This is a genomic window from Exiguobacterium sp. Leaf187, from assembly GCF_001423925.1.
Lineage (GTDB): Bacteria > Bacillota > Bacilli > Exiguobacteriales > Exiguobacteriaceae > Exiguobacterium_A > Exiguobacterium_A indicum.
The window spans coordinates 1,165,731-1,627,103 of sequence record NZ_LMPR01000009.1 but is presented as its reverse complement, the minus strand read 5'-3'; the positions used below and the strand labels follow the sequence as shown (position 1 = coordinate 1,627,103).

Sequence of the window (461,373 nt, the reverse complement as noted above, 5' to 3'; positions counted from 1 at the left end):
CTTCAGGGAGTGTGGTTAGTAAATCCGTATGCTTTAGTAATTGTGAGGCATATTGTTGTTTGTTCGGCAACTCATAGATATAGGCGAGCCAAATGAACAGATGGTCATCAAACAGTCCGACTTGGAAGTGAGGATGCTTTTTATAGCCGCGTTTATCTGGTGAAAAAGCCATCCATGTATCCTGTGGCGGATTTACTTTGCGTCTAGCATGTTGTGCGATATGGACGTGCATGTCCTCTTCGATCGCGACGGTCAAGTCGGGCGTGATTTCTTGTCCGATATCGCGAAAAATCGGTTGGATGCGCTCGCGAATGGCATGCATTCGTGAATCAAGACCATCAATGTGAAACGTGTCAAAAGCATATTGAGTAAACGTATTTGTCATGAAAGATCACCTCTTTAATGAGTGTATCAAATGAAACGATTCAAGTTCGACATTTTGCTCAAAAAATTGAATAATAGAATTAACAATTTATTACAATTTTAAAAAATAGATTAAACAGGAAGGGGAAGTTCGAGTGCGCCGTTTTCAACAATATCTCCTTCGAAGCTGGGTCGTATTTTTCTTAATCGTGATTGGCATCGATCTTTTTGCGAAGTCTAAGGATTATAGCCTCAGCGTCGACTTGTTCACGTTTTTATTGATTGCCGCATTATCCACTATTTTTGTCGTCGATCCGGTTCGCCGACGACATATGAGCTTCACGTTTCATTTTGGTTTTGTATTGTTCACATTTTTAACGTATGGCATGCTTTCTGCTATTTGTGTAGGACAGGTCACCATGTTGATTTATCAATTACGTACGATTCATACACCAGTCGGAAGACGACGGATGCTACATAACTATCCGTTTAATGTGGCGCTAGAACTTTTCTTAATCGTACCAGCAGGTCTAGCTTATAATCTCTTAGGTGGGACGCATGGTGATGCCTTTCAATTAACTGACAACATCATCCCGTTGCTTGCGATGGTCGTTATTTTATGGATTGTCTTATTGCTGCAATACCAACTTTCACGATTTCTTTTGGGTGAAAATATTCCAAGTGATGTCATGTTTCAGCTGCTACGCTTCGAAGCAGTCGTCATCACGGCAGAACTACTCTATGGTATTTTCAGTACACTTGTCGTGCAAGGAAACGGGAATAGCGGGCTTGTAATGGCAGCGTTTGCACTTTTCATCATCAAGCGTTCTCTCGGTAGTTCGGTCCAAGCATCGGACCGAATTGAGCATTGGGAACAAATTGAACGTTTAAAAGAAGCGGCGTGGAAAGACGGTGACGCGCAATTTATCATCGAACGATACCTGCGACAACTCAATCAATTCGTCAAACCGGATATTGCATGGATTAAATTCGATTTCGAAGAGGGACAACAAAGTGTCTATTATTCCTTAAAGGATGGGCGTAAATTAAAGGCGGACCATGTAGAAGGGAAGGTCATAGAGGAAATCATTGAAAAAGAGGAAGTTTTACTCTATGGTATGCAACAGGAGTGGGATATTCGATTGTATGATTGTTTACCAGAGGAAATTCAATCCGTCTTATTCATACAGCCTGAAGCAACGGAGACGATCAATTGCTCACTCTTACTTGCCTCTGAAGCCAGTGGAGAGTTTACGAAAGACTTTGGGTACGAGTTGTATCGCGCGTTGCGTGTCCTGTCATGGGCTGTAGAGCGCGCACATGAACGAGAGCGATTACTGATTGATAGCCGGACGGATGCGATGACGAAATTACCCAATTATCGTGCGTTACAAGAGTGGGGGGATCGTCGAATCAAACAACGCGATCTGTATCCTTTCTCCGCATTGATGATCGATCTCGATCACTTTAAGCAAATCAATGATACGTACGGTCATGAAATCGGCGATGTCGTCCTATTTGAAGTAGCTAAGTTGCTGATGCAAGCGACGCGAATCACGGATCTCGTGGCTCGGTATGGTGGGGAAGAATTCGTCATCTTGCTTCCGAATACGGATCTAGAGTCCGCCCGCATCGTGGCAGAACGAATTCGTGAGACGTTGCATGCTAATCCGATAGTAGTCGAGGGTCATACTCTTGAGATTACAGCGAGCATAGGGATAGATACGCTGAAGGAACTGGGCGATCTAGCCAGTTTGATCCGAAACGCGGACCGTGCGATGTATGTCGGTGCGAAGTTCCAAGGACGCGATCGTGTCGCAGCGTATCATGAATGGAAAGAGAAAGTCATTTGAATCACACCAAAAAAAGATGGCGGAAACGTCATCTTTTTTTTGATGAAAAAAAGCCTTTCCGTCTCGAAGATCGGAAAGGACTGAAAAATGGATGAGTTCATTGAGCTTGTTGTTTGTTGAGACGGATCTCATTTTCAATCGCATGAATCGCAGCCGACCAAGAGCCGTATCGGTGTAATAGAGCTTTCGTTGAGGGTTTATTGTTCCGTTTCGCCCATTCTCGATAGGCTTCAAATGAAAGAGAAAATCCGACTTCTTCGATGGCTTGACGAAGCGATGCAGCGAGCTCTGCTTTAGAATAGGTCACGCTGGCTTCAAGACCTGCTGCCGTACAGGCATCATGCCATGATCCGAACATCTTAACGATGTGATAGTGACTCGGCGCGTGGTGAACGGATTTTCGCCACATTTGATACTTTTTCAAGGTGATTGTCGATCCGACATCCTGCGCATAGCGATGAAACGATTTTAAAATCTCATCTTTTGTATACTTCGGCGCCCGCTCGAGTTCTTCGGGTTGCTGATCTACATTCCATTCGTAACCTGCTGCAGATAAAGCTTCAGGCCAAGACCCGAATTGACGAACGATATTCTCTGGCTGTGGCCAGTCATTGACGAGCGCATAACGACGGTAGACTGTACGCCTTGGACGATCCTGGATGAGTTCACCGACTGCGCGAATCGCTTCGATCATCTCGAGTTGTTCTTCCGTATAACTCTTTTGATTTGTAAGTACGCGTTGCTTCATGAGTGAGTCCTCCTTCCTAGTGAAGTAGAGTATTGAGGCAAAAGTCCTCTGTGGTAAATATATCGGTTCATTTCCATTAATTATGAATAATTTTAATGAATTATTGTAAATATAGTGAATCGGATTCTTTGATAGTATAAAACGAAGATATAAAAATGAAAACAGAATGACACGAAATTTTAATGCTATTCAGAAAAATAGGACAAATGACACAGGTGGAAAAAAAGACCAGACACGCTCGTCAGCGAATCTGGTCTTTTGGTGTAACTTATTTTCCTTCGATTGATGCCCATTTGTATGAAGTATCGGCACCTACTTTATGGTTGACGATTCCTTTGACATACGGCTTACGTAAGAAGGAAGCTCCGCGCTGATACATAACAGAGATCGCTTGATCGTCCTCAAGGAGAGTTTTCTCAGCGTCTTTCAGTGCCTGCCAACGTTTCTCAGCATCTACTTCTTTTTGAGCTGATTTGATGAGTGAATCATATTTATCGCTTGAGTACTTACCACGGTTGTATGGTCCACCTGTTACCCACATATCGAGGAACGTCATCGGATCCTGGTAGTCAGGTCCCCATCCTGCGAATGATAGTTCGAACTCACCTTTTGATTCTAGCTCAAGTTTGTTCTTGAACGGCTGTTGTTTGATCGTGACTTCAAGACCTGGAAGGTTTTTCTCCCACTCGCCTTTAAGGTATTCAGAGATTTTCTTCGAGTTATCATCATCGTATGAAAGAAGCTCGAGTTTGACTGATTTTTTACCGATATCTTTCAATCCTTTTTCGAACGATGCTTTTGCAGAAGAAGCATCGTATGAACCGAAGCCTTCGTTACCATCACGGAAGTCTTTACCGTCTGGACCTTTTGCGAATTCTTTCGGGACATAGTAATAAGCTGGGATTGAACCGTTGTTTAAGAGAACTTTTGCCATCTGCTCTTTATCGTACCCAGAGTCGATTGCTTTACGGATGTCTTTATTTTTCAAGAGTTCATTCTTGAAGTTCATTTGGATATAGTACATCGATGCATCAAGGCGTGTATCGAAGTCTTCGTTATCTTTGTACTGATCCACGAATTCGCTTGTCAGACCAACTTGGTCGATATCACCTTTTTCGTAAAGGTTAACTGCAGTCGATGTTTCCTTAACGACTTTGTAGTTGATCTCTTCGAGTTTAACGTTATCTTTATCCCAGTACTGATCGTTTTTCTTGTAGCTCCAACCGACTTCTGTTTTCCAGTCTGATAGGACGAATGGTCCGTTGTAAAGGAATGTATCTGGTTTCGTCGCGAAGTTTTTCCCTTGTTTTTCGACGAACTCTTGTTTCAGTGGCATGAATGAACCGAAACCAGTTAATGATTTGAAGTATTCAGCCGGTTGTGTCAGCTTAACTTCGAGCGTTTTGTCGTCAACAGCTTTGACTGCAACATCGTCAGCTTTTCCTTTTCCTGTGTTATACGCTTCTGCGCCATCGATGAGATACATGATATACGCATATTGCGAACCACTTTTCGGATCAAGAACACGTTTCCATGCATACTCGAAGTCTTTTGCTGTGACATCACTGCCATCCGACCATTTCGAATCACGAAGCTTGAACGTGTATGTAAGTCCATCTTCCGAAACATCAACACTTTCAGCAACACCAGGTGTAGCTTCTTGTTTGTCATCAAGACGGAATAGACCTTCTTGGACGTTGTTTAACACTGTGAAGGAAACAGAGTCTGTTGCGACGGTTGGGCTAAGTGCTGGAATATCTGAAGCACTCGTTAAATTTAAGATTTGTTTGTCTGAAGATTTCTCTCCAGATGTCGAACCGCTTTCTTTTTTACCTTCATCTGTCGTCGAACATGCCGCAAGACTTGATCCAGCGATTGTCAGTGCTCCAACGAGTGCAAGTGCCTTTTTCTTCTTCATAAAGTAAATCCCTCCCAAAAGAAATAGATATATCTGGTGAAACGATAAGAACCGATAGGATAGCGATCCGGTGTCCGACTAAAAATAAGAGGGGTCATCGCCTTTTATTCTTAAGCTGTGGAAAGCACCGGATCAACTTGTTATCAATAATAAATACAATATTCAGAAAAATCAATAGAATATTTTCAGATTATTTCAAAATCATTAAATTTGTGTGTAATACCAATGGTTTTTTTATTAAATTATTTTTTTTGAAGGATAAAATTAGGAGTTTTTAAAAGGGTTTAATACAAAAAGAACCAGTTGTATAAAACAACTGGTTCTTGAACTCATTTCTGCTCTTGGACGTACTGAAGTGCTTCTGCGACGTGATCTTTTACTTTCACACTGCGCCATTCCTTGACGATTTCACCAGACTCATCAATTAGGAAAGTTGAACGAACAATTCCAAAATATTCCTTACCGTAATTCTTTTTCAGTTGCCAGACGCCATATTGCTCACACACTTCATGCTCGATATCTGATAACAATTGGAACGGCAATTCGTATTTTGCGATAAAGTTTTGATGCCGTTTCTGACTATCAGCAGAAACACCGAGAATGACGGTGTTATTTTCTTCGAACGCTTGCGTCGCATCACGGAAATCACATGCCTCGGTCGTACAACCAGGCGTTGAATCCTTCGGATAGAAATAGAGTACGACTTTTTTTCCGCGATAATCCTCGAGGGAAATCGGTTCTCCTTGTGCGTTCGGAAGGGTGAATGTTGGTGCTTGCATGAAAATTCCTCCTTATCCTAATTCCATGTTTAATTGATCCGCATATTTCTCAAGCTTCTTTTGAAGACTCTCTTTTAATGGATCGAGGGCAATCAAGTACTTCTCATAATCCGAACCGGCTTTCGCTGTCTTCATGAGGAGTGGCTGTTCTTCTTCATACCAGTCTGCGTAGTCTTGATAGTAATCAACGAGCGTTTCAGGATTTCCTTCGTTCTTGAGCGCCTCACCGTAAATCATCAGGATGTTACTGTTCATCTCAAGCGCCATATAATCGGTTTGCGCATTGACACGAGAGAAGACGGCATCCTGCTCTTTTTCATCGGTTTTTCCGACCTCATCAGCCGCCTTCGCATTGACACCATATTCATCAGCGTTAAATCCAGTGAACATATCGCCAAGCGTCGAGAAGACGGACGGATCGAATGTCGTCGGTGTCAGGACGATTTTCCACTCATCGTCTTTCTTCAATAACAGTTTCGATCCCCGGTTTGGGAGAATCGATCCTTTCGCATCCTTGAATTCGTGGATGATATAGGCGACGTCGCCCTTTTGGAACGACTTGACGACCTTACCGGGAACGACATTCAAGTTCTTCGCACCAACGGCAAGCGGTTCAAGTTGTTTTGCGTCAGCCGTATATTCAATCGATGCGAGATCCTTCGCATCTGCTCGTCCGGATTGACCGAGCGTTTTTTCGTATGTTTGATAGACGTCAAGAACGGCTTGTTCAGCCTTCTGTTGTTTCGTTTCCGTCGTCTTCGGGGATTTGGTATCTGTAGAAGACGGGGAATCGTTTCCGCAACCGACGAGTACGAGACTGGTCGCAAGCAGCACTACGAGCGATCGTTTCATTCGAATTCCTCCTAAGATGAATGTTTCATGGTGCTTCCATAGCTAATCTTGTCTCTACCATACAGGAAATTCGCTTTTTTGAGTAGGATATCGGTACACTAAATGAAAGGGGAGTGATAGATATGAAAATTCATATTACAGATGAGGCATTACAATACTTCAAAGATGAGATGGAAGCAAAATCAGGCGATACGATTCGCTTCTTCGCAAAATATGGTGGCTCAACGGATTTAACACAAGGTTTCTCGGTTGGTGTTCATATGGAAGAAGTCGAGCGGGCAGCGGTCGAAGAGGTCGTCGACGGCATCCACTTCGTCGTCTCGGATCAAGATGATTGGTTATTCCAAGGGCAAGACGTCAAAGTTTCAATTGAACACGAAGAGATCGTCTTTTCACAAGCGAAGGAATAAATAGAGACGAGGAGAGATCAATTTGGTCGCTCCTCTATTTTTTTGACTAGAATAATTGTAAGCGGACTCATGCTTCTGTACAATGGAGAATGTAAGCGATTTAAAGTAGAGACTAAAGGGGGAATAGAGATGATTCCGTACAAACACGAACCATTCACGGACTTCTCACAAGAAGCAAACAAGAAAGCGTTCGAAGAGGCACTTGCACTCGTCACGCAAGAACTCGGCAAAGATTATCCGCTCGTCATCGGTGGAAAACATGTGACGACGGAAGATAAAATCGTCTCCGTCAATCCGGCTAACAAAGAAGAGATCGTCGGACGTGTCTCGAAAGCGACACAGGAACATGCAGAAGAAGCGATGCAAGCAGCAGTCACAGCTTTCGAAACATGGAAATTCGTCAATCCGTCTGTACGTGCGGACGTCCTATTCAAAGCAGCGAACATCATCCGCAAGCGGAAGCATGAGTTCTCTGCCTACCTCGTTAAAGAAGCAGGGAAGCCTTGGAATGAAGCGGATGCTGATACAGCAGAAGCGATCGACTTCCTCGAATACTACGCACGTCAGATGCTCGTCTTAAAAGACGGTAAAAAAGTCGAGAGTCGTCCAGGCGAATACAACCGTTACGATTACATCCCACTCGGTGTTGGTGTCATCATCTCACCATGGAACTTCCCACTCGCGATCATGGCTGGAACAGCTGTCGCAGCAATCGTGGCAGGGAACCCGATCCTCTTGAAACCCGCATCGACGACACCGGTCGTCGCAGCGAAATTCGTCGAAGTAATGGAGCAGGCTGGTCTTCCAGCTGGTGTCTTGAACTTCGTACCAGGTTCAGGGGCAGAAGTTGGTGACTACCTCGTCGATCACCCGAAAACACGTTTCATCAGCTTCACGGGATCACGTGATGTCGGTCTTCGCATCAACGAGCGGGCATCGAAACTAAACGAAGGTCAAATCTGGCTCAAACGCGTCATCGCGGAAATGGGCGGAAAAGATACGATGGTCATCGATGAGTCGGCCGACCTCGATTACGCAGCGGACATGATCACGAAAGCGGCATTCGGATTCTCGGGTCAAAAATGTTCAGCTTGTTCACGTGTCGTCGCACTCGACTCTGTCTATGACGAGTTGCTCGAAAAAGTCGTCGCGAACACGAACAAACTCAGCATCGGTAACCCGACGGATGTCTCAAACAACGTCGGACCAGTCATCGACGCAGCAGCATTCAAGAAAATCACGTCGTACTTCGACGTCGCAAAAGAAGAAGGACGCATCGTCGCAGGTGGTACGGCAGATGATTCAACAGGATTCTTCGTCTCACCGACAGTCGTCGCGGACGTTCAACCAACGGATCGTTTGATGCAAGAAGAGATCTTTGGACCAGTCGTCGCCTTCACGAAAGCGAAAGATTTCAAAGAAGCAATCGACATCGCGAACAACACGGAATACGGATTGACAGGTGCTGTCATCACGCAAGACCGGACGAACCAAGAGTACGCGCGTGCGAACTTCCACGTCGGTAACCTCTACTTCAACCGTGGGTGCACAGGCGCAATCGTTGGCTACCAACCATTCGGTGGATTCAACATGTCTGGAACGGATTCGAAAGCGGGCGGACCAGATTACTTGACTTTACATCTTCAAGCAAAAACAACTTCAGAAATGTTCTGAAATGGTGTTTAATAGATGAAACGGGTGTGCGACCTGCATGCCCGTTTTTCTTATATCATGGAAAAAGGGGGAGCAAGGATGAACGGAATGTGGTTTGCGATTTTGTTGTATCTCGGACTGATGGTCGCACTTGGCGTCATTGCGTATTATCGGACGAAGAACATGAATGACTACATGCTTGGGGGACGTACGATTGGTCCAGTCGTCACGGCGCTCTCTGCTGGAGCAAGTGACATGAGTGGCTGGCTGTTGATGGGATTACCGGGTGCGATGTATGCAACTGGTCTGTCCAGTGGGTGGATCGTCGTTGGATTGTTACTTGGCGCATACGCCAACTGGTTACTCGTCGCGCCGCGTCTGCGTGCGTATACGGCACATGCAGGGGATGCGATCACGATTCCCGATTACTTCGAAAAACGATTCCACGATAAAAGTGGTGTCTTGCGTACTGTTTCAGCTGGAGTTATCTTAATATTCTTTATAATGTACGCATCAAGTGGCTTTGTCGCGGGTGGTCGTTTGTTCGAAGCCGTCTTTGGTCTCGAGTACACGACAGGTCTTTGGATTCTAGCGGGCGTCGTCATTGCATACGTCTTCCTCGGTGGTTTCCTTGCCGTCAGTTGGACAGACGTCGTCCAAGGGATGATCATGGTGATCGCGTTGCTGATCGTACCAGGCGTTGCCCTCGCTTTAAGCGGTGGGATCAACGATACACTCGAGACGATCCGGTCGACGGACGGCTCAAAGCTCGAGTTATTCAAAGGGACGACAACGATTGGTATCATCTCGCTCCTCGCTTGGGGACTTGGTTACTTTGGTCAACCGCATATTATCGTCCGTTTCATGGCGATCCGGAACTTACACGAGATGAAGTCGGCGCGTCGCGTCGGAATGATTTGGATGACATTCTCGATCGTAGGTGCGATGGTGACAGGTTTGATCGGTTATGCCTACTTCACGCAACAAAGTGCTGGACTAAAAAATCCAGAGAATGTCTTCATTCAATTATCACGTGATCTCTTCCCTGGGTTCATTACGGGACTGTTGCTGGCAGCCTTACTCGCTGCGATCATGTCGACGATTTCGACGCAGCTCCTCGTCTCTTCAAGTGCGGCAACGAATGATTTCTATCACCGTTTCTTTAAACGCAGCGCTTCAGACCGCGAACTGATGATCATGGGTCGCGTCATGGTTCTCGTCGTAGCGGTTCTCGCGATTCTCTTATCGTTCGGCGCGCAGAAGTCGATCTTGACACTTGTCGGCTACGCGTGGGCTGGTTTTGGTTCAGCGTTCGGACCAGTCGTGCTGTTCAGTTTGCTCTGGCGCCGGATGAACAAGACCGGAGCACTCGCTTCGATGATCACGGGATCCGTCGTCGTCATCGCATGGATCCTCATCAATCAGAATGTTGATGGATTACCATCCTACATTTCAGAAATGTATGAGATGATTCCAGCCTTCATTGCTTCGACAATCGCGCTCGTCATCGGTAGTCTCGTGACGAAGGAACCGAGTCAAGCCATCTATGACGAATTCGATCAGGTACAAGCGCAACTAAAAGGTGCAGAACCTGAGCGGAAGATCGTCTAATTAATAAAAAGGGGTGTTTCCTGATTACAGGAGACATCCCTTTTTAATTCACTTCATACGTTGTTATTTACCATAAACATATTTGTTGCACTTGTGCAAAATGAGCGTATAATGAAAACAAAAAGTGAGGTGAACGAGATGGCGACACAGCCACTTACACAAGATTTACCAAGAAAACGGACATATCTCGGACCGGCGTTCGTTGCTGCCGTCGCGTATCTTGATCCGGGAAACTTCGCGACGAACATGACGGCAGGCGCCCAGTACGGATATTTGCTGCTTTGGGTCATCGTTGCCTCGAACTTGATGGCGGTCGTCATTCAGTTCCTGTCAGCCAAGCTTGGAATCGTCAGCAATCTCAGTTTAGCGGAAGTAATCCGGGAGGAGTTATCGCCGGTCACGCGCTTCTTCTACTGGGTACAAGCGGAGCTCGTCGCGATGGCAACCGATCTCGCAGAGTTCGTCGGGGCCGCACTCGGATTTCATTTACTGTTTGCAATCGATTTACGGATGGCAGCATTATTGACGGCAGTCTTGTCGTTCGTCATCCTTGGCTTCGAGCAAAAAGGACTCCGGCATTTCGAAGCTGTCATCGCCGTACTCGTCTTAATCATCGCCGTTGCTTTTGCGATTGAAGTATTTGAAGTTCATCCGGTCTTTCGTGATCTATCGGCAGGATTGTTACCGGGATTTGAAGGTACGTCGAGCATCGTCCTCGCTGCCGGGATGCTCGGAGCGACCGTCATGCCGCATGCAATCTATCTCCATTCCGATTTAACGAAACGCCGGATGGGACACGTTGCGAATAAATTGTCGATGTTACGCATCCAGCGTTTCGACATTTGGGGAGCGATGTTGATTGCTGGAGCGGTCAACGGAGCGATGCTCGTCATCGCCGCCAGTGTGTTTTACGGCACGACGTATCAAGCGGGTTCGCTTGAAGCGATCTACGAGGGACTTCATGTCACGCTCGGTGGTAGCGCACCGTATCTGTTTGCGATTGCTTTACTTGTCTCGGGTCTCGCTTCTTCAAGCGTCGGGACGATGTCAGGGGACGCGATCATGCGCGGCTTTCTTCATCTTCAACTGCCACTGTTCGTTCGCCGGACCGTGACGATGTTGCCGGCAATTTTGTTGCTGTTCTCCGGTTTTGATCCGACACGAGCACTTGTCCTTAGTCAGGTCGCCTTATCGTTTGGGATTCCGTTCGCCTTGATTCCCTTGATTCGGGCGACAGCGAGTGAACAGTACATGGGGGAACATCGGAACAGTCGGTTCATGAACACGTTGGCCTGGATCATCGTCTCGATCGTCATCGTCTTCAATGTCTATCTGCTCTTTGGTGTATTAGTATGAATATTCAGTATTTTTGTTTCGTCTGATTTAAAGCGGGTATTTCATAACTAGAAGCTTTCCGCCCGGAAGCTTTGCTACCCCTATAGGACGATGGTGCGGACCTCCCCCCGATGCACCATCGTCTTTTTTGTCTGGACGAAAAGTGCTATGATTAGAAATAGTGTAAAATATATCGCAAAAGTTCCGGAGGTGGAATGACATGGCAAAGATTAATGAGGAGCAAGTCCGCCACGTGGCGCATTTGGCACGCCTTGCCGTGACAGATGAAGAAGTAGCACAATTCACAGGACAACTCGAGAAGATTCTTGGGTTCGCTGAACAATTAAATGAACTCGATACGACAGGCGTCGAACCGACGACTCATGTCCTCGATTTAAAGAACGTCCTACGTAAGGACGAAGTACGTCCATCACTTCCTCGTACGGAAGTAGAACGACTCGCACCCGATTGGGAAGACGGACAAGTCCGCGTCCCAGCGGTGTTCGAATAAGGAGGAAATGACCCGATGTCACTTTTTGAACATGGTGTCAAAACACTACACACACTCATTCAGGATGGCGAAGTCAAAGTTTCTGAACTCGTCCAAGAATCCTTTGATCAAATCGACCGCGTCGATGGAAAAATCGGTGCGTTTCTTTCATTGAACGAAGAAGCATTCGAGCAAGCAAAACGAATGGATGATGTCGCGAAACACGAAGCGAATCCATTGTTTGGTCTTCCAATCGGTGTCAAGGATAACATCGTCACGAAAGGGATGACGACGACATGTGGTTCGAAATTCCTCGAGAACTTCGTACCAGCGCATGACGCGACGGTCGTCGAGCGTCTGCATGAAGCAGGGGCGGTCACGATCGGGAAATTGAACATGGATGAGTTCGCGATGGGTTCTTCAAACGAGAACTCAGCGTACAAACCGGTTCGCAATCCATGGAATACGAAACACGTTCCAGGTGGTTCTTCAGGTGGTTCAGCAGCAGCTGTCGCAGCAGGCGAAGTCTTGTTCAGCCTTGGTTCGGATACAGGTGGTTCGATTCGTCAACCGGCTGCCTATTGTGGTGTCGTCGGGTTGAAACCGACATACGGTCTCGTCTCACGCTTCGGTCTTGTGGCGTTCGCGTCGTCGCTTGACCAAATCGGTCCGTTGACACGAACAGTCGAAGACAACGCGTATCTCTTGAGCGCGATCGCAGGACACTGTGAGATGGATTCGACGTCTGCGAATGTCGCCGCAACGGATTACACACAAGCGTTGACAGGTGATATCAAAGGGTTGAAGATCGCTGTTCCGAAAGAATACTTCGGTGAGGGTGTCAGTGAAGGTGTCAAAGCCAACATCCGTGAAGCAATCCAAAAACTCGAAGCACTCGGTGCGACGGTTGATGAAGTGTCACTTCCGAACTCGAAATATGCGCTTGCGACGTACTACTTACTCGCTTCATCCGAAGCATCATCGAACCTCGCGCGCTTTGACGGTATTCGTTATGGAGTCCGTGCGGAAGCGGACGCACTTGAAGATGTCTTCAAGTATTCTCGCTCACAAGGATTCGGAGACGAAGTCAAACGCCGGATCATGCTCGGAACGTATGCGCTCAGCTCAGGTTACTACGATGCCTACTATAAAAAAGCACAACAAGCTCGAACGTTGATCAAAAAGGACTTCGACGATGTCCTCGCGAACTATGACGTCATCATCGGACCAACAGCGCCGACACCAGCATTCGAACTCGGTGCACAACTCGATGATCCCGTCACGATGTATGCGAATGACATTCTGACGATTCCAATCAACTTAGCAGGTGTCCCAGCCATCTCGGTTCCAGCTGGATTCGTCGACGGTCTTCCGGTCGGCTTACAAATCATTGGAAAACATTTCGATGAGGCGACGATCTACCGCGCTGCGCATGCGTTTGAGCTTGCGACAGGTGGATTCGCGCTTCCGAAGTTATAAGGAGCGAATGTATCATGAACTTTGAAACGATCATCGGGATCGAAGTCCACGCCGAGCTGAGCACGAACACGAAGATGTTCTGTGGTTGTGCGCGGGAATACGGCGCGGAGACGAACACGAAAACGTGTCCGATTTGTCTTGGACATCCGGGCGTCTTGCCGAAAATCAACGAAAAAGCCGTTGAGCTCGCTGTGCGTGCAGCTATGGCACTCAACTGCCAAGTGGCCGATCAAACGAAATTCGACCGGAAGAACTATTTCTATCCAGATACGCCAAAAGCGTATCAAATCTCACAGTTCGATCAACCGATCGGCTTCGATGGCTACATTGATGCGGAAGTCGATGGCGAAACAAAACGCTTCCGGATCGAACGTGTCCATCTAGAAGAAGATGCTGGTAAGATGAACCACACGGGTGCGAATCACTCAGTCGTCGACTTCAACCGGACAGGTGCACCGCTCATCGAGATCGTCAGTGAAGCGGACATGCGTTCACCGAAAGATGCAGTCGCCTACCTCGAACGTCTCAAGGAAGTCTTGCAATATGCAGGTGTCTCGGACGTCAAGATGGAAGAAGGGTCACTTCGTTGTGACTGTAACATCTCCGTTCGTCCATACGGGCAAGAGAAGTTCGGTACGAAAACAGAACTTAAAAACTTGAACTCATTCGGAAACGTCTTAAAAGGTCTTGAGTTCGAAGAAGATCGTCACCGCAAACTATTGCTTGCGGGTGGTGTGATGCGCCAAGAAACACTCCGTTTCGATGAGACAAAAAAACAAACTGTCCTCATGCGTGTCAAAGAAGGGGCGTCGGATTACCGTTACTTCCCAGAGCCTGATCTCGTCAAGCTCGTGCTGGATCACGATTGGAAAGAAGCGATCCGTGCCGGTATTCCGGAACTTCCGGACGCACGTCGCGTGCGTTACCAAGAAGAACTTGGTCTTTCAGCGTATGATGCGAAACAACTAACGGTCACACGTGAGATGGCAGAGTACTTCGAAGCGACTCTCGCAGCAGGCGCAGAACCAAAAGCAGCAGCCAACTGGACGATCGGTGAGATCCAAGGTCACTTGAATAAATCGACGGAAACGTTCGAAACGGTCAAGATGACACCTGCTCGTCTGGCAGAGATGATCGACTTGATCGCAAGCGGCACGATTTCTTCGAAAATCGCCAAACAAGTCTTCACGGCCGTCATCGAAGAAGGTGTCGAGCCACGTGCATACGTCGAAGCAAACGGTCTTGCACAAATTTCAGACGAAGGATTGCTACGTGGTCTCATCGTCGAGATGTTCGAAGCGAACCCAGCCGTCGTCGAGGAATTACTCGGTGGACGTGACCGGAAGAAAGGCTTCGTCATCGGTCAAATCATGAAGAAAACAAAAGGAATGGCGAACCCTGCCCTCCTTGATCAACTCTTCTATGAAGAGCTTGAAAAATTAAAATAAGTACCTGATCAAACAGCGTTCGTTCCTCCTTTACTTCTGCGAGGAAACGGACGCTGTCTTTTTTGGCTTTGTAATGTCTCGAGAGTTCATGTAAAATAAAACAGTTATGTATCAAATGAACGGTTGAGTCAAAAAGGAGAAAATCTTATGAGACCTAGAGCGCGCGTGATTTATAACCCGACTTCCGGGAAAGAGATGGTTAAACGAAATTTACCGTATATCCTCGACCGACTCGAAGCAGCGGGTTATGAGACATCTGTCTACTCGACGAAAGCGGTCGGCGATGCGACGTATGAAGCAGCACGAGCATGCGAAGCAGACTTTGATCTCGTCGTCGCAGCAGGCGGCGATGGTACGTTGAACGAAGTGATCAGCGGAATGGCTGCCTACAACAAACGTCCGAAGCTTGGTGTACTACCTGTTGGAACGACGAATGACTTTGGTCGGGCGATGCGTATTCCATTGACGATCGAAGGAGCGATGGATGTCATTTGCACGGGACATACGATGCCGGTCGATATCGGTAAGATTGAAGGATCGGCAGGCGTCCATTACTTCATCAACATCGCTGGTGGTGGCATCATGACAGAACTGTCGTACGAAGTGCCTTCGAAGCTGAAGACGGCACTCGGACAGCTCGCGTACTACGTCAAAGGGATGGAGAAACTTCCGCAAATCCGACCGACATATGTCGAACTGGAGCATGAAAAGGGTATATTCAAAGGAGAAGTCATGCTGTTCTTGACATCCAATACGAACTCCGTCGGCGGATTCGAGAAGCTGTCACCGAACGCGTCACTCAATGACGGTCGGTTCGATCTCTTCATTCTCAAGAAATGTAACCTCGTCGAATTAATTCGTGTCATGCGTCTTGCCTTAAAAGGGGATCATTTCTCGGACCCTTGCATCGAGCATGTCACGACCTCATTCGTCCGCATGAAGAATACATCAGAGATGAGTTTGAACATCGATGGTGAGTTTGGCGGCATTTGCGAAGGCGAGATGACGAATCTTCGCTCTCATTTCGAAGTCATGACACCAAAGTTCCGGATCGAAGAGATGGAACAAATCAATACACAACTACAAGAAGCAGAAACGAACCTCGCGTGAAGCGAGGTTTTTAAGGAGGATATTCATGATTCCAGTACAAAAGAACGATGAACACGTCGTCGAGATCGTCGACCTGACACATGAAGGATCAGGGGTCGCGCGTATCGATGGATATACGGTCTTCATCCCGGGCGCATTGCCGACGGAACAGGTCAAGATCAAAATCACGAAAACGACGAAATCTTACGGATTCGGTCGCATCATCCGTCAAAAGACGAAAAGTGTCGATCGTGTCGAGCCGCCTTGTCCGGTTTACAACCAGTGTGGCGGTTGCCAATTGCAACACTTGTCATACGACGCAGAACTCAAGTTCAAGCACAACCGTGTCCGTGATGCCTTCGCACGCCTAGCAGGTCTTGAAATTCCCGTCCACGAGACGATCGGGATGGAAGATCCATGGGGTTACCGTAACAAAGCACAAGTACCGGTCGCCTTCCAATCGAACAAATTGATGGCTGGCTTCTATCAAAAACGGAGTCACCGGATCATCGATATGGACTACTGCTTGATCCAAAACAAAGAAAACGACGAAGCCGTCCAAGCGGTTCGTAAAGTCCTCGCTGATTTGAAAGTCCCAGCGTACGACGAGAAGAAAAAAGCAGGTGTCATCCGTCATATCATGGCACGTCATGGGTATCACACGAACGAGTTGATGGTCGTGCTCGTCACGAAGGTCAAACAATTGCGTGGGATCGATAAGATCGTTGAAGGTATCTTAAAGGCGTTACCAAACGTCACGTCGATCCAGCACAACATCAACCCGGATGATACGAACGTCATTCTCGGGAAAAAGAACGTCGTCTTATATGGACCGTCCGTCATCCGCGATCAAATCGCTGGATTGACGTATGAGATCTCACCGCATTCGTTCTTCCAAGTCAATCCGCTGCAAACAGAGAAACTCTACGCGAAAGCGCTCGAGTACGCTCAGTTGACAGGCGATGAGACAGTCGTCGATGCTTACTGTGGGATCGGTTCGATTTCCTTATCACTCGCTAAACAAGCGAAGCACGTCTACGGCATCGAAATCGTACCGCAAGCGATCGATGATGCACGTCGGAACGCACAAGCGAACGGGATCGAGAACGTGACGTTCGAGTATGGTGCAGCTGAGAAGGTCATGCCAGATCTTGTTAAAGCCGGTATCCAACCGGACGTCATCGTCGTCGACCCACCCCGTAAAGGCTGTGACGAAGAGTTCTTACGTGCTGCTGCAGATGTCGCACCGAAGCGGATCGTCTACGTCTCATGTAATGCGTCGACACAAGCGCGTGACGCGAAGCTATTGACAGAGCTCGGGTATACACTCGTCGAAGTGACGCCTGTTGATATGTTCCCGCATACGACACACGTCGAAAGCGTTGCCTTGTTCGTCCGTAACTAAATTAAAAGTGCCTCTTTCCAGTTAAAGAAGGAGGCACTTTTTGATTTATCATTCCGTTTCTGTTGATTCGTCCTCGACCGTCGATTGTGCTGTACTTGAGAACAATTCAGCAAGAACGCGTTCACTCGCCGTACCATCATCTAAGCTACAGAACCGTTCGAGGAAGCGATCGTATTTTTCTTGGTAAGCGACGGACTTCGTATCGATTTGTTCGATATAATCGATGACTTGATCTGTTTCCTTCAGAAGTGGTCCAGGGACGACTTCTTCGAAATCGAAGTAGAATCCGCGCAACGTTGAAGCATACTTCTCTAGATCGTACGTAAAGAAGATCATTGGACGTTGCAAGTGTGCATAGTCGAAGAACACAGATGAGTAGTCCGTGATCAGGATGTCACTAATCAGATAGAGTTCTGCGATATCACCGTATGAAGAGACATCGTAAGCGAATCCTTCGTGTCCACTGATATCCATGTTTTGAGCAATCAAGTAGTGCATCCGTAAAAGGACGACGTACTCGTCACCGAGGCGTGCTTGCATCTCATTTAAATTCAATTGCAAGTCGAATCGGTATTTTCCTCGCGCGATGAACTCATCATCTCGCCATGTCGGTGCATAAAGGACGATCTTTTTATCAGCCGGAATATTTAAGCGTGTTTTGATTTCACTGATGAGACCCGCTTGATTATCGGCATATAAGAGATCGTTACGAGGATAGCCCGTTTCAAGCATCGTATTTTGGAACCCGAATGCGCTCTTGAAGATTTCGCTCGAGTACGCGTTTGGCGAAATCAGATAGTTCCATTCTTGCGCTTGGTTATAGAAATTCTTTTTATAGCGAATCGCATTCGTTCCAGCCATATGCACATCTTCCATATCAAGACCGAGTCGTTTTAATGGCGTACCGTGCCATGTTTGAAGATAGATGGTTTCTTCGCGTTTTTTCAAGCTGAGCGGCTGACGCGTGTTGAAAATCCAGTATTTCGCACGAGCCATGTATTGATAGTACGTAAAGCTGTTTCGAAGTATCCAATTCGGACATGCTTCCTTCACTTCATCAGAAGGTTCTTGAGCGAAAATCCAAACAAGTTCTAGTTCCGGATGTTTTTCTTTTAGGTGAAGGTAAAGTGCCTTCGGATTGTCCGAGTAACTCCGCCCTAAGAAACTTTCGAATAAGACGAGATTGTCTTTGATCGGCATCTTCTGGAATAGTCGATATAGCATAAGACCGTTTTTAATTTTTTTACGACGCGCCGTACGTAAGGAACGTTTTGTTTTGACAGCAGTAATGTACAGCTTGAACATCGCGTACGATCCCGTTGACCAAGCTTGTAGATATTTACTCTTTGATGGCATCCGCTTTAAGTCGTAAGCGACATGGTTGAAGACTTCTGCTTGTTGAGTATTAGATGAACTCCGTTCGAGTAATGTACGTCCACGTTTTGAAATGAACCGTTTATACCACGTATTTAAGAATTTTTGGACTTCTTCATCTTTTGTCTCTGCTGATAATATGCCATAAATTCGAGAGATATCTGAGAGTGTCGTAATGTCACGTAGTTGGAAGAGCGATTGACCATCCAGTGGTGTACTTCTTGAATTCCGTCCGTACACGATGTAGTTGACGGAAGTAATGTTCGTTAACTGCGAAATGACAGTATGGGCGATGAGCGTATCCGCAAACCATGTCGTTTCGAAGCTAGGCAATGTCTGAAGCAATTCTTTTTTGATCATCCATCCATGGATTGTCGTCAAGTGACGCGAATTAAACTTCGTGCGCGAGTAAAAGAAGTAACGATCGTCATCGATTGGCATCAGCCATTTCTTCTTATTATAGACAGGGGAGATCTTACCGATGATGACTTCCCCACGAGACTTCTCGTATGCCTTGATATATGTGTAAAGCGCACGGGGAGCAAGAATATCATCACTATCTAAAAAGATGACATAGTCTCCTGAAGCAGCTTGAACTCCATTACGTCGAGCCGCATACACACCTTGATGTGATTGTTCGATGATGGTACACGTTGGATATAGTGCACGAATATCATCGACATAAGAACTTGGTCCATCAAAGACAACGACGATTTCTACAGGAATCGAAACGTGTTGGTCGAGAACGGATTGAATCGCAGCTTTTGCTTGAGATTCGGTTTGATAGACTGGAATGATCACACTAATTGAATTCATGTTGACTCTCCTTTTGATGAAAGAATCGAAAAAGATTCGATTCGGCAAAATTGTATTCTGTTGAATAGGATATCACAAATCTGAAAAAGGTAGCAGTGTTCCTAAAAATCTGTCTTTTGTCTGTAATGAGTAGGCGTCTCGCCCGTGATTTGTTTAAAGGCCTGACTGAAATGACTTTGACTTGAAAAGTGCAGTCGGTTTGAAATCGTCAATAGCGAGTCGTCAGATGAACGTAGCAATCTTTTCGCTTCGCGAATCCGTTCACGAATGACGTAACGAGCCAGCGGTAAACCCGTTTCATCTTTAAATAAAACGGATAAATAGTTGGAGGATACGTGAATCGCCTGACTGATGGACGAGACCGATAAAGGATCGTAGAGATGCTGCTGAATGTATCGAATGGCAGCTAGGACGTGTGGCGAATGACGCAACGCTTGTATTTCTTTGACGGCTTCCGCAAAAGATACCGTGATCCGAACGTGACGATTTCGCAATTCTGCAATACTCGTCGCAGCTTCGATCGTCTCAATCATCCGATCACTGAGCGAAAAGGCTTCGTCTGGTTCGAGTCCCCCACGAATAGCGGCACGTGCGCTCAGAAGAACCGTTCCTAGAAGTAGATTCTTTTCTGCTCGGAGTGGTTGATGACGTGCGAGTGTTCCGAACTCACCGTATGCGGGAAGAGAATAGGTCGTCGCCAACCGTTCGCTCTGTCCGGATGAGATCCAGTCGATGATTTGTTGCTCGCGTTGCCAAGCTTTTCGATAGGCGGTCACACCTGTGTGCGAAGGGGCTTCAGACACTAAAGGAATTTCCTCTTCCTGTATATCTGAAACATGATCGATGTCACGAGAGGACAATCCTTCACCATGTAGAAGGCGATAGAGCAAATGGGCACAGTCGATCAGACGATTTTCCGTCGTTCGGGGTAGAACTTTATAAAATTGATGATAGGTCTCATCTTGAATATGAGCCCGAAAAAGTGCTGACTGTAAGAGAACGGGACCGATCCGGTACATGCCTTGGTCAGGAACGTCTACGAACAGATAAGCCGTTCCGTCTTTTAAGGTATGAAGTAGAGGGCGATGATTTTTTAAAGTAGGCCACGTATCTTCAATCAATAGATTAGCTGGATGCTTGGGTGCGGAAGGACGTAACTCGATTGAGACATGCTCTTGATCTTGATAGGAAATAAAAAAACCAGTCATCCCAAACAAATGTTCCGCGATTTGTGTCAAGTCTGAGGGGCTTAAGGGATTCATGAAGCGACTCCTTTCGAATGATGCATCGATTGTATCTAGTGTATGTGCTCGGCAATCGATAGTCGAGTAGGGAATGAAAAAATCCGAAGTCTTTCTTCAAGACTCCGGATCGATAGGCTTATGGATTCGTAGGAGACGGAGAGGACTCAGGTGTTGGATCCTCCTCGTGCCCCGTCTCGACTTCAGGATCATTCGTTTCGATATCGTGCTCCGTCAATTCTGTGCTTGCGACTTCCGCGTAGGCATCGTCAGCAGAATGGCTTGTGTCGGGTTCTGATGAAAGGACGTCTTCTTGTTCTTCGACCGAATGTTCGTCAGATACGGTTTCGTCTAACTGGAATTCCAATGTGAGCGCATGGAGATCACCTGCGATGTGAGCGAGGTGAGCCGCTGCCGTCGTCACGGATTCAAGTGTTGCGTTCGTTTCTTGAATACTTGCAGCGCTTGTCTCAAGACCTGCTGCATTCTCTTCCGTTAAAGCAAGAATGGTTCCCATGGCATCGGATACTTCTTCCGTAGCAAGCGTCAGCGCCTCGATGTCACCAGTCAATACTTCTGTTCGATTCGAGACATGATGTACGGATCCTGCGATGCGCTCGAAGTCATCGCCTGTCGTTTTGACAGACTCAAGAGACAGCTTCAAATCACTCATGACATGGTGCATCGCACTCATGGCAGTATGTGTTTCTTGTTGAATATTATCGAGGAGCTGTTTGATTTGTTTAGCGGATTCGTCGCTCTCCTCGGCCAGTTTTCTTACCTCACTCGCGACGACAGCAAATCCACGTCCTTGTTCACCAACACGTGCGGCTTCGATTGCTGCGTTGAGGGCGAGTAAATTCGTCTGACTCGAGATGGCTTGCAGCGTTCCAAGAATCTTTCCGATCTCATCAGAACGTTTGCCTAAGAAATCAGAAGTATTCTCGATTTCTTTTTCCAATGAGTCCGAATGGCTCAATAGATCAGAAATCGTCTGTTTCGTCACGTCACTTCCTCGTGTCGCAGCGGAAGCGACGGAAGCGACTTCAGAAAGTGTCGTGGACGCGACCTGTTGCATTGCTGTAGAACGTTCCTTGACACCGTATACAGCATGGGAAGAACGTTCGGCTTGTTTCGTTTGAGTTTCACCAGCAGCAGCGATTTCTTCCATTGTCTGTCCGATATGACGTGAAGCCTTTTGTACATGAGTCGCATTGTTTGAGAGCTCTTCTGACGCATCGCGAACGGTCGTAGCGGATGTAGTCATCGCTAGAATCGTTTGTCGCAGGCGCGCGCGCATCGCGTCGAAGTTTGCACTGAGGTCTGTTAATTCATCCCGGATGAATCGTTTAGGACGATGCTGTGTTCGCAAATCACCTGATGCGATTGCTAATGCTTCACGACGGAGCATCGACAGCGGGCGATTGATCGAACGCCCGATCAACCAAGCGATCAATGTCGCGAGGGCGATCGCAACGACGAAATTGATCAATGACTGATTGAGCATGGCTTCTTTAGGCGCATACAAGGAAGCGTAATCCAGTACGACGGCTAGTTTGAATCCTGTTTTCGAAGAAGTTTGCCAAATGACGACCGATTTTTTTCCGGCGACGTCCATGATCTTCGTACCGGATTCTTGCTCTAACATGGACTTTGGAGCAGAGAAATATGCTTTTCCGTCTTCACGTAGTTGATTGATTTTTTTGAAGAAATAATTTCGGTTCGGGTGCGTGACGACCTTACCGTCTTGTGTGTAGCTGAAAACAAATCCTTTTTGTCCGATTTCAATCCGTTTCATATCTTCAGCAAGACGATTGATGCTTTTATAAACAGACAATACACCTTTGATGTTCGCTTGAGCATCTAGTGTCGCCTTAGAGAAACCGATGATGGATAATTTCGTCGCGCTATCATAGTAAGGCTCGCTCATGGCGACAGTGCTTGAATTCTCCAGCGCTTGTTTATACCAAATCTCTTTTCGAGGATCGTATCCAGGTGCGACGTCTTGTTTTGGCCAGTTAAGATAGCCGCCTTTCGTATCAGCGTATTGGATAAATGAATTTTCGATTTTTGAGGAGCCATATTTCTCAAGGACATTATAGATATCTGTTGCTTTTTGAGAAGGAGCCTCCGAAGCATCGGGTTGTTTGGTTGTATCTATGTAGTTCGGTAGAGTACCGTCTTCACGGTTGGAAGGGAGTCCGGCAAGGAGTGTTGTATCTTTTTTAGTATCATCGATGATGCGGGAAAACGATTGTTCGAGTTGCTTTAAAGCAGTTTGGGATGTCGAGTCGACCAGTTGATCGACAGTTCGGCTTGTTTGGTCATACGAAAACCAAGTGGAAACACCGAGAGTAAGAGCAGGCAACAAAATAAGCCCGATGAACAAACGACGGGTGATCGGGAGGCGCATGATGAATTCTCCTATCCTAAATAGTCTTTAAAATCTGTCTATTCTGACTATCGGAAGGGTACGGATAAATATGAAGGAATTATGTAGAGATTTTCATCATTTGAGAAATGAATCCAGTGAGGCTTCGTGATAAAATGAAGAAGGTGTCACAGAGTGGCTAGGGAGGAACAGAAATGAACATTGCTTTTTTCTTACTACCAAAAGATGAGGTGAAATATTTAGATCCTGAATCGACGGTCAGACAGGCATTAGAAAAGATGAAACATCATCGATTTACGTCCGTTCCGCTCGTCGATAATAAAGGTAAATACGCAGGGACATTAACGGAAGGGGATGTCTTGTGGGCGCTCGAGGCTAATCTAGAGCATGCAGACTACGATCACGTCTTGCAAACACGGTTAACGGATATTAAACAACGTGTTCGTTATAAACCAGTCTCGATTACTGCGCAAATGGAAGAGATGATTGAGGTCATCACGGACCAAAACTTCGTTCCTGTCATCGATGATGGAAAGCACTTTATCGGAATCATTCGTCGTCGGGATATCATCGATTATTTCGCGAAAAAAGTAGCGCGCGAAAATGTCAGTTACTAAAAAATATAAAACTAGTAAAGAAAGCACTTATTTTCACGAAATGTGAGAAGAAGTGCTTTTTATTGACTTAAATCGACTTCAACATACAGCAAAAAGAGACGATATAGAAGCATAATGACATTTTAGGGAGGACGATGTGTTGCGACGTTTATCACCAGTCTTCATCGAAGAAGCTTTTCGAAGACGATCCTACTATAAAACGTTCTCGTGGATGATTGCAGTCATCGGTCTACTTGCGATTATCGTTGCGTTACACCAATTGAACAAAACACTCGAAGAAGGAAAACGTTTCGAAGAGGCGGCAAAAGCGATTGACATCGTGATCCCAGCAAATCATGCAACTCAAGATTTAACGTCTTATTATCTTGCTTCCTTAGAGAAACAGGTTGAGGAACCACAAGTAACAAAACAAGCAGAGACCTCTCTCTTCCACTTATATGAACAGCTAAAGGAAGAGCAAGCGATTGGCCCAGCACGTAAAGAGTTGTTGGAGGAACTCACGAAATTAGAGCGTCAAGGATACGAGTCCAATCATCGCTTTTTCACAGCCTCTACGAATTTTAAAAGTGAAGTGATTTTTAATCAACTCGTCTTAAGTAAAGAGACTGGTTCATACTATGATGTGTTCTCGCATCTTATCATGATGGAAGAGCAGCTTGGAAAATCGGCACAGATTCTACGAGAAGCACGTCGGGACAACGAAATCAGTTCGATTGATCGATTACGCATCCAACAAATGCGGATCGACTTGCCCATTCGACAACAATCGCTCATGAATGCCTTGTATGAGGTAGTTTCGTTACAAGACGACACAGGGCGCCAAGAAATTGCAAACATGAGAAGTCAGATGCGAAATTACACAGAAACGCTAGATGAACTGTTGAGTACATCAAACGATCAAAACTATGTGAAACTAGCTAATCAGTCTAAACAATATGAAACAAGCATGTACCAGATATATGATCAAAAGTTAAAACAGGTACAACAAGAAATGCAGCACCGAGGATCGCAGATCATTCAAAATGCTTGGCTGCTATTTGCAACAATCATTCTTGTCATTGCGGCATTATTAATATTGAATTGGTTATTATTACGTGCTTTTCGAAAAGATATTTCCTTACTACAAAACGAAGCGAATACGTTTGCTGAGGATCGACGGCAATCTGGGTATCATGTACACGAAAGAAATGACTTCAAGCCAGTCGTTCAAGCCTTCCGGACGATGACAGCAATCATAGCTGGATTACTCGATCATAGTGATGCGAATACAAAAGAGATTAAGCAGAAGAAAGCCGAAATCGAATCTCTCTTTTCTCAAAATACAGATCCAATTCTTGCTTTATCGTCGGACTATACGATTTTAAATGGAAATGATCGTTTTCGACAGTTAACGCATGCCACTTCGGGTTGGACGATTGAAGAATTGGTGCATCCAGCTGATTTGAATCGAATGCGACGAGCACTTCAACAAGCCATCGAAGGGAACAGTCAGACGATTCGCTGTAAAATGTTATTTGACGAAGATATTTTAAATATGTTCGTCAACATCATTCACGTTCCGAACAAAGAGGATGAAACAGGTGTTGCCTTATATCTCTCTTGTCATGATGAGACAGATCAGTTTCGGCGAGAAGAACGCATTACACAACTTGCGCTTTTTGATATGTTGACGGGGTTACTGAATCGAAATGGATTTGAACAAAAGATGCAGGATGCACTGAGAGCACCACAAACAGGCGAGCTCGTCACTATCAGCATTCGTCAATTCCGCCGAATCAATGATATTTACGGTCATGGGGCAGGAGATCAGATTTTAAAGGATCTCGCGAATCGACTGAAGCATCATTTCATCGGAACGGGACAAGCAGCACGTATTGGTGGAGATGAATTCGCTGTATTAGTCGCGCAACAGGATATCGTTGATTACGAGAAATTAAAGCAAGTCATCGAACATGTTTATGAAATTAACGGAGAATTCGTGAACGTCAGCATCAGTATGAGTATGGTCCGCTATCCAGACGATGCAGTAGCTGTCACTTCGTTATTATCCTCTGTCGATATCGCGATGCAGCATGCGAAACAACAGACAGAAGGTGGACCAGTCTGGTTCGAACCATGGATGAGTGCGGAATATCTGGAATCGGTCGTATTGGAAGGGGAGTTACGGGATGCGATTGAAAAGAACGAGTTACAATTGTTCTACCAACCGCAAATCAACCTTGCGACACGGCAGGTGGATGGTTGTGAGGCGCTCTTGCGCTGGTTCCATCCAGAACGTGGCATGATCAGTCCGGCAGTCTTCATTCCAATTGCCGAGCGATCGATGCTCATCGAAGAGATTGGGATGTGGGTCGTTGCTGAAACGGTTCGCCAAGTAGAGGCGTGGAAAGAAACGGAGCTCGGGTCGCTTCGCGTCTCAGCGAACTTATCCGTAAAAGAGCTCGTGTCTGGTCGGATTGTGGATTACCTGACGGGTGTCCGAGAAATTCATCCTGGAATTGAAGACCGGATGGAACTCGAAATCACGGAATCTTTCGGTGTCTTTTCGGACGGACGTGTCTTCGAGGCGCTTCAGAAGTTACATCAAATGGGTTATCGTCTGGCAATCGATGACTTTGGTACTGGTTATTCGTCTTTGTCCTACTTGAGTCGATTGCCTATTCAGCGACTGAAAATCGATCGCTCATTCATCAGTGGTCCGGATGCCTGTTCGAACGCACCGCTCATCGAGACGATCATTAAACTGGCGCATACATTGAAATATGATGTTGTCGCCGAAGGCATCGAGGAACTGGAGCAGGCGAATCATCTGCAACAGCTGGATTGCGAGTATGCACAGGGTTTTTATTATTCAAGACCAATCCCGGCAGACGAGTTCCGCGTCTGGTACGGAAAGTATCATGAAACGCTTTTATCTGAATGAATCATTAGTTACAGTTTAAAGATTGAGGTCTCTTAAAATAGAAAAGGTGAGTTTCCGGACGGAAACTCACCTTTTTCAATGGATAAATTGAGGAAATCGAATAATTAGACGCGATCGAGCACGAGGTCGTCCGCTTGTTCGAGATACGCTTTGACCGGTGCAACTGCTGCCTCGACCGTACCTGGTGCGAACGGAGACTTCAATCCAGCACGTTCAACGAGCGTAAGGAAGCTTTCCGATCCACCGGCACGACAGAGATCGAGATACGACTTCCAAGCCGCTTCCCGGTCTTGTTCCATCCAAGCATAGAACTGGAAGGCACAGACTTGAGCGAGCGTGTAATCGATATAGTAGAACGGACTGCCGAAGACGTGTCCTTGTTGATGCCACCATGCACCTGAATCGAGATAATCGTTCGCTTCGTAATCACGATGCGGCAGGTATTTCTTCTCGATCGTCCGCCATGCTTCGCGACGCTCAGCTGGTGTCAATTCCGGTTGGTTGTAGATGACGTGTTGGAACTCGTCAATCGCAACGCCGTACGGAAGGAATGTGACGCTTCCTGCGAGGTGATTGAACTTGTATTTCGCTGTCTCTTCACCGAAGAACTCTTCCATCCAAGGATAAGCGAAGAATTCCATCGACATCGAGTGAATCTCACACGCTTCATACGTTGGGAAAGCACTCTCTGGAGCTGTCAGGTGACGGCTCTCATAGACTTGAAAGGCGTGTCCGACTTCGTGTGTCAGGACATCGATGTCGCCTGCCGTTCCATTGAAGTTCGAGAAGATGAACGGGAGTTTTTCGTCTGCGATGTAGGTACAATACCCACCGCCAGCTTTCCCAGGCTTCGCCGTTAAATCGAGTGCTTCCCGGTCGAGCATGTAGTTGAAGAACTCGTTCGTCTCCGGTGACATCTCTGCGTACATCTTTTTGCCGCCTTCGATGATGAACGACTCTTCGCCTTTCGGTGTCGCATTACCAGACTTGAAAGCAAACCCTTCATCGTAGTAATACAACTGATCGACGCCAATCCGTCGTTGCTGGCGTTCTTTAAGTTGTGTCGCGAGCGGAACGATCGTCTCACGGATTTGTTCGCGGTACTGTTCGACCATCGATTGGTTATAATCGACGCGGAGCATCCGTGCGTATCCGAGCTCGACGAACGATGGGAAACCGAGTGTCTTCGCGATCTCGGTCCGGATGCGAACGAGTTTGTCGTAGATCGTATCGATTGCTTCGCCTTGTTCTTTTAAATAGCCGTAGCGTGCCTCTGAAGCTGCTTTACGGACATCACGATCAGGTGATTGAAGATAGGGGCCGAACTGTGATAAGTTGAGCGTCTTGCCATCGAACTCGATTTGAGCAGAAGACATCAGTTTCGTATATTCACTCGAGAGACGGTTCTCTTCTTGGAGTTTCGGAATGATCTCTTCCGAGAACGTCTTCAGGCTCGCTTCAGCAATCAGGAATAACTGTTTGCCTTGCGTCTGTTCGAGTTCACTGCGGAGTGGATGCGTCGTCAACGCTTGATAATAGCTTGAGACATATCCTTGATAGATCGCACTCGCTTCATCAAAGAATCCTTGTTCCGTCTCATAGAACGTATCGCGTGTATCGATCGTGTGGCGGATCTCGACGAGCTGGCTTGCCGTTTCAAATTGATTTCTGAGGGTATTAATCTCAGTGATGGCTGCGTTTGCTTCATCTACCTGTGTGGCTTCCGTCAGTCGAGCGATCGCTTGATTCATGGATGTTTCAAGCAAGGCAAGGTCAGGACGGACATATGTAATTTCTGAAAATGGTAACATGTAAGCGCCTCCTTATGATTTCTAACTATTATCACACAAAAATACTTGCAAAACCAGAGGGACAAACGTATGCTTTTTGTGAGAACGTGAGCGAGCTGTCTGACAGCTTACTCCTATAAAAAATCGAAACTTCCATTCGGAAGAAAAACGATCGAGAAAGTAGAGGGATAGTATCATGGGATTCTTAAAAAAATTGTTTGGTGGTAACGACGCAGGAAACGCGAAAATCGCTTCTGCACTTACAGGTAAAATCGTCAACATCGAGAACGTACCCGATCAAGTTTTCTCTCAAAAAATGATGGGCGACGGTGTCGCGATCGAGCCGACAGAAGGTAAAGTTGTTTCGCCGATCAACGCAACGGTTGAAACGATCTTCCCAACAAAACACGCAATCGGTCTAAAAGGTGAAGATGGTCTTGAACTGTTGATCCACGTTGGTCTTGATACAGTTAACCTTAAAGGTGAAGGCTTCACGGCTCACGTCCAGTCAGGTGACAAAGTCAAAGCAGGAGACGTCCTCGTCGAGTTCGACCTTGACTACATCCGTGCGAACGCACCATCGACGATCACACCGATCATCGTAACAAACCACGATCAATTCACGCTTTCAGCTGTACCAGCGGAAGGAACTTCTGTTGTCGCAGGCGACACAGAGCTCTTCAAAGCAACACATAAATAAGATACGATACGCCTCCATTCCTTGCGGATGGGGGCTTTTTTGTCGTCTCCTCCCGTGTCTTACCGTTTTGTAAGAGAAGTGAAAGCAAAGTCCATTTTGAGAAAAGCATGGAAGGACTAGACTGAGTGTAACGAATCAAACACAGGAGGCAATACAGATGAAAGCAATCTTACAAGCAGAACAGATTTCAAAAACGTATCAAACGAAAACAGCGCGCCACGAAGCACTGCGTCCGACGACGCTCCGTGTCCACGAAGGAGAGTTCGTCAGTATCATGGGTCCATCCGGTGCCGGGAAATCGACATTACTTAACCTGCTGTCGACGATTGATCAGCCAACGGACGGCTCGATTTTAATCAATGGAGCAGACGTGACGGCGATGAAGCAAAAACAATTGGCTCGTTTCCGCCGGGAACAACTCGGCTTCATCTTCCAGGATTTCAATCTCCTCGATACGATGACGGTCCGGGAAAACATCGCCTTACCGCTATCACTCGCGAACGTCGATAAAAAGATGATCTTAGAACGTGTCGATCGTGTGGCACGTCAACTCGGTATCTATGACTTACTCGATAAACGTCCCGTTGAACTATCGGGCGGACAAAAACAACGGACAGCTGCCGCGCGTGCGATCATTCATGATCCGTCACTCATTTTAGCCGACGAGCCAACCGGTGCACTTGACTCGAAGTCAGCGACCGGGTTACTCGAAGCGATGCAATCGCTCAACAACGAAGGCGCGACGATTTTAATGGTAACGCATGATCCGATGACAGCGTCTTATGCGGAACGGATTCTGTTCGTCAAGGACGGAGAGCTGTTCAAGGAAGTCCATCGCTTTGGTTCGCAGAAGGAATTCTTCGAACAGATCATGGAAGTTCAGCGTGAACTCGGAGGTGCCGTCCGTGAGCTTGTCTAAACTGGCGTTTCAAAATTTGAAGAACATCCGTCAAAACGTGATGTACCTCGGTGCGGTCACGTTTGCGATTCTGATTTATTACACGTTCCTCGCGATTCGATCGAATGAAGCGATGCTTCAGGCGAACGAATTGTACGGCAAACTGGGAACGGTCTTTACCGGAGCAAGTGTCATTCTAGCGCTTTTCTCTGCTATCTTCATCTGGTATTCAAGTGACTTCTTCTTACGTCGTCGTAAGAAGGAAATCGGGCTTTATGCATTACTCGGTTTAGAACGAGGGCAGATTGCTCGCCTGATTTTCCTTGAGACGATGGGGTACGGAGTGATTGGTCTGATTCTCGGAATTGCGATCGGTACCGTCGCTTCGAAATACTTCGTGCAGTTGCTCGCTTCAGTCATGGCGATGCAAGTCGATGCGACCTTTACGATCAGCGGAGCTTCCGTCCTGCAGACGATCGGTGTTTTCCTTTTAATCTTTCTGATCATCGCTTTACGTTCGGCTCGGACGATTTATCGTTTTACATTAATCGAACTGTTCAAGGCAGAACAACAAGCGGAATCGCTTCCGAAAGTCCATCCGATCCTAACCGTGCTTTCGGTCGTCTTGATCGGTGTTGGGTACTATTTGACCGGACAACCGTTGATGGATCACTTTACGATCGTTGCCCCACTCTTGATGCTCTGCGTCATTCTCGGAACGTTCGGAACGATGAGTTACTTCACGATCTTCTTATTGCGCGTCTTAAGTAATCAAGCGCGACACTTCAAAGGAACGAATTTGATTTTGCACGGGCAATTGTTGTCACGAATCAAATCGAATGCCGTCATGCTGTCGACGATCACAGTCATCACTGCCGTCACATTGACGACAGTCGGTACAGCGACATCGATTTATTATTTCATCGATCAGACCGTCGAGGAGCAAGTTCCGTACAGTCTATCGATTGCGAGTAAACAATCTGAAGCGGAACAACTGATTGCAAAGTCTGACCAAAAGATCGACAGCCGGACGATGGTCAACGTCAAGAACGTCGACCATCAGATGACCGATCTGCCGAACCCGCTGACGTTCACGCGCTACTACGCGACGTATGCGTATGAAGACCAGCCGGGACAATTCAGCTACGTCAACTATTCGGACTACGTCAAGCTCGCGAAAGCGAACGGGAAAACGGTCATCAAAGAACCAAAACAAGGCGAAGCGATCGTCCTTGAGACATTCAAAGGAAACGATTTGTTGAAGATGAAAATCAAATCGCCGGTAGGTGTTGAAATCAAGGACGTTCATGAGTCCTTTCGCATCACCGCTGCGACGAATCTACCGATCGCTCAACTTTATGAGAAACAGCGGCTTGCCTTCGTCGTAAACGATGATACGTTCGCGAAGATGCCGGAAAAAGGTTTCACACTGACGAATTATCAGTTCTCAGATGAACGTCATGACGATGGATTGATGAAACAGTTGACACAACTATATGGAAAACAAGCGGACACGGAGATGGCAGCGTATTATCCTGTCTATACGATGACGACAGCAACGACCGGCTTGCTCGCGTTTGCTGCCGGCTTCCTCGGACTCGTCTTCTTGCTTGCGACGGGTTCAATCATCTACTTCAAGATGCTCGCGGAAGCAGAAGAATCGAAACAACGGTTTGCCATCATCCAGAAGATCGGTGTCGATGAGAAGGAACAGACGGGCATCATCCGTCGTCTTGTCGGATTCGTCTTCTCCTTACCGTATGTGCTCGGACTCGTTCATAGTTTAGTTGCGATGCAAGTCTTGCAGAAACTGTTGAACTACAACATCGTTCGTCCGACATTACTTGCGATTGTTTGTTATACGATCGTCTATCTGATCTACTATATCGTCACGGTTCGTGCGTATCGCCGCATCGTCACGTGATGAACTAAATAGGGTACACCAAACTGGAAACGGAATAATCGTTTCCAGTCCTTTTTGAGTTCGTTATGATAAAGGGAGAAGGAGTTGATAGGAACGATGCATACGATTTTATTAGTCGAAGATGACATGAAGATTGCTACATTATTGAAAGAACTACTTGAACGCTATGATTTTAGAGTCGTCGTTGAAGATGGGCGAGGAGATGTCGTTGCGGTCTTTGAAGAGACGAATCCGGACGTCATTCTATTAGATGTCAATTTACCGAAGTTTGACGGTTTCTATTGGTGTCGACAATTGCGGATGAAGACACGGGCACCCATCCTGTTCATCTCAGCACGGGTCGGGGAGATGGATCAAGTCATGGCGCTTGAATACGGAGCGGATGATTACATCGTCAAGCCGTTCCAAGGAGCGGTCGTCATCGCGAAGATTAAAAGTCAGATTCGCCGGGCCTATGGCACGCTTTCAAACGAGACGGATGAGCGGACGGTGACGAAAGAAGGTGTCACGCTGTACTTGGACCGTTATATCGTCGAGTACGGGGAACAGTCGATCGAGCTGTCAAAAAAAGAGGGACTGATCCTTGAGATGTTGCTGACGGCAAGTCCACGAATCGTCAGTCGGGGCGATCTACTTGAACGGATTTGGGATGACGAAGCATTCGTCGATGAGAATACGTTGAACGTCAATATCACGCGTGTCCGCAAACGGCTTGCCGAAATCGGTGTCGCTGGACTTGAGACGGTGCGAGGTGTCGGTTATAAACTGGTTCTTGAACCATGAAGCTCTTTTTACGGCACGCGATACCAGGTATCATCTTCTTTACTGGACAAATGCTGATTTTATATGCCGTCTTATGGCTCTACGATCTTTATCGCCCAGCAGCCTTCTTTTATATCGTGCTCTTGAACAGTATCGGTCTCTTGATTTATCTCAGTTATCGTTTCTTCAGCATGCTTCCGTTGCTGCGACGGATGCAACAGCCGGTCCAATCGGTCGCAGAACCGATTCGCAGTGATAGTGAAGAACCGATTTCCGTCGCTGTCGAACAATTTTTAGAACGGCAACAGACCTTGTTTCGAAACAGTCTGTTTGCTGAGCGACGGAAGGAAAAAGAGCGGCATCGGTATGTCGACCAGTGGATTCATCAAATGAAGACGCCGTTATCCGTCATCGAACTGATTCTCGAACATCCGGGGGAGCACTATCAAGCTGATTTGCGCCAAGAGGTCGATCGGCTGCGCAGTGGACTCGACCAGATGCTCTATTCGTCACGTCTAGAAGCGATCGAGACGGATCTGAAGGCAGAGCAGTTATCCTTAAAGCCACTTATTACCGGCATCATTAATCAGGAAAAACGACTATTCGTCAAAAATCAGGTTTTTCCGAAACTCGATATCGCGGAGGATATGTACGTCTATACGGATGCGAAGTGGTTTCGATTCCTCGTCTTACAGCTTGTGACGAATGCGATTAAATATACGACAGGTCACGGACGAGAAGTCGTCTTGAAGGCGGAGGAGATAAATGGGCAGGTCGTTTTGTCGATTCGAGACGACGGCGTCGGGATTCCAAGACGAGATGTCCCACGCGTCTTTAATGCGTTCTTTACCGGTGAGAATGGGCGACGTTACGGGGAATCGACCGGAATGGGACTGTATTTCGTCCAGCAGGTCTCGATGAAACTCGGACACGAGATTGAACTTGAGAGTGAGGAAGGCATCGGGACGACATGTCGGATTCGTTTAGTAGGAGGTCGCGCACATGATTGAGGTGAAGCAATTAGGAAAGGTCTATCCCGGAAAGGTGACGGAACAGCCGTTGACGGATGTGAACTTCCGAGTTGAAGAAGGCGAGATGGTCGCAGTCATGGGACCGTCCGGTAGTGGCAAATCGACACTGATCAACTTGCTTGCGACACTCGACGAGCCAAGTTGGGGATCGATTCTGATTGATGGCGTCGATACAGCGACGTTTAAGCGAAAAGAGATGACACGCTTCCGACGCGAGACACTTGGGATCATCTTTCAGGAATTCAACTTACTCGACTCCTTGACGCTCGGTGAGAACATGCTCGTTCCATTGATGTTGTCTGGGAAAAAAGCAAAACTGGCGCGTGAAGAGATGGAGCAGTTGGCTCGTCGCCTTCAGATTGATGATTTGCTCGATAAGCAGGTGGACGAAGTAAGTGGTGGACAACGGCAGCGAACAGCGATCGGTCGCGCCTTGATTCATACGCCGCGTCTGATACTTGCGGACGAACCGACCGGAGCGCTTGATTTTCAAGCGACAAAACATGTCATGGATGTATTAGCAGAACTGAACGCGACGGGGATGACGATGGTCATCGTGACGCATGATCCGCAAGTCGCTTCGTATTGTAATCATGTCTTGTTTTTAAAGGACGGTAGCGTGCAAACCGAGTTATTCCGTGATGAGCCACGACGGATCTTCTTTCAACGTGTCATTGAGTCGTTATCGTTGTTAGGAGGGGATGAGCATCAATTATCTGCAATACGCCCTACGTAATATCCGGCGCTACCAGCGGTTGTACTATGGGTATGCCTTGACGATCATCATCGCGATGACGATCGTGACGAGTTACTGGAACTTGCTGACGAACGGATCGTTTCAAAACGTCGCCAAGATACTCAGCCAATTGAACCAAGTCATCGAGATGACGATCTTGTTCGTCTTCATCGCAGAACTGATCATCCTATTTTTTAGTATCCTGTTCATCTATTCGACGACCTATACGATGCTTGAGCACCGGAAGAACGATCTCCGAACGATGCGGACGCTCGGTAGTGGATTATCGCACTTCTTGAAGTATTTTTTGATTGAGGTTCTGATCGTCGGCGGATTAGCGATCACGGCGGGGATGATACTTGGAAATGTCTTGACGAAGATGCTGTTACTTTCTGTCGTCAAAATCATGTTCTTGCCACCGATCGAGTTTGAGCTGTCGTTTTATGCGATTCTTGCCTTGATTGGTGGCGCCTTCCTTGTTTTACTGATCGCGACCGTTCTGGCGATTTACCGTTTTCGTCCGGATCGACCGGTCCGTTCCCGTTCACTTTTTCGAAGAAGAGTTTGGATTCTGACACAAGTCCTCGCTCTATTGCTCTTGATTTACGGATATGTCCTTGCGTTCGTTCGAATGTATGGATTTTATATGTTATTCCCGCTTGTCATCTTCATCGGTTCCTTTTTCATTTGCCGCTATATCTTACCGTGGTTGATCCAGCTATATCGTCCATGTCGGTTGTCTCTTCGGAAACTGATCGTTTCGGAGATCGCCAATCAGTTACGAACGAATAGTACGCTGATTGCCCTCGGGACGATCTTGACGTCATGTGCGCTGACGGCAGTCGGACTTGTCTTCTTGTTTCAATTGATCGGACTCGATCTCTCGTCCCAAAATCAATTTGGTCTCGTCTATTATGAAGAATCCGCTCAGCCGACGAAGCGATTGAAGGATATTAAACAGACGATGACGGACGCATTTCCGGATCGCTATCAGCAAGATATTGAAGTGAAGGCAGAAGGGAAGCGTATCTTTTTACCGATTTCTGCCTACAACAAGATGATGCGTCAATTGCACCTTGAGGAGCGGAAGGCGACCGGTCGACAGAGTTTCTTCGTACCCGCGCGACCGGTGCAACTCGAAGAGAATACACCAACGATGAAAAAGGCGGAACAGGCGATGAAACGAGAAGGGTTTAAGCTGCTCTCGCCGTCTTCCCATGATTTAGTGTTCGGCTATAACTATCAGATCGAAACGATATTCGTCGTCAGCGACGCGGTCTTCCCGACACTTAAACAACCTGTTCGGCAAATCGTCGTCTTCGATACGCCAGCCTACCATGATTATGGAACGAGGGACTGGAAGCAGTGGATGAAGATCGTTCGCAATATTCAATCCGCAGCCAAGCTGGATGAGAAGCAGCCGGTTCCCTATCAGTTGATCAATGAGACGGAAGATGAGATCGACGGGATCCGGATCGTACGACTCGTCACGTTCGTCGTCATCCTTCTGACGATCTGGTTGTTCGTCATCAATGCGAGTTTCCTGCATGTATGGATGCAGATGACGGCGGAACAGGAACAAAAACGGATGAAGACATTGTTTGCGCTCGGATTCGGATCCGGAAACATTCGTCGTTACTTGCTCATGAAGTATGGTGCGGTCTTACTCATTCCCTATCTGATTTCTGTTTTTCATGCCTTTTTGTTGTTCCAAGTCGTCGTGACACAGGCTGGACTTGAAATGAAACCTTTTCTTAATCTCGCTATGTTTTGGATCAGTATCGTCACCGTTGGATACTTCTTAAGTGTCTTACCGATTTGGCTACGGTACCCGCGCCATCTGTTCCGGAAATCATCCGAAAGTTCGATGTATCCAACACCGAATTCAAGGGTATGATGATACCATAGGAACAAGGGAGGGAAACGTATGCTAGACCATTCACCATATCGAGGCTACGGTGACCGAATTCGTATTTTACGAGAGCGTGCCGGGGTTACGATCGAGCAGCTGGCAGAACGACTCGGTGTCGCACCGTACTTCATTCGTCGAACGGAACTCAGCGAAGTCTATCCAACAAAAGCGTACATCGAGGCACTGGCTGAAGCTTTGAACATCGATGCGAGTTACTTGGCTCGTCACATCTGGACAGGAGAATCATTGAAGTTCATCATGCAACAGAAGACGCCACTTGAAGAGATGAAACTTGCTTATGAGCAGACGCTCGGACAAGACGGGACATGGGTCGAAGAGCAGCTTGAAGAGCGAATGCGCCTGTTTGACCTGATGTACGACGAAGATGTCAAACGGATCGAGCAGACGATGAGCGCAACCGAGCAACGCATCTTTCATGAACTGGTCGATGCTGTGATGGAAGCAGGAGAGTTACAACGGGATCAAGCAGAAGAGACGTTTGAACTGTTTGAGGATAAACTTCCAGCCATGATGCAACTCGACGAATATCTCGACCGAATGACAGAAGGTGTATCGTTAGCTCGTTCGACATATTACACGGATTATAGTGACCGGAAAAGCCGTTCACGTTATCATCGCAAATAAAAAGTCGCTGTCTTCTGATTGACGTTCAGAAGACAGCGACTTTTTTTAACGTGTATTGTTTTGTGACATCTGACGTAAACGTGGATTCTTAATACGTGTCCGACCGATGATGAATCCAATGATTGCATTCGCGATGACGAGTACCCAACCGACATAGCCGAAATTGAGGGTTAAGCTACCGAGCATCGCTTGCCATTTGAAAATCATCATCATATCACCACGCAAGACGAAGCGTGCGATACAGACAAGTAAAACCGTCAATCCAGCGATGAAGACACCAACCCAACTTCCGTATAAGCGAGAAGATTGACGGCGCACCGCGACGAAGGACCAGCAAAATAGACTGGCGACGAACGTCATCCCACCGTAAGCAAGGACGAGTTCCCATGTCGCACTCGCCTGCGGAAATTTCGTGAACATGACAAGTGACGAGACCATGGCAGCAGCTGTGAAAAGAATCGCTGCCCAAAAACGAGACCGCATAACGTAGTTCCTCCTAAAGGCTTTTTCTCACCTAACGATAGCGGAAACGATTCGTCTTGTAAACTGTTACCGGCGACCGCTTAAGATCCGGCGCAACTGTTTGAGCGGATTCGATCCATAGAACAGAACACCACCCCGGTAGAATTTCGTTCCGACGAATAAGGCAAGCGAGATGCTGATCAGCATCAAAATGAGCGAAATCGACACTTGCCATAGCGGTACATCGGTCAACATGACGCGCAGGAACATGACCATCGGTGTAAAGAACGGCACGAACGACAGGACGACGACAGCTTGGTTCGTCGGTGCATTCAGACTAAACATCGAAATCATGAAAGCTGCGACGATCAACAAGATGACTGGTAATGTCACTTGCTGCGCATCCTCGACCCGACTGACGAGCGAACCGAGTGCCGCGAGAAGCGTCGCATACAGGAAGTATCCGAGCAGGAAGAAGACGAACAGATAAATGATCGTCCGAGCACTCAAGGAATCGAGTGATAACTGATCGAATAAACTGCTGTTTTGAGCACTGTAGTAGCCGACACCGACGAGAATCGATAATTGTACGAGACTGACCGTAGCGATCGAGAGGATCTTCGCCAGCATATGTTGAATCGGACTCGCGGCTGAAATCAGCAATTCCATGACACGGGATGACTTTTCGTTCGCGATTTCTGTGACGATCATCCCACCGTAAATCGCAATCGTGAAGTACATCAAGAATAGCAACACATAGACGAGCGCCGAGGCAGCAAAGAGTTCATCTTCACTTTTCCCACCCGTCGACGTCAACTCCTGTTTGACAGGAACAGGTTCAGCGAGCGAAGCAAGGACGTTCGGATCGATTTCAGCATCCGTGATGACGGCTTGGTCACGGACTTGTTTGACGACCGTTGCGACCTGTGTCTGTAATTCAGACTCAGGACTAGCACTGACGAGTGTCACGTCATACGAATCCTGAACGATTGCCACGGCATCGAATGTACCGCGGTCGACTGCCTTTCGTGCTTGTGCGACTGTATATTCCTTCGTCGTGATGTCTGAAGTGACACCAGCCTTCTTCAAGGCCGGACGAAGATCGGTCGACAATTCACTGACGAGAGCAACTTTCGGATCGTCACCAGAAAACCAGTCGAGAATCCGTTCGATATTGCCAAAGCCGACGAGGAACAGGACCATTAGGACCGTCGAAATCAAAAAGCTTTTAGCACGTAATTTTTGTAGTAGATTGAAGCGATATAAAGTCAGGAATTTACGGTTCATAACGTTTGCCGACCTCCTCGATGAAGATATCCTGCAGGGATAACTGATCCCAGACGAAACGATCGACATGGTGTCCTTGACTGACGATATGTTGGAGAAGTTGATCAGCCGTTTCTTTTGAAGAGACTTGGACGATATGCCCATTGTTGTCTGACTCGACTTGTAGGACACCCGGTAAGCTATCCCATAGGAGTGGTGGGGCATCTGTCGTCAAAAGGACACGTGTTTTTCCATAGCTTGCCTTGATGTCAGGAAGATAGCCAGCAACGACGGGTTTTCCGTGATCGAGGATTGCGACGTGTTCGCAGAGTTCTTCGACGTGATCCATCCGGTGACTCGAGAAGACGATCGTCGTTCCGTCGACGGTTAACTTTTTGACGGCACGTTTTAATTGTTCCGCATTGACCGGGTCGAGTCCGCTGAATGGTTCATCTAAAATCAGCAGTTCAGGTTTATGTAGGACAGCAGAGATCAACTGAATCTTTTGTTGATTTCCTTTTGAGAGTTGTTCGACGCGCATTTTTTCATACTGCGGAATTTGGAAATACTCGAGCCATTCCGTCAACGCTCGTTTCGCATCCTTCCGTTTCATATCGCGGAGTTCTGCGAGGAACAAAAGTTGTTCATCAACGCGGACTTTTGGATACAGCCCTCGTTCTTCCGGAAGGTATCCGATTTTTGAAGTCGGGATGCGCTCTCCGTTCCAGGTGATCGATCCTTCAGTTGGTTGCAGTAGACCGAGCAGCATCCGGAAGGTCGTCGTCTTCCCGGCACCGTTCGCACCAAGCAAACCAAAGATTTGCCCGCGTGGCACCTCAATCGTCAGAGCATCTACGGCTGTAAAATCGCCGAAACGCTTCGTGATGTGTTTTATTTCTAACATATGAACCTCCTTTAAAGACGTCTGTTGCACGACAAGTGTATCATTGTTACCTAGTGTCCTACGGTTTAAATTGGATAAAGGTTCCAGAAAAACGAGGAAAGGCTTATTAGTTTACTTTTTGTTCTTTAGTTACTATTATTGTGTTAATAGATACGACTGAAGGAGGAACGCATCATATGAAAACGCAAGGCATCCATCATATCTCAGCAATGGTCGGCGATCCACAAGAAAATCTCGATTTTTACGGAACCATTCTCGGACTACGATTCGTCAAAAAAACGGTCAACTTCGATGATCCAGGAACATACCACTTCTATTTTGGAAATGAATCCGGAGCACCGGGAACAATCATCACGTTCTTTCCGTTTAAAGGCATGGCAAAAGGGAAAGTCGGTGCCGGACAAGTCGGAACGACAGCTTACGCGATTCCGGTCGGTGCAGCAGATTTTTGGAAAGCGCGACTGACAGAAAAAAACGTCTCGTTTGAAGAGACGGTTCGTTTCGGAGAGCAGCAGATCGCCTTCGAAGATCCACATGGTCTCCAAATTGAACTCGTCGAACGCGAGGCGGGATCAGACAGTCGCTATGAAATCGATGGCATCACGCGTGAGGTTGCGATCAAAGGATTCGCCGGAGCGACGTTACTGTCGCGGGATCCATCAGACACAGCAAAATTACTGACAGACACATTCGGGCTGACACTTAGCAAACGGACGGAAACCGTTGACCGATATATCGCAGAAGGCGAGTTCGGGAATGTCGTTGACGTCGTTCATGGTCAAATGCCAGTCGGTCGTCCGGGAACGGGAACGGTTCACCATATCGCGTGGCGGGCAACGGATCAGAAGGAACAAATCGACTGGATGAACGCCATCAACGCGTTCGGTTTGCTGACGACTGAAGTGAAGGACCGCAATTACTTCACGTCGATCTATTTCCATGACCGCGGTCGGATCCTCCATGAAATTGCGACCGACAATCCAGGATTCGCAATCGATGAAGAGTTTGAGATGCTCGGAGAAGACTTGAAGTTGCCGGAACAATTCGAAGCACATCGCACGGCGATCACAAATCATGTAACACCTATTACTGTACCGAAGGGGAGACTCGTATGATTCATTTATACCAAGCACCAAAAACAGCAGACGCACCGATCTTTTTATTCTTACATGGCACAGGTGGAACGGAACAAGATCTCGTCGGGCTCGTCTCGTTGCTCGATTCGGAAGCAGGCTACTTGTCCGTCCGCGGAGAAGTCTCGGAAAACGGGATGCCACGATTCTTCAAACGACTCGCGGAAGGCATCTTCGATGAAGAAGACCTCGCTTTACGGACAGCACGTTTAATTCAGTTTTTACGTGATCAAGCAGCAGAGCGTAGTTTTGATCTCGATCGTCTGATTCCAGTCGGATACTCGAACGGGGCGAACATCGCGGCGAACATGTTGTTCGAAGAAGCTTTGTTCAAACAAGCGATTCTGTTGCATCCGATGGTACCACGTCGTGGTGTGACGTTACCTGACCTATCGGACGTGCGCGTCTTCATCGGTGCAGGTAGTAATGATCCGATCTGTCCGGCTCAGGAAACGGAAGAGTTATCAGCACTCTTGAAACAAGCTGGTGCATCAGTCGACGTCACGTGGTCGAATTATGGTCACCAACTTGTCATGCCAACGATTGAAGCAGCAACGGATTGGCTGAAACAGTAAAAAAGGGCTGTCCCATCTTCTTCTTCTTTCATAGAAGATGATGGGGCAGTCCTCTTTTCGTTTCAAGCAGGATGATCACTTTTTGGTCGAGAATAGACGATGAGCACACCACGTTCGACGAGCTGGAGGGCGAGCGTCTGTTTCACTTCTTCCGATGCTTTCGTCTTGGCAAGTTGTCGGTAGAGCAAGCGAAGTTCACGGCGCATCGTCTTACGGATCAGCCACATGCTATCAATCGTCGTACACCAACCGGTCACGGTCTCGTGTCCGATGTAATACTGGGTCTGACGTTCGAGATAACGAATCCACCACTCGTCACGCGCCATTTTTAGTACGACACCTGTGAGGCCAAGTACAAGGATGGCGAGGGGAATGCTTTCATATAAAGGAAGACGACTAATAACGGTACCAACATTCGTGACGAGGGCAAGCATCCCCCATCCTATGCATCCGATGACAAGCCAATATCCAAAGTTGAGAGTACTTCGATGTCGTAACGTCACTTTCGGCGTAAGCAATGAAGTGGCCATCAGAAACACCTCCTTGTTAAATAATCGAATTTTCTGACAATTTGTAGTTGTCCTTCTACTATAGTTACTTTTTCCCGAATCGTCTAGTCATTAGACATGGAAAATGTGTTTCTTTCTTGACGAAATTCGTGTACGCTAAATGTAGAAGTGAGCGGTTACATAAAGGGGGATATAAAGAAATGATGGATCAAGTGATTTGGATTGCTGTCGGTATCGTTGCCGTTGCGGTTTTCTCAGCATCGAGTGTCGCAGCGTACATGGGTGTCAAGAACCAAGAAGATTAAGAATCGAAAAACGGCTCATCCTGATCATCGGGATGAGCCGTTTTTTTGATGTGCCATCGATTATTTGTTTGCTGTTATATCTGCTTGCAATGCATAAGGTTTCAGGGCATCGCTCCAGCGTAGATAACCGCCACCGACGAGATGTAATCCATCATACGTCAAGCGATTCTGAAGATATCCTTGTTTATTCGTCAAGACAGGTCGTAAGTCGACGAATGGAACCTTAAGCGATTGAGCGAGATTTTGTAAATTCCGGTTCAACGCTTCGACATCACGGTTGATTCGGACGGAGTCTGAATACTTCGGTGCCACAGGAACGGTTGACTGAACGACGACGTCAATGTTATTTTTTCGAAGTGTCGTCACGATCGTCGTCATGTTCTCGGTAATTTGTGGAATCGGCGTATAGTGACGGATATCATTAATACCACCCATCAGGAAGACGCGTTTTGGTTTCATCTCGAGAATCAGGTCGAGACGAGTCAAAAAGCCTTCTGTCGTATCGCCAGGAATCCCGAAATTAATAATTGTCGGATCATCCATCAAGATGCGCCAATCGGCAAAATTCGTCATCGAGTCACCTAACATGACAGCGTTCGCTGATTTTGGGTATTGATAAGTATGGAATAGACTATTCAAACGGACATAGTTCGGATTCTTATCGTATTGGAATGTCGTGACTGGAGTCGTACTCGTTGCAGGTAAGACGCTTTCGAACAGTTCGAGCGGTTTACGTCCCAGTAACAATGCAAGGAGAACGACGTTCAAGACGATGGATAGAATCAGGAGTGTCTTTTTCATAAACATTCGTTCCTTTCGAGGGAGTATAAGGGGTAGTGTAACATGAATCGGAATCCGTGGTTTGATAATATTAAAGGTTTTCTTGTCATTTTCGTCGTCATCGGTCACATGCTGACAGATTTACGGTTTGATTATGATGGAAAATTACTCGAAACGGTCTATCTATTGATTTATTCGTTTCATATGCCATTATTCATTATTTTAAGCGGTTATTTCTTCCGCGAAAACAAGTATTTACGTGTCATCCAGCTTTTCGCGGTGTATTGTGTCTGGCAGATCTTGATCGGATCTTGGGCGACACTCGGGGAAGGAAACCCGATTTTCTCAGGAGAAAACATTGGAACGCATCTATTACGGCCATACTGGGCACTTTGGTATTTATTCGTCATGGTCGTCTGGTATATCGTGACGCCTTATGTCGTCCATTTACGCGGCTACGTCTGGTTCGGTCTCGCGTTCGCTCTATTATATGGTTTTGAGCTTGAGAATACAGGCTTCTTAGCACTTCGTAAGTTGATCATGTTCTATCCGTACTTCTTACTCGGAAACTATTTATCAGAACACGAATTCATCCGGATCTTTGAAATGCCGAAAAACTTTAAACGACGGATGAACGTCCGCTTAATCGGTGGGATCACATTTGTGGCCGTCATGGGCTTTTTGTTATTTGAAGCGTGGCGTGACACACCACAAGAGATCGTTGATTTCGCGAATGCCTTCAAGCATCGTTTCCCTTATGTTGATCAATACGATAGCGATGCCTGGTTAGGTGTCATCAAACATAGTGTCATTTATTTCTTGTCAATTGCGGCTTCCCTTGGTTTCATGATGTTGATTCCGATGCGTCGCCTTCCGCTCATCACACGGGCGGGGGAACTCAGCCTCTATGTCTATTTGCTTCACGTCTTTTTCGTCATGGCGTGGCGCCAGTATGTGACGGAAGCATTCGTACCGCAACCGTGGCTAGCATTACTGATCATGATTGGCGTTGCCTTGCTGATCGTCGGTATCATCATACACCCGCTCGTCGTTCGTGTCCTCCGTCCTTTGATTGAGATTGATATTCGTCCAATCGTCGAGAAACGGGAAGACCTTTCAAAATAAGACGGAATGCTTTACACTTTAAGATAGATGGATTACAAGACGAAGGGCGTGGAAGGAATGTCATATAATTTAAATAACGCAGACGGTGTCGTGAACGTCTCGCAACAAGTCATCGAGGTCATCGCAGGCGTAGCCGTTCAAGAAACGGAAGGGATCGCCTTCACAGCAGATGATTCAAAACTGCAAGAGAAACAGATGGTTAAACTCGTGAAGGTCGAGGATGTCGGCGGCGAGATTACGATCAGTTTGTCTGTTCATATCAAGTACGGAATGTCGATCATCAAGACGGCGGGGAAAGTGCAGGAACGGATTGCGCAAGACATGGAGAACATGCTCGCGTTCCAACCGAAAGCAATCAACGTCCGAGTGATTGGTCTCTTAAAAGGATAACAGGACGAAAAACACTTTGCTGAAATCGCAAGGTGTTTTTCTTTTTAAGTAAAACATTTGATAACGCTTGCAAAGAGATGAGAGAATTAGTAAAATTGTTTGTGAGGCAAGTGCAATCGTTTGCACAACGTGTCATTCGATTTCTTGCCTTTCATGGACGATGTATGAAAGGATGGATGTCGGATGGCACCAACGATCGAAGCGGTCATTTTTGATTTAGACGGCGTAATCACGGATACAGCAGAGTATCACTACTTAGCGTGGAAACAATTAGGAGAGGATTTGGATATCCCGTTCGACCGGGAATTCAATGAGACATTAAAAGGTGTCAGCCGGATGGATTCACTCGAGCGTATCCTTGCGCTTGGTGGAAAACAGGATGCTTTTTCGGAAGACGAGAAGCTAGCACTCGCTGCGAAGAAGAACGAACACTATGTCACATTGATCCAGCACATCTCTGAACAGGATCTTCTTCCTGGAATCACTGCATTCCTTGATGAAATCCGAAACGCTGGGCTGAAAATCGGGATGGCGTCCGCTTCTAAAAATGCGCTGATGGTCGTCGAGGCATTAAAGGTTCGACATTACTTCGATGACATCGTAGATGCTGCAACTGTTGCACAATCGAAACCACACCCTGAAGTGTTTCTCCGTGCTGCGGAAGCGCTCGACGTCGAACCAAGCCGTTGCATCGGTGTAGAAGATGCGACAGCGGGCATCACTGCCATCCACGCTGCCGGTATGTATGCCGTCGGCGTAGGACCGGAGTCGGCGCTCCATGAGGCAGACTATCGTGTCGATTCGACAGATTTGCTTTCCCTTGAGCAAATCCTCGCTAGTCGCTAACTGAGATTCATTCATTCCCTGATGATTGAATCGCAATCAACCTCTCTTTTCTTTTATGTGTCAGAAAAAGAAGTGATTTCCCTGAATCTCTTCTTTTTCAAAAAAATAACGCTCAGCCGTATGATTCGGCTGAGCGTTATTTTTTGGTTAGAGGGAAGAAAGAATCGCGTTTGCTACTGCATCAGCATAGCGTTGCTGATAAGAAGTAGAAACGAGTTTCGCCCGGTCATTAGCATTGGATAGGAAACCAAGTTCCGTTAATGTAGCGGGTGCATTCGTACCGCGAAGAACAGCGAGGTTCCCGAATTTAATACCACGATCACGTAATCCAATCGAGTTAACAAGATTGTTTTGGAGATTTCGTGATAGAGCAACAGATGCATTACCTCTGTAATAGAAGTTTTCAGCGCCATAAGCACTTGTTGAAGATGCAGCATTAATATGGATACTGACGAAGATGTTTGTCTTATGGGCGTTCGAGATGACGCTACGATCTGTTAACGAAGGATAGTAATCATTCGTATAACGTGTCAACTTCACATCGACTGTTTTAGATAGGCGCTCGGCTACGAGTTTAGCGACTGACATGACGATATCACGTTCATAAATACCGTATCGTGCGGCACCAACATCATGTCCACCATGCCCAGGATCTAAGACGACGAGTGGACGAGCAGACATAGAAGGCTGGAAGAGCGAGAGATACGTCGCTTCGACATATCCATAACGTCCATCAGATGTTTTGACAGCGACGAATCCTTTTGTCTTATGTAAAGCATTCGTTACCGTAACAACGGAACCACGTGGCAGTGTACCGATAGAAGGGCTGATCGAACTTGCACCAGACCGTAATGTCAATGAATCATTAAAAGGAACGAGAACATACATCGTCGTACCTGAATAATCAGCTGCAGATCCGACAGGTGGTAAAGAAGCAGAAGAAGACGTCGTTTTCTTCAAGTAACTTCCTGAGACATAGCCTTTTTTACTACCGTAAGACACTTGGTACCAGTTATCCTTCCGATACGAAGAGGTAACGATCTTTCCTTTAGGAATCGTTAGTAGTTTAGCTGAGGTAGCAGAATTCGATGTACGTAAATTCAAAGCGTCCAACGTAATGTAGTTCGTTTTCGCGAATGTCGTACCGGTAGCACTTGCTGTGACGACCGCTTTCTTTTTCAAGTAAGAACCAGCAACATAACCGGTTTTTGATTTGTAAGATACTTTATACCAGCTTCCCTTCTTGTAAGAAGAGGAAAGTGTTGTTCCTTTAGGAATCGTCAATAATTTAGTTGAAGCAGCAGAATCAGACTTACGAAGGCTCAACGAATCCGTCGTCGTGTAGTTCGTCTTCGTAAAGGATGTACCGACAGTACTAGCTTTAACGGCCGCTTTCTTCTTCAAGTAACTTCCCGAGACATAACCCGTCTTAGAACTGTAAGAGACTTTGTACCAGTTCCCTGTTTTATACGAAGAAACGACTGATTTTCCTTTAGGGATCGTCAACAATTTTTTAGAGGAAGTAGTAGCAGAAGCGCGAAGATTCAATGCATCTGTTGTTTGATAAGTAGCTTTCGTGATAGAAGCAGCAGATGCCTCGGGTGTTGGGGCGGCTACCGTGAAAAGTACGGCCGAAGCAATACTTGCGATCAAGACGGAAGTTTTAGTAGGCATAGTGTGCTCTCCTTTTAAATTTAGTATTGTAAAACAGGATATAAAAATGACAAAATGAAGAAAGATTTAAAATTATATATTAAAAACAATAATTTTATGTTCTAGGTTCGCTCCTTTCTGTTAAGATAAAAATGGAAATCAGCAACAGATAAAAAATTGCCAATATTACAAAAAAATTAAAATAACATAGAAATCATATAACAAAAAGGTAAATAAATGGTAATATTATTTCAAAAAACATACAATTGAAACATAATTGAAATATTATTGTGTCATCAATACAAGAAAGAAGGTAAAAAGTATGGATCCGAATGAACATATTTACAGAGAGCTGATGGAAATCGAAGAAGAATATCGCCGTCTTCAACGAAGAGCAGAGTACTTAGTAGCTGAATTAAGTCGAACGAATCAAGATCATGCACAGGAAGTTTCTGTTGCACTAGAGCGTCCATTGAAACAACGAAGAGTGAATCAGCGATATCCACTGGAAGTTTACGTACACCAAATCAGTGATTTGATGCGCGAACGCGAGTCGATGTCAGCACGAGATATTCAGATGGAACTCGAACTTCGTTATCGTCACCAAATCAGTAACATTTATCAGCTTATGGCGAAAGTTGAACAGGCAAACCCGGCGATTCAAAAAGTGGGTCGTGGAATCTATACATATGATTCATCGGCAGAAGTTCCGATTTTTATGTAGTTTTTTCAAAAAACGTCGTTTCTTTTTTAAAGAAAGGCGTTTTTTTTGTTGAATGAATTCCAAAATAAAGATTTATTTTTAAAATAAGTAAATGATTTTCTTAAAAATGGTTTTTATCTCTTCTGTTCCATTTTTTAACTGATATAATGGATACGTAGATGAAAAAATTGTCGGACCTGACGTCACGTGGACGTGGGGAGAGGAGAAAAACAGTGCTTCAACTCGTAAAAAATACATTCAACGAACAGTCTAAGCGACTGAAGAACTATATGAAAATCGTAAAAGAAATCAATACGTTAGAAAGTCGTTATCAAGCGATGACGGATGATGAATTAAAAAATCAAACAATCCACCTAAAAGAACGCATCGAAGCCGGTGAGACGATTGATCAACTGAAGACGGAGGCATTTGCTCTTGTCCGAGAGGCAAGTGTTCGTACGTTAGGCATGCGTCATTACGATGTTCAATTGATTGGTGGTCTTGCGTTACTAGACGGTCATATCGCAGAAATGGCGACGGGGGAAGGAAAAACATTAGTCGCGTCGTTACCGAGTTTTACAAAAGCCTTAAGTGGTAAAGGGGTTCATGTCATCACCGTCAATGACTACTTGGCACGACGAGACGTGGATCAGATCGGAGAAATTCACCGTTTTCTTGGTTTAACAGTCGGACTAAATGTTCCCGATCTGTCACCTGACGAGAAACGTGCGGCCTATGGCGCAGATATTACATATGGAGTCGGTACAGAATTTGGCTTCGACTACTTGCGAGATCATCTCGTCAATCGGAAGGAAGACCGTGTACAACGAAAACATCACTTTGCCATCATCGATGAAGTTGATAGTATTTTAATCGACGAAGCGAAAACACCACTCATCATGGCAGGTAAGGGCTCGGTGCATGAAGGGTTACAAACCGTCGCGAAGCTGATCGTATCAAAGTTTCCTACGGATGCATACGAATACGACGAAGAGATCAAAGCAGTTTCGCTTACGGATAAAGGAATTTCGATCATCGAAGAGAACTTCGCCATCGATAATCTTTTCGCAGCTGAGCATCAAGTACTTTATCATTACATGGTTCAAGCCTTGCGTGCTCACATCGTCATGAAACGAGACGTTGATTACATCGTAAAAGATGGGAAAATCGAGTTGGTTGATTTATTTACAGGACGCATCATGGAAGGACGAAGTTTGTCGGATGGGCTCCATCAAGCCATTGAAGCAAAAGAAGGCATTGACATCACGGAAGAAAATAAAACGACGGCCCAAGTTACGATCCAACATTATTTCCGGATGTACGAGCTCGTTTCAGGCATGACAGGTACGGCACAAACTTCACGACAAGAGCTTCTAAAGACATACGGAATGGATGTCGTACAAGTCCCGACCAATCGCCCGAAACTCCGTGAAGATTCTTCTGACATCATTTACGCAACGAAAGAGGAGAAATATGAAGCTGTGGCGCGTGCGACGAAGGAAGCACATGCAAGACGGCAACCCGTATTGATCGGAACGACGTCCATCGAACAATCATTTGCTGTAGCTGAAGCTTTAGATACACATCAGTTACCGTATCAAATCCTGAATGCAAAGACGGTCGACCAAGAAACTGACATCATTCGTGAAGCCGGACAACACGGACGCATCACGATCGCGACGAACATGGCAGGACGAGGAACAGATATTACGTTAGATGAGATTGCGAAAGAAGCAGGTGGGTTGTTTGTCATCGGTACCGAGCGTCATGAGTCGGTTCGGATCGATAACCAGCTAAGAGGACGTTCAGGACGTCAAGGAGATCCAGGTAAAAGTCAATTCATCGTATCACTCGAAGATGACCTCGTCCGGCGTTTTGCAAAGGATCGACTCGAGAAAGTCTTGAAAAAAGTGAAGACGAGTCAGCATGAACCGGTTACGTTAAAAGAAGCACAAGCGTTATTGAGCTATGCGCAAGAAACATGCGAGGGGACAGGTTATTCGATTCGAGAGGAACTTGTTAAACTCGATGACGTCCTTCATCAGCACCGTCTTGTCATCTATGCGATCCGTAACCAAGTACTAGATGCGGAAGACATTCAAGATATGGTACTACCAATGGTCGAGCGGACGGTCGAACGTATCGTGGATCGTTATCTATCTGCAGAACTCGTACCGGAAGAGTGGCCAAAGGAAGAGTTCCAGTTCGCGATGGACGAATTACTAAACGACGAAGTACCACTTCCAGATGATTTAGAACAGCCGGAAGAGGTCAAAGCGTATTATGTGAACATTGTTTCCGCTCGTCGTGAAAAATGGATAGAGGAACTAAAGAATCCTGCAGTAGACGAGCTGATCCGAGATCAGTTATTGGCATCGATCGAAGAGCACTGGACGGAACATTTGACGACGATGAATACGCTAAAAGAAGGCATTCATCTTCGGAGTTACGGTCAAGAACAGCCTGTTCGGATGTACGAAAAGGAAGGCTTTGAAATCTTCAACTACACGATTGCTGAAATCGAGTATCCCGTTGCCTATGTCTTACAACGATTGTCCGAATATATCATGCTAGATGAAGAAATCGAGGAGATGGAGTTAGATGTTTAATCGCAGAAAACAAATCATTTTAGAAGCAGAGACACCAGAAAATACAGGACTGTATAAGCCTCGATTGATTTTTACAGAAGATATGTTGATCGAGAAAGAAGATGAATATCTTTTCCGTTACCATGCTAATCAATTGCCAGACTTGGAGTTAAATCAACTGTCCGTCGAAGCGCTGCAAGTGGACCTATCCTCCTCGCCGATTTCAATCGTCGCGTTGTTTCGAAATACATTAGAAAATAGTTTTCATGTAGATGGTCTTCCATTACTCGTGTTAGACGAAGCCAATCGTCTGATTGGCAGAAAGGTTTTGACGACGGAAGATATTCCGGAGTTCGTACCGATGAGTAGTATGCCATGTTGGCTTGATTTTTCCGAGGAAGAACTTTTCTTAACGGATGAAGAAAATTTCCCGGAAAAGATTCGTCTCTTATTTAGTTTAGAAGAGACGCATGATCTCGAGATTCCATCGGACTTCCTTGATGCTGAAGCGCGACGTGTACGTCAGACATTCTATTCAACCCCGACGTTGAAGAATGAAGAAGTCAATGTCATGAATGTTTGGAACGAGAAGAACGAAAATAGGATGACAGGATTGTTTTTGATTCGAAACGGATATGAACGGGCGATTCAACTCGGAACGCTTCCGTTACAACTTATGAACGGGGAACAAATCTTGCAGACATTGCAGGTAGCGTTAACGTCCCCAATCGAAGCTAAAACGACCCTTGCAATCAAAGTCGTCTTAGACGTGACGGAGTGGCAAGACCAAGACGTGTTGCAATTCCGAGTCGCACAAGCATAAGCCTATGCTTTTTGTTTACAGAATGGGAACGAACGATTTTTGGAAGAAGAATGTGGTATAATTCGCGCAGGAGCGTGATGTTATTATGTTATGGACAGCGTCCATTGTCTGTTTCATCGCTGCATTGCTGATTACCCCCGTTGTCAAACGTTTTGCCATTGCAGTGGGCGCGGTGGATAGTCCGGATGCACGAAAAGTACATGTTCGAATCATGCCACGTCTAGGTGGGCTTGCGATTTATATCTCATTCATGATCGGATACTTTATCTTACAACCATCGAGTCCATATGCGACTCATATATTAGTCGGTAGTTTCGTGATCATCATGACCGGTATGTTAGATGATCGTTTTCAACTGAATGCTAGGCTGAAGTTAATGGGACAAATCGTAGCGGCAGTCATTGTTTTAAATGGTGGGATTCGAATCGAATTCATCAATTTGCCGTTTGATCAACAGCTGTATCTCGGGTGGTGGAGTGTGCCATTGACCTTCCTGTGGGTCATCGGTATCACGAATGCCGTCAATTTGATTGATGGTTTAGACGGACTAGCTGCTGGCGTATCGAGTATCGTCTTGTTGACGCTAATTAGTTTAGCTGTGATTCAAGGGAACGTCTACGTGACGATCGTTGCGATCCTCTTGCTTATGAGTACGCTCGGTTTTCTGTTTCATAATTTTTATCCGGCAAAAATTTTCATGGGAGACACGGGTTCGCTGTATCTTGGATATATGCTGGCCGTACTTTCCCTACTTGGATTCAAAAATGTAACTTTATTCTCACTTGCTGTACCAGTCATTTTGCTCGGGATTCCGATTTCAGACACGCTGTTCGCTATCGTGCGTCGTATGTTACAAGGGAGACCGCCGTTCGCACCCGATAAAGAGCACTTGCATCACCGCTTACTCGATTTAGGATTTACGATGAGACAAGCCGTTTTAGTGATTTATGGACTTTGTGGTGTGTTCGGAATGACGGCAATCCTCTTTTCGCAAACGAATTCGCTCGGTGCTTTTATTTCTCTCGTTATCTTATTGATCGTACTAGATATTTTAGTCGAATCATTGGGTTTGTTAGGGGATAAATATCGACCGATTCTCAAACTATTAGAACGTCTTACAACGAAATGATTTAAAAAGATCGCTCATCTCAATGTGCGGTCTTTTTTTAAGGGAGATGAGAAAATGCAAGAAATAAATAAAAATGAACGCATTCAGTACTTGGATATTTTGAGGGGATTTGCTTTATGTGGCATTCTATTTGTCAACATGCCAAGTTTTCTTGGCGATCGACCGAATGCGATGATGGGAGACGTCGATCAAGCGATTCGTTTGGTGTTTGACCTCTTCATCCAGACAAAATTCTATACGCTGTTTAGTGTCTTGTTTGGAGCAGGTTTTTATCTGTTCATCCAGCGTTTGCAGCAAAAAGGATTACCGAAGACAATTTTTGCACGACGTCTCGGGATTCTTCTCGTCATTGGACTACTACACTTATGTATTTGGCAGGGAGATATTTTACATACGTATGCGTTGACCGGTTTTATCTTATTGTTATTTATAAAAACAAAGCCAATCACGAAGCTTTTGTTTGCGGCAGCATTTCAAATCTATGCCCTTTTGCTCTACCTACTTATTTTCTTTGGGGCTCGTCAATTGGGCGACACTCCCGTCGTCGAGCTAGATAAGACACTTCAGTCGTTCGTCGCATCGCGCGATCTCCCCGGATTTTTATCACATCACGCGACAGTTCAATTACCGGAAGCCCTCATGAATTCTGGTGTCATTTGGCCAGAAATTTTATCCCTGTTCTTGATTGGAGCCTATTTGATGGAACGCTTCAGCGCAGCGCCACCGACGAATCGTTTCCTGTGGTGGACGCTTGGAATTAGTTTACTCCTGACACTTCCATCATTTGCAGGAATCATACAGGCGCATGCTGACGTACCAGACGGATCCATCAATCTATTTTACGTCTGGCTCTCAGGACGCACGCTTGCGATCACCTATGCTTGTGCCGTTGCGCTACTCGTTCGTGCTGGACGCATGCAATGGTTTGCTGGACTGGGACGGATGGCATTGACGAATTATTTGATGCATACAGTCGTCTTTACCGTGTTCGTCTTCTTCAGTGGACAACATGGAACGACACCGTTATGGCAAGGACTGTTACTCGTTTTCCTGCTTTTGATCGCACAAGGTGTTGCTTCAAACAGATATCTCCAGTCTCATCCACAAGGTCCCATGGAGAAATTGTGGCGAAAAGGGACTTATGGAAAGAAAAACCGTTGAAGTTCACAAGAACTTAACATCTTTTATGTAGAATGAAGGATGGAGGTGAAACATGCATCGTTTAATTGAAATCTTTCTTGTATCGTTCAAGCTCGGACTGACGTCGTTCGGAGGTCCGGTCGCCCATCTCGGGTATTTTTATGAAGAATATGTCAAACGGAAAAAATGGATTGATGAGAAAGCATATGCTGACTTAGTTGCGCTCTGTCAATTCCTCCCGGGTCCCGCTTCGAGTCAGGTCGGAATGGGAATCGGTTTGATCCGTGGAGGGGTAGCAGGGGCGATCATTTCCTTCGTCGGCTTTACGTTACCGTCGAGTATCGCCTTGATTCTGTTCGCGATTCTTGCGACACAGTTCGATGTCGCAGAAGCCGGATTCATTCATGGCTTGAAACTCGTTGCGGTTGCAATCGTTGCTGACGCCGTCCTTGGCATGGGAATGAAACTTGCGACAGGCGTCAAACGGATGACGTTGATGCTACTGGCGCTAGCAGGCGTACTCTTGATCGCACATCCACTGGCACAAGTCGGTGTCTTGTTGCTCGCAGGTCTTCTTGCGTTCTTCTGGTTTAAAGAAGAGACGGAGACGGGTGGGTCCTTGTCGATTCGCGTACCACGCCTACTTAGCATCACGGCACTCGTCTTATTCTTCGTCTTACTTGCCGTCACACCGTTTCTCGCTCAAGCAACGACGGGAACCGTCCAACTGACGAGTATTATGTACAGTGCCGGTGCCCTCGTCTTTGGTGGCGGACATGTCGTCTTGCCATTCCTTGAGCAGACACTCGTACCTGGATTGATGAACACGGATACGTTCCTTGCTGGTTACGCCGCTGCACAAGCGGTACCAGGACCACTCTTTACGTTCGCGACGTATCTCGGTACGATCGTTTCTGGTGTTTCTGGAGGAATTCTTGCGACGCTCGCGATCTTCCTACCAGGATTCCTACTCGTCATCGGTGTTTTACCGTACTGGGATCGTATTCGGAAGAATCAATCGGTCGGTCGGATCTTGATGGGCGTCAATGCTGCCGTCGTTGGTATCTTGCTTGCCGCTCTTTATGATCCAATCTTTACGTCAAGCATCAAGAGTGGTCTTGATTTCTTGATTGCCTTCGGTTTGTTCTGTTTACTTCGTTTTTATAAACAGTCGCCGTTACGAATCGTGTTGATTGGAGCCGTTCTCGGATTCCTATTCTTTTAAACCGCACAAAGAAGCAGCAGACATGCGTCTGCTGCTTCTTTGTTTTCGCTTAATGAAGCTTTAAATTCGAGTCAAAAAGACAAGCTCGATATCGTGGCGCCACTCACGTTGGACTTCCGTAAAGCCAAAACGAGCGTAGAGCGTAAGGGCAGGAAGATTACGCGCACCTGTCATGACATGCTTCACGTGATCATGCTGAAGCAGGTGGTGCAGTAAGGATTGGGCGATGCCTTGGCGAAAATATTCCGGATTCACAACGAGGCGCGTGATCGTTCCATCAACATATGTGATCGCACCGACTACGCTATCATGCAAGAGATAAACGAACCCGTTCGGTTGCTCCGCTTCGATGTCATCGATCGTTTCCGATAAAGGTGGAAAGTCTACTGTTTCCAGTAGACGCGCTTCGATTCGATAAGCAAGACGTTGAAGTTCTAGCAAAGCTGCATGATCAGTTGATCGTAGTCGTCGTATCATCCGTCGCCTCTTCTGATGTCGTCATGTCAGTAGCGTCATCAGCAGGTAAATTGAGCTGTTCTTTTAATGTTGTTTTAGCTTCGGCAAGTGAAAGTGGATCGATTTGATAGTAATAGACGCCATTGATTTTCGTATCTGATCCCGTTAAATCAATACGATTAATGGATCCGAGTGATTTGACGAACGGTTGTAGCTGGAAGGCTTCCGTTAGTGACATATTCGTTTTGAAGTTATCGCCTGTAGCATCCATCAAGTCATTGAGTTTCGTGATCGAACCGAAGGAAGTCGACTGTTCGATAATCGCTTGTACGATTTGTTGCTGGCGTTTTGTACGTCCGATATCACCCTCAGGGTCTTCATAACGCATTCTGGCGTAGGCCAACGCTTCTTCCCCATTGAGTGTCTGCTGACCAGGTTCGAGTTTGATACTGTTTCGTTTATCGGAAGAGTCGAGTGTGTCGATCGGTAGTTTGACGTCGACATCAATACCGCCAAGCGCATCGACGATAGCAACGACACCATTAAAGTTGATGGAGGCGTAATAGTCTACAGGAATATCAAACAACGTTTCGACTGTCTCAATCGTTGAATCAATTCCTCCATAAGCATACGAATGGTTGATTTTATCTTCATATCCGACAGAAGGGATTTGTACGAGAGAATCTCGAGGGATGCTGACCATGTCTACGGTTTGATCTGTTTTATTGAATGTGGCGATGATCATCGTATCAGCGCGAGAAGAAGTGTCTCCGGGACGTTCATCCGTTCCGACAAGCAAGACGGAGAAATGGTCCTTCGTCAAGTCGACTGCCGCTTCACGTTTTTCTGACTTGTCTCCACGTGCTAAGTCGACTTTTGTCTCATTAGCCGTTTGAAGAGTCTTGTTGGCGACGTAAGCGAATGCTGCACCGCCAGTTACTAAAATGATCAAAAATAAAAAAACAAGACGCTTGAACCAAGAACGCTTCTTTTTTTTCTTTGACCGTGATCGTATCGGTTCATCCATTTCAAGTACTCCTTACTTAACAGAATTATTAAAAAACTTTCGGAATCTTTACAATCAGTATAGCAGGTCAGGAAAGAATGTCACGTTCGAGGTAGCGAAAAGCACCTTCTTGGAAGTGGGCTTGCGCATTCGTCAGATCTGTCATCCATTCAATAAAGGTAGGAACATCTGCCGTTTTGACTAAGACATCGACTTGAACTTGATCCAAATAATGAATCTGATCAATCGGATGAATGCTTGATCGAAGTTCATTCTCAATTTTTCCAAGCCACGTATAGTCAATGTGCACTTCTACCACTTGATGCTGAATCCGTTCAACAACGCCGATTGCATTCAATGCTTCCGAGACGCTTGAGCCATAGGCACGAATTAATCCACCGCCACCAAGCTTAATGCCGCCAAAATAACGTGTGACCACAACAACGGTATCGCGTAAATCTCTTTTTTTCAGTACTTCAAGCATCGGGACTCCTGCTGTTCCGCTAGGTTCACCATCATCACTCGCTTTTTGGATTTGATTTTGTTCCCCGATGACATACGCAGAACAGTTATGATTTGCATCATGATGCTTCTTTTTAATCTGCGCAATGAAGTCTTGTGCCTCTGTTTCGGAAGAAATGCGAGAAATATATGTAATGAATCGAGACTTTTGAATAATGATTTCGTGGAAACCGTTTTCTTTTACTGTATAATAATGAGATAATGTCATACTATTAATGTCCTCCTCGTTGACTAGTTCTTTCTAGCATAACGACGTTCAGAGAGAGAGACAACCATTTGAGTGGTAAGGACCGGAGGGAGTCACGATGACGCATGAAATGAAGGAGCGACTGTCGTTGAATGATATCGTACAAAACATCATTGGTGTCGTAGAGGAAAGTCGCGAAGAAATCGTTCGGATCACGGAGGATTCGAGAGAGCAATATGCTGAAATCCAGCAAGAATTGCGCGACTTGAAAGTTCGTGTCCATGATTATATAAAAGAAGCAGAGCGACTAGAACGTCATATTAAGGATGCCAAGACACGACTAGTCATCGTCAGCAAAAATTTCGAAAACTATTCGGAGCAAGATGTTCGGAAAGCCTATGAAACAGCGAACTCACTACAACTGGAGTCGTTTATCAATCAACGGGATGAGATGAATTGCCGGAAGCGGCGTGATGAGTTGGAACGTCGTCTCATTCAGTTAGACGAAACAATCGAACGAGCGGATATGCTGATTGGACGTGTATCCGTTGTCTTGAATTTTTTGACGGACGATATGCAAGTCATGAATGAGAAGTACGAAAAAGCGATGCAAAAACAGGAAATGGGCTTAAAAGTTTTTCAATCTGCTGAAAACGAACGACGGCGGTTATCTCGCGAAATGCATGATGGTCCAGCGCAGACATTGGCGCACGTATTAATTCGGGCGGATCTGATTGAAAAAATTCATCAACACAATGGAGCAGAAGCTGCTTTTGAGGAAATTCATCGTCTTCGTGTCTTGATTCGAGACGGATTAGCGGACATTCGTCGCATTATTTATGATCTCCGTCCAATGACGTTGGACGATCTTGGTTTCGTCCCGACGCTTGAGCGGTATTTACGACATATGCAAGAAATTTCGAATATTGAGATTCAATTTAAATATCTAGGCGGTGGCGAACGGATTGACTCCACCTATGAGGTCGCGGTCTTCCGGATCGTTCAAGAAGCTGTCCAAAATGCCGTGAAGCATTCCAATGCAAAGGACATTCGTATTATCATAGAACAATATCAACATTCCATTCGCATTCACGTAAAGGATAACGGAGTCGGATTCGACTTCGACTCGATCGTCGACTCACATGACGAGTCGTTTGGATTGATCGGGATGCGTGAACGCATTGAATTGATCGATGGAGAATTCGAGGTCGAAACGTACCCTGGGGGCGGGACGGTCATCAAGGTAAAGATTCCGATCGAGGAATCCGAAGCGAGAGGGGAAACACTGTGAACAACGAGCAAGTGAAAGTAGTCATCATTGACGATCATCAGTTATTCCGTGAGGGAGTAAAACGAATTCTTGACTTCGAGGAAGAGTTCGTAGTCGTAGCGGAAGGAGAGAGCGGCGTAGATGTCATTCCTCTCGTCGAAGCACACCAACCAGACATCGTATTGATGGATATCAATATGCCACAAGTCAACGGTGTCGATGCAACGAAACGTTTAATGGAAGTACACCCGGAAGTTCGGGTCATCATCTTATCGATCCATGATGATGAGACATATGTCATGCACGCCTTAGGAGCGGGAGCCGTCGGATATTTATTGAAGGAGATGGCGACGGATGAACTCGTCAACGCGATTCGTTCCGTCTATCGTGAAGGTGGATATGTACACCCGAAAGTGACACCAAATCTACTTCAGGAATACAGACGTCTCATGAAGATGAAACAAACGATGGCGTCACAACCCGTTGAACGTCAGGTGGCTGAAGCACCACTGCACGTATTGACACGGCGTGAATGTGAAGTTTTGCAGCTACTGGCAGATGGATTCTCGAACCGTGCGATTAGCGATACATTATATATCAGTGAAAAGACAGTTAAAAACCACGTATCTTCGATTCTTCGGAAAATGAACGTTCCAGACCGCACCGGTGCGGTCGTCGAAGCGATTCGCCGTGGATGGGTCGTCGTCGTATGAACGGATAGGAAGACGGGAGCAGGACTCCCATCTTCCTTTTTTTATCCACTCAGAAGTGCTACACTTATAAACGATTGTGACGTATGAAAGTATACGTCACGACGGAACTATAAAAGCGAGGAAATCACGGATGAGTCAGATTGTGATCGTAACGGATAGCACTGCCTATCTGCCAACAACGTATTGTGAAGAACATCAAGTGCACGTCGCACCGCTTAGCGTCATCTTTGAAGGGGAGGCTTATCGGGAAGGATTTGATATCTCGGTTGCTGATTTTTATGAACGGATTCGGACGGGTAGCCTTCCGACAACTTCACAGCCGAATATTGGAGATCTCGTTGCGACGTTTGAACAACTGCCAGAAGGAACGGATATCATTGGCATCACCCTTTCAAGCGGGATCAGTGGGACATATCAAGCGTTGCACACGATCAATATGATGATTGATCATGTGAACGTCCATCCTATCGACTCACGTATTTCCTGTATGCCGCAAGCGTTTCTCGTCCAAGAAGCGGTTCGTTTGCGAGATGCAGGAGCCACGGCGGAAACGATCGTCCATCATTTAGAGGAACTAAAAGAACGCATTCGTGCGTATTTTGTCGTGGATGATCTCGAACACCTCCAACGCGGAGGTCGTCTCAGTGTCGCGCAAGCATTCGTCGGTTCGTTCTTAAAGATTAAACCCGTTCTTCATTTCGTTGACGGAAAAATCGTTCCGTTCGAAAAAATTCGAACGTTCAAGCGAGCCGTCAACCGAATCGAAGAGATGATGCACGAAGATATCGAGGGAGACGGAACCGGGTATACGATCGGCGTCATTCATGCAGAAGATTCTACGAAAGCAGAACAGGAGATTGCGTCCTTACAGACGAAGTTTCCAAATGCGCAAATCGAGATGAGTGTATTTGGTCCAGTCATCGGTACACACCTCGGACCGGGTGCGATCGGTATCACATGGTACAAAAAATAAGATGAAAACACATTGACGGACTCTATCGTCAATGTGTTTTTTCTTGTCCAGATATATGAGATAGCAAAACTATTTTTTGAGAAACCGCGTATTCCATCCATACATCTCTTATACAGCATACGTTGTCGATTTTCCCATTCGTCCGTCAAGATGAAGCAAATGGGAAACGAAGGAAGTGAAGCAATGGATATACGCGGGAGATGGATTTCAGCAAAACAGATGGAAACCCGATTGTCGACGCATCAACTCATTCCAGCCGTGACGTTTACGTGTCAGCGGTGTGGAGCCTTTCCGGTCAAAGGCCCTTGCACGTGCGGAAAACGTTGCTATTATTGTCGACGATGCATTGCTTATGGGAAGTTGCGCACATGTGATCAGCTCATTACGGATACCCGTCCGCTCGATCCGGTACATCCAGCACAGCATCAACCGATTCGTTTGACACCTGCTCAAACGACTGTCGCGCGGACAATTGAACAGACGATTCTCCGTGGTGGAAGGTTGCTAGTTCACGCGGTTTGTGGAGCAGGGAAGACACCGATGTTCTTCCCCGGTATCGAAAGAGCATTGGCGAACGGAAAGCGTGTTCTTGTGACGGCGCCACGTGCGGATGTCGTCCGTGAATTGACGCATCATATCAAACAGGCATTTCCGACTGCTCACGTCGTATCTTTATATGGTGGATCAGCGGATCGTCTTCTCTTAGGTGAAATCACGGTCAGCACGACACATCAACTGATTCATTACCGGTCTTGTTTTGATGTCGTCTTATTAGATGAAGTCGATGCCTTTCCGTTTCATATGAACTGGACGCTACATCGATACGTCAAACGGGCGATGACGCAAAAAGCAGCGTTGATTTTATTAAGTGCGACGCCATCGATGTGGCATCGTCGCTATCCGACAGTACGATTAATGCGGCGTTATCATGGACATCCTTTACCGGTTCCCCGATTGAAGTCACCGTTTACGATGCAGTCGATCGTTGAGTGGTTGCATCAGTATGAACAGCAACCGCGTCTCGTGTTCGTCCCCCGAATCGCAGCGCTCGAAGCATGGCAAACACGATTGAAAGAAGTCGGTATTGATGTGACGACCGTCCACGCGGAAGATCCGGACCGCATTGAGAAAATCCAAGCATTTCGTACGACGAACGGTATTTTGCTCACGACGACGATTTTAGAGCGTGGCGTGACGATTTCTAACGTACAAGTGGCCGTCCTGGATGCTGATCAAGGGTTTAGTACGAAAGCCTTGATTCAAATCAGTGGTCGTGTCGGACGAGATGCGGCTTACCCGGACGGGGATATTTCATTTTTCGCCAATGATCGGTCGGATGCCCTATTTTATGCCATCCATCAGATTCAAAAAGCGAATCGATGGACGACTTCATGAAGTGTTTATGCTGTCAGCATGACTTTATACCTAACTGGGAACTGAGTAATATGTGGACTAGCCAAAACATTTGTAATCCCTGTAAAATGAAATTTGTAAAAAGTGGTGGATGTGTGGACTGTGGCAAACCAGGTATCGATCTCTGTCAGGACTGTCGACGATGGCAAAATCTCGGTTTACCACTTCATACCCGTACGATGTATCTTTACAATGAGGAAGCGAAGGCATTCATGCATCGTTATAAATTTTTAGGAGATACTGTCCTAATTCGGATGTTTACTGATGAGTTGAAGAAGGTAAAAATGAGAAGAGGATGGATCGTTCCGATTCCGCTTAGCCGTGACCGCTTGTCTGAGCGAAAATTCAATCAAGCAGAAGAAATCGCTAGACGAATGAATGGGAAGGTCACCTTAGCATTAAAGCGCGACGAAGGGACACCACAGAGTAGGAAATCAAGAGAAGAACGTCTTAAACGATCGAATCCATTTCATGTCACGAAAGAAGTTGCAGGGAAAAATATCTTGCTGGTCGACGATGTCTACACAACAGGAATAACACTCCGGCAAGCGATGGTGCGTCTCAAGGAAGCGGGCGCAAGTGAAATTTCTGCAGTAACTTTATTTCGGAGTATTTAATATTTCGTCATTCCTGCCGATACTCTGAATGAGGTGAAGGAAATGGATGTAGTAAACTGCAAATCTTGTGGGAAAATTTTCATGAAACAATCTTCTGATCTTTGTCCGACGTGTATGCGTCAAGATCATCTGAATTTCGAAAAGGTACGCGAATTCTTGCGAGAGCGGCGGAAAGTCCGAACTTCACCGAATGATGTCGAGATACAAACAGGAGTCAAACGCGAGACCGTCTTTCGTTATATCAAGGAAGGGCGCTTGTTGATTTCTGAGATTTCTCAAATGGAAATCACGTGTGAGAGTTGCGGAAAACCCTCTCATGAAGGGACGATTTGTGCTGACTGTCGTGAAAAATTGCGACGTGACCTCGCCCAAGCGATGCAAGATTCTGTGGACCCTTCGAAACCGAGAACGTATCGAACTTAAATCAAGAATCTCGTAATCTAGAAAGCAGGTGTTCACATGCGAATTGATTCGACTAAATGGGTGAACATGCCCAAGACGTATGAAAGAAATCAACCCGTAGAAGGAACCGAAACAAAACGAATGAATCGAACAGACGAAGTGACGATTTCAAAAGAAGCACGCGTGCGCTTCGAAGGAACGACTTCATCGCGGGCAGATAAAATTGCCTCCCTTAAACAAGCCATTCAGGATGGAACCTATAAACCGGATGCGAATAAAATCGCGGAACGTTTCTTGAACTTGTAATAAGGTGAATGAAACTGACATTAGAAGCGACTCGGGGCACGGATGCGCGGGTCGCTTTTTATATGAAACGATAGCAAGGTAGTAAAGTAGTCGGACTCATGATAAAAGGAGCAAACACGATATGGAAATCATCCGACAGTTGACGGAGGCGCATGAAGCGTTACTAGCGCTCGCACTCTCGAAAAAAGAGGCATTGATTCAAAACGACATGAGTCGCCTTTCGAAAATCGTCAAGGAAGAACCCGTTTTGCTAAAACGCATCGCGACATTAGAGCAAGAACGCATCGAATACATGGGAACCGTGACGATGACGGAGTGGATCGCGTCACACCCTGAAGATGTCGAAACGCTTCGTGCTCTCTTAGCGACGATGGGGCAACTGCGAAAAGCGAATGCGCTGAACGCAGAGTTATTGGAACAATCGTTACATTACATCGAATGGCATTTGCAATTGCTCGTACCGGAAGCGGATGACTTTACATATGGTCAATCGACGTTTGACCGGACACACTTCAATCGAAATGCATAAGGAGGAAGTCGAATGGGTTCAACATTCATGGGGCTTGAAACGGGACGTCGTGCGCTGACGACGAGTCAATGGGCGTTACAAGCGACAGGAAATAACGTATCAAATGCCGGAACAGCAGGATTTTCAAGACAGCGTCTCGTCCAAGCGACAACGGAACAACTTTCGGTCTCCCTAGGCGGCGGAAAAAACGTTCAATTCGGAACCGGTGTCCGTGGAGAACTCGTCGAGCGATTACGTGACGTAATGGTCGATAAACAATATCGCGATGAATCGACGAAGTATGCGTACTATTCAACGAAAGCAGCAGCATTCGGGCGAATGGAAGATATCATCAACGAACCGTCTGAAACGGGGCTCGCGAAAACACTCGATAGTTTTTGGGCATCGTTACAAGGATTGTCAAAGAACCCGCAAGACTCGGGAGCGCGAAGCGTCGTTCGGCAGCAAGCGGATACCGTGTCAAAGACATTCAACTACTTAGCGACTTCTTTGACGAAGGTACAAGGGGACTTAAAGAATGAACTAGACGTCTCGACGAAAAAAGTAAATGATCTCCTTCAGAAAATCTATAACGTCAATACACAAATTCACGAAATTGAACCGATTGGCGTCTTGCCAAACGACTTATACGATGAACGTGATCGTTACTTCGATGAATTATCGACATATGTAGATTTCGAAAAGGAATCAATCGATGCATCGGACATCATCTCAGGCAACATGGGGAATGCGGCGAAGATTGCGGAAGGTCGTGTAAACGTCAAGCTGATCATGCCTGGCGGGGTCACCTCTGAGGTCGTCAATATGAAGACGGATACAAAAGCACGTTCGATCGAATTCACGACGGATCCTACGACAAAAGCAATCACTGGATACAACACTACAACAGGACCAGTTTTATTCACAGCATCAAATAGCTTTTCAAACGGTAAACTTTGGGCTTTATTACAAATGCACGGTTACCAAAGAGATGGTGAAACGACACTGACAGGTGAATATCCTAAGATGCTCGATAATCTAGATAAGATGGCTGCTGCTTTTGCGAAGGAATTTAATGATGCTCATTCAAAAAACTTCATTAAATCCAAGGATGCTTCTGGAACTGTCAGCAATACGTATGGGACAAATGAATTTTTTGTTGCTTCAGATGGTGGAACGGTCAAGGCCGGAACGATTTCAGTCGGAGATACGATTTGGAAAGACCTTTCGAACATTATGAGTTCACGAGACGGAAATATCGGGGATGGTTCTGGGGCATTGATCTTAGCCAACATCAAAACAACATCATTGAGTGATTTAAGTGCTCCGATCGGTTCGTTCTATCAATCGATCATCGGTGACATGGGGGTAGCGACAAGCCAAACGATTGACCTAGGAAAAAATGCTAGTGTTTTGATGGAGAATGCCGATCAACGCCGAATGTCAGTCTCAGCAGTCTCACTCGACGAAGAGATGACGATGATGATTCAGTACCAGCATGCATATAACGCAGCGGCGCGAAACATCACGACGGTCGATGAAATGCTCGATAAAATCATTAACGGTATGGGATTAGTCGGTCGCTGATAAGGAAGGAATGAGGACATGCGGGTCACACAAACGATGCTGACGAAGACGAATATTGGTCATTTATCTTCGAGTTACCAAAAACTAAGTACGTTACAAGAACAACTAATTAGCGGTAAAAAAATTCAAAAGCCGTCTCAAGATCCAGTCGTTGCAATGCAGGGGATCCGGTACCGGACAGAAGTCCGGGAAGTCGATCAGTTCAAGAAAAATGTCGATGAAGCGACAGGCTGGATGGACCTAACCGATTCTGCTTTAGATGAAGTGACGTCTGCCATGCGCCGGATCAACGAATTGACGACACAAGCAGCAAACGATACGTATGATGGCACACAGCGGAAAGCCATCCAAAGCGAAGTTGGACAGTTGATTGAACACATCGGGACACTGGCGAATACGAAATATAACGAGAAGCAAATCTTTAACGGTACACAAACGGATCAACCGTTCATCAATATGGAAGAACTGAAAGCATTTTTAAAAGACACTGTAAATACCGCAGACGTTGATAAGATTTTTACAGAAACCCTCGGAACAAGTGACGGAAAGATCGAGTATGAAGTGTCTTCAGGAATCAAGGTACAAGTCAACGTCACACCTACAGATGGTGGTGACGGTGGTGTGTTTGGAAAAGATACGTTCACGACGCTAAAGAAGTTATTTAATGCACTCGGTGGTACAAAAGCAGATGGAAGTCCTGGCAGTAGCACGAATAACGGAACTGAATTATCCGGCATGTTGAAAGACTTAACAGCGATGTTGAACAAAACGGTCGAAGTACGTTCGGATTTAGGGGCACGCGTGAATCGACTAGAACTAAATGCGTCGCGCTTAGAAGATCAAGAAATCATCGCAAAAACGGTCATGTCTGATAACGAAGACATCGAAACCGAACAGGTCATTATGGAACTGAAGTCACATGAAACGTTGCACCGTGCTGCACTCAGTGCCGGAGCACGCATCATCCAACCATCGTTACTTGATTTTCTTCGATAAGGAGTGAACCGGGATGAATCTTCCTCACTTAGAGATGCGACAGACCTCTGCTAAAATCGGTATGCAGACGACACCACTTGAGATGCGGCAAACGCAACGTCCGGCTGATCTTTCGATTGAACAACCGCAAGGGGAGCTAACGATTGAAACTGTAGCGGCTCGTCTCGAAATCGATTCGTCGCAAGCTTGGATCGAGATGGGACGAATCCCAGCATTCGAATCCGTCAGACGGTATGCGGATCTTGGTCAACAAATGGTACGTGAAGGAACGGGACGCGTCGCGAGTGAAGGAGATCAATTGATGCGGATCGAGCAAAAAGGCGAGGTCATCGCGCGGATTGCGAAGATGAACGATACGCCTCCAGCAGAAGTGACGACGATGGGCTTCATTCCTCGGAGTTTGGACCGGGTTAAAATTAATTTCACACCGGCTGAAGTGAATGTTCGTTACACTGCTCGTAAGCCGGTCATCGATGTCACGACGCATCGTCCGGAACTAGAGGTCACAGAAGGGAAAACAGACATTTTCCTTCGGGAACGAAATCAGCTAGATATGTGGCCAGTGGGCGGCATATACGACGAGAAAGGATAATATTATGCAAATCGAAACAGATTTTTTTGGGGTGATTACGATCGAGCCAAGTGAGATCATTACCTTCGCTTCTGAATTACCGGGGTTTCCGGATGCCAAACAATTCGTCTTGTTGCCGTTCGGAGAAGGCGTACCGTTTTGGTCCTTCCAATCCATTGATCAGCCGGAATGCGCATTCATCGTCACGAATCCGTTTTGGATCGATCCGGACTATGTCTTTGAGTTAACGGATTCTGCAAAAGAACAGTTGAGTATCGAAGAAACAGCGCAAGTCGCTGTATACACGACGGTGACGTTACGTGAGCCTTTCCAGGAATCGACGACAAATTTACGTGCACCATTCGTTATGGAAACGAAACAGCGGCTCGCGAAACAAATCATCTTAGAAGATACATATCCGAATCGTCAAAAGATTGGAAGTCTGACAGAAGTAGGTGGACGCTGATGCTCGTATTAAAACGAAAGAACGGCGAAGCGATTCAAATCGGAGATGATATCGAACTGACGATTCTTGCAATTGAAGGAGATCAAGTTAAGCTCGGAATCCGTGCTCCGCGACAAGTCGACATCCATCGGAAGGAAGTCTATTTAGCCATCCAAGAAGAGAATACGGAAGCATCACGGAGTACAGGGTTGATCGGACAACTCTTGAAACAACAAGAAAAGTAAGGTCAAGTGAATGCCAGTGTATCCTCTCGTGATTCAGGCATTCTCTGGAAAAAAGAATACAAATCGACTCCCTGCACGTATCATACGAGTGCAGGGAGTCTTTCTTATCATGAAATAAATGCTCAAACGCGTTGAATCGTGTATAGTAAATGGAGAAGAAAAGAAACCTTTTGAATCAAAGAGGGAGTTGTCAGGAATGAATGAGACGAAGCAGCTGAAAAAAGACGCGAACCGTGTACTAAAAGCGACGAGTCGCACCTTCTATATCCCGATTAGTCGACTATCGCAAGACTTACAGGAAGCGGTCGGTGCTGCTTATCTATGCATGCGTGCCATCGATGAGATCGAAGACCATGAAGAACTAGCGACGGACATCAAGACGACGTTACTACGTGAGACGGCATTGATGATGCGTGGCACGTTCTCCGCTACGGCCTATCTCGAGTTGATCGCGCCTTACACGGCGCATCTGCCGGAAGTGACACTCCGTCTACCGGAGTGGATCGCCTATTGTCCGGCCGCAATTCGTCCGAAGGTCCTCGATTCGACGGCGGAGATGGCAGAAGGAATGGCGGTCTGGGCAGAGCGCGACTGGACAGTCAAAACAGAAGCGGATCTCGATGAGTACACGTATTATGTCGCTGGACTTGTCGGTGTGATGCTGTCAGACATTTGGTACTGGAAAGCAGGCATTGTCACGGATAAGCAACAAGCGATTGGATTTGGTCGTGGTTTACAAGCCGTCAACATTCTGCGTAACCAACAGGAGGATGCGGAGCGTGGTGTCGGTTACTTCCCACCTGGTTGGACGACGGATACGATGTTTGCTTATGCGCGTGAGAATCTTGCAGAAGCCGACGCCTACCTTGCGTCCATTCCGAAGGAGACGACGATTTATGAATTCTGTCACATTCCACTTGCACTCGCGCATGGAACGCTGGATGCCCTTGCAAGAGGGAAGGAGAAACTCAGTCGTCCGGAAGTCTTGAAGATCGTCGGAGCTGCTGTACTAAAACGATAAGCACAAACGAACAAGCCGCCCGTTTCCATAGAGGAAGCGGGCGGCTGTTTTTGTCTGTCATCGTAAGATATACATCGTCAATCCAATGAGTGCGGAACCGATCCAAATGAGAAGAACCGCTCGTCCGTAAGGGAACCGATACCCGGCGCGACGCGAAACGAGTAAACCGATCCCCATGACCGTCAGTGCGATGAAAAACGTCAAGAACACGGAGAGTTGCTGCATTCCGATTTCCTCCTATCAGTGCAAGTCAGCTAAATACGCGAGCACCTTCTCTTCATAAGCTTTTCGGTCGTGGGCATACGACTGGACATGACCGCCGTTCTCTGTCACATAAAGTTCCGATCGTGGCGCTGCCTTTTGAATCTTCATACTTTCCGTCACTGGAATCGCATCGTCATCTTTCCCGTGGATCAACAGGATCGGGTAATCAATCCGCCGGACGGATTCAACCGGTTTGACGCGTTCGGGATTGAGTCCTGTCAACGGAGGTGTGATTTCTAGAATGATCGGTGTAAACGGAAAATTCGGTAGCCCGCTCCAAACCGGAAGATTCGTGGCGAGATAGTTTTCTAAATCACTGAATGGACTATCGGCGATGACGCCGACGACATCGGCATTCGGAGCGGTGACGAGCGAAGTCGCCGCACCCATCGAGATACCATAGAGCACGACCGGCTTCGCCGAACGTGACTTCGCGTACCGCACAGCCGTCAACAAGTCGTCTTGCTCCTTGGCTCCGACGGTGACGCGTTTGCCGTCTGATTCACCGGAACCTCGGAAATCAAACGTCAACACATTGTAGCCGGCATCATGAAATTTCTTAAAGAGCGGTAGAACCGGAACATCTTCTTGCTCCCGGTTCTTCCCGTATCCATGCGCAAAGACGATTGTTAACTTTGCATCCTCACTCGGCATCCACCAGCCGGATAAGCGGGTCCGATCTTTATAGGACCGGAATGTCACGTCCTCATAGTCCAGATTTTCTGCCTTCTTCGGATTTGTCGTCAATGCCTCGCGCTCCGGTTGTGTCAAGGATGAGCCGACGTAACCGGAAATACCGACGATGATGACGACGACTAAGGTGACGATGATGATGATGGTAGCGATGATTTTTTTACGATGTTTTTTCCACACCCGCGTTCCTTCCTTTCGTTCGGTTAATGGATATCTTTTTTCTTGAAGCGACCGCCATGGACATCATGGATGTTGCCGATCGCAATAAAGGCTTGTTCATCAAAGTCACGAACGATGTCCTTCAACTTTGATTCTTCCAAGCGACTGATGACACAAAAAATCACTTTTTTCCCATCACCCGTAAAGGCACCTTCTCCATTTAAGTATGTCATGCTTCGTCCGAGACGATCCATGATCGCAAGACCAATCTCTTCATAGTTCTCGGAAATGATCCAGACGCTTTTCGATTGATCGAGTCCATCGATGACGACGTCGATCGTCTTGAAAGCGACGAAATATGTAATCAAGGAATACATCGCCCGGTCCCATCCAAAGACAAAACCAGCGGCTCCTAAAATGAAGACGTTGAAGAACATGACGATCTCTCCGACTGAAAACGGTGTCGATCGGCTAAACGAGACAGCAAGAATCTCCGTTCCATCGAGTGATCCACTCGAACGGATGACGATGCCAACACCGATTCCGAGAATCAATCCACCAAAGACGGTCGCGAGTAAGTCGACGCTTGTCAACGGACCGATGTGTTCGAGGAGTTTAGTTGCGATCGCCATGATGAAGATCGCGTATAACGTCGATAGGGCGAACGTCTTCCCGATTTGTTTGTAGCCGAAGAAGATAAACGGGATATTCAGGAAGAATAACCAAAAGGCGAGGGTCGTGTCCGTGACTTTCGAGCCGATAATCGAAATTCCGACGATTCCGCCATCGATGATGTTATTCGGAACTAAGAATCCTTTCAGACCGATTGCAAAGATGATGGCACCAATCGTTAGCATGAGGAGACGTCGAAAGAGTTGACCTTTCGTCGAACGACGATGATGTTTCATCGGTAGTGGGGACTGCATGTCATTCCTCCCATCTAGAGTAAATTACTTTAAGATTACTATAACAAAAAAGCACGAAGACGTCTGTGAACGTCTTCGTGAGTGAGTCAAGGGGTGTAACGTAACGATTGGAAGAAGCGCATGATCTGTTCGGCTTCCGTTTCGTTCGTATATTCCCCCATATATTGTCCGTCTTGCTGACCGATGATCGTGACAGTACAGGTGACGAGTTGCAACCCTTCGTTTAATCGAATCTCACATGTTGCGGCATGTGAAGGAAGGGGCGTCTCAGTCGAGAAATACAAGACCTTCGTACTCGTCTGGTGTGCCTGTAAGTCAGAAAAAGCGAGCGTGAAGGACTCCATATGATGTGTCAGCATCCGAATCTTTCCGGGAACGGAAAACCGTGGAACTGTATCACTTGATAGAGCACAAGCCTCGATCGGATAGAGGATTTCGCGGATTAAAAAGCCTTCCATTACATCACTCGGAACAGGTCGACTGAAGAGATATCCTTGGATGCGTGGACATTCGAGCATCCGAAACGTATCGAGCTGCTGAATCGTCTCGATGCCCTCTGCTACGACATATAGGTTAAATTCGTTCGCCATGTACAAGATACTTTTGACAATCGCTTGCGCTTTCGCATCATCGTAAATGTGCGTCGCGAACTGACGATCGATTTTGATGACGTCGATCGGATAACGTTGCAAATAGACCATCGAAGAGTAACCTTTACCGAAATCATCTAAGGCGATCCGGACACCCAGGGCACTGACCGATTCAAGTGTCCGACTCGTCATCGGATCATCCATGATGAGGGCCGCTTCTGTGATCTCAAGTTCAAGCAGGGTCGGATCGAGCGCATATCGTGTTAAGGTCTGTTCGATTTGATGCTCGAATCCTGGAATCAACAGCCGCTTTGGTGAGACATTGATCGAGATCGGGACGAGAGAGGCACCGGTCTTGGACCACTCGTTCATCTGCCGGCAGGCTGCTTCGAGGACCCAGTCCCCGATGTCGATATGCAGCGCACTTTCTTCTGAGAGCGGAATGAAGTCGTTCGGCGGGATTCGTCCCCATTCTGGATGTTGCCAGCGGATCAAGGCTTCCATTCCGACGATCTTCCCCGTCCAGCTATCGACCTTTGGTTGGTACTCGAGGAACAACTGATCACGTTCAATGGCATAATGCAAGTCTTGCTCCAAACGATAGCGCCGGTAATAGTCAATATCGAGATTCGAAGCATAATGATGAAACGCACTGTGATCGTCGCGTCGTGAGCGGCGGAGTGCTGTGTAAGAATGCTTTAATAACTCAACGGCGTCCGTGCTGTCTTGAGGATAGCGACTGATGCCGATCGAAACCCGGGCGAACAAAGCGTAGGGTTCAATTGAAATCGGGTGTGTCGAGATCGCAAGTAGTCTTTCCGCACACGGCGTGACATCTTGTTCATAGTCGGTCGAGACGAGCAGTGCATATTCATCCCCACCGAGGTGACCAAGAAAGACCTCGTCCGGTTTGACATCGTTTAAGCGGGCAGCTGTCGCTTGGAGCCACTGATCGCCGGAACCGTGACCGAACGCGTTATTGATCTCCGTAATACGGTTGAAAGAAACCGAGAGAACGAAAAAAGGAACAGTGCGTGCTTGCCACGATTCAATCGTCTCAATCAGTGCTTGGCGATTCGGAAGACCGGTCACGACGTCCCGGAGAGCGAGTTGCCGTAACTGTTCTTCGTACGCTTTTTGTAACGTGATATCATGCAAGATGCTGTTGGAATACGCAATCGATCCGTCAGAGTGAAAGATCGGAATTTGTTGATCCTCGACCCATTTGATCCGCCCATCGGGAAAACGGAGGCGATACTGAAGTGTTCCGGCATGTCCTTGTAACAAGCGTTGCATGAACTTTCGCATCGCATCGTGATCTCGAGGATCGATTCGCGACAATAACCACGTATCATTTAAAATCAAATTTTTTGGTAACTCCTCGTAGATGTGCAAAAAACCTTGCGAATGAAATAAAATCCGTCCGGTCGTCAAATCAATTTGTGAGATCGCCGCGTTCACAGCCTCATAAATGTCACGGGCTTGTGCGCGTTCCATCTTCAATTGTTGACGGGCCGCATCGATTTCCGATAAGTCATACAAGACGATTGAAGCCTGATGCGCATGCCCTGCGCGACGTACTGCCTTCAAGCGCAACAATTGATACGAACCGTCTGACGTCAACAAGGACAGCTCTTGTTCGAACTGATCCTGCTTTCCTGCTGCCATGCGCTCGATTTCAAAGCGGAGCGGGTCAAAATCCCAAGGATGAATCCGTTCGAGTAACCGTTGTTGCTCAATTGATGACTGATCCTCCCTTAAACCGAGAAACTTCAGGAGCGAAGGCGAAGGCTCGATTTGATGCGACCGCAAGTCATAATAGAATAAGACTAACTCAGGCACCTGCTTGGTCAGCTCCAGTTGGGAGCGAATTTCCGAGACGTCTTCTTCGAGTTGTTTTTCGCGTGTCACATCACGCGCGACTCCATAGACACCGATGACATGTCCTTCCTGTTCAATCGGCATATTCGTGATCTTTAAGGTGACGAGATGTTGGTCTGCGTGCAATCCTCTTGCTGTATAATGAACCGTTTCCCCTTGTAACGCACGCTGGAAAAATTGCGAGACCGCCTCCATTTGATCCGGAGGATTAAACACGGAAAAGTGCTCGTATAAGGTATGTTCCGAGTATCCTAGGATTTCTGGAAGATGTTCATTGAAATAGATAATCGTACCAGCAGCATCAAAGACAAAAATCGCATCGGTTTGATGATGGAAAAAGGCTTCTGATTGTTCAAGACGAGATACTTCAAGCCCGCCGATATGAATCGGTGCCGTATCCGATCGTCGGATTGTTTTCATGGCCTCAAAAAACGCCATCTCTTCACCTCCATACGTAGTAACGCTTCAGTCTTACTATCGGATGAAGGGGAGAATCGTTGCAATGATTCCTTAAACAATAGACTATTATTTCAAAAAAACGAATGGAAAGTTAGAAAACGATGCAATTTTATTTCAAAATTAAGAGGTCAAGTACGACAAAAAACGAAGCTCAACGGTATGAGCTTCGTTTTATATGTTAAATCGCTAAATCGATCGAAGTGTCACTGGCGTTCGGATCCGCATCTGCTCCTTGATCCGGTGCGCCTGGCATGTCACCATCCGGACCATGTCCGTGTCCTGGACCATGACCATCGCGTGCTGGACCTTTTTTGAGGTCAGCGTAGCTTGAGACATCATCTGCGCGGGACTGGATGTGTTCCTTGATCTGTTTCGCTTGTTTTTCTGTCAGCTTGCCATCTTTGACTTGTTGATCAATCGCAGCAGTTTGTGCTGCCAGGACGGCTTTCTCGAAATCGGCGTAAGCAATCTTGTTTGCTTCCGCGAATTCAGGTAAGGGTTGATTCGCTTCCTTGAACTTCGCTTCATCGAGTCCAAGTGCTTTTAGAATCGCTGACGTCGAGTCGCCGAAGACACCACCTGGTCCATGGTCACCACGCTTGCCGTGTTCGCCGCGCTCCGGAAGATCGTCGTAGCTCTTCGCGTCCTTATATTCCTCAGTCAGACGAGACTTGATTTCCGTTGCTTGTTTTTTTGTCATCTTTCCGTCTTTGACGAGTTGATTGAGTTCGCTCGTTTGCGCTGCAAGCAATGCTTTTTTATAGTCGGCGAACTTGATCGACTGTGCCTTCGCATAAGCAGCAAGCGATTGATTCGCTGCGTCGAACTTCGACTGGCTCAGTCCAAGTGCTTTCAGGACGTCAGCGATCAATGATTCATTGAAGAAACCTGGTCCACCGTGGCGACCCATCGGCATTTTGTCTTTGAGTTCAGCGTAGCTCTTGACGCCGCTGAACCGTTCCGTTTGGCGCTTCAACATGTCGTCTGCTTGCGTTTGCGTTAAGTCGCCTGATTTAACGAGACTTGCGAGCTGCTCCTTCGCTGCTGCGAGTTCTGCCTTCTTGTAATCAGCGAACGAGATCCCTTTTGCTTTTGCGAGATCAGCGATTGATTGCCCTTTCTCCCGGGCAGCATCTGCCTCAGCTTGTGTCAGGTTCAATTTTTTCAAGAGTAACGTCATGTCATGCTTTTTCATACCTTCGAAGTGGTGCCCGTGTTTCGCTTGTTTTGTTGTGCTCGAGTCGTCGTTCGTCGCAGCATATGCTGACGCGCCTCCGACTGTTAATGCGCTAATTGTCAATGCAGTGATCCATTGTTTTTTGAATGTCATGGGATGATCACTCCTTTCACCTTTTATGGTAGAGGGTCACGAAAGAGAAGTTGTGAGGAAGTTGCAAAGAAACTGCGAAGAAAGGCAAATGAAGGCAAAAAGGCGCTACACTAAGGGTGGAGGGATGATGATGAACGTACTATTGATTGAAGATGAACAAAAATTAGCACAGGTGACGGCCCGTTTCCTGCGTCACCATGCATATGAGGTAACGATTGCCGGTTCGTTAGCAGAGGCGAAGCAGTGCCTGACGAGAGCGTTTGATGCTGTCTTAATCGACGTCCGCTTACCGGACGGTGACGGTTGGTCACTCGTACCAGGCATCAAATCACAAGTTCAGCCGCCGGTCGTCTTTATGATGACATCGCGTGGAGAGGCAGATGATCGCGTCTTTGGACTCGAACTCGGTGCCGATGATTATCTCGTCAAACCAGTCGTCCTGAAGGAGTTGACGATCCGGCTCGAACGGGCATTAAAAGTCCGTCCGGTCGCTCGTCATGCGTTCGGTGACTTGACGATCGATGAGAAGGGACGCCAAGTCAAAACAGGGGAGCGGGCGGTCAGTCTCACGAAGATGGAGTTCGAACTGTTGCTCTATTTCATTGAACACCTCGGTGAGGCACTGAGTCGGGATCAGATTCTTGATGATGTCTGGGGCTATGCATTCGGTGGCGATACCCGAACCGTCGATACACACGTCAAACAATTACGGGATAAGTTGCCTATCATTAAACAACAATTGAAGACGGTGCACCGGGTCGGCTATCGATTGGAGGCGATTGAATGAAACGACGTCCTTTGATGCGTAAGTTTTTATACGCTGTCGTGGGTCCGCTGCTCGTGATGGGGATCCTCAGTTTCGTCTTGACGGCGTTCCTCGTCAATCGGTTCGCAGAAGGTGAACGGTACGATCAACTCGCCCGGGAAGCGAACATCATTAAACAAGCGCTTGAAGCCGACACGCCGATACCGCGTGATATTCAAGGGTTTTTGACGACCGACGGGTTGACGCAACGGATTGGGGCGCGCGGACCGGCGGGGCGGTTGCCACTTCTTGATAATCTCAAGAAGGAAGATGTCATTGAAGTGCAAAATGAACGGTTGCTGACGTATCAGTTGACGGTTGACGGAACGCGCATCACGACGGTCCGACAAGCACCACTTGCGAGTAGTGCGCTGAGTGGTGTATATCTCGCGATTGGACTCGCGTTACTCGTGACGTTGCTGCTCGCATCACTGCTTGCTTACTACATGGGACGGCACCTGACGCGACCGATCGTGACGCTTCGGTCTGTTGCTCAAAAGATTGGTGCCGGCGAGACAGACGTCGTCTTGCCAGCGCGACCGAAGGATGAAGTCGGAGAGTTGATTGACGCGGTCGACGAGATGCAGACACAACTGAAACAAAAGGATCATCTACAGAAGACGTTCATTGCTGGCATCACCCATGACTTGCGGACGCCGCTCGCGATCATTCGAAACGAGACCGAGGCACTCGCGGCAGGTGTCATTCCCGTTGCTGAATTGCCCGACGTGACGACGAGCATCATCGAGGAGACGGATCGACTCGGTCATCTGATTGATGAGACGTTGCTTTACTCGAAGCTTGCTGGTGGACGGATGCCGCTTGAAAAGACGGATGTGGCACTCGATGAACTGGTGCTTGCGACAGTCGAACGCCTGCGTGGAACGTTCACGCAGGCAGGACTGACGCTGGCGACGGATCTTAAGTCAACGAGGCAGTCCCTTGATCCACGCATGTTTGAACGCGTCTTGATGAACTTTCTGATGAACGCCCATTTTGCTTCACCCGTCGGCGGGACGGTTACCGTTCGCTTAACGCATGACGAATTGACGGTCGAGGACGAAGGAGCGGGAGTCCGAGAAGAAGACCGGGCGACGATTTGGGACGTCTACGTCAAACAAGAAGGCAGTGCCGGTCATGGACTTGGTCTTGCGATCAGTCGGATGATCCTTGATAGTCATCAATTTGATTATGGTGTTCGAGATCGAAGCGGTGGGGGAGCGGTGTTCTACGTTCGGTTTTGATTGGACCAATTCGTTACACAAAAAGAGAGGTCAGTTCTCGGAAAGCTTTCCGGAACTGACCTCTCTTGAATTTCAACGATTATTCGCCTTCGTTCGCATGAACGAGACTCGGTTTAACGAGAGTATAGAACTCATCGCTCATCCCGACACGACTGCCCATCTGGCAAGCGAGTTCGAGTGTTTCTTTATAGAAGTTAGCGACGAGATCGTGGTTCTTGATGTGCTCGTCTTGCATCGCCTTTTTAACCCCAAGGACGACTTTATCGATTTGCTCATCGGCATCATTACGGACCGGTACGACGTTTTCCGGAAGACTGACTTCCTTATCGTGTCCGTTGAAGCGGAACGAGGCACCGAATCCGAGGTGCTCGAGGAAGAAGTGCGGTAACAGTTTACTCGCGAAGAACTGATGCCATTCCGTCTCTTTCATCGCTTCCATGTCACGCTTGAAAGACGTCGTTGCGAGTGCATAACGATCGTGTGTATCCTTCATGAACTTCTCGAGGATCGGAACCTGCATTGCAAACGCATTCTTGAGCAAGTTATCGAGCTGTTCTTGCGTTAATTGTTCTTGTTCAGTCATCGCTTTAACCCCATTTCGTTTCGTTATCCCTATCGTAAGAAATTTAGACAATTCCGTCAAATCTTTTTCGAGAATAGAGTTTACCTATTTCACAAAAGGGAATCCATTACTACCAATCATTTTAGGGGGAGTCAGCATGAAACGAATCGCAATGACAGGAGTATTACTCGGAGCATGTCTGACTCCGGTGACGGGATTTGCCGCAAGTAACGTGACGTATAGCAAAGGAGTCGTCGAAAACAAGACATTCGGCTATACAGTCAAGACGACAGATGTTTTGAAAAAGGCGATCCAACAAGATAAAGTTGAGTTCGTCAAGAACAAGACAGTCAAGTCGAAATACGGTGTCATCACGCGGAGCGGCACGTTCGCGTTGTACTATAAAGTTAAAGGAGCGAACCAACTGCTCGTCAACTTGAACTATGAGCCGAAGAAGCTCTCGAAAAAACAGTTCGACCGTGAAATCGGATATGGTACATATCTCGGGACGAAAGGGAGTAAAACGTACTACTACGTCTTACCGACGGAAGCCGTCAAAGGCGCTGTCGGCAAGAAAGCGATCGAGAACTTGATCGTCAAGGACGTCCCGCAGATGATGAAGACATTTAAACTGCAATGAGCACTAGCTTTTGCTAGTGCTTCTTTTGTTCGTTCGGTATAGTTGAAAATGAGGTGAATGAATATGGAATGGAACGTCACAGACGTCAAACAAACAACAGATGTATTACAACTCGAAAAATGTGTCAACGATCACGATGGCATTGAATTAAAAGTCGCAGCCGATTGGGTTGGCGAGAACGACTTCGCAATTTATGACGGTGAGCAACTCGTCGGGTACTTACAAGCATTCGCGTACTTACCGACGGAATGGGAACTAAACGTCTTCGTTGATCCGGATTACCGGAAACAAGGAATCTTCACGGCACTCGTTGAAGCGGCACGGGCGCGCGCAACGGAAGCAGGCGTCGAAGCATTCACGTTCGTCATTGACGATGCAAGTAGCTCAGGTCAAGCCGTCCTTGAAGGATTAGGTGCCGAGTACCGGATGACCGAGTACAATATGATTTTGAAGAAGGCGCAGTTGTTCTTAAAAGCCGATCCGGATTTCGAATTACGCGAAGCGACAGCGGGCGATCGTCCGTTCATCGTCGAGACGCTTGGTAAATCGTTCGGGAACACGGATGAAGAAGCAGAGTCGATCTATCAAGCAATCGAATCTGATGACCGCATCACGTTCATCGGTGTCGCAAGCGGCAAACCGGTCGGCGTCATCCGTGCCTACCTTGCTTCCGATACGCAAGCGAGCATCCATGCGTTCGCGGTTCGTCCAGAAGCGCAAGGTAATGGTTATGGTAAAAAGATGCTGAAGCTGATGGTTCAAGCGTTGTTCCGAACAGGTCGGACACAACTCGAACTCGATGTCGAAACGGATAATGATCGTGCGCTCGATCTTTACAAAGAAGCAGGGTTCGTCGTCCATCGTGGGTATCAGTTCCATGTGTTGGCGGTCTAAAATCATGAGCGATTGACGGATATTCCAGTGCATGCTGGATACTCAAGTTGCTCCACTCCTACAGGAAAAAGCGAAGTTGCGCTGTTAGAGACAAACAAGACCCGGCTCTTCGCTTGAAGCGAAAGAGTCGCGGCTTGTGTTTCGCCTGAGGAAAGGGAGCAAAACTTGAGTACATTCGTCGATTGCTTTTTTTATGGTTATTATTACAGAAACTAAACAAAAACGTTGGAACCTTTTCTTTAATCCGTCGTATACTAGACATATGGAAAAAAAGAGGAGGCGACGTCATGGAGAGTCGACAGGATTCATTGCGGACGTTGAAGTGGGTATCAGGTGGAATGGAGGCGGTGCTCGGGATTCCGCTCTTAGGTGGTTCAATCGTCATTTTCTCAGGTTATAATGCCCTGTGGTTGATGCTCGCGTTTCACATCGTCGTCGTCGTATTGACGGCACGTGCCGGGAATGTCTCAAAAGGGAACATCGTCGGGATCGTCGCATCAACGGTCGGGGTCATTCCGGTCGTCGGGATGTTCTTACACATAGCAGCAGCGATTACGATCTTACTTGACGCAGCACTCAGTAACCGAATCGTTACGCGAACACATGTCAAACACGTCGAACCGATTCGACCACGTCCGGTCCGTCGCGAGCAAGAAAAACAAGAAGACCATCCGTTCTGAGTTTTTTTCGTTGACAGCGAAAAACAAGCCGTGTAAAGTAAACAACAAGTTAAGCCATATCAATTACATCGACGACGCGGAGTAAGTATCTTCAACACTGCCGACCAAGCGAGTCAGGAATGGTGAGAGCCTGACACGGTAAGCTGAACGAGAATGGACCGCTGAGAGCCTGTTGAACCTTCGAGTAGACAGGACGGTTGCCCCCGTTACCGGGCTAGCTGGTTGTTGGACCAGCGACAAGTGGAGACGATTCTTCGTCTCAATCAGAGGTGGCACCGCGCGGATACAGGCGTCCTCTATGCATTAGCTGTTAGCTATGCGTAGAGGGCGCCTTTTGTTGTACGTCAAGGTATGCCGAATCATCCAACGCTCATCATATTTCTCAGGAGGCACGACACATGAAAAAGACATTGATCGCAGCGGCGAGTACGGCAGTCCTACTAGCAGGATGTGCAACGACAGAACCAGCAGAAGAGAAAAAAGCAGATAAGAAGGTCCTGCATACGATGGAGAGCTATGATCTTCTGTCGGTCGACCCGGCAGACGCTATCACGTCAAACATCTTCAACCAAATCTACGAAGGACTCTATCGCTTCGACGCGAACAACGAACTTGTTCCGGCGGCAGCGAAATCACATAGTATGTCTGAAGACGGAAAAGTCTATACGTTCAAGCTCGACCCGAATGCGAAATGGTCTGACGGAAAGCCTGTCACAGCAGAGAACTTCCGTTATGCGTTCGAGCGCGTCATCAAAACGAACTCACCGTTCGCTTACTTGCTCGAGCCAGTCGAAAAAACGACAGCGGTCGACGACGAGACACTTCGAATCGAACTGAAACGTCCGACACCATACTTCCTCAGCATGACGACGTTCGGTACCTATATGCCTGTACGAGAAGATATCGTCAAAGCAGAAGGCGAGCAGTTCGGGACGGATCCGAAAACGAACGTCTACAACGGACCGTTTACGTTCAAGAAGTATCAAGCGGAGCAAGGTTATACGCTCGCGAAAAACGCTGAGTACGCAGATCGGAAGAACGTCAAGATTGACGAAGTCGACGTTAAAATCATCAAGGATCCGATGCTTGCGATCAACTTGTTCGAGTCGGGAGAACTCGATGTCGCGCCACTCAACTCGGAGAACGTTGTGACGTACAAGGATCAAAAAGAGTACAACACGTTCAGCGATTCGCGGATGTTTTTCATCCGGATGAACGAAAAGACAGAAGCCTTGAAGGACAAGGAAACACGTCAAGCAATCGACGCGGCATATGATAAAAAAGCGTTGACAGAAACGTTGCTCGGAAACGGATCACTCCCTGCGGACTACATCGTACCACAAGAACTTGATCCGAAATACGATAGTACACGCCAAATCGAATCGTCGTACGATGCAGCAGCGGCAAACAAAGTGCTAGCGAAGCAAAATCTTGAATTGACGATGTTAATTGAAGACGACGACGTCTCGAAAAAAATCGGTGAGTACATCCAAGGGGCGTTGAAGAAACAAAACGTCGACGTTAAACTGTTGTCACTTCCGAAGAAAGAGCGTCTCGCCCGTGAGGGACGAGGGGACTACGATTTGTCACTCGCGAGCTGGGCACCGGACTATCAGGATGCGACGACATACCTGAATTTGTTCACAACCGGTAACCCGTTCAACATGATGGACTACTCGAACAAACAGTATGACCGTCTCTTGAAACAGGCTGAAAGTGAACTCGATCAAGACAAGCGTCTCGCGTTACTCAGTAAAGCGGAAAGCTTGTTACTCGACGATCAAGCAATCTCACCGGTCTACCAACGGAAGAATGCCTTCTTGCAAAACACGGAAGTGAAGAATCTCGCGCGTCATAATGTCGGAACGGATATTTCTTATAAATACGTCGAAATCAACCGTAACTGATACCCGTATCCTCTTTTCCTGATAACACAAGGGAAAGAGGATTTTTTGTATGGGAGAGATTTGGTAATTTTATTCTGAAATCAGGTCAATTTGCTAAAACCGCTTTCATTATCAACCGATAGAGAGAACGGTGAAAAGAAGAACCAAGAAGGGAAGTCGCAGTTATGAAAAGATTTCGAAGAAACTTGAAGTTACGATTGTTCTTTTGGGTATTGGTGATCTCAGCCATCACAAGTGGTATCTCAGCACAACTCGTCTTATATCTACACCGTGGGCTTGATGTCGCGGATACGAATGCGATCTGGATTGGGGCGGGTATCGGTCTTCTCCTCTCCTTGATCGGAACGACGTTGACACAACTCATTCTCCGTCAGCCAATCAAAGCGATTGAAAAGGCGACCGAGACAGCACGCGAAGTCGCAAACGGCAACTTCGACGTTGACTTTGAAGAAGCGAAACGTGGAGATGAAGTCGATCAGCTCATGCATGAGCTTGAAGTAATGGTCTTACATATCCGCAAACAAGCAACACAGATGGGGAGCTCAAGCGATAAACTGACGGCTTCAGCGCAAGAAATCGCAGCGGCTGTTCAAGAAGGTAACGCGTCTGGCGAAAGCATTCGTTCAGCGATGGCAGAACTATCCGCCAAAATGAACGAAAACGTCGATCAAGCTTACCTATCGATGGATGCACTCGGTGCGGTCAAGCGGACGATGGATGAAGTCGCAGCAGAAATGAACGAAGCGTTGAAATCAGCGACAGTCATGCAGACGGAAGCGCAGAACGGGAAAACCCTCGCGACGGATTCGGTCGAAGCGATGCATATGATTTCGAAGAAGATGGAGCAGTCAGCGACGCTCAACGGTCGATTGACGGATATGACAGGTGAAATCTCACGCATTACGGACGTCATCAGTGATATTTCTGCTCAGACGAACTTACTCAGCTTGAATGCTTCGATCGAAGCGGCTCGTGCGGGTGAAGCAGGTCGTGGTTTTGCTGTCGTTGCAGCAGAAGTGAAGAAGCTCGCAGAACAAACGGCAACATCAGCAAAAGAAATTACGGATTTGATTTCAGGCGTCAAACGTCTCGTCAATGATACAGCGAATGCGATGACGGATGTCCAAAATGAAGTCGCAACAGGTGTCGGGCTCGTCGAGCAGGCCGGTTCGTCATTCGAAGAGATCCATCACTCGACGGAGCATGTCTACTCACGCGTGAAATCGGTCGACCAACTCGTCGTCAAATCGGATCAAGAGATTGATCAAGTCGGTCTAACGACAGCGAATATCCTCGCGATGGTCGAGGAAGCATCAAAACACGCGGAGCAAGTCCTACAAGCGTCAAGCCATCAAGCAGCTTCGCTCGGTGAAGTCAACGGCGCGATGGAAGAACTAGTTGCGGTAGCGGAGCAATTACAGGAAGAAACAGGCGCGACGCGTCTTTGATTGATGAGAAATCGTGCATCCTAAAACAGGATGTACGATTTTTTTTGGATTTTTTTGAAAAAAGCATTAAACATTTCGGAGGGACGACGATATATAGGGTGGAAGCAGTCATCGACTAATTCTACCGTGTCGCCCTTGGGCCGGCCAGGGGGCACATCTCGGAGAAGACGGATCTTCAAAGAGACAAAAAACTTATCCTATGGAGGGAAATTACAATGATTATCAATCACAACCTTAATGCAATGAACGCACACCGTAACATGGGTGCTAACACAGTTAACTCTGGTAAATCAATGGAGAAACTTTCTTCTGGTCTCCGTATCAACCGTGCTGGAGATGATGCAGCAGGTCTTGCGATCTCTGAAAAAATGCGCGGTCAGATTCGTGGTTTGGATCAAGCTTCACGTAACGCACAAGATGGAATCTCACTCATTCAAACAGCTGAAGGCGCATTGAATGAAACACACTCGATCCTTCAACGGATGCGTGAACTTTCAGTTCAATCATCAAACGATACGAACACAAATGAAGACCGTGCTGAGCTTCAAAAAGAGGTAGCAGAACTCACAAGTGAAGTTTCACGGATTGCAAACAATACAGAGTTCAACACAAAAACATTGATGAGCGGCGGTTTCTCAGCAAACGGACTTAAATTCCACATTGGTGCTAATGCTACTCAAAATATCGAATTAAAAATTTCAAATATGACAGCGACTGGTTTAGGTGTACAAGGAGTTGATATTTCTACTCAAGCTGGTGCTGATGGCGCTATTACTACAGTCAACACTGCGATTGAAAAAGTATCTTCTGAGCGTTCAAAACTTGGGGCGACTCAAAACCGCCTTGAACACACAATTAACAACTTAAATGTTGGATCTGAAAATCTTCAAGCTGCTGAATCTCGTGTACGTGACGTAGACATGGCAAAAGAGATGATGAGTTTCACGAAAAACAACATTTTGAACCAAGCTGCTCAAGCTATGCTTGCTCAAGCGAACCAACAGCCACAAGCTGTACTTCAGTTGTTACGTTAATCATAACTTTGATCCGTTTAAAAAAGAGGGGGCAGACATTTCGTCTGTCTCTCTTTTTTTGTAAAATTGTTAGTTTATCGATATTCATACATTGAAAATGTATACTATATATGGATATATTTTTTAAAAATAAAGGAGTTAATTATGTCACAATTACATAACATAGTAAAAGAACTTCGAGAGATTTCGAATCAGATTTCCGTACTTGGTGAAAACAAAGAATGGGATTTATTCGACGAAATTGTTGAAATGATTCGGCTGTTTGGGGAAAAGATTCATTCTAATGGTATTAGAACGGCGGAAAATATGTTGGAGCTTCGATCTATAAAGAAAAATAATCAATCATTGTATGCTAATGTAGTCTACGATAATTTACAATTATTAATTACAGAATACGAATCGTTATTAGCAGTTGAACATCAGAAGCAAATCGTCTATCCGTTTCGATATCACGAGAATGAAATGGCTCTTGTGAAGCAACATGACGACAGTTATTACTTTATAAATGAAACAACGTCAACTTTAAAGCAATTACAATTAGAAATTAATGATGATACAGAAGCAATCATTCTTTTAGGATATGGAAGTGGAATGATTCATAAAGAGTTGTTAAAAAGTTATCATGTTCTTACAATCGATCCATTCAACTTACCTTCAAATGTGAAAACCGATATGGTACTATCGTTTCTTGATTCAAAAGACGATAGTAAGATGTTATTGCAATCAAAGTTTCAATCCTTTGTTGGTTTGAAAACGGAAGTCATCAAACATCCTCTTTACAAAGATACCCAAGTATTGCTTGAACTTTTAAAATTGGTTAGAAACTATTTGGGAGAAAGCTTAATCAATTTAACGACACGAAAAGTATATACAGAAAGTTGGTATCAAGAATCGTTTCGAAATGCTAAGTACTTAAGTGGAAAATCAGATTATATTTTAGATGTTAGCTGTTTGAAACATCAATATATAGGAAGTAATGCTTTGATGATCGCAGGGGGACCTTCATTAGAAGAAGCTATTCCATATCTTAAACAAGCACAGAACGCATATTACATTATTGCGATTGGTCAGACGGTAAAAGTATTGTATGAACATGGAATTCGTCCTGATTTTGTAGTTTCGATTGATGCAGGAGAAGCAAATGCTCACTTCTTTAAAGACATTGAATTAGATGTCCCATTAGTTTATTCGTTACAAGTAAACCATCAGATACCACAACGCGCAAAAGGGCTGTTGATTCCATATGCAGATTCACAAATATCACAAGAATTGTTGGCGTATTCAAAAACATCATTTACCTCTTACCCTACTGTGGCATTAGCAGCAGTTGCCTTTGCAAATTATTTAGGATTTGATTCTATTGGATTAATTGGACAGGATTTAGCATTAAGGAAAGGCGAATATTATAGTGCTTCTGTTAAACAGGTTTCTTCTACAGATGGCCAAATGCATGAAACGTTATACGATGTTCCTTTAAATAATGGTCAGATGGGAAAGACGACACCAATCTTATTTGGATTTTTAAGTGGATATCAAGCTTTAATCAAATTAAACTGTGGCTTATCAGAAAAATTAGTTAACTATGCGGAAAAAGGTGCCCTTATTGAAGGTGTACCCTATCAATCACTTAAATCATTACAAACAAATTTAATCAAAAAACGCAACCTAAAAAAAGTGGATAACAAGAATATTTTAGAACTAGACGCATCAATCCAATATGTTCAAGAATTATTAGATAGTATTTTAGAACGCTTACAAACACTTGAAAAACGATTGAAGCGTACCATGTATAAAAAAGCAGTAACCGTAGATGAATTTGAAAAAATACTACTTGATTGGGATGCGATGATTGAAGCTCCTTTTTTCCGTACACATATAATGCCGCTGCAACTAGTTAATTTGTTAATCATTCAAAACAAAATAAAAATTCATAATCGATATAATCGGACAAGTGCAATGCGTCTTTCTATTTTGTCACGGATGGTTGAATCGATTCAAGAACTAGAAAATCAACTTTATACCATTAAGCAAACATGCGTAGAAACGATAAGGTAACAAAAATATTTAACTGATGCATTTTTGCATGAGAGAGGAAGAATTTAAAAATGTTTACGAATCAGACGATATTAGTTACGGGTGGAACAGGTTCATTTGGTAAAAGGTTTATAGCATCAGTACTTAAACAAAACGTAAAAAAAGTCATTGTCTTTAGTCGTGATGAATTAAAGCAGTATGAAATGGCTCAAGAATTTACGGATCCGAGAGTTCGTTTTTTCATCGGAGATGTTCGAGACAAGGATCGCTTATATCGTGCTTTTGATGGCGTCGATATTGTTATCCATGCGGCAGCGTTAAAACATGTCGGAGCATGCGAATATAATCCATTTGAGGCAGTTAAGACAAATATTCATGGAGCACAGAATATCATAGAAGCTGCTATTGATCGCGGTGTAAAAAAGGTCATTGCTTTAAGTACAGATAAAGCGGCGAGTCCAATCAACCTATATGGTGCGACGAAATTAGCTTCTGATAAATTGTTCGTTGCGGGAAATTCATATGCTGGAGATAAAGAAACTCGCTTTTCTGTAGTTCGCTATGGAAATGTAGTTGGTAGTCGAGGTAGTGTGGTACCGTTCTTTAAAAAATTGAAAGAGGATGGGGCGACGGTCATTCCGGTTACAGACGAGCGCATGACACGCTTTTGGATCACTTTAGATCAAGGTGTACAATTCGTGATTGATAGCTTAGAACGAATGAAAGGTGGAGAAATCTTCATTCCTAAAATCCCAAGTATGAATATTCTCGATTTAGCTAAAGCGATTGCGCCGGAATGTACTACTGAAATCGTAGGTATTCGACCTGGAGAAAAATTGCATGAGGCAATGATTACCGAAGATGATGCTCGCCATACACTAGAATATGCGGACCATTTTGTAATTCAACCAGAATTCCCATGGTGGAGTAATGAACATATGAATGGAGGCACATCTCTTCCAGAAGGTTTTACTTACATAAGTAATGTGAACGATGACTGGTTGAGTGTAGAAGATCTACGGGCACTAGTGACAGACTGAATAGCTTGATGAGGAGATGTTTACAGTGAGCCAAGTACCAGTAAGAGATACATTTTTACCTTATGGTAGACAATGGATTGAAGATGATGATATCGAGGCTGTCGTAAAGATATTAAAAAGTGATTTTTTGACAACAGGACCTGCCATATTGGAGTTTGAAGAAGCAGTTGCTAATTACGTCGGAGCAAAGTATGCAGTTTCTTTTTCAAATGGAACGGCAGCTTTACATGGCGCATGCTTTGCCGCAGGAATTCAAGAAGGGGATGAAGTTATTACGACCCCTATGACGTTCGCTGCCAGTGCGAATTGTGTACTCTATCAGGGAGGAACTCCAGTATTTGCTGATATCGATGATAGTACCTACAATATAGATCCTAAGCAAATTGAAGAAAAAATCACATCAAAAACGAAAGCAATCATTCCAGTCCATTTTACTGGACAACCAGCTGAGTTGGATGAAATTCATCGTCTCGCTCAAGAACACAATTTAGTCGTTATTGAAGATGCTGCACATGCGTTAGGTGCTTCGTATAAAAAGAAGCGCATTGGTGGATTAAGTGATATGACGATGTTTAGCTTCCATCCGGTAAAGCACATCACGTCGGGTGAGGGTGGTGTTATTACGACTAACGATGACGTCTATTATCAAAAATTATTACAATTCCGTTCACATGGCATTATCAAAGATCAGCAGTTAATGACCGAACCTCATGGTCCTTGGTACTATGAAATGCAGTCTTTAGGTTTCAATTATCGAATGACAGATATACAAGCAGCTCTTGGAGCAAATCAATTAAAAAAGATAGATCGCTTCTTATCGAGGAGAAAACATTATGTTTCTTTATATAATGAAGCATTTGAAAGTAGGGATGAGATTCGTATTCCTGCTCAACATCCTGACGGTGATTCAAGTTGGCATTTATACATTATTCGACTTCAATCAGAAAAAATGAAAGTTTCTAGAAAAGTGATCTACGAAGAGCTGATGAAAGAAAATATCGGTGTCAACGTTCATTATATCCCTGTTCACAAGATGCCTTACTATCAGCAACTTGGATACGGTAAAGAGACATATCCAGTTGCTGAGAAATTATACGAAGAAATTTTGACACTGCCACTTTTTCCTAAAATGAGTGTAGATGATATTAATGATGTCATTACCGCAGTTATAAAAATTCTGAATCATTATAGAAAGTGAAGAGACCTGATGAAAACAGTAGCAATCATTCAAGCGAGAATGGGATCAACACGATTACCTGGAAAAATCATGATGAAGTTAAAAGAGAAGACGGTTTTGAATCATGTGATTGAACGCGTACAACAAGCGAGAGAAATAGATGAAATTATTGTAGCAACTACAATTTTAAAAGAAGATGATGTAGTGGAAGTAGAAGCTAAACGTTATGGGGTAAAGGTATTTCGTGGAAGTTCTGAAAACGTACTAGAACGTTACTACCAAGCTGCAGTATCAAGTGATGCTGATCATATCGTTAGGATTACTTCGGATTGCCCTTTAGTTGATCCTATTGTTTTGAATGAATTAGTCCGTAAATATCATGAATCAAATTGCGAAATCGCTACGAATGTTGGTAAAAAAATCGAAGATAGGACTTTTCCTAGGGGATTAGATGCAGAAATTTTTTCTTTCCAAGCATTACAACAGGCTTTTGAGAAAGCCGATTTTGATTACCAACGTGAACATGTAACACCATTTATGTACGAACATATTTCAAAAGTAGAATTGCTGAAGAATCCAGTTAACTACTCTATGTTCAGATGGACATTAGATACTCCAGAAGATTTTAAACTAATTAACGAAATCTATGAACGGCTTTATTATGGAAAACACGACTTCTATCTAAATGATATTTTAGATGTTTTTAAGCAAGAAAAGAAGTTGAATGATATTAATATGCATATTCAACAAAAAGAAATTAAATCAAAAGGATGAGATGGAAATGAAGGTCGTAATTCTGACTGAGGGAGGAAAGAAAACTGGTTATGGACATCTTTCGAGGTGCAGTTCACTATATGATGAATTAGTAAAAAGGAAAATTGATGTCGAAATGATTATTAATAGTGAACTTCTTAATATCGATATTTTACAGAATCGAAATTATTCCATTGTTGATTGGACTTCTTTCGAATATCTAAGAAATAATATTCAAACATCTGTTCATTATATTGTGGATTCATATATTGCTTCAAAACAAGTCTGTCAATTCGTTAGTGAACATTCAAAAAAAGTATTATACCTAGACGATATGTCAAGAATTGAATATCCTAAAGGAATTGTTGTACGAGCCTCTCTTCAAGCTACAAAAGAAACTAGAGATCTGCTAATAGGTAGCAAATACATTATATTAAGAGACGCTTATAAATCAATTGCCAACAAAAAGCATGTTCAGAAGACTAATGAAATTCTATTAACGATGGGTGGAACGAATCAAATAGAATTAATTCGAACGATATTAAAAAAAATCAACGAAATTGATCCGGAATGTAAAATTAATATTGTGTTAGGGAATTTAGATTCGTCGCATTTCGGAGAAGGATTGATTCAGGAATATAGGAATATCGTTTTACATAATTATTTATCGAGTCACGAAATGCAAAAATTAATGATTGCTTCGGATTTTGCAATTACTGCAGCCGGGCAAACTATTTACGAATTGATTGCAACCTCTACACCGTTCATTCCGATACAAATTGCAGATAATCAAAGAGGAAATCTAAGCTCATTAAGAAATAAACAACTCATTCAAACGATACTTTGTTGGGAAGAGGAAAAATTTTCTGAGAAATTTGAGATAGAATTGCAGCGGATGTTTTCGATACCATTTCGTAAAAAAATCATGGAACGACTAGATGGATTGATAGATGGACTAGGTTCAGAACGAATTATTAATGCTTTATGTTACGAAGAAGTAACTAGTCATCGACTAAGTATTAGAACTGCGAAAGAAAGCGATTGTGCTTTTGTTTTTGAACTATCTAATCAAGAGTATGTTCGAAAATATTCTTTGAATGCTCGACCAATTGAATGGGAATCTCATATCCAGTGGTTCAAAGAAACAATAAATTCTAAAACTCATTTGTTTTTAGTAGTTATTGACGAGTTTGATCAATTAGTAGGTCAAATAAGATATGAAATTAATGATAAATCAGCAACAATTAGTATTAGTCTAGCTCAATCTATTTTAGGTAAAGGATTAAGCAAAACTCTCATTTACCAAAGTATAGATTACCTCCAGCAAAAATTTCCTAATGTTTCACAAGTATTTGCTTGGATTTCAGATGAAAACAAAGCATCTATAAAAACTTTTGAAAGAGTTGGTTTCAAACGATCATTTGCACAATCAATTTTAAATGGTGCTTCTCAATATACGTACGAGATTAGGGGATAAGACTAATGAAGATTGCGAATAAAGATATTTCAAATGGCGTATTTATCATTGCTGAACTATCTGCAAATCATGGAAATGACATTCAAATTGCAAAAAAGACAATGATGGCAGCGAAAGAAGCAGGAGCAGATGCGATTAAATTACAAACATACACACCCGATACAATCACGATTGATTGCTCTAATCAATATTTTCAATTAAATCAAGGAACGATTTGGGACGGAAGAACGCTGTACGATTTATATAAAGAAGCGTACACGCCATGGGAATGGCATAAGGAGTTAATGGATTATGCCAAAGAGATAGGAATTATTTGTTTTTCAAGTCCTTTTGATTCTTCTGCCGTAGATTTTTTAGAAAGTCTCAACGTGCCCGCATATAAAATTGCATCGTTTGAAATTACGGATGTACCTCTTATTGAATATGTTGCTTCTAAACAAAAACCAGTCATCATCTCGACTGGTATTGCGACGATGCAAGAAATTGACGAGGCGATAGCTGCTTGCAAACGAGCTGGTAATGAAGAAATTATTTTATTAAAATGTACTTCGTCTTATCCTGCTAAAATTGAAGAAGCGAATTTAAAAACTATGCAGAACATGAAAGCAACATTTGATGTGGAAGTCGGATTGTCTGATCATACATTAGGGATCATAGCACCAGTTGTTGCGACGACATTAGGTGCTAAAGTAATTGAAAAGCATTTTATTCTTGATAAAGCAATCGGAGGACCAGATGCTTCGTTTTCTCTTGATCCACAAGAGTTTAAGGCAATGGTTGATGCTGTGCGTGATGCAGAAGCATCATTAGGGAAAATAGACTACCAACTAAATGAAAAAAAGGTGAAAAATCGTAATTTTTCACGATCTCTTTTTGTCGTAAAAGATATAAAAGCAGGCGAAACTTTTACAAAAGAGCATGTGAAATCAATTCGACCGGGACATGGATTACCCCCTAAGTATATGATTTCTATCATGGGAAAAACAGCGCGATATGATATCGAACGTGGAACTCCTCTTCAATGGGATCAAATAAATTAAATAGAATTAATATTTTTTAAGAGGTATGTTTTACCTCTTTTTTATTTTTAACGATTTAGAGAACAAAAAAGAAAACTAAAAAAAAATACTTTTTGGTCGATATAAAACATGAGAATAAAAACGTGAGGGAGAAATCTATGAATCCGACCTTATCTGAAGTAAGGCTCCATTTGCCGTCTTCCGTTTTACCTTATGAACAAACTAAAAATGTGTTCGTTGAGGCAAATCAGGATCGACTCGCTGAAGAAGGAGTCGTCGTGTTGCCTACTCCACAGCATATTACAAAACTAGAAACAGCTGTGGAAAAAGCGAATAGCGTATTGGAACAGCAACGTACTGGATTGAAATTCGTAAAACATGAAAAATTAAACGATTACTATATTCAAATTGTTGATTCAAAAAATGAAGTGATTCGTGAGATTCCTAGCAAGAAGTCATTGGATTTTTTTGCTGCTTTCATGGAATTCAATCATCTTTTTGATCAACGAATTTAACACATCAAAAGGAGGAGTACTATGTCATCACCTATTCGATTCGGTGGTTTAGCAAGTGGGATTGATACTGATAGTGTAATCAAGCAGTTAATGCAGGCGGAGCGTGTGCCAGTCGATCGCTTAGAGCAGAAAAAGCAAGTGACGGAATGGAAACGAGATGCTTATCGTGAAATTAACCGCTCTCTCTTGACTTTGCGTAGTAGTGCAGTTGATTTGATATTTAGTCGTAACTTTTATGCTAAAAAGGCGACTTCTTCAGATGAAAGTAAAGCTACGGTCGTCAGTGGACCATCTAGTGGAAATACCGCTATCTCAATTGATTCTGTCACACAATTAGCAACATCACCATCGCATGTAGCAACAGTGAGTAATGGAGGAAGTGCTGTTAAAAATACGACAGCAGTTTCTACACTAGGATTGGATGTCGGAAAAAGAAGTCAGGTATTATCTACTTCGGCAAAGGAGATTACCATTAAGCCTTTACCAAACAATGCTCCTTCTTTTAAGGATAAGGATGGTAATACGTTAACACTTGCTCATACATTTGATGCTTCGACTGGGAAAATAACATTTGATGATGGAGTCGTTATTCCGGAAGGAGCAACTGTTCAGTATGAAGCTGGGTATCAAATACAATTGCGTACTTCTTCTACGGGACAGCCACAAACTGTTTTTCTTGATCAAGGTGCTACATTTAAAGATGTGATTAGTGCTTTAAACGGAGCTAAAACGGGTGTCAGTGCGTTCTTTGATGAGGCATCAGGAAAAATATCCATTACTGGGAAGTCGACAGGGTCTTCTTCAATTATTGAATTCACGGATAGTGCCTCGAAAACATTATTCAATTTACCATCGAATACTGCTGGAAAAGATGCATTAGTGAAGGTCAATGGTATTGATTTAATTCAATCATCAAATACCTTCACCATCGATAATCTGACGATTTCACTGAAATCAGCATTTACAGATGGAAAGGCAGTAAATTTATCTTCAGCGACTGATACTCAAAAGATTTTTGATAATATCAAAGGTTTCGTTGATAAGTATAATGAAACGATTGATTTGATGAACAAGAAAACACGTGAAGAGCGCTATCGTACCTTTACGCCTTTAACAAAAGCCCAAAGAGATGAACTGTCTGAAGACGAGATAAAAAAATGGGAAGAGAAAGCAATGAGTGGCATGCTCAAAAGTGATACGATCGTTCGAGGTGCCATGGACTCGTTAAGAGGAAAATGGACTTCATCTACAGCAACGACAAACAGTAAAGAAGCGAGCCAACTGTATCAAATCGGTTTAGCGACAGGTGCTGATTTTACGAATGGCGGCAAAATTGAATTAGATGAAGAAAAATTGAAAGCTGCGATTGAACGCAATCCTGAAGAGGTTTATCAATTATTTACGAATCCAGAAAAAGGTCTACTTCCTCAAATACGCGATGCAGCTGCTGACGCACGAACTAATATTACACGTATTGCTGGTTTCGAAGGGGCTGGATCTCCTACGTATTCCATGGGACGTGAAATGACTGAAATGGATTCACGAATTAAAAGATTAAATGATATGTTGACCACTAAAGAAAATTCATATTATCGTCGTTTTGCAGCTATGGAGAAAGCAATGAATCAGGCGAATAGCCAATCTGCATCGTTAGCTTCCTATTTAGGACAGTAAGGAGAGAATTAGATGAACCCATACGCATCCTATCAAACAAACTCAGTAACTACTGCGTTACCTCAAGATTTAACGCTTATGTTATACGAAGGGTTGATTAAATTTTCGATGCTTTCAAAGCAAGCAATTGAACAAGGAATGATTGAACAAAAAAATACAAATATTCAAAAGGCGCAAGCGATCATCAGTGAACTTCAATTGACGCTTAATCAGTCGATTGCACTGTCAAAAGATTTAAATGCTTTATACGATTATATGCAAGTACGATTAATCGATGCGAATATCAAGAATGATATCGTTGCGATTGATGAAGTCATTGGATTTGCAGAAGAATTCCGTGAGACTTGGAAAGAAGCGATGAAACTCGCGAAGCAACGATGAGCCCGCTTGATCCGCTTCGCCTCAAGACGAAACGACTAATGGAATTACTTGATCAAAAACCTAACGATGAAAGTTATGATGACTGGATCAGTAAGATTCAACATTTACTTGATGAACGCGAAGCGTTTATTGCAGCACATTCTAACTTGTTGGCTGAAGCCAATCAAACGATCATTCAGGAGCTAGTTGATGATAGTCGACAAATTGACTTGAAATTATCTGCTGAAACAGCTAAATTAGGATTACAATTAGGTCACATTCGAAAGAAACAAACAAATCGTCGGTCTTATGTTGACCCCTATGAAGAGGTCGAGGGTACGATTTCACCGTATTTTGATTCGCGTCAGTAATGTTTTTGCGTGAGGGAGGAATCTTTCGTGAAGAAACAAGAGCAGGGTAAACGCCGTGTCCCACAAACCTATTTCCAATCGGACGGTTCGTATGATCAGTTCATTGAACCGGATGTCGAGACCGAATCGTGGGAAGCGCTCGAGCGTCCGATTTCGGAACAACCGGATGTGTATGAGGAAGAAAAGTATCGCCGTGAATCATGACACGATAAAAAGAACGGAATCTGCGGATTCCGTTCTTTTTATTTGAAGCGATAGGCATTTTTGTCTGCTTGTTTAACGGTGTACATCGCTTCGTCAGCACGAATCAGTAGAAGACTCGTCGTCGTTCCATCTTCCGGGTAACGTGCGATCCCGATCGAAGGCGTGACGTGCATCGTCTGCGCTTGATAAAGAAATACCTCATTCAGATGCTTGAGAATACTTTCTGCGTAATGGATCGTGTCCGCTCGATTCCGATGCAAGAAGACGATGAATTCGTCACCGCCAAGCCGTGCTGCCATCTCCGCTTCCTGTAGGTCCGCTTCTAGCCGTCTTGCGGTCTCTTGTAGAACGAAGTCCCCCGCGTCATGACCGAACTGATCATTGATGTCTTTAAAGCCATCTAAGTCGATGAACAATAACGATCCTTCTTGCCAATGTGGTAATTCATTTGATAGAACTTCCTCGAAGTAACGACGATTCGGTAATCCAGTGAGCGCGTCCTGGTATCCGAGCGAACGTAGCATCCGTTCTTCTGTCAAAGCATGTGTTCGGTCCGCTAAGATGATGTAGAAGTCATGCTCGCGCGGAATCGAAATGACGGTCACTTCAAAAGCGCGCCCGTCGTCGAGTTGCATTAGTTGATGTTCGATTGGTGTTCCTTGCCAACTGATCGGAACGATCTGTTCCATCAGTTGATCCGGAAGCTGTCCGGCAGGAAAGTACTGTTCCGCAATCGGATTCATCGCTTTTTCATGACCGTTGGCATCCATCCGAACGATTGGGTACGGATGATTCAAAAATAGCCGTCGGTACTCTTCCTTTCGCAGTTCAAGGCGCTCCGTTTTTTCGTTGACGCGTTGCAACAACTCATTTTCCGAGAGGCCCAACTCACGCAAGAGTCGTGTGTTTTGACGCTCGGAGAAAAATTGGCGTACGAAAAAGAGCGAGAAGAGACCAATGAGACTACTCCAGTAGATGGTAGATGGGATCGACACATACGAGATCCCACCGACGACGATTAAGAGACTGAGGTAGGGAAGATACGAGATTGTCCATCGTTCAGAGGCTTCGGGCGAGTGTGTTTTTCGATAATACTGCAAGAGACCGTATAAGCTGACCGGATACAACGGGAAGAACCAGCTGGCGATGTCGAACTGATTCCGGATGAAAAACGTATAGTAACCGAAAATTGCAAAGATGAACAACAGCATCGATTGAATCAGTAACCGATGCGATTTATTGTGTAAGCCGGTCGTATAAAGTAAGAAGAAAAAGAACAGTTGTGCAATGAAGCTAAGTGCAAAACCGCTCATCCCAACGAGTTCAATGGAAGAACGAGCAATATCCGGTATATACCGTAAGATGATCGTATAGCCGAAGACGAATGTCATACCGAAGAGTAAAATCCCGTCGACGTAAAGAAGCGGTAAGCGCCGGACCGTCGTCCAATTAATCTGTTTCGCGAATGTCCGTGCCGTCAGGATAAAAAAGCCGGTAATCGTCAGGTTGACGACGGTATCGAGCTCCGGTGGATGCCAGGCAGTTGGTAAGAAGCTGAAGGCAAAGTTCAAGGTGATACCGATCGTGAACCACTCGATTGCTCGCCGGATAATCGGTAACGTACCGGACGAACGAGCTACCCATGAGCAGTAGAGGAGTCCAGCAATCGTACTGAAGACAGCAAAAATCGGACCAGCATGAAACCAGCTTGATCCGAGAATGGCAATGTAGGTAACGATGACATACCACTGGACGCGAGACATGTGTCGCATGCGTGATCCTCCTTTTTATGTAGTTTCGTTAGACGTTATGTGTTTCACGGTACAATTCCCAATGTTCCCGTGCTTCTTTTTTTGTCCGGTCCGACACGATCTTACTTTGGAAGATGAGACCATACCATTGTTTTGCATCATCTGTCCGTTTTAAGACAGCATACAAATCACTGATGCGTAATAACAGGACATCGTGGGGAATGCCGGTACGAACCGCATCGGTATAGTTGAGATACAGGGCTTCGTACTTTGTGACCGATCGTTCCATCCACTGCAATTCTTGTGCTTCGTCACCGAGTATCCGGTACATCCAAGCGATCCGGACGCCGAGCATGGCAAGAATCGCTTCTTTTTGTCCCGTTACTTGGGCGGTATAGAGTGCTAATTTATACAACTGTAAAGCTTGTTCAATCGTTCGTTCTGTGGCTGCGAACGGTAACACTGGGAGCGTCGGCAAGATTTGCTCTTCGAGCGTCTGACGCACGTCCGTCCGCAACTTTTCAAACGACTCATGAAAGATGAAGCGGCAGTGGGAGCACTGAATCGGTTCGTACAGGTAGGGGTTCGATCCTTGGTAATGGACGAAACTATCAAAATCCGTTCGCTCGACCCGAATATGACGCGACAAGACACGCTTCGTCTCTGTTTCTTTTAAGCAATACGTACACTTACATTTTTTTGAATATAACTCAGGCATGGATAATCTCCTCGTGTTGTCGGATTAGACAAAGACGTTGACAAGCATGCCTTTGATTTCACCGACTTGATCTAAAATATCAAGTCGTCTTGATTCTCCGGATAAGACGGTGTCCGTCAATTGCAATAGTTTCGTATCGACTTGTTCGACGACTTTATAGATTTTTGTTCGTCCGCGACGATTGAAGCCGCGTTTCTCTTCTAGTTGTTGTGACTGATCCAGTGCATCCTTCAGGAAGTCCTTGATCTTCTCCTTGTAGCTCTCTAGGTTTTCGATCGTATGACTCTCAGCGAGGAGTTGACCATGTTCTTCAACAAGCAGTAACTTTTGCTGAAGACGTTCATAACCTTTATGTTCTCGTTTATCCTGCATTAAGGCAGAGAAGGTCGTCGATGCCTCGACTTCCCGAGTACCGGACCGAGCTACCTGGAGCCGTTGGGTTTCTTGAATGCGGCGAATGTCCATAACTGACACTCCCTTCTTAGTTGAGTAGTTGCAAGACGCCTTGTGGTAACGCGTTCGCTTGCGCAATCATGGCCATACCGGATTGGTTGAGGATATTATATTTTGCATACTCCATCATTTCTTGTGCCATATCGGTATCGCGAATTCGCGACTCAGATGCTGTCAGATTTTCACGACTTATTCCGAGGACGGAGTTTGTTGCTTCGAAGCGATTTTGGATAGCCCCAAGTTTTGCTCGTTGATTGGAGACACTATCAATCGCTTTGGTGTATAAAGAAATAGCTGAATCAGCACTTTCACGAGTCATTACACTCAGTGAGTATTCTATCGAACCACTTGTCTCTGATAGCTGTGCACTTGTTGGTGAAGGGCGTACTGTGGTACTGATTCCAAGTGATAATGCACGCATGTCTTCTACAGTGATTGAAATTCCTTCATTTGCACCAGCATTCGATTGAATGAAGATAGCATTCTTTCCTTCACTGAAGTCACCCGTCAAAATATCTTTTCCGTTGAACTGAGTCGTCTTCGCGATGCGCGTCACTTCATTCGTCAACTGGTCAATTTCTGATTGAAGTGAAGAACGGTCTTCAGGAGCAAGTGTTCCGTTACTTGCTTGGACGGCAAGTTCGCGCATCCGTTGCAAGAGACTATGTGTTTCAGTCATACCACCTTCTAACGTTTGTACCATCGAGATTCCGTCAAGGACGTTCTGTTCCGCTTTATCGAGGGCTTGCAAGCGATTCCTCATCTTTTCAGAAAGAGCGAGACCAGCTGCATCGTCCGCAGCCCGATTGATTTTTTGTCCACTCGATAGTTTGTCCATCGTCGTCTTAATACTCAATTGATTCGCCGTCAGGTTACGATACGCCTTTAGTGCTTGGACATTGTTTGAGATTTTCATTCGTATGCCATCCTTTCATATCCTGCATGATGGGCTGCCCGAGCGAGCGGGCGCTTATTTGTACTTGCTGCTTGCCATGTAACCAGCAGTTCTTCAGCAAGAAAAAGTGCTTCTGTGAGCACGTGATGTTCTGTGTAAGCAAGCAGTGTCTGTTGACCGAGGTAGAAGTACAACGCTTCGAGTTGAGACGTGATAATTCCGCCGTCGTCATGCAGTCCTTCTGAGAGCTTCGTCAGTAGCGCATAGGCTTTTTGAAGACGTTCATTCATGTGATCAAACGCTTTTGCTTCAATCGCCGTGATCGCCTGTTCATACTGAAAGACGAGTCCTTGTAACATCTTTTCCGTCAATTGTTGTGGGGTCATCTGATACAGTTCTTGTTCTGTCATGTCTGTCGTCCTTTCGCGTGGTCCAGTTCTTCGATCAATAAGAGGAGTTCTGCCATGACGTCATAGAGTTGCGGTGGAATCGCGGTCCCGAGGTCGAGATTGAGCAGGTGACCGAGTAACGAGGTATCGTGTTCAACAGCGATTCCGTTGGCGCGAGCTTCCTGCAAGATCCGGTCTGCCGCTTGTCCTGTCGCGCGAGCAACAACGACAGGTGCTTGTCCGGATGCTTCATCGTAACGCAGAACGGCAGCAGATTTTCGGTGCTTCAAATCGATTTTCTGGTACATGGCTTCCTCCTTTAAATCCGGTAATCGTACCCGTTTGGTGTCTCATCTTTTTGCGTGGCGACATCTTGTCGTTCTTCTTTCGTGAACGGTCGGAACTGGATCCGGACATCCTGATAACCGGTCGCTTCTAAGGCATCCGTCGTTCGTTCGAGGAACGGTGCAGCAAGTCGCTCGAGAATCGGCAGATCGTTTTCAATCGTGATTTGCATCTTCCGGTTGACGGTTTCGACACGTACGCCTATATCCCCGAGGCGTTTCGTATTCAGTTGGACGTACAACGTATTGTTTTCCCAGTCGATCACTTCATCCGGTCGCTTGTTTTGAAGGTGAACATGAAGACCGGCTGTCGCTTCGACGATCTGGACTGGGAGCGACAACAGAATCTGATTCAACTGCTGTTGATTGTCAGGCTTATTGATTTGCTGTTGCGTCGTCAAGAATGACTGAAGTTTCGAAGCCTCCGGATTGAGAGTTGGGGCAGCGAGCTTCAACTCGGCGCTTTGCAGCTGTAGTGCTTTTTGAACCGTTTCTTGTAGAACCCGTGGACTATTTTGTTTTGGCTCATACGGTATGAGCTTTGCCGGTGCGTCGTTTGGCGTTCGTGTGCTTGGTGCGTTCCATTCCGGTAAATAGGTCGGACGGACGTTCGCTGGCGCGTAGCGGAAGGCTTCAAAGCCCGTCCGGACTTCTTGCAGTAGTGCCTTCGCTTCTGTTCCTCGACCGAGGGAAGCGAGTTCAGCGCCGCGTTCGAGCTTCGATAAGAAGTGAATCAACTGTTTTTCATCCCGCATCGTCGTATGCAACATCGCGTCCGTTTGCTGGAACATCTGCTTCAAGCGATGTGCTGTACTTTCGATGACAGCAACCATTTGCACCGGACGGGACTCGACGAGTGGTTCGATTTGTCGTAGTTGTGACACGATCGTTCGCTGTTGGCTCTTGAAGTCGTTCGTCACTTCCGCTAAACGAGGCGTCACCTCTCGGACGAGCGTCAGAGCTGAACGCGTCGCAGTTGCCGTTGCGGGATCGACCGGACTTGCGGCACGCGCCGTCAGACCAATCAATTGTTCGCGGACACTCGTCTTCGGCTCAAGTGGAGCTTGCGGGAAGTGAGGCGTCAGTTGTTTTCGGACCGTTTCGACGTCCCCTTGATCAAGCGCTGTAATGAGTGCGGGGCGTTCCTTCGCTGGTAAATGTTCAATGTACTGACGCATATGCAATGGTGTTGCGTCTTCGATATCACGCTGTGTCGGTAAAGTAGCGCGTGCGACGTCAAGCGCAACGGCTTTTTCGAATGTCGGTTGGTCGCGTAAGGCGTCGCGTTCCGGAAGAACATCGACGAATTCTTCGGTCGTCGCTAACAGACTATCGATCAATAGTTCCGCTTCTGGTGGGAGCGTGTGGTCAGGACGCGAGACGAGTTCAAGGACAAGATCCTTGTAGCTGCCTTGAAGGGCCGTTACCAGTTGGGCGACGACTTCCGGTGTTTGAGGCAACTGACCGCTCGCAAGAAGTTTTGCGACAGCCGGTTTCAGTTCTGCTGGCACGCCTTCGAGTAAAGCAGGATCGACGTTTGACGGAATCGAGACGGCGGACGGTGTTTCAGCGTCAGTTCCTGAGACAGCTGGTAGCTGTTCGATCAGATAACCTTCTGCCGTTTGACCTTTTACTTTAAACTGGAAATCACCTGTCGGAACTTCTCCAGTGAATGTCATCTCGATTTTATCCCGTCCGACCTGAACGAGCGCCGTATGCGGTCCGGTTTGTTCCAAGACGGTTCCTTTATATGTCTTCGTCTCCGAAAGAACGGTTTGTCCGGCAGGTACCGTCGAACGAGCTGGATTCAACTGGATATTCATCAAACGTCCTCCTTTTTTCAAAATACATCATCTTATTATATATCGGCAGAAACGAAAAAGGGTTGAGCGAAAATATCGCCCAACCTTCGTTTTTTCAAGATTTGATTGCATTAAAGCGTTCCTCTAATGTCATCGCGTTCAATTGTTGATAGCGAGCCATAAGCTCACCTGTTGCTTTCATTTGGTTGCGGACGATGTAAGGAGAGGCGTTCACGGGAAGGATCATGCCATTGCGGGTCTTCAGCTTAGTCTGTCCATCCTCTTCGAGGACATCAATCATATGACTCCAAGCGTACCATTCGCAATCATCACGTTTCGGTGATTTGGTAGGGAAAAAGACGAGGCCGAGTGACGGTTCGATGACAATCGGGACTTTTCCTTTCACGGATGCGACACGTTTTGCGGTGACGATCCGTTCCTCAATAGAACTATTGTACTGCCTGCACGATAATTGCAACAGTTGATACGGTCGAAGTGGCGTCATGATGGTAGAACCATCTTCTAGCACGATGATGGACTGCTTCATCATGTCGTAGCAAGGTAAGATCGCTACGGTCCGCTTCGTGATTCGATACTTTTCATCATTATGGAATGGTCGCATGTCGACTACATCCTCCTCAAATGGGACAATGGATAAAACAGGTAATTACTAACGATATAATACAATATTACAAATGTAATGACAATGTAATTTTTTGAAATATAGAACAATGTCTTGGTGGAAATTGATAATTACGTGGTAATGGTTTCTAAATAATCAGAATTTTTAATTGTCAATAATTCCTTCTTTTGATAGACTAATTCGTGAGAGCTTGCTCTCGTACTCTGGTTTGCGAAGGGAACGTGAATTCGAATGGAACAAGGTAAAGTCAAATGGTTTAATGCTGAAAAGGGTTATGGATTCATCGAAACGTCTGACGCGAAAGACGTCTTCGTACACTTCTCAGCGATTCAAGTCGATGGCTACAAATCACTTGAAGAAGGCGAAGAAGTGGAATTTGAAATCGTTGAAGGCGATCGTGGTCCACAAGCTGCGAACGTTTCAAAGATCTAATCCAATAGCAGCCGCCACCGTTTTTAGGCCATCCGCCTAAAAGCGGTTTTTTGTTTTGAATCTATTTGAAACGGGTATATACGTTAACATCAACATGCTTCAATATTATCGTACGCTAAGAATCGGAGTGAACGTTCATGAGAATGTCATCGTTTTCATGGTCTTCCTTCACTTATCGTGCTATAATAAAAACGAACCAAAAGAATTTCGAATATTCAGAAGGAAACGACTGGATCATCTCGAATTCATAGGTTCAACCGGTTACTTAAGGAGGAGTTTACATGATCTACAACATTCGCGGTGAAAACTTGGACGTCACAGATGCTCTCAAGGATTACGTCGAGAAAAAGCTTGAAAAGTTAACTCGTTATTTTACAACTCCTACGGAAGCGCAAACGGCTTATGTCAATCTCAAAGTCAACAATGAGAAGCAAAAAGTCGAAGTGACGATTCCAATGCCAAACCTCTTGCTCCGCGCAGAGGATATCAATGGCGATATGTATGCAGCCATCGACCTCGTCGTCGATAAGCTCGAACGTCAAATCCGGAAACACAAAACGAAGTTGAACCGGAGAGGACGCGCTAAAGAAGGCGGCATCGGAGAGTACTTCAAAACGCTCGAAGGACCGGAAGCGGAAGCGCCAGTCTATGAAGAGGACGAGGCAGAACTCGAACTCGTTCGGACGAAGCGTTTCACACTCAAACCAATGGACACGGAAGAAGCGATTCTTCAGATGGACATGCTCGGACACGCATTCTTCGTCTTCTCAGACGCAGAAACGGGCAACACGAACGTCGTCTACCGTCGTAAGGATGGTCGTTACGGTTTGATTGAACCAGAATAATGAATGCAACAGGGACTCGCTCTTACGGGCGAGTCCCTTTTTGATATGATGGAAAACTATTTTTAAACACGATACGTTTGCTCTATGACGAAAGACCGAGACCGCTACTCGGTCCGCTTGTTGAAATTTGACGTCGTATTCGGTACACTGAATAAAGGAAAAATCTCGGAATTCTGTTCGTTCAAAGAATCGTTCGAAGTAAGGGGACTGTAAGGCATGGCTAATTTTCTAAAAGAATTATTTGCACCAACGAAACGTGTCCTGAAGAAAGCCGAAAAAGCAGCAGACGCTGTGGAAGCATTCGAGACACAAATCGGTGCATTATCGGATCAAGAACTCGAAGGAAAAGTCGTTGAATTCCGTGAGCGTCTCGCTAACGGAGAAGACTTAGATGATATTTTACCGGAAGCTTTCGCGGTCTGTCGCGAAGTGTCAACACGCGTTCTCGGCATGCGCCACTACCGCGTTCAGTTGATCGGTGGATATGTCCTGCATAACGGGGACATCGCCGAAATGAAGACCGGGGAAGGTAAGACACTCGTCGCAACACTCCCTGTTTATTTGAATGCCCTCGCTGGCAACGGCGTTCACGTCGTTACCGTCAACGAATATCTTGCAAAACGTGACCGTGACATCATGGAACCTCTTTATGCGGCCCTTGGTCTATCGGTCGGCTTGAATCTCTCAAGCATGTCGCGTCAGGAAAAACAAGCAGCCTACAGCTGTGACATCACGTACGGAACGAACAACGAGTTCGGTTTCGACTACTTGCGTGACAACATGGTCCTGTATAAAGAAGACCGTGTCCAACGACCGCTCCATTACGCTGTCGTCGATGAAGTCGACTCAATCCTCGTCGATGAAGCGCGGACACCGCTCATCATCTCAGGGTCTGCCGAGAAATCGACAGCGCTCTATTCGCAAGCGGACACGTTCGCGAAAATCATGAAAGCAGATGAAGACTACACGGTCGACATCAAAACGAAGAGTGTCCTGTTGACGGAGCAAGGGATCGACCGGGCTGAGAAGTATTTCGGCATCGATAACCTGTTTGGTCTCGAGCACGTCTCACTTAACCATCACTTGAGCCTCGCACTGCGAGCAAACGCCGTCATGCATCGCGACGTCGACTATATGGTGCGTGAAGACGAAGTCATGATCATCGACCAGTTCACAGGTCGTGTCATGGAAGGGCGTCGTTACTCAGAAGGTCTGCACCAAGCGATCGAAGCGAAGGAAGGCGTCGAGATTCAACGCGAATCGATGACACTTGCGACGATCACGTACCAAAACTTCTTCCGGATGTATACGAAGCTTGCCGGGATGACGGGTACAGCGAAGACGGAGGAAGAAGAGTTCCGTAACATCTATAACATGCACGTCGTACCGGTTCCGACGAACAAACCAGTCGTCCGAAACGATATGCCGGACTTAATCTTCAAGACAATGAATGGGAAGTTCGCTGCCGTCGCAGACGAAATCGAACGTGCCCACCGCGAAGGGCAACCTGTCCTCGTCGGTACGGTTGCCGTTGAGACGTCGGAGTTACTCAGTAACATCCTCAAGAAACGTGGCATTCGTCACGAAGTCTTGAACGCGAAGAACCATGCGCGTGAAGCAGAAATCATCGAGAACGCCGGTCAAGCGAACTCGGTCACGATCGCAACGAACATGGCCGGTCGTGGTACCGACATCAAGCTTGGTGAAGGTGTCTTAGATAAAGGTGGTCTCTTCATCCTCGGGACAGAACGTCACGAATCACGCCGGATCGATAACCAGCTCCGTGGTCGTGCTGGTCGTCAAGGAGATCCAGGGGCATCACAATTCTATCTGTCACTTGAAGATGAGTTGATGCGTCGTTTCGGTTCAGACTCATTGCAGTCGATGATGGATCGTCTTGGGATGGATGATTCGCAACCAATCGAGAGCCGGATGGTGTCTCGTGCCGTTGAATCGGCTCAAAAACGCGTCGAAGGCAACAACTTTGATGCGCGGAAACAAGTCCTCGGCTACGATAACGTCATGGCGGACCAACGGAAAGTCATGTACGCGGACCGGGCAGCAATTCTCGATGCGGGTTCCGTGTCAGATATCGTCCGTCCGATGATTGAGCAGACGATCGAAGCAGGCGTCCATCAGTACACGCCGGTCGAGTTCGTACCGGAAGAGTGGAGCATCGGTGCGCTTGCGGAATGGGCAAACCAGACGCTTGCGATCGAAGAGAAGGTCACGGAAAGCGACCTCTTCGGAAAAGAACGCGAAGAGATCATCGAGTTGCTCAAAGAGCGGACATTCGCACACTATGAGCACAAACGGTCAGAAGTACCAGCCGAAGCATTCGATGAGTTCGAAAAAGTCATCGTTCTTCGTGCCGTTGACCAACACTGGATGAACCATATCGATCAAATGGATCAACTCCGTGAAGGGATTCACCTCCGGGCATACGGTCAAAACGACCCGCTCCGTGAATACCAATCGGAAGGTTCGATGATGTTTGATGCGATGAACGCTGCGATTGCTGAAGAAGTGACACAATTCGTCCTTCGGGCAGATCTCGATCCAAACCTCAAACGCGAAAAAGTCGTCCAAGACGAAGTCGCGGTTTCGGGTAAGGAAGATAAAGCGGTCAAGAAAAAGCCGGTCCGGAAAAATCCAAACGATCAAATCGGACGCAACGATCCGTGCTGGTGTGGATCCGGTAAGAAATATAAGAACTGTCACGGCCGTCAGGCATAAGTGATGAATCGACTGAAAGAGAGGCAGGAGATTCCTGCCTCTTTTCACGGAAAGAGAAGGTGGAACACATGGAATTAGCAGAAATTCGCAACACCGCCGAGTGGATGGAAAAGAAACTCGACGAATATAAGGCATCACTCGACCTCGAGTCGAAGATTGCCCGGATCGAAGAACTTGAAAACGAGATGACGTATCCAGACTTCTGGAACAACCAAGAATCGGCACAAAAAGTCATCGATGAGTCGAATGGCTTAAAAGCGATGGTCGACAAATACAAAGAACTCGAAGCAGGTCACGAGAACGTCGCTTTGACGTACGAATTGATCAAGGAAGAGCCGGATGCGGATCTTCAAGAAGAGCTCGAGTCAGAACTTGGCGACCTCAAGAAGAAGTTCGAAGACTTCGAACTCCAAATCCTCTTGAACGGCGAATATGACGCAAACAACGCAATCCTCGAGTTACACCCAGGTGCGGGTGGTACCGAGTCGCAAGACTGGGCATCGATGCTGTTGCGGATGTACCAACGTTTCTGCGACAAGCAAGGCTGGAAAGTCGAAACGATGGACTACCAACCGGGTGATGAAGCAGGTGTTAAATCGGTCACGCTCCGTATTCAAGGGCACAATGCCTATGGATACTTAAAAGCCGAAAAAGGGATCCATCGTTTAGTCCGGATATCACCGTTTGACTCGTCAGGTCGCCGTCATACATCGTTCGTCTCGTGTGACGTCATGCCGGAATTCAACGATGACATCGACATCGAAGTCCGGACGGAAGATTTACGGATCGATACGTACCGTGCCTCTGGTGCCGGTGGTCAGCACATCAATACGACGGACTCGGCTGTCCGGATCACCCACGTTCCGACAGGCGTCGTCGTCTCTTGTCAACAAGAACGGTCGCAGATCAAAAACCGTGAAGCAGCAATGAAGATGTTGAAAGCGAAACTCTACCAACGCGAAATCGAAGAGCAACAAAAGAAACTCGACGAGATCCGTGGTGAAAAATCGGATATCGCATGGGGTAGCCAAATCCGTTCGTACGTCTTCCACCCATACAGCATGGTCAAGGATCACCGGACGAACTACGAAGTCGGGAACACGCAAGGGGCAATGGATGGTGACATCATGGGCTTCATCGATGCGTACCTCCGTCTCATGAATATGTAAGACAACTAACCAGTCGGACGATGTTCGACTGGTTTTTTGACCGTCAAAGGAGGAATAGTGATGCAGGAGCAAAGTCGGATCAACAAACAAGCGTGGGAGTACCGGGCATATGAATTTTGGGAAAAGCGAGACGGAACACCGGCAGAATATGCTGCGATCATCAAACAAGATCCAGCCGCATGCTTGAAGAAACATCGTCGTCATCTCGAAGACATCGCCGGGAAGACGATCGCGAACATCTGCGGTTCGAACGGACGCAAGGCGGTGCCGTTAGCGTTACTCGGGGCAGACGTCACGGTGTTCGATATCTCGGAGAAAAATGCCAAGTATGCGCTTGAACTGGCGCACCATGCTGAGACATCAATCCACTATGTCGTCGGGGATCTCTACGCGATCGATCTTGAACGATATCGCAATACGTTTGACCTCCTCTACTTAGAAGGCGGGATTTTGCATTACTTTGCGGATCTCGAGCGTTTTCTGCAGATCCTGTTTACAATCTTGCGACCCGGTGGGCAGTTGATCCTTAGCGATTTTCACCCGGTCGGACGCTGGATCGATGCGGATTTGACGTATCGACCGCGTTATTTCGATCAAGCGTTGCAAGCGGGTGACTTATCGTATAAGACACATTTTCCAGACGCGGAACAAATCGATTTTCCGGACGTCTCCGTCCGTTACTTTACGCTGAGTGAGATTTTAAACGGCGTCATCGCGACGCGATTCACATTAGAACGATTCGACGAGCATCGTGGCTGGAACGGTGAGAACATCCCGTCCGAGTTCACGCTACTCGCAACGAAACCACTCGAAGGGAGCAATAGCTGATGATTATCCGTAAAGAAGGCTTCAAGGATACAGCGGGAATCCGGCTTGTCCATGAGGCAGCGTTCGAACAACCGAGCGAAGCGAACCTCGTGGATGCGTTACGCGAGGACGAAGCCGCGCAACCGGTCTTTGGTCGCGTCGCGATGACCGACAAAGGAGAAATCGTCGGTCATGTCCTCTTGAGCCGAATCCATATCGGTGACATCCCGTCACTTGCCTTAGCGCCGGTCGGTGTGTTGCCGGCTTGGCAACGAAAGGGCATCGGTTCTGAGTTGATCCGCCAGGTGATCGAGGATGCACGGGATGCCGGTGAATCACATATCGTCGTGCTTGGTCACGACAGCTACTATCCACAGTTTGGTTTCGAACGGGCGATCGACTACGGTATTGAGCCACCGTTCCCCGTTCCGCCAGAAGTCTTTCTCGTCCTTGCACTCGAACGGAATGGGTTGCGTAGCGTCAGCGGCATCGTCCGCTACAGTCCCCCCTTTAGTGCGGTATAAAGGGAACACTGTGAGTTGTTCCGCCTCTCTAGTCGTTGTCTGACTTTTCCGCTAAAATGAAACACGAGAATCAATCGATAAGGGGAAATGGAATGTCATGACATCGACACGTCAGGAAGTCGTGCGCGATTATGCGTATTTGTTAATCGGGTCCTTGTTCGTCGCAAGTGCCTTTAGTTTATTTTTAGCACCGAATCAACTCGCTTCAGGAGGCGTTAGTGGCTTATCGATCGTCTTGAACGATCTGTTCGGGATCTCACCCGGCTTGTTCCAACTCGTCGCGAACGTCGTCTTGCTCGCGATCGGGTGGATGATTCTCGGGATGGGTTTTGGTGTCAAATCACTTGTCGGGTCGATCTTTTTACCGGTCGTCATCCTTGTCTACGAGCGGTTCGATGTTCCGGCTGCGACGACGAATCCGATGCTTGCCGCGATCTTCGGTGGTGCCGGTGTCGGGATCGGACTCGGTCTGATCTTCCGGGGACGTGCCTCGACCGGGGGAATGGATTTGATTGCGCAAATTTTGCATCGCTTCACGAAATTGCCGCTTCATCTCTGTATCGCCTTGCTCGACGGAACGATCGTCATCAGTGCAGCGACAATCTTCTCGCTTGAGATCGGACTGTATGCGCTCGTCGCCTTGTTCATCACGATCAAGATGATCGACGTCGTCCAACTCGGGATCACGAACGACAAGCTCGCTTATATCATCTCCGATCAACGGGAAGCGTTAGTGAAGGAAATCTTCGAAACGCTCGATCGCGGAGCGACGGAGATCGAGGCGGCAGGTGCGTTTACGCGGACACGGAAACCGATGCTGATGGTCGTCGTCCGCCAAGGAGAAATCACAACGCTTAAAGAGATCGTCAAACACATCGATCCGTCAGCGTTCCTCGTCGTCAGCGAGGCGCATGAGGTGCTGGGACTCGGTTTTACGGACGACAAACGCTACCGGAATGTGCCGTAATTGTTCCAAACTCGTGAAGTTTTTGTGAAATCATGCTTAACTCTTCCGGATAACGGTTATACTCTAACTAGGATCAGAAGCGTTTACTTAGATACTTACAAGAGGGGGATATCCGGATGAAGCTGAAAAACTTGTTACTCGCGTTAGGGTTAGGCACGACGCTTGCACTCGCAGCATGTGGTGGTAGTGACGACTCCAGCTCTAGCGATTCGTCAAGTACGAAGGAAGAGTCGACGATGAACGATGATTCGTCGAAGACGGAAACAGCTGTTGATGCGGAAAAAATCTTCGCGAACAACTGTGCATCGTGTCACGGGAACAACCTTGAAGGAAATGTCGGACCAAATCTGACGAAGGTCGGCTCGAAGTACTCTTCAGAAGAGATTCAAGAGATCATCAAGAACGGGAAAGGGCAAATGCCTGCTGGAATCCTCAAAGAGGATGAAGAAATCGTTGCCGTTGCTGACTGGCTCGCGGATAAAAAGTAATTATGGGATATGATGGGGTATGAGATGACAGACACGACATGTGTTCGTCATCTCGTACCTCTTTTTTATGGTATCATCGCTCGAAATGACATTTGATTGTAATGTGCGTTCAATTTCGTCCCTGTTATAATGGTGGTCGGTAGGTTTTTAGACCTATCCATTCAGCATCAGTAAATAAGTAAGGATGTGAAGTACGTGATCAAGATGCAACGAATCAGTAAGATTTATCCGAACGGCGTCACGGCACTCCGTGAGGTCGATTTGACGATTGATCAAGGCGAATTCGTCTATATCGTCGGTCCGTCGGGTGCGGGTAAGTCAACATTCATGAAAATGATGTACCGCGAAGAGAAACCAACGAGCGGTTCATTTTTATTTAAAGGAATCGAAGTCGGTAAGTTGAAGAACCGTCAAATCCCCGAACTTCGTCGCCAAATCGGCGTCATCTTCCAAGATTTCAAACTACTCCCGTCATTGACGGTTTATGAAAATGTCGCCTTCGCATTAGAGGTCGTAGGAGAAGACAAGTCACAAATCCGCCAGAAGGTGCTCGAGGTACTCGATCTCGTCAAGCTCAAGCATAAGGAACGGAACTATCCGGATGAATTATCTGGGGGCGAACAACAACGAATCTCGATCGCGAGAGCCATCGTCAACCGTCCGTCACTCGTCATCGCCGATGAACCGACAGGAAACCTGGACCCGGATACTGCATGGGAGATCATGGAAGTATTCGAAGAGATCTATCGCCGTGGGACAACGGTCGTAATGGCGACACACAACCGAGACATCGTCAACAAGATGCGTCATCGTGTCTTAGCGATCGACGGTGGAAAAATCGTCCGAGACGAAGAGAAAGGAATGTACGGCTATGAAGTTTAATGGATTCCGTCATTTACGGGAAGGGGCAAAAGGTCTCGTCCGGAACGGCTGGATGACATTCGCTTCAGTCAGTGCCGTTACCGTCACACTACTTCTCGTAGGAATATTCGCAATGCTCATGTTCAACGTCAACAAGATTTCTGATAACGTCGAAAAAGATGTCGAGATCCAAGTCTTTGTTGAACGGGAAGCAGACCAAGCAAAAATTGATTCACTCGGCGATTCGTTGAAGCAAATGCCAGGCGTCTCCTCTGTTCGTTATAGTTCGAAAGAAGAAGAACTGGACCGCTTCAAGGAGCAACTTGGCGAAGGATCACAAGCGTACCGGTCCGTTGAAAAGGATAACCCTCTTCACGATCGATACATCGTCAAAGCTACCTCACCAAAAGAGACAGAAACACTTGCAAACTCCGTTAAAAAAATGGAAAATGTATATAATGTCGAGTATGGTAAGGACTATGTTAAAAAGATGTTTAACTTCCTTGAAGGAGTTCGGATCGGTGGAATCATCCTGATCGTCGGTTTGACGTTCATGGCAATGTTCCTCATTTCGAATACGATCAAAGTCACGATCTTCTCTCGTCGTCGGGAAATCGAGATCATGCGTCTCGTTGGAGCGAAAAACGGATTCATCCGTGCACCGTTCTTTGTTGAAGGGTTGTTGATGGGGATATTAGGTGCCATCATCCCGATTGTCGTTGTCTACTTTGGTTATGAAGTATCGTACAATGCGATTCAACCTCAACTGGCAACGATTAACGAAGGAATCTTCTCACTAGTCCCGCCAGGACAATTATCACTAGAGGTCGTCTTAATTTTACTCGGTCTCGGTGCATTCATCGGTGTCTGGGGATCGACGACGTCACTCGGTCGTTTCTTGAAGATTTAATCGATTCATTTAAAAATAAAATAGAGGAGAGATGCTTCTCATGAAAGTCCGATTCTATTCTGTCGTCCTGAGCTTAGCTTTGATTGGAACTAGCGTGTCCGTTCATGCCACGTCGAAAGAAGATTTGTTGAAGGAACAACAGGAGGTCGAAAGCCGTCTAAAAGAGACGGAACGATCACAGAATCAGACATCAGAGAAGTTGATCTTGACGAAACAGCAGCGCAAGGAAGCCCGTGCGCAACTGGATGAAGTCAACAGCCGTTTGGATGATTTAGCGCGTAAGATAGCCGATCAACAAGCGGCTGTTGTTGCATCTAAGGAACGATTACGTCTGACGGAAGAAGCCATTTCCGAAACGTTGAAGGAATTACATCAACAAGAAGATTTACTAGGCAGTCGCTTACGTGCCGTCCAGCAAAAAGGAGACGTTACCTACATCGAGGTCTTGCTTGACGCGAAAGACTTCGGTGATTTGATTTCGCGCTTCAGCACAGTCAGTGAGATCATGAAGCAAGATGATGATGTCCTGCAAACATATAAGACGAACGTCAGCCAGTTGAACGAACAGCGATCCGAGCAAGCGTTGTTGCTCGAGAGTCTGAAGCGGGAGCAACGGAAATTACTTGTCCTTCAGACGCAAATCATCGCGGAATCGGAGTTGAAGCGAAAGCTGGTCGTCCGGTTGAACACGAAGGTAAAAGCGTTGCAACAAGAGCAGTTCTCAAAAGCTGAAGAAGCAGAAATTCTCGCTGATCAGCGACAGTTGATTCAAAATGAACTGGCTGCACTGAAAGAAGCAGAACGAAAAGCAAAAGAAGAAGCAAAGCGACGGGCAATCGAGGCAGCACGTCAAGCCGAAACGAAGCGAGTAGCGGAAGCCAAACGGCAAGCAGAAGCTGCGCGTGCTGCTGCAGCGAAACAACAGGAAGCGGATGCTGAGAAAACGAAGCCACCCGTCCCTGAAGTCGAAGTACCTTCTGAAACACCTGATACACCAGCAGACGTCGATTCGAATCGTCCGTTCCATTTACCGGTGCAAGGCTATGTCTCATCACCGTTCGGTCCACGAAACAATCCGTTGACTGGAAAGCCGGAGATCCATAAGGGAATCGATCTCGTCAATGCGAAAGGGACACCGATTCATGTGGCTGCCGGAGGAATTGTTTTGCGTGCAGGCAGTGCGACGGGGTACGGCAATGTCGTCATGGTAACTCATTTAATTGATGATCAGGTCTATACGACCGTTTATGCCCACCTGGAGTCAATCGATGTCAAAGCCGGTCAAACGGTCATGCCGGGTCAAACCGTCGGCACACTTGGATCAACCGGCTGGTCGACAGGACCGCATCTGCATTTCGAATTGCATAAGGGAGAGTGGGCTGCCGGTCAACCGAATGCAGTCGATCCGGCACCGTACATCTTTTGACATCCCATAGAATACTGAAAAGATAGGGTAACCTATCTTTTTTTGCTATACTGAAAAAAATAATGCGTTTTTTAACGGAAGTGGGGAATCAAGCGTGAAAAAATCTACAACAGCAGTCATCGCGGTCAGTACCTTCGGGCTTGGTTTAGGGGCAGGTGCCGTCGGTATGTTAGCGGCGGGCGGAACGGATTCTGTCTCGACGTCATCGTCGTCTGCGAATGCGACGGGTGATTGGAAAAAAGTTGATCAGGTCCGTCAAATGATCGAACAGAACTATCTAGAGGACGTAACGGATAAAGAACTACTCGACGGTGCATTATCCGGTATGGCGGAAGTGCTTGACGATCCGTATTCCGTCTATATGGATGAGTCGGAGACAGCATCGTTCAATACGAATCTATCGTCTTCGTTCGAAGGGATCGGTGCGACACTGGAGCAAAAAGGCGAGTCGATCGTCATCGTCTCACCAATTAAAGGGTCACCCGCTGAAAAAGCTGGCATCAAACCGGGTGACGTCATCTTAGAAATCGACGGCAAGTCGACGAAAGGGCAAAAAACGGATCAGGCGGTCAAGAAAATCCGTGGTGAAAAAGGAACGAACGTCGTCCTAACAATTCAACGCAGCGGTCAAGACGCGATGGACATCACGATTAAACGGGATACGATTCCAATCGAGACGGTCTATACGTCGACCGAGGACGTCAACGGGAAGAAAATTGGTGTCTTGCAAGTGACGCAGTTCTCAGAACCGACGGCTAAAGAGTTCGAGAAGGGGCTCGCGAAACTCGAGAGTCAGAATATCGATGGACTCGTCATCGACGTTCGCGGAAATCCGGGTGGTCTTTTGACGGCTGTCTCAAGCATGATTGCACCGTTCATTCCGAAGGACGTTCCGATTTATCAAGTCGAGAACAATAAAGGGGAGCGACAGCAGGAATTCGGGAAGGCAGACGAGAAGAAACCGTATAACATCGTCGTGCTCGAAGACGGCGGATCCGCGTCAGCATCTGAGATTTTGGCAGCTGGTCTAAAGGAAGGTGCCGGGGCTGAGGTCGTCGGTACGAAATCGTTCGGTAAAGGCATCGTCCAAAGTGCCTATGACTTGAAGGACGGTAGCGATTTGAAGTTAACGACGAACAAATGGCTGACACCGGACGGCAACTGGATTCATAAAAAAGGCGTTAAGCCGACGATTGAAGTCAAGCAACCGGCGTACTTCAACGTCACGAAGATCCTGACTGATCAAAAGTCACTCACAGTCGGCGATTATGGAAAATCAGTCGAAAATGCTCACCTCGTTCTCGAAGCAATCGGTTTCGAGCCAAAAGGACAAAATGGGTATTTCGGTGACACGATGAAGCAAGCCGTCGAAGCCTTGCAAAAGGATGCGAAGCTTGATGTCACTGGAAAAATCGATCAGCAGACAGCGGGTGAGATGGAGACGCGTCTCCTGAAGAAACTCGAGGACGATAAGAATGACGTCCAGCGGAAAAAAGCACTCGAGGTCGCTGCTCAATAATAAGGAATGGAAAGAGGTCTGAATGCGCGTGGAATTACTCGATGAAATTGGTTGGACCGCGATTAGTCTCATCGCCAGTCCGACCTTGTGGTTAGCACTCCTTGTCAGTTGGGTCATCGGCATCCGGCGTGTTAAACGGGAACGTGGACTATTTCGCTCCCGGACACACGGTAAACGAAGCGATGTCCTCGAAACACTTTTACCTGGGTTACTAATTGGTCTCGTCTTATCCGTCGTCAGCGGCTGGTTCGGATTGACACTGACGCCGCAATACGCTCTGTTGTTACTCGGACTCTCGAGCGTTTTACTGTTGATTGGCGTCGTGCGTTTGAACTTGCCTCTCTGGCCGATCGTCTTGCTTGGACTTGCCGGCTGGTTCCTAATGGATGCACGTCTTGATCCGGTTCGTCAGGTCGAGCCGAAAATGATTTTATTGCTTGCGACCTTAACGCTCGTCGCGGAATGTCTACTCGTCTGGTGGCGCGGGCAACGACGCCTGTCACCGTCACTCGTCGTCTCGAAGCGTGGTCGCTTCATCGGTGGGCTGTCAGCGAATAAACTTTGGCTATTGCCCTTGCTCGTCTTTGTTCCGGGCGACGTGCTTGAAGCTTGGTGGCCACGTTACAGCTTCCCAGAGCTCGTTCCGATCGTGCTTTGGTTACCGATCGGCTTCAGCTTTCTCTTTACGGGTAAGTTGCCGAAAGAATTGATGCGTCCGCTCGTTCAAGGACGTTTGATCACGAGTCTCGTCGCGATTCTATTGACGGTTCTTGCATACGTCACCGGAAAAGCTGAATGGCTGTACGGGATCGTTTTGTTGCTCGTTCTGCATATCCTATTGCATCAGCGGGTCAAACGCTTGAACCGAGCACAGACACCATTGTTCCTCAATGGAACGCGTGGTGCCGTCATTCTTGGAACGCTACCTGATAAACCAGCTGCCGAGATGGGCTTGATTCCGGGCGAAGCGATTTATAAGGTCAATGGTGAGAAGGTCGATTCGGAAGCATCGTTCTACGAAGCCATCCAAAAACACAAACCGTATCTACGTCTTGAAGTCATGAACCATAACGGCGACATCCGGTTTGCGCAACGTGCCTTCTACGAACAAGATCATCATGAACTTGGTATTCTGTTCGTCAACGAGCCGGTCCATGGTCGCACTAAAGTGCGATCCTTGCATTAACGAGTACATCCCTGTCACGGAACAGCCGTGACAGGGATTTTTTTGTCGGCAGAAAAATCGAGGGTCAACACTCGAAGCAAAAAGAAACTTTTGCATTTTCGAAAAAAAGGGTAACTTCCTAAAAGGAGCACTTCATAATCGAATGTTTGTTCGTAAAGTGGTACAATAAAAATAGATTTTTTACGTGATGAGGGGGAAGCAAACGATGGATTTTGAACTCGTTTCACCATTTGAGCCAGGCGGTGATCAGCCGACGGCAATCGAAAAATTGGTGACTGGGCTAAAACAAGGCGAACGACATCAGACGTTGCTTGGGGCGACCGGTACCGGGAAGACGTTCACGGTCTCGAACGTCATCAAGGAAATCAAGAAACCGACACTCGTCCTTGCCCACAACAAAACACTAGCGGGACAACTCTACTCGGAGTTCAAGGAATTCTTCCCGAACAATGCGGTCGAATACTTCGTTAGTTTTTATGATTATTATCAACCGGAAGCGTATGTACCGTCGACGGATACGTTCATTGAGAAGGACTCTTCGATCAACGATGAGATTGATAAACTACGTCACTCGGCGACGTCCGCCCTGTTCGAACGGGAGGACGTCTTGATCGTTGCTTCTGTCTCGTGTATCTATGGTCTCGGTAACCCGGAAGAGTACAACAACCACGTCTTGTCACTGCGTGTCGGCAATGAGATGGGGCGAAACGAGATGCTCCGTCGTCTAATCGACATCCAGTATGAGCGTAACGACATCGACTTCCAGCGCGGACGGTTCCGCGTCCGCGGAGACGTCGTCGAAATCTTCCCGGCGTCACGCGATGAACAGTGTGTCCGGGTCGAGTTCTTCGGTGACGAGATCGAACGGATTCGTGATATGGATCCGCTGACAGGTGAGATCGTCGCGGACCGTGAGCACATCTCGATCTTCCCGGCGTCCCACTTCGTGACGGGGGATACCCGTCTGCAGAAGGCGATCGCGAACATCGAGAAGGAACTAGAGGTCCAGCTTGCGAAGTTGCGCGAAGACAATCAGTTGCTCGAAGCGCAACGGCTCGAACAACGGACGAACTACGACCTTGAGATGATGCGTGAGATGGGCTATTGCTCCGGAATCGAGAACTACTCGCGTCACTTGAACTTGATGCCGGAAGGGGCAACACCGTATACGTTGCTCGATTACTTCCCGAAAGACTTCTTACTCGTTGCCGATGAGTCACACGTCACGCTGCCGCAAATTCGCGGGATGTATAACGGGGACCAGGCGCGGAAACAAGTCCTCGTCGATCACGGCTTCCGTCTTCCGTCGGCAAAAGACAACCGTCCGTTACGATTCGAGGAGTTCGAGGAAAAAGTCAGTCAGGCGATCTATATCTCGGCGACACCAGGACCATATGAACTCGAACATTCGAAAGAGATGGTCGAGCAAATCATCCGTCCGACCGGTCTCGTTGATCCAACGATCGAGATTCATCCGATCACAGGACAAATCGATTACTTGATGGATAACATCCGTGACCGGGTCGCGAAGAACGAACGTGTTCTCGTGACGACACTGACGAAGAAGATGGCAGAAGATTTGACCGATTACTTGAAAGAGAATGGCGTCAAGGTCAACTACATGCACTCGGAGATCAAGACGCTGGAACGGATTGAAATCATCCGTGACTTGCGGCTGGGGAAATACGATGTCCTCGTCGGGATCAACTTATTACGAGAAGGACTCGATATTCCGGAAGTCTCACTCGTGACGATTCTTGATGCCGATAAGGAAGGTTTCCTCCGTTCGGACCGTTCGCTGATTCAAACGATTGGTCGGGCGGCGCGGAACTCGGAAGGACACGTCATCTTGTTTGCTGATAAAGTCACCGATTCGATGCAACGCGCAATCGATGAGACGGAACGCCGTCGCGCAATCCAGATGGCGTTCAACGAAGAACATGGCATCACGCCGCAGACGATCAAAAAAGACGTTCGTGGTGTCATCAGTACGACGATCGAGAGCGACGACACCGTCGAAAAACTCGAGAAGTTCAACAAACTCAAAAAACCGGAGCGCGAAACGTTGCTTGAACAGCTTGATCAAGAGATGCGTCAAGCGGCGAAAGACATGCAGTTCGAACGAGCTGCTGAGCTCCGCGATCTCATATTAGAATTGAAAGCAGGTGCCTAAGTTGGGAGAAAAGAAGAATCAGATTATCATCAAAGGCGCTCGCGTCAATAATCTACAAAACATCGATGTCGAAATCCCCCGCGATCAGCTCGTCGTCTTGACGGGCTTGTCCGGGTCAGGGAAATCGTCGCTTGCCTTCGACACGATTTACGCGGAAGGACAACGGCGTTATGTCGAAAGTTTATCAGCCTATGCCCGTCAGTTCCTTGGACAGATGGATAAACCGGATGTCGATACGATCGAGGGACTGAGTCCAGCAATTTCAATCGACCAGAAGACGACAAGTAAAAACCCGCGTTCGACGGTCGGAACGGTCACAGAGATCTATGATTATTTGCGTCTGTTGTACGCACGAATTGGTAAACCGATTTGTCCAAATCACGGAATCGAGATTTCGAGCCAGACGATCAGTCAGATGGTCGACCAAGTGATGGAGTTGCCGGAGCGGACGCGTCTGCAAATTCTCGCGCCAATCGTTTCCGGACGTAAAGGGACGCACGTCAAGGTGCTCGACGATTTGAAGAAGGAAGGCTTCGTCCGCGTTCGTGTCAACGGAGAGACGATGGATCTCGCCGAAGAGATCACGCTCGAGAAAAACAAGAAACACTCGATCGAAGTCGTCGTCGACCGTGTCGTCGTGCGACCAGATGTCGAAGCCCGTCTTGCGGATTCACTCGAGACTGCCCTTCGCCTCGCAGACGGTCGGGTCATCGTCGATACGATGGATGGCAACGAATTGTTGTTCAGTGAACATCATGCTTGTCCGATCTGTGGCTTCTCGATCGGCGAACTCGAACCACGGATGTTCTCGTTCAACTCACCGTTTGGTGCTTGTACGTCATGTGACGGTCTCGGAACGAAGCTTGAGGTCGATGTTGATCTCGTCGTGCCGCATTCTGATAAGTCATTGAACGAAGGGGCAATCGTAGCGTGGGAACCGACGAGCTCGCAGTATTATCCACAATTGCTTAAAGCTGTTTGTGACCACTTCAAGATCGATATGGATACACCGTTCGAACAATTGTCAGAAGAACATCGCGAAACGATCCTGAACGGAAACACGAAGGAAGAGATTCACTTCCGTTATGAGAATGACTTCGGGATGGTCCGAAATACGAATCTCTACTTCGAAGGGGTCCTCAATAACTTACAACGTCGTTTCAAGGAGACGTCGTCTGATTATATCCGGGAACAGATGGAAGGCTACATGGCGAAGAAGGCGTGTCCGACGTGTAAAGGACATCGCTTGAAACGGGAATCGCTCGCCGTCAAAGTATCTGACCACCATATCGGTGAAGTGACGAAGATGTCGGTTAAACAAGCGGTCATGTTCTTCGACGAACTACCGGAGAAATTAAGTGAGAAGGATCAGACGATTTCGCGGATGATTGTTCGTGAGATTCACGAACGGGCGTCGTTCCTTGAGAACGTCGGTCTCGATTACCTGACGATCTCACGCGCAGCGGGGACATTGTCCGGTGGGGAAGCGCAACGGATTCGTCTTGCGACACAAATCGGTTCGCGTCTGACGGGCGTCCTCTACGTTCTCGATGAACCATCGATCGGTTTACACCAACGTGATAATGATCGTCTGATCAATACGCTGAAGGCGATGCGTGATCTCGGCAACACGTTGATCGTCGTCGAACACGATGAAGACACGATGATGGCAGCCGATTACTTGATCGATATCGGACCTGGTGCCGGCGATCACGGTGGATTCGTCACGGCAGCCGGGAAACCGGAAGAGTTGATGCAGGATGCGAACTCGTTGACTGGTCAATACTTGTCCGGGAAGAAGTTCATTCCTGTTCCATCAACACGCAAAGAGCCAGACGGTCGGATGCTCCATATCCATAAAGCATCGGAAAACAACTTGAAGAACGTCGATGTCGACATTCCGCTGGGTCTGTTCGTCGCCGTCACCGGTGTCTCGGGCTCCGGGAAATCGACGTTGATCAATGAAATTCTTTATAAGACGATTGCGCACGAGATGAACCGGGCGAAAGAAAAACCGGGTGCTCATAAAGGGATCACGGGTCTTGATCAAATCGATAAGGTCATCGACATCGACCAGTCACCAATCGGTCGGACACCGCGCTCGAACCCGGCAACTTATACCGGTGTCTTCGATGACATTCGTGACGTCTTTGCTTCGACGAACGAAGCGAAACTCCGTGGTTACAAAAAAGGACGTTTCAGTTTCAACATCAAGGGTGGACGTTGTGAAGCGTGTCGTGGCGATGGGATCATCAAGATTGAGATGCACTTCTTACCGGACGTCTATGTTCCGTGTGAAGTCTGTCACGGGAAACGCTACAACCGCGAAACACTCGAAGTGAAATATAAAGGCAAAACGATTGCTGATGTCCTTGAGATGACGGTTGAAGATGCCCTTGCTTTCTTCGAGAACATTCCGAAGATCACGCGGAAATTACAGACGATCGCGGACGTCGGTCTGACGTACATGCGTCTCGGTCAACCCGCGACGGAACTGTCCGGCGGGGAAGCGCAACGTGTTAAACTAGCGTCCGAGTTGCATAAACGCTCGACGGGGAAGACGATCTATATTCTCGATGAGCCGACGACAGGACTCCATGTCCACGATATCGCGCGTCTCCTGAAAGTGTTACAACGTCTCGTCGACAATGGTGATACAGTGCTCGTCATCGAACACAACTTGGACGTCATCAAGACGGCAGACTACTTGATTGATCTTGGACCAGAAGGGGGCGACGGTGGCGGAACGATCGTTGCTGCCGGTACACCGGAACACATCGCTGAAGTTGAAGCATCCTACACGGGACGATACCTCGCACCTGTCCTTGAACGCGATGCGGCACGAATTGAATCGTGAAACTTTTGTGGATGAGGATTCGTAGGAAGGAACTAAGGGAACTTAAACGAAAGTATCATGTAACACACGTTTGAGGTTCAAGAATAGGAGGGAACGGTTCATGAAGCAAGATATGCGTCAATTGATATTGGAGCAAGTCAAAGAAGGAAAGTTAACGATTGATGAGGCACTCGATAAACTCGAGCGGCTCGAAGCGATCGACGAACGTGCAACTTCTGCCAGTGAACATAAGTACGTCGATGAACCAGAACAATATGATCGGGTCGACCAGTATTCCGTCGATTCACTGACGACGAAAGTCATGTCAGCGTTCGATAATCTCGTCAGCCGGATCAAGGACAGTGATCTTTCGCTTAATCAGGCGTCCGGTCCGAACGTCACCTACGTCAAACAATTCCCGTTCAGCGGTGAGACGGTTCACGTCGATCTGTTCAATGCGAACTTGGTCGTCGAACCGAGTGATCTTGAAGAATGCGAATTGACGGTGACGGGACGTCCGCTTCGTCGCCAACAGGTGACAGAAGAACAAGCGCTTGAGCAACTTCAGGCAGCCGTTCAACATGCGGTCTCAGCGAACACGCTCTCGATCCGCTTGAAGGATAAGAGTGTCCGTGCGACGGTCCATCTGAAAGTTCCGCGCCGTCATTACGAATCATTCGTCTTACAGACGCTGAACGGGGAAATTTCGTTGACGTCACTTGATACGACATCCGCTCAACTGATGACAGCAAACGGTCGAGTCAACGTTCGTGATTTGTTCAGTGAGGATGTCAAAGTATCGACAGCGAACGGTTCGATCGAAATCGAAGAGTCGGAGTTGAAAGTCTTGAAAGCGAAGACAGCCAATGGACAAATCATCACGACAGGTGTCTTCGAACGTTCAGAACTAAAAACGGCGAACGGAAACGTCCGCTGCGAGCTGAAGACCGTGCAAAATGCGAAAGTCAAAGCGTCATCGCTTGCCGGAAGCATCGCCTTGATGTTGCCGCACGGCGCTGAAGTCTACGGGGAGCTTGAGACGAACTTCGGTGGTCTCAACTGCAACCTCGATGATATGGAATTGATCCGGGATCAAAAAGAAATCGTCAACCGGAAGCTCCATTTCGTATCAGGTCGCGGTCGTTCACCAAAAATTGAGGTCGAAGCCGATACGAAGACAGGTACGATTTCGGTCACGCACGGTGTTCACCTCAGTCCACAAGCGTTATAAGCATACCAGCGCAACTTCTTGAAAAAGAGGTTGCGCTTTTCTTATGACGTCGCATCCGCTTTGCGTGCTTTCCTCAGGCGAGACACAAGCCGCGGCTACGTCGTTCTAGGAACGAGTAGCCGGGTCTCGTTTGTCTCTGACAGCGCGGATGACCGCACTTTTTCCTGTAGGAGTCACGCGAGCGGAGCTTCGTCAGCTGCATAGACAAAAACACCCATCCTCATAAGAAGATGGGTGTAGTTCCTACATCAATAATCGTAATCCTGATCCATCATCGGCTCGTCGAAGTTCATGTTCTCGATATTATTCATATCGTAACCGAACGAGAGCAAGGCAATGACACCGATGATTGCAAGAACGATTGAAACGAGAATCAGACCGATTCCGAGCCAACTCTTTCTGCGTGCGCGATTCCAATAGAAGATGATCGCGAGGACGTAGGAAATGAATGAACCACTAATAAAGATTCCGATGATCGAGATGATGAAGAATAAGAGGGCAGTTTGATCTTGATTACGCGAATACGCTTTCCACATATCAATCAGTGAGATAATGAGATAGACGAAACCAGCAATCGCTAGAACTGCAAATAAGATAATGACTAAAATCAATCCGATACCACCGCCTGACATCACGGCAAAACCTCCTTCAAAATATTAACTCTTTATTCCATTCCCAAGAAATCATGCTTCTAATCCAATTCCATGAATCGAATAAAAATATGGTACAATACTTCAAGTGAAAGGGGCTGACGAAGCGTGCAACCAAAAGTGCGAACAGCTGAAATCGTAAAACAATTCAATCTCCACATCGTCACGGGAGAAGAGGGCTTACACCGCCCGATTCTGACGGCTGATTTGTGCCGACCTGGCCTTGTGCTTGCCGGTTATTATGCCTATTACCCGGCAGAACGTCTCCAGATTCTCGGAAAAACAGAATTGACGTTCTTCAATAATTTAACGTACGAGGAACAACGCGAACGAGCGAATGTCCTCTGTACGGATGAAACACCTGGTATCTTGATCACACGTGGATTTGACGTACCGGAAGCGATCATCCAAGCCGCGGACGAGACGAACGTACCACTGTTGACGACAAAAGGGCATACGACATCGGTCGAGTCACAGATCACGAACTTCCTCGAAGCGGAACTTGCGCCAACGACGGCGATGCATGGTGTCCTCGTCGATATCTATGGTGTCGGTGTCTTCATCAAAGGGGCAAGTGGTGTCGGTAAATCGGAAACGGCACTCGAACTCGTTAAGCGAGGTCACCGCCTAGTGGCAGATGACTCAGTTGAGATTCGTCAAACTGGTGACGGGATTCTCGTTGGGACAGCACCGAAGTTGATTCAACATCTGCTTGAGATTCGTGGAATCGGGATCATCGATGTGATGACGTTGTTCGGTGCAGGTGCGGTTCGCTCGCATAAGAAGATCAGCCTCGTCTGTAACCTCGAGATTTGGGATCAATCGAAAGTCTATGACCGCGTCGGTCTGGACCAAGAGACACTCCAAATCATCGATACGGAAATTCCGTTCCTGACGATTCCGGTTCGTCCCGGACGAAACCTTGCTGTCATCATCGAAGTCGCAGCGATGAACTATCGTCTGAAGAACATGGGCATCAACACAGCAGAAGAATTCGCGGGACGTCTCGCGCAAGCAATTGAAGATGGGAATGGTGGTCTTTGATGGGAACTTTAGCCTCTGTACAACCAACGTTTGACCGCGTGGCGATTGAACTCGGTCCTGTACCGATTTACTGGTACGGCATCGTCATCGCACTCGGTGCGGTCGTCGGTCTCCTGATCGCAATCTTCGAGTCGAAGCGAATCGGCTTCAACGAAGAGTATGCGGTCGATGTCGTCATCTGGTCGATTCCGATCAGTATCATCTGTGCCCGGATTTACTACGTCGCGTTCGAGTGGAACTACTATAGTCAACATCTTGACCAAATCATCAATATCCGCCAAGGTGGGATCGCGATTCACGGTGCGATCATCGGTGCGATTTTGACGGTCATTATCTATACGCGTAAGAAAAAGATCTCGTTCTGGCAAATCGCTGATATCTTGGCACCATCCCTCTTGTTCGGACAAGCCGTCGGACGCTGGGGTAACTTCTTCAACCAAGAAGCACACGGTGGCGAAACGACATGGTCGTACTTACAAGATACGCTGCACTTACCGAACTGGATCGTTAACCAGATGTACATCGACGGGACGTACTACCTACCGACGTTTCTCTATGAAAGCATCTGGAACATCATCGGTGTCATTCTGTTGATCGTCTGGCGGATGAAGTTCAATCCACGTCGTGGGTATGTCTTCCTCGGTTATCTTGTGTGGTATTCAATCGGACGCTTTTATATTGAAGGACTCCGGACGGACAGTCTGATGATGGGGGATGGACTCCGGACAGCGCAAATCGTCTCAATCTGTCTGATCATCTTCGGTGTGATCATGATGGTTGTTCGCCGTAACGCCGTTCGTTACTTGGACGGTTCGAAAAAGGAGGCGAAGTAATCGATGATTCGCACGCTACTGTTTGATTTAGATGGAACGTTGATCGATACGAATCCATTGATCTTAAAAAGCTTCGAGCATACGCTCAGTTACTATTATCCGGACCGGACGTTTACGGAAGCGGAACTGCTTCCGTTCATCGGTCCGACGCTTGAGAAGTCGTTCTCGGCAATGAATGCGGAACAGTGGAAAGAGATGGTCGCTTTTTACCGTAGCTACAACATCGCGATGCATGATGCGCTCGTGCTCGAGTATCCGGGTGTGCTCGACGGATTACGTCGACTGCATGAAGCAGGATACAAGATGGCGGTCGTCACGTCGAAAAGTCGTCGTGTCGCTCTCCGCGGCATCGAGTTGTTTGGATTGACGTCACTCTTTGACGCTGTCATCGCAGCCGACGACGTAACGGAAGAAAAACCAGCTGTCGAGCCGTTCGAAAAAGCGATGCAGTTGCTTGGAGCAACAGCAGACGAAACGATCATGGTCGGTGACAACGATACGGACATTCTCGGTGGTAAGAACGCGGGACTGAAGACGGTCGCGGTCGGTTGGGCGATCAAAGGACGCGCGTACTTAGAGGCACTCGAGCCGGATGTCATCATTGATTCGATGGATCATCTTGCTGCTTGGCTGGAGGAACAAAATGGCGCGGCGAACTGATCGGTTTCAGGTCGGAACGACGAATCCACTCTGGCACATGTACCGGACGGTGTCGTTCTTTAAAGTGATGTGGTGCTTTACGATCATCACGATCGGTCGGTTTGCTCCGTCGCTACGTTTTAAGAACGCACTCTACCGGACATGTCTTCGGATGAAGATCGGGGAGAAGACGGCACTTGCCTTGATGGTGATGCCGGACACGATGTTCCCGGAGCGGATCACGATTGGTGATAATACGATCATCGGCTTCAATACGACGATTCTCTGTCATGAATATTTGACGACGGAGTATCGTTTAGGTGACGTCGTCATCGGAAGCAATGTTTTGATCGGTGCGAACGTGACGATCCTACCGGGCGTAACGATTGGAGATGGTGCCGTCGTTGGTGCCGGATCAGTCGTTCACCGGGACATTGCACCGAATGAACGGGTCTCGAGTCAGCCGCTTCGCCGGCATGAAATGTGACAAAACTGTGAGAAGGAAGAAGGAAAAAAGATGACGCACATCCGCTTTACGTATAAGACAGGAAAGTATTTCGGAAGATTATTCGCCGAACGTCCACAAGGTCTCGTCGTTGAGGTGTTGGCTGTTGAGAAGCATCCCGTTCAAGGGGATCTTCACCAACCGGACCAAGTCGATGTTCCACTCTTCCATATCCGGACCGCCTTGCATAAGCACGAAAAGATCACGGTTTCACCCGCAGTCGTTTATGCGTATGACGGAGAGATTCCCGATTATGCGACGAGCTTACGGCAGGCATATGACAAGGACGTGGCACGTCTTGAAGGACTGAATCCAGAGACGGATGCTTTTGTACGAAAATGCTTAGAGAATTACAAAGAACTGGAATCGATTTATGCGAAACGCTGGGGATGAACTCCGGCGTTTTTTTCTGTTGCATGCCTCCTAGAGATAGGGTATTCTTGTGTCTGCAACTACGAAACCAGTTTACTATTTATGGGGGCTTGAATCATGATGGAATTAACCAAATACAAAGCAGACCCCTTTGCGATAACAGCGCGCCAAGCGGAACTTTTTTATTTCCGCGGACGGAAGGCGCACCGGGAAGGGCGACTGGACGAAGCCGTCTATCATTTAGATGAGGCGACGACACTTCAGCCAGCGGACATCCGTTATTTGCTCCGTTATGCCCGTGTCTTATTCGAGACAGGAGAAATCAATCATGCGAATGATGTCTTGAAACAAGTACGCGCACTCGACGCATCAAATACGGAAGCACTCTTTTATCTAGCGAATAACTACGCACACGTCTCACTTTACGAAGAAGCGCGACAGCATGCGATGGAATATTTAGAGCAAGCACCAAACGGCAAACACGCGGAGGCATCGGCCGCACTCGTGGAACTAATTGATCTCGAACAAGAGATGGAAGACGACGAAGAGGATGAATTGATTCGTCTGCACGGTCAGGCACAACGCCAGATCGATAAAGGAATGCTGTTCGCGGCACAGGAGACGCTGACGGGACTGATTGCCCAGTACCCGACGTTCTGGCCTGCCTACAACAACCTCGCGATCGTCGAGTTCTATTTAGGAGAGAACGATCAGGCATTCGCTTCCCTTGAACGGGTCCTTGAAGGGAATCCGGGGAATTTGCATGCCCTTTGTAATACGCTCGTCTTGCTACACGAGATGGGTCAGGACGAAGAGGCGCATCGTCTCTCCCGTCAGCTCGAACACGTGCGTTCCGTGCACCTTGAGACACGTTATAAGGTCGCATCGACTTTAGCAATCATCGGACGATACGATATCGCCTATGAAGAGTTGAAGTTGCTCGAGCGTCGCGGATACCGGGGAGACCCACTCTTTGGTCACTGGTTATCAATCTCTGCCTATAAGACAGGACACGTCGAAGAAGCAGCCGCTTTCTTGAAGTCGGACGAAGCACAAGCGTTAAAGGAAGAGACGGATACGTATGACATTCGGCACAACCTGCAGTTTCGCTCGGCACTCATCCAAGCGCTGAAGACGGAAGATGATGTCTCGCGGATCTTTACGGCACTTCTCCTTGGCAAACTGAACGATGCTGAAGCACGGCTTGCATTGTCGATGATGCCAGAAGTGACAGATCAGGAAGACGTCCTGTTATTGACGGAACAGATTGTCATCGAGATGGAAGGACGGACTGATGTCGTGGATGAACGCATTCATCGGGCATTGCAGACAATCCGTCTTGCGGAACGGTTCGTTTCAGACGAAGAACGGATGAGTCTCGAAGGGGATTTTTATGAACGCTTCGCACAGCTCGTCTTAAGTGGGGAATCGTTTGATTCGATTGAAGCATCTGCTGCATCACTGCTTTATCTGTTCCATGATTTACGGGACGGGATGTTGATCGAGGAATGTGCATCACTCGTCGATTGTTCGTTCGATCACGTCGCATCGATGATCCGGACACATGAACGGATGTTGGCACCGCTACAAGCAAAGTGTTAGACGTTTAGGCGATTCTCACCTATACTCAAACTACAACGATTACGATAAATGGGGTGGAATCATGGCGGAAACAGAACAAAAAATTTATGACGTCATCATCATCGGGGCAGGACCTGCTGGGATGACAGCCGCACTTTATGCATCACGTGCGAACCTTTCGACATTGATGATCGAACGCGGGATTCCGGGCGGTCAGATGGCGAACACAGAAGATATCGAGAACTACCCAGGATACGATAGCATCCTCGGACCCGATCTCTCGCAAAAAATGTTCGACCACTCGAAAGCATTCGGCGCAGAATATGCGTACGGAGACGTTCGAAGCATCGAAGACGGTAAAGCATACAAAACGATTCACGCACACAACAAAGATTACTACGCACGGGCGATCATCATCGCGTCTGGTGCACAATATAAGAAAATCGGCGTACCGGGTGAAGAAGAACTCGGCGGTCGCGGTGTCTCGTACTGTGCTGTCTGTGACGGCGCGTTCTTTAAAGAAAAAGAACTCTTCGTCATCGGTGGAGGCGACTCTGCTGTTGAAGAAGGCGTCTACTTGACACGCTTCGCGAAAAAAGTCACGATCGTACACCGTCGTGACGAGCTCCGCGCTCAAAAGATTCTTCAAAAACGTGCGTTCGACAACCCGAAAATCGACTTTATCTGGAACCATACGGTTAAACAGATTAACGAACAAGACGGGAAAGTCGGCGGTATCGAGTTGATCAATACAAAAACAGCTGATGTGACGACGCATCCGATCGATGGTGTCTTCATCTACATCGGGATGAATCCGATCACAGGCTACGTCCAAGACCTCGGTATCTTGAACGACCAAGGCTACGTCGTGACAAACGAAGCGATGGAAACGAACATCAAAGGCATCTTTGCTGCTGGTGACGTTCGTGAAAAAACATTGCGTCAAGTCGTTACAGCGACAAACGATGGTTCGATTGCCGCGCAAAACGCGCAACACTTCATCGAAGCGTTACTTGAAGAATTACAAGAATCCTCACACGCGTAATAACGAACCAGTTTCATTGAAGGTACCTTCAGTGAGGCTGGCTCTTTTTTTATGATATACTGAGAAAGAAGCGAAAAATACACACGGAACTGTTGTCTGGAGGGCGAAAAGATGGAACAGAATCAACCGCAACTTGTGATCATTACGGGTATGAGTGGGGCTGGTAAGACAGTCGCAATGAACAGCTTTGAGGATTTAGGCTATTTCTGCGTTGACAATCTACCACCGACGTTATTGCCACAACTCATCGAAGTCATCGGACAAGTGCGTCCTAAAATCGCCGTTGCCATCGATACACGTGCGCGTGATTTCATTGATAGTTTTTTTGTCGTTTATGAGGATTTGAAAAAGACGAACTTACAGACTCGGATGCTCTATCTCGATGCGCGTAACGACGTCCTTGTACGCCGTTATAAGGAATCACGTCGTTCCCATCCTCTTGCACCGACTGACTCACCGCTGATCGGAATTGAACGTGAGCGGACGTTGCTTGAAGGGTTCCGTGATAAAGCACAAATGCTGATCGATACGAGTGACATTAAACCACTTGCCTTAAAAGAACGTTTGCTGAAAGAGTTTACGACAGGAGAGCGGATTCCGTTTACAGTCAACGTCATGTCGTTTGGCTTCAAACACGGATTGCCGCTTGATGCCGATCTTGTCTTTGACCTCCGGTTCTTACCGAACCCGTTCTACATTCCGGAACTGCGTCCAAAGACAGGACTCGATGAGGAAGTCGCGTCCTACGTCATGCAGTGGCCGGAAGCGAAGCTGTTTTATAAAAAACTCGTTGATCTACTCGAGTTCTTGATTCCGCAATATGAGCGGGAAGGAAAGTCGCAACTCGTGATCGCCCTCGGCTGTACAGGCGGGAAACACCGGTCGATCACGTTCGCGGAAGCCATCAGCAAGGAATTCGCGACGCAGTATCACATCGAGACGAATCACCGGGATTATGTGCATGCGAAGGAGGAGAAGTGATGAAATGGGAACGTAAAGTCGTCGCCATCGGTGGCGGGACAGGACTCTCAACGCTTCTTCGTGGACTGAAGCATTACCCGCTCGACATTACAGCGATCGTTACGGTCGCGGATGACGGCGGCAGTTCTGGTCGTCTGCGGACGGAGTTTAATATGTTGCCACCAGGCGATATTCGCAATGTCATCGTCGCCTTGTCGAAATCGGAAACCTTGATGGACCGAATCATGCAGTACCGGTTTGAGACCGGCGAAGGATTGCATGGGCATTCGCTCGGCAACTTGATGCTGACGGCAGCGACACAACTCTGTAATGGTTCGTTCGTCGAAGCGATCGGTGTCATGGGACAATTGTTGAACGCAGAAGGAAAAGTCTATCCGGCGACGGAACGGACAATTACGTTATGTGCCGAATTTGAGGACGGGACGATCGTTAAAGGAGAGTCACTGATTCCAACGGTCGGTAAGAAGATTGAACGAATCTTCCTTGAGGAACAAGACGTCCGTCCGGTACCAGAAGCGATTCAAGCAATTCTTGATGCTGATGTGATCGTCCTTGGACCAGGAAGTCTCTATACGAGTATCATCCCGAACGTCTTGATTGATGAGATCCGGGAAGCGATTCAGCAATCGCTGGCTCCAGTCGTCTATATTTGTAACGTCATGACACAACCAGGCGAGACGACGGCGTTCACTGCCAACGAGCATTTATCGACGCTCGAACGTTTTCTCGGTCAAGGCGTCGTCGATACGATCATCGTCAATAATGAGTCAATCGATGCCGGTTACTTGAAAAAGTATCAAAAGGATCATGCCGACATCGTCACCTATAATGAAAAACAATTCGAGCTCGCAGGCGTCGAAGTGCTGGCAGATGATATCGTCGACTACAATCATCATTTCATTCGCCATGACTCAGATGCGGTCGCTAGCCTCGTCATGCGAAAAGTACTATCGATTCGTCGGATGCGTCAACTCGAAGGGAAGGAGGAGCTGACATGAGCTTTGCCTCAGAAGTCAAAAAAGAATTAACGCAGATTCCGATCACCGATCACGAGATGAAGGCGGAACTCGCGGCGCTCGCCCGGATGAACGGTGCAATCTCGTTCGGTCTCGGACGGGGTCTGACACTCGATATCTCGACCGAGAATGCCTCGATTGCCCGTCGGATCTATTCGCTTTTGAAGAAAGCATATGGTGTCCATCTCGATCTGCTCGTGCGGAAAAAAATGCGTCTGAAAAAGAATAATGTCTATATCGTCCGTGTTAAGCAACAGGCGGACAAGATTTTGCAAGACCTCGGAATTTTAGGGGAAGGGTTCACGATGATTCGTTCGATCAGTGACACGATTTTAAACGATGAACGAAAAGCGCGTGCGTATTTACGAGGAGCATTCCTCGCCGGAGGTTCGCTCAACAATCCGGCGACGTCGTCGTATCACTTAGAGATCTTCAGTTTATATGAAGAACATAATGCGGCGCTCCGCGGTCTATCGAACGTCTTTGATTTAAACGCGAAGGCGATTGAACGAAAAAAAGGGCATATCCTTTATATCAAAGAGAGCGAAAAGATTTCCGATTTTCTCAAGCTCGTCGATGCGACACAATCGATGCTACGGTTCGAGGACGTACGGATCTTAAAAGACATGCGTAACTCGGTCAACCGTCTCGTCAACTGTGAGACAGCGAACCTCAACAAGACGGTCGGTGCGGCATTACGCCAAGTCGAGAACATCAAGTTCCTTGAGCGGACGGTCGGTCTTGACGTCTTACCGGATAAGCTGAAGGAGATCGCGATCTTGCGCGTGACACATCAAGACGTGACGTTACAAGAGCTCGGGGAGATGGTCGAAAGCGGCTCCATCTCAAAATCAGGAATCAATCACCGGTTGCGGAAGATTGATCAAATCGCTGAAAAAGTACGGAATGGAGAGTCGATGACAGGGGCCTTATAAGAGGGTCGCTTGCGAGATGAACCATAGTCTACTATAATATATAGTCGATGCAACTAAATGTTCGAATTAAGGAGTTTTTGAAATGGCTAACGAAAAGAAACGTATTTCGCTCACTGTAGACGCGAAGTTTGACGAAGTATTAACGAAAAAAGCAAAATCAATCGGTGTACCGAAAAGCACACTCGTTGCGTTCGCAACATCTTTATTCCTGAAACAATTACAAGCAGAAGAAGAGCTTTCGCCACATGCGAACGCGATCTACTCGCTGATTCGTGAAAACCACGACATCGTTTCAGATATCACAGACTTGATCGACTGATCATCGACCTCTCGTTCTACAAGGAACGGGAGGTTTTTTGTTGTATGCAGATGAATAGAGAAGAGTTCGCTTTCCTACAGATACAAAAAAAGTGCCTCCCGAAGGAGACACTCTGGGTGACTTATGCACGTTCCATGACGCGGTCGATGAGACCGTAATCAGCAGCAGCTTGTGCTGACATGAAGTTGTCACGCTCTGTATCGCGTTCGATGACTTCAAGTGGTTGTCCTGTGTTTTCAGCCATGATTTTGTTGAGGTGCTCACGCATTTTGATGATACGCTCCGCATGGATTTTAATATCCGATGCTTGACCTTGTGTACCACCGAGTGGTTGGTGGATCATGATTTCAGCGTTTGGTAACGCGAAACGTTTTCCCTTTGCACCTGCTTGAAGCAAGAACGCACCCATCGATGCTGCCATACCGATACAAATCGTTGAGACTTGTGGCTTGATGAAGTTCATTGTATCGTAAATCGCCATACCGGCAGTGATCGAACCACCTGGGCTGTTGATGTAAAGCGAGATTTCTTTATCTGGATCTTCTGCTGCTAAGAACAGAAGTTGGGCAACGACTGAGTTGGCGACGTTGTCGTCAATCGCGCTCCCAAGAAGGATGATGCGGTCTTTTAGCAAACGTGAGTAGATATCGTAAGCACGTTCCCCGCGGTTTGTTTGTTCGATGACTGTTGGAATTAACATAGTCTTTGCCTCCTTATAGTTGGTATGTAGCTTCCTATTCGACTTATCCTTATCATAATCCTTTGGTCAATATTGGTCAAAAGATACGATGCGACTTTTAGGTATTTTTCCATTACAAGGGCAAACGAAACATATCAATATAGAAAAAAGGCAACGCCATTGCTGGCATTGCCTTGTAGTTGAATAAATGGTACACCCGGAGAGATTCGAACTCCCGACACCTGGTACCGGAAACCAGTGCTCTATCCCCTGAGCTACGGGTGCATCTGATGTACTGAACAATTAATAGTATAGCGACATTTTTTCAGGAAAGCAATAGGGAAGCATGACTTTTCTTTTCCTTAGCGACTTAAAAGAGGCTCAGAGCACGTTTCTTAAAACGTTTCTTCTATAATAAGAAGAGGAGGAGGGGAATCGATGGATCAACGCCAGGAACAGACGCAACAGATGACGTTATCGGCGTCACAACAGTATCAATTACATGTGCTTGAGCAACCAGCTGCTGAGCTCGAGGAGGAATGGCGACGGTTGAAACGACGGTTGCATCGTCATTACCCGAATCAGGTTTCGCTAGAGGTCGAGCAGATGGCAGGTAATATGGCATCCTATGAAGACGAGCTTCTTGCACAAATACGTTTAGAATCAGTCAGACAGGAAATAGGATATATGGCGGAACAACTCATCGTGTATTTAGAAGCGGACGGTTTATTACGGACGTCGGACGAGCAGCTCGCTGCATCCTTCTCGACCGATGTCGCAACGATTACAGAAGCACGGACACTTTTACAACAATGTGAACCAGTCGGCATCGCTGCCCGCTCGGAACGCGAGTGCCAATGGTTACAAGCAATCGAGCTAGACGACACGGAATTGATCGGACTGACGGATCGGCTACGACATGAACCGGCGAGTCAGGTGTTCGCTCAGTTCAGTGAACAGGATCGAGCGCGGTTGCGAAAACGATTGACAAGGCTGAGCCGGACACCGGATCTTCCTAAAGAAGAACGACCGGTCATGGCAGAAGCACGGATTCACCTGTTAGATGGAAAACTTCAGATCGACTGGACGACACTCGATACGGATCAGACGTGGCTCGGATTAAAAGAGGCAACGCCTTTTTTGCGCGCGTACGAACGACGCCGTGTCACGATGCATGCGATCCTCTCAGTTTTGCTTGAGCGACAAGAACGCTGGTTCAAAGGAGAACTGCATCTCGAGCCACTGACGAAAAAACAAGTCGCTGAGGCGACGGGGCATCATCCGTCAACGATTGGTCGAGCGATTTCTGAGAAGTATGTCGAGACGGTCTATGGTCTCGTTGCCCTAGAAGACTTGTTCGTCTCACGGACGACAACCGGAGATTCGAGTTTTTTGATTAAACGGCGGATCGCCGAATACATTCAACACAGCGATCGTCCGTTAAGTGATCAGCAATTGACGGATCGCCTGCAAGCAGACGGTCTGACAGTCGCAAGGCGGACGGTCGCGAAGTACCGGGCAGCGCTTGGTTTAACGAAAAAAACGATGCAGCAAAGGAAGGCGCAATCAGAATGGGATTAAAACGACACAGACACTTAACACTCTATTCACGTCCGGGATGTACGCTATGTGAAGAGGCCGCCATCTTACTCGACTTCGTACTCGATGAGTTTCCGGAATGGACGTTCGAGGAAGTTAACATTGATCAGGATGAAGCGCTCAGTCTACGGTTCTTATATGAGATTCCGGTCGTCATGCATGACGAGGAAATCTGGAGTTATGGCAAATTCGAGACGGAAACGATAAGAAACCGCTTACTTCAAAAAACTTGAGAAACGAGACTTGCAAGGCGAGAAACGGACTGTTATGATAACGGTGTACCAAGTGGGACACGTTATGACATGCGGGACAGAAAGCGTCCAGCTACTTGAGAGGAGAGGGAAATACATGATTCGGCAGTTAGTCCAGATCCAAAAACGAATCGTGCCTGATCTGATCGAAGAAATGCAGACACGCTACGACATCCTTCATTATGTACGACTGATGCAACCGATCGGACGACGTACGCTTGCGACAAGCCTTGGCTTGACGGAACGCGTCTTACGGCGGGAAGTCGACTTCTTGAAGCAGCAAGACCTCCTAGAGGTCGCGACGCAAGGGATGTCCTTGACGGATGAAGGACGAAATGTTCTTCGCAGCATGCACAGCATCATGGGAGAACTCGCAGGGATCTCAGACATGGCGAAAGCCTTGAAAGAGAGACTTGGAGTACGGGACGTCGTCATCGTACCGGGTGATTCCGATGAAACCTTCTGGGTACAGCGAGACATGGGGCGGGCAACCGTCGCACGACTCAAACGAGAGCTTTCTTCAGACCATCACAATACGATCGCTGTCACAGGCGGTACGACGATGGCTTCCGTCGCGGCGATGATGTCGCCAGACAAGGAACACCGTCCGATGACGTTCGTTCCAGCACGCGGAGGACTGGGAGAAACGCTCGAACTACAAGCGAACACAGTATGCTCACGGATGGCATCACGCGCTCAAAGTGATTATCATCTGCTTCACATCCCGGACATGGTCAGTACAGAGACGTTCGTCAAGATGATCGAAGAGCCGAGCATAAAAAATGTGCTTCAAATGATTAAAGGTGCTTCAATCGTGGTACATGGAATTGGTGAGGCGAAAACGATGGCAAAACGTCGTCGTGCGTCTGAGGATCTCCTGACCCGACTGGAACATGAACAGGCAGTAGCGGAAGCATTCGGATATTACTTTGACCGAGACGGGAACATCGTGCACCGGGTCAAGACGGTTGGTCTCCAACTGGCTGACTTGAAGCAAGTCGAACACGTCATCGTCGTCGCAGGTGGTCATTCGAAGGCAGAAGCGATCAACGCCTATGTCAAACAGTCGCCAGACATCATCCTGATTACGGATGAAGGCGCAGCAGCTTCGATTTTGAAAGGGTAACCCCCTTTTGAATAATAGATAACTCGCTTTACATTAAAAGGAGGAAAATTATCATGGCAGTAAAAGTTGGTATTAACGGATTTGGACGTATCGGACGTTTGGCACTTCGTCAAATTCTTCAATTCGATGGAATCGAAGTAGTCGCGATCAACGACCTTACAGACACTAAAATGCTTGCACACCTTCTCAAATATGATACGACTCAAGGTCGTTTCGACGGCGAAGTTGAAGTACACGACGGTTACTTCCTCGTCAACGGTAAAGAAATCAAAACACTTGCTAACCGCAACCCAGAAGAACTCCCATGGGGCGAGCTCGGTGTTGACATCGTTCTCGAATGTACTGGTTTCTTCACAGACAAAGAAAAAGCTGAGCTTCACTTAAAAGCTGGCGCTAAAAAAGTCGTTATCTCTGCACCTGCAACTGGCGACATGAAAACAGTCGTCTTCAACACGAACCACGAAATCCTTGACGGAACTGAAACAGTTATCTCTGGTGCTTCTTGTACTACAAACTGTCTCGCGCCAATGGCTAAAGTTCTCCAAGATCAGTTCGGAATCGTTGAAGGTCTCATGACTACGATCCACGCTTACACTGGTGACCAAAACACACTCGACGCTCCACACCCTAAAGGTGACTTCCGTCGTGCACGTGCGGCAGCAGCAAACATCGTTCCTAACTCAACTGGTGCTGCAAAAGCAATCGGTCTCGTTCTTCCAGAACTTCAAGGTAAACTTGACGGATCTGCACAACGTGTACCAGTCGCTACAGGTTCACTCACTGAACTCGTAACTGTACTCGACAAAAAAGTTTCTGTAGAAGAAGTCAACGCAGCAATGAAAGCAGCTGCTAACGAGTCTTACGGTTACACTGAAGACGAAATCGTTTCTTCTGACATCGTTGGTATCTCTTACGGATCACTCTTCGATGCAACACAAACGAAAGTCATGACAGTCGGCGACAAACAACTCGTTAAAACAGTTGCTTGGTATGACAACGAAATGTCTTACACTAGCCAACTCGTTCGTACACTCAAACACTTCGCAGAAATCGCTAAGTAATTCGAGCAATTAAATAGCAATTGAATAAGAGCGGAAACGATATCAGTCTCCGCTCTTATTGCGGAAAAAAGCGGGAGGGGCATTCGCCCCTCACTATACGTAAGAGACGGAGGACGAATGTATGAATAAGAAATCGATTCGCGACATCGATGTACAAGGAAAACGCGTATTTACACGCGTGGATTTCAACGTACCGTTGGAAGACGGTAAAATCACGGATGACACACGGATCCGTGCTGCACTCCCAACGATCAAACACTTGATCGACGGTGGAGCAAAAGTCATTCTCGCTAGCCACATGGGTCGTCCAAAAGGCGAAAAGAACCCTGAGTTCTCACTTGCACCAGTCGTAGCACGCCTCAGCGAATTGCTTGGTAAAGACATCAAGCTCGTTGAAGAAGCATACGGTCCAGTTGCAGAAGAAGCAGTCAGCAAACTCGAAAACGGCGATGTCGTCGTCTTAGAGAACGTTCGCTTCTACCCTGGTGAAACGAAAAATGACGAAGAGCTCGCTAAAGGATTCGCGAAACTCGCTGACGTCTTCGTCAACGACGCGTTCGGCGCAGCACACCGTGCACACGCATCGACAGAAGGTATCGCACACCATGTCGACACAGCAGTTGCCGGTCTTCTCATCGAAAAAGAACTTCAAGTTCTCGGTAAAGCTCTTTCTAACCCAGATCGCCCGTTCACGGCAATCATCGGTGGTTCGAAAGTAGCGGACAAAATCGGTGTCATCGATCACTTACTCGACATCGTCGATACGTTGATCATCGGTGGCGGCTTATCGTACACGTTCCTCACAGCTCGTGGTATCGAAGTCGGTACTTCACTTCTTGAGGTCGATAAAATCGACCAAGCGAAGGAATTCATGAAGAAAGCAGAAGAAAAAGGCGTTAAGTTCCTCATGCCAATCGACTGCGTCATCACGAAGGAATTCGGAGAAGAAACATATGTCGGACCACGTGACATCACAGAGATCCCAGCCGATCACATGTCACTTGATATCGGTCCAAAAACGGTTGAACTCTATGCAGAGGCAATCAAGAACTCGAAACTCGTCGTCTGGAACGGACCGATGGGCGTATTCGAACTCGATAAATACGCAAACGGTACAAAAGGTGTCGCGCAAGCTCTTGCGGACAGCGATGCGTACTCAATCATCGGCGGTGGCGACTCAGCTGCTGCGGCAGAGAAATTCGGTCTTGCTGACAAAATGAGCCACATCTCTACAGGTGGTGGAGCAAGTCTCGAATTCATGGAAGGGAAAGCTCTTCCTGGTGTCGAAGCGCTAAACGACAAGTAATCTAAGTTCACAAGGGAGTGTTTCTCAATGCGTAAACCAATTATCGCAGGTAACTGGAAGATGAATCTGACGCTCAAGGATGCAGTCGCATTCGTTGAGGAAGTCAAAGGAGCTGTACCTGCTTCGACGACAGTCGACGCAGCCGTCTGTGCGCCAGCAGTATTCTTGGCACACTTGACAGAAGCAGCAGCTGGTACGGATCTTAAGATCGGTGCTCAAAACATGTACGACAAAGAGAGCGGTGCGTTCACTGGTGAAATAAGCCCGCTCATGCTCAAAGAACTCGACGTGACATACGTCATCCTCGGTCACTCTGAGCGTCGTGAGTACTTCGGCGAAACAGATGCGTTCATCAACAGCAAAGCGAAAAAAGCGTTCGAGCACGGTCTCGTTCCAATCGTTTGTGTAGGTGAAACACTGGAAGAGCGTGAAGGCGGCAAGTTCGAAGACGTCATCCGCGAACAGACAGCAAACAGCCTCAAAGGTCTTACTGTCGACCAAGTGAAAAATCTCGTCGTCGCTTACGAGCCTGTCTGGGCAATCGGAACAGGTAAATCAGCGACAGAACAAGATGCACAAGATTCTTGTAAATTCGTCCGTGACGTCGTTGCAGCTGAATTTGGTGCTGAAGCAGCAGAAGCTGTCCGCATCCAATACGGTGGTAGCGTCAAGCCGGAAAACATCAAAGAATATATGGCTCAACCAGACATCGACGGTGCGCTCGTCGGCGGTGCAAGTCTTGAGACAGGATCGTTCCTCAAACTGTTGGAGGCGATTTAAATGAAAAAACGTCCAGTCGCACTGATCATCCTTGATGGTTTTGGTATGCGTGACGAGGAGTTCGGAAATGCTGTTACGGCGGCAAACAAACCGAACTTCGACCGTTACTGGGATCAATACCCGCATACGTTGTTGAATGCGAAAGGCGAATACGTCGGTTTGCCTGAAGGTCAAATGGGGAACTCAGAAGTGGGTCACCTCAACATCGGTGCAGGTCGCGTCGTCTATCAATCGCTATCCCGAATCAACAACGCAATCAAGGATCGCTCGTTCTTCTCGCGTCAAGCGATGAACGATGCGGCAGGTCACGTGAAGAAATACGGTTCAGCGCTTCATATCTTCGGTTTGGTCTCTGACGGTGGAATCCACAGTCACATCAACCACTTATATGCGGTGCTCGAATTCGCGAAACTTCACGAAATCGAAAAAGTCTACCTCCATGCTTTCACGGACGGTCGTGACTGCGACCCACAATCGGGCGCTGGTTTCCTCCGTGACGCGCAAGCGAAGATGGATGAATTGAATGTTGGACAATTCGCGAGTATCTCTGGTCGCTACTATGCGATGGATCGCGATAACCGTTGGGAGCGCGTCAAGAAAGTCTATGACGTCATCACGTTCGGTGAAGGTCCAACGACGAAGGATCCAATCGGCATGGTTGAAGCTTCGTACAAACAAGACGTAACGGATGAGTTCATCGAACCAACTGTTGTCGTGCAGGAAGACGGTACGCCAGTCGCACCGATCCACGATAACGATGCGATCGTGTTCTTCAACTACCGTCCTGACCGTGCGATTCAGCTTTCGAAAGTCTACAAAGAAAAAGGTGGCTTCGACGGATTCGAACTTCCGGACAACGCACCGAAGAACCTGCTACTCGTCTCGATGACGAAGTACTCGGATGCGATCGATACGGACATCGTCTTCCCGCCTGAAGACATCAAGAACACGCTTGGGGAGACATTGTCAAAACAAGGTCTCAAACAGCTACGCATCGCGGAAACGGAAAAGTATCCGCACGTCACGTTCTTCTTCAACGGACAACGTGAAGAACCATACGAAGGGGAAGATCGGATCTTAATCCCTTCACCAAAAGTCGCGACATACGACTTGAAACCGGAGATGAGCGTCTATGAAGTCACAGACGCGCTCGTCGACGCAATCAACTCGGACAAACACGACGCCATCATCCTCAACTTCGCAAACCCGGATATGGTCGGTCACTCGGGTATGCTCGAGCCGACGAAAAAGGCGATTGAAGCTGTCGATGAGTGTCTTGGGAAAGTCGTTGACTTGATTCTCAGCAAAGGCGGCGCGGCAGTCATCACGGCTGACCACGGGAACGCGGATAAAGTCCTCAATGCGGACGGCAGTAAGATGACGGCGCATACGACAGAACCCGTTCCATGTATCGTGACGGTCGAGGACGTTGAACTCCTTGAACCACTCACAGGTGCACTCGCTGACCTCGCACCAACGGTTCTCGATCTCCTCGGAGCGGACCAACCAGCAGAGATGACTGGTAAATCGATCGTATTGAAGAAATAATCCCGTCGATCGAAAAAATTACAGCACATATTTCTTACACACAAAAGGAGCGAATTTAAATGTCAATGATTACAGAGATTTACGCACGCGAGATTCTTGATTCACGCGGTAACCCAACAGTAGAAGTAGAAGTTTATACAGAAGATGGCGGTTTCGGTCGCGCACTCGTACCATCAGGTGCATCAACTGGTGAGCACGAAGCAGTCGAACTCCGTGATGGCGACAAAGCACGTTACCTCGGAAAAGGTGTTTTGAAAGCTGTTGACAACGTCAACGAAAAAATCGCACCAGAAATCATCGGTTACGATGTCTTCGACCAAGCTGGAATCGACAAAAAGATGATCGATCTCGATGGTACGAAAAACAAAGGTAACTTCGGCGCTAACGCAATCCTTGGTGTTTCTATGGCTGCTGCACGTGCTGCTGCTGATGAGCTTGGTCTTCCACTTTACACATACCTCGGTGGATTCAACGCGAAAACATTACCAACACCAATGATGAACATCATCAACGGTGGATCACACGCAGACAACAACGTGGACTTCCAAGAGTTCATGATCATGCCTGTCGGTGCTCCAACATTCAAAGAAGCACTTCGTATGGGTGCTGAAATCTTCCACGCGTTGAAATCAGTTCTTAGCGGAATGGGTCTTAACACAGCAGTTGGTGACGAGGGTGGATTCGCTCCAAACTTGAAATCAAACGAAGAAGCAATCACAGTTATCCTTGAAGCAATCGAAAAAGCTGGCTACAAAGCAGGCGAAGATGTTTACCTTGCAATGGACGTCGCTTCTTCTGAGTTCTACGATAAAGCAGCTGGAACATACAACCTCGCTGGCGAAGGCAAAGTCCTCTCAACAGAAGAGCTTGTTGAATTCTACGCACAACTCGTTGACAAATACCCAATCATCTCAATCGAAGATGGCTGTGACGAAAACGACTGGGATGGTCACAAACTTCTTACAGATCGTATCGGACACAAAGTCCAACTCGTTGGGGATGACTTGTTCGTAACGAACACTGAGAAACTTGCTGAAGGTATCGAAAAAGGCATCGCTAACTCGATCCTCATCAAAGTTAACCAAATCGGTACGTTGACTGAAACATTCGACGCAATCGAAATGGCTAAAAAAGCTGGTTACACAGCTGTCGTTTCTCACCGTTCTGGTGAAACTGAAGATTCAACGATCGCTGACATCGCTGTTGCGACAAACGCTGGTCAAATCAAAACTGGTTCACTTTCACGTACAGACCGTATCGCGAAATACAACCAACTTCTCCGCATCGAAGACATGCTTTCAGACGTTGCTGTCTACGACGGAATCAAATCATTCTACAACCTCAAGAAGTAATTTCAGGTTGATCGTTTGAACAAGCTATAAGGAAAACCTCCTATTCGTGTGATACGTACACACGGATAGGAGGTTTTTTGTATATCAAGCAATGTCAAACATGAAAAGCACTTTTGTCATCAAAACTATACTGAACTGTCAAAAAATTGATTCATCCTAGTAGATGACTAAAATGTTATACTCATAAATAAGTGCAAATTAAATAGTTATAGGCATTAATTACATCTTGCTCGATGAAGATGACAAATACGTCTAAAGGAGATACGATCATGTTAAATTCAGATTTAGATATCCGTTTAGAACCACGCATTCAAGAGTTATACCGACTTCACAAGGAGCGTTCAGCCAACATCGACTGGAGCTACCACGAGTTCATTCCGTGGGATAAGGCGATGTCTTTCAAACGCGTTCCTTGGGACGAAAGCCAAGTCACACTTCCGGAAGGTGTCATCGTCGCAATCGAGACAGCATTACTGACAGAAGTCAACCTACCGTGGTACACGTCGCACTTAGACTATACATTCAAGAACTCGATGGAAGTCATCAATGACTTCGTCCGGACATGGACAGCAGAAGAAGATCAGCACTCGAACTTACTCGAGACGTATTTACTCGTCACGCGAAACGTCAATCCAACGCGACTTCATCAATTAAGAAGACGCGTCGTTGAAAACGGCTGGTTCCCGGACTTCACGAACCCGCTAGCAACGATGGCGTATACGTCACTGCAAGAGTTAGCGACACTCGTCTTCTATAACAACGTCGCGAAAATCGCAGGGGCACACGACAAAGACTTAGCAACGCTACTCCGTCGTCTAGCGAAGGATGAAGCACTGCATTATGCGTTCTATCGTGACACGGTCAAAGCACACCTAGAGCTTGACCCGAACTTCATCGTCTTCTTCGAAGACGTCATCATCAACTTCTCGATGCCAGGTGCTGTCATGCCTGACTTCACGGAACGGATGAAGACGATTGCTGTTGATACGAACTATGGACCACTCCAATACTTCGACCAAGTATTAGACGTCGTCGTCAAATTCTGGGGCATCGCTGATTTAGAACCGACAACTGACGAAGCGAAACAATCTCAAGCGAACATCATGAAGTATCACGGACGTTTGAAGCGTATCAAGGAACGTCAGGAACGCCAACTCGAAAAAGCGAAGATTGACGCGTAAGGGGGAATGAAGATGAAGTGTGAAATCTGTGGAACTGAAACGAACAACCAAGTCAGTTACTTGGAACTCGACACGTGGGAATTCAATTCTCTGAATAAAGAAGCGAAAGATTTTTATCCGATCTGTTTTGATTGCTTCGACAAGCATACGAATCAATTCATCGATCAGGAGATGGATCTCGAATTACGTAAAAAACGTTCGCAAATGGTCAACAAAGAAGTAGAAGCTGAAATCGAAGCGATTCTTGAGGTTGAAAATTAAGTCGTCTTTACCATACGTGAAGGAAAGCAAAACCGGTAGTGCTTTGACGCTATCGGTTTTTTATTATCCCTAAAAAAAAGCAGTTATCTCTTGCTTCACATGTTTTGTGAAAGAAGAAATAGCTGCTTTTAACATGAAGTCAGTCTTCGATGAATGTAACGAGATAATGATGGGCAGAATGAAGCGGTGCACGGGTCACGAAAAAGTCCGGGAGATCGACGTCGATTCCCAATTCGCGTAGTGTATCGGGATCCAAACATTCCTGAATCAAACGTTTGATGTCTTGTAACAGTTCATCGTGCAAGTTCGCTTCCTTCGGAAAGGCACGTTTCGCGTCATCGCGCAACAATAGCACGATAGGTGGTAGACCTCGTAAGAGATCGACCTGAAGGGGTTGCTGATGACGTTCGAAATAATCATTCAGACAACTGACGACCCTCATCGAGTGTTCTTCTTTCATCCGATCCCAACTCTCTGTATGTGACTGTAACTCTCTAGCTATTCCCTAATTGAAGCGAGGATATGCAGGGAAACTGGAAATGAAGCATTACGAGGACGCTGTTCGGGGTAGAACTAGAGGGAAGGGGGAATCGACATGCTATTTCGGTTTTTGTTTTTAGGGCTTGATACGTCGATTGGTGACATCCCGTTGCGCCTCATCTATTTTACGGAACTCATACTATTCATCGGTTTGTATCAAATCACGAGCCGGTTTTCGCGTCAGAGTCTGATTTTGGGAACGGCACTCGGAATTGGTGGACTGATTGCCATCTTACCCGGTGCGCTCTATATCATCCGTTATAATCCGGAGGATGCCGTCATCGATGTCACGTTCCTATTGATTTATTTGTTTGAGCCGCTGGCAATCGTTGCGTTCGTTGTTGCTTTGATTCGACGTTTGTTCTTGGAGCGAAAAAGAGGCGAGAAAGCGAAAAGATGAAGAGTTTTCCCGCAGGAGTCTCCGTCTTTTCTGAAAATCAATCGTCTAGTGCTATCTAATCTGACAATCAATACACCGTAAGCTGGCGTGACGCTGTCTTACGGTGTATTTGCGTATACCTCCAGATACTTTCTTTCAATAGTGTAAGGAAGAGTAACTGGAAGAATATTCTATAATAGAGGGAGAGCGAAATCAGATATTAGTTGGTTTCGTAAGATCCTGGTGATTATAGGGGTGAGTTTCATGCATAAAGTGTTGTTCGGTTTGTCCATTTTGAACAGTGTCTATATTACGAATAACTTATTTACGTATTCCGATAGTTTTTTGAATGCACCACTCGGCATCACGACCGTTATTGCCGTGACGTTGATGTTTCTAAACGACAGCGTCAAAAAAGATAAACCGTCATTGTACACGAAAGCGACGGATGGGTTAGGATTCATTAATATTTTGATTGGTCTTTCACTGATTGTCTTTATTTAAGACATGATTCAAAGTGATGATCATAAGGAATGATTGTAAGTCTGACGCCGCGTCAGGCTTCTTTTTTATAGTCCAATCCGAGGACTCGAAAAAAATAAAATATATTATATATAAAAATGATTGATGTGTAACCGGTTACACAATATGATGATTCTTGTAAGCGTTATCAAAAGAAAGAGGTGGCGAAACATGTCGACCATCCGGGAAGTAGCGAAAGCGGCACATGTCTCCGTCGCGACGGTCTCACGCGTCATGAACGAAAAGGGTTATGTCAGTGAGAAATCGCGTAAGGCGGTGCTTCAGGCAATCAAACAATTGGATTATCGACCGAACCGGGTCGCGCGATCGTTGTTCCAAAAACGATCCGGACTGATCGGATTGATCGTTCCAGACATCACGAACCCGTTTTTCCCACAACTCGCACGAGCTGTGGAAGATATGGCACATCAACATGGTTTTCAAGTCATTTTGTGTAACACAGACGAACAGTTTCAGAAAGAACGCGAATATATCAAGTCACTCGAGGCGATGCATGTCGACGGATTGATCATCACGACGAACTACTCGAACAATCCGAACTATGAAGAACTTGAAGTGCCGGTCGTAGCCTTAGACCGTGTGTTACAAGGTGCGATTCCGACGGTGACGTCAAACGGATACGAAGGCGGGAAAAAGGCAGCTTCGTTCTTACTTGCTTCTGGTGCGACGGAGCTCGCTGTCATCAGCGGTCCTTCAAAACTCCCGACGATTAAGAAACGACGGGATGGCTTTGAGGAAGTCGCCGGAACCCATCTCGTCGCAAGCATCGAGTCACCGTTCCATTTTCAAGGAGCACTTGATGCCGCGAACTATCTCTTTGATCACTATCATTGCAACGGCATTTTTGCCGCGAGTGATGTCATCGCTGCAGCTACGGTGCAAGTCGCTGCGGAACGCGGGATCACAATTCCGGACGAGCTACAAGTGATCGGCTATGACGGGATTGAACTCGGACAAATGATTTCACCACCGTTGACGACGATTGCGCAGCCGATCTATCAAATGGGAGAACTGGCGGCGAAACTTTTGATTCAGCGGATTGAAGGCACACCGATTGCCGCCGTTCATCATGAGTTGACGGTTGAGATCATCGAACGGGAAACGACGAAACGGAAGGATGAGGAAGCATGAAACAAATCAGTGTCATCGGCAGTATCTCGATGGATCTCGTCGTCGAAAGTAAACGCCGTCCAGGCGCAGGCGAAACGGTCATCGGGGATGCCTTTCATACCGTACCGGGTGGAAAGGGAGCGAACCAAGCGGTGGCAGTCGCGCGTCTCGGCAGTACCGTCGAAATGATTGGTTGCGTCGGCAGTGACGCAAACGGTGAAGCGATCCGCGAAAACTTCAAAACGCAAGGAGTGCAGACGACACACTTGCAAACGATTGAAGGCGAACGGACGGGCACAGCACATATCACGCTCGCTGAAGGTGACAACTCGATCGTCGTCGTTCAGTCTGCCAATCAACATGTGCAATTTACGGATGATACACTCGCACCGATTCTCGCAGACAGTGAAATCATTTTACTCCAGCTTGAGATTCCGATCGAAACGGTCGAGACCGTTGCTCGCGAAGCATATGCAGCCGGCATTCCAGTCGTCTTGAATCCAGCACCGGCGATGTCACTCAGTCCGGAATTGATTGAACACGTCACGTACTTAACGCCAAACGAACATGAATGTGGTTTGATCTTCGGACAAGACCAACCAATCGAACATTGGCTCATGGAATACCCGAATAAATTGATCGTGACGGAAGGCAGTCGCGGGGCACGCTTCTACGACGGAGAGTCGATCGTGACAATTCCCGCAATCGAAACGACCGTCGTCGATACGACAGGAGCAGGGGATACGTTCAACGGTGCCTTAGCCGTCGCGTTAACGGAAGGACAACCGCTCGTTGAGGCAATTCGTTTCGCGAACCGGGCAGCCGGCTTATCCATCCGCGCGCTTGGCGCACAAGGCGGCATGCCGACACGGGAACAGATGGAGGGAGACGCATGAAGAAGCATGGTATCTTAAACAGTCATATCAGCAAAGTCCTGACTGATCTCGGTCATACCGATACGATCGTCATCGCCGATTGCGGCTTACCGATTCCAGATGGGGTCGCACGGATTGATTTAGCACTGGAACTCGGCACACCATCATTCCTCGACGTCGTCCGTGTCGTCGCCGGTGACATGGCGATCGAACAGCTGACACTGGCAACAGAGATCAAAGAAGCGAATCCGGACGTCCTCGAGCAACTAGAAGCCATGCAGATCGAGACGACGTTCGTCCCGCACGAGGAATTCAAGAAACAGACACAGCAGGCGAAGGTCATCATCCGGACCGGAGAAGCGACACCGTACGCGAATGTCATCTTCCATTCCGGCGTAATCTTTTAAGGGGGTCATGCGATGCGTATCGAGATGACAGGTATCAAAAAAGCATTCGGTCCCGTCCCTGTCCTGAAAGGTGTCGACTTCGAACTCGCTGCGGGTGAGATCCATGCCTTGATGGGAGAGAACGGTGCCGGGAAATCGACGCTGATGAAGATTTTGACCGGTGTCCATAAAGCGGACGCAGGTACAATCCGCGTCGATGGACAGGACATCGAATATAAGAATCCGAAGCTTGCTGAAGAAGCGGGAATCGCCTTCATCCACCAGGAACTGAACATCCTCCCGGATTTGACGGTAACGGAGAATCTGTTCCTCGGACGGGAGCTGAAGTCACGCTTCGGGATTCTCAAGCAAGGGGAGATGAAGCGGCAGGCAGAACGTGAACTTGCGGAATTGAACGTCTTCATGGACGTCGATCAACTCGCCCGGACGTTATCGGTCGGTCAACAACAGATGATCGAGATTGCAAAAGCTTTGATGACGGACGCGAAAGTCATCATCATGGATGAACCGACAGCCGCGCTGACAGAGCGGGAAATTCGTGCCTTGTTCAGCGTCGCGACGGCACTGCGCAACCAAGGTGTCTCGATCGTCTATATCTCACACCGGATGGAGGAAATCTTCGAGCTCTGCGACCGGATCACCGTTTTACGAGACGGGATCTCCGTCTCGACACACGCGATTCCCGAGACATCGTTCGAACAGATCGTCCGAGAGATGGTTGGTCGTGAGATGGGCGAACGGTATCCGGATCGTGACGTGTCAATCGGTGAAACTGTCCTTGAGGTCAAACAGGCGAGCGGAAAACGGTTCGACGATGTCTCGTTCTCCGTCAAGGCAGGCGAAATCATCGGCTTCTCCGGTTTGATGGGCGCGGGGCGGACGGAAGTCATGCGCGGATTGTTCGGGGTCGATCGCCTGAAGGAAGGGACAATCGAACTGAACGGACAGTCGCTGAAGATCAAGACACCGTATGATGCGATTCGCCAGGGCATCGGCTTTTTGACCGAGGACCGCAAAGGCGAAGGCTTGTTCCTCGACTTTTCACTGCGTGAGAACATCTCGCTACCGACGATTCGTTCGCTATCCCGCTCCGGTGTCATCAAGGATCAGGCAGAACGCGATTTCGCAGAAGGGTACTTGAAGTCACTTTCGGTCCGCCACAGCTCGATGGACCAGCCGGCGAAGTCACTCTCCGGGGGGAACCAACAAAAGGTCGTCCTCGCGAAGTGGCTCGGGACACAACCGAAAGTCTTGATCCTCGACGAACCGACACGTGGTGTCGACGTCGGGGCGAAGAAAGAGATTTATCTCATCATGAACGAACTCGCTGCGGCGGGTGTCGCGATCATCATGGTCAGCTCGGACCTCCCGGAGATTCTCGGGATGAGCGACCGGGTCTACGTCATGCGCGAAGGCAAGATGAGCGGCATGTTGACACGACAGGAAGCGACGCAAGAAAGCATCATGACACTTGCGACAGGAGGACAATGATATGGAATTGATGCAAGGCAAGGTAACGGAAGCAAAACCGAGACGTCTTGGGATCGGACAAAAGCTTGGACCACTCGCAGGATTATTCGCGATCGTCCTCGTCGTCTCGATCATGGAACCGGACTTTTTAACACTGAATAATTTATTTAACATCTTACGGCAAGTCTCGATCAATGCCTTGATTGCCTTCGGGATGACGTTCGTCATTCTGACGGGTGGGATTGATCTATCAGTCGGCTCGATTCTCGCCCTCTCGTCCGCCTTCGTCGCGGGTCTGATGACGGACGGAACGTCAGCGTTGATCGCTGTTCTTGCCGGATTGATCGTCGGAGCTGTCATGGGTGCCTTGAACGGGATGGTCATCTCACTCGGGAAAGTCGCACCGTTCATCGCAACACTTGCGACGATGACGATCTTCCGCGGATTGACGCTCGTCTATACGGATGGGAAACCGATCACTGGTCTAAGCCAAGGTGGCTGGTTCGAATTGTTCGGACGCGGTTACTTCTGGATCTTCCCGATACCGGTTCTAACGATGTTGATCGCCTTCGCGGTCCTCTACTTCATCTTGAAGAAGACGACGTTCGGTCGCTATACGTATGCGATCGGTGGCAACGAAGAAGCAGCGAAGTTGATGGGGATTCAAGTTAATAAAGTCAAAATCATGATCTACTCACTCTCAGGCTTGATGGCAGCACTCGCCGGCATCATCCTGACGTCTCGTCTGAACTCGGCACAGCCGACTGCGGGGACATCGTATGAACTCGACGCCATCGCAGCGGTCGTCCTTGGTGGGACGAGCCTGTCAGGTGGTCGTGGCTGGATTGTCGGTACCTTGATTGGCGCCTTGATCATCGGAACACTGAACAATGGACTCAACTTGCTTGGTGTCTCCTCGTTCTTCCAACTCGTCGTCAAAGGTTTAGTCATTTTGTTCGCGGTACTCGCGGACCGGAAACAAGCAGCATAACCCACACTCAAAAAGGAGGATTTACAGATGAAAAAATTACTTGCAGTCGTCATGATGGCATTAATGGTCTTCGTAGCAGCTTGTTCGACGGAACAACCAGGCAGCAGCAACGGTGAAACGAAGAAAAAGACGAAGGACTTCAAGATTGGTCTTTCGATTTCAACCCTCAATAACCCATTCTTCGTCTCGTTAAAAGAAGGGGCAGAACAAGAAGCCAAAGCACAAGGCGCAACACTTCAAGTCGCGGATGCACAAGATGATGCAGCAAAACAAGCAAGCGATATCGAAGACATGGTTCAAAAGAAAGTCGATCTCATTTTGATCAACCCAACGGATTCAGCAGCAGTTGGCGCAGCCGTACAAACAGCGAACGATGCGAACATCCCCGTCATCACAGTTGACCGCAATGCAGAAGCAGGCGACGTCGTCGCACACATCGCGTCGGATAACGTCGCGGGTGGGAAACAAGCAGGTGAGTTTATGATCGAACTCGTCGGCGATAAAGCAAAAGTCGTGGAGCTCGAAGGGATTCCAGGAGCATCGGCAACACGCGACCGTGGTAAAGGGTTCCATGAAGCAGTCGACGGTAAACTCGACGTCGTCGCAAAACAAGCAGCAAACTTTGACCGGGCAAAAGGCTTGTCGGTCATGGAAAACATCCTCCAAAATAACAAAGACATCAAAGCTGTCTTCGCGCACAATGATGAAATGGCACTCGGTGCGGTCGAAGCGTTAAAAGCAGCGGGTCTGAACGATGTTAAAGTCATCGGTTTCGATGCGACGGATGATGCCGTCAAAGCTGTCAAAGACGGAAAAATGGCAGGAACGATCGCTCAAAAACCGACTGAAATCGGGAAGATGGGTGTCGAAACAGCCATCAAGCACTTAAAAGGTGAAACAGTCGAGAAGAACATCCCAGTCGATCTCGAATTGATCAAACAATAAGAAGACAGGACACCTGAGTCGACGATTCAGGTGTCTCTTTTCGTCAGGTGGAACAGGCAGGAAAAAGTTCCTAAATCTATTCCTTGTTCCCGTACTTGTTTTTCTCTATAATGAAAGAAGCGTATATTACTGAAGGAGGATCATCGATGATCATTCATAACGTGGCTCTTGTCGGCCTCATCGTCGTTTCCGTTCTTCTCATCATCGTCGTTCTATTGATGTCAGGTCGTACGACCGGACTCGGAGCATTGACGGGTGGAGCAGAACAATTATTTGGTCGCCAAAAAGCTCGTGGCTTGGATGCGGTCCTAAATCGTGTGGCGTCTATCTTAGGAGCATTACTCTTCATCTTGGCGTTACTCGTCGCTTTTTATAAGTGAGCATTGAAACGACAGCCGTATGATCGCGCTGTCGTTTTTTGTATTTCTCGATATTCATTTTTTCCGGATATGGGGTATAGAGTTAGAGGGGGAATCATTTTATGAAAATCACTTTACCAAAACCATTCTTTTTCGAAGCCGGCCCACGTGCCGTTTTACTATTACACGGATTCACGGGATCGAGCGCGGATGTCCGCATCCTCGGTCGCTATTTACAGAAGCAGGGCTATACGTCCCTTGCACCACAATATAAAGGGCACGCTGCCCCACCCGAAGAGCTGACGAAGACCGGGCCAGCCGACTGGTGGCAGGATGTCCTTGCCGGATATCAGGAACTCGTCGATAAAGGCTATGACGAAATCGCCGTTTGCGGACTGTCGCTCGGTGGCGTCATGTCGCTGAAGTTATCGATGAACCGTCCGGTCAAAGCGGTCATCCCGATGTGTGCACCCGCCTACATCAAAAGTGAAGAAGTCATGTATGCAGGAGTCACCGAGTACGCACGAGAATTCAAGAAGCGAGAAGGCAAATCACAAGAAGAGATCGACCACGAGATGGCGTCCTTCGAACCGATGCCGACCTTGAAGGACTTACAGGAACTGCTGCGCGAGACACGCGATTCGCTTGAGGACGTTTACGCACCGACGCTCGTCGTCCAAGCACGCAACGATCACATGATCAACACCGACTCCGCGAACATCATCCATGATGGAGTCAGTGCCTTCCAAAAAGAGCTGATCTGGTATGAGAACTCAGGTCACGTCATTACGCTCGACAAAGAAAAAGACCAGCTCCACTCTGACATCTTGGACTTCCTGGAGTCATTGAACTGGAGCAAGTAACTGGAGGTGTCACGTTGGAATTACGTGAACGAATACTAACGGTCATCACGACGGAAGAACGTCCGTTGTCGATTGATCAATTAACGAAAAAACTAGAACTAGCGGATACGGAAGCATTTAAGGAATTGATCCGGACGCTGAACGCGATGGAAGACGAAGCGTTGATCGCCCGGACACGCTCGAACAAGTACGGAACGCTCGCGCAGATCGGTCAAGTCGCAGGGAAGATTTCCGTCCACCAACGCGGGTTCGGCTTTGTCTCACCGGAAGACGGTTCAGAAGGCGATATCTTCTTGCCAGCACCGGAACTGAAGAACGTCTACAACGGCGACCGTGTCCTCGTCAAAGTGTTTGCCGAGTCAAACGGCGGCGATCGTCGTGAAGGGAAACTGCTCAAGATTCTCTCACGCGGACCAGCCGATTTCGTCGGAACGTTCGTCAGTCCAAAAGGACGAATTGAATCGATTGCCTACATCGAACCGGATGATACGAAACTGACGTTCTTACCGGTCGTCGCGAACGACGATACACTCGGTGCCGTCGATGGCCATAAAGTCCTCGCCCGGATTACGAAGTATCCTGACGGTCGCTACGCCGGAACGGCAAAAGTCTTAAAAATCATCGGTCACAAAAATGACCCAGGCGTCGACATCTTGTCGATCGTCCATAAGCACGGGATCAACGTCGACTTCTCACCGGAAGCGATCGCTGAGGCGAATGCCGTACCGGATCAGATCGATGAAAAGGATTTGGTTGGACGTGTCGATCTACGGAATGAATTGACGGTAACGATTGACGGGGCGGACGCAAAAGACCTCGATGATGCGGTTCACGTCAAAAAGTTAGCGAACGGCAATTTCGAGCTTGGTGTCCACATCGCCGACGTTTCACACTACGTCAAAGAAGATTCAGCACTCGACGAAGAAGCGCGTGAGCGCGGAACAAGTGTCTATCTCGTTGACCGCGTCATTCCGATGATCCCGCACCGATTATCGAACGGGATTTGCTCGCTCAACCCGCACGTTGATCGCCTGACGCTCAGCTGTATCATGGAAATCGATGCGAACGGTGCTGTCGTCAACCACGAGATATTCCAAAGTGTCATCAAGACGACGGAACGGATGACGTACACGGACGTCCGGAAAATCATCGAACGCGAAGACGAAGAAGTGATCGCGAAGTACCAAGATCTCGTCGAGTATTTCGACAAGATGGCGGAACTCGCAGCAATCCTCCGCGAACGTCGCTCACGTCGTGGGGCGATCAACTTCGACTTCCCAGAAGCGAAGGTCCTCGTCAACGAAGAAGGCAAGACGAGTGAGATCATCCTTCGGGAACGGTCGGTCGCTGAGAAGCTGATCGAAGAGTTCATGCTCGCAGCGAACGAAACGGTCGCGGAGCACATCCAGCGTCAAAAACTGCCGTTCATGTACCGGATCCACGATGAGCCAAAAGCTGAACGTCTCGATACGTTCTTCAAGTTCATCGGTAACTTCGGCATCAATGTCGAACGCAAGGGTGAGTCGGTTGCACCGAAAACGTTGCAATCGATCCTCAACGCCGTCGAAGGCGAGCCGGAAGAAGCCGTCGTCAGTACGGTCATGCTCCGTTCGCTCCAACAAGCGAAATACGACATCGAACCGATCGGTCACTTCGGTCTGTCGACGGACTACTACACGCACTTCACGTCGCCGATTCGTCGTTATCCGGACTTAATGGTCCACCGTCTGTTGCGTGAATATGTCATCTACAATGACAAGTCGCAGAAGACGCAAGACCGTTACTCGGAAATCTTACCGGAAATCGCTGACCATTCGTCGAAACGCGAGCGTCGCGCCGTTGACGCGGAGCGGGAAACGAACGCGTTGAAGAAAGCCGAGTATATGGAGCAACACATCGGTGAAACATTCGAAGGTGTCGTCAGTGGTGTGACGAACTTCGGAATGTTCGTCGAATTGCCGAACACGATCGAAGGACTCGTTCACATCCAAGCGATGACGGATGACTTCTACCGTTACGATGAAGCGAACTACCAGCTGATCGGTGAGCGGACGAAGCAACAGTTCCGGATCGGTGATGTCGTCGAGATCAAGGTCACGAACGTCAACATCGATGAACGGACGATCGACTTCAGCGTCGTCGGGATGCCAGAACGGCAACCGAAGAAACGGTTTGAGTCGAAGACGATCCGCTCAAGCGGTGGACGTCCGGGGCAAAAACGCGATGATAAGAAAAAAGACGATCGGCGCAGCAAGTCAAAACGTCCGAGTAAGTCGAAAAACCAGTCGAAAGGCAAAGGCTTCGCGCTGAAAGACAAAAAGGATAAGCCGCCATTCCATAAGGCGGTCTCGAATAAGAAACGGAAGCGCAAATAAGCGCTTCCGCATCGGAAATGTGGTGAATGAACATGCCAAAGGGAACAGATTCGAAAGTCTTAGCGAACAACAAACGGGCCTCGTTCGATTACGCAATCGAGGATACGATTGAAGCCGGTCTCGTCTTGACGGGAACGGAAATCAAATCGGTCCGTAAAGGAAAGATCAGCATCGGGGACGCGTTCGTCCGGTTCGACGGGGGAGAAGCGATTCTCTGGAACTCGAACATCGCCCACTTCGAACAGGGGAACCGGTACAACCATGAACAGCTCCGTCCGCGAAAGCTGCTGTTGCACAAGAAACAGATCGCGAACTTGATCGGGGCAGTCTCACGGGACGGTTATACGATCGTACCGCTGAAGGTCTACATCAAGAATGGGTATGCGAAATGCTTGATTGGGCTCGGACGCGGGAAGAAGAAATTCGATAAACGCGATGACCTGAAGAAGAAGGATGCGAAGCGTGATATCGAGCGGGCACTACGCGATAAGCAAAAGTATTGAACCCGTAACACTTTTCTGCTAGAATATTAGTATTCGGAAAGCCCCAATTTATTATCTTGGGGACGTTACGGATTCGACGGGGGTAGTTCGGTCTTCTGTGGCGTGTCGAGGGGTCGGCCTCGTTAAAACGCACCAGCCATAACTGGCAAAACTAACACACAACTCGCAGCAGCTTAATTGCCGCTACGGATCCTAGCAGCCGTCGCCTGGTCGGCTGATTTCTAGGGTCTCACTTTAAACAGGCTACGCTTGGACCCTTCCGTCTGGAGGGAAAGAGAAGAGATGGAATCAGACTGGTCGGACGGACGCCTGTCAATTGGCAGCCTGACGACGAGATCCCAATAAATTGACTACACACGTAGAAGCTTAAGTATACGATGCCTTCGGACGTGGGTTCGACTCCCACCGTCTCCATACCCTGAAATCTTAAGATTTCAAAAGAAAGTGCCATATTCCTTTTCTAAAAAAGGAATATGGCACTTTTAATTATTTTAGCAATTAAACAATTATGAAATGTTAAAAAGTAATAAAAAAGGAAAAAATATAAAATAAATTTCATATAAATGAAATTTATTGGATTTAGTGGTATACTGATAAACGTATTTTTCAGAAAGGATTGAGATTCTTGTTATTGCTGTTTAGATGTCTACTAACATTGAGTTCAACATCTTTATTTGTAGTCATATATTTAATAAAATCTCATATATTTACTAGTTATTTTATAAATAAATATGTTGAGATAGCAATTTATTTTTCTTATTTTCTTATTATTATGATTATTAATGTTATTTTATTAATTTCAGTAAGATTTTTAGAAAACTCTAGTCTGTCTTCTTCTAGGACAAACGAAAATATGATTAATAATGTCGAAATGGTAAATCACTCGTTTTTGCCGACATATTTGGGTTATTTTTTTGTATCTTTAAGTATTTTAGATAGAGACTGGATAGTATTTGGTTTTATATATTCTATAGTGTTTGTATTTACTTTCTATTCTCAAACAAATTATTTTAATCCAATATTTATCTTAATGAATTATCATTTTTATTATGTTACAACAACAAATAATACAAAAGTTTTTTTAATAACTAAAAAGTTGATAAAGAATCCGAAGATGTACAAATTTAATAATCTTAAAAGGATCAATGATTTTACTTTTATTGATAGGGGAGATATTTAATGAGTTCTTTAATGGCGAAAATTAAAGGGGAAAAAGAATATAAAAAAATACTATCTATAGATAGTGAAATTGAATTATTTCCCGAATATAGAATAGATCATGTTAGAGAGTATGATCCTAAATATATGCTAGATGAAGAGGAATACTTTTTTATAAAAGAATTTTCTGAGCAGAGCTATTCAATTGATATTATTAAAAATGAGTTTAGTGACGTTGATTACAATACGTTAAATAACATTAATGAAAATAAGTTAGAGTATATTTTTTGGATTAATGGTGATAATTATTTTTTTCAAAGAGTCACGCCTAGTCAAATAGTTGAGAGAAAATTGATTAGTTTAAAGAAAAATCAATTAGTAGAAGAAGGTCCAAATTTGGTTATAAAAAATCGAGCAGATGCTTTTTATAACAAAGAAAACGATATACTATATTTTAAAAATTTAAACACAATTAAATCAATATTTTTCGGAATAGATTTTCTATTTAAAGAAGCAACTGAGGATGAAGTTAATAAATTTTTAGAAAGTAAGTTTATCAAATTAGAAGGTGATTATAATGCAAAGTCTGTAAAAACATATAATAGAAAGCGAATTAGCTTAGTTTCTGGCTCATTAAATCAAATGAATCTACAAGAATTGTATAGTACCTTAAAATACGTAAAAAGTTATTGCACTAATTTGAAATTCGATGAAACTGATGAAAAGTTTATTTTAAAGTCGGAGGAGGATTTAAAGTCACTGATTTACGGAATTGATCAAAGATTTTATACTACTGAAGTAAGTAGAGAGAGAAGATTAGCGAATTCAGTTACTAAGTTGACCGAAAATTGAATAGAGAAAATAAAGTCTGATTAAATGGTAATGATTAATTGGATTTTATTTTTTTAATATTATAAAAGAAAAGGTGGAAATATGCTTGAGAATATTTTTATCTCAACAGAATTAGATATTATTGAACAAACATTAATGATTGAATACAAAAGAAGAAATTTAGATGTTTTAGTAGAAGAGGTTAACAATAATCCTGGATATTTATTTATTTATAATAATAAAGATGAAAAATTAAATATAGCAAAGATAAAAAAAGTGTATTTAGAAAAAAATTATTTAGATAAAGAAAAATTTATAAAGTTAGAGTGGGAATATGGTTTCATTTACATTAGTTATTACCCGAAATTTGAAATACACTCAGTAGATATACTGAAGTATCTTTATGCTCGTAGTAATATTCACAGAATCGGAGAACTTGATAAATCAATTTACAAAACACTAAAAATTTATGAATTTTCATTTTCTAGACCAATAATTAATGACCAATTATTTAATAATAAAGAAATTTCGTTGAAAGAGACTTTTTCAAATCATAATAAATTAGAGAGTAAACTTTTATATGAAGGCATGATTATACCCTCTACAAAAAAAGAATACAAAACTTATGCCATTCTAATTGAAGAAGATGGAGATTACTTTTTTAGTCTAACTAACAATAAAATGCTTTTTATAGACTATCAGTACGTAAATGGAGAATACCCTGAAGAGTATCCTGAATACAGACCTTATTTTTATGATTTTTACCCTAACAATGGTGGAGATTTAAAGGATTTTTATTCTAATAATGACAGTATAAATTTGTTTGAAGTTAGTTTTATGGAAAACAATAATAATGAGGTTGATGCTACTTCTAAAGAGAGAATCGGAGGAACAGTTGTTTTTAGTGCTTCGCCAATAAAAACAGTATCAGCTTACGTGACAGAAATAAATGTAGTAAGAGATCAATCACTTATTGACAAGATTATAAATTTAAATAATAAGACTAAATCAATTATAAAAACTGAAAAATGTTCTCATTCAATTGAATCAGAAATGATGAATGGCTTAATAAAGACTAAACATGCAAATGTCACAAATGAATTAACTATTAATAATATAGGCCAAGGGAATTGGTTGAAAATTGATTTCATAGATAAGAGGGATCAAAAAAATATTTCTAGCATTGTTTTCGATATTGGAATTGGAAATAGTCCATCTAAAGACATAAAAAAAATAGCTGAACAAGCTGTCCAAGATTTGAAAGGTCACTATTCGATGATGCTTTCTCATTGGGACCAAGATCACATAAAAGGAATAGTTTACTTATCTATAGAACAGTTTGAAAAACTGTGGATAGTGCCTGCTTTGCCTAATGTTAATATGAGCTTAGGGGCATTAAGACTAGCGGCATTTCTATACTGTAATCCAAAAATCAACTGCATATTTGTAGACGAAAAATTTAATAATAAAGTTATCTTTGAGAACGATTACTTTACACTTGGAAAAGGTGATGGAAAAAATTCGAATGTCAAAGTTAAAATAGGCACAAATACAATTAAAACTCGCTACAATAATAAAAATAATCTTGGACTATTATTAGCAGTAAAAAATAATAAAAATAAGATATTACTTACTGGCGATTGTGAATATATCCAAATTCCATCCACTATGATGAAAAATAAATATAAATTATTATTAGTTTCACATCATGGTGCAGAAACTAATATTCCGAGTTTATCTCAAATAGGTTTTACTAAAGTATCCAATGATTCAACAGCGATAGTATGTGTAGGGAAGAATACAAAATATCCAAACAAAAATCATGTTAAAATGATTGAAAAGCTAGGATATAAAGTTAATAAAACTAGAGATTTTAATTCTTACTTTAAAAAATATAAATTTTGATTTTATATTTAAATAATGTTACTTATATAAATCTAGAGAGGAAATGACACCTATGATACGACGAGCCACGCTAATGGACGGAAAAGCCTTATCGGACTTGATGCGACGCATTGATCGTGAAACGAAATATATGTTGTATGAGCCAGAGGAACGCGTCCTGTCAACAGAACAGGCGGAGGCGTTCATCGAAAAGTTCGGTCAGGCTGCCAACTCGGACATCTTTGTCGTGGACGTTGATGAACAACTTGTCGGGTATGTGCTCGTCGTTGGTGGTGAACCGAGTCGAATCCGACACCGCGCGAATCTTGTCATCGGCTTGCTTGATGCCTATACGGGTCGTGGTCTTGGTGCGGGTCTACTTGAGGCAGTCGATGCGTTTGCCATTGAAGCAGGGCTCATCCGACTCGAGTTGACGGTTCGCAAGGATAACTTGCGGGCAATCGAGCTCTATCATAAGTTTGGCTTTAACATCGAAGGGACACGGATTGCGTCGCTCTTCATCGATGGGGAATACGTTGATGAACTGGCGATGTCGAAAATCTATACGACCGAAGAATCCTAAAAAAAGATGCTCCGTGGACTTATCTCTGAAAAGAGACGAGACCATGAGCATCTTTTTTTATGGTGATATCTTTTGTTGTTCGAAGTCGATCTCCAGAACATTTTTCGCATAATCCTTACCCCAGTCATACATCGCATCTAAAATCGGCATTAAGCTATGACCGTGCGGTGTCAACGAGTATTCGACCTTCGGTGGTACGACCGGATAGACTTCCCGATGAATGATATGGTGGTCCTCGAGTTCGCGCAGTTGATTGACGAGCATCCGTTGCGTGATCCCAGGCATCAGACTTTTCAGTTCCCCGAAGCGTTTCGTTCCTTCCTTGCCTAAGTGCCAAAGAATGAGCATCTTCCATTTGCCCCCGATGATCGAGAGGGTCAATTCCTTCTCACAGTTAAACTGACGGTCTTCAAAATGTGGCATCAATCCACCTCCTGCTCCAGTATAGTCTTTCTTCCCATCGACAGTATACTTTTCTGCACTATGTATGAAAAACCGCACTATGTAAATTAAAAGTGCGTACTTCTCAAGAATGCTCCTGCGGATTATATTTAGTCCTGTTCCTTCCTGAACGTCTGAAGGAAGTGTCAGGTACGACAATACAGAGAAGAATGGGAGAGATACAAAATGAAATTACAACTCGCAATTGATTTAGTCGATACAGCAGGTGCGATTGCTTTAGTCAAAGAAATCGGGGAAGACAATTTAGATATCGTTGAAATCGGCACACCGGTCGTCATCAACGAAGGGCTCCGCGCCGTCAAAGAAATGAAAGCCGCGTTCCCGAACTTAACGGTCCTCGCTGACTTGAAAATCATGGATGCTGCCGGTTACGAAGTCAGTCAAGCTGTCGCACACGGTGCTGACATCGTGACGATCCTTGGGGCAGCGGAAGACATGTCAATCAAAGGGGCAGTCGAAGAAGCAAAAAAATCAGGCAAACAGATTCTCGTCGACATGATTGCCGTTAAAGATATTGCGACACGTGCGAAAGAACTCGATGCGTTGGGCGTCGACTACATCTGTGTCCACACAGGTTACGATCTGCAAGCAGTCGGTCAAAACTCATTCGAGGATCTCGCGACAATCAAATCGGTTGTGACAAACGCAAAAACAGCTGTTGCAGGTGGCATTAAGATGGAGACGTTACCGGAAGTCATCGCGGCACGTCCTGATCTGATCATCGTCGGTGGTGGCATCACGGGACAAGATGATAAACAAGAGACAGCGTCAACGATGCACCGGATGCTACAAGAGGCGTAAATGACACACATTCAAACGATTATCGAAGAGCTGACTTCGACGGTCGAAGCAATCGATGCGACCGAGACAAAAGAACTGGCAGACGCTGTCTTGCAATCGAATCGAATCTTTCTCGCAGGAGCCGGTCGCTCCGGCTTGATGGGGAAAGCGTTCGTCATGCGACTGATGCATATGGGACTCGACGCGTATGTCGTCGGCGAGACAGTCACGGCGAACTTACGCGACGGTGACTTGTTGATCGTCGGTTCCGGATCGGGTGAGACGAAGACGTTGATTCCAATCGTCGAGAAAGCACAGCAACTCGGTGGAACGGTTGCCGTCGTCACGATCAATCCGACATCGACGTTAGCACGATTAGCTGACGTGATCGTCCAACTGCCTGGAGTTCCGAAAGAACGAACGGCATCAGCGGACGAGACGGTGCAACCAATGGGCTCATTGTTCGAACAGACGATGTTGTTGTTCTATGATGCCTTGATTCTACAGATCATGGAAGACAAGCAACTCGATTCACAAACGATGTACGGGAAACATGCCAACTTAGAATAGATAAACCGGAAGACCGGTAGACGTATGCGATACGTTTACCGGTCTTCTTTGACTTGATTTTTAATAAAACATTTCCTGTTTGTGCGAATTTATTCGGATACTAGCAGGTATCGACCTGCCATACTAAAAGAAGTAAAGGTATGGTAAGGGGGAGGAAAAATGCGTTTTACGAAGTCGATGACAACTATTGTATTGATCAGTAGTTGCGTCTTATCGGGGTGTACAATGGAGACGAAAGAACATGCTGTAAAACCATCTGCAGAAATTGTATCCGTGAAACCAACTAAAGGACAAAATGAAGTCGAAGAAATTTTAATTAAAGAGCCCTCCGTCGATGCAGATACACCAGGCAAAGCGAGCGTCGAGCAAATACAGCTGACCTATAAAAACGGACAAACCGCCGTACCGACTAATGATGATATCTTGTCGGAAGTGATTCTTGGTCAAAAAGCGATTGTCACGCTGCAGTCTCCGGAAGGACCACATCATTACATCGTTTTGTTTTATGAACAGTCTGATCGCTGGATATTAACTGGTGTTCTTCCTGCGACAGGACCTGTTACAACGGAACGCTCGGAATCACGTGGCTTGAAGCTCCCATTTTCGACATTTACAACGAACGAAATGAGTTGGAGTGATGCGGAAGACGCGCCAATCACATGGACGTTTGCTGGAAAAGAATCAATCCTTACGGTTTCGAAGCTCCCGCAGCAACCGATGGACAGCAAACCGTCGGAGGTCGTGACATTGGCGAATGGAATAGAAGCTTACGTCCATGAGACGAAACGAGAAGCTAGCTTGTTTTATCAAGACGGCGAACAGACGGTTTTGTTAGCCGGTAACGTATCAGTTGATCGCCTTAAAATACTTGCGGCATCATTGTCACCTGTCACGTCAGGATCGTTTCCGTATAGCGAAACAGAATAAAAAAATCGCGCGCTTTACACAACTCCTGTCAGAGTAAGTGAAGCGCGCGATCTTTTATCTATTTACGTTCTTACCATTTGAAATCAAAATCAGCACCGACATCTTTTGCGAGGTGGGCATCTGATCCATAGACGAGTGGAATCGATAACGACTGCGTGACTTGCAGGAGTTCCGGGTAAGGATAGGAAAGACCACATAATGGTTTCCGGAGTCCTGCTGTGTTGACGTCGAGTGTGAAGTTCGCCTGACGGATCTTCCGTAACGTGTCGTCGAGGTTCGTTGGGTTCGACTCAAGCGGATAGGCTTGGATGAATTTCGTCGGTAACGTCAAGTGACCGAGGCGCTTCGGCTGGTGTGCACCGAGGTCCGTCATGACGAGGGCTTGGATGCCTTCATAATAGCGTTCGTGGACCGCCGTGACGCTTCCGAGTTTCGTGACGATCTCACCGAAGCTTTCCTTGCTGAAGTCGACGCCGTAATATTGCTCATCGATGTATAAGTAATGCAGTGAGAGAATGCCGTCGGTTAAGACGTCAGCGTAGCGGGCGATGATGTCACGCGTCCCGTCGACATGTCCTTCCCAGTAGTCGAACTCCATCCCGATTCGGATGTCGATCTGATTTTTGTATGTCTCGCGGAGTTGCGTTAATTCCTTCAGGTAGGCATCGGCTGTCGCGAATGACATTCCGGAATCGTTATCTGGCGCAGGATCCGTCACACCTTCAGGTAAAGGGGCATGTTCCGTGAAGCTGATCCGTTCTAAGCCTTGCTCTAAGGCACGCTCGATGTAGGCTTCGAGTGGATCCTTCGTACCGTGTGGACAATATGGACTGTGGACGTGACCGTCCCATTTCAATAATTGCATGAGTAACCCTCCGATTTTTTAGAATTGGCAAGCAAAGCGATTGACAATGTGCCCGAAACGCGGTATCTTATCGTTAAATAATTTAGCGTGGTACAGTGATAATAAGATAAAGGAGTGGGAGTATGCAATCATTTTCTACGATTCGACTCAAGGATGGAGCGACAGATTACGTTGGTGCCTCGGCAACGCGGCTCCAACAGGTCATCCGTCAGCTCGAAGATGGACTCGAACAATCTAACTATACCCGATTAATCACCCCCTTAATTGAGGAAATCGGTGGACGGGAACAGATTCGGATGGATTTTACGACTAGTGTCGCGCGTGCCCTCAGCGAACGGGGTCGCGAACAATATAAACGTGTCTTCTACAGTGGCTCGGTCTTTCAACCAGAAGAGAAGTTCCAGGTCGGATTCGAGGAACGGGGACAAATCGCAGAAGTCGAAGCAATCCAACTCGCGGTCCGACTCGTTGAGGAACTGACAGGAAAAGAAGTCACACTCTCGATCGGTGATGCTGGTCTAATCGAGCATTTGATTGAGACGCGTGTCGGTGATCACCACTTACGCGACCAAGTGACGCAGATGCTTCGTTTACGTAACGTCATTGAACTGAAGCGAATCGCGGGTCAACTCGATGATGCTTTACTTGCAAAACTTCCTTTATTATTCGGACGTGAAGGAGCAGAGACGATTCTACCGTATGTCGACGAGACACGACTCAATGCCGTGCTTGATCTCGCGGAAGCCGTTAATGCCGATCTCGACTTCGGACAAATGGGCTTACAGACGTACTACGACGGGATCACGATTCACGGTTTCATCGAAGGTGTGACGGAACCCGTCCTCGTCGGTGGACGCTACGACCGGCTTTATGAACAATTCGGACAAGAACAACAAGCGTTCGGCATCGGATTCTCAGTCGAACGGTTGGCGGAGGTGCTCTAAATGCGAATCGGAATTACGAAAGGACGGCTGTCGAAAGCGACAGAACGTTATCTGAAAGAAGCTGGCGTCGAGACATGGGGAGCCATTGAACGCGAACTAATCGTCAAACGGGGCGAGCACGAATTCGTCTTCATGAAAGGATCGGATTTGATTCCGTACGTCGCTCAAGGTGTTCTCGACGTTGCGATCACCGGGAGTGACATCTTACTCGAATCGGATCAAGAACTATCAGAACTGGCGGAATTGCCGTTCGGCGTCTGCCGAATGTCCGTCTGTGCGAAGGAGCCTTTGCAATTCGAAGGTGGGCGCCGCGTTCGGATTGCGACGAAGTATCCAGTCATCGCAAAACGCTACTTCAGCGAACTCGGTGTCGACGTCGACATCGTACCGTTGAACGGATCCGTCGAGTTGGCACCGTTACTCGGTCTTGCTGACGCGATCGTCGATATCGTCGAGACGGGTGAGACGTTACGAGCGAACGGACTGAACGAATACGAGAAAATCATCGATATCAGCGCTCGATTCTTTACGAGCGAATGGACGTTAAAACGGAAGCGGGTGGAAGTCATCCGCTTGCTGGAGCAATTGACAGAAGGAGTGACACGATCATGACACCGACAAAACCTTTCAGCATTGATCGCGACACGGAGCTCGCGGTCCGCGCGATTCTCGAACGCGTCGCAACAGACGGTGACGCTGCTGTCCGCGATTACACGAACCAATTCGATCAGGTCGATCTTGAGGATTTCCGTCTCAGTGAAACACGGATCACACAAGCCTTCGAACAGGCAGATGCCAACTTGATCGACTCGTTGAAGTTGATGGCGACACGACTCGTCGAATGGCACGAACAAGAACTACCGTCGGACATCGAACTCGTCGAGGCAGACGTGACACGACGCCAACGGTTCGTTCCTGTCGATTCGGTCGGGATCTACGTACCAGGTGGTGCAGCCAGTTATCCATCGACCGTCTTGATGAACGCGATTCCAGCGAAGGTTGCCGGAGTCGAACGCGTCGTCATGGTAACGCCGATGACGAACTTAAGTGACGAGGTTCTCGTTGCGGCACGGATCGCTGGTGTGACAGAAATCTATACGATCGGTGGAGCGCAAGCGGTCGCCGCGCTGACATTTGGAACAGAAAGCATCCAAGCCGTCGACTTGATCGTCGGACCCGGGAACCGCTTCGTCGCTGAAGCAAAACGCCAAGTCTACGGGATTGTTGGCATCGACTCGGTTGCCGGTCCATCGGAAGTTGTCGTCATCGCGGACGAGACGGCGCATCCAGACCGGATCGCTGCAGACTTACTTGCGCAAGCCGAACACGACCGGGACGCTGTCGCGATCGCCTTCGTGCCAACGGAAGAGATGAAACAAGCGGTTGATGCAGAAATCGAACGGCGCTTACAACAATTGCCGCGTCAAGAGATTGCCCGTCGCGCGATGGAAAACGGTGGCGTCTTCGTCGCTCCACTCGAAACAGCGATCGAAGAAGCGAATCGTCTCGCAGCGGAACACTTGGAACTTGCCGTTGCCAATCCGCAAGAGGTCGTCAAATCGATCCGTCACGCCGGGATGATCTTCCTTGGTCACGAGACACCGGAAACACTCGGCGATTACGTCGCCGGAACGAACCACGTCTTACCGACATCCGGTACAGCTCGTTTTGCGTCTGGATTATCAGCGCGGACATTCCTGCGTCACCAGACGATGCTCGAAGCCACACGCGCAGGCGTACAACGTCTCGCGAACGCAGCGAAGACCGTTGCCCGGGTCGAAGGACTCGAAGCACACGCACAAGCCATCGAAGTGAGGGAAGACTAATGCGATTACACCAAAACGAACGATTCACGACCCACAGTCCAGTCGGGATCGAAGCGATCCAGGAATTGATCGCAACGTTCCCATTAAACGAATATCCAGTCGAAATCATCGATCAAGTCAAGGCATCATACGCGATGTACGCCGGTGTCCGTCCGACGCAACTCGTCGCCGGAAACGGCTCGGATGAGTTGATCGGCTACTTATGTGCCCGCTACGGCGGACCCGGGATGCCAGTCATCGCCTCGGAACCGGACTTCGTCATGTATCAGTTCTACGCTGACCGGGCACGGGCACCGTTCGAACGCGTGCCGTTACTCGACGAGATGGCGCTTGACGTCGACGGATTGATCGGAGCTCCTGGTGAGATCATCTTCCTGAGTCACCCGCACAATCCGTCCGGTGTCCTCCGCAAGGAAGCGGACATCCGTCGGTTGCTCGACAGTGGCAAATACGTCGTCATCGATGAGGCGTACATCGACTTTGCACTCGAACAGTCGATGCTTCACTTATTAGAGGAATATCCGAAAGCGATCATCTTACGGACGCTCTCAAAAGCGTTCGGTCTCGCATCGCTCCGACTTGGTTTTGTCATCGCGAGCGAACAAATCATTGAAGAAATCGAACAGATCAAATCACCGTATAACGTCTCTGGTCTATCAGCAGCTGTCGGCATCGCCATCATGGCAGAACCGGAACTCGATCGGGTCTTAGAAGAAACATATGCGAGCCGCGAAGCAATCGAACGGATTCTTGCCCCAATCGGCAAGACGTATCCCAGTGCAGCGAACTTCGTCTACGTCGAGTATCCAGAAGCCGAACGCTTTACGCAGCGTTGTGCTGACGCCGGATTACGGATCCGCTTGTTTGACCAAGCATTCCGTGTCAGTTGCGGGTCACCAGAAGCGATGCAAGTATTAGAAACGTGTGTAGAGGAGGAATTACGATGCGGCGTGGCGCAAGCGAACGAGTAAGTGCAGAATCAGACATCAAGGTCGAGGTCGATCTCGCAGGAGGTCCGGTTGAGATTAAGACCGGTGTCGGTTTCTTTGATCATATGTTGACGTTATTCGCCTTCCAGGCTCGAATCGGTCTGAAGGTGACCGCAAAAGGTGATACGTGGATCGATGCCCACCACACGGTCGAAGATACAGCGATCGTCCTCGGGGCAGCGTTGACGGAAGCGCTCGGCGATAAAGCCGGGATTGAACGCTACGGTGAATCCCGTGTGCCGATGGACGAGACACTCGCGTCGGTCGTCCTTGACTTCAGCGGTCGTCCGTTCACGGTCTTCCGTGCTAGCTTCAAGAATCCGAAGCTCGGTGACTTTGATACGGAACTCGCAGAAGAGTTCTTCCAAGGCTTATCGCGCAGTGCCCGGATGACGATTCATGCTGAAGTCTTATATGGCTCGAACACGCATCACATGATCGAAGGGTTGTTCAAAGCACTCGGTCGGGCCGTCCGTCAGGCAGTCGCCGTGACGAGCGAAGGCGTACCGTCTACGAAAGGGTTGATTGATCAATGATAGCAATCGTCGATTATGGCGTCGGGAATATCGCGAATGTCGAGCGGGCGTTAAAGGAGCTCGGCGAAGCAGTCATCGTCACGAGTGACACGGAGTTGCTCGACCAAGCGGAAGCACTCGTCTTACCGGGTGTCGGTGCTTATGCACCGGCAATGGAACGCCTGAAGGAAACGGGACTCGTCGACTTCTTAAAAGAACAAGCGGAAAAGAAACCGTTTCTTGGGATTTGCCTCGGGATGCAACTGCTCTTTGAATCAAGTGACGAAGATGGACTGACGGAAGGTCTCGGGATTTTACCGGGAACGATCGAAAAATTACCGAATGACGTCCGCTTGCCGCACATGGGTTGGCACCAGCTGACGAACCACGGCGAAGCGGTCTATTTCGTCCACTCGTACGGCGCTGTTTGTGACCCAGAATGGATCGTCGACGCGGTTGAATACGGACGTCTTGTTCCGGCAATCGTTCAAAAAGGACAAGTCACAGGGATGCAGTTCCACCCGGAGAAGAGTGGCGAAGTCGGACTGAAACTACTGAAGGAATGGAGAGAGACGACATGCAACTCTACCCAGCAATCGATTTAATGAGCGGACAGGCCGTACGCCTGAAGCAAGGAGATTTTGACCAACAGACATTCTTCGGTGATGCGTTGACGATTGCGAAGCGCTTCAAGGAAGATGGGGCGACAGCGATCCACTTGATCGATCTTGATGGTGCGAAGGCCGGCGAACCGTTGCACTTGAGCTTGATCGCCGACATCAAAAAGGAGACCGGTTTGTTCGTCGAAGCTGGTGGTGGTGTCCGTAACATCGAAACCGTTGAAGCATACGTCGGTGCCGGAATCGACCGGATTCTCGTCGGCACGGTCGCCCTCGAGGATGAAGCGTTGCTCGAGCAGATGATTGCTCTCGCTGGTGATAAACTGGCTGTTGCGTTAGATGCCAAAGAAGGTATCGTTCAAACACGCGGCTGGCTCGAAGCGAGCGGTTGGACGCTTGAAGAGGCAATGACACACCTGATCGGCAAAGGCATCAAGACGTTCCTTTATACAGACATTTCGCGTGACGGAATGATGATGGGACCGGACGTTGATGGACTCGATCGTCTAAAGCGGGAAGGGGTCGAATTGATTGCTTCCGGTGGTGTGACGACAGTCGATGACGTCGCGCGCCTCAAAGAAATCGGGATGGACGGAGCGGTCGTCGGTCGGGCGTTACTCGACGGATCACTTGCCTTAAAAGAGGTGTTGCGCGTATGCTGATGAAACGAATCATTCCCTGTCTTGACGTCAAGGAAGGACGTGTCGTCAAAGGGGTCAAATTCCAGAATCTACGTGATCTCGGTGACCCGGTTGCCGTCGCAAAGTATTATTACGAACAAGGGGCAGATGAACTCGTCCTGCTCGATATCTCAGCAACGCAAGAAGGGCGCGAGACGATGCTTGATATCGTCGAACGCGTCGCAGAAGTCATCTATATGCCGTTTACGGTCGGTGGCGGAATCAAGACGATCGAAGACGCGAAACGCTTGATTCGTGCCGGTGCTGACAAAGTCTCACTCAACTCATCAGCGCTTCAAAATCCACAACTGATTCAAGAAGTCAGCCGCCTGTTCGGTGTCCAAGCGACGGTCGTCGCAATCGATGCGAAGCAGACCGGTGACTCATGGGGTGTCTTCTCTCACGGTGGAACACAACCCGTCGGACGTGACGCGATCGAGTGGGCACAGGAAGCTGTCGCCCTCGGTGCCGGCGAGTTACTCGTCACGTCGATGGACGCTGACGGAACAAAAGACGGGTATGATCTCGCCTTGATCCGTCGTCTGCGTGAAGTCGTCAACGTGCCGATTATCGCTTCCGGCGGTGTCGGGACACTCGATCACTTGGCGGAAGGATTGGAAGCAGGCGCTGACGCAGCCTTAGCTGCTTCGATCTTCCATGAAGCGACGTACACGATGCCGGAAACGAAAGCCTACCTCAAAGAACGGGGAGTCGAAGTCCGATGACGACATTGAATTTTTCAAAAGGACTCGTCGCTGCCGTCGTCGTCGACGAACAGACGAACGATGTCTTGATGGTCGGCTTCATGGACCAAGCCGCTTATGATAAGACGCTTGCGACCGGTCTCGTCACCTTCTTCTCGCGGACGAAGAATCGCCTCTGGACAAAGGGGGAGACGAGCGGGAACACGCTTGAACTCAAACGGATGTGGATCGATTGTGATCAGGATAGTCTCTTGATCACGGTCAAAGCGAATGGTCCGACATGCCATACCGGAAATCGCAGTTGTTTCTATACGGAAGTGGAGGTGCCCGATGTTATACGAACTGGAACAGACGGTCAAAGCGAAGATTGACGCGAAAGAAGCAGAATCCTATACGAACTATTTGATTGCTTCTGGGTATGAGAAGATCGCGAAGAAGTTCGGTGAAGAGGCATTTGAAGTCGTTCTTGCTGGTAACGATACGTTAGCAGAAGAGACAGCAGACTTGTTGTATCACTTAACGGTCTTGCTCGCTGAGCGCGGTGTCTCATTCAAAGAAGTCGAGGCCGTCCTTAACGAACGTCACGGTACAAAATCGACGTTCAAGGATCGCCCGGATATTGAACAATGGTAAACGACATCCACATCGCCTAGGCGGTGTGGATTTTTGTATAAGCGGGAAAAGACAAACAGATGACGGTTGTCATCAAATCGACAGAATCTTTCGATAGGCACGCTGTCGCTTCAGAGCGTATAATCAAAGTGTTAGTCTTGTGTCATTAGAAAGTAGGTGTTCGGTTGGTTACCAAAAAAGAACTTAAGCAAACGATCAAGCAACAATCGAAAGAAACGATCGAAGAGCTACTCGCAAAAGGTGACTCCTTGAAAGAGGAAATCGCCAGTGCCATTACACACGGATTGGGTGTCATTTTCAGTATCGTCGCGCTCGTGATGTTGATCCTGCAGGCGACGAAATCCGGCAGCGCTTGGAACGTCACTGCTGTCAGTATCTTCGGGGCAACGATGATTCTCCTTTATCTGTTCTCGACCTTGATGCATTCGCTGATGCATACGAAAGCAAACAAGGTTCTACAAATTTTAGATCATGCTGGCATCTATCTCTTGATTGCTGGTAGTTATACACCGTTCGCCTTGATCACACTCCGTGGTCCGCTCGGCTGGACATTGCTCGGAATCGTCTGGGGTGTCGGAACGCTCGGCATCATCTGGAAGCTTTATTCGACCGGTAAATATGTCTGGATCTCGAATGCGTCTTATCTGATCCTCGGCTGGTGTTGTCTGTTTGCGATCAAGCCGATCTATGAAGCACTTGGATTACAAGGATTCTTACTGCTCCTCGGTGGTGGACTTGCGTACTCCCTCGGCGTCATCTTTTACGTCTGGGCACGCTTGCCGTATAACCACGCGATTTGGCATCTGTTCGTCCTTGCTGGTAGTGTGTTGATCTTCCTGTCGATTTTCTATTACGTTGCTCCGGCGACGATGTCATGAAGAAACTACGGCTCCGGGACTGGCTCCCGATCACGCTGTATTTTATGTTTGGACTTGGATTGCTCCTGTATTTCCGAATGTCGGGAATGTTGGAGCAATTCGACATTCAAGCATTATCGGATTGGGTACGGGATCAAGGTCTGACAGGGATGTTGCTCTATGTGCTCGCTTATACCGTCCGACCACTCGTCTTTTTTCCGGCGAGTCTTTTGACCGTCTTTGGCGGCTATACGTACGGTCCGTGGCTCGGGACATTACTCGACGTCATTGGTGCTGGTACCGGCGGATTGCTCAGCTTTTGGATTGCCCGGTTGCTCGGTCGCCGTGGCGTCGAGAAGTTGATCGGGAAAGGGAAGCTGAACGTGCTTGACGACCGGATCGCAACGAACGGCTTTCTCGTCGTCTTGATCGTCCGGTTGATTCCGCTGTTTCCGTTTGACGCGATCAGCTACGCGTCGGGTCTATCGAAAATCCGCTTTAAACAGTTCGCCATCGCCAACTATATCGGGATCATTCCCGGTGCATTCGTTTACAACAATATCGGCTCAAGCCTTCGTGATCCGTTCTCGTGGCAGTTCTTTGTTGCGATTGGTCTGTATGTCTTGTTTTTCGCTGTTGGTATCGTTGCCCATCAGATTCTCAAAAATAAACAAAAGAAAGAGCGCATGTAAGCGCTTTATGGCATAATATAAAGGCAGAGATGTGAACCGACACGGTAAAACAGCCTAGCATTTATTTAGGGGGAATCATGAGTGATGGAAAAAGTACTACGGGATGGTTTTATCTTCTTATCGCAAAACAAGACATTGAACGGTCTCGCCAAGCGATACGGGCTTAAATTCGGAGCAAGTCGCTTCGTGGCAGGGGATTCATTGGAAGCATCGAAACGGGCGATCCAGGAATTGAACGCAAAAGGGTTATGCGTCACGATGGACCATTTAGGGGAGTTCATTTCGACGGTAGCGGAAGCAGAGATGATGACACAAGAATGTATTCGTGCGGTTGAGATGATTGCGGAAGAAAAATTAGACTCGCAACTCTCGTTGAAACTGACATCACTCGGACTCGATATCTCGGACGACTTGATTCGCTCGAACATGGAACGGATCTTAACACGGGCGAAAGAACTCGGTGTCTTCGTCACGATTGATATGGAAGATGAGCCACGTTGTGAAAAGACGATTCAATTGTTTGAAGAATTGCGCCAATCTTTCGATAACATCGGGACGGTCATCCAGTCGTACCTCTACCGGTCGGAAGATGATATCAAACGCGTCGGACGCTTCGAGACGAATCTCCGGATCGTCAAAGGGGCATACAAAGAACCGGCAACGGTTGCGTTCCCAGAGAAGGAAGACGTCGACCATAACTACATCAAGCTCGTGAAGTTACAATTATCACTCGGAAACTATGCTGCCGTCGCAACACATGACGATGCGATGATCGAGCAAGTCATCCGTCACGCTAAAGAAAATGGGATCGAAAAAGACCAGTTCGAATTCCAGATGTTATTTGGTATCCGGGTCGAGCGTCAACTCGAACTCGTCAAACAAGGCTATAAAGTCCGTGTCTACGTTCCTTATGGACGTGACTGGTACGGTTACTTCATGCGCCGCTTAGCAGAACGACCGGCAAACGTTGCCTTCGTTCTCAAAGGAATGGTCAAAGGATAAGAAGAGAAGGCGATGCAACGTTGCATCGTCTTTTTTTGATTCAGAGAGGAGAGGACAGAATGGCATGCACAGAACAAGAATTAAAGGAACTGCTACAACAAGACGCGAGTGTAACGCCTGCATTACTCGATGAGTTACTTCTACATATCGGTTCGACGGATTCTGAGTTACGGGATGGATTGATCTATCCGCAGTTAGCGACCTACATCGCATCAGAGTCCTTTACGATAGAAGACACCAATCGAATTTTCGATTTCATTTTAAGCGGGCATGGATTGATGTATAGAATGGGAACAGCGGACACAACAGCTGTTCTGACGCGATCATTTTCAGCATTAGCACTCGCTGAATTGTTAGTGATGGACAAAACCCGACACTTATTGACGCAAAGTCAGTTGGGTCGGCTGTCCACTTACTTACAAACCTATTTGGAGCAAGAAAAGGATGTCCGTGGATTCATTGACGGAATGGGGTGGGCACACAGCATGGCACATATCGCAGATGTCTATGCGGTTTGGTTTACGCACCCAGCGAGTCGTCCGCAGGAGGAGCTCGGAGCGATTGATGCGATGATTCGTCAGTTGATCCGATCCGATTATCTCTATGTCGATGAAGAAGCGGACCGGATGGTGACGGCGTGGTTGCAAGCTTGTCGTCATGGACTGTCGGAAGACGTCCTATTACAACGAATCGAACGTAATATTAAGGAGTGGCTTGAGAGTGACGTGACATGGGGAGATGCGGAGTGGACGACGTATCGTAACGTCAAACAGATGCTACAGACACTCTATTTCCGACTGAAATGGGAAGAACAATCGGATCTCGTCTTAATTGAAGAGTGGTTGCGACAGGTACATCAGCGAACGCACGGAGGATAAAGCATAGTATACCGGACGTCCCTATCATCTTCGCTTTCCTCAGGCGGGAAGTAAGCCGCGGCATCTCACATTCCATGTGATTTGCCGGGTCTTCCTCTTCCCTGACGGAAGCATGGTTCATGCTTCCTTTTCCTGTAGGAGTCGAAGATGCCCGGTTCGTCCTAAATGAACTCACATCAAAAGCGATCGAATTCCGTCAATGGAATCGATCGCTTTTAGTATTGAATACGTTCAACCTCCTCACATGTCTTCACCCGACTCCTACAAGAAAAAGCGCGACGTTTTATCGCGCTGTCAGAGACAATCAAGACCCGGATTCGTCATCCGAAGGATGAGGAAGACTGGCTTGTGTCTAGCTTGAGGAAAGCGGGTGAAAGGACAGTGAGGTTAGCAACGTTGTAGTAAGACTCGATTTATATCAAGGATACAAAACATTCGCCGCAATAAAAATTCCAACAAATAATAGTGCAACTAATAAAACAGCCGTCTGTGGATGGAATCGTTTTTCTTCGAATCGACGAAATAATACCCGTTCTCCTAAGGCCTGTGTACCAACGAATACAACCATGAAGAAAATATAGAATTGCCACTTTCCGAAAATACCAAGCTCTTGTACGTAAAATAAAAAGAAGATGGAAATCACACCTAAAATTGAAGTGAAAAAACGACTATATGACATACTTATCTCTCCCTCGCAGCTGTCGTCTGAAAAGCAAACAAACACGAGAAAGCATGTGCTTGATCCAGTAACCGATGCCCAGTCATGACGGCTCCTTCTTTTTGAATGACCGCTTCATCGAGTAACGTCCAACCCCGTTCTTTTGCTAGTTGCAACAGTTCCCACGGCATCATCGTATTCCCCATCGCGACTTCCTCACCATACAGACGACGATAAGCAAGTTGCCGTGGTGCTGCTGTCGGACCGAGTAGACTGATGACGACAAGCGGGGCGACGCGTTCGATTTCTTGAAGCACTTGAACGGGACGTGTCGACCATTCGAGTGAGTTAACGGCGAGGACGACATCAAACGCATGATCAGCGAACGGCAATGCTTCCCCCGTTCCAACGATGAACGTCTGCTCGGGTGACTTCTCACGGGCGATCCGGATCATCTCGTCTGAGACATCAAGTCCGACTGTCTGAAAGTCCGGTGTCAGTAAGCGACAGGCTGCTCCATCACCGCAACCGAGATCAAGCAAGCGACCACCGGTGATTGTTTTTCGTAAGAACGGCAAAACGGTTTTCCGACTGCCGTTCGTCCACATATCGTCAGCGCGATCCGCCCAGTCAGCGGCTTTTTGATTCCATACATGCTCGGTTTGACTCATTTTCAACCACTCCTTTTTATCAGTCTAACAGGAAAATTTGTCCATTGACTGATTTTTTATTGCTACTGAATCATTATTCATTTATGATGAAGATGTAGAAGAAGCACACCAAAGTCGTTCGGCTTCTTTTTTTGTCAGTATAATGAATGGTTGTTCATTCAATTTAAAATCAGGGGGTATATCATGGCGAGTCAAATCGGTCAGCCGACCACAATCCAGTTGACGAAACACATCCAATTCGCCGTCATCATCGGTTCAGGGGTGATGGGTGCAGGCATCGCGGCACATCTTGCGAATGCTGGCATACGGACATTGATGCTTGATATCGTACCAAAAGAACTTACGGCACAAGAAGAGAAGCAGGGCTTGACGCTGAGTGATCCGCGCGTCCGTTCCCGCATCGCGCGCGATAACCGCGAAAAACTCTTGAAACAAAATCCAGCACCACTCGCGTCGAAAAAATTGATTGACTTCATCGAGGTCGGAAACTTAGAAGACGACTTAGAACGTCTGAAGGAAGCAGACTGGATCGTCGAAGTCGTCGTTGAACGACTCGACGTCAAACAGCAATTGTTTAAAACGATCGAACCGTTCATTCGGGAAGACGCGATCGTCAGCTCGAACACATCAGGCATTTCGATCGAAGCGATGCGCGAAGGGCGTTCGGAGTCGTTCAATCGTCGTTTCCTCGGGACACACTTCTTTAATCCACCACGTTATCTGAAGTTACTTGAGTTGATTCCAACGTCAGACACGGATCCGAGTGTCGTCGACTTTATGAAGCAATTCGCAGAGGAACGACTCGGGAAAGGTGTTGTCATTGCGAAGGATACACCGAACTTCATCGGCAACCGAATCGGGACATACGGTCTTCTCGTGACGATGGATGAGATGAAAAAAGGTGGCTATTCGATCGGGGAGGTCGATTCGGTCACAGGTCCACTGCTTGGTCGCCCAGGGTCAGCGACGTTCCGGACACTCGACGTCGTCGGCATCGACACGTTCGTTCACGTCGCGAACAACGTCTATGACTTGTTGCCAGAAGGCGAGGAGAAGGAGACGTTCGCGGTTCCGGCTGAAATGCGTCGCCTTGTCGAACAAGGGGCACTCGGTGCGAAGACGGGTCAAGGCTTCTATAAGAAAGTCGGAAAACAGATCCTTGAACTCGATTTAGAGACATTTGAGTACGTTGAAAAGAAAGCGCTTACCGAGCCGTCAATCGGACAAGCTAAAGCACTTCCGGGCGCAAAAAACAAGCTGAAAGCCGTCGTCTTCGCGCAAGATCGTGTCGGTGCTTTACTCTGGCCGATCCATGCGAAAACATTGCTCTACTCAGCTCAGCTGACTGGTGAGATCGCAGACGACATCAAAGCGATCGACGAAGCAATGAAATGGGGCTTCGGCTGGAAGATGGGACCGTTCGAGACATGGGACGCACTTGGTGTCGAGAAAACGGTCGCGAAGATGAAACAAGACGGTTACGCAGTACCGGCATGGGTCGATGAGATGCTCGCAGCAGGAAAAACGAGCTTCTATGATGCGTCCGGTCGTCATTATGACGTTGCAACGAAAGACTACGTTGGAGCAACGGTCAATCCGAAGGAAATCCGCCTCCGCGACGTCCGGAAGTCAAACGGTGTTTTACTAGAGAACAACGGGGCACGCCTGCTTGATATCGGCGACGATGTTGCGGTGCTCGAGTTCACATCGAAGAGCAATGCGATCGGTGTCGACATCATGCAGATGATCGAACAGTCGGTCGATCTCGTTGAGAAAAACCACCGTGGTCTCGTCATCGCGAACGATGGCAAGAACTTCTGTGTCGGTGCGAACCTAGCGATGATGCTGATGGAAGCGGAAGATGAAAACTGGTTCGAACTCGACTGGATCATCAACAAGTTCCAACAATCGATTCAAAAGATTCGTTACGCATCACGTCCGATCGTCGCTGCCCCACAAGGAATGACGCTTGGTGGCGGTACGGAGATCTCGCTTCCGGCGGCTCGTCTGCAAGCTGGTCTTGAAACGTATATGGGTCTCGTCGAAGTCGGTGTCGGTCTAATTCCGGGAGGCGGCGGAAACGTCAATACGTATCGTCGACTGTTAGAAAACACACCAGACGGACTCGTTAATATCGAGAAAGCAGCACAAAAGACGTTCGAAAACGTCGCAATGGCAAAAGTCTCAAAATCAGCCTTTGAAGCACGCGAACTCGGATATGTCCGCTCTGTTGATCAGATCTCGATGAACCGGGATCACTTGACGTATGATGCGAAACAACTCGTCCTTGAACTGGACCGGACCGGCTACACGGCACCAGCGAAAGCGAAGATTCCAGTCGTCGGTCGTGCGGGGAAAGCGACGCTTGAACTCGCAACACGCGAAATGTTCTACGGCGGTTATATCTCGGAACACGATTTGAAAATCGCAAGTAAACTCGCACACGTCATCGCCGGCGGAAACGTCGCCTTCGGTAGCCACGTCGATGAACAATATATGCTCGACATCGAACGGGAAGCATTCTTGAGCCTGATCGGTGAGATGAAGACACAACAACGGATGCAGCACATGCTCGTCAAAGGCAAGCCGCTTCGTAACTGAGGACTGGGGGGATTCGGATGAAGGAAGCAGTAATCGTCGCCGGTGCACGAACACCGGTCGGAAAAGCAAAAAAGGGCGCATTCAAATCGATGCGCTCGGATGAATTAGCAGGCATCGCCATCCAGGAAACGTTGAAACGGTCCGGTTACACGGGAGCGGTCGATGACGTCATTCTCGGATGTGCCTTGCCGGAAGCGGAACAAGGCATGAACATCGCCCGTTACGCTTCGGTCCTCGGTGGATTATCACACGAGGTACCGGCGATCACGATCAACCGGTATTGCTCAAGTGGACTACAATCGATCGCTGACGCAGCGATGAAAATCATGACGGGGCAAGCAACTGCGGTCGTCGCTGGTGGACTCGAATCAATGAGTCAAGTCCCGATGCCAGGTCACGTCGTCCGACCTAATCCGTCAATCGTCGACACGGCACCGGAATATTACATGAGCATGGGGCACACAGCGGAGCAAGTCGCTGCGACCTACAATGTCTCACGGGAAGATCAAGATGCGTTTGCGTTGAAGAGTCACCAAAAAGCGGCAGCAGCAATCGCGGCTGGTAAGTTTGCTGACGAAATCGTCCCGGTAACGGTGACGGAACAATTCGTCAATGATGAACTGAAAATCGAAGAGAAGACATTCATCGTCGAACACGATGAAGGCGTTCGTCCGGATTCGTCACCGGAAGGTCTTGCGAAACTTCGCCCAGCGTTCCGCCTTGGCGGTAGCGTCACAGCAGGGAACTCTTCGCAGACGTCAGACGGTGCGGCAGCTGTCCTCGTCATGGAACGAGAAGAAGCAGAACGCCAAGGGTTACCGATTCTCGGTAAGTTCAAATCGTTCGCGGTCGGTGGTGTTCGTCCGGAAGTGATGGGGATCGGACCAGTCGTCGCGATTCCGAAGGCACTGGACCTCGCAGGCATCACGCTTGAAGACGTCGGATTGATCGAGTTGAACGAAGCGTTCGCTTCGCAGTCACTCGGTGTCATCCGCGAGCTTGGATTAAACGAAGACATCGTCAACGTAAACGGTGGAGCGATCGCCCTCGGTCACCCACTCGGTTGTACAGGAACAAAACTCACATTGACGCTCTTGCATGAAATGAAACGCCGGAATGTCCAGTATGGTGTCGTCTCGATGTGTATCGGTGGCGGAATGGGCGCAGCAGGTGTATTCGAACTAGTTGAAGGAGGAACAGGACAATGAGCCAAACGACAAACGAATTAATCAAAGGTGGCAGTTTTGTATTAGATGAGTTAGCACCAGAACGTCTCTTCACACCAGAGGATTTCTCAGAAGAACACAAAATGGTTGGTGATATGACAGCGAAGTTCGTCGAAGATCGTGTCGTTCCTGTCCTTGACCGGATTGAAAAACACGAGTTCGAATTATCAGTCGGTCTACTCCGCGAAGCAGGCGAGCTTGGTCTACTCGGCGCAGACGTTCCGGAAGCATACGGCGGCTATCAGATGGATAAGATTTCGTCTTCGATCATCACGGAGAAGTTCGCACGCGGTCGTTCATTCGCCCTCAGCTACGGCGCACACGTCGGAATCGGTTCGTTGCCGATCGTCTTCTTCGGTAACGAAGAGCAAAAGCAGAAATACTTGCCGAAACTCGCTTCAGGAGAGTGGATTGCTTCGTACGCGTTGACAGAGCCAGGCTCTGGTTCGGATGCTCTTGGTGCTAAAACGACGGCTGTCTTGAATGAAGCCGGCACGCACTACATCTTGAACGGTGAAAAACAATGGATCACGAACGCTGGTTTCGCAAGCTTGTTCGTCGTCTACGCAAAAATCGACGGGGACAAGTTCACAGCCTTCCTCGTCGAAGGATCGTATCCAGGCGTCTCGACAGGCGTCGAGGAACAGAAGATGGGAATCAAAGGATCATCGACACGGACGTTGATCTTACAAGATGCAGAAGTACCAGTCGATAACGTCCTTGGTGAAATCGGACGCGGTCACGTCATCGCCTTCAATATCTTGAACGTCGGTCGTTATAAATTAGCTGTTGGCGCTGTTGGTTCGTCAAAACGGGCGATCGATCTCGCAGTCCAGTACTCGAACGAACGGAAACAGTTCAAAACACCAATCAGCTCATTCCCATTGATTCAAGAAAAACTCGCGACAATGGCAGCACAGACGTATGCGATGGAAAGTTCGGTCTACCGGACAGGTGGTCTGTTCCAAGACAGTCTCGATCAGTTGTCTGAAGAAGAGAGCAAGGACGGTAAGAAAATCGCCGATGCGATCGCGGAGTACGCAATCGAGTGCTCAATGAACAAAGTCTTTGCTTCGGAAACATTTGATTACGTCATCGACGAAGCGGTCCAGATCCACGGTGGTTATGGCTTCATGGCAGAATATGAAGTCGAGAACATGTACCGTGATTCACGGATCAACCGGATTTTCGAAGGAACGAACGAGATTAACCGTCTTCTCGTCCCAGGAACATTGCTGAAGAAAGCGATGAAAGGCGAGTTACCGTTGCTTGCGGAAGCACAGCGTCTGCAACAAGAAGTGATGAGCTTCATGCCGACCGAAATCGGAACAGCACCACTTGATCGCGAACGTCACTTACTCGCGATGATGAAGAAAATCTTCTTGTTGACTGCCGGAACAGCGGTCCAGAAATACCAGGACAAACTCCAAGGCGAACAAGAGATCTTAGCGAACACAGCTGACATCATGAGTGCGATCTATGCGCTTGAGTCAGCGATCGTTCGGACGGACAAAGCGATTGCCGACAAAGGGATCGAGAAGAGCGAACTGAAAGTCCGTTACACGGAAGTCTTCGCACAACAAGCGTTCGAAGCTGTCGAGCGTGACGCGAAAGAGACGCTCTACGCGGCAGCAAGCGGCGACGAGCTCCGGATGTTGCTCTCAGCGCTGAAAAAATTCAGCCGTTACCAGCCGATCAACGTCATCGGTACGAAACGCGACATCGCAAAACGCCTCATCGAGTCAAACAAATATACGGTCTAAGTCAGGTTTACCGCTTCGCCTTTGCAGGGAAAATCTCTGTAAAGGCGAAGTTTTTGGTTGGAGGAGGAAAACGAGATGCGCCAAGAATTGGTTGAACTGCAATTTGCGATTGCCTACTATCAATCCCTTGAACGTTTGTCGCCGGAAGAATGGGATCTGCCGCTTGCGCTTAATAAGTGGACCGTCCTTGAGTGCGTCAGTCATCTGTATTTATGGGACCGGTTTTATTACGATCATGCCATCTCGAAGTTACCGGATGAACCATTGACGCTCGTCGAAACGGATTTTGATCAGTTCAATCGACTGGCGGTCGAATATGCGCATCATATCGATCCGCTCGCCTTGTTGAAGAAAGCAATCAGCGTCCGGCGTGACATCGTCAATCACCTCGATCGTTTGTCTAACGGGCAATTTAAAGCGACCTATGAGGATTTTCGACCGCAAGCCTTCGTCGAGTCGTTCGTTGCTCATGACGCCCATCATCAAGATCAGATTGACGGGGCGCTCGCACGCTTGAAGCAGAAGTGATCCATCTGCTACTCTTGAAGGTGAGGTGAGAAACATGACAAAAACAGTCACGATGTACGGCTATCCGAAATGTAGTACGTGCGTCAAAGCAAAAAAAGCACTCGAACAGCACGGTGTCGAAGTGGATTACAAACATATTGTCGAGGAGACACCATCTGCAACGACGATTCAGGAACTTCATCAAAAGAGTGGAGAGCCACTGAAGAAATTCTTCAACACGAGCGGTCAATCATACCGTTCGCAAGGGATCAAGGACAAACTTCCAGAGCTATCAGAAGACGAGCAATACAAGTTACTCGCAAGTGACGGCATGTTGTTGAAGCGTCCGATCGTCACAGACGGGAAAGACGTCACGATCGGCTTCAAGGAAGAAATGTATCAAGGAAAATGGTATTAAGTTCAGAGTCGATTTTGGTATACTGAACACGTTAGTCCAAATTAGTCCACAGGGGGAATCGGAAATGAGTCAAGTAAAAGACAACTTACGCTATTCGGAAGAACATGAATGGGTCGAAGTATCAGGAAACAAGGCGCGCATCGGAATCACGGATTTCGCGCAACACGAACTCGGGGATATCGTCTTCGTCGAATTGCCTGAAGTCGGAGATACGATCTCAGCAAACGAGCCATTCGGTTCAGTCGAGTCGGTCAAGACAGTCTCGGAATTATATGCACCGATCTCTGGTAAAGTCGTTGCCATCAACGAAAATCTTTCAGATTCCCCAGAACTCGTCAACGAGTCACCATTCGAAGGCGCTTGGATGGTCGACATCGAAATCGAAGATGCATCGCAAGTCGAAGCATTGATGGATGCTGCAGCATACAAATCGATGATCAACGAGTAATACTTAACGAAAAGAGAGTGAACGAGGCGCTTGCGTTTCGTCCGCTCTCTTTTTTTTGTATACTGACGACAGATACCACGAAGAAAGGAGCGACCGTCATGCAAGAGGTCACGACCGTCCCGGAAAACGGGCTATTGTATGTCTATGCACCGATGTGCGGGACATGCGCCATCGCGGAACGTATGCTCGATATCGTCGAAGCGACGGAATCAGGTCAATCGATTCAGAAGGCGAACGGGAATTTCATTCCGGATTTCTTAGAAGAAGCCCGTGTCATGAGTGTTCCTGCGTTGTTGCGAATTGAAGAAAATCAAGTCGTAGAGCGACTTTATGCTTTCCAGTCCGTTCAAAACGTCTTTGCTTTCTGTCAAGAACGGTAAGAGAAGTCCGATTGGATTTTTCTTTTTGTTAAATTGTCGGAATATTTACAATAATCCGTTGACAACGCAGAAATATGAATGGTATATTCATAACAACTTCTAGAAATGCATTATAGGAAGTCTAGCAGAGATGATCGTTCAATACGATTCAAGTCCTGAACCCTTTCTCCCATCCTAAGCCGGTGTATTGTTTCCCCTTAAGTCGTCCCCCAAAGACGAAGCGGTGCAATGAACGGGTGGTGGATCGAAAGGACCGATCAGGAAGTGAACGTAAGCTGGCGATCATGTCGAACAGGCGCCGTCCTCCACGCGGAAGAGCGAACAATTCCGAATGGAGCTGGGTTTTCCTTCGTAGCATTTCTAACCACATTATTCGTGTTGTCGGTTCGCCGGCAACGCCTTTTTTTGTTTTCTGGAAGTTTTTTGAGCCGGTCGCTTGCCAGGATAGAATCTCCTTGCTACAATGCGAATAAGGAAAATTACTTTAATTCATATCCGATTACTCGGAATTAACTGGTGAGATGGAGGACGACAAGGCATGACAGTACGTTTTATGGATGTTTTCACAGAATGGGCATCGACGTATGACGAGACAGTAACCGGACACGATCCGGAGTATAAAGAGGTTTTTCGTCGATACGATGAGATTTTGGATACAGTAGCGGATAAAGCGCAGTCGCCGGTCATTGAATTCGGAGCAGGCACAGGGAACCTGACACAACGTCTTCTGGCACGTCACGACGCCGTACTCGCCGTCGAACCAAGTCCGGAGATGCGGGCAATCCTGACGGAAAAGATTCCGTCACTTGATGTACAAGACGGTCACTTCCTCTCGTTCGAAGCGAAGGAAGCACGCAGTTTTGTTTCGACGTATGCGTTTCATCATCTAACAGATGAGGAAAAGGGAGAAGCGATCGAACTGATGGCATCACATTTACCGGCAGACGGAAAAATCGTCTACGCGGATACGATGTTCGTCTCAGAAGAGGCACGCCTGCAAACGATTCGTGAAGCACGTGCTCAAGGGTTCGACGCGTTAGCGGAAGATCTCGAACGCGAGTTCTACCCGTTGATTCCAGTCATGGAAGAATTGTTTACAGCACGAGGATTCACTGTTAAATTTATACAATACAATCACTTCGTCTGGCTCGTAGAAGCCGAGAAAATGGGGGAATAAATCATGGCACTTCAAAAAATGAACGTCGAAAGCTTTAACCTGGATCATACGAAAGTCAAAGCACCTTATATCCGCGTCGCGGGTTATAAAGAAGGTAAAGTCGACCAAGTCGTCAAATACGATATCCGTTTCACGCAACCAAACGTTGAGCAAATGCCGATGCGTGCGATGCACACACTCGAGCACTTACTTGCTGAAAACATCCGTAACTACTCGGATGATGTCATCGATGTCTCGCCGATGGGATGCCAAACAGGTTTCTACATGGCGATGATGAACTTCGACTCGGTCGAAAAAATGAGCGAACTCGTTGAGAAGACGTTGAAAGACGTCCTCGCAGCAGAAGAGATTCCAGCGCAAAACGAAGTCCAATGTGGATTTGCGAGCGCACATGACCTCAAAGGAGCGAAGCACTATGCCGAGAAAATGCTTGCCGGTCGTGATGAATGGGACATCGTCTTCGGATGATCGCGAACAACGTCCGCGACCTCGTCGGAAACACACCACTCTACGAGATCACTTCATTCGATTTGCCTGCTGGTACGCGCATTTTGGCGAAGCTCGAATGGATGAACCCTGGGGGCAGCGTCAAAGACCGCCTTGGCATTCAACTCGTTGATGCAGCAATCGAAAACGGACATGTGACACCAGGCGGTACGATCATCGAGCCGACAGCCGGGAATACCGGCATCGGCTTGGCGCTCGCTGCTAAAAAATACGATCTCCAAGTCATCTGTGTCGTTCCGGAAAAATTCAGTCAGGAAAAGCAGACGTTGATGCGGGCACTCGGCGCAACCGTCGTCAACACACCGACTGAACTCGATATGCAAGGGGCCATCGACCGGGCAAAAGAACTCGGTCAAGAAATTCCGAATAGTTACGTTCCGTTACAATTCGAAAACGAAGAGAACCCAGTCACGTATCAGCGGACACTCGGTCCTGAGCTGATTGCGGACTTGCCGCACATCGACTGGTTCGTTGCCGGTTGTGGTTCAGGTGGTACGTTCGCCGGAACAGCGGACTTCTTAAAACAACGTCTCGGTACAAAAGCAGCAATCGTTGAACCGGAAGGCTCCGTCTTAAATGGTGGTCCAGCCGGTCCGCATAAGACAGAAGGTATCGGTACAGCGAAATGGCCAAGCCTCGTTCCGCGTGAACTCGTTGATGAGATTCATACGATTTCTGACCGCGATGCATTTGACGCGGTTCATACACTCGCTGCTCGCGAAGGACTACTCGTTGGTAGTTCAGCAGGTGCAGCGCTCGTTGCTGCGCTTGATATCGCAAAGCGTCACCCCGGCAGTACGATCGTCACCGTCTTCGCAGACAGTGCCGAACGCTATTTAAGCCAACAAATCTTTGAAAAGGTGGACGAAACTCATGCGTAAGAAGACAGCATTGATTCATGGAGGAACAGGTGTCGATCGGGCAACAGGAGCCGTCACACCTCCAATCTATCAAACAAGCACATACAAGCAGGATAAAATCGGTCAACTTAAGGACGGATACGAATACTCACGGACAGCGAACCCGACACGGACGAGCATCGAACGATTGATTGCGGATCTCGAGGGCGGCGCACGTGGTTTTGCGTTCGGTTCTGGGATGGCAGCGATCCATGCCGTCTTCCACTTGCTTGAGTCTGGCGACCACATCGTCATGACGGATGACGTCTACGGTGGTACGTTCCGCTTGATGCAACGCGTCTTACCGAAGTTCAACATCCAAGTGACATTCGTCGATACGACGGATCTTGCGGCAACGGAAGCAGCGATCCAAGACAACACGAAGATAGTCTACGTCGAAACACCGACGAACCCGTTGTTGAAAGTTACGGACATTGAAGCAATCGCAACAATCGCCAAACGTCACGATCTTAAACTCGTCGTCGACAACACGTTCGCGACACCATACCATCAACAACCACTCGCACTTGGTGCAGACATCGTCTTGCACAGTGCGACGAAATACATCGGCGGACATTCGGACGTCGTCGCTGGACTTGTCGTCGTCAAAGATGATGCGCTCGGCGAAGAGCTGCACTTCATTCAAAACTCGACAGGCGGCGTGCTTGGACCGCAAGACAGCTTCTTGCTCGTCCGTGGTCTTCGTACACTCGGTATCCGGATGGATGCGATCGAAGAGACAGCACATGATCTCGTTGCGTTCCTACAAGCGCAAGACATCGTCTCGAACATCTTCTACCCAGGACTTGCATCGCATCCTGGTCACGACATCCAAGCGAAACAAGCGACTGGATTTGGTGGGATGATCAGCTTTGATGTCGGTTCAGCAGCGAACGCAGAAAAACTCGTCGAGGCGACACACTTCTTCACACTCGCTGAGAGTCTTGGTGCCGTCGAGAGTCTGATTTCGGTGCCTGCACGGATGACGCACGCGTCGATCCCAGCAGAACGTCGGGCAGAACTCGGCATCACGGACGGTCTCGTTCGGATTTCAGTTGGACTTGAGGATGCGGAAGATTTGAAAGAAGACTTAACACGTGCTTTCACGTTCCTCGAAAAAGTTTCTGAAAAAACTGTTTGACAACAAAAATAACCCCTGCTAATATTCAGAATATATTCTACAAACTTAATACCGAAACTCTTATCGAGAGTGGTGGAGGGACTGGCCCGATGAAACCCGGCAACCGCGGATCTAATCCGAAGTGGTGCTAATTCCAGCAGACAAAAGTCTGGGAGATGAGAGCAAATGGTTTTGTGTACTGAAAAGTGCGCGCGTTTGCTCTAAAACGCGCGCACTTTTTTTATTTTAGGAGGGACAGTTGTGATTCGTTTACAAGACGTAGGAAAGATTTATCGCTCAAAGCGCGGAGCGGTCGAAGCCGTCGCGAATGTCGATCTGACAATCGAGCGCGGTGAAATTTTTGGAATAATCGGTTATTCCGGAGCAGGGAAATCGACCCTGATCCGATTACTGAATATGCTCGAAGCACCAACGAGTGGTTCGATCCAAATCGATGGTGTTGAAATGACATCACTAAAACCTAAGGAATTACGAGGCGTCCGCAAGAATGTCTCGATGGTCTTCCAACACTTCAACTTACTATGGTCACGGACGGTTGAAGAGAACATCATGTTCCCACTCGAGCTCGGTGGCTTCCCGAAAGCACACCGCAAGGAACGGGTCGCGGAACTGATCCAACTCGTTGGTTTGGACGGACGCGAAAAAGCCTATCCGTCACAATTATCCGGTGGTCAAAAACAACGTGTCGGTATCGCTCGGGCACTGGCATCGAACCCGGACGTTCTCTTATGTGACGAGGCAACAAGTGCACTCGATCCGAAGACGACGGACTCAATCCTTGAGTTACTCGTCGACATCAATGAAAAACTGAAACTGACGATCGTCTTGATCACACACGAGATGCACGTCATTCAAAAAATCTGTCACCGGGTCGCCGTCATGGAAGCCGGTAAAATCGTCGAGCAAGGACCGGTCGCAGAAGTCTTCCGTCATCCGAAGCAAGCGATGACGAAGGAATTCGTCAAACAATTGACGTCGCCGTCGGAGAACGAGTTAACGTTCGCGAAACTACGCGAACGGTACCCAACCGGAAAAATCGTTCAGTTGACGTTCGTCGGATCGACAGCAGAAAGCCCGATCCTCGCGGAAGTCATGAAGGATTCGCCGGTCCTGTTCAATATCATCGGTGGAAACGTCGGTCAATCACAGGAAGGGGCACTCGGTACACTGTTCATTCAGTTGATCGGGGAAACAGAAGCAACACAAGCGGTCATCACGAAGCTTCAAGCCAGTGATGTTGAAGTGGAGGTGGATCACCGATGATTTCATTCTTTGACAATCTAGATTGGGACATGGTGTGGGAAGCGACAGGCAGTACCGTCTATATGACGGCAATCGCTGGTGTTTCGACATTCGTCCTCGGTTTGATCATTGGTTTACTATTGTATGCGACAAACGAAGAGTTATTGTTCAAGAATCGGGCGTTCTATTCAGTGTTGAGCTTGGTCGTCAACGTCTTCCGTTCGATTCCGTTCATCATCTTACTGATCTTATTGATTCCATTTACGACAGCAATCGTCGGTTCGTTCCTCGGACCAACGGCAGCATTACCGGCACTGATTTTCGGTGCTGCACCATTTTACGGTCGGATGGTTGAACTCGCGTTACGCGAAGTCGATAAAGGTGTCATCGAGGCAGCTGAATCGATGGGCGCGACGAAGTTCCAGATCATCTATAAAGTCTTAATCCCGGAAGCGTTGCCTGCCATCGTTTCTGGTATCACGGTCACACTCGTCTCACTTGTCGGTTATACGGCAATGGCCGGAGTAGTCGGCGGAGGTGGACTTGGGGACATGGCCTTCATCGAAGGATTCCAGCGTTCTCAAAACGATGTCATCGTCATTGCGACACTCTTAATCTTAGCGATCGTCTTCGTCATCCAAATCATTGGTGACTTGCTGATCCGCGCGATCGATAAACGTTAATTCGAAACTTAATCATATTGGAGGAATCATTCATGAAAACTTGGAAAAAATTCGTAGGTACTGCTGCTGTATCCGTCTTAGCTATTAGCCTTGCTGCATGTGGCGAAAAATCATCAGGATCAGGTAGCGACGACAAAACACTCGTCGTTGGTGCTTCGAACGTACCGCACGCTGAGATTCTTGAGCACGTCAAAAAAGAATACGAAGCAAAAGGTTACAAGCTTGAAATCAAGAAGTTCCAAGATTACGTACTTCCGAACAAAGCGCTCGCTTCAAAAGAAATCGATGCGAACTACTTCCAGCACGTACCGTATCTTGAGCAACAAGAGAAAGAAAACAAATCATATAAGTTCGCGAACGCAGGTGGCGTCCACGTTGAACCACTCGGTATTTACTCGAAGAAATACAAGTCACTCGATAAGTTACCAAACGGTGCAACGATCTTAACGAGCTCAAACGTCGCGGAACGCGGTCGTGTCTTGACGTTCCTTCAAAATGAAGGATTGATCAAGCTTAAAGACGGTAAAACGACAGATGCACAACTCGGTGATATCGCGGAGAACCCGAAGAAACTCAAGTTCAAGACGAACATCGAAGCATCACTTCTTCCGCAAGCTTACAAAAACAATGAAGGCGACGCCGTCCTCATCAACACGAACTATGCGATCGATAACGGTCTGAACCCATTGAAAGACGCGATCGCTTCAGAAGATGAGTCTTCACCATACGTCAACATCATCGTTACACGTGATGGCGATGAAAAAGACAAGCGTGTCACAGCACTTCTTGACGTTCTGCACGAAAAGAAAAACCAAGATTGGATCCTCGACAAGTACAAAGGTGCGGTCGTTCCAGTCAGCAAATAAGTTCACCGAAGCCGGCATCCTTCCTATATAATGGAAGGATGCTTTTCATTTGTCTGAAACAGGGGTTAGGGGGAATCATATGCAACGCATAAGTCAACTGCATCCGTTGACACTCGGGGTCTTGTTCGGGACGTTTTTCTCACGTCTCGGAACGTTCATCACGATGCCGTTCTTCGCCATCTACATGACGACCGTCCTGAAATTTGATCCTGTCGATGTTGGCTGGGTACTCAGTATCTCGGCGATCGCCAGTCTCGTCATGAGTTTCATCGGCGGCACCTTGTCGGACCGGTATGGTCGCCGGGCGATGATGCTTGCCGGAACGATCGGATTCGCGATCGTCTTCATTGCGCTGGCACAAGTCGAGACATTCTGGGCATTCTTTACGCTCAGTGCTTTGAACGGGGTCTGTCGTTCGATTTTTGAACCATCCGCCCGTGCCTTGATCAGTGATACGACGGACGAAGCGAACCGATTGTTCGTCTTCAATATCCGTTACGCGATGATCAACATCGCAGCAGCGATCGGACCGGGAATTGCTTTACTGCTGAGTGCGGGGAACACGTCCGCGACGTTTTACATCACAGCGTTCGTCTATATCGTGTACGGGGGGATGATCGGTATCTTATTCAAACGCCATCCGATCACCGAGACGCATGGTGGGAAAAAGGTATCGTTCGGAGCAACGGTTCGTCTGTTGCGGACGGATATCGCTTTTACGCTGGCACTCGCTGGCATCATCTTCGGGGTTTTCGGCTACAGTCAGTTCAACTCGACATTGCCACAGTTCTTGACGGAAACGTCACTGCTTGAAGGCGGGAAGACACTCTATGCGATTTTGATCACGATCAATGCGATCACCGTCTTGATCGTTCAATATCCGATCATGAAGTTTGGTATGAAGACGTCACCACTCGTCTCGATCACGACCGGGATTGCGACTGTTGCGATCGGATTGTTCATCATGGGAAATGCGAACGCGATCTGGTTGATGATCGTCGCGATGTTCATCTTCACGTGCGGGGAAGTCATGATGTTCACGATGACCGACATCTTGACCGATCGGTTCGCCAAACCAGAATTACGGGGCAGTTATTTCGGGGCGATGGGCTTGACGTCGATCGGACAATCAATCGGTCCGATCGCCGGAGGACATTTGTTAAGTTTATATGGAGCGGACCGTCCGTTACCGATTTTCGGGATATTAGCGGGCTTGACATTATTCGGAATACCACTGCTCTTACTGTCACAACGGATTCATCGGGCTTCGACGATCGATGAACTGGAGGAACCGGTGAAACTTTCGAATGATTCTCAACAAAACGCATGATTTTGAGAAAAATCAGCGAGCGATGACGCTTGAATAATACGCGATGTTTCTTTAAGATTAGAATGATACTAAATTAGTAACGCTCGTGTTCTGAATCGTCAGTCACGAAATGAATAGATGGAGGGATTCTAACATGAAGGCTTCACACTTGAAGATTGAAGATCTACACGTCGCGATCGACGGCAAGGAAATCTTGAAAGGCGTCAACTTGGAAATCAAAGGCGGGGAAATCCACGCGGTCATGGGACCAAACGGGACAGGTAAATCAACACTCGCATCAGCATTGATGGGTCACCCATCGTACGAAGTGACATCTGGTTCAGTCACACTCGACGGCGAAGACGTCCTCGACATGGAAGTCGATGAGCGCGCACAAGCGGGTATGTTCCTCGCAATGCAGTACCCAAGCGAAATCAGTGGTGTCACGAACTCAGACTTCCTTCGTTCAGCGATCAACTCGCGTCGTGAAGAAGGCGATGAAATCTCACTCATGAAGTTCATCCGTGAGCTTGATTCACAAATGGGTCTTCTCGAGATGCCTTCAGAAATGGCACACCGTTACCTCAACGAAGGTTTCTCAGGTGGAGAAAAGAAACGTAACGAAATTCTTCAGATGATGATGCTTAAACCAGCGATCGCGATTCTTGATGAAATCGATTCAGGTCTTGATATCGATGCATTGAAAGTCGTCGCAAAAGGTGTCAACGAAATGCGTTCACCTGAATTCGGCTGCTTGATCATCACGCACTACCAACGTCTCTTGAACTATATCGAGCCAGACTTCATCCACATCATGATGGGCGGAAAAATCGTCATGTCTGGTGGTAAAGAACTCGCACACCGTCTCGAAGCAGAAGGTTATGACTGGGTTAAAAAAGAACTCGGCATCGAAGACGTCGAAATCGAAACAAAAGCGTAAGACGAGGGAGGAAGCATGATGACTGTAGAACTGAATCTTGCAGTAAATCGCGAGGCAGTGGCAGAACGTGCGACTCGCTTAGGGGAACCATCTTGGATGGTCGCAAAGCGTCAAGACGCGCTTGATCTTGCCCCAACGCTCGCATTGCCAAAAGTAGAAAAAATCAAGATCGAAGGCTGGAACTTCACAGAAGGTACGACGGAACTCGAAACCGTCACTGGTCTTTCTTCAGATATCGAAGCATTGATCGGCGAAAACCGTGATCACATGCTCGTCACGCGTAACGGACAACTCGTCCACGCGCAAAACAGTGAAGCGGCGAACGGCGTCATCTTCACGACGCTCGAAGACGCATTAAAACAACACCCAGAACTCGTCGAGAAGTACTACATGACGGAAGGTGTTCAAGTTAACGAAGATCGTCTTGCGGCATTAAACGCAGCACTTCGTAACGGTGGTACGTTCCTTTATGTACCAAAAGGCGTTAAGCTTTCTGTACCGATGCAAGCGATCTACACGCTTGAGCAATCAGGCGCAGCGCTTTACCATCACGCGATCATCGTCGCAGACGCTGACAGCGAATTGACGTATATCGAGAACTTCGTCTCTTACGGTGACGAAGCGCATAACGTCAACGTCGTCACAGAAGTCTTCGTTGAAGATAACGCAAAAGTCCTCTTCGGTGGTGTCGATACGCTATCAAAAGGTGCCATCACGTATATGAACCGTCGTGGTGTCGTCAAACAGGGCGCGAAGCTCGAATGGGCACTCGGTCACATGAATGACGGTCACACGGTTACAGAAACAAAAACACACCTCGTCGGAAACGATTCGTTCTCAGATACGAAAGCTGTTACGGTCGGTCGTGGAGAGCAAAAACAAAACTTCAACGTCCGGACGGACCACTTCGGTAAAGGATCAGAAGGTTTCATCTTGATCCACGGTGTCCAAAAAGATTCAGCAACATCAATCTTCAACGGAACGTCGATGATCCATCACGGCGCTTCGAAATCAAACGGCGTTCAAACGGAACGTGTCCTCATGTTGTCTGAAAAGGCACGTGGTGATGCGAACCCAATCCTCTTGATCGATGAGGATGACGTCATGGCAGGACACGCGGCATCTGTCGGTCGTGTCGATGAACTACAACTCTACTACTTGATGAGCCGTGGCCTTTCACGGAAGGAAGCAGAACGCCTCGTCGTTCACGGATTCCTCCAGCCAGTCGTCTCGGAACTTGCGATTGACTCGGTGAAAGAACGTCTCGTTCAAGTCATCGAAGGGAAAGTAAACTAATATGGGAATCGATGCATCCATCCGCAATCAGTTTCCGATCCTCGACCAACAGGTCAACGACCGGAAACTCGTCTATCTCGATAGTGCGGCCTCTTCGCAGAAGCCGCTCGTCGTCATCAACGCGATTGACGACTACTATAAGACGATTCATTCGAATGTGCACCGTGGCGTCCATACGCTCGGAACACGAGCGACGGATGCGTACGAAGGTGCGCGTGAGAACGTTCGTCGTTTCATCCAGGCGCAACACCATGAAGAAATTATCTTTACCCGCGGCACGACGACGGCGATCAACATCGTCGCGTCAAGCTACGGTATGGAGCATGTCGAAGAAGGCGACGAGATCGTCGTCACATACCTCGAACACCATGCGAATCTCATTCCGTGGCAACAAGTCGCTAAACGCAAAAAAGCGAAGTTGAAATACGTCGATTTGACAGCGGATGGTCGCGTGACGGTCGAAGCGGTCGAAGCACAACTGTCCGACCGGACGAAGATCGTCGCGATGGCACATGTCTCGAACGTTCTCGGTACGATCAATCCGATCAAAGAAGTCGCGCGTCTTGCTCACGCTCGAGGTGCCGTCATGGTCGTTGATGCCGCGCAAAGTGCACCGCATCAACGGATTAATGTCACGGATCTCGACTGTGACTTCCTCGCTTTCTCCGCACACAAGATGTGTGGTCCGACAGGCGTTGGTGTTCTTTACGGGAAAAAGGCATTACTCAATGCGATGGAACCCGTTGAGTTCGGTGGTGAGATGATTGATTACGTTGGTCTTGAAGAGTCGACGTTCAAACCGTCTCCATATCGTTTCGAAGCGGGTACACCGATTATCGCAGGTGCCGTTGGTTTATCGGCAGCGATTAATTTCTTAGAAGAGATTGGTTTAGAGAACGTCGAAGCACACGAACGTGAACTCGCGCAGTACGCGATGGCACAAATGCGTGACATCGACGGACTAACGATCTACGGTCCGGAAGAACGCGTTGGACTCGTCACGTTCAATCTCGGTGATGTCCATGCACATGACGTCGCAACCGTCCTTGATATGCAGGGAATCGCGGTTCGCGCCGGTCATCACTGTGCACAGCCCTTGATGCGTTGGCTCGGAGCGAGCTCGACGGCTCGCGCTAGCTTCTATCTCTACAACACGAAAGAAGAGGTTGACGCACTCGTGACAGGACTTCGCCAAACGAAGGAGTATTTCAGTCATGGATTTTAACAATCTCGATCACTTGTATCGTCAAGTGATCATGGATCACTATAAAACTCCCCGAAATCGCGGTGCGATCGAGGGGGGCGTCACGATCGACATGAACAATCCGACGTGCGGCGATACGATTCGTCTCCAGCTCGCGATTGAAGACGATGTCGTCCGTGATGCGAAATTTGACGGGGAGGGCTGCTCGATCAGCATGGCGTCTGCTTCAATGATGACGCAACTCGTCAAAGGTAAGACTATCGAAGAAGCCTTACGACTCGCGGATATCTTTTCGGACATGGTCCAAGGAAAAGACTATGACGACGAATCGTTCGACCTCGGGGACGTCGAGGCACTCTCGGGTGTCACGAAATTCCCGGCACGGATCAAATGTGCGACACTTGCCTGGAAGGCGCTCGAACGCGGCGTAGAAGAAGGGAAGTAAACTTCGGTCACAAGCAAGTAAGAGGAGGAAATGAACATGGCAAAGAACATGCCGGAAATTGGCGATTATAAATATGGTTTCCACGATCGCGATATCTCGATCTTCCGTTCTGGACGTGGCTTGACGACTGAAGTCGTCGAAACGATCTCAAAAATGAAGGAAGAACCACAATGGATGCTTGATTTCCGTTTGAAATCACTTAAGATCTTCAACGAACAAGCGATGCCAGCGTGGGGTGGCGATCTCTCAGAATTGAACTTCGACGACATCACGTACTACGTCAAGCCGTCTGAACGGGCAGAGAAATCGTGGGATGAAGTACCAGAAGAAATCAAACGTACGTTTGACAAACTCGGTATCCCAGAAGCAGAGCAAAAATACTTGGCAGGTGTCTCGGCTCAGTACGAGTCAGAGGTCGTCTACCACAACATGAAAGAAGACCTCGAAGAAATCGGTGTCGTCTTCAAAGATACAGATACAGCGTTAAAAGAGAACGAAGATATCTTCCGTGAGTACTTCGGAAAATTAATCCCGCCAACAGACAACAAGTTCGCAGCTTTGAACACAGCGGTCTGGTCAGGTGGATCGTTCATCTACGTACCAAAAGGTGTTAAAGTCGACACGCCGCTTCAAGCCTACTTCCGCATCAACTCGGAAAACATGGGTCAATTCGAGCGGACGTTGATCATCGTTGATGACGAAGCATCGGTTCACTACGTCGAAGGATGTACAGCACCGGTCTACACAACGAACTCGCTTCACTCAGCGGTCGTTGAGATCTTCATCAACAAAAACGCTTACTGCCGTTACACGACGATCCAAAACTGGGCGAACAACGTCTACAACCTCGTTACGAAGCGCGCGATCTGTGAAGCTGGCGCAACGATGGAATGGGTCGATGGTAACATCGGTTCGAAACTGACGATGAAATACCCAGCCGTCATCCTCAAAGGTGAAGGTTCACGTGGTATGACATTGTCGATCGCAATCGCTGGTAAAGGTCAACACCAAGATGCGGGTGCGAAGATGATTCACTTAGCACCGAACACGTCGTCGACGATCGTCTCGAAGTCGATCTCAAAACACGGTGGGAAAGTCACGTACCGCGGTATCGTCCACTTCGGACGGAAAGCGACAGGCGCACGTTCGAACATCGAATGTGATACGCTCATCATGGATAACCAATCGACGTCGGATACGATTCCGTACAACGAAATCCTCAACGATAACATTTCGCTCGAGCACGAAGCGAAAGTCTCGAAGGTCTCGGAAGAGCAATTGTTCTACCTCATGAGCCGCGGGATTTCACAAGAGGAAGCAACGGAAATGATCGTCATGGGCTTCATCGAGCCGTTCACGAAAGAACTTCCAATGGAATATGCGGTCGAAATGAACCGTCTCATCAAGTTCGAGATGGAAGGTTCAATCGGATAATTCGTCTTACTCTCTCATCTACGGATGGGGGAGTTTTTTCATGAAATGGTTATTCGGGTAAAGAGTGAAAAAGGAGGGATTACTATGCGTGACATCGTCTATTCCTTTCAAGTCTCGCTTGACGGTTATATCGAAGATGCGTCAGGTAGGATCGATTTCGCTTCACCGGACGCAGAATTACATCAGTATTTCAATGACTACGAGAAAGCGTTCGATACCCATGTCTATGGACGTCGTTTGTACGAGATGATGCAATACTGGGAGACAGCGGATCAGGAAGACGAGCCGATTGTCGTTGAGTATGCGAAAACCTGGCAATCGCTTGAGAAGGTCGTCTTCTCGCGGACGCTCGACGCTGTCGAAGGAAAGACACGTCTAGCGACCAAGTCACTTACCGAGGAACTTCAAGCACTAAAAGCCTTGCCTGGAAAACAGATTGCGATCGGTGGGGCGACGCTTGCTGCTGAAGCGATACGACTTGGACTCGTCGACCGTTATCATATCGTGATTTATCCTGTTCTGCTCGGCGGTGGAAAACGGATGTTTCCGGTGTTCGATCAACCGCAACACTTAAAAATGATCAAAACACAATACTTCGAATCGGGATGTATCATACTTGAATATGAACGTTTAAATTGAAGCATTGAAGAAGAAATCCCGGATTCTGCTATGCTATGATGAATAGGTAGAATAGAACACGTAAGGGGGAGGAGCGCATGATATATATCGGTGTTACGGGCTGGGGAGATCATGATAGTCTCTACTTGACCCCGCAAGATCGTAAGGAGAAGCTCGCCGCTTATGCGGGACATTTTCCAGCAGTCGAGGTCGACTCGACGTTCTATGCGATTCAACCGGAACGAAACTACGAAAAATGGACATCCGAGACACCGGACGGGTTCCGCTTCATCGTCAAGGTCCACCGGGCGATGAGTGGACATGACCGGGAGAATAAAGATCCGCTCGGTCCGATTTTTGAACAATATATCGCGTCGATCGAACCGATGCGAAAGAGTGGAAAGATTGCAGCGATCCTCGTGCAGTTACCGCCCTGGTTCGATGTCAGCAAAATGCACTTGGAGTATTTGCAAACGATCCGAAAATCACTTGCTGGACTGCCGGTCGCGATTGAGTTCCGAAATCCATCGTGGTATTCGGAAGCTTATCGTGAGCGGACGCTCCGATTTTTGAAGGAACATCAGTTTATTCATACGATTTGTGACGAACCCCAGACCGAAGATGGTTCCGTACCATTCGTACCGGTCGTGACGCAGGAGACGGCATTCATCCGCCTTCATGGACGAAATAAAGCGGGTTGGTTAAAGAAACCGGGTCAAAGCAGCGACGATTGGCGAAAAGTCCGCTGTCTCTATCGGTATTCAGAAGACGAGTTACAGGAACTCGCAAGCCACGTCCGAAACGTAGCAGCGGAAGCAAAGGATGTCTATGTCTTCTTCAATAACAACTCAGCAGGAGATGCTGCCCCGAATGCGAAACGATTAATCGAGATTCTCGATCTCGACTATGAACTGGCGCCGCGACAAATCTCATTGTTTTAAATCATCAAGGGGGGCTTCTGCATGAAGTTACACATCATTCACTATAATGATTTGCATTCACACTTCGACATGTGGCCTCGCTACATGTCCTTCGTCAAGGAACACCGGACGTATGATTCGCTCGTTTTTGATCTCGGCGATCATGCTGACCGTGTTGATCCAGCGACGGAAGCAACAAAAGGAAAAATCAATACGCATCTACTGAATGCGTTGATGCCGACTGCCGTGACGATCGGGAACAATGAAGGCATCACGTTTCCGCACGACTGGTTAGCGAACCTCTACACGGAAGCGGACTTTCCGGTCCTCGTCTCGAATTTAGAAGCACCGTTTGCCAAGCAAGGAGTCATTCACGAATTACCGACTGGAAAAGTCGGCGTCTTTGGTCTGACGGCACCGTATATCGAACTGTACGGTTTACTTGGTTGGACAATCGAAGAACCGTTTGACGTCGCGGCGCGTGAAATCGAACATTTGCGTCAAGAAGTCGACGTCTTGATTTGTTTGAGTCACCTCGGTTTCTATCAAGACGAAGAACTCGCGATGCGTTTTCCAGAACTGGATTTGATCATCGGTGCGCATACGCACCATGTCCTTGATGACGGTGTCGTTAAGAACGGTGTCTTAATCACCCAAGCCGGTAAACATGGGCAGTATGCGGGTGAAATTTATATGAATACGGATACCGGAGAGAAGGAAGCGGTCCTTCATTCCTTACACGATTACGTCGAGGACGAAGCGACGGCGAAATTACTCGACCGCGAACAGTATCTGGCGGAACAACAGATGAAGGAGCCGATTGGCGAGACATCGGGTCTAGCCAATGATTGGTTCAGCGAGTCGCCGTTCTCACAATTGCTTGTCGAGACGATGCGTGATTGGTGTGATGCGGATATCGCTTGTGTCCCGGCAGGTATTCTGCTTGGGTCACTTCCACCAGGTCCTGTCTCTGCCTTTGATTTACATCGACTCTGTCCGCACCCGATCAATCCTTGTAAAGTGACGATGACCGGAGTGGAATTACAAACTTTCCTCGACGAAGTCAAAACAGATCAGTTCGAACAACTAAAGGTTCGAGGTCTCGGTTTCCGTGGTAAGTTGATGGGGCGGATGCATTATGCTGGTTTGGCGGCACATCAACCGCTTGAGCCAACGCGAAACTATACGGTCGTCTTGCCGGATATGTTCACGTTCGGTCCACTCTTTCCAGCAATCAAAGAAATGCCAAAAGAATATTTCATGCCGGAATTGTTACGGGATTTGTTGTTCGAACGCTTATCGGAGAAGTCGGAATATAATGAATTACATGTTCGCAAACCCTGATTGTTTGTTATACTAAAGCAGACATGAATTGACTTTTTGGGGATGAAGGGGGAAGCGAAACCATGGGACGCGGAGAAATCCAACGTAAACCGGAATGGTTGAAAATCAAGCTGAATACGAATGAAACCTACACAGAATTAAAAAGTATGATGCGCGAGAAAAAGCTACATACTGTCTGTGAGGAAGCAAAGTGTCCGAATATCCACGAGTGTTGGGCGGTACGCCGGACGGCGACGTTCATGATTCTCGGAAGTATCTGCACACGTGCGTGCCGTTTTTGCGCCGTGACGACAGGACGCCCAAACGAACTCGATCTTGAAGAACCAAAACGTGTCGCGGAATCCGTTCGTTTGATGAACCTGAAGCACGCGGTCATCACAGCGGTTGCCCGTGACGATCTGAATGATTTCGGAGCAGGCGTTTACGCTGAAACCGTCCGTGAAGTTCGTCGGATGAATCCAGAGACATCAATCGAAGTCTTGCCTTCAGATATGGGTGGGAACTTTGAGGCATTGAAAACGCTGATTGATGCACAACCAGACATCATGAACCACAACATCGAGACGGTCCGCCGTCTGACACCGACCGTTCGTGCGAAAGCGACATACGACCGGACGCTTGAATTCCTTCGCCGTTCGAAGGAACTCGCACCTGAAATTCCAACGAAGTCGAGCTTGATGCTTGGTCTTGGTGAGACATGGGAAGAGATTCTTGAAACGATGGATGATCTTCGCGCAAATAACGTCGACATCATGACAATCGGTCAGTATCTCCAACCGACGAAAAAACACCTCGACGTCATCAAATACTATACACCACAAGAGTTCGCTGAACTGAAGCAGATCGCGCTCAGCAAAGGATTCTCGCACTGTGAGGCAGGTCCACTCGTTCGTTCGTCGTATCACGCGGATGAACAAGTCAACGCAGCGAAAAAGAATAAAACAGCACTTCCGATCGACTAACGATCAAAAACCGTTCGAGCAGTTGCTCGGACGGTTTTTCGTCTGCCAGGCGAAATGGAATATGCTATGATAAGAACAGCAGGAGGTGGGAATAATGATACAAGTCAATCGGGAACGTTATGAGGTCGTCGAAGAGAAGCGGGAAGGTTTTAATGAGGAAGCCTTCATCGGTCGTTTTAGCGATGTCCTAGAGAAATATGATTATATCGTGGGGGACTGGGGGCACGGTCAATTACGGCTACGTGGCTTCTATGAGGATCAACACGAGAAAGCGACATTCGATACGAAAATTTCGCATGTGGCGGATTATCTCTACGAATACTGTAACTTCGGATGTGCCTACTTCATCGTCAAGAAGATCGGATTGGTAGAAGGAGAAGAAGCACCACCTCGCTTCGACGGTTCTTCATCCAATACGTTGAAGTTGAAACGGAAGTTCGCACCTGCACCAGAGAAGACGGAAAGCGAGTAATCAAACTGTCATACAGAAAAGCGTTTCTAGTGGACGGAATTCGGCTATTACTATAAGTATCATGTACCTATAGGGGGAACCATCCATGCGAATCGTTGGAATTTACTCATCCGTACCAGAAGTTGTTAGTGCCGTGCACGATCTCCGTGTTGCCGGTGTCGTCTCGACTGATTTAAAAGTCTTAGCACACGACAAATACGATCTCGAACAAATCGAGGAACTAGCGGATTTGAACAACCAACAGACATCTACGCGTCTGTCACAGGAAGATCATCGTAATCTCTGGCAGGAAATCAAGAGCATCTTCAAAAAAGATGACACGGCTTCCCACGGAGATGCTATTCGTGGAAGTGGCTTGACGAAGGAAGACGTCGATCGTGCGAATCATGCGGTCGAAAGCGGTCAATTCGTATTACTCGTCGGTGATGAAGCGGATCAGCATTCGGAGCGTCGTGCCCATGACGAGTCAGACAATACGAACGTCTTCAGCGGACCGAACACATTAAATGAACGAAACGATCGTCTCTTATAAGAAAAAGCCTTCGTCCGCGGACGAAGGCTTTTTTCATAGACCGATATAAGCGCGTAGATACATCTCGAGTTCCGTTGCCGCATCGTCTTCGACGTCAAACGCCGTCGCGATGTAGCCAGGTTCATCAAAATCATCCGCACCGATGATCGCATAGCGATTCGATAAGAGATTCAAGACGAGAATCTTACCGTAAAAATGTTCCGAGTGCGTGATGGCGAGATCAAACCGACTAGCTTCTCCGACCCAACTGACAAAGCGTGTCTTCGTTTGTTCGACATCATCATATAAAAAATCACGTTCTTCCATCATTCAGCTTCCCTCATTTCCCTAACATCTGTTTCAGATTAAAGGGTTTGGGGGACTTTTTGCAAGTATGGTTTACGCGATAAGCTATGCTCGGCGATGACTTTTCGAATCGTCCGTGTCTTTGAACGCATGACAAGGGATGTCGTCTCAACGATATCATCCGTCAAGAACTTAACGCCATCGAGCATTTCGCCCGTCGTGACGCCGGTCGCAGCAAAGATACAGTCGTCGCTTTTGATAAGGTCATCAAGCGTTAAAAGTTGAAGCGGATCTTCAAGCCCCATCCGGATGACACGAGCAGTTTCTTCTTCGTTCATCGGGTGTAAGCGTGCCTGCATGTCGCCGCCCATCGCTTTAACGGCAGCAGCCGTGATGACACCTTCAGGAGCACCGCCTGTACCGATGAAGATATCGATTCCTGTCGCAGGAGAGAGTGGTGCGATTCCAGCCGAGACGTCGCCGTCTTCAAATAGACGAACCCGTGCGCCCATCCGCATCGCGGCTTCGCGGAAGTGATCGTGACGTGGGCGATCCTGCATGATGACCGTGACGTCCTCAATCCGTTTATTGTTGTATTGAGCTGCTTTTTCAATGATGACTTCAAGTGGATCGTCGAGCGAGACGTGTCCTTTTAAGTTCGGTCCAACTGTTAATTTATCCATATACATATCCGGTGCGTGGAGCAGGGCACCTTGATCGGCGACGGCGATGACGACCATCGCATTACCGAGACCTTTGGCGACGATATTCGTACCTTCGAGCGGGTCGACGGCGATGTCAACGATTGGACCGTTTGCTGTTCCGACACGTTCGCCGATGAAGAGCATCGGTGCTTCGTCGAGTTCGCCTTCACCGATGACGACCGTTCCGTTCATGTTGACCGTGTTCAAGACTTCGCGCATCGCAGTCGTTGCTGCATCATCCGCTTCATTTTTCTTACCGCGACCAATCCATTGAGCAGAAGCTAGTGCTGCTGCTTCCGTAGCGCGTACGATTTCCAGTGCGAGTTCCCGTTCCATGTATATAACCTCCACGTCACCAATGTGACATACTATTTTCAGCAAAAATCTAAATTGAGGATAACACATTGATGAATGTGATGCAAATGACCTTTCTGCTTTTCAGGATTGCCGGATAACGATAAAATGGAGGATGTGAGGGGGAATGAAGATGTATTTCGTCAATCGTCAAAAAATCGAAGAGACGGTCGTTTGTTATGAGACGGCACTTCGACAAAGTAAGGAAGTTACGGGGGATCCGGTGACGACGGCACTGGCTATGGAACGGATCGGTTTTTTAGTCATCGAAAGTGTCATCGACATCGGAAACAGTATGATTGATGGATTCATCATGCGGGATCCGGGAAGTTATGAAGATATCATCCTCATTTTAGAAGATGAGAAGGTCATCGATGGACCGCTCGCGACGAGTCTGAAGAAGCTCGTTGCGTTACGTACGTTGATCGTCCGGTCATTCACACAGTCGAGTATGGCGGAGATTCGGGCGGTACTTGAGACAGAGGAAGCAGAGCTACGTCGTTTCCCGGAAGCGATTCGCCGGTATATCGAGACAGAACTCGGACCGGTGTCTGCATTTTTACCAAACGAGGAGTGAGTCAGGATGAAGGCAAAAGGCTATTTATTTGATTTAGATGGAACGATGTATAACGGAACGGAACCGGTAAAAGAAGCGGTCGATTTCGTCAATCGTCTGCAAGCAGAAGGGATTCCGTATTTGTTCGTGACGAATAATGCGTCGATGACGGCAGAAGCCGTGGCGGAGAAATTACGCGGGATGGGTGTTCATTCCGATGCGAAACACGTCTTGACGAGTGCGATGGCGACCGGTCGTTATATCGCTGATCTATCACCGAAAGCGCGCGTCTATGCAATCGGTGAGACAGGACTGATTGATGCGCTTGAACGGGAAGGGTTAGACGTCGTCGCAACCGAAGCGGCAGATTACGTCGTCATCGGTCTTGACCGTCAGATCACGTATGAAAAACTCGCTGTCGGTGCCCTCGCGATTCGTGCCGGTGCCCGCTTCATCTCGACGAACGGAGACATCGCCATTCCGACAGAACGTGGATTCTTACCAGGAAACGGTGCCTTGACGTCCGTCCTGCGCGTGACGACGGAGAAGGAACCGTTCTTCATCGGCAAACCGGAACCGGTCATGGTCGATATCGCAACGGAGATGATTGGTCTGTCAAAAGAAGACGTCATCATGGTCGGGGATAACTACCATACGGATATTCTATTCGGAATCAACGGAGGCATCCGGACGATGCACGTCAATTCTGGCGTCCATACACCAGTCTTCATTCAAGGTCAGGATCGTCAACCGACATACATGGTCGATACGTTAGCAGAATGGATTTTATGAATCAAAAAATCCCGAACGAGAATTCGTTCGGGATTTCATGTATTAGAAGACTTGTTCGACTTCAACGACGCCAGCGACTTCTTCAAGAAGGGCACGTTCGATACCGGCCTTCAATGTGATCGTTGAACTTGGGCAGCTACCACAAGCTCCCATCAAACGGAGTTTTACGATTCCGTCTTCTACATCTACGAGTTCAACGTCTCCTCCATCACGAAGAAGGAACGGACGCAATTTTTCAAGAACTTCATTCACTTGATCAAACATTTCCATGCGTAAACACATCCTTTCGTATAGTTTCATTGTAACAGGGTTGAAAAATGTTCTCAATCTGGAAAACTTGTATACTAAAGAGGAGAGAATTGAAAAGGGGGACTTCAAGATGGAAATCACGGTTTATGGAACAGCGGTCACTTGTCCGAGTTGTGTCGGGGCACCCAGCTCGGAAGAGACGTTCAGTTGGCTACAAGCTGTCCTCGGACGGAAATATGAGCAAGCGATGACGCTTCGCTATATCGATTTCGAGACAGCAACAGCGGATCAATGGACGGAAGCCTTGAAAGAGGATGTCTATTTTTATCCATTGATCGTGCTTGATGATGAGATGATTGACGAGGGGTACGTCAAACTGAAGACGATTACGGCAGCGATTGATGCGAAGTTAAGTCAGACGGGGTGAACGACAAAGAGGTATCCCAAAGATCGGGACACCTCTTTTGCTCATTTAATCTTTTTGTGTTTCCATAAGACACCGGACTTCAAGAGACGTGGGACTTTCCCCGTCAGCGCTTGCTTGCCCATGACGATCCCGAAACCATCTGATTTCCCGAGCGATCCGAGCATTCCGCGCAGTTTGATTTCTGGCAGTTTCGGCAATTTTTTCCCTTGCCACTTCGCTTGCAAGACGTCGACGACTTGTTCTGCCTGATGTTCTGCGAGTTGACCGCTTGGCGCATACGGCAAGCTGGCACAATCGCCGATGACGAAGACGTTATCGTATTCCGGTACGTGATGATGTTCCGTCAATTTGATCCGACCGCCACTGTCTGCAGCAAAGCCGAGATCACGAACGACCTTGACCGGTTGCGTACCTGCCGTCCAAATCGTCAAGTCCGACGGGTACGTATCGTCGCCGTTACGCACGTCGTCCGCTGTGACGAGCGTGACGTTCGAATTGTTGATGACTTCCACGTCATGCTCCTCGAACCATTCCTGGACGTAAGATGAGACTTTGTCGGATAAGAATGATAAAACGGATGGACCGCGGTCGAACAAACGAATCGTCAAATCCTTCCGGCTCTCGTGCAGTTCACTGGCGAGTTCGACACCAGATAGACCAGCACCGACGATCGAGACGACGGACCCCGGTGACAGACCACAGATCGCTTGCTGTGTCTTGCGCGATTCTTCAAGTGTCTGGATGCTGTATGTAAACTCTTGAGCACCCGGAATGTTGTGGTATTTATCCTCGCAACCGAGGGCGATGATCAAGTCATCATAGAATAATTCTGATCCGTCTTGCAGGTGGACCGTATTCGTCTCTGGTGAGATTTTAATGACATGTCCATATTTATAAGTAAGATGTTTCCCCTCCGGAAATTCAATCCGGACATCTCGATCTGATAATGTACCTGCTGCGAGTGCGTAATATTCCGTTTTGAGTGCGTGGTACGGTAGACGGTCGACGAGCGTGACGGCAACTTCCTCGTCCTTGAATCGCTCACAAATCCGCATTCCACCATATCCTCCGCCGAGTACGACCAATTGCTTCATAACGTAAAATCCCCCTTAGTTCCCCTAAATCAGTCTGACCTTGTATAATACGACATGAGGCAGGTCGTTTCCTGCTTGAAGGAGGAAAAAAAGTGAATCCGATTATTGAATTTTGTATCAGTAACTTAGCGGCTGGTACACAGGTCGTCATGGAGCAACTCGAACGTGACCCGAACGTCGACGTCGTCGAATACGGTTGCCTTGGCTATTGCGGAATTTGTTCGCTTGATCATTTTTGTCTCGTTGATGGTGAGACGGTCGTAGGCGAGACGCCGGAAGAGTTGCTTGAAAAGATTTACCTAAAAATCGAAGAGAATGAGCTGTGAGCCCGAACAGCAAAAAAATCCCCTCGTTCGTCTGAACGAGGGGATTCGTGTCCGTCAGCGGGCGCAGCTTTTCGGATCAGGCAGATTGTTGACGGCGCATCATCCATGGTCGTAGTTTCAAGAACAACGGAATGAAGAGTGCCGAGATGAACAATGCCTTGATGACGTTAAATGGTAAGATACCGGCTGTGATTGCTGTCCATTTGACAGCCGGATCCGCCATGTAGTCCATACCGAGGAACCATGCATACGCTGGAAGGATCAAGATATAGTTGAGAATCGCAAGACCGAGTGCCATCGTGATTGTACCAGCGACGAGGCCAGTTGCGAGACCTTGTGTTGATTTCTTTTTGTGGTAGAACCAGCTGACAGGAAGCACGAATGCGACACCAGCAGCGAAGTTCGCGAATTCTCCGACCGGAACACCACTTCCGCGGAAGATGTAATATAACACGTTCTTCAATGCTTCGACGATGACACCTGCGACCGGTGAGAACATGATCGCTGCGACGAGAGCAGGAACATCACTGAAGTCGATCTTCAGATAGTTCGGTAAGAACGGCAGTGGAAAATTGATAAGCATAAGAACAAATGAGATTGAACCTAACATTGACAGAGTGACCATTTTTTGTGTGCGTTTCATACGAGTATTGTCTCCTTTTGCTCGTTCCTCTCGATGAAGTATTGGCATGACTGCGTCCATAAAGAAACCCCTATTGATGAGATCAACAGGGGAGAAGTCCGCATTAAATAAACCTAATCGATTGTTGCAAAAATCGATCAAATTCAAACTCATGCCGCCATCTTCTCCCATCCAGACTATACTGTCGGCTCCTGAATTACACAGAATCAGCAAATAGCGCCCTATTCGCTCGCGGGCTTCAACTCATAATAGTTGTTTACCGCCGGTCGGGAATTTCACCCTGCCCTGAAGATGGAACGATTATTTTGTTGTACATACCATTTATACAACGAATTCAAGATAGTTTCAAGCAACTAGGTTTCGATTCGCTCAGAAGTTGCGTATACTAAAGAAAAGGAAGGTGATGACATGATCCATTTAACGGAGGCAGCAGCGCTACAAGTCCAAGACATGATGGCGCAGGCACCAGCAGATGAACGGAATCTTCGGATGCTCGTCCAAGGTGGTGGATGTAGTGGTCTGTCGTACGGAATGGGATTCGACCAACAGAAAGAAACGGATCTCGTTTTCGAACAGCACGGCGTGACCGTCATCGTGGACGAAAAAGATTACCCGGTCGTCAAAGGACTGGAAATCGATTATAAGCAGTCGATGCTCGGCGGCGGATTCACGATCACGAATCCGAATGCCATCGCAACATGCGGTTGCGGGACATCGTTCCGGACGGCAACGAATGCCGGGACACCGGGTGGCTGTTAATGAATCCAATCGTGGACATCGTCCACGATTTTTTTATTGTCCGCATACAGGAGACCTGTTCCGTTGACTCGAAATATTAAGAGAGTGAATGCTACTACGAACAGGGAGGGCTTCAGGATGAGAAAAGTATTGATCTTCGGGGGAACACGCTACTTCGGACGCCGGCTTGCGATTCGGTTAGCCGATTCGGGGGATGACGTGACAATCGTCACACGCGGCGAGCATACGCCACCGGTTGCGAAGGGCTTGACATTCTTTAAAGGAGACCGGACGTCAAGTAGTACGATGAAGGACTTAAGCCAACAGCACTGGGATGTCATCTATGACAATATCTGTTTCACACCGTATCAAGCAAAACTTTCGATCGACGCGTTTGAAGGAAAAGTCGGACGTTACGTGTTGACGTCGACGATGTCTGTCTATGAAGGCGGTGGTGCGAACATCACGGAGCGTGCCTATAATCCGTTTCCGGGGAAATATGACCTCGAGAAGGAACATGGATATGGCGAAGGGAAACGCCAAGCGGAGAGTTATTTCTTCCAACGGGCGACGTTCCCAGTCGTTGCGGTCCGTTTTCCGGTCGTCCTCGGACCAGATGATTATACGGAGCGACTCGTCTTTCATATCAAACGGGCGCTTGACGGGCGTCCGATCGTTGCCGAAAACACATACGCGAAGATGGGGTATATCTCAAGTTACGAAGCCGCTGCCTTTCTGGAGTGGTGTGGTCGCTCGGAACTGACAGGACCGATCAACGCTGCAAGTGACGGTGTCTTATCAATTCAAGACCTAGTGGATAAAATCGACCGCGTTGCGGGAACGACAAGTCAACTCGTCGCAAAAGGAGAGGATGAATCACCGCTTGCGCCAGAACGCGATTTCTATATGGATACGACAGCTGCGAAACAAGCCGGCTATCTGTTCCAACATGTCGATGACTGGCTCGATCGTTTGATTGAAGAGGAGGTGCGCAATCACCAATGATGCAGTTGATGAAACCAACTCTTGCGTGGGAGACAGAGTATCGCGCCTTTTTAGAAGACTGGCGAGAGTCGGGCGAAACGATCGTGCCGGAAGCAGTCGGAGACACATATGAACCACTGGGCGCTTATTTTGCGGAACTGAAGGAAATGGAGACAACAGTCAGACCGGGTCTTGTCACCCATTCGACGTACTGGATGGCCGACGGGCAACGAATCGTCGGTGCGCTGAACTTCCGGCATGATTTGACAGAGAACTTGAAGTTGTACGGCGGGCACATCGGATACGGCATCCGACCATCCGAGCGTCAGAAAGGATATGCGACGAGTGGTCTTCGACTTGCGCTTGAAGAAGCACGCCAGCGTGGACTCGATCAAGTACTACTGACGTGTGGCGTTGATAATCTAGCATCTCGCCGTGTCATCTTGGCGAACGGTGGACAAGAAATCGAGCCGACTGTTCGTAATGGGCGCGAGACACGTCGCTTCATCATCCCGTTATGAGAATCCGTGAAGCACGTCTAGAAGATGCGTCAGCCATCGCCCGCGTTCATATTGATGCCTGGCGCGAGACGTATCAAGGTATCATTCCAGATCTGTATTTAGCACAGTTGTCGCATGTGAAACGGACGCAACAATGGGAACAGACATTAGTCAATCAGCGCGTGTATGTTGCCGTGTCAGGAGAAGAAGTCGTTGGCTTTGCGCAAGGTGGAGCGAATCGAAGTGATGCGCGTGAAGGGGAACTCTACGCGATTTATGTCTTGCAAGCGTCACAAGGGCGGGGACTTGGGAAAGCGCTGTTTCAACGCATCGCTGAGGACTTAGCGGAATATGAGACGATGCAGGTTTCTGTCTTGCGAGATAATCCAGCGTGCCAGTTTTACGAGCGATTCGGTGGTCAGGTCTTCGAAGAATCGATGATTGAGCGAGGTGGGGTGGAACTCGTGCAACGGGTTTACCGGATACCTGTTAAAAGATCATCCGTATGAAATCGGACGTTTTCAACATCTTCGCTTTCCTTAGGCGGGATGTAAGCCGCGCCAGTTCCCATTCCATGTGATCTGTCGGGTCTTCCCTATCCCTGACGGAAGCACGCATCGTGCTTCCTTTTCCTGTGGGAGTCGAAGATGTTTGGTCACGTCCTCGATGTGATTCCATGAAAATAAGAGGTCGGACTCCGGTATGTCATCCGGAATTCGACCTCTTATTTGTTTACAGCCATTCAGTTATCTCAAGAATGATTTGTTACTTTTTCGAACAGACTCGTCGAGTGTTGCGGGTGACGAGCAGATGGATCAACGAGAAGTTTCGCTTGGTTAACGGCGATCGGTGCTTCACCGAAGCCCGTTGCGATCAGTTTGACGCGTCCTTCGTAAGTCGCGATATCACCACAAGCGAAGACGCCCGGAATCGCAGTCTCCATCTTCGAATTGACACGAATCGAATTGCGTTCGAATTCGACTTCCCATTCTTTGAGCGGTCCGAGTGACGAGACGAAGCCGAAGTTACAGACGACATCGTCCGCAGCGACGACGACGACTTCACCACTTTCAGCATGTTTGAACGTCAGCGTCTCGATGTGCGTCTCACCTGTGACCGATTCAAGTGTATACGGCGTCATAACGTTGACGGACGAATCGTGTAACAGTTCGACCGAATGTTCATGGGCACGGAACTTATCGCGACGGTGGACGAGCGTGACGGATTTTGCAATCGGCTCAAGCATCAATGACCAGTCTACTGCGGAGTCACCGCCACCCAGTAAGACGACTTGGCGATCCTTGAAACGTTCCATGTCGTTGACGAAATAGTGTAAGTTCGTTTCTTCGAAGCGTTCTGCATCTGCCACTCCGAGTGGACGCGCGGCGAACGAGCCGTTTCCTGCCGTCAAGATGACGGTCTTTGTATAATGCTCGCCTTTATTCGTGACGAGGCGGATGATTCCGTCATCCATCCGTTCGTAAGCGATGACGGTCTCACCGAGCACGTATGTCGGATCGAATTCATTTGCTTGTTCAAGCAACCGATCGACCAGTTCCTGTGCTTTTACTTTCGGAAAACCGGCAATATCGTATATATATTTTTCAGGATAAAGCGTAGCGAGTTGACCACCTAATTGAGGTAGACTCTCGATGACCTTCGTCTTCATCTGGCGCATTCCTGAATAAAACGCGGTGAACAGTCCGACCGGACCGCCGCCGATGATCGTGACATCATATGGTTGGTGCATCTGATTCCCTCCTAGCGTTGGATATGTCCATTATATAGGAAGTAGGGGGTGAAGGTGCAAGTACGGAACATCTCACATTTTTTTAAGGGAAATTACATTTTTCTTTTGCAATCATTCCTGAAAAGTGTTTCAATAGGCTTATAGACATGTGAACATTATTTGAACAAAATTTTTGAGCATTCGTCTGTAATTGAATGTGAAGAAAATCACAACAAAACTACGATTCGTAAGGAGTATCAGAACATGAACACACCTAACATTGTTATTCTTGGAGCGGGCTACGGTGGATTGATCACAGCAGTCAACCTTCAAAAGAAACTCGGCGTCGATCAAGCGAACATCACGTTGATTAACAAACACGACTATCATTACCAAACAACTTGGTTGCATGAACCAGCTGCAGGTACGATGTCTGCGGAGCAAGCGCGCATCTACATCAATGATGTCATCAACCCGTCACGCGTCAAACTTGTCAAAGGTATCGTTGAGAAAGTCGACACGGTTGCTAAAACGGTTCTCTTACAAGATGGCGGAACAGTTCCTTACGATTACGTCGTCGTTGCTCTCGGTGGCGTTCCTGAAACATTCGGTATCAAAGGATTGAAGGAACACGCGCTGACGATCAGCTCGTTGAACAGCGTCCGTAAAATCAAGGAACATATCGATTACTCATTCGCACAGTACAAAACAACAGGATCACAAGATCGTTCACTCTTGACGATCGTTGTTGGTGGTGCTGGATTCACAGGAATCGAGTTCATGGGTGAGCTCGTCAACCGTATTCCAGAACTGTGCAAACAATATGACATTCCACGCGAACTCGTTCGTGTCGTCAACATCGAGGCAGCACCAACAGTCCTTCCAGGATTCGATGCTGATCTCGTCAACTACGCACACAAATGGCTTGAGCGTCAAGGCGTCGAGTTCAAACTCGGTAACGGCATCAAGGAATGTGGACCAGGAAGCGTCACGTTCGGTCCGCTTCAAGGCGACACGACTGAGACGATCGAAGCAAGCACGATCATCTGGACAGGTGGCGTCAGCGGTAACCCTGTCGTTGCAGCATCTGGTTTCGAAGCGATGCGTAACCGTGTCGTCGTCGAAGAAGATCTTCGTGTTCCAGGACACGACAACGTCTTCATGATCGGTGACTGTTCAGCAGTCATGGATCCAAGTTCGAACCGTCCGTACCCACCGACTGCACAAATCGCGACACAACAAGCACACAAAGTCGCTGAGAACATCGCAGCACTCATCGCGGGTCGTCAAACATCGACGTTCACGTACGAAAACAAAGGAACGGTCGCTTCGCTTGGTCACAAAGACGGCATCGGCATGGTCTTTGGTAAGAAGATTTACGGCCGTAACGCATCGTTCATGAAAAAAGTCATCGACAACAAACACTTCTTCGAACTGAAAAAGCTTGGTCTTGCGATCAAAAAAGGGAAGTTCTAAGTTCACGTTTTAGGCAAATGTACACTCGTGCATTTGCCTTTTTTGTCGGTTATACTAGAAGAGATTCAAAGGGGGAACAGTATGCATATCATTCAAGCCGTGATCGGGAGTGTGCTTTATCTCGTCATGTTCTTTAGTATCGGATTCATCTTAAACATGTTGTTGCGGAGTACATGGGTGATGCTCGTACTCTATCCGGTCATCATCATCATGATGATCGACAACCAATCGACGCTCGAATACTTCACGAATGCTCGTGAAGCAATTCCGAATCTCGGGGACCGGATTGCTGGTCTACAGACAGCGGATATCACGATGTTCGCGGCTGGTCTTGCCGGAATCATCATCGCCGGTCTATCGATTCGCTTCTTGCGTAAGAGCGGTTACCAAATGTTTTAAAGTCTACTTGAGTAAGTAGGCTTTTTTCGTGTCTGAAAAACCGTTATAATAAAAACAATGTCTTTAAATAAATGTGTAAGAGCAGATTGGGTTGAGAGCGAATGGATAAACAAATGTACCACGTTATCAAGGTATTGAATAATAATGTCGTCATTTGTTCGACTGGTGCGAATCAGGAAGTCATTATCCTCGCGAAAGGGATTGGCTTCGGTCGGAAGCCAGGCGATCAACTGACAGATCTCGACAAGTTGGAAAAAGTCTACACGTTGAAGGATAAAGAAGAACAGGATCAATATAAGGCGCTCGTCGGTCATCTCGATGAAAATTTCATCGCGTTGATGAACGAGATCGTCTCGATGATCGAGACACGCTTCGGAAAAAAGGTCGACGAACATATCCATATCGGATTGACGGATCATTTGACGTTTACGTTCAAGCGACTCGAACAAGGAATGGAAGTCACGAATCCGTTTCTTGCTGAAACGGAAGCCTTGTATCCGGAAGAGTACGCCCTTGCAGAAGAAATCGTCGAGTTCATCAGTGCTGAGATGAATTTTTACCTACCTCCAGCGGAGACAGGATTCATCGCACTTCATATTCATTCGGCGACGAACTTCAAAGACGTACTTGAAGTCAACCGCCATCATCAGCTCGTCGGTTTAATTGCTAGTCATATCGAACAGCGACTGGAGATTAAAATCGATCGAAAATCGCTTGATTACAAGCGTCTGATTCGGCACCTTCGTTCAGCGATTGAAAGGGTTTCCAATGGGGAGTATCTAGAGGCTCCAGAAAAAGTAGAAAAGCTATTGCGTGAAGAATATCCGCTATGCTATGATACTGCTTGGGAGCTGATGTCCATCATGGAACGTCAGTTGAAGAAAGCGGTACCGCGCGGTGAGGCGACGTATCTTACGATGCATCTGCAACGCTTAGTGCAGTACGATTCAGGTAAATGACCGCACGGACTACGTGTTACTGATACGATCAGGCATGAGTGGGATGTCGGGCAAGAAGCTTTATTTCCGTTATGCAACGGGATAAGTCTATTGTCTACAATCCGCTCGTGCCTGATTTTTTTCTGTAAAAAAACGGTCAGATGTCTGACTTTTTTCGTCTCAATCATTGGCATTATTCATCATACTTCGCTCTTAACAGGAAAAGGAGGAAACACACATGTTCAAACAGATTTTTGCTGTTCTTCAACGTGTCGGTAAAGCGTTGATGCTTCCTGTAGCGATTTTGCCAGCTGCCGGTATCCTACTCGGATTCGGTAACGCGATGCAAAATCCGAACTTGACGTCAAAACTCGAGTTCTTAAAAAATGATGCAATCATCAAGGTTGCAAAATTGATGGAAGCAGCTGGGGATATCATCTTCGGTAACTTAGCACTCTTATTCGCGGTCGGTGTCGCGATTGGTCTTGCAGGGGACGGCGCAGCCGGACTTGCGGCAATCGTCGGATTCTTGATCATGAACAAAACAATGAGCGTATGGCTCGGCGTTACACCTGAAATGGTTGCTAACGGTCAAGGATATGCAAACGTACTCGGTATCCCAACACTTCAAACTGGGGTATTCGGTGGTATCATCATCGGTTTGATCGCAGCTTGGGCGTACGGGAAGTACCATAATCTCGAATTGCCACAGTTCCTTGGATTCTTTGCTGGTAAACGTTTCGTTCCAATCGTCACAGCAGTTGTTTCATTGGTTGCAGGTCTTGTTCTCGTATTCGTCTGGCCGTTTGCGCAAGATGGCTTGAACTCGTTCTCGCACTTCATGATGGAGAAAAACCCAACACTCGCAGCATTCGTCTTCGGTCTCATCGAGCGTTCGTTGATTCCATTCGGTCTTCACCATATCTTCTATGCGCCATTCTGGTTCGAATTCGGTTCGTACAAGAATGCAGCAGGAACAGTCGTTCATGGTGACCAAGCGATCTTCTTCGCACAATTGAAAGACAACGCAACATTAACAGCTGGTACGTTCATGACTGGTAAATTCCCGTTCATGATGTTCGGTCTTCCAGCAGCAGCACTCGCAATGTACCACGAAGCTCGCCCTGAGCGTCGTGCAGTCGTTGGTGGTCTTCTTGGATCAGCAGCACTTACAGCATTCTTGACAGGTATCACAGAGCCAATCGAATTCGCATTCTTGTTCGTAGCTCCAATCTTGTTCGCAGTTCACGCTGTCTTCGCAGGTCTCTCGTTCATGACAATGCAATTGTTGAACGTTAAGATCGGTATGACATTCTCTGGTGGTTTGATTGACTTCCTTCTCTTCGGTGTTCTTCCAGGACGCACGCAGTGGTGGCTCGTCATCGTCGTCGGTCTTGCACTTTCTGTCATCTACTACTTCGGATTCCGTTTCGCGATCCGTCAGTTCAACTTGAAAACACCAGGTCGTGAAGATGAAGTTCAAGAAACATCATCTGTTCAAGGTTCTGAACTCGCTGAAGGTATCCTTGACGCACTCGGTTCAGAGTCGAACATCAAACACTTGGATGCATGTATCACACGTCTTCGTGTCGAAGTTCTCGACAAATCGAAAGTCAACAAAGATGAGTTGAAAAAATTAGGTGCTGCTGGTGTCCTTGAAGTTGGTAACAACGTTCAAGCAATCTACGGACCGAAATCAGACAACATCAAGTCTGAAATCCAAGCCGTCATCGCATCACGTAAACAAGAAAAAACAGTCTAATGTTTTAAGAAATGAGTCCTTCTGCGGAAGGGCTTATTTTTTTTGGAAAAATCTTTTAGAATCGTTTTGCGCTAGAATATTTTAGGGTATGAACTAAGTAGTTTGTTTAAAAAAGGAGGGAATATACGCATGTGGAAAAACGTGTTTGGTGTCTTACAGCGGATCGGTAAGGCCTTGATGTTACCGGTAGCGATTTTGCCGGCAGCGGGGCTATTGCTCGCGTTCGGGACAGCGTTTCAAAACCCGAACTTGACGCAATATTTACCGTTCCTCGAGAACGATTCGCTAGTCGTCATCTGGCGAGTCATGCAGGATGCGGGTGACATCATCTTTGCGAACCTCGGGTTACTGTTTGCCGTCGGGGTCGCGATTGGTCTTGCGAATGGGGAAGGGGTTGCCGGTCTAGCAGCGATCGTCGGTTTCCTGATCATGAACAAGGTCATCAGTTCATTCTTACAGATTACACCAGAAAAAATCACGGAAGCACAGAAAGCGAGTGACTTGTCGTATGCGACGGTCCTCGGGATACCGACCTTGCAAATGGGGGTATTCGGAGGGATCATTGCAGGTTTGATAGCAGCGTACAGTTATAATAAATTCTTTAAAATCAAACTGCCTGATTTCCTCGGATTCTTCGCAGGGAAACGTTTTGTTCCGATTGCAACTGCCTTATTTAGTCTTGTTGCCGGGTTTGCCTTGTCGTATATTTGGCCACCGATTGGAACAGGTATCAATACGTTCTCAAAAACAATCATCGAAGCAAACGAACCGTTGTCTGCCTTCATCTTTGGACTCGTCGAACGTTCATTGATTCCGTTTGGTCTTCATCATATTTGGTACTCAAGTTTTTGGTTCCAGTTCGGGGAATACACGGATAAAGCTGGAACGATCATCAATGGGGATCAGCGAATCTTCTTCGCACAATTGAAGGACGGTGTACCATTTACAGCAGGGACGTATATGACCGGGAAATATCCATTCATGATGTTCGGTCTGCCGGCAGCCTGTCTTGCGATGTACCATACCGTTGCGAAGGATCGTCGTAAAGCCGTCGAAGGTCTTTACTTCTCAGCTGCGTTGACTTCTTTCCTGACTGGTATCACGGAGCCAGTCGAGTTCTCCTTCGTATTCGTTGCACCACTCTTGTTTGCCGTTCACGCTGTTTTTGCAGGTCTTTCATTCATGATCATGGATTTACTGAACGTCAAGATCGGGATGACGTTCTCCGGTGGATTGATTGACTACACGTTATTCGGGATTCTACCGAACCGAACCTCGTGGTGGCTCGTCATTCCAGTCGGTCTTGTCTTCGCTGTCATCTACTACTTCGGATTCCGTTTCGTCATCACGAAGTTTGATCTGAAGATTCCGGGGCGGGAAGCGATTAAAGAAGGTGCCGCTACTTCAACGGCACAAGCAGGCGATCTACCGTATGAAATTCTACAAGCATTCGGTGGTCCGTCAAACATTAAACATTTAGATGCTTGTATCACACGACTTCGGATTACGGTCAATGATAAGTCCGGAGTCAATAAGGATCGCTTGAAAGAACTCGGTGCTGCTGGTGTTCTTGAAGTCGGAGATAACGTCCAGGCCATCTTTGGACCGAAATCCGATGGGATCAAGACAGAAATGGCAGATATCATGAAAGATCCAAATTATAAACCGAAAGAAACACCGGAAGCAGATCCAATTCCACAAGTACCAACGGGAGACGAAGCACGGACTTCTGGAACTGGTACAGCAGATGCCGGTCCACTCGCTGGGGATCGTGGTGGGGCTTACGTGCCTGAAGATGGATATGTCGCACCACTGAGCGGTATCATTCGTTCTCTCGATGATGTACCGGATCAAGTGTTCTCCGGTCGCATGATGGGTGACGGATATGCGATCGAACCAACGGAAGGATATGTCGTCTCTCCAGTCTCTGGTGAGATCACGACGTTCTTCCCGACGAAACACGCGATTGGTATTCTTGCGGATAATGGAGATGAAATCTTGATTCACATCGGTATTGATACGGTGTCACTCGAAGGAAAAGGATTCGAGGCGTTGGCGAAAGCCGGCGATCGTGTCGAACCGGGGACACCACTCCTCAATGTCGATCTTGAACAAGTACGACCACTCGTACCATCATTACTGACACCAATCATCGTCACGAATAGTGGGGATCGAAAAGTCGACGTTGATGTTGGACGGACGGTCGAAGCCGGAGAAGCAATTTCGTATCGTATAGAGTAAAGAAGAAAAGCGACGGATCGCCCTGAGCGATCCGTCTTTTTTGTGTGAAATGATCGTAGAGCACATTTGATAATGAGATTTTGCACATATGATGATACAATAAGTTAGCTATTATAAGAGTTAGCTAATTTTTTGAGAAATGAGGTGCGTCGATGTCTTCGACTACAACAAAAACGAATACGACACCTGTCGTCATCGGATTATTGATTGGAATTTTAGTCGCAGCAATGGATAACACGATCGTTGCGACAGCGATGCCGACGATCGTCAGTGAACTGAATGGGTTTGATCAGTATGCATGGGTCACGTCGGCTTACATGATCGCAACCGTTGCTGGGATGCCGATCTTCGGTAAACTGAGTGACATGTATGGAAGAAAACGCTTCTTCCTCTTTGGGATGCTCCTCTTCATGGTGGGAAGTATCTTATGTGGAATGGCAGACTCGATCATTGAGCTGTCTGCCTATCGTGCCTTGCAAGGGCTCGGTGGTGGGGCGTTGATGCCGATCGCCTTTACAATCATCTTTGATATCTTCCCACCGGAAAAACGGGGGAAAGTCAGTGGGTTGTTTGGAGCGGTCTTCGGCATCTCGAGTATCTTCGGACCGTTGCTTGGTGCCGTATTGACGGATTCCCTCGACTGGCGCTGGGTGTTCTACATTAATATTCCACTTGGTTTGATTGCCCTTGGTCTCGTGACGGTCTTCTATCAGGAATCACCGGTGCACCGGACACAGAAAATCGACTATGTCGGTGCGTTTACGCTTGTCGCCGGATTGGTGTTATTCTTACTCGCGCTCGAAATGGGTGGCAAAGAGTATGCATGGTCTTCGCCACAAATTCTTGGTCTGTTCGGAGCAGCGCTCGTCGCGTTCGTTGCCTTCGCATTTGCTGAACGACGTGCCGCGGATCCCGTCATTACGTTTAGTCTATTCCGCCGTCGCTTATTTGCGGCAACACAAGGCGTGGCGTTCTTTTATGGATTCGTCTTCATCTCAGCGAGTGTATTCATTCCAATCTTCGTGCAAGGTGTCTTTGGTGGCAGTGCGACGAATTCCGGTCTGATCCTGATGCCGATGTTGATTGCCTCGGTCATCTCGGCGCAGCTCGGTGGACAGTTGCCGAACAAGTTTGGATTCCGCAACGTCATGATCGTCTCAGCGGTCTTCTTCCTACTCGGTGTCTATCTTCTTAGTACGATGACGCTTGAGACATCGCGGACAGCGGTAACGATTTATATGATCATTCTCGGATTTGGTGTTGGCTTCAGTTTCTCTCTATTGAATCTAGCGAGTATCAACGGCATCGAGATGCAACGTCGGGGCGCAGCGACCTCGATGGGCTCAACATTCCGGACAATCGGGATGACGCTTGGTGTCACGGTTCTCGGAATCATCCAATCACGGACGTTCGCGTCAGCTGTAACGGATCGGTTGCCGCAAGGTGGAGCGCCGTCCGGTGGACAGTTCCCAACGGCTGCTGCGTTTGCGAAGATGCCACCAGAAGTTGCGACAGCAATTAAGACGTCGCTTGCAGAATCGATCTCAACCGTCTATTTCTGGGCGTTGATTCCAGCAGTACTCGGTGTCATCTTTATCTTCTTGATGGGGAACGAGCGTCCGATTTTGTCGGAACAAGCTACTCCAGCGAAGAAGAAACAAGCTCAATAATCACCATTTCAACAACGTCTTCTTTCTTATAAGAAAGAGGCGTTGTTTTTTTGTTGAATTAGACAAAAAAAGACGAACCTGGATTGTTCCAGATTCGTCTGACAGAACTTATTTTTTGATGTCGAAAGTCGTGCTGAGGAAGTCGACGACTTCTTCTGCTGTATCCATATCAAGCACTTGCTCAACGATTGCTTCACATTCTGACTTGTTGAGACGTGTCATCAAGCTACGAGCGCGAAGAACAGATGATGCTGACATTGAGAATTCATCGAGACCAAGACCAAGAAGGATTGGGAGTGCCAATTCTTCTCCTGCCATCTCACCACACATGCCGACCCATTTGCCTGCTTTGTGTGCTTCAGTGATTACGTTGTTCAAGAGGTTCAAGATCGCTGGGTTGAACGGTTGGTACAGGTATGATACTTTTTCGTTCATCCGGTCTGCCGCCATCGTGTATTGAATCAAATCGTTCGTTCCAACAGAGAAGAAGTCGACTTCTTTTGCGAACTGACGAGCCATGACTGCTGTTGCTGGGATTTCAACCATCATACCGACTTCGATGTCTTCCGATACCGTAACGCCTTCAGCTTGAAGGTTTGCTTTCTCTTCAAGGAGAAGTGCTTTTGCAGCACGGAACTCTTCGATCGTTGCGATCATCGGGAACATGACAGCGAGTTTACCGTATGCACTTGCACGAAGAAGTGCGCGCAATTGTGTACGGAACAAGTCTGTTTGGTCAAGGCAGAGACGGATCGCACGGTAACCGAGGAACGGGTTCATCTCGTGTGGGAGATCAAGGTACGACAATTCTTTATCGCCACCGATATCCAGTGTCCGGATGACGACTTTTTTATCGCCCATTGACTCGAGAACCGTTTTGTAAGCTGTGAACTGCTCGTCTTCCGTTGGGAACGTCTCTGCATCCATGTAGAGGAATTCCGTACGGTAGAGACCGACTGCTTCTGCACCGTTATCCAAAACGCCTTTGACATCGTTTGGTGTACCGATGTTTGCAGCGAGCTCGACGTGATGACCGTCAGCTGTCATTGTTTTTTCGTTCTTGAGTTTTTTCCACTCTTCTTTTTGTGCGATGTATGCTGCGCGTTTTGCTTCATACTCAGCCACTTGCTCTTCGCTTGGGTTGACGATGACGTCACCTTCTGCACCGTCAAGGATGAGAAGATCGCCGTGTTTCACGTCCGTTAAAACAACTTTTGTTCCGACGACTGCTGGGATTTCGAGTGAACGTGACATGATGGCAGAGTGCGATGTCCGGCCACCAATGTTCGTTGCGAAACCTTTAGCATATTTACGGTTCAATTGAGCTGTATCCGAAGGAGTCAAGTCTTCAGCGATGATGATGACTTCTTCATTGATTTGAGCTGGAGTGACGAACGTGATACCGAGAAGGTGAGCCATCGTCCGTTTTGTGACGTCACGAACGTCTGCTGCACGTTCGCGCATGTATTCGTTATCCATCGATTCGAAAATCATGACCATCATGTTTGCGACTTCATCGAGTGCTTTTGCAGCATTTGCTTGCTCGTCCTCGATTTTTGCGTTCACCTGACTGACGATTTCCGGATCTTCTAAGATGAGAAGGTGAGCCGAGAAGATCTCCGCTTTATCTGGACCTAATTCTTGTAAGGTATTTTCACGAATGACTTCGAGTTCTGTCTTCGATTTTGCGATCGCTGCTTGGAAACGTTCTTTTTCCGCAGCTGCATCCTCGATTTTGTGCGATGGAATCTCAAAGACCGGTGTTTCCATCACGAATGCTTTTGCAATCGCGATCCCTGCAGAAGCGCCAATTCCCTTGATATGTTGTGCCATGTGCATTACCCTCTTTTCAGTAAGTTTTTTTAACGCGACGACTTCGTTTCTTAGCTATCTATAGATACCCATAAACGCCTCTCTCTTAACGAGCCTTCTGCGCACTCTCCCTTGAATGAAAACGTAGACATTTCCCGGAACAGCAAACGCATCGTTTCTTGAAGTGTCTCAACATTTCACCTGTATAATCCTATCATATTGTGAAACGGGCAACAATTGTTTGAAACCAAGCATTTCGACAAATTGTCGAACAGAAGTAGTGAAAGCGTTTGCGGTAAGTCGAGAGGCTATCAGTTGGAAAATGACTGAAAACACTTCATACTAATAGATACTAGTCAAAGGGGGAGTTTTATATGCAAACGAATCAATCCGTAGATGTACTCGTTGTCGGGATTTCTGGAAATCAACCGCTCGATGAACGGTTACAAGCACTGTATGGTGACAAACTAGAAGAGTGGGTTCGTCAAGGCGATATTTCAACGAAACGAGGAGAACTACGTCTATTGCCAACGTTAGCGGGCGACGTCGCACGTGTACTGTTCGTTGGACTCGGGAAAGTTGATCAGCTCTCGCAAGACGATTTACGCCGCTTGCTCGGGAAAGCGGCACAACATGTCAAAGCACGTCGCTTAGAACATGTCACAGTTGACGCAACAACATTCCCAGGGCAACCGGTCGAACTGATTGCCGAGACATTCACCCTCGCTACATATGAGGTCAAACATTATAAGACGTCGCCTTCGAAAGCATATACGTTACAACTGACGGTCTTACCTTCTGAAGATGAAGCCGTGCGTCGTGGTACGGTCTTAGGCGAAGCAACGAACTTGGCGCGTCGTCTCGTAACGATGCCTGGGAATCTTTTGACGGCGCCAGCGCTTGCGGATGAAGCACGCTTCATCGCCGAACGTCATGGACATGATCTCCGAATCATCGATAAGGAAGAGATGGAAGCACTCGGGATGGGCGCCTTGCTTGCCGTTAACCAAGGATCCGTCATTCCACCGAAATTGATCGTCCTTGAATATAAAGGATCAGCAGAAGCACCGATCGCGGTCGTCGGAAAAGGTGTCACGTTCGATACAGGTGGTTATTCCATCAAACCGAAAGACGGGATCGTCGGAATGAAAGGCGACATGGGAGGCGCAGCAGCCGTTCTTGGTCTGTTCGAAGCACTCGGTCAACTGAAGCCAGATGTTCACGTCATCGGTGTCATTCCAGCAACCGACAACATGATTTCCGGGGATGCCTTCAAGCCGGATGACGTCATCACGTCGATGGCAGGAAAAACGATTGAAGTCCTGAACACGGATGCGGAAGGACGGCTTGTCCTTGCTGACGCAGTCACGTACGTCAAAGAATATCAACCTAAAGCGATCATCGATCTCGCAACGTTGACAGGTGGTGTCCTTGTCGCGCTTGGAACAGAAATCACAGGTGCGTTGACAAACGATGCGTCACTTTACGAACGCTTTGAACAGGTGACGAAAGAGACGAATGAGATGGTCTGGCAAATGCCGTATGTCGATGCGTTCATTAAACAAGTCCGCCGTTCGGAAGTCGCAGACTTGAACAATTCACCGGGACGCATGGGACATATGATCTTCGGTGGTGCGTTCGTCGGGGAATTCGTCGGTGACACACCTTGGTTGCACCTCGATATCGCGGGAACATCGGAACAGAATCAAGCGTCTGAGATTGGTCCAAAAGGAGCAACGGGCGTCATGGTCCGTAGTCTGTACCGGTTCGTCGAGCAAGAAAAATGAGACGTTGGAATCTACTCGGCGTCTTGTTGACGATTCTTGCCGTCGTCTGGTATATGGATGCGCGCGACCGTCTATCGCTCGGTCTCGCGACGTTCATCGGTATCTTCACCGTCTTATCACTACTGCGTTCTTTCCGGGAGAAGACGAATGCACGTCATCGGGATTGATGCGGCAAAGGCGGGGTGGGTCGTCGTTATGTACGAAAGTGGTCGTTATACGGGATTCGTCGAACCGACACTTGCAAATATTCCTAGAGCTGACCGGATTTGGGTTGATATGCCGATTGGTTTAACGGAAGGACGACGCGAAACGGATCAGTTGTTGCGACAGGAATTACGCCCTGGGCGAACGAGCAGTGTCTTCAATGCCCCGTTCCTCAGTGCGCTGACAGCTTCTAGCTATATGGAAGCAAATGATTTAGCGAAACAACATGCGGGGATCGGGCTTTCAAAACAAGCGTGGTATCTATTACCGAAAATCAGAGAAGTTCGCAGCGTATATCGAACGGAGATGATTGAAGCCCATCCGGAAGTTTGTTTCGCACGACTCGCCGGTCATCCGGCACGTTTTTCAAAGAAGACGACCGAAGGCATTACGGAACGGATTGAATTGCTCGAGCGTTTGGATTGTCCACCGTTATGGGAACAGCGTCAGTCGCATGTTGCAATCGATGATTGGCTTGACGCTTGTCTGCTTGCGACGGGCGCCCGTTTTCCGTGTGATTACTTGCCGGCGAGTCGACCGGTGGATCCGGAAGGATATCCGTTATATGCAGCTGTACCAAAAAAATCACCCTCACCGAAATGGTGTGGGTGATCCTTTGACGAAGTCCCAAATATAATGAAAAATCTGGGCGTTGTAGAGTGCTTTTAGGATGACAGCGATCAATGGTCCGAGAATCAGTCCGAAGACCCCAAAGAATTTGATCCCGACGAACAGCGCAATCAACGCCGTGATTGGTTGAATCCCGATATTATCGCCGACGATTTTCGGTTCCATGATGTTACGCTGCAGAATGACGAGAGCGTATAGAATCCCGAGTCCAATCGCAAGTGTCGTATCGCCCGTGATGATTGAATAGGCAATCCAAGGCAGGAAGACGGAACCGGTGCCAAGATACGGCAAGATATCAAAAAAGGCAGCGATAAAAGCAACTGCGAACGGATGCTCGACACCAATGATGAACAAACCGATCAAAACGATGAAGAACGTGATCGTGATCAACGTGAGTTGCGCTTTGAGATAGCCGAATAAGGCAGATCGTAAGCTCAGGAAGACCGACTCGAAACGAGCGAACCAAGGAAGCATCTCATAGCGCTTCAATCGCATCTCGTACTGGTGCCAATCTTTTGCGATGAAAAACCAAGCAAGTAAGACAATGACGAAAATCAATGCAATCGATGGCAATGTCGCAAGGACCGTCTGTAGCATCATGGCGATACTTTTTGATCCTTCGCCAATCGCACTCGCAAGTGAACTACCGAGAGATTGGATACTGTTTTGAACCGTATTTTGTTGCGATGGCTCTAGTGAGCGTAAGGCTTCGGAAGCATCGTTCCAGATGGGTGCCAGTTTTTCATTGTACAGCTTTTGAAAATACAGGCTCAACTCTTGGATTTGCGCCGGTAATTGGTTGGCGACAAATACAAGACCGCGAATCAACTGCATGATGATCAAGGCGAGCGAACCAACTAATAAGCCACTGATCAAAATGATCGATAGCAACGCACCCCATCCACGATTGATCCGTAACCGCTTTTGGAAGAAATCGACGAGCGGACGGCTGAAAAGGGCAAGCAGAAACGCAAAGACAAACGGATATAAGATGGACGAGAGGCGGATGAGTAACCATCCACCAATTAAGAAGGCGAAGATCACCGTCAGGAACCGGGCCATTTGCCAAAGACGTTCAGTCGACACAAGCAACACCTCTTACTGGATTATGTAGAATTTATTGATATCATCATATCATGTTTAGGTAGATTACGAGTCATTCAAAAGGAGGAGATCTCGATGCGTAAAAGAGAAATCGGACTAATTGCTACGTTGATTGCTGCGACATCTGTCGGAATCCGGGAATGGAAGAAAAATCAGGCGTATGCACAACGCGTCAAACAAGAGACAGAAAGGCACGTACGCCAAGCAATCGTGGAGGGTCAGACAGATGGAACAGATGAAGACACTACAACAAAAGGTTGATGCGACGATTCGCTCACTCGGCGGTTATTTTCGACCATTGTCTGGTCTCGCACGCTTGACGGAAGAGGTCGGCGAAGTCGGAGAAGCACTGGAACAAAATGATTTAGAAGCCCTTCGCTTGGAGCTGGTCGACGTCTTGATGATCTCGACCTGTCTTGCAAATCAATACGTGACGAATCTTGAAGCACAGCATGAGACGCTCGGTACAGTAAATGATGATCAGGACGGTTCGTTTTATCGACTCGTTTATGAGGCCGGACAAATCGCACGTGTCATGAACGGTTATGAAGGGGATAAACCTCCGAAAGCGAAAGACACAATTGTTCCGATTGGTCATTCCTTAGCACGTCTGCAACGCGAACTGTTTCGGTTAGCACGACCACTTCAATTGGATTTACTGACAGAAATCGACCGGACGAATGAAAAGAATCTGAAGCGGGATAAAACACGCTTCGCGTTGACGCGTGATCCCATCACGGAAGAGACGATTGATCATTTCCGAAGTGCGACAGGAAGCGAGGCACGCCTCTGGGGAGCCCCTGTGTATGAGGAGAACCAAACGATCGAGGATAACATGGAAGCAGCATTGCCGTCACTCCGGCGTTTCCTCCGATGTGCGTCGATTGAGGGGATCGAGGCATTCGTCTTCGAAGCACCGATGGAACGCTCGCGTAGTTTGATTGAAGTGAAAGAACTAGCGGACGAAATGGGACGCTTGATCAAAGAGCGGACACCGCTTGACTTCAAGGATTCACCGTATCGCTTAGAAGTCTTTGCGCCACAACTCGGTCCGATCTCGCCGTATCATGCGGAAGACGACCATCGGATGTTTCTCGTTCTCTATGTAGACTAAAAAATGATCCGCCTGCTCCTTTGAGCAAGGCGGATCATTTTTTAGTGTGAATGAGACGATGCTGCCTCATCTTGAGTCTGCCATTTTTTCATGAAGCGCTGAATCCGAGCGATCGCTTCTTGGAGTTGTTCAATCGAACTTGCATAACTTGCCCGGACATAACCTTCACCGCTTGCTCCGAAGACGGATCCTGGAACGACGGCGACGCGCTCAGCGAGTAGCAGTTGCTCAGCAAACTGTTCACTCGTCAGTCCGGTATGACCGATGTACGGAAAGGCATAGAAAGCGCCACCTGGTAAGTGTGTCGGAAGACCCGCATCGTTTAGCGCCTTAACGAAGTAGTTCCGGCGTTGCCGATAACTCGTCACCATGTCAGGGACCGTCTTATGACGAGAACGCAGTGCTTCAATGCCCGCGAATTGAACGAGTGTCGGGGCACACATCATGCCGTATTGATGGACCTTCAGCATCGATTGCGTGATCGCAGGTGGGGCGCAAGTGAAACCAAGCCGCCAGCCTGTCATCGCGAAGGCTTTCGAGAAGCCGTTGATGATGATCGTCCGCTCCCGCATACCGGGAAGGGTCGCGAAGCAGATTGCTTCCGTTTCGTAGGACAGTTCCGCGTAGATCTCGTCACTGATGACGTATAGATCATGCTTTTGGACGAGTAACGCTAGGTCCGCTAATTGATCACGCGACATCGTCGAGCCTGTCGGATTCGATGGGAAACAGAAAATGATCGCTTTCGTCTTATCTGTTAGCAAATGTTCGATCGTTTCCGGTTGAATCGCAAAACCATTTTCTGCGTGACACGCAGCAGCGACGGGAATGCCTCCAGCGAGTTCGATCAAGGGAGCATACGAAACGAATGCCGGTTCAACAACGATGACTTCATCTCCTGGATTGATCAAACTACGAAAGGCGAGATCAAGTCCTTCTGAGGCACCGGTCGTGACGATGATCTCTTCCGTCGTTGAATAGGAGATAGCGAATTTTTCTTGCATGTAAGTTGCAATTTCTTGACGTAGTTCTAGTAAACCGGCGTTGGCACTATACGCTGTATAGCCTTGTTCGAGTGCTGCGAAGCTCGCTTCGCGAACATTCCATGGCGTGACGAAATCAGGTTCGCCGACACCAAGGGAGATGACGTCTTCCATCGATCCTGCTAAATCAAAGAAACGACGGATGCCGGATGGGGCTAACTGTTCGACACGTTCAGATAGAGACTTCATGGAGACACCTTCAATCGTTTGTCGTCATCATCCTGACTGAAGAGGACACCATCGTGCTTGTAGGTCTTCAAGCGGAAATGGGTCGTCGTCGAGATGACGGAGTCGAGCGTCGATAATTTTTCCGAGACGAATTGAGAGACTTCTTGTAGCGATTTGCCATCAAGGACGACTTGTAAGTCATATGCGCCTGACATCAAATAGAGGGACGTCACTTCCGGGAAACGATGGATCCGCTCCGCTACCTCGTCAAAACCGCGTCCACGTTTCGGTGTGACTTTGACATCGATGAAAGCCGTCACGCCATGATGGGCATGAATCTTTTGCCAGTCGATGACAGCAGTGTAACCGAGTAGGACACCGTCGCGTTTGAATGTCTCGATCGAAGCGGCTACTTCTGACGCTTCCCAGTCGAGCATTTGCGCAAGCAAGTCCAAGTCCATCGGACCATTTTGTGTTAATAATGCTAATAATTCGAGTTGTTTTTCGGTGTACATGGGATCACTCACTTTCTGTCAATTGACCATTGAAGGTACGGCGGGTCTGGCGCAATCGTTCGCGTCGCTCAGCCTGGACGATATGGAAGTTCTTCATTTCATTTGTCGGAAGTTGGTGTTTTTCAACGAGGCGTTCAAAAAAGACGCGTCGCGCTGCATCCTGACGTGCGGATTCATGATTACCTGATGGATTGAAAGCATATAAGACGGTCGCGCGCGCCGGGTGCAGTATTAAATGATCCTTGCCGACGCGTAAAATCCAGTCCCAGTCCCAGTAGTTGAAGACGTCTTCGTCAAACAGACCAAGTTGATCGTGGAGCGATTTACGGTAGAGCGACCCGGACGGAATATATGTCGAGTCTTCTCGAATCGTCTCCGGATCGTACGGATATGCGAACGGCTCAGAATCAAGTGCGATCCGGTGATCGCCTTCCCAGCGATACGTAAAGAGCTCCGCGTCCGTATAGGTGAGATCAGCACCAGCTTCGAGATCGCCGACCGCTTCTTCGAGGTGACTCGGTAATAAGAGGTCGTCGTCGTCATGAAGTAAGATATACCGACCGGAAGCGAGCGTGACACCATGATTTCGAGCACGAACATGATGGTTTTCAGGTAACGCGACATAGGTCAGTTGAAGACGGTCCTGATAGGCAGCCGTCACTGCTGAGACATCGTCTCCATTATTGTTTAAGACGATGACTTCGAAGTCTTGATAGTGTTGACGCGTCAATGCTTCTAGCGCTTCTGCTAATTCACGAGGACGATTATACGTCGGAATGATGATGGATACGGTTGGCATCAGTGATCGCTCCTTGAACAAAGACACCTGTCCAGGAACAGGTGTCTTCTTGTTTTTTACATGTTTGCTTCAATGCGTGGTAACAGTTCGTTCCATTCTGCTTCTGGTTCTTTCGTAACCGTCACGAAGTCGCCGTAAGCGAATAGATTGTCGATGCCATCAAGGGCGATCAGTGATGCGAGCAACGCATCTTCAGGTGTATCTTCTTTTTTGACACTCGTACTTTTAGCACCGAAGCGCTGTTCTTCGAGCGTGATTTTGACGGAATTCGGATTTGGTGTGTAATCGACTTGCATGAGGTAAGCTCCTTTCAACGTACATACGTATATGCCGTCTTTTCGTGATAGATGGATGGAATCCTTCTTCCTGATAGACGGAAGATCGATACGTTCAGTATATCAGAAAATTCGAAGAGAATATTTTTCTTCTAGTAGGAGAAATGGACCATCTTTGTTTTAACGGTTCACTTGACCTTATAATGCATTTTACTCGCTATCTCAATATATCTCAAAAGGCGTCATGATGCCTTTTTCAAATTGTTTTACCTGAATTTCAAAGCAAGGGGTTATTTTTTTGAATTTCAATGATAACCTATATCTTGTAGATTAACAGGTTTAAAAACGCTAAAAACGTCTATATATAGAGTGAGAGTTGTAGAGTTCCTTCTATATGTAGGACGTCTTTTTTTAGTTTAGCGTATTTCATCGTCTAATGCGAACCTGTTTAACGATAGAGAATGGGAGTGGTTCATAGTGGCATCTCCACTGAATACAGCACGCATCTTTAAAGGTGCAATGACAATAGAAGACGTATATGTCGTGATTAGACAAGCAACGGAAACGTATCCGGAGCTTGATATCGACCGCTATACTGAACGTGCCATCCGAGCGCTTGAAGGAAAATCCCTACAAGCCGATCAAGTCTATGAACTGTTAACGATGCACGCACTCGATATGTTAAAGGCAGAAGAGCCGAACTGGACATTCGTAGCGACAGCGACTTACTTAAATCGGTTATACCTTGAAGCAGGTGAAAATCGCGGATATGCAGCAGAAGAACGGTATGGTTCGCTGTATACGCTGATTGAAAAACTGACAGAGATCGGCATCTTCACGAAACATTTACTAGATGCGTATTCGAAGGAAGACATCAACGAACTGTCGGCAACGATCGATCCATCCCGCGACCACTTGTTCACATACATTGGTCTTCGAACACTGGCAGACCGGTACCTCGCACGTGATCACGTCAAAAACTTGTACGAGCTACCACAAGAACGATTCATGGTCATCGCGATGACACTGATGCAAAACGAACCGAAAGAACGTCGTTTAGAACTCGTCAAAGAGTCTTACTGGGCATTGTCGAATCTCTACATGACAGTTGCGACTCCGACGCTTTCGAATGCTGGTAAGTCTTACGGTCAACTTTCTTCATGTTTCATCGATACAGTCGATGATTCGCTACGCGGCATCTACGACTCGAACACGGACGTGGCGACACTTTCTAAAGGTGGCGGCGGAATCGGCGTCTACATGGGTAAGATTCGCTCACGCGGCTCAGACATCAAAGGCTTCAAAGGTGTCTCAAGCGGTGTCATCCCGTGGATGAAACAATTGAACAACACGGCAGTCAGCGTCGATCAGCTCGGTATGCGCCAAGGATCGATCGCGGTGTACCTCGACATCTGGCATAAAGATATCCTCGAATTCCTGGACGCGAAGCTCAACAATGGGGATGAGCGACTTCGGACACACGACTTGTTCACAGGTGTTAACTTACCAGACCGTTTCATGCGTGCCGTCGAAGCACGAGAAGACTGGCATTTGTTTGACCCACATGAAATTCGTACCGTTATGGGCTTCAGCCTTGAAGATTACTTTGATGAGACGGAACAAGGGGGCAGCTTCACGGAACGATACGAAGCGTGTGTCAACGAACCGCGTCTCAGCAAAAAAACAGTTCCGGCAATCGATCTCGTCAAACGCTACATGCGTTCGCAACTTGAGACAGGAACGCCATACATGTTCTTCCGTGACGCCGTTAACCGTGCGAATCCGAATAAACATGCAGGCATGATCTACTCGTCAAACCTGTGCTCGGAAATCATGCAGAACATGAGCCCGACGACCGTGACGGAAGAGTACACGGAAGACGGTAAGATCATCGTCACGAAGACACCAGGGGACTTCGTCGTCTGTAACTTGTCATCGATCGCACTTGCACGTGCAGTTCGTTCTGACGTCTTAGAGCGATTGATTCCGATTCAAATGCGGATGCTTGATAACGTCATCGACTTGAATACGATCGATGTCCCGCAAGCACAATTGACGAATCAAAAATACCGTGCCGTTGGTCTTGGGACGTTCGGTTGGCACCATCTACTCGCACTCGAAGGCATCCGTTGGGAATCGGTCGAAGCGGTACAATACGCAGACCGTCTCTACGAGAAGATCGCTTATTTGACGATCGATGCGTCGATGCAACTTGCGAAAGAGAAGGGCGCGTACCGTCTCTTCGAAGGTTCGGAATGGCAAACAGGAGAGTACATCAAACGTCGCCACTATAAAACGACGGATGAACTCGATTGGGATCGTCTCCAAGCGGACATCACGGCGTACGGAATGCGTAATGCTTACTTGATGGCAGTCGCACCGAACTCATCGACGGCGATCATTGCGGGTAGTACGGCATCGATTGATCCAATCTACAAAAAAGTCTACTCGGAAGAGAAGAAAAACTATAAGATTCCAGTCACTGTTCCAGATTTAACACCGGAAACGAACTGGTTCTATAAATCAGCGTTTGAGATTGACCAGCTATGGAGCATTCGTCAAAATGCTTCGCGTCAGCGTCACATCGACCAAGCGATCAGTTTCAATTTGTACGTGAAAAATAACGTCAAGGCGAAAGAGTTACTCGAGATGCACATGGAAGCATGGCAACTCGGGATGAAGACGATCTACTACACGCGTTCGACGACGGTTGAAATCGACGAATGTGAATCGTGTTCATCATAAGATAAGGAGGACGATATCATGAAGGCAGCAATCGTATACGCGTCATTGAGTGGAAACACGGAGGAGGTAGCAGAACTCGTCGCGAAGACGTGTTCTGAGATGGGAATCGAGCCGACGATGTTGTTTGCGGACGAAGTGACGACGTATCAGTTAATGCCTTATGATATCGTCTATTTTGGTTCGTATACGTGGGGGGATGGGCAACTACCCGACGATATGCGCGATTGTCTTAGAACCGTTCTGAAGGAGAGTTCGCATGCGATTCCGCAGGCAGCTGTTTTTGGAACAGGGGACAAGATGTTCGTCAAATATTGTCGCGCCGTTGATGAGATGGCGTATCATCTCTCGAAATTCGGGGTGCCACTTGCCGGCGAACTATTGAAAATCGAGCAGTCACCACGCAATCGCCCGCATCTCGTCAAGGAATGGACGAAACGGACCATTCTTCAATTACAGCAAGAAGGAGTCGAAGCACATGGAACAGCTACAAAAAATCAAACTGCTTGATGCACGTCATCCGAATCGCGCGACAGCGATCATCGGTGGCGAAACGAGTGCCATCGTCAACTGGAACGATATTGCGTATCCACAGTTTTATTCGATCTACAAACAACTGTTATCGAACTTCTGGATCCCAGATGAGATCTCGATGTCGAAGGATATGCAGCAGTGGAATCAATTGAGCGAACGGGAACAGGATGCCTTTAAACGAATCATCGGGCTACTCTCGATCCTTGACTCGGTTCAGACACGTTATATCTTGGAATCGGCAATGTTCACATCGGATTCATCGGTTCACGCGATTCTTGCGATCGTTGCGCAACAGGAAGTCGTTCATAATCAATCGTACAGCTACGTCTTATCCAGCTTGGTTCCATTGGCTGAACAAAACCGGATTTTCGATATCGCGAAAGACGATGATATGGTCATGAAGCGTAATGCATTCATCCTTGATTTATATGAAGATTTCCAAAATGACCGGACTCCAGAGAACTTCGCGAAATCGCTCGTTGCTTCGATCGTTCTTGAAGGGATCAATTTCTATTCTGGCTTTGCTTTCTTCTATAACTTAGCACGTCATCAAAAGATGGTCGGAACATCGACGATGATCAGCTACATTCAACGGGATGAATTACAACACTCGTACTTCATCAGTCAATTGTTACGTGCTGTCCTGTCGGAGCATCCAGAAATTGATGCCGATGGCTCCTTCACACAATTCGTCTACGACACGTTCAAGCGTGCCGTCGATCTTGAAATCGAGTGGAGCGAATATGTCTTGCGTGATCTAGACGGTCTTGATGTCAGTGAAATGCGTGATTACGTTAAATATCTCGCAAACAAACGCCTTCGCGTCATCGGTTTGTCGGATCTCTATGAAGGGCACGACGAAGACGTCATGCCATGGATTCGTGCGTATTCAGATGATTCGATGAACGCGACGAAATCGGACTTCTTCGAACAAAAATCACGTTCGTATGCGAAAGTAACCGATGCGAATGGATTCGACGATCTGTAAGTAATAAATAGATCAATTGATGATTGCTTCTACTCTATATTTCCTTTACGCTAGGACAGGCGAGGTTCTGCTCGACTCCTGCGGAAAAACAAGTCATCATGACCCTGGAAGATGCGACGCATCTAAAGCGGCATGAGGGCTTGTCCGCGGAAAGCGAGCAGACCGAGACTGTCCGTTTTATTTGATAGTCTTATCTGTCTTTCGTCTTTCTCGTTTCAAGCATTACTTTTCTTTGTCACTTAGGTCAATTCAACAAAAGAACAAAAAAAGGGCCGAACTCGGAAAGTTCGGCAGAATCAGGGGGAATACTTGAAGTCTTGCTACTAAAATGTTCCCTCGTGAAATAAAAAATAAACAAATTCCAAAAATATTTTTTACGATACAAGAAAAGTGTGTTATTATAAGTTGATGAATTTAGTTAGGGAGTGTATACATTATGGCAAACTTTGAAAAAGACCAAGTCGTTACTGGTAAAGTAACTGGTATTCAAAACTTCGGTGCTTTCGTAGCACTTGACGAGCAAACACAAGGTCTCGTCCACATCTCAGAAATCTCACACGATTACGTAAAAGACATCAACGATTACGTAAAAGTTGGCGATGAAGTAACTGTTAAAGTTCTCGACATCGACGAAGCTAACAAAAAAATGAAGCTTTCGATCAAAGCAACTCAGGAAGCTCCAAAACGTGAAGCACGCGCGAAAGGTCCACGCAAAAACGCTGGACGTCGCGATGCAGGTCCTGCTTTCAAACAAGAAGAAGCACCTGGATTCAACGTTCTTAAAGGTAAATTGGAAGAATGGATTGAAAAATCAAACTTCCAAAAATAAGCCACATGAGAGAATCGACATCGGTCGGTTCTCTTTTTTTATGCGATTTTTACATAGAATAAGCATTAAATTAGATGCGAAAGGGGAATGTGTGGATAATGTAAGGTGTTCATTACTTATTGAGGAGGCAACACAGATGGAAAACTTTGAATATCGCAATCCAACAAGACTTATTTTTGGTGACGGTCAAGTCAGCCAACTGAAACCACAACTCGAAGCACTCGGTGCAAAGAAAGTCATGCTCGTCTTCGGTGGCGGCAGTATTAAACGTAATGGCGTCTATGATGATGTCACACGTGAACTCAACGCGGCAGGAATCGAGTACGTCGAATGCGACGGTGTCGAACCGAACCCGCGTATCGAGACAGCAGAGCGCGGTATCAAAATCGCACGTGAAGCAGGTGTTGACGCATTGCTTGCACTCGGTGGCGGTTCTGTCATCGACTGCACGAAATTGATTGCTGCTGGTATTCCTTATGAAGGCGAAGCATGGGATCTCGTCATCGGCAAAGCAACACCAGAGACAGTCATTCCATTCGGAACAGTCTTGACGCTTGCAGCAACAGGTTCTGAGATGAACTCAGGATCCGTCATCACGAACTGGAAGACACAAGAGAAATACGGTTGGGGAAGCCCGCTTACGTTCCCAACATTCTCAATCCTTGATCCGAAGTACACAGTCAGTGTGCCAAAAGATCAAACAATCTACGGTATCGTCGATATGATGAGCCACTGCCTCGAGCAATACTTCCACCCTGCGCATGCGCCGGTCCAAGAACGGATGACAGAAGGTGTCATGAAAGCAGTCGTCGAAGCAGCACCGAAACTCGTCAACGATCTCGAGAACGTTGAACTTCGTGGCACGATTCTCTTCGCTGGTACGATGGCGCTCAACGGTGTCCTTCAAATGGGCGCACGTGGCGACTGGGCATCACACAATATCGAGCACGCGGTTTCAGCTGTTCACGATATCCCGCACGCAGGTGGACTTGCGATCCTCTTCCCGAACTGGATGCGCCACGTACTCGACGAATCAAACGCACATCGTTTCGTCACACTCGGTGAGAACGTCTTTAACGTTGATACGGAAGGTAAATCAGAGATGGAAGCAGCACACGCGACAATCGACGCAATCAGTGCTTTCTGGACATCACTCGGTGCACCGAATCGTCTCGCTGATTACGACATCAAAGAAGATACAGTTGACGCAATCGTCAAGTCAGCAATGACACGCGGCGACTTCGGAAACTTCAAATCACTTGGAAACGAAGACGTTCGTCAAATCGTGACAGCTGCCCTATAACAATCTGTAACATTTGCTACTCATTTCACAAAAGACTTGAACGACCTTCCTTCTTGCGTTTTAATGAAAAGGAAGGTCGCATTTCGTTGCGAATGAATAAGGAGGACGATGGCATGTCAACAGTACGTTTTGATTATTCGAAAGCCCTACAATTCGTAGGTCAACATGAAGTAGATCATATGGCGGAAACGGTAAAGACGCTTCACCATGCGATTCATGCAGGAACAGGTGCAGGAAGTGATTTCTTAGGATGGGTAGATCTTCCGACGAATTACGATCAAGCGGAATTTGCACGCATCCAAGCGTCTGCAGAAAAAATCAAGTCGGATTCTGATGTGTTGTTAGTCGTCGGAATCGGCGGTTCGTATCTCGGAGCGCGCGCTGCGATCGAGATGCTCGGACACTCATTCCATAACTTGTTATCAAAAGAAGATCGCAAAGCACCACAAATCATCTATGCAGGTCATAATATCTCATCGACGTATCTGCACGATTTATTCGAAGTCCTCGAAGGAAAAGATGTATCGGTCAACATCATCTCGAAATCGGGTACGACGACAGAACCAGCAATTTCGTTCCGTCTCTTGAAATCGTTCATGGAAGAGAAATACGGTAAAGCAGAAGCCAAACACCGGATTTATGCAACGACGGATAAAGCGCGTGGTGCATTAAAAACACTCGCAGACTCTGAAGGATACGAGACATTCGTCATTCCGGATGATGTCGGCGGCCGTTTCTCTGTGTTGACACCGGTTGGTCTATTACCGATCGCAGCAGCTGGTATTTCAATCGAAGAGTTGATGCAAGGTGCCCGTGACGCGCAAGAGCGCTACGCGAGCGAAAACCTAGCTGACAACGAAGCGTATCAATACGCGGTCGTTCGAAATGCGCTCTATGCGAAAGGGAAGACGATCGAGCTTCTCGTCAACTACGAACCAGCACTTCATTATGTGTCAGAGTGGTGGAAACAATTATACGGCGAGTCAGAAGGAAAAGACTTCAAAGGAATCTTCCCAGCAGCAGTCGACTTCTCGACGGATCTTCACTCGATGGGACAATACGTCCAAGAAGGTCGTCGTGACCTGTTCGAGACAGTCATCAAAGTCGGTCAAGCACGTCATGCATTGACGATCGAAGAAGATGCTCAGGATCTCGATGGATTGAACTTCCTTGCAGGGAAGTCGATTCAATTCGTCAACGATAAAGCAGCAGAAGGTACGTTGCTTGCGCACACGGACGGACAAGTACCGAACTTGACAGTCGAACTTCCAGAGATGACACCGTATCACCTCGGATTCCTGTTCTACTTCTTCGAAAAAGCTTGTGCGATGAGTGGTTACCTCCTCGGAGTGAACCCATTTGATCAGCCAGGCGTCGAAGCGTACAAGAAAAACATGTTCGCTCTTCTTGGGAAACCAGGATTCGAAGCAGAAAAAGCAGAACTCGAAGCACGTTTGAAGTAATATGAAACGACAGTCGATCGTTCCCTAGTGGAACATCGGCTGTTTTTTTGTCTTTAGCGGATGATAGTAGGCTATCATTTTCCAGATTTACAGGTAATCCTAGCGTTTTCACTTTTAGAATACCCGTGAAACAGGTAAAGTGAAGTTAGAAGAAGAAATGAGGTGCACGTACGTGATTACATTCTTGGATTATTATCAAAATCAAGTGGAGTTAAGTTTTGATGACCATCCGTTCTCGGATCGTCCCTTGCACGTATGGGTCATTGCCGTGTACGAAGGAAAATGGTTGCTGACCCATCATAAGCAACGTGGTTATGAATTTCCTGGTGGAAAGGTTGAACCAGGGGAAACGGCGGAAGAAGCTGCACGTCGTGAAGTGATGGAAGAGACAGGTGGGGAAATCGATTCCCTCTCATATGTCGGGCAGTATCGGGTTGCCGGAAAAGGCGATACGATCATCAAAAACATCTACTTCGCGCAAATCGGATCATTGTCGTCTCATCTTGCCGTGGATGAAACGGACGGTGCTTTTCTATTCGAGGAACTCCCTGAACGTCTCGATACGAATCGACAATACAGTTTCATGATGAAGGACCGTGTCCTTCCGGAGACGCTCCGTGTACTTAGCGAACGCCGATTGGTTTGAACTTCCGCGGCAAGGTCCGTTTCGGACGTTTCGGATGTTTTATACCACAGCGGATGGAGAACGGGTCGGTGCCTATATCGTACTCCCGCAAGTTGCGAACGGTCAGGGAATTCTCTACTTGCGTGGTGGAACGCGTTCGATCGGAATGGTCCGACCGACTCGATTGCTCGCGTTCGCACAGGCAGGCTTTTTTGTCATGGCACCTTTCTATCGAGGGAATCTAGGCGGCACGGGAAAAGAAGACTTTGGACATCACGATATCGAAGACGCCTGCAGCGCCTTTGACTGGTTACAGCAACGTGTTTCGCATGTTCACGCATTTGGATTTTCACGTGGTGGACAGATGGCACTGCTCCTTGCGCATCACCGTCCAGTCGCTCGAACGGTTTCCTGGGCAGGGGTGACGGAGTTGACGTGGACGTATGAAGAGCAGAAGACGATGCAAAAGATGCTGCGGCGATACACGGGAGGTACACCAGATACGGTTCCTGATGAATACGCGGTTCGCTCGCCGCTCCATGTCGAACCTCAAGGTGAAGTGTTATTGATTCACGGTGCGTATGATGAGAACGTTCGTTTACGCCACGCGACGGCTTATGCCGCACGTTATTCCGAAAAAACGATGCTTCAGACTTATGCCTATGCCCATCAATTTCCGATTCATGACAAGTTGCGTGTGACGCGGAATGTGTTGAATTGGTTTGAGACTGGTATATGGAATCCGGATGAAAGGTGATAGTTCAAGCAGTACGACCAATGTCGTGCTGTTTTTTTGTGTTACGGAAAATGGCATAGAATTAAAAAATAAGAACATTGATATGTTGTAAAAAACAATAATCTCCTAAAAAGTAAACTTTGATATAATAGATGACATCAGAGAAGAATAGAGGGGGCATGAGAACGATGGATATCTTATTAGCACGTCAACCCATCGTTAATCGAGTAGGTTCGATTGATGCATTTGAACTATTGTATCGTTCGATTGAACAAATCAGTGTGTTTGATGGTGATTTAGCGACGATGGATGTTTTGACGAATACACTTGTTCATATGGGAGTAGATCATGTAGCAGAAGGCAAGAAGCTATTTGTTAATTTCACGGCAGAGCTGTTGAAAAGTGACTTGATTCATTATTTGGATCCAAGCCAATTCGTCATTGAAATTCTAGAAACAGTTGAGATCGATACAGAGATGCTGTCTGTTCTACATAGTTGGAAAGACGCGGGCTTTACGTTAGCACTCGATGATTTTGTGACGGATTTACTCCGACAGCATGGAGCGGAATTGTTTGAGTTGATCGATTTAATTAAAATCGACATCGAGACGATTTCCCCTCGCGAGCAAAGTGCTATCCTCCATATTGTTCGTCGCAATTATCCTCATATCCGAATGTTGGCTGAGCGTGTCGAAACGCACGAAGATCATACACGGTGTCTTGACATGGGATATGACTGGTTTCAGGGATATTTTTATGCTAAACCGATGTTGATGAAAGGAAAGGCGGTCCCACCGCAACTACCGGTTTTGTTAAAAATGTTGAAATGGCTCGATACGGATGAAAAGTACGATGAGGTCGTTGATGAGATTGAAGCGAATCCCTATATTAGTATTCAAGTGTTACAGCTGATCAATTCTCCAGGAATGGGTTTACGCAATACCGTCAGTTCCGTTCGTCAAGCGATTTCACTGCTTGGCTTTTCGCAACTCAAAAGTTGGATTTCGTTGATTGTTTTACGTGAGATGAAGCTTGCTAGTCCTTATGAGTGGTCAAATGAGTTATTACGGTCCTCTTTACACTGTGCGAAGCTCTGTGAACTCTTTGCTACCGAAACCCGAACACTACAACCGGAGAGTGCTTACATGATTGGCTTGTTATCGCACATCGATGCGTTATTATCTGTTGATATTGACGATATCATCGATCAATTGCCACTCGAAGATTCTCTGAAGATTGTTCTACAAGGAAAGGATCATCCGTTTCGGGATTGTTTAGTGCTTGCGATTAGTGCAGATCGAGGTGATTTTGATCAGTTTGAACTGCTGAGTCAGCGTTTAAATGTATCACTTCCGCGAGCCTATGCATTACTGACGGAAAGTCAAGAGTGGCTCATGCAGCGAGAAAAACATATTCAAGAAGAGTCAGACTCAATCATATAACTAAAAAAGAGTTTGAAGACTTTTTTCTAGACATAAGACGACGTGTAATCATTCTCTTAACTGAGTAGGATTACACGTTTTTATTCGTCTCGAATCGCCTAATAGGAAGAATTTCTAAGGATTAAGGAGTAACTAAAAAATCTGAGTCCGTGAAGACCGGACTCAGATTTTTTAGTTACTTGATGTAAATTCGGTGTCTATCTTTTTGATGCAAGTCAGAAAACTCTACTTTATAGGCGCGGACCAGCTGACTTGATCGCATCCGTCGCACTCTCGAAACGAAGGAAATTGTTCTGGAATTTCTCAGCAAGCGAACGCGCTTGTGTGTCGTATTCGTCCGGATTCGACCAGACGCGTACCGGGTTGAGTAACTCACTTGGAACACCAGGAACTTCGAGCGGCATATGAAGTCCAAAGATCGGGTGTTCTTCTGTTGGAATCGTTGCAAGTGTGCCGTTAACGGCAGCGTTGACCATCGTCCGTGTATAAGATAGCTTCATGCGGCTACCTGTTCCGTAAGCACCGCCTGTCCAGCCCGTGTTGACGAGATAAACGGTAACACCATGACGATCAATCAATTCGCCGAGCATCGTCGCATACTTTTCAGGCATCAGTGGAAGGAATGGTGAACCGAAGCACGTCGAGAAGGTCGCTTCTGGTTCCGTGACCCCACGTTCTGTTCCAGCGAGTTTTGATGTATATCCTGATAGGAAGTGATACATCGCTTGTTCTTTCGTCAATTTGCTGATCGGAGGCAAGACGCCGTACGCATCAGCTGTCAAGAAGACAATCGTCTTCGGATGACCAGCGCGTGACGGAACAGCGATGTTATCGATTGCCGTAATCGGATAAGCAGCACGCGTATTTTCCGTCAACGATGTATCATCGTAATCAGGATGACGGGCTTCGTTGAGTACGACGTTCTCAAGGACGGTTCCGAAACGGATCGCGTCAAAGATTTGCGGTTCTTTTTCACGCGATAGATTGACCGTCTTCGCGTAACATCCGCCTTCGATGTTGAAGACACCATCGTGCGACCAACCATGCTCATCGTCACCGATCAATTGACGGCTATCATCGGCTGAAAGGGTGGTCTTACCAGTACCAGATAGACCGAAGAACAAGGCGACGTCGCCTTCGTGTCCGACGTTTGCCGAGCAGTGCATCGAAAGGACGTTTTCTTGTGGCAAGAGGTAGTTCATGACGGAAAAGATCGACTTTTTGATTTCTCCAGCGTATTCCGTTCCACCAATCAAGACGATTCGGTGTTCGAACGACATCGCGATGAACGTCTCGGAGTTCGTTCCGTCAACGGCAGGATCTGCTTTGAAATGTGGCGCGTAGACGACCGTGAACGGTTCGAAGGCAGCCACTTCAGGATACTCGCGTAAAAAGAGTTGTTTGGCAAACAGGTTATGCCAAGCATATTGTGTGAGCACACGGACCGGAAGGGTGAAGTGCGTATCTGCTCCAGCAGCAGCTTCTGTGTAGTAGAGATGATCAGCTTCGTTCATGTAACGAAGAACCTTTTGCAACAATTGTTCAAATTTGTCTCCATCCATTGGTTGGTTGACATGACCCCAATCAATGTGAGACTCGCAGGAAGAATCACGGACGATGAACTTATCTTTTGGTGAACGACCTGTAAATTTCCCCGTTTCTACAGATAATGCGCCGTTCTCAGCAAGGACACCTTCTTCGTTTCGAATCGCATGTTCGACAAGTTCAGCAACAGATAGTTGTTTGAACACATGCTCTTTCTTGAGTAGTTCTTCGATATTCAGGACCGTCATCGGCATCCTGACCCCACCTTTCCCCTACGTTGGTTTTGGCTCACTGTATTTAGTATGACACATTTATTATATATGACATACTAAAGAGAGAGCAATCATTTTCTAGTGCTGATTTCTATTTATCTGGAAACGCTTTCAGCATTAACAGTTTAACATCTCTTTCAAAAAGTTTCGACTAGAATTTGAAACCTTGCTTGACAGAGTAGTTACAACTTTATATCATGTAATTCGTAACGGATACTCTTATTCTGAGCAGGTGGAGGGAACAAGGCCCGAAGAAACCCGGCAACCGTCCTACATTAATTCACATATTAATGAGGGAAAAGGTGCTCTCCTGAAGCGAAGTAAACACTTCGAACGATAAGAGGGTAAAGGAAGAACGCACAACCTTTCCCTGACCATTTTTTGGACTTGGAAAGGTTTTTTTCATTTTACCGTCCCACTCAACTAGGGGAAATGAGTACACCGTCAAATTCTTTTTTGGGAGGGTCATACATGACAAACCTTAATCGCCGACTATTCACGTCGGAGTCAGTCACTGAAGGTCATCCAGATAAAATCTGTGACCAAATTTCGGATTCAATTCTTGATGCAATCCTCGCAGCGGATCCAAACGCGCGTGTTGCGGCAGAAACTTCTGTTACAACAGGTCTCGTTCTCGTTGCAGGTGAGATCACGACATCCACTTACGTCGACATTCCAAAAGTCGTTCGTGAAACGATTCGTGAGATCGGTTATACACGCGCGAAATACGGTTTCGACGCGGACACATGTGCTGTATTGACATCAATCGATGAGCAATCAGCAGACATCGCTCTTGGTGTAGACCAAGCGCTTGAAGCACGTGAAGGTAGCATGTCTGATGCAGAAATCGATGCAATCGGTGCAGGAGACCAAGGTCTCATGTTCGGTTACGCAACGAAAGAAACACCAGAACTCATGCCACTTCCAATCTCGCTTTCACACCGTCTCGCACGCCGTTTGGCAGAAGTGCGTAAAAACGGTCAACTCGACTACCTTCGTCCGGACGGAAAAACACAAGTCACGGTCGAATACAACGAGAACAACGAGCCGGTTCGTGTCGATACGATCGTCATCTCGACACAACACGCGGAAGAAGTTACGCTTGAGCAAATTCAAGCTGACTTGAAAGAACACGTCATCACACCGGTCATCCCGGCTGAATACATCGACGCAGCAACGAAATTCTTCATCAATCCAACTGGTCGTTTCGTCATCGGCGGACCACAAGGAGATGCTGGATTGACGGGTCGTAAGATCATCGTTGATACGTATGGTGGATACGCACGCCACGGCGGTGGAGCATTTTCTGGTAAAGATCCAACAAAAGTCGACCGTTCAGCTGCATACGCAGCACGTTACGTCGCGAAGAACCTCGTTGCTGCAGGTCTTGCAGACAAAGCAGAAGTTCAACTCGCGTACGCAATCGGTGTCGCGCACCCGGTATCAATCGCGGTTGATACATTCGGTACAGGAAAACTTCCTGAAGTACAACTCGTCGAATTGGTTGCTGAAAACTTCGATCTTCGTCCGGCTGGAATCATCAACATGCTTGATCTCCGTCGTCCGATCTATCGTCAAACAGCTGCATACGGTCACTTCGGTCGTACAGATGTTGAGCTTCCATGGGAGCAAACAGATAAAGCAGCAGTTCTTGAAGAACAGGCAAAACGTTTCGCATAATCAAAAAGTCCGAGAACCCTATGCGGGTTTTCGGACTTTTTTGTTTACGGGGAACTTTGCAGGAAACGAATGTTTTTTCTAGAAGAGGGTAAAAGTACATGAGTCGATTCGTATGAATACAAAGGGGGGTTCCGATTATGGAAATACGCGAAGCTATTCCAGCCGATGCAGGACGTATTCATGACATTGCCGTCACATCCTGGTTGGATACGTATGCAGAAATCTATTCCGAGCGCTCGAAAGCGCATTTCGTGCAGGAAGCGTATCCGCAAGAGGAGGTTGTTCGTGCGATCCGGACGGCAGAAGAAGCACGGGGAGAGTATTTTTATGTCGGAATCATCGATGAGGAAATCGTCGGTTTCATTCATGCTGTTGATGTTGAGGGAACGTGGGAAATCATTCGTCTGTACGTCTTACCGAAATATCAGCAAAACGGAATCGGACGACGATTGATCCGTGAACTCGAACGACAAGGAGCCGTCCCACTCGAAGTATACGTGGAGGCACGTAACTATAAAGCGCGTCAGTTCTTGACCTCATTCGGTTTTGAAGAACTCAGTGAGATGACGGAAGAAGTCTTTGGGCAAGTAGAATCTGTCATTCGCCTTCGCCATGTCGCCTCGTGAAATCCGTCTTGGGACGGTTTTGTGTGCGTTTGAAATAAGATATCGTAAATAGGAAGTATGAAGTGAAGAGGTGAGTTTGTGGTTGAACAACCAACAGGAATCATCGTATTAGTCTATCCGTTACAACTGCGTGCCCGTCCGAGTGAAGCTTTGATTCGGGTACTCGAACGAGAGTATGAAGTATTGCTCGTCGACGCCCCACGTCGTATCTCGTTTGAAGAACATGGTCAACTGTTAAAAGAAGCATTACGTGAAGCCGGGAAACGCAAGCTACCGATTCATATCGTCGCCTGTAGCATGGGCGCACTCGTCGTCAATCGTCTGTTGCAAGAATATGAATTACCGGTAGCAAGCCTTGCATTCATTTCACCGTTGTTTGATTGGCACCCTTCGAAACAACTCGGAGGCGTCAAACAAGTCTTCGCAAGTGCGTTCGATCGTTTCCGGCCCGATGCGCCACTCGGTACGTTGCCGTTTGGTCAAAGTACGGAAGATACCGTTCGCATCGGTGAACTGACTTATGCACAGTACCGGGAAATCGAAGAAGAGATCGTCGTACATGACGAGGAACGAAAAAAACTGCCGCGTGTGAACTTGGCTTGTTTTTATGCACCGGACGATCAGTTCGCAGACGTCAAGTTGACACTTGAAGTATGCCGGAAAATGGGTGGCGATCAGATTTACTTACAACGTCTACACGGTTTTCCGCATTTTAGTTTCGAACGGTTGAACACACGGTTTGCAGAAAAATTAATGTTGTTCTTTAAGCTTGTGGAAGAATGAAATAACAAAAGTGATGCCTCTAAAAAAGGAGCATCACTTTTTTGTGTCCATCATCCGCGTACTTTTTTCTCGATCGCGATGATGAACGGGGGATGATTTTGTTGGTTCAAGAAGCGATACTGGAGAACGGCATAATCTTGCTGATCAAGGGCTGTGACGTAATCGAGGACAGCGTCACGTTCTCGTTTTCCTTCCAGGTGGCCGTGATAGACGACGAGGACGACAAGACCGCCGGGAGCGAGGACCGGGAGGAGAGCATCGAGTGCTTCAAGCGTCTCTTCTCCGGTCGTCGTGATCGATTTATCGCTTCCAGGCAGGTATCCGAGATTGAAGACACCAGCGCGGACTGGACGTTGTTCGTCCGAAAGACGGGCACCGACATGGATGTGGCTTTCATGATAAAGGTCGACACGTGCTAACATTCCGGCTTCGTCAAGACGTCGCGTCGATTCCTCAATGGCTTGTGCCTGGACGTCGAACGCAAGGACCCTTCCTTCTGGACCGACACGTTCTGCTAAAAACTGTGTATCATGTCCATTTCCGGCAGTCATATCGACGACGCAGTCTCCGGGCTCGATAACGGACTCGAGTAATTGTTTCGTATAAGGTAATACACGGGCAAGTGACATGGCATAGACTCCTGTTCCTATAGTCTGTTTTTCTAGTAATGGTTCAGTATGTGCAAGATTCTTTCTGCATTATATCATTTTTTGATTCGTTGACGAAAAGCGAAGTAGCTTGACAGTTAGGGGACGGATTGCGTAAAGTGGCAAGGTTGAGAATGAAATAGGAGGACTACAGGTATGCCAAAATTACCAAAAGCGGTCTGGATCCTCGTCCTTGCGATGGCCATCAATACGACGGGATCCTCTTTTTTATGGCCGTTTAATACATTATATATTCATGAATATTTAGGAGAGTCGATGACAAAAGCAGGGATGGCATTGTTCGTCAACTCGGCCTTAGCAATCGTCGGAAACTACTTAGGTGGAAAAGCGTTTGACCGTCTCGGTGGCAAGAAGACGCTTGTCATCAGTGTCATCGGACTTGTCCTATCTTCAGTCGGCTTATTGCTGTTTCATCAGACGTACCTCGGATACGTCGCGATGCTTGGATTGATTGGATTCGTCGGTGGGATGGTTTTTCCGACGATCTACGCGATGACGGGTGTCATCTGGCCGGAAGGCGGGCGCCGTGCCTTTAATGCGATCTATGTCGCACAAAACGTCGGTGTAGCGCTCGGGACAGCAGTCAGTGGTCAAATCGCTGCCTTTTCGATTCAGTACATCTTCATCGCCAATCTTGTCCTATACATCGCCTTTGCCATCATTTTGTTCGTTGGTTTATCCTGGATTCAAGCACCAGCGCGGATGCATGCGGCACATGACGAGATCGAAACGACACGCACACCCCTTGCGCGCGGTGCAGCACGGACGATGTTGCTCGTCTCGATCGGGTATGCCTTACTTTGGTTCGTTTATGTGCAATGGCAAGGAACCTTTGCCGTACACACGAAATCGCTCGGTGTCACGATTTCCGAGTACTCGATTCTTTGGACGATCAACGGAGCGCTCATCGTGTTCGCACAACCTTTATTAACACCGATTCTTCGGTGGTTTGGAGATGACTTGAAGCGACAATTGATGACCGGTACAGGAATCTTCCTCTTGTCTTATCTGATCGTTCCGTTCGCAGGCGGCTTCAAGATGTTCCTCGTCGCGATGATCATTTTGACGATTGGTGAGATGTTCATCTGGCCAGCGGTTCCTGCTATGGCGGCGAGACTCGCGCCAATCGGAAAAGAAGGAGAGTTCCAGGGATACGTCAATATTGCCGCTTCAGCGGGACGGATGATCAGTCCGACCGTCGGAGGGTTGATCTACGATTTATCCGGTATGTCAGCGGTCTTCTTGACATTGATTGGATTGATTCTGTTAGCAGGCGTCGTATTCCTTCGTGCCATTCCTAAAATCACATCATGAGCATCATCTGTAAGACAGCGGACATTAGATTCGCTGTCTTTTTTTTACATCATTAATGCGCTAATTATAAAACAAATCATTATTAATATGGAATATTTCGGCAAAGAAACGGGTACTTTCTAATCAAGAACTTGAAAAGAAAGTTCATGTGAACGTTGCTTCTTTTTGACTGGAGGTGCACGAATGGAAAGGTGTCAATTCATCACAGATGCCGCAACTTGGACGACACACGTACAGCAACAGCCTCTTGATATCTTCTACAGTCACCAATACGTCACGCTTAACGCTAGACCGTCTGAGCAAGCGGTGTTATTCCGTTATGAAGGTCATGCAGGAACACTGTTCTATCCCTTTTTAAAGCGTCGGATTTTTGATACGCCTTATTCAGATCTCATCACGCCGTATGGCTACGGCGGACCGGAAATCGTCGGTCGCTTAACCGCATCTGAAATGCAGCATGCACGTCTATCGTTTGAAAGGTGGGCGGAGCAAGAATCGATCGTCTCGGAAATGATTCGCTTTAATCCGTTGACGGGCAATGAACGACTCATGCGTGACTGGACGGAAGCTTCTTTCATCCGTCATACGACGAGCATTGATTTGCGCCCCTCACTAGAAGAAATCATGCAGACGTTCCATAAGAAAACGAGAAGTATGATTCGTAAATCGCTCGCTTCACCGTTAACCGTTAGAACAGGAACACGAGACGATTTATCTGTTTTTTTGGCGTTGTATCATGAAACGATGGACCGGAAGAATGCTTCGGCTCATTACTATTTTACGGCGAGTTATTTTGAGCAATTATTTGAAGCGAATCCACTCTGTGAGCCATTGTTACTGATTGCGGAAATCGACGGAGAACCTGTTGGTGGATACTTCGTATTGCTCGGAAAAGAATATGCCCACGGTCATTTGATTGGTTGTAAGCGGGACGAAGCGAAGATGTTCCCGAATCAACGACTTGAGTACGAAGCGATTCTTCAGGCGAAAGAACGCGGTCTCGTCGAACAACATCTCGGAGGTGGATATCAAGAACGAGATAGTCTCTTTGAGAGTAAATGTCGTTACACCGGGTACCGTTTATTTGAGTATCATCAAGGAAAATCGATTCTTCAACCAGCCATATACGATCAGTTGTGTACACGATACGGGTCAGATGCTAATTCGGATTATTTTCCGGCTTACCGACAAACCAGTGTCCAAATGGCGACAAGTTAAACAGTAACTAAATGAAGAAGGTGAAACGACTACATCGTGTAGTCGTTTTTTTGATATGCTGAAATCATGATAGATCAATTGAGGGGGATGTGTCTTGAAAAAACGAGGTCTTATTTTTGATATGGATGGGGTCATCTTAGATAGTGAAATCCGCTACTTTGAGGTCCACCAGCAGATGTTCAAAACGTTATCGATTCCGCTCGATCCGGTTCAGTATGCGACATTCATGGGGAAAACAGGAGATGAGATGTGGGAAGAACTTGTCGCGCAACACGAGCTCCGAGAAACAGCGAGTGCTTTACTTGAGGAAGAACATCGCTTGTTTCAAATTCATGCAAAACCAGAGGCGTGTGGTTTAAAAGAGGGAGTCAAACAAGTCATCGAACAAGCGACGTCTCTTGGTTACGATATCGGGATCGCTTCTTCGAGTTCGCTTCAAAAAATCGAACGCGTCATCCGTCATTACGAGCTTCCAATCACGCATTACGTCAGTGGGGAAGAAGTCGTGCGTTCGAAGCCGGATCCCGCGATTTTTCGACTTGCGGCATCACGAATCGGGCACGCACCTGAGAATTGTCTCGTCATTGAAGACGCTGCAAACGGGATGATCGGCGCAAAAGCAGCAGGTATGGAAGTGATTGCGCTTCTTGATGACCGGATGCCAGCGCAACGCTTAGAACAAGCAGATCATATTGCGCGATCGCATGCGGAAATCGAGGAAATTTTACGGAAGCGTTGACGCTTGAGGAAGAAACAGATTACACTAGGAAAAGATAGTCAAATGCAGGGAACTGAAGTAGTAGGGGAAAGGTGCCGTCAAGAGAGCTGGTGGAAGGTGCGAACCAGTCGGTAACAACCGTGAACTCGTCAGGGAGCACGATTCGTGAAGTCGTAGTAGCGAATCCGGTCCTTCACACCGTTATCTGTGAATCAAGCGGTCTGTCATAGACAGACAACGTGGGTGGTACCGCGGAAGCCAAACCGGTCTTTCGTCCCTATTCCTAGGGGCGGAGGACCGGTTTTTTTTAGATTAGAGGAGGAAAAGACATGCCGTACAATCATCGCGAAATTGAACCAAAATGGCAGGCGCGTTGGGATCAAGACAACGCCTTCGTCACGACAGAAGATCCAGAAAAAGAAGGGTTTTATGCCCTTGATATGTTCCCGTATCCGTCAGGTGCCGGACTCCACGTTGGACACCCGGAAGGCTACACAGCAACGGACATCCTCGCACGGATGAAACGGATGCAAGGATACAACGTCTTGCACCCAATGGGTTGGGATGCATTCGGGTTACCAGCAGAACAATACGCCCTCGATACAGGGAATGACCCACGTGAATTCACAGCGAAAAACATCGAGACGTTCAAGCGTCAGTTGAAAGAACTTGGATTCTCCTATGACTGGGATCGTGAAATCAACACGACGGATCCGAAGTACTACAAATGGACACAGTGGATCTTTACGAAGTTGTATGAAAAAGGACTTGCGTTCGTGGACGAAGTCGCGGTCAACTGGTGCCCGGCACTTGGAACCGTTCTTGCGAATGAAGAAGTCATCGACGGATTATCTGAACGCGGAAATCATCCGGTCGTGCGTGTTCCGATGCGTCAGTGGGTCTTGAAAATCACGGAATATGCGGATCGTCTTCTTGAAGATCTCGATGACCTCGATTGGCCGGATTCTGTTAAAGAGATGCAACGGAACTGGATCGGGAAATCAGAAGGTGCTGAGATCGATTTCACGATTGATGGACATAAAAAACAAGTCACGGTCTTTACGACACGTCCGGACACAATCTTTGGTGCGACGTACCTCGTGCTTGCGCCGGAGCATCCATTCGTAGCTGACATCACGACAGCGGATCACAAGGAAGCCGTCGATACGTACATTTCGCAAGTCCAAACGAAGTCAGACCTCGAACGGACGGATTTAGCGAAGGAAAAAACAGGCGTCTTCACGGGTGCTTTCGCCGTCAATCCAATCTCAGGTGATCGTCTTCCGATCTGGATCGCTGATTATGTCCTTGCTTCTTATGGAACGGGTGCAATCATGGCAGTTCCAGGACACGATGAGCGCGACCATGAATTCGCGAAACAATTCGACTTGCCAATCGTTGAGGTCGTCGCGGGTGGAAACGTCGATGAAGCAGCCTATACAGGAGAGGGCGAACACGTCAACTCGCATATGCTTGATGGTCTTGGAAAACAAGAAGCAATCGAGACGATGATTGCTGAACTCGAAACGAATCAAGTCGGACGCAAGAAAATCACGTATCGTCTCCGCGACTGGTTGTTCAGTCGTCAACGGTATTGGGGTGAGCCAATCCCAGTCGTTCATATGGAAGATGGTTCGATGAAGACGCTTAGCCAAGAGGAATTACCGCTCGAACTTCCAATCATTCCGGAGATCAAGCCGTCTGGTACAGGCGAATCACCACTTGCGCTTGCGGAAGACTGGTTGGATTATACGGATCCTGAAACAGGAATGAAAGGGCGTCGCGAGACGAATACGATGCCACAATGGGGCGGAAGCTGCTGGTATTATCTTCGTTTCATCGATCCGCACAATGAAGAGGCGATCGCGGATCCAGAAAAATTAAAATACTGGCTTCCAGTCGATATTTACATCGGTGGTGCGGAACACGCCGTTCTCCACTTATTGTATGCACGCTTCTGGCATAAAGTCTTGTATGATGCAGGCGTCGTGCCAACAAAAGAACCATTCCAGAAGTTATACAACCAAGGGATGATTCTTGGAGAGAACAACGAGAAAATGTCGAAATCACGCGGTAACGTCATCAATCCGGATGAAATCGTTAAATCGCATGGTGCGGATACGTTACGCTTGTATGAAATGTTCATGGGTCCACTCGATGCATCAGTTGCCTGGTCTGAGAACGGACTTGACGGTGCGCGTCGTTTCCTCGATCGTGTCTGGCGCTTGTTCGAACGGACAGCAGACATTCAAGATGTCGCAGAAGTCGATGCTGACTTCGAACGGACATACCACCAGACGGTCAAGAAGGTTACGGAAGACTTCGCGAACATCCAGTTCAACACCGGAATTTCGCAACTCATGGTCTTCGTCAACGAAGCAAACAAACAGCCGGTGCTTCCGCGTCACTTCCTTCGTGGGTTCATCCAATTGTTAACACCAGTTGCACCGCACCTTGGTGAGGAACTCTGGGAACAACTTGGATTTGAAGAGACATTGACGTATGCGACATGGCCAACATTCGATGAATCGAAACTCGTCAGCGATACAATGGAATTCGTCATTCAAGTGAACGGAAAAGTTCGCTCGAAAATCGAAATCAACATCGACGCGACAAAAGAAGAAATCGAGGCACTTGCCTTTGCCGACGAAAAGACACAAGAATGGATCGGCGACAAGACGGTTCGAAAAGTCATCGTCGTACCGAAAAAATTAATCAACATCGTAGCAAATTAAGCCATAGCCCCTTTCATTCGTTTGACGCGAATGGAGGGGGTTTCTTCATTTCCGTCGCAAGTCCGCTTTTTTTTTGAACGTCCTTCTGCTACACTGAATCAGAAACCGAGAAAGAAAGGCGATTACCATCAATGAAACGATCTTATATAGTCTATACAACGATTTTTGCCGTCGTTTCGGGTTTGATTCTTTGTGTACTGCTCGTCTTCTCAAAACCAGAGACGATGTCGCGTATTCAGGAAACGTTCGCGAAAATCGAGACGCAATCGAAGCATCAGGCAGCTGTCAAACAGGTGCCGACGAAAACGCCTTCAGCTATTCCGAATCCGGAAGAACCATTAATTAAGAATGTCCAGCAGATGTTATATGATGATTCCATCGGGTCGTACCTCGTCGTCACAGACGATTATCGTTTCTTTGAAATTAGTGGAACAGGTGAGAGGATCAATGCCTCCTTCCAATTAGAAGAAGGGAAATTACTTCTTTCTGGCCTCGATGGCATGACACTCGTTGACGGAGAGACCGTCGCTTTATTGACATCGAATCAGATTCTCGTGACAATCACGCGAAAAGATGGTGTCTGGAGCGAAGAAAAACGTGAAAAAGTACAGGGGACGACGATTCGAGACAGTTTCCATGGGCTTGGATATGATGCGAAGAAAAAGGAATTCTATACGATCAATCATATCCGTGCAATCGGACGTGTGGAATTGACTCGTTTCGCCATGAAAGAGGATAAAATTAAGATTGATCCAGATGCGTCGGAAAAGAAAAAACGGGCTTTAAAGAAAAAGCAAAAGCCGCCGTATTTATCGATCGTAGAACGAAGTAAAATTGAACCGGCGAATGGGATGCGAAGTGATGCGAAGAAAGTATTCGAATCCGACTTCCGACCAATTGGTCTTGCGGAACGACAAGGACGCATCTACACACTTGATTCAGAAGCACTCTATCTCTATTCGATTGATCAGAAAGATCAGACGATCACGGGAGAGACGGCAAGTCCGAAGGTCTATGGTTCAAAAGGGATTTTCGTACAGGATAATGAATTGTTTGCCTTAGTCGAGACAGATAAGTTTTCGAGCCGATCGTTCACACCGATTGACTGATGCATAAAAAGAAAAGACCCGATTCTTCTGATTAACACAGACGAATCGGGTCTTGTTCATATTAAGAGACAGTGTCACGTGCCATTTCTGCGGCGTGGCTACCGGCGCAATGACCCGTCACGAACGCGGCTGTAATGTTGTATCCACCCGTATAGCCGTGAATATCAAGAATTTCACCAGCGAAGAATAATCGTTCGGCTTTTTTTGACATCATTGTTTTTGGATCAATCTCTTTGATCGAGACGCCGCCACCCGTGACGAAGGCTTTATCGAAATCGAGCGTTCCCGTTGCTCTGAGTGGGAATCGTTTCAATTGTTGGAGGAAGTCCGTCCAGTCTTGTTTCTTCACTTGTGTACAGACTTCATCGCCAAAGCCGATTTGAGCAAATAGGAGTTCAAGCAACCGTTCTGGTACGAAACCACGAAGAGCATTGCGGACTGTTTTCTTCGGATTTGCGGCAAGCGCAGCTTGGAAACGTTCCGTTAAGGCACCGAGGGATTCGTCCGGGAAGAGATCAATCGATAGATGAACAATCGTTTCTTTCGAACGTTTGCGTTCTTTGATCGTATATTGGCTACACCGTAAAGCAATCGGACCACTTAAACCGAAGTGTGTGAACAGTAGATCACCTGTATGTGTTTTGATCGCCTTATCTTTTTTACCGTGGACCGTTAGAGCGACGTCACGCAGCGACAGCCCTTGTAATGTTTTTTCGTGAATGAACGTATCACCTAACAGAATCGGAACTTCCGTTGGGAAGAGTTCCGTGATCGTGTGACCCGCTTTTTCAGCCCACGGATAGCCGTCACCCGTTGAACCGGTATGCGGAACAGATTGACCACCGACCGCGACGATACAACTTTTCGCTTCAAGACGCATGCCATTCTCTAATATGACAGCTGCAAAAGCACCGTCTGGATGGAAATCGAGCGTAGCGACTTGCGCATCCGTTTGAATCTCGGCACCATGCGCGCGGATTTGATCAATCAATACACGAACGACATCCGCTGCCTTATCTGAGACAGGGAACATCCGACCGTTGTCCTCTTCTTTAAGTGCGACGCCAAATCCTTCGAAGAGTTCGATGATCGATTCATTGTTGAATTGAGAGAAGGCGCTATATAAGAAACGTCCGTTTCCCGGAATCGACTGGACGAGCTCGTCGAGTGGTTTTCGATTCGTGACGTTACAGCGTCCGCCGCCAGAGATTGCGAGCTTCCGTCCTAATTTATTCCCTTTATCGAGCAGGAGTGTTCGAGCTCCAGCTTGTAAGGAGGCGAGCGTTGCCATCAAGCCGCTCGGTCCGCCCCCGATTACGATTACATCGTACATATGGTCACCTCATTCATAGAATTCTGCTTGTTTCACTTTAGCAGAAGTTGCGACTGTAAACAAACCGTCTCTTTCAATTCCAGAAAGACAGCGGTATAATGATTTGCAATTGTGTACGAGAGAACTTGTATAATGAGACAGTCATGATTAGAGTGTCGAGTTTAAAAATTAGAAAGCGTGAGGGATGTTACCATGTCCACAGTCAACAATAAACAGTCCACTTCTCCCGGTAATGCGGGATTCGTTCGTGGGACGATGCTCCTATCCGGTGCGTCACTGATTTCCCGCGCACTAGGTTTGATCTACCTCTTTCCATTCCAGTTCATGGTCGGTGCTACAGGTATTATGTTTTATACGTATGCCTATAACTATTATGCGATCATGATCGGACTCGCGACAGCAGGGATTCCTGTCGCCGTCTCGAAATTCGTCGCCAAATACAATGCATTAGGAGAGTATGATACGAGTGAAAGATTATATCGGTCTGGTCTGAAAATCATGTCCTTGACCGGGATTGTTTCCTTCCTTGCTTTATTCTTTCTCGCACCGTATTTAGCACACCGGGCCATTCCAGGTGGTGACGTTGATTCAGCAGCATACGTTGATGCTGTCACGATGACGATTCGTGGCGTGAGTTTCGCTTTACTCTTGATTCCACCGATGAGTATGACCCGAGGTTATTTCCAAGGGTATCAATCGATGGGACCGACCGCGATTTCGCAAATCTTGGAACAAATCGTCCGGATCATCTTCTTGCTTGCAGGAGTCAGCATCGCGATTTATTTGTTTGATTCAGGTGCAGCATTTGCCGCAACGATTGCAACATTCAGCGCTTTCATTGGCGCAATTGGTAGTGTTGCGGTTCTGATCTATTATTTCCGCAAACGTGCGAGTGGCTTACAGGAACTTCGTGCTACTCAAACCGTCCGTTCGCCGGATCGCCCGTTAACGGATTTGTATAAGGAATTATTGACGTATGCGATTCCAATCGTCATGGTCGGTCTTTCGACACCCCTTTATCAAGTCATCGACCAGAATACGATGAATGCCGCCTTACAAAGTATCGGTTACACGCTCGAAGCGGCCGGAAACGCGACTGCCTATCTGATTGCGGATAGTCATAAGATCGTCTTGATTCCGGTGTCGGTCGCAACAGGATTGTCGTTATCTGCAACTCCACTGTTAACAGCGTCCTTCACGCAAGGAGATATGCGGAAAGTACGGGCTCAAATCTCACAGATTTATCAACTTGTTTTCTTTGTGACGATTCCGGCAGTCGTCGGGATGATTCTCCTCAGTGAAGAAACGTTCCATGTGTTATTCCCAAAAGATCAAGCGGCGTGGGTCTATCTGTTAAGTTATGCGCCGAGTGCGTTGTTCCTTGCCTTGTATTCTGTAACGGCAGCAGTCCTTCAAGGGATTAACCGTCAGTACTTCACGATCATTGCAACTCTTGCAGGATTACTTGCGAAGTATCTCTTGAATGCACCGTTGATTCATTTGACAGGTGATGGAACAGGTGCTGGATATGCGACGATCATCGGCTATCTCGTTGCGACGGGATTAATGTTCCTCCGGATCACACAAACGGTGAAGTTCCCATTCAGTACCGTCTTGCGCCGGACATCATTGATTTTAATCATTAGTGCATTGATGGGAGCAGGTGTTGCACTCGTGAAGTGGGGAATGGTGTCCTTCTTACCAGAGACGACATGGGCATCTCTGTTGATCCTGATCATTGGTGCGGCAGTTGGAATCGTGATTTTCGCTGGACTTTCGATTTGGAGTGGTTTAGCAGAGGTCATATTAGGGCGTAAATTTTCATTGAAACGAGGACGAAATCATGCGTCTAGATAAATTGTTATCCAACATGGGGGCAGGCTCCCGAAAAGAAGTAAAACTTTTGCTCAAGGCAGGGGCAATTCAAGTCGATGGTGAGATCGTTCGTGATCCGAAACAACATGTCGATGTCGAGTCACAACAGGTTCTGATGTACGGCGAACCGGTCACGTATCAAAAATACATCTACTTGATGATGAATAAACCACCGGGTGTCATTAGTGCGACGGAGGATAAACGAGATGAGACCGTCATCGATCTGTTGTTTGAAGACGTGACGTATTTCAAACCGTTTCCGGTCGGACGACTTGATAAGGATACAGAAGGTTTGTTGTTACTGACAAACGATGGAGCGTTCAATCATGCCTTGATGTCTCCGAAAAAACACGTTGAAAAAACGTATTACGCGGAAGTGACAGGTGTATTGACGCAAGAAGACGTCGAGGCAATTGCGGCAGGCGTCACCTTAGAAGACGGTTATCAGGCAAAGCCAGGAAAACTCGTCATCTTATCGACGACAGAAACAGATTCAACGCTTGAATTGACGATCACGGAAGGGAAGTTCCATCAAGTCAAACGGATGATGCTTGCCCTAGGTAAAGAGGTCACGTTCTTGAAACGGCGCTCGATTGGTCGTTTAGAGCTTGATTCGGCACTTGCACTCGGGGACTACCGTGAACTGACACAAGAGGAATTGTCGTTATTTGATTGGCAACCTGAATAAGCAAAGCAAAAAGGCGGTGGAGTGAATGTACATTCCATCGCCTTTTATTGTGGGATTTAATTATTGATTACGTAGTGCTTCTGCGATCGGATAAGGACCGCTGAGTACTTCGAATACACGAGATTGTGTCGGATGATCAATCAAGTGAACGAACAGCGCTGCCACATCGTCACGAGACACCTTACGATCTTCGTATGAATCAAAATGCTCTTTCGTTTCAACAGTACCTGTTGGGTCATCGTAGCTGAGCGGACCAGGACGGACGATTGTATAGTCGAGTCCACTTTCTTTGAGGTGAGCGTCTGCTGCTGCTTTCGATTCAAGATACACTTTTAGTTCGCCTTTCGGTTCTTCCGTACCGACTGAACTGAGCATTAGGAAACGATCGATCCCGTTGGCTTTTGCTGCATCGATGACTTTGATCGCACCTTCCTGATCGACGGCGCGTGTCAATTCGTCCGATGCGCCACCAGCACCCGCTGCAAAGATGACGACGTCCGCGTTACTGATGACGCCACTGACATCCTTCGTCAAATCCCCAAGTCTGACTTCAGATGCGCCGAGTGCAATCAAATCGTTGATTTGATTTTCTTCCCGTACGACCGCGATCGCTTGGTGATCTCCTTGTTTAGCGATCAATTCGACCATCTTGCGTCCTGTCGTTCCGTTTGCTCCAATGATTAAAATATTCATTCTCATCATCTCCTTCTCCCAATAGCTATACCCCACGTTTTAAAAAAGATAACAAAAAAAGACGCGAAGAATCGCGTCATCGAAAGATATACATAGTGAAACAGTGGATCAACCCGCTTGCTTTTGTTTCTTACTCGACGTCCATGTACCGCGTCGAGGGCTCACAATGAGATTGTTGTATTCAAGCACGTTCAAATCCCGCTGGACGGTCCTTGAAGTGATGCCAAACTCTTCAACCAACTCTGCTGTCGTAGTAGCTCCGTTCTCTTGGATGTAGAGATAGATCGATTTAATCCGGGTCAACATACGGTCTGTAGAATCTTTCATTGGTATAACCACTCCCCCAATGGATAGAATAGTGTTCTAAAGCTTCGGGTGACAAAAGACAATGCAATATCCAGTTGTTTCGCCTTTAGTATAACGTTTTGATATTAAAATGCAAGTAATTTAACCGAACGTTTTCATAAAAAATATATTCAAATGGTTTGTAAAGTCGATAATTTAGGTTTTATTTTAGATTAATGTTCGTCATTTCAATAAATAAAAAAGAAAACAGAATTTGGATGTTCGTATCTGAACGAATATTCGCTATACTAGGAAGGTGTATAGGAAACGAATCCAAAACCCGTAATGAAGGAGCGAAATCAGATGGTGAATTGGAAAGAGGAAGTACTCGCACGTCGCGAGGACTTATTAGAAGATTTAAAAGAATTATTACGGATTCCGAGTGTACTCGACGAATCCACGATCGAAGAGGGCGCGCCGTTTGGTCATGAAGTCAAACGTGCCCTCGATTGGATGCTCGCGACAGGGGAACGCGATGGGTTCACGACAAAAAATGTCGATGGGTATGCAGGACATTTGGAATATGGTCAAGGGGAAGAGTTACTCGGTATTCTTTGTCACTTAGACGTCGTACCAGCTGGTGGCGATCACTGGACATACGGTCCATTCAACCCGACGCTTGTAGATGGAAAACTGTATGCACGTGGAGCAATCGATGATAAAGGACCGACGATGGCAGCTTATTACGCTTTTAAAATCGTCAAAGAACTTGGCTTACCACTCTCGAAGCGCATCCGTCTGATTGCAGGAGGGGATGAGGAGAGTGAATGGCGTTGTGTCAATCATTACTTCAAACATGAAGAGATGCCCACACTTGGTTTTGCACCAGATGCCGACTTCCCGATCATCAATGCGGAAAAAGGACTCTATGATGGGTTATTGATTCAAGGGAAACCAGCGCAAGCATCTGATACAGGCTACCATCTCGTTCGTTTTGAAGGTGGCGAACGTCCGAACATGGTTCCAGGTCATGCCCAAGCGCTTCTTCGTGTCGTCGAAGTAGGAACGCTTGAGACGGATTTCCATGCTTATCTTGAAGAACAAGGTTTGACGGGAACAGTCAAGCAAGAAACGGAAGGTCTCATACTTGATGTCAATGGTGTCGCAGCCCATGCGATGGAGCCGGACAATGGTAAAAATGCTGCTTTACATTTGGCACGTTTCCTCAATACGCTTCACTTGGATTATAACGGTCGTCGTTACATTCAACTCGTGACGCATATGTTCCGGGATTCTCGCGGTGTAGCGATGGGTGTCGCTGCTTCAGACGAGACAGGTGACTTAACGATCAATGGCGGTGTATTCCGTTACGCCGAAGAGCAAGGAACGGCATCAATCAATATCCGTTACCCGTATACAGCAGACTTCACGGAACGTTTGCAAATCATCAAGGAAGCCGCGGCAGGATATGGTTTTGAATTGCAGACGCGGACGCACATGACACCGCACCATGTTGATCCAAACCATGAATTGATCAAGACGCTAAGTGCCGTTTATGAGCGCCATACGAACCAATCAGCTGATCTGATAGCAATTGGTGGCGGCACATATGCGCGTTCATTGACGGCGGGAGTTGCTTTTGGTCCAGTCTTCCCGGGTGGTCCTGAAGTTGCCCACCAAGTCGATGAATATGTTGATTTTGATGAACTATTGCTTGCTGTCGCAATCTATGCAGAAGCGATTTATGAGCTCGCAAAATAATGATTGATGATCCCCGCATCGTAAAGATGGGGGGATTGCTTCTTGAAAGGAAGTTCCGTGTGAAAAATCTTCAAACCTATCATTTCCAAGCCTTATATTTCTTTATTTTCTTTGGACAAGGAGCACTCATTCCGTATCTCGCGCTTTATTTCTCAAACGACGCGTTCGGACTGTCTGCTTCAGAGATTGGAACAATCGTTGCGATTGGACCGATTCTCTCCATTTTCCTACAACCTGTTTGGGGAATCGCGGCGGACCGACTCGGAAAACCGAAACGACTCTTGCTCGTCGCGATGCTTGCTGCCGGTATTTTTACACTCAGTTACTTACTGACGTCTGCTTATCTACTTTTATTATTGATTTCTTGCGTTTGGGCGTTGTTCCAGTGCGCGCATATTCCGCTCGTGGATACATTAGCGATCGAGTACACGCGAAAGCGTAAAGTGGATTACGGCGCTTTACGTCTTTTCGGCTCAGCAGGGTTCGCTTTAGCTGTTTTCATTCTTGGGCAAATCACTGAGGGTGGCGGACTAAATCTGATTTTTTATTCAACCGGTGCAGCATGGGTTCTCGGTTTCCTTGTGCTGATCGGCATTGAAGAGACGGGCAGCGTCCATGTTTCACATCAGCAACCCGTACCGTTAAAACAGCTCTTTTCGAATCGACGCTTCCTGTTGTTCCTAGCAGGGGGGAGTTTGATCTTCGGACCCATCTTCGCCAACAATTATTACTTTGGCAGCTACGTCACGATTCGTGGTGAGACGACGGCACTCGTCGGAACATTATTCTTTGTCGCCGTTCTGTGCGAAATTCCGTTCATGCGCATCGCCTCGCGTCTGTTATTACGATTCGGAGCGATTCCGGTTCTTGTATTCGTTTCCTTGTTGTCGGCTGCGCGGACGGCGATGATTGCTTTAGAACTTCCAATCGTCATGCTGTGGGTATTATCTGCGATGCAAGGAATGATCGTTGGTCTGTTGATCCCTGTCGCCTTAGATTATGTGCGATCTCTCGTTCCAGAGACGATGGTCGCAACAGCCGTCAGTACATATATGGCGACGACGACGGGACTCGCGACAGCGTTGTTTAATCTGATGAGTGGTTTTGTACTCGAGGAGAGTACAATCTATACCGTCTTTTGGGTATATACAAGTAGTAGTATCCTAGGCGCGATTCTGTATGGTATCAGTGGTCGTATGAAGGAGTGAGCGCGACGATGAGACAAGAACGACACTTTTTCATTGCTTTGCCGATCCCTTCTAAAGATTTGGCAAATCTTGCTGAACGGTTATCGCTACCTGAGTACTTTCGTAACGTCTATACGTTAGAAGAGTATCATCTAACACTTCGTTTTTTCGGTCCATTGGAGGAAAAAGAACAGCAGTCGTGGAAACAGCAGTTACAGCAGATCGCGCGTACGATGGAACCGTTCGTGCTACGATTCGATCGTTTGATCACGTTCGGTCGGGATGAACGACCACGCGTCGTAGGATTTGGAACGGAATCGGAAGAATTGTTTCAATTAGTGGAACAGATTGATCCGAATTCGACCAGACCATTCGTTCCGCATGTCACGATCGCGAAAAAGTGGCGCGCTGAGGCAGCCGAATGGAAGACGAGTCCGATCCGATCAATAGAGTGGACTGTTCGTGAACTCGTTCTATTTGAAGTACGACCAGAGGTTTCACCGCGATATGAGCCGGTTTATCGGATTCATCTAGGTGAAGAGGAATGAGGTGATCCCCATCGCAATTTTGATGAAACTATATGACTTAGATAGTCGATTTGAAAAAAATCCGCTAGAGATGACGAAACGATTTGTTGAACACCAGGCACTTGATTATACGAACGTTTATCGCAAATGGGAGACAGGAGAATTGTTTCCAGGGGAGACGCTTATCCGTCCGAAGAAGTGGTGGCAAGTGATGAAAAAAAGTGAAGTCATTCAACTTCCGGGTAAACAATTATCTCGAAGAGCGTTTGATAAATGGTACAAAAAACGTCTCGAGTTACAAAAACTCTTGAACGTCGCTGGCGGAGCAGGGGAGGAGGACATTTGGCGGATTCCATTAAAACGTCATTTAGACTTCTATCAGATGTTGCATCTACTAAATGAACAATATGCGATGTTTTATCGGGCGGTCATTCACTATCAAGTCGGAGAAGTCGAGTTGAGTCCATTTGTCGTCGGTCCGTCCGCGATCTATATCATGGAATGGCTCGATGGTGAAGAGAGTATTTATCATATTCGACGAGATAAGTTGTGGCGGGAACAACCGTTCAAAGCATCTGTGAAACAGATTTTGAACCCGAATATCAGTTTAAAACGAACGGAAGACATTTTGCATACGATTCTTGGACGAGATTACGATTTACCGATCGAACGGGTCATCTTAGCTCCAAGTGGTTATTTTGATAAGATTCCAAAAGAAACGACGACGACGTATGTCAATAAAGTGGATTTTCCTAAATGGTTGAATCGTATGAATGGGAATGCGACTCATACAAAAGCTGCTCAAATGCGTGTGTGTGAAAAAATCCTAAAGGAAACCGTATCGATTCCGTTTCAAATGGCGATCCAAAGTGAGGAACAGTCACGCATTCAAGAGTAAGGGAGGGAGCGACGGCATTGTCGTTGCGAAAGAGATGACAAACCAAGAAGTAGCGATACCAGTGATCCGGGCGGAGTTCTCATCGTTCCAAAGCATCCGAGTCGAGGTCGAAGGCAATCCGTCAATCCACTGGTCGCTTGAATGTGATGGACAATCACTTGCGATCCAGCAAGTCGAAACACACCGTGAGGAACAACTGGTGATTTATGAATTGACGGTTCTGGAACCGGTCGAGCTCGAATGCCGATATGAGGTGTTCGGAGCAGGGAGGTCGATTCGCGTCGTTCCTGACCGGTTAGTCCGGACGGAAGCGTTCGAGCGCAAGTACCGTTACGAAGGGAAGCTCGGTGTCTGGGAAGAAAAGGGTACATTTCACTTTGCTGTTTGGTCACCGGTCGCAGAACGGATCATGTGTGTCGTGTACGATCAAGATGAACGGTTGCTCGGAAAGTACGAAATGGAGCGACACGAGCAAGGTGCTTATCATCTTCAACTGGAACAAGATATCGCAGAGTGCTGGTATCGGTATGAAGTGACGACATACCTTGGCACAAAAGAGGTCGTTGATCCGTACGCTAGTGCGATATCGGAGAATGGTCGATACGGTGTCATCGTTGACGTCGAACGGACGATGACCAAGTGGTTCCCGAAGCGTGTCGCGCGTCCTCTGTTCGTCAAACCGTCAGACGCTGTCATCTACGAAGCGAATATCCGTGATTTCACGATCGATCACTCAGCTGGTTCAAGTTATCCGGGTCAATACACAGGGATGACGGAACGAGGAACGCGCTCTCCTCGAGGTCATGCGACGGGACTTGATTATCTCCTGGATCTCGGGATCACCCATCTGCAATTGCTACCAGTCCACTTTTTTGAGACGACCGATGAACGGACGCGGTCTCCATATAACTGGGGATACGACCCAATGCTTTGGTTCGGGCTAGCTGGGAGTTATGCGAGTTCGGTTGAACCACTCGTTCGCGTCAGAGAATACGCGGAAATGGTAGAGCGACTCCATGAAGCAGGCATTCGTGTCACATTCGATGTCGTCATGAATCACGTCTTCATTCGAGAACGCTCCTCTCTCGAACAGCTTGTCCCTGGTTATTATTTCCGCTACGAAGTAGACGGAACACTATCGAACGGAACAGGTGTCGGAAATGATACCGCATCTGAGCGATTCATGATGCGCCGTCTGATCGTTGACTGTTTGACGTACTTTGCTCGAGTCTACCGGATTGATGCCTTTCGATTTGATTTGATGGGGATTCATGATATTGAGACGATGAATGATGTTCGTGCGGCGCTCGATGCGATTGATCCAACGATTCTGGTGTATGGAGAAGGGTGGGATCTCGCGACAGCGTTACCGGAACGATTAAAGGCGATGAGTGCCTCCGCTGCGCAAATGCCGCGGATCGCCCATTTTAATGATGTGTTCCGTGACGCGTTAAAAGGATCGACGTTCAGTGAATTCGACCGAGGTTTCGTTGCGGGAGATGGCTGGAAGGAAGGGGAGGTCCGAAACGGGATTGCGGGAAGTGTCCATATCGACAATCAAACGTACGGACGTTTTCCGGAACCTACCTATTCCATCAATTACGTCGAGGCGCACGACAATCATACGTTATACGATAAATTAAAGTTATCTTGTCCAGAGGCAGATGAACAGCAATTATTGCGGATGAGTCGCCTAGCTCAGACGATTGCCTTGTTTGCGCAAGGGATTCCGTTTCTTCACGCAGGTCAAGAGTTCTTACGCACGAAACAAGGTGTTGAAAACAGCTATAACGCACCAGACGAGATCAATCGAATGGACTGGGAACGGCGGGATGATCATCTGTCCCTTGTCACATACATCAGGACGATTTTGCAGATTCGTAGAATGCATGGCGGATTCCGGTTGCACCGAGCGAATCAGATTCGCGAGTTGCTTCATTTCATCGACTTACGTCCGGGTGTCATTGCTTATGAACTTGGAGCGGTCCACTCGTATGATGCATGGCAACGCACGCTCATCGTTTACAATACGACGCGCGAAATCGTTGAAGTCTCACTTGATCATTCGCGCTGGAATGTGCATGTACAAGGGGATGAGGCCTCGGTCGACCCGCTTCTGAAAGGTGTCGACAGGATTCAGGTCCTTCCGTTGTCAACGACGATCGCAACGTGTTAAGATAAGCATTGTGCCTTAGGCAAATCTACTAAAAAAGTTGAGCGGATTATAATGGAATTAGATATTTTAGATGCGCTTGGTGAAGGCTGGACCCTTACGCCAGCAGGTGGAATCACAGGAGAAGCGTACATCGCTTCAACCGGACAATCGAAGTTGTTTTTAAAACGAAATTCATCGCCGTTTTTGGCGATTTTATCCGCAGACGGAATCGTTCCGAAGTTATTATGGACGAAACGGATTTATAGTGGGGACGTCATCAGCGCCCAACAGTTCATTGAAGGCGACGAGTTAGAGCCCGAAATGATGGAACGTCCTGAAGTAGCACGTTTGCTTGGGAAAATCCATGATTCGAAGGAATTACTGTTCATGCTACAACAGCTTGACCAGCGCCCGATCGAACCTGATGAGTTATTGCGACAATGTCGTTTGTACTTTCAACCGGATGATTTAGAGGATCCGGAGCTCGTGGAACATGCGATGGTTTACCTCGAACAAAATCTGGAGCAGGTAAGAACGGATGAGCAGGTCGTTTGTCATTCAGATTTGAACCACAATAACTGGTTGACGGGAGCAGACGGTCAACTCTATCTGAACGATTGGGATGATGCGATTATTGCTGACCGTGCGTACGATCTTGGAATGATGTTATATAGTTATGTCGACGAAGCGGCTTGGCCAGAATGGTTCGAACATTATGGACATCCTTTGACGAGTGATCTGAAACAACGGATGCACTGGTATGTCGTAGCGCAAGCAGTATTGTCACTCTACTGGTATGAAGATACGCGTCATCCGGATGTCGACGACAGTTATCATTTTCTTGAACAGCTACTTGAATACTCAAACGACTAAAAAGCGTGTCATTCCGAAAGGGAACGACACGCTTTTTTGCTTAACCTTCAGCGATTTTAATTTCTTTTTCAATATCATGACTTTCGAGATCTGCCGATCGATAAGCTGCTGTCGTCGGTAGACGTAAATCAAGTTGCGGCTTTTCTTCGAATGTGACGGTGACGTTCTTAACTGTGTAGTTAAAGACGTGACCACCACCTGCGCGAGCAGCATCGATGAAATGAAGGTGATATCCGGCGACGGCGATACCGTGACCAAATCGTGGTGTATAGTATCCGGCAAGCGTTCCTTCCGTGTGCTCGAACGTACGAGCGCTTTGAGAAGCGACAGCTTCCGTGATTGGAACGAACGGTTTTTCCTGGCGTGCGACGGTGCGTGTCTGAACCTCCGTGAATGTTCCGTCAATCCGGATAGCATAAAAGCTATTGATCGTTGGGAGTTGTTCGTTCAGCCAGTGCTCAAACGTCGCTTTTGACATCTCTTCCGTCACGGTCAGGGTTTGTTCCGGCTCGAAACGGGTTAATGTCGCGAAAGGTGTCGTCGTCTCAGGTTGGAGCGGTCGAGCACTACCATCTGAGCGGAGTTGATAGAATTGACCATCGAATCCAATCATCTCACCGTCTAAGTGGTCAAACGTTCCGATACCGAAATCACGTTGATCAAGGACGGAAGCATACGTGACTTCACTCTCAAATACGCCGTCAAGCAGTGCCATCATCGTTGAAATCTGGACGAGTGTTTTATCGTGTGCCATGTGAATCCTCCTTAGTTCAATTGATCGAGATGAACTTGTTCTCCGAGCGCGATATTGTCACGGTAATCGATCGGTACATCGACGATGACGGGACCGTCTGTCGCGAGTGCTTCATCCATGATTGCTGCGAGTTCCGAAGGATGATTGACGCGGAGTCCTTTTGCTCCAAAGCTTTCCGCATATTTGACGAGATCGACGTCACCAAATGACGTACCGGATTTCCGTTTGTATTTCATCTCTTGTTGGAACGCGACCATATCGAATCCGCTGTCGCGCCAGACGAAGTGGACAAGTGGTGAGTTCAAACGGACAGCTGTCTCAAGTTCCATTGCAGAGAAGAGGAATCCGCCGTCACCTGAAATCGAGACAGCTTTTTTTCCTGGACGTACGAGTGTTGCCGCGATTGCCCAAGGAAGTGCGACGCCGAGTGTTTGCATCCCGTTACTAAAGAGAAGGTGGCGTGGTTCATATGAACGAAAATGACGTGCCATCCAGATATAGTGAGAGCCGACATCGACTGTGACCGTGACATCATCCGCAATTTTTTCGCGTAACGTCTTCATGAAATAAAGCGGGTGCGTCAATGGAGAATCCGCGACTGGGGGAACATCGCGATCAACAAGACGTTGATGTAATCCTTCGAGGAATTGCACGGAACTCTCAGGTAAAGTGAGTGGTTGCAGGCGTTTAGCGATCGCATCGACCGTTTTCGCCATATCACCGACAAGTTCACGGTCTGGACGATAGAAGTGGTCAATTTCAGCGCGCATTTGATCGATGTGGACAAGCGTGCGGTCGTGCGTCGGTTGGTTCCAGAATTTCGGATCATAGCCGATCGGGTCATATCCGATCGAGAGGACGAGATCCGCTTCTGCAAGTAACGCATCTCCTGGCTGATTACGGAACAATCCAACACGTCCGTAGAAATTCGATTCAAGTTCACGTGATAATGTGCCAGCTGCTTGGAATGTCTGAACGACAGGAATCGAGACGTTTTTGAGTAACGAACGAATCGCGTGTACGACATCTGGCTGACTCGCGCGCATACCGAGTAACAAGACAGGCAGCTTCGCATCTTGAATCAAGCGAGCCGTCTCTTCGACCCAAGCTTCTGGTGCAACACCGAGCTTCGGTGCTTCAACCGCACGGAATGCCGTGACGTTCGCTTCGCTCAATCCGACGTCTTGAGGGATACTAACGAAAGCAGCCCCGGAAGTCGTTTCTGCTGTACGGAAAGCATTGGATAATACTTCTGGAATGTTATCGGCATCTTGTACTTCCGCGCTGAAGTTCGTAATCGGTGTAAAGAGTGCCTGATTGTCCATCGACTGATGTGTTCGTTTTAAACGATCGGCCCGTGTGACAGCTCCGGCAATTGCGACAACAGGGTCACCTTCAGAGTTCGCCGTCACAAGACCAGTCGCTAAATTCGATGCCCCAGGACCAGATGTCACAAGGACGACACCCGGTTTGTCCGTCAAGCGTCCGATGGCTTGAGCCATGAAGGCAGCGTTTTGTTCGTGGCGTGCAACAATGAGTTCAGGTCCCCGGTCCTGTAACACATTGAAGACGGAATCGATTTTGGCGCCGGGAATACCGAAGATGTAATCGACACCCTGCTCGATGAGTGAATCGACGACGAGATCCGCACCTGTTTTCTTCTGTACTAATTCTTTTGAATCGCTGTTTTTATTTTCGTTCATTACAATTCTCCTTTTTACCAACGTTTTTGGTGTTCGATAGCTGTAATAAATTATCTGTTTCAAAAAAAGTATACATCTGTTTCATGGTAAAACCAACCTAAAATCATTTAGAAAATAAAAAAAGTACCTTGTGTATGATTACACAAGGTACAGAGATTGCCCTTATTCGACGTCGACTTTTCCGAAAGTCGCCCAGACGAACAAAGCAGTGATTCCCAAGACGAGAACGATGGGAGATGCCCAACTAATCAAGAAATCATCCACAGTATAGCCCTCCTTTTCGGTTCTTACGTACCTTAAGTGTATTAGAATGCTCACTATTTCTCAAGTGACGAACTGCTGAACATTCTTCGATAGGAAACGAAGAAGTTCTTATATAATTACCCGAATCATGATAAACTTATCTGCGGATAATTTAAGTTTGGAAAGGATGAACGATAGTGCGTTTACGACATAAACCATGGGCGCAGGATTATATGAAGGAACAATCCTCGATCTATATAGCAGAACCAGCATCTCTTAAAGGAGCATGGGCTAGCGAGTTCAAGAATGATAACCCGATCTACATCGAAGTGGGATCAGGGAAAGGAGCATTCATTACCGGAATGGCGCACCAACACCCGGATATCAACTTCATCGCGATCGAACTATTCGAAAGCGTTGCCGTGACGATCGTTCAAAAATTGGTCGAAACACCACAATCGAACGTTCGCGTCTTGACGGTCGATGCAAAAGACTTACGTGATTACTTTGAAAAAGGTGAAGTGTCCCGGGTGTACTTGAACTTCTCTGATCCATGGCCAAAGACACGTCATGCGAAACGCCGCTTGACGTATAAAACATTCCTCTCGACATATGAAGATATTTTACCAGCGAAAGGTCAAATCCACTTCAAGACAGATAATCGGAAGTTGTTCGAATCGAGTTTGATGACGATGTCAGCATACGGCATGCGCTTCGACTGGATGTCACTTGATTTACATGCGAATGAACCGGAAGATAACGTCCGAACAGAGTACGAAGAGCGTTTTTCATCAATGGGTCAACCGATTTATCGGATGGAAGCAACGTACCAAAATTAATTTAGACAAAAAGTTTTCTTATTTTCCTGGTATTTCTTTCACACTTTTTTCTTATTAATTGGTACAATGTTGTTGACTGAAGAACTTGTACTTATAGGTAAAGGGGGAATTTGGGGATGTGGCAGAAAAGCTTAGCCTTCGTAACGGCGCTCTTTCTCGCATTAAGTATCGGTCAATCGGTACTTGCTGCGGTTGATACCTCAGAAATGACGAAAGCATTAGATGAGGAATTACCAACGACGCATTACGATTATAAAAAAGGTTCGGTCGAAATCGAGGATCCGAAGACGTTCACGAATGAAAAAGGAGAAGAAGTCATCGGCGGGATCGCTGTCATCGAGACAGTCCGTGACGGCATCTTCATCACAATCAAACGTGAAATCCACTTCTTCAATACCGATAGCGGTAAATTGTTGACGAGTGCCGATGCTGCAAAAGTTGATGGCGTAAAAGAATACATCGACGGTAACTCGGATAATCTTCAACAAAAAGTCGTCTACTGGTTACCGATGCTCTTGATGTTGTTGATCATCGCTGTACCAGCGGTCATCTTATACATCGTTGTTCCACGTCTATACTCGACGACGGAATACATGAACCCGATCTACGAACGCAACGACAACCCGCGTTAATTAAGAAAAAAAGCCTCTATCCAATCGGATAGAGGCTTTTCTCATGCAAGCAACACGAAGATGAAAGCAAGTATGGCAGGTAGGCCTTGTTTGAGTAGAATGGAGCGATTGGCGGTCGCGGCGCCATAAAGCGCAGCGATGATGACGCACGCTAAAAAGAACAATTGAATGGCAACATCCTGACGAATCAGACCAAATACGAGTCCGGCTGCTAAAAATCCGTTATATAAGCCTTGATTCGCAAAAAGTGTCCGAATTTGTTGTGATGCAACAGCCTCGTCCGTTAAACCGAACGTTCGACGAGCCGCTTTGGAAGAAAGAAAGAACATTTCAAGTGCTAAAATATAAAAGTGTTCCAAAGCAACGAGGATAACAAACAGCGTAGCAAGAATCGACATGAATCATACCTCCTTCAGGTGAACGTGGAAAAAAGACCGTACTTCGTCGATCGAAGCACGGTCTTTTGATTAAGCGTATTCGAGTAAAGCGCCAGTTTCGGCATCAACTGTGAATTGATACGTTTTTTCGTCATCACCTTCAAGGACCGAGATGCCACCTTTGTAGCTTTGGTAGTCACGTGACTCATATGCGTAAGCCTCTGGTGTTGCAGAGATCCATGCACCTTGGACACGTCCTTTTGCTGAAAATGTGCGTTTCGTGATTTCGAGCGCTTCCTCGGCAGAAAGTTGTTTGTCATCAACGGCTTTCTTCACTGCGAAAGCGGCGACGACAGCTGCTGCCAATCCGATAATCCAATAGCGTTTTTTCATTAAAATTCCCCTCCTTACAGGTTCTATTCCTACTGTACCAAATAATTCGTTCAGAGAGAAACAAAAGGTTAAGTGATAGAAGCAATTTTTTGTATAATGAGAAGCAGGAGGCGATACATATGAATGAAAAAACGAGAGAGTTATTTCGAACACTGACGGAATTAAATGGGGCACCAGGGTTTGAGCACGACGTTCGTCAGTTCGTTCGCGAGCGCATCACACCTGTCACGGATGAGATCGTTACGGATGGACTCGGTTCGATTTTCGGAAAACGAACAGGCGATGCGACAGGACCGAAAGTCATGGTTGCCGGGCACATGGACGAAGTGGCATTCATGGTGACGCAAATCACGAAGAACGGAATGTTACGGATTCAACCGCTCGGTGGCTGGTGGAGCCAAGTGTTGCTTGCGCAACGCTTCTCGATCTGTACGGATAACGGTGTCATCCCTGGTGTCATCGCATCGATTCCACCACACTTGTTGACAGAAGAAGTACGCAATAAGCCGATGGCGATCAAAGACATGTTCATCGATATCGGTGCAGACTCAAAAGAAGAGGCAGAATCGTTTGGAGTACGTCCGGGTATTCCTGCCGTACCATTCTTCCCGTTCACACCGATGGCGAATCCGAAGAAGATCATGGCGAAAGCATGGGATAATCGCTATGGTGTCGGAATGGCGATTGAATTACTGGAAGAGACGACAGCGGCGGATCATCCGAACATTTTGTTCTCGGGTGCAACGGTTCAAGAAGAAGTTGGATTGCGCGGAGCGCAAACAGCGACAGCACTCATCGATCCCGACGTCGCGTTCGTCGTCGACGCTTCTCCTGCCAATGATGCATCAGGAGACAAAACGGAATTCGGTCAACTCGGACAAGGCCCATTGCTTCGAATTAAAGACAGTGTCATGATTCTCTCAAAAGAGATGACGGATTACGTCCTCGATACGGCAGAATCGAACAAGATTCCGTACCAATATTATGTCGGTGCAGGTGGAACCGATGGTGGTGTCATCCATCGTTCGAATAATGGGATTCCAACGACAGTCGTTGGTTTACCAGCACGCTACATCCATACGCATGCATCGATCATGCATACAGATGATTATGATGCGGCGAAGGAATTGCTTCGGAAACTCGTCACGAACCTCGATACGACGACGCTCGCGACGCTGCAAGTTAAGTGAATGACATGACAGACAGTGGATGTGAATCCGCTGTCTGTTTTTGTTTAATAAGAACGATGTAAGTACGGACTGTCTTGTCAGTTGAAAAAACAATGTAGTCGGATAGAAAGGAGATTTGATATAATGATACGCGATGTTAAGAAAAGGACGTGACAAGATGTTCAAACAAAAAGGGATTTCACTTAGCCCTAAAGTATATTTCATCACCGTATTAAGTTATATGGCACTTGGCTTGTTTAGTTCGTTGATCATGGGTCTCATCATCCGGACGATTGGTGAAGGACTGGTGGGGCGTGGTGTAGAGGCGAAGTTCCTCATTCAGTTAGGAGAGCAGGCGATCGCACTGACTGGACCAGCAATCGGTGTGGCTGTAGCGTTTGCACTTGAGGCACCACCGCTGATCTTGTTCGCAGCAGTTGCCGTTGGTGCGTTCGGATATGAAGCAGGAGGACCAGCAGGGAGTTACATTGCAACGCTTCTTGCGACAGAGGTCGGAAAACTCGTTTCAAAGACGACACGACTCGATATTTTATTGACGCCGTTTGTTACGTTACTAGCCGGATTCGTTGCCGGACGTTACGCGGGAAAGTGGATTGGGAAAGGGATGACGGATCTTGGTGAGTTGATTCGTTGGGGAACGGAACGCGAACCATTATTCATGGGAATTTTTGTTGCTACCGTCATGGGTCTTGCATTGACGGCGCCGATTTCGAGTGCCGCGCTTGGAATCATGCTTGGTTTGGATGGACTTGCTGCAGGGGCGGCGACGATCGGTTGTGCGGCACAGATGATTGGGTTTGGCGTCATCAGTTACCGTGATAACGGAATCGGTGGCGTGGTTGCCCAAGGGATTGGTACGTCGATGTTACAAGTAGGGAATATCATTCGAAATCCTTGGATTCTTCTACCGCCGACTGTAGCCGGCGCAATCCTAGCGCCATTTGCGACTGTTCTGTTGATGCTTGAGAGCAATCCGGAAGGTTCTGGTATGGGCACGAGCGGATTCGTTGGTCCGTTGATGTTATTAAAAACGATGGGGTTCGAAATGGAGTATTATCTAGCAGTCGCTGTCCTCTGTTTCCTTGCGCCTGGCATCATCAGTTATTTCATTTATCGCCTATTACGACGTCTCGGTCGGATTCAAGATGGCGATTTAAAAATCGAATATTAAATACAAAAAGCTGATTCTAAAGGATACGCCTGTTTGACCGGATGGTGGACGAACAAGCATATGACTTTTTGAATCAGCTTTTTTCATAAAGAGAATCCGAATGAACTTGAATAAAAACTCGTAAAGAAAACATAGAGGTAAATGAGGTAAAGTGGAGTCAAATACCGCATGCGTACGACGGGCAATTTTCGAGCGAGTCGTTTTCCGAGTGCTTCGAGTAAAATGATGATCGCAAAACCGACGACTAAGTACAAAAAGATTTCGGGTAAGCTTCTTTCGGAATCAATGAAGGAATAGCCGTAACGTAAACAACTCGTCATGCCAACGAAGCCGACGAAGCGTTCGAACGGATGTTTGATTGGTTGATCTGCCATAGTGAAGTCCTTTCCAGGTGTTTTCTAGTTGCAGTATAGCAAACCAAGCACGAAAACGCACAGCCACAATTGAATATGCTATGATGAGGGCAATGACTTCTAGGGAAATCAAAGGAGGAAATCATCATGAAAACATTACAATCCAAACAAGAATTCGATACAGCAAAACAAGGAAATGCCGTCTTTTTATTCTCAGCAAACTGGTGCCCGGATTGCCGCTTCTTAGATCCGTTCATGCCGGAAATCGAGCAAACATTTAACGGCTTCGAGTTTTACTACGTCGATCGCGACGATCATATTGAAATTGCCCAGGAAATGGACATCTTCGGAATTCCGAGTTTTGTTGCATTCCGCGATGGTGAAGAGACAGGGCGTTATGTCGGGAAAGAGCGGAAGACACCAGAACAGGTGACAGCATTTTTAGAGACGGTTTAAGAAAAAAGCGAGCGCTGACTCGCTTTTTTTCATGATAGAAAGGATGAATTCGAATGGAACTACAACAAATCCGAAGAATGATGACACAAACATTTGAAGAAGAAGGGTACACGACATATTTCGATCGTGAAAAGTCTGTATTACGAATTGAGCGAAAGCACGATAAATCAGGCGTTGATGTCGGATTGAATCCGCTTGTCGCAAAAGCAAAACGAAGAGGTGTCATTGCAGTCGAAGAGACGATCGAATATATCCGTGCTGTACTCGGACAAACGGATCAAATCTCACTCGTTGGACAAGAACAAAAAATCTTTCCTGTCATTCGCGCTAAATCGTTTGCCGATACGACAAAAGAAGGGAAGACGCTCGTCAGTACACCACATACGGGTGAGACGAAAATCATGTACGCACTTGATTTAGGGGCGACGTATCGTTTGATTGATGAGGAGTTACTGGCGTCTGCTGAATGGACAGCTGAACAGTTATCAGAAGCAGCGCGTTTTAATGTGAAATCGCTTGAAGCGCCATTTAAACAAGACGAAGTCGCAGGGAATATCTTTTATTTCTTGAGTCTCGGCGACGGATATGAGGCGAGTCGTGTTTTGAACAAGACTTTATTAGCCGATTATGCGGCGCAAATCGAAGGAGAATTCGCAGTCGGAATTCCGCATCAGGATGTGCTGATTTTCGCTGATATTCGGAATGACGCCGGATATGATGTCTTACAGCAATTGATGTTTGACTTCTTCTCGAACGGTCGTGTACCGGTCACGGCACTGCCATTCTTATATGAAGATGGCAATCTGGAGCCGGTCTTCGTCCTTGCGAAAAACAAGCAGCCGAAAGAGTGAAGAATCTGATACAATAGGCATTGTGAGAAAGACGGAAGGGAGTCATGGATTGAATGAATGTGTTTTATAATAAAGAGGGCGTCGGCGACGTCTTAATGATCATTTTGGAAGACGCACCACGTGCGGAAGTGACAGCGACTCGTGAAGGAGACGTAGCAACTATCAAGCATGGTGATCGTGTCGTCGGTTACAACCTGTTTGATGCTTCGACTACGTTTACGATCGAGACACAAGGACCGGTTGAATTGACGGAAGAATTGGCAACAGTCATCCAAAAGGAACTGGCGATTCGAGATATCGAATTGTCACTCGAACAAGTGGATTATTCTCCGAAATTCGTTGTTGGGTTCGTTGCTTCTTGCGAGAAGCATCCGGATGCTGATAAATTATCGGTCTGTCAGGTAGAAGTAGATAACGGAACTTTACAAATCGTTTGTGGAGCACCGAATGTAGCGGCGGGTCAAAAAGTAGTCGTTGCTAAACCGGGAGCGGTCATGCCGTCTGGGTTAATCATCCGTCCTTCAGCGTTACGCGGCGTACCATCAAGTGGTATGCTCTGTTCAGCGCGTGAGCTCGGACTTGTCGATGCACCACAAGAAAAAGGGATTCTTGTACTCGATGATACAAAAGCAGTAGGGGAAGCATTCTCAATCGGTCGATGATTCGACCGATTTTTTAACAAGATGGAGGGGTGAACGTATGAGTAATCGTTATGAACAGTCACTAAAAGAGCAGGCTGCCCGGATTCGTCGAGAGCTTGCAGGGGAACGTGAGACAAAGCCGGTGGAACGTCCGAAAAAAGAGGAGCGTGAAGATCGCTTCGTTTTAACGGATGTGCCTTCACCGATTTATGGATTCCAACGTCCGAAGCAATCTGCATCGGAAACCGTAAAAGCTACGGAAGAAACGGAAACGAGTGAACAGGTTTCGGAAACAGTCGAAGAGGGAAATACTGATGAGGTTGCTTTGACGAATCAAGAACTAATCGCGCCAGAAGTCGTATTAGACGAAGCGGAAGCAGATGCTGGTCTTGTACCGGTGACGGACGTCGAATTACTTATACCGGAACCTCACACAAGTGAAGAGCTCGTAAGAGAAGAAGTGCCGACCGTAACCGAAGTAGAAGAAACGGACGAAACTGAAACATCTTCCAACAGTGAGACGGTGGAATTATCAGTTGTTCCGACAGAGACATCAAGTGAAGAGTCTGCTGATGAAAAAGAAGCTGAGCAACAAGCGGAGAGCTTCGCACCGACTTTTGATACATCTGCTATTGAAGTAGATCAAGATCCATCTGTTACTGAGGTCGATAAGCCTGTTCAGTCGGAAGTGAAAAAACCGGTCGGACCGCCTGTTAACGTCGTTATGACGACGAAAGACTTGATGGCGATGTATCGCGCACGTCGAGAACAAAATAATTTACATGGTAAAAAATAAATCGGTTTGCTATAATGGTACAGGTTTTGTACCCGAGCCCGATGGTACGGACCGGAACGTGAATTGGAGGGCTTTTATATGACAAAGTATCATTTTGTTGGAATCAAAGGAACAGGGATGAGTGCGCTCGCCCAAGTACTACATGAGATGAATCATGAGGTGCAAGGTTCAGACATCGAAAAGCACATTTTTACTGAAGACGCGTTACGGGCTAAGGGAATTCCATTTTTCCCGTTCAATGCGGATAACATCAAAGAAGATTATGTCATCATCCAAGGGAATGCTTTTGGAGATGATCATCCAGAAATCGCACGGGCAAATGAACTTGGTTTAACCATCCATCATTATTACGATTTCTTAGGACATCTAGCAAATGAATATCGTTCGGTCGCCATTACAGGCTCACACGGAAAAACGTCGACGACAGGTTTGCTTTCACACGTCTTGAGCGGTATCACGCCGACAGCTTTCTTGATCGGAGACGGGACAGGGGCAGGAGTAGAGGATGCGAAAGCATTCGTCTTCGAGGCATGTGAATACAAACGTCACTTCTTATATTACAAGCCGGACTACGCTATCATGACGAATATCGACTTCGATCATTCGGATTATTTCACAGGAATCGATGACGTCGTTTCGGCATTCCAAGAAATGGCGATGCAGGTTAAGCAAGCGATCGTTGCTTGTGGAGATGATGAGCATCTTCAAAACATTCAAGCGAATGTACCTGTTCTCTATTATGGATTTGGAGAAAACAATGATTTCCGCGCGGAAAACGCGACGTCAACGCCAGATGGTACATCATTTGATGTTTATTTACGTGATGATTTCTACGGCACGTTCCTCATTCCAGGATTCGGTCGTCATCATGTCTTGAATGCACTCTCTGTCATTGCGATCTGTCAGTACGAAGGATTGAGCAAAGACGACGTTGCTGAACGTTTAGCCACATTTGGTGGTGTAAAACGTCGCTTCAGTGAGTCGGAATTCGGCACACAAATCTTAGTAGATGACTACGCGCACCATCCAAAGGAAATCAGCGCGACGATTGAGTCGGCACGGAAAAAATATCCGGACCGTGAAGTCATTGCGATTTTCCAACCGCATACGTACACACGCTTGAAATCATTCATGGATGATTTCGCGACTTCTTTACGTGAGGCAGATGCGACATATCTATGCGAAATCTTTGGATCGGCACGTGAGCAGGAAGGGCAAGTTCGCGTCGAAGATCTGCAGGAGAAAATCCCGCAAGCTTCTATTCTGACGCGCGACAACGTTTCTGTTCTACGTCAGCATGAAAATGCTGTGCTTCTGTTCATGGGAGCGGGCGATATCCAGACGTATCAGCATCAGTATCAAAGCGTAAAATAAGCAACAGATCAAAAAGCGTCACTCGACCGGAGTGGCGCTTTTTTTGTCGTATTTTTGAATTATGATAGTAATTTCAAAAAACCGATGAGGAAAATCTAAAATAGGATTGCATCTTGAAATAAAGTTTGAAATAGTGTGTATGTGTTGAAGTTATTAACGGAAAGGAAAGACACCATGGGACAGATTTTACTCATCTTATTGCTCCAGTTGATTTACGTTCCTGTTTTGACATTACGGACGATCATGCTCGTCAAAGGGCGGACTGTCATTGCTGGATTATTTGGCACAGTCGAAACATTGATTTACATTTTTGCACTAGGAATCGTATTCCAAGACTTAACGACACTCGGTATGGTCGTTTATGCGCTTGGATTTGGTCTAGGAATACTCGTCGGTGGATATGTCGAGCGAAAACTCGCCATCGGTTACAATATGATTCAAGTGCATACGCAAGAATTTCCAGCGGAACTGATTCAAGTCATTCGCGATAATGGTTTCGGTGTGACACATTATCAAGGTCAAGGACGAGACGGTGTCCGTTATCGGTTAGATGTGCTCGCGGCTCGAACACGTATGAAAGTGCTTCGTAATCTCGTCGAAGAATACGAACCGAAAGCATTCCTCGTTGCATTCGATTCCGTCGACTTCAAAGGTGGGTATATGTTGAAAGGATTAAAGCGTCCTCGATAGAGCACTTTTCCTGAGAATGATGTTTATTCTTTGTTATTTAAGGATAAAGATGAAATAGAACGTCATTTGAAATCAGGAAAGGGGAATATCAGATGATTAGTAATCATGCAAAATCAGCTTTGAATCAACAGGTAGCAAACTATGGGGTACTGTTCGTCAAACTCCACAATTATCATTGGTACATTAAAGGACCAGACTTCTTAACGCTTCACGAGAAGCTTGAAGAACTTTATACATGGGTATCTGAACAATATGATGTTGTTGCAGAACGTCTATTGATGAATAACGGAACACCTTCTGCGACACTGAAAGAGTATTTAGAGCAAACGACGCTTGAAGAAGCGAAATCGGGGTTATCGGCAGATGAGATGATTGATTCCGTCATCAAAGACTTCCAACAAGTCCGAAAAGAGATGCTCGATGCGATTGAACATCTTGAGGCACAAGACGTGACGGTTGAAGATGATCTACTTGGTCAAGCGAAGGAAATCGAAAAACAAATTTGGATGCTCCGTGCGACATTGAAAAAATAAGATATAGAAAACGGATGACCCCGTCCTATGTAGGACGAGCCATCCGCTTTTTCTTATTTAAGGTTTTCAGGATTGAGGACTTCGAGTTCTGGAAGAACGAAACGACCGTCTTTACGGATCAATACGTCGTCGAACCAGATTTCTCCACCACCGTAATCGGGACGTTGGATGTTGACGAGATCCCAGTGAACGGATGAGTCATTACCGTTGTAGGCTTCTTCGTAAGCTTGACCTGGTGTGAAGTGGAAGCTGCCATCGATTTTTTCATCGAATAGAATATCCTTCATTGGATGCTGAATGAAAGGATTGACGCCGATCGCGAATTCGCCGACGAAACGAGAACCAGCATCTGTATCGAAGACTTGGTTGATCCGATCCGTATCGTTCGCCGTCGCTTCGACGATTTTACCGTCTTTGAACGTCAGTTTGACGTTTTCAAACGTGAACCCTTGATATGGAGACGGTGTATTGTACGAGATCACACCGTTGACCGAATCCTTGACCGGTGCCGTAAAGACTTCACCGTCTGGAATGTTGGCATTTCCAGCGCATTTGATGGCTGGGATATCTTTGATCGAAAACGTTAGATCCGTTCCTGGTCCGACGAGACGAACACGATCCGTCCGGTTCATCAAGTCAACGAGTGGTTCCATCGCTTGACCCATTTTTTCATAATCAAGCGTACAGACATCGAAGTAGAAGTCTTCGAATGCTTCTGTTGATTGATTGGCAAGTTGCGCCATCGATGCGGTTGGGAAACGAAGGACGACCCATTTCGTTCCTTTGACACGATCTTGTGTGTGCATCTTACCAATCGTTTGACCGTAAAGTTTCATCTGTTCAGCCGGCACATCTGACAATTCATTGATGTTATCACCAGCACGTAGTCCGATGTATGCGTCCATCGCTTGCATTTGCTTGCGTTCGATGTCTGCCATCAATTGGAGTTGCTCTTCTGAAGCATTTCGGTATAATTTTCGTAGGATACGATTATCCTTAAGTAAGACGAACGGATGACCGCCAGCCGCGTAGGCAGCTTCAACAAGTGCCTCGACCAGTTCGCGTTCGATGCCGAAGTTTTCAATCAATACTTTTTCACCAGGTTCAAGGGCAACCGAATAGTTAATGAGATTCGTTGCCAGTTGAGTAAGACGTGGGTCACGCATGAAATTTCCCCCTCGAAATGGATTATGTAGGTTTCATTTATCATTGTAACGGAAATAAACCATTTGGAGTAGCAGGAACGACTTGCTACATGTCGAACTATCAACAAAAGACTATGCAAAAAAATTGGAGGCAAGAACCATGGAAATCACATTAGGCGGAGTCGCCGGATTAGTCGCTGCGATCGCATTCGTAGTGCTCGTCATTTTCCTTGCCCGTGTATTAGGTGCTGCGAGTAAGACGCTCAACAATGTAGCCAACACGACAGCAGGACTTGAACGTCAATTAGACGGTATCATGATGGAGACGACAGCGTTGTTACATAAGACGAATCGTCTGGTCGATACGATTGAAGAAAAAACAGAATTGCTTGCACCTGTCGCAAACTCGATCGAAGAACTCGGTACGTCTTTAAACAAAGTGACAGATTCTGTCCGGACAGTATCCGATACGGTCGCTGGTGCGGCGGATACGAATAAAGAACAGATTGCGCAAGCAGTCCGTTGGGGTTCGGTCGCTGTAGAGTTATTTAAGAAAAATAAACCGGCAGAGACTACGGTTCAAAATCATTCGACGGCAACGACGACGGTCGAGAAAAAGCCACGTCGTCGATTCCGGAAAAAGGCAGAGGCGCCGGTCACACCGGAAGTCGTGTCAGTACCGGACGTTGAAAGCATTCCAGATGAGTTGAAGGGAGATCGTAAATCATGACGAAACAACATCCATATCAAGCACAAGATTCTTCTAAAGGAGGAGGCTTCCTTGCCGGAATCATCGTTGGTGGATTGATTGGCGCTGCGGCAGCTCTCCTTTCTAGCCCAAAATCAGGTCGTGAAGTACGCAATTTGATTGACGAGCGTACGGCTCCTGCCCGTCAACGTTTGACGGAACAGACACAAGTCGTCCGCGAAAAAGCTGAGCCACTTGTAGGTGAGTGGATTCAACTAGCGAAAGATAAGGCAGCACCTGTCATTGAAAAAGCGAAGAACAATCCAACGGTTCAAGAAGCGGCACAATATGCGGGCTTTGAGAAGGATCAGGCAAGCATTGATGCTGCTCTCGCGGAAGCGGAGCAACTCGTACGGGACATTGAACGTGAAATCGGCGACGAAGTCGATGGGGCGTCTGTTGCAGAAGAAATCGACACGGAGACGGTCGTTGAACTTTCGGAGTTACGTGAACAGTTAGCAGACGAACAAGAGGAAGACAATGATCCACAGTCTGATGTGAATCATAAGAAATAATCAATACATGAGGAGCTCTCATCATGAGGGCTCTTTTTCTATGTTTCCTTATAGAGGAAACATCAAAAAATTATATGAAAAAACGTAATTTATTTTCATATTTTAAGAAATCATGCAGCTTCTTTATGTACAACAGGGAAAGAGTTCGCTATAATTAGTTGCTATTACGAGCTATATGCTGATTAGGGAGTGGTAGGACATGGATCAACATGCAGAATTAAAAAGATTACGTGATGAACTCGATTTAGTGAATGCAGAATTATTGGAATTGATGAACAGACGAGGTCAAATTGCCGTTGAAATCGGAAAAGTCAAACGAGCACAAGGGCTTGATCGATACGACCCTGTTCGAGAACGTCAAATGCTCGAATCAATTGCCGCTAATAACCATGGACCTTTTGAAACAGGACGCCTTCAGCATGTATTTAAAGAAATTTTCAAAGCTTCTCTCGAATTACAAGGAGAAGATCGGACTCGGAAATTACTCGTATCACGGAAACAAAAACCGACGAATACGATCATCCGGATCGGAGATGCCGTCATCGGAGACGGTTCACAACAATTGATCGCTGGACCGTGTGCGGTCGAGAGCGAAGAACAAGTATTTGAGGTCGCGGAACAGCTCGCGAAACATGGCGTGAAGTTCATGCGAGGCGGAGCGTACAAACCACGTACATCGCCTTACGACTTCCAAGGTCTAGGACTCGAAGGTCTAAAGATGTTGAAAAAAGCAGCGGACGCGCACGGTTTGCATGTCATCACTGAAATCATGACACCGAGCGCCGTTGAATCTGCTTTACCATATGTCGACATCATCCAGGTCGGCGCACGCAACATGCAAAACTTCGATTTACTCAAAGAAGTCGGTCGGACGAATAAGCCGGTTCTTTTAAAACGAGGTCTTTCTGCAACGCTCGAGGAATTCATGTACGCGGCTGAGTACATCATGGCGAGTGGTAACGATCAAGTCATCTTATGTGAGCGTGGTATTCGGACGTATGAACGTGCAACACGGAACACGCTTGATATCTCAGCAGTTCCGATTCTGAAGCAAGAGACGCATCTTCCTGTCATGGTCGATGTCACGCACTCGACAGGACGTAAGGATTTACTCTTGCCAACAGCAAAAGCGGCATACGCGATTGGGGCAGACGCTGTCATGGTCGAAGTCCATCCGTTCCCAGCACTTGCGTTGTCTGATGCGAATCAACAACTCGATTTCCAAGAATTCGATACGTTCATCGAAAACTTGACGACTACCTTTCCGGCACTAAACGTTCAATGATTTCCGAAAAAGGGTAACCTAAAGCGAATGAAAACGTTTTACAATGAAGGAAGAATGGGAAAAGAAAACTATCTTTTCCTGTCTTCCTTTCGTGTTGCCTAAAAATGAAAACGAAATGAAAACACTTGAGATGGATCATACTAAAGGAGGAATTTGTTTTGAATAGTAATATTACGATTTACGATGTCGCGCGAGAGGCTGCTGTTTCGATGGCGACCGTATCGCGTGTCGTCAACGGAAACCCGAATGTCAAACCATCTACACGAAAGAAGGTCCAAGACGCAATCGAACAGCTTGGTTATCGTCCAAACGCTGTTGCCCGTGGACTGGCAAGTAAAAAAACAACGACGGTCGGTGTCATCGTGCCCGATATCTCGAACATCTTCTTTGCGGATTTAGCACGCGGGATTGAGGATGTCGCAACAATGTATAAATATAACATCATTTTATGTAACTCCGACCAAAACCGGGAAAAAGAGATTCATTTGCTCAATACATTACTCGGAAAACAGGTGGATGGAATCATCTTCATGGGTGGACGTTTGCATGAGGATCTCGTTCGTGAGTTCAAAACATCACCGGTTCCGATCGTTCTTGCTGCGACGTTGAATCAAGATTATGATCTTCCTGCCGTCAATATCGATTATGAGAGTGCTGCGCACGATGCTGTTAAGTCTTTGATTGACCGTGGACATGAACGGATTGGATTCATCACTGGACCACTCGAACAGCAAATCAATGGTGAAAAGAAATTTGCGGGTTATCGCCGAGCACTCGAAGAAGCAAATCTTCCGTTTAACGAGCAAAATGTCGTCCTTGGAAACTATACGTATGATTCAGGAATGAAGGCGATGAATCAATTGCTTGAACTTGGAGAAGATTGCCCACGCGCGATTTTTGCTGGAACGGATGAGATGGCTCTTGGTGTCATCCATGCCTTACAGGATGCGGGACACCGTGTACCGGAAGACTTCGAAGTCATCGGACACGATAACACACGTCTTGCAACGATGATTCGTCCGAAACTGACGACTGTCGTTCAACCGATGTATGATATCGGAGCAGTCTCGATGCGTCTATTGACGAAAATCTTGAACAAAGAAGAAATTGAAACGAACGATGTCACGTTACCACACCGGATCGAACAACGGGATTCGACACGTCCTTAATCGAAAAAACGTCTCTTCTCTCAAGCAAGCTGCTTGAAAAAAGAGACGTTTTTTTATTTCGCGACGGTAATAAGTTCATCTTGGTGATGGTGGAGTTGGTCATTTTCGACATGGAGTCGAACCGTCGTCTGACCAGGTGCAGTCAATGTTACTTTCCCGCTGTAAGCATCATCCTTTTTTTCTAGAGGAACGTAGTTATGCTTTTCAATGCCCGTTTCAATGACTTCCACTTGTACGTTCGCTTTTAGCGGTTTCCCATCGAGGAAAACATGAAAGGAGACGGGAAGTTCAGCACCAGCTTTCGCTTTTGTTGCGCCCATGTAATGGACAGACAGACCGTCGACAGCTTCGTGATCATGTCCATGCTCGTGCGATGCTTCCTCTTTTTCATGTGAATGATCCATGACGACGAATGAGATCTTATCCATATGATGGAGTCCTTTTTTATCATTGATATGATACAGTCCTTCATACTCACCTTCAGCAAGTTTAGCTTCTGCTTGATAAGAACCGGTCTTTTTCAAGGTTGCCTTGAACTTTTGATGGGCACCGTCTTGTTTTCCGGCTTCCCAAACTTCAAATGTCACGTCCTCAAGATTGACTGGTTTCTTTTGTTCGACAGCTGACGCTTTAAAAACAACTTTATCTTCTTCCATTGTCTTGGCTGGAACATTAACGTTGACCTCGACCGTCGGTTTTCCTGACCCTTGCATGTTATCGTGATCCATTGCCTGTTTTTCATTGCCGCACCCTGCGAGTACGATCCCCGTCGATAGAATAAGACCGGAATAAAGCCATGCCTTTTTCATGATGATTCCCCCAACTATTATTCATTTACTAAGTAAAAATTCCATATTTAGTATAGCAACAAGTTGTGAACTCCGAACGAAATAAATGTGAAGATAAAAAGTCAATTAATCAATGGAGTAAGGGGAAGTCGCAGTCAATTGTTTCTTACGCTCATCACTTACGAACGGCCAAATCAGTCGTTTGACGGTCTCCCAATTTTTTTCTTCGATTTCAGGTCGTCGCGGAATGGTGGGGTAGAGTGGTGTTGGATCATGCCAGTGTGTTGGTGGGGGTGTTTCTTGTCCACTCCAACGTTTTTGCCATGAAGTAGGAATCTCTCCGTGAAACGGAGCTTGTCCGGTCATGGCAGCAAAAACTTGACTCCACGCGCGGGGGACGACACGATACCAGTCATAGCCACCGCCTCCTAAAGCAACGATTTTTCCATTCGTATATTTATTTGCTGCAGCGACGGCGATTTGAGGGATCTGCTCATAACTTTTCATCGTTAAGGATAAATGAGTCAATGGATCAAGCGCGTGTGCATCGGCACCATTTTGCGTAATGATGAGATCTGGTTGGAACAATTCGCAGGCTTCAAAGAGTGCCGTCTCATACGCGAGTAAAAACGAATCATCTTCCGTAAAGGCGTCCAGTGGCACGTTCCAGCTGAATCCATACCCTTCTTCAGACCCCCGTTCCGTCACCATTCCCGTTCCTGGAAATAAGTAGCGACCCGTCTCATGGAGAGACAATGTCATGACGTCCTTTCGATTATAAAAGGCCCATTGTACACCATCACCGTGATGGGCGTCTGTATCGACATAAAGAATTTTACAGTGATATTTTTCAATCATGGCTGCCATGGCGACAGCGGTATCGTTATAGACACAAAAACCAGAGGCACGTCCACGGAATCCGTGATGCAATCCACCGCCGATATGAAAGGTCCGTTTATATTGACCAGATAAGACGAGATCACACGCTTCGATCGTGCCGCCGACAAGGAGAGAAGCGCCCGAATGCATCCCTTGAAACAAAGGGGTATCTTCTGTCCCAAGACCATACATCTGTGCCTTGAGGGGGGTTAATGCTCCGGTTCCAGCTGCTTTGACGGCGGCAATATAATCCTGATCATGAACGAGTGACAATTCTTCATCAGTCGCATGACGTGGCGCGATACAAGGAATGTCATCTAATTGATGCATCGCTTCAAGCAAGGAAACAGTTAATTCGAGGCGAATCGGATTGAATGGATGTGTCTCCGAAAACCGATAAGTCGCTTCTTCAGGACTGTACAGATAAGCAAAATCCTTCATCTGCTCACATCCGGTCCAAGTACATCGAATCCTTCTTTGCGCAACTTTTCGATGATCCGAATCGGATTCATCGTCTGGACACGAAACGCAACGATCCGGACATACGGATCGTCTGTTGGATATACGAGTACATTTAAGATATTGATATTCGTTTTGGCAAGCAGTGCGGAAATCTTTGCTAATGTTCCAGCAGTGTTCTCAACACGGATTTCGATTTGAGAACTTGGTTCGAGTGCACCTGTCAATTGAACGAATGTCCGCAACAAATCCGTTTCCGTGACGACACCGACAAGGCGTCGACCGCGGACGATTGGCAGACACGTCAATCGGTATTCATAAAACAGCACAGCCGCATCTTCGAGAAAATCGAGCGGATGAGCCGTGACAGGACTTTCAATCATGATGCTTGAGACCGGATACTGTAGGTCTTGTTTTGCTGTATCCGGATGAAAGATACTACTTGCGCTTTGAATTTCCTTTAATCCGACAAGACCGACGAGTTCATGGCGGGCATTGACGACAAGAACATGACGAATCTGATGACGTTGCATGAGTTCGACCGCATGCGCGATGGAATTCGTCGGTTGCATCGTGATGCACGTCGTATTCATGATTTGTTCGATTAACATGACGATTCCTCCTCGAGCTCAGTCATACATGAAGCGTCTTCTCAAGCGTAGCGCATCAAAATGAGCGACGACTTCAGGTGAGACGTGTTTTCCGATACGTGCCATCAGGCAGTTGGCAGGATGGGAGGCGATTTCCGGATCGTCGGTCGGGAAGAAGACAAGACCACCATGGTTCATCATCTTCTCCATGATCTTTCGGTAATCCCAGACCGATAGTCCGCTCCCTTTTAGGTCCCAATGCCAATAATATTCAGTCGTTAAAATCAAATAGTGTTCCATAGCAGGATCGAGCATAGAGATTTCAAGCAATTTTTTACCGATCTGTTGTCCGCGGAACCGAGAGGAGACTTCAATCGCTCCGAGTTCCAAGATGTACGGATTGTTTCCTTCGCTCCACGTTTCGTAAGGATCAGGATATAAGTAGGTCACATAACCGATGATTTCCGTTCCTTGACGAGCGACGATGATCCGTCCTTCCTCAAGGTCCGCAATCTCAACGAGCGCTTGATGTTGTTCAGCGGGTGGACGAAAAGCCGTCAACCCTGAATCGAGTGTATACGTTGCTAGTGTTTGACTCGGTACGGGACCTTCGATGTCAACGGGACCGAGTGATGTTTCATGCGTCCGATGATTGAATTGTTTTTCAAACATGTAAGCGTCACCACCTTCCTATTCATTATAGACGAAAGCGCTTGAGCAAAGAGAGGGATTTTTTAACAAATTGACGGCAAATGGATTGAACTGACGGATAACTAGCTTATAATAAAGAGGAAAACATAGAAGGGGAGGAACGAGACATGAAAGTTTTGAAAGCGCTTCCGGGGAAGCATTGGTTAGCAGAGTATGATGAAACGAACACGTACGACTGGAAAGATGCTGAGCAGTACTTTTCATGGGCGACAACGGGGAAAGTCAACATGGCTCATGAAGCAATCGACCGCCACGCAGAAGGCGAGCGGGCGAACAAGGATGCGCTGATCTATTTCGATGGAACGACGGAACAACGATTCACATATGCAGACATGAAACGATTGACGAATAAAGCGGCAAACGTATTAGTCGACGCAGGGGTCAAAACGGGTGACCGTATTTTCATCTTCATGCCACGTTCACCGGAATTGTATTTTGCCTTGCTTGGCGCACTGAAGGTAGGCGCAATCGTCGGTCCGTTATTTGAAGCATTCATGGAACAAGCGGTCCGTGATCGCCTGCTTGATTCTGAAGCGAAGTTACTCGTGACGACGAAGGCACTGCTCCCACGTGTTCCAGTTGGGGAACTGGAATCACTTGAAAAGGTAGTACTTGTCGACGAAGATGTCGAAGAATCGGACACATTACTCGATTTCCGCAAAGCGTTCGAGCAAGCATCCGATGTATTCGAACCGGTCTGGCTAGATCGTGAAGACGGATTGATCCTGCACTACACTTCAGGATCGACAGGAAAGCCGAAAGGTGTGCTCCACGTTCAAAATGCGATGATTCAGCACTTAATGACAGGTCGCTGGGTACTTGATCTCCAAGAAGATGATATCTACTGGTGTACGGCTGATCCGGGGTGGGTCACAGGAACAAGTTACGGTATCTTCGCTCCGTTCTTGAACGGGGCAACGAATATCGTCGTCGGTGGACGCTTCAATCCGGATTTCTGGTACAGTGTCATCGAGAAGTACAAGGTAACAGTTTGGTATAGCGCACCGACCGCTTTCCGGATGTTAATGGGAGCTGGCGCGGATGTTGCGAATCATCATGATCTCTCAAGTCTTCGTCATGTATTGTCTGTCGGCGAACCGTTGAACCCAGAAGTCATTCGTTGGGGCAAAGAAGCGTTCGATCAACGGATTCACGATACATGGTGGATGACGGAGACAGGCGCGATGATGATTTGTAACTACAAGTCGATGGACATCAAACCAGGATCAATGGGGAAACCGATCCCAGGAACTCAGGCTGCGATCATTGATGATCAAGGAAATGAGTTACCGCCATTCCGGATGGGTAACCTTGCTTTAAAAACACCATGGCCATCGATGATGCGTCAAATTTGGAACAATCCACAAAAATATGAATCATACTTCTTCAAAGGATGGTACGTTTCAGGAGATTCTGCCTACATGGATGACGAAGGTTATTTCTGGTTCCAAGGGCGTGTCGATGACGTCATCATGACGGCTGGAGAACGGGTTGGTCCGTTTGAAGTCGAAAGTCGTCTCGTCGAGCATCCAGCTGTCGCAGAAGCTGGGGTCATCGGGAAACCAGATCCAGTCCGCGGTGAAGTCATCAAGGCGTTCATTGCCTTGCGTGATGGTTACGAGCCGACGGATGAGCTAAAGCAAGAAATCCAAGCATTCGTCAAAGAAGGGCTTGCTGCTCACGCGGCACCGAGAGAAATTGATTTCCGAGATAAATTGCCGAAGACACGAAGTGGTAAAATCATGCGCCGTGTTCTAAAAGCATGGGAGTTAAATCTCGAAACAGGGGATCTCTCGACGATGGAAGATTAAACTTAAAAACAGTTCCAGTAAAATGCAGAGATTAGTAAGTTCAAAAAGTTCTATTATGGAAATTTTATCCCCCTCAAGTAAGGGGGATTTTTTATTACAAAATTTTTAAAAATAGATGATAGAAAGTTAAAAGAGTTCTTTTATGTTATAATTTTACTGAATTATTTTTCCAATAAAAGAGTAGGGAGATGGTTTGTTTGGTTAAAATCAAGACTTTAAAATCTGGTTTAATTCTTTCCACCGTTCTAACTGTATCTTTAGGCGCACCAAGCTTTGCAAGTGCTGATTCAGGGAGTTCAACTCTACCTACAAAAGATTCGGGATTACATGCTATGTATTACAAAATGTATGCTCCAAAATCTCAAACTAAATACAAGCAATTTAGCGTGGCGATCCAAAAAGTAAATAAGATTAATAAAGACAACAATAAATTAATCTTGTACGGTGGCTTAGTAGCTGGAGGAGGAAATCTTGTTACTCAAGTTAATAGTATAAAAAACATGCCTTATGTTGGAACGGCATTAAAGGCTGTGACATCAGGTGGAACTGCAATGGCTTTAGTTGGTACCTATGGAAAAATGACGTATTCTAAGTTTAAAAAAGATAGTTTAATTATGCACAAAACTTATTTCAAATGGACAAACGCTTCCAGACTAGAATATTCTGTAAAAATAGAATCCTGGGCGACGTATAAAGGTAAACCAGTATCTAAAGTAAAAGTATCAACCTTCTCTAAGTCACTCTAAATTAAAACTTTCAAAATGAGGTTGTAATATAATCCAGTTTAATAAACGAAAGACCCTCGAAACGAGTAGTCGTATCGAGGGTCTTTTCCTATAAAATCAGTTAGTTGTGTTCCAACTTCTTTTTATTAGTTTTCAGAAGCATCGTCTTTCTTTTCATCTTGCTTTTTCTGTTGTTCTTGTTGTTTCTTAGCGTCANCTTCCGCTTTCTTCTTAGCTTCTGCCTCGGCTTCCGCTTTCTTCTTAGCTTCTGCCTCGGCTTTCGCTTTTGCATCGGCAGCACGTTTTGCGTCTTCCTCTGCTTTTTTCTTCGCATCTGCTTCAGCTTGTTGTTCGTTTTGTTGAGCTTCTTGTTTCTGTTCTTCCGCTCTGCTTGCTTCTTCTTCTGCTCGCTTAGCTGCTTCTTCTTTCTTTTTCTCAGCTTCCGCTTTTTTCTTCGCCTCTTCGGCTTTTTTCTTTTTATCTTCTTCTTTGAAACGACCACTGTTCTTAAAGTCATTTGCTGTTACAGAAGATGGTTGTGTGAAGCGAGCACCTGATTTGAAATAGCTGTTGTTAGCACCATATGCTGCGTTCGCCATTTGTGACCACAGCGTCTGTGTGCGTTGATAATACGTCGTCGGACCGATAAGTGAGTTGTTTTGGTCATGCCCTGTCCAGACGGCAAGGGTCACACCAGGTGTCGAACCAACGAGGTAAGAGTCTTTGACATCATTGGTCGTACCGGTTTTACCTGCCCAGTCTCCCGGAACATTCAATCGGTCTTTTGCAAATGTTGCCGTACCTTTTGTGAAGACACCGCGCATCATATCAAGCGTCAAGTAAGCCGTTCGTGGTTCGTAAATTCGTTTTTTCTTTGGTTTTGCTTTATAAATGTTTTTTCCGTCTTTCGTGATTTTCGAAATGACGTATGGTTGTACGAATTCACCATAGTTCGCGAGTGTTGCGTAAGCACCAGCAAGTTCGACTGGTGTGATCTCCATCGTTCCGAGTGCAGCCGAAGGAGCATAACGAATCGCATCCGGTACTTCTACGCCCATATCGACGAGTTTTTGAATCGAGTTCGACATGTTCATCTTCTCGTAAATCTTAACAGCAGGTACATTTAATGAGAGTTCAAGTGCGGTGCGAACCGTCACGTTCCCACGATAACGACCGCCTTCGTTCTTGATTGGGCGATCACCTGGTTGACGTGGTACGGTCTGGTAGTAATACTCTTCGTCATTGACGGTCGATCCCGGAGTAATTAAACCGTTCTCGATACCATTTGAATATACGAGAATTGGTTTTGCTGTCGATCCGATTTGACGTTTGGCTTGGAATGCCCGGTTGAAGTCATCCGCTTTCCCATCCATATAGCGCCCGCCGACGAATCCAAGGATACGACCTGTTTCGTTTTGAACCATGACCGCTGCTGTCTCTTCGGGATCTTGTTTCGAAACGGTTTTTTTCGTTTTTGGATCCACGACTTGTTTGTACTGCATGCTGCCAGGGAAGTTTCCATTGTTCTTCGCAGGTTGTTGCATGGATTCATGAATTTTCTTATCCAGCGTCAAGTGAACTTTGTACCCACCTTGACGGAGAGCAACCAGTGCTTGATCCTGGTAGTTTGCTCGAACTTCTGCTAGTTCAGACGGTTTGACTTCATCTTCTTTAATTCCATCTTGTTTCATCAAGTACTTCGTCATGATTTTCGTTGCTTCACGCTCTGCTAAGTCGTAGACATACGGATATGTGTCACGTGAACGTTTCGATTGTTTCGCAAAGTCTTTCGTAATATCGTACTTGATCGCTTTTTCGTATTGTTCTTTTGTGATGTTTTTTGCGACATACATCCGCTTCAAGACGGTTTTCATCCGATTGATACTTGGTGTCAAATCTTTCTTGACGACGCCACCTTGAAGGTACGGTGTGTAATAATAAGGGTTTTTCGGAATGCCGGCGAGGAAGGCTGCTTGTGGTAATGTCAGCTTTTTCGCTGATTTATTAAAGACACCTTGAGAAGCCGCTTCAATTCCAGCAATGTTACGTCCGAGTGAATTTCGACCAAATGAGACGACATTCAAATAAGCTTGAAGAATTTCGTCTTTTGACATCGCATTCTCGAGGCGTAGCGCTAAGATGATTTCCTTTGCTTTGCGTTCGAACGAGACTTCATTCGTCAAAATTTGGTTTTTAATTAATTGTTGAGTCAACGTACTTCCGCCAGTCCGTGACGCGGAGTTTGTCAGCTCTTGCAAGACTGCACGCAATGTTGCTTTTGGGACAACACCATCATGCTGATAAAAATCAGTATCTTCAGTTGATAAGACGGCATCTAATAAATACGGAGAGATATTTTTAATGTCGACAGGCTGACGTTCTTCATCAGTAGAGACGTTCGTCAATTTCTCGCCGCTTCCCCAATAAATCTGACTCGTTACTGCATAGCTATTGACTTGTTGTTTCATTTCCGTCAATGGAGGGGCTTTCGTACCTTTGACAAGGGAAGCGAAGTATCCGCCGGCAGCTCCGACAGAAAAGCTTCCAATGAGCAACACTGCTATGATGAGGAATAAAATGATGTTCCATGAAACATCGTATGTGATATTCGACCAGTGCCGAACGGCTTTCGTCCGGGGGTGATTCCAAAACTTGGACCAGTTCTCGCGCATAAATGATCTCCTTTGCATCTTAAACTTAGGTGTAAATTAATATTAAATCACAGATAGACGTATTATACCATAAATCCATTGCTTAATTTTGGCTTGACAGCGGATTCGCCTTCGACGTATCATGAAACCATCTTATTTTCATATGATACGTTAAACAGTGATCGGAATACAGTAGTAAGTCACTCCCTGTGACAGAGACCTAGTGGTGCTGCGAACTAGGACACAGTGAACTTATGAATTACGCTTCCAGGAGTTTCTTGAGAAATCAAGCGGTCCGTCCCGTTATCGACGAACCAAGTGGTCCTTTTTAAAAGGGCAATCAGGGTGGTACCACGGAATCTTCCGTCCCTTCGTCTTAGACGAAGGGACGGTTTTTATTGTTAAAAGTGAACTTTAGGAGGAGACACAATGACGTTATTAGAGGATTTAGAATTTCGCGGTTTAATTAACCAGATGACGGATGAAGAAGGATTGAAGACATTACTCGAGACACCAACGACACTTTACACAGGATTTGATCCAACAGCGGATTCACTTCACATCGGGCACCTGTTGCCGATTTTAGTCTTAAAACGATTCCAACAAGCAGGACACCATGTCGTAGGTCTCGTTGGTGGAGCAACGGGAATGATCGGAGACCCGAGTGGTCGCGCAACAGAACGTTCGTTGAATACATCGGATATCGTCGAAGAGTTCGCGAATCGGATTAAGGACCAGTTGTCACGTTTCTTACCACTTGAAGGAGAAAACCCGGTCACGATCGCCAATAACCTGGACTGGACGAAAGATTTGACGATCATCGATTTCTTACGCGATATCGGAAAACACTTCCCGGTCAGCTACATGCTTGCGAAAGATTCTGTTGACTCACGCCTTCAAAACGGGATCTCATTCACTGAGTTCTCATACATGTTACTTCAATCGTTTGACTTCTTGAAACTCTACGAAGACAAAGGATGCCGCCTTCAAGTCGGAGGTAGTGACCAGTGGGGTAACATCACAGCAGGGATGGAATTGATTCGTCGTGCAGGTCATGAAGAAAAAGCATTCGGATTGACGGTACCGCTTGTTACAAAAGCAGACGGTCAAAAATTCGGTAAGACAGCAGGTGGTGCGGTTTGGTTAGACGCTGACAAAACGTCACCGTACGAGTTCTACCAATTCTGGTTCAACGTTGACGATCTTGACGTCATCAAGTTCTTGAAATACTTCACGTTCTTAACGCACGAAGAACTCGACGCGCTCGTAGAAGAAGTCAAGGCAGCACCAGAGAAGCGTGTCGCGCAACGTCGTCTCGCAGAAGAGATGACAGTTCTCGTCCATGGTGAAGAAGGTCTGACACAAGCACAACGTATTACGACGGCACTCTTTAGTGGAGATATTAAATCGTTGCAAGTCGAAGATATCGAAGATGCGTTCAAAGGAATGCCGCGCTTTACACTCGGCGAAGCGACAAACCTCGTCGACGTTCTCGTTGAGGCGAAGATCAGTCCGTCAAAACGTCAAGCACGTGAGGACGTTACGAACGGTGCGATCTACCTAAACGGAGAACGCGAGCAAGACTTAACGAAAGAAATTACGGAAGCTGATGCAATCGGTCGCTTTACGATCGTACGTCGCGGAAAGAAAAAATACTTCGTCGTCGAGCATGCTTAATGATATACGAAACGCTCCCTGCACTTAGATGCAGAGAGCGTTTTTTTAAGCTGTCCGGAATAAACGGAGTGGCAACAAGCGAACGGCAATCGTCGTGGCGATGACAGCTTTGATCGTATCCCATAAGACAAAAGGATAGTTGATCGCAAAGGCATCTTTGAACGATAGATCGAGTACAGCCATTAAACCGAATGTTCCGAGTAGATAGACTAAACCAAGACCAAAGACGATCATCCCGATGAAGAGGGGAACGAAGCGACGCGTTTTTTCAGCAACAAGACCGATGAAGAATCCAGCAATCGGAAAGGCAATCAAATAACCAACGGTTGGTCCGACGAAAGGGGCTAGCCCGCCTTTTCCGCCGAGCACCGGTAGACCAGCTGCTGCGAGTAATAAGAAAATCAAGACAGCGAGTCCGCCACGTTTTCCACCGAGAATCGCGCTGACCGTCATGATCGCGAGCATCTGGAGCGTGATCGGAACAGCGCCGACAAGTTGAATCTGTGGCAAAGAACTGATGGCTGCGATGATGGCAGCACCAAGGGCGATGAATGTTAAATCTCTTGTTTTCATGAATGAAATCCTCTCTTCTTTTTGTGTTAACTATGTATATTAAAAGGTTAACACAAATTATGAGAGAAACCTATATTTAAAAATAAATATTTGAAATCACTTTTTTCTTACAAAAAGGCTATAATTAGTTTAGTAATTATTAGGAGGTTTATTATGGACTTAAAACCAGATAAAAAAACCGTTTCAGAATTATTTCCATTGGAATTAGATATCACCTATGAAGTGCCTGTTTATCAAAGAAATTATTCATGGAAAGAAGAAAACATTGAGACTTTAATACAGGATATTTTAGAAGAACCACAAGGATACTATTTAGGAAACATAATAGTTACAGAGTACTCGGATAAAGAGAATTATTTTGATATTGTGGATGGTCAACAAAGAGTTACAACTATAGCTCTTATTCTTTTGGCTACTTTTGAAAATTTAAGTGAATCTCTTAAAAGTAGAAAGTTAAATGAACAGTTAATTGAGGAATCAAGCGCAATAAAAAGTAGAATAAAGGACAAATTATTAAAGACAGATTCGAATCCCAAACTGTCATTATTAGCTCCAGACAATATGATCTATGGGGAATTACTAAATTTAATTTTAAAAGGAGATAAAAATTCAAAGCCGCATAAAAATAAAGTATTCGGAAAAAGATATGATTATACTAAAAAATTAATCAAAAGTAAATTTTACGGTGAAGAAGAGTTAGATGAAGAAAAATATAATTTAGGAACTAGACGGCTGTTGGAATTTTATAATAAGCTGAATTATGCTGAAATACTTAGAATACGAGTTCCTAATTTGAATGACGCTTTTAACGTTTTTACATCATTTAACGCAAAAGGTGTTCCTCTAACATTAATTGACTTATTTAAATCATTTTATTTAAGAGAAACGAGTAACTTTTTGACAAAACAAGAAGCTGTAGAAAAATGGGAAGAATTGATTTCGTTATTTTACAATGAGAATGATGAAATTATTCCTAGTGTAGTATCTCAATTTTTATTAAATAACTACGATACATTCGAATCTACGAGTAAAGCATCAATCACACAAAATTCTGCACTAAATATTTATGATAAAATATTTAGTGAGAAAGGTCATACTTATATAAATGATCTTATAATAAGAGGAAAAATTTTTACTAATATAAGTAGTAAGGTAGACAGCATTAATATCTTAAATCTAAATAAAGTCACTCAAAAAAAATTGCTGTATCTTGATAAATTAGAATCTACTCAAGCTTATCCAGTTATTTTTTATTTATTAAATAAATATTATGAAGACAAAATAACTGTTGATTTAATTAACGATTTTTTTGATTTTTTAATTATTTATTTTGTAAGAAGAAATATTATTTTAAAACCTAAAGCATCAAATATTAGATCGAAATCTATTCAAAGCATTAGGAAGTTAGCAGATGTTGAAAATGTAGAGGAAATAAATATAAAACAAACAAAAGAATACTTTTTGTCAATAGCAGCTAATGAGGAAGAATTTAAAGTTGCTTTAGAAGGTTCTGTGTATTTAAATTCCAAAAATGCTACAAGAATAATTTTAATATATTTAGAACGAAAATACGGTACATTTTTCAATAAACAAGTTACAGATTCATTAGATAGCATAACTGATAAAGGAAGTTACATTTGGACTCTTGAACATATAATGCCTCAATCAGCTGAGAGAAATAAAGATTGGAAAGACATTCTCCTTAAAAAAACTTCAAATGAAGATCAAATTGCTTTATTGCTTGAAAATCATGTGCATAAAATCGGTAATTTAACTCTTACAGGCTATAATTCTGGTATGAGTTCGAAGTCTTTTGTGGATAAAAAAAATTACAGAGATCCTAGTACTAATGCTGAAACAGGATTAAAAACCAATCTATTTTTAAATGATTCTATTTTTGGTGATTATGAAAACAAGGATACTAAAAATGAGTGGACTCTTGAAGATATTGACGCACGGACCAAGTTTTTAACTGAAAAAACTTTAGCATTATTTGGTTTTAATATTTGATAAGTAAAATAAAAAACACTTTATGACGTAATACTAATTACTAATTTAAATTGAAAAGAAACACGTAAAATAAAAAGTCATAATTCCTTTAAACAAAGGAATTATGACTTTTTAAATTTAATAACAAAAACAATCGATTAACGTGAGTAGTACTCGACGACGAGTTGTTCTTGGATTTGATCGTTCAATTCAGAACGCTCAGGAAGACGGACGAACGTTCCTTCGAGCTTCTCAGCATCGAAAGTAACGAAGTCTTTAGTTGCTGGAGCAACTTCGAGTGCTTCTTTGATAACGACAAAGTTCTTCGATTTTTCGCGAACTGAGATCGTTTGACCTGGTTTCACGCGGAATGATGGGATATCAACGCGTTGTCCATCAACTTGGATGTGACCGTGGTTGACGAGCTGACGAGCAGCACGACGTGTACGAGCCATACCCATACGGTAAACGACGTTATCAAGACGTGCTTCGAGTAAGAACATGAAGTTCTCACCGTGGATACCAGGCATTTTGCCAGCATCGTTGAAGATACGGTTGAATTGGCGTTCGTTTACTCCGTACATGTGACGAAGTGTTTGCTTCGCTTGAAGTTGAAGACCGTACTCAGATACTTTACGACGGCTGTTACCGTGTTGACCTGGTGCGTAAGGGCGTTTTGCGATTTCTTTTCCTGTTTCAGTAAGTGAGATACCGAGACGACGTGAGAGTTTCCAAGCTGGACCTGTATAGCGAGCCATAATAAGACTCCTCCTTATTGTTCGTTATTATTTGCATAAAAATAATAACGCCATCAAACCCACATTACGCCCATTTCATGATGTGGCACCCTCGCTTGATAGCAAAGTTACACGATGCCCCTCCGGTTATTCACCGAGTCATGAAATGTGATACGTAAGCGATTTGACCGCTATCGTTATCATTTCTGCACTTTTACAAGTATACGGTGTGGACAATCGACTGTCAATCAGAATTACAGATGGCGAAGCAGTATCGTACAGAATGCTTCTAGACCAGCTTGATCGACTTCGTCAAAACGGTTGAATTCTGGGCTGTCGATATCGAGGACACCGATCGTTTGTCCGTCTTTGACGAGTGGAATGACGATTTCTGAATTCGAAGCCGCGTCACATGCGATGTGACCTGGGAACTGATGCACATCTTCGATTCGTTGTGTCGTCTGTTCTGCTGCGGACGTTCCGCAGACACCACGACCAAATGGAATACGGACGCATGCTGGAAGTCCTTGGAACGGTCCGAGGACGAGTTGGTTTTGCTCCGTATCCGTCAAATAGAAGCCGACCCAGTTGATACGGTCGAGGAACTGGTTGAGCAACGCGCTCGCATTCGATAAGTTCGCAACTTGATTGTCTTCTCCCATTAATAGCGCATCGAGTTGTTTTGATAGCATGTCGTATTGTTTCGTCCGGTCACCTTCATATGTCTTTGTTTCGAACATAATAAAAATTCCTCCCGTGAAAAGTGTATTTTTCTTAGTTTAACGAGTTTTCGCGTAGCTGACAAACAATTGATTTTTGGAAAAAGGATTCAAAACAGCGGAAGAAATCAGGAAAAGCCTTTGTAAATCTATGCAAAACGGTTGCGCTATACTATTATAAGGATAAGATTATTGCGATTTAGAGAAAATCTAAAGTCGTAGGACAGAGTGGAGGTCGTGACAAATGTGGGCATGGGTGATCGGAGTCATCGTCATCGTATTACTCGTCATGCTGTTTAGCATGATCAGTCGAAAAAAATACTACACGAAAATCGATGAACTTGATATGCGCAAACAAGGCATCGTCAGTGCATCGATTCCAAAGGAGTTGCAGGACTTAAAGCAACTACCGATGGCGGGTGAGACGGAGACGAAGTTCAGCTCCTGGCATCAAGCGTGGGAAGAGTTATTAACGGTCCACGTCGCCCAAATCGATGAGACCCTTTACCGGGCGGAGGAAGCGCTCGATAAATATCGGTTCATCGCCGTCAAGAATGACCTCGAAGTAACGGAACAATTGATTGCAGAACTCGAAGGGTTGATCGATGAGATGCTCGTCGAGATGTCGACGTTCAAAACGAATCAATCGGTTCTAGCCGAACTGAAAGCGCAAGGGGAAGCCGATTCAGGGCAAGTTCGGAAATCATTATTGATTCAAGCGAACTCATTCGGTCCGGCGCTTGCGCGTCTCGAAGAACGAAGTGAACAAATCGACGCGCACTGGAATGAGATGTGTCAGTACGAAGCTTCAGGTGAAGTGACGAAGGCGTATGAAACAAGTTTGTTACTCGAGCAAGAAGTAGCAACGACGCGTCAACTCGTCGAACTCGTACCGAAACAATGGAAGATTCTCGCTCATGAATTGCGTCAACGGATTGATCAGCTCGGAGCGGGCTATAAGGAAATGTCATTAGATGGGTATCCACTTGAACCACTCGGTCTCCAATCCGAGATCAAACGGTTCGAGGAACAACGTCTGAGCCTTTCTGAAAAAATCGAAATGCTAGAAGTCGACGGTTTGGAAGAGGCGATTCAACAGTTATCGGCTGATGTGGATCAAATGTATGATACGTTCCGTCGTGAGGTCGATGCGCGTCATCAAGTGAAAAAAGAAAACCAATTCTTGAAACAAAAAGCGCTACGGATGCGTGAACGGATTCATCAATTGGCACAAGAGTTCAGCATCCTACGTGAAAAATATGAAATCTCAGCAGATTTAGGGATTCACTATGAGACAATCCAGCGTGACGAAGAGCTACTGTTTGAAGCAGCAAAAGATCTCGATGAGTCGATTGCCGGAAAAATCATTCCGTTCAGTATGCTCGAAGATCAGATGCGCGATGCGATTCGCCTCGAAGAACAGTTGATGATTCAGTACGAACGCTTTACGATCGAACTCCAAGCACTTCGAAAAGAAGAGACGGAAGTTCGCGAACGAATCGCCGAATGGCGTCATCAGCTGTCGCAGACACGTCTCCGTCTGAAACGACTCGGATTACCGAATTTACCAGCTGAGGTGGAAGAAGCGCTCCGAAATGCGAATCGTTCACTGCAGACGCTTGAGACACGGTTAGAGGAGTTACCGTTTAACGTTCGATCGATCGTCGCACAAAGTCAAGACGTCCAAGAAACGTTTAAACATGTGCAAGAACGGTTAGATACATTAGTGTTCGAAGTCACGTATGCCGAACGGCTCGTCCAGTATGCGAACCGGTACCGTCGCCACGACAACGAGATACATATGTCGCTGACGATCGCGGAAACGAAGTTCTTAGCGGGAGACTATGAACGAACGATTGTCTTAGCGGAACGTGTCCTAAATGAATACGATCCGGCCGCGATCGAACGTATTAAACGGTCGTGTGCACCAGAAGAAACATTGCACGTTTAAATCAGGATCGATAATTCAGGGTGACCGTCATGGTCACCCTATTTTTGTAAAAAGAGGAGTGAGTGGAATGGGAACACTATACGTAAACGGATTAATTCGAACGATGGCACACGAAGAGGATGTCCATTCAGCGATGTTCGTCGAGAAGACGCGGATCATCGCGATGGGGGAAGAAGGAAAGCTACGCCGCCGTTTCGGTAGACGTATTGATCAGATTCACGACTTGAACGGAAAAGCTGTATATCCAGCCTTTACGGATGCCCATATTCATCTGATCGGTTACGGGGAAGCGATCAATCGTGTCGATGCCTCGCGTTATACGACGCTTGAAGCGTTAGGACAAGCTTTTCTCAAGGCTGAACCAGTCAATGGGATCCATGTGGCAGAAGGCTATGACGAAACGAAGCTTGATCGTGCACCGACGAAAGCATGGCTCAATCAGTTGTTCCCTGATGCACCTGCCTTGTTGAAACGAACAGACCGGCATACAGCACTTGTCAACGATGTCTTGTTCCAACAGCTCGGATATAAAGCGTCAACCGTCATCGAAGGTGGAAAGGTCGGTTTATCGGATAATGGAGAAGCTGACGGATTCTTGTACGATGCGGCGCTTGAACCTTTATATGCGTTACAAGCTGGAAACTTGGAGCGGAATAAAGCGTCCCTTCGGTCAGCGATTAAGAACTTATACCAATATGGCATCATTGCGGCACACACAGAAGACTTGTCGTATCACGGGGATGTCGCGGACATCTTGCAAGCCTATAAGGAAGTGACGCAAGAGACGGGCTTCCATACGCATTTGCTCGTGCATCATCTTGTCATCGATGAGTTCGTGCAACAACAACCTACTTTACCGTCAACGATGTCAATCGGTGCGATGAAACTGTTCGTCGACGGCGCACTCGGAGGACGAACCGCTCTTCTCGGTCGTGGTTATTCCGATGATCCGACGACACGCGGCATCGAAGTGCATACGCCAGAACAACTCGAACAACTCGTCAAACGCGCACGTAGTTACGGATTCACAGTCGCGGCACATGTCATCGGTGATTTAGCGATCGAGCGGTTCGTACAGGTGCTCGAGAAGTATCCGGCACCAAAAGGGAAACGCGATCGCATCATTCATGCGACGGTCGTCCGACCAGAAACGCTTGCGCGAATTCGGAAACTACCGGTCTTGATTGACGTTCAACCAGTCTTTTTACTGGATGACGCCGACTTTATCGTCGATCGACTCGGATTGAACCGGTTGGACTGGAGTTATCGTTTACGTTCGTTAGCTGAGACAGGCGCATTATTGTGCGGTGGAGCAGATGCGCCGATCTCTGACCCCGATGTCCGACGGTCGCTTTATGCAGCAACCGAAGGAACGGCAGGGCGTGTCAATAAAACGAACGAGACGTTATCGATGTTTGATGCCTTGTTGCTCTTTACGAAGAATCCACATCTCGCGACGGAAACACATGGTCGAAAAGGATTGCTCTTACCAGGCTATGATGCCGACTTCGTCATCTTTGAAGAAGACTTCTATCGCTTGCGTGGGGAAGCCATCTTGAATAACCGTTTGGTCGAGACGGTCCAAGCCGGAAAAATCGTTTATCAGGCGGAAGCCGCGTTAGTGTGATGTTTGCGTATAGTGTGAAATAGCTTCCGAATAGAACGTCGATAGTCCTGGGGCATACGCATCGTAATAGGCGCGGAATCGTTCGTCAGACACATACATCTGACCGAGTGAGGCAAAGAGAGATAATGCGCATGGGTAATAGTACGTATCGATGAAATCATGTTGTTCTTTGACGACTTGTTGAACGTCCGGATTCGTTGCCGCATGCCCGTCGCGGTAAAGGGTCGTCAAGCGCTGATCGAGTTGCTTATGCATGCTGCTCAGTTGTTCTTTCTCTTTCGGTGTTCGTTGTTGTTGTCTTTTTGCACTGATTCGATAGGCGTCAGTGTCACCGTAGTGTTGCTGGACTTCATCTGCATGTTGTTTTTCATGCGTAACGATCTCGTCATGACGCAAACCGCGGAATAATTGTTCGTCTTTCATCGGGAGTCCTCCTTTTAAGGTGAGTAATGTCTGTTCAGCGAGTCGAGCAAGCATTTGATAACGCGAAGCTTTTTCTTGAAGGAGTGCAATCTGCTTTTTCAGTGTCGTATGATGATTGGAATCAGATTGCGTGAGTAATCTTTGGATTTCTGACAGTGGGAAATCAAGAGAGCGGTAGAGCAGGATTTGTTGTAAACGTAAAAGATCCTCTCTGCTGTAACTTCGGTGACCAGCATTGGTGCGCTTTGGCACGAGGAGACCGATCGTCTCATAATGATAGAGTGTTCGTTTTGTGACACCGGTCAGTTTGGCGATTTCCTGAGTGGAATACATCATTTGTGTACCTCCTTTGATTGGAGTATAAAGGGTGACGTAACGGAAGACGCAATAAAAAAATCTGCCCCGAGGAGGCAGATTTTTTTATTGTCATAAGAACGAGCGTTGAATCTTATGCCAAAATGTATTGTTCGTCAATTTGACGGTTTTCAGTTCTTTTTCAGAAAGCTGGATATCGACTGAATCTGTTCGTGTGAGACTGAGTGCTTCGTTATCCATCCCGATGATCGGATAGTCGTTCCCGTCTTCGATGATGCGTAACGAAAGTTTCCGTCCACGGTTCAGTAGGAAAGCAGAACCGAGTGTCCGGTACCGGTTGTTGTTGACGGAAGCAATTTCGCTGACTTGAAGACAGTGAATCAATGGATCGACGATTGCACCAGAGAGTGACTTATTATAAGCCGTAGAGCCCGTCGGTGTTGAGATGACCATCCCATCTCCGCGGAATGTCTCAAACAGGAAGTCGTCGATATAGACTTCGATTGCGAGTGATTTGATGATGCTCGACTTCACGGAACATTCGTTCAGACAGAGCATCGGTGGTCCACCGTTGATGGATGCTTCGAGCAGTGGATAACGACGTACTTCGATTTCACCATCCGAGACACGGTTGCCTGTCTCTTTAAAGATCGCTTCGACCGCAGAAAGATCATTGATATCAAAATCACAGTAGAACGAGTTTGGTCCTTCAGCGAATCCAACATAGATCGCATCATCACGGAAACCTGTGAAGCGTGCCGCTTGCAAGAAAGCCCCATCTCCACCAATCGAGACGATGATGTTTGCTTGTCGGTGATCTTGGACAACGTTCAGTCCGTATCGTGTACCGACATCAATCAACTTTCGCACCTGCGTCTCGTGTCTTTGTGTATTTCGGTAGTACAGGTAGACGTTATTTCGAGCCATGGTCAATTCCCCCTTGAAAGCGTTTCATGAACTCTTTCATTATACCTGTTTTTTGGAAAGACGGGTACTGAAGTCCATCAATTATGGCAGAATGCTTGCCATCTTCGCGGATCATTCCTATAGTTAAATAGAAAATACAGTATATCCATTCAGGGGAAAAGGGGAATTCATAATGGCAACGTTTAAAGGAAATCCAATCACACTTCAAGGTACGGCGGTTCAAGTCGGACAAACAGCACCTGACTTTCAAGTGTTAGCTAACGACTTATCACCGGTAACACGTGATACATATCAAGGTGTCCGGATCATCAGCGTCGTCCCATCAATCGATACAGGCGTTTGTGATGCGCAGACACGTAAATTCAATGAAGAAGCAGCAACAATCGAAGGTGTGACGGTCATGACGGTCTCAAACGACCTTCCATTCGCACAACGTCGCTGGTGCGCATCAAGCGGTCTCGATCAAGTCGTGACGTTGTCTGATCACCGTGATCTTTCATTCGGTACACAGTATGGCGTAGCCATCGAAGAATTACGCCTGCTTGCCCGTTCTGTTTTCGTTCTTGATTCAAACAACGAGATTACGTACGTTGAATATCTTGAAGAATCAACAGACGAAGTCAATTTCGAAGCAGCACTCGCTGCAGCACGTGAAGCGAAGTAAGAATGGTTTACAAACGCCGCTGAAGCGTTACAATGGAACTAATGATAGAAACGGCTCCCGCTCTACGGGGGGCCGTTTCGTTTTGGAGAGGATGACGTACATGGAGCCGTTAGAAAAGTTATATAAGGAATTAACACGTCAAACAAAACAAATCGAACGTGATCTGGATATGCCCTATTTAGAAGCGTTGACGACGGTGATTGATCGATTGAACGATCGTCATACTGAAAATGTAGACAAAGAGGTCATTCGGAAGGCAGTATCGCTTGCTATTCTAGAAGGGATGAAACAAGCACAACCGAACCATTTGCCGACGCCAGACAGCGTCGCTTTGTTTGCTGGTTATCTAATCGGGAAATTGGTAGGTAAGGAGGACATCCGACTACTTGAGTTGGGGAGTGGGACAGGTGGCATGTTACATGCTGTCTTAAGTCAGCTTTCGACAGGTACATCTGCTGAGGCGGTCGAGGTAGATGAGACATTGATTCGTTTATCAGCAGCGGTAACGGAATTACTCGACTATCCAGTCACGTATACCCATCAAGATGCGTTACGACCATTATTGTTAGATCCAGTTGATCTTGCGATGGCTGATCTTCCTGTCGGTTATTATCCAGATGAAGAGGCTGCCGCTTCTTACATCTTAAAACGAGACGAAGGCATGAGCTACAGTCATTTCTTGTTGATTGAACAAGCGATGCAATACGTCAAACCAGGCGGATTCGGTGTCTTCGTCATTCCGAACGGACTGTTTCAACATGATACGGAAGGGAAGTTGAAACAGTACTTCGAATCAAAAGCGCATGTCATCGGTATTTTGCAGTTACCGCTCACGATGTTCAAACAAGAACAGGCAGCAAAAAGTTATTTGATCGTCCGTAATCATTTAGCCGGTATGAAGATGCCAAAACAAGCATTGCTTGCTGAGTTGCCATCGTTCACAGATGCTCGCGCGTTTGGTGGTATGGTGAAACAGATTGATGAATGGATTAACACAGAATTAAAATGAATTACGCAAAGTGATTGAAATCTGTCGTTAATTTGACTATTCTAGTTGTAGAACAGAAATAGAAGAAAACCTAAACAGATGTGAATGTTCATTGGATTCAAATGGAAAAGGGGAAAAATCATGGCAAAAATTATGGCGGTAAACGCAGGTAGTTCGTCTTTGAAGTTCCAATTGCTCGAAATGCCGAACGAAACGATGATCGCAGTCGGACTCGTTGAACGCGTCGGTAAAGACGATGCAATCTTTACGATCAAATATGGTGAAGGACAAAAGTATACAGATGTCCTCCCACTTGCAACACATAAAGAAGCAGTCGAGTTGTCACTCGAAAAATTGATGGAGTTCGGAATCATCTCGTCTTACGATGAGATTAAAGGTGTTGGACACCGTGTGCTTCATGGTAAAGAAAAATATGCAGACTCTGTATTGATTACAGATGAAGTCATGCACGATATCGAGTCGTACACAGAACTCGGACCACTTCACATTCCACCAAACTTGATCGGAATTCGGGCATTCCAAGCATTGCTTCCGGAAGTGCCACAAGTGGCAGTCTTCGATACAGCGTTCCACCAAACGATGCCAGAAGAAAACTTCCTTTACAGCTTGCCGTATGATTACTATACAGAATACGGTATCCGTAAATATGGTTTCCACGGTACGAGCCACAAATACGTTACGGAACGTGCATCTGAATTACTCGGTCGTCCGTTAAAAGACCTCCGTTTGATCTCGTGTCACCTAGGTAGCGGAGCATCGATCGCAGCAGTTTCGGGTGGCGAATCAATCGATACGACGATGGGCTTCACACCGCTTGAAGGGATTACGATGGGAACACGTTCTGGTTCACTTGACCCAGCGTTGATTCCATTCTTGATGGAGAAAACAGGGAAAACAGCAGAAGACGTCTTGAACGTCATGAACAAAGAGTCTGGAATCTACGGTCTTTCAGGTCTTTCAAGTGACTTGCGTGATGTCCAGACAGCTGCTAAAGAAGGAAACCATCGTTCAGAGATGGCACTCCGTATCTTTGCGAACCGTATCCACGGTTACATCGGGCAATACGCTGCTGAGATGAATGGTGTCGATGCGATCATCTTCACAGCCGGTGTCGGAGAAAACTCAGATTCAATCCGTGAGCGTGTCTTACGTGGTCTCGAATTCATGGGCGTCTACTGGGATCCATCACTCAACAATGGTGCTCGTGGAGAAGAACTCTTCATTAACTACCCACACTCACCAGTTAAAGTCATCATCATTCCAACGAATGAGGAATTGATGATTGCACGCGACACGGTTCGTGTTGGTGGATTGGTTGCTCAAAACGCATAATTGTGTCAAAAGGACTGAGTCGTTATTCCGACGATTCAGTCCTTTTTTTGATGAAATCTAAGAATGAAAATATACGAACTTACGTTCTATTGTTACGGTGTTTGTCATATAACGAAAAATGAATCGTCATCTTTGTAAAAATAAACCTGAAAAAGGGCGATTTCTTAAAAAAATGAGTCCTTTGTAACATAAAAGTAATAGTACAGACATATTTTTGTGGTCTATATGTAACGGCACACTCTCATTTTGTCATGTATATTAATCTCAGTTAACAAACACGAAACAATGATGGAGGAGAAAATACATGATGAAACGGATGCTCGCAAGTGTTTTAACGGTCGTGTTAGCACTCAGTTCGTTCGCAGGTCTTCAAGCAGAGGCTGCAACTAAGAAAAGCGTCAAGTCAACAGTCGATAGCCTAGTCATTCGTCAAAAAGCAACTACTTCGTCGAAAAAACTCGGTCTTCTATATAAGAACCAAACGTTATCGTACAAAGCAAAAACAGGGAACTGGTACAAAGTAAGCTACAAAGGTAAAACGGCTTATCTTAGCGCGAAATACTCGAAACTCGTAAAATCGAGTGGATCGAAAAAACAATCGACAGGTGGTTGGAAAACAATCACGAACGTAAGTGCAACAGCTTATACACCATATGATCCAGGTAGTGGTAATCTGACAGCAATCGGTTGGAACATCAAAAGCTCGAAAAAGAAAGTCGTAGCGGTTGATCCACGTGTCATTCCACTTCGTTCGACAGTGAAAGTGTATTACAAAGGGAAATTAAAAGGGACGTATACAGCTGCTGATACTGGCGGTGCTATTAAAGGGAAAAAGATGGATATCCTTTACTACTCTCGTTCAGAAGCATTCAACTGGGGTCGTCGTTCGGTCACAGTAAAATACAAATGATTGCAAACCATCGGACATTGGTTCGATGGTTTTTTATTTAAGCAGATCGTCAAAAAGCCTCTCTTCCTTTGAAATGAAGGAAGAGAGGCTTTTTGACGAAGAGTGATTCATAAACGGACGATCAAGACGTCACATTTTGCGTAACGCGTAATGCTTTCAGAGACACTACCGATGAAGAAACGTTCAACAGCGTTTAAACCAGTTGCGCCACAAATGATTAAATCAGCATCATGATTAGGGGCAAGCTTTTTGGCGATCGTTACTTTCGGTGAGCCGTATTCAATCGCTACTTCGACTTCCTGTACACCGCGATCTTGAGCAGTCTTGACGTATTCGTCTAGCAATTCCTTCGCGTAAGATTCGGCACGTTCCGTGATAGTGCGGTCATAGGCTTCTACTGTTGCGAATGTCCGTGTATCAATGACGTGTGCGATGATCAATTTTGCATCATTCCGCAATGAAACATCGATTGCCGTCTCAAAGGCACGTTCTGCCTCTTTTGAGCCATCTACTGCTACGAGTACATTATGATAGACGATTGCCATGATGAATCCATCCCTTCGTAATCGATATGATGAGTACAACCTAATTATACCATTCTCTTACTGGGAGCGGATGAAACATTCAGTGAGTTCTAAAAATTGTCCTTCCTTTCTGTTCCGTCGTAAGATGGAGTCAGTGAAAGGGGGCGATGCCAAGATGAGGCACGCGTTAATTACAGCAGGTACAAAAGGACTGGGAGAACGAGTGACGCGCCAGTTACTGGAAGAAGGTTGGAGAGTGACAGCGTTTCATCGTTCCGAACCCGAATTTACACATCCGAATCTCATAACGATTCAAGCAGATGTGACGAATCAAGAAGAATTGGAACGCGCAACCCAACAAGCAATCAACGAGCAAGGTCGGATTGATGCGTTGATACTTAATGCAGGACCTTATATATTTGAACGAAAAGCGTTAGTGGATTACACCGATCAGGAATGGAATGAAGTGATCACTGGAAATCTGACAGCTAGTTTTTGGCTGTTACGTCAAGTATTGCCTGTCATGCGTAAGCAAACCTACGGTCGAATCATTACGTACGGTTTCCCGGAAAGTGCAACAGCGCCAGGATGGGTATGCCGGGCAGCGTTCGCTGCTGCTAAAAGCGGGATGGTAAGTTTGACGAAGAGTGTAGCGCTTGAAGAGGCCGAACACGGCATTACGGTCAACATGGTCAACCCGGGAAACATCGTCGGCGACAATAAGACGAAGTTGATTTCTGAAGCGGAGCAAGATGAGGCGACGCCGGTCGGAAGAACGGGTGTCGGAGAAGATATCGCTCGCGCAATCTCTTTCTTGTTGGCAGAAGAATCAAGTATGATCACGGGAGCAATCCTCGATGTGACAGGTGGCGTCAATGTCGTCCATCAATCCCGTAAGTAAGAGAAAATGAGGTTGACTCAANTTTCCTCAGGCGAGACACAAGCCAGTTTTCCTGCTTCATTTAAGCAGGAAAGCGGGTCTTGTTCGTCTCTGACAGCGCATAAATGCGTTTTTCCTGTAGGAGTGGCGTGTGACGCGTCATCCACGAGATAAGGGTGGCAGATTATAATTCTGCCACCCTTATCTTTATAGAGACTGACTGTTGAGTCAGCTCCATTTTTCTTGAGTTAAGATGATGGAATGGATTGAAGATGTTTTGGTGTGCGAGTTAACGCAACTGGACCTTCCGCAGTGAGATGAATATCATCCTCGATACGGACGCCACCGACACCTGGAACATAAATGCCTGGTTCGAGTGTGTAGACGATACCAGCTTCAGCCGTCAGTAGGTTGTTTGACGCGAGGGACGGGAATTCATGAACCTCGATTCCGAGTCCGTGACCGACACGGTGCGTGAAGTACTGTCCGTAGCCAGCGTTTGTAATAACGTCACGGGCTGCCTTATCTAACGCACCGAGTGTCGTGCCGATCTGACTCGCTTCTGTCGCGGTTTCAAGTGCTTGGCGAACCGTTTCATAGATCTTTTTCTGTTCTTCGTTCGCTTCGCCATAAATGAAGGTCCGTGTAATATCGGAACAGTAGCCTTTCCAAACGACGCCGAGGTCGAATAAGACGAAGTCGCCTTCTTGGATGACACGGTCGCCGGGTACACCGTGCGGATCAGCACTGTTTGCACCAAATAGGACAAGCGTATCAAATGACATCTCACGGACACCTTTTTTCTTCATTTCATATTCGATTTCTGCAATGACTTCGATTTCCGTGATCCCTGGGCGGATTGCTTGTTTACCGATTTCGATTGCTTCATCCGCAAGTGTGGCTGCTTCTTGAAGAATAGCGATTTCTTCCGGTGTTTTCTTCAGACGAAGCGCTTGTAAAGACTCACCGATATCAAGAATGGCTGCGTTCTCGAGACGTGAGCTTAGTTCCTGATAGCGACTAAACGTCATGTGTTCTCCTTCGATACCGATTCGGTTATTCGAGTGCTCGAATGTCGCGAATAATTCTGCTAATCGATCAAATGGGTTTTCGTGATCCTCATAGGTCACGACGTCTCCTTCCCAAGGACTCGCTGCAACGATACTTGCTTCGAGTGCCGGACAGAATAATACATGTTTGCCGGTTACATCGACGAGGACCGCCATGACACGTTCGTGGGGTTCAGCGTAGACTCCTGAGAAGTAAAACACATTTGCCTTCGAAGTGACGATGGCTAAGTCGATTCCTTGTTCTTTCAGGAATTCACTGATTTGATTCGTACGTTCGCTCATATATGATTCCACCTCTCTACTCATTTTCTACATAAGTATATCATCGTCCGGTTCGAAAAACATTTATCGTAAATCAGACTAGTACACGTTTTCATCTTTAGAGTAGTACAGTATAATGACAGGAGAGTAGAAAAAAGGAAAAGAAGGGATACAGTATGCCTACGAAACACGAACAGATCATTCGACATATCGAAGATCTTGATGTCGGAACAAAGATTTCCGTCCGACAAATCGCGAAGGATTTGACCGTATCCGAGGGGACGGCTTATCGCGCCATCAAGGAAGCAGAAAATTTAGGGTTCGTTTCGACGATTGAGCGAGTCGGAACGATTCGGATTAAAAAGAAACAAAAAGAAAATATCGAGAAGCTGACATTCGCGGAAGTCGTGAATATCGTTGATGGTCAGGTACTCGGTGGTCGAAATGGATTACACAAGACGTTGACGAAATTCGTCATTGGCGCAATGAAGCTCGAAGCGATGATGCGCTATATCGATGTCGATAGTCTCGTCATCATCGGAAACCGCGAAAAAGCACATGAACTCGTGCTTGAAGCTGGAGCTGCTGTATTGATTACCGGTGGCTTCGATACGACGGAGGATGCAAAACGACTGGCAGATGAGATGGAGTTGCCGATCATTTCGACGTCCTACGATACGTTCACGGTCGCGACGATGATCAACCGAGCGATTTATGATCGATTGATCAAAAAGGAGATTTTACTCGTTTCGGATATTTTAATTCCGTTGCATGATACGTTCTATTTACAGACGACGGATCCGATTTCACGCTGGCACGAGTTGAATGAGCAGACGAAACACAACCGTTATCCCGTCATCGATGAACAAATGAAGGTCGTCGGTGTCGTGACAGCGAAGGACATCATTGACCGTCCACATGACTGGGCTGTTGAAAAAGTCATGACCCGTCATCCGATCACGGTCGGTATTCGAACGAGTGTCACGAATTCTGCGCATCAGATGGTCTGGGAAGGAATCGAGATGCTGCCGGTCATCGACCAGTACGGTCGATTGCTCGGGATCATTAGCCGTCAAGACGTCCTCAAGGCACTGCAACTCGCGAATCGTCAGCCACAAGTCGGAGAGACGTTCGACGATCTAATCACGGGGCAAATCAAGGCGGCAGAGGACGAACGGGGACCGTACTTATCGCTTGAGGTCTCACCACAAATGACGAACTTCATGGGGACTGCTTCGAGTGGGGTGTTGACGACACTTCTAGTCGAAGGGGCGACGCGAATGTTGCGTCACATGAAGAAAGGTGACCTTGTCATCGAAAACGTCAGCATCTATTTCATTAAACCTGTTCAAATCGAGAGCACGGTAACGATCCGGGCGAATGTCTTTGACGTCGGTCGAAAATTCGGGAAAGTCGATGTCGAGATGTATCAAGGCACACAAATCGTTGCGAAGGCACTCGTGACATCCCAACTCATCGATCGTTAAATGAACCAAAAAGAACCGAAGTCAATGGACTTCGGTTCCTCTGAATCTAGCTCAGGATTGCTCCATCTCGCGGACGACATACGGATAAATCTTTTTGTAACGGATGAATCCGGCGATGAATGAAGCAACACCGACGATGATTAAAATGGAACAAACGATTTTCCCGACGAGTGTCGTTAATCCGTTTCCAGAAACGAACTGGTTGACGGCAAATAGGATAACGAACAAGCTCAACCAAATGCTCGCTTGCGTATTGAACAAGTATTTTCGGTTCGTGCTTTTCGTATGGAACGCGCGGCGTTTTGCTAACAAATACCCACCAAGCGAGAAAACGATGAGGGCGATGAGGATGAATTGCATGTTAAAAGGACCTCCTTTTTGTCTTCATCTCATATCATATCAAGATTAGAGGAGCTGTGCACAGTGAAAGAGCAAATCAAACAAATGATTGAAGCGGCAGATACGATCATCATTCATCGTCATGAACGTCCAGATCCCGATGCACTCGGTAGTCAATTCGGTTTGCAATTGACGTTACAACATCAATTCCCTAGCAAAACGGTATTAACGGCCGGAGAAATGGCGACATCATTGTCATTCATGGGAGAGCTCGATCAAGTAGACGATGAATTATACAAAGAGGCGTTAGTCGTGATTCTGGATACAGCGAATCAAGCGCGGATTGACGGGAAGGTCGCAATGACAGGAAAAGACGTCATTAAAATCGACCATCATCCGGATGAAGATCCATACGCACCAGTACAACTCGTCGATACGACGATGAGTTCGACATCGGAACTGCTCGTTCATTTATTGAACGAATGGGGATACGAGATTCCAACATCAGCTGCCATTCAATTCTACGCTGGGATCGTTGGTGATACGGGACGTTTCCAATTCCGTGGCACGACGAAACGAACATTTGAAGTCGCAGCGCAATTGATTGATGCAGGAATCGATACGGACTGGTTGTATCGCAATATGTACGAAACAGAACTTGCGGCGCTTCATTTACAAGGATACGTCCTGCAACATATTCAATTGACGGATCAAGGTGTCGGTTATGTCGTATTGACACAAGATACGTTGAAGCAGTTTGGTGCGACGGTTGAGCAAGCATCGTTGCTCGTCAATAGTTTTGCCGGTTTAAAAGGCATGAAGTGTTGGGCATTGTTCCTTGAGACGGATACGGAGGTTCGCGTCCGGATTCGTTCGAAGGGTCCCGTCATCAATGAAGTAGCAAAAGAATTCAATGGTGGTGGACATCCGATGGCGTCTGGTGCAACGATTGGACAGTTGAGTGAAGTCGAACGTGTCATCCGTCGTCTGGACGAGGTCGCTGCTAACTTCCAGTTTTAAATGGAAAAAGGCTGCTCGGTCTCACTCCTCTCATTGAGGAAGCGAAGCGAACAGCCTTTTTACGCTTATTGCGTTTTTGTTTCGTCTTGCGGAATGAACCAAACGCCACGATCTGTGTGATCTTCAATGACATTCAGTTGAAGTTCAGCGACAGATTTGCGAATCTTCTCAGCGATTTCTTCCGTTTCAGTAAAAGCGGTAACACCGAGCTTTAATTGTTCGACTTTTTCACGTGCGATTTGACTGCGATTCAAAATCATGAGAAACGCTCCTTCCGTACCCGTCATGATATTTCTATACTTATTGTATCGAATAATAAATCAGATGGCGAGTACTTGAGTCAGTTAGATATGAAGGTTCTGAAAACTTTTAAAAACATCCATCAGAAGAGAAAGGAGAATGGAAGATGCATATAAATGTTCGAACGCAGTTTAGTCCATTACAGAGTTTAGTTCGAATCGAGCCCTATCTCGATGAACTAGTCCGTCGACACATCGGACGAGCGGTCATCTGTGAAACGACATTGACAGGAGTTCCCGCATTCATCGATGCATGTCAGCGTCGAAATATGCAACCGATCGTCGGATGGGAGCAGCGAATCGAAGAAGAAGAATTTTGTATCTTATGGTTTGCTTTTTCTTCTGATGGACTGCGTCAACTGTATCGACTAGCCAGTCAACAAGGGGAGACTGAAGTTTCATCACTGATCGCGGTGCTCGTGCCACTGCGTCAAGCCTCTGAAGATGCGACGCGTCTACGTCGTTCCTTCGTTCAATGGATGGGACATGTTCAAGGAGCGCGTACATATATGGGTGTGACCTCTAGTCGCTCAACGGTCGAACGAGAGAGTCGTGCGCGTTACCGCGAAGTCGCAGCAGCGCTTGGTGTTGAGACCGTCCCAGTCGATCCTGTTCGTTACATCCGTCGAGATGAAGCGTCAGCGTATCAAGCGATACGTGCGATTGGTGAAGCGACGACGTTCCAAGACCAAAAGACAGATCGTCTGATGCATTTAAAGACCCGGGAAGAGTTACTCGAAGACTTTACCGAGCGAGAAATTACGATGGCGGAGCAGTTTGCTACGACATCTGAACGCTTGGAATTACCGTTTCAACAACGTCCACTGCCGCGTGTCGCGGAAGACTCGAATGCGTTATTACGGAAACGTGCTGAGGAAGGGTTACTGGCACATGGTCATGAAAGTAATGAAGCGCGGGAACGTCTCGCTTATGAACTATCAGTCATCCATAAGACAGGATTTGCCGATTATTTTTTAATCGTTGAAGAACTCGTACGTAGTGCAAAAGCGAAAGGCATCTTCGTTGGACCCGGTCGAGGCTCAGCAGCCGGATCACTTGTCAGCTATGCGCTTGGGATCACGACGGTGGATCCATTGAAGTATGGATTACTATTCGAACGATTCTTAAATCCCGAGCGGATTTCGATGCCGGATATCGATATCGATATCGAAGATGAACGACGCGAAGAAGTATTAGAGGATCTCGTGATGCGTTATGGAAAAGATCACGTCGCTCAAATCGGTACATTGTCGACGCTTGGTGCCAAAGCCGCTTTGCGAGACGTCGGACGGACGCTAGAGTTTTCGAAGGATGAATTAGATGCTGCGGTCAAACAGCTTGGAAAATCCACGACGTTACAAGGAATCGAACAAAACAAACAGACATATCGCTGGTTCTCTGGAAGCGAAAAGCGCCGGCAACTGTTGCAACTAGCGCAAGCGGTCGAGGGTCTCCCGCGACAACGTTCGGTTCATGCGGCTGGCGTCGTCATTGGATCTGAACAGCTCGTCGAGACGACACCCGTTGAAACGGGACCAAATGAACGCTATGTGACGCAGTTTTTGATGCAGGCATTGGAACGTCAAGGATTGTTGAAAATTGACTTGTTAGGATTACGAAATCTCAGTCGTTTGCGTCGGATGGAAGAATTGATTCGACGAGAACAGCCATCCTTTACGCTCACGCAAATTCCAGAAGAAGACCGCGCGACATTCCAAGTCTTTGCCCGCGCCGAGACGGATGATATTTTCCAATTCGAGTCGACAGGTATGAAACAGACGTTGCGCGAAGTCAAACCGAATCGGTTCGAGGATTTGGTAGCAACGATGTCACTCTATCGTCCGGGACCAATGAAATTCATTGATCTGTACGCGAAACGAAAAGCTGGTCAACCTTATCAGATGTTGCATCCCGTATTAGAAGACGTACTTGCACCAACGTATGGCATCATCGTCTATCAGGAACAAGTCATGGAAATCACCCGTCGAGTAGCTGGATTTACACTCGCGCAAGCAGATTTATTACGACGTGCGATTTCTAAAAAAAGTACGGATTCGCTCGAACAGGAACGGGTTCGTTTTCTCGAAGGAGCAAAGTCGAATGGATTCGATGATGCGATTGCACATTCACTCTATGAACAAATTGAGCGATTTGCTGGGTATGGATTCAACCGAAGCCATGCGGTCGCCTATTCAAAGATTAGTTACGCCCTCGGATATATCAAAGCGCATTTCCCACACATTTTCTTACTCGTCTCGGTCGAACAACCGGAGCGTCTCGTCCGATTGATGCGCGAACGACGTCTTCCTGTCCTATCGCCGGACGTCTGGATTTCCGATTACCGTTCTTCGTTAGAAGGCAAAGGGATTCGTCTCGGAATACATGTGATTAAAGGTATTTCCGAGCGAGAGTTCGAACGTGTAAAGGAAGCATCAAAGCACACGGCGACGATTGCTGATCTATTGACCCACGTCGGATGGGGTAAGAAGGAGCGCGCAAAAATCGAATTGTTACTCTACAGTGGTGCGCTAGATCGAGCGACACACGGCGATCGCGGACTCGCTGAACAAGAAGTACTCGAATATTTCACTGAGTCGTCGAATACATTACTTCCAGACGAGTTGGCAATTCTCGGGAAACGCCGGACACAGAAGTCCTCGAAACGAAGTGATTCCGATTGGGCACGATTAGAACGGGAAGCGCTTGGGTTCTGGTTGACGTATTCGCCGTTGACGACAGCAATGAAAGCTCCGGTTGAATCTGCTTATTTCCATGACCTTGGCGTCGGTTCGGAAACACATTATTTAGTCTGTTATATTGATCAGATTCGAGAATTTAAGACGAAACGCGGTCAAACGATGGCGGTCATTCAGGCAGTCGACGGATATTCGAATGAAGAGGTCGTCGTCTTCCCGAATCAATATGAACGATTCCGTCGATCACTTTATTTAGGGAACGTCTTGCTGATTGAACTAAAGGTGCAGGATCGCGAAGGGGAGCGTCAGTTCATTTTGGAACGTCTGCGTCCGCTTGGGCAAGATGTGCTATTCGTCAAGTTAACATCAAAAAATGAGCTGGCCGCACTCGAACAGTTGCTTGAAGCAGTACCAGGCGATATTCCAGTCGTCGTTCGCTACGCGGATTCACGCGAGACGAAATCGTTACCGCCGCTCTATGCAGTGCAGCATGATGAGGAATTACTAGCTCGGCTACGTATTCGGTTTGGCGAGGATCATGTCGTCCTGAAAAATGTCCCCCGCTCAAACTAGTACTAGGTAATAAGATTTGTTATAATAAGGGGTAATTGGTCTGACCAATGCCACCGATTGAAGCAACCGACTGAAGGGTCAGAAAGGTGGTGCCGTATCGATATGGAGAAGAAACGAAATGCGTTTGAAGCCAATATCGCGGCGATTAAATTGATGATCGAACAAGATGGATTAGTTCCAGGAGACCGTATTCCATCAGAACGGGAACTGGCAGAACGACTATCCATCAGTCGACCGTCCGTGCGAGAAGCATTACGGACGCTCGCTTATTTAGGGATCGTCGAGACACGACATGGAGGCGGAAGCTTTCTATTGAACCGTGACGATCATACCTATATTCAAATCATCGCTCAATTCTTAGTGACTGGCGATTCGAAGTTCGAAGACTTGGCAGGAACGCTCCGCTTGCTTGAGCAAGCAGCGCTCACGCAGCTGGATGACCTTTCGGTGCTTGCACCAGTCGTATCATCCGATGCAGCGTTTCGTGAGACGTTGATTCAGACGGTCGATAACGATTTGTTTGAACGAATCTGGCGACAAGTCAATGCCTTCCATAAAAGCTTCGGTCAAGGGGAACTCTATACGCAGGCGGAACGGGAACAACTCTTGAACCGCCCATAGGATGACAAGGGGGAACTGAACGTGCAAGCATTTTTTCGAAAACCTAAAAAGTTCGTCACGCTGACTTCGAAGGAGCAGCGTGTCGATGTGCCAGTTGGCCTAATGACGAAATGTCCGAAATGTAAATTAATCCAATATACGAAACAACTGGAGGCGAACTTACGTGTCTGTTCATGTGGGTATCATCACCCGTTGACCGCGCAAGAACGTTTTACGCAATTATTCGATGAAGGTTCGGTGACGTATTTCGACTTACCGGCAGTTCAAGCGGATCCGCTTGGATTCCAGGATTACCCGGAAAAATTAAAGGGCGACCAAGTCAGAACGGGTCTTGAGGAAGCGATCGTCTGTGGCGTCGGGAATGTGAATGGTCACCCACTCGTCGCTTGTGTCATGGATGCACGATTCCGGATGGGCTCGATGGGTGCAGCGGTCGGTGCTGCGATTTCTGAAGCGGTTCGTTACGCAACAAAACATCGTCTACCTGTCACGATTTTCTCCGCTTCAGGTGGAGCACGGATGCAAGAGGGAATGGTTAGTCTCATGCAGATGGCGAAATCGAGTCTCTTCTTAAAACAGCATTCAGATGCTGGATTACTTTATATTTCTTGTATGACGCATCCGACGACCGGCGGGGTATCAGCAAGTTTTGCGATGCTCGGTGACTTTAACATCGCTGAACCGGGGGCGTTGATCGGGTTTGCAGGTCGACGGATCATCGAACAGACGATACGTGAAAAACTACCGGAAGATTTCCAAACAGCAGAATTCTTATTACAAGCAGGTCAACTGGACGATGTCGTATCACGACATGATCTGAAAACGTACTATACGCGAATCTTAAAGCTACATGCGGAGGGAACGAACCATGCAACCATTTGACCAACCAGTCATCGCGTTACGCGAAAAAATTCTTGAGCTCCATGATATGGCGGAAACACAAGGACTAGACTTCAAGGAAGAACTCCAACTTCTTGAAGAACGCCTTCATCGGTTAGAACTCGATATTTACGGGAATATGAAAGCGTGGAATCGCGTTCAATTGGCACGTCATCCAGAACGTCCAACGACACTCGATTACATTGAATCCATTTGTGAAGACTTCATCGAGTTGCACGGCGATCGTCATGGATATGATGATGCGGCAATCGTCGGTGGAATCGGAACACTGAATGGTCGTCCGGTGACGATCATCGGTCATCAACGCGGAAAAGATACAAAAGAAAACATTCGTCGTAATTTCGGGATGCCACATCCGGAGGGGTACCGAAAAGCACTACGTCTCATGCAACAAGCGGAGAAATTTAATCGACCGATCATTACGTTCATCGACACGAAAGGGGCTTACCCAGGACGTGCGGCAGAAGAACGTGGTCAGAGTGAGGCCATCGCGAAAAACTTATTTGAGATGGCTGGCATGACGGTTCCAATCATCTCGATCGTCATCGGTGAAGGTGGATCAGGTGGTGCTTTAGGAATCGGAGTGTGTGATCAACTCTTGATGCTCGAGAATTCAACGTATTCGGTCATCTCTCCTGAAGGTGCTGCAGCATTGTTATGGAAAGATGCAAGTCTTGCGGAGAAAGCGGCAGAATCGATGAAGATCACAGCACCTGATTTATTACGACTCGGGATCGCGGATGCCATCATTCCAGAAGTCGTCGGAGGGGCGCATCTCGATGTGTCACTACAGGCGGATAAATTAAAAACTGTATTGGTACAGAAGCTCGAATCATTGGTTCATCTGACCAAGGAAGAGCTCATTGATCAGCGGACTGAAAAATATCACCAAATTGGCACATAAGCACCATGTAATCGCTATCATGATTGATATTCCTCATTTCCGGAATCGATGATGAAAAAACAAGTGAAAGTTTATGCAATCTGCCCTGTTGTAAAACAAGAAAACAACGTGCTATTTTAGATTCAGATTAATGGAGAGGTGATTAACGTGAGTTTAAAACGGATTGCTGTCTTAACGAGTGGTGGCGATGCACCCGGTATGAACGCTGCGGTGCGTGCTGTCACGCGTAAAGCGATTTTTCATGGCTTAGAAGTATTCGGTGTCTATAACGGCTATCAAGGATTGATCAACGGGGACATCGTCCAGTTGAACCTTGGATCAGTCGGTGACATCATTCAACGAGGCGGAACGTTCCTACGTTCAGCACGTTGCCCTGAGTTCCGTACAGAAGAAGGACGAGCAAAAGCGGTCGTCAATCTAAAGAAATTTGAAATTGATGCACTCGTCGTCGTAGGCGGAGACGGGTCGTATCGTGGTGCCCAAAAATTGACGGGACTTGGTTTCCCGACAATTGGACTTCCAGGTACGATCGATAACGACATCCCTGGAACGGACTATACGATCGGTTTTGATACAGCGCTCAACACGGCGCTTGAAGCGATCGATAAAATCCGTGATACGGCATCGTCGCATGAGCGAACGTATGTCATTGAAGTCATGGGACGCGATGCGGGTGATATCGCATTATATGCAGGACTTGCTGGTGGAGCAGAATCGATTCTTGTTCCCGAGCGTCCTGAAGATTTAAAAGAAGTGCTTTCCCGTATTCAAAGTGGTGTCGACCGCGGTAAGAAACACTCAATCGTCATCGTCGCTGAAGGAGCAGGCCGTGCTCAGGACGTGGGAGACGCTATCGCAAAAGAAACAGGTCTCGATACACGCGTCACGGTACTTGGTCACGTTCAACGTGGTGGAGCACCAACGGCAGCGGACCGTGTACTTGCAAGTCGGATGGGGGCGCATGCCATCGAAATCCTACTTCAAGGAAAACAAGGACGTGTCGTAGGTGTACGTGGTGGTAAGATGATCGATCTCGATATCGATGAGGCACTCGACGAAAATAAACATGAGCTGGATCTTGATATTCTTGAGCTTTCAAAACAGCTTTCGATTTAACGAACGTCGATAGGATTGAAATGGACAAGAGCACTTGGCCAAACACCGTAGGAGGTTTATGGAATATGCGTAGAACTAAAATTGTATGTACGATTGGACCGGCGTCAGAAAAACGTCTTCCAGAAATGATTGAAGCAGGTATGAACGTCGCTCGTTTGAACTTCTCACACGGCGATTATGAAGAACACGGTGCACGTATCACGGATATCCGTCGTGCAGCGAAAGAAGCAAACAAAATCGTTACGATTCTTCTTGATACGAAAGGACCAGAAATCCGGACACATTCGTTTGAAGAAGGAAAAGCGCTTCTCGCACGTGGTCAAGAAGTCATCATCGTTAGCGGAGACGCAAACGAAATCGTCGGAACGAAAGATAAATTTTCAGTCACGTATGAAGGACTCTATGATGACGTCGAAGTTGGTTCGATGATCATGCTTGATGACGGTCTCATCGGTCTTCGTGTCACTGAAAAACTTCCGAACCGTGAGCTTCGTTGTTCCATCGAAAACGAAGGCGTCATCAAGACGAAAAAAGGCGTTAACTTGCCAAACGTGAAGGTTAACCTTCCTGCTTTGACAGAAAAAGATATTGCGGATATCGAGTTCGGTATCAAGAGCGATATCGATTTGATCGCGGCATCTTTCGTACGCCGTGCGTCAGACGTCGTTGCGATTCGTCAATTGCTTGAGAAAAACAACGCGAGCCATATCAAAATCTTCCCGAAAATCGAGAACCAAGAAGGTGTCGATAACATCGAAGAAATCCTTGCGATTTCGGACGGTTTGATGGTAGCGCGTGGTGACCTCGGTATCGAGATTCCAACGGAAGAAGTCACGCCAACTCAAAAAGACTTGATCAAGCTTTGTAACGACTTCGGTAAACCAGTCATTACAGCAACACAAATGCTTGACTCGATGCAACGTTTCCCACGTCCAACACGTGCTGAAGCATCAGACGTCGCGAACGCGATTCTTGATGGTACGGATGCAATCATGCTTTCAGGTGAGACAGCAGCAGGGGACTACCCAATCGAATCTGTCCAAATGATGCACTCGATCGCAAAACGTACAGAAAAAATGCTCGACTACAAGCTCTTGTTGAAAGATCGTCAGACACGTAGTGAGCACACAGTAACGGATGCAATCGCTCAAGCGGTTACGCACACTGCAATCAACTTGGACGCAAAAGCAATCTTGACACCGACACAATCGGGTTACACGGCTGCACGTATCTCGAAATACCGTCCAGAGCCAAACATCGTCGCTGTTACACCAAGCGCACGTGTCGCACGTCAGTTGAACATCGTATGGGGCGTGTACCCAATCGTCGTTGATCATCTTTCAGACAACACGGATGACATGTTGACACTTGCTGCGGACACAGCAAAAGACGCTGGTTTCGTCACAGATGGTGATCTCGTCGTCATCTCAGCAGGTATCCCTGCTTTGACTGCTGGTACAACGAACATGTTGAAAATCCACATCGTCGGTAAAGAGATCGCAAACGGTCGTGGTATCGGTGAGCGTGGAGTCGTTGGCGAAGTCGTCATCGCAAACAATGCTGAAGAAGCAAACTCTAAAGCGAAGCCAGGCATGATCCTCGTTACGAACTCAACTGATCGTGACATGATGCCTGCAATCGAGATGGCTGCAGCGATGATCACAGTTGATGGCGGATTGACAAGCCATGCTGGAATCGTTGGACCATCACTCGGTAAACCAGTCATCGTTGGTGTCGAAGATGCATTGACAGTCTTCAAAGACGGTCAAATGATCTCAATCGATCCATTGACAGGTAAACTATATAACGCATAATCCATTCATGACGGACGTGACTTAGGTCATGTCCGTCTTTTTTTGTATGAGGAGGACGTATGGAAGCTTATCTTTTTTTGATTGCCCTCGTCTTCATCGGGGTCATCGCACAAAATAAATCATTAATCATTGCTGCAGCCTTCCTGCTGATCATCAAGGCAATCGGGCTGGATGGTAGACTGTTTCCTTCCTTGCAGGCAAAAGGAATCACGTGGGGCGTCACATTGATCACGGCAGCGATCCTCGTACCGATTGCAGCAGGGGATATCGGATTTAAGGAGTTGCTCCAAAGTATTCGGGGACATATCGGCATCATCTCATTTTTATCAGGAATTTTTGTTGCAATCGTCGCGGCACACGGTGTTGGACTGATGAAAGAAGATCCACTCGTGACGACAGCCTTGCTAGCTGGAACGATTCTTGCAGTAGGACTTTTCCGTGGGGTACCGGTCGGACCATTGATTGGTGCTGGAATCGCGGCGCTCGTCATCGGAATGTGGGATGTCATCGCAAAAGCGTTCACAGGATGAGCCGAATCAGCAAAGTAACTGAATTAATTTTTTGATAATAGTATGCAAGTTCATTCACTTTTTGGGTATTTTTGTTTATACTAAGAACAGAAACAAGATGGTCTATTCAAGAGTACAGCGCTACAAGCATGGGGAACGACTCTTGAGTGGACGTCTTTTTTTCAATACGGAAATGAAAGCGTTTTAAATTTCTGGGGAAAAAAAGGGGGATTATTGTCATGACGCAAACTAAAGGTTTAGAAGGAATCGTCGCGACTTCATCGAAAATCAGTTCGATCATCGATGGTCAATTGACGTATGGCGGTTATACGATTGATGATTTGGCGGAGCACGCCTCATTTGAGGAAGTCGTCTTCTTGTTGTGGAACGACCGTCTACCAAAAGAAGAGGAATTGAAGCAACTATCGGAAGCACTTATTTCCGAAGCAACGGTTGCGACTGCCGTTCTTGAAACGATGAAGGCAGCACCGAAGTCGGCGAATGCGATGGCGACGATTCGAACAGCGCTCTCTCAACTCGCGCTTTACGATGAGACATCGGAAGATATGTCGACTGAGGCGAATTACGCTAAAGCCATCAAATTACAGGCACAAATCGCAACACTCGTCACAGCTTACGCTCGTATTAAAAAAGGACAAGAGCCGATCGCACCTAAAACAGGTCTTTCATACGCAGGAAATTTCTTGTTCATGTTGACGGGTGAAGAGCCAACGGAAGTTGCAGAAAAAGCCTTTAACCAAGCGCTCGTTCTTCACGCTGACCACGAGTTGAACGCTTCGACGTTCACAGCACGCGTATGTGTCGCGACACTCTCTGACGTCTACTCAGGTGTGACGGCAGCGATGGGCGCATTAAAAGGACCACTTCACGGTGGCGCGAACGAAGCCGTCATGAAGATGTTGTTAGAAATTGATTCGGTTGAAAAGGTTGACGAGTATGTTCATAATAAACTTGAGAACAAGCAAAAAATCATGGGCTTCGGTCACCGTGTCTACAAGGACGGCGACCCACGTGCGAAGCATCTTCAAGAAATGAGTCGTCAGCTGACTGCTCAAATCGGAGAGCCGAAATGGTATGAGATGTCAGTTAAGATCGACGAAATCGTCCAATCGGAAAAAGGATTGAAACCAAATGTTGATTTCTATTCCGCTTCTACGTACCATGCACTTGGACTTGATACAGAACTATTCACTCCAATCTTTGCAGTAAGTCGGATGTCAGGTTGGTTGGCGCACATTTTAGAGCAGTATAGCGATAACCGTCTGATTCGCCCGCGTGCAGACTACACGGGTGAAACGCACCGGACATACGTGTCCATCCAAGAACGTTAAAAGGACGGGGAGGAGCAATCCTCTCCTGATTTTTGATGTAGATTACAATTACTTAAGGGGGATTTTTAGACATGGCTACACTTCAAGGCGAAAACATCACAGTAACTAACGGTACACTTCAAGTTCCAAACGCTCCAATCATTCCGTTCATCATTGGTGACGGAACAGGACCTGACATCTGGAACGCAGCGGTACGTGTGTTTGATGCAGCAGTTGAAAAAGCATACAACGGTGAAAAGAAAATCGAATGGAAAGAAGTCTACGCTGGTGAAAAAGCATTCAACAAAACAGGCAACTGGTTACCGGAAGAGACACTTGACCTCATTCGCGAGCACATCATCGCAATCAAAGGACCACTTACGACACCAGTCGGCGGCGGAATCCGTTCGTTGAACGTTGCTCTACGTCAAGAGCTTGATTTGTACACATGTCTTCGTCCAGTTCGTTACTTCACAGGTGTGCCTTCACCGGTTAAACGCCCAGAAGATACAGACATGGTCATCTTCCGTGAAAATACTGAAGACATCTACGCAGGAATCGAATACGCAGAAGGCAGCGAAGGCGCTGCAAAACTGCTTGAGTTCCTTCAAAACGAAATGGGTGTCAATAAAATCCGCTTCCCTGAGACATCTGGTCTTGGAATCAAACCGATTTCAAAAGAGGGAACAGAACGCCTTGTTCGTGCAGCAATCGAATATGCACTCGAGAACAAACGTGCTTCATTGACGCTCGTTCATAAAGGAAACATCATGAAGTTCACTGAGGGTGCTTTCAAAAACTGGGGCTACGAGCTTGCTGAGCGTGAATACGCAGAGCACGTCTTCACTTGGAACCAGTACGATCGCATCAAGGAAGAAAAAGGAACAGATGCTGCGAACAAGGCACAAGCAGACGCAGAAGCTGCTGGTAAGTTGATCGTGAAAGACTCAATCGCTGATATCTTCTTACAACAAATCTTGACTCGTCCAAAAGAGTTCGATGTCGTTGCGACAATGAACTTGAACGGTGACTACATCTCGGATGCACTTGCTGCACAAGTCGGTGGTATCGGAATCGCACCTGGAGCAAACATCAACTACATGACAGGTCATGCGATCTTTGAAGCCACTCACGGTACAGCACCGAAATACGCTGGACTTGATAAAGTCAACCCATCGTCTGTCATCTTGTCAGGCGAAATGATGTTCCGTCACCTCGGCTGGAACGAAGCGGCAGATCTCATCATCAAATCGATGGAAACATCGATCGAATCGAAAGTCGTCACATACGACTTCGCACGTCTCATGGATGGTGCGACTGAAGTGAAGTGTTCTGAATTCGCGGACGAACTCATCAAAAACATGTAATCCGATCAGGAGGAATGAGTCGATGAACAGACGGAAGAAGATCGCAGTCATAGGAAGTGGCTTTACGGGAGCGACGACGGCACTCTATCTTGCTCAGCGAGAGCTAGGAGATGTCGTCCTCGTCGACCGACCCGAGCAAGAGAATCCGACGAAAGGAAAGGCGCTTGATATGCAAGAGGCAGCGCCGATCCTCGGATTTGATGCTTCGGTAAAAGGGACATCGAACTATGCGGACATCAACGGTGCGGATATCGTCGTCATCACTGCCGGTATCGCCCGAAAGCCAGGCATGAGCCGCGAAGACCTTGTAAGTACGAATGCTGCCGTCATGACGGCTGTGACGAAGGAAATCGTCGCGCATGCACCGGAATCAATCATCATCGTTTTGACGAATCCCGTCGATGCGATGACGTATACGGTCTATCAGGCATCTGGTTTTCCGAAAGAGCGTGTCATCGGTCAATCCGGTGTCCTCGACACGGCACGCTTCCGGACATTCTTAGCAGAGGAACTGAACGTTTCTGTAAAGGATGTATCGGGATTCGTACTCGGAGGACACGGGGATGACATGGTGCCGCTAATGCGTTATTCGCAGGCGGGAGGCATTCCAATCGAGAAACTGATATCCAAGGAACGGTTAGAGGCGATCGTTGACCGAACGCGTAAAGGCGGCGGTGAAATCGTTCAATTACTCGGAAACGGTTCCGCTTACTACGCACCGGCAGCAGCAATTGCTGAGATGGTCGAGGCGATCTTGAAGGACCAGCGACGTATTCTCCCTGCCATCGCTTATCTCGAAGGTGAATATGGATATGACGATATGTATTTCGGTGTACCGGTCATTCTTGGCGGAAATGGTGTCGAGCATGTCTATGAACTCGAACTGACGACTGAGGAGCAAGAGGCTTTGAATCGCTCTGCATCTACAGTCCGCTATGTACTCGACTTATTAAAATCTTGATTCAAAAAAAGACGAACTTGTCACTTTCGACAAGTTCGTCTTTTTTCATCTCGTCATAATCGATGAGGAGAAGCATAGTGTGATAACTTGGCATACCAAGGGCAGACCAGTATAAGAAGAAATGTCAGCCACGGAATCAAATATCCGATTCGAAGGAAGTGACCTTGATGTTCCATATGGAGGTGTTGTGAGTTTTGACAATGCGGACAGGGCAGTCCGTGAGCAGACCAGATTAAACGATAGATTGTTCGAGCAGACCAGGATTGACGACAAACGGTGCATCGTGCCACGCGAGTGCCTCCTTTCATTCATAGGTTAATTGTGTAAAGTGTGTTTTTCACAACATACGATACACATAGGAGAAAAGTTCCAATTTTAATAAACATGTAGAAAAGATGATTGTATTAGGGTAAGGACAAAGGTACGTCATTTTATTCCACTAAGGGGGATGCCACATGCGCGCCGTAACGTACCAAGGAGCAAAAGATGTTCAAGTCAAACAAGTCCAGGATCCATCGATTGATAAAAACGATGATATCATCGTCAAAATCACATCGACTGCCATTTGTGGATCAGATTTACACATCTATCAAGGAAATATGCCGGCTCACAAAGATTATGTCATTGGTCATGAACCGATGGGCATCGTTGAAGAGGTTGGACCAGGTGTGACGAAGGTCAAGCGTGGCGACCGCGTCGTGTTACCGTTTAATGTTGCTTGTGGTCACTGTTTCTTTTGTGAACATGATATGGAGAGTCAATGTGATAACTCGAACGGAAATCCCCATGTCGATACAGGTGGGTACTTCGGTTTTACAGAAGAGTTTGGTGGACATCCCGGTGGTCAGGCGGAATATTTAAAAGTTCCGTTCGGGAATTTCATGCCACTCGTGATTCCTGAATCATGCGAATTAGAAGATGAGGCATTATTGTTCTTATCTGACGTTTTACCTACGGCGTATTGGAGTGTCCTGCATGCGGGTGTGAAAAAAGGAGATACGGTCGTCGTACTCGGATCAGGACCAGTTGGACTAATGACACAAAAATTTGCATGGATGCAAGGAGCAAAGCGAGTCATTGCGGTGGATGATCAAGTGTATCGATTAAATCATGCTAAAGTCACGAATAAAGTCGAGACAGTGAATTTCTCGGATCACGCAGAAAGTGGTGCGTATATTAAAGAGCTGACACAAGGTGGAGCAGACGTCGTCATTGATTGCGTCGGTTTTGATGGGAAGATGTCCCCTGTAGAAAAAATTGAACAAAAGATTGGTCTGCAAGGTGGAACGTTGAGTGCCATTGACATTGCAAAGGACGCTGTCCGGAAATTTGGTACTGTGCAGTTGACAGGCGTCTACGCTAAAAAATATAATCAGTTTCCACTTGGCGATTTCTTTACCCGAAATATTACGCTGAAAATGGGACAAGCACCAGTCATTCATTTGATGCCGGAACTGTTCCAGAAAATCATCAATCAAGAATTTGATCCGACGGATATCGTGACACACCGAGTGGCACTTGATGATGCTGCTTCTGCCTATCAGACATTTAATGATCGGACAGATGGATGCATCAAGGTCGTCTTGAAACCATAAGCTATATCATACTCAAACAGCCCATCCGATTATTGGATGGGCTGTTGTACATCATAGGATTAAAAGAAGAAGACGGGCCATAGAAGACCGACGACTAGTCCGAGTAACAGACCGACGAACACCTGAAACTCGGTATGACCGACGAGCTCATTCAGGAGAGGGGTCTCATGGCGAATTCCTTTGAAATAATCATTGAGTAGTTTTGCCTGAACACCGACTGCTTGTCTGACACCGGTCGCATCATACATGATGATTGTCGCAAAGATGACAGCCAGTGCAAAAATCGAAGACGAGAAGCCCTCCTGAAAACCGATGACAACGGCTAAGGCGACGACAGTCGAACTATGTGAACTAGGCATACCACCGGAAGCAAACATGATTTCCAGGTCGAACTTTCGTGTCCGAACCAAACTCGTGACAAGCTTCGCTGCTTGAGCGATGAACCACGCCGTGATGGCTGCAAAAAGGGGATGGTTCCATTCCATACATTCTACCTCCTACAATTAACGATATGTATTGTTTCCCCGTTTTATTAGCTTTTACACGAACGATCTAGTTGGATTCGGCATCTCCTTTAAAGATTATGTAAAGAAACTGCAGAAAGATTTGTGGTTTTCCATTAAAAGTCGGTAAGATGAAGACAGACGAAGCGGATTCCACGGAATTCCTCATTCGAAAAGAAGGAAACTTGAGGGGGATGCAAGGTTTGAAAGATAAAATTATCGTGGTAGATGATGAGTTGTCGATTGCAACGTTGTTGAAGTTCAACTTAGAACAAGCCGGCTTCATCGTTGAAACAGCTCATGATGGGATGTCTGGTTTAAAATTAGCAGAAAAACAAGATGCGGCATTGATCGTCTTAGATTTGATGTTACCGGAGCTTGATGGTCTTGAAGTATGTAAACGTCTCCGCCAGCAAAAAATCAATACACCGATTTTGATGTTGACGGCAAAAGATGACGAATTTGATAAAGTTCTCGGATTAGAACTTGGAGCGGATGATTATTTGACGAAACCATTCAGTCCACGTGAAGTCGTTGCGCGCGTAAAAGCAATTTTACGTCGCATGAGTCATCAAACGACTTCGTCGGAAGAAGTGACGGATGGAACAATCATTATCGGAGATGTCAAAATCGTTCCTGACAATTACGAAGCATTTAAAGCCGAAGAGCGGTTAGAGCTCACGCCAAAAGAATTTGAGTTACTTGTTTACCTTGCAAAAAATAAAGGACGTGTGTTGACTCGCGACCAGTTGTTATCTGCCATCTGGAATTATGATTTTGTTGGCGATACCCGTATCGTAGATGTCCATATTAGTCATGTCCGAGAGAAAATCGAGCCGAATACGAAAAAACCGATTTACATTAAAACGATTCGCGGTTTAGGTTACAAGATGGAAGAGCCGAAGGCGGAATGAGTAAGTATCGCAAACGGTTTATCTTTAAAATGATTTCGTTCATCAGTCTCGTCCTTGTAGCACTTGGATTTTTATTAGGTCAATCCTTCAAAGAATTCTATGTCCAAAATGAAAAAGAAAAATTGATGGATGAAACAGCGCTAGTTGAGACGATTTTGAGAGATCGAGAAGTACCAGACATGTCTCGGTATGTAAATGAACTATATGCTGAATCGAATTTCGATATGATTTTATTCAACAGCCGTGGAGAAATCATTGCTGGAACACCTGTTGATGTGACGAAATTAAAAGTAGCGACCCTCAATTTTTCAGCCATTCCTGACGAGGGCACATTTGAATCGAAAACTGATGATAGTGTCGTCCAATTTACAAAACCTGTTCCGACAGCGGATGGGGGAGAAGTCTACGTCAGTTTCATTCGTTACGCCCAAGACTTGAATGTCATCTATTCACGGATTTGGACGGTCATCATTCTGTCCCTACTCGCCTCGTTAGTGATCATATTCTTGACGATCTATCGGTCGACGAAACGATTCCTACGTCCAATCGCAGAAGCAACAGATGTTTTACATGAACTGTCGCACGGGAACTACAAGTCGCGTGTGTATGAATTAGCGGCACCGGATGAATCACGCGATTTAGGGCGCTCTATCAATCTATTAGCGCGAAATCTCGAAAACGCATCGTCTGGTGAAGCAATGCAACGAGCACGTCTCGAATCTTTGATCGAATACATGGGCGCCGGTCTTATGTTGATTGATGAGAAGGGCTACGTCCTGCTCGTCAACCGGACGTATCGGGAAATGTTCAACATTCATGAACCGTCTAGTGGGAAGCTGTACTATCGTGTACTTCCGAACGAAAAAATGAGTCAGGTGATTGAAGATGTCTATCTGACGGAAAAACCGAATCGAAAGCAGTCGAGTGTTCGATTTGGCATCAATAGCCGGACGTTCATGGTCAGTGCCGCTCCGATTTTCGATAAGAACGGTCGGGTGCAGGGAACGACCGTCGTCTTTAACGACATCACGGAAATCAAGAAGCTAGAGCAGATGCGTAAAGACTTCGTCGCGAATGTCAGTCACGAATTGAAGACACCACTAACGTCCATTAAAGGATTTGCAGAAACGTTACTCGATGGTGCGCAAGAGGTTCCGGAAATCCGGGAGCAGTTCTTACGGATCATCCACGATGAATCGGAACGAATGCAGACATTGGTAGAAGATTTGCTTGAGCTGTCTCGTTTAGAACAAGATAACTATCAGCTCGAGACTGCAATCGTTGACGTGACAAGTCTCGTTCGGGAGACAGCAGCACTCCTGCATCGACGAGCAACAGAAAAAGAGATGACGATTCATATCGAAATGGAAGAGGAAGTCTTCATCCGAGCAGATCTGAATCGTCTGAAACAGGTCGTCGTTAACTTGGTTGCGAATGCGTTGAATTATACGCCGAACGGCGGCAACGTCTGGATTCAGCTCGAGGATGGAGAAGAGTCTGTCCAACTCATCATCAAAGATGACGGAATTGGTATTCATCCGAAAGAAACCCAACGAATCTTCGAACGTTTCTATCGTGTCGATAAGGCACGAAGCCGTAATTCTGGGGGAACGGGTCTTGGACTAGCCATCGTCAAACACATTGTCGACCTCCATCACGGTGAGATCGAAATCGCATCGGAAGAGCACAAAGGCACGACATTTACGATTCGTTTACCAAAACATGGCTGAATTTCACAGTGGATTCACATTTCCTTAATAGATGTATCTTATGATGAAAGTACCTTCTTCATCATCTGTATGGCGACTGGATCAGCTCCCATGTCGTCATGCCCTTGGCGGTTGACTCTCCGTGAGTCAATCGTCTTTTTTTGGTCATTTTTAGCGAACAAATGTGTGTAGAGTGATACAATAGGAACAGAAAATCGATTAAAGGGGCGTAGATGATGGAAAATAAATTGCTATTGATTGATGGGAACTCGTTGACCTATCGGGCGTTTTTCGCCTTACCACCAATGACGGATGCGCAAGGACGAAATACGAACGCAGCTTATGGCTTTACGATGATGTTATTGAAGTTGCTCGAGGAAGAACAACCGACACATATGCTCGTTGCCTTTGATGCTTCGAGTGAAACGTTCCGTCATGATGTCTATCAGGAGTATAAGGGAAGTCGGGAAAAGACACCGTCCGAACTACGTGAGCAATTCCCGATCGTCCGGGATATCTGTGAAGCGCTCGGTATTCAAATGATGGAACTCCATCGCTATGAGGCAGATGATTTGATTGGTACGCTCGCACGAACGATGCCGACGGATCGGACGCGGATCGTCACTGGAGATAAAGATTTACTTCAACTTGTCACGGATAAGATCGAAGTCTTGATCACGAAGCGTGGGATTACGGACGTCCAGTGCATGACTGAGGAACTGTTCGCTGAGACGTATGGTGGTCTAAAGCCGATTCAAATGATTGACCTGAAGGGGTTAATGGGGGATAAGTCGGATAATATTCCAGGGATTCCTGGAATTGGTGAAAAGACGGCGGTAAAACTGATTTCGGCATATGGTTCTGTCGAAGGACTGTATGAGCACGTCGAGGACTTAAAAGGGAAGCAAAAGGAAAAAGTCATCGCGAACGAAGAGCTCGCACGACTATCGAAAGAACTCGCGACAATTAAAGTCGATGTCCCGCTTGAGACGACGCTAGAGGATTTGCAAATTCGGGACGTTGATACCCAAGTTCCTTATTCGTTGTTCCAGTCGCTCGGCTTCAAGTCGTTGACGAATCGATTCGCCCCTGTCGTCAAAGAAGAGGATAAAGAGCAGTTGAACGTCGTGACGATCACTTCACTTCCTGAAGACGTCACCGATGCGGTATTGCTTGCTGAACAGTTGCGAGAGGATTACATGGAAGAAGACATCATCGGGTTTGCGATTGCGACGCCTGACACGATCTATGTTGCTGCTCCAACGCTCGTTGAGGATCCGGTATTCCGCCAATGGATCGAGTCAGAACATCGGAAGATTTGTCTCGATGCCAAACAAGTCGCATTCGCATTGCGTAAGCATGGCTTAACCTTAAACGGTTATGAGGATTTGTTATTAGCGGGTTACTTATTGAATTTAAGTGGCGGTACGACGCTCGCTTCAATTGCTGGTCATTATGCATTGATGGCACCGAACGAAGAAGCAGTCCTCGGTAAGGGAGCAAAACGTCTAGCCCCAGCGGATGACGTATTACACCCTTATCTTGCAGAGAAGGCACGGATGATCGAATTATTGTTCCCGAAAGTCCGGGAAGAGTTGAAGGCGAATCAGCAATATGAGCTGTATGAAACACTAGAGCGTCCATTGTCAGGTGTCCTCGCTGAGATGGAGTGGACTGGGATTCGTGTCGACGTCGCGACGCTCCAATCGATGCAAGCAGATCTTGCCGGACGTTTAACGGAACTTGAGACGTTGGTCTTTGAAGCGGCAGGTGAGTCGTTCAATATCAATTCACCGAAACAACTTGGTGTGATTCTGTTTGAAAAACTCGAACTACCAGCCTTCAAGAAAACAAAGACCGGCTATTCGACTGCCGCAGACGTTCTTGAAAAACTGCGTCCGTTGCATCCGGTCATCGATCACATCATGTTATATCGGGAGCTCCAAAAATTACAGTCGACGTATGTCGAAGGCTTACAAAAAGTCATCAAGGAAGACGGAAAGATTCATACCCGTTTTGCTCAGACGATTGCCCAGACAGGCCGTTTAAGTTCGGTCAATCCGAACCTTCAGAATATCCCGATTCGGATTGAAGAAGGACGGAAGATTCGAAAAGCCTTCGTTCCAAGTGAAGCAGGCTGGTCACTGTACGCTGCCGATTATTCACAAATCGAATTACGTGTCATGGCCGATATGTCGCAGGATCAGACGCTTGTCGATGCGTTCTTACATGATGAGGACATCCATACCCAAACGGCAAGTAGTGTCTTTGGTGTCGAACCGGAGGATGTCACAGGAAACATGCGTCGTCAGGCGAAAGCTGTCAACTTCGGCATTATTTATGGAATCAGCGATTATGGACTGTCACAAAATTTGAACATCACGCGGAAGGAAGCACAATCGTTCATCGATCGTTATTTCGAGCTGTTCCCGCAAATCAAACAGTTCATGGATACGGCGATCGAGACGGCACGAGCGAATGGATTCGTCGAAACGTTGATGAACCGCCGCCGTAATATTCCGGATATCAATTCGAAAAACTTCAACTTACGCGGTTTTGCGGAACGTACGGCGATCAATACGCCGATTCAAGGTTCGGCTGCGGATATCATTAAAAAAGCGATGCTTGATGTTCATGCTGCCTTACAGGCATCTGATCTGAAAGCGCGTTTGTTATTACAAGTACACGATGAGTTGATTTTTGAAGCACCAGACGAGGAACTCGATGCGCTACAAGCGCTTGTCAAACAAGCGATGGAGCAGACCGTCGAATTATCCGTACCGCTACGCGTCGATGGGGGCGCAGGACATACGTGGTACGAAACGAAGTAAGCAAGGAGGAATAGACGTGCCTGAATTACCTGAAGTCGAGACCGTTCGCCGCAGTTTAGAACGTTCGGTCTCTGGAAAAACAGTCTCTTCCGTCAAAGTCTACCACCCGAAAATGATTCGGGGGATGGAAGTGGCACCATTTGCAGATGCCTTACATCAAGAACGGATCGAACGCGTCGAACGTCGTGGTAAGTTCCTACTCTTTGATTTTGATCGTTTTTATCTCGTCAGCCATTTGCGGATGGAAGGGAAGTACTTCCCGTATCCACAACCGGTCGAGCGGGATAAACATACTCATGTCGTCTTCCGTTTCACGGATGGTTCGGAGCTGCATTACAATGACGTCCGGAAGTTCGGAACAATGGAATTACGTGATAAGGAAACAGCGATGCAGACTGCTCCACTGGCACAGCTGGAGCGTGAACCATTTGATCCAGAGTTCACAGCAGAAGTGTTAGCGGAGAATTTAATTCGTAAAAAAAGAAGTCCAATCAAAACGGCATTGCTCGACCAATCGATCTTCCTTGGTCTCGGTAACATCTATGTCGATGAGACCCTTCATGCGGCACGTGTCCATCCGTTGACGAAGGCTGGTGCCTTGACGCTTGATGATATCTCACGCATCCATCAAGCCGGTGTCGACGTCTTACGACAAGCGGTAGAAGCAGGGGGAAGTACGATCCGAAGTTATGTCTCACCTTCCGGAAAAGGTGAGTTCCAGCTTCAACTCGCGGTATACGGTCAAAAGGGCGAACCATGTCCCCGTTGCGGCACTGCCATTGAAAAAATCAAAGTCGGCGGACGAGGAACACACTTCTGTCCGACGTGCCAACAGGTCGCCTTATGAGGGTAGGTCTGACGGGTAGTATCGCTACCGGTAAAAGTACGGTCTCTAGCTATCTGAAGCAAAAAGGAATAGCCGTCATCGATGCGGATCTTGTTGCGCGAGAAGTCATTGAACCAGGAGGGCGAGCCTATGATGGGGTCAAGATGGCCTTCCCGGAAGCATTCGAAGAAGGACGTCTCGTTCGTCCAAAACTCGGACAAATCATTTTTCAGGATAGCGAAAAACGACAACAGCTGAATCAGTTGATGCACCCAAGTATTCGACAACAGATGCTTGATGAAGCAGATGCCTATGAACGTTCAGGACATTCGCTCGTCGTATTTGATATTCCGTTATTACTTGAAGGCGATTGGCGTACGCTGTTCGACCGTGTCGTAGTCGTTTATTGTCCGGAAAACATGCAGTTAAGACGATTGATGCAACGTAATGATCTATCGGAAGAAGAAGCATATGCACGTATTCATTCGCAACTTAGCATTGAACAGAAAAAAGAGCTTGCGGATGATGTGTTCTTCAATGATGGGAGTCTTGATTCGTTATATCAACAAATCGATAAATGGTTAGTATTATATGACACCGATAAGCATGAGAGTGGTACATGAAAAGTGTGAAGTGAGAGAAGTTTCCATCTTCTCTCACTTTTTTTAGAGAACATAATGAAATCGCTTACATTTCATGATATAGTTCTATCTGTAAACGGAGCTACATCCGTCACATTGAAGGGGGATCCGCACATGGGAGTCAAGGTGGCAGTCAATGGTTTTGGTCGAATTGGTCGAATGGTCTTTCGACGTCTGATCGCTGAGGGGAAAAGCGAAGTCGTAGCAATCAATGCAAGCTATCCAGTCGAAACACTCGCACATTTAATCAAGTACGATACGGTACATGGGAAATTCAATTATCCGGTCGACATCATCGATGGGGCGTTGATGGTTGACGGAAGACAAATTCAAATCGTCAGTGAACGCAATCCTGAACTATTGCCGTGGGGGGAACTCGGCATCGATATCGTCGTCGAAGCGACAGGAAAGTTCAACTCAGATACGGGTGCTGCGAAGCATTTAGTGGCAGGCGCAAAAAAAGTCGTCATCACGGCACCTGCTAAAGGGGATGTCCGGACGATCGTCATGGGTGTCAATGACGACATGTATGATCATGAAACAGATGCTATCGTCTCGAACGCATCGTGTACGACGAACTGTCTCGCACCTGTCGTGCAAGTCATCGACCGGGCATTCGGAATCGAATCGGGTCTCGTGACGACGGTTCACGCGTTTACGAACGATCAAAATAATATTGATAATCCACATAAGGATTTACGACGCGCCCGTGCATGTGGCTCATCCATCATTCCAACATCGACAGGTGCGGCAAAGGCGATTTCTCTCGTCTTGCCACACTTGGAAGGAAAATTGAATGGACTCGCGCTTCGTGTTCCGACACCGAACGTCTCACTCGTCGATCTCGTCGTCGAAGTCAGTCGCGATACGACGGTTGCTGAAGTGAACGAAGCGTTCACGAAAGCAGCGGACGGTGCGCTTGAAGGCATTCTCGGAATGACGATGGAACCGCTCGTTTCGATCGACTTCAACGGAGAAGAGCGTTCGACGGTCGTCGATGGACTCTCGACGATGGTCATGGGTGGTCGTCAGGTGAAGGTCCTCGCTTGGTACGATAATGAGTGGGGTTACTCCTGCCGCGTCGTCGACCTCGTACACCTTGTTTCGGCGCACTTAGAGGCGATGGGAACGGTTGAAAAAGAACTTGAATTGAATTAATGACAACGGGCAGATCCCAGTAACGACGGGACCTGTCCCGTTTTTTTTCTAGAAATGTATTAATTTTTGAAATTTATCCTTGTGTATCTTTTTGATACTCGCTATAATTCAAATCGTGAACTTCAATCGGTCTGGCAATCGCAGCTTAAAGGGTTAGGACCTCTCTGGACTAACTTTCCCCCGTGGGTGCGAACGACTCAGGCGCAAAGTAAGTGATCAACTACTTTGAAGACCATTGAATGTAGGGGGGATCCACAAATGGATACTATGGGAAGACACATTATTGCAGAACTTTGGGATTGTAATCCTGAAAAATTGAACGACATGGAATTCGTTGAACGACTTTTCGTTGACGCAGCACTTCAAGCAGGTGCAGAAGTACGAGAAGTAGCATTCCACAAGTTTGCACCACACGGCGTCAGTGGCGTCGTCATTATCTCTGAATCGCACTTGACGATTCACAGTTTCCCAGAGCACGGGTATGCATCAGTTGATGTCTTTACTTGTGGGGATCGGATCGATCCAGCCATCGCAGCGAACTACATTGCTGAAAAGCTCGATGCGAAAATCCGTGAAAATGTCGAAATTCCACGTGGTATGGGACCAGTTCAAGTTCCAGCGGCTACTGTCCAGCACGTCAACTGACAACACACACGAATTCGTCAAGCCCTCGTCGTTCAGACGAGGGCTTTTTAATATGTCTGACGTCTGTTATTCTTAATAGTAGAAGAAACAAAGAAAAGAGGATGACCATGGGACTGAAGGAACGCTTGCAAAAACAGCTAGAGACATCCGATACACATAAAAACGAAAATTTACGCACACACTACTATGCGGCAACAGTCGAGATGTTGTTTGCTGGTTTAGAAAATATCTTAAAGCAAGAGGGCGGGACAGTTCGTCGTGTTGACGCGGAACGTGGAGAACTCGCTTTTACATTAAAAGAAGTCGACGGACTCGCGACCGTCATTATGGTGGCGGGCGGACGTACGGCCGTCGATCTATTCTTACATCGTGAAAGTCTTCTCGGACCTGATCTCGAAAAACACATCGAGCGAATCTATGCATCACTTGATGCGGGATATCGATTAAAAATGATTGGAACAAAAGAAATCACGTGAACGGAGGTACGGCATGCGCTGTCCAGCCTGTAATTTTAACGGAACAAAAGTACTGGACTCAAGACCGGTCCAGGATTTCGGTTCGATTCGGAGGAGACGTGAATGTGAGTCTTGCGGCTATCGCTTTACGACTTTCGAAATGGTCGAACAGACCCCTTTAATCATCGTAAAGAAAGACGGAACGCGCGACGAGTTCAATCGTGATAAAATTTTGCGGGGACTAGTGCGTGCCTGTGAAAAACGACCAATTTCGATTGAACAGCTAGAAACAGTCGTCAGTCGGGTCGAAAAGGCATTGCGGGCGACAGCTCAGCATGAGATTCCAAGTGAGCAGGTCGGACGTCTCGTGTTAAATGAATTAGCTTCCGTCGATGAAGTAGCATACGTCCGCTTTGCGAGTGTCTATAAACAATTCAAGGACATCAATGTCTTTTTCCAAGAGCTCTCTGAGCTGATGGAGCGACATCAAGAAAATGACCGTGAAAATTGAACGTGATATAAGAGAGGTCGTCTGTCCGGTCAGCGCACCTCTCTTTTTCTCCCTAAAGAAAGGACGAGTCAGATGGTAGAACGTGAACTTTCCGGTACCGATCTTTGCTTAGTGATGAGCAATGGTGTCGTCGACCGTGAGGCTTATCAATCTTTATATTATTTGTACCAGCCGATCATTGGTGTCAAAGCACTTGGACTCTATCAAACGTTTTGGAGCGAGATGATTCCGGGAAAAACAAAATCCCAATACATCTCCCATGCAGAACTCGGAACGCTACTCGGTTTTTCCGTCGATGAGTTCAAGGAAGAATTATTCAAGCTAGAAGGGATCGGTTTGATCCGGACGTTCGAAGCGCGCCAAGCCGCGTATCGCTACATCTATCAAATCCGGGTGCCGCTTGCGCCGAACACTTTCTTGAATGACGGGGTGTTATCGAGTCTGCTATTCTACCGCGTCGGTGAAATCCGGTTCCGGTCGTTACAGCATCGTTTCCGGACGGAGCCGCTTCCGAAGAACATCGTTGATCGGACGGTCCGATTTGATCAAGTGTTCGATGTGAAAGCTGGTCTTGCTTCTGCGCATCAGCCGAAGGCCTATGCCAAACAGGAACGAGCAGTATATGAATTCGATTATTCGTTTGATTTAGAAGAGATGAAACGTCAAACCGATCGCTTTTTACCACGGACCTTTTACTCAAAGGCGATCGATCATCTGCTCGTGAAGCTTGCTTACGTCACGCAGTCGAATGAAGCATTGATGGCGGAACTGTTGAATGCCCGTTTCCGTCACGAAGCATACTTGCCGATGACCGATGCTGAGAAACAAGAACGTTGCAAACAGATGATGTTGTCAGCGAAACAAAAACTCAGCCGAGAGAAAAAAGCGAAGGTCGCCTCACTCGACACGATCGAGGTCGGAGACGTCGAAGCAACGGAGACGATGGAAAGCACCCATCCGAAGCATTATGTCGCGAAGTTGCGGAAGGTCAAAGCGCTGTCAGAACGAGATGAAGAGCTGATCCAGCAATTGATCATCGATTATGAAATGTCGTCTGGGATCGTCAATGCCGCCTACTATTATGCGCTCGTCGTCAAAAAAGACAATCGCTTCAGTAAGAACTTCCTCTTATCGATCGTCGATGATTGGAAACAGAAGGGGTACGTGACAGCATCCGAGGCACTGGCGAAGACGCAGGAGCAGGATGACTTGATCGCGAAGAAGCAGGAGCAAAAACAAGAACGCGCGCGTCAGACCGTTGGTGGACGTCGGGGACGGACAAGCAATACGAACGGCGGTCCGAATCCGAAATGGTTGCAAGAAGAGAAGGCGAAACAGCAACAGTATGAAGCCTCTAAAAAAGCGAGTTTCGAAGCGGATGTTCCAGACGATGAAGAGATGGAACGAATCTTACGAGAACTGAAGGGGAACTAAAGGAGTCGGGACATGGAACATATCCAATCATCTATCGAAAAAATATTAAGTCGACCGGACGTCGCAGAATCGGTTCGAGCGATTCAACAACGGGTGTTGTCTCATCCGGGGGTCGTCATGTTCTTACGGACCCATCCGGAAATCGATCAACGAATGATCGAGCGGGGCATGCTCAAGCTGAATGAATACGCGGAACAGATGGACGGGAATCGACTGATTGAAAGTAAGGCCGTCATTGAAGGTTATCAGCCGATCCTGCATGTCGAAAAAGGACAGATTGTCGTTTCGTATGAGAAGTCACAAGCGCTCAAAGATCGAGAGGATGAACGCGCACTTGAGAAAAAATTCAAGAGCCTATTCCTTCCGGACGAAGTCCGCGATGCGAACTTCAGTGATTTCGACTTGTCGACTACGGACCGGAAGCTTGCCTTGCGCGCGGCTTCGCAGTTCCTCAATCATCTGCGCTCAAAAGAGCATGTAAAGGGATTGTATCTGCACGGTAGCTTTGGTGTCGGGAAAACGTATCTCTTGGCTGCGATCGGGAATGCACTGAAGAAAGAACGGATTGCAACGATTCTCGTCCATGCTCCTGGTTTCGTCGCTGAAGCGAAACGACGAATCCGGTCGGACTCGTTCGATACGTTCCTCGAAGGATTCCAAACGATTCCAGTCTTGCTGATTGACGATATCGGTGCAGAATCGATCAGTCCGTGGGTACGGGATGAATTGTTCGGGATCATTTTGCAATACCGCATGATGCATCGTCTGCCGACATTATTCAGCTCGAACTTATCGTATGACGAACTCGAGCTTCATTTCGGGATTACGAACGATCAAGGTGATAAGTTAAAGGCCGCACGACTAATGGAACGGATCCGGACGACGACACAACCGATCGAGTTCCTCGGTGAAAATCGACGTCGCTACTAATTTTCCTTGTCAAGGAAGCGACCGATTCGTTATACTAATGACACGTCAATAGACGATGCAACGATTGAGGATAAGAAGTATGAAATGAACCAAACTAGCGAGAGAAGAATGGTGGAAGCTTCTCATGGCATCATTCATGTCTTTACTCCCTCATAGCACGAACGGGGCTAATCCGTTTGCGCCTCACGCCCGTTAACGCGTGTTCGAGCCGAACCAGTACATGGTCCGGGAACGAGGGTGGTACCACGAGATTAAGACTCGTCCCTTTTTAGGGATGAGTCTTTTTTATTTTGTTAAAGGGGGAAACAGTCATGTCAAACATCGCACTTACATTTCCAGACGGCGCCGTAAAAGAATTCGCAGTCGGCACGACAGCTGAAGAGGTTGCGGCTTCAATCAGCCCAGGACTTCGTAAAAAAGCATTTGCTGCAAAACTAAATGGACACGCCATCGATTACCGTCGTCCAATCGAAGAGGATGGCACAATCGAATTGATTATGCCGGATTCAGAAGAAGGTCTCGACTTGATTCGTCACTCATCGGCTCACTTGATGGCACAAGCTATTAAACGTTTATACCCAGATGAAACGATTCATCTCGGGATCGGACCGACAATCGAGAATGGTTTCTACTATGATATCGATATGGAACGTCGCCTAACTGAAGAAGATCTTCCGGAAATCGAGAAGATGATGAATAAAATCGCGGGTGAGAACTTGTCGATCGAACGCGAAGTCGTCTCACGTGACGAAGCACTCGCGATTTATAAAGAACTCAATGATCCGTTGAAAGTTGAATTGATCGAATCGATTCCTGCTGATCAGGATTTGACGATTTACCGTCAAGGCGAATTCTTCGATCTCTGCCGTGGACCACACGTTCCAGCAACAGCGAAGTTACAAGTCTTCAAATTGATGAGCATTGCTGGTGCTTACTGGCGGGGCGATTCAAAAAATAAAATGCTTCAACGGATTTACGGTACAGCATGGGCAACAAAAGACCAGTTGAAACAACATCTCCACTTCCTTGCTGAAGCGAAAGAGCGGGATCACCGTAAACTCGGGAAGGAACTTGGATTGTTCTTCACTTCTCAAGAAGTCGGTCAAGGACTTCCGATGTGGCTACCAAAAGGAGCAGCGATCCGTCGGACAGTCGAGCGTTATATCGTCGACAAAGAACTCGAACTTGGATATGAGCACGTCTATACACCGGTCCTCGGTTCAGTCGATCTATACAAGACATCGGGTCACTGGGATCACTATCAAGATGACATGTTCCCGAAAATGGAGATGGACAATGAAGAACTCGTTCTTCGTCCGATGAACTGTCCACACCACATGATGGTCTACAAAAACGAACCACGTTCGTACCGTGACTTACCGCTTCGTGTCGCGGAGCTTGGTGGCATGCACCGGTATGAGATGTCTGGTGCCTTAACTGGACTCCAACGCGTTCGTTACATGGTCCTAAACGATGGCCATACGTTCGTCCGTCCTGACCAAATGAAAGATGAGTTCAAAGCCATCGTTCACCTCATTCAAGAAGTCTATGCTGACTTCGGAATCACGGATTACAAATTCCGTCTTTCGTACCGTGACCCAGCGGATAAAGAGAAGTACTTCGATAACGATGCAATTTGGGAAATGGCGCAACGTGAGTTAAAAGAAACAATGGATGAGCTCGAACTGGAATACTTCGAAGCAGAAGGCGAAGCTGCCTTCTACGGACCGAAGCTTGACGTTCAAGTTCGGACAGCACTTGGTAAAGATGAGACGCTTTCGACAGTCCAACTCGACTTCCTCTTACCAGAGCGATTCGAATTGACGTACAAAGGAAATGACGGACAAGATCACCGTCCGGTCGTCTTACACCGAGGTGTCGTTTCGACGATGGAACGATTCGTTGCATACTTGATCGAAGAATACAAAGGCGCGTTCCCAACATGGCTTGCACCGGTTCAGGTGAAATTGATTCCGGTTTCTAAAGTGCATGAAGACTATGCTCGTGAAATCAAAGCGATCTTGCTGAAAAAAGGAATTCGTGTCGAAACAGATTTCCGTGACGAAAAACTCGGATACCGGATTCGTGAAGCACAAGTCAACAAAGTACCAGTCATGCTCGTTTTAGGTGATAAAGAAGTCGAATCACGCGAAGTCAACATTCGTCGCTACGGCTCAAAAGACTCAAGCAATGCATCACTTGAACAATTCGTATCCGATTTAGAAACAGAAATCGCAAACCGTTCAAAATAATGGCGTATTACCGATTGTTCCGTTTTACGGGATGATCGGTTTTTTTGTATATCCTTTAAAACAAATGAAGTAGATCCGATAAACAAGAGAGTTAGTTTTGAAAAAATAAGATGGAAATATTTATTTTTATTTGGGAAAGGATTAGAATGTAATGGGAAATGGATAAATTTGTTTTATGAGTAGAAAGGACGTATGACATTGAAACGAACACTGACAATAACACTTGCTGCCTCCCTCTTGTTCATAGGAACTTCAGCTGAACAGCCAAAAGCAGCAACAACTAAAAAGACATATCGCATCACACCAAAAACAGAAGCAATCGATCCCTTGATTCGAAAATACACGACCTACAATGCGAAAACACGAAATCATTATACGATGCGTTCTTATTTAGAAAGACTTGAAAAAGAGGGTGGGGGTACACTAGTTTTAACGAAAGGAACATATCTATCTCCACTGCGTGTCGGAATTCCATCGAACACGACGGTCATTTTAGAAGACGGAGTCATCATCAAAAAGACATCTGAAACAGGAACGTCGAAAATTAGTGCGACGACGAGTGTCTTTGATTTAGTAGCACCGTCTGTGTTACGTCTGAATAAAAAAATGTCGAAATACAACGGTACGAAAAACGCACGAATCATCGGAAAAGGAAACGCACAAATCGACTTAAACGGCTTTTCGCGAGGATCTGCCTTTGCGATTGCACACAACCAAAATTTATATATCGGTGGCATCACAGTGCGTAATCAAAAAGGATCACATGCGATGGAGTTAGACGCGACGAAAAACGCGACGATTGAAAATATGAAGTTCGTGGATGCGACAATGATAGCGAATACAGGACCAAATGAATCGATTAACTTAGATACACCGGATCCAATCACGAAAGGTTTTCCGTGGAAGTGGTCTGCTCAAGATGGTACACCAAATTCGGATATCACGATTCGAAACAATGTTTTTTCTAACATCAACGTCGCCATTGGCACACATCAATATACAGAGAATCGTTTACACACGAATATCCGGATTGAAAATAACTTGATCGAAAAGACGAAGGACTATGCCATTTCGATGATGAACTGGAAAAATCCGACCGTCATCAACAATACGATTCGCAATGTACACCGGGCAGACGGAAAAGCGATGACGATTTTAGGGCGAGGCATCATCGGTGGGACGATTCGCTATAATACATTCGAAAACGCCGATCGTGCGATTCAAATGCAACCGTTTCAAAGCGATGGATATGCACCAATTTATAACTCATTTACGGAAACAGAAAAACAGTACATGCAACAAAATACTGCCAAAGATGTTCAATTAAATAGAATCGTCTTATTTACGAAACTAAACGAATATACGTATGCAACAGCTGAACGATATGACTTTGTTCCGTACTAAACCAAGCAAAAGCACCCAAGACTAGCGTCGAGGGTGCTTGTTTTACGTTATGAACGCATTTGTTGTAAGAACGGTTCGATATCGACTTGAAGCGCTTCTGATAGTTTCTGACCGAGTGAAGCATCAGCACGGTAGAAGTTACAGATTGCAAGCAAGACCGTATTTTCATGGCGAACCTGCTCGAGATCATTGACGAGGTTCTTCAGAAGAGCTGCTTGCTCGTCTTCTGTCAGACGACGGTATACTTCGCCGGCTTGACCGAAGTTGTTCGTCTTCTCGATTTCGAGACGACCGTGTTTATCATCAAGTAACGGCTGGTTTTCTTCCGTATACTCTGGTGTTTCTTTTGGTTCTTCTTGATAACGGTTTGGTTCGTAGTTCACCGGACTCGTTTGCTGACCAACTGGCATTGCACCATCACGTTGGTAGTTGTTCACTTGTGCGAACGGACAGTTGATCGGAAGTTGTTGGTAGTTCGTTCCGATACGGTAGCGTTGTGTGTCTGAGTAAGAGAACAGACGACCTTGTAACAACTTATCTTCAGATGGTAACATCCCTGGAATCAAGACACCTGGGTTGAATCCGACAGATTCTGTTTCAGCGAAGTAGTTATCGACGTTTTTGTTCAGTGTCATCGTACCAACGTGTTGGAACGGGATGACATCTTCAAACCAATCTTTTGTTGCGTCGAGCGGATCGAAATCGAACTGATCGACGTCAGCCGGATCGAGCACCTGTACGAACAGATCCCATTCCGGATAATCTCCGTCTTCAATCGCTTGGAACGTATCGTTTGAAGCGTGGTTGAAGTCTTTTCCTTGAATCTCTGTCGCTTCTTCTGCTGAGAGATTATGAATGCCAGCTTTCGGTACCCAGCGTAGTTTGACGTAAACCGTATTGCCATGAGCGTTCACCCATTTGAATGAATGGACGGAAGAACCACGCATTTTACGGTAACTTGCAGGAATCCCTTCATCCGTAAAGAGATGCATGAGCATGTTCGTCGATTCCGGACGAAGTGTCATGAAGTCCCAGTAACGGTCGGGATCTTGAATATTCGTGCGTGGATCTGGTTTAAGTGAATGGACCATATCCGGGAACTTCATAGCGTCACGAATGAAGAAGACAGGAAGGTTGTTCCCGACGAAATCCCAGTTTCCTTCTTCTGTATAGAACTTGACAGAGAATCCACGTGGATCGCGGAGTGTCTCTGGAGAATGCGTGCCGTGAATAACAGTCGAGAAACGGGCGAAGACAGGAACTTCTGTCCCTTCTTCTTGTAAAAACGCAGCTTTCGTGTACTTTTTCATTGAGTTTTTGACAGTGAAGACACCGTGAGCACCGAATCCACGAGCGTGTACGACACGCTCAGGTACACGTTCCCGGTCGAAATGGGCCATCTTTTCAATTAATTGATAGTCTTCTAATAACGTTGGTCCGCGACGTCCAGCCGTACGTGAATTCTGGTTGTCTCCGATTGGTACACCTTGATTGGTCGTTAATCGTTTTTCAGTCATCTGTTATTCTCCCCCTTATGTAAGATTAAATTGATTATAAAACAATAATCATTCTAAATAAACAATTTTGCTTGCGAATGTTCTGAATCTTTTTTTCCATGTTAAGAGTGTACCCGTGAAAAACAGGTTAGAAACTTCTTGCTTATCCGTCAAAGGATTGCTATTATAATCAAGTATGTGAGCAACGTTCTGTAAGAACATAGAAAGCGGCTTGACATCACGGGAAAACAAGTGCTATGATAGCAAAGTGAAATGACAACAAAGCAGAAGCATCCCGCTTCTCACCATGTATGACGACTCGTACTGGTTCATCATGAAGATACGCAATGTGTAGCGACTGCTATGCCTTGACGTTCCTTATGAGTGTGGGCGGGAAGAACTGCCGACGCTTTTTTTATAGCGTTTTCTATCATTCATTTTTCGTGCATTGCACGATGGAGGTGCTAACCATTAGCAAAGATCTGTTAATCAATGAAAGCATCCGTGCCCGGGAAGTTCGTCTTATCGGAGCGGATGGTGCTCAACTAGGTGTCCAATCACGCAATGAAGCGCTACGTCTCGCAGAGGAAGCGGAACTTGACCTCGTCATGGTCGCTCCACAAGCGACGCCGCCAGTTTGTAAGATCATGGACTACGGTAAATACCGTTTCGAGATGCAAAAGAAGGACAAAGAAACTCGGAAGAATCAGAAAGTGATTCAGATGAAAGAAGTTCGTCTTAGCCCGACGATCGAGGAGAACGACTTCCAAACGAAATTCCGTAATGCGAAGAAATTCTTGGAGAATGGTAACAAAGTGAAAGCGAGCATTCGTTTCCGCGGTCGTGCCATCACTCACTCGGAAATCGGTAAACGCGTTCTCGAACGCCTCGCAACGGATTTAAGTGAGTTCGGTGTTGTGGAACAGAGACCGAAGATGGAAGGACGCAGCATGTTCCTCGTGCTTGCTCCTAAGAAAGAAGACTAATCGAATCGAAGTAGGAGGGAATCTCTCATGCCTAAAATGAAATCGCACCGCGGTGCTTCTAAACGTTTCAAACGTACTGCTTCTGGCAAATTGAAACGTGGTCGTGCTTACACAAGCCACTTGTTCGGTAACAAATCAACAAAAGCGAAACGTAAATTACGTAAAGCTAGCATGGTATCTACGGGTGACTTCAAACGCATCCGTCACATGATCGCGAAGTAATTTATCCAATCGTATACAGATTTAGGAGGGAATTTATATGCCACGCGTAAAAGGCGGATATACGACTCGTCAACGTCGTAAAAAACAACTCAAATTAGCTAAGGGCTACTACGGCTCGAAACATACACTCTTCAAGGTTGCGAAACAGCAAGTCATGAAATCTCTCATGTACGCTTACCGTGACCGTCGTCAAAAGAAACGTGACTTCCGTCGCCTCTGGATCACTCGGATCAATGCGGCAGCACGTATCAACGGTCTTTCTTACAGCCGCATGATGCATGGTCTTAAATTAGCTGGTATCGACGTTAACCGTAAGATGCTCGCTGACCTCGCAGTTACAGATGCAACTGCATTTGCTTCACTTGCTGACACAGCAAAAGCAAAATTGAACGCTTAAGTTCTACAATTCGTCGGGGAATTTAATTCTCCGACGTTTTTTTCGATTTAATGATAAAATAAGAAGGCACGTCGATGAGACGGTCATATGATTTTTTTAGATAGAAGGAGAATTAAAGATGGATTGGTTGACACTTTTTGAGATGCAAGAACAGTTGGATAAACGGATTCAGTCAGAACATCAATTGACAGGCAATCAATTCGACGAGCGTCTGCTCGCCTTACTGGTCGAACTCGGTGAACTTGCGAACGAGACACGTTGCTTTAAGTTCTGGTCGAAGAAGGGACCATCCGCTCAAGTCACAATTCTTGAGGAATATGTCGATGGCGTCCATTTTCTACTCTCACTAGGTTTAGCACTTGATTACAAGAAAAGTCATTTTACAGAAGGTGACTTCTATTTGACAGCAACAGATGCTTTTTTAGACGTCTATAACAAAACGAACGTCTTTGCGATTTCGCGGACGGAACAAAGTTATGATGTTCTAATTGGTGCATACCTTGCATTAGGTGCTACACTAGGCTTTACACAGGATATGATTTTCAAGGCTTACATTTCTAAAAATGAAGCAAACCATGTGCGACAAGACAACGGTTACTAAGGAGGAAATCAGATGAACGAACAATTACATATGCTAAAACGTCTCACGGACGCAACAGGTGTACCGGGAAACGAAAAAGAAGTCCGGAACCTCATGCGTGAATATTTAGAACCTCATGCAGAAGCATTCCACCAGGATGGTCTCGGTAGTCTCTTTGCTGAACATAAAGGCGCAGGCGAAGATGCACCACGTGTATTGATTGCGGGTCACATGGATGAAGTCGGATTCATGGTCACGAAGATTGATGAAAAAGGATTCCTTCGTTTCCAACCACTCGGCGGTTGGTGGGGTCAGGTCCTCTTGGCACAGCGTATGAATATTGTGACGTCATCTGGTGAAGTCATTCCAGGTGTAATCGGAGCAAAACCACCTCATGTTTTACCACCGGAAGCGCGCAATAAGCCGGTCGACATTAAAGACATGTTCATCGATATCGGTGCTTCATCAAAAGAAGAAGTCGACGGTTGGGGAATTCGTCCGGGTGATACGGTCGTTCCACATTGCGAATTTACTGTGATGAAAAATGAGAACTTCTTGATGGCAAAAGCGTGGGACAATCGGATTGGTTGTGCCATCGCAATCGAAGCAATCAAACGCTTAAAAGCAGACGGTCATCCGAACACGATTTTCGCAGGAGCGACTGTTCAGGAAGAAGTCGGATTACGTGGGGCTCAAACTGTCGCACACCTGCTGAAACCATCAATCGCCTTTGCTGTCGATACAGGTATCCCGGGTGACACGCCAGGAATGACCGATCGTGAAGCATTGTCGAAATTAGGTGAAGGCGTTCAAGTCATCATGTTCGATGCGTCGATGATCGCACATCGTGGATTGATCGATTTCGTGACGAAAGTCGCAACAGAAGAAAATATCAAGTATCAACTGGACTTAACACCAGGTGGCGGAACGGATGCAGCGAAATTCCATTTGTCTAATACAGGTGTTCCATCACTTGCATTGACTGTACCGATCCGTTACTTGCATACGAACGTCTCAATCATGCATAAAGCCGATTTCGAAGCAGCCGTCGATTTAGTCGTTGCTGTGACAAAACGTCTGGATGCGGAGACTGTCCAAGCGATCTACGAGGGGTAATAAAACAATGAAGCACATCGCATCAGCAAAGAACGAAATCGTTAAACAATGGAAAAAACTCTTAACGAAAAAAGGACGTCTGCAGACGAACCGTTTCTTAATTGAAGGAGAACACTTGATTGAAGAAGCTGTTCGCGCTGGAATCGTCAAGGAATTGATTGTGCGTGAATCGTATCAAGTACCCGGTTCTTGGAAACGAAATGCCGATGTCTTTACGATTGATGATGCCGTCATCAAAGTACTGGCTGAGACGGAAACGTCGCAAGGCATCTTCGCTGTCTGTGAGATGAAACAAGCTTCGGCACAATTAGAGCGAGGACGCTATTTGTTGCTCGATCGTCTGCAAGATCCAGGGAACGTTGGGACGATGATTCGGACAGCTGACGCAGCTGGATTCGATGGGGTCGTCGTCGGACCGGGAACAGTTGACGTCTATAACGGAAAAGTCATCCGTGCGACGCAAGGATCGCTGTTCCACCTACCAGTCATCTCCATGCCACTCGAAGAGGCAGTCAATGCCCTGCACGAACAAGGAATTGCGGTAATCGGCACGGCGTTAGAAGGAGCGACGTCTTATCAAACGATCGCACCGATGGATGCACTCGGTTTAATCATCGGAAACGAAGCACAAGGCGTTGCGCCAGAATTGCTCTCTTACTGTGATGAGCGTGCTTACATCCCGATTCGTGGTAAAGCGGAGTCATTGAATGCGGCAGTAGCGGCTGGCATTTTGCTCTATCATTTTGCAAGCGTGGATTGAAACCGGTAAGCGTTCATGCTAAAGTGAACATCAGGAATACATCATGGACGTTGATGGAACAGAGTACGTTAGGGAACGATTCAATCAGGGAGAAGCGGTCGTAGACTGAAAACTGCTTCATGAATCTGCTAACCGAATTCACTCCGGAGTCGCACGAGAGATCGTGACGGGATGCGCCCGTTATCGCGCAATTGGAGGACTTTTCGATTGAAAAGTCAAACAAGGGTGGTACCACGGTGTTTACATCGTCCCTTCGGCATTTGCCGGAGGGACGTTTTTTTATATCTTCAACTAAAGGAGTGGGAAAGATGCGCGAGCAATTAGAAGCATTACGCGATGAAGCGTTGACATTAGTCGATCAGGCAACAACACAAAAAGATCTCAATGACGTCCGAGTCAAGTATCTCGGGAAAAAGGGACCAATCACAGAAGTATTACGAGGAATGGGAAAGTTATCAGCGGAAGAACGACCAGTTGTCGGTGAGATCGCAAATACGGTTCGTCAAGCAATCCAGGAGCAATTGGAACAACGTCTGACAGCTGTCAAACAACAAGAAATGGATGCGAAACTGGCAGCGGAAGCAATTGACGTCACGTTACCAGGACGTCCGAAAAAGGTCGGTCATGCGCACCTCTTGCAACAGGTGACGGATGAGATCGAAGACATCTTCGTCGGACTCGGTTATACGATTGCGGAAGGTCCAGAAGTCGAGCAAGATCTGTTCAACTTCGAGATGTTGAATTTACCGAAGGATCACCCGGCACGTGATATGCAAGACTCGTTCTACATCACGGAAGAAATTTTGATGCGAACGCATACGTCACCGGTCCAGGCACGGACGATGCTCGCTTCTAAAGGTGAACCGATCCGCATTCTCTGCCCAGGTAAAGTCTATCGTCGAGACGAAGATGATGCGACGCATTCGCACCAATTCATGCAAGTCGAAGGACTCGTCGTCGGAGAATCGATTTCGATGGCAGACTTAAAAGGAACGCTTGAAGCCTTCGCGAAGCAGATGTTCGGTGAAGCACGTGAAGTCCGCTTACGCCCAAGTTTCTTCCCGTTCACGGAGCCGTCCGTCGAAGTCGACGTCTCGTGCTTCAAATGTGGCGGTAAAGGATGCAACATCTGTAAACAGACGGGATGGATTGAAATTCTGGGCGCTGGAATGGTTCATCCTCACGTGCTCGAAATGGCCGAATATGATAGCACGAAAATGTCAGGTTTCGCATTCGGGATGGGTATCGAACGGATTGCCATGTTGAAATACGGTGTCGATGATATTCGCCACTTCTATACGAATGACGTTCGCTTCAGCGAACAGTTTTAAGGGGGAACGCAGATGTTAGTCTCAAAACAATGGTTGAACGAATATGTGGATGTCAGTCATACATCAGGACAAGATTTGGCTGATTTGATTACAAAGAGCGGAATCGAAGTCGAAGGCGTAGATGTCCGGGATGAGGCGTTGAACAACATCGTCGTCGGACGTGTATTAACGAAAGAAAAACATCCAGAAGCAGATAAATTGAATGTCACGACGGTCGACATCGGGCAAGACGAACCGGTCCAAATCGTGTGTGGTGCACCGAACGTCGAAGCCGGACAAGATGTCATCGTCGCACGCGTCGGAGCTCGCCTGCCAGGTATTAAAATCAAACGTGCTAAATTACGAGGTGTCGTCTCAGAAGGGATGATCTGTTCACTCGAAGAACTCGGATTCGAAAAGAAATATATCCGAGAAGATGAGCAGGACGGGATCCATACGTTCCGTGAACCAGTCACACCAGGACAAGACGTTTTGGAGTTACTCGGTCTACGTGATGAAATCCTCGAACTTGGATTAACGCCGAACCGGTCGGACTGCCTCAGCATGTATGGTGTCGCATACGAAGTGGCGGCGCTTTACGATACGACACCGACTTTCCCGGTCGTTGAAGTCAACGAAGCAGAAACTGCGACGGCAGTCGACGTGACGCTTGATTCAGAGGACTGCCCGTTCTACGCGGCACGAGAAATTCAAGGCGTCACGATTCAAGAATCACCGACTTGGTTAAAAAACCGCTTGATCGCGAACGGGATTCGTCCGATCAACAACGTCGTCGACGTTACGAACTTCGTCTTACTCGAGACAGGTCAACCGCTTCATTCATTTGATGCTGAAAAACTCGGAAAACGGATCGTCGTGCGTCAAGCGCACGCAGGAGAGTCGTTTACGACGCTCGACGAAGTAGAGCGGACGCTCGATTCTTCGATGCTCGTCATCACTGACGGTGAACACCCGGTCGCGCTTGCTGGTGTCATGGGCGGAGCGAATACCGAAGTCGATGAAAACACGACATCGATCATTTTAGAATCAGCTTACTTCGCACCGATTTCCGTCCGGAAGACGAGCCGTGTTCTTGGACTTCGCTCGGACTCGAGTGCTCGTTTCGAAAAGGGCGTTGATCCACGTCGTGTCTTGTTAGCACTCGATCGGGCTGCAACTTTGATTGCTGAACTCTCGGGTGGAACGGTTCAGGCTGGTGTCGCTCAAGCAGGAACGCTCGAGCTTAACGATCACTTGATTGAAGCGAGTGTCTCGTACATCAATCACCGTCTTGGTATGGAGATTGAAGGAACGGTCATGCAAACGTTACTCGAACGTCTTGGTCTCGGTGTTGAATTATCGGGTGATGCCTTGACAGTTAGCGTACCAACTCGCCGCCAAGACTTGAAAATTCCAGCTGATTTAGCGGAAGAAGTCGCTCGTCTCTACGGATATGATGCACTGACTTCAAGCTTACCGTCTGAAGCGAGCCGTGGTTTCTTACCAAAACGGAACATTCACCGTCGTCATTTACGCCGGACATTGCAGGGAGCAGGTCTTTCGCAAGCCATCACGTATTCATTGACGAGCGAACAACGCGCGATGCAATTCAATGAACGAGAAGATTTGCATCCGGTCAAATTGGCGATGCCAATCAGTGAAGCACGTTCGACACTGCGGACGTCACTCATTCCGGGACTCCTTGAAGTCGCGCAGCATAACGTCGCACGACAGCATGCCGATGTCGCGTTTTATGAACTCGGCAGTGTTTATCTGCAACGGGATGCGTCACTTGAGACACTCCCGATTGAACAAGAAATGATCGGTGGCGTCGCAGTCGGTGTGTCAGAACAACACCGTGCGCACGGAACGCTCGTCAAAACAGATTTCTTCGTCATGAAAGGAATCGTCGAGACACTCGCTTCTGCAGTTGGTGTTACGTTGACGTTCGAGGCAGCGAGCATTCCATCGATGCACCCAGGACGGACGGCGCGCATTTTGCTTGACGGAGAAGCGATCGGATTCGTCGGTCAAGTGCATCCTGGTCTGTCAAAAGAACAGTATGGTCTAAAAGAAGTGTACGTCTTTGAATTAGAGGCGATGGCACTACGTTCGAAAGAAGAGCAGGTCTACTCGGAAATTTCACGTTTCCCATCAATGACACGCGACTTAGCAATCGTCGTCGAGCGATCAGTGACGGCGCAATCCATCGTCGATGTCATGACGGAAGCAGCCGGTCCACTTCTTCAGACGATCGAATTGTTCGATGTCTACACGGGTGAGAACGTTGGAGAGAATGAAAAATCATTCGCTTTCTCCCTCCGTTATCAAAACAAAGAACGGACGTTAGTCGATGAAGAAATCACGACAGCGCAACAGCGAGTCGTAGATGCAGTGAAAGAAACGTTCAATGCGGAACTTCGCGCATAACCAGGATAAACAAACAGCCGCTTTCCTTTCAGAGGAAGGCGGCTGTTTTCGTTTGACGACAGATTCAAGAAGCAAGTTCTTCTGTTTCAGATGACGCAGCTTGTCGTTTCGTAAAGGTGAAATACAGTAGACCACTTACGAGAACGATCAGACTACAGGACAAGAACATATTGGAATAGCCGATACCGCTTGCGACAGAAGCAAGAATCAAGGCACCGATTCCAAAACCTGTGTCGTAAGCAAGGAAAAAGGTCGAGATGGCTTTTCCTTTCTGTGCGGGAGGGGCGAAGTTCAAGAGAACGGTTTGAAGACCAGGGAAGATAGAAGCAGAACCGACTCCAATAATGACGGCTGCAAGCAATAAACCGGCAAACGAAGGATACATGCCGAGAATGACAAAGCCTATCATATAAAGAACATACGATGGCAACAACACGAATGCAGCTCCTCGCTGATCAAACAATTTTCCGGCAATCGGTCGAATCCCGACCATCCCGAGAGCGACTAATGCATAAAAATAAGAAGCATATGCGACATGTCCGATCGAGTCCGTATACAGTGAGATAAACGCTGATGTACTAGAAATCGCAACGCCTGCCAACAGAGTTGCTATCAACAAAAGCGGACGTGATAAGAAGAGGGACTGACTTAAACGAAACGCGGACGTGCTTGGAATATGTTGACTCGTCAGCGGTAGACGCATCATTAACAACAAGGCGATGACTGCTAGGGCAGCAACTGTCACGAAGTACAGAACGAATGCTTTTTCTTGAACAAAGGTTAGACCAATGACAGGACCGAGGACGGATGCCAAGTTCATCGATAGGACGAAATAGCCCATCCCTTCACCTTGACGTGTTTTTGGAATCAATGTCGTAACGGCGAGACTGATCGAAGAAGATAACATTCCGAAACTAAACCCGTGGATGATACGAATAACGATTAAATAGAAGAATGATTCCAGTGGTAGGACAAGCAAGTAGCAGAGGCTCATGACTGTAAAGAGACTTGCAGAGACCATTAAGACACGCTTTAAATCATAACGATCTAACCAGTGACCGATCAGTGGACGAGAACAGACGGTTGCCAGGATGAAACTCGTCACGATCCACCCGAGTGCTGAAGCGGAGACTGGAAACTGTTTAGCAGCGAGTAAAGGAAGTGAGGCATTAAGTAGATAAAACGTGATGAAGAGCAATAGGTTAATGATCAGCGTCATGACGTAATGACGCGAGAATAACCGAGTGGTCATGAAGATTCCTCCTGTCGATGTAGAGTAAGTAGGTGCGTCATCCACTCACCAAGCTGTTGCTGATCGGTGAGGGAGAAGGAGGCGAGTAAGCGTTGGTGGGTCTCTTGGACCGCAGCATCGATTTGGTCGAACCGTTCAATGGCTAAAGGTGTCAATGAGACAAAGTGTGTTCGTCCTTCTTTTATCCGAGTGATGAAACCAAGCGTCTCAAGACGTGAGACGGTTTTCGTCACAGCTGGTTTTTCAATGATTAAGTAATCGGCCAGTTGGACTTGTGAGACAGGTTGTAGTAATGCAACTGCTTTTATTAGTGCCCATTGACCCGTATGTAACGAGTAGGGAAGCAAGGTAGCATCAATCTCTCGTTTTACGAGACGTGAGACTTTTGATAGTTGTCCGAGTACATCTTCTTGTGTGTAAAGCATCCTATTTCTCCTTTTAGTTAACTAGTTAACTTTAAGAGTGTATCAAAGCTGATTAAGAGGTGCAAGGGAAGAAACACTCATTTCGAGCATTGAAGAGAATAATTTTCTAGCATGATAAAAGATTAAGCAGGTCTTAAAGCGGGTATGTTCCGTAAAAGAGTATTTGATTTACTTGAAACAATGGATACGACTGTTTATGTGATTGGTTCACTAATTCATCTTGACATAGAGAAGAGACAAGAAGGGAAGAGTACATCATGAATCGACTAGCGAAGCTTCTGAATGAACTATTACCACTCACTATAAAGGAAGCAATCAATCCACTCATTACGAATATCGCAACCGATTCGCGACAAATCACACCTGGCGGATTATTCATCTGTATCAACGGCTACACGGTTGATGGTCACGATTATATCAATCAGGCAATCGAGAACGGGGCTGTGGCGATTTTAGCTGAACGATCGTTTCCGGATTGCCCGATTCCCGTCATTACCGTGCCGGATACGAAACGACTTGCAGGTCAAGTCGCGAATCGCTTTTACGATCAACCGAGTCAAAAGATGCGTGTCTACGGTGTAACCGGAACAAACGGAAAAACGACGACGACGAAATTGGCGTATGATCTCTTTCGAGCAACAGGTGTGAAAGCCGGCATGATCAGCACGGTCGGTGCACGAATTGACGAGGAACTCATTGAGACGCCGAATACGACGCCTGAAGCCATCATCTTACATCGACTGTTATATGAAATGGTTGAAAAAGGCGTGACGGATTGCATCATTGAAGTGTCTTCTCACGCACTAGCCGAAGGTCGAGTCGAGGGAGTGTCTTTCCACTCGGCAGCATTTACGAACCTGACGCATGATCATCTGGATTATCATCATTCAATGGAAGATTACGCAAAGACGAAAGCTTTGTTGTTTCAACAAGTCGCTGCGTCAAATGGTCGGACCATCGTCTTGAATCGAGAAGATGGTTGGAGTCGCGTCATGCGAGAAGCTGCGCCTTTGCAACCCGTTATCTGGTATACGACGAAACCCCACCGAACGTCACAGATTGCTGTCGAATGGCTGACGGATACCGTCAATGTGCGGATCGACGAGACGACAACACGTGTGCCGACAGCTTTACTAGGTGAGTTCAATGCAGCGAATTTAGCGGCAGCGATGGGATTGTTGCGGGCAGGCGATGCCAACCTCTATACGTTGATTCGTCATATTCCAGAACTGGAATTGCCGAAAGGACGACTCGAACGACTGGACTGGGCACCTTGTGAGATTTATATCGATTATGCCCATACACCGGATGGTCTAGAAAAATGTTTGCAGGCACTCACTTCTTCCGGAGAGTCGCTATCGGTCGTCTTAAGTGCAGCTGGAGAGCGTGATCGAACGAAACGAGCGGAGATGGGGCGAATCGCAAGTAAATATTGTGAACACATCATCGCAACGGTCCATGATGCGAGGACAGAGAATCCGGATCGAATCATCGAAGAGTTAATCGTCGATATTTCACGTGAACATTTAGTAGGATGTCATACATCCCGTCACGAAGCGATTGTACAAGCAGCGCATTTGGCGCACGAAGGGAAACGCATCGTCATCGTCGGGAAAGGTCATGACGAGGTAGAACGAATCGGTACAAAAACGATTCCTTTTAATGAAAAACACATACTGCTTGCGGAATTAGAACGACTGTCTGAAGGGAAGTCCGTCATTTAAAAAACCGACCATTCCGTTAAGGTCATGGTCGGTTTCGTTTCGCAGCTAGTTGTTGTGCCTTTTTCGTATTCGCAAAATGGGCTTTCGTCCAGTCACGAAGTTTGTCAGCTCCATAACGTAAAATCAGTGAGGCAGCGACTTGATCCACTTTAGCACCAGCACCTTTTGGAATGACGACACCTGTTGTTTCACTCAACTTGTCCATCTCCTTCAAAAAGATGGCGCGAGCAATGATCGAGGAGGCAGCGACGGCGACATGGAGTTGTTCCGCCTTGGTCGAGAAGTAGACATTTTCTCGAACGGGATTGATGACACCAGACAAGTGTTTATAGTAAACGGTCTTTTCAGCAAACTGATCTATCAAGATCGCTTCTGGTTTCGTCTCCAGTTTGTCAAGAAGTCGCTGCAGGACATCATTATGCATCAGGGCAGTCATCTTTCCTTGTGTCATCGTGCGTTGCATTTGATTGTATTCTGGATTGTGTAGGATACGATATGTGTACGGAATGACGGCATGAAGATCACGGGCGATCTTTCGAATCTCCGTGTCATTCAAGTGCTTGGAGTCACGTACACCCAGTTCTCGAAGGAGTGCAATCTGCTTTCGATCAACGAAGGAAGCGACGACGACGAGTGGACCGAAGAAATCGCCTTTTCCAACTTCGTCACTGCCAGCGACGGACCATTCTGCAAAACCATTTGGTAACGTTGAAACAAGTGGTTCCTTCGATTTAGTCGGTGTAGCCGTGCCGAAGCGTGAAGCGATCGTTTCGGCTTCGGTTCCTTGAAACATCACTTTTCCAGAATTGTAAATCGTGATGACACATCCGGGTACTTTAGCGGCGAAACGAGCATACGGTGGACTCTTCGTCTGTCCTTGTTTAAACTCTTGTATGACGAGATCTTGCTTTTCTTTAGATAAGCGTAAAACGATAGTTCCCACGAGATAACCTCCCTTTCCGGGATTAAGCATACCATCCTTAAGACCGATGGGGGACTTCTTTTCCTAAAACGAAAATGATGGTACTATATGAAAGAAGCAAAGTATGAGGAGGACAGAAAAATGGCTGATTCAGAAGGGTTGAACCGGACGACGATTCATATCGCAGGCAATGATTATACGATTGTCGGAACGGAGTCGCCAGAACACGTACGCGAAGTGGGTCTCCTCGTCGATACGAAAATTCGAGAAATCCGAGAACAAGCACCACAACTCGACGTTCGTCAAATCGCCGTCCTAGCGGCGCTTAATATTGGTAGTGATTACGTAAAAATAAAAAAGAATTTGGGTGAACTATAAACTATGATTTCTTTCGTTATCTTATTACTTCTCGCCTTAGGCATCATGACAGGTGTCCGACGGGGAGTCGTATTGCAGGCCGGGCATTTGCTCAGCCTGATCATTTCCTTCATCGTCGCCTTGTCGTTCTATGAGGAACTGGCGACGAAATTCCGTTTGTGGGTTCCATATCCGTCGACGCTGGATGATGCGGGAATCGATTTGACGATGTTCGCAATTCCAAGTTCAGCACGACTCGATGAAGTGTTCTATAAAGCCTTTTGGTTCGTCGTCCTGTTCTTCGGTACAAAAATCATCTTAGCGATCTTATTGTCGATGTTTGATTCGTTGACGAATGTCCCGATCTTAAAACAAGTCAAAGGATTATTAGGTGGCGTCTTCGGCTTCATCGAGATGTATATCTTCATCTTCTTGCTCTTGTTCTTAGCGGCATTCGTTCCGATTCAGTCGATACAGGATGCGATCGCAGACTCTAGTTTGGCAAGCTTCATCATCCAACATACACCGCTCCTTGCGAATTGGCTGATGGACAAAGTTGGATTGATAAAATAAACATGCTCCCGTTAAATGGGAGCTTTTTTTGAGGGGAGAATTGCACATGCGTACGATTCAAGATGCAATGCGTCACTTGGAACGAATCTCAGTCTATCTAGAGGTTAAAGGGGAAAATCCGTTTAAGATCAATGCTTTCCGAAAAGCAGCAAGTATCCTCGAAGCATCCGATGCTGACTTCATGGCAATCGAGGATTTCACGGCGATGAAGGGGATTGGTAAAGGAACGGCCGCTGTTCTTGAGGAGTACCGGGAAACGGGAACGAGTACGGCACTGACGGAACTCGAACAAGAAGTACCGGAAGGACTGATCGCTTTACTAAAGATCCCAGGTCTTGGTGGGAAGAAACTTGCTAAATTGCATGAAGTCGGCGTCATTGATGCGGATTCCTTTGCAGAGAAATTAGCGGATGGTACAGTCGAAACGATGCCTGGATTCGGTAAGAAGACGGTCGAAAAGTACGTCAAAGCGCTCGAAACGTTTGAAACACGACCGGAACGATTACCGTATGGTGTCATGCGGAAGGTCGTTGCGGAATTAAATCAGACCCTTGCGTCGTTCGATGAAATCATTCGCTTCGAAGTTGGTGGGAGCTTCCGCCGAGCAGAAGAGACGTGCAAGGACCTTGATTTTATCCTCTCGACGAACGAACCGGATCGGATCAAGGAGCAACTATTGGAACTGTCGCTCATCGATGAAGTCATTGCTGCCGGCAGTACGAAAGTATCACTCGTCTTAAAACGAGACGTCCATTATATCGCGGTTGATTTCCGAATCGTCGATGACGCGGCGTACGCGTCAACGTTACATCACTTCACGGGTTCGAAGGATCACAATGTCCGGATGCGTCAACTTGCCAAAGAACGGGGAGAGAGCATTTCTGAATATGGCGTTGAGACCGAGCGAGGATTAGTGCAGCCGAAGACGGAAGAAGAATTGTTTGCGCGGTACGACTTACCGTTCATCGCACCTGAATTACGAGCAGGGCGTCAAGAGTTCGAGCAGGATTTGTCACGCCTTTTGACGGAACAGGATATCCAAGCAGATGTACACATGCATACGACATGGTCAGATGGAACATTATCTGTTGAAGAATTAGTCGATGCGTGTGCTGCACGAGGGTATACATGGATGGCGATCACCGACCATAGTAAGTATATGAAATTCGTCAATGGATTGACGGAAGAGCGTCTACGTGCGCAACGTGTCGAAATCGAAGCAGCACGCAAGAAACATCCTGAGATGACGATTTTATGTGGCGTCGAGATGGATATCTTGCCTGATGGGTCGCTCGATTATGAAGATGATTTCTTAAAAGAGATGGATTACGTCATTGCCTCGATTCACTCGAAATTCGATCAGACGGAAGAAGAGATCATGCAACGGCTTGAGAATGCGTGTCGTAATCCTTACGTTTCTCTGATTGCCCATCCGACAGGACGAATCATCGGTAGACGAGAGGGCTATGCCGTTAACGTTGATCGCTTGATCGAACTAGCAGCCGAGACAGGAACAGCGCTTGAGATGAATGCAAACCCGGCACGATTCGATTTGACGGCAAGTTCCCTAGCAAAAGCGAAGGTTGCTGGTGTGAAAATTTTGATCAATACAGATACACACCGACCAGAAATGTTAGAAGATATGAAACTTGGAGTCCTCCATGCACGTAAAGCCTATTTGGAGGCGTCTGATGTCATCAATACGTGGAGTGCCGAAGCAGCACTTGCTTTCTTCGGTCGAAAACGTTTAGGAGTGGATTAAATGAATGCCAACGCATTACGCGTCTTAGAATATGAGAAGTTAAAAGAAAACATGTTATCGTTCACGGCAAGCTCACTTGGAGCACAGTTCGTTCGAGCGATGCGTCCGGCGGAAGAGTTCGAGCAGGTCAAGGAATTATTAGCCGTCACGACGGAAGCAACGACGGTTTACCGGTTGCGTGACCGTTATCCGTTCGGTGGATTGACAGATGTCCGCAGTGAAGTGAAACGAGCAGAAATTGGTTCGGTCCTCTCGACGAGTGAACTTTTATCCGTCGCAGACGTCGTTTATTCAGGACGTCAAGTGAAGGCGTTCCAAGAACGATTGCATGAGGATCACCCGGATCTACGATTACCACGACTCGATAGTCGAATCGAACAGATCACGAAGCTCGTTGAGATCGAACAGGGGATTCGTCATGCCATTGACGACCAAGGAACTGTTCAAGATTCGGCAAGTGATAAATTACGAGCGTTACGTAGTCAGTTGCGTTCGCTCGAAGGACAAGTTCGTTCAAAAATCGATAGTGTCTTACGTAGTAAAGCGAAGATGCTGTCTGACGCCATCGTGACGATGCGAAATGATCGCTACTGTGTCCCGGTCAAACAAGAATATCGTCAAGCGTTCGGTGGGATCGTCCACGACCAGTCAGCTTCTGGAGCGACGTTATTCATCGAACCACAAGCCGTCGTTTCTGCGAACAACGAGATTCAAGAAGCGCGTTTGAAAGAACGGGCGGAAATCGAACGAATCCTCGCCCAATTATCAGCACTTGTCGGGAGTGTCGGTGACTCGCTGCGCATCAATCTTGATGTATTAGCAGAACTTGATTTCATCATGGCGAAAGCGTTGTATGGTCATCAGATCGGAGCGGTTGAACCACGCTTGAATGAAAATCGCCATATCATCTTGAAGGAAGCTCGACATCCGTTCATCCCGAAAGATGAAGTCGTGCCGATCACTGTCTCGCTAGGTGGCGATTTTACATCACTCGTCATCACCGGTCCGAACACCGGTGGTAAGACAGTTACCTTAAAGACGATCGGTCTTCTGCAATTGATGGTTCAATCAGGACTATACGTACCGGCAGCAGATGAGACGGAGCTCAGTGTCTTCGATGCGATTTATGCCGATATCGGGGATGAACAGTCGATTGAACAAAACTTGTCGACGTTCAGTTCGCATATGACGAACATCGTCTCGATGATGGAGAAAATCGATTTCATGAGTTTGGTGCTGTTTGATGAATTAGGAGCGGGAACGGATCCGACAGAAGGAGCTGCCCTGGCGATCGCGATTCTTGATGAAGTGAAACGGCGCGGAGCACGTGTTGCAGCGACGACGCACTATTCGGAGTTAAAAGCGTACGGCTATAACCGAGAAGGAGTCGTCAACGCGTCGATGGAATTCGATGTCGAATCCCTCAGTCCGACGTATCGCTTACTCATTGGTGTACCGGGACGCTCGAACGCGTTCGAGATTTCAAAACGTCTCGGACTCGAAGACCGGATCATCGATGCGGCACGTGGTCAAATCGGTAGCGACGCACAGTCCGTCGAAACGATGATCGAACGACTGGAAGAGGCGAAACAGCGTGCTGAGACGTTAGAGGCTCAGTTGCTAGAAGAGAAGAAACGACTCGTTGCAGAGCGTGAGCAATTCGAGCAAGAACAAGCCGAGATCCAGGAAGAGAAAAATGAGATTCTGGCAAAAGCGGAAGAAAAAGCAGCACGTGCAGTCGAACGTGCCCAAAAAGAAGCGGAAGGCGTCATTAAACGTTTGAAGGAATTACGAGACGCTGGTGCCGTCAAAGAGCATGAATTGATCGAGGCACGTAAAAAACTTGAAGATGCGAAGCCGAGTCTGCAAGAAAAACGGATCGCTAAAGTTAAAGCGAAATACGATCAAACGCCACGTTTTGATAAAGGGGAAGAAGTCAAAGTCACGACCTTCAATCAAAAAGGCTATATCATCAACCAACAGGCGAACGGCGAGTACACCGTTCAAGTCGGCATCATGAAAGTGAACGTCAAACCGGAAGATCTCGCGAAGATCGGCAGTACTCCAAAACGTCCTCAAACAAAAGGGCGTTCTGGTGGTACGAGTGTGACGAAACAATCGGCGCCTTCCGCTGAACTGGATTTACGTGGCGTCCGTGTTGAAGAAGGATTATCGAAGCTCGAACGCTTCATGGACCAAGCTTTGTTATCGAACTACGACCATATTCGTGTTATCCATGGTCTGGGTACGGGAGCGATGCGTCAAGGTGTCCAAGAATTCTTGAAAGGTCATCGTCACGTCAAAGGTCACCGCTTAGGTGGTCAAGGTGAAGGCGGACACGGTGTGACGATCATCGAACTGAAATGAGGAAAGCAGGATGAACATTTTTGAGAACGTCTATGTCTATACGACAGCGCTCTATTCGGTCGCGGGATTACTGATCATTTTAGGACTTGCACTTTTTGAGTTGACAACCCGGTATAAAAACTGGGAACATATCAAGAGTGGCAACATCGCCGTTGCGTTAGCAACAGGTGGAAAAATCATCGGACTCGCCAATATCGTTCATTTCGCTGTTCAAGGGGAAGAACGGGTCGGGTCGATATTTCTTGAAAGTGCTTTTGGCTTCTTACTGTTGATATCGACATACTGGATCTTTGAATTCCTGACACCGAATTTGCCGGTAGACCGTGAAATCGAGAACGGCAACATTGCTGTCGGTATTATTTCATGTGCCTTATCGATCGGCATGTCCTACGTCATCGGATCAGCGTTAGTGGGGTGAATCCGTGTTAGAACGTTTAGCGAAAATCATGTTCGGGGTTTCGATCGCCTTTTTGGTCGTCGGTATCCTTTGGATTGTATTTAATTAAAAGAACCGGTCTTACCGTGTGATCATTCCGTACTGACATCGTTTCAGTACGGAATTTTTATTGGAAGCCACGCCTAATCAAAAAAGGAGGAACGCATATGAACGTACGAAAAACAACAACGGCAGAAACAAGACGCCGTGCTTTTGAAGCAATGCAATTAATTTCTTGGAAGGATATTTTTTGGGTCATCATTGGATCAGCCATTCTTGCCTTTGGCATCAATTACTTTACGATTCCAAACGATTTATCAGAAGGTGGATTGATCGGGATCACGGTCATCTTCTACTACCTCTATGGCTGGGATACGGGACTTGTTTCCCTGATTGCGAACGCTTTGCTGTTCGTCGTCGGTTATCGATTCCTTAGCCGGAAGACGATGCTTTACTCCGTCATCTCGGTCGCCGTCACATCGTTTGTCCTCTCTTCGACAGCAAATCTAGCGACATCATCGGATAGCCGTTTAATTGGTACGGTCTATGCGGGTATTCTGATTGGTGTCGGAATCGGACTTGTTATTCGTGCTGGAGGAACGACGGGTGGGGGTGTGATCATCGCTCGATTGATGAATAAGTATCTCAATCTCAGTATCGCGGTTTCGATGTTCATCATCGACGTCGCAGTCGTCGGCGCATCAGGGTTCCTATTCGGAGAAGAGACGATGCTGTATACGTTGATTGCGATCATCATCGGTTCGTACTTGATTGATCTCGTCAGCGAAGGATTGAATGTCCGCGAAGCGGTCACGATCATCAGTCATCGCCAAGAGGAAATCGCGACAATCCTGACAGAGACGCTCGGCCGTAGTGCAACGGTCATTCACAGTCACGGTCATTTCACGAAACAAAAAAATGATATGTTGTATATGATCGTCGATAAACGACAACTGGCACCGTTGAAACAGATCGTCGAAGCAGCGGATCCCCGCGCCTTCGTCGTCATTCATAAAGTGCGCGAAGTCATTGGAGAAGGATTCACGTATCCATCCCGGTGATGTCTATTAAAAAGCAGTGCTGCTTCTTTTTCGGAAACGAGAAAGGGAAGTACTGCTTTTTTGTATGATTCTCGATTGAAAGAATCGAAAAAAAAACAAGCAGATTCGATTTCTTTTTTTGGATTTTACTGGCATGTCGAATTGGAATCAACGTATAATAAAAATGAATAGTAATTCATTATCTGGGAGGGAAACGTATGGAATCCGTTTGGTTATCTGATTATCCCGAGCAAGTACCCGCATCGATTGATTATCGAGAATTACCTCTTTATCAGGCACTCGATGAGGCAGCGACCGATTTTCCAGAACAACGTGCCTTGAGTTTCTTAGGAAAACGTATGACGTTTCGTGAAGTACGTGACGAGGCCCGCGCACTTGGGAGCCTGTTACAAGAGCACGGACTAAAAAAAGGTGATCGCGTCGGACTGATGTTACCGAACTGTCCCCAGTATATGATCAGTTATTATGCGGTTCTCTATGCAGGTGGTATCGTCGTCCAAGTGAATCCACTCTATACAGACCGTGAACTTGAACAGATTCTCGTCGATTCGGGAGCACATCTACTCGTGACGCTTGATCTACTTTATCCGAAAGCGTCTCGTGTCAAAGCGGCGACGACACTTAAGACGGTCGTGACGACAAGTATCGCGGATTACCTTCCCTTCCCTAAAAATAAACTGTATCCGATTAAAGCACGGAAAGATAACAACATCATCATTGATACGACAGGTTCGATTCCGTTTTTATCTTTGCGGGGGTATGAGCCGATTACACCAGTCGCGATTCAACCGAAGGAGGACGTCGCGGTTCTCCAATATACGGGTGGAACGACAGGCGCACCCAAAGGTGTCATGTTGACACACTTCAATTTGAGTGCAAACGTCGAACAGATTGACAAGTGGTTCTATAAATATAATCGAGGAGATGGACGGAAGCTGTTAGCAGTCGTTCCTTATTTCCATGTCTATGGCATGACGTGTAACCTCAATTTCGGCATATTTAATGCCTATGAACAAATCATCGTTCCGAAATTCGATATTGAACAGGTACTCAAGACGATTCATAAGGAAAAACCGAATCTGTTCCCAGGTGCTCCGACGATGTATGTCGGTCTATTGAATCATCCGAAGCTGAAGAAGTATGATCTCTCTTCGATTGAAGCCTGTATTTCTGGTTCAGCTCCACTACCTGTCGAAGTGCAGGAAAAATTCGAAGCGCTGACGGGTGGGCGGATCGTTGAAGGATACGGTCTGTCTGAAACGAGTCCGGTGACGCATACGAACTGTATCTGGGATCGTCGGATTCCTGGAACGGTCGGTATTCCGGTGCCCGATACGCAAGCGAAAATCGTCCAAGCAGACGGAGAGACACCAGCTGCTCCAGGTGAGATTGGTGAGATCATCGTCACAGGTCCGCAAGTCATGAAAGGATACTGGAAACGACCAGAAGACACGCAAGCGGTTCTGCGAAACGGTTGGTTGCATACGGGAGACCTTGGATATATCGGTGAGGATCATTACTTCCGAATCGTCGATCGGAAAAAAGATTTAATCATTGCTTCTGGATTCAACATTTATCCACGTGAAGTCGAAGAAATCCTATATGAACACCCAGCCGTCAAAGAAGCGGTCGTCATCGGTGTTCCAGATGTCTACCGCGGAGAGACCGTCAAGGCGTTCATCGTCGTCAAGGATGAGATGACGGTCACGGAAGAAGAACTCGATCAATTCTGTCGTAAACAGTTAGCATCGTTCAAAGTACCGAAGCAGTACGAATTCCGGCAAGAGTTACCGAAGACGTTCGTTGGTAAGATTCTCCGCCGTGTTCTCGTTGAAGAAGAACGTGCCAAACAACTCGAAGAAAGCAGTTGACAGGATAAAATGGCATGATAGAATAAATATGAATGAACCATCATTCATTTTATGCGTTAGGAGATAGTGGAATGAAACGAACAATGTCAAAGAGTGACCGCATCATTGATGCCGCCGTAAAAGTCATCGCTAAGAACGGCTACCATGGAGCGAAAGTGACTGCCATTGCAAAGGAAGCCGGAGTTGCGGATGGAACGATTTATCTGTACTTCAAGAATAAAGAACATCTCTTGATTTCGCTCTTCCAAGCGAAAATGGGAAGTTTCATCGAATATTCCGAAGGACAAATCGCGAGCCATACGTCAGCGACGGAACAATTGGCAGCATTGATCGAGGCGCACCTCGAGCAATTATCCGTCGACTATGATTTAGCGGTCGTCACGCAGATCGAATTGCGTCAATCGAACCAAGACATGCGTCAAAACATCGCTGCCGTCTTGAAACCGTACTTGCATCTGATTGACCGAGTCGTCAAGCACGGGATGACGACAGGTGAGTTTTCAAACGAACTCGATTATCGATTAGCACGTCAGATGATTTTCGGAACGATCGATGAGGTCGTGACGAGCTGGATGGCAAGTGGATTCAAATATGAGTTGCTTGAGACACGTGACGGGATTCATCGGATGTTGATCAAAGGGCTGAGTTAAGCCCTTTTCATGACAACAATCATGTAAGCGGATACAAAGAATGATGGTGAATAGACGACAAGGGGGAGCATGAGATGGAAATCTATGTACTGTTGAAACGCACGTTTGATACGGAAGAAGCAATCCAACTCGAGAATGGTCAAATCGATGAGGATGGCGCTGAGTTCATCATTAACCCGTACGATGAGTATGCGGTAGAAGAAGCGATTCGTGTCCGTGATGCACAAGGGGGAACGGTGACGGTCGTGACGGTCGGACCGGAAGATGCGGACAAGGAATTACGAACAGCACTCGCAATGGGAGCGGACCAAGCAGTTCGCATCTCGATTGAAGATGATATCGAAGAGGCAGATCATTTCACGATTTCTGAAGTGCTCGCTGGTTATTTGAAGGAACAAACGGTTGATCTCGTCATCGCCGGAAACGTCGCAGTTGATGGCGGAAGTGGTCAAGTAGCACCACGCGTCGCAGAATTACTCGACATCCCTTATGTGACGACGATCACGAAACTAGAGCTCGACGGTACGAAAGCTGTCGTAACACGCGACGCTGAAGGGGATACGGAGACAATCGAAACAACACTTCCGTTACTCGTGACTGCGCAACAAGGGTTGAACGAACCACGTTACCCAAGTCTTCCGGGGATCATGAAAGCGAAGAAAAAGCCGCTAGAAGAACTCGAACTTGATGATCTCGAACTGGATGAAGACGAACTCACACCACGTCTAGAGACGATCGAGCGTTTCTTACCACCGAACAAAGCAGCCGGTAAGATCCTTGAAGGTGAACTAAACGAGCAAGTCGCACAGCTCGCATCATTATTACGCAACGAAGCAAAAGTGGTCTAAGGGGGAGAAACGAATGACAAAAGCATTAGTACTCGCAGAATCACGGGATGGCAGTTTACGGAATGTGTCGTTTGAGGCAATCGCAGCAGCGCGACGTGTCGCTGACGAAGTCATCGCAGTCCTGATTGGACACGATGTTGCAAAGGATGCGGATGCACTAGCATCACGCGGAGCGGACCAGGTGCTCGTCGTCGAGGATGAGCGTCTTCTACACTACACGCCAGACGGTTACGGACAAGTCTTCCTCGAGTTGATGAACCGGACGTCACCCGACGTGCTCGTCTTCGGACATACGTCGCTCGGCAAGGATCTATCACCGAAGATCGCGGCAAAATTGCAAGCCGGTTTGATCAGTGACGTGACGGCGATTGAAGGGGAAGGCGCGGATGCGTCATTCGTTCGCCCGATCTACTCGGGGAAAGCATTTGAAAAAGTCAAAGTCGCAGAAGGCAAGACGCTCTTTACGGTCCGCCCGAACAACATCGATCCACTCGAAGCAGGTAGTTCACAAGGGACGGTCGAGTCGGTCACAGTCGAACTGAAGGATTTACGGACGATCGTCGCAGACATCGTACGCAAAGCAACTGGCGGCGTTGACTTATCAGAGGCAAAAGTCATCGTCGCAGGTGGACGCGGTGTCAAGAGCTCGGACGGCTTCGCACCGTTACAAGAACTAGCAGATGTCCTCGGAGGAGCAGTCGGTGCTTCGCGTGGTGCTTGTGATGCGGATTACTGCGATTATGCCCTTCAAATCGGTCAGACGGGGAAAGTCGTTACACCGGACCTTTATATCGCGTGCGGGATCTCAGGTGCGATCCAACACTTAGCAGGGATGTCAAATGCGAAAGTCATCGTTGCGATCAATAAAGACCCGGAAGCGAACATCTTCTCTGTCGCGGACTATGGCATCGTCGGAGATTTGTTCGACGTCGTGCCATTATTGACAGCAGAATTCAAAAAAATGCTCGTTCACGGATAAGTTTGAAGGCCGGTACCATTATTATGGTGCCGGTTGTTTTTGCGGATTTTTCGCGTGAGCAGTTTCGTTTGTTGGAAGAGACTGCTATGATATACTCGAATCAATAAAGAGATCACCCATTTTTTTACCGGGTCGATCTACTCATTAGGAGGTTATGATCAATGGCAATCGTACACGCAACTAGCCAATCATTTAAAGAAGAAACACAAGAAGGACTCGTCCTTGTTGATTTTTGGGCAACATGGTGTGGACCATGTCGTATGCTCGCACCTGTTCTTGAAGAACTCGATGCTGACATGCAAGATGTAAAAATCGTCAAAGTCGACGTAGATGCAAACCCAGAAGTAGCTGGAGCATTCCAAGTTCAAAGTATCCCGACACTCGTTCTCTTCAAAGATGGACAACCTGTCAACAAAACAATGGGCTTCATGCCAAAAGACGCACTTAAAGAATTCGTTGAAACATCTAACTAATTCTTTCCTGCATATCAAAACAGACCGTTCTGCACAGGCAGAACGGTCTGTTTTTTTAGATTACATTGGCGTACAAAGTTCAATCAGGTGACCATCGGGGTCGAGGACATAGGCGACGACTTGCCCCCATGGTTTTTGTGCAGGCGCGAGGACGGTCTCATATCCTGCCTCCACCACCTTCTGAAATAGAGTAGGAACGTCATCCGTGATGAAACCAATCTCTAACGTCTGTTGTGTTTTTCCACTCGGTATCATGTAATCCGGAATCAACTGTTGCACGTCTTCACGCGTATTGAAGGCGAGTGTCGTCTGACCGGTCTCGAACTCGATGTAGCTCCCGTGCTCCGCCTTGACGGATAAGCCAAGAACGTCTCGATAGAATGTCAGCGTTCGTGCAGTGTCTTCAACGTATAAAATCGTATAGCCGTATTGAATCATCAAAAATCCTCCTGTCAATCCTCGAATAACGAAGCGATGTCTGAAGCCGGTGTCGGATAAGCGAATCCAGTCTGTTGCATCGAAGTACTTGGAATCCGGTGTTGCATCGCAAACGAGAAATAGTTTGCTAGTTCCGCTGCATTGACACCGATGAAGTGTGCGCCGAGTACTTGATCATCTTCTCCAACGAGCACTTTCGCCCGAGCAAAACTATCCTTGATCCGTGCGTTCGTTTGCCAGGAGGACGTATCGATCAAGCGACCACGGTAAGGAATACCTGCTTTTTTCAAAGCAGCTTCCGTTTCACCGACGAGGGCGAGGTTCGGAGCAGTGAATACGACGCTTGGTACAGGGAGCAGCTCCAGTTTCCGGTTGTTCCCTTCGAGCATGTTATCGGCAGCGAGTCGTCCTTCGGTTCCAGCAAACGGCGTCAATGCGGGATTCCCGCTGACAGCGACATCTCCTGCGGCATAGATATGTTCGACGGAAGACTGAAGGTACGCATTGACATGGATTCCTTTTTCGTTATGCGCAACGCCGATGGCTTCGAGACCAAGCTGGTCGATACTCGCGACACGTCCGGTCGCATTCAAGACGACGTCGGTCTTCAATACGTCGCCGTTCGATAAATGAAGGGATTCCTCTTCGTAAGCGACGACCTCTGCTTCTTTGATGATGGAGATACCAAGTGCCCGTGTGGCTTCTAACAACACATCGACCAATTCACTTTCGAATTGTTTTAAGGCGTTAGAACGTAAGACGATCGTGACGTCTGCGCCAGCAATACGAGCGAGATGGGCGAACTCGAACGAGATATAACCGCCACCGATGCAGACGAGTCGGCGTGGAAGTTCTTTCAGTTCAAGAAACTCATTACTTGTTATGAAACGCTCACTACCGGGTACAGATAATTCGCGAGGTCGTAAACCTGTTGCGATTAAAAACTGTTTCCCTTCGATTTCTTCTTCACCAATTCGAAGACGATGTGAAGACACGAAATGCGGTTCTCCATGGAAATAGTCGATGTCCGTTTCCGCGTACCGTTTTCGTGTTTGCTCAGGAATAGCACGTGTATATTCATTCTTACGCTCCATCAATTGGCGCCAATCAATCGAAATTAATCCTTTGACGCCGTATCCGAGTAAACGTTCGACAGCATCTTTCGTCTCACTACCCGTCAATAAGATTTTTTTGGCGTCACATCCACGCTGTGCGCATGTACCTCCTGGAGTGAAATTCTCAACGATGGCAACACGTAGTCCTTTTTCGATGAATTTATAAGCCGCTTGATTTCCAGCAGAACCTGTTCCAATCACAATGCAATCATATGTACGCATTTTTCATCCTCCGTATGTCATAATCAATGTATGGTATTTACCCGAACGAATAAAACTAAAAACGGTGAAAGGAGACATTTATTTGGGACATCAAGAACATATCAAAGCGAAACTATCCCTTTTGCCGGATGAGCCGGGATGTTATCTACACAAAAACGAATTCGGCGAAGTCATCTATGTCGGAAAAGCAAAAAATCTCAAAAACCGAGTCCGCTCTTATTTCACGGGAGCACATGATATTAAGACGGAACGTCTCGTCGCGGAAGTCCGTGATTTCGAATACATCATCACAGCCAGTGAACTCGAAGCGTTGCTGCTTGAGATGACACTAATTAAGAAACATGATCCGAAATACAATATCATGCTGAAGGATGATAAATCGTATCCGTACTTGAAAATTACGAATGAGACCTATCCACGATTGATTACGACACGTAAGTTAAAAAAGGACGGCGGTCATTACTTCGGTCCGTATCCGAATGCGTATGCAGCGAACGAAACGAAACGTCTGTTAGATCGTTTATATCCGTTACGTAAATGTCAGCCGATGCCGAAGAAACTCTGTCTGTATTATCATATTGGACAATGTCTCGGCCCATGTGAAATCCCGAATCTTGAATCGGAACAAAAAGCACTCGTATCGGAAATCCGACGGTTCTTGTCGGGCGACACGAAGGAACTCGTTGAAAGCTTGAAGCACAAGATGGCGGAAGCAGCCGAGACGATGGAATTCGAACGTGCCGGAGAATTGCGCGACCAAGTGCGAGCGATTGAATCGATCATGAACAAACAGAATATGATTACAGCAGATTTGACGTCGCGTGATGTATTCGGGATTCATGTCGATAAAGGCTGGATGTGTGTCCAAGTCTTCTTCCTCCGTGGAGGAAAGATGATCGAGCGCGATGTCTCGCTCTTCCCGATCTATGGTACGCCGGCAGAAGAGCTCGAGAGCTTCATCGTCCAGTTCTACGAAAAGAACATCAAGCCAAGTGAAGTCTATGTACCGCCACTCGTCAATCAGTTGTTACTCAAAGAGGCGCTATCGATTAAAATTCACGTTCCGGTCCGAGGATCAAAACGGAAATTACTTGATTTAGCGACGAAGAATGCTGAAAATGCGATCTCGGAACGCTTCGAGTTGTTAGCGAAAGACGAGAAACGGACCGTTCAAGCAGTCGAAGAACTCGCCGATGCGATCGACGTTCATCCATTGTCCCGGATCGAGATCATCGATAATGCGAACATTCAAGGTGCGGATGCCGTTTCGGCACTCGTCGTCTTTGAAGACGGTAAGCCACTTAAAAAGGAATACCGAAAATTCAAGATTCGAACAGTCCATGGACCGGACGACTATGAATCGATGCGAGAAATCGTGCGTCGGCGTTATCGACGATTGTTACTTGAAGGAGCGCGCCTTCCGGACCTCGTCCTGATTGACGGAGGAGTTGGACAGTTGAATGCTGCTTTAGAAGTCATTCAAGATGAACTCGGCTTATCCCTTCCAGTCGGGTCATTAAAAAAGGATGACAAACACCGAACGAGTCAATTGTTGTTTGGAGAAGGAGCACAGTTAATTGAACTAAGTCCGCGTTCGAGTGCGTTTTATTTGCTCCAACGCATGCAAGATGAAGTCCACCGGTTTGCAATCACGTTCCACCGCTCGCTCCGCTCGAAAGGGATGACCCGTTCCTTGCTCGACGAGATTCCAGGAGTTGGACCGAAACGACGCCAGCAGTTGATTCGTCATTTCGGATCGATGCGCAGCTTGCGACGCGCAACGATCGAACAGTTGGCGGAAGCAGGATTACCTGTCAAGTTAGCGGAAACCGTCGCTGAATATTTAAGTCAAGCGAATGAAGAATGAAAAAAGCCGTCCTCTTGAAGAGGGCGGCTTTTTTAGTGATTAGTTGTTGATGTACTTTTCGTAGTATGAACCAAAGTCACGCTGGTTCCACTGATGGTAGTGACCTTGTAGCCACTCGAAGGATTGTTCAGACAACTCCTTGAATGTTTGCGGTACGTTCATATCACCTTGACGAAGTCCGCCGAGAATCGTGACCGAATGATTCAATGAGCTGTTCGCGAACTCGAGCATCTTTTGTCCTTCATACTGTTTTTCAGCGATGGCAAGAAGTGTTTTGTAAAGATCTTTCACATGTTCGAGTTGTTTTTTATCGACGTCGATCGAATAATGTTTGCCACCGATCTCGAATTTGATCTCGACATCAAGATCGACCGTTCCCGCCGTTTCGAACATGACGTGGCGAATCGGATAATGTGCATACGGATAGCGGTAGAGTACACGTTTTGAACTGACGGCACTTTCTCCATCGAGGTGAATCAAAGCCAGATTCGTAAAGCAATACTCGTCAGATTTAGATTTGATCAAGAAGTAGATTTTCTCGCCGTCTTCATGTAAGACATAATCGTCAGCGGCTGCTTTGTCGAAATCATCAGGATGAATGACTTGTCCGATATCACTGAATCCCGTTAAATCTGCTGCTAGTTTTTTGAACATGTGAAGTTCCTCCTCGCGATTTGTGTACGAATGACTTTACGAGCACTTACTGCAAAAAGTTTCATGAATCTACTTCGATGTTGAAAATCAAGATTCCTGTCACGTTTTATGTAAATTTCACTTGAGCGGTTCAAGTGGATCTTTAGGATCGATTTGGACCGTGATTTGAACGAGCTCTTTAGTTAACTCGGCATATCCTTCCGCGACACATCCGTTAAAACGGGAGAACTGTTCAGCGAGGAAACCGGCTTCGAGTTGGAAGTATCCATGTGGTCGTTCATCTCTCGTCGTATCAGGAGGAGACAGCACGAACAAGACGACCGTGCCTTTACGTTTCTTGATTTCGAGCGTTCCCCAACCTGCTTGTTCAAAAAATGAGGCTAATTCAGATTCATCTACGACAGGGAATTGACGCGCTAGACGTTTACCTGCCCAGTAGATGACTTGCCGATAATCCGATCCGAGAAGATCGGTCAGCACATAATCTCGGATCAATTCGATACCGAAAAGTGGTGTTTGTTTTGGTGTAGCATCCATCATGATTCACTCCTATCTGTGAACCATTATACCGAGATGATTCTTGTCGGTCATTGTTTTCCTAAAAAAATTTGCAGTTAAATGCAACGGCTCGGGTTGTCTTCTAAAAAGGACAGGAGTAGAATAAGTGATGAAAAGACGAATTTCCTTATGAAAGCGCTTTTCTACCAAAATGCGCCAACGGTTGATTGGCAAACAAAAGGGGGGATTTGGATGGCGAATCATCGTGATTTCGTGAGTCGTAAAATACACTCACTGCTCGGCGTCATTCCAATCGGGTTATTTTTACTTTCGCACTTAACGACGAACTACTTCATCGTACGTGGTGAGGAAGACTTCAATAAGGCCGCGGAATTCGTGGGGAACGTTCCGTATCGATTGTTCTTAGAGATCTTTGTCATCTTCATTCCAATCATCTTGCATGGCGTCTACGGTGTGTACATCGCATTCACCGGATCTGCGAACACAGGGCGTTATACATACTTCCGGAACTGGATGTATGTACTGCAACGGTTCAGCGGTGTATTCCTTGTCGTGTTCATCACGTGGCACGTTTGGGAAACACGGATTGCCGCTGCGATGGGAACACCAGTCGATGCAAGCATGATGCAGAACATCGTCGATAACGGATTCATGCTCGCGTTCTATATCGTCGGGATCTTGGCGACGACATTCCACCTTGCGAACGGACTTTGGACGTTCTGCATCACATGGGGAATCACGCAGTCACCAGCATCTCAACGGGCGATGTCTTACGTGGCAGCACTCGTATTCATCGGTTTATCGTTTGTAGGCGTACGCTCGATCTTAACGTTTGCAGGCGTGTTGTAAGGAAAGGGGAACTGACAACATGGCGAACAAGAATCTTGTCATCATCGGCGGAGGGCTTGCCGGTCTGATGGCTACGATAAAAGCAGCGGAGCAAGGCGTACCAGTTAAGTTATTCTCACTCGTACCCGTCAAACGCTCACACTCTGTTTGTGCACAAGGTGGCATCAACGGAGCGGTCAATACAAAAGGGGAAGGCGATTCACCATACCAGCATTTCGATGACACGGTATACGGTGGGGACTTCCTCGCAAATCAACCACCTGTTCAAAAAATGGCGGAAGCAGCGCCGAAAATCATTCATATGTTCGACCGGATGGGCGTCATGTTCAACCGGACACCGGAAGGCTTACTCGACTTCCGACGTTTCGGCGGAACGTTGCATCACCGGACGGCATACGCTGGAGCGACGACAGGACAACAACTGTTGTACGCATTAGATGAACAGGTTCGTAAGTTCGAAGCGCAAGGTTTGGTAGAAAAATATGAAGGATGGGAATTCCTTCGTGCCATCATCGATGACAATGGCATCTGTCGTGGAGCAGTTTGTCAAAACCTCCGGACGATGGAAATCGAGGCATTTGCCGCGGATTCTGTCATCCTCGCGACGGGTGGTCCTGGGGTCATCTTCGGAAAATCGACGAACTCGGTCATCAACACAGGACAAGCTGCAGCTGCTGTCTATCGTCAAGGTGCGATCTATGCGAACGGTGAATTCATCCAAATTCACCCGACAGCGATTCCTGGAGACGATAAGTTACGTCTCATGAGTGAATCAGCACGAGGTGAGGGTGGTCGCGTCTGGACGTATAAAGACGGTAAGCCTTGGTATTTCCTCGAAGAGAAATATCCGGCATACGGAAACCTTGTTCCACGGGATATCGCGACACGTGAGATTTTCGACGTCTGTGTCAATCAAAAACTCGGCGTCAACGGGGAGAACATGGTCTATCTGGATCTATCGCATAAAGACGCAAAAGAACTTGACGTCAAACTCGGTGGGATCCTTGAAATCTACGAGAAGTTCGTCGGTGACGATCCACGAAAAGTACCAATGAAGATATTCCCTGCTGTTCACTACTCAATGGGTGGACTATGGGTCGACTACGATCAAATGACGAACATCCCTGGATTGTTCGCAGCTGGTGAATGTGATTATTCGATGCATGGTGGTAACCGTCTCGGAGCGAACTCACTTCTCTCTGCGGTATACGGCGGAATGGTCGCTGGACCATCAGCCATTGCTTATATGAATGAACTCGAGACATCGGTTCATGAGATGAGTGAGGACGTGGTCGAAGCGCATAAAATCGAAGAAATCAACCGCTTCAACGATATCCTATCAATGGAAGGTACGGAAAACGCGTATCAAATCCACCGTGAGCTTGGAGAAATCATGACGGATAACGTCACGGTCGTCCGGTACAACGATAAGCTCGAAGAGACACTGACAAAAATCAAGGAACTCCGCGATCGCTTCACACGCATCTCGGCAACGGATACAGCACGTTGGAGTAACCAAGGGGCATCGTTCATCCGTCAGCTCGATCACATGCTCGACCTAGCTGAAGCAATCACGCTCGGTGCTTTAAAACGTGACGAGAGTCGCGGAGCGCACTATAAACCGGACTTCCCGGAACGTAATGATGAACAGTTCTTGAAGACGACGATGGCACGTTACACGAACGGTCATCCGGAAATCTTCTATGAAGACGTCGACACGTCGTTGATTCCACCACGGAAACGCGATTACAGCAAGAAGTCGAAGAAAGAGGTGAAAGCATAATGGCGACACCACTCGAATCATCTACTACGCAAAAATCGGTTCAATTCATCGTTCAACGTCAAGATGGACCTGATGGTAAACCGTATGATGAAGCGTTTGAAATTCCGTACCGTCCGAACATGAACGTCATCTCTGCTTTAATGGAGATTCGCCGGAACCCTGTGAATGCAGCCGGTGAAAAAACGACACCGATCAACTGGGACATGGGTTGTCTAGAAGAAGTCTGTGGCGCTTGTTCGATGGTCATCAACGGCACACCACGTCAGTCGTGTACGGCACTCGTTGATAAACTCGAACAACCGATCCGCCTTCAACCGATGCAGACGTTCCCGATCGTTCGTGACCTTCAAGTCGACCGTCAACGCATGTTCGATGCGTTGAAAAAGGTTAAAGCATGGGTCCCGATCGATGGAACGTACGACTTAGGTCCAGGACCACGGATGCCAGAGAACAAACGTCAATGGGCATATGAGTTATCGAAATGTATGACGTGTGGTGTGTGTCTCGAGGCATGTCCGAACGTCAACGATCGTTCGACATTCATCGGACCAGCATCGATCTCACAAGTTCGTCTATTCAACTCGCATCCGACAGGTGCCTTCCACAAGGAAGAACGCCTTGAAGCGTTAATGGAAGATGGCGGGATCATGCAGTGCGGTAACGCTCAAAACTGTGTTGAGGTTTGTCCGAAAGGGATTCCGCTGACGACTTCAATCGCGGCGATGAACCGTCAGACGACACTTCATTCATTCAAAAAGTTCTTCGGTAGTGACGAAGGACGAACAGGTGAAGCCGTTAGTTCATGATTTATCAAAGAAGGAGCTTGCTCCTTCTTTTTTCATTCAGACAGGAGGAACTCATTGTGCGCGTACCAGCTTATATTCCAGAACTTGAGTCATGGCTTGAACAGATGAAACATGGCACACGACTCGACGTCGCTGTTCGTTTTGCGGAGACGGATGCCTATGGTCATATGAATAACCGAGTACCGTTCGTCTATTTTGAAGACGTTCGGACATTGATGTTAGAGGAAACAGGATATTCGCTTGCAGAAGACGGCATTATCGTCGTTGCGGATGCCCAGTGTAACTATATTCGCCAAGTCTATCCACGGGCGCGTCTCGCTGTCTATGCGTATCCGGTACATGTCGGTAGTGCATCGTGTGACGTCCACTATGCGGCATTTGATGAGCAAGGTGAATTGATGTTCACGGGACGGACATCTATGGTACAAATCGATCGTTCGGGGAAAGCATTCCCATGGAGTGAAGCGTATAAAAATTCCTTGCAGAATCGATTCGAATCCGTTATCATTTGATAATGAGTTCACATATTCGAAAACGACTCACTAGTACGTTATTAGTGAAGGGAGATTTCTTAATCATGGAAAAAACATTCAAAGTCATCGCGGATTCAGGCATTCACGCTCGTCCGGCTACTCAGCTCGTCAACACAGCTTCTAAATTCCAATCAGACATCAACTTGGAATACAACGGGAAGACTGTCAACTTGAAGTCAATCATGGGTGTTCTTTCACTCGGAATCGCGAAAGATTCAGATATCAAAATCGTTGCAAACGGTGACGATGCTTCTGAAGCAATCACGACTCTTTCAGATATGCTGACTAGCGAAGGTCTTGCTCAGTAATCCTGTAATCGTACATTCTCGGACGCCGGTCTTGCACCGTCGTCCTTTTTTGTTACCATAGGAAAGAGAGAAAGAGGTGGAGAAGAGTGAATCGAGCGATTGGAGTACTGGATTCCGGAGTCGGTGGGTTGACGGTCGCACGTGAATTGATGCGACAGTTGCCCCATGAGCGAATCATCTATGTCGGGGATACATTGCGGTGTCCGTATGGTCCTCGTCCAGAAGAAGAGATTCGTGAGTTTACGTGGGAGATGATTGATTATCTCGTGCAACAAGATGTGAAATTGATCGTGATCGCCTGTAACACAGCCACGGCTGTCGTCTTAAAAGAAGCGCGAGAACGTTTAAATATACCTGTCATCGGTGTCATTGATCCGGGAGCCCGCGCGGCAGTTAAGGTGACGCGTACGAAACGAATCGGTGTCATTGGAACGAAGATGACGATTACAAGTAATTCCTACGAGAAGGCGTTACGCCACGTCGAAGGGCAAGTCGTCGTCGAATCGTTAGCGTGCCCGCCATTCGTTCCGCTCGTTGAGTCGATGCAGACAGATGGTGCGTACGTCGAACGTGTCGTTGCCAATACATTACGACCATTGATGAATTACGATATGGATACATTGATCCTCGGGTGCACCCATTACCCGCTTCTAGCAGATGTGATTGGACGGGTCATCGGACCAGGCGTCCAGCTAATCTCTTCAGGAGACGAGACAGCGCTCGAGGTAGCAGCACTACTTGATTACAATACGATTTCAGCAGATGTGACACAAATTCCGGAACATCGTTATTACGCGACAGGCGATATCCGCTCATTTGATCAGATTGCGACGGACTGGCTCGATCAGACCATCCATGCGGAGCGCATCGTGCTTGGAACGGAGGAAGATTAAATGCGGATAGACCAACGAACGGCGGATGATCTCCGTCCTATTCAATTATCGATTGATGTCAATAAACACGCAGAAGGTTCTGTCTTGATTGAACTGGGAGATACGAAAGTCCTCTGTACGGCGACCGTCGAGGAGAAGGTGCCACCGTTCCTTCGCGGTAAACGCCAGGGCTGGATCAATGCGGAATATTCGATGTTGCCGCGTGCGACGGCTCAGCGGACCGCACGAGAAGCCGTCCGCGGCAAACAGACGGGACGGACGATGGAAATCCAACGTCTGATTAGTCGCTCGCTTCGAGCGGTCGTCGATTTAGAGAAGCTTGGGGAACGAACAATCTGGATCGATTGTGATGTCATTCAAGCAGATGGTGGCACACGAACGGCATCGATCACTGGTGGTTTCTTGGCACTCGTCCGAGCAGTCGATCAATTGATCCAAGCCGGGAAACTGACGGATACGCCAATCAAGGAAGGCATCGCAGCGATCTCGGTTGGAATCGTTGATTCGAATGTCTTGCTCGATTTATGCTACGAAGAGGATGCTGCGGCTGAAGTCGACTTCAATCTCGTCATGACCTCATCGGGTAAAATCGTCGAGATGCAAGCAACGGGTGAAGAGTCGACATTTTCCCGTCAAGAGATGCTCGATATGCTCGAACTTGGGGAAAAAGGTATTAAGGAACTGATTGAGGCTGGCCGTGAGGCACTCGGTGTCTCTTGGTGGTATGTAGGAGAAGAAGTGGGGGAACATAGATGAAGGTCATCGTCGCAACACACAATGCAGGTAAAGTGAAGGAACTTGAAAGCATGCTGGGTCGTCTCGGTTATACGGTCGAGTCGTTACTCGATCACGCCGATGCTCCGGAAACGGATGAAACAGGTGAGACATTCGAGGAGAATGCACTTTTAAAAGCAACAGAGGCAGCAGCCTACTTTGGCCACGCGGTACTTGCTGATGATTCAGGTCTTGAAGTCGATGCTTTAGATGGCGCTCCCGGCGTCTACTCAGCACGCTTCGCGGGACTTGAAAAGTCGGATGCGGCGAACAATGCTCTACTACTTGAAAAGTTAGAAGGTGTTCCGGAGGAAGAGCGGACGGCGCGCTTCGTTTGTGTACTCGCGCTAGCGAAACCAACGGGTGAGACATTGACGGTTCGTGGAACGATGGAAGGGCGAATCGGTTTTGAGGCGTCGGGTTCGAACGGTTTCGGTTATGATCCATTGTTCGTCACAGAAAGCGGACAGACGGCTGCTGAATTGACGAAAGAAGAAAAAGCGATGATTAGTCATCGTGGCAATGCATTGCGCAAGCTCGAACAGGACTTAACTACTTTCTTAGGAGTGTGATGAAGATGAGAGCGTTGATCGTTAGTGATAGTCATGGACTAGAACAAGAACTGCTTACGATATTCGAACGTCACCAAGACGTAGATGCGGCATTTCATTGTGGGGACTCCCAATTGACGCGCGACATCGAATCATTATATCCATATCGTGTTGTGCGAGGGAATTGCGATTACGGACACGATTTTCCGGAAGAAGTCGTATCGGAAATGGATGGTCATACCATCCTCTGTGTCCACGGGCATCGGCAGGACGTCAAATACAGTCTAGATGTCTTACAGCATCATGCGAAGGAAAAGCAGGCGGACATCGTCTTATATGGTCATTCCCATGTGGCGAAGGCTGAATATCGGGACGGTGTGTTATTCATCAATCCAGGTTCAATCCGGATGCCACGTCATCGACCAGACAAGACGTATGCGATTCTTGAAGTGGATCAAAACCGTTATTCTGTCGATTTTCTTAATGTGAACGGTGACCCGGTAAATGCCCTTCATCTGGACGGAACATTTTTGTAATAAAATAATTGCAATGTTTGTAATGTGATTGACACGAAAGAATTGTTCTAGTATAGTTTATTCGTGTTGACACGTCCCAATAGCTCAGCAGGATAGAGCAACGGCCTTCTAAGCCGTCGGTCGGGGGTTCGAATCCCTCTTGGGACGCTATAATTAAAATAGAGACTGCCCTTACGAGGGTGGTCTCTTTTTTTTATTCCGATTTTCGATTATAATTAAGGTATCATGAACTCGAAAGGGATGAATGCTATGTGGAAGAAAGTTGGAGCAGTCCTTATGCTAAGTACGTTTCTTGCTGGATGTAGTGAGATTTCAAATACAGTCGACGATGCAAAACAACAAGTCAACGATGTAAAAAATAGTGTCGATTACGCTGGAGAACTTCAAGGAATTGCAAAAGATACGGCCCAAGTCACGTCAGATTTGTCGGCTTCCCTGAATGAGGCGGCTACGACAGCGCGTGAATCTGCGAACCCTGAACAGGCACTTGATCAACAAATCGAAAAGTTGAAGGAAAACGGAACGATTGATCAGTTCAATCAAGAACTGGATCAAATCGATCAACGACTAGCGGGACTTGAAAATCCGCCGCAAGAATTGCAAAATTTAAGTGCAAAACTCGAGCAGTACGTGAATCAATCGGAAGATATCGCTCGATTACTTGAAGCTGACGTCTCATTAGATACGTTGAATCGATTAGGAATCGAGCAGGCGGGACAACTTCAAGAAGCGATCACGAACTGGACGTCTTTACTCGATCCATTTACGAAATAAGAAGTTGAATATGAAGGAGTGCCGGAATATGGGGACATCGCGCTGGATGGAACATGAACTAGAAGTAGAACGAGCGCGGATTCTTCGTTTGCCCGCTTCTAAACAAGAACAATTGATTATGGAATTAGAGACTGACCAATTGACAGGAGAAGATGTCTTACACCGGCTCTATGTCATTCAACCACTCTTAATGCATGACCGTGAACGATTTGAAACAGTGGCAGAACGTTTTCTTGAAGTCGAGGGTGTCGAGCAAGTGCTCGCACTCTTTCTTTATGAACTCGGAGAACGTTATCCGATGAAACTCGCTTTGCGCTCGGCGTCACCGTATCTGCCTTATGGGCTCGCGCTTCGATTAGATGAAATCAAACAACAGATGCGTGTTCGCGAACAAAAGCCGGCAGTTCAAAACAACCCTGTTGCGCAGCGTGAGGTAACAGCAGCAACGGAATTGATGCATGTGTTGCGACACGGCAGTTGGGTCGAACAAATGCGCCAATTGACCGGTGTGGAATTCGAACGGACATCTGAGCTCATTGCATACATCACACAAAAATACCTTCAGGCGCAAGAGACAGCACATCAAAGTCTACTCGTCATTGATCAGTTATTAGGAGGCTTGCTTGATCACGTGCCATATCCGGTAAGCATTCATGTGCCACACTTAGATGTAGACTGGACGATCTCGTCACGCGAAGAGTTAGAAGAAATCCTGCTGGTACATCAACAGGAGCAACAAGCGTTACTGGCATCGATGCATACGTTAGAGCGAATGGATCCGTTCCGAGCGTTGCTCGTCTTGCGATCGGATCAACTGATTCATCTTGAAGAACGAGAACGAATCGGATCAGACATGGAGAAGTGGCTCGCAGCATGCGAAGAACTCGCAGGTCTGACATTTGAACGTGAAGAACCCGAACGTATCCTCAGTCCGCTGGCGAAGCGGTTATATCGAGCGGCACATATCCTTTATCCGGAAGTCATTGCATTCGAGCAAATTTACTTCGATTGAGACATCAGGAAACGATTCGTTCAACAGTGGTAATCGTCAGAACGATTGTGCTATAATGTGACTTGTTGTACACACATGTACGCTAATTGACAATTTTGGAGGGACTCAGCATGACTGCAAAATGGGAAAAACAATCAGGTAGCCTCGGCGTCCTCACGTATGAAGCGCCTGCTGAAGCATTTGATAAAGCGGTAGACCAAGCGTTCAAGAAAGTCGTTAAGACTTTGAACACACCTGGTTTCCGTAAAGGAAAAATGCCACGCGCAATGTTCAACAAAATGTACGGTGAAGAAGCACTGTACCAAGATGCACTCGATATCCTTTACAAGGACACAATCGAAGGTGCAGTCGTCGAATCAGGAATCGAGCCAATCGCGCTTGAGAACATCGACGTTGAAACACTCGAAAAAGGCAAGCCAGTCGAATTCAAAATCACGTTCGTCATCGAGCCAGAAGCTACACTCGGTGAGTACAAAGGTCTTGAGTACACAGCAGTTGAAACGAACGTTACTGACGAAGACGTCGACGCTGAACTCAAAACATTGCAAGAACGCGGTGCAGAACTCGTCGTTAAAGAAGATGGCGTCATCGAGAATGGCGATACAGTCGTATTCGACTTCGCAGGTTTCGATGGGGAAAACCAATTCGACGGCGGAACTGCTGAGAACTACTCACTCGTCATCGGTTCTGGAAACTTCATTCCTGGATTCGAAGAGCAAATGGTCGGTTTAAAAACTGGCGAGCAAAAAGATCTTGAAGTGACATTCCCAGAGGAATACCACGAAGCATCACTCGCTGGAAAACCAGTTACATTCAAAGTAACGATCCACGAAGTCAAAGCACAAGAGCTCCCTGAATTGACAGATGAGTTCGCAAAAGAAATGGATGAAGAAGTTTCTTCACTCGACGAGTTGAAAACAAAAATCCGTACGCGTCTCGAAAACACACGCAAACAAGAAGCTGATGCTTCAATGCGCGATGAGTTAGTCGAAGCGGCTACGAAAAACGCGACAGTTGATCTTCCAGAAGTCATGGTCGAAAACGAAGTCGAGCGTATGGTTCAAGAGTTCACACAACGTATTCAATCACAAGGTATCGACCTCAACATGTACTTCCAGTTGACTGGAACGACAGAAGAGGCAATGCGTTCTGAAATGAAAGAGCAAGCGGAAGAGCGCGTTAAAGCACGTCTCGTCCTCAAGCAAATCGTTGCTGACGAAAAAATCGAAGTAACAGATGAGGAAACTCAAACTGAACTTCAATCAATGTCAGAACTCTACAACATCCCTGCAGATCAACTTGAAACGATGCTTGCACCACAAGGTGGTCTTGAAACGCTTAAAGGCGATCTTCAATTCCGTAAAGCTATCGATGTTCTCGTCGACAACGCAAAAGCAAAATAAGCCATTTCATGGTTTTCGATCGACTTCAAGCCCAATTTCTGGTCTTGGAGTCGATTTTTTTGTACGATAGGTCAAACAAGGACAAACGATCCTTGGTTCAGAACATCAAACTGTAAATCGTTCGTCCAGGATTTGAAAGACTTTCCTTGTTCATGCTACAATCATAAATAGTAAAACGTGAGACGGGATGCTACAGGCATCCATACAATTTCCACGTTAAAGGGGTGGACCTTTATGTTTAAATTTAACGAAGAAAAAGGTCAGCTAAAATGTTCTTTCTGTGGAAAGACACAAGAACAAGTACGCAAACTTGTTGCTGGACCTGGCGTTTACATTTGCGACGAGTGTATCGAACTCTGCAATGAAATCGTAGAGGAAGAACTCGGCACTGAAGAAGAAGTCGAGCTAAAGAATGTTCCGAAACCGCATGAAATTCGTACGACACTTGACGATTATGTCATCGGTCAAGAAAAAGCGAAGAAGTCGTTGTCTGTAGCGATGTATAATCACTACAAACGAATCAATGCTGGTGGTCGCGCAGATGATGTCGAGCTTTCGAAATCGAACATCGTCATGATTGGACCAACAGGTAGCGGTAAAACACTTCTTGCCCAAACGATGGCACGTATCTTGAACGTACCGTTTGCGATTGCAGATGCAACAAGTTTGACGGAAGCCGGTTATGTCGGTGAAGACGTCGAGAACATCCTGTTGAAACTCATCCAAGCAGCGGACTATGATGTTGAGAAGGCTGAAAAAGGAATCATCTACATTGATGAGATCGATAAGATCGCTCGTAAATCAGAAAATCCGTCGATTACACGTGACGTATCTGGTGAGGGTGTCCAACAAGCCTTGCTGAAGATTTTGGAAGGAACGGTTGCGAGTGTACCGCCACAAGGTGGACGGAAACACCCACATCAAGAATTCATCCAAATCGATACGACGAACATCTTGTTCATCGTTGGTGGCGCATTCGATGGTATCGATCAGTCGATCAAACGTCGTCTTGGTAAAAAAGTCATCGGATTCGGAAACGATTCAGAGAACCGTAACCTTACACAAAAAGAAATTCTGGCAGCTGCATTACCAGAAGATCTTCAAAAGTTCGGTTTGATTCCAGAGTTCATCGGTCGTTTGCCGGTCATGGCGACGCTCGAGCCACTTGATGAAGAGGCACTCGTTCAAATCTTGACGAAACCGAAAAACGCCCTCGTGAAACAATATAAGAAAATGCTTCAACTTGATGATGTCGAACTCGACTTCACGGAAGATGCACTTCTTGAGATTGCAAAACTTGCAATCGAACGTAAAACAGGTGCACGTGGTCTTCGTTCCATCATCGAAGAAACTATGCTTGATATCATGTTCGAAATCCCATCGCGTGAAGACATCGCGAAAGTCATCATTACAGCAGAAACGTTGACTGGTAAACGCGGTCCAACGCTTGAGTTGAAAGATGGTACAATTGAACATGGGAAAGAAAAAGAAACGGCGTAACACCGTGACAAATCGGCTCGGAGGCTACTTGTACGCCTTTCCGAGTCTTTTTGTTTAGGAGGAATTCGAATGAAGAAAAAACAATATCCACTTTTACCGTTACGCGGTGTTGTCGCGTATCCATTGATCGGATTGACGATCGATGTCGGGCGTCCGGTATCCTTGAAAGCCTTACTTGCATCAAAGGAACACGAAATCGATCTCGTCGTCGTCACGCAACGTGATCCAGAAGCAGAGCCGTCTGTCGACGGGCTGCATCAGGTTGGGACGCTCGTTCAAATTGCGAAGATGAGTGAACTCGGGAATGATACGGTCCGTGTCCGCGTCATCGGGAAGGAACGCGTCCGGATTGAAAACGTCGAGGAGACGGACGAGGGTTATCAAGCTGTCATCGAACCAATCGAGAAGATGGACATCAAAGGAGCGAAACAAGAAGCGCTCGTTCGTCTCATCAAAGAACAGTTTGGTCAACTCGTCTCCCGGATTAAAGGAATCGGAACCGATGAACGTCGCCGGTTCGAGACATACGAACGCCTCGATTCATTGACGGACTATATCACGTCGAAGCTACCAATCGATATTTCGAAGAAGCAGGAGTTTCTCGAACAACAGGATCCGGTCGAACGAGGATTGATGTTGCTTGACGTCATGAAACACGAATATGAAGTCGTCGAACTCGAACGTGAGATGCGTGAACGGACGAAGAAGACGATTGAACAATCGCAACGCGAGTATTACTTGCGGGAACAATTGAAGACGATTCAACAAGAACTCGGTGGCGAGTCGGCTTCTGTTGAAAGCGATGCGACGAAATACCGGGAGCAGCTTGCGATGCTTGATTTACCAGAAACGACGGTTGCGAACGTCGAGAAGGAAATCAGTCGTTTAGCGGTCGTACCGGCGACGAGTCCCGAACATGGGGTCATTCGCAACTATCTCGAATGGTTCTTCTCATTGCCGTGGAATGAAGCAACCGATGATTTCTTGAACGTCTCAGCTGCTTCGGAACAGCTTGAAAAGGACCATTACGGTCTAGAGAAGGTCAAAGAACGAATCCTTGAGTATCTTGCCGTTCGTCAATTGACCGACTCATTGCGTGGACCGATTCTTTGTCTTTCTGGTCCTCCAGGAGTCGGGAAAACGTCGCTTGCCCGTTCGATTGCTACAGCACTTGAGCGGAAGTTCGTCCGTGTCTCACTTGGTGGCGTGCGCGACGAAGCGGAAATCCGTGGACATCGCCGGACGTATATCGGTGCGATGCCAGGACGGATCATTCGCGGTTTAAAACAAGCAGGAACGAACAACCCGGTCTTCCTGCTCGATGAGATCGATAAGATGTCAAATGACTTCCGTGGTGATCCGTCGTCCGCGATGCTCGAAGTTCTTGATCCAGAACAAAACAACAGCTTCTCCGATCACTATATCGAAGAACCGTTCGATTTATCGAATGTCCTGTTCATCGCGACAGCGAACGATGTCTCGAACATCCCCGGACCGTTGCTTGACCGGATGGAACTGATTCAAATCGGTGGCTATACGGAACAAGAGAAGACGGAGATCGCTGTTCGTCATCTCTTATCGAAGCAACTGGCTGAACACGGTCTGAAAAAGAGTCAATTGACGGTCAAAGCAGACGCGCTAGAAGAAGTCGTCCGTCGTTATACGCGAGAAGCCGGTGTTCGGAATCTCGAACGTGTCCTCGGCTCACTTTGCCGGAAAGCAGCGAAACAAATCGCGATGGGGGAGAAGAAACGGGTGACGGTGACGAAGCGTAATCTGGACGATTTCCTAGGCAAACCGATTTACCGCTATGGTCAAGGCGAGCTCGAAGATATGATTGGCGCGGTGACTGGTTTAGCGTATACTGCTTTTGGGGGCGATACGTTGACGATCGAAGTCAGCCTTGCTCCGGGTAAAGGGAAATTGCAGTTAACCGGGAAACTCGGTGATGTCATGCAAGAGTCGGCTCAGACCGCCTACAGCTTCGTCCGAGCGAATGCGACGTCGCTTGGCATCGAACCGAACTTCTACGAAACGCAAGACATCCACATCCACGTTCCTGAGGGTGCCGTACCAAAAGATGGTCCATCTGCTGGGATCACACTCGCGACAGCATTGATTTCCGCTTTAACAAAACGTCCGGTTCGCCGAGACGTCGGAATGACGGGTGAAATCACGTTGCGTGGACGTGTCTTACCAATCGGTGGACTAAAGGAGAAGTCACTCGCAGCACACCGTGCGGGCTTGACGACCGTTCTGCTGCCGCAAGACAATACGCGGGACATCGATGATATCCCGGAAAGCGTCCGCGCAGGAATGGAATTCATTCCGGTCGCGACGATGGAGCAAGTGCTCGAACATGCATTAAAAGGAGAGTAACATGAAAATTTATAAAGCTGATTTTATTACGAGTGGCGTCAATCCGGAACATTATCCGGAGCCATTGTTGCCAGAAGTGGCACTCGCAGGGCGATCGAACGTCGGAAAGTCCTCTTTCATCAATAAACTGGTCCAGCGTAAAGCACTCGCGCGGACATCTTCGAAACCAGGTAAAACGCAAACCTTGAACTTCTTCAACATCAATGATGAAGTCATGTTCGTCGATGTACCGGGTTACGGATATGCGAAAGTTTCGAAGACGGAGCGTGAAGCGTGGGGCAAGATGATGGAGAAGTACTTCACACAACGTGAAATCCTTAAAGGTGTCGTACAGCTCGTTGACATCCGACACGATCCGTCTGCGGATGATGTGACGATGTATGATTTCTTGAAGTATTACGATCTACCGGTCATCGTCGTTGCGACAAAACTCGATAAAATCAAGAAGAGTCAACGTGATAAACATATCGCGGCGATTAAACGTAAGTTGCAATTTGATGGTCAAGATACATTGATTCCTTTCTCGTCCGAGACAGGAGAGGGCGTCGATGCAGCGTGGGAAGCGATTTATCGCTTATTGTAAAGATTAAAGCCTACGAAATCTGCAGGATTTCGTAGGCTTTTTTACTTTCTATACATAAAAAGTGCTTTGTGAAAAATCTATTATTTCGTAATATAGTGTGTAAGAATAGCTATAATGACTATGTAATAAATGGGAGTGTGAATGGTTTGGATTTGCTTCGAAACAAATGGTTTAAGGCATTAATCTGGGTATTAGTGATTTTTCTCGTTATCTGGGTCGGTACAAAGATCTCATTTTTATTCCAGCCGATTAAAGTCATGCTGGCATTGATCTTCCCGCCGCTGATCATTGCGGGGATTTTCTATTATTTCACGCTCGGTATCGTAGATGCATTGCAAAAACGCGTCAAGAAACGTGGTCTTGCCGTGTTGATCGTCTTGCTTGGTTTCATCACGGTTCTGACGATTGCTGTCGCTTCGATCGGACCAATCTTAGTCGAGCAGGTGACGGATTTTGCGACAAGCATTCCGACGCTCGTCATCGAATTGCGCGATCAGACGTTAAACTTACGCGATCAATTGATGGACAATCGTTTCATCTCGACATGGGTTCACGAGAATACGGACTTGTTTGACAAGTGGACGAATGAAGCGACGTCGTATATCGGTACAGTCTTTAAGTCTGTCTCGACGTCTGTCGGAACGATTTTAGGTGTCATCTCTTCGACCGTCTTAATCATTGTCTTAGTGCCGTTCATCTTAGTTTATATGTTGCTTGACGGCTATAAGTTTCCGGATTCCGTCGTGAAGCTGTTGCCGAAAAGCTATGAAACAGAAACGCGTAAAATCTTGCACGATATGCATGTGACAGTGAAGCATTATGTCAATGGACAGGTTATCGTCTCAATCTGTGTCGGTCTCATGTCATTGATTGGCTTCTTCATCTCAGATATTCAATATGCGTTACTGCTTGCCTTATTCTGTACGGTCACGAACATCATTCCGTATCTTGGACCTTACATCGGTGCTGTACCGGCGGTCATCGTCGGGTTCATCGATGATCCGATCAAAGCCGTCTATGCGATCATCACGATCGTCGTCGCGCAGCAAATTGAGTCGAACTTGATTTCTCCTTATGTCCAAGGAAAAACACTCAAGGTTCATCCGCTGACGATCATCATCGTCTTGCTCGTTGCTGGGAAAATCGGTGGAATCATTGGTGTCATCCTAGCAGTTCCGACCTATGCGGTCACAAAAGTCGTCATTCAAAATATCGCTCGGATCTATCGTTTACGTCAGCAACGTCTCGACGTACCGGACGTGACGGTATCACCTGAATCCTTGAAGTAAAGTGTAACCCTCTGACCTTTTTAGGAGCAGAGGGTTTGTGATTTTCATGAGAGAGGGATAAGGTAGAAGAAGAGAAAAAATGAAGAAGATTTCACAACTTCGACTCATTTTAGTTTATAAATTGATTGGAATCTTTTTTATAATGGTTATAATGTAGGATAGAGAACGAAAAGATAGATCGGAACGAAATCTTTGGACGTAAGGGGTAGAGCGCATGCATATCGTAGTGGTCGGCTTGAATAACAAAACAGCGCCTGTATCAATACGCGAACAAGTCTCATTTGGGGAGCATGAGATGAAGGGAGCGGTCGTCGCATTGCGCGATGAAAAAAGTATTTTTGAAAGTGTCATCGTCTCGACATGTAATCGGACGGAACTGTACGTCGTGACGGATCAGCCACATACAGGACGGTATTATACGAAACGTTTCCTTGCAAACTGGTTCGGTTTGACGATGGAGGAACTGGAGCCGTATCTCTTCATTCATGAAGGGTTCGATGCGATGAAGCATCTGTTCCGCGTGACAAGTGGGCTTGATTCGATGATCGTCGGTGAAACGCAGATTCTTGGTCAAGTGAAGACAAGCTTCTTCATGGCGCAAAAGCTTGAAACGACAGGAACGGTCTTCAATAAACTTTTCAAAGAAGCGGTCACGCTCGCCAAACGGGCTCACGCAGAAACTGGAATCGGTGAAAATGCCGTTTCTGTCAGTGCTGCTGCTGTCACGCTTGCCGAACAGTTACTCGGATCGCTTGAAGATAAATCAATCGTCGTCATCGGTGCGGGAGAAACCGGCGAATTGACGACGCTTAACCTATATGAAGCAGGGGCACGTGATATCACGGTCTTTAACCGGACGTTAGCTAAAGCAGAAGAGGTCGCGAATCGGTTCGAAGGATCGGCACATTCGATTAACGAGATGCAGTGCGGTTTGCTTCGGGCAGACATCGTCATCTCTTCAACGGGTGCCAAACGTGCCATCATCAAACGCGAAGACATCGCGGCAGCACAGCTGTTCCGGCACGATCGTCCATTCCTGTTGATCGATATCGCCGTACCACGCGACATCGAACCGACCGTCGGTGACTTGCCAGGTGTTCATTTGTATGATGTCGATGATCTGACATCGATCGTCCAACAAAATATGGCGGAACGAATGAAGGAAGCGGCGAAGATCGAACAACGGATTGAAGCGGCAATCGCTGAGTTCGAAGGTTGGATGACGACACTTGGTGTCGTACCGATCATCACGGAATTACGAGACCAGGCGTTACGCATTCAACAAGAAACGATGCAAAGCTTGGAACGGAAATTACCGGAGATGTCGAAACGTGAAAAAACCGTCATTGGCAAACACATGAAATCAATCATCAACCAGTTGTTGCGTGAACCGTTATCTTATATTAAAGATGCGGCAGCGAAGCCAGATGCCGATGAACGGATTGCGCAGTTCATGGATACGTTTGCATTAAACGAAGACTTGTTCGAAGGGCTCGAAGATGACGTCATGACATCAGAAGAGACGGCACCTTCCGCAAAAGCTGTGAACCGGTGAACAAAGCACGATTTGTGTTACAATAGAAAATGCATGGGGCGGACTTGTGCCGCCCCTTTATCATTGTACAGGGGGATTTTAGCATGCGAAAAATCATTGTTGGATCGCGAAGCTCGAAGCTAGCGATGACACAGACGAAATGGGTCATTGACCAGTTGAAACAAGCCGGCGCGCCGTATGAATTCGAAATCAAGAACATCATCACAAAAGGGGACCGCATTTTGGATGTGACGCTCTCGAAAGTCGGCGGTAAAGGATTATTCGTAAAAGAGATCGAGCAACAGATGATTGACGAAGAAATCGATTTTGCCGTTCACAGCATGAAGGATCTACCTTCTGAATTACCGGATGGTCTCATCATCGGTGCCACACCAGCACGTGTCGATGCGCGTGATGCCTTGATCACGAAAACAGGCGAAGGTCTTGCTTCCTTGCCAGAAGGTGCAGTTGTCGGCACGAGTAGCTTACGTCGTGGGTCGCAATTGCTAAAACTCCGCCCTGATTTAAAAATCGAATCGATTCGCGGAAACATCGACACACGACTCGATAAATTAAAGAATGGTCCGTTTGACGGAATTTTGCTCGCAGCAGCTGGTCTACAACGGATGGGTTGGTCTGAAGACGTCGTCTCGGAATATCTCTCGACAGATGACATGATTCCAGCCGTCGGTCAAGGAATCCTCGGTATCGAATGTCGCGAACATGACCAAGAAGTACGTGACCTTCTGCACCTGATCCATGATCAGATGACGGAAAAAGTAGCTTACGCCGAGCGCGCTTTCTTAGCAGCGATCGAAGGTAGCTGTCACGTTCCGGTCGGTGGATTCGCAACGATCAACGAAGACATGTCAACGACACTCGTCGGATTCATTGGATCCGTCGATGGAGAGCAAATCCTACTCGAGCGCGAATCAGGTCTTGACCCGATGCAACTCGGTCAAGATGTTGCCGAACGTCTGCTTGCTTCGGGCGGTCGTGAGATTCTCGCGACACTTCCGGATGACTTGTAAGCAGGTACTCTTCACGGGCAGCCGACCACCGACGACCGAGCAGATGGCGCGACTGCGCGCCGTCGCGATCGAGTCAGTGCATTATCCTGTCATTGAAACGCGACCGGTTTCGTTTAAGTTACCGAAGGGAATGGATTGGCTCATCGTGACGAGTCCGAATGGTGTCCACCGGATTGCTGATGCGTTGCCTGAATTAGCAGAAACGCGTATCGCGGTCGTCGGACGAAAGACGGCAGACGCACTTGCGAAGTACGGTCGAACAGCAGACTTCTGTCCGTCGACCTTTACAGGAGACGCACTCGTCGCAGAACTCGGACCACACTTGTCTGACGGCGATCATATCGTCTTTGCACGAGGGAACCGATCGCGGCAAGCACCGGTCGATCAGTTACGAAACCTGAATCGATATACGGTCGAAGATATCATCACGTATGAAACCGTCACCCGTCGGCTACCTGAAGCACTTGTCAGAACTGCCGCCTATATTGGACTGCAGAGTCCTTCCGCTGTCGAAGCGATTGCGCCGTTAGCCCCACAGACGACGTTCATCGTCATTGGGACGATTACGGAGCAAGCAGCAAAAGCAGCCGGACTTCAACCGATCCATGTCGCCCGTGAATTCACGGTGGACGGCATGATTGATCGTATCATTGAGGAGGAATCAGCATGAACACATTAGAATACGCACGTCACCGTCGTTTACGTCATACCGCATCACTCCGGTCACTCGTCCGCGAGAATCAGTTGCATAAATCAGATTTGATTTATCCGATTTTTGTCGCTGAAGGCGAAGACATTAAACGCGAAGTCAGTTCGATGCCTGGCGTCTTCAACTTATCACTCGATCATCTGACGGCTGAGATTGAAGAAGTCGTCGCACTCGGAATCGAATCTGTCATTTTATTCGGTGTCCCGCACGACCACTTGAAAGACGAGCAAGGATCAGGTGCGTTTCACGATCACGGGATCGTTCAAGAAGCGACACGTCTCGTCAAGAAGGTTGCCCCGCAGCTAACGGTCATCGCCGACACATGCTTATGTGAATATACGTCGACAGGTCATTGTGGAATCGTCGCCGACGGTACGGTCGATAATGATGCGTCATTACCGCTTCACGTCAAGACAGCAATCTCACAAGCCCGAGCAGGTGCCGACGTCATCGCGCCATCATCGATGATGGACGGATTCGTCGCAGCGATTCGTCAAGGATTAGACGAGAACGGCTTCAGCCACATTCCGGTCATGAGCTACGGTGTTAAATATGCGTCTGCTTATTACGGTCCATTCCGTGATGCAGCGAACTCGGCACCGGGAGAAGGCGACCGGAAAGGTTATCAAATGGACCCGGCAAACCGTCGCGAAGCGTTCCGCGAAGCAACAGCGGACGTCGATCAAGGAGCTGACTTCATGATCGTTAAACCTGCACTTGCGTTCATGGATATCATTCGCGATGTGCGCGAGCGAATCGATCTACCAATTGTCGCATATAACGTATCGGGTGAGTATGCAATGGTCAAAGCCGCTGCCTTGAACGGCTGGATCGATGAAGAACGAATCGTCCTTGAGACGATGCTTGGCTTTAAACGAGCAGGCGCTGATTTAATCATCACCTATTTCGCAAAAGACATTTGTCGTTACCTGGAGGGGTCGAAATGAGCTTAATTAACCAGAACTCAAAATCAAAAGAAGCATTCGAGCGGGCACTCCCGCTCATGCCGGGTGGTGTCAACAGTCCGGTCCGTGCTTATAAATCGGTCGGGATGACACCGATTTTCGCAGATCATGCGAAAGGATCGAAGCTCTATGATATCGACGGAAAAGAATATATCGATTATGTCTTGTCATGGGGACCAATGATTCTCGGTCATGCCGATCCAATCGTCACGTCAGCAATTCAAGAACAAGCAACGCGTGGCTGGAGCTACGGGACACCAACGGAAATCGAATCAGCGATGGCGGAAGTCGTCATCAGTCGTGTGCCGTCGGTCGAAGTCGTCCGGATGGTCAACTCAGGGACTGAAGCGACGATGGCTGCCCTTCGTCTCGCACGTGGCTACACAGGTCGGACGAAAATCTTGAAGTTCGAAGGCTGTTACCATGGTCACGGTGACTCGCTCTTGATCAAAGCAGGTTCAGGTGTCGCGACACTCGGATTACCAGATTCACCAGGCGTTCCGGCGCAAATCGCGAGCATGACGCTGACAGTTCCGTACAATGATTTGGACGCTGTCCGGATCGCGTTCGAAAAACATGGCGACGATATCGCCGGTGTCATCGTCGAACCGGCTGCTGGGAACATGGGCTTCGTGCCACCAGAACCAGGATTCCTCGAAGGCTTACGGGAAATCACGTCAGAAAACGGCGCTTTACTGATCTTTGACGAAGTCATGACCGGTTTCCGTGTCGGATTCCACTGTGCCCAAGGACATTTCGGTGTCACACCGGATATCACGTGTCTCGGTAAAGTCATCGGCGGCGGAATGCCAGTTGGTGCTTACGGTGGACGTCGTGACATCATGGAGCAGATCGCACCACAAGGTCCAATCTATCAAGCAGGTACGTTATCCGGGAACCCACTCGCGATGGCAGCAGGTCTAGCGACATTGACACAATTGAAACCAGAACACTATGCAGAGTTCGACCGGAAAGCGAGCCGTTTGTCAGAAGGCTACCTGAACGCTGCGGCGAAGTATAACATTCCGTTGACGACGAACCGTGCAGGCGCGATGTTCGGTGTCTTCTTCACGGATGAGCGCGTCACGAACTTCGAAAAAGCGAAAACATCGAATCTTGAGATGTTCCGTTCGTATTATCAAAAGATGGCGGCGCGTGGTGTCTTCTTACCACCGTCACAATTCGAAGGTCTCTTCCTGTCAATCGCCCACACGGACGAAGACATCGAGCGGACGATCGAAGCCGTCGAATTGACGTTCCAAGAACTCCAAGTTGAATTTGGTCGTTAAGCAGTTCTTGACGATTGCTTGAACTCTCGGCTAAAATAAGTAAAGAAGAAAATGGCAACAGCGATGACGGGAAGAGTAGTCCTGTATTCGTACCGGTGTAGAGAACACATCCTTGGCTGAAAGATGTGACGGGCGAACAGGAGGAAGGTCACCCCACGAGCTGGTATCGTGAGTCTTACGAGCGATATCCGTCCTCCACACGTTACGTGGCTCGAGGGCATCCGATTGTGGATGAACTAAGGTGGTACCGCGGAAAAAAGCAACGGCTTTCTTTCGTCCTTAGCATAGGACGAGAGAAGCCGTTTTTATTATGGACAAAAAGGGAGCGATCAGGATGCAGGAATTATCAATGCCAACGAAGTATGATCCGCAGGCAACGGAAGAAAAATGGTACGACTTTTGGGTGAAAGGTGACTATTTCAAAGCCGATCAGGATCCAGAAAAAGAGCCGTACACGATCGTCATTCCACCACCGAACGTCACAGGTAAATTGCACCTTGGTCACGCGTGGGACACAACGTTACAAGACATGCTGACACGGATGAAGCGGATGCAAGGATTCGACGTTCTTTACCTACCAGGAATGGACCATGCCGGTATCGCGACGCAAGCAAAAGTCGAACAAAAACTGCGGGCAGAAGGACAATCACGTCTTGAAATGGGTCGCGAGAAATTCCTCGAGCAATCATGGGCATGGAAAGAAGAATACGCGTCAACGATCCGTGCACAATGGGCAAAACTTGGTCTCGGACTCGATTATTCGCGTGAACGCTTCACGCTTGACGAAGGATTGTCAGAAGCGGTTCAAGAAGTCTTCGTGAAACTTTACGAAAAAGGCTTAATCTACCGCGGCGAATACATCGTTAACTGGGACCCAGCGACGAAAACAGCGATCTCGGATATCGAAGTCATCTACAAGGATATCGAAGGTGCGTTCTATCACTTCAGCTATCCACTAACGGACGGTTCAGGTCACGTTGAACTAGCGACGACACGTCCTGAGACGATGCTCGGTGATACAGCGATCGCCGTGAACCCGAAGGATGAGCGTTATGCTCACCTCGTCGGAAAAACAATCACGTTACCAATCGTTGGTCGCGAGATTCCGATTGTTGCCGATGACTATGTCGACATGGAGTTCGGTACAGGTGTCGTTAAGATCACACCAGCGCACGACCCGAACGACTTCGAAGTCGGTAACCGTCACGAGTTACCACGTGTCCTCGTCATGAATGAAGATGGAACGATGAACGAGAACGCAGGGAAATACGAAGGTATGGATCGCTTCGAATGCCGGAAACAAATCGTTGAAGATTTAAAAGCAGAAGGTGTTCTAATCAAAATCGAACCACACTTGCACTCTGTCGGTCACTCGGAGCGTTCAGACGCGATCGTTGAGCCGTATCTTTCACTCCAATGGTTCGTCAAAATGGAACCACTCGCGCAAAAAGCACTCGAGGAACAACAAGGACCAGACAAGGTCAACTTCGTTCCACAACGCTTTGAGAACACGTATGTGCGCTGGATGGAAAACATCCGTGACTGGTGTGTCAGCCGTCAACTCTGGTGGGGACACCGGATTCCGGCTTGGTACCATAAAGAAACAGGCGAAGTATACGTTGGCAAGGAAGTACCAGCCGATATCGAGAACTGGGAGCAAGACAACGATGTTCTTGATACGTGGTTCTCTTCAGCGCTTTGGCCGTTCTCAACGATGGGATGGCCGAACACGGACGCAGCGGATTATCAAAAATACTTCCCGACATCGACACTCGTTACGGGTTATGACATCATCGCTTTCTGGGTATCACGGATGATCTTCCAATCGTATGAATTTACAGGACAACGTCCATTCCAAGACGTCTTGATCCACGGATTGATTCGTGATTCGGAAGGACGCAAGATGTCGAAATCACTCGGGAACGGAATCGACCCGATGGATGTCATCGAGAAGTATGGTGCCGATTCTCTTCGTTGGTTCTTAACGACAGGATCAACACCAGGCAACGACCTCCGCTTCTACTGGGAAAAGATCGAAGCGACATGGAATTTCTCGAACAAATTGTGGAACGCAAGCCGTTTTGCCTTAATGAACATGGATGGTCTAACGTTTGATCAGATCGATTTGACAGGCGAGAAGTCACTCGCAGATAAATGGATCCTGACACGCCTACAGACGACGATTGACGACGTAACGCGTTTATCTGACAAATACGAGTTTGGTGAAGCGGGACGTATTCTCTATCACTTCATTTGGGAAGACTTCTGTAACTGGTACATCGAGATGGCGAAGTTACCGCTCAACGGGGAAGATGAAGCAGCAAAACAGACGACGCGTTCGGTTCTTGCCTATACGCTCGATCGGATCATGCGTCTGATGCACCCGTTCATGCCGTTCATCACGGAAGAGATCTGGCAACACTTACCGCATGAAGGCGAGACGATCACACGTGCTGCATGGCCAACACGTGAAGCGTCACTCGACTTCCCGGAAGCCGTTCCAGCATTCGAAGCGGTTCAGAACGTCATCCGTTCGGTTCGTAACATCCGCGCGGAAGTGAACGCACCGATGTCGAAACAGATCCAACTGTTCATCTCGACGAATGACGCACGTGTTCAAGACGACCTGTCGTCAAACAGCTCGTACTTGCAAAAGTTCACGAACGCATCTGAACTTCGAATCGAAGAACAGATGCCAGCACCAGAAAAAGCAATGAGTGCGATCGTAACGGGAGCAGAATTGTTCATCCCACTCGCGGACTTGATCAACATCGAGGAAGAAATCGCGCGCTTGAATAAAGAACTCGTCAAGTATACGAAAGAAGTCGAACGGGTCGAGAAAAAACTCAACAACCCTGGCTTCGTTGGCAAAGCACCGGCACATGTTATTGATGAAGAAAAGGCGAAGGCACTTGATTATACGGAAAAACGTCAAGCTGTCGAAGCACGCATCAACGAACTCTCACACTAATTACAGCAGTGGCTCAAGTTTCCTTGAGCCACTTTTTTTAAAGGAGCGAACAACATGAGGACGCGAGAAGATGTATTGGATTGGTTATCGAGCTTACTAGCATTTGGCGTCAAACCAGGTCTTGAACGGATGCAGGCGATGTTACTGGAATTACAGATTGACCCGGACGCGATTCCGACGATTCATGTCGCTGGCACGAACGGGAAAGGATCGACGGTTGCGTTCTTACGTGAGATGGGAATTGCGGAAGGATTACGCATCGGGACGTTCACGTCACCGTATATCATTCAGTTCGAGGAACGGATTATGTTGAACGGGGTACCGATCGCAGAAGATGATCTCGTCGCCGCTGCGATCGCTGTTCAAGCTGCCATCCAGCATATCGATCCGGCACTCGGTACGGTCACTGAGTTCGAGGCATTAACGGGACTTGCTTTCTATTATTTTAATCAGATTCGTCCCGATTTCGTCATTTATGAAGTCGGACTCGGTGGATTGTATGATTCGACGAACGTCTTCAAGAAGCCGGTCGCAGCGATCATCACGTCGATCGGGCACGATCATCAAGCGATTCTCGGAGATACGCTCCAAGAGATTGCTTTACAGAAGTTCGGGATCATCAAACAAGGGACACCGGTCATCGCCGGAAAACTGCAGGAAGAGCTGACGGTACCGTTAATGGCGTATTGCGGTGACCGAAATGCGACGTTGAAATGGAGTCAGGAAGCAATCATCCGTTACCGTCTGAAAGAGACAGGAACTTGGGCGACATATGATGGGATTCCGGAGACGCGCTTAGGTCTCGAAGGTCATCATCAAGTCCATAATGCGGCGAATGCCGTCGTCTGTGCGCGACGACTTGGATGGTCGAAAGCGGCGATCCGAAAAGGGCTACGGGAGGCAAAACATCCGGGACGGTTTGAGATCATCTCACGCAAACCACGGATCATTCTCGATGGTGCGCATAATCCGGAAGGGATCACGGCACTTGTTGAACGGTTAAAAGAGGAATCAAAACCGGTGACGTTGCTCTGTTCGATTTTACGTGACAAAGACCGGACAGCGATGCTAGCGCAGTTACGTAGCATTACACCGGATATTTACGAGACGACGTTTGATTTCCCACGAGCTCGGACGCGAGAGGAGTTGCAGCAAGAGGGCGCGAACGTAACGACGGTCAAAGCATTCTTAGGTCACTTAAGCGCAAATCGAACATATGTCGTGACGGGATCACTCTATTTCATCAGTGAAGTGCGTCAAATGTACACAAACTCTTTTACAAAATAGGGAAAATGCGATTTCGCTCGTTATAATGAAATTGGGGAAGTATAGTCCCGGATTTCAAAGACATGATGAGGAGACGATGAGCGATGAGACAGTGGGTCCGTTTGTTAGTAGCAAGCTTACTGATTTTTTCAAGCTTTACGTATATACATGAACCGCATTCAAAAGCGGCGACAGGCGAGAAGTTTAAGATTTTAGAGATTCGTGATGATTGGTCGGCGACGAACCGGATTGATCCGGGAACGACAATCACGTCGTTATCATTGTTAAAAGAGTTGAATACCAGTCAATACGAAATCAAGATGATGACGGTCAAAGAGTTGAATGCGTCTCGTTTCTCACTTGATGGTGCATTTGATGCGATCGTCTTTGATCCATCTATTTTTACAGGAACAGACCGTTATTCGATTACAGTATCTGATTCGAAATCCAAACAGCATAATACCAGTAACATCGAAAATGATATTACGAAGTTAAAAGCGAATGAAATTTTGAAGAATTACATTCAAAAAGGATTACCCGTCTTTTTACACGCTGATGTGTTAACACATGCAACGAGTAATTTCACTTCGATTTTTAAGCCAAGCATGACGTCTGGTGCTGCGATTGCCTATACGGATTCAAAACAGGTCGTCTCCCGATTACAATCCGAAAAAATTGAACGACCTCGTTTAAGCAAAGTAGCGGTTTCGCAGGCTGGTCAATCGTTAACATCGGTGGATAAAGCAGCACCGGCTTCACCAGATAAACCAATTGATTTTAATTTTACGCTTGATCAAACTACGGCTAATACACGCGTTCAATTGTATATTGATTTCAATAGTAATGACCAGTTTGAGGAATCCGAAAAGGTCGATGAAAAACCAGCGACGATTTCTGGCTCCTTGTCCTATCAATTTGATGCACCGAGTTATACAGGACCACGGAACTGGATGATTAAAGTCGTAAGTGAAGATGGACTTTCGGATTATAAGATCGGTAGCTTCTTAATGAAGGATCAGGTAGCCCAAGCGAAGATTTTACAAGTCACGCGTTCGGGATCAACCGGCTCTATTAATGGATTCATGTCGGGTACATTGTTGAAACAAGACGGATTATATGACTTTAATGTCGAAGTATTATCTGCAACAACATTCAACTCGGACTTTCAAAAGAAAAATTTAAATACAAATTATGACATGTTGATTTTCGGGTTTCAAGATTCATATGGTGCTGCTGCACTAAGCGATCCTGCATCGAATGCAATCCTTGATTTTACGAATACTGGTCAAGGATTGATGTTGACACACGACACGATTTTCAGACCAGCTCAAACCGATAAACCTGAATTATTCTGGGAAACGAAATTTGCTGATCTTGCTGGTCAAAAGAACTTTACGAATATGGGATACGGGGCGCAACGACCATCAGGGCAGGCAGTCAAACAAAATGCCGGAGTCATGACTTCTTATCCATTTGCTTTGGCAGATACAGTAGCGATAGCAACGACCCACAATCAATACTTCGGCTTGGATCTTGAGCAACCGGACCTTATTCCGTGGTATAACATCCGTGAAAAAGATCTGAATACCTCGAACCAGGCTGCAGGTCGAACGATTGGGGACGCACGCAACCACTACTATATGTACACAAAAGGGAACGTTACGTATTCTGGAGCAGGACACACAACAAAATTTGATCAACAACAAGAAAAAGAATTGTTCTCGAATACGATGTATCGTGCTTTCATCGGTGCGAACCACAAGCCATTAATCAAGAATATCTTGCCAACGGACAAATCGAGCTATCTTGAGAATGAGCCGTTGACGATCTCGTATCAAGTCAACGACTATGATCTGCAAGACCGTGAGCTAAAGACACGGATCTATATTGATAATGAGAAAGTCTTTGAAAACAATAAGTTGAAGAATAACTCGTTCGTCAGTCAATCCTTCGAATCAAAATTAAAAGGTAAAACAAGTGTTACGATTCGAATCGAAGCAGAGGATCAGCGGGGAGCTAAGGCAATCGAGACACGGACCGTTCAAGTTGTTCGACCTGCTGTTTCTGCTCCTTTCGTATTATCTCGTTCTATTGATCCGGCTACTATTCCTAATGGTGAGACGGCTGAAATTTCATATACCATTAAAACAACACCTATGAAGCAACAAGAAGCTATTGGGGAGAATGGCTATATCAAAGGGAAATTTTCTGTGACGATGGAAAATATACTGTTCAATGAAAAATTACCGAGTAATTTAGAAGTGGTTTCAACTAGTGGGTTAAAGGATGCTATTATTTCTGGACAGTCTATAAAAGGCTACGCACCAAACATTGAATACGATGAAGCACTTGACGGCATTTACCAAGGGCAGTGGGTAGCTAAACAATCAGAAATAACATTTAAAGTAAAAGTAAAAGCTAAAGAATCTGCGGGCATTTACACGCTCGATAAAAAAGATAATGTGCTAACATCAACTAAAAATGTCTATAAAAATGAAACAAATCGTTCAGATAAACTAACGACAGTAAATAATGATCCACAAGCATTTCCGACACTTGGCTACGCATTGACACCGGCATTTGCGACAAGTGCGAAGATTCCATCCGTCAAGATGGATATCACGACACCATCGTATAAAGTCTTGCCAGAAATTAATCCGACAGGTAGCCAATACGGAACGTTGAAATGGTCGATCGTCGATCCGACGATTGCCTCAATCGATGAAGCAGGAGTCATTAAACCGAAAAAAGTCGGTACGACACAAATCAAATTAGTCGTTCCTGTAGGTAATGGAAAAGAACTCACGACGACATCTGATCTCGTGATCAATGATGTATTTGGTGGACTGATTGTAAGAAACGTACCGGATACACTGTACGTTGGTGAAACGAAATCCATGACGGGACTCGCTTCGATGATTTCAGGAAACGAGACACCGATTCAATGGATCATCACGAATGATTCGCATGTCAAAACGAATGGTTTATCGAAAAACACATTAGATTTGACCGGGAAAACACCTGGAACGATCACAGTTAAAGCTGTCGTTCCGGCAGAAGCAGGAAGTTCGACATACCTTGCCCAGTCTACGACCTATACAATTCAAGTGAAGCTACCGGAACTTTCGGTCGCCCCAAGTAATCTTGAACTCTGGGTCGGATCAACACAAGATGTGACGGCAACATTCAAACCGAATTACCCGTTACCATTTACGACGTCTACGTTGAGTAGTGCGATTGAACTGATACCAACAGCGAACGGTTATACGATTACAGGTAAGACCGGTACTCCAAATGGAGCTGTCGAAGCATTACTCACGTTGACGGATTTCCCAGATACGGTAGCAAAGACACTCGTTCGAGTCCGTGAGAACCCGACCAGCGTAACAGCTGATGATTTAATCATGACGATGAAGGATGAAAACAAACGACCACTCTTAGGGTGGTTCCCGGAAACGACGACTGAACGATTTTACCGGATGGAAGTGACGCAAGGGAAAGAGTACGTCAAAATCGATCCGACGGGCCAAGCGTTGCAACCGTTACGTCCTGGTGTGGCTCGCATTAAAGTCACTGTGCTAAAAGAAAATAAAGATGTGTTGGAAGTCTTGAAAAATGATAAGAAAACACCTTTGAGTACAACATTCAAGGTGACGATTGGTTCAGATTCAGGATCAACCGACTTGGATGGAGATGTATATTAAAAAGTGGGGAAGTTGGATATGAAACGAAAACGCATCGTTGTCATCCTTTTGATCGTGATTTTGACTGGAGTCGGAGTTACAAGTTACGTCATTCAATCGAATCGAAAAACTGAACTAGAACAGGCGTTACGTTCAGAAAAGCCTATGGAATTAGCATCCGCGTTAAAAAGTTCAGACATGTCTACATCGGAAAAAAATCGTTATATTGGTCGTTTTCAAGAGACGCTTGCATTTGAAAAGGCTGAATTGCTATTAGATTCTAAGACATCTCAAAATCAAATGAATTGGTTTTATGCGGCGCAGTTTGCTCCTCGGGATACAGTGGCTACTTGGCTAAAAAAGGGAGCAAAAGTGAATCAGTTAAATCAGAAGAAACAATCTGTTCTTCATGTGGCAACAAGTGTGAATCGTTCCAGTGATGCGTATGCTTTACTCGTCAAGCGCGCAACGTCTAAAGATTTAAATCGAATCGATGCGTACGGTCATACCCCTTTGTTTTATGCCACACTTGATCAAAATGAGACAGTCATCGAGTTACTTTTAGGGGCTGGTGCCAATCCGAACTTAGGAAAAGAACGTCCGATCTATGAGACAGTCAAACAAAATCGAAAAGATTTATTTGAATTGTTGAAACAGCACAAGGCAAAGGTAGAAACGAAACAAGTAAAGAAGATTGCAAAAATGTATCGTGCTACGACATTCTAAGCAATAACGAAGAGCCCCTCATCGAGTTGATGAGGGGCTCTTCTGATTACTGTTGAATACGTTTTGGTGTTTCGACATACATTTGGACAGAACGATTTAAAGGTAATAAGGAAGTTGGATTTTTCAAAACGGTTGCATCATAGGCCATGCGTAATCGAGAAGCCTCAGCATCCGCAGATTTATTGGCAATCATGAGTCGTTCTAAATCCCTCACATTGGCAGGGAACTGATTCTCTGCTAAATCGAGTTTTCCACGATAGGCGTTTACTTCTAGTTTCCCTTTCGTAAAGATGCCACCACGTACGTTCATCGTCGACCCGACAGAGTAGATCGTATTGATTTGATCGTCATCGCTGTAAAGGAAAGCATTTAAGTCAGGCGTAGTCGTTCGGGGTGTTGAAAATTTATTCACCCGGTTGATGACGAGTGTTCCTTTACTGAGTAGAATTAACGTGTTTTGTTTCGTTGAGGAAGTGAGACCTTGAATATTCGCATCATCGAGACGACTTGTACCTGTCGTATAAATCGTTGTCGCAAAACCGACATTCCCTCGAACGAGGAGGTTACCTAGGACGACAAGCGGCCGTTTGATTTCTAACGGCTGATCAACGGAATTCAGTGAAGAAATTGTCAGATTCCCATTGATGATCAAAGGCTCGAGCGTCTCTTGTACTAAATCATCCGTCAATGTGATCGTATTATTTGTGTTCGGTGCCGGGCTAATCATCTGTCGTTTCGTATCAAGTGCCGTCAGAAACGGACCTGTTAAGACTGATTGTGGAATAGCCGAGTCCTTTAAGGAGGTAGTAATTTGTGTAATCGGTGTATTCACCGGCAGCTTTAAAAAGTCATTCAAAGCGTAGTTGAAGTCGAATGGAACAAGCGCTTCTTTCGTTGAGACGAGGTCCGTTGATCCTTTTGGATCAAAAATGCTACGGTCACAAGATAAATAATCTTCACATTGCAGCAAAGGTAGATTTTTTTCTTGGAACACCCGAATTTGGCCAGCGACATAAGGAAGTGCTTGTGTATTTGTGAACGTCCCATTTTCATTATTGTATTTAAAATAAGGAGTAGCGGTTGCTTTTAAAGGATTTCGCGAGAAGATATTACCTTCGATGAAGGGCGCACCTTTGATAATGACTTGGTTATCCGAACCAAGCGTATAGTACAAGAAGCTTGGAATAGCAGACAGATACACGCGTTGGCGATATGTCTTGCGAATCACAGGCTGATCACCCTTTTGTTTCTCGACTGTTGCGGTTAAATCTAATGCTTTAACTCGGATATTCGAGGCGGTCTCGTTTACTTCGACCGAGACACTCGGGACGATGGATTTTAAAGGTAAGATGATTGAGCTATTCAAATTACTGAATAGTGCTTGTGAAGATGTCGTAGGTGAAGTGCCCGTCGTCTTGACGACGATTTGCTGTAATGCAGCAACGGCTTGATCCAAATCATTTTGAGTGGATGTCTCGACATCTATATCCGTTTCACGGATTTCAGTTAATCGTGTGGACTGTAGACTGATACCAATCGTGGCTATGGCAAGAACGGAAAGTACCGTTAGCGTGACGAGTACGAATAATAAGGTGTAGCCTTGTTCAGATTTACGCATGATTAGTTCCTTTCTGAATTAAAATCCAATCGTACTCGTGAAGGTCTGTACTTCTTCTTGATCAGTTGACTGGATTCGAGTCGTGATGGTCAAAATACCATGGATGACATAACGACCAGGATACGTACTTCCGGTGATCGTTTGATATTCAGGACTAGATAATGTGAAGGTTTGAAAAAGTTCGGATTGCTCATCGATTGATTGTGGCTCTGACGTATAGACGAGTTTATCGCCTTGTTGCTGTTCGGTCAGGAATGTATATGTAACAGGCTTCACGGTAGATGCGGATGCTGAAGCTTCTTCTGTTGCATTGAACGGTTGAAATCCACTAGCTCGTTCAAGTAATCCCGTCTCATTGTTTAGCGTAGGCAACGTTCTTTTATAAAAAGAGAGTGTTTTAGATTCATCGATGCGAATCGCATCAAAGCCACTGACCTCATTTAAAATGATACCGATCCGACTATCCGCTTCACTACGTAATTCACTAATGATACCAGTTGCTCGAAAACTTTTCGTTCCGGAAATGAATACCGTCAAGATGACAGCACTGAAAATAGAAGCAACGACGATTGAGACAAGTAGTTCGACGAGTGTGAATCCTTCACTTTGTTGTTGGAAAACTTTGGTTGAGCGTCGCATTCGTAATCGATCCTTTCAAAGTCGTAATCGGTTCAGTCGTTCCTTCTACATACACGTATACATAAAGATCGAGTAGATTCGGATTCACTTCACCTTCCATTTTATGAGGTGTCACACTGTACTTCACATCAAATGAAATATTGTTGATTTCAGGATCAGTAAAAATTGACGTACAAATAGCCGATACACCACAAGAAGGAGTGGCGGGTTCTGGAATCACATAATTTCCATTCAGATAAACGGCCTTCAGTGCTTCTTGAGATAATGAAACAAAAGAAAAGGCTTCATTCGTTGTCGCTTCAATCGCTTCTCGCTTTATGTAAGAAGTAGCATTTTTAGCTAAATAGTTCGCAAACGTCAATTCCGTGCTAGTGCGTGATGCTGAAAGAGATTGCGAAAAGATACTGATCAATGAGACAGAGATAATCGACAGAATCGTAATACTGACAAGGACCTCGATTAATGAAAATCCATCTTGTTTGTGTTGCATATGCTCACCTCTTCATTTCTATCGGAAAAAACATCAATTGGATGAAGTTCAAAAACCTACAGACATTCACAGTTAGAGAAAAGAATTGTCAGGATAGACTTATGTTTCATCATGATATTCATTATAATGGAAATACTAGGCACCTGAAATGATTAATTCATACAGAAAGGAAACAGATGATGCTCAATACAAAGCGTTTTGCTGTACATACACTTTTACTCGTCTTACTCGTGGTTTTGATTTATGTGCCATCTTTCGCCTTAATTTCCTTTACCGGAAAGGCGACTGAACAGACGACTTTTTCTGAAACGGCTAAAGTTGGATCTGTTCCTGTAAGCGGGATGAGTCGTAAAGAAGCTGAATCCGCAGTCCAAAAAGCGATTACGGAATGGTCCAAAAAAACACCGTTGACGACGGGTACAGGAGAAGAAACGTTACCGGTACCAACTGAATTGGTGACATTTGATTCTGAGGAATCTGTTAAAAAAGCGTCTCTGAAAACGGGAGGAGACTTAATTCTCTCAATCGATGACGAAATGCTACAAAGTTTTCTATCTACGCAACCTGTCAGCTATTCACAAGAACAAACGGAAGCGTTTAAAACATGGTTAACGAATACAAGCAAGACATTAGCTGAAGGGAATTTTGATCCTTCACAAACGTCAGAGTCGTCTGCTGAAGGTGAGGTCGTATCAAGTATCACGTTTTCAACACGTTCAGCAGCAGAAGAACAAATGATTACAGGCATGGCAAACGTCGAAATCAAGCCAGATCAATTAATGAATGTGAAAACGTATGGTATGGATCCAATCGCCGCTTCTTACGTTGGAAGTAAATTATACGAATTGTTCGCAAAAACACCATTTGAAATCGTGGAACGCATGCCACATGCGACACTCCCCGATGATATTACACTAGGTTACGATGTCAAAATTGACGAAAAAACAGATTTTGCTGTTCGCAATACGCAAGCATCAGTTTATCGCCTCGTCGCCACGCAAGAGGGAAGCGACGTGACGATTGAACTACGTGGAGCACCGATAAAAGAGGCAGTGACTGTCGTGTTGGAAGGAGAAAAGACAATTCCATTTAGAACCATTACTCGTTACTCAGCTACGCTTTCAGCCGGGACGACGAATGATACGCAAGCTGGCGAAGAAGGAAAATCGATTGAAGTCTACCGTGTAATGAAGACCACTAAAGGGGAACAGAAAAAACTTCTTTCCTTGGATTTTTATGCAGCGATTCCTGCTGTCATCACGAAAAGCAGTCAAGAAGAACAGGCTCCTGTCGTAGTTCCACCAACCGAAGAAACACCATCTGAAGAAACGGATTCAGAGACATCAACTGATCCGAATTCTGAAGATCCACAAACGGATGGAACAGTTGAAACGCCAGAGACACCTACTTCACCGGACAGCCCAGATTCACCAACGACACCAGATGAGAATAATCAAGGTGATCCCGCTTCGCCGGTAGAAGATGAGTCGACAGGAGAAGCTGTCGGCTAAACGAGGAGGGAAGAGTATGAATTGGACGACGATTGCAATTGAACTTGGAATCATCATCGGACTTGCGACAATCATTTGTGGATTGATGTTTGCGGTGACGATTCCATATGTGACCTCGATTCAGGCGAAGTCAGTATTATCCATCGCAGCGATTATCATGGTGACACTGATCTATTTTAGTGTTCAGTTGGATTGGATTAGTAATCCTTTTGTAGCGATCGGTATGGTATTACTGTGTGTCGTAACGGGAGGCGTTACGAGTCTGATTGATGAAAAGAAACAAAAGCGAACTGTAATGATTGAAGACGAATCATGGCATGCGGAAGGATGACGGACTAAATGGCGATGAAGCGAAAACGACTCGGTGAAATGTTAATCGAAGAGAGTTTAGTGACAGAGAGTCAAATCGATGAGGCACTTTCTGTAAAACGACCAACTGAAAAATTGGGTGACGCGTTACTCCGCCTCGGTCATTTGACGGAACAACAATTACTAGAAGCGCTCCATCATCAGTTAAAGATTCCGATCATTCAACTGTATAATTATCCGGTCGATGTCGCGGTGACGAAATTGATTTCAAAAGAGTTAGCACAGCGGCATACGTTAGTTCCGGTCTACCGTGAAGGAAATCGTTTATTTATTGCCATGGCGGATCCGATGGACTTGATTGCAATCGATGATTTACGGATGCAGACGGGTCTAGTGATTGACGTAGGTATTGCGACACGGGACGAAATCAGACGAACGATTTTGAAGTATTATGATATCGATTCATCGTTGCGCGATTTGTTGGAGTCAGATGATATGACGGAGATGGACCAGTCGCGCGACGTGGTGACACGTGAAGATGCGCCAATCATTCGTCTCGTTAATCAAATCTTAGAAAATGCGATTGCACAACGGGCATCCGATATTCATATGGATCCCCAGGAAACATCGATGACGATTCGAATTCGAATCGATGGAGAACTTCGAACGGAAAATAATTATCCGAAGCAGATTCAAAGCATTTTAACGACACGAATCAAGGTCATGAGTGAGCTTGATATTACGGAATCCCGGTTACCGCAAGATGGGCGAATCAAATATGTCTTTAATGGACTAGCTTACGACTTCCGTGTTTCTACACTACCTACCGTATACGGGGAAAAAGTCGTTATTCGAATTTTGGATAGTTCCAATTCGAATATTTCCATCTCTAAAATTGGTTTTAGCTCACGGAATGAATCACAGTTCCGAGAAATGTTAAAACGACCGAACGGTATTATTTTAATTACCGGGCCAACCGGTTCAGGGAAATCATCGACATTGTATGCAGCCTTAAATGAGTTGAATGATGAGTCACGCAATATCATCACCGTCGAAGATCCGGTTGAGTACCAGGTCGATGGCATCAATCAGGTCCAAGTGAATGCGAAGATCGGTTTGACATTTGCGAGTGGTCTCCGATCGATTCTCCGTCAGGATCCGAACGTCGTCATGGTCGGTGAGATTCGCGATATTGAAACAGCAGAAATATCGATCCGTGCTTCTTTGACGGGACACTTAGTTCTATCCACGCTTCATACGAATTCAGCAGTTAGTTCAATTACACGGTTGATCGATATGGGCGTTGAATCATTTCTCGTCGCAGCTTCACTTAGCGGATTGATCGCACAACGACTCGTCCGCCGTGTTTGTCGGGACTGCGGAGAAGCCCACTCGTTATCAACGCGGGAACAGGAGCTGTTTGATCAAGAAGGAATCGAAGCGACGACTGTCATGCGAGGTCGTGGCTGCTCATCTTGTAATATGACTGGATATCGAGGTCGTGTCGCGATTCAGGAAGTCATCATGATTGACGAAGTCTTACGGCGCATGATCATGAACCAGTCGACGGAAAGTGACATCACAGCGTACGTTAAATCGCAAGGACAACGTTTCCTTCTAGCTGATGGTCTATCGAAAGTAGCTGATGGTATCACGACGACAGAAGAAATTTTACGGACGGTGATTTCAGAATGAATCAAACGATGGAACGTGCCCAAATCGAAGATATTCTTCGTTCCTCGAAGGAACGAGGGGCATCCGATGTTCATTTGACTGCCGGATCCCCTCCTGTGTTTCGGATCAATGGAACACTGACACCATATGGATCCGAGAAGATGAAACCAGTCATCATTGACGGGTTCGTTCGTTCGTTGATCACGGAAGACATGTATCAGCAACTGAAGCAGGATCGAGATATTGATTTTTCGTTTGGTGTGACAGGTGTAGCACGATATCGGGTCAATTGTTTTTATCAGCGAGGCGCATTATCGATGGCCTTTCGAACGATCCCGACAGAAGTGCCTTCGCTTGAACAGTTAGGACTTCCTCCAGTCATCAAGCGATTTTTGACGAAGCCACATGGTCTCATCCTTGTCACGGGTCCAACAGGTTCCGGGAAGTCGACGACGCTTGCTGCGATGATTAACGAAATCAATCAAACAATGTATAAACGGATCATCACACTGGAAGACCCGATTGAATACTTACATAGTCATCGAAAGAGCTTAATTGATCAACGGGAGATTGGAATTGATGCGCCACGTTTTTCGACAGGATTGCGCTCAGCGCTTCGCCAAGATCCGGATGTTATTTTACTGGGAGAAATGCGCGACCTTGAGACGATTGCTACCGCGGTAACGGCTGCTGAAACCGGTCATCTTGTCTTTGCGACGGTGCATACGGCAACAGCAGCCTCAACGGTCAGTCGCATCATCGATGTATTTCCGTCGGAGCAACAAGATCAGATTCGGGCACAGTTAGCGAACGTCCTAGCGGGTGTCATCTCACAACGACTCATGCCACGATCGGATGGGACAGGACGTGTTGCGGCTTTAGAAATCATGGTTGATACACCAGCTGTCTCCAACTTGATTCGGACGGGTAAGGAATATCAGATTCAATCCGTTTTACAGACGGGTAAACAATATGGCATGCAAACGATGCAGATGGCTTTACAAGATTTGGTCAGCCGCGGTTTGATTCCGGCATCTGCTGCAACACCATACATATCGGGGTGAAGGGATGGCAGTATTCATTTACGAAGGTCGAACGATGGCCGGAAAACGAAAAAAAGGCAAGATCACTGCCCTGACGAAGCGAGAGGCGGCAGAACGTCTTCGGACGGATCAAATTGCCGTCACATTGCTTGAGAAGCAAGAATCAAAAGGGTTAAATACCGAGATTACGTTTTTAAGTGCTAAACCGAAGATTGAACACCTCGTCATGTATGCGCGTCAGTTTGCAACGCTCGTTCGATCGGGTGTTTCGATTGTTAGAGCAACAGAAATTCTACGTAAACAAACAGAATCAAAACCACTCGAGCGAGCGCTTGTCGAGGTAGAAGATGACTTGCGTAGTGGGATTCAGTTTTCCCAGGCAATCGAAAAACATCCTCGTGTATTTGATACGTTTTTCGTTAGTATGGCGATGGCGGGAGAAGCGAGTGGTAATCTCGAAGAGGCGCTAGATAATATCGTGACGCAGCTGCAAAAACAATATGAGATCAAACGAAAAGTCATTTCGGCCTTAATCTATCCGGCGGTCGTATCGCTTGTCGCGATCGGCGTCGTTGTCTTCCTGATGATGAATGTCGTACCGACGTTCGCTTCGATCTTTGATCAGTTAGGCAGTGAGTTGCCACTGATCACGAAACTCGTCGTCGCTGTCTCCGACTTTTTTGTCGCCTATTGGTGGGTGCTTCTATTGATTGCATTTGGCTTAATCGGACTGTTGTATTTTAACCTCAAGAATGAGCGACAGCGTCTCTTTTTTGACCGTTTCTTGTTAATGATTCCAGTCTTCGGACCGCTGATTCAAAAATCACAAATCGCGCTGATGACACGTGGTCTATCTGTATTGCTCAATGCGTCAGTACCGATTTTAGCTTCACTTGATATTACTGAACGAATCGTTACGAATCGGATCATTCGTAAAGGGATTGCTGGTGCGAACGAAGCGATGTCGCGCGGTATTCCGATGCACGAACCATTAGAGCGAAACAAGTACTTCCCACCGCTCGTCACACAGATGATTGCGATTGGGGAAGAGTCAGGTCGTCTCGATTCGATGCTGACGGAAGTCGCGAACTTCTACGAAACCGAAGTGGAAACGACGACGGATCGTTTGAAATCGATCATCGAACCATTATTGATTGTTGTATTAGCCGCAATCGTTGGTGTTATTGTCATTGCCGTCGTTGTACCAATGTTTAAGATTTATTCCGATATTCAAGCAAGTTGACAATTGTAAAAACATTTACCTGTTGTTAAAAAAAGACATAAACTACAAAAAATGTGGTGCTACTATAATAGTATTCGTTTGGATAGTAAGTCTTACTAACCAAGAACAGTAAAAAAGCACTAGGGAGGCATAATGAAATGATCGAACGTTTAAAAGAAATTTGGTTAGATGCAAAACAAATGCGCGATGAGCGCGGACTGACATTGATCGAGTTACTCGTCGTCGTCGTTATCTTAGGTATCATCGCAGCAATCGCTGTCGTCGCAATTGGTGGATTGATTGATAACTCACGTAAGGATGCACAGGTATCAAATGCAAAACAGTTATTAAGTGCTGCAAAACTTTATACTTCTCAAAACACTCTAGAGAGCGGTGAAGTAGTTCAGTTAGGACTATTAAAAGGTGGAGCAACTATGACTGACTCAACTGACAAAGGTACAACAGCTGCACCAAGAACAGGGAATTTGGACAAATTTGTTGATTCACTTAAGGATCCTATGGATGGTGATGCTGATTATCAAGATGCTTATGTTCAAGTAACAGAAGCCTCGGGTAAATATACATATAAAGTATATTTAGTTGGTTCAAAAAGTTACTTTAACGGTGATGGTCCTGGTGGCTTAAAGCGTGCAGGAGTATCATCAAATACCGTGACACCATAACTTCCCCCCTCCTCGGGGGTTTTTTTCTGAACTTTTTTGAAAGGGAGGTCGTGTCATGACGATCGTCTTCACGGTATATTTTTTCTTGTTAGGTTTATTGATCACATCGTTTACAAATGTCGTCGGTTTGCGTGTTCCGGTCGGGGAGTCGATCGTTCATCCACGTTCCCATTGCCCGACCTGTGGACATGTGCTTGGACCACTCGAACTGACGCCAGTACTCGGATATGTAGTACTCGGTGGGAAGTGTCGTTCTTGTGGACAGGTGATTTCAATCAAGTATCCAGCGCTTGAACTACTCGGTGGAATGCTCTATGCGTATGCCTTTTGGCAGTTCGGTTGGTCGATGGAACTTGCGTTGACACTCACTCTAACTAGTCTCTTGTTTATTCTTACGATGTCTGATCTTGCCTATATGCTCATACCGAATAAAATTTTACTGTTCTTTTTACCAATTGCCTTGATTGTGCGCTACCTTTCTCCACTTGAAAACTGGTATAATCCAATTATTGGAGGAATTGTCGGATTCGTTCTATTGTTCGTCATTTTTCTTGCATCACGACGCGGTATGGGAGCGGGAGATGTCAAGCTCTTCGGTTTACTCGGGATTTTCCTTGGACCCCTTCATGTCGTCATCGCGTTGTTTGTTTCAGCATTTGTTGGTTCAGTGATCGGGCTGACGCTACTCGGAACGGGACGCGTCAGACGAAAACAACCGATACCATTCGTTCCCTCCATTGCGATCGGGACATTACTTACATATTATTTTGCGGATGATTGGGTGTCGTGGTACCTCGATTTACTGCTTTAAGAAAGGAAGAACGTACATATGACGCAACGGCGTAAAGGTACATATGTTTATTTTAATTTTACGGACGTCGCTATTTTTGGTGCGGTTGTCAAAAAAGGGGTCTTGAAACGACGTGCTGTCGTATCTCTGCCGGCAGGTACGTTACAGGGTGGATGGCTTCAACCGGAAGCGTCGCTCGATCTGATTTTTGATAGTCTATTGACGAAGTTGAAAGTTCCTCGCGGATCTAAAGCCGTTCTCGCGCTGGATGGTTCACTCGTCCTTGCGCGGAAACTCGATATTCCGGAGACGATTGCGACGAATCAGATCCGGGGTTATTTATTCATGGAGATTGGTCATAGCATTGTCCTTCCTTTTGAAGAACCATACTTCGATTACACTGTCCTTGAAGACGGTGAAAAGCGTGAAATCATGCTGTATGCGGCACCGAATGAAGCACTGAAACAATATACGCAATTGTTTAAACAAAAGCATCTTCGATTAGTGGCAGCGGAGCCGCAACCACTGTCTACCTACTTTGGTCTTGAAGCGCATTATCCAGCAGCAGATACCGATACGCTACTGATTTGGAATGCGAACGCGACGAACCATCAATTGATTATCATCGAAGATCGTGTACCACGCCTGATTCGCTCAGTGGATACGTTTTCGGCAGATGCTTGGGATGTAGACGTGATCGAGGATCAATTGCATTATCGCTATCGATCAGATGATCAGACAGTCGAACTCGTCTTGGATGAAATGCTGTTAGAATTTTCGCGTGTGCTAGACTTTTACCGCTTCTCGCTCGCTCGAGAAAGCCGCGAAATCAAGACGGTTGTCCTTGCGGGAGACTTCCCGTTTCGAGATGAATTAGCGACACGATTCCGAACGAACTTTGATCTTCAGTTAGATGAAGTACCGGACATGATGACGATCGATAGTCAATCGGTTCCACGCATTTACTTACCGATCGTCGGTCTAGCCACTGCGCGACCAGATCGTATCAATCTTTTACCGGAAAGTGACGAGGCACCGAAATATCCGCTTGTCGCTTCGCTGATTTTATTATTATTTGGTGGATTGATTGGTGGTTATTTATATTGGCAAACGGATCAGTTCGCTAACCGAGTGGAATCCGTAGACGATCAGATTCAAATCGTCCGACAATTACAATCCGAATCCGATCAGTCGTCTAAACAAGAAGTCGTTCAATTGAAACAGACGGTCGAGTCGCTAGAAGAAGCACCTAAGCCAGCTGTTCCAACACTTGAGCGAATCACACGTTACTTACCGGAACGCGGATACATTCTTCAGTACGCATATGGAGCGGATGATACCGTTGCTATGACGGCTCAGTTTGAGACACTCGATGAGCTGAATGATTTTTACCGAGAGTTGCTGACCGATAAAGTGTTCTCCGGTACGACACTGGCAAGCGTTACGACAAAAACGATGAATGAAAAAACAGATGTCGTGACAACGACAACGGTTGATCCGGCGACCGGTCAAGAGATTCCAACGACGGAAATTACTCCGAATGATGACACGAAGACAGAAGAACCGCGATATATCGGTCAGTTTTCTATGGAAGTCAATCCTGAGGAGGTTGTTAAGGGAGAGACCAATGAGGCAGACCCGGCAGTACCGAAAGAAGATAAGCCATCTGAGCCAGAAATTGAAGGGGACGGTCAAACACCGGATGATCCTTCAGGAGAAGTCATCTCGACAGAAGTTGAGGAGGTGCCTGAAAATTGAAGCGATATAGCAGTTACCTCCTTCTCTTTTTATCAATTCTCATCGTTTTAGGTGGCATTGGGTATTTTGGATATACGACGTATATGACACATCAAACCTTGCAACAAAAAGAGGCGACACTCAAACGAGAGCAAATGGCGTTAGAGCAAGCAAAAGCAAATGAGCAAAAAGTGGACGTGGCAGAATCGAGTTTCCTACAACAAAAAGTTCCGGTGACGGCATCGAATGATGATGTTATCGATGCGATCAACGCAGCAAGTCAGATTGCTGGAGTAAAAGTACAGTCGATTACTTTCGGTCAGTCGACAGAGACTACACCACAATCTCCCGTAACGTCCACACCGGCTGTTGACGGAGCGATGGCGACCGAATCGGATCAAGCGACAACGCCTACAGCGACTACTCCCGCAGCAAATGCGACACCGTTACCAGCTTCTTTGACGATTGAAGCACCGTCATATCTTGAATTGATGGCCTTCTTGAAACAAATTGAGCGAACAGATCGCATTACGATTCTTCGCCAGATTCAGTTGACTGGTCCAGAAGAACAAGGACCTGGCGGTGGCGCAATTCAATTGGAAAACGAAATGCTATCTTTCACAGTCGAAATTGAATCGTATTACCGTCCGGATTTAACGAAGTTGACGCCTGATAAACAGACGCCGCTTAAAGAAAAAACACCAAAGTCAGATCCATTTGTCGATGTGACAGGAAATTAAGATGAGTTTGGCGGTTCCTACTCTGTTAGGGACCGCTTGTTTTTTGTTAGACTATACGATGACTCGAATTATCCGATTCGAAATTAACGGGAAAGAACGTGATACTAATGGTAACGCAACCACACTTGATCCTTGCCTCGGCTTCACCACGCCGGACGGAACTTCTAAAGCAAATTGGAATCCCTCACGAAGTCGTACCTGCGAATGTCGTCGAAGAGGCACCATTTCCGATGTCACCGCATGAGTACGTCCGTTATCTATCGCAAAAGAAAGCGCGAGCGATTACGATAGACGGCGTCATTTTGGCTGCGGATACGGTCGTCGCGATTGATGACATGATTCTTGAGAAGCCAGCAAATAGTTCTGAGGCACGGGCGATGCTTGCGCGTCTGTCAGGACGCGCTCATGAGGTCGTGACAGGCGTGACGATTCGCTTTGGTGAAAAGGAGGAGACGTTCGACGTGACGACACACGTTCGTTTTGGTGCATTGTTAAACGAGTGGATCGAAGGGTATATCGCGACGAACGAGCCTTACGATAAAGCGGGTGGCTATGGTATCCAAGCGATGGGAGGGCTATTCGTCGAGGCGATTGAGGGCGATTATTATAATGTCGTTGGATTGCCCATACACGAGATCACGAAACGTCTCGCGTCGTTTAAAATCAAGCCGATGTTTGCGTAATTCTGAAACAGAGAGGTCGGATGCTGTGATTGAATGGCCGAAGGATATGGTTCAGTTGAAAGGCTTGGCACAAGCGACGACAGTCGAACTGCTCGCGTGTCTTGTCCGAAGTGGGACACGGGACCGGACCCCGCTTGAAATCGCGGAAGAATTACTGCATATCTATCCTTCGCTGATCGAACTCGAAGCGGCTGGAGTCGGAGGACTCGAAAAAGCACCAGGGGTCGGAAAGGCGAAGGCATTACAAATCATGGCGGGACTGGAACTGGGTCGTCGTCTCGTCACGGAACCGAAGTGGGTGCGACCAACGATTCGTTCACCGGAAGACGCAGCGGAGCTGTTGTTAGAAGAGATGCGTCTTTATCAACAAGAACACTTCATCTGTCTGTATTTGAATACGAAAAATGAGGTCGTTTCGAAAAAGACGTTATTCATTGGAGGATTGAACACGTCGATCGTCCACCCGCGTGACGTCTTCCGGGAAGCGATTCGTTGTTCGGCTGCGAATTTCATCGCTGTGCATAATCATCCGTCGGGTGATCCGACACCGAGTCGAGAGGATATCGAGGTATCAGAGCGGCTCGTTGAGGCAGGACGGCTCATTGGAATCAGTTGTCTTGACCACATCATCATCGGGCACGGACAATTTATTAGTATGAAACAGCGCGGATTTATGTAAGAATAACGTCTGAAGGGAAAGTTTCGTTTCTTTCCATCAGACGTTTTTTTGTGTGTTTTCTAAGGCGAACTGTAAACAAGCTGTAACGTTTTAACGCTTTCCAATGAAGGCTTTTCCGTTATAATTAGTGAAGTGTATTCTCAGAGAGGGGTTTTTTGAATAATGTTTGGATCATTCAGCCGTGAAATCGGCATTGACTTAGGTACGGCTAACACGCTCGTGTATGTAAAGGGGCAAGGAATCGTCGTCCGCGAACCGTCCGTCGTCGCTTTCCGTACGGATACAGGAAAAATTGAAGCGGTCGGTAACGCAGCGAAAAACATGATCGGTCGTACGCCGGGTAACGTGACAGCACGACGCCCGATGAAAGACGGGGTTATCGCGGATTATGAAACAACCGCTACGATGATCAAATACTTCATGGATCAAGCTTCGAAGAAAAAAGGTTTGTTCTCTTCAAAAACAAACGTCATGATCTGTGTACCAAGTGGGATCACATCGGTCGAAAAACGTGCGGTTGAAGATGCAGCGAAACTTGCGGGAGCGCGTGAAGCGTACACGATTGAAGAACCATTTGCAGCAGCAATCGGTGCAGGTCTTCCGGTTTCAGAACCAACAGGCTCGATGGTCGTTGATATCGGTGGTGGTACGACGGAAGTTGCTGTTATCTCACTCGGTGGTATCGTCACGAGTCAATCGATTCGTGTCGGTGGAGACGAGATGGATGAATCCATCATTCGTTACATCAAGTCGAAGTACAACCTGATGATCGGGGAGCGGACAGCTGAGACGTTGAAAATGACAATCGGTTACGCACGCATCGATGAAGAATCAGAAAATGAAACGATGGAGATCCGTGGACGCGATCTCGTGACAGGTCTTCCAAAACAGATTGAAGTCACAAGTGCCGAAATTTGTGATGCACTTTCAGATACGGTCGATGCGATTCTTGCGGGTGTCAAGCACACGCTTGAGCAGACACCTCCTGAATTATCAGCAGACGTCATGGACCGCGGTATCGTTCTGACTGGCGGTGGGGCTCTCTTAAAGAACCTCGATGCTGTCATCGAAGACGAAACACGTATTTTGACACTCGTTGCAGAAAATGCACTCGATTGTGTCGCAATCGGTACAGGAAAATCACTCGAGATGATGAATGTCCTTCGTTCGAAATCAGGCATCTCGCAAAAAAGATAAGGATGGGATGAGCGATGAAGCGATTTTTAAACAATCGAAAACTGCTCATCACACTCCTTAGTTTTCTCCTTTTGGTGATTTTGATCGGCATTTCGCTGCAAGGGCGTAACCAATCCCACTGGTATCAAAGCTTCGTGCGTGATACCGCGGGCGTCGGTCAACGCCTTTTCGCGACACCGATTGGCTGGATTGATGATACGGTCACTTCGATTAGAGAAGTGCGTGACGTTTACAAAGAGAACGAACACTTGAAATCACGATTGAATGACTATGCTGGTAATGCGGTCAAAGTCCGTGATCTTGAGCGTGAGAATAAAGAATTGAAGGATATGCTCGACCTGAACGGATCGATCCGCGACTACAAGTTGTTACCGGCAGAGATGATTGGTCGGACGGCATCTGAATGGCAACGGTTCGTGACGATCAACATCGGTGAACAAAAGGGTGTCAAGGCGAACATGGCCGTTGTAACAGCAGACGGACTAATTGGTCGCGTCATCCAAGCGAGCGCCTATACGTCTCTCGTACAGTTGATGTCGGATACGAGTCGGACGAATAACGTCTCGGCAACGGCTGACGATACGAAGGGAAAAGGTGTTTTCGGTACGATCGAGGGGTTTGATGAAGAAACGAAATTACTCAAGTTCACGAAAATTCCGAACGACGCGAAGCTGAAAAAAGGGCAGACCGTCACGACGTCAGGTCTTGGTGGAAAGTATCCGAGTGGGATCGTCATTGGAAAAATCACGGAAGTGAAATCCGATCAGTATGGGGCTTCAAAAATCGCATACGTCAAACCGGCAGCAGACTTCGAACAGTTCGGTCATGTCTTCGTGATTGAACGCGAAGCGAAGGAACCTTTCGCTGAGACCGATAAGGGAGGGGACACTCGTGAATAACGTTAAGTTGTTTTTCGCCGTGTTCCTTCTTTTCATCTTGGAAGGAACGCTGTTCGCAGGACCTCTCGGAGATGGATCGCCGTATGTCATTCATGCGACATTGATCGGTTTGATGTTCCTTGGTCGATATGGAAAACTCGAACAGGCACTCGGATTCGGACTCGTCTTCGGATTGTTGTATGATTTCGTCTATTCGGATATCATCGGCATTTACTTATTTGCGTTATCCGCCATTCCGCTTTTTAGTAGCTTCGTGCTAAAATATGTAAAGGAGAACGTATTAACGATTCTTGTCACGTTCACGTTCAGTGCCATTTTGTATGAACTCGATATATATTTCTTCACGGCTTCGGTCGTTGGTGTCGGGGTATCCTTCCAGGAACTCGCGACACAGATCATTCCAAGGAGTCTGGTTGCGCAGTTGATCGGGATCATCATCCTGTATTATCCGATGACCCGACTCGTGCAGTCGACCCTTGACGAGAAAAGAGGATGAGTCATGATTGAGCGTAAACGTTATGTAACGATGAAAGGTCATCGTGGTGGCCTCGCCGTCTATGTGAATGAAAGGTGCAGTGTGGATGAATTTCTTGACGATTTAGAGTTGACGCTTGCGGACAAATCCGTCGAGAACGGACGCGCCGTACCGATCACCTTCTTCTTCGGTCGACGTTATGTCGATGAAGGGGTGTTGACGGCCGTCGAATCTATCGTCGCGCGACATGATTCCTTCTCTTTCAAAGGTTATGACAGTGAGTGCATCACGAAGGACGAGGCAAAAGCCTTGTACGGAGAGCGAACGTTCCACTATTTCGGTGGCACGGCACGCAGTGGGCACGTATTAGACGTCGAAGGCTCGATCGTCATCATCGGAGATATCAATCCGGGGGCGGTCGTTCATGCGACAGGAAGTATCTATTGTCTCGGTGCGTTACGGGGGACCGTTCATGCGGGGAAAGGTGGCAATACGGAAGCCGTCATCGCGGCGAGCGTGTTGCAACCGAAGTGGATTGCGGTCGCTGGCACCGTCCATGAGGAACCGGAGGACGCGCCAATTCCTGCTCTCGATATGGGTTGTGCATTTTTAGGTGAAGACGGGGTCGAATTCTCCCGCCTTCAAACCGTTCCGCTCGCGCGGATGGATCAGTTTGCGATTGATAGTGAAAGAGGGTGACGGATATGGAACAAGTGAAAGAACAGGTACATATGGAGGCGAAGACGAACATGGGACGCGCCATCGTCGTCACATCCGGTAAAGGTGGCGTCGGAAAGACAACGACGACTGCAAACATCGGAACAGCACTTGCATTGATGGGACATTCCGTTTGTCTCGTTGATACGGATATCGGGTTACGTAATCTGGATATCGTGCTTGGTCTCGATAACCGGAGTATCTATAACATCGTTGACGTCGTGACAGGGCAATGTAAATTGCACCAAGCACTCGTCCGCGATAAACGTTTTGAAGAGATGTATCTGTTGCCTGCTGCTCAATCAAAGGATAAGTCCTCCGTCACACCCGAACAGGTGAAGGCAATCATCGATACACTGAAACTCGAATACGACTTCGTCTTGATTGATTGCCCTGCAGGAATCGAACAAGGCTTCATGAATGCGATCGCTGGGGCCGATGAAGCCGTCGTCGTGACGACACCGGAAAAAGCAGCCGTTCAAGATGCGGACCGGATCATCGGAATGCTCGAGCGTTCAGAACGTAACATCGTTCCGAAACTCGTCATCAACCGGGTGCGTTCACACATGATGGCATCTGGTGATATGCTCGACATCGATGAAATCATGCGTATCCTTTCGATTGATCTGCTTGGTTTGATCATCGATGATGAAGAAGTCATCGCCGCTTCCCACCGTGGTGTGCCTGTGACGATGAATCCGGATAACCGGGCTGGACTCGGCTACCGGAACATTGCCCGCCGGATTCTCGGAGAATCTGTACCACTGCTTGATTTAAATGAACAACCGCAAAAAGGGTTCTTCGTCAAATTGAAGAAGATGCTTGGGATGAAATAAGAATGGGAAATTAGACTAGGACGACATCGTCGCGCCTAGTCTAATTTTTTTGGAGGGATCAGTATGCGATGGATTAGTGAACAGACCGCTTCGCTTGAACGATTGGCATTGGTCGAAGGCGGTCGATTGATTGAATACCATGAGCGGATGCGTGACGAGATTCGGGTTGGCACTTTCGTCTATGCCAAGGTCGACCGGTTGCATCCGACGCTCGGAGCAGCCTTTTTGATTGCGACCGACGGTACACCGCTTTACTTACCGCTAAATGAGACGATTGAAGCGTTGCACCGTTATCCGGACGTACCGACGATCGGACAAGCCGTCCAGGTCGGACAGACGTTACTCGTCCAGGTCGTCAAAGAGGGCGTTGCACCGAAACAACACAAAGTGACGCAAAACATCACCTATGGTGGACGTTATCTCGTTTATTTCCCGTACGGTCGACGCATCCGTTTCAGTCGAAAGCTGGATCTCGTCGTCCAGCGTCAACTGGCGGAACAATTGACGACAACAGAAGAAGAAGGAATTCTCTACCGGACGGAGGCAGCAAAAGCATCAATCGACGAATTGAAGCAAGAGCTGCAGTCGTTACGGACACGACATAAAGAACTCATGCAGGCACCGCGTCTTGAACAAGACGAGGCACTGATCGTCCAAGAAGCGAAACGTCTTCCGCACGTCATGGAAGCACTCGTCATGACGCGTCAGGAAAAGGAACGACTCGAACTACTCGGTCTGTCCGTCGAACGCTCGCTACGAAAAGGACGCTTACCCGAGATGGAAGCAATCGATGGCGCAATCGAGAAAGCGATGCAACGGGTCGTCTGGCTTGACGGAGGAGCGTATCTCTTGATTGAAGAGGTCGAGACGATGACTGTCATCGACGTCAACAGTGGGAAGACGATCTCCGTCAAGGAACAAAAGCGGACGTTTGATCAAATCAATGAAGCGGCTGCTGTCGAAGTCATGCGGCAATTGCGGTTACGCAACATCAGCGGGATGATTGCGATCGATTTCCTGCGTGGTTCAAGTAAGGGGCAGACACGGGTGACCCAGCTCCTCAAAGAGCGCGCGGCACTCGAGACGAAACAAATCGAAGTCTATGGGTTTACGAAGATGGGTTTATGCGAACTGACACGACAACGTCACGGGAAATCGCTACAGGAACGCTCGCAGGAATCCGGACAGTGGACGCGATTGAGTGTCTATCGCTTGATTGAACCGAAGTTACTTGAGATTGCGACCTATGCGGAAGCAGCCGTGATTCGCGCACCACGGCATCTGTTGCAGGACGAATTCATCTCTCGTCAACCGCTCGAAGTCCATGTGCTCGAAGGCGATCCAGCGGTCCTGTTCACCGGGTCGTCACAGGACTGTCTCGATTTCATCAAACGATCGGAATAATCCTTCAGAACAGCATTGACAAGGTAGAAGAACGTTTGGTATTCTGAATAACGTTAGTTCGTTTGGAAGCACCCAAATGACTACAACCGCACAGACCGGGTTTTAAAGCATTCGCTGCCCGTGATGGCGAGTCTGAGTTCCTAAGAGGAGGTGCACGTAATGTACGCAATTATCAAAACTGGTGGTAAACAAGTCAAAGTTGAAGCTGGCCAAGAAATCTACGTTGAGAAATTAAACGCAGACGTCGACAGCACAGTTGAATTTGGTGAAGTATTGATCCTTGGTGGTGACGATGTTAAAGTCGGCGCTCCACTCGTAGAAGGTGCGAAGGTCGTAGCAACGGTCATCAAACACGCTCGCGCGAAAAAGATCACTGTCTTCAAAATGAAAGCGAAAAAGAACTACCGTCGTAAGCAAGGTCACCGTCAACCTTACACGAAGGTCCGCATCGAGAAAATCGAAGCGTAAGCCATGATACGTGTCAAGATTCGACGAGATGAAGCGGAACTCGTCCGCTCCATCGAAGTGACAGGACATGCCGAGTTTGCAGAACCAGGTCTCGACCTTGTCTGTGCTGGCGTCTCGTCGGTGATCTTCGGGGCATACAATGCCATAGAAGCATTACTCGGGCAGGTCCTGCTCCTTGAAATGGCAGAACAACAAGAGGGTGGCTACTTTTATGTAGAACCGTACGCTGACTTAGCACCGGATGTCAGTGAGCGCACCCAATTGTTACTGGAAGCGACTTTGGTCCAACTTGGTACCATCGCTGAAAGTTACGGTGAGTTTATCCAACTTGAACAAGTATAGGAGGTGGATTCCACATGTTGAAACTTAATCTTCAGTTCTTCGCATCGAAAAAAGGGGTAGGTTCGACAAAGAACGGTCGTGACTCGCAATCGAAACGCCTTGGGGCGAAACGTGCAGACGGTCAAACTGTTTCTGCTGGTTCAATCCTCTACCGTCAACGCGGTACGAAGATTCACCCAGGTATGAACGTCGGACGTGGTGGCGATGATACACTTTTCGCAACTGCAACTGGTGTCGTTCGTTTCGAACGTCTCGGACGCGACAAGAAACAAGTCAGCGTTTACCCAGCATAAGGATCGACGAAGCAGACTCTAGCCACTTTCGAGGGTTAGGGTCTGTTTTTTTTAGGAGGGAACGACCGATGAAGGAACAGCAGGTACTTGATCTTTTAAAGACTCTTCGTCACGAGTGGTTGAACCGGATACAACTCGTCCGTTCGTATGGCGCGATCGGAGACGAACAAGCAGTCGAGTCGATCTGTTCGGCGTACCGGGAGCAAGCATCTCGGGAAGGACGTCTAGCGCGAATCGGATTGCCGAAAACCGCACTGGCGTTACTGCAAGCTGAATGGTCAGGCAAAACTGTGACGTATGATGTCATCGGAGCACCCCACATGGAAGATGAGCGGCTGAAGCAACTCGTCGAAGCAGCCATCGCCATGATTGATGTAGGAGTAGGTGAAGTATCCGTGACCTTCCACGAGGGCGTGACCATCGAGATCTATCGGGATCTACTAGATATGTCGCGCCTTGAGGATCTAGTGACGCCGATGGAAATCGAGTCGCAGACGGAAAATGAGTGTGTGATTGAGATTGAAAGTCTTCCGTTTGAGGAAGAGAAGTAAGAGGAGGGATCCGACATGTTTGTCGATCAGGTAAATATTTATGTAAAAGCAGGTGACGGAGGACGTGGGCAAGTAGCGTTCCGTCGTGAGAAATACGTTCCGGACGGCGGTCCTGCCGGCGGTGACGGTGGTCACGGGGCACACGTCGTCCTTGAAGTTGACGAAGGACTTCGGACATTGATGGACTTCCGTTACAAACGTCACTTTAAAGCGGTTCAAGGTGAAAACGGCATGTCAAAAGGGATGCACGGTCGTAAAGCCGAGCATCTAATCGTCAAGGTCCCACCGGGCACAGTCGTCTACGATGACGATACGAATGCGGTCATCGCTGACCTCGTCCATCACGGACAACAAGCGATCGTCGCAAAAGGTGGACGTGGCGGACGTGGGAATACACGTTTTGCGACACCTGCCAACCCAGCACCTGAGCACGCTGAAAACGGTGAGCCAGGGGAAGAGAAGTACTTGAAACTTGAACTGAAGATGCTAGCAGACGTCGGTCTCGTCGGTTTCCCGAGCGTCGGAAAATCAACGATGTTATCGGTCGTTTCAGCAGCACGTCCGAAAATCGGCGCATATCACTTCACGACGATCACACCGAACATCGGTGTCGTCGAAACGGAAGATAGCCGTAGTTTCGTCATGGCTGACTTGCCAGGATTGATCGAAGGCGCAAGTGAAGGGGTCGGACTCGGTCACCAGTTCCTCCGTCACGTCGAGCGGACGAAAGTCATCGTCCACGTCATCGACATGAGTGGGATGGAAGGTCGCGATCCAATCGAAGACTACAACATCATCAATAAAGAACTCGCGGACTATAATCTGCGCTTAACAGAACGTCCGCAAGTCGTCGTCGCGAATAAGATGGACATGCCAGATGCGGCAGAACATCTTGAAGCCTTCAAGGAAGCTTTCCCAGAGCTTGAAGTATTCGAGATTTCAGCAGCAACACGTCAAGGGTTACGCGATCTGTTATTCCGAATCGCTGACCTCGTCGATGCGACACCAGAATTCGGTCTTGAGGAACTCGAAGAGAAAACAGCGACACCACGTGTCGTCTACGGTTACGAAGCACCAGAAGCTGGCTTTACGATTTCGAAAGATGAAGACGATTGCTTCGTCATCAAAGGACCACGCATTGAAAAACTCTTCACTATGACGAACTTCATGCGTGAAGAATCGATTAAACGTTTCGCTCGGACACTGCGTCAAATGGGTGTCGACGAAGAGTTGCGTCGTCTTGGTGCGATCGACGGCGACGTCGTTCGAATCCGCGATTTCGAGTTCGAATTCGTCGAGTCATCATTCTAAGCGGTTCATTCCATTAGGAAACGGAGTGTGAAAGCATCGTGGACCCATTGCCCATGATTTCAGTCGTTTGGTTAATTCCGATTCTCATGTTATCTGCGTTCTTTTCCTCAGCCGAGACGGCACTCGCGAGTGTCAATCGGTTGCGGTTGTTGCATCAATCGGAAGCAGGGGACGCGCGTGCGTCCCGTGTATTTCGCTTACTTCAACGCTACGAAGAGACACTGACGTCGATTTTGATTGGGAATACGATTGTCAACGTCGCCTTTATCTTATTTGGTGGCTGGTGGATCATCCAGTTCGTCGAGACGATCGCAACACAAACCGTTGCCTTTCTTGCGCTGTTTTTTCTGTTGCTGTTGTTCGGAGAATTGATACCGAAGTCGTATGCTCGTGAACATACGGAACGTTACGTGTTATTGATAGGACGTCCACTGCGTTTCTTCTTACTGTGCTTTCGACCGCTCGTTTTCCTGTTACTCCGCTTACGCCAATTGGCGCTACGATTGATTGGGGCTGATCCGAAAGGACCGCTCGTGACCGAACAGGAACTCAAGGCACTCGTCGATATTAGTCAGGAAGAAGGGATCATGGGGCTTGCAGAGGCTGAACTCGTTCATCAAGCAGTTGATTTTCAACATGCGACGGTCGAGGATGCGCTGACGCCACGGATGGATATTCAAGCGATCGATATCGATGCGCGGCTCGAAGACATCATTGTAGAAGTCCAAAAGGGTGGCTATTCTCGTCTACCGGTCTATAAAGATTCGATTGATCACGTCATTGGTGTATTATCGGAGCGGGACTTTCTGCGTGCATACGTGAAGAACGGCTCCGTTGATATCCGAGAATGGATTCGACCGGTATCGTTCGTCGTACCACAGACGCGATTGATGGATTTATTACCGGAACTCAAAGTCAAGCAGTCCCACATGGCAGTTGTCCTTGATGAATTCGGAGGGACGGCAGGTCTGATCACCCTTGAGGATATTTTAGAAGAAATCGTCGGGGAGATTTGGGATGAACACGATGAATCGTTGGAATATACGAAACGGATTGGTCCAGAGCAATACGAATGTCTAGCGGAGTATGACATTGAAGACTTCTGTCAGCAATTTCAATTGACGATGCCGGACACCGATGCCCAGTCACTTGGGGGATGGATCATGGAGGAGAGCGGTCAATTGCCAGACGTCGGAACGGCGATGCGTTATGAACGTGTCACGTTGACCGTCTTGCATATCGAAAACCGACGCGTCCGCAAAGTCTTAGCAACGTTCGATCCTCCTGCTACGATGCCGGAGACACGACTTGAACCGATTGAACGATAAAAAAACCGCTTATTCCTTAGGAATAGGCGGTTTTTTGATGTTCAGACATCGAGTTCCGAAACGAGAATTCCGAGACGATCGAGTTTAGCGATAGCGGCTTCCAGTGCGTCTTCATGATCAGCCTCAAGCGTATGAATATGGACTCCGTCCGTCAGGCTCGAGAGTGGAGTGGCTTGCGTCTCATGTAACTTCTCTAGCAATACCCGGACATCCCGGCGGCTTTTTAGCATCAATTCTCCAGTGATGAAGCCGTAGACGGGATGTTCGATGATGACATCGCGGACGACGACCCCTTCGTCAACAATGGCGTCACACTCATCCTTTAATTGATCGATGCCGTGACGACAAACGATCTTGCGACGTAATTTCGATCCGTCGATTTCAGGATCATTGATTAAATAACCTCGAGCTGTCGCGATGACAGGATATCCTTTTGCCTTTAACAAAGATAAATCCTGCACGATCACTTGACGACTGACGCCTGCTTGTTTCGCCAGTGCCGTTCCCGTGACAGGTTGCTCACTTTCCTCAATCATACGAAGTAATGATTTCCGGCGTTCTTCTCCGGAGATGCGTTTCCCCATCATGTCTCCTACCTTTCTTCAGTGTCATGAGATCGTGTTCAACACATCAATGCACTGTTCGATTTCTTCGTTCGTCGTCTGTCTTCCAAAACTGAGTCGTATCAACCCGTGAGCCGCTGATTCGTCAAAGCCGATGGCACGTAATGTCGCATTCGGACCGTTTTCTCCAGCACGACAAGCACTACCAGCGGAAACCGCGATTCCAGCACGATTCAAGGCGAGCAATGCGTATTGACCATCCCGTTGCTTCGTATGGATGGCGCAGATGGAAGCGAGTTGCGTCGGCGACTCGATGATCGTGTAACGAGACGAAGACAATGTTTTTTTTAGCATACCACGAAATCGACGGCTTGAAGCTTGGATTCCTGGATTTTCGAAGCGAGACGCCTCACAGGCAGCGATGAAGGCGGCAATTCCTGGAACGTCCACTGTGCCTGGGCGGATTCCGAATTCGTGATGTCCCTCGTAATAAGGGCTGAAGAGCGGACGCCGCAAGTACAAAGCGCCCAATCCTTTTGGTCCATACACTTTATGACTACTCATCGTGTAGGCATCAAAAGCGTCGATGTTGATTGCATCTTTTAAAAATCCTTGGACACCATCGCAATGAAACAGAATCTCGCGCGATTGACAGTATGCTGCAATCCGTTCGACCGGAAAGCGAAAACCCGTATCCGAATTGACATGTTGAATCGAGACAACACCGATTTCATCCGTACAAGCTGCAACGAATTGTTCCCAATCGAACGTTCCGTCCGGTAATAAAGAAAGGTGTCGTGTTTCTTGTGCCCAGCGCGCAAGCGGAAGCAAGACCGAGTCGTGTTCACATCGAAGTGTCAAGACAACTGATTTGTTACTCTGTCGCATCAGATGGGTCAAAGCAATGTAGTTTGCTTCAGATCCACTCCCTGTAAAGATGACGGTTCCTTCTTGTTGAGCCAATTGTTGCATCAGATACTGACGAGCTCGTTCGAGTAAACGTTCAGCGTTGCCACCGATGTCATGAAGAGAAGAACTGTTGCCGTAGAACGACTGAGCGGCTTGTTGATAATGATCGAGTGCTTGTGGATGCAGCGGAGTCGTCGCTGCGTAATCGAGATAGATCATGAAAAAATCCTGTCCTTTCGTCTTGTCACTCAGCTAAAAGTATGCCAAACTTATTGTCAAGTCAATAGTAAACATTTAGATATAGAGGTGTAAAACATATGTCTTTACATAAAAGGATTGAGACGGATGTTTTGATCATTGGAACAGGGCTCGCTGCAATATCGGTCGCTCTGCATCTTCCACCCGGAACGGAAGCGTTGCTTGTCACAAAAGGCACGCGGTTTGAGACAAATTCCGTTCGAGCACAAGGTGGGATTGCTTCCGCTTATGCAGAAGTCGATCATCGTGATCACTTTGAAGATACATGCCAAGCAGCAAAAGGGCGTATCAATCCGTCCGTCGTCGATTACGTCACTCGATCGGGAACCGAGGCGATGGAATTCTTGTTACGACAAGGCGTTCCATTCGATCAATCCGAGGGAGAGTTTTTGCTCGGTCGTGAAGGAGCGCATCGTTTGTCGCGGATTTATCACTGTGGCGGGGACGAGACTGGTAAACGGATCATGAAGACGTTGATGCCGCGAGTACCATTTCCGATTCTTGAGCAGACGTGTATCACGGAGTTGATTCAAGTCAACGGGCAGGTAGTAGGTGCAGTCGGATATAGCGAGGGAGAGCCAATCGAGATTGTGGCGCGCGCGACGATTCTTGCGACCGGTGGAGTGGGTGGATTATTCGCGGCGTCGACGAATGACCCTTTGATTCAAGGAGACGGGATTGCACTCGCCTTTGAAGCGGGGGCGACGATTCGTGATCTCGGTTATATCCAGCATCATCCGACGGTACTCGTTCATGCTGGTCGCTCGGAAGGTTTGATCACGGAAGCACTACGAGGTGCAGGAGCGACGCTTGTAACGAAAAATGGTGACCGGATCATGGCGGATCATCCGATGCAAGATTTAGCGGCGCGAGATGAAGTCGCAAAACGAATCCATGAGGTGCGAAAATGTGAACCGGTCTATCTCGATACGTCAAACGTCGTCGACCGGACGAAACGGTTTCCAACGTTTGTTGAAAAATGTGAAAAACTGAACATAAATCCGGATCTCGTTGAAATTGCACCAGGCATCCATTTCTTGATGGGTGGGATCGAAACGGATCTGACGGGGCAGACGCATGTCGAAGGACTTTACGCGGTTGGTGAGACAGCATCGATTGGACTACACGGTCGAAATCGTCTGGCGTCGAACTCGCTCCTTGAATGTGTTGTTATGGGGAAAGCAGTAGCAGAACAGCTCGAGTTGTTACCGGAACTTTTAGTAAAACAAGTGAAACGACGCCCGGGAACACTTCGTTCCGTAACAGACCGTCTATCACAGGTCATTGGTGTCGAAATGGATGTTAAGCAAATAGAAGATAGTTTAGAAGAGTTAAAAAGCTGGACATTAGACGAATCCGGACAGGAAGCGGAAGAGAATCGATTACGTCACGTAACGGCATGTCTGTTGCTTGAAGGGGCGCGAAGTCGGTTGACAGGAGAGGATGAGAACGTTGAACAAGTGGCAGTTACGGCAACAACTGGAAGCATTTTTAATCGAGGACATCGGACAGTGGGATATCACGAGTGAAGGATGTCTGACGGGACAAGAACGCGGGACCGGTCGTTTTCTAGCAAAGGAAGACGGTGTCTTTTGCGGAGTCGACATCATTCGGGAGATGGCACATCTCTTACAAGTCGACGTGACGATTCATGTAGCGGAAGGGACGATCGTCACGCGAGGAACACTCCTTGCCGAGTGGTCTGGTTCGTTACAGGACATTTTAAGCGGAGAACGGGTCGCCTTGAACCTAGTGCAACGCTTATCTGGGATTGCGACGAAGACACGTCAAGCGGTCGAGGTAGCAGCAGGACGAATCCGAATCACGGATACACGAAAGACGACCCCTGGATTACGAATGCTCGAAAAACATGCCGTTCGCGTCGGGGGTGGATATAGTCATCGCGGACGTCTCGATGACGCCGTCATGATCAAGGATAACCACATCACAGTCGCGGGATCGATCACAGAGGCGGTGGCGCGAGCAAAACGTGTCGCGGGTCATACGACACCAATCGAAGTCGAAGTCGAGACGGAAGCGGAAGTACTGGAGGCAGTGGCTGCAAAAGTCGATATCATCATGCTCGATAATCGGACACCAGCAGAAATCAAACAACTCCGGCAATTGATTCCACCGCATATCACGGTCGAGTTATCCGGCGGGATCACGATAGACACGTTATCAGACTTCGCGGATAGCGGAGCAGACGTCATCTCACTCGGGGCACTCACCCATTCAGCAACAGCACTTGATATCAGCATGAAAATCGAAGGAGGAAAAAAAGATGTCATTTGATCTATTACGTCACGAAGGGATTCCAGTGTCATACTTACAGCAATCAGAAGCAGACTTGATCGCAATCATCGAAGGGGTCAAAGCACGGATGGGCAGTCGCTTGTTCTTACCTGCCCACCACTATCAAAAAGATGAAGTTGTCCAGTTCGCGGATGCGACGGGAGATTCGCTCCAGCTCGCGCAAGTCGCGAAGCAGATGACAGAAGCGGAATATACAGTCTTTTGTGGTGTCCACTTCATGGCAGAGACGGCAGACATGCTGACGGATGCGTCACATACAGTTGTTTTGCCTGACATGCGTGCTGGCTGTTCGATGGCAGATATGGCGAATGATACGCAAACGGAGCGCGCATTTACAATCTTGACGGAACGATTCGGGGAGTCGATTTTACCGTTGACGTATGTCAATTCGACGGCAGCGATCAAAGCATTCGTCGGTCGTCACGGTGGGGCAACGGTGACGTCGTCAAATGCTGTCCAGATGGTTGAGTGGGCGCTTGCTGAACGCGACATCTTATTCTTCCTGCCCGATCAACACCTCGGTCGCAATACGGCGCACGCACTCGGAATTCCGTTAGAACAGATGGCGATTTGGGATCCGATCAAGGACGAACTCGTTTTTGACGGGGAAGACCAAGACGTCCGCGTCATCTTGTGGAAAGGACACTGCTCGGTCCATGAAAAATTCACGGTCGGTCAGATTGAACAGTTCCGCAAGACTGATCCGGAGCGAAAGATTCTCGTTCACCCGGAATGTTCGCACGAAGTCGTGACAGCGTCTGATCTTAACGGATCAACGGCGTACATCATTCAACAAATCGAACAGGCTGCTCCCGGAACGAAGTGGGCGATCGGAACAGAGATGAATCTCGTCAATCGACTTGCGACGACGCATCCGGAACTCGATATTGTGTCGCTCAATCCGTTCATGTGTCCGTGTTTGACGATGAACCGGATCGACTTACCACACTTGGCGTGGGCGCTCGAACAAGTCGAAGCCGGTGAGCCGGTCAACATCATTACGGTCGACGCAGAGACGACGCGGCATGCCGTGTTGGCGCTCGAACGGATGCTTGCGCGTTCTTAAAATAGAGAATCGGAGCGTGGTCGTGCGAACGATCACGCTTTTTTGTCTTCGGATTGAGAGAGCGAACATATGTATTGATTTTTGCTGAAGAACGCTTTGAAGCCAAACGAAGATGTATGCTACAATAACACGAGAGTTTGTTTAAGGATGGGAGCGTTCCACATTGATAGAATTCGTACGCGGCGAAGTCGCTTATGTCTGTGCGGAATTCGTGACGGTAGAAGTTGGCGGGATTGGCTACAAGATCGTAGCACCGAACCCGTTTTTTTATCGGACCGGAGACGAACAGATCATCGTATATACGTATCATTATGTCCGTGAGGACCAAGAAGTTTTATTTGGATTCCGTTCCCGTCGTGAGCGTGCCTTGTTCACGAAGTTGCTCGGTGTCACAGGAATTGGACCGAAGGGAGCGCTCGCGATCGTCGCATCAGGGAATGTCGATGCGCTCGTTGAAGCAATTGAACAAGAGAAGGAAAGTTATCTCGTCAAGTTCCCGGGGGTCGGCAAGAAAACAGCGAAGCAAATGACGCTCGACCTAAAAGGAAAGTTAGCCGAGCTCGCACCGGATTACGTACCGAGCGAAGGCTTGTTCGCGCAAGGCAATGCTGAGCTGAATGAAGCTTGTGAAGCCTTGACGGCGCTTGGTTACAGTGACCGAGAAGTCGAGAAAGTCAAAAAAGCGTTGCAGGCAGAAGTCCTGTCGACGGATCAATATGTCAAACGGGCACTCCAGTTGTTATTGAATGTGAGGTGAGGACATGGAAGAGCGCATTTTGTCAGAATCCGCCCATGCGGAAGATCAAGAAGAGTGGAGTCTGCGTCCTCAGACGCTCGAGCAATACATCGGGCAGGAGAAAGCAAAAGGAAACTTAAGTGTCTTCATCGAGGCGGCAAAAATTCGTCAGGAAACACTCGATCACGTGCTTCTCTACGGTCCTCCGGGTCTTGGGAAGACGACGCTTGCGACGATCATTGCAAACGAGATGGGGGTCGGCATCAAGACGACAGCCGGTCCTGCAATTGAACGACCGGGTGATCTAGCGGCGATCCTATCATCGCTTGAACCGGGCGATGTCCTGTTCATCGACGAGATTCATCGATTGAGTCGATCGATCGAAGAGATTCTGTATCCGGCAATGGAGGATTATTGTCTCGATATCGTCATCGGTCAAGGTGAACTCGCCCGCAGCGTCCGAATTGATTTACCACCGTTTACGCTCGTTGGTGCAACGACGCGTGCCGGGATGTTATCGGCACCGCTCCGTGATCGTTTTGGCGTGACGCTGAAGCTTGAATATTATACGATGTCAGAGTTGTCTGCCATCGTAACCCGGACGTCACGATTGTTCGGATTCGAAGCGGATCGTCTGGCAGCAGAAGCCATCGCGCTTCGTTCACGTGGAACACCACGTGTCGCGAACCGGTTGTTACGGCGTGTTCGTGATTTTGCGCAAGTCGCGCATCAAACTGACATCGATGCGACGCTCGCAACGAGTGCGCTTGATCGCTTGCATGTCGATGCGCTAGGGCTCGATGATGTCGACCATCGTTTACTACGATCGCTTGCAGAACGGTTTGCCGGTGGTCCGGTCGGTCTTGAGACGATTGCAGCGACGATCGGGGAAGATGCGCAGACGATTGAGGATGTATATGAACCATATTTACTGCAACAAGGCTTTTTACAACGTACTCCGCGCGGACGTGTCTTAACACCGTTCGCCCGCCAACATTTAGGACTGAAAGAAGGAAATTGAACCAATGGATGTAAACTTATTTGATTTTCATTTACCAGAAGAACAAATTGCCCAAGTGCCATTGCTCGACCGGACGAGTTCGAAACTGATGGTTCTCGATCGGGAGACGGGTGCGATTCAGCATCAGCACTTCCATGATATCGTCGACCACTTCCGGGAAGGTGATACACTCGTCATCAACGATACGAAAGTTTTACCAGCACGTCTCTTTGGTGTGAAGGAAGAGACGGGTGGGAAAATCGAATTGTTACTCTTGAAGCAGACGAGTGACGATGTGTGGGAAACACTGGCGAAACCGGCAAAACGCGTCAAACAAGGAACGATTTTGTCGTTTGGTGACGGATTACTCCGTGCTGAGTGTGTCGAAGCACTTGAAGACGGAGGACGCATCCTTAAGTTTTTCTATGACGGCATTTTTTATGAAGTGCTCGACCAACTCGGAACGATGCCACTGCCACCGTACATTCATGAACAACTCGAGGATCAAGATCGTTACCAGACGGTGTATGCTCGGGAACGCGGAAGTGCGGCAGCACCGACGGCCGGTCTTCACTTCACACCGGAATTGCTTGAAGCGCTTAAAGCGAAAGGCGTCCGGATCGCACCGTTGACGCTACACGTAGGACTTGGCACATTCCGTCCTGTCTCGGTCGACGACGTCGATAGTCACAAGATGCACAGTGAGTACTACGAACTGCCGGAAAGTTCAGCTGCTTTGCTACGCGAAACACGGAAACAAGGCGGACGGATCATCGCGGTCGGAACGACGTCGACACGAACGCTTGAGACGGTCATTCGCGACCATGGCGACTTCGTCGAAGCAACGGGCTGGACGGACATCTTCATCTTCCCGGGTCAGGAAGTCAAAGGGATTGATGGTCTGATCACGAACTTCCACTTACCGAAATCAACATTGATCATGCTCGTGTCCGCGTTATCGACACGGGAACACATTCTGCATGCCTACGAAGAAGCAGTCGCAAACGGCTATCGCTTCTTTAGCTTCGGTGATGCGATGTTCTTAACGAGAGAGGAACGAAACTAATGACAAAACACGCGGTAACATATGAACATATCAAAACATGTAAACAATCCGGAGCGCGGTTAGGAATCGTCCACACGCCGCACGGTAGTTTCGAGACACCAGTTTTCATGCCGGTCGGAACGCAAGCGACGGTCAAGACGATGGCACCGGAACAAATCAAGGACATGAACGCGAACATCATCCTCGCGAACACGTACCACCTCTGGGTGCGTCCAGGACATGATGTCATCAAGGAAGCGGGCGGTCTGCATAAATTCATGAACTGGGATGGCGCGATTCTCACGGATTCAGGTGGCTTCCAAGTCTTCTCACTTGCTGATCTTCGGAACATTTCTGAGGAGGGTGTTCATTTCCGTAACCACTTGAACGGGGACAAATTGTTCTTATCACCGGAAAAAGCGATGGAAATTCAAAATGCACTCGGTTCAGATATCATGATGGCGTTTGACGAGTGCCCACCGTACCCAGCTTCTCACGAGTACATGAAAGCATCTGTCGAACGGACGAGCCGCTGGGCGGAACGTTGTCTTGCTGCGCACGAACGTCCACACGATCAAGCACTGTTCGGTATCATCCAAGGCGGAGAATACGAAGACTTACGTCGCCAAAGTGCAAAAGACCTCGTTGCCCTTGATTTCCCGGGTTATGCGGTCGGTGGTCTTTCGGTCGGAGAGCCAAAAGACGTCATGTACCGTGCGCTCGAATTCACGACACCACTCATGCCGGAAGACAAACCACGTTATTTGATGGGCGTCGGTTCACCGGACGCATTGATCGAGGGTGCGATCCGCGGAATCGATATGTTCGACTGTGTCTTACCGACACGGATCGCACGAAACGGCACATTGATGACATCACAAGGACGTCTCGTCGTCCGGAACGCGAAATATGCACGTGATTTCCGTCCGCTCGATGAGAAATGTGATTGCTACGCGTGTAAGAATTACTCGCGTTCGTACATCCATCACTTGATCCGGGCGCAAGAAACGTTCGGTCTGCATCTCTGTTCGACACACAATCTTCACTTCCTCGTCAAGTTGATGGAAGGCGTTCGCCAAGCGATTCGTGAGGATCGTCTGCTCGATTTCAAGGAAGAATTCTTCGAAGAATACGGTTACAATTTACCGAATGCAAAGAATTTCTAACAAATCGTCTGACAAATCAATTCTTTCACGGTATAATGAACGTGATTTGAATGATAAAAGGAGCTGAATCAGATGGAAGGCTTAATCACATTCCTCCCGATGATCTTGATCTTCGTGGTGTTCTATTTCTTGTTGATCCGTCCACAGAACAAACGCCAGAAGCAAGTGCGTCAGATGCAAAATGAACTCTCACGCGGCGACTCGATCGTTACGATCGGTGGTCTTCACGGGGTTGTCCAAAAAGTTGACGACATGACGGTGACATTGAAGTCAGGTAATGCACAATTGACATTCAACCGGAGTGCTGTCGCAGAAGTGACGAAAAAATCAACGACTGTCATGGACGACGAAACTGTCGAATAAGGCATTGAAAAGGCGCTTTCCGGATTCCGGAGCGTCTTTTCTGTTTATATATGAGAAAAACGTTTGCTAAGATTACCATTTCTTTTGTAAGCTAGGATAGGAGAACAAAGTTGTCTGAAAATATACTGGGAACTAGAGAAAGGACAATGTAGCATGATCAAGAAAGGGAAACTTGCCACATTCTTCATCGTCGTCATCGCGTTGCTCGTACTGATTGGTACGACATCGTCATGGTTGTTGAAGGATACGAAGCTTGGCCTTGACCTTAAGGGTGGCTTCGAAGTCTTGTATGAAGTACAACCGCTGAAAGAAGGAGACGTCATCGATCAAAATGCGATGAGTGCGACGCTGACGGCAATCGAGAACCGTGTCAACGTCCTCGGTGTCTCTGAACCAGACATCCGGATCGAAGGCGATAACCGGATTCGCGTTCAGCTTGCTGGCGTCAAGGATCAGACGGAAGCGCGTCAAATCCTCTCTTCGACAGCACAATTATCATTCCGTGACATCAACAATAAGTTGTTACTGGATGGATCGGATTTAAAAGCCAAAGGCGCAAAAGTCGGATACGATCCACAAACGAACCAACCGCTTGTAGAACTTTCACTTAAATCAAAACAAAAGTTCTATGATGTGACTCAAAAGATTTCACAAATGCAACCACCTGCGAATCGTCTCGTCATCTGGCTCGATTACGAGAAAGGTGATTCGTACGAAAAAGAAATTCAAAAAGCAAATTCAAAGATCGTATCAGATGCATCTGTTCAAGAACCAATCAACTCAGATAAAGCGATCATTTCTGGTGGCGATATCGATGCCGCATACGGGAAACAATTATCGTCAATCCTAAACGCCGGCGCATTACCGGTCAAACTCGAGGAAATCTACTCGACGTCGGTCTCTGCTGCTTTTGGACAGGATGCACTTGATCAAACATTGTTTGCGTCAGCGATCGGTGTCGCGGCGGTCTTCTTGTTCATGCTACTGTTCTACCGAATCTCTGGATTCGTTTCGATCATCACGTTACTGTTCTACATCTATCTTGTCATGATCTTCTTTAACGGGATCAATGCTGTCCTCACGTTACCGGGGATTGCGGCACTCGTTCTTGGAGTCGGGATGGCGGTCGATGCGAACATCATCACTGCTGAGCGGATCAAGGATGAATTACGAAGTGGTAAATCCGTCTTGTCCGCATTTAAAGCCGGTAACCGTCGTTCGTTCGGTACGATTCTTGATGCCAACTTGACTACGTTAATCTCTGCTGGTGTGTTGTACTACTTTGGTACAAGTACGGTCAAAGGATTCGCCATCATGTTGATGGTTTCGATCGCCGTCACGTTCGTCACGAACGTCTTTGTCTCACGTTACCTGATGCAGCTCCTTGTCAGTAGCCGATGGTTCGATAAGAAGAAATCATGGTTCGGTGTAAAGGAGAGTGAAATCCGTGAGCTTTAATCCTACGAAATTCGATTACGTCAAACATCGCAAAATCTATTTCGCAATCACGATTGCGCTTGTCATCGTGTCGGTCCTCTTGTTGTCGTTCCGTGGTCTGAACCTCGGGATCGACTTCACGCAAGGAACGCGTGTCGAGATTTCTTCTGAGAATCAAATCAAGGAAGCGGACGTCCGCTCTGTCATTGAAGATGCCGGGATTGATGCGGAAGAAATCGATGGTATTCAATTCGCGCAAGGCGGAAAGTTAGCGAACGTCACGTTCGTTGGTGAATTTAGTCAGGATCAAATTTCTGAAATGAAACAAACGATTGAAGCGCAGTATGATAAGGAACCGAGCATCTCGACGGTTTCCGCACAAGTTGGTCAAGAAATCGCGCGTAACGCGATTTATGCCGTCTTGCTCGCGTCACTCGGGATCGTCATCTACGTCTCGTTCCGATTCCAACCGTTATACGGAATTGCGACAGTACTCGCATTGCTACATGATGCGTTGATGATCGTGGCATTCTTCTCGCTGTTCCAGATCGAAGTCAACTTGTACTTCATCGCAGCAATCCTGACGATCATCGGGTATTCCGTCAACGATACGATCGTTACGTTCGACAGGGTACGAGAAAATCTCGGACTCGCTGAAAAAGGTGGTCGGAAAGTCTCGTTTGATGAATTGGCGCATATCGTCAATGAATCAATCCAACAGACGATCATCCGCTCGATCAATACCGTCGTCACGGTCGTCATGACAGCAGCAGCGCTCTACATCTTCGGTAGCGAAGCAATCCGTGGATTCAGTCTCGCCCTGCTTGTCGGGTTGATCATGGGGATGTATTCTTCGATCTTCATCGCCGCGCAACTCTGGCTCGTCATGAAGGGTCGGACACTTGGTCGTACAAAACGCGCTTCTTAAAAGAGTATCCGCATCAGCTATCGCTGGTGCGGATTTTCAATTATAATGGGGAAGTTGATTGGAGGGTTTGAGATGTACCATGCTAAAAAAACATGGCTTGATAAAGTCATCGATTCAGAACAAATCGAACAATTGACGGCGGATGGCACAATCTCACCGCACGTCGCACAACTACTTGTCCAACGGGGATTCACGACTCGTGAAGCTGCCCGTGATTTTTTAGAGACCGATCAAATGGCATTTCATGATCCATTTGCTTTCAAAGACATGCCAAAAGTCGTCGAACGGATTCAACGTGCCGTCGACGAGGGCGAGATGATTTTGATTTACGGTGATTATGATGTCGACGGCGTGAGTTCCGCTGCGATTCTCTGGCATGCCTTGATTGAAATCGGAGGAATGGCAGAGTGTTATATCCCGAACCGTTTCACGGAAGGCTATGGACCAAACGAAGCCGCGTTTCGCTGGGCTGCAGAAGAAGGGTTCAGCCTCGTTATCACGGTCGACTGTGGGATTTCCGGCATTCATGAAGCCGATGTCCTAAAGGAACTCGGGGTCGATTTAATCATCACCGATCACCACGAAGCAAAAGAAACGTTACCTGATGCCTTTGCCTTAATTCACCCAGGTGTCGATCCAGACTATCCGTTCTCGAAGCTTGCTGGGGCAGGTGTTGCCTTTAAAGTCGCACATGCACTCCTTGACCGTGAACCCGTCGAGTTACTCGATCTTGCCGTGCTCGGAACGATTGCCGATCTTGTGCCGCTCGTCGGAGAGAACAGGTTGCTTGCGATCCGCGGCATCGAGGCGCTGAATGCGAGTGAACGTCCGGGTATCCTAGCGTTACGGGACGTTTGTAGTTTGACGGAAGACGAACTGACGGAAGAATCAGTCGGATTTGCATTCGGTCCGCGGATCAATGCGGCAGGTCGTCTTGATTCGGCGATGCCAGCGCTTGAGATGTTACTAGCGGAAAGCAAAGATGAGGCACTTCATCTCGCGAAACAACTCGACCAACAAAATAAACAACGTCAAGATATCGTCAAGCAGATTGCGGAGGAAGCAACGGCGCTTGTCGAAGAACGTTTTAAAGATGACCGCGTACTCGTCGTCGATGCGGCAGATTGGAATCCAGGTGTCGTCGGGATCGTCGCCTCGCGACTCGTTGAAAAATACCATCGTCCCGTCATCATGCTGTGTCATGATGCTGAAAAAGGAACAGCGAAGGGTTCTGGACGATCGATTCCAGCCTTTGATTTATTCGCTGAACTCACGAAATGTGAAGACATCTTGCCGCATTTCGGTGGACATCCCGCTGCTGCCGGTATGACGCTCTCTTCCGATGACGTCGAGACGTTACGTCAACGTTTGAATGAACAAGCAAGTACATTGCCAGACGATGCCTTCATCGCGACAATTGATGTCGATCTACGTCTACAGGTCAGTGATGTCTCAATCCAGTTGATTGAAGATATTCAGCGACTCGCGCCGTTCGGGATGGGAAATCCTGCGCCACGAATCGTCATCGAGCAGGCGAAGATCCGTGACATGAAACGGATCGGTCGCGATTTGACGCATGTCAAAGCACTACTATCAGGCGATGGGAAGGAACTCGATGCGATCGGTTTTGGCTTCGGCGACCTTGTCGATGAAGTCTCGACCTTATCCGAGATTCACTTGATGGGCAGTCTGAACATCAACGAGTGGAATGGCTTCCGTAAACCACAATTGATGATTCAAGACGTCGCTGTCGAAGATGTTCAAGTATTCGATTACCGTGGCGGTAAGCGACCGCTGAGCGAACTATTCGCCTTACCGCATGAGACGACGACATTCGTTGCCTTTACTGATGAGGTGAAGGAGAAGTACGCGGAACGTCCGTTGAACGGACCGATTCGTCAAAACATCGTCTTCCTCGATCTACCGGAAGAAGAAGTTGCGTTTCATCCATACGTCCAACAGGCAGAGCGGATTTATTGTGCCTTTAAGGACGAGGGCTATTATTTTGAGACGATTCCATCGCGCGAGGACTTCAAGCATTACTTCCAGTATTTCGCGAAATGTCCACGCGACGAGCTCCGAATTGGTCTCGTACGTTTGTCGAAATCGCGAAAATGGACGAAACGATCGATTAACTTTATGCATTCGGTATTCTCGGAACTTGATTTTCTTGTTACAATGGAGGACGGGCTGCCGGGTGTAAACCCAAATGCTGCAAAACGAGATCTGACGGAAGCTCCGACGTACCAGCGTCATGAAGCGCGTCAAGAGCTCGAGCAACAATACATTTATTCGTCACTCGCTCAGTTGAAAGAGCGTTTTGATACTTTGGTAGAAGCGGCGAAGCAGGAGGAAAAGACATGGAGTTCAAACAGCATATAAAAGAGGTCGAAAACTGGCCGAAAGAAGGAATCAGTTTCAAAGACATCACATCACTCATGCAGAACGGACCAGTATACAAACAATCGGTTGATGCACTTGTCGAATATGCACGCAGTAAAGGTGCTGATGTCATCGCGGGTCCGGAAGCACGTGGATTCGTAGTTGGTTGCCCAGCCGCTTACGCGATGGAAATCGGATTCGTACCTGTCCGTAAAGAAGGAAAATTACCACGTGAGACAGTCCGTGTCGAGTATGGTCTTGAGTACGGAAAAGACGTCTTGACGATGCATGAAGATGCGATTCAACCAGGACAACGCGTCGTCATCCTTGACGACTTGCTTGCGACAGGTGGTACGATCGAAGCGACGATCCAAATGATTGAAAAATTAGGCGGAACGGTTGCCGGAATCGGATTCTTGATTGAACTCGATGGTCTTGGTGGACGTGAGAAACTCGAAGGATACGACGTTCTTTCATTGATTCGTTACGAAGACTAAAGCATATATACTCTCTTGGTACATGGTGACCAAGGGGGTATTTCTTTTTATTTTGACATCTTCTCAAGATTTCACGATAATAAGAACTATATATTAGGGATTCCGTTGCAGACGATCCCGGGGACTGGGTGAGGAAAAGGGATGACAAACAAACAAATCGTAAATGTAGAAGACCTTCTCGCTCGATGTGCGGAATACATGACGCAAGCTGAAGTCAAAGACATCGAACGGGCTTACCAATTCGCGAAAGACGAACATGATGGGCAATTCCGCCGTTCTGGGGAACCCTACATCATTCATCCGGTACAAGTTGCCGGTATCTTAGTCGATATTGGTTTGGATGCAACGACGATCGTCGCTGCGCTTCTTCATGATGTCGTCGAAGATACGGACATTACACTCGAAGAATTAACGGAACGATTCGGACCCGACGTCGCGATGCTCGTTGACGGCGTCACGAAACTCGGGAAAATCAAATATAAATCGAAACGCGAAGAATTGGCTGAGAACCACCGGAAGATGTTCATCGCGATGGCAGAAGACATTCGCGTCATCTTGATCAAACTGGCTGACCGTCTGCATAACATGCGAACGTTGCAACATATGGTCAAGGAAAAGCAGGTGCAAAAGGCAGAAGAGACGCTCGAAATCTTTGCACCGCTTGCGCATCGTCTCGGGATCTCGACGATCAAGTGGGAACTCGAAGACATCAGTTTGCGTTATATCAATCCACAACAGTACTACCGGATTGTCTCAATGATGAAACAAAAACGGACGGAACGCGAAGCGCTAGTCAGTTCGGTCATTGAAGAGGTCAACGAAGTACTCGATGATGTACAAATCGCAGCGGAAGTCGATGGACGTCCGAAGCATATCTATTCCATTTATAACAAGATGCAAAACTCGAAAAAAGAGTTCAGCGAAATTTATGACTTGATGGCTGTGCGCATCATCGTCGATTCAATCAAGGACTGTTACGCTGTTCTCGGAATCATTCATACGCAATATAAACCGATGCCGGGACGTTTCAAGGATTATATCGCGATGCCGAAGCCGAACATGTATCAATCGCTGCATACGACGGTCATCGGACCGAAAGGCGAGCCGCTCGAGGTCCAAATTCGGACACGGGACATGCACTTTATTGCCGAGTACGGGATTGCCGCTCACTGGGCGTATAAAGAAGGCAAGGAACAGGAAGCGAAATCAGGCTTTGAGGATAAGATTGCCCATTTCCGTGAAATTCTTGAGTTACAGAAGGATACGGCGGATGCTGAAGAATTCATGGAATCGGTCAAAGTCGATTTCTTTAGTGACATGTTGTACGTCTTTACACCAAAAGGCGACGTCATCGAATTGCCGAAAGGCTCTGTTCCGATTGATTATGCCTACCGGATTCATACAGAGATCGGTCACCGAACGATCGGAGCGAAAGTCAACGGACGGATGGTACCGATTGATTATAAGCTGAAGACAGGCGACATCATTGAAATCGTCACATCAAAACACAGTTATGGTCCAAGTAAGGACTGGCTCAAGATTTGTGTGTCGAGTCAGGCGAAGAACAAGATCCGTCAATGGTTCAAACGTCAGCAACGCGAAGAGAACGTCTCTAAAGGACGGGAACTGATCGAAGCGGAAGTCAAGAAACTTGGATTCGAGCCGAAGGAAGTCATCAATGAAAAGACGCTCGAAGACGTGACGCGGAAGTTCAACTTCGCGCAAGAAGAAGACATGTATGCTGCTGTTGGGTATCATGGTCTGACCGCTGCCCAAGTCGCGCATAAATTGACGGAAAAGTTACGCAAAGACAAAGAGTCCAAAAATCTTGAACTGAACGAAGCCATCAGTGAGATGAAGACGTTTGATCGTCCGAAGAAGGAAAATCCAGAAGGCGTTCGTGTCAAAGGAATCGATAACATGCTCGTTCGCATGAGTCGTTGTTGTAATCCAGTACCAGGGGACGATATCGTCGGGTATATCACACGTGGACGGGGTGTCTCGATTCACCGGACGGATTGTTTGAATGTCATTCATGAACAAAATCCAGAACGCTTGCTCGAAGTCGAGTGGGAACACGAAGGCAAAGCCGTTAAGAGTTATAACGTCGAAATCGAAATTTCTGGATTCGACCGGGCTGGATTATTGAACGATGTCCTGCAGTCGGTATCTGCGACGAATACGAACATTGTTGCCGTCAGCGGGAAAGGCGACGACAGTAAACAAGCCAAAATCACGATGACGATCGCGATCAACAACGTCAACCATTTACAAAAAGTCGTCGATCGGATCAAACAAATCTCTGACGTGTATGCTGTGCATCGCGTCATGATGACGTAAGGAGCGGATGAGTCATGCGAGTCGTATTACAACGAGTCAAAGAAGCAAGTGTCACAGTCGATCAGGAGGTCATCGGTCAAATCAAGCAAGGTTTTCTCTTGCTTGTCGGTGTCACGCACGAAGACACGATCGATCAGGTGAACTGGTTAGCTGATAAAATCGCAGGACTCCGCGTGTTTGAAGATGAAGAGGAACGGATGAACCGCTCGTTGCAAGATGTCGACGGTCAGATTCTATCCGTCTCGCAGTTCACGTTGTATGGTGATGTCAAAAAAGGACGTCGCCCAGCGTTTACGGAAGCAGCGAAACCGGATGTTGCCAACGAATTGTATGAAGCGTTCAATGAACGTCTTCGCGCGCAAGGACTGACAGTCGAGACAGGTCAGTTCGGTGCGATGATGGATATCGCGCTCGTCAATGATGGACCGGTGACATTGATTCTTGAAAAAGAAGCAAACGCTTGACAGGAACCGAGAGACGAGGCAATATTAGACGTAACCAAATGATTCATACGACCGAAGACGAAGAGGAGTAATCAAGACCTCGTCTGCTTAGAGAGTCGCCCCTTGGCTGGAAGGGCGAACAGACGAACTCGATGAAAGACCCTTCCGAGGTATCTTCCTGAACCGATAGTAGGGAAGGTCGTACGCAGGCGTTAACTGCACCGAGTGGTCAAATGTGATTTGACAACCAGGGTGGTACCACGGGATCTTCAAGTTCTCGTCCCTTTGCGGACGAGGACTTTTTTGTATTCAAAAAAGGAGGAATTTGAGATGAAATTACCACGCGGTACGTTTGATGTCCTTCCAGGAACAGTCGAACGCTGGCAGTACATCGAGCAACAATTACGTGACATCAGTAAGCGTTACAACTATAAGGAAATCCGGACGCCGATTTTTGAGGAGACAGAACTCTTCAAACGTGGCGTTGGTGAGACGACGGATATCGTTCAAAAAGAAATGTTCATGCTTGAGAAACGCGGAAAAGACCAGTTGACGTTACGTCCAGAAGGAACGGCTGCTGTCGTTCGTTCATTCGTGACGAACAAACTGTTCGGTTCACCAAACCAACCGACGAAATTGTTCTACATTGGACCGATGTTCCGTTATGAACGTCCGCAAGCAGGTCGTTTCCGTCAGCTCCACCAATACGGAGTCGAAGCACTTGGCAGTGAACAACCAGCGATCGATGCGGAAGTCATCAGTCTCGCGATGAGCATCTACCGTTCATTTGGATTGAAGCACCTTAAGCTCGTCATCAATACACTCGGGGATAACGAAAGTCGCGCCGCACACCGGGCAGCACTTGTCGATCACTTCAAACCGGTCGTTCACGAGTTATGTCAGGACTGTCAGAACCGTCTCGAAACGAATCCACTTCGTGTCCTTGATTGTAAGGTCGACCGCGATCACCCGAGCATGGCAACAGCACCATCAATTCTCGATTACTTAAACCCGGCATCAAAAGCTTACTTCGACGAAGTATTGCTTCACTTAGATGCACTCGGCATCGAGTATGTCGTTGATCCAACGCTCGTTCGCGGAATCGATTATTACAATCACACGGCGTTCGAGATCATGTCAGAAGCAGAAGGCTTCGGAGCAATCACGACACTATGTGGTGGTGGACGATACAACGGTCTCGTCGAACAAATCGGTGGACCGGCAACACCGGGAATCGGATTCGGAATCGGCATCGAGCGTTTATTGATGGCGCTTGAGAATGAGAACGTCTTACCGGCAGTCGATGATCAAATCGATGTCTTCATCGTCGCGCAAGGCAGTGACGAAGTCGAAAAGACAGCAACACGTCTCTTACAATTGATGCGTCTCGAAGGACTTGTCGCCGATCGGGATTATCTCGGTCGGAAGTTCAAAGGACAATTCAAAGCAGCCGATCGCTTGAAAGCACGCTACACGGTCATCCTCGGGGATGAAGAAGTCGAGCGTGGTGCAGCGGCGCTGAAGAACATGGCTACAGGGGAACAGACGGACGTTCCGTTATCAGCAGTCGCTGATACGATCGTCGCGAAATTAAAGGAGGAAGCACAATGATCGGACGCACGCATATGAACGGTCAGGTGACAGAAGAAGTCATCGGACAACACGTTCAACTTAAAGGATGGGTTCAAAAACGACGTGACTTAGGAGGATTGATCTTCCTTGATCTCCGCGACCGGAGTGGTATCGTCCAAATCGTCTTCCAACCGGAAAACGAGCAGGCACACCGCCTTGCAGAATCAATTCGTTCAGAGTATGTCCTCGATATCAAAGGACACGTCATCGCACGTGAGAATCCGAACCCGAACATTCCGACTGGGCAAGTCGAGGTCGTCGCGGATGAAGTCGTCATCTTGAATGCAGCGAAGATGACACCATTCCCGATCAGTGAAGAAGCAGAGCAGACGTCAGAAGATTTACGTCTTAAATATCGTTATCTTGACTTGCGTCGTCCGTCGCTTCAAGAGACATTCCGTCTTCGTTCGAAAGCATCGAACATTATGCGGAACTTCCTCGATGAGCAAGACTTCTTGGAAGTCGAGACACCAATCTTAACGAAATCAACACCAGAAGGCGCACGTGACTATCTCGTTCCGAGTCGTGTTCACCCAGGTGAGTTCTATGCCTTGCCACAATCACCGCAATTGTTCAAACAATTGCTGATGGTGTCTGGTTTTGAACGGTACTTCCAAATTGCACGTTGTTTCCGTGACGAAGACTTACGGGCAGACCGTCAACCTGAATTCACGCAAGTCGACATCGAGACGAGCTTCATGGACATCGAAGACTTGTATGCGATGATGGAATCGATGATGACGCGTGTCATGAAGGAAACGCTTGGTAAAGATATCGTGACACCGTTCCCACGGATGCCGTACGCGGAAGCGATGAGCCGGTATGGTTCGGATAAACCGGATACACGCTTCGGTCTCGAATTGATTGATGTCGCGGAAGCCGTCAAAGGGGCAGGATTCAAAGTATTCGACATGGCACTAGAAGCTGGTGGCGAAGTTAAAGCCTTGAACGTCAAAGGTGCAGCAGAGCGCTTCTCGCGGAAAGATATCGATAAGTTACAAGAATTCACGGCGATTTACGGTGCAAAAGGTCTCGCGTGGGTCAAAGTGACAGGGGACGGACTGAACGGTCCGATCGCGAAGTTCTTCGACGAAGAAGCAGCTGCTCGCCTGACAGCGGCGACAGGTGCGGAAGCAGGCGACTTATTGTTGTTCGTCGCAGCAAAAGCATCGATCGTAGCAGACAGCTTAGGTGCGCTCCGTCAGAAATTAGCGAAGGAACTGGACTTGATCGATGAGTCGGTCTTCAACTTCCTTTGGGTGACGGACTTCCCACTCGTCACGTATGAAGAAGAAGAAGGTCGTTTCTACGCGAACCACCACCCGTTCACGATGCCACGTCGTGAAGATCTCGAATTGCTCGAGACGGATCCTGGAAAAGTCCTCGCCGTCGCGTACGACCTCGTCTTGAACGGATACGAGCTCGGCGGTGGATCACAACGGATCTACGAACGGGATATCCAAGAGCGGATGTTTAAGTTGCTTGGCTTCACAGAAGAAGAAGCAAACGAGCAGTTCGGTTTCTTGATGGAAGCATTCGAATACGGAACACCACCACATGCGGGGATCGCACTTGGTCTAGACCGTCTCGTTATGTTACTCGCAGGACGTTCAAACTTGCGTGATACGATTGCCTTCCCGAAAACAGCATCAGCAAGTGATCTGTTGACGGCAGCACCAAGCCCAGTCTCGGATGCACAATTAAACGATCTCTCGATTCGAACAGCGGTCAAACAATCGTAAGATACGACAAGCGAATCTTCCGGTATGGGAGATTCGCTTGTTTCATGAAGGAGGATGAACGGATGGAACGACACTTTTTTGAACGGTCTCCGGTTGAAGTCGGTCCAGACTTCTTAGGAACACAGATCACAGTCGATGAGGTGACGATGCGGATCGTCGAGGTCGAAGCCTATCTCGGTCCTCACGATCAAGCAGCGCATTCGTTTTCCGGAAAACCAACGAAACGGACGGCACCGATGTTCGGTCCACCGGGGCATCTCTATGTGTATTTCACATATGGGATGCATCACTGCATGAATATCGTTTGTGGACATGAAGGGGAAGGATACGGATTATTGCTACGAGGTGCGGAAATCATTAGTGGGCACGATCTCGTCGCGGAACGTCGTTTTGGTTGTTCCTACGCAAAGTTGACAGCGGCGCAACGACGCAATCTCGTCAATGGACCGGCGAAACTGTGCCAAGGATTCGGTCTAACGACAGCTGATTCGGGACAGGATCTTTATCAAGACCGTTTCCGACTTGTTGCTGACTCGGTCGACGCGGTCGTCCAGACGACACGGATCGGTATTCCGAATGCAGGAGAAGCGACAGCCTATCCATGGCGTTTTTATGTAGAGGCGAGTGAAGGGGTAAGTAAACGTTAAAAAATGGACGCTCCGATAAGGAGACGTCCATTTTTTATTTAGGGTTGTTGATTGATTTTTTCGACTGTTGTTTTTTATAGAATTTATAGACGATTGGACCAACCGTCGTTACGAGCGTCATTAATGTTCTGAGTTTACCGCGTTTTGCTGCCATTGATTCATTCACTCCTCTGATTTGTTGTACTAATCATATTCCACGAAAACAACGTCTTAAAACCTCATCGGCACATCAAGTGGTTTTCTATCTACCTTGGTCGGGTCATAGTATAAGGAGAAGGGAGTCGATCAATATGGGAGCAGTCGTTTGGTATCGTCATGATTTACGTGTCGATGATCATGAGGCACTTCGGAGTGCGTGTGAAGAACAGGACGTCATTCGTGCCGTATACGTCAAAGACCAAAAGAAACGCGATTTTAAAAGAGGTACACAACAAGCGCGGTTCGAACAAGAGACACTTGATAACTTAGCGGGCCATCTGTCTCAAATCGGGATTACGTTAGATATAGTAGAAGGGGAGACAAGTGAGGCACTCGATTCTTATCTGCAAGCGGATGATACCGTCTATTTCCATAAGATGACCGGAACAGAAGAAGCGACAAGTGAGCAGTATATCGAAGACAGATATACCGTCCGCTCTTTTGAAACACAGACGTTACATCGTCGGGAAGATATCGGAAGTGATGAATTAAAGCGCGTCTTTACGGCATTTCGAAAACGGGTCGAGGCGAAAGGGACCTTCTACGATCCACTCGATCCACCAACCGGTATTCAGCTAATAAAAGAGGAATCAGTTGAAGCAGTCCCAGAGACCGCGTTCCCATTTCGGGGAGGCGAATCAGCGGGAAGGGCACGCCTTCAGGAATATCTCGCCGAGCCCGTATTCACCTATAAAGAAACACGGAATGGGTTCTTACGAAATGATTCTTCGAAGTTGTCTGCCTGGCTAGCGAACGGTTCACTCTCACCGCGCCGCGTCATGGCTGAATTACAAGAAGCCGAGCGAAAACAGGGAGCGAATGAATCGACGTACTGGTTGTATTTCGAATTGTTATGGCGTGACTTCTTCCATTTGACGATGCGTGAGACAGGAAGCCGTCTGTTCCGTGCGAGCGGATTACAAGAAGGTCAATACACGTGGAAGGCGAACCAGCTGGCTGTCGAACGCTGGATAGAAGGAAAAACTGGTGTGCCATTCGTCGACGCCTTCATGAACGAGATTCGCGAGACGGGATGGATGTCGAACCGCGGCAGGCAGATCGTTGCCAGTTATCTAATTCATGAATTAAAGCAGGACTGGCGCATCGGAGCGCGATATTTCGAACAGCAGTTGATCGACTATGATGTCGCTTCGAATTATGGGAACTGGGCGTTCATCGCGGGTGTTGGGAATGCAACACGCACACCACGATTTGATCCTGCATTCCAACAACAACGATATGATCCGAATCAACACTTCACGAAACGTTGGACCTGAAAAAAGCATCTTTTTCTGGAGTGGGAAGTAGTTGCATTTCAGAGGGGAGGATGCTATATTAAATGCATCAGATGGGGTTCCTGAATTGTACGAGAGCCGCCTTTTATCTTTGAGCCACTCTTTTTTGATAGGGAGTTTGACGTTCCAACTAGTAGTACATGCCTCGTAACACAGCAGGAGGACGTACGAATAGGAATCGGATAAGACACCCACCTGCACAGCAGGTTCAAAAATAAGGTATCGACACGGCACTTCGGGTCCCATCGTCTTATTATTTTGTTGTTTGACACGTCGCATGACGTTTTTTTTTATGATATAATTCCGAGTAAAACAGTATGAGTATTGTGAGGTTATGAGATGTTACATCAATTTTCGCGTAATGAATTAGCAATCGGTAAAACTGGACTTGACGCATTGGCATCCAAGTCCGTCGCTATTCTGGGTATCGGTGGTGTTGGATCGTTCTCAGCAGAAGCGCTTGCCCGCAGTGGTGTAGGTCGTTTGATTCTTGTCGATAAGGACGATATCGACATCACGAACGTCAACCGACAAATCCATGCTTTGCTTCCGACGGTTGGTCAACCAAAGGTCGATGCGATGGCAGAACGTCTTGCGTTAATCAATCCGGATCTTGAAATCGTTCGCTTGAAGATGTTCTACAATGAAGAGACATTCGAGTCGTTCTTCGAACAGCAACCGGATTATGTCATCGATGCATCGGACACGGTCTCGTTCAAGATTCACTTGATTCAGGAATGTAAGAAACGTAACATTCCAATCATCTCAAGCATGGGGATGGCGAACAAGATGGATCCAACACGCATCAAGATCGTTGACATCAAAGATACAAGTTATGATCCACTAGCGAAGGTCATTCGGACGAAACTCCGGAAAGCCGGCATCCATAAAGGTGTTCCTGTCGTCTTCTCTGATGAACCGCCCGTTAAGATCATCGAAGAAGTCCGTCAAGTCGTCGGAAACGATGCGGCTGCAATTCGTAAGGCAAAGATGCCGCCAAGTTCGAATGCGTTCGTTCCATCAGTTGGTGGATTGATCGCAGCGAGCTACGTCATCAACGAGATCGTCCGTGAAGCCGGCGTGACGATCGAACGCGTTCGTTAAAAAAAGCGACCTTATGGTCGCTTTTTCTGATGTGTGGCTGTTTGTTTGTTCCAAAAATCAAGTCGAGCTTGCAGTTGTTTCTCAAAACCGCGTGGGCTTGGACGATAAAAGACCGGTTTTGTCCGGGCAAGGTTCTCCGGCCAGTAATTCTGTGGCACATAGGCATGTTCGAAGTCGTGCGGGTACTGATAGGTGACGCCATTCCCAAGTGCCGCTGCCCCCGGATGATGGGCATCGCGCAAATGTGGCGGTACCGGACCACCGTCTGAACGACGGACGAGTGTCAATGCTTGATCGATCGCTGAGATGACAGCATTCGATTTCGGCGCCGTCGCGAGATATAAGACGGTTTCAGCGAGCGGAATCCTTGCTTCAGGGAAACCGACGTACTCGCACGCGCGTGCGCAGGCATCGACCATCAATAATGCTTGCGGATCAGATAGACCGATGTCTTCTGCCGCATGGACGTAGAGACGCCGTACGATGAAGCGCGGACTTTCGCCCGCTTCAATCATGACAGCGAGCCAGTAGAGCGCAGCGTCGGGATCGGAACCCCGAATCGATTTGATGAAGGCGGAGATGACATCATAATGCCGATCGCCGTCCTTATCGTACTTCAATGCTTTTTGTTGAATCGATTCCTCGGCGACAGCGAGATCGATCGTGATCTGACCATCGATTTCCGGTGTCGTTAAGACGGCGAGTTCAAGTGCATTCAATAATGCCCGGTAATCGCCATCCGACAACTTGACGTAATGATCGATCGCGTCATCCGTGATCGTGATCGGATATTTGCCAAGACCACGCTCTTCGTCTTTTAAGGTTCGATCGAGGACGATTCGTAAATCGTCTGCTGTCGGGGGCTCGAAACGGAAAACCGTTGCCCGCGATAAGAGAGCGGCGTTGACCTCAAAACTCGGATTTTCAGTCGTCGCCCCGATCAACGTGATCGTACCTGCTTCGAGCGCTGGCAGTAAGGCGTCTTGTTGCATCTTATTGAATCGATGGATCTCATCGAGAAAGAGAATCGTTTTTTGATCCTCGAACTGAAGACGGGCTTCGGCCGCTTTTAGAATTTCCCGTAATTGTTCCAGTTTCGCTGTGACTGCGTTCAATTGCTCGAACGCTGATTTCGTATAACTGGAGATGACACGCGCGAGCGTCGTCTTACCGGTTCCGGGTGGACCGTAAAAAATGACGGTTCCGAGACGATCGGCTAAGATGGCACGCCGCAGGAGCGTCGTCTCTCCAATCAGATGGCGTTGTCCGACGATTTCATCCAGATTCTGCGGACGCATTCGATTCGCGAGCGGTCCGGCAGGTGACTGGGATTCAAATAAATGTGCCATACACATACGCTCCTTCCACTCTTAGCTACTACTATACTAGAAAGGATGATCCTTCGCATGATGAAAATCTCGACGAAAGGGCGATATGGTCTGACGATCATGATCGCACTCGCGAAAGAAGCTGAATCTAAACCATTATCCCTAAAAAAAATCGCGCAGATGTATGACCTATCTGAGCATTATCTTGAACAGTTGATTGCACCCCTTCGTAATGGAGGTCTTGTTAAAAGTGTCCGTGGTGCTTACGGCGGGTATAAGCTCGGTCGTGAAGCGCAAAACATCACAGCGGGTGAAATCATCCGCCTGCTTGAAGGACCACTCGTCGTCGTCGAAGGCGATGCGTGTGACGAGGTCACAAAACGCAAACTGTGGGATAAAATCCAGCAAGCAGTCGATCAAGTACTCGATTCAACGACGCTACAAGACTTAGCGGAAGAAGAAGATACAGGATACATGTTCTATATTTGAGAGGTGAAAACGAATGAATTACTTTGACCACTCGGCGACGACGCCGATGCGTCCGGAAGTCCTTGAGGCGATGACGCCTTATTTGCTCGAACAGTATGGCAACCCATCTAGTGTCCACGCGGCTGGTCGGTCTGCTCGGGCAGCAATTGACAAAGCACGCCGGCAGATCGCACAAGAATTGAACGCGAAACCAACCGAACTGATTTTCACGAGCGGTGGAACGGAATCGGATAATTATGCAATCTTCGGTGCGGCTGAGGCGGCGCGTGAAAAAGGGCGTCATCTCATTACGACACGGTTTGAGCACCATGCTGTTTTGCATGCGTTCGAAGAGCTCGAAAAACAAGGCTATGACGTTACGTATCTCGATGTTCCAGATACAGGCGTCGTCTCAATGGCTGCTTTGCAAGAAGCGGTACGGGAAGATACGACACTCGTCTCGATCATGTTCGGCAACAATGAAGTTGGAACGATTCAGCCGATTGCGGCATTCGGTCAATTTTTACGAGAACGCGGTATTTTGTTCCATACGGACGCGGTGCAAGTGTTCGGAAAACAAGCAATCGATGTCGAAGCGTTACAGGTCGATCTCTTATCCGCGTCTGGTCATAAAATCAATGGGCCAAAAGGAATCGGATTGTTGTATGTACGGACTGGTGTGAAGTTAGCGCCTCAAACGTTCGGAGGAGAACAGGAACGCAAGCGTCGTGCTGGTACGGAGAACGTACCGGGAATCGTCGGTTTAGCGAAAGCGCTCGAACTGATGATCGCAGAGCGTGATCAACAACAGGACCACATCAAACAACTGCGTAACGTTTTGCTAACGCGATTGGATGAAAGTGGCGTCACTTACGAAGTTAACGGCGTTGAAGGATTGCCGAATGTCCTCAATCTTTACTTCCCGCGGATTGAAATCGAACCGTTCCTGATCATGCTTGATATGCGTCAAATGGCCGTATCGAGCGGGAGTGCATGTACGGCAGGATCCGTCGAACCTTCGCATGTCTTATCGGCGATGTATGGCGAAGATGAACGGACACGAGCATCGGTCCGAATCAGTTTTGGTCACGGAAATGAGCTCGCGCAAGTCGAACTACTCGCACAAGCCTTGCAAGATGTCGTAAAATCGTTTCAGAATTAACTAAGAGGTGAAATAAATGAATACACGAGCGAAAGCCCCGAGTGAAACGACAGTCGTCGTTGGGATGTCGGGCGGTGTCGATTCTTCTGTGACGGCTCATTTATTAAAAGAGCAAGGCTATAACGTCATCGGAATCTTCATGAAAAACTGGGATGACACGGATGAGAACGGCTTTTGTACGGCGACGGAAGATTATGAAGACGTCATCGCGGTAGCCAATCAAATCGGCATTCCGTACTATGCAGTCAATTTCGAGAAAGAGTACTGGGATAAGGTCTTCACGTACTTCCTCGATGAATATAAACTCGGTCGGACACCGAATCCGGACGTCATGTGTAACAAGGAAATCAAGTTCAAAGCCTTCCTCGATCACGCGATGCGTCTTGGTGCCGATTTCGTCGCGACAGGGCACTATGCGCGTGCCGTCTATGAGGATGGAGAACATAAATTGCTTCGAGGCGTTGATGCAAACAAGGATCAAACATATTTCTTGAATCAATTGTCGCAAGAGCAAATCGCGAAGGCGATGTTCCCGATCGGGCACATGGAAAAATCAGAAGTGCGCCGGATCGCAGAAGAAGCGAACCTCGCAACGGCGAAGAAAAAAGACTCGACAGGCATTTGCTTCATTGGCGAGCGGAACTTCAAACAATTCCTCGGTCAATATCTGCCGGCGCAACCCGGTGAGATGCGGACACTTGACGGCAACGTCATGGGACGTCACGATGGATTGATGTACTATACGATGGGGCAACGTCATGGACTCGGTATCGGTGGCGACGGAGAGCCTTGGTTCGTCGTCGGGAAAAATTTAGAGGAGAACATCCTCTATGTCGATCAAGGATTCCATAACGAATTGTTGTATTCGGAAGGGTTACTTGCTTCAGATGTCAGCTGGACATCTGAGCGTCCGGTCGGTGAGACATTCCGTTGTACGGCGAAATTCCGTTACCGTCAACAAGATACAACCGTCACGGTTCGTGTCCTCGAAGATGGACTCGATGTTTCATTTGACGAGCGTCAACGAGCAATCACACCAGGACAAGCAGTCGTGTTCTATGATGGGGACATCTGCCTCGGTGGTGCGACGATCGATGCAGCCTATAAAGCAGGCGAACGCCTCGCTTATCTAGCGTAAGGAGCAAAAGAAGATGAACTATAATGAAGTAGGATTCCGGCATCTAGAAGCTGGAAATTATGAATTAGCAGCGCAAGCGTTTAACGACGCGATCGAAGAAAATCCAAAAGATCCGACAGCGTACGTCAATCTTGGAACATTACTCCAATCGATGAACGATGCTGATCGTGCCCTTCGTTTTTATGACCGGGCACTGATGATCGATAACACGTTTGCGAGTGCCTATTATGCAAAAGGGGCGCTGTTCTTTGCTGCCGATCAACTCGTCGAAGCAGAGGAATCATTGCGGGCAGCGTTATTATATGGACTTGACGACGCGGATCTCCATTTCATGCTTGGGATGACGTATCAAAAACTCGGTGATCCAGTCCGCGGGTTGCCCCGTTTACAGCGTGCGTCAGAACTAAACGGTGTCGATATCGAGATCGCATTCCAATACGGACTTGCCTTAGCGCAAAACGAGAAGTTGGAAGAAGCGGTCGAGATGTTCGAGCACGTCTTGATGCTTGACGAAACGCATACAGATGCACGATACAATTATGCGATTGCCCTTGCTTTCCTTGGTCAACAAGAAGCCTGTTATGCAGAACTCGAAGCCGTTCTTGCCTACCAGCCGGAACACGCCCTTGCGCGGGACGCGAAAGCGAAGATGGATGCGTTATTAAAACAAGCAGACTGATATAAAAAAGACGATTCCGCCTGGAGTCGTCTTTTTTTATGCTATTTAATTCCCAACTTCACGGATGACACGAAGTGGTGGACCGGAAAAGTCTTCATAGGCTTCATCCATGTTTTTCGTGTACAGTTCGATGACGTTATTTTCCGTATCCTTGAAATAAGCAGAATGTTCTTTTTGATTCGATGTCTCCTGTTCGTCCCATTCTCTGAGCTTCACGGTGATTGATGCTTCCCGCAATTGATTCAAGGCTTGCTGGAACTCGTCCTTCTCAACGTAGAAAGCACAGTGGACATGGACACCACCTTCATCGTACAACGTGTCCCATTCGGATACTGGTAAGTGTTTGACGGTCCGTTCTTCCATCGTGAAGTCTCGCTTCAGCCACAGGCCGAGTCGAGTATTACCGCCAATGTAAAGCCACGTGGCCCAGACCCCGTCTTGTTTAGATTGTTCTTTACTTGGTTCCGCATCTTCAGGAGCCCATTGCTCGACGACTGGAATGCCTAGTGTCCCATTCCAAAAGCCAACCGCACGGTCCATATCCTCGACTTCAAGTACTAATTCACACAATCCTGCAATCGGTAAACGTGCCATCCTTAAACTCCTCCTCTTAACGAAATGTTTCAGGGTATCTTTCCCTGATTTAAAATCCGGTAAACGAATGCTATGATGAAAGCAGCGAATGAAAAAGAGAGAAAGAAGGTGGAGTGATGGAGCACCCCCATCAAGTCGTCGGGCGCGTCAAACGTGTGCTCTTTTCTTCTGAAGAAGAAGCACACTCCATTGTATTGGTCGCCGTCAAAGAAAAGAACTTTGAACTGAAAGAAACCGAGCTCGTCATCACGGGTACTGGGGTTGGGATCGAACTCGGAGGAACGTATCAAGCATTCGGTCGTCTCGTCGATCATCCCCGATTCGGAAAACAACTGAAGGCGGAACTGATTCGGCGATCGGTTCCGATGACAAAACATGCGACGATCCGCTTCTTGACGAATGGTTCGTTCACCGGCATTGGTCCGAAGACAGCGAAAAATATCGTCGATGCTCTCGGAGAAGAGGCAGTGGATCTCATTTTGAAAGATGAACGGGTACTGAATCAGGTGCCTGGGTTAAAACAAAAACAAGCTGACATCATCTTGAGTCGACTCGCCACGTTATACGGTGTCGATCAGTTGATGCTGTTCTTAGCACCATTTGATGTTACGCCGAAGCTAGCGGCAAAGATTTATGCTGCTTACGAAGGGGACGCCATGGCGCGAATACGAGAGAATCCATATTCCTTGATGTATGAAGTGAATGGGATTGGTTTTAAGACAGCCGATCATATCGCATCACATCTCGGACTCGTCGGATTACACCCGGAGCGCGTCGCTGCTTCGATCATGCACATATTAGAACAAGAAGCAGGAGAGGGACATGCCTTTGCGACAGTCGACTCACTATTGCAGCGAGCACCCCGCTTGCTTGGTGAAGACCCGGGTGAACGGCTAGAACAAGCGATTGAACTGTTGCTCGCTGAAGATAAGGTCAAGCTCGAAGAAGGCTGTTTGTATTTACCGACGATCTTTTATGCCGAAGTCCGAGCGGCGAAGGAACTGGCGCGCGTCATGGCGAACGGTGCCGAACAGGAAGTCGATGTCGCGACGATCCTTGAAGCAATCGGGCATCTCGAAGAACAGTTTGGCATGGAATATGCGGCGCAACAGCGAGAAGCGATCGAGTTAGCGGTCAAAGCACCGCTGATGGTCCTGACCGGTGGACCCGGTACCGGTAAGACGACTGTTATCAAGGGAATTTTACATGCCCTGCAAGAAATTCATGATTGGCCGCTTGAGAAGAGTCGCGTCAAGACGGGAGATGTTTATCCGTACGTCCTTGTTGCACCGACCGGACGCGCCGCTAAACGTTTGTCGGAAGCAACGGACGTCCCAGCGATGACGATTCATCGTCTGTTGAAGTATGACGGAACGAATTTCCAATTAAATGAAGATCAGCCGATCACCGGGAAAGTACTGATCATCGATGAGTCGTCGATGATTGATATCTACTTGTTATCGAGTCTGCTCCGTGCTGTGCCGAACGGTATGAAAATCTTGTTCGTCGGTGACCGCGATCAGTTACCATCCGTCGGTCCAGGGCAGGTGCTGGCAGATTTGATGGATACGGAAGGGATTCCCGTCGTTCGTTTGAACGTCGTCCATCGCCAAGCGGAAGATTCTTCGATTTTACGGCTCGCGCATGATTTGAAGAACCGGACGACGTCAGCTGATTTGTTATCACCACTTGCGGATCGTCGCTTTTACACCGCGTCTCCGCAAGAGACGTTACGCGGCATCTCAGCCTTCGCGGAAAAAGCACTCGCAAAAGGGTATTCGAAATTCGATGTTCAGGTTCTGGCACCGACTTACCGTGGGCAGGTCGGAATCGACGAACTGAATGTCGCCTTGCAACGCGTCTACAATCCGGAGGAACCGAAAAAACGCGAAGTCAAACAAGGCACTCGGATTTACCGGACCGGGGATAAGATTCTTCAGCTCGTCAATAATGCGGAAGAGAACGTCTATAACGGAGATATCGGCGAAATCGTCAATATCTTCTTCGCCAAAGAGAACGTCGACAAGGTGGATAAGATCATCGCCCGCTTCGACCAGACGGAAGTCGAGTACAACCGGAGTGACTGGGATCAATTCACGCATGCCTACGCGATTACGATCCACAAGGCACAAGGGTCCGAGTTTCCGATCGTCTTGATGCCGGTCTATTTCACGGGGGCATTCAAGCATTCCCGAAACTTGATTTATACGGCGGTCACCCGTGCGAAGTCGAGTTTATTATTGTTCGGCGACCCACGAGCGTTTCATAAAGCGTCGCAAGAAGAGGAGCCGCGGCGCCGAACACGATTGATTGAACGACTCGGTGGGGTGACAAAGACTTGACGGATGCTGTGTGATAGGTAATAATCACGATAGATGAATGGACGTAACACGTTGATGGAAGATAAGTAAAAGGAAAACTCGAGTCCAGAGAGAAGTGAGTCTGCTGCAATCACTTTCTCGAGTCCCTTTGAAGCTCCTTCCGGAGTCGGGTGTAAACACCTGCGGGTCATCCCCGTTATCAGATGTTCGAGGTAGGCAATGGATTGCTTACGAACGAGGGTGGTACCACGGAAGCGATGCTTTCGTCCCTTTTCAGGGATGAAGGCATCGCTTTTTTGCGTCCAAATAAAACCAATGGGGGTAACTGTTCATGAAAGCTCTAAAACCATTAACGGGTGCACAAATCCGTCAGATGTATCTTGATTTCTTCCAAAGCAAAGGGCATGCGATCGAACCGAGTGCTTCACTCGTACCGGTCGAGGATCCATCGCTCTTGTGGATCAACTCAGGGGTTGCGACACTCAAGAAATATTTCGATGGTCGTGTCATTCCTGATAATCCACGTATCGTCAACGCACAAAAATCAATCCGGACGAATGATATCGAAAACGTCGGGAAAACAGCACGTCACCATACGTTCTTCGAGATGCTCGGAAACTTCTCTGTCGGTGATTACTTCCGTGAAGATGCAATCAAATGGGGCTGGGAACTCTTGACGAGTGATGACTGGTACGGTCTTGACCCGGAACGTCTCTCGGTCACGATTCACCCGGAAGATGACGCAGCGCGTCAAATCTGGCTTGAACTCGGTGTACCGGCTGAGCGGATCATTCCACTTGAAGATAACTTCTGGGAAATCGGTGAAGGTCCATCTGGTCCGAACACGGAAATCTTCTTCGACCGTGGACCTGCTTTTGGAGACGATCCGAACGATTCAGAACTCTACCCAGGTGGCGAAAACGAACGCTATCTCGAGATCTGGAATATCGTTTTCAGTCAGTATAACCACGATGGACACGGCAACTACACGGAACTTCCGCGTAAAAACATCGATACAGGAATGGGACTCGAACGGATGGCATGTGTCATGCAGGACGTGCCGACGAACTTCGATACGGATCTGTTCATGCCGATCATTCACAAAACAGAAGAGATCAGCGGTAAAATCTACCGTGATGATTCGAAACTCGATGTAGCATTCAAGGTCATCGCAGACCACATCCGTACTGTGTCATTCGCAATCGGTGACGGTGCGCTTCCTTCGAATGAAGGTCGTGGATATGTCCTTCGTCGTTTACTACGCCGTGCGGTTCGTTATGCGAAGATGCTTGGAATCGAACGTCCGTTCATGTATGAACTCGTCGATACGGTCGGGAATGTCATGGTCGACTTCTACCCACAAGTTCCAGAAAAAGCAGACTTCATCAAACGTGTCATCAAAAACGAAGAAGAACGTTTCCATGAGACACTTCATGACGGTCTTGCAATCTTGAACACAGTCGCTCAGACGTCTAAGGCGAACGGTGAGCATGTTATCAGTGGCGAAGATGCGTTCCGTCTGTATGACACGTATGGTTTCCCACTCGAATTGACAGTCGAGTATGCGGAAGATCATCAGATGTCTGTTGATGAAGAAGGCTTCAAACTAGCGATGGATGCACAACGTCAGCGTGCACGTGCAGCGCGTGGAGAGAGTGGTTCGATGCAACAGCAATCGGAAGTCCTCTCGACGCTAAAAGATAAAAGTACGTTCGTCGGCTATACCGACCTTAAGGCGGATGCGAAAATCATCGCATTGTTGCATGATGGAGAACGAGTCACAGAAGTCGCTGCTGGTGAAGAAGCACAAGTCATTCTTGACATCACACCGTTCTACGCTGAAAGTGGTGGTGAAGTCGCGGATACAGGAACAATCGAAGGCAAAGACTTCGTTCTTGATGTCAAAGATGTTCAAAAAGCACCAAACGGTCAAAACTTGCATACGGTCATCGTTCGTACAGGGATCGCAACGGAAGCTGCAGACGTCGTTGCAACAGTCGAAGCAGCAGAGCGTAAAGCCGTCACGAAAAACCATACGGCAACACACTTGCTTCATAAAGCATTGAAAGATACGCTCGGAACACACGTCAACCAAGCAGGATCACTCGTTTCTCCAGATCGTCTTCGTTTCGACTTCTCACACTTCGGTGCAGTGACACAAGAAGAGTTGACGAAGATTGAACAAGACGTCAACCAAGCAATCTGGGCATCACTACCGGTTGATATCGAAGAGATGAACATCACTGATGCAAAAGCAAAAGGCGCAATGGCATTGTTCGGTGAGAAATACGGTGAAACGGTCCGTGTCGTCTCAGCAGGCACATACTCGATCGAGTTGTGTGGCGGTATCCACGTCGGGAACACAGCAGAAATCGGCTTGTTCAAGATCGTTTCAGAGTCTGGTATCGGTGCAGGTACACGCCGAATCGAAGCGGTAACGGGTGCAGGCGCATATCGTGTCATGAATCAACACTTGGAAACACTCGAACAAGCAGCAGCTGTCTTGAAGACGAAGACGACAGAAGTTCCTGTTCGCATCGAAGCACTGCAACAACAGCTCCGTGAGACGGAACGGGCGAATGAATCGTTGCAAGCAAAACTCGCGAACATCGAAGCTGCTTCATTGAAGGACGATGTTGAGGAAATCAATGGCGTGCGTGTGCTTGCGAAACGGGTCGACGTCTCAGATATGGATGCTCTTCGCGGTATGATGGACGAGTTGAAGAGCTCGCTCGGATCGGCAATCATCGTTCTCGGAAGTGCGCAAGGCGAGAAAGTCAATCTCGTCGCAAGCGTCTCAAAAGATTTAATCGACCAAGGCTATCATGCTGGTAAATTGATCAAGGAAGTCGCAACACGCTGCGGTGGTGGCGGTGGCGGTCGCCCTGACATGGCTCAAGCTGGTGGAAAAGATGCGTCGAAATTAGAAGAAGCACTCGCGTACGCTTCACAATACGTGCAATCACTGGCATAATAGAAACGTAGTGTATATGAAAGAGGTGATGAACGTGAGTCAGATGGATCAAACGATGAAATTCAACTTTCCGGAAGACGATAACAAAGCAGCGACACGTGATGTGTTGTTGACGGTCTATCATGCTTTAGAAGAAAAAGGATATCATCCGATCAACCAAATCGTCGGCTATCTCCTTTCAGGAGATCCTGCTTACATTCCTCGTCATAATGACGCACGTAATTTAATTCGTAAGATTGAACGCGACGAATTGCTCGAAGAACTCGTGAAATCTTATTTGGCGGAGAGTGGAAATTCAAAATGAAACGTGCAATGGGACTAGATGTCGGTTCGAAGACGATCGGGGTAGCGGTCAGTGACTTGATGGGCTGGACGGCGCAAGGCGTCGAGACGGTCAAGTGGACGGAACCGGATTACCCAGAAGCCTTCAAACGGCTCGATGTCATCATGAAGACATACAATGTCGAAATCCTAGTCATTGGTCTTCCGAAAAACATGAACGGTTCCATCGGTCCCCGCGCAGAAGCAAGTGAAGCTTTTGCGAAGGAAATCGAACAGCATACCGGGCTTGAAGTCGTCTTCATGGATGAACGGTTGACGACGATGCAAGCAGAACGGATGCTGATCGATGCCGATGTCAGCCGTAAAAAGCGTAAACAAGTCATCGATAAGATGGCTGCCGTCATGATCCTGCAATCGTACTTGGATCGGACGAATCGATGAAGGGGGAGAAACCGATGGCTGAAGAAAAACGTCAGTATCTCTTTCCAGATGAAGAGGGCGGCGAACATCTTTTCGAAGAATGGTACCGTTACTCGAGTGAACGTACAGGAAAAACCTATCTGTTTCTTGAAATGATCGGTAACCCTGACGAAGGAGCAGATGATCTGATCATCTGTGAGATCGATGAATATGGAGAAGGCGAAGATGATTTCGAATTGAGCCTGATCGATGAAAATGATGAGCAAACTTGGGATGAACTCGAGCTTGCGTTAAAGGAGCGGATCACTGATGCAACAGAATGAACCAACACGTTACGTAATTCCGGACGGCGAAGGAAATGATTTCGAATTCGTAGAACGTCTGCGTTACGAAAGCCCACGTTCGAGTAAGACATACATCTTCCTTGAGCCAATCGGAGCAGACTATGACGAAGCAGAAGAAGTCGATATCTTCGTTTACGAACTTGACGAATACGGTGATGGAGACAACGACTTCAACCTCGTACCGATCGATGAAGATGATACAGCGACTTGGGATGAAATCGAAGAAGTCTTTAACACGCTCGAAGATCAGTTAGACTAACCCGACTCATGACAGGTGACGTCGTAAGAGACTTTCTCTTACGATGTCACCTTGTTTTAAGAGAAGAAGGAGGAACCGATGGAGAACGAATGGAAGCAAAATGCCGAAATCGAAAAAAGGCGACGCCGGACATCACGGCGGATTACGCTAATCATCCTTTCTGTATTGTTGACGATTTTTCTAGTTGCCAGTGCGGTCGTCTATGTCTTTTTGAAAAATGCGCTTGAACCAGTCGATGAAGCAGCGACGAAATCCGTCAAAGTCGAAGTTCCTTTAGGAGCAGGGACGAGTACGATTGCTTCCTTACTAAAGGAAAAAGACTTGATTGCGAACGAGACGATTTTCCGTTATTACGTCCGTTATAAGAATGAATCGTCATTCCAGGCGGGTACGTATACACTGTCACAAGCCATGTCCCCGGATGAAATCATCAATGAATTAAAGACGGGAACGGTCATGAAGGCAGCGGATGTGAAAATCACGTTACCTGAAGGCATCACGATGGATCGTCAAATCGCTTTGATCGCGAAAGCAACGAACTTCAAGGAAGAGACGGTCCGTAAAGAATTGACGGATGCGACATTCATCGACAGCATGATTGAAAAATATCCGATGTTGACGGATGAAGTGAAAAAAGATGGTGTCCTGTATGCACTTGAAGGGTACCTCTTCCCAGCAACGTATGAGTTTGATAAAGGAAAAAGCATTGATCAAATCGTCGAGACGATGCTCGATGAAACAGAAAAAGTCTACGATGAGAATGCGGATGCCATTCAAAAGTCTGGCATGACCTTCCATGAAGTACTCAGTCTCGGTTCCATGGTCGAGCGTGAAGCGGCGACAGCAGATGATCGTCGTGAAATCGCTGGTGTCTTTAAAAATCGATTGGATGACGGTATGAAGTTACAGTCGGATCCAACGGTTTGGTATGGCACAGGTGAAAATACGGCTTTAACGACGCTGAAGGATCTCGAGAACAATTCGAAGTACAACACGTACAAGTACGAAGGAATTCCGATTGGTCCGATTTCAACGGTCAGTAAGGATTCGGTACTTGCCGTGTTAAATCCGAATAAAACGAAATATGTCTATTTCTTCGCCCGTCCACCAAGTGATAAACATCCACGAGGACAGATTCTATACGAAGAGACATATGAAGAACATCAACGAAACGTCGTTAAGTATAAGCCGGAATGGGTGGAATACGAAGCGAGTAAAGAGCAATGAGCAACGGGTTGGGTTGAAGCGGGAAGTTCGCTTCAAGTCAACCTGTTTATGCGGAAGAGGGAGTGAATGGCGTGAATGATTTCACGACCTATGTCGAATCAATGATTCATCCTCGAGATGCTCTGTTAGAAGAAATGGAGCGTTATGCGGAAGAACATCATATACCAATCATCGAACTGACAGGTTCCGAAGTCTTGTTATCGCTATTGCGATTACAACAACCGAAGCGCATTTTAGAAGTCGGAACCGCAATCGGATATAGTGCGATTCGGATGGCCCGTGCGCTACCGGATGCGCGCATTACGACGATTGAACGAAATGCAAAGCGGTATGAAGAAGCAAAAACCTTCATCGCCCGGTCAGATGTGGCGGACCGGATTGACATCATTTTTGGTGATGCAGTAGAATTAGCCGAAACGCTTGAAGACCAGTTCGATGCGGTCTTCATTGATGCAGCTAAAGGACAGTATAAAAAATTCTTTGCAGGATATGGGCGACTCATTCCTGAGGGCGGCGTGCTCTATACGGATAATCTCTTCTTACACGGAGATGTCCTCGAGTCTGATCCGAAGACATTCGATCGAAGAAGACGTCGACTCGTGCGTCTCGTCAAGGAATTCACGGTCTGGATGATGGAACAAGAACAATACGATACGACGATTTTTCCGCTCGGTGACGGTGTATCCGTCAGTCGGAAAAAGTCGAAATGATGGAGGAACGAATGACATGCAAAAACCGGTAGTAATTGGTGTAGCGGGCGGAACGGGTTCAGGGAAGACGACGGTGGCACGTTCACTCGTCGATGCGTTTCCAAGTGAATCAATCGTTATGATTGAGCAGGACGCGTATTATAAAGATCAAAGCGATTTATCAATGGAGGAGCGGTATCAGACAAACTATGATCACCCGTTCGCTTTTGATAATGGTCTGTTGATTGAGCACATTCAGTCGCTCCGTGAAAACATTGCCGTTGAAAAACCGGTATATGACTATGTCGCCCACACGCGGGCACAAGAAACGATTCGTCTCGAACCACGCGATGTCATCATCGTAGAAGGAATTTT

443 protein-coding genes, 2 tRNA genes, 2 other RNA genes, 4 pseudogenes, 3 riboswitches and 7 other annotated features (2 of these 461 running past the window's edge) are annotated in these 461,373 nt (G+C 47.2%); of the genes and pseudogenes, 357 read left to right on the top strand and 94 right to left on the bottom strand.

Going from position 1 to position 461,373, the window contains the following annotated elements:
* Window positions 1-385 carry the 5' portion of a YktB family protein gene (locus tag ASF99_RS12620; RefSeq protein WP_023469346.1) on the bottom strand. The gene continues 224 nt to the left of window position 1, outside the view, so only the first 385 of its 609 coding nucleotides appear in the window; it begins with the start codon at window positions 383-385; the stop codon falls past the left edge of the window.
* Window positions 386-518: 133 nt separating this feature from the next.
* On the opposite strand from ASF99_RS12620, the gene ASF99_RS12615 reads away from it, so the two are divergent.
* Window positions 519-2,216, top strand: coding sequence for a GGDEF domain-containing protein (locus ASF99_RS12615; protein ID WP_055969073.1), 1,698 nt, complete (start codon window positions 519-521; stop codon window positions 2,214-2,216).
* 97 nt (window positions 2,217-2,313) lie between these two features.
* Here ASF99_RS12615 and ASF99_RS12610 read toward each other — a convergent pair whose 3' ends face one another.
* From ASF99_RS12610 to ASF99_RS12595, 4 genes are all read right to left on the bottom strand, one after another.
* The gene (locus ASF99_RS12610; RefSeq protein WP_023469344.1) at window positions 2,314-2,964 is read right to left on the bottom strand and encodes a homing endonuclease associated repeat-containing protein; all 651 of its coding nucleotides are present in this window, start codon (window positions 2,962-2,964) and stop codon (window positions 2,314-2,316) included.
* Between the two features lie 268 nt (window positions 2,965-3,232).
* Window positions 3,233-4,882, bottom strand: a complete 1,650-nt coding sequence (locus tag ASF99_RS12605; RefSeq protein ID WP_023469343.1) for a peptide ABC transporter substrate-binding protein — start codon at window positions 4,880-4,882, stop codon at window positions 3,233-3,235.
* Window positions 4,883-5,211: 329 nt separating this feature from the next.
* Complete coding sequence (gene bcp, locus ASF99_RS12600; protein ID WP_023469342.1) at window positions 5,212-5,661, bottom strand: thioredoxin-dependent thiol peroxidase; 450 nt, start codon at window positions 5,659-5,661, stop codon at window positions 5,212-5,214.
* A 12-nt stretch (window positions 5,662-5,673) separates the two neighbouring features.
* Complete coding sequence (locus ASF99_RS12595; protein WP_055969070.1) at window positions 5,674-6,513, bottom strand: hypothetical protein; 840 nt, start codon at window positions 6,511-6,513, stop codon at window positions 5,674-5,676.
* Between the two features lie 122 nt (window positions 6,514-6,635).
* Here ASF99_RS12595 and ASF99_RS12590 point away from each other — a divergent pair, with 122 nt between their 5' ends.
* From ASF99_RS12590 to rlmD, 9 genes are all read left to right on the top strand, one after another.
* Window positions 6,636-6,923 (top strand): HesB/YadR/YfhF family protein, encoded by a 288-nt coding sequence (locus ASF99_RS12590; protein WP_023469340.1) that lies wholly within the window; start codon window positions 6,636-6,638, stop codon window positions 6,921-6,923.
* Window positions 6,924-7,052: 129 nt separating this feature from the next.
* Window positions 7,053-8,597: an L-glutamate gamma-semialdehyde dehydrogenase gene (pruA, locus tag ASF99_RS12585; RefSeq protein ID WP_029342578.1), complete on the top strand. Its 1,545-nt coding sequence runs from the start codon at window positions 7,053-7,055 to the stop codon at window positions 8,595-8,597.
* 78 nt (window positions 8,598-8,675) lie between these two features.
* Window positions 8,676-10,187: a sodium/proline symporter PutP gene (putP, locus tag ASF99_RS12580; RefSeq protein WP_055969067.1), complete on the top strand. Its 1,512-nt coding sequence runs from the start codon at window positions 8,676-8,678 to the stop codon at window positions 10,185-10,187.
* Window positions 10,188-10,298: 111 nt separating this feature from the next.
* Window positions 10,299-11,543 carry an Nramp family divalent metal transporter gene (locus ASF99_RS12575; RefSeq protein WP_082487178.1) on the top strand — a complete coding sequence of 415 codons (1,245 nt, stop codon included), beginning with the start codon at window positions 10,299-10,301 and terminating at the stop codon, window positions 11,541-11,543.
* A 199-nt stretch (window positions 11,544-11,742) separates the two neighbouring features.
* Window positions 11,743-12,033, top strand: coding sequence for an Asp-tRNA(Asn)/Glu-tRNA(Gln) amidotransferase subunit GatC (gene gatC, locus ASF99_RS12570; protein ID WP_023469336.1), 291 nt, complete (start codon window positions 11,743-11,745; stop codon window positions 12,031-12,033).
* 15 nt (window positions 12,034-12,048) lie between these two features.
* The gene (gene gatA / locus ASF99_RS12565; protein WP_023469335.1) at window positions 12,049-13,491 is read left to right on the top strand and encodes an Asp-tRNA(Asn)/Glu-tRNA(Gln) amidotransferase subunit GatA; all 1,443 of its coding nucleotides are present in this window, start codon (window positions 12,049-12,051) and stop codon (window positions 13,489-13,491) included.
* A gap of 14 nt (window positions 13,492-13,505) precedes the next feature.
* The gene (gene gatB, locus ASF99_RS12560; protein ID WP_035396151.1) at window positions 13,506-14,939 is read left to right on the top strand and encodes an Asp-tRNA(Asn)/Glu-tRNA(Gln) amidotransferase subunit GatB; all 1,434 of its coding nucleotides are present in this window, start codon (window positions 13,506-13,508) and stop codon (window positions 14,937-14,939) included.
* Between the two features lie 147 nt (window positions 14,940-15,086).
* Window positions 15,087-16,049 carry a diacylglycerol kinase gene (locus tag ASF99_RS12555; RefSeq protein WP_023469333.1) on the top strand — a complete coding sequence of 321 codons (963 nt, stop codon included), beginning with the start codon at window positions 15,087-15,089 and terminating at the stop codon, window positions 16,047-16,049.
* A gap of 25 nt (window positions 16,050-16,074) precedes the next feature.
* Entirely contained in the window at window positions 16,075-17,433 is a 1,359-nt protein-coding gene (gene rlmD / locus ASF99_RS12550) for a 23S rRNA (uracil(1939)-C(5))-methyltransferase RlmD (protein WP_035396153.1), read from the top strand.
* Between the two features lie 48 nt (window positions 17,434-17,481).
* Here rlmD and ASF99_RS17115 read toward each other — a convergent pair whose 3' ends face one another.
* The 3 genes from ASF99_RS17115 to ASF99_RS12535 all read right to left on the bottom strand — a co-directional run bounded on the left by ASF99_RS17115 (window position 17,482) and on the right by ASF99_RS12535 (window position 23,277).
* Window positions 17,482-19,623 (bottom strand): bifunctional glycosyltransferase/CDP-glycerol:glycerophosphate glycerophosphotransferase, encoded by a 2,142-nt coding sequence (locus tag ASF99_RS17115; protein ID WP_082487174.1) that lies wholly within the window; start codon window positions 19,621-19,623, stop codon window positions 17,482-17,484.
* A gap of 101 nt (window positions 19,624-19,724) precedes the next feature.
* Window positions 19,725-20,885 (bottom strand): helix-turn-helix domain-containing protein, encoded by a 1,161-nt coding sequence (locus ASF99_RS12540; RefSeq protein WP_023469331.1) that lies wholly within the window; start codon window positions 20,883-20,885, stop codon window positions 19,725-19,727.
* 118 nt (window positions 20,886-21,003) lie between these two features.
* Window positions 21,004-23,277 (bottom strand): methyl-accepting chemotaxis protein, encoded by a 2,274-nt coding sequence (locus tag ASF99_RS12535; RefSeq protein WP_023469330.1) that lies wholly within the window; start codon window positions 23,275-23,277, stop codon window positions 21,004-21,006.
* A gap of 173 nt (window positions 23,278-23,450) precedes the next feature.
* On the opposite strand from ASF99_RS12535, the gene ASF99_RS12530 reads away from it, so the two are divergent.
* Window positions 23,451-23,873, top strand: a complete 423-nt coding sequence (locus ASF99_RS12530; RefSeq protein ID WP_023469329.1) for a CBS domain-containing protein — start codon at window positions 23,451-23,453, stop codon at window positions 23,871-23,873.
* Between the two features lie 136 nt (window positions 23,874-24,009).
* Window positions 24,010-26,796, top strand: coding sequence for a putative bifunctional diguanylate cyclase/phosphodiesterase (locus ASF99_RS12525; protein ID WP_055969060.1), 2,787 nt, complete (start codon window positions 24,010-24,012; stop codon window positions 26,794-26,796).
* A 104-nt stretch (window positions 26,797-26,900) separates the two neighbouring features.
* Here the strand turns inward: ASF99_RS12525 and ASF99_RS12520 are convergent, their stop codons facing one another.
* Window positions 26,901-28,607, bottom strand: a complete 1,707-nt coding sequence (locus ASF99_RS12520) for a M3 family oligoendopeptidase (RefSeq protein ID WP_035396159.1) — start codon at window positions 28,605-28,607, stop codon at window positions 26,901-26,903.
* A 175-nt stretch (window positions 28,608-28,782) separates the two neighbouring features.
* Here ASF99_RS12520 and ASF99_RS12515 point away from each other — a divergent pair, with 175 nt between their 5' ends.
* The 8 genes from ASF99_RS12515 (at window position 28,783) to ASF99_RS12480 (ending at window position 37,194) form a co-directional block, all read left to right on the top strand.
* Window positions 28,783-29,286: a PTS sugar transporter subunit IIA gene (locus tag ASF99_RS12515; protein WP_035396161.1), complete on the top strand. Its 504-nt coding sequence runs from the start codon at window positions 28,783-28,785 to the stop codon at window positions 29,284-29,286.
* Window positions 29,287-29,443: 157 nt separating this feature from the next.
* Entirely contained in the window at window positions 29,444-30,205 is a 762-nt protein-coding gene (locus ASF99_RS12510; protein WP_055969057.1) for an ABC transporter ATP-binding protein, read from the top strand.
* Window positions 30,192-32,108 (top strand): ABC transporter permease, encoded by a 1,917-nt coding sequence (locus tag ASF99_RS12505; protein WP_055969054.1) that lies wholly within the window; start codon window positions 30,192-30,194, stop codon window positions 32,106-32,108. The genes ASF99_RS12510 and ASF99_RS12505 overlap by 14 nt, the downstream gene beginning before the upstream one ends.
* Before the next feature lie 96 nt (window positions 32,109-32,204).
* Window positions 32,205-32,891, top strand: coding sequence for a response regulator transcription factor (locus ASF99_RS12500; RefSeq protein WP_023469323.1), 687 nt, complete (start codon window positions 32,205-32,207; stop codon window positions 32,889-32,891).
* Window positions 32,888-33,880 carry a sensor histidine kinase gene (locus tag ASF99_RS12495; RefSeq protein WP_023469322.1) on the top strand — a complete coding sequence of 331 codons (993 nt, stop codon included), beginning with the start codon at window positions 32,888-32,890 and terminating at the stop codon, window positions 33,878-33,880. The genes ASF99_RS12500 and ASF99_RS12495 overlap by 4 nt, the downstream gene beginning before the upstream one ends.
* Window positions 33,873-34,637, top strand: a complete 765-nt coding sequence (locus ASF99_RS12490) for an ABC transporter ATP-binding protein (protein WP_023469321.1) — start codon at window positions 33,873-33,875, stop codon at window positions 34,635-34,637. The genes ASF99_RS12495 and ASF99_RS12490 overlap by 8 nt, the downstream gene beginning before the upstream one ends.
* A complete protein-coding gene (locus ASF99_RS12485) occupies window positions 34,603-36,534 on the top strand; it encodes an ABC transporter permease (protein WP_055969051.1) in 1,932 nt (643 codons plus the stop codon). Before ASF99_RS12490 ends, ASF99_RS12485 begins: the two co-directional genes overlap by 35 nt.
* 30 nt (window positions 36,535-36,564) lie before the next feature.
* A complete protein-coding gene (locus ASF99_RS12480; protein WP_023469319.1) occupies window positions 36,565-37,194 on the top strand; it encodes a helix-turn-helix domain-containing protein in 630 nt (209 codons plus the stop codon).
* A gap of 45 nt (window positions 37,195-37,239) precedes the next feature.
* On the opposite strand, the gene ASF99_RS12475 is transcribed toward ASF99_RS12480, so the two are convergent.
* The 3 genes from ASF99_RS12475 to ASF99_RS12465 all read right to left on the bottom strand — a co-directional run bounded on the left by ASF99_RS12475 (window position 37,240) and on the right by ASF99_RS12465 (window position 39,826).
* Window positions 37,240-37,677: a hypothetical protein gene (locus ASF99_RS12475; RefSeq protein WP_035396170.1), complete on the bottom strand. Its 438-nt coding sequence runs from the start codon at window positions 37,675-37,677 to the stop codon at window positions 37,240-37,242.
* A gap of 66 nt (window positions 37,678-37,743) precedes the next feature.
* Window positions 37,744-38,943 carry an ABC transporter permease gene (locus tag ASF99_RS12470; protein ID WP_023469317.1) on the bottom strand — a complete coding sequence of 400 codons (1,200 nt, stop codon included), beginning with the start codon at window positions 38,941-38,943 and terminating at the stop codon, window positions 37,744-37,746.
* Window positions 38,933-39,826, bottom strand: a complete 894-nt coding sequence (locus tag ASF99_RS12465; protein WP_023469316.1) for an ABC transporter ATP-binding protein — start codon at window positions 39,824-39,826, stop codon at window positions 38,933-38,935. Before ASF99_RS12465 ends, ASF99_RS12470 begins: the two co-directional genes overlap by 11 nt.
* Before the next feature lie 176 nt (window positions 39,827-40,002).
* Here ASF99_RS12465 and ASF99_RS12460 point away from each other — a divergent pair, with 176 nt between their 5' ends.
* Both ASF99_RS12460 and ASF99_RS12455 read left to right on the top strand, forming a co-directional pair.
* On the top strand, window positions 40,003-40,941 hold the full coding sequence (locus ASF99_RS12460; protein WP_055969048.1) for a VOC family protein: 939 nt from the start codon (window positions 40,003-40,005) through the stop codon (window positions 40,939-40,941).
* On the top strand, window positions 40,938-41,534 hold the full coding sequence (locus tag ASF99_RS12455) for an alpha/beta hydrolase (protein ID WP_055969045.1): 597 nt from the start codon (window positions 40,938-40,940) through the stop codon (window positions 41,532-41,534). Before ASF99_RS12460 ends, ASF99_RS12455 begins: the two co-directional genes overlap by 4 nt.
* Before the next feature lie 62 nt (window positions 41,535-41,596).
* Here the strand turns inward: ASF99_RS12455 and ASF99_RS12450 are convergent, their stop codons facing one another.
* Complete coding sequence (locus ASF99_RS12450) at window positions 41,597-42,064, bottom strand: hypothetical protein (protein ID WP_023469313.1); 468 nt, start codon at window positions 42,062-42,064, stop codon at window positions 41,597-41,599.
* 344 nt (window positions 42,065-42,408) lie between these two features.
* Window positions 42,409-43,149 carry an SGNH/GDSL hydrolase family protein gene (locus tag ASF99_RS12445; RefSeq protein WP_023469311.1) on the bottom strand — a complete coding sequence of 247 codons (741 nt, stop codon included), beginning with the start codon at window positions 43,147-43,149 and terminating at the stop codon, window positions 42,409-42,411.
* A gap of 42 nt (window positions 43,150-43,191) precedes the next feature.
* On the opposite strand from ASF99_RS12445, the gene ASF99_RS12440 reads away from it, so the two are divergent.
* The 3 genes from ASF99_RS12440 to pgmB all read left to right on the top strand — a co-directional run bounded on the left by ASF99_RS12440 (window position 43,192) and on the right by pgmB (window position 45,489).
* A complete protein-coding gene (locus ASF99_RS12440; protein ID WP_035396182.1) occupies window positions 43,192-44,253 on the top strand; it encodes an acyltransferase family protein in 1,062 nt (353 codons plus the stop codon).
* A gap of 57 nt (window positions 44,254-44,310) precedes the next feature.
* On the top strand, window positions 44,311-44,643 hold the full coding sequence (locus ASF99_RS12435) for an Asp23/Gls24 family envelope stress response protein (protein WP_035396186.1): 333 nt from the start codon (window positions 44,311-44,313) through the stop codon (window positions 44,641-44,643).
* A 183-nt stretch (window positions 44,644-44,826) separates the two neighbouring features.
* The gene (gene pgmB, locus ASF99_RS12430) at window positions 44,827-45,489 is read left to right on the top strand and encodes a beta-phosphoglucomutase (protein WP_023469308.1); all 663 of its coding nucleotides are present in this window, start codon (window positions 44,827-44,829) and stop codon (window positions 45,487-45,489) included.
* A 147-nt stretch (window positions 45,490-45,636) separates the two neighbouring features.
* On the opposite strand, the gene ASF99_RS12425 is transcribed toward pgmB, so the two are convergent.
* Window positions 45,637-47,163, bottom strand: a complete 1,527-nt coding sequence (locus ASF99_RS12425) for an N-acetylmuramoyl-L-alanine amidase (RefSeq protein ID WP_055969043.1) — start codon at window positions 47,161-47,163, stop codon at window positions 45,637-45,639.
* Between the two features lie 301 nt (window positions 47,164-47,464).
* Between ASF99_RS12425 and ASF99_RS12420 the strand changes: the two genes are divergently transcribed.
* The 6 genes from ASF99_RS12420 to chrA all read left to right on the top strand — a co-directional run bounded on the left by ASF99_RS12420 (window position 47,465) and on the right by chrA (window position 54,750).
* Window positions 47,465-47,866, top strand: coding sequence for a Rok-like winged helix domain-containing protein (locus tag ASF99_RS12420; protein WP_023469307.1), 402 nt, complete (start codon window positions 47,465-47,467; stop codon window positions 47,864-47,866).
* 212 nt (window positions 47,867-48,078) lie between these two features.
* Entirely contained in the window at window positions 48,079-50,454 is a 2,376-nt protein-coding gene (gene secA2 / locus ASF99_RS12415; protein WP_055969039.1) for an accessory Sec system translocase SecA2, read from the top strand.
* Complete coding sequence (locus ASF99_RS12410; protein ID WP_052017086.1) at window positions 50,447-51,256, top strand: SLAP domain-containing protein; 810 nt, start codon at window positions 50,447-50,449, stop codon at window positions 51,254-51,256. Before secA2 ends, ASF99_RS12410 begins: the two co-directional genes overlap by 8 nt.
* A gap of 85 nt (window positions 51,257-51,341) precedes the next feature.
* A complete protein-coding gene (locus ASF99_RS12405) occupies window positions 51,342-52,385 on the top strand; it encodes a glycosyltransferase family 4 protein (RefSeq protein ID WP_023469304.1) in 1,044 nt (347 codons plus the stop codon).
* A 54-nt stretch (window positions 52,386-52,439) separates the two neighbouring features.
* Window positions 52,440-53,546, top strand: coding sequence for a DUF418 domain-containing protein (locus ASF99_RS12400; RefSeq protein ID WP_055969036.1), 1,107 nt, complete (start codon window positions 52,440-52,442; stop codon window positions 53,544-53,546).
* A gap of 52 nt (window positions 53,547-53,598) precedes the next feature.
* Complete coding sequence (gene chrA, locus ASF99_RS12395; protein WP_055969033.1) at window positions 53,599-54,750, top strand: chromate efflux transporter; 1,152 nt, start codon at window positions 53,599-53,601, stop codon at window positions 54,748-54,750.
* 60 nt (window positions 54,751-54,810) lie between these two features.
* Here the strand turns inward: chrA and ASF99_RS12390 are convergent, their stop codons facing one another.
* The 3 genes from ASF99_RS12390 to ASF99_RS12380 all read right to left on the bottom strand — a co-directional run bounded on the left by ASF99_RS12390 (window position 54,811) and on the right by ASF99_RS12380 (window position 56,942).
* Window positions 54,811-55,227, bottom strand: coding sequence for a GNAT family N-acetyltransferase (locus ASF99_RS12390; RefSeq protein ID WP_023469302.1), 417 nt, complete (start codon window positions 55,225-55,227; stop codon window positions 54,811-54,813).
* The gene (locus tag ASF99_RS12385; protein WP_023469301.1) at window positions 55,202-56,233 is read right to left on the bottom strand and encodes an LCP family protein; all 1,032 of its coding nucleotides are present in this window, start codon (window positions 56,231-56,233) and stop codon (window positions 55,202-55,204) included. Before ASF99_RS12385 ends, ASF99_RS12390 begins: the two co-directional genes overlap by 26 nt.
* Window positions 56,234-56,300: 67 nt before the next feature.
* The gene (locus ASF99_RS12380) at window positions 56,301-56,942 is read right to left on the bottom strand and encodes a YigZ family protein (RefSeq protein WP_023469300.1); all 642 of its coding nucleotides are present in this window, start codon (window positions 56,940-56,942) and stop codon (window positions 56,301-56,303) included.
* Between the two features lie 97 nt (window positions 56,943-57,039).
* Between ASF99_RS12380 and ASF99_RS12375 the strand changes: the two genes are divergently transcribed.
* The 14 genes from ASF99_RS12375 to ASF99_RS12310 all read left to right on the top strand — a co-directional run bounded on the left by ASF99_RS12375 (window position 57,040) and on the right by ASF99_RS12310 (window position 67,988).
* Complete coding sequence (locus ASF99_RS12375; RefSeq protein WP_023469299.1) at window positions 57,040-58,212, top strand: sensor histidine kinase; 1,173 nt, start codon at window positions 57,040-57,042, stop codon at window positions 58,210-58,212.
* Window positions 58,209-58,904 (top strand): response regulator, encoded by a 696-nt coding sequence (locus ASF99_RS12370; protein WP_023469298.1) that lies wholly within the window; start codon window positions 58,209-58,211, stop codon window positions 58,902-58,904. The genes ASF99_RS12375 and ASF99_RS12370 overlap by 4 nt, the downstream gene beginning before the upstream one ends.
* A gap of 130 nt (window positions 58,905-59,034) precedes the next feature.
* Window positions 59,035-59,877 carry a DegV family protein gene (locus tag ASF99_RS12365; protein ID WP_023469297.1) on the top strand — a complete coding sequence of 281 codons (843 nt, stop codon included), beginning with the start codon at window positions 59,035-59,037 and terminating at the stop codon, window positions 59,875-59,877.
* 183 nt (window positions 59,878-60,060) lie between these two features.
* A complete protein-coding gene (locus tag ASF99_RS12360; RefSeq protein WP_162236810.1) occupies window positions 60,061-61,272 on the top strand; it encodes a helicase-related protein in 1,212 nt (403 codons plus the stop codon).
* 113 nt (window positions 61,273-61,385) lie between these two features.
* The gene (locus ASF99_RS12355; protein WP_235515939.1) at window positions 61,386-61,907 is read left to right on the top strand and encodes a ComF family protein; all 522 of its coding nucleotides are present in this window, start codon (window positions 61,386-61,388) and stop codon (window positions 61,905-61,907) included.
* Between the two features lie 81 nt (window positions 61,908-61,988).
* The gene (locus ASF99_RS12350) at window positions 61,989-62,330 is read left to right on the top strand and encodes a hypothetical protein (protein ID WP_083639939.1); all 342 of its coding nucleotides are present in this window, start codon (window positions 61,989-61,991) and stop codon (window positions 62,328-62,330) included.
* 36 nt (window positions 62,331-62,366) lie between these two features.
* Window positions 62,367-62,615, top strand: coding sequence for a flagellar biosynthesis anti-sigma factor FlgM (flgM, locus tag ASF99_RS12345; RefSeq protein WP_023469293.1), 249 nt, complete (start codon window positions 62,367-62,369; stop codon window positions 62,613-62,615).
* Window positions 62,616-62,736: 121 nt separating this feature from the next.
* Window positions 62,737-63,144, top strand: a complete 408-nt coding sequence (locus tag ASF99_RS12340) for a flagellar protein FlgN (protein WP_055969024.1) — start codon at window positions 62,737-62,739, stop codon at window positions 63,142-63,144.
* Window positions 63,145-63,156: 12 nt separating this feature from the next.
* Window positions 63,157-64,710 (top strand): flagellar hook-associated protein FlgK, encoded by a 1,554-nt coding sequence (gene flgK / locus ASF99_RS12335; protein WP_055969021.1) that lies wholly within the window; start codon window positions 63,157-63,159, stop codon window positions 64,708-64,710.
* A gap of 18 nt (window positions 64,711-64,728) precedes the next feature.
* On the top strand, window positions 64,729-65,706 hold the full coding sequence (flgL, locus tag ASF99_RS12330; protein WP_035396201.1) for a flagellar hook-associated protein FlgL: 978 nt from the start codon (window positions 64,729-64,731) through the stop codon (window positions 65,704-65,706).
* 13 nt (window positions 65,707-65,719) lie between these two features.
* Window positions 65,720-66,298 (top strand): DUF6470 family protein, encoded by a 579-nt coding sequence (locus ASF99_RS12325; protein ID WP_023469289.1) that lies wholly within the window; start codon window positions 65,720-65,722, stop codon window positions 66,296-66,298.
* Window positions 66,299-66,302: 4 nt separating this feature from the next.
* Window positions 66,303-66,743 carry a flagellar assembly protein FliW gene (fliW, locus tag ASF99_RS12320; protein ID WP_041255192.1) on the top strand — a complete coding sequence of 147 codons (441 nt, stop codon included), beginning with the start codon at window positions 66,303-66,305 and terminating at the stop codon, window positions 66,741-66,743.
* Window positions 66,743-66,967: a carbon storage regulator CsrA gene (gene csrA / locus ASF99_RS12315; RefSeq protein WP_023469287.1), complete on the top strand. Its 225-nt coding sequence runs from the start codon at window positions 66,743-66,745 to the stop codon at window positions 66,965-66,967. The genes fliW and csrA overlap by 1 nt, the downstream gene beginning before the upstream one ends.
* 196 nt (window positions 66,968-67,163) lie before the next feature.
* Window positions 67,164-67,988, top strand: a complete 825-nt coding sequence (locus ASF99_RS12310; protein WP_023469286.1) for a squalene/phytoene synthase family protein — start codon at window positions 67,164-67,166, stop codon at window positions 67,986-67,988.
* A 57-nt stretch (window positions 67,989-68,045) separates the two neighbouring features.
* Here ASF99_RS12310 and ASF99_RS17285 read toward each other — a convergent pair whose 3' ends face one another.
* From ASF99_RS17285 to ASF99_RS12290, 5 genes are all read right to left on the bottom strand, one after another.
* Complete coding sequence (locus ASF99_RS17285; RefSeq protein WP_156357207.1) at window positions 68,046-68,213, bottom strand: hypothetical protein; 168 nt, start codon at window positions 68,211-68,213, stop codon at window positions 68,046-68,048.
* Window positions 68,214-68,228: 15 nt separating this feature from the next.
* Window positions 68,229-69,125 carry an alpha/beta hydrolase gene (locus ASF99_RS12305; RefSeq protein ID WP_023469284.1) on the bottom strand — a complete coding sequence of 299 codons (897 nt, stop codon included), beginning with the start codon at window positions 69,123-69,125 and terminating at the stop codon, window positions 68,229-68,231.
* A gap of 23 nt (window positions 69,126-69,148) precedes the next feature.
* The gene (locus tag ASF99_RS12300; RefSeq protein WP_055969019.1) at window positions 69,149-70,030 is read right to left on the bottom strand and encodes a YitT family protein; all 882 of its coding nucleotides are present in this window, start codon (window positions 70,028-70,030) and stop codon (window positions 69,149-69,151) included.
* 86 nt (window positions 70,031-70,116) lie between these two features.
* The gene (locus ASF99_RS12295) at window positions 70,117-72,939 is read right to left on the bottom strand and encodes a sensor domain-containing protein (protein WP_055969016.1); all 2,823 of its coding nucleotides are present in this window, start codon (window positions 72,937-72,939) and stop codon (window positions 70,117-70,119) included.
* A gap of 199 nt (window positions 72,940-73,138) precedes the next feature.
* The gene (locus ASF99_RS12290) at window positions 73,139-74,290 is read right to left on the bottom strand and encodes a hypothetical protein (RefSeq protein WP_055969012.1); all 1,152 of its coding nucleotides are present in this window, start codon (window positions 74,288-74,290) and stop codon (window positions 73,139-73,141) included.
* 130 nt (window positions 74,291-74,420) lie between these two features.
* Here ASF99_RS12290 and ASF99_RS12285 point away from each other — a divergent pair, with 130 nt between their 5' ends.
* Window positions 74,421-75,077 (top strand): response regulator transcription factor, encoded by a 657-nt coding sequence (locus tag ASF99_RS12285; RefSeq protein WP_055969009.1) that lies wholly within the window; start codon window positions 74,421-74,423, stop codon window positions 75,075-75,077.
* Complete coding sequence (locus tag ASF99_RS12280; protein ID WP_055969005.1) at window positions 75,074-76,339, top strand: HAMP domain-containing sensor histidine kinase; 1,266 nt, start codon at window positions 75,074-75,076, stop codon at window positions 76,337-76,339. Before ASF99_RS12285 ends, ASF99_RS12280 begins: the two co-directional genes overlap by 4 nt.
* Window positions 76,340-76,418: 79 nt before the next feature.
* Here ASF99_RS12280 and ASF99_RS12275 read toward each other — a convergent pair whose 3' ends face one another.
* Entirely contained in the window at window positions 76,419-76,922 is a 504-nt protein-coding gene (locus tag ASF99_RS12275; RefSeq protein ID WP_055969002.1) for a hypothetical protein, read from the bottom strand.
* Window positions 76,923-77,058: 136 nt separating this feature from the next.
* On the opposite strand from ASF99_RS12275, the gene ASF99_RS12270 reads away from it, so the two are divergent.
* From ASF99_RS12270 to ASF99_RS17465, 17 genes are all read left to right on the top strand, one after another.
* Window positions 77,059-77,541: a hypothetical protein gene (locus tag ASF99_RS12270; RefSeq protein WP_055968999.1), complete on the top strand. Its 483-nt coding sequence runs from the start codon at window positions 77,059-77,061 to the stop codon at window positions 77,539-77,541.
* 63 nt (window positions 77,542-77,604) lie between these two features.
* Complete coding sequence (locus tag ASF99_RS12265; protein ID WP_055968996.1) at window positions 77,605-78,435, top strand: GNAT family N-acetyltransferase; 831 nt, start codon at window positions 77,605-77,607, stop codon at window positions 78,433-78,435.
* Between the two features lie 287 nt (window positions 78,436-78,722).
* Window positions 78,723-79,115, top strand: coding sequence for a hypothetical protein (locus ASF99_RS12260; protein WP_055968994.1), 393 nt, complete (start codon window positions 78,723-78,725; stop codon window positions 79,113-79,115).
* A 62-nt stretch (window positions 79,116-79,177) separates the two neighbouring features.
* Window positions 79,178-79,415: a binding site (T-box leader), on the top strand.
* A 98-nt stretch (window positions 79,416-79,513) separates the two neighbouring features.
* A complete protein-coding gene (locus ASF99_RS12255; protein ID WP_055968992.1) occupies window positions 79,514-81,022 on the top strand; it encodes a peptide ABC transporter substrate-binding protein in 1,509 nt (502 codons plus the stop codon).
* A 164-nt stretch (window positions 81,023-81,186) separates the two neighbouring features.
* Window positions 81,187-82,470 (top strand): methyl-accepting chemotaxis protein, encoded by a 1,284-nt coding sequence (locus ASF99_RS12250; RefSeq protein ID WP_055968989.1) that lies wholly within the window; start codon window positions 81,187-81,189, stop codon window positions 82,468-82,470.
* 215 nt (window positions 82,471-82,685) lie between these two features.
* Entirely contained in the window at window positions 82,686-83,504 is an 819-nt protein-coding gene (locus ASF99_RS12245) for a flagellin N-terminal helical domain-containing protein (protein WP_055968986.1), read from the top strand.
* 144 nt (window positions 83,505-83,648) lie between these two features.
* Entirely contained in the window at window positions 83,649-85,559 is a 1,911-nt protein-coding gene (locus ASF99_RS12240) for a motility associated factor glycosyltransferase family protein (protein WP_055968983.1), read from the top strand.
* Window positions 85,560-85,609: 50 nt separating this feature from the next.
* Window positions 85,610-86,578, top strand: a complete 969-nt coding sequence (gene pseB, locus ASF99_RS12235; protein ID WP_055968980.1) for a UDP-N-acetylglucosamine 4,6-dehydratase (inverting) — start codon at window positions 85,610-85,612, stop codon at window positions 86,576-86,578.
* A 16-nt stretch (window positions 86,579-86,594) separates the two neighbouring features.
* Window positions 86,595-87,776, top strand: a complete 1,182-nt coding sequence (gene pseC / locus ASF99_RS12230; RefSeq protein WP_055968977.1) for a UDP-4-amino-4,6-dideoxy-N-acetyl-beta-L-altrosamine transaminase — start codon at window positions 86,595-86,597, stop codon at window positions 87,774-87,776.
* 9 nt (window positions 87,777-87,785) lie between these two features.
* Window positions 87,786-88,529, top strand: a complete 744-nt coding sequence (locus ASF99_RS12225; protein WP_055968974.1) for a cytidylyltransferase domain-containing protein — start codon at window positions 87,786-87,788, stop codon at window positions 88,527-88,529.
* 7 nt (window positions 88,530-88,536) lie between these two features.
* Window positions 88,537-89,985 carry a bifunctional UDP-2,4-diacetamido-2,4,6-trideoxy-beta-L-altropyranose hydrolase/GNAT family N-acetyltransferase gene (locus ASF99_RS12220; RefSeq protein ID WP_055968971.1) on the top strand — a complete coding sequence of 483 codons (1,449 nt, stop codon included), beginning with the start codon at window positions 88,537-88,539 and terminating at the stop codon, window positions 89,983-89,985.
* Window positions 89,986-89,990: 5 nt separating this feature from the next.
* On the top strand, window positions 89,991-91,025 hold the full coding sequence (gene pseI / locus ASF99_RS12215) for a pseudaminic acid synthase (RefSeq protein WP_055968968.1): 1,035 nt from the start codon (window positions 89,991-89,993) through the stop codon (window positions 91,023-91,025).
* A gap of 137 nt (window positions 91,026-91,162) precedes the next feature.
* Window positions 91,163-91,519: a flagellar protein FlaG gene (locus ASF99_RS12210; protein ID WP_055968964.1), complete on the top strand. Its 357-nt coding sequence runs from the start codon at window positions 91,163-91,165 to the stop codon at window positions 91,517-91,519.
* A gap of 21 nt (window positions 91,520-91,540) precedes the next feature.
* A complete protein-coding gene (gene fliD, locus ASF99_RS12205) occupies window positions 91,541-93,193 on the top strand; it encodes a flagellar filament capping protein FliD (RefSeq protein ID WP_055968961.1) in 1,653 nt (550 codons plus the stop codon).
* A 12-nt stretch (window positions 93,194-93,205) separates the two neighbouring features.
* On the top strand, window positions 93,206-93,574 hold the full coding sequence (gene fliS, locus ASF99_RS12200) for a flagellar export chaperone FliS (RefSeq protein WP_023469259.1): 369 nt from the start codon (window positions 93,206-93,208) through the stop codon (window positions 93,572-93,574).
* Window positions 93,538-93,924, top strand: a complete 387-nt coding sequence (locus ASF99_RS12195) for a hypothetical protein (RefSeq protein WP_235515938.1) — start codon at window positions 93,538-93,540, stop codon at window positions 93,922-93,924. The genes fliS and ASF99_RS12195 overlap by 37 nt, the downstream gene beginning before the upstream one ends.
* Window positions 93,925-93,951: 27 nt before the next feature.
* On the top strand, window positions 93,952-94,128 hold the full coding sequence (locus ASF99_RS17465; protein WP_023469257.1) for a hypothetical protein: 177 nt from the start codon (window positions 93,952-93,954) through the stop codon (window positions 94,126-94,128).
* A gap of 38 nt (window positions 94,129-94,166) precedes the next feature.
* Here the strand turns inward: ASF99_RS17465 and ASF99_RS12190 are convergent, their stop codons facing one another.
* From ASF99_RS12190 to ASF99_RS12155, 8 genes are all read right to left on the bottom strand, one after another.
* Window positions 94,167-95,900, bottom strand: a complete 1,734-nt coding sequence (locus tag ASF99_RS12190; RefSeq protein ID WP_055968956.1) for a GGDEF domain-containing protein — start codon at window positions 95,898-95,900, stop codon at window positions 94,167-94,169.
* A gap of 28 nt (window positions 95,901-95,928) precedes the next feature.
* Window positions 95,929-96,597 (bottom strand): DUF2225 domain-containing protein, encoded by a 669-nt coding sequence (locus ASF99_RS12185; RefSeq protein ID WP_023469255.1) that lies wholly within the window; start codon window positions 96,595-96,597, stop codon window positions 95,929-95,931.
* 24 nt (window positions 96,598-96,621) lie between these two features.
* Window positions 96,622-97,062 carry a YaaR family protein gene (locus ASF99_RS12180; protein WP_023469254.1) on the bottom strand — a complete coding sequence of 147 codons (441 nt, stop codon included), beginning with the start codon at window positions 97,060-97,062 and terminating at the stop codon, window positions 96,622-96,624.
* A 16-nt stretch (window positions 97,063-97,078) separates the two neighbouring features.
* Complete coding sequence (locus ASF99_RS12175) at window positions 97,079-97,966, bottom strand: flagellin N-terminal helical domain-containing protein (RefSeq protein ID WP_023469253.1); 888 nt, start codon at window positions 97,964-97,966, stop codon at window positions 97,079-97,081.
* Entirely contained in the window at window positions 97,963-98,355 is a 393-nt protein-coding gene (locus ASF99_RS12170; protein ID WP_023469252.1) for a flagellar export chaperone FliS, read from the bottom strand. Before ASF99_RS12170 ends, ASF99_RS12175 begins: the two co-directional genes overlap by 4 nt.
* On the bottom strand, window positions 98,352-98,642 hold the full coding sequence (locus tag ASF99_RS12165) for an EscU/YscU/HrcU family type III secretion system export apparatus switch protein (RefSeq protein ID WP_023469251.1): 291 nt from the start codon (window positions 98,640-98,642) through the stop codon (window positions 98,352-98,354). Before ASF99_RS12165 ends, ASF99_RS12170 begins: the two co-directional genes overlap by 4 nt.
* 11 nt (window positions 98,643-98,653) lie before the next feature.
* Window positions 98,654-100,501, bottom strand: a complete 1,848-nt coding sequence (locus tag ASF99_RS12160; protein ID WP_055968953.1) for a hypothetical protein — start codon at window positions 100,499-100,501, stop codon at window positions 98,654-98,656.
* A gap of 94 nt (window positions 100,502-100,595) precedes the next feature.
* Window positions 100,596-101,102 carry a competence protein ComK gene (locus ASF99_RS12155; protein WP_023469249.1) on the bottom strand — a complete coding sequence of 169 codons (507 nt, stop codon included), beginning with the start codon at window positions 101,100-101,102 and terminating at the stop codon, window positions 100,596-100,598.
* 252 nt (window positions 101,103-101,354) lie between these two features.
* Between ASF99_RS12155 and ASF99_RS12150 the strand changes: the two genes are divergently transcribed.
* The 16 genes from ASF99_RS12150 to ASF99_RS12075 all read left to right on the top strand — a co-directional run bounded on the left by ASF99_RS12150 (window position 101,355) and on the right by ASF99_RS12075 (window position 121,233).
* Entirely contained in the window at window positions 101,355-101,555 is a 201-nt protein-coding gene (locus tag ASF99_RS12150; RefSeq protein ID WP_023469248.1) for a cold shock domain-containing protein, read from the top strand.
* A 281-nt stretch (window positions 101,556-101,836) separates the two neighbouring features.
* Window positions 101,837-102,400, top strand: a complete 564-nt coding sequence (gene hpf, locus ASF99_RS12145; protein WP_023469247.1) for a ribosome hibernation-promoting factor, HPF/YfiA family — start codon at window positions 101,837-101,839, stop codon at window positions 102,398-102,400.
* Between the two features lie 216 nt (window positions 102,401-102,616).
* Window positions 102,617-105,136 (top strand): preprotein translocase subunit SecA, encoded by a 2,520-nt coding sequence (gene secA / locus ASF99_RS12140; protein ID WP_023469246.1) that lies wholly within the window; start codon window positions 102,617-102,619, stop codon window positions 105,134-105,136.
* A gap of 68 nt (window positions 105,137-105,204) precedes the next feature.
* Window positions 105,205-106,305 carry a peptide chain release factor 2 gene (gene prfB / locus ASF99_RS12135; protein WP_023469245.1) on the top strand — a complete coding sequence of 367 codons (1,101 nt, stop codon included), beginning with the start codon at window positions 105,205-105,207 and terminating at the stop codon, window positions 106,303-106,305.
* A 60-nt stretch (window positions 106,306-106,365) separates the two neighbouring features.
* Window positions 106,366-107,133 (top strand): class I SAM-dependent methyltransferase, encoded by a 768-nt coding sequence (locus tag ASF99_RS12130; RefSeq protein WP_055968951.1) that lies wholly within the window; start codon window positions 106,366-106,368, stop codon window positions 107,131-107,133.
* A complete protein-coding gene (locus tag ASF99_RS12125; RefSeq protein WP_055968945.1) occupies window positions 107,133-107,636 on the top strand; it encodes a GNAT family N-acetyltransferase in 504 nt (167 codons plus the stop codon). Before ASF99_RS12130 ends, ASF99_RS12125 begins: the two co-directional genes overlap by 1 nt.
* Before the next feature lie 97 nt (window positions 107,637-107,733).
* Complete coding sequence (locus ASF99_RS12120; RefSeq protein WP_053454186.1) at window positions 107,734-108,603, top strand: YitT family protein; 870 nt, start codon at window positions 107,734-107,736, stop codon at window positions 108,601-108,603.
* 116 nt (window positions 108,604-108,719) lie between these two features.
* Complete coding sequence (gene cccB, locus ASF99_RS12115) at window positions 108,720-109,091, top strand: cytochrome c551 (protein WP_023469241.1); 372 nt, start codon at window positions 108,720-108,722, stop codon at window positions 109,089-109,091.
* Window positions 109,092-109,286: 195 nt separating this feature from the next.
* A complete protein-coding gene (gene ftsE, locus ASF99_RS12110) occupies window positions 109,287-109,973 on the top strand; it encodes a cell division ATP-binding protein FtsE (protein ID WP_023469240.1) in 687 nt (228 codons plus the stop codon).
* A complete protein-coding gene (gene ftsX, locus ASF99_RS12105) occupies window positions 109,963-110,862 on the top strand; it encodes a permease-like cell division protein FtsX (protein WP_055968941.1) in 900 nt (299 codons plus the stop codon). The genes ftsE and ftsX overlap by 11 nt, the downstream gene beginning before the upstream one ends.
* 40 nt (window positions 110,863-110,902) lie before the next feature.
* Window positions 110,903-112,288, top strand: coding sequence for a murein hydrolase activator EnvC family protein (locus ASF99_RS12100; RefSeq protein WP_055968938.1), 1,386 nt, complete (start codon window positions 110,903-110,905; stop codon window positions 112,286-112,288).
* A gap of 94 nt (window positions 112,289-112,382) precedes the next feature.
* Entirely contained in the window at window positions 112,383-113,807 is a 1,425-nt protein-coding gene (locus ASF99_RS12095; protein ID WP_055968935.1) for a S41 family peptidase, read from the top strand.
* Window positions 113,808-113,829: 22 nt separating this feature from the next.
* Window positions 113,830-114,993 (top strand): PDZ domain-containing protein, encoded by a 1,164-nt coding sequence (locus ASF99_RS12090; RefSeq protein WP_055968932.1) that lies wholly within the window; start codon window positions 113,830-113,832, stop codon window positions 114,991-114,993.
* 205 nt (window positions 114,994-115,198) lie between these two features.
* The gene (gene uvrB / locus ASF99_RS12085) at window positions 115,199-117,166 is read left to right on the top strand and encodes an excinuclease ABC subunit UvrB (RefSeq protein WP_023469235.1); all 1,968 of its coding nucleotides are present in this window, start codon (window positions 115,199-115,201) and stop codon (window positions 117,164-117,166) included.
* 1 nt (window position 117,167) lies between these two features.
* Complete coding sequence (gene uvrA, locus ASF99_RS12080) at window positions 117,168-120,023, top strand: excinuclease ABC subunit UvrA (RefSeq protein ID WP_055968929.1); 2,856 nt, start codon at window positions 117,168-117,170, stop codon at window positions 120,021-120,023.
* A gap of 100 nt (window positions 120,024-120,123) precedes the next feature.
* Window positions 120,124-121,233 carry a DUF4097 family beta strand repeat-containing protein gene (locus ASF99_RS12075; RefSeq protein WP_035396288.1) on the top strand — a complete coding sequence of 370 codons (1,110 nt, stop codon included), beginning with the start codon at window positions 120,124-120,126 and terminating at the stop codon, window positions 121,231-121,233.
* A 248-nt stretch (window positions 121,234-121,481) separates the two neighbouring features.
* Here ASF99_RS12075 and ASF99_RS12070 read toward each other — a convergent pair whose 3' ends face one another.
* A complete protein-coding gene (locus ASF99_RS12070) occupies window positions 121,482-121,865 on the bottom strand; it encodes a hypothetical protein (RefSeq protein ID WP_055968926.1) in 384 nt (127 codons plus the stop codon).
* 126 nt (window positions 121,866-121,991) lie between these two features.
* Between ASF99_RS12070 and hprK the strand changes: the two genes are divergently transcribed.
* The 11 genes from hprK (at window position 121,992) to ASF99_RS12015 (ending at window position 131,153) form a co-directional block, all read left to right on the top strand.
* Window positions 121,992-122,927 (top strand): HPr(Ser) kinase/phosphatase, encoded by a 936-nt coding sequence (gene hprK, locus ASF99_RS12065; RefSeq protein ID WP_023469231.1) that lies wholly within the window; start codon window positions 121,992-121,994, stop codon window positions 122,925-122,927.
* On the top strand, window positions 122,927-123,760 hold the full coding sequence (lgt, locus tag ASF99_RS12060; protein WP_023469230.1) for a prolipoprotein diacylglyceryl transferase: 834 nt from the start codon (window positions 122,927-122,929) through the stop codon (window positions 123,758-123,760). The genes hprK and lgt overlap by 1 nt, the downstream gene beginning before the upstream one ends.
* A 3-nt stretch (window positions 123,761-123,763) precedes the next feature.
* On the top strand, window positions 123,764-124,420 hold the full coding sequence (ppaX, locus tag ASF99_RS12055; RefSeq protein WP_035396294.1) for a pyrophosphatase PpaX: 657 nt from the start codon (window positions 123,764-123,766) through the stop codon (window positions 124,418-124,420).
* On the top strand, window positions 124,404-124,886 hold the full coding sequence (locus tag ASF99_RS12050; RefSeq protein WP_035396297.1) for an acyltransferase: 483 nt from the start codon (window positions 124,404-124,406) through the stop codon (window positions 124,884-124,886). The genes ppaX and ASF99_RS12050 overlap by 17 nt, the downstream gene beginning before the upstream one ends.
* Window positions 124,887-124,916: 30 nt before the next feature.
* On the top strand, window positions 124,917-125,297 hold the full coding sequence (kapB, locus tag ASF99_RS12045) for a sporulation phosphorelay system protein KapB (protein WP_055968923.1): 381 nt from the start codon (window positions 124,917-124,919) through the stop codon (window positions 125,295-125,297).
* A gap of 96 nt (window positions 125,298-125,393) precedes the next feature.
* The gene (locus ASF99_RS12040; RefSeq protein WP_035396300.1) at window positions 125,394-126,878 is read left to right on the top strand and encodes a tetratricopeptide repeat protein; all 1,485 of its coding nucleotides are present in this window, start codon (window positions 125,394-125,396) and stop codon (window positions 126,876-126,878) included.
* A 61-nt stretch (window positions 126,879-126,939) separates the two neighbouring features.
* Complete coding sequence (trxB, locus tag ASF99_RS12035; protein ID WP_023469225.1) at window positions 126,940-127,902, top strand: thioredoxin-disulfide reductase; 963 nt, start codon at window positions 126,940-126,942, stop codon at window positions 127,900-127,902.
* A gap of 111 nt (window positions 127,903-128,013) precedes the next feature.
* Window positions 128,014-128,883, top strand: a complete 870-nt coding sequence (rapZ, locus tag ASF99_RS12030) for an RNase adapter RapZ (RefSeq protein WP_055968920.1) — start codon at window positions 128,014-128,016, stop codon at window positions 128,881-128,883.
* The gene (locus ASF99_RS12025; RefSeq protein ID WP_055968917.1) at window positions 128,883-129,881 is read left to right on the top strand and encodes a gluconeogenesis factor YvcK family protein; all 999 of its coding nucleotides are present in this window, start codon (window positions 128,883-128,885) and stop codon (window positions 129,879-129,881) included. Before rapZ ends, ASF99_RS12025 begins: the two co-directional genes overlap by 1 nt.
* Window positions 129,878-130,834, top strand: a complete 957-nt coding sequence (whiA, locus tag ASF99_RS12020; RefSeq protein WP_023469222.1) for a DNA-binding protein WhiA — start codon at window positions 129,878-129,880, stop codon at window positions 130,832-130,834. Before ASF99_RS12025 ends, whiA begins: the two co-directional genes overlap by 4 nt.
* 82 nt (window positions 130,835-130,916) lie before the next feature.
* Entirely contained in the window at window positions 130,917-131,153 is a 237-nt protein-coding gene (locus tag ASF99_RS12015; protein WP_023469221.1) for a hypothetical protein, read from the top strand.
* Between the two features lie 121 nt (window positions 131,154-131,274).
* Here the strand turns inward: ASF99_RS12015 and clpP are convergent.
* Window positions 131,275-131,859: pseudogene (gene clpP / locus ASF99_RS12010) on the bottom strand (ATP-dependent Clp endopeptidase proteolytic subunit ClpP); the annotation flags it as partial.
* Window positions 131,860-132,041: 182 nt separating this feature from the next.
* Window positions 132,042-132,117 (bottom strand) — tRNA-Arg (locus ASF99_RS12005).
* Between the two features lie 153 nt (window positions 132,118-132,270).
* On the opposite strand from ASF99_RS12005, the gene ASF99_RS12000 reads away from it, so the two are divergent.
* The 10 genes from ASF99_RS12000 to ASF99_RS11955 all read left to right on the top strand — a co-directional run bounded on the left by ASF99_RS12000 (window position 132,271) and on the right by ASF99_RS11955 (window position 142,297).
* Window positions 132,271-133,413 carry an RNA polymerase factor sigma-54 gene (locus tag ASF99_RS12000; RefSeq protein ID WP_055968912.1) on the top strand — a complete coding sequence of 381 codons (1,143 nt, stop codon included), beginning with the start codon at window positions 132,271-132,273 and terminating at the stop codon, window positions 133,411-133,413.
* Window positions 133,404-133,664, top strand: coding sequence for a glutaredoxin family protein (locus ASF99_RS11995; protein ID WP_023469219.1), 261 nt, complete (start codon window positions 133,404-133,406; stop codon window positions 133,662-133,664). The genes ASF99_RS12000 and ASF99_RS11995 overlap by 10 nt, the downstream gene beginning before the upstream one ends.
* A gap of 115 nt (window positions 133,665-133,779) precedes the next feature.
* A complete protein-coding gene (locus ASF99_RS11990; RefSeq protein ID WP_023469218.1) occupies window positions 133,780-134,808 on the top strand; it encodes a sugar-binding transcriptional regulator in 1,029 nt (342 codons plus the stop codon).
* Between the two features lie 53 nt (window positions 134,809-134,861).
* Window positions 134,862-135,869, top strand: a complete 1,008-nt coding sequence (gap, locus tag ASF99_RS11985; RefSeq protein WP_023469217.1) for a type I glyceraldehyde-3-phosphate dehydrogenase — start codon at window positions 134,862-134,864, stop codon at window positions 135,867-135,869.
* Between the two features lie 121 nt (window positions 135,870-135,990).
* Window positions 135,991-137,175, top strand: a complete 1,185-nt coding sequence (locus ASF99_RS11980) for a phosphoglycerate kinase (protein WP_035396304.1) — start codon at window positions 135,991-135,993, stop codon at window positions 137,173-137,175.
* Window positions 137,176-137,202: 27 nt separating this feature from the next.
* The gene (gene tpiA, locus ASF99_RS11975; protein ID WP_023469215.1) at window positions 137,203-137,955 is read left to right on the top strand and encodes a triose-phosphate isomerase; all 753 of its coding nucleotides are present in this window, start codon (window positions 137,203-137,205) and stop codon (window positions 137,953-137,955) included.
* A complete protein-coding gene (gene gpmI / locus ASF99_RS11970; RefSeq protein ID WP_055968909.1) occupies window positions 137,956-139,503 on the top strand; it encodes a 2,3-bisphosphoglycerate-independent phosphoglycerate mutase in 1,548 nt (515 codons plus the stop codon).
* 59 nt (window positions 139,504-139,562) lie between these two features.
* Entirely contained in the window at window positions 139,563-140,855 is a 1,293-nt protein-coding gene (gene eno / locus ASF99_RS11965; protein WP_023469213.1) for a phosphopyruvate hydratase, read from the top strand.
* 269 nt (window positions 140,856-141,124) lie between these two features.
* The gene (locus tag ASF99_RS11960; protein WP_035396308.1) at window positions 141,125-142,036 is read left to right on the top strand and encodes an acyl-ACP desaturase; all 912 of its coding nucleotides are present in this window, start codon (window positions 141,125-141,127) and stop codon (window positions 142,034-142,036) included.
* Between the two features lie 12 nt (window positions 142,037-142,048).
* Window positions 142,049-142,297 (top strand): hypothetical protein, encoded by a 249-nt coding sequence (locus ASF99_RS11955; protein WP_230088506.1) that lies wholly within the window; start codon window positions 142,049-142,051, stop codon window positions 142,295-142,297.
* Window positions 142,298-142,436: 139 nt separating this feature from the next.
* Here the strand turns inward: ASF99_RS11955 and ASF99_RS11950 are convergent, their stop codons facing one another.
* The gene (locus ASF99_RS11950; RefSeq protein ID WP_023469210.1) at window positions 142,437-142,757 is read right to left on the bottom strand and encodes a hypothetical protein; all 321 of its coding nucleotides are present in this window, start codon (window positions 142,755-142,757) and stop codon (window positions 142,437-142,439) included.
* Window positions 142,758-142,892: 135 nt separating this feature from the next.
* On the opposite strand from ASF99_RS11950, the gene ASF99_RS11945 reads away from it, so the two are divergent.
* The 16 genes from ASF99_RS11945 to ASF99_RS11870 all read left to right on the top strand — a co-directional run bounded on the left by ASF99_RS11945 (window position 142,893) and on the right by ASF99_RS11870 (window position 158,113).
* Complete coding sequence (locus ASF99_RS11945) at window positions 142,893-143,237, top strand: hypothetical protein (protein WP_055968905.1); 345 nt, start codon at window positions 142,893-142,895, stop codon at window positions 143,235-143,237.
* Between the two features lie 243 nt (window positions 143,238-143,480).
* Window positions 143,481-143,720 carry a hypothetical protein gene (locus ASF99_RS11940; protein ID WP_055968902.1) on the top strand — a complete coding sequence of 80 codons (240 nt, stop codon included), beginning with the start codon at window positions 143,481-143,483 and terminating at the stop codon, window positions 143,718-143,720.
* 189 nt (window positions 143,721-143,909) lie between these two features.
* Complete coding sequence (locus ASF99_RS11935; protein ID WP_050678689.1) at window positions 143,910-144,890, top strand: LacI family DNA-binding transcriptional regulator; 981 nt, start codon at window positions 143,910-143,912, stop codon at window positions 144,888-144,890.
* Window positions 144,887-145,765 carry a ribokinase gene (gene rbsK, locus ASF99_RS11930; protein WP_055968899.1) on the top strand — a complete coding sequence of 293 codons (879 nt, stop codon included), beginning with the start codon at window positions 144,887-144,889 and terminating at the stop codon, window positions 145,763-145,765. The genes ASF99_RS11935 and rbsK overlap by 4 nt, the downstream gene beginning before the upstream one ends.
* A complete protein-coding gene (rbsD, locus tag ASF99_RS11925; RefSeq protein ID WP_055968897.1) occupies window positions 145,762-146,151 on the top strand; it encodes a D-ribose pyranase in 390 nt (129 codons plus the stop codon). The genes rbsK and rbsD overlap by 4 nt, the downstream gene beginning before the upstream one ends.
* A gap of 12 nt (window positions 146,152-146,163) precedes the next feature.
* Window positions 146,164-147,642 (top strand): sugar ABC transporter ATP-binding protein, encoded by a 1,479-nt coding sequence (locus tag ASF99_RS11920; RefSeq protein ID WP_055968894.1) that lies wholly within the window; start codon window positions 146,164-146,166, stop codon window positions 147,640-147,642.
* Window position 147,643: 1 nt separating this feature from the next.
* On the top strand, window positions 147,644-148,612 hold the full coding sequence (rbsC, locus tag ASF99_RS11915) for a ribose ABC transporter permease (RefSeq protein WP_055968891.1): 969 nt from the start codon (window positions 147,644-147,646) through the stop codon (window positions 148,610-148,612).
* A 27-nt stretch (window positions 148,613-148,639) separates the two neighbouring features.
* A complete protein-coding gene (rbsB, locus tag ASF99_RS11910) occupies window positions 148,640-149,557 on the top strand; it encodes a ribose ABC transporter substrate-binding protein RbsB (RefSeq protein ID WP_055968888.1) in 918 nt (305 codons plus the stop codon).
* A gap of 146 nt (window positions 149,558-149,703) precedes the next feature.
* Window positions 149,704-149,937 (top strand): preprotein translocase subunit SecG, encoded by a 234-nt coding sequence (gene secG / locus ASF99_RS11905; protein ID WP_023469201.1) that lies wholly within the window; start codon window positions 149,704-149,706, stop codon window positions 149,935-149,937.
* Between the two features lie 101 nt (window positions 149,938-150,038).
* Window positions 150,039-150,779, top strand: coding sequence for an alpha/beta hydrolase (locus tag ASF99_RS11900; RefSeq protein ID WP_023469200.1), 741 nt, complete (start codon window positions 150,039-150,041; stop codon window positions 150,777-150,779).
* Between the two features lie 14 nt (window positions 150,780-150,793).
* Window positions 150,794-153,154 carry a ribonuclease R gene (rnr, locus tag ASF99_RS11895; protein WP_055968885.1) on the top strand — a complete coding sequence of 787 codons (2,361 nt, stop codon included), beginning with the start codon at window positions 150,794-150,796 and terminating at the stop codon, window positions 153,152-153,154.
* A gap of 32 nt (window positions 153,155-153,186) precedes the next feature.
* Entirely contained in the window at window positions 153,187-153,657 is a 471-nt protein-coding gene (gene smpB, locus ASF99_RS11890; RefSeq protein ID WP_023469198.1) for an SsrA-binding protein SmpB, read from the top strand.
* 58 nt (window positions 153,658-153,715) lie between these two features.
* Window positions 153,716-154,074: a transfer-messenger RNA gene (ssrA, locus tag ASF99_RS17110) on the top strand.
* A 762-nt stretch (window positions 154,075-154,836) separates the two neighbouring features.
* Window positions 154,837-155,667, top strand: coding sequence for a hypothetical protein (locus tag ASF99_RS11880; protein ID WP_055968878.1), 831 nt, complete (start codon window positions 154,837-154,839; stop codon window positions 155,665-155,667).
* 81 nt (window positions 155,668-155,748) lie between these two features.
* A complete protein-coding gene (locus ASF99_RS11875) occupies window positions 155,749-157,551 on the top strand; it encodes a hypothetical protein (RefSeq protein ID WP_055968876.1) in 1,803 nt (600 codons plus the stop codon).
* Window positions 157,552-157,603: 52 nt separating this feature from the next.
* Entirely contained in the window at window positions 157,604-158,113 is a 510-nt protein-coding gene (locus ASF99_RS11870) for a GNAT family N-acetyltransferase (RefSeq protein WP_023469196.1), read from the top strand.
* Window positions 158,114-158,170: 57 nt separating this feature from the next.
* On the opposite strand, the gene ASF99_RS11865 is transcribed toward ASF99_RS11870, so the two are convergent.
* The gene (locus tag ASF99_RS11865) at window positions 158,171-158,536 is read right to left on the bottom strand and encodes a winged helix-turn-helix transcriptional regulator (RefSeq protein ID WP_029342458.1); all 366 of its coding nucleotides are present in this window, start codon (window positions 158,534-158,536) and stop codon (window positions 158,171-158,173) included.
* Between the two features lie 204 nt (window positions 158,537-158,740).
* Here ASF99_RS11865 and hxlA point away from each other — a divergent pair, with 204 nt between their 5' ends.
* From hxlA to ASF99_RS11850, 3 genes are all read left to right on the top strand, one after another.
* On the top strand, window positions 158,741-159,376 hold the full coding sequence (hxlA, locus tag ASF99_RS11860) for a 3-hexulose-6-phosphate synthase (RefSeq protein ID WP_023469194.1): 636 nt from the start codon (window positions 158,741-158,743) through the stop codon (window positions 159,374-159,376).
* Window positions 159,377-159,925 carry a 6-phospho-3-hexuloisomerase gene (hxlB, locus tag ASF99_RS11855; RefSeq protein WP_055968874.1) on the top strand — a complete coding sequence of 183 codons (549 nt, stop codon included), beginning with the start codon at window positions 159,377-159,379 and terminating at the stop codon, window positions 159,923-159,925.
* A 159-nt stretch (window positions 159,926-160,084) separates the two neighbouring features.
* On the top strand, window positions 160,085-160,852 hold the full coding sequence (locus tag ASF99_RS11850; RefSeq protein WP_055968872.1) for a hypothetical protein: 768 nt from the start codon (window positions 160,085-160,087) through the stop codon (window positions 160,850-160,852).
* 70 nt (window positions 160,853-160,922) lie between these two features.
* On the opposite strand, the gene hisJ is transcribed toward ASF99_RS11850, so the two are convergent.
* Entirely contained in the window at window positions 160,923-161,717 is a 795-nt protein-coding gene (gene hisJ, locus ASF99_RS11845) for a histidinol-phosphatase HisJ (protein WP_055968870.1), read from the bottom strand.
* Between the two features lie 122 nt (window positions 161,718-161,839).
* Between hisJ and ASF99_RS11840 the strand changes: the two genes are divergently transcribed.
* The 13 genes and pseudogenes from ASF99_RS11840 to ASF99_RS11775 all read left to right on the top strand — a co-directional run bounded on the left by ASF99_RS11840 (window position 161,840) and on the right by ASF99_RS11775 (window position 172,057).
* Window positions 161,840-162,661 carry an ATP phosphoribosyltransferase regulatory subunit gene (locus ASF99_RS11840; RefSeq protein WP_035396343.1) on the top strand — a complete coding sequence of 274 codons (822 nt, stop codon included), beginning with the start codon at window positions 161,840-161,842 and terminating at the stop codon, window positions 162,659-162,661.
* A complete protein-coding gene (gene hisG / locus ASF99_RS11835) occupies window positions 162,662-163,273 on the top strand; it encodes an ATP phosphoribosyltransferase (protein ID WP_023469189.1) in 612 nt (203 codons plus the stop codon).
* Window positions 163,270-164,487 carry a histidinol dehydrogenase gene (gene hisD, locus ASF99_RS11830; RefSeq protein WP_035405944.1) on the top strand — a complete coding sequence of 406 codons (1,218 nt, stop codon included), beginning with the start codon at window positions 163,270-163,272 and terminating at the stop codon, window positions 164,485-164,487. Before hisG ends, hisD begins: the two co-directional genes overlap by 4 nt.
* Window positions 164,487-165,458, top strand: coding sequence for a pyridoxal phosphate-dependent aminotransferase (locus ASF99_RS11825; protein WP_055968868.1), 972 nt, complete (start codon window positions 164,487-164,489; stop codon window positions 165,456-165,458). Before hisD ends, ASF99_RS11825 begins: the two co-directional genes overlap by 1 nt.
* Window positions 165,431-166,012 (top strand): imidazoleglycerol-phosphate dehydratase HisB, encoded by a 582-nt coding sequence (hisB, locus tag ASF99_RS11820; RefSeq protein WP_035396348.1) that lies wholly within the window; start codon window positions 165,431-165,433, stop codon window positions 166,010-166,012. The genes ASF99_RS11825 and hisB overlap by 28 nt, the downstream gene beginning before the upstream one ends.
* Entirely contained in the window at window positions 166,009-166,596 is a 588-nt protein-coding gene (gene hisH / locus ASF99_RS11815; protein WP_023469185.1) for an imidazole glycerol phosphate synthase subunit HisH, read from the top strand. Before hisB ends, hisH begins: the two co-directional genes overlap by 4 nt.
* A complete protein-coding gene (gene hisA / locus ASF99_RS11810) occupies window positions 166,569-167,273 on the top strand; it encodes a 1-(5-phosphoribosyl)-5-[(5-phosphoribosylamino)methylideneamino]imidazole-4-carboxamide isomerase (RefSeq protein WP_035396350.1) in 705 nt (234 codons plus the stop codon). The genes hisH and hisA overlap by 28 nt, the downstream gene beginning before the upstream one ends.
* Complete coding sequence (gene hisF / locus ASF99_RS11805) at window positions 167,267-168,016, top strand: imidazole glycerol phosphate synthase subunit HisF (RefSeq protein ID WP_023469183.1); 750 nt, start codon at window positions 167,267-167,269, stop codon at window positions 168,014-168,016. The genes hisA and hisF overlap by 7 nt, the downstream gene beginning before the upstream one ends.
* Window positions 168,013-168,628 (top strand): annotated as a pseudogene (hisIE, locus tag ASF99_RS17625) (bifunctional phosphoribosyl-AMP cyclohydrolase/phosphoribosyl-ATP diphosphatase HisIE). The gene hisF and the pseudogene hisIE overlap by 4 nt, the downstream one beginning before the upstream one ends.
* 218 nt (window positions 168,629-168,846) lie before the next feature.
* Complete coding sequence (gene trhA / locus ASF99_RS11790; RefSeq protein WP_035396436.1) at window positions 168,847-169,506, top strand: PAQR family membrane homeostasis protein TrhA; 660 nt, start codon at window positions 168,847-168,849, stop codon at window positions 169,504-169,506.
* Window positions 169,503-170,177 carry a TVP38/TMEM64 family protein gene (locus ASF99_RS11785; protein WP_035396352.1) on the top strand — a complete coding sequence of 225 codons (675 nt, stop codon included), beginning with the start codon at window positions 169,503-169,505 and terminating at the stop codon, window positions 170,175-170,177. Before trhA ends, ASF99_RS11785 begins: the two co-directional genes overlap by 4 nt.
* A gap of 84 nt (window positions 170,178-170,261) precedes the next feature.
* On the top strand, window positions 170,262-171,179 hold the full coding sequence (locus tag ASF99_RS11780) for a proline dehydrogenase family protein (protein ID WP_023469178.1): 918 nt from the start codon (window positions 170,262-170,264) through the stop codon (window positions 171,177-171,179).
* A 59-nt stretch (window positions 171,180-171,238) separates the two neighbouring features.
* The gene (locus ASF99_RS11775) at window positions 171,239-172,057 is read left to right on the top strand and encodes a DUF2785 domain-containing protein (protein WP_055968866.1); all 819 of its coding nucleotides are present in this window, start codon (window positions 171,239-171,241) and stop codon (window positions 172,055-172,057) included.
* 418 nt (window positions 172,058-172,475) lie between these two features.
* Here the strand turns inward: ASF99_RS11775 and ASF99_RS11765 are convergent, their stop codons facing one another.
* Both ASF99_RS11765 and ASF99_RS11760 read right to left on the bottom strand, forming a co-directional pair.
* Window positions 172,476-172,736, bottom strand: coding sequence for a hypothetical protein (locus ASF99_RS11765; RefSeq protein WP_055968862.1), 261 nt, complete (start codon window positions 172,734-172,736; stop codon window positions 172,476-172,478).
* Between the two features lie 2 nt (window positions 172,737-172,738).
* Complete coding sequence (locus ASF99_RS11760) at window positions 172,739-173,386, bottom strand: class I SAM-dependent methyltransferase (RefSeq protein ID WP_055968860.1); 648 nt, start codon at window positions 173,384-173,386, stop codon at window positions 172,739-172,741.
* A 183-nt stretch (window positions 173,387-173,569) separates the two neighbouring features.
* Between ASF99_RS11760 and ASF99_RS11755 the strand changes: the two genes are divergently transcribed.
* The 26 genes from ASF99_RS11755 to ASF99_RS11630 all read left to right on the top strand — a co-directional run bounded on the left by ASF99_RS11755 (window position 173,570) and on the right by ASF99_RS11630 (window position 198,720).
* Complete coding sequence (locus tag ASF99_RS11755; RefSeq protein ID WP_055968858.1) at window positions 173,570-175,987, top strand: 3-hydroxyacyl-CoA dehydrogenase/enoyl-CoA hydratase family protein; 2,418 nt, start codon at window positions 173,570-173,572, stop codon at window positions 175,985-175,987.
* Window positions 175,988-176,004: 17 nt separating this feature from the next.
* Window positions 176,005-177,195 carry an acetyl-CoA C-acetyltransferase gene (locus ASF99_RS11750; RefSeq protein WP_055968856.1) on the top strand — a complete coding sequence of 397 codons (1,191 nt, stop codon included), beginning with the start codon at window positions 176,005-176,007 and terminating at the stop codon, window positions 177,193-177,195.
* Complete coding sequence (locus tag ASF99_RS11745; protein WP_035396370.1) at window positions 177,192-178,976, top strand: acyl-CoA dehydrogenase family protein; 1,785 nt, start codon at window positions 177,192-177,194, stop codon at window positions 178,974-178,976. The genes ASF99_RS11750 and ASF99_RS11745 overlap by 4 nt, the downstream gene beginning before the upstream one ends.
* A 75-nt stretch (window positions 178,977-179,051) precedes the next feature.
* The gene (locus tag ASF99_RS11740) at window positions 179,052-179,504 is read left to right on the top strand and encodes a DinB family protein (protein ID WP_055968854.1); all 453 of its coding nucleotides are present in this window, start codon (window positions 179,052-179,054) and stop codon (window positions 179,502-179,504) included.
* 34 nt (window positions 179,505-179,538) lie between these two features.
* Window positions 179,539-179,901 (top strand): arsenate reductase family protein, encoded by a 363-nt coding sequence (locus tag ASF99_RS11735; protein WP_023469169.1) that lies wholly within the window; start codon window positions 179,539-179,541, stop codon window positions 179,899-179,901.
* 64 nt (window positions 179,902-179,965) lie between these two features.
* Window positions 179,966-180,349 (top strand): glycine cleavage system protein GcvH, encoded by a 384-nt coding sequence (gene gcvH / locus ASF99_RS11730; protein ID WP_029342437.1) that lies wholly within the window; start codon window positions 179,966-179,968, stop codon window positions 180,347-180,349.
* Window positions 180,350-180,447: 98 nt separating this feature from the next.
* Complete coding sequence (locus ASF99_RS11725; RefSeq protein WP_023469167.1) at window positions 180,448-180,729, top strand: thioredoxin family protein; 282 nt, start codon at window positions 180,448-180,450, stop codon at window positions 180,727-180,729.
* 538 nt (window positions 180,730-181,267) lie between these two features.
* Window positions 181,268-181,906, top strand: coding sequence for a class I SAM-dependent methyltransferase (locus ASF99_RS11720; protein ID WP_023469166.1), 639 nt, complete (start codon window positions 181,268-181,270; stop codon window positions 181,904-181,906).
* Window positions 181,907-181,909: 3 nt separating this feature from the next.
* Complete coding sequence (locus ASF99_RS11715; RefSeq protein ID WP_023469165.1) at window positions 181,910-182,374, top strand: S-ribosylhomocysteine lyase; 465 nt, start codon at window positions 181,910-181,912, stop codon at window positions 182,372-182,374.
* The gene (locus ASF99_RS11710) at window positions 182,371-183,294 is read left to right on the top strand and encodes a PLP-dependent cysteine synthase family protein (protein ID WP_023469164.1); all 924 of its coding nucleotides are present in this window, start codon (window positions 182,371-182,373) and stop codon (window positions 183,292-183,294) included. Before ASF99_RS11715 ends, ASF99_RS11710 begins: the two co-directional genes overlap by 4 nt.
* A complete protein-coding gene (locus ASF99_RS11705) occupies window positions 183,287-184,453 on the top strand; it encodes a bifunctional cystathionine gamma-lyase/homocysteine desulfhydrase (protein WP_023469163.1) in 1,167 nt (388 codons plus the stop codon). The genes ASF99_RS11710 and ASF99_RS11705 overlap by 8 nt, the downstream gene beginning before the upstream one ends.
* Window positions 184,454-184,510: 57 nt before the next feature.
* Window positions 184,511-184,615, top strand: a riboswitch (SAM riboswitch).
* A 78-nt stretch (window positions 184,616-184,693) separates the two neighbouring features.
* Window positions 184,694-185,716, top strand: coding sequence for a methionine ABC transporter ATP-binding protein (locus ASF99_RS11700; RefSeq protein ID WP_023469162.1), 1,023 nt, complete (start codon window positions 184,694-184,696; stop codon window positions 185,714-185,716).
* Window positions 185,713-186,378, top strand: a complete 666-nt coding sequence (locus tag ASF99_RS11695) for a methionine ABC transporter permease (RefSeq protein WP_023469161.1) — start codon at window positions 185,713-185,715, stop codon at window positions 186,376-186,378. Before ASF99_RS11700 ends, ASF99_RS11695 begins: the two co-directional genes overlap by 4 nt.
* A gap of 32 nt (window positions 186,379-186,410) precedes the next feature.
* On the top strand, window positions 186,411-187,244 hold the full coding sequence (locus tag ASF99_RS11690; RefSeq protein WP_023469160.1) for a MetQ/NlpA family ABC transporter substrate-binding protein: 834 nt from the start codon (window positions 186,411-186,413) through the stop codon (window positions 187,242-187,244).
* 79 nt (window positions 187,245-187,323) lie between these two features.
* Window positions 187,324-188,574, top strand: coding sequence for an MDR family MFS transporter (locus tag ASF99_RS11685; RefSeq protein ID WP_055968852.1), 1,251 nt, complete (start codon window positions 187,324-187,326; stop codon window positions 188,572-188,574).
* 133 nt (window positions 188,575-188,707) lie between these two features.
* A complete protein-coding gene (gene sufC, locus ASF99_RS11680; RefSeq protein ID WP_023469158.1) occupies window positions 188,708-189,493 on the top strand; it encodes a Fe-S cluster assembly ATPase SufC in 786 nt (261 codons plus the stop codon).
* Window positions 189,494-189,511: 18 nt separating this feature from the next.
* Window positions 189,512-190,789, top strand: coding sequence for a Fe-S cluster assembly protein SufD (gene sufD / locus ASF99_RS11675; protein WP_055968851.1), 1,278 nt, complete (start codon window positions 189,512-189,514; stop codon window positions 190,787-190,789).
* 1 nt (window position 190,790) lies between these two features.
* Window positions 190,791-192,014, top strand: coding sequence for a cysteine desulfurase (locus ASF99_RS11670; RefSeq protein ID WP_055968849.1), 1,224 nt, complete (start codon window positions 190,791-190,793; stop codon window positions 192,012-192,014).
* Entirely contained in the window at window positions 192,004-192,438 is a 435-nt protein-coding gene (sufU, locus tag ASF99_RS11665) for a Fe-S cluster assembly sulfur transfer protein SufU (RefSeq protein WP_023469155.1), read from the top strand. The genes ASF99_RS11670 and sufU overlap by 11 nt, the downstream gene beginning before the upstream one ends.
* Before the next feature lie 36 nt (window positions 192,439-192,474).
* Window positions 192,475-193,872, top strand: coding sequence for a Fe-S cluster assembly protein SufB (gene sufB, locus ASF99_RS11660; protein WP_023469154.1), 1,398 nt, complete (start codon window positions 192,475-192,477; stop codon window positions 193,870-193,872).
* Between the two features lie 84 nt (window positions 193,873-193,956).
* Entirely contained in the window at window positions 193,957-194,511 is a 555-nt protein-coding gene (locus ASF99_RS11655) for a dihydrofolate reductase family protein (RefSeq protein ID WP_023469153.1), read from the top strand.
* Window positions 194,512-194,588: 77 nt separating this feature from the next.
* Window positions 194,589-195,431, top strand: coding sequence for a DUF72 domain-containing protein (locus tag ASF99_RS11650; RefSeq protein WP_035396384.1), 843 nt, complete (start codon window positions 194,589-194,591; stop codon window positions 195,429-195,431).
* A gap of 21 nt (window positions 195,432-195,452) precedes the next feature.
* Window positions 195,453-196,754, top strand: coding sequence for a bifunctional metallophosphatase/5'-nucleotidase (locus ASF99_RS11645; RefSeq protein WP_035396386.1), 1,302 nt, complete (start codon window positions 195,453-195,455; stop codon window positions 196,752-196,754).
* Between the two features lie 62 nt (window positions 196,755-196,816).
* Window positions 196,817-197,716: a lipoyl synthase gene (gene lipA / locus ASF99_RS11640; protein WP_023469150.1), complete on the top strand. Its 900-nt coding sequence runs from the start codon at window positions 196,817-196,819 to the stop codon at window positions 197,714-197,716.
* 94 nt (window positions 197,717-197,810) lie between these two features.
* A complete protein-coding gene (locus tag ASF99_RS11635; RefSeq protein ID WP_023469149.1) occupies window positions 197,811-198,188 on the top strand; it encodes a YutD family protein in 378 nt (125 codons plus the stop codon).
* Window positions 198,189-198,273: 85 nt separating this feature from the next.
* Complete coding sequence (locus ASF99_RS11630) at window positions 198,274-198,720, top strand: general stress protein (RefSeq protein WP_023469148.1); 447 nt, start codon at window positions 198,274-198,276, stop codon at window positions 198,718-198,720.
* A 33-nt stretch (window positions 198,721-198,753) separates the two neighbouring features.
* Here the strand turns inward: ASF99_RS11630 and ASF99_RS11625 are convergent, their stop codons facing one another.
* Both ASF99_RS11625 and glpX read right to left on the bottom strand, forming a co-directional pair.
* Entirely contained in the window at window positions 198,754-199,029 is a 276-nt protein-coding gene (locus ASF99_RS11625; RefSeq protein ID WP_055968847.1) for a DUF3055 domain-containing protein, read from the bottom strand.
* A gap of 35 nt (window positions 199,030-199,064) precedes the next feature.
* Window positions 199,065-200,045, bottom strand: a complete 981-nt coding sequence (glpX, locus tag ASF99_RS11620; RefSeq protein ID WP_029342420.1) for a class II fructose-bisphosphatase — start codon at window positions 200,043-200,045, stop codon at window positions 199,065-199,067.
* 151 nt (window positions 200,046-200,196) lie between these two features.
* Between glpX and ASF99_RS11615 the strand changes: the two genes are divergently transcribed.
* Window positions 200,197-200,640: a DUF86 domain-containing protein gene (locus ASF99_RS11615; protein WP_023469145.1), complete on the top strand. Its 444-nt coding sequence runs from the start codon at window positions 200,197-200,199 to the stop codon at window positions 200,638-200,640.
* 6 nt (window positions 200,641-200,646) lie between these two features.
* Window positions 200,647-201,411, top strand: coding sequence for a TIGR01457 family HAD-type hydrolase (locus ASF99_RS11610; protein WP_023469144.1), 765 nt, complete (start codon window positions 200,647-200,649; stop codon window positions 201,409-201,411).
* Window positions 201,412-201,453: 42 nt separating this feature from the next.
* On the opposite strand, the gene ASF99_RS11605 is transcribed toward ASF99_RS11610, so the two are convergent.
* Window positions 201,454-201,681 (bottom strand): NifU family protein, encoded by a 228-nt coding sequence (locus tag ASF99_RS11605; protein ID WP_012371190.1) that lies wholly within the window; start codon window positions 201,679-201,681, stop codon window positions 201,454-201,456.
* Between the two features lie 109 nt (window positions 201,682-201,790).
* Here ASF99_RS11605 and ASF99_RS11600 point away from each other — a divergent pair, with 109 nt between their 5' ends.
* Window positions 201,791-202,087 (top strand): DUF1462 family protein, encoded by a 297-nt coding sequence (locus tag ASF99_RS11600; RefSeq protein WP_055968844.1) that lies wholly within the window; start codon window positions 201,791-201,793, stop codon window positions 202,085-202,087.
* A gap of 41 nt (window positions 202,088-202,128) precedes the next feature.
* Here ASF99_RS11600 and ASF99_RS11595 read toward each other — a convergent pair whose 3' ends face one another.
* Window positions 202,129-203,181 (bottom strand): NAD(P)/FAD-dependent oxidoreductase, encoded by a 1,053-nt coding sequence (locus ASF99_RS11595; RefSeq protein ID WP_055968842.1) that lies wholly within the window; start codon window positions 203,179-203,181, stop codon window positions 202,129-202,131.
* A 92-nt stretch (window positions 203,182-203,273) separates the two neighbouring features.
* Between ASF99_RS11595 and ASF99_RS11590 the strand changes: the two genes are divergently transcribed.
* A complete protein-coding gene (locus ASF99_RS11590) occupies window positions 203,274-203,507 on the top strand; it encodes a YuzB family protein (RefSeq protein ID WP_023469141.1) in 234 nt (77 codons plus the stop codon).
* Window positions 203,508-203,583: 76 nt separating this feature from the next.
* Here ASF99_RS11590 and ASF99_RS11585 read toward each other — a convergent pair whose 3' ends face one another.
* Window positions 203,584-204,150, bottom strand: a complete 567-nt coding sequence (locus ASF99_RS11585; protein ID WP_029342415.1) for an ECF transporter S component — start codon at window positions 204,148-204,150, stop codon at window positions 203,584-203,586.
* A gap of 155 nt (window positions 204,151-204,305) precedes the next feature.
* A riboswitch (FMN riboswitch) is annotated at window positions 204,306-204,447 on the bottom strand.
* A 111-nt stretch (window positions 204,448-204,558) separates the two neighbouring features.
* Between ASF99_RS11585 and ASF99_RS11580 the strand changes: the two genes are divergently transcribed.
* The 4 genes from ASF99_RS11580 to ASF99_RS11565 all read left to right on the top strand — a co-directional run bounded on the left by ASF99_RS11580 (window position 204,559) and on the right by ASF99_RS11565 (window position 206,881).
* Entirely contained in the window at window positions 204,559-204,909 is a 351-nt protein-coding gene (locus tag ASF99_RS11580; protein ID WP_029342414.1) for a HesB/IscA family protein, read from the top strand.
* Between the two features lie 117 nt (window positions 204,910-205,026).
* A complete protein-coding gene (locus ASF99_RS11575; protein ID WP_055968840.1) occupies window positions 205,027-205,893 on the top strand; it encodes an NAD-dependent epimerase/dehydratase family protein in 867 nt (288 codons plus the stop codon).
* On the top strand, window positions 205,890-206,393 hold the full coding sequence (locus tag ASF99_RS11570) for a GNAT family N-acetyltransferase (RefSeq protein ID WP_055968838.1): 504 nt from the start codon (window positions 205,890-205,892) through the stop codon (window positions 206,391-206,393). Before ASF99_RS11575 ends, ASF99_RS11570 begins: the two co-directional genes overlap by 4 nt.
* Complete coding sequence (locus tag ASF99_RS11565) at window positions 206,390-206,881, top strand: GNAT family N-acetyltransferase (protein WP_055968836.1); 492 nt, start codon at window positions 206,390-206,392, stop codon at window positions 206,879-206,881. Before ASF99_RS11570 ends, ASF99_RS11565 begins: the two co-directional genes overlap by 4 nt.
* Window positions 206,882-207,123: 242 nt before the next feature.
* Here the strand turns inward: ASF99_RS11565 and ASF99_RS11560 are convergent, their stop codons facing one another.
* A complete protein-coding gene (locus ASF99_RS11560) occupies window positions 207,124-208,122 on the bottom strand; it encodes an NAD(P)/FAD-dependent oxidoreductase (protein ID WP_023469135.1) in 999 nt (332 codons plus the stop codon).
* A gap of 243 nt (window positions 208,123-208,365) precedes the next feature.
* On the opposite strand from ASF99_RS11560, the gene ASF99_RS11555 reads away from it, so the two are divergent.
* The 6 genes and pseudogenes from ASF99_RS11555 to ASF99_RS11530 all read left to right on the top strand — a co-directional run bounded on the left by ASF99_RS11555 (window position 208,366) and on the right by ASF99_RS11530 (window position 216,587).
* Window positions 208,366-209,577 carry an NAD(P)/FAD-dependent oxidoreductase gene (locus ASF99_RS11555; protein ID WP_055968834.1) on the top strand — a complete coding sequence of 404 codons (1,212 nt, stop codon included), beginning with the start codon at window positions 208,366-208,368 and terminating at the stop codon, window positions 209,575-209,577.
* 81 nt (window positions 209,578-209,658) lie between these two features.
* Window positions 209,659-209,976, top strand: a complete 318-nt coding sequence (locus ASF99_RS11550) for a YuiB family protein (protein ID WP_023469133.1) — start codon at window positions 209,659-209,661, stop codon at window positions 209,974-209,976.
* A 101-nt stretch (window positions 209,977-210,077) separates the two neighbouring features.
* Window positions 210,078-210,935: a glucose PTS transporter transcription antiterminator GlcT gene (gene glcT, locus ASF99_RS11545; RefSeq protein ID WP_023469132.1), complete on the top strand. Its 858-nt coding sequence runs from the start codon at window positions 210,078-210,080 to the stop codon at window positions 210,933-210,935.
* A gap of 217 nt (window positions 210,936-211,152) precedes the next feature.
* Window positions 211,153-212,655, top strand: a pseudogene (gene ptsG / locus ASF99_RS11540) (glucose-specific PTS transporter subunit IIBC); the annotation flags it as partial.
* Window positions 212,656-212,805: 150 nt separating this feature from the next.
* Window positions 212,806-214,917 carry a glucose-specific PTS transporter subunit IIBC gene (gene ptsG / locus ASF99_RS11535; protein WP_055968832.1) on the top strand — a complete coding sequence of 704 codons (2,112 nt, stop codon included), beginning with the start codon at window positions 212,806-212,808 and terminating at the stop codon, window positions 214,915-214,917.
* A 152-nt stretch (window positions 214,918-215,069) separates the two neighbouring features.
* Entirely contained in the window at window positions 215,070-216,587 is a 1,518-nt protein-coding gene (locus tag ASF99_RS11530) for an MDR family MFS transporter (RefSeq protein ID WP_023469129.1), read from the top strand.
* 108 nt (window positions 216,588-216,695) lie between these two features.
* Here the strand turns inward: ASF99_RS11530 and ptsP are convergent, their stop codons facing one another.
* Entirely contained in the window at window positions 216,696-218,420 is a 1,725-nt protein-coding gene (ptsP, locus tag ASF99_RS11525) for a phosphoenolpyruvate--protein phosphotransferase (RefSeq protein WP_023469128.1), read from the bottom strand.
* A 353-nt stretch (window positions 218,421-218,773) separates the two neighbouring features.
* On the opposite strand from ptsP, the gene ASF99_RS11520 reads away from it, so the two are divergent.
* Genes ASF99_RS11520 through ASF99_RS11515 form a run of 3 tightly spaced genes read left to right on the top strand, consistent with a single transcriptional unit; the run spans window position 218,774 to window position 221,002 of the window.
* Complete coding sequence (locus ASF99_RS11520) at window positions 218,774-220,186, top strand: leucyl aminopeptidase (RefSeq protein WP_055968830.1); 1,413 nt, start codon at window positions 218,774-218,776, stop codon at window positions 220,184-220,186.
* Window positions 220,183-220,353 (top strand): hypothetical protein, encoded by a 171-nt coding sequence (locus ASF99_RS17280; protein WP_156323189.1) that lies wholly within the window; start codon window positions 220,183-220,185, stop codon window positions 220,351-220,353. Before ASF99_RS11520 ends, ASF99_RS17280 begins: the two co-directional genes overlap by 4 nt.
* Window positions 220,334-221,002, top strand: a complete 669-nt coding sequence (locus tag ASF99_RS11515) for a DUF429 domain-containing protein (protein ID WP_055968828.1) — start codon at window positions 220,334-220,336, stop codon at window positions 221,000-221,002. The genes ASF99_RS17280 and ASF99_RS11515 overlap by 20 nt, the downstream gene beginning before the upstream one ends.
* Here ASF99_RS11515 and ytvI read toward each other — a convergent pair.
* Complete coding sequence (ytvI, locus tag ASF99_RS11510; RefSeq protein WP_035396400.1) at window positions 220,982-222,106, bottom strand: sporulation integral membrane protein YtvI; 1,125 nt, start codon at window positions 222,104-222,106, stop codon at window positions 220,982-220,984. The two genes, ASF99_RS11515 and ytvI, sit on opposite strands and share 21 nt — an antisense overlap.
* A 93-nt stretch (window positions 222,107-222,199) precedes the next feature.
* Between ytvI and ASF99_RS11505 the strand changes: the two genes are divergently transcribed.
* Window positions 222,200-222,385 (top strand): hypothetical protein, encoded by a 186-nt coding sequence (locus ASF99_RS11505; RefSeq protein WP_035396401.1) that lies wholly within the window; start codon window positions 222,200-222,202, stop codon window positions 222,383-222,385.
* Window positions 222,351-223,238, top strand: a complete 888-nt coding sequence (locus ASF99_RS11500; RefSeq protein WP_235515937.1) for a MazG nucleotide pyrophosphohydrolase domain-containing protein — start codon at window positions 222,351-222,353, stop codon at window positions 223,236-223,238. Before ASF99_RS11505 ends, ASF99_RS11500 begins: the two co-directional genes overlap by 35 nt.
* Before the next feature lie 41 nt (window positions 223,239-223,279).
* Here ASF99_RS11500 and ASF99_RS11495 read toward each other — a convergent pair whose 3' ends face one another.
* The 4 genes from ASF99_RS11495 to ASF99_RS11480 are packed head-to-tail and all read right to left on the bottom strand — an operon-like array spanning window position 223,280 to window position 226,059.
* The gene (locus tag ASF99_RS11495) at window positions 223,280-224,470 is read right to left on the bottom strand and encodes an aminotransferase (protein WP_055968823.1); all 1,191 of its coding nucleotides are present in this window, start codon (window positions 224,468-224,470) and stop codon (window positions 223,280-223,282) included.
* Window positions 224,467-224,964: an Lrp/AsnC family transcriptional regulator gene (locus ASF99_RS11490; RefSeq protein WP_023469120.1), complete on the bottom strand. Its 498-nt coding sequence runs from the start codon at window positions 224,962-224,964 to the stop codon at window positions 224,467-224,469. The genes ASF99_RS11495 and ASF99_RS11490 overlap by 4 nt, the downstream gene beginning before the upstream one ends.
* A 4-nt stretch (window positions 224,965-224,968) precedes the next feature.
* Window positions 224,969-225,763, bottom strand: a complete 795-nt coding sequence (locus ASF99_RS11485) for a glycosyltransferase family 2 protein (protein ID WP_035396406.1) — start codon at window positions 225,761-225,763, stop codon at window positions 224,969-224,971.
* Window positions 225,764-225,819: 56 nt separating this feature from the next.
* Window positions 225,820-226,059 (bottom strand): NifU N-terminal domain-containing protein, encoded by a 240-nt coding sequence (locus tag ASF99_RS11480; protein WP_023469118.1) that lies wholly within the window; start codon window positions 226,057-226,059, stop codon window positions 225,820-225,822.
* Window positions 226,060-226,515: 456 nt separating this feature from the next.
* Between ASF99_RS11480 and ASF99_RS11475 the strand changes: the two genes are divergently transcribed.
* From ASF99_RS11475 to ASF99_RS11435, 9 genes are all read left to right on the top strand, one after another.
* Window positions 226,516-228,783 (top strand): ribonucleoside-diphosphate reductase subunit alpha, encoded by a 2,268-nt coding sequence (locus ASF99_RS11475; RefSeq protein WP_023469117.1) that lies wholly within the window; start codon window positions 226,516-226,518, stop codon window positions 228,781-228,783.
* Between the two features lie 18 nt (window positions 228,784-228,801).
* Window positions 228,802-229,290: a flavodoxin domain-containing protein gene (locus ASF99_RS11470; RefSeq protein ID WP_023469116.1), complete on the top strand. Its 489-nt coding sequence runs from the start codon at window positions 228,802-228,804 to the stop codon at window positions 229,288-229,290.
* Entirely contained in the window at window positions 229,259-230,302 is a 1,044-nt protein-coding gene (locus tag ASF99_RS11465) for a ribonucleotide-diphosphate reductase subunit beta (protein WP_023469115.1), read from the top strand. The genes ASF99_RS11470 and ASF99_RS11465 overlap by 32 nt, the downstream gene beginning before the upstream one ends.
* A 436-nt stretch (window positions 230,303-230,738) precedes the next feature.
* Window positions 230,739-231,131, top strand: coding sequence for a S1 domain-containing post-transcriptional regulator GSP13 (yugI, locus tag ASF99_RS11460; RefSeq protein ID WP_012371159.1), 393 nt, complete (start codon window positions 230,739-230,741; stop codon window positions 231,129-231,131).
* Between the two features lie 136 nt (window positions 231,132-231,267).
* The gene (locus tag ASF99_RS11455) at window positions 231,268-232,434 is read left to right on the top strand and encodes an iron-containing alcohol dehydrogenase (protein ID WP_023469114.1); all 1,167 of its coding nucleotides are present in this window, start codon (window positions 231,268-231,270) and stop codon (window positions 232,432-232,434) included.
* A 113-nt stretch (window positions 232,435-232,547) separates the two neighbouring features.
* Entirely contained in the window at window positions 232,548-233,897 is a 1,350-nt protein-coding gene (locus ASF99_RS11450; protein ID WP_023469113.1) for a glucose-6-phosphate isomerase, read from the top strand.
* A gap of 172 nt (window positions 233,898-234,069) precedes the next feature.
* Window positions 234,070-234,543 (top strand): RNA deprotection pyrophosphohydrolase, encoded by a 474-nt coding sequence (gene ytkD / locus ASF99_RS11445; RefSeq protein ID WP_023469112.1) that lies wholly within the window; start codon window positions 234,070-234,072, stop codon window positions 234,541-234,543.
* On the top strand, window positions 234,515-235,279 hold the full coding sequence (locus tag ASF99_RS11440) for an alpha/beta hydrolase family protein (protein ID WP_023469111.1): 765 nt from the start codon (window positions 234,515-234,517) through the stop codon (window positions 235,277-235,279). Before ytkD ends, ASF99_RS11440 begins: the two co-directional genes overlap by 29 nt.
* Before the next feature lie 167 nt (window positions 235,280-235,446).
* On the top strand, window positions 235,447-236,700 hold the full coding sequence (locus ASF99_RS11435) for an EAL and HDOD domain-containing protein (protein WP_035396409.1): 1,254 nt from the start codon (window positions 235,447-235,449) through the stop codon (window positions 236,698-236,700).
* Between the two features lie 230 nt (window positions 236,701-236,930).
* Here ASF99_RS11435 and pckA read toward each other — a convergent pair whose 3' ends face one another.
* Window positions 236,931-238,499 carry a phosphoenolpyruvate carboxykinase (ATP) gene (gene pckA, locus ASF99_RS11430; protein ID WP_193748193.1) on the bottom strand — a complete coding sequence of 523 codons (1,569 nt, stop codon included), beginning with the start codon at window positions 238,497-238,499 and terminating at the stop codon, window positions 236,931-236,933.
* Window positions 238,500-238,733: 234 nt separating this feature from the next.
* Window positions 238,734-238,860: riboswitch (SAM riboswitch) on the top strand.
* 128 nt (window positions 238,861-238,988) lie between these two features.
* Between pckA and metK the strand changes: the two genes are divergently transcribed.
* From metK to ASF99_RS11415, 3 genes are all read left to right on the top strand, one after another.
* Window positions 238,989-240,197, top strand: coding sequence for a methionine adenosyltransferase (gene metK, locus ASF99_RS11425; protein ID WP_055968819.1), 1,209 nt, complete (start codon window positions 238,989-238,991; stop codon window positions 240,195-240,197).
* Between the two features lie 137 nt (window positions 240,198-240,334).
* A complete protein-coding gene (locus ASF99_RS11420; RefSeq protein WP_023469107.1) occupies window positions 240,335-240,823 on the top strand; it encodes a GNAT family N-acetyltransferase in 489 nt (162 codons plus the stop codon).
* A gap of 78 nt (window positions 240,824-240,901) precedes the next feature.
* Window positions 240,902-241,606, top strand: coding sequence for a serine aminopeptidase domain-containing protein (locus ASF99_RS11415; RefSeq protein ID WP_035396459.1), 705 nt, complete (start codon window positions 240,902-240,904; stop codon window positions 241,604-241,606).
* 50 nt (window positions 241,607-241,656) lie between these two features.
* On the opposite strand, the gene ASF99_RS11410 is transcribed toward ASF99_RS11415, so the two are convergent.
* Window positions 241,657-242,256 carry a class I SAM-dependent methyltransferase gene (locus ASF99_RS11410; protein ID WP_255343803.1) on the bottom strand — a complete coding sequence of 200 codons (600 nt, stop codon included), beginning with the start codon at window positions 242,254-242,256 and terminating at the stop codon, window positions 241,657-241,659.
* Between the two features lie 153 nt (window positions 242,257-242,409).
* On the opposite strand from ASF99_RS11410, the gene ASF99_RS11405 reads away from it, so the two are divergent.
* From ASF99_RS11405 to ASF99_RS11385, 5 genes are all read left to right on the top strand, one after another.
* Window positions 242,410-243,588, top strand: a complete 1,179-nt coding sequence (locus tag ASF99_RS11405; protein ID WP_023469104.1) for an MDR family MFS transporter — start codon at window positions 242,410-242,412, stop codon at window positions 243,586-243,588.
* Between the two features lie 183 nt (window positions 243,589-243,771).
* Window positions 243,772-244,806 (top strand): GNAT family N-acetyltransferase, encoded by a 1,035-nt coding sequence (locus ASF99_RS11400; RefSeq protein ID WP_055968813.1) that lies wholly within the window; start codon window positions 243,772-243,774, stop codon window positions 244,804-244,806.
* A 94-nt stretch (window positions 244,807-244,900) separates the two neighbouring features.
* A complete protein-coding gene (locus tag ASF99_RS11395; protein ID WP_055968810.1) occupies window positions 244,901-245,545 on the top strand; it encodes an HAD family hydrolase in 645 nt (214 codons plus the stop codon).
* Window positions 245,546-245,583: 38 nt separating this feature from the next.
* Window positions 245,584-245,806, top strand: a binding site (T-box leader).
* A 47-nt stretch (window positions 245,807-245,853) separates the two neighbouring features.
* Entirely contained in the window at window positions 245,854-248,259 is a 2,406-nt protein-coding gene (gene leuS / locus ASF99_RS11390; RefSeq protein ID WP_055968808.1) for a leucine--tRNA ligase, read from the top strand.
* 131 nt (window positions 248,260-248,390) lie between these two features.
* Window positions 248,391-249,368, top strand: coding sequence for a hypothetical protein (locus ASF99_RS11385; protein WP_023469100.1), 978 nt, complete (start codon window positions 248,391-248,393; stop codon window positions 249,366-249,368).
* Window positions 249,369-249,429: 61 nt separating this feature from the next.
* Here the strand turns inward: ASF99_RS11385 and ASF99_RS11380 are convergent, their stop codons facing one another.
* Window positions 249,430-250,701 carry an NAD(P)/FAD-dependent oxidoreductase gene (locus ASF99_RS11380; protein WP_035396467.1) on the bottom strand — a complete coding sequence of 424 codons (1,272 nt, stop codon included), beginning with the start codon at window positions 250,699-250,701 and terminating at the stop codon, window positions 249,430-249,432.
* A 192-nt stretch (window positions 250,702-250,893) separates the two neighbouring features.
* Between ASF99_RS11380 and ASF99_RS11375 the strand changes: the two genes are divergently transcribed.
* Window positions 250,894-252,558 carry a putative polysaccharide biosynthesis protein gene (locus ASF99_RS11375; RefSeq protein ID WP_055968806.1) on the top strand — a complete coding sequence of 555 codons (1,665 nt, stop codon included), beginning with the start codon at window positions 250,894-250,896 and terminating at the stop codon, window positions 252,556-252,558.
* Window positions 252,545-253,264, top strand: coding sequence for a pseudouridine synthase (locus ASF99_RS11370; RefSeq protein WP_023469097.1), 720 nt, complete (start codon window positions 252,545-252,547; stop codon window positions 253,262-253,264). The genes ASF99_RS11375 and ASF99_RS11370 overlap by 14 nt, the downstream gene beginning before the upstream one ends.
* Window positions 253,265-253,324: 60 nt before the next feature.
* Here ASF99_RS11370 and ASF99_RS11365 read toward each other — a convergent pair whose 3' ends face one another.
* Window positions 253,325-253,957, bottom strand: a complete 633-nt coding sequence (locus ASF99_RS11365; protein ID WP_023469096.1) for an SDR family oxidoreductase — start codon at window positions 253,955-253,957, stop codon at window positions 253,325-253,327.
* Between the two features lie 108 nt (window positions 253,958-254,065).
* Window positions 254,066-254,284 (bottom strand): DeoR family transcriptional regulator, encoded by a 219-nt coding sequence (locus tag ASF99_RS11360; RefSeq protein ID WP_023469095.1) that lies wholly within the window; start codon window positions 254,282-254,284, stop codon window positions 254,066-254,068.
* A gap of 321 nt (window positions 254,285-254,605) precedes the next feature.
* Here ASF99_RS11360 and pepV point away from each other — a divergent pair, with 321 nt between their 5' ends.
* The 6 genes from pepV to ASF99_RS11330 are packed head-to-tail and all read left to right on the top strand — an operon-like array spanning window position 254,606 to window position 261,643.
* A complete protein-coding gene (pepV, locus tag ASF99_RS11355) occupies window positions 254,606-256,003 on the top strand; it encodes a dipeptidase PepV (RefSeq protein WP_055968804.1) in 1,398 nt (465 codons plus the stop codon).
* A 59-nt stretch (window positions 256,004-256,062) separates the two neighbouring features.
* Complete coding sequence (locus tag ASF99_RS11350) at window positions 256,063-257,211, top strand: MFS transporter (protein ID WP_055968802.1); 1,149 nt, start codon at window positions 256,063-256,065, stop codon at window positions 257,209-257,211.
* Between the two features lie 8 nt (window positions 257,212-257,219).
* Window positions 257,220-257,738, top strand: coding sequence for an RNA 2',3'-cyclic phosphodiesterase (thpR, locus tag ASF99_RS11345; protein ID WP_035396473.1), 519 nt, complete (start codon window positions 257,220-257,222; stop codon window positions 257,736-257,738).
* Between the two features lies 1 nt (window position 257,739).
* The gene (locus ASF99_RS11340) at window positions 257,740-258,615 is read left to right on the top strand and encodes a hypothetical protein (RefSeq protein WP_235515936.1); all 876 of its coding nucleotides are present in this window, start codon (window positions 257,740-257,742) and stop codon (window positions 258,613-258,615) included.
* Window positions 258,587-260,791 (top strand): type I pullulanase, encoded by a 2,205-nt coding sequence (gene pulA / locus ASF99_RS11335; RefSeq protein WP_235515935.1) that lies wholly within the window; start codon window positions 258,587-258,589, stop codon window positions 260,789-260,791. The genes ASF99_RS11340 and pulA overlap by 29 nt, the downstream gene beginning before the upstream one ends.
* Window positions 260,792-260,842: 51 nt before the next feature.
* Window positions 260,843-261,643 carry a phosphotransferase family protein gene (locus tag ASF99_RS11330; protein ID WP_023469090.1) on the top strand — a complete coding sequence of 267 codons (801 nt, stop codon included), beginning with the start codon at window positions 260,843-260,845 and terminating at the stop codon, window positions 261,641-261,643.
* 40 nt (window positions 261,644-261,683) lie between these two features.
* On the opposite strand, the gene budA is transcribed toward ASF99_RS11330, so the two are convergent.
* From budA to cydS, 3 genes are all read right to left on the bottom strand, one after another.
* The gene (gene budA / locus ASF99_RS11325) at window positions 261,684-262,397 is read right to left on the bottom strand and encodes an acetolactate decarboxylase (protein WP_055968799.1); all 714 of its coding nucleotides are present in this window, start codon (window positions 262,395-262,397) and stop codon (window positions 261,684-261,686) included.
* A gap of 11 nt (window positions 262,398-262,408) precedes the next feature.
* Window positions 262,409-264,100 (bottom strand): acetolactate synthase AlsS, encoded by a 1,692-nt coding sequence (gene alsS, locus ASF99_RS11320; RefSeq protein ID WP_055968796.1) that lies wholly within the window; start codon window positions 264,098-264,100, stop codon window positions 262,409-262,411.
* A 162-nt stretch (window positions 264,101-264,262) separates the two neighbouring features.
* Window positions 264,263-264,364, bottom strand: coding sequence for a cytochrome bd oxidase small subunit CydS (gene cydS, locus ASF99_RS17770; protein WP_023469087.1), 102 nt, complete (start codon window positions 264,362-264,364; stop codon window positions 264,263-264,265).
* A gap of 176 nt (window positions 264,365-264,540) precedes the next feature.
* On the opposite strand from cydS, the gene trmB reads away from it, so the two are divergent.
* Both trmB and ASF99_RS11310 read left to right on the top strand, forming a co-directional pair.
* Window positions 264,541-265,182 (top strand): tRNA (guanosine(46)-N7)-methyltransferase TrmB, encoded by a 642-nt coding sequence (gene trmB / locus ASF99_RS11315; protein ID WP_023469086.1) that lies wholly within the window; start codon window positions 264,541-264,543, stop codon window positions 265,180-265,182.
* A 116-nt stretch (window positions 265,183-265,298) separates the two neighbouring features.
* Window positions 265,299-265,814, top strand: coding sequence for a hypothetical protein (locus ASF99_RS11310; RefSeq protein WP_055968794.1), 516 nt, complete (start codon window positions 265,299-265,301; stop codon window positions 265,812-265,814).
* Window positions 265,815-265,855: 41 nt separating this feature from the next.
* Here ASF99_RS11310 and ASF99_RS11305 read toward each other — a convergent pair whose 3' ends face one another.
* Together ASF99_RS11305 and ASF99_RS11300 are read right to left on the bottom strand one after the other, a co-directional pair.
* Entirely contained in the window at window positions 265,856-266,212 is a 357-nt protein-coding gene (locus tag ASF99_RS11305) for a DUF1304 domain-containing protein (protein WP_023469084.1), read from the bottom strand.
* 69 nt (window positions 266,213-266,281) lie between these two features.
* Window positions 266,282-266,584 carry a PepSY domain-containing protein gene (locus ASF99_RS11300; protein ID WP_023469083.1) on the bottom strand — a complete coding sequence of 101 codons (303 nt, stop codon included), beginning with the start codon at window positions 266,582-266,584 and terminating at the stop codon, window positions 266,282-266,284.
* 119 nt (window positions 266,585-266,703) lie between these two features.
* Between ASF99_RS11300 and ASF99_RS11295 the strand changes: the two genes are divergently transcribed.
* On the top strand, window positions 266,704-267,774 hold the full coding sequence (locus ASF99_RS11295; protein ID WP_035396484.1) for a M42 family metallopeptidase: 1,071 nt from the start codon (window positions 266,704-266,706) through the stop codon (window positions 267,772-267,774).
* 157 nt (window positions 267,775-267,931) lie between these two features.
* The gene (locus ASF99_RS11290; protein ID WP_023469081.1) at window positions 267,932-268,945 is read left to right on the top strand and encodes a PTS transporter subunit IIC; all 1,014 of its coding nucleotides are present in this window, start codon (window positions 267,932-267,934) and stop codon (window positions 268,943-268,945) included.
* Window positions 268,946-269,028: 83 nt separating this feature from the next.
* Here ASF99_RS11290 and ASF99_RS11285 read toward each other — a convergent pair whose 3' ends face one another.
* Window positions 269,029-269,319, bottom strand: a complete 291-nt coding sequence (locus tag ASF99_RS11285; protein ID WP_023469080.1) for a hypothetical protein — start codon at window positions 269,317-269,319, stop codon at window positions 269,029-269,031.
* A 126-nt stretch (window positions 269,320-269,445) separates the two neighbouring features.
* Here ASF99_RS11285 and ASF99_RS11280 point away from each other — a divergent pair, with 126 nt between their 5' ends.
* The 7 genes from ASF99_RS11280 to ASF99_RS11250 all read left to right on the top strand — a co-directional run bounded on the left by ASF99_RS11280 (window position 269,446) and on the right by ASF99_RS11250 (window position 274,639).
* Window positions 269,446-269,754 carry a thioredoxin family protein gene (locus ASF99_RS11280; RefSeq protein WP_023469079.1) on the top strand — a complete coding sequence of 103 codons (309 nt, stop codon included), beginning with the start codon at window positions 269,446-269,448 and terminating at the stop codon, window positions 269,752-269,754.
* A gap of 53 nt (window positions 269,755-269,807) precedes the next feature.
* Entirely contained in the window at window positions 269,808-270,605 is a 798-nt protein-coding gene (locus tag ASF99_RS11275) for a DUF1444 domain-containing protein (protein ID WP_055968792.1), read from the top strand.
* Between the two features lie 53 nt (window positions 270,606-270,658).
* A complete protein-coding gene (ytpR, locus tag ASF99_RS11270) occupies window positions 270,659-271,267 on the top strand; it encodes a YtpR family tRNA-binding protein (RefSeq protein ID WP_055968790.1) in 609 nt (202 codons plus the stop codon).
* Window positions 271,268-271,304: 37 nt separating this feature from the next.
* The gene (locus ASF99_RS11265) at window positions 271,305-272,042 is read left to right on the top strand and encodes a hypothetical protein (RefSeq protein WP_055968787.1); all 738 of its coding nucleotides are present in this window, start codon (window positions 271,305-271,307) and stop codon (window positions 272,040-272,042) included.
* Between the two features lie 78 nt (window positions 272,043-272,120).
* Window positions 272,121-273,416 carry a UDP-N-acetylmuramate--L-alanine ligase gene (gene murC, locus ASF99_RS11260; protein WP_023469075.1) on the top strand — a complete coding sequence of 432 codons (1,296 nt, stop codon included), beginning with the start codon at window positions 272,121-272,123 and terminating at the stop codon, window positions 273,414-273,416.
* Between the two features lie 174 nt (window positions 273,417-273,590).
* Window positions 273,591-274,106: a DUF2179 domain-containing protein gene (locus ASF99_RS11255; protein WP_023469074.1), complete on the top strand. Its 516-nt coding sequence runs from the start codon at window positions 273,591-273,593 to the stop codon at window positions 274,104-274,106.
* A gap of 92 nt (window positions 274,107-274,198) precedes the next feature.
* The gene (locus tag ASF99_RS11250) at window positions 274,199-274,639 is read left to right on the top strand and encodes a Dps family protein (protein ID WP_023469073.1); all 441 of its coding nucleotides are present in this window, start codon (window positions 274,199-274,201) and stop codon (window positions 274,637-274,639) included.
* Window positions 274,640-274,692: 53 nt separating this feature from the next.
* On the opposite strand, the gene ASF99_RS11245 is transcribed toward ASF99_RS11250, so the two are convergent.
* A complete protein-coding gene (locus ASF99_RS11245; protein WP_029342360.1) occupies window positions 274,693-275,805 on the bottom strand; it encodes an aminopeptidase in 1,113 nt (370 codons plus the stop codon).
* 139 nt (window positions 275,806-275,944) lie between these two features.
* Here ASF99_RS11245 and ASF99_RS11240 point away from each other — a divergent pair, with 139 nt between their 5' ends.
* The 4 genes from ASF99_RS11240 to ccpA all read left to right on the top strand — a co-directional run bounded on the left by ASF99_RS11240 (window position 275,945) and on the right by ccpA (window position 279,501).
* Window positions 275,945-276,514, top strand: coding sequence for a DUF948 domain-containing protein (locus ASF99_RS11240; protein ID WP_055968785.1), 570 nt, complete (start codon window positions 275,945-275,947; stop codon window positions 276,512-276,514).
* Window positions 276,511-277,047: a YtxH domain-containing protein gene (locus ASF99_RS11235; RefSeq protein ID WP_023469070.1), complete on the top strand. Its 537-nt coding sequence runs from the start codon at window positions 276,511-276,513 to the stop codon at window positions 277,045-277,047. Before ASF99_RS11240 ends, ASF99_RS11235 begins: the two co-directional genes overlap by 4 nt.
* A 199-nt stretch (window positions 277,048-277,246) precedes the next feature.
* Window positions 277,247-278,332 carry a bifunctional 3-deoxy-7-phosphoheptulonate synthase/chorismate mutase gene (locus ASF99_RS11230; protein WP_023469069.1) on the top strand — a complete coding sequence of 362 codons (1,086 nt, stop codon included), beginning with the start codon at window positions 277,247-277,249 and terminating at the stop codon, window positions 278,330-278,332.
* A gap of 158 nt (window positions 278,333-278,490) precedes the next feature.
* The gene (gene ccpA, locus ASF99_RS11225) at window positions 278,491-279,501 is read left to right on the top strand and encodes a catabolite control protein A (RefSeq protein WP_023469068.1); all 1,011 of its coding nucleotides are present in this window, start codon (window positions 278,491-278,493) and stop codon (window positions 279,499-279,501) included.
* A 53-nt stretch (window positions 279,502-279,554) separates the two neighbouring features.
* Here the strand turns inward: ccpA and ASF99_RS11220 are convergent, their stop codons facing one another.
* From ASF99_RS11220 to ASF99_RS11205, 4 genes are all read right to left on the bottom strand, one after another.
* Window positions 279,555-280,310, bottom strand: a complete 756-nt coding sequence (locus ASF99_RS11220) for a maltotransferase domain-containing protein (RefSeq protein WP_143404496.1) — start codon at window positions 280,308-280,310, stop codon at window positions 279,555-279,557.
* Window positions 280,311-280,415: 105 nt separating this feature from the next.
* Window positions 280,416-281,609: an acetoin utilization protein AcuC gene (locus ASF99_RS11215; RefSeq protein ID WP_055968781.1), complete on the bottom strand. Its 1,194-nt coding sequence runs from the start codon at window positions 281,607-281,609 to the stop codon at window positions 280,416-280,418.
* Window positions 281,606-282,238 carry an acetoin utilization AcuB family protein gene (locus tag ASF99_RS11210; protein WP_055968779.1) on the bottom strand — a complete coding sequence of 211 codons (633 nt, stop codon included), beginning with the start codon at window positions 282,236-282,238 and terminating at the stop codon, window positions 281,606-281,608. The genes ASF99_RS11215 and ASF99_RS11210 overlap by 4 nt, the downstream gene beginning before the upstream one ends.
* Before the next feature lie 18 nt (window positions 282,239-282,256).
* Window positions 282,257-282,889, bottom strand: a complete 633-nt coding sequence (locus ASF99_RS11205; RefSeq protein WP_023469064.1) for a GNAT family N-acetyltransferase — start codon at window positions 282,887-282,889, stop codon at window positions 282,257-282,259.
* Window positions 282,890-283,035: 146 nt separating this feature from the next.
* Between ASF99_RS11205 and acsA the strand changes: the two genes are divergently transcribed.
* On the top strand, window positions 283,036-284,739 hold the full coding sequence (acsA, locus tag ASF99_RS11200) for an acetate--CoA ligase (RefSeq protein ID WP_055968777.1): 1,704 nt from the start codon (window positions 283,036-283,038) through the stop codon (window positions 284,737-284,739).
* Between the two features lie 197 nt (window positions 284,740-284,936).
* Window positions 284,937-285,485 (top strand): hypothetical protein, encoded by a 549-nt coding sequence (locus tag ASF99_RS11195; protein ID WP_143404495.1) that lies wholly within the window; start codon window positions 284,937-284,939, stop codon window positions 285,483-285,485.
* 196 nt (window positions 285,486-285,681) lie between these two features.
* Here the strand turns inward: ASF99_RS11195 and ASF99_RS11190 are convergent.
* Window positions 285,682-287,932, bottom strand: a 2,251-nt coding sequence (locus ASF99_RS11190; protein WP_235515951.1) for a transglycosylase domain-containing protein, incomplete at its 3' end; no start/stop codon positions are given.
* 352 nt (window positions 287,933-288,284) lie between these two features.
* Window positions 288,285-288,489 (top strand) — a binding site (T-box leader).
* Between the two features lie 55 nt (window positions 288,490-288,544).
* Here ASF99_RS11190 and tyrS point away from each other — a divergent pair.
* Window positions 288,545-289,792, top strand: a complete 1,248-nt coding sequence (gene tyrS / locus ASF99_RS11185) for a tyrosine--tRNA ligase (protein WP_055968772.1) — start codon at window positions 288,545-288,547, stop codon at window positions 289,790-289,792.
* A gap of 45 nt (window positions 289,793-289,837) precedes the next feature.
* Here tyrS and ASF99_RS11180 read toward each other — a convergent pair whose 3' ends face one another.
* On the bottom strand, window positions 289,838-290,365 hold the full coding sequence (locus ASF99_RS11180) for a biotin transporter BioY (RefSeq protein WP_055968770.1): 528 nt from the start codon (window positions 290,363-290,365) through the stop codon (window positions 289,838-289,840).
* Window positions 290,366-290,518: 153 nt separating this feature from the next.
* Here ASF99_RS11180 and ASF99_RS17620 point away from each other — a divergent pair, with 153 nt between their 5' ends.
* Entirely contained in the window at window positions 290,519-292,375 is a 1,857-nt protein-coding gene (locus tag ASF99_RS17620) for a DUF262 domain-containing protein (RefSeq protein WP_055968768.1), read from the top strand.
* Window positions 292,376-292,512: 137 nt separating this feature from the next.
* On the opposite strand, the gene rpsD is transcribed toward ASF99_RS17620, so the two are convergent.
* Together rpsD and ASF99_RS11165 are read right to left on the bottom strand one after the other, a co-directional pair.
* Entirely contained in the window at window positions 292,513-293,112 is a 600-nt protein-coding gene (gene rpsD / locus ASF99_RS11170; RefSeq protein ID WP_023469059.1) for a 30S ribosomal protein S4, read from the bottom strand.
* Window positions 293,113-293,345: 233 nt separating this feature from the next.
* A complete protein-coding gene (locus tag ASF99_RS11165; RefSeq protein ID WP_055968766.1) occupies window positions 293,346-293,831 on the bottom strand; it encodes a GAF domain-containing protein in 486 nt (161 codons plus the stop codon).
* Window positions 293,832-294,054: 223 nt separating this feature from the next.
* Between ASF99_RS11165 and ezrA the strand changes: the two genes are divergently transcribed.
* Both ezrA and ASF99_RS11155 read left to right on the top strand, forming a co-directional pair.
* Window positions 294,055-295,761, top strand: coding sequence for a septation ring formation regulator EzrA (ezrA, locus tag ASF99_RS11160; protein ID WP_055968765.1), 1,707 nt, complete (start codon window positions 294,055-294,057; stop codon window positions 295,759-295,761).
* Window positions 295,762-295,828: 67 nt separating this feature from the next.
* A complete protein-coding gene (locus ASF99_RS11155) occupies window positions 295,829-297,388 on the top strand; it encodes an amidohydrolase (RefSeq protein ID WP_055968764.1) in 1,560 nt (519 codons plus the stop codon).
* Here ASF99_RS11155 and ASF99_RS11150 read toward each other — a convergent pair.
* Window positions 297,380-298,147 carry a MerR family transcriptional regulator gene (locus ASF99_RS11150; RefSeq protein ID WP_055968761.1) on the bottom strand — a complete coding sequence of 256 codons (768 nt, stop codon included), beginning with the start codon at window positions 298,145-298,147 and terminating at the stop codon, window positions 297,380-297,382. The genes ASF99_RS11155 and ASF99_RS11150 overlap by 9 nt on opposite strands.
* Window positions 298,148-298,237: 90 nt before the next feature.
* Entirely contained in the window at window positions 298,238-299,053 is an 816-nt protein-coding gene (locus tag ASF99_RS11145) for an NAD kinase (protein WP_023469054.1), read from the bottom strand.
* Between the two features lie 172 nt (window positions 299,054-299,225).
* Here ASF99_RS11145 and tpx point away from each other — a divergent pair, with 172 nt between their 5' ends.
* From tpx to ASF99_RS11125, 4 genes are all read left to right on the top strand, one after another.
* Entirely contained in the window at window positions 299,226-299,717 is a 492-nt protein-coding gene (gene tpx, locus ASF99_RS11140) for a thiol peroxidase (RefSeq protein WP_035396538.1), read from the top strand.
* A 100-nt stretch (window positions 299,718-299,817) separates the two neighbouring features.
* On the top strand, window positions 299,818-300,726 hold the full coding sequence (locus tag ASF99_RS11135) for a class I SAM-dependent methyltransferase (protein WP_023469052.1): 909 nt from the start codon (window positions 299,818-299,820) through the stop codon (window positions 300,724-300,726).
* 120 nt (window positions 300,727-300,846) lie between these two features.
* Entirely contained in the window at window positions 300,847-302,058 is a 1,212-nt protein-coding gene (locus ASF99_RS11130) for an acetate kinase (protein ID WP_023469051.1), read from the top strand.
* Window positions 302,059-302,362: 304 nt separating this feature from the next.
* Entirely contained in the window at window positions 302,363-302,968 is a 606-nt protein-coding gene (locus tag ASF99_RS11125; RefSeq protein ID WP_023469050.1) for a 3D domain-containing protein, read from the top strand.
* 107 nt (window positions 302,969-303,075) lie between these two features.
* Here the strand turns inward: ASF99_RS11125 and ASF99_RS11120 are convergent, their stop codons facing one another.
* Window positions 303,076-303,513, bottom strand: a complete 438-nt coding sequence (locus tag ASF99_RS11120) for a universal stress protein (RefSeq protein ID WP_029342342.1) — start codon at window positions 303,511-303,513, stop codon at window positions 303,076-303,078.
* A 154-nt stretch (window positions 303,514-303,667) separates the two neighbouring features.
* On the opposite strand from ASF99_RS11120, the gene ASF99_RS11115 reads away from it, so the two are divergent.
* Window positions 303,668-304,393 carry an SDR family oxidoreductase gene (locus ASF99_RS11115; protein ID WP_023469048.1) on the top strand — a complete coding sequence of 242 codons (726 nt, stop codon included), beginning with the start codon at window positions 303,668-303,670 and terminating at the stop codon, window positions 304,391-304,393.
* Window positions 304,394-304,620: 227 nt separating this feature from the next.
* On the opposite strand, the gene ASF99_RS11110 is transcribed toward ASF99_RS11115, so the two are convergent.
* Entirely contained in the window at window positions 304,621-305,724 is a 1,104-nt protein-coding gene (locus ASF99_RS11110) for a M24 family metallopeptidase (protein ID WP_055968759.1), read from the bottom strand.
* A gap of 155 nt (window positions 305,725-305,879) precedes the next feature.
* Between ASF99_RS11110 and ASF99_RS11105 the strand changes: the two genes are divergently transcribed.
* Window positions 305,880-307,190 (top strand): DRTGG domain-containing protein, encoded by a 1,311-nt coding sequence (locus ASF99_RS11105; protein WP_023469046.1) that lies wholly within the window; start codon window positions 305,880-305,882, stop codon window positions 307,188-307,190.
* A 51-nt stretch (window positions 307,191-307,241) separates the two neighbouring features.
* On the opposite strand, the gene ASF99_RS11100 is transcribed toward ASF99_RS11105, so the two are convergent.
* Window positions 307,242-307,550: a YtpI family protein gene (locus tag ASF99_RS11100; RefSeq protein ID WP_023469045.1), complete on the bottom strand. Its 309-nt coding sequence runs from the start codon at window positions 307,548-307,550 to the stop codon at window positions 307,242-307,244.
* 63 nt (window positions 307,551-307,613) lie between these two features.
* Here ASF99_RS11100 and ASF99_RS11095 point away from each other — a divergent pair, with 63 nt between their 5' ends.
* The gene (locus tag ASF99_RS11095) at window positions 307,614-308,549 is read left to right on the top strand and encodes a DHH family phosphoesterase (protein WP_035396547.1); all 936 of its coding nucleotides are present in this window, start codon (window positions 307,614-307,616) and stop codon (window positions 308,547-308,549) included.
* Window positions 308,550-308,614: 65 nt separating this feature from the next.
* On the opposite strand, the gene ASF99_RS11090 is transcribed toward ASF99_RS11095, so the two are convergent.
* Window positions 308,615-308,809 (bottom strand): hypothetical protein, encoded by a 195-nt coding sequence (locus tag ASF99_RS11090; RefSeq protein ID WP_023469043.1) that lies wholly within the window; start codon window positions 308,807-308,809, stop codon window positions 308,615-308,617.
* 146 nt (window positions 308,810-308,955) lie between these two features.
* Between ASF99_RS11090 and dnaE the strand changes: the two genes are divergently transcribed.
* The 11 genes from dnaE to ASF99_RS11035 all read left to right on the top strand — a co-directional run bounded on the left by dnaE (window position 308,956) and on the right by ASF99_RS11035 (window position 323,235).
* On the top strand, window positions 308,956-312,117 hold the full coding sequence (gene dnaE, locus ASF99_RS11085) for a DNA polymerase III subunit alpha (protein ID WP_055968756.1): 3,162 nt from the start codon (window positions 308,956-308,958) through the stop codon (window positions 312,115-312,117).
* Between the two features lie 102 nt (window positions 312,118-312,219).
* Entirely contained in the window at window positions 312,220-312,738 is a 519-nt protein-coding gene (locus ASF99_RS11080) for a FadR/GntR family transcriptional regulator (RefSeq protein ID WP_023469041.1), read from the top strand.
* A gap of 21 nt (window positions 312,739-312,759) precedes the next feature.
* A complete protein-coding gene (gene accD / locus ASF99_RS11075; protein WP_023469040.1) occupies window positions 312,760-313,620 on the top strand; it encodes an acetyl-CoA carboxylase, carboxyltransferase subunit beta in 861 nt (286 codons plus the stop codon).
* Window positions 313,607-314,542 carry an acetyl-CoA carboxylase carboxyl transferase subunit alpha gene (gene accA / locus ASF99_RS11070; RefSeq protein WP_023469039.1) on the top strand — a complete coding sequence of 312 codons (936 nt, stop codon included), beginning with the start codon at window positions 313,607-313,609 and terminating at the stop codon, window positions 314,540-314,542. The genes accD and accA overlap by 14 nt, the downstream gene beginning before the upstream one ends.
* 147 nt (window positions 314,543-314,689) lie before the next feature.
* Window positions 314,690-315,658 (top strand): 6-phosphofructokinase, encoded by a 969-nt coding sequence (gene pfkA / locus ASF99_RS11065; protein WP_023469038.1) that lies wholly within the window; start codon window positions 314,690-314,692, stop codon window positions 315,656-315,658.
* A 65-nt stretch (window positions 315,659-315,723) separates the two neighbouring features.
* Window positions 315,724-317,472 carry a pyruvate kinase gene (gene pyk / locus ASF99_RS11060; protein WP_055968754.1) on the top strand — a complete coding sequence of 583 codons (1,749 nt, stop codon included), beginning with the start codon at window positions 315,724-315,726 and terminating at the stop codon, window positions 317,470-317,472.
* 59 nt (window positions 317,473-317,531) lie between these two features.
* Complete coding sequence (locus ASF99_RS11055) at window positions 317,532-318,002, top strand: DUF441 domain-containing protein (RefSeq protein ID WP_023469036.1); 471 nt, start codon at window positions 317,532-317,534, stop codon at window positions 318,000-318,002.
* Window positions 318,003-318,220: 218 nt separating this feature from the next.
* The gene (citZ, locus tag ASF99_RS11050; RefSeq protein ID WP_023469035.1) at window positions 318,221-319,333 is read left to right on the top strand and encodes a citrate synthase; all 1,113 of its coding nucleotides are present in this window, start codon (window positions 318,221-318,223) and stop codon (window positions 319,331-319,333) included.
* Window positions 319,334-319,404: 71 nt separating this feature from the next.
* Window positions 319,405-320,679, top strand: a complete 1,275-nt coding sequence (icd, locus tag ASF99_RS11045; protein ID WP_023469034.1) for an NADP-dependent isocitrate dehydrogenase — start codon at window positions 319,405-319,407, stop codon at window positions 320,677-320,679.
* 22 nt (window positions 320,680-320,701) lie between these two features.
* On the top strand, window positions 320,702-321,640 hold the full coding sequence (mdh, locus tag ASF99_RS11040) for a malate dehydrogenase (protein WP_055968751.1): 939 nt from the start codon (window positions 320,702-320,704) through the stop codon (window positions 321,638-321,640).
* 455 nt (window positions 321,641-322,095) lie between these two features.
* On the top strand, window positions 322,096-323,235 hold the full coding sequence (locus tag ASF99_RS11035) for a zinc-dependent alcohol dehydrogenase (RefSeq protein ID WP_023469032.1): 1,140 nt from the start codon (window positions 322,096-322,098) through the stop codon (window positions 323,233-323,235).
* A gap of 59 nt (window positions 323,236-323,294) precedes the next feature.
* Here the strand turns inward: ASF99_RS11035 and ASF99_RS11030 are convergent, their stop codons facing one another.
* Window positions 323,295-323,720, bottom strand: coding sequence for a divergent PAP2 family protein (locus ASF99_RS11030; RefSeq protein ID WP_023469031.1), 426 nt, complete (start codon window positions 323,718-323,720; stop codon window positions 323,295-323,297).
* Between the two features lie 221 nt (window positions 323,721-323,941).
* Between ASF99_RS11030 and ASF99_RS11025 the strand changes: the two genes are divergently transcribed.
* The 13 genes from ASF99_RS11025 to ASF99_RS10965 all read left to right on the top strand — a co-directional run bounded on the left by ASF99_RS11025 (window position 323,942) and on the right by ASF99_RS10965 (window position 339,448).
* On the top strand, window positions 323,942-324,652 hold the full coding sequence (locus ASF99_RS11025; RefSeq protein ID WP_035396870.1) for a response regulator transcription factor: 711 nt from the start codon (window positions 323,942-323,944) through the stop codon (window positions 324,650-324,652).
* Complete coding sequence (gene pnpS, locus ASF99_RS11020) at window positions 324,649-326,382, top strand: two-component system histidine kinase PnpS (RefSeq protein ID WP_023469029.1); 1,734 nt, start codon at window positions 324,649-324,651, stop codon at window positions 326,380-326,382. Before ASF99_RS11025 ends, pnpS begins: the two co-directional genes overlap by 4 nt.
* A gap of 212 nt (window positions 326,383-326,594) precedes the next feature.
* Window positions 326,595-329,192 (top strand): DNA polymerase I, encoded by a 2,598-nt coding sequence (polA, locus tag ASF99_RS11015; protein ID WP_055968749.1) that lies wholly within the window; start codon window positions 326,595-326,597, stop codon window positions 329,190-329,192.
* Between the two features lie 16 nt (window positions 329,193-329,208).
* Window positions 329,209-330,039: a DNA-formamidopyrimidine glycosylase gene (gene mutM / locus ASF99_RS11010; RefSeq protein WP_035396555.1), complete on the top strand. Its 831-nt coding sequence runs from the start codon at window positions 329,209-329,211 to the stop codon at window positions 330,037-330,039.
* The gene (gene coaE, locus ASF99_RS11005) at window positions 330,036-330,641 is read left to right on the top strand and encodes a dephospho-CoA kinase (RefSeq protein WP_023469026.1); all 606 of its coding nucleotides are present in this window, start codon (window positions 330,036-330,038) and stop codon (window positions 330,639-330,641) included. Before mutM ends, coaE begins: the two co-directional genes overlap by 4 nt.
* Before the next feature lie 132 nt (window positions 330,642-330,773).
* Window positions 330,774-331,817, top strand: a complete 1,044-nt coding sequence (locus tag ASF99_RS11000) for a glyceraldehyde-3-phosphate dehydrogenase (RefSeq protein WP_023469025.1) — start codon at window positions 330,774-330,776, stop codon at window positions 331,815-331,817.
* A 258-nt stretch (window positions 331,818-332,075) separates the two neighbouring features.
* Window positions 332,076-332,462 (top strand): adenosylmethionine decarboxylase, encoded by a 387-nt coding sequence (gene speD / locus ASF99_RS10995; RefSeq protein WP_023469024.1) that lies wholly within the window; start codon window positions 332,076-332,078, stop codon window positions 332,460-332,462.
* Between the two features lie 107 nt (window positions 332,463-332,569).
* Window positions 332,570-332,938 carry a hypothetical protein gene (locus ASF99_RS10990; RefSeq protein ID WP_023469023.1) on the top strand — a complete coding sequence of 123 codons (369 nt, stop codon included), beginning with the start codon at window positions 332,570-332,572 and terminating at the stop codon, window positions 332,936-332,938.
* Between the two features lie 13 nt (window positions 332,939-332,951).
* Window positions 332,952-333,428, top strand: coding sequence for a transcriptional regulator NrdR (gene nrdR / locus ASF99_RS10985; RefSeq protein ID WP_023469022.1), 477 nt, complete (start codon window positions 332,952-332,954; stop codon window positions 333,426-333,428).
* Window positions 333,429-333,500: 72 nt separating this feature from the next.
* Complete coding sequence (locus tag ASF99_RS10980; protein ID WP_023469021.1) at window positions 333,501-334,862, top strand: replication initiation and membrane attachment family protein; 1,362 nt, start codon at window positions 333,501-333,503, stop codon at window positions 334,860-334,862.
* Between the two features lie 12 nt (window positions 334,863-334,874).
* Entirely contained in the window at window positions 334,875-335,792 is a 918-nt protein-coding gene (gene dnaI, locus ASF99_RS10975; protein ID WP_023469020.1) for a primosomal protein DnaI, read from the top strand.
* A gap of 311 nt (window positions 335,793-336,103) precedes the next feature.
* Entirely contained in the window at window positions 336,104-338,044 is a 1,941-nt protein-coding gene (gene thrS / locus ASF99_RS10970; protein WP_055968747.1) for a threonine--tRNA ligase, read from the top strand.
* A 198-nt stretch (window positions 338,045-338,242) separates the two neighbouring features.
* Entirely contained in the window at window positions 338,243-339,448 is a 1,206-nt protein-coding gene (locus ASF99_RS10965; RefSeq protein ID WP_235515927.1) for a hypothetical protein, read from the top strand.
* A 47-nt stretch (window positions 339,449-339,495) separates the two neighbouring features.
* Here the strand turns inward: ASF99_RS10965 and ASF99_RS10960 are convergent, their stop codons facing one another.
* On the bottom strand, window positions 339,496-340,965 hold the full coding sequence (locus tag ASF99_RS10960; RefSeq protein ID WP_023469017.1) for a catalase: 1,470 nt from the start codon (window positions 340,963-340,965) through the stop codon (window positions 339,496-339,498).
* A gap of 434 nt (window positions 340,966-341,399) precedes the next feature.
* On the opposite strand from ASF99_RS10960, the gene infC reads away from it, so the two are divergent.
* The 8 genes from infC to pheT all read left to right on the top strand — a co-directional run bounded on the left by infC (window position 341,400) and on the right by pheT (window position 348,745).
* Complete coding sequence (gene infC / locus ASF99_RS10955) at window positions 341,400-341,930, top strand: translation initiation factor IF-3 (protein WP_029342318.1); 531 nt, start codon at window positions 341,400-341,402, stop codon at window positions 341,928-341,930.
* 27 nt (window positions 341,931-341,957) lie between these two features.
* The gene (rpmI, locus tag ASF99_RS10950; protein ID WP_023469015.1) at window positions 341,958-342,152 is read left to right on the top strand and encodes a 50S ribosomal protein L35; all 195 of its coding nucleotides are present in this window, start codon (window positions 341,958-341,960) and stop codon (window positions 342,150-342,152) included.
* A 37-nt stretch (window positions 342,153-342,189) separates the two neighbouring features.
* The gene (gene rplT / locus ASF99_RS10945) at window positions 342,190-342,549 is read left to right on the top strand and encodes a 50S ribosomal protein L20 (protein WP_012371057.1); all 360 of its coding nucleotides are present in this window, start codon (window positions 342,190-342,192) and stop codon (window positions 342,547-342,549) included.
* 118 nt (window positions 342,550-342,667) lie between these two features.
* Window positions 342,668-343,150 carry a dUTP diphosphatase gene (locus ASF99_RS10940; protein ID WP_023469014.1) on the top strand — a complete coding sequence of 161 codons (483 nt, stop codon included), beginning with the start codon at window positions 342,668-342,670 and terminating at the stop codon, window positions 343,148-343,150.
* Between the two features lie 12 nt (window positions 343,151-343,162).
* Window positions 343,163-344,245 (top strand): M42 family metallopeptidase, encoded by a 1,083-nt coding sequence (locus ASF99_RS10935; RefSeq protein WP_055968742.1) that lies wholly within the window; start codon window positions 343,163-343,165, stop codon window positions 344,243-344,245.
* Window positions 344,220-345,005 (top strand): TrmH family RNA methyltransferase, encoded by a 786-nt coding sequence (locus ASF99_RS10930; RefSeq protein WP_369792088.1) that lies wholly within the window; start codon window positions 344,220-344,222, stop codon window positions 345,003-345,005. Before ASF99_RS10935 ends, ASF99_RS10930 begins: the two co-directional genes overlap by 26 nt.
* A 308-nt stretch (window positions 345,006-345,313) precedes the next feature.
* Window positions 345,314-346,336, top strand: coding sequence for a phenylalanine--tRNA ligase subunit alpha (gene pheS / locus ASF99_RS10925; RefSeq protein WP_035396564.1), 1,023 nt, complete (start codon window positions 345,314-345,316; stop codon window positions 346,334-346,336).
* 12 nt (window positions 346,337-346,348) lie between these two features.
* Window positions 346,349-348,745 carry a phenylalanine--tRNA ligase subunit beta gene (pheT, locus tag ASF99_RS10920; protein ID WP_035396567.1) on the top strand — a complete coding sequence of 799 codons (2,397 nt, stop codon included), beginning with the start codon at window positions 346,349-346,351 and terminating at the stop codon, window positions 348,743-348,745.
* Between the two features lie 64 nt (window positions 348,746-348,809).
* On the opposite strand, the gene ASF99_RS10915 is transcribed toward pheT, so the two are convergent.
* Together ASF99_RS10915 and ASF99_RS10910 are read right to left on the bottom strand one after the other, a co-directional pair.
* On the bottom strand, window positions 348,810-349,997 hold the full coding sequence (locus tag ASF99_RS10915; protein WP_023469009.1) for an MFS transporter: 1,188 nt from the start codon (window positions 349,995-349,997) through the stop codon (window positions 348,810-348,812).
* A complete protein-coding gene (locus tag ASF99_RS10910; RefSeq protein WP_023469008.1) occupies window positions 349,994-350,422 on the bottom strand; it encodes a MarR family winged helix-turn-helix transcriptional regulator in 429 nt (142 codons plus the stop codon). Before ASF99_RS10910 ends, ASF99_RS10915 begins: the two co-directional genes overlap by 4 nt.
* A gap of 257 nt (window positions 350,423-350,679) precedes the next feature.
* On the opposite strand from ASF99_RS10910, the gene ASF99_RS10905 reads away from it, so the two are divergent.
* Window positions 350,680-352,146, top strand: coding sequence for a UDP-N-acetylmuramoyl-L-alanyl-D-glutamate--2,6-diaminopimelate ligase (locus ASF99_RS10905; protein ID WP_023469007.1), 1,467 nt, complete (start codon window positions 350,680-350,682; stop codon window positions 352,144-352,146).
* Window positions 352,147-352,168: 22 nt separating this feature from the next.
* On the opposite strand, the gene rnhC is transcribed toward ASF99_RS10905, so the two are convergent.
* Window positions 352,169-353,089: a ribonuclease HIII gene (gene rnhC, locus ASF99_RS10900; protein WP_023469006.1), complete on the bottom strand. Its 921-nt coding sequence runs from the start codon at window positions 353,087-353,089 to the stop codon at window positions 352,169-352,171.
* Window positions 353,090-353,209: 120 nt separating this feature from the next.
* Here rnhC and zapA point away from each other — a divergent pair, with 120 nt between their 5' ends.
* The 11 genes from zapA to trxA all read left to right on the top strand — a co-directional run bounded on the left by zapA (window position 353,210) and on the right by trxA (window position 364,445).
* Entirely contained in the window at window positions 353,210-353,446 is a 237-nt protein-coding gene (gene zapA, locus ASF99_RS10895) for a cell division protein ZapA (RefSeq protein ID WP_029342308.1), read from the top strand.
* A gap of 3 nt (window positions 353,447-353,449) precedes the next feature.
* A complete protein-coding gene (locus ASF99_RS10890) occupies window positions 353,450-353,998 on the top strand; it encodes a CvpA family protein (RefSeq protein WP_023469004.1) in 549 nt (182 codons plus the stop codon).
* A 46-nt stretch (window positions 353,999-354,044) separates the two neighbouring features.
* Window positions 354,045-355,760, top strand: a complete 1,716-nt coding sequence (polX, locus tag ASF99_RS10885; RefSeq protein ID WP_035396571.1) for a DNA polymerase/3'-5' exonuclease PolX — start codon at window positions 354,045-354,047, stop codon at window positions 355,758-355,760.
* Window positions 355,761-358,127: an endonuclease MutS2 gene (locus ASF99_RS10880; protein ID WP_055968740.1), complete on the top strand. Its 2,367-nt coding sequence runs from the start codon at window positions 355,761-355,763 to the stop codon at window positions 358,125-358,127. It abuts the gene before it with no gap.
* A 10-nt stretch (window positions 358,128-358,137) separates the two neighbouring features.
* Entirely contained in the window at window positions 358,138-358,545 is a 408-nt protein-coding gene (locus ASF99_RS10875; protein WP_023469001.1) for a DUF350 domain-containing protein, read from the top strand.
* 185 nt (window positions 358,546-358,730) lie between these two features.
* Window positions 358,731-359,624 carry a YitT family protein gene (locus ASF99_RS10870; RefSeq protein WP_023469000.1) on the top strand — a complete coding sequence of 298 codons (894 nt, stop codon included), beginning with the start codon at window positions 358,731-358,733 and terminating at the stop codon, window positions 359,622-359,624.
* A 197-nt stretch (window positions 359,625-359,821) separates the two neighbouring features.
* Window positions 359,822-361,495 carry an AMP-binding protein gene (locus tag ASF99_RS10865; RefSeq protein ID WP_035396576.1) on the top strand — a complete coding sequence of 558 codons (1,674 nt, stop codon included), beginning with the start codon at window positions 359,822-359,824 and terminating at the stop codon, window positions 361,493-361,495.
* 71 nt (window positions 361,496-361,566) lie between these two features.
* On the top strand, window positions 361,567-362,145 hold the full coding sequence (locus tag ASF99_RS10860) for a TetR/AcrR family transcriptional regulator (protein WP_023468997.1): 579 nt from the start codon (window positions 361,567-361,569) through the stop codon (window positions 362,143-362,145).
* A gap of 74 nt (window positions 362,146-362,219) precedes the next feature.
* Window positions 362,220-362,993, top strand: coding sequence for an electron transfer flavoprotein subunit beta/FixA family protein (locus ASF99_RS10855; protein WP_023468996.1), 774 nt, complete (start codon window positions 362,220-362,222; stop codon window positions 362,991-362,993).
* Window positions 362,994-363,006: 13 nt separating this feature from the next.
* Window positions 363,007-363,972 (top strand): electron transfer flavoprotein subunit alpha/FixB family protein, encoded by a 966-nt coding sequence (locus ASF99_RS10850; protein WP_035396582.1) that lies wholly within the window; start codon window positions 363,007-363,009, stop codon window positions 363,970-363,972.
* A gap of 161 nt (window positions 363,973-364,133) precedes the next feature.
* Window positions 364,134-364,445 carry a thioredoxin gene (trxA, locus tag ASF99_RS10845; RefSeq protein ID WP_023468994.1) on the top strand — a complete coding sequence of 104 codons (312 nt, stop codon included), beginning with the start codon at window positions 364,134-364,136 and terminating at the stop codon, window positions 364,443-364,445.
* A 60-nt stretch (window positions 364,446-364,505) separates the two neighbouring features.
* Here trxA and ASF99_RS10840 read toward each other — a convergent pair whose 3' ends face one another.
* Together ASF99_RS10840 and ASF99_RS10835 are read right to left on the bottom strand one after the other, a co-directional pair.
* Entirely contained in the window at window positions 364,506-364,886 is a 381-nt protein-coding gene (locus ASF99_RS10840; protein ID WP_371743235.1) for a VOC family protein, read from the bottom strand.
* 11 nt (window positions 364,887-364,897) lie between these two features.
* Window positions 364,898-366,220: a dihydrolipoyl dehydrogenase family protein gene (locus tag ASF99_RS10835; protein WP_055968737.1), complete on the bottom strand. Its 1,323-nt coding sequence runs from the start codon at window positions 366,218-366,220 to the stop codon at window positions 364,898-364,900.
* 82 nt (window positions 366,221-366,302) lie between these two features.
* On the opposite strand from ASF99_RS10835, the gene uvrC reads away from it, so the two are divergent.
* The gene (gene uvrC / locus ASF99_RS10830; protein ID WP_055968736.1) at window positions 366,303-368,087 is read left to right on the top strand and encodes an excinuclease ABC subunit UvrC; all 1,785 of its coding nucleotides are present in this window, start codon (window positions 366,303-366,305) and stop codon (window positions 368,085-368,087) included.
* Between the two features lie 39 nt (window positions 368,088-368,126).
* On the opposite strand, the gene ASF99_RS10825 is transcribed toward uvrC, so the two are convergent.
* Entirely contained in the window at window positions 368,127-368,741 is a 615-nt protein-coding gene (locus ASF99_RS10825; RefSeq protein WP_023468990.1) for a PH domain-containing protein, read from the bottom strand.
* A 117-nt stretch (window positions 368,742-368,858) separates the two neighbouring features.
* On the bottom strand, window positions 368,859-369,281 hold the full coding sequence (locus ASF99_RS10820) for a YslB family protein (protein WP_235147587.1): 423 nt from the start codon (window positions 369,279-369,281) through the stop codon (window positions 368,859-368,861).
* Window positions 369,282-369,491: 210 nt separating this feature from the next.
* On the opposite strand from ASF99_RS10820, the gene ASF99_RS10815 reads away from it, so the two are divergent.
* The 26 genes from ASF99_RS10815 (at window position 369,492) to ASF99_RS10690 (ending at window position 399,407) form a co-directional block, all read left to right on the top strand.
* A complete protein-coding gene (locus ASF99_RS10815; protein WP_029342294.1) occupies window positions 369,492-370,109 on the top strand; it encodes a succinate dehydrogenase cytochrome b558 subunit in 618 nt (205 codons plus the stop codon).
* A gap of 19 nt (window positions 370,110-370,128) precedes the next feature.
* Complete coding sequence (gene sdhA, locus ASF99_RS10810; RefSeq protein WP_023468987.1) at window positions 370,129-371,892, top strand: succinate dehydrogenase flavoprotein subunit; 1,764 nt, start codon at window positions 370,129-370,131, stop codon at window positions 371,890-371,892.
* The gene (gene sdhB, locus ASF99_RS10805; RefSeq protein WP_023468986.1) at window positions 371,892-372,698 is read left to right on the top strand and encodes a succinate dehydrogenase iron-sulfur subunit; all 807 of its coding nucleotides are present in this window, start codon (window positions 371,892-371,894) and stop codon (window positions 372,696-372,698) included. The genes sdhA and sdhB overlap by 1 nt, the downstream gene beginning before the upstream one ends.
* Before the next feature lie 56 nt (window positions 372,699-372,754).
* Window positions 372,755-373,210: an acyl-CoA thioesterase gene (locus tag ASF99_RS10800; protein WP_023468985.1), complete on the top strand. Its 456-nt coding sequence runs from the start codon at window positions 372,755-372,757 to the stop codon at window positions 373,208-373,210.
* A gap of 65 nt (window positions 373,211-373,275) precedes the next feature.
* On the top strand, window positions 373,276-373,539 hold the full coding sequence (locus ASF99_RS10795; RefSeq protein ID WP_012371023.1) for a phosphocarrier protein HPr: 264 nt from the start codon (window positions 373,276-373,278) through the stop codon (window positions 373,537-373,539).
* 86 nt (window positions 373,540-373,625) lie between these two features.
* A complete protein-coding gene (gene racE, locus ASF99_RS10790; protein WP_023468984.1) occupies window positions 373,626-374,432 on the top strand; it encodes a glutamate racemase in 807 nt (268 codons plus the stop codon).
* Window positions 374,433-375,188 carry a ribonuclease PH gene (rph, locus tag ASF99_RS10785; RefSeq protein WP_055968734.1) on the top strand — a complete coding sequence of 252 codons (756 nt, stop codon included), beginning with the start codon at window positions 374,433-374,435 and terminating at the stop codon, window positions 375,186-375,188.
* The gene (locus tag ASF99_RS10780) at window positions 375,185-375,778 is read left to right on the top strand and encodes an XTP/dITP diphosphatase (RefSeq protein WP_023468982.1); all 594 of its coding nucleotides are present in this window, start codon (window positions 375,185-375,187) and stop codon (window positions 375,776-375,778) included. Before rph ends, ASF99_RS10780 begins: the two co-directional genes overlap by 4 nt.
* 5 nt (window positions 375,779-375,783) lie before the next feature.
* The gene (locus ASF99_RS10775) at window positions 375,784-376,293 is read left to right on the top strand and encodes a metallophosphoesterase family protein (RefSeq protein ID WP_023468981.1); all 510 of its coding nucleotides are present in this window, start codon (window positions 375,784-375,786) and stop codon (window positions 376,291-376,293) included.
* A gap of 73 nt (window positions 376,294-376,366) precedes the next feature.
* Window positions 376,367-376,440 (top strand) — tRNA-Arg (locus ASF99_RS10770).
* A 102-nt stretch (window positions 376,441-376,542) separates the two neighbouring features.
* Window positions 376,543-377,067 carry a hypothetical protein gene (locus ASF99_RS10765; RefSeq protein WP_235515923.1) on the top strand — a complete coding sequence of 175 codons (525 nt, stop codon included), beginning with the start codon at window positions 376,543-376,545 and terminating at the stop codon, window positions 377,065-377,067.
* A gap of 28 nt (window positions 377,068-377,095) precedes the next feature.
* Window positions 377,096-378,079, top strand: a complete 984-nt coding sequence (locus ASF99_RS10760; protein WP_023468979.1) for a hypothetical protein — start codon at window positions 377,096-377,098, stop codon at window positions 378,077-378,079.
* A 110-nt stretch (window positions 378,080-378,189) separates the two neighbouring features.
* Window positions 378,190-379,482, top strand: a complete 1,293-nt coding sequence (gene tig, locus ASF99_RS10755) for a trigger factor (protein WP_023468978.1) — start codon at window positions 378,190-378,192, stop codon at window positions 379,480-379,482.
* A gap of 234 nt (window positions 379,483-379,716) precedes the next feature.
* On the top strand, window positions 379,717-380,982 hold the full coding sequence (clpX, locus tag ASF99_RS10750) for an ATP-dependent protease ATP-binding subunit ClpX (RefSeq protein WP_023468977.1): 1,266 nt from the start codon (window positions 379,717-379,719) through the stop codon (window positions 380,980-380,982).
* 69 nt (window positions 380,983-381,051) lie between these two features.
* Window positions 381,052-383,361 (top strand): endopeptidase La, encoded by a 2,310-nt coding sequence (gene lon, locus ASF99_RS10745; RefSeq protein ID WP_023468976.1) that lies wholly within the window; start codon window positions 381,052-381,054, stop codon window positions 383,359-383,361.
* Window position 383,362: 1 nt separating this feature from the next.
* On the top strand, window positions 383,363-383,944 hold the full coding sequence (gene yihA / locus ASF99_RS10740; RefSeq protein WP_023468975.1) for a ribosome biogenesis GTP-binding protein YihA/YsxC: 582 nt from the start codon (window positions 383,363-383,365) through the stop codon (window positions 383,942-383,944).
* 146 nt (window positions 383,945-384,090) lie between these two features.
* Window positions 384,091-385,233 carry an AI-2E family transporter gene (locus ASF99_RS10735; RefSeq protein ID WP_055968731.1) on the top strand — a complete coding sequence of 381 codons (1,143 nt, stop codon included), beginning with the start codon at window positions 384,091-384,093 and terminating at the stop codon, window positions 385,231-385,233.
* Window positions 385,234-385,447: 214 nt separating this feature from the next.
* A complete protein-coding gene (hemA, locus tag ASF99_RS10730; protein ID WP_050677617.1) occupies window positions 385,448-386,788 on the top strand; it encodes a glutamyl-tRNA reductase in 1,341 nt (446 codons plus the stop codon).
* 83 nt (window positions 386,789-386,871) lie between these two features.
* A complete protein-coding gene (gene hemC, locus ASF99_RS10725; protein ID WP_023468972.1) occupies window positions 386,872-387,798 on the top strand; it encodes a hydroxymethylbilane synthase in 927 nt (308 codons plus the stop codon).
* Window positions 387,788-388,468 (top strand): uroporphyrinogen-III synthase, encoded by a 681-nt coding sequence (locus tag ASF99_RS10720; RefSeq protein ID WP_055968729.1) that lies wholly within the window; start codon window positions 387,788-387,790, stop codon window positions 388,466-388,468. The genes hemC and ASF99_RS10720 overlap by 11 nt, the downstream gene beginning before the upstream one ends.
* Entirely contained in the window at window positions 388,465-389,454 is a 990-nt protein-coding gene (hemB, locus tag ASF99_RS10715) for a porphobilinogen synthase (protein WP_023468970.1), read from the top strand. Before ASF99_RS10720 ends, hemB begins: the two co-directional genes overlap by 4 nt.
* On the top strand, window positions 389,451-390,761 hold the full coding sequence (gene hemL / locus ASF99_RS10710) for a glutamate-1-semialdehyde 2,1-aminomutase (RefSeq protein WP_055968728.1): 1,311 nt from the start codon (window positions 389,451-389,453) through the stop codon (window positions 390,759-390,761). Before hemB ends, hemL begins: the two co-directional genes overlap by 4 nt.
* Before the next feature lie 54 nt (window positions 390,762-390,815).
* Window positions 390,816-391,045, top strand: a binding site (T-box leader).
* A gap of 50 nt (window positions 391,046-391,095) precedes the next feature.
* Window positions 391,096-393,732 carry a valine--tRNA ligase gene (locus tag ASF99_RS10705; protein WP_055968725.1) on the top strand — a complete coding sequence of 879 codons (2,637 nt, stop codon included), beginning with the start codon at window positions 391,096-391,098 and terminating at the stop codon, window positions 393,730-393,732.
* Between the two features lie 54 nt (window positions 393,733-393,786).
* Entirely contained in the window at window positions 393,787-395,019 is a 1,233-nt protein-coding gene (locus ASF99_RS10700; protein ID WP_055968723.1) for a bifunctional folylpolyglutamate synthase/dihydrofolate synthase, read from the top strand.
* An 83-nt stretch (window positions 395,020-395,102) separates the two neighbouring features.
* The gene (locus ASF99_RS10695; protein ID WP_023468967.1) at window positions 395,103-398,702 is read left to right on the top strand and encodes a DUF5057 domain-containing protein; all 3,600 of its coding nucleotides are present in this window, start codon (window positions 395,103-395,105) and stop codon (window positions 398,700-398,702) included.
* A gap of 18 nt (window positions 398,703-398,720) precedes the next feature.
* Window positions 398,721-399,407, top strand: a complete 687-nt coding sequence (locus ASF99_RS10690; RefSeq protein ID WP_023468966.1) for an ankyrin repeat domain-containing protein — start codon at window positions 398,721-398,723, stop codon at window positions 399,405-399,407.
* Window positions 399,408-399,453: 46 nt separating this feature from the next.
* Here ASF99_RS10690 and ASF99_RS10685 read toward each other — a convergent pair whose 3' ends face one another.
* The 3 genes from ASF99_RS10685 to ASF99_RS10675 are packed head-to-tail and all read right to left on the bottom strand — an operon-like array spanning window position 399,454 to window position 402,154.
* Window positions 399,454-401,025: a type II secretion system protein gene (locus ASF99_RS10685; protein WP_055968720.1), complete on the bottom strand. Its 1,572-nt coding sequence runs from the start codon at window positions 401,023-401,025 to the stop codon at window positions 399,454-399,456.
* A gap of 18 nt (window positions 401,026-401,043) precedes the next feature.
* Window positions 401,044-401,664 (bottom strand): PilW family protein, encoded by a 621-nt coding sequence (locus tag ASF99_RS10680; protein WP_023468964.1) that lies wholly within the window; start codon window positions 401,662-401,664, stop codon window positions 401,044-401,046.
* On the bottom strand, window positions 401,627-402,154 hold the full coding sequence (locus tag ASF99_RS10675; protein ID WP_023468963.1) for a type IV pilus modification PilV family protein: 528 nt from the start codon (window positions 402,152-402,154) through the stop codon (window positions 401,627-401,629). The genes ASF99_RS10680 and ASF99_RS10675 overlap by 38 nt, the downstream gene beginning before the upstream one ends.
* 176 nt (window positions 402,155-402,330) lie before the next feature.
* Here ASF99_RS10675 and ASF99_RS10670 point away from each other — a divergent pair, with 176 nt between their 5' ends.
* The 23 genes from ASF99_RS10670 (at window position 402,331) to ASF99_RS10560 (ending at window position 423,046) form a co-directional block, all read left to right on the top strand.
* Window positions 402,331-403,665 (top strand): G5 domain-containing protein, encoded by a 1,335-nt coding sequence (locus ASF99_RS10670; protein WP_041255164.1) that lies wholly within the window; start codon window positions 402,331-402,333, stop codon window positions 403,663-403,665.
* Between the two features lie 16 nt (window positions 403,666-403,681).
* Window positions 403,682-403,996, top strand: a complete 315-nt coding sequence (locus ASF99_RS10665; protein ID WP_023468961.1) for a hypothetical protein — start codon at window positions 403,682-403,684, stop codon at window positions 403,994-403,996.
* 8 nt (window positions 403,997-404,004) lie between these two features.
* Window positions 404,005-405,669: a GspE/PulE family protein gene (locus ASF99_RS10660; protein ID WP_023468960.1), complete on the top strand. Its 1,665-nt coding sequence runs from the start codon at window positions 404,005-404,007 to the stop codon at window positions 405,667-405,669.
* Entirely contained in the window at window positions 405,666-406,712 is a 1,047-nt protein-coding gene (locus ASF99_RS10655) for a type IV pilus twitching motility protein PilT (protein ID WP_023468959.1), read from the top strand. Before ASF99_RS10660 ends, ASF99_RS10655 begins: the two co-directional genes overlap by 4 nt.
* A gap of 4 nt (window positions 406,713-406,716) precedes the next feature.
* On the top strand, window positions 406,717-407,934 hold the full coding sequence (locus ASF99_RS10650) for a type II secretion system F family protein (protein WP_055968718.1): 1,218 nt from the start codon (window positions 406,717-406,719) through the stop codon (window positions 407,932-407,934).
* Between the two features lie 137 nt (window positions 407,935-408,071).
* Window positions 408,072-408,596 (top strand): type II secretion system protein, encoded by a 525-nt coding sequence (locus ASF99_RS10645; protein ID WP_052017095.1) that lies wholly within the window; start codon window positions 408,072-408,074, stop codon window positions 408,594-408,596.
* Window positions 408,597-408,651: 55 nt separating this feature from the next.
* Window positions 408,652-409,407, top strand: a complete 756-nt coding sequence (locus ASF99_RS10640) for a prepilin peptidase (RefSeq protein ID WP_055968716.1) — start codon at window positions 408,652-408,654, stop codon at window positions 409,405-409,407.
* 18 nt (window positions 409,408-409,425) lie between these two features.
* Window positions 409,426-411,144, top strand: coding sequence for a fimbrial assembly protein (locus ASF99_RS10635; protein WP_035396635.1), 1,719 nt, complete (start codon window positions 409,426-409,428; stop codon window positions 411,142-411,144).
* Window positions 411,141-411,863 carry a hypothetical protein gene (locus tag ASF99_RS10630; protein WP_023468954.1) on the top strand — a complete coding sequence of 241 codons (723 nt, stop codon included), beginning with the start codon at window positions 411,141-411,143 and terminating at the stop codon, window positions 411,861-411,863. Before ASF99_RS10635 ends, ASF99_RS10630 begins: the two co-directional genes overlap by 4 nt.
* 107 nt (window positions 411,864-411,970) lie before the next feature.
* Entirely contained in the window at window positions 411,971-412,546 is a 576-nt protein-coding gene (locus tag ASF99_RS10625) for a Maf family protein (protein WP_035396637.1), read from the top strand.
* 46 nt (window positions 412,547-412,592) lie between these two features.
* A complete protein-coding gene (gene radC / locus ASF99_RS10620) occupies window positions 412,593-413,225 on the top strand; it encodes a RadC family protein (RefSeq protein ID WP_050677672.1) in 633 nt (210 codons plus the stop codon).
* Window positions 413,226-413,387: 162 nt separating this feature from the next.
* Window positions 413,388-414,422: a rod shape-determining protein gene (locus ASF99_RS10615; protein WP_023468951.1), complete on the top strand. Its 1,035-nt coding sequence runs from the start codon at window positions 413,388-413,390 to the stop codon at window positions 414,420-414,422.
* A gap of 14 nt (window positions 414,423-414,436) precedes the next feature.
* Entirely contained in the window at window positions 414,437-415,321 is an 885-nt protein-coding gene (mreC, locus tag ASF99_RS10610; protein WP_023468950.1) for a rod shape-determining protein MreC, read from the top strand.
* Complete coding sequence (gene mreD, locus ASF99_RS10605) at window positions 415,314-415,817, top strand: rod shape-determining protein MreD (RefSeq protein ID WP_023468949.1); 504 nt, start codon at window positions 415,314-415,316, stop codon at window positions 415,815-415,817. The genes mreC and mreD overlap by 8 nt, the downstream gene beginning before the upstream one ends.
* Window positions 415,818-415,820: 3 nt before the next feature.
* Window positions 415,821-416,495, top strand: a complete 675-nt coding sequence (locus ASF99_RS10600; RefSeq protein WP_023468948.1) for a septum site-determining protein MinC — start codon at window positions 415,821-415,823, stop codon at window positions 416,493-416,495.
* A gap of 50 nt (window positions 416,496-416,545) precedes the next feature.
* Entirely contained in the window at window positions 416,546-417,349 is an 804-nt protein-coding gene (gene minD / locus ASF99_RS10595) for a septum site-determining protein MinD (RefSeq protein ID WP_029342255.1), read from the top strand.
* A 63-nt stretch (window positions 417,350-417,412) separates the two neighbouring features.
* Window positions 417,413-418,753, top strand: a complete 1,341-nt coding sequence (locus tag ASF99_RS10590; protein WP_055968714.1) for a ribonuclease E/G — start codon at window positions 417,413-417,415, stop codon at window positions 418,751-418,753.
* 74 nt (window positions 418,754-418,827) lie between these two features.
* Window positions 418,828-418,897: a sequence feature (ribosomal protein L21 leader region), on the top strand.
* Between the two features lie 15 nt (window positions 418,898-418,912).
* Entirely contained in the window at window positions 418,913-419,221 is a 309-nt protein-coding gene (gene rplU, locus ASF99_RS10585) for a 50S ribosomal protein L21 (RefSeq protein WP_012370978.1), read from the top strand.
* A 3-nt stretch (window positions 419,222-419,224) separates the two neighbouring features.
* Window positions 419,225-419,563: a ribosomal-processing cysteine protease Prp gene (locus ASF99_RS10580; protein ID WP_023468945.1), complete on the top strand. Its 339-nt coding sequence runs from the start codon at window positions 419,225-419,227 to the stop codon at window positions 419,561-419,563.
* Between the two features lie 14 nt (window positions 419,564-419,577).
* A complete protein-coding gene (gene rpmA / locus ASF99_RS10575) occupies window positions 419,578-419,856 on the top strand; it encodes a 50S ribosomal protein L27 (RefSeq protein ID WP_012370976.1) in 279 nt (92 codons plus the stop codon).
* A 68-nt stretch (window positions 419,857-419,924) separates the two neighbouring features.
* Window positions 419,925-420,407: a Spo0B domain-containing protein gene (locus ASF99_RS10570; RefSeq protein WP_055968711.1), complete on the top strand. Its 483-nt coding sequence runs from the start codon at window positions 419,925-419,927 to the stop codon at window positions 420,405-420,407.
* Window positions 420,408-420,422: 15 nt separating this feature from the next.
* Complete coding sequence (obgE, locus tag ASF99_RS10565) at window positions 420,423-421,718, top strand: GTPase ObgE (protein ID WP_023468943.1); 1,296 nt, start codon at window positions 420,423-420,425, stop codon at window positions 421,716-421,718.
* A 53-nt stretch (window positions 421,719-421,771) separates the two neighbouring features.
* A complete protein-coding gene (locus ASF99_RS10560; RefSeq protein WP_235515917.1) occupies window positions 421,772-423,046 on the top strand; it encodes a hemolysin family protein in 1,275 nt (424 codons plus the stop codon).
* Between the two features lie 41 nt (window positions 423,047-423,087).
* On the opposite strand, the gene ASF99_RS10555 is transcribed toward ASF99_RS10560, so the two are convergent.
* Window positions 423,088-423,630: a transcription repressor NadR gene (locus ASF99_RS10555; RefSeq protein WP_055968707.1), complete on the bottom strand. Its 543-nt coding sequence runs from the start codon at window positions 423,628-423,630 to the stop codon at window positions 423,088-423,090.
* Window positions 423,631-423,654: 24 nt separating this feature from the next.
* On the bottom strand, window positions 423,655-424,737 hold the full coding sequence (locus ASF99_RS10550) for a cysteine desulfurase family protein (RefSeq protein ID WP_023468940.1): 1,083 nt from the start codon (window positions 424,735-424,737) through the stop codon (window positions 423,655-423,657).
* Between the two features lie 98 nt (window positions 424,738-424,835).
* On the opposite strand from ASF99_RS10550, the gene ASF99_RS10545 reads away from it, so the two are divergent.
* From ASF99_RS10545 to ASF99_RS10460, 19 genes and pseudogenes are all read left to right on the top strand, one after another.
* On the top strand, window positions 424,836-426,305 hold the full coding sequence (locus ASF99_RS10545) for an L-aspartate oxidase (RefSeq protein ID WP_055968705.1): 1,470 nt from the start codon (window positions 424,836-424,838) through the stop codon (window positions 426,303-426,305).
* The gene (gene nadC, locus ASF99_RS10540) at window positions 426,229-427,071 is read left to right on the top strand and encodes a carboxylating nicotinate-nucleotide diphosphorylase (protein WP_023468938.1); all 843 of its coding nucleotides are present in this window, start codon (window positions 426,229-426,231) and stop codon (window positions 427,069-427,071) included. The genes ASF99_RS10545 and nadC overlap by 77 nt, the downstream gene beginning before the upstream one ends.
* Window positions 427,061-428,158 (top strand): quinolinate synthase NadA, encoded by a 1,098-nt coding sequence (gene nadA / locus ASF99_RS10535; protein ID WP_055968703.1) that lies wholly within the window; start codon window positions 427,061-427,063, stop codon window positions 428,156-428,158. Before nadC ends, nadA begins: the two co-directional genes overlap by 11 nt.
* A gap of 163 nt (window positions 428,159-428,321) precedes the next feature.
* Complete coding sequence (gene ruvA, locus ASF99_RS10530; RefSeq protein ID WP_023468936.1) at window positions 428,322-428,915, top strand: Holliday junction branch migration protein RuvA; 594 nt, start codon at window positions 428,322-428,324, stop codon at window positions 428,913-428,915.
* Between the two features lie 4 nt (window positions 428,916-428,919).
* Complete coding sequence (gene ruvB / locus ASF99_RS10525) at window positions 428,920-429,915, top strand: Holliday junction branch migration DNA helicase RuvB (RefSeq protein ID WP_055968701.1); 996 nt, start codon at window positions 428,920-428,922, stop codon at window positions 429,913-429,915.
* A 4-nt stretch (window positions 429,916-429,919) separates the two neighbouring features.
* The gene (queA, locus tag ASF99_RS10520; protein WP_055968699.1) at window positions 429,920-430,960 is read left to right on the top strand and encodes a tRNA preQ1(34) S-adenosylmethionine ribosyltransferase-isomerase QueA; all 1,041 of its coding nucleotides are present in this window, start codon (window positions 429,920-429,922) and stop codon (window positions 430,958-430,960) included.
* Window positions 430,960-432,105, top strand: coding sequence for a tRNA guanosine(34) transglycosylase Tgt (gene tgt, locus ASF99_RS10515; RefSeq protein ID WP_029342245.1), 1,146 nt, complete (start codon window positions 430,960-430,962; stop codon window positions 432,103-432,105). The genes queA and tgt overlap by 1 nt, the downstream gene beginning before the upstream one ends.
* Window positions 432,106-432,177: 72 nt before the next feature.
* On the top strand, window positions 432,178-432,468 hold the full coding sequence (yajC, locus tag ASF99_RS10510) for a preprotein translocase subunit YajC (protein ID WP_029342244.1): 291 nt from the start codon (window positions 432,178-432,180) through the stop codon (window positions 432,466-432,468).
* A 153-nt stretch (window positions 432,469-432,621) separates the two neighbouring features.
* A pseudogene (secD, locus tag ASF99_RS17615) lies at window positions 432,622-434,833 on the top strand (protein translocase subunit SecD).
* 72 nt (window positions 434,834-434,905) lie between these two features.
* Window positions 434,906-437,215 carry a single-stranded-DNA-specific exonuclease RecJ gene (gene recJ / locus ASF99_RS10500; RefSeq protein WP_055968697.1) on the top strand — a complete coding sequence of 770 codons (2,310 nt, stop codon included), beginning with the start codon at window positions 434,906-434,908 and terminating at the stop codon, window positions 437,213-437,215.
* On the top strand, window positions 437,194-437,712 hold the full coding sequence (locus tag ASF99_RS10495) for an adenine phosphoribosyltransferase (protein ID WP_023468928.1): 519 nt from the start codon (window positions 437,194-437,196) through the stop codon (window positions 437,710-437,712). Before recJ ends, ASF99_RS10495 begins: the two co-directional genes overlap by 22 nt.
* Window positions 437,713-437,853: 141 nt before the next feature.
* A complete protein-coding gene (locus ASF99_RS10490) occupies window positions 437,854-440,052 on the top strand; it encodes a RelA/SpoT family protein (protein ID WP_023468927.1) in 2,199 nt (732 codons plus the stop codon).
* Window positions 440,053-440,066: 14 nt separating this feature from the next.
* Complete coding sequence (dtd, locus tag ASF99_RS10485; protein ID WP_035396647.1) at window positions 440,067-440,516, top strand: D-aminoacyl-tRNA deacylase; 450 nt, start codon at window positions 440,067-440,069, stop codon at window positions 440,514-440,516.
* Between the two features lie 45 nt (window positions 440,517-440,561).
* Window positions 440,562-440,783: a binding site (T-box leader), on the top strand.
* A 42-nt stretch (window positions 440,784-440,825) separates the two neighbouring features.
* On the top strand, window positions 440,826-442,106 hold the full coding sequence (hisS, locus tag ASF99_RS10480) for a histidine--tRNA ligase (RefSeq protein ID WP_023468925.1): 1,281 nt from the start codon (window positions 440,826-440,828) through the stop codon (window positions 442,104-442,106).
* Entirely contained in the window at window positions 442,103-443,869 is a 1,767-nt protein-coding gene (gene aspS, locus ASF99_RS10475; protein ID WP_023468924.1) for an aspartate--tRNA ligase, read from the top strand. Before hisS ends, aspS begins: the two co-directional genes overlap by 4 nt.
* A gap of 62 nt (window positions 443,870-443,931) precedes the next feature.
* A complete protein-coding gene (locus ASF99_RS10470) occupies window positions 443,932-444,516 on the top strand; it encodes a DNA-3-methyladenine glycosylase (RefSeq protein WP_055968695.1) in 585 nt (194 codons plus the stop codon).
* Between the two features lie 290 nt (window positions 444,517-444,806).
* Complete coding sequence (locus ASF99_RS10465; RefSeq protein ID WP_055968694.1) at window positions 444,807-445,991, top strand: DASH family cryptochrome; 1,185 nt, start codon at window positions 444,807-444,809, stop codon at window positions 445,989-445,991.
* 74 nt (window positions 445,992-446,065) lie between these two features.
* A non-coding RNA gene (ssrS, locus tag ASF99_RS17105) (6S RNA) lies at window positions 446,066-446,255 on the top strand.
* Window positions 446,256-446,348: 93 nt separating this feature from the next.
* Window positions 446,349-447,113, top strand: coding sequence for a tRNA threonylcarbamoyladenosine dehydratase (locus ASF99_RS10460; RefSeq protein WP_023468920.1), 765 nt, complete (start codon window positions 446,349-446,351; stop codon window positions 447,111-447,113).
* 11 nt (window positions 447,114-447,124) lie between these two features.
* Here ASF99_RS10460 and ASF99_RS10455 read toward each other — a convergent pair whose 3' ends face one another.
* Window positions 447,125-448,462: a replication-associated recombination protein A gene (locus ASF99_RS10455; protein WP_047393656.1), complete on the bottom strand. Its 1,338-nt coding sequence runs from the start codon at window positions 448,460-448,462 to the stop codon at window positions 447,125-447,127.
* 60 nt (window positions 448,463-448,522) lie between these two features.
* Here ASF99_RS10455 and cymR point away from each other — a divergent pair, with 60 nt between their 5' ends.
* From cymR to ASF99_RS10435, 4 genes are read left to right on the top strand one after another with little or no spacing between them, the layout of a single operon-like run.
* Window positions 448,523-448,930, top strand: a complete 408-nt coding sequence (gene cymR / locus ASF99_RS10450) for a cysteine metabolism transcriptional regulator CymR (protein WP_029342236.1) — start codon at window positions 448,523-448,525, stop codon at window positions 448,928-448,930.
* 13 nt (window positions 448,931-448,943) lie between these two features.
* Window positions 448,944-450,071: a cysteine desulfurase family protein gene (locus ASF99_RS10445; RefSeq protein WP_055968693.1), complete on the top strand. Its 1,128-nt coding sequence runs from the start codon at window positions 448,944-448,946 to the stop codon at window positions 450,069-450,071.
* 16 nt (window positions 450,072-450,087) lie between these two features.
* Entirely contained in the window at window positions 450,088-451,209 is a 1,122-nt protein-coding gene (gene mnmA, locus ASF99_RS10440; protein ID WP_023468916.1) for a tRNA 2-thiouridine(34) synthase MnmA, read from the top strand.
* Window positions 451,210-451,222: 13 nt separating this feature from the next.
* Window positions 451,223-451,888, top strand: a complete 666-nt coding sequence (locus ASF99_RS10435; protein ID WP_023468915.1) for a tetratricopeptide repeat protein — start codon at window positions 451,223-451,225, stop codon at window positions 451,886-451,888.
* Between the two features lie 45 nt (window positions 451,889-451,933).
* Here the strand turns inward: ASF99_RS10435 and ASF99_RS10430 are convergent, their stop codons facing one another.
* Window positions 451,934-452,482 (bottom strand): VOC family protein, encoded by a 549-nt coding sequence (locus ASF99_RS10430; RefSeq protein ID WP_023468914.1) that lies wholly within the window; start codon window positions 452,480-452,482, stop codon window positions 451,934-451,936.
* A gap of 116 nt (window positions 452,483-452,598) precedes the next feature.
* Between ASF99_RS10430 and recD2 the strand changes: the two genes are divergently transcribed.
* The 9 genes from recD2 to udk all read left to right on the top strand — a co-directional run.
* Window positions 452,599-454,824 (top strand): SF1B family DNA helicase RecD2, encoded by a 2,226-nt coding sequence (recD2, locus tag ASF99_RS10425; RefSeq protein WP_023468913.1) that lies wholly within the window; start codon window positions 452,599-452,601, stop codon window positions 454,822-454,824.
* Window positions 454,825-454,866: 42 nt separating this feature from the next.
* Window positions 454,867-455,077: a binding site (T-box leader), on the top strand.
* A 57-nt stretch (window positions 455,078-455,134) separates the two neighbouring features.
* On the top strand, window positions 455,135-457,777 hold the full coding sequence (gene alaS / locus ASF99_RS10420; RefSeq protein ID WP_055968692.1) for an alanine--tRNA ligase: 2,643 nt from the start codon (window positions 455,135-455,137) through the stop codon (window positions 457,775-457,777).
* Window positions 457,778-457,811: 34 nt separating this feature from the next.
* The gene (locus ASF99_RS10415; RefSeq protein ID WP_029342229.1) at window positions 457,812-458,081 is read left to right on the top strand and encodes an IreB family regulatory phosphoprotein; all 270 of its coding nucleotides are present in this window, start codon (window positions 457,812-457,814) and stop codon (window positions 458,079-458,081) included.
* A complete protein-coding gene (gene ruvX, locus ASF99_RS10410; protein ID WP_023468910.1) occupies window positions 458,078-458,500 on the top strand; it encodes a Holliday junction resolvase RuvX in 423 nt (140 codons plus the stop codon). Before ASF99_RS10415 ends, ruvX begins: the two co-directional genes overlap by 4 nt.
* A gap of 14 nt (window positions 458,501-458,514) precedes the next feature.
* Window positions 458,515-458,802, top strand: coding sequence for a DUF1292 domain-containing protein (locus ASF99_RS10405; protein WP_023468909.1), 288 nt, complete (start codon window positions 458,515-458,517; stop codon window positions 458,800-458,802).
* Window positions 458,789-459,082 (top strand): DUF1292 domain-containing protein, encoded by a 294-nt coding sequence (locus ASF99_RS10400; protein WP_023468908.1) that lies wholly within the window; start codon window positions 458,789-458,791, stop codon window positions 459,080-459,082. Before ASF99_RS10405 ends, ASF99_RS10400 begins: the two co-directional genes overlap by 14 nt.
* A 78-nt stretch (window positions 459,083-459,160) precedes the next feature.
* Window positions 459,161-460,309, top strand: a complete 1,149-nt coding sequence (gene mltG / locus ASF99_RS10395) for an endolytic transglycosylase MltG (protein WP_055968690.1) — start codon at window positions 459,161-459,163, stop codon at window positions 460,307-460,309.
* A gap of 71 nt (window positions 460,310-460,380) precedes the next feature.
* A complete protein-coding gene (locus ASF99_RS10390) occupies window positions 460,381-461,019 on the top strand; it encodes an O-methyltransferase (RefSeq protein WP_023468906.1) in 639 nt (212 codons plus the stop codon).
* A gap of 16 nt (window positions 461,020-461,035) precedes the next feature.
* Window positions 461,036-461,373, top strand: the 5' portion of a protein-coding gene (gene udk, locus ASF99_RS10385) for a uridine kinase (RefSeq protein WP_023468905.1). 310 nt of this gene lie beyond the right edge of the window; only the first 338 of its 648 coding nucleotides appear in the window; it begins with the start codon at window positions 461,036-461,038; the stop codon falls past the right edge of the window.

Coding starts and splice junctions, on each gene's coding strand:
- ASF99_RS11105 (WP_023469046.1), top strand. CDS start 305,880: ATGCCTACGAAACACGAACAGATCATTCGACATATCGAAGATCTTGAT.
- ASF99_RS12350 (WP_083639939.1), top strand. CDS start 61,989: ATGAAACAATCTTCTGATCTTTGTCCGACGTGTATGCGTCAAGATCAT.
- ASF99_RS12075 (WP_035396288.1), top strand. CDS start 120,124: ATGAAGCAAGATATGCGTCAATTGATATTGGAGCAAGTCAAAGAAGGA.
- ASF99_RS11365 (WP_023469096.1), bottom strand. CDS start 253,957: ATGAATATTTTAATCATTGGAGCAAACGGAACGACAGGACGCAAGATG.
- smpB (WP_023469198.1), top strand. CDS start 153,187: ATGCCAAAGGGAACAGATTCGAAAGTCTTAGCGAACAACAAACGGGCC.
- ASF99_RS11955 (WP_230088506.1), top strand. CDS start 142,049: ATGAAGTGTGAAATCTGTGGAACTGAAACGAACAACCAAGTCAGTTAC.
- ASF99_RS10490 (WP_023468927.1), top strand. CDS start 437,854: ATGACAAACAAACAAATCGTAAATGTAGAAGACCTTCTCGCTCGATGT.
- ASF99_RS11120 (WP_029342342.1), bottom strand. CDS start 303,513: ATGGCAATCGTCTATCATAATGTACTCGTAGCAGTAGATGGCTCAAAA.
- ASF99_RS11495 (WP_055968823.1), bottom strand. CDS start 224,470: ATGAAGTCTCTATCTGAACGTGTCGAACAGTTAGCCCCATCCGGCATC.
- ASF99_RS11615 (WP_023469145.1), top strand. CDS start 200,197: ATGTATTTCGTCAATCGTCAAAAAATCGAAGAGACGGTCGTTTGTTAT.
- ASF99_RS11715 (WP_023469165.1), top strand. CDS start 181,910: ATGGCACTTCAAAAAATGAACGTCGAAAGCTTTAACCTGGATCATACG.
- sufD (WP_055968851.1), top strand. CDS start 189,512: ATGACTGTAGAACTGAATCTTGCAGTAAATCGCGAGGCAGTGGCAGAA.
- ASF99_RS11960 (WP_035396308.1), top strand. CDS start 141,125: ATGTTAAATTCAGATTTAGATATCCGTTTAGAACCACGCATTCAAGAG.
- ASF99_RS11995 (WP_023469219.1), top strand. CDS start 133,404: ATGGGATTAAAACGACACAGACACTTAACACTCTATTCACGTCCGGGA.
- flgK (WP_055969021.1), top strand. CDS start 63,157: ATGGGTTCAACATTCATGGGGCTTGAAACGGGACGTCGTGCGCTGACG.
- citZ (WP_023469035.1), top strand. CDS start 318,221: ATGACGCAAACTAAAGGTTTAGAAGGAATCGTCGCGACTTCATCGAAA.
- ASF99_RS10915 (WP_023469009.1), bottom strand. CDS start 349,997: ATGACCACTCGGTTATTCTCGCGTCATTACGTCATGACGCTGATCATT.
- pheT (WP_035396567.1), top strand. CDS start 346,349: ATGTTAGTCTCAAAACAATGGTTGAACGAATATGTGGATGTCAGTCAT.
- ASF99_RS10670 (WP_041255164.1), top strand. CDS start 402,331: ATGATGCTCAATACAAAGCGTTTTGCTGTACATACACTTTTACTCGTC.
- ASF99_RS10980 (WP_023469021.1), top strand. CDS start 333,501: ATGGTAGAACGTGAACTTTCCGGTACCGATCTTTGCTTAGTGATGAGC.
- dtd (WP_035396647.1), top strand. CDS start 440,067: ATGCGAGTCGTATTACAACGAGTCAAAGAAGCAAGTGTCACAGTCGAT.
- mnmA (WP_023468916.1), top strand. CDS start 450,088: ATGAATACACGAGCGAAAGCCCCGAGTGAAACGACAGTCGTCGTTGGG.
- ASF99_RS12520 (WP_035396159.1), bottom strand. CDS start 28,607: ATGTTACCATTTTCAGAAATTACATATGTCCGTCCTGACCTTGCCTTG.
- pyk (WP_055968754.1), top strand. CDS start 315,724: ATGCGTAGAACTAAAATTGTATGTACGATTGGACCGGCGTCAGAAAAA.
- polA (WP_055968749.1), top strand. CDS start 326,595: ATGATGGAAAATAAATTGCTATTGATTGATGGGAACTCGTTGACCTAT.
- ASF99_RS11090 (WP_023469043.1), bottom strand. CDS start 308,809: ATGATTTTGAATCGCAGTCAAATCGCACGTGAAAAAGTCGAACAATTA.
- ASF99_RS12380 (WP_023469300.1), bottom strand. CDS start 56,942: ATGACATTATCTCATTATTATACAGTAAAAGAAAACGGTTTCCACGAA.
- gatA (WP_023469335.1), top strand. CDS start 12,049: ATGTCACTTTTTGAACATGGTGTCAAAACACTACACACACTCATTCAG.
- ASF99_RS11485 (WP_035396406.1), bottom strand. CDS start 225,763: ATGCCAACCGTATCCATCATCATTCCGACGTATAATCGTCCTCGTGAA.
- flgL (WP_035396201.1), top strand. CDS start 64,729: ATGCGGGTCACACAAACGATGCTGACGAAGACGAATATTGGTCATTTA.
- ASF99_RS11290 (WP_023469081.1), top strand. CDS start 267,932: ATGTTCAAACAAAAAGGGATTTCACTTAGCCCTAAAGTATATTTCATC.
- hisJ (WP_055968870.1), bottom strand. CDS start 161,717: ATGCAATTATTGAAATGGGACGGTCACGTCCACAGTCCATATTGTCCA.
- ASF99_RS12190 (WP_055968956.1), bottom strand. CDS start 95,900: ATGCGACACATGTCTCGCGTCCAGTGGTATGTCATCGTTACCTACATT.
- yugI (WP_012371159.1), top strand. CDS start 230,739: ATGGCAAACTTTGAAAAAGACCAAGTCGTTACTGGTAAAGTAACTGGT.
- ASF99_RS11030 (WP_023469031.1), bottom strand. CDS start 323,720: ATGGAATGGAACCATCCCCTTTTTGCAGCCATCACGGCGTGGTTCATC.
- ASF99_RS12165 (WP_023469251.1), bottom strand. CDS start 98,642: ATGTACCAGAAAATCGATTTGAAGCACCGAAAATCTGCTGCCGTTCTG.
- ASF99_RS10760 (WP_023468979.1), top strand. CDS start 377,096: ATGGGGACATCGCGCTGGATGGAACATGAACTAGAAGTAGAACGAGCG.
- ASF99_RS12410 (WP_052017086.1), top strand. CDS start 50,447: ATGTTTAATCGCAGAAAACAAATCATTTTAGAAGCAGAGACACCAGAA.
- gatB (WP_035396151.1), top strand. CDS start 13,506: ATGAACTTTGAAACGATCATCGGGATCGAAGTCCACGCCGAGCTGAGC.
- ASF99_RS12250 (WP_055968989.1), top strand. CDS start 81,187: ATGAAAAGATTTCGAAGAAACTTGAAGTTACGATTGTTCTTTTGGGTA.
- ASF99_RS11205 (WP_023469064.1), bottom strand. CDS start 282,889: ATGTTTGAAAAACAATTCAATCATCGGACGCATGAAACATCACTCGGT.
- ASF99_RS12405 (WP_023469304.1), top strand. CDS start 51,342: ATGTTATGGACAGCGTCCATTGTCTGTTTCATCGCTGCATTGCTGATT.
- coaE (WP_023469026.1), top strand. CDS start 330,036: ATGAGGGTAGGTCTGACGGGTAGTATCGCTACCGGTAAAAGTACGGTC.
- ASF99_RS10465 (WP_055968694.1), top strand. CDS start 444,807: ATGGGAGCAGTCGTTTGGTATCGTCATGATTTACGTGTCGATGATCAT.
- ASF99_RS11600 (WP_055968844.1), top strand. CDS start 201,791: ATGGAAATCACGGTTTATGGAACAGCGGTCACTTGTCCGAGTTGTGTC.
- ASF99_RS10470 (WP_055968695.1), top strand. CDS start 443,932: ATGGAACGACACTTTTTTGAACGGTCTCCGGTTGAAGTCGGTCCAGAC.
- ASF99_RS10435 (WP_023468915.1), top strand. CDS start 451,223: ATGAACTATAATGAAGTAGGATTCCGGCATCTAGAAGCTGGAAATTAT.
- ASF99_RS11875 (WP_055968876.1), top strand. CDS start 155,749: ATGCTTGAGAATATTTTTATCTCAACAGAATTAGATATTATTGAACAA.
- ASF99_RS10640 (WP_055968716.1), top strand. CDS start 408,652: ATGACGATCGTCTTCACGGTATATTTTTTCTTGTTAGGTTTATTGATC.
- ASF99_RS11710 (WP_023469164.1), top strand. CDS start 182,371: ATGATCGCGAACAACGTCCGCGACCTCGTCGGAAACACACCACTCTAC.
- mltG (WP_055968690.1), top strand. CDS start 459,161: ATGGAGAACGAATGGAAGCAAAATGCCGAAATCGAAAAAAGGCGACGC.
- ASF99_RS11530 (WP_023469129.1), top strand. CDS start 215,070: ATGTCTTCGACTACAACAAAAACGAATACGACACCTGTCGTCATCGGA.
- hxlA (WP_023469194.1), top strand. CDS start 158,741: ATGAAATTACAACTCGCAATTGATTTAGTCGATACAGCAGGTGCGATT.
- ASF99_RS12340 (WP_055969024.1), top strand. CDS start 62,737: ATGGAAATCATCCGACAGTTGACGGAGGCGCATGAAGCGTTACTAGCG.
- hisD (WP_035405944.1), top strand. CDS start 163,270: ATGACACCGACAAAACCTTTCAGCATTGATCGCGACACGGAGCTCGCG.
- ASF99_RS11155 (WP_055968764.1), top strand. CDS start 295,829: ATGGGAACACTATACGTAAACGGATTAATTCGAACGATGGCACACGAA.
- rbsK (WP_055968899.1), top strand. CDS start 144,887: ATGAAACAAATCAGTGTCATCGGCAGTATCTCGATGGATCTCGTCGTC.
- ASF99_RS11765 (WP_055968862.1), bottom strand. CDS start 172,736: ATGTCATATAGTCGTTTTTTCACTTCAATTTTAGGTGTGATTTCCATC.
- ASF99_RS10660 (WP_023468960.1), top strand. CDS start 404,005: ATGGCGATGAAGCGAAAACGACTCGGTGAAATGTTAATCGAAGAGAGT.
- fliD (WP_055968961.1), top strand. CDS start 91,541: ATGTCATCACCTATTCGATTCGGTGGTTTAGCAAGTGGGATTGATACT.
- cymR (WP_029342236.1), top strand. CDS start 448,523: ATGAAAATCTCGACGAAAGGGCGATATGGTCTGACGATCATGATCGCA.
- secG (WP_023469201.1), top strand. CDS start 149,704: ATGATCATTCATAACGTGGCTCTTGTCGGCCTCATCGTCGTTTCCGTT.
- rplT (WP_012371057.1), top strand. CDS start 342,190: ATGCCACGCGTAAAAGGCGGATATACGACTCGTCAACGTCGTAAAAAA.
- fliS (WP_023469259.1), top strand. CDS start 93,206: ATGAACCCATACGCATCCTATCAAACAAACTCAGTAACTACTGCGTTA.
- hemA (WP_050677617.1), top strand. CDS start 385,448: ATGCATATCGTAGTGGTCGGCTTGAATAACAAAACAGCGCCTGTATCA.
- ASF99_RS10635 (WP_035396635.1), top strand. CDS start 409,426: ATGACGCAACGGCGTAAAGGTACATATGTTTATTTTAATTTTACGGAC.
- ASF99_RS11285 (WP_023469080.1), bottom strand. CDS start 269,319: ATGGCAGATCAACCAATCAAACATCCGTTCGAACGCTTCGTCGGCTTC.
- ASF99_RS11300 (WP_023469083.1), bottom strand. CDS start 266,584: ATGAAAAAACGCTATTGGATTATCGGATTGGCAGCAGCTGTCGTCGCC.
- ASF99_RS10400 (WP_023468908.1), top strand. CDS start 458,789: ATGCAACAGAATGAACCAACACGTTACGTAATTCCGGACGGCGAAGGA.
- ASF99_RS11695 (WP_023469161.1), top strand. CDS start 185,713: ATGATTTCATTCTTTGACAATCTAGATTGGGACATGGTGTGGGAAGCG.
- dnaE (WP_055968756.1), top strand. CDS start 308,956: ATGCATATAAATGTTCGAACGCAGTTTAGTCCATTACAGAGTTTAGTT.
- ASF99_RS11585 (WP_029342415.1), bottom strand. CDS start 204,150: ATGAAACGCACACAAAAAATGGTCACTCTGTCAATGTTAGGTTCAATC.
- ASF99_RS11725 (WP_023469167.1), top strand. CDS start 180,448: ATGCAAGAGGTCACGACCGTCCCGGAAAACGGGCTATTGTATGTCTAT.
- ASF99_RS11850 (WP_055968872.1), top strand. CDS start 160,085: ATGCGTTTTACGAAGTCGATGACAACTATTGTATTGATCAGTAGTTGC.
- ASF99_RS12325 (WP_023469289.1), top strand. CDS start 65,720: ATGAATCTTCCTCACTTAGAGATGCGACAGACCTCTGCTAAAATCGGT.
- ASF99_RS11655 (WP_023469153.1), top strand. CDS start 193,957: ATGCGTGACATCGTCTATTCCTTTCAAGTCTCGCTTGACGGTTATATC.
- clpX (WP_023468977.1), top strand. CDS start 379,717: ATGTTTAAATTTAACGAAGAAAAAGGTCAGCTAAAATGTTCTTTCTGT.
- tgt (WP_029342245.1), top strand. CDS start 430,960: ATGACAAAACACGCGGTAACATATGAACATATCAAAACATGTAAACAA.
- dnaI (WP_023469020.1), top strand. CDS start 334,875: ATGGAACATATCCAATCATCTATCGAAAAAATATTAAGTCGACCGGAC.
- ASF99_RS12245 (WP_055968986.1), top strand. CDS start 82,686: ATGATTATCAATCACAACCTTAATGCAATGAACGCACACCGTAACATG.
- ruvX (WP_023468910.1), top strand. CDS start 458,078: ATGAAACGTGCAATGGGACTAGATGTCGGTTCGAAGACGATCGGGGTA.
- ASF99_RS17620 (WP_055968768.1), top strand. CDS start 290,519: ATGGACTTAAAACCAGATAAAAAAACCGTTTCAGAATTATTTCCATTG.
- ASF99_RS11650 (WP_035396384.1), top strand. CDS start 194,589: ATGATATATATCGGTGTTACGGGCTGGGGAGATCATGATAGTCTCTAC.
- ASF99_RS11450 (WP_023469113.1), top strand. CDS start 232,548: ATGTCAACAGTACGTTTTGATTATTCGAAAGCCCTACAATTCGTAGGT.
- ASF99_RS11670 (WP_055968849.1), top strand. CDS start 190,791: ATGGGAATCGATGCATCCATCCGCAATCAGTTTCCGATCCTCGACCAA.
- cccB (WP_023469241.1), top strand. CDS start 108,720: ATGAAGCTGAAAAACTTGTTACTCGCGTTAGGGTTAGGCACGACGCTT.
- ASF99_RS12390 (WP_023469302.1), bottom strand. CDS start 55,227: ATGATACGACGACTACGATCAACTGATCATGCAGCTTTGCTAGAACTT.
- ASF99_RS12270 (WP_055968999.1), top strand. CDS start 77,059: ATGAAACGAATCGCAATGACAGGAGTATTACTCGGAGCATGTCTGACT.
- ASF99_RS11760 (WP_055968860.1), bottom strand. CDS start 173,386: ATGAGTCAAACCGAGCATGTATGGAATCAAAAAGCCGCTGACTGGGCG.
- ASF99_RS10580 (WP_023468945.1), top strand. CDS start 419,225: ATGATACGTGTCAAGATTCGACGAGATGAAGCGGAACTCGTCCGCTCC.
- sufB (WP_023469154.1), top strand. CDS start 192,475: ATGGCAAAGAACATGCCGGAAATTGGCGATTATAAATATGGTTTCCAC.
- ASF99_RS11900 (WP_023469200.1), top strand. CDS start 150,039: ATGAAAATCACTTTACCAAAACCATTCTTTTTCGAAGCCGGCCCACGT.
- ASF99_RS11230 (WP_023469069.1), top strand. CDS start 277,247: ATGGATCAACATGCAGAATTAAAAAGATTACGTGATGAACTCGATTTA.
- rlmD (WP_035396153.1), top strand. CDS start 16,075: ATGATTCCAGTACAAAAGAACGATGAACACGTCGTCGAGATCGTCGAC.
- ASF99_RS12175 (WP_023469253.1), bottom strand. CDS start 97,966: ATGAAAATCTCAAACAATGTCCAAGCACTAAAGGCGTATCGTAACCTG.
- hemC (WP_023468972.1), top strand. CDS start 386,872: ATGCGAAAAATCATTGTTGGATCGCGAAGCTCGAAGCTAGCGATGACA.
- ASF99_RS12285 (WP_055969009.1), top strand. CDS start 74,421: ATGAACGTACTATTGATTGAAGATGAACAAAAATTAGCACAGGTGACG.
- alaS (WP_055968692.1), top strand. CDS start 455,135: ATGAAAGCTCTAAAACCATTAACGGGTGCACAAATCCGTCAGATGTAT.
- ASF99_RS10835 (WP_055968737.1), bottom strand. CDS start 366,220: ATGCGTACATATGATTGCATTGTGATTGGAACAGGTTCTGCTGGAAAT.
- ASF99_RS10825 (WP_023468990.1), bottom strand. CDS start 368,741: ATGTTCAAAAAACTAGCAGCAGATTTAACGGGATTCAGTGATATCGGA.
- pseB (WP_055968980.1), top strand. CDS start 85,610: ATGTTTACGAATCAGACGATATTAGTTACGGGTGGAACAGGTTCATTT.
- yihA (WP_023468975.1), top strand. CDS start 383,363: ATGAAAATTTATAAAGCTGATTTTATTACGAGTGGCGTCAATCCGGAA.
- ASF99_RS10590 (WP_055968714.1), top strand. CDS start 417,413: ATGCGATGGATTAGTGAACAGACCGCTTCGCTTGAACGATTGGCATTG.
- fliW (WP_041255192.1), top strand. CDS start 66,303: ATGCAAATCGAAACAGATTTTTTTGGGGTGATTACGATCGAGCCAAGT.
- ASF99_RS11635 (WP_023469149.1), top strand. CDS start 197,811: ATGATACAAGTCAATCGGGAACGTTATGAGGTCGTCGAAGAGAAGCGG.
- hisG (WP_023469189.1), top strand. CDS start 162,662: ATGCGAATCGGAATTACGAAAGGACGGCTGTCGAAAGCGACAGAACGT.
- ASF99_RS12475 (WP_035396170.1), bottom strand. CDS start 37,677: ATGCGGTCTCGTTTTTGGGCAGCGATTCTTTTCACAGCTGCTGCCATG.
- thrS (WP_055968747.1), top strand. CDS start 336,104: ATGTCAAACATCGCACTTACATTTCCAGACGGCGCCGTAAAAGAATTC.
- ASF99_RS11775 (WP_055968866.1), top strand. CDS start 171,239: ATGGCATGCACAGAACAAGAATTAAAGGAACTGCTACAACAAGACGCG.
- ASF99_RS11940 (WP_055968902.1), top strand. CDS start 143,481: ATGCATAAAGTGTTGTTCGGTTTGTCCATTTTGAACAGTGTCTATATT.
- ASF99_RS11180 (WP_055968770.1), bottom strand. CDS start 290,365: ATGAAAACAAGAGATTTAACATTCATCGCCCTTGGTGCTGCCATCATC.
- rph (WP_055968734.1), top strand. CDS start 374,433: ATGCGGATAGACCAACGAACGGCGGATGATCTCCGTCCTATTCAATTA.
- rplU (WP_012370978.1), top strand. CDS start 418,913: ATGTACGCAATTATCAAAACTGGTGGTAAACAAGTCAAAGTTGAAGCT.
- ASF99_RS10850 (WP_035396582.1), top strand. CDS start 363,007: ATGACAAAAGCATTAGTACTCGCAGAATCACGGGATGGCAGTTTACGG.
- chrA (WP_055969033.1), top strand. CDS start 53,599: ATGCATCGTTTAATTGAAATCTTTCTTGTATCGTTCAAGCTCGGACTG.
- hemL (WP_055968728.1), top strand. CDS start 389,451: ATGAGCTTAATTAACCAGAACTCAAAATCAAAAGAAGCATTCGAGCGG.
- ASF99_RS11745 (WP_035396370.1), top strand. CDS start 177,192: ATGAGCCAAACGACAAACGAATTAATCAAAGGTGGCAGTTTTGTATTA.
- ppaX (WP_035396294.1), top strand. CDS start 123,764: ATGATTCGCACGCTACTGTTTGATTTAGATGGAACGTTGATCGATACG.
- ASF99_RS12530 (WP_023469329.1), top strand. CDS start 23,451: ATGAACATTGCTTTTTTCTTACTACCAAAAGATGAGGTGAAATATTTA.
- ASF99_RS11470 (WP_023469116.1), top strand. CDS start 228,802: ATGAAGGCAGCAATCGTATACGCGTCATTGAGTGGAAACACGGAGGAG.
- mreC (WP_023468950.1), top strand. CDS start 414,437: ATGAAGCGATTTTTAAACAATCGAAAACTGCTCATCACACTCCTTAGT.
- ASF99_RS11870 (WP_023469196.1), top strand. CDS start 157,604: ATGATACGACGAGCCACGCTAATGGACGGAAAAGCCTTATCGGACTTG.
- ASF99_RS10855 (WP_023468996.1), top strand. CDS start 362,220: ATGGAAATCTATGTACTGTTGAAACGCACGTTTGATACGGAAGAAGCA.
- ASF99_RS11215 (WP_055968781.1), bottom strand. CDS start 281,609: ATGAAGGATTTTGCTTATCTGTACAGTCCTGAAGAAGCGACTTATCGG.
- pruA (WP_029342578.1), top strand. CDS start 7,053: ATGATTCCGTACAAACACGAACCATTCACGGACTTCTCACAAGAAGCA.
- ASF99_RS12420 (WP_023469307.1), top strand. CDS start 47,465: ATGGATCCGAATGAACATATTTACAGAGAGCTGATGGAAATCGAAGAA.
- ASF99_RS12275 (WP_055969002.1), bottom strand. CDS start 76,922: ATGACTGAACAAGAACAATTAACGCAAGAACAGCTCGATAACTTGCTC.
- ASF99_RS12015 (WP_023469221.1), top strand. CDS start 130,917: ATGGCTAACGAAAAGAAACGTATTTCGCTCACTGTAGACGCGAAGTTT.
- ASF99_RS11515 (WP_055968828.1), top strand. CDS start 220,334: ATGCACGTCATCGGGATTGATGCGGCAAAGGCGGGGTGGGTCGTCGTT.
- ASF99_RS11645 (WP_035396386.1), top strand. CDS start 195,453: ATGAAGTTACACATCATTCACTATAATGATTTGCATTCACACTTCGAC.
- ASF99_RS12155 (WP_023469249.1), bottom strand. CDS start 101,102: ATGCGACCATTCCATAATGATGAAAAGTATCGAATCACGAAGCGGACC.
- ASF99_RS11560 (WP_023469135.1), bottom strand. CDS start 208,122: ATGCACCAACCATATGATGTCACGATCATCGGCGGCGGTCCGGTCGGA.
- ASF99_RS11630 (WP_023469148.1), top strand. CDS start 198,274: ATGCGAATCGTTGGAATTTACTCATCCGTACCAGAAGTTGTTAGTGCC.
- ASF99_RS12455 (WP_055969045.1), top strand. CDS start 40,938: ATGATTCATTTATACCAAGCACCAAAAACAGCAGACGCACCGATCTTT.
- ASF99_RS11305 (WP_023469084.1), bottom strand. CDS start 266,212: ATGTCGATTCTTGCTACGCTGTTTGTTATCCTCGTTGCTTTGGAACAC.
- pseC (WP_055968977.1), top strand. CDS start 86,595: ATGTTTACAGTGAGCCAAGTACCAGTAAGAGATACATTTTTACCTTAT.
- ASF99_RS11465 (WP_023469115.1), top strand. CDS start 229,259: ATGGAACAGCTACAAAAAATCAAACTGCTTGATGCACGTCATCCGAAT.
- ASF99_RS11330 (WP_023469090.1), top strand. CDS start 260,843: ATGGAATTAGATATTTTAGATGCGCTTGGTGAAGGCTGGACCCTTACG.
- queA (WP_055968699.1), top strand. CDS start 429,920: ATGGATGTAAACTTATTTGATTTTCATTTACCAGAAGAACAAATTGCC.
- ASF99_RS11245 (WP_029342360.1), bottom strand. CDS start 275,805: ATGCGTGACCCACGTCTTACTCAACTGGCAACGAATCTCATTAACTAT.
- gpmI (WP_055968909.1), top strand. CDS start 137,956: ATGAAAAAACGTCCAGTCGCACTGATCATCCTTGATGGTTTTGGTATG.
- ASF99_RS10445 (WP_055968693.1), top strand. CDS start 448,944: ATGAATTACTTTGACCACTCGGCGACGACGCCGATGCGTCCGGAAGTC.
- ASF99_RS11605 (WP_012371190.1), bottom strand. CDS start 201,681: ATGGAAATGTTTGATCAAGTGAATGAAGTTCTTGAAAAATTGCGTCCG.
- ASF99_RS11265 (WP_055968787.1), top strand. CDS start 271,305: ATGAGTAATCGTTATGAACAGTCACTAAAAGAGCAGGCTGCCCGGATT.
- ASF99_RS10765 (WP_235515923.1), top strand. CDS start 376,543: ATGTGGAAGAAAGTTGGAGCAGTCCTTATGCTAAGTACGTTTCTTGCT.
- icd (WP_023469034.1), top strand. CDS start 319,405: ATGGCTACACTTCAAGGCGAAAACATCACAGTAACTAACGGTACACTT.
- ASF99_RS10650 (WP_055968718.1), top strand. CDS start 406,717: ATGGCAGTATTCATTTACGAAGGTCGAACGATGGCCGGAAAACGAAAA.
- hisA (WP_035396350.1), top strand. CDS start 166,569: ATGCAACTCTACCCAGCAATCGATTTAATGAGCGGACAGGCCGTACGC.
- tpiA (WP_023469215.1), top strand. CDS start 137,203: ATGCGTAAACCAATTATCGCAGGTAACTGGAAGATGAATCTGACGCTC.
- mdh (WP_055968751.1), top strand. CDS start 320,702: ATGAACAGACGGAAGAAGATCGCAGTCATAGGAAGTGGCTTTACGGGA.
- ASF99_RS10675 (WP_023468963.1), bottom strand. CDS start 402,154: ATGCAACACAAACAAGATGGATTTTCATTAATCGAGGTCCTTGTCAGT.
- sdhA (WP_023468987.1), top strand. CDS start 370,129: ATGGCGAACAAGAATCTTGTCATCATCGGCGGAGGGCTTGCCGGTCTG.
- ASF99_RS10545 (WP_055968705.1), top strand. CDS start 424,836: ATGTCTTTACATAAAAGGATTGAGACGGATGTTTTGATCATTGGAACA.
- rpmI (WP_023469015.1), top strand. CDS start 341,958: ATGCCTAAAATGAAATCGCACCGCGGTGCTTCTAAACGTTTCAAACGT.
- ASF99_RS10815 (WP_029342294.1), top strand. CDS start 369,492: ATGGCGAATCATCGTGATTTCGTGAGTCGTAAAATACACTCACTGCTC.
- ASF99_RS11825 (WP_055968868.1), top strand. CDS start 164,487: ATGCGATTACACCAAAACGAACGATTCACGACCCACAGTCCAGTCGGG.
- ASF99_RS11780 (WP_023469178.1), top strand. CDS start 170,262: ATGGAAAAAGTACTACGGGATGGTTTTATCTTCTTATCGCAAAACAAG.
- ASF99_RS10680 (WP_023468964.1), bottom strand. CDS start 401,664: ATGCGACGCTCAACCAAAGTTTTCCAACAACAAAGTGAAGGATTCACA.
- putP (WP_055969067.1), top strand. CDS start 8,676: ATGAACGGAATGTGGTTTGCGATTTTGTTGTATCTCGGACTGATGGTC.
- ASF99_RS11240 (WP_055968785.1), top strand. CDS start 275,945: ATGGAAATCACATTAGGCGGAGTCGCCGGATTAGTCGCTGCGATCGCA.
- ASF99_RS11580 (WP_029342414.1), top strand. CDS start 204,559: ATGATCCATTTAACGGAGGCAGCAGCGCTACAAGTCCAAGACATGATG.
- ASF99_RS12000 (WP_055968912.1), top strand. CDS start 132,271: ATGGATCAACGCCAGGAACAGACGCAACAGATGACGTTATCGGCGTCA.
- metK (WP_055968819.1), top strand. CDS start 238,989: ATGACAAACCTTAATCGCCGACTATTCACGTCGGAGTCAGTCACTGAA.
- ASF99_RS10550 (WP_023468940.1), bottom strand. CDS start 424,737: ATGATCTATCTCGATTACGCAGCGACGACTCCGCTGCATCCACAAGCA.
- rpsD (WP_023469059.1), bottom strand. CDS start 293,112: ATGGCTCGCTATACAGGTCCAGCTTGGAAACTCTCACGTCGTCTCGGT.
- ASF99_RS12485 (WP_055969051.1), top strand. CDS start 34,603: ATGAGCATCAATTATCTGCAATACGCCCTACGTAATATCCGGCGCTAC.
- ASF99_RS10460 (WP_023468920.1), top strand. CDS start 446,349: ATGTTACATCAATTTTCGCGTAATGAATTAGCAATCGGTAAAACTGGA.
- ASF99_RS11575 (WP_055968840.1), top strand. CDS start 205,027: ATGAGAAAAGTATTGATCTTCGGGGGAACACGCTACTTCGGACGCCGG.
- eno (WP_023469213.1), top strand. CDS start 139,563: ATGTCAATGATTACAGAGATTTACGCACGCGAGATTCTTGATTCACGC.
- hpf (WP_023469247.1), top strand. CDS start 101,837: ATGATCTACAACATTCGCGGTGAAAACTTGGACGTCACAGATGCTCTC.
- ASF99_RS12510 (WP_055969057.1), top strand. CDS start 29,444: ATGAAAGCAATCTTACAAGCAGAACAGATTTCAAAAACGTATCAAACG.
- pepV (WP_055968804.1), top strand. CDS start 254,606: ATGGTGAATTGGAAAGAGGAAGTACTCGCACGTCGCGAGGACTTATTA.
- ASF99_RS10695 (WP_023468967.1), top strand. CDS start 395,103: ATGAGACAGTGGGTCCGTTTGTTAGTAGCAAGCTTACTGATTTTTTCA.
- lipA (WP_023469150.1), top strand. CDS start 196,817: ATGGGACGCGGAGAAATCCAACGTAAACCGGAATGGTTGAAAATCAAG.
- ASF99_RS11565 (WP_055968836.1), top strand. CDS start 206,390: ATGAGAATCCGTGAAGCACGTCTAGAAGATGCGTCAGCCATCGCCCGC.
- secA (WP_023469246.1), top strand. CDS start 102,617: ATGGCTAATTTTCTAAAAGAATTATTTGCACCAACGAAACGTGTCCTG.
- ASF99_RS11385 (WP_023469100.1), top strand. CDS start 248,391: ATGAAACGATCTTATATAGTCTATACAACGATTTTTGCCGTCGTTTCG.
- ASF99_RS11935 (WP_050678689.1), top strand. CDS start 143,910: ATGTCGACCATCCGGGAAGTAGCGAAAGCGGCACATGTCTCCGTCGCG.
- ASF99_RS10905 (WP_023469007.1), top strand. CDS start 350,680: ATGAATCGACTAGCGAAGCTTCTGAATGAACTATTACCACTCACTATA.
- ASF99_RS11280 (WP_023469079.1), top strand. CDS start 269,446: ATGAAAACATTACAATCCAAACAAGAATTCGATACAGCAAAACAAGGA.
- ASF99_RS12495 (WP_023469322.1), top strand. CDS start 32,888: ATGAAGCTCTTTTTACGGCACGCGATACCAGGTATCATCTTCTTTACT.
- ASF99_RS10495 (WP_023468928.1), top strand. CDS start 437,194: ATGGAGTTCAAACAGCATATAAAAGAGGTCGAAAACTGGCCGAAAGAA.
- ASF99_RS11490 (WP_023469120.1), bottom strand. CDS start 224,964: ATGTACACCGAAAAACAACTCGAATTATTAGCATTATTAACACAAAAT.
- ASF99_RS10430 (WP_023468914.1), bottom strand. CDS start 452,482: ATGGCACGTTTACCGATTGCAGGATTGTGTGAATTAGTACTTGAAGTC.
- polX (WP_035396571.1), top strand. CDS start 354,045: ATGCGTACGATTCAAGATGCAATGCGTCACTTGGAACGAATCTCAGTC.
- ASF99_RS12480 (WP_023469319.1), top strand. CDS start 36,565: ATGCTAGACCATTCACCATATCGAGGCTACGGTGACCGAATTCGTATT.
- ASF99_RS10990 (WP_023469023.1), top strand. CDS start 332,570: ATGGGACTGAAGGAACGCTTGCAAAAACAGCTAGAGACATCCGATACA.
- ASF99_RS10455 (WP_047393656.1), bottom strand. CDS start 448,462: ATGGCACATTTATTTGAATCCCAGTCACCTGCCGGACCGCTCGCGAAT.
- ASF99_RS10780 (WP_023468982.1), top strand. CDS start 375,185: ATGAAGGTCATCGTCGCAACACACAATGCAGGTAAAGTGAAGGAACTT.
- ftsX (WP_055968941.1), top strand. CDS start 109,963: ATGAAGTTTAATGGATTCCGTCATTTACGGGAAGGGGCAAAAGGTCTC.
- ASF99_RS11380 (WP_035396467.1), bottom strand. CDS start 250,701: ATGTACGATGTAATCGTAATCGGGGGCGGACCGAGCGGCTTGATGGCA.
- ASF99_RS12515 (WP_035396161.1), top strand. CDS start 28,783: ATGGGATTCTTAAAAAAATTGTTTGGTGGTAACGACGCAGGAAACGCG.
- zapA (WP_029342308.1), top strand. CDS start 353,210: ATGGCTGATTCAGAAGGGTTGAACCGGACGACGATTCATATCGCAGGC.
- ASF99_RS11945 (WP_055968905.1), top strand. CDS start 142,893: ATGCTATTTCGGTTTTTGTTTTTAGGGCTTGATACGTCGATTGGTGAC.
- infC (WP_029342318.1), top strand. CDS start 341,400: ATGGAGGTGCTAACCATTAGCAAAGATCTGTTAATCAATGAAAGCATC.
- flgM (WP_023469293.1), top strand. CDS start 62,367: ATGCGAATTGATTCGACTAAATGGGTGAACATGCCCAAGACGTATGAA.
- ASF99_RS10700 (WP_055968723.1), top strand. CDS start 393,787: ATGAGGACGCGAGAAGATGTATTGGATTGGTTATCGAGCTTACTAGCA.
- hisS (WP_023468925.1), top strand. CDS start 440,826: ATGAAATTACCACGCGGTACGTTTGATGTCCTTCCAGGAACAGTCGAA.
- ASF99_RS12290 (WP_055969012.1), bottom strand. CDS start 74,290: ATGACATTCAAAAAACAATGGATCACTGCATTGACAATTAGCGCATTA.
- glpX (WP_029342420.1), bottom strand. CDS start 200,045: ATGGAACGGGAACTCGCACTGGAAATCGTACGCGCTACGGAAGCAGCA.
- ASF99_RS12385 (WP_023469301.1), bottom strand. CDS start 56,233: ATGGATGAACCGATACGATCACGGTCAAAGAAAAAAAAGAAGCGTTCT.
- ASF99_RS11055 (WP_023469036.1), top strand. CDS start 317,532: ATGGAAGCTTATCTTTTTTTGATTGCCCTCGTCTTCATCGGGGTCATC.
- ASF99_RS11555 (WP_055968834.1), top strand. CDS start 208,366: ATGAACACACCTAACATTGTTATTCTTGGAGCGGGCTACGGTGGATTG.
- ASF99_RS12425 (WP_055969043.1), bottom strand. CDS start 47,163: ATGCCTACTAAAACTTCCGTCTTGATCGCAAGTATTGCTTCGGCCGTA.
- ASF99_RS11570 (WP_055968838.1), top strand. CDS start 205,890: ATGATGCAGTTGATGAAACCAACTCTTGCGTGGGAGACAGAGTATCGC.
- ASF99_RS11360 (WP_023469095.1), bottom strand. CDS start 254,284: ATGAAAGATTCTACAGACCGTATGTTGACCCGGATTAAATCGATCTAT.
- ASF99_RS12365 (WP_023469297.1), top strand. CDS start 59,035: ATGAGTCAGATTGTGATCGTAACGGATAGCACTGCCTATCTGCCAACA.
- ASF99_RS12610 (WP_023469344.1), bottom strand. CDS start 2,964: ATGAAGCAACGCGTACTTACAAATCAAAAGAGTTATACGGAAGAACAA.
- hisB (WP_035396348.1), top strand. CDS start 165,431: ATGCGGCGTGGCGCAAGCGAACGAGTAAGTGCAGAATCAGACATCAAG.
- ASF99_RS12440 (WP_035396182.1), top strand. CDS start 43,192: ATGAATCGGAATCCGTGGTTTGATAATATTAAAGGTTTTCTTGTCATT.
- budA (WP_055968799.1), bottom strand. CDS start 262,397: ATGGCACACGATAAAACACTCGTCCAGATTTCAACGATGATGGCACTG.
- ASF99_RS11130 (WP_023469051.1), top strand. CDS start 300,847: ATGGCAAAAATTATGGCGGTAAACGCAGGTAGTTCGTCTTTGAAGTTC.
- ASF99_RS12310 (WP_023469286.1), top strand. CDS start 67,164: ATGAATGAGACGAAGCAGCTGAAAAAAGACGCGAACCGTGTACTAAAA.
- ASF99_RS11750 (WP_055968856.1), top strand. CDS start 176,005: ATGAAGGAAGCAGTAATCGTCGCCGGTGCACGAACACCGGTCGGAAAA.
- tig (WP_023468978.1), top strand. CDS start 378,190: ATGACTGCAAAATGGGAAAAACAATCAGGTAGCCTCGGCGTCCTCACG.
- ASF99_RS10910 (WP_023469008.1), bottom strand. CDS start 350,422: ATGCTTTACACACAAGAAGATGTACTCGGACAACTATCAAAAGTCTCA.
- ASF99_RS10690 (WP_023468966.1), top strand. CDS start 398,721: ATGAAACGAAAACGCATCGTTGTCATCCTTTTGATCGTGATTTTGACT.
- ASF99_RS12300 (WP_055969019.1), bottom strand. CDS start 70,030: ATGCAGTCCCCACTACCGATGAAACATCATCGTCGTTCGACGAAAGGT.
- obgE (WP_023468943.1), top strand. CDS start 420,423: ATGTTTGTCGATCAGGTAAATATTTATGTAAAAGCAGGTGACGGAGGA.
- ASF99_RS11275 (WP_055968792.1), top strand. CDS start 269,808: ATGGAACTACAACAAATCCGAAGAATGATGACACAAACATTTGAAGAA.
- ASF99_RS11125 (WP_023469050.1), top strand. CDS start 302,363: ATGATGAAACGGATGCTCGCAAGTGTTTTAACGGTCGTGTTAGCACTC.
- ASF99_RS10560 (WP_235515917.1), top strand. CDS start 421,772: ATGATTTCAGTCGTTTGGTTAATTCCGATTCTCATGTTATCTGCGTTC.
- ASF99_RS12260 (WP_055968994.1), top strand. CDS start 78,723: ATGGAGAGTCGACAGGATTCATTGCGGACGTTGAAGTGGGTATCAGGT.
- trxB (WP_023469225.1), top strand. CDS start 126,940: ATGGCGGAAACAGAACAAAAAATTTATGACGTCATCATCATCGGGGCA.
- ASF99_RS12125 (WP_055968945.1), top strand. CDS start 107,133: ATGATTATCCGTAAAGAAGGCTTCAAGGATACAGCGGGAATCCGGCTT.
- ASF99_RS12100 (WP_055968938.1), top strand. CDS start 110,903: ATGAAAGTCCGATTCTATTCTGTCGTCCTGAGCTTAGCTTTGATTGGA.
- ASF99_RS11865 (WP_029342458.1), bottom strand. CDS start 158,536: ATGCCACATTTTGAAGACCGTCAGTTTAACTGTGAGAAGGAATTGACC.
- ASF99_RS10880 (WP_055968740.1), top strand. CDS start 355,761: ATGAATGCCAACGCATTACGCGTCTTAGAATATGAGAAGTTAAAAGAA.
- pgmB (WP_023469308.1), top strand. CDS start 44,827: ATGGCACCAACGATCGAAGCGGTCATTTTTGATTTAGACGGCGTAATC.
- ASF99_RS12535 (WP_023469330.1), bottom strand. CDS start 23,277: ATGCGCCTCCCGATCACCCGTCGTTTGTTCATCGGGCTTATTTTGTTG.
- ASF99_RS12170 (WP_023469252.1), bottom strand. CDS start 98,355: ATGACAGAACAAGAACTGTATCAGATGACCCCACAACAATTGACGGAA.
- ASF99_RS11250 (WP_023469073.1), top strand. CDS start 274,199: ATGATTAGTAATCATGCAAAATCAGCTTTGAATCAACAGGTAGCAAAC.
- glcT (WP_023469132.1), top strand. CDS start 210,078: ATGGATAAACAAATGTACCACGTTATCAAGGTATTGAATAATAATGTC.
- kapB (WP_055968923.1), top strand. CDS start 124,917: ATGACGCACATCCGCTTTACGTATAAGACAGGAAAGTATTTCGGAAGA.
- sufC (WP_023469158.1), top strand. CDS start 188,708: ATGAAGGCTTCACACTTGAAGATTGAAGATCTACACGTCGCGATCGAC.
- ASF99_RS11840 (WP_035396343.1), top strand. CDS start 161,840: ATGCAATCATTTTCTACGATTCGACTCAAGGATGGAGCGACAGATTAC.
- acsA (WP_055968777.1), top strand. CDS start 283,036: ATGAAAGTTTTGAAAGCGCTTCCGGGGAAGCATTGGTTAGCAGAGTAT.
- ptsG (WP_055968832.1), top strand. CDS start 212,806: ATGTGGAAAAACGTGTTTGGTGTCTTACAGCGGATCGGTAAGGCCTTG.
- recJ (WP_055968697.1), top strand. CDS start 434,906: ATGTACCATGCTAAAAAAACATGGCTTGATAAAGTCATCGATTCAGAA.
- yajC (WP_029342244.1), top strand. CDS start 432,178: ATGGAAGGCTTAATCACATTCCTCCCGATGATCTTGATCTTCGTGGTG.
- ASF99_RS12465 (WP_023469316.1), bottom strand. CDS start 39,826: ATGTTAGAAATAAAACACATCACGAAGCGTTTCGGCGATTTTACAGCC.
- ASF99_RS12070 (WP_055968926.1), bottom strand. CDS start 121,865: ATGTCAGGCGGTGGTATCGGATTGATTTTAGTCATTATCTTATTTGCA.
- ASF99_RS12490 (WP_023469321.1), top strand. CDS start 33,873: ATGATTGAGGTGAAGCAATTAGGAAAGGTCTATCCCGGAAAGGTGACG.
- ASF99_RS10570 (WP_055968711.1), top strand. CDS start 419,925: ATGAAGGAACAGCAGGTACTTGATCTTTTAAAGACTCTTCGTCACGAG.
- ASF99_RS11135 (WP_023469052.1), top strand. CDS start 299,818: ATGGAGCCGTTAGAAAAGTTATATAAGGAATTAACACGTCAAACAAAA.
- ASF99_RS11740 (WP_055968854.1), top strand. CDS start 179,052: ATGCGCCAAGAATTGGTTGAACTGCAATTTGCGATTGCCTACTATCAA.
- ASF99_RS12400 (WP_055969036.1), top strand. CDS start 52,440: ATGCAAGAAATAAATAAAAATGAACGCATTCAGTACTTGGATATTTTG.
- ASF99_RS11110 (WP_055968759.1), bottom strand. CDS start 305,724: ATGAGCGAACGTACGAATCAAATCAGTGAATTCCTGAAAGAACAAGGA.
- ASF99_RS12150 (WP_023469248.1), top strand. CDS start 101,355: ATGGAACAAGGTAAAGTCAAATGGTTTAATGCTGAAAAGGGTTATGGA.
- ASF99_RS12445 (WP_023469311.1), bottom strand. CDS start 43,149: ATGAAAAAGACACTCCTGATTCTATCCATCGTCTTGAACGTCGTTCTC.
- aspS (WP_023468924.1), top strand. CDS start 442,103: ATGATCGGACGCACGCATATGAACGGTCAGGTGACAGAAGAAGTCATC.
- hxlB (WP_055968874.1), top strand. CDS start 159,377: ATGACACACATTCAAACGATTATCGAAGAGCTGACTTCGACGGTCGAA.
- lon (WP_023468976.1), top strand. CDS start 381,052: ATGAAGAAAAAACAATATCCACTTTTACCGTTACGCGGTGTTGTCGCG.
- ASF99_RS12090 (WP_055968932.1), top strand. CDS start 113,830: ATGCGCGTGGAATTACTCGATGAAATTGGTTGGACCGCGATTAGTCTC.
- ASF99_RS11100 (WP_023469045.1), bottom strand. CDS start 307,550: ATGCAATTCATCCTCATCGCCCTCATCGTTTTCTCGCTTGGTGGGTAT.
- hisF (WP_023469183.1), top strand. CDS start 167,267: ATGCTGATGAAACGAATCATTCCCTGTCTTGACGTCAAGGAAGGACGT.
- gcvH (WP_029342437.1), top strand. CDS start 179,966: ATGAGTCAAGTAAAAGACAACTTACGCTATTCGGAAGAACATGAATGG.
- ASF99_RS11480 (WP_023469118.1), bottom strand. CDS start 226,059: ATGCAAGTCGATTACACACCAAATCCGAATTCCGTCAAAATCACGCTC.
- ASF99_RS11950 (WP_023469210.1), bottom strand. CDS start 142,757: ATGAAAGAAGAACACTCGATGAGGGTCGTCAGTTGTCTGAATGATTAT.
- ASF99_RS12595 (WP_055969070.1), bottom strand. CDS start 6,513: ATGAAACGATCGCTCGTAGTGCTGCTTGCGACCAGTCTCGTACTCGTC.
- ASF99_RS12225 (WP_055968974.1), top strand. CDS start 87,786: ATGAAAACAGTAGCAATCATTCAAGCGAGAATGGGATCAACACGATTA.
- ASF99_RS11150 (WP_055968761.1), bottom strand. CDS start 298,147: ATGATGTATTCCACTCAGGAAATCGCCAAACTGACCGGTGTCACAAAA.
- ASF99_RS10940 (WP_023469014.1), top strand. CDS start 342,668: ATGGATTGGTTGACACTTTTTGAGATGCAAGAACAGTTGGATAAACGG.
- ASF99_RS11595 (WP_055968842.1), bottom strand. CDS start 203,181: ATGAAGCAATTGGTCGTACTCGGCGGAGGATATGGTGGAATGCGGATT.
- ASF99_RS10685 (WP_055968720.1), bottom strand. CDS start 401,025: ATGCGTAAATCTGAACAAGGCTACACCTTATTATTCGTACTCGTCACG.
- ASF99_RS17280 (WP_156323189.1), top strand. CDS start 220,183: ATGAGACGTTGGAATCTACTCGGCGTCTTGTTGACGATTCTTGCCGTC.
- ASF99_RS10795 (WP_012371023.1), top strand. CDS start 373,276: ATGGAAAAAACATTCAAAGTCATCGCGGATTCAGGCATTCACGCTCGT.
- csrA (WP_023469287.1), top strand. CDS start 66,743: ATGCTCGTATTAAAACGAAAGAACGGCGAAGCGATTCAAATCGGAGAT.
- ezrA (WP_055968765.1), top strand. CDS start 294,055: ATGTGGGCATGGGTGATCGGAGTCATCGTCATCGTATTACTCGTCATG.
- ASF99_RS11235 (WP_023469070.1), top strand. CDS start 276,511: ATGACGAAACAACATCCATATCAAGCACAAGATTCTTCTAAAGGAGGA.
- ASF99_RS12360 (WP_162236810.1), top strand. CDS start 60,061: ATGGATATACGCGGGAGATGGATTTCAGCAAAACAGATGGAAACCCGA.
- ASF99_RS12450 (WP_023469313.1), bottom strand. CDS start 42,064: ATGGCCACTTCATTGCTTACGCCGAAAGTGACGTTACGACATCGAAGT.
- ASF99_RS10820 (WP_235147587.1), bottom strand. CDS start 369,281: ATGATGGATGCTACACCAAAACAAACACCACTTTTCGGTATCGAATTG.
- ASF99_RS11705 (WP_023469163.1), top strand. CDS start 183,287: ATGCGTAAGAAGACAGCATTGATTCATGGAGGAACAGGTGTCGATCGG.
- ASF99_RS11295 (WP_035396484.1), top strand. CDS start 266,704: ATGAATGAAAAAACGAGAGAGTTATTTCGAACACTGACGGAATTAAAT.
- ASF99_RS12575 (WP_082487178.1), top strand. CDS start 10,299: ATGAAAACAAAAAGTGAGGTGAACGAGATGGCGACACAGCCACTTACA.
- ASF99_RS11505 (WP_035396401.1), top strand. CDS start 222,200: ATGCGTAAAAGAGAAATCGGACTAATTGCTACGTTGATTGCTGCGACA.
- ASF99_RS11735 (WP_023469169.1), top strand. CDS start 179,539: ATGACAAAAACAGTCACGATGTACGGCTATCCGAAATGTAGTACGTGC.
- ASF99_RS10870 (WP_023469000.1), top strand. CDS start 358,731: ATGAACGTACGAAAAACAACAACGGCAGAAACAAGACGCCGTGCTTTT.
- ASF99_RS10875 (WP_023469001.1), top strand. CDS start 358,138: ATGAACATTTTTGAGAACGTCTATGTCTATACGACAGCGCTCTATTCG.
- ASF99_RS10775 (WP_023468981.1), top strand. CDS start 375,784: ATGAGAGCGTTGATCGTTAGTGATAGTCATGGACTAGAACAAGAACTG.
- ASF99_RS11520 (WP_055968830.1), top strand. CDS start 218,774: ATGCAAACGAATCAATCCGTAGATGTACTCGTTGTCGGGATTTCTGGA.
- speD (WP_023469024.1), top strand. CDS start 332,076: ATGGATACTATGGGAAGACACATTATTGCAGAACTTTGGGATTGTAAT.
- ASF99_RS11610 (WP_023469144.1), top strand. CDS start 200,647: ATGAAGGCAAAAGGCTATTTATTTGATTTAGATGGAACGATGTATAAC.
- ASF99_RS12280 (WP_055969005.1), top strand. CDS start 75,074: ATGAAACGACGTCCTTTGATGCGTAAGTTTTTATACGCTGTCGTGGGT.
- ASF99_RS10615 (WP_023468951.1), top strand. CDS start 413,388: ATGTTTGGATCATTCAGCCGTGAAATCGGCATTGACTTAGGTACGGCT.
- ASF99_RS10860 (WP_023468997.1), top strand. CDS start 361,567: ATGAAACGAACAATGTCAAAGAGTGACCGCATCATTGATGCCGCCGTA.
- ASF99_RS12240 (WP_055968983.1), top strand. CDS start 83,649: ATGTCACAATTACATAACATAGTAAAAGAACTTCGAGAGATTTCGAAT.
- ASF99_RS11785 (WP_035396352.1), top strand. CDS start 169,503: ATGAAGAAACTACGGCTCCGGGACTGGCTCCCGATCACGCTGTATTTT.
- ASF99_RS12160 (WP_055968953.1), bottom strand. CDS start 100,501: ATGAATATCCAGTTGAATCCAGCTCGTTCGACGGTACCTGCCGGACAA.
- ASF99_RS11920 (WP_055968894.1), top strand. CDS start 146,164: ATGCGTATCGAGATGACAGGTATCAAAAAAGCATTCGGTCCCGTCCCT.
- ASF99_RS10890 (WP_023469004.1), top strand. CDS start 353,450: ATGATTTCTTTCGTTATCTTATTACTTCTCGCCTTAGGCATCATGACA.
- radC (WP_050677672.1), top strand. CDS start 412,593: ATGGTTCAGTTGAAAGGCTTGGCACAAGCGACGACAGTCGAACTGCTC.
- ruvB (WP_055968701.1), top strand. CDS start 428,920: ATGGAAGAGCGCATTTTGTCAGAATCCGCCCATGCGGAAGATCAAGAA.
- ASF99_RS11550 (WP_023469133.1), top strand. CDS start 209,659: ATGCATATCATTCAAGCCGTGATCGGGAGTGTGCTTTATCTCGTCATG.
- ASF99_RS10645 (WP_052017095.1), top strand. CDS start 408,072: ATGATCGAACGTTTAAAAGAAATTTGGTTAGATGCAAAACAAATGCGC.
- gatC (WP_023469336.1), top strand. CDS start 11,743: ATGGCAAAGATTAATGAGGAGCAAGTCCGCCACGTGGCGCATTTGGCA.
- ASF99_RS11455 (WP_023469114.1), top strand. CDS start 231,268: ATGGAAAACTTTGAATATCGCAATCCAACAAGACTTATTTTTGGTGAC.
- ASF99_RS17285 (WP_156357207.1), bottom strand. CDS start 68,213: ATGCAGCAACTCTCCGTGTTCTTGACGTTTTTCATCGCACTGACGGTC.
- ASF99_RS11370 (WP_023469097.1), top strand. CDS start 252,545: ATGCGTCTAGATAAATTGTTATCCAACATGGGGGCAGGCTCCCGAAAA.
- ASF99_RS11310 (WP_055968794.1), top strand. CDS start 265,299: ATGTGGCAGAAAAGCTTAGCCTTCGTAACGGCGCTCTTTCTCGCATTA.
- ASF99_RS11000 (WP_023469025.1), top strand. CDS start 330,774: ATGGGAGTCAAGGTGGCAGTCAATGGTTTTGGTCGAATTGGTCGAATG.
- ASF99_RS11690 (WP_023469160.1), top strand. CDS start 186,411: ATGAAAACTTGGAAAAAATTCGTAGGTACTGCTGCTGTATCCGTCTTA.
- sufU (WP_023469155.1), top strand. CDS start 192,004: ATGGATTTTAACAATCTCGATCACTTGTATCGTCAAGTGATCATGGAT.
- accA (WP_023469039.1), top strand. CDS start 313,607: ATGCAACCATTTGACCAACCAGTCATCGCGTTACGCGAAAAAATTCTT.
- pheS (WP_035396564.1), top strand. CDS start 345,314: ATGCGCGAGCAATTAGAAGCATTACGCGATGAAGCGTTGACATTAGTC.
- rbsD (WP_055968897.1), top strand. CDS start 145,762: ATGAAGAAGCATGGTATCTTAAACAGTCATATCAGCAAAGTCCTGACT.
- ASF99_RS11080 (WP_023469041.1), top strand. CDS start 312,220: ATGGAGAAGAAACGAAATGCGTTTGAAGCCAATATCGCGGCGATTAAA.
- pseI (WP_055968968.1), top strand. CDS start 89,991: ATGAAGATTGCGAATAAAGATATTTCAAATGGCGTATTTATCATTGCT.
- ASF99_RS12120 (WP_053454186.1), top strand. CDS start 107,734: ATGACATCGACACGTCAGGAAGTCGTGCGCGATTATGCGTATTTGTTA.
- nrdR (WP_023469022.1), top strand. CDS start 332,952: ATGCGCTGTCCAGCCTGTAATTTTAACGGAACAAAAGTACTGGACTCA.
- rapZ (WP_055968920.1), top strand. CDS start 128,014: ATGGAACAGAATCAACCGCAACTTGTGATCATTACGGGTATGAGTGGG.
- ASF99_RS11980 (WP_035396304.1), top strand. CDS start 135,991: ATGAATAAGAAATCGATTCGCGACATCGATGTACAAGGAAAACGCGTA.
- sdhB (WP_023468986.1), top strand. CDS start 371,892: ATGGCGACACCACTCGAATCATCTACTACGCAAAAATCGGTTCAATTC.
- ASF99_RS10865 (WP_035396576.1), top strand. CDS start 359,822: ATGGAATCCGTTTGGTTATCTGATTATCCCGAGCAAGTACCCGCATCG.
- ASF99_RS11035 (WP_023469032.1), top strand. CDS start 322,096: ATGCGCGCCGTAACGTACCAAGGAGCAAAAGATGTTCAAGTCAAACAA.
- recD2 (WP_023468913.1), top strand. CDS start 452,599: ATGGAGCACCCCCATCAAGTCGTCGGGCGCGTCAAACGTGTGCTCTTT.
- trxA (WP_023468994.1), top strand. CDS start 364,134: ATGGCAATCGTACACGCAACTAGCCAATCATTTAAAGAAGAAACACAA.
- ASF99_RS10405 (WP_023468909.1), top strand. CDS start 458,515: ATGGCTGAAGAAAAACGTCAGTATCTCTTTCCAGATGAAGAGGGCGGC.
- ASF99_RS10935 (WP_055968742.1), top strand. CDS start 343,163: ATGAACGAACAATTACATATGCTAAAACGTCTCACGGACGCAACAGGT.
- ASF99_RS10705 (WP_055968725.1), top strand. CDS start 391,096: ATGCAGGAATTATCAATGCCAACGAAGTATGATCCGCAGGCAACGGAA.
- ASF99_RS10655 (WP_023468959.1), top strand. CDS start 405,666: ATGAATCAAACGATGGAACGTGCCCAAATCGAAGATATTCTTCGTTCC.
- prfB (WP_023469245.1), top strand. CDS start 105,205: ATGGAATTAGCAGAAATTCGCAACACCGCCGAGTGGATGGAAAAGAAA.
- ASF99_RS12210 (WP_055968964.1), top strand. CDS start 91,163: ATGAATCCGACCTTATCTGAAGTAAGGCTCCATTTGCCGTCTTCCGTT.
- ASF99_RS10960 (WP_023469017.1), bottom strand. CDS start 340,965: ATGACTGAAAAACGATTAACGACCAATCAAGGTGTACCAATCGGAGAC.
- rpmA (WP_012370976.1), top strand. CDS start 419,578: ATGTTGAAACTTAATCTTCAGTTCTTCGCATCGAAAAAAGGGGTAGGT.
- ASF99_RS12500 (WP_023469323.1), top strand. CDS start 32,205: ATGCATACGATTTTATTAGTCGAAGATGACATGAAGATTGCTACATTA.
- leuS (WP_055968808.1), top strand. CDS start 245,854: ATGCCGTACAATCATCGCGAAATTGAACCAAAATGGCAGGCGCGTTGG.
- thpR (WP_035396473.1), top strand. CDS start 257,220: ATGAGACAAGAACGACACTTTTTCATTGCTTTGCCGATCCCTTCTAAA.
- whiA (WP_023469222.1), top strand. CDS start 129,878: ATGAGCTTTGCCTCAGAAGTCAAAAAAGAATTAACGCAGATTCCGATC.
- ASF99_RS12435 (WP_035396186.1), top strand. CDS start 44,311: ATGTCATATAATTTAAATAACGCAGACGGTGTCGTGAACGTCTCGCAA.
- uvrB (WP_023469235.1), top strand. CDS start 115,199: ATGGATTTTGAACTCGTTTCACCATTTGAGCCAGGCGGTGATCAGCCG.
- ASF99_RS11990 (WP_023469218.1), top strand. CDS start 133,780: ATGATTCGGCAGTTAGTCCAGATCCAAAAACGAATCGTGCCTGATCTG.
- ASF99_RS12130 (WP_055968951.1), top strand. CDS start 106,366: ATGCAGGAGCAAAGTCGGATCAACAAACAAGCGTGGGAGTACCGGGCA.
- lgt (WP_023469230.1), top strand. CDS start 122,927: ATGGGAACTTTAGCCTCTGTACAACCAACGTTTGACCGCGTGGCGATT.
- ASF99_RS11625 (WP_055968847.1), bottom strand. CDS start 199,029: ATGATGGAAGAACGTGATTTTTTATATGATGATGTCGAACAAACGAAG.
- murC (WP_023469075.1), top strand. CDS start 272,121: ATGACAAAGTATCATTTTGTTGGAATCAAAGGAACAGGGATGAGTGCG.
- hemB (WP_023468970.1), top strand. CDS start 388,465: ATGAACACATTAGAATACGCACGTCACCGTCGTTTACGTCATACCGCA.
- bcp (WP_023469342.1), bottom strand. CDS start 5,661: ATGCAAGCACCAACATTCACCCTTCCGAACGCACAAGGAGAACCGATT.
- ASF99_RS11375 (WP_055968806.1), top strand. CDS start 250,894: ATGTCCACAGTCAACAATAAACAGTCCACTTCTCCCGGTAATGCGGGA.
- ASF99_RS12540 (WP_023469331.1), bottom strand. CDS start 20,885: ATGAATCCCTTAAGCCCCTCAGACTTGACACAAATCGCGGAACATTTG.
- gap (WP_023469217.1), top strand. CDS start 134,862: ATGGCAGTAAAAGTTGGTATTAACGGATTTGGACGTATCGGACGTTTG.
- ASF99_RS11685 (WP_055968852.1), top strand. CDS start 187,324: ATGCAACGCATAAGTCAACTGCATCCGTTGACACTCGGGGTCTTGTTC.
- ASF99_RS11755 (WP_055968858.1), top strand. CDS start 173,570: ATGGCGAGTCAAATCGGTCAGCCGACCACAATCCAGTTGACGAAACAC.
- ASF99_RS12180 (WP_023469254.1), bottom strand. CDS start 97,062: ATGGACATTCGCCGCATTCAAGAAACCCAACGGCTCCAGGTAGCTCGG.
- ASF99_RS11220 (WP_143404496.1), bottom strand. CDS start 280,310: ATGAAAAAGGCATGGCTTTATTCCGGTCTTATTCTATCGACGGGGATC.
- ASF99_RS12375 (WP_023469299.1), top strand. CDS start 57,040: ATGACGCATGAAATGAAGGAGCGACTGTCGTTGAATGATATCGTACAA.
- tyrS (WP_055968772.1), top strand. CDS start 288,545: ATGACGTTATTAGAGGATTTAGAATTTCGCGGTTTAATTAACCAGATG.
- ASF99_RS11405 (WP_023469104.1), top strand. CDS start 242,410: ATGCCAAAATTACCAAAAGCGGTCTGGATCCTCGTCCTTGCGATGGCC.
- ASF99_RS10665 (WP_023468961.1), top strand. CDS start 403,682: ATGAATTGGACGACGATTGCAATTGAACTTGGAATCATCATCGGACTT.
- ASF99_RS11420 (WP_023469107.1), top strand. CDS start 240,335: ATGGAAATACGCGAAGCTATTCCAGCCGATGCAGGACGTATTCATGAC.
- ASF99_RS12025 (WP_055968917.1), top strand. CDS start 128,883: ATGAAATGGGAACGTAAAGTCGTCGCCATCGGTGGCGGGACAGGACTC.
- ASF99_RS11145 (WP_023469054.1), bottom strand. CDS start 299,053: ATGGCTCGAAATAACGTCTACCTGTACTACCGAAATACACAAAGACAC.
- ASF99_RS11400 (WP_055968813.1), top strand. CDS start 243,772: ATGGAAAGGTGTCAATTCATCACAGATGCCGCAACTTGGACGACACAC.
- ASF99_RS11115 (WP_023469048.1), top strand. CDS start 303,668: ATGAGGCACGCGTTAATTACAGCAGGTACAAAAGGACTGGGAGAACGA.
- ASF99_RS12590 (WP_023469340.1), top strand. CDS start 6,636: ATGAAAATTCATATTACAGATGAGGCATTACAATACTTCAAAGATGAG.
- ASF99_RS10720 (WP_055968729.1), top strand. CDS start 387,788: ATGACTTGTAAGCAGGTACTCTTCACGGGCAGCCGACCACCGACGACC.
- ASF99_RS11255 (WP_023469074.1), top strand. CDS start 273,591: ATGGGACAGATTTTACTCATCTTATTGCTCCAGTTGATTTACGTTCCT.
- pckA (WP_193748193.1), bottom strand. CDS start 238,499: ATGCCGATGACGGTCCTGAATATCGAAGAACTACTCAAGAAAGAGCAT.
- ASF99_RS17115 (WP_082487174.1), bottom strand. CDS start 19,623: ATGAATTCAATTAGTGTGATCATTCCAGTCTATCAAACCGAATCTCAA.
- ASF99_RS12470 (WP_023469317.1), bottom strand. CDS start 38,943: ATGAACCGTAAATTCCTGACTTTATATCGCTTCAATCTACTACAAAAA.
- rbsB (WP_055968888.1), top strand. CDS start 148,640: ATGAAAAAATTACTTGCAGTCGTCATGATGGCATTAATGGTCTTCGTA.
- ASF99_RS12050 (WP_035396297.1), top strand. CDS start 124,404: ATGGCGCGGCGAACTGATCGGTTTCAGGTCGGAACGACGAATCCACTC.
- ASF99_RS11880 (WP_055968878.1), top strand. CDS start 154,837: ATGAGTTCTTTAATGGCGAAAATTAAAGGGGAAAAAGAATATAAAAAA.
- ptsP (WP_023469128.1), bottom strand. CDS start 218,420: ATGGCACAACATATCAAGGGAATTGGCGCTTCTGCAGGGATCGCGATT.
- ASF99_RS12265 (WP_055968996.1), top strand. CDS start 77,605: ATGGAATGGAACGTCACAGACGTCAAACAAACAACAGATGTATTACAA.
- ASF99_RS10600 (WP_023468948.1), top strand. CDS start 415,821: ATGATTGAGCGTAAACGTTATGTAACGATGAAAGGTCATCGTGGTGGC.
- nadA (WP_055968703.1), top strand. CDS start 427,061: ATGTCATTTGATCTATTACGTCACGAAGGGATTCCAGTGTCATACTTA.
- ASF99_RS12185 (WP_023469255.1), bottom strand. CDS start 96,597: ATGCCTGAGTTATATTCAAAAAAATGTAAGTGTACGTATTGCTTAAAA.
- ASF99_RS12460 (WP_055969048.1), top strand. CDS start 40,003: ATGAAAACGCAAGGCATCCATCATATCTCAGCAATGGTCGGCGATCCA.
- ASF99_RS12255 (WP_055968992.1), top strand. CDS start 79,514: ATGAAAAAGACATTGATCGCAGCGGCGAGTACGGCAGTCCTACTAGCA.
- ASF99_RS11720 (WP_023469166.1), top strand. CDS start 181,268: ATGACAGTACGTTTTATGGATGTTTTCACAGAATGGGCATCGACGTAT.
- ASF99_RS11435 (WP_035396409.1), top strand. CDS start 235,447: ATGGATATCTTATTAGCACGTCAACCCATCGTTAATCGAGTAGGTTCG.
- ASF99_RS11500 (WP_235515937.1), top strand. CDS start 222,351: ATGGAACAGATGAAGACACTACAACAAAAGGTTGATGCGACGATTCGC.
- pnpS (WP_023469029.1), top strand. CDS start 324,649: ATGAGTAAGTATCGCAAACGGTTTATCTTTAAAATGATTTCGTTCATC.
- rbsC (WP_055968891.1), top strand. CDS start 147,644: ATGGAATTGATGCAAGGCAAGGTAACGGAAGCAAAACCGAGACGTCTT.
- ASF99_RS12040 (WP_035396300.1), top strand. CDS start 125,394: ATGATGGAATTAACCAAATACAAAGCAGACCCCTTTGCGATAACAGCG.
- ASF99_RS12295 (WP_055969016.1), bottom strand. CDS start 72,939: ATGGCGTTTTTTGAGGCCATGAAAACAATCCGACGATCGGATACGGCA.
- ASF99_RS12605 (WP_023469343.1), bottom strand. CDS start 4,882: ATGAAGAAGAAAAAGGCACTTGCACTCGTTGGAGCACTGACAATCGCT.
- ASF99_RS11210 (WP_055968779.1), bottom strand. CDS start 282,238: ATGTTAATCGAACAAATCATGAATACGACGTGCATCACGATGCAACCG.
- ASF99_RS12555 (WP_023469333.1), top strand. CDS start 15,087: ATGAGACCTAGAGCGCGCGTGATTTATAACCCGACTTCCGGGAAAGAG.
- ASF99_RS12220 (WP_055968971.1), top strand. CDS start 88,537: ATGAAGGTCGTAATTCTGACTGAGGGAGGAAAGAAAACTGGTTATGGA.
- ytpR (WP_055968790.1), top strand. CDS start 270,659: ATGAATGTGTTTTATAATAAAGAGGGCGTCGGCGACGTCTTAATGATC.
- hisH (WP_023469185.1), top strand. CDS start 166,009: ATGATAGCAATCGTCGATTATGGCGTCGGGAATATCGCGAATGTCGAG.
- ASF99_RS10555 (WP_055968707.1), bottom strand. CDS start 423,630: ATGGGGAAACGCATCTCCGGAGAAGAACGCCGGAAATCATTACTTCGT.
- alsS (WP_055968796.1), bottom strand. CDS start 264,100: ATGAACGAAAATAAAAACAGCGATTCAAAAGAATTAGTACAGAAGAAA.
- ASF99_RS10625 (WP_035396637.1), top strand. CDS start 411,971: ATGGTAACGCAACCACACTTGATCCTTGCCTCGGCTTCACCACGCCGG.
- minD (WP_029342255.1), top strand. CDS start 416,546: ATGGGACGCGCCATCGTCGTCACATCCGGTAAAGGTGGCGTCGGAAAG.
- ASF99_RS11165 (WP_055968766.1), bottom strand. CDS start 293,831: ATGTTCGAAACAAAGACATATGAAGGTGACCGGACGAAACAATACGAC.
- tpx (WP_035396538.1), top strand. CDS start 299,226: ATGGCAACGTTTAAAGGAAATCCAATCACACTTCAAGGTACGGCGGTT.